The 355,489-nt window shown below is 41.0% G+C and carries 303 protein-coding genes, 1 tRNA gene, 1 pseudogene and 1 riboswitch; of the genes and pseudogenes, 201 read left to right on the forward strand and 104 right to left on the reverse strand.

Annotated features, from left to right (window positions below; genetic code table 11):
* Positions 1 to 108: 108 nt before the first annotated feature.
* From EZ437_RS12330 to EZ437_RS12370, 9 genes are all read left to right on the forward strand, one after another.
* Positions 109 to 849: an SDR family NAD(P)-dependent oxidoreductase gene (locus tag EZ437_RS12330; RefSeq protein ID WP_131596316.1), complete on the forward strand. Its 741-nt coding sequence runs from the start codon at positions 109 to 111 to the stop codon at positions 847 to 849.
* Positions 846 to 2,603 (forward strand): arsenical pump-driving ATPase, encoded by a 1,758-nt coding sequence (gene arsA, locus EZ437_RS12335; RefSeq protein WP_131596317.1) that lies wholly within the window; start codon positions 846 to 848, stop codon positions 2,601 to 2,603. The genes EZ437_RS12330 and arsA overlap by 4 nt, the downstream gene beginning before the upstream one ends.
* Positions 2,604 to 2,708: 105 nt before the next feature.
* Entirely contained in the window at positions 2,709 to 3,590 is an 882-nt protein-coding gene (locus EZ437_RS12340) for a DnaJ C-terminal domain-containing protein (protein ID WP_131596318.1), read from the forward strand.
* Positions 3,580 to 3,909 carry a chaperone modulator CbpM gene (locus EZ437_RS12345; RefSeq protein ID WP_131596319.1) on the forward strand — a complete coding sequence of 110 codons (330 nt, stop codon included), beginning with the start codon at positions 3,580 to 3,582 and terminating at the stop codon, positions 3,907 to 3,909. The genes EZ437_RS12340 and EZ437_RS12345 overlap by 11 nt, the downstream gene beginning before the upstream one ends.
* Before the next feature lie 58 nt (positions 3,910 to 3,967).
* Positions 3,968 to 4,426 (forward strand): hypothetical protein, encoded by a 459-nt coding sequence (locus EZ437_RS12350; protein WP_131596320.1) that lies wholly within the window; start codon positions 3,968 to 3,970, stop codon positions 4,424 to 4,426.
* Positions 4,427 to 4,434: 8 nt separating this feature from the next.
* Entirely contained in the window at positions 4,435 to 6,027 is a 1,593-nt protein-coding gene (locus EZ437_RS12355; RefSeq protein WP_131596321.1) for a L,D-transpeptidase family protein, read from the forward strand.
* A 26-nt stretch (positions 6,028 to 6,053) separates the two neighbouring features.
* The gene (locus EZ437_RS12360; protein ID WP_131596322.1) at positions 6,054 to 6,971 is read left to right on the forward strand and encodes a universal stress protein; all 918 of its coding nucleotides are present in this window, start codon (positions 6,054 to 6,056) and stop codon (positions 6,969 to 6,971) included.
* Between the two features lie 87 nt (positions 6,972 to 7,058).
* Positions 7,059 to 7,481: an Hsp20/alpha crystallin family protein gene (locus EZ437_RS12365; RefSeq protein WP_131596323.1), complete on the forward strand. Its 423-nt coding sequence runs from the start codon at positions 7,059 to 7,061 to the stop codon at positions 7,479 to 7,481.
* Between the two features lie 412 nt (positions 7,482 to 7,893).
* Positions 7,894 to 8,100, forward strand: coding sequence for a YgaP family membrane protein (locus tag EZ437_RS12370; protein WP_131596324.1), 207 nt, complete (start codon positions 7,894 to 7,896; stop codon positions 8,098 to 8,100).
* Between the two features lie 267 nt (positions 8,101 to 8,367).
* Here the strand turns inward: EZ437_RS12370 and EZ437_RS12375 are convergent, their stop codons facing one another.
* From EZ437_RS12375 to EZ437_RS12425, 11 genes are all read right to left on the reverse strand, one after another.
* A complete protein-coding gene (locus tag EZ437_RS12375; protein ID WP_131596325.1) occupies positions 8,368 to 8,862 on the reverse strand; it encodes a YeeE/YedE family protein in 495 nt (164 codons plus the stop codon).
* A gap of 10 nt (positions 8,863 to 8,872) precedes the next feature.
* Positions 8,873 to 9,436, reverse strand: a complete 564-nt coding sequence (locus tag EZ437_RS12380) for a YeeE/YedE family protein (RefSeq protein ID WP_131596326.1) — start codon at positions 9,434 to 9,436, stop codon at positions 8,873 to 8,875.
* Between the two features lie 79 nt (positions 9,437 to 9,515).
* On the reverse strand, positions 9,516 to 10,226 hold the full coding sequence (locus EZ437_RS12385; RefSeq protein WP_131596327.1) for a thioredoxin domain-containing protein: 711 nt from the start codon (positions 10,224 to 10,226) through the stop codon (positions 9,516 to 9,518).
* A 3-nt stretch (positions 10,227 to 10,229) separates the two neighbouring features.
* Complete coding sequence (gene trxA / locus EZ437_RS12390) at positions 10,230 to 10,523, reverse strand: thioredoxin (protein ID WP_131596328.1); 294 nt, start codon at positions 10,521 to 10,523, stop codon at positions 10,230 to 10,232.
* A complete protein-coding gene (locus EZ437_RS12395; protein WP_131596329.1) occupies positions 10,520 to 10,714 on the reverse strand; it encodes a DUF6132 family protein in 195 nt (64 codons plus the stop codon). Before EZ437_RS12395 ends, trxA begins: the two co-directional genes overlap by 4 nt.
* Before the next feature lies 1 nt (position 10,715).
* Complete coding sequence (locus EZ437_RS12400) at positions 10,716 to 11,363, reverse strand: class I SAM-dependent methyltransferase (RefSeq protein ID WP_131596330.1); 648 nt, start codon at positions 11,361 to 11,363, stop codon at positions 10,716 to 10,718.
* Positions 11,364 to 11,378: 15 nt separating this feature from the next.
* Complete coding sequence (locus tag EZ437_RS12405) at positions 11,379 to 11,615, reverse strand: hypothetical protein (protein WP_131596331.1); 237 nt, start codon at positions 11,613 to 11,615, stop codon at positions 11,379 to 11,381.
* Positions 11,612 to 11,926 carry a rhodanese-like domain-containing protein gene (locus tag EZ437_RS12410; protein ID WP_131596332.1) on the reverse strand — a complete coding sequence of 105 codons (315 nt, stop codon included), beginning with the start codon at positions 11,924 to 11,926 and terminating at the stop codon, positions 11,612 to 11,614. Before EZ437_RS12410 ends, EZ437_RS12405 begins: the two co-directional genes overlap by 4 nt.
* Positions 11,927 to 11,928: 2 nt before the next feature.
* Positions 11,929 to 13,317: an MBL fold metallo-hydrolase gene (locus EZ437_RS12415; RefSeq protein ID WP_131596333.1), complete on the reverse strand. Its 1,389-nt coding sequence runs from the start codon at positions 13,315 to 13,317 to the stop codon at positions 11,929 to 11,931.
* A gap of 82 nt (positions 13,318 to 13,399) precedes the next feature.
* Positions 13,400 to 14,191 (reverse strand): sulfite exporter TauE/SafE family protein, encoded by a 792-nt coding sequence (locus EZ437_RS12420; protein ID WP_131596334.1) that lies wholly within the window; start codon positions 14,189 to 14,191, stop codon positions 13,400 to 13,402.
* A gap of 59 nt (positions 14,192 to 14,250) precedes the next feature.
* Complete coding sequence (locus EZ437_RS12425; RefSeq protein WP_131596335.1) at positions 14,251 to 14,874, reverse strand: Crp/Fnr family transcriptional regulator; 624 nt, start codon at positions 14,872 to 14,874, stop codon at positions 14,251 to 14,253.
* Positions 14,875 to 15,352: 478 nt separating this feature from the next.
* On the opposite strand from EZ437_RS12425, the gene EZ437_RS12430 reads away from it, so the two are divergent.
* The 17 genes from EZ437_RS12430 to EZ437_RS12510 all read left to right on the forward strand — a co-directional run bounded on the left by EZ437_RS12430 (position 15,353) and on the right by EZ437_RS12510 (position 34,067).
* On the forward strand, positions 15,353 to 17,866 hold the full coding sequence (locus tag EZ437_RS12430; RefSeq protein WP_131596336.1) for a cation-translocating P-type ATPase: 2,514 nt from the start codon (positions 15,353 to 15,355) through the stop codon (positions 17,864 to 17,866).
* A 12-nt stretch (positions 17,867 to 17,878) separates the two neighbouring features.
* The gene (locus EZ437_RS12435; protein ID WP_131596337.1) at positions 17,879 to 18,997 is read left to right on the forward strand and encodes an Acg family FMN-binding oxidoreductase; all 1,119 of its coding nucleotides are present in this window, start codon (positions 17,879 to 17,881) and stop codon (positions 18,995 to 18,997) included.
* Positions 18,998 to 19,061: 64 nt separating this feature from the next.
* The gene (locus tag EZ437_RS12440) at positions 19,062 to 19,514 is read left to right on the forward strand and encodes a hypothetical protein (RefSeq protein ID WP_131596338.1); all 453 of its coding nucleotides are present in this window, start codon (positions 19,062 to 19,064) and stop codon (positions 19,512 to 19,514) included.
* Positions 19,515 to 19,688: 174 nt separating this feature from the next.
* Entirely contained in the window at positions 19,689 to 20,147 is a 459-nt protein-coding gene (locus EZ437_RS12445) for a hypothetical protein (protein WP_131596339.1), read from the forward strand.
* Between the two features lie 63 nt (positions 20,148 to 20,210).
* The gene (locus tag EZ437_RS12450) at positions 20,211 to 20,882 is read left to right on the forward strand and encodes a response regulator transcription factor (RefSeq protein ID WP_131596340.1); all 672 of its coding nucleotides are present in this window, start codon (positions 20,211 to 20,213) and stop codon (positions 20,880 to 20,882) included.
* Between the two features lie 2 nt (positions 20,883 to 20,884).
* Positions 20,885 to 22,180, forward strand: coding sequence for a sensor histidine kinase (locus EZ437_RS12455; protein ID WP_225869567.1), 1,296 nt, complete (start codon positions 20,885 to 20,887; stop codon positions 22,178 to 22,180).
* A gap of 327 nt (positions 22,181 to 22,507) precedes the next feature.
* The gene (locus EZ437_RS12460) at positions 22,508 to 22,939 is read left to right on the forward strand and encodes a thioredoxin family protein (protein ID WP_131596341.1); all 432 of its coding nucleotides are present in this window, start codon (positions 22,508 to 22,510) and stop codon (positions 22,937 to 22,939) included.
* 9 nt (positions 22,940 to 22,948) lie between these two features.
* Complete coding sequence (locus tag EZ437_RS12465) at positions 22,949 to 23,884, forward strand: FAD:protein FMN transferase (RefSeq protein WP_317126428.1); 936 nt, start codon at positions 22,949 to 22,951, stop codon at positions 23,882 to 23,884.
* A 119-nt stretch (positions 23,885 to 24,003) separates the two neighbouring features.
* Positions 24,004 to 24,117, forward strand: a complete 114-nt coding sequence (locus EZ437_RS21960; protein WP_262708919.1) for a DUF4266 domain-containing protein — start codon at positions 24,004 to 24,006, stop codon at positions 24,115 to 24,117.
* A 12-nt stretch (positions 24,118 to 24,129) separates the two neighbouring features.
* Positions 24,130 to 25,344, forward strand: coding sequence for a DUF3570 domain-containing protein (locus tag EZ437_RS12475; RefSeq protein WP_131596342.1), 1,215 nt, complete (start codon positions 24,130 to 24,132; stop codon positions 25,342 to 25,344).
* Positions 25,341 to 26,153, forward strand: coding sequence for a phosphatase PAP2 family protein (locus EZ437_RS12480; RefSeq protein ID WP_225869568.1), 813 nt, complete (start codon positions 25,341 to 25,343; stop codon positions 26,151 to 26,153). The genes EZ437_RS12475 and EZ437_RS12480 overlap by 4 nt, the downstream gene beginning before the upstream one ends.
* A 29-nt stretch (positions 26,154 to 26,182) precedes the next feature.
* Positions 26,183 to 26,632, forward strand: coding sequence for a heme-binding domain-containing protein (locus tag EZ437_RS12485; protein ID WP_131596343.1), 450 nt, complete (start codon positions 26,183 to 26,185; stop codon positions 26,630 to 26,632).
* A 6-nt stretch (positions 26,633 to 26,638) separates the two neighbouring features.
* A complete protein-coding gene (locus tag EZ437_RS12490; protein ID WP_131596344.1) occupies positions 26,639 to 27,343 on the forward strand; it encodes a VIT1/CCC1 transporter family protein in 705 nt (234 codons plus the stop codon).
* A gap of 768 nt (positions 27,344 to 28,111) precedes the next feature.
* On the forward strand, positions 28,112 to 30,019 hold the full coding sequence (locus EZ437_RS12495; RefSeq protein ID WP_131596345.1) for a glycoside hydrolase family 36 protein: 1,908 nt from the start codon (positions 28,112 to 28,114) through the stop codon (positions 30,017 to 30,019).
* 40 nt (positions 30,020 to 30,059) lie between these two features.
* Complete coding sequence (locus tag EZ437_RS12500) at positions 30,060 to 31,592, forward strand: GH39 family glycosyl hydrolase (RefSeq protein ID WP_131596346.1); 1,533 nt, start codon at positions 30,060 to 30,062, stop codon at positions 31,590 to 31,592.
* A 48-nt stretch (positions 31,593 to 31,640) separates the two neighbouring features.
* Positions 31,641 to 32,015: a hypothetical protein gene (locus tag EZ437_RS12505; protein ID WP_131596347.1), complete on the forward strand. Its 375-nt coding sequence runs from the start codon at positions 31,641 to 31,643 to the stop codon at positions 32,013 to 32,015.
* Positions 32,016 to 32,261: 246 nt separating this feature from the next.
* Entirely contained in the window at positions 32,262 to 34,067 is a 1,806-nt protein-coding gene (locus tag EZ437_RS12510; RefSeq protein ID WP_131596348.1) for an endo-1,4-beta-xylanase, read from the forward strand.
* Between the two features lie 79 nt (positions 34,068 to 34,146).
* On the opposite strand, the gene EZ437_RS12515 is transcribed toward EZ437_RS12510, so the two are convergent.
* Entirely contained in the window at positions 34,147 to 35,034 is an 888-nt protein-coding gene (locus tag EZ437_RS12515; RefSeq protein ID WP_131596349.1) for an AraC family transcriptional regulator, read from the reverse strand.
* A 188-nt stretch (positions 35,035 to 35,222) separates the two neighbouring features.
* Here EZ437_RS12515 and uxaC point away from each other — a divergent pair, with 188 nt between their 5' ends.
* The 11 genes from uxaC to EZ437_RS21740 all read left to right on the forward strand — a co-directional run bounded on the left by uxaC (position 35,223) and on the right by EZ437_RS21740 (position 53,509).
* Positions 35,223 to 36,665, forward strand: a complete 1,443-nt coding sequence (gene uxaC, locus EZ437_RS12520; RefSeq protein WP_131596350.1) for a glucuronate isomerase — start codon at positions 35,223 to 35,225, stop codon at positions 36,663 to 36,665.
* Entirely contained in the window at positions 36,666 to 37,508 is an 843-nt protein-coding gene (locus EZ437_RS12525) for an SDR family NAD(P)-dependent oxidoreductase (RefSeq protein ID WP_131596351.1), read from the forward strand. It abuts the gene before it with no gap.
* Between the two features lie 406 nt (positions 37,509 to 37,914).
* Positions 37,915 to 39,582 carry a sodium:solute symporter family protein gene (locus EZ437_RS12530; RefSeq protein ID WP_131596352.1) on the forward strand — a complete coding sequence of 556 codons (1,668 nt, stop codon included), beginning with the start codon at positions 37,915 to 37,917 and terminating at the stop codon, positions 39,580 to 39,582.
* Between the two features lie 37 nt (positions 39,583 to 39,619).
* Entirely contained in the window at positions 39,620 to 40,606 is a 987-nt protein-coding gene (locus EZ437_RS12535) for a mannonate dehydratase (protein WP_131596353.1), read from the forward strand.
* A 9-nt stretch (positions 40,607 to 40,615) separates the two neighbouring features.
* A complete protein-coding gene (locus tag EZ437_RS12540; protein ID WP_131596354.1) occupies positions 40,616 to 41,359 on the forward strand; it encodes an RraA family protein in 744 nt (247 codons plus the stop codon).
* 91 nt (positions 41,360 to 41,450) lie between these two features.
* Positions 41,451 to 42,818: a right-handed parallel beta-helix repeat-containing protein gene (locus EZ437_RS12545; protein WP_131596355.1), complete on the forward strand. Its 1,368-nt coding sequence runs from the start codon at positions 41,451 to 41,453 to the stop codon at positions 42,816 to 42,818.
* Between the two features lie 113 nt (positions 42,819 to 42,931).
* Positions 42,932 to 46,135: a SusC/RagA family TonB-linked outer membrane protein gene (locus EZ437_RS12550; protein WP_131596356.1), complete on the forward strand. Its 3,204-nt coding sequence runs from the start codon at positions 42,932 to 42,934 to the stop codon at positions 46,133 to 46,135.
* Between the two features lie 12 nt (positions 46,136 to 46,147).
* Positions 46,148 to 48,049 (forward strand): RagB/SusD family nutrient uptake outer membrane protein, encoded by a 1,902-nt coding sequence (locus EZ437_RS12555; protein WP_131596357.1) that lies wholly within the window; start codon positions 46,148 to 46,150, stop codon positions 48,047 to 48,049.
* A gap of 48 nt (positions 48,050 to 48,097) precedes the next feature.
* Positions 48,098 to 50,926 (forward strand): SusC/RagA family TonB-linked outer membrane protein, encoded by a 2,829-nt coding sequence (locus EZ437_RS12560; protein WP_131596358.1) that lies wholly within the window; start codon positions 48,098 to 48,100, stop codon positions 50,924 to 50,926.
* A gap of 44 nt (positions 50,927 to 50,970) precedes the next feature.
* Positions 50,971 to 52,683: a RagB/SusD family nutrient uptake outer membrane protein gene (locus tag EZ437_RS12565; RefSeq protein ID WP_131596359.1), complete on the forward strand. Its 1,713-nt coding sequence runs from the start codon at positions 50,971 to 50,973 to the stop codon at positions 52,681 to 52,683.
* A 25-nt stretch (positions 52,684 to 52,708) separates the two neighbouring features.
* On the forward strand, positions 52,709 to 53,509 hold the full coding sequence (locus EZ437_RS21740) for a PKD domain-containing protein (protein WP_205942693.1): 801 nt from the start codon (positions 52,709 to 52,711) through the stop codon (positions 53,507 to 53,509).
* Between the two features lie 93 nt (positions 53,510 to 53,602).
* On the opposite strand, the gene EZ437_RS21600 is transcribed toward EZ437_RS21740, so the two are convergent.
* The 4 genes and pseudogenes from EZ437_RS21600 to EZ437_RS12590 form a co-directional block, all read right to left on the reverse strand.
* Positions 53,603 to 53,884, reverse strand: coding sequence for a hypothetical protein (locus tag EZ437_RS21600; protein ID WP_165500399.1), 282 nt, complete (start codon positions 53,882 to 53,884; stop codon positions 53,603 to 53,605).
* 237 nt (positions 53,885 to 54,121) lie between these two features.
* The gene (locus EZ437_RS12580) at positions 54,122 to 54,463 is read right to left on the reverse strand and encodes a phytoene desaturase family protein (RefSeq protein WP_131596361.1); all 342 of its coding nucleotides are present in this window, start codon (positions 54,461 to 54,463) and stop codon (positions 54,122 to 54,124) included.
* Positions 54,464 to 54,496: 33 nt separating this feature from the next.
* Positions 54,497 to 54,907 (reverse strand): annotated as a pseudogene (uraH, locus tag EZ437_RS22070) (hydroxyisourate hydrolase).
* A 7-nt stretch (positions 54,908 to 54,914) separates the two neighbouring features.
* Positions 54,915 to 55,586 carry a MarR family winged helix-turn-helix transcriptional regulator gene (locus EZ437_RS12590; protein WP_131596362.1) on the reverse strand — a complete coding sequence of 224 codons (672 nt, stop codon included), beginning with the start codon at positions 55,584 to 55,586 and terminating at the stop codon, positions 54,915 to 54,917.
* A 195-nt stretch (positions 55,587 to 55,781) separates the two neighbouring features.
* On the opposite strand from EZ437_RS12590, the gene folE reads away from it, so the two are divergent.
* The 5 genes from folE to EZ437_RS12615 are packed head-to-tail and all read left to right on the forward strand — an operon-like array spanning position 55,782 to position 59,597.
* Positions 55,782 to 56,444: a GTP cyclohydrolase I FolE gene (gene folE, locus EZ437_RS12595; protein WP_131596363.1), complete on the forward strand. Its 663-nt coding sequence runs from the start codon at positions 55,782 to 55,784 to the stop codon at positions 56,442 to 56,444.
* A complete protein-coding gene (locus tag EZ437_RS12600; RefSeq protein ID WP_225869569.1) occupies positions 56,441 to 57,160 on the forward strand; it encodes an SDR family NAD(P)-dependent oxidoreductase in 720 nt (239 codons plus the stop codon). Before folE ends, EZ437_RS12600 begins: the two co-directional genes overlap by 4 nt.
* A gap of 34 nt (positions 57,161 to 57,194) precedes the next feature.
* Positions 57,195 to 57,800 (forward strand): flavin reductase family protein, encoded by a 606-nt coding sequence (locus EZ437_RS12605; RefSeq protein ID WP_225869570.1) that lies wholly within the window; start codon positions 57,195 to 57,197, stop codon positions 57,798 to 57,800.
* On the forward strand, positions 57,801 to 58,106 hold the full coding sequence (locus EZ437_RS12610; RefSeq protein WP_131596365.1) for an FAD-dependent oxidoreductase: 306 nt from the start codon (positions 57,801 to 57,803) through the stop codon (positions 58,104 to 58,106).
* A gap of 54 nt (positions 58,107 to 58,160) precedes the next feature.
* Positions 58,161 to 59,597, forward strand: a complete 1,437-nt coding sequence (locus EZ437_RS12615; RefSeq protein WP_131596366.1) for an SDR family oxidoreductase — start codon at positions 58,161 to 58,163, stop codon at positions 59,595 to 59,597.
* 312 nt (positions 59,598 to 59,909) lie between these two features.
* Here the strand turns inward: EZ437_RS12615 and EZ437_RS21605 are convergent, their stop codons facing one another.
* Together EZ437_RS21605 and EZ437_RS12620 are read right to left on the reverse strand one after the other, a co-directional pair.
* On the reverse strand, positions 59,910 to 60,137 hold the full coding sequence (locus EZ437_RS21605; RefSeq protein WP_165500400.1) for a hypothetical protein: 228 nt from the start codon (positions 60,135 to 60,137) through the stop codon (positions 59,910 to 59,912).
* Positions 60,138 to 60,186: 49 nt separating this feature from the next.
* Positions 60,187 to 60,744 carry a PAS domain-containing protein gene (locus tag EZ437_RS12620; RefSeq protein WP_165500401.1) on the reverse strand — a complete coding sequence of 186 codons (558 nt, stop codon included), beginning with the start codon at positions 60,742 to 60,744 and terminating at the stop codon, positions 60,187 to 60,189.
* Positions 60,745 to 61,061: 317 nt separating this feature from the next.
* Between EZ437_RS12620 and EZ437_RS12625 the strand changes: the two genes are divergently transcribed.
* The 4 genes from EZ437_RS12625 to EZ437_RS12640 all read left to right on the forward strand — a co-directional run bounded on the left by EZ437_RS12625 (position 61,062) and on the right by EZ437_RS12640 (position 66,299).
* Positions 61,062 to 62,459 (forward strand): aminopeptidase P family protein, encoded by a 1,398-nt coding sequence (locus EZ437_RS12625; RefSeq protein ID WP_131596368.1) that lies wholly within the window; start codon positions 61,062 to 61,064, stop codon positions 62,457 to 62,459.
* 105 nt (positions 62,460 to 62,564) lie between these two features.
* A complete protein-coding gene (locus tag EZ437_RS12630; protein ID WP_131596369.1) occupies positions 62,565 to 64,355 on the forward strand; it encodes a DUF885 family protein in 1,791 nt (596 codons plus the stop codon).
* Between the two features lie 3 nt (positions 64,356 to 64,358).
* Complete coding sequence (locus tag EZ437_RS12635; RefSeq protein WP_131596370.1) at positions 64,359 to 65,798, forward strand: APC family permease; 1,440 nt, start codon at positions 64,359 to 64,361, stop codon at positions 65,796 to 65,798.
* A 93-nt stretch (positions 65,799 to 65,891) separates the two neighbouring features.
* Complete coding sequence (locus EZ437_RS12640; RefSeq protein WP_131596371.1) at positions 65,892 to 66,299, forward strand: hypothetical protein; 408 nt, start codon at positions 65,892 to 65,894, stop codon at positions 66,297 to 66,299.
* A gap of 7 nt (positions 66,300 to 66,306) precedes the next feature.
* Here EZ437_RS12640 and EZ437_RS12645 read toward each other — a convergent pair whose 3' ends face one another.
* Positions 66,307 to 70,104, reverse strand: a complete 3,798-nt coding sequence (locus EZ437_RS12645; protein WP_205942695.1) for a TIM-barrel domain-containing protein — start codon at positions 70,102 to 70,104, stop codon at positions 66,307 to 66,309.
* 316 nt (positions 70,105 to 70,420) lie between these two features.
* Between EZ437_RS12645 and EZ437_RS12650 the strand changes: the two genes are divergently transcribed.
* The 5 genes from EZ437_RS12650 to EZ437_RS12670 all read left to right on the forward strand — a co-directional run bounded on the left by EZ437_RS12650 (position 70,421) and on the right by EZ437_RS12670 (position 79,448).
* A complete protein-coding gene (locus EZ437_RS12650; protein WP_131596373.1) occupies positions 70,421 to 71,749 on the forward strand; it encodes a hypothetical protein in 1,329 nt (442 codons plus the stop codon).
* Between the two features lie 63 nt (positions 71,750 to 71,812).
* Positions 71,813 to 74,548 (forward strand): family 78 glycoside hydrolase catalytic domain, encoded by a 2,736-nt coding sequence (locus EZ437_RS12655; RefSeq protein WP_131596374.1) that lies wholly within the window; start codon positions 71,813 to 71,815, stop codon positions 74,546 to 74,548.
* Positions 74,549 to 74,553: 5 nt separating this feature from the next.
* A complete protein-coding gene (locus EZ437_RS12660) occupies positions 74,554 to 77,307 on the forward strand; it encodes an alpha-L-rhamnosidase (protein WP_131596375.1) in 2,754 nt (917 codons plus the stop codon).
* Between the two features lie 6 nt (positions 77,308 to 77,313).
* Entirely contained in the window at positions 77,314 to 78,540 is a 1,227-nt protein-coding gene (locus EZ437_RS12665) for an alpha/beta hydrolase family protein (protein ID WP_131596376.1), read from the forward strand.
* 5 nt (positions 78,541 to 78,545) lie between these two features.
* A complete protein-coding gene (locus EZ437_RS12670) occupies positions 78,546 to 79,448 on the forward strand; it encodes an alpha/beta hydrolase (protein WP_131596377.1) in 903 nt (300 codons plus the stop codon).
* Here EZ437_RS12670 and EZ437_RS12675 read toward each other — a convergent pair.
* Positions 79,443 to 80,333 carry an AraC family transcriptional regulator gene (locus EZ437_RS12675; RefSeq protein ID WP_131596378.1) on the reverse strand — a complete coding sequence of 297 codons (891 nt, stop codon included), beginning with the start codon at positions 80,331 to 80,333 and terminating at the stop codon, positions 79,443 to 79,445. The genes EZ437_RS12670 and EZ437_RS12675 overlap by 6 nt on opposite strands.
* 272 nt (positions 80,334 to 80,605) lie before the next feature.
* Here EZ437_RS12675 and EZ437_RS12680 point away from each other — a divergent pair, with 272 nt between their 5' ends.
* The 9 genes from EZ437_RS12680 to EZ437_RS12720 all read left to right on the forward strand — a co-directional run bounded on the left by EZ437_RS12680 (position 80,606) and on the right by EZ437_RS12720 (position 95,335).
* Entirely contained in the window at positions 80,606 to 81,688 is a 1,083-nt protein-coding gene (locus EZ437_RS12680; protein WP_131596379.1) for a Gfo/Idh/MocA family protein, read from the forward strand.
* A gap of 29 nt (positions 81,689 to 81,717) precedes the next feature.
* Positions 81,718 to 83,457, forward strand: coding sequence for a dihydroxy-acid dehydratase (gene ilvD / locus EZ437_RS12685; RefSeq protein WP_131596380.1), 1,740 nt, complete (start codon positions 81,718 to 81,720; stop codon positions 83,455 to 83,457).
* A complete protein-coding gene (locus EZ437_RS12690) occupies positions 83,447 to 84,304 on the forward strand; it encodes an amidohydrolase family protein (RefSeq protein WP_131596381.1) in 858 nt (285 codons plus the stop codon). The genes ilvD and EZ437_RS12690 overlap by 11 nt, the downstream gene beginning before the upstream one ends.
* A gap of 105 nt (positions 84,305 to 84,409) precedes the next feature.
* A complete protein-coding gene (locus EZ437_RS12695) occupies positions 84,410 to 87,619 on the forward strand; it encodes a SusC/RagA family TonB-linked outer membrane protein (RefSeq protein ID WP_165500402.1) in 3,210 nt (1,069 codons plus the stop codon).
* 10 nt (positions 87,620 to 87,629) lie between these two features.
* Positions 87,630 to 89,543: a RagB/SusD family nutrient uptake outer membrane protein gene (locus EZ437_RS12700; protein ID WP_131596382.1), complete on the forward strand. Its 1,914-nt coding sequence runs from the start codon at positions 87,630 to 87,632 to the stop codon at positions 89,541 to 89,543.
* Positions 89,544 to 89,595: 52 nt separating this feature from the next.
* Complete coding sequence (locus EZ437_RS12705; protein ID WP_165500403.1) at positions 89,596 to 90,747, forward strand: DUF5000 domain-containing lipoprotein; 1,152 nt, start codon at positions 89,596 to 89,598, stop codon at positions 90,745 to 90,747.
* Between the two features lie 46 nt (positions 90,748 to 90,793).
* Complete coding sequence (locus tag EZ437_RS12710) at positions 90,794 to 91,990, forward strand: DUF4998 domain-containing protein (RefSeq protein ID WP_131596384.1); 1,197 nt, start codon at positions 90,794 to 90,796, stop codon at positions 91,988 to 91,990.
* A gap of 244 nt (positions 91,991 to 92,234) precedes the next feature.
* Positions 92,235 to 93,434, forward strand: coding sequence for an apurinic/apyrimidinic endonuclease family protein (locus EZ437_RS12715; protein ID WP_205942696.1), 1,200 nt, complete (start codon positions 92,235 to 92,237; stop codon positions 93,432 to 93,434).
* Positions 93,435 to 93,445: 11 nt separating this feature from the next.
* Positions 93,446 to 95,335 (forward strand): beta-N-acetylhexosaminidase, encoded by a 1,890-nt coding sequence (locus EZ437_RS12720; RefSeq protein ID WP_225869571.1) that lies wholly within the window; start codon positions 93,446 to 93,448, stop codon positions 95,333 to 95,335.
* Positions 95,336 to 95,644: 309 nt separating this feature from the next.
* Here the strand turns inward: EZ437_RS12720 and rhaT are convergent, their stop codons facing one another.
* On the reverse strand, positions 95,645 to 96,700 hold the full coding sequence (gene rhaT, locus EZ437_RS12725; RefSeq protein ID WP_131596385.1) for an L-rhamnose/proton symporter RhaT: 1,056 nt from the start codon (positions 96,698 to 96,700) through the stop codon (positions 95,645 to 95,647).
* Positions 96,701 to 96,881: 181 nt separating this feature from the next.
* On the opposite strand from rhaT, the gene EZ437_RS12730 reads away from it, so the two are divergent.
* From EZ437_RS12730 to EZ437_RS12760, 7 genes are all read left to right on the forward strand, one after another.
* Positions 96,882 to 100,958 carry a hybrid sensor histidine kinase/response regulator transcription factor gene (locus EZ437_RS12730; protein ID WP_131596386.1) on the forward strand — a complete coding sequence of 1,359 codons (4,077 nt, stop codon included), beginning with the start codon at positions 96,882 to 96,884 and terminating at the stop codon, positions 100,956 to 100,958.
* A gap of 148 nt (positions 100,959 to 101,106) precedes the next feature.
* Positions 101,107 to 104,310 carry a SusC/RagA family TonB-linked outer membrane protein gene (locus EZ437_RS12735; RefSeq protein ID WP_131596387.1) on the forward strand — a complete coding sequence of 1,068 codons (3,204 nt, stop codon included), beginning with the start codon at positions 101,107 to 101,109 and terminating at the stop codon, positions 104,308 to 104,310.
* An 8-nt stretch (positions 104,311 to 104,318) separates the two neighbouring features.
* On the forward strand, positions 104,319 to 105,965 hold the full coding sequence (locus tag EZ437_RS12740; RefSeq protein WP_131596388.1) for a RagB/SusD family nutrient uptake outer membrane protein: 1,647 nt from the start codon (positions 104,319 to 104,321) through the stop codon (positions 105,963 to 105,965).
* Between the two features lie 8 nt (positions 105,966 to 105,973).
* Complete coding sequence (locus EZ437_RS12745; protein ID WP_131596389.1) at positions 105,974 to 106,816, forward strand: hypothetical protein; 843 nt, start codon at positions 105,974 to 105,976, stop codon at positions 106,814 to 106,816.
* Positions 106,817 to 106,842: 26 nt separating this feature from the next.
* The gene (locus EZ437_RS12750) at positions 106,843 to 109,326 is read left to right on the forward strand and encodes a glycoside hydrolase family 2 protein (protein WP_131596390.1); all 2,484 of its coding nucleotides are present in this window, start codon (positions 106,843 to 106,845) and stop codon (positions 109,324 to 109,326) included.
* A 52-nt stretch (positions 109,327 to 109,378) separates the two neighbouring features.
* Positions 109,379 to 110,569 (forward strand): alginate lyase family protein, encoded by a 1,191-nt coding sequence (locus EZ437_RS12755; protein ID WP_131596391.1) that lies wholly within the window; start codon positions 109,379 to 109,381, stop codon positions 110,567 to 110,569.
* A gap of 20 nt (positions 110,570 to 110,589) precedes the next feature.
* The gene (locus EZ437_RS12760; protein ID WP_131596392.1) at positions 110,590 to 111,759 is read left to right on the forward strand and encodes a glycoside hydrolase family 88 protein; all 1,170 of its coding nucleotides are present in this window, start codon (positions 110,590 to 110,592) and stop codon (positions 111,757 to 111,759) included.
* Here the strand turns inward: EZ437_RS12760 and EZ437_RS12765 are convergent.
* Positions 111,756 to 112,286, reverse strand: coding sequence for a hypothetical protein (locus tag EZ437_RS12765; protein WP_131596393.1), 531 nt, complete (start codon positions 112,284 to 112,286; stop codon positions 111,756 to 111,758). The two genes, EZ437_RS12760 and EZ437_RS12765, sit on opposite strands and share 4 nt — an antisense overlap.
* Before the next feature lie 54 nt (positions 112,287 to 112,340).
* Complete coding sequence (locus EZ437_RS12770; protein ID WP_131596394.1) at positions 112,341 to 113,138, reverse strand: DUF4382 domain-containing protein; 798 nt, start codon at positions 113,136 to 113,138, stop codon at positions 112,341 to 112,343.
* Between the two features lie 233 nt (positions 113,139 to 113,371).
* Here EZ437_RS12770 and EZ437_RS12775 point away from each other — a divergent pair, with 233 nt between their 5' ends.
* From EZ437_RS12775 to EZ437_RS12790, 4 genes are read left to right on the forward strand one after another with little or no spacing between them, the layout of a single operon-like run.
* Positions 113,372 to 113,698, forward strand: a complete 327-nt coding sequence (locus EZ437_RS12775; RefSeq protein ID WP_131596395.1) for a hypothetical protein — start codon at positions 113,372 to 113,374, stop codon at positions 113,696 to 113,698.
* Position 113,699: 1 nt separating this feature from the next.
* The gene (locus tag EZ437_RS12780) at positions 113,700 to 114,563 is read left to right on the forward strand and encodes a hypothetical protein (RefSeq protein ID WP_225869573.1); all 864 of its coding nucleotides are present in this window, start codon (positions 113,700 to 113,702) and stop codon (positions 114,561 to 114,563) included.
* Between the two features lie 15 nt (positions 114,564 to 114,578).
* Positions 114,579 to 115,256: a response regulator transcription factor gene (locus EZ437_RS12785; RefSeq protein WP_131596396.1), complete on the forward strand. Its 678-nt coding sequence runs from the start codon at positions 114,579 to 114,581 to the stop codon at positions 115,254 to 115,256.
* The gene (locus EZ437_RS12790; RefSeq protein WP_131596397.1) at positions 115,253 to 116,578 is read left to right on the forward strand and encodes a sensor histidine kinase; all 1,326 of its coding nucleotides are present in this window, start codon (positions 115,253 to 115,255) and stop codon (positions 116,576 to 116,578) included. The genes EZ437_RS12785 and EZ437_RS12790 overlap by 4 nt, the downstream gene beginning before the upstream one ends.
* Positions 116,579 to 116,599: 21 nt before the next feature.
* Here the strand turns inward: EZ437_RS12790 and EZ437_RS12795 are convergent, their stop codons facing one another.
* Complete coding sequence (locus EZ437_RS12795) at positions 116,600 to 117,418, reverse strand: SGNH/GDSL hydrolase family protein (RefSeq protein ID WP_131596398.1); 819 nt, start codon at positions 117,416 to 117,418, stop codon at positions 116,600 to 116,602.
* Positions 117,419 to 117,536: 118 nt separating this feature from the next.
* Between EZ437_RS12795 and EZ437_RS12800 the strand changes: the two genes are divergently transcribed.
* Positions 117,537 to 119,069, forward strand: coding sequence for a hypothetical protein (locus tag EZ437_RS12800; RefSeq protein WP_225869574.1), 1,533 nt, complete (start codon positions 117,537 to 117,539; stop codon positions 119,067 to 119,069).
* Between the two features lie 20 nt (positions 119,070 to 119,089).
* Here the strand turns inward: EZ437_RS12800 and EZ437_RS12805 are convergent, their stop codons facing one another.
* Complete coding sequence (locus EZ437_RS12805; protein ID WP_131596399.1) at positions 119,090 to 119,560, reverse strand: DUF4488 domain-containing protein; 471 nt, start codon at positions 119,558 to 119,560, stop codon at positions 119,090 to 119,092.
* Positions 119,561 to 119,697: 137 nt separating this feature from the next.
* Here EZ437_RS12805 and EZ437_RS12810 point away from each other — a divergent pair, with 137 nt between their 5' ends.
* Together EZ437_RS12810 and EZ437_RS12815 are read left to right on the forward strand one after the other, a co-directional pair.
* Positions 119,698 to 120,870 (forward strand): aldose epimerase family protein, encoded by a 1,173-nt coding sequence (locus tag EZ437_RS12810; protein WP_131596400.1) that lies wholly within the window; start codon positions 119,698 to 119,700, stop codon positions 120,868 to 120,870.
* 107 nt (positions 120,871 to 120,977) lie between these two features.
* The gene (locus tag EZ437_RS12815) at positions 120,978 to 122,783 is read left to right on the forward strand and encodes a right-handed parallel beta-helix repeat-containing protein (RefSeq protein ID WP_131596401.1); all 1,806 of its coding nucleotides are present in this window, start codon (positions 120,978 to 120,980) and stop codon (positions 122,781 to 122,783) included.
* A gap of 3 nt (positions 122,784 to 122,786) precedes the next feature.
* Here the strand turns inward: EZ437_RS12815 and EZ437_RS12820 are convergent, their stop codons facing one another.
* Positions 122,787 to 123,764 carry a GlxA family transcriptional regulator gene (locus tag EZ437_RS12820; protein ID WP_131596402.1) on the reverse strand — a complete coding sequence of 326 codons (978 nt, stop codon included), beginning with the start codon at positions 123,762 to 123,764 and terminating at the stop codon, positions 122,787 to 122,789.
* A 131-nt stretch (positions 123,765 to 123,895) separates the two neighbouring features.
* Between EZ437_RS12820 and EZ437_RS12825 the strand changes: the two genes are divergently transcribed.
* From EZ437_RS12825 to EZ437_RS12835, 3 genes are read left to right on the forward strand one after another with little or no spacing between them, the layout of a single operon-like run.
* Entirely contained in the window at positions 123,896 to 124,318 is a 423-nt protein-coding gene (locus tag EZ437_RS12825) for an SRPBCC family protein (RefSeq protein ID WP_131596403.1), read from the forward strand.
* Between the two features lie 25 nt (positions 124,319 to 124,343).
* Positions 124,344 to 124,715, forward strand: a complete 372-nt coding sequence (locus tag EZ437_RS12830; protein WP_131596404.1) for a DoxX family protein — start codon at positions 124,344 to 124,346, stop codon at positions 124,713 to 124,715.
* 11 nt (positions 124,716 to 124,726) lie between these two features.
* Positions 124,727 to 125,125 (forward strand): VOC family protein, encoded by a 399-nt coding sequence (locus tag EZ437_RS12835; RefSeq protein WP_131596405.1) that lies wholly within the window; start codon positions 124,727 to 124,729, stop codon positions 125,123 to 125,125.
* Between the two features lie 8 nt (positions 125,126 to 125,133).
* Here EZ437_RS12835 and EZ437_RS12840 read toward each other — a convergent pair whose 3' ends face one another.
* A complete protein-coding gene (locus tag EZ437_RS12840; protein ID WP_205942697.1) occupies positions 125,134 to 127,965 on the reverse strand; it encodes an alpha-L-rhamnosidase in 2,832 nt (943 codons plus the stop codon).
* Positions 127,966 to 128,279: 314 nt separating this feature from the next.
* On the opposite strand from EZ437_RS12840, the gene EZ437_RS12845 reads away from it, so the two are divergent.
* The 5 genes from EZ437_RS12845 to EZ437_RS12865 all read left to right on the forward strand — a co-directional run bounded on the left by EZ437_RS12845 (position 128,280) and on the right by EZ437_RS12865 (position 135,883).
* Positions 128,280 to 129,551, forward strand: coding sequence for a Gfo/Idh/MocA family oxidoreductase (locus EZ437_RS12845; protein ID WP_225869575.1), 1,272 nt, complete (start codon positions 128,280 to 128,282; stop codon positions 129,549 to 129,551).
* Between the two features lie 38 nt (positions 129,552 to 129,589).
* Positions 129,590 to 133,009, forward strand: coding sequence for a family 16 glycoside hydrolase (locus EZ437_RS12850; protein ID WP_205942698.1), 3,420 nt, complete (start codon positions 129,590 to 129,592; stop codon positions 133,007 to 133,009).
* A 22-nt stretch (positions 133,010 to 133,031) separates the two neighbouring features.
* Complete coding sequence (locus EZ437_RS12855; RefSeq protein WP_131596406.1) at positions 133,032 to 134,486, forward strand: Gfo/Idh/MocA family protein; 1,455 nt, start codon at positions 133,032 to 133,034, stop codon at positions 134,484 to 134,486.
* Between the two features lie 9 nt (positions 134,487 to 134,495).
* The gene (locus tag EZ437_RS12860) at positions 134,496 to 135,575 is read left to right on the forward strand and encodes a Gfo/Idh/MocA family protein (protein WP_131596407.1); all 1,080 of its coding nucleotides are present in this window, start codon (positions 134,496 to 134,498) and stop codon (positions 135,573 to 135,575) included.
* A gap of 131 nt (positions 135,576 to 135,706) precedes the next feature.
* The gene (locus tag EZ437_RS12865) at positions 135,707 to 135,883 is read left to right on the forward strand and encodes a histone H1 (protein WP_131596646.1); all 177 of its coding nucleotides are present in this window, start codon (positions 135,707 to 135,709) and stop codon (positions 135,881 to 135,883) included.
* Positions 135,884 to 136,150: 267 nt separating this feature from the next.
* On the opposite strand, the gene EZ437_RS12870 is transcribed toward EZ437_RS12865, so the two are convergent.
* Positions 136,151 to 136,224: transfer RNA gene (locus tag EZ437_RS12870), tRNA-Arg, on the reverse strand.
* A gap of 158 nt (positions 136,225 to 136,382) precedes the next feature.
* Between EZ437_RS12870 and EZ437_RS12875 the strand changes: the two genes are divergently transcribed.
* Positions 136,383 to 136,850, forward strand: coding sequence for a YciI family protein (locus EZ437_RS12875; protein WP_131596408.1), 468 nt, complete (start codon positions 136,383 to 136,385; stop codon positions 136,848 to 136,850).
* On the opposite strand, the gene EZ437_RS12880 is transcribed toward EZ437_RS12875, so the two are convergent.
* Positions 136,847 to 138,217 (reverse strand): exonuclease domain-containing protein, encoded by a 1,371-nt coding sequence (locus EZ437_RS12880; RefSeq protein WP_131596409.1) that lies wholly within the window; start codon positions 138,215 to 138,217, stop codon positions 136,847 to 136,849. The genes EZ437_RS12875 and EZ437_RS12880 overlap by 4 nt on opposite strands.
* 142 nt (positions 138,218 to 138,359) lie before the next feature.
* Here EZ437_RS12880 and EZ437_RS12885 point away from each other — a divergent pair, with 142 nt between their 5' ends.
* Positions 138,360 to 138,599: a hypothetical protein gene (locus EZ437_RS12885; RefSeq protein WP_131596410.1), complete on the forward strand. Its 240-nt coding sequence runs from the start codon at positions 138,360 to 138,362 to the stop codon at positions 138,597 to 138,599.
* Between the two features lie 9 nt (positions 138,600 to 138,608).
* On the opposite strand, the gene EZ437_RS12890 is transcribed toward EZ437_RS12885, so the two are convergent.
* The 9 genes from EZ437_RS12890 to trpS all read right to left on the reverse strand — a co-directional run bounded on the left by EZ437_RS12890 (position 138,609) and on the right by trpS (position 152,489).
* Complete coding sequence (locus EZ437_RS12890) at positions 138,609 to 139,883, reverse strand: nucleoside recognition domain-containing protein (protein ID WP_131596411.1); 1,275 nt, start codon at positions 139,881 to 139,883, stop codon at positions 138,609 to 138,611.
* Positions 139,884 to 139,933: 50 nt separating this feature from the next.
* Entirely contained in the window at positions 139,934 to 142,726 is a 2,793-nt protein-coding gene (locus EZ437_RS12895; protein ID WP_131596412.1) for an alpha/beta hydrolase family protein, read from the reverse strand.
* Positions 142,727 to 142,899: 173 nt separating this feature from the next.
* The gene (gene yidC / locus EZ437_RS12900) at positions 142,900 to 144,708 is read right to left on the reverse strand and encodes a membrane protein insertase YidC (protein ID WP_131596413.1); all 1,809 of its coding nucleotides are present in this window, start codon (positions 144,706 to 144,708) and stop codon (positions 142,900 to 142,902) included.
* A gap of 20 nt (positions 144,709 to 144,728) precedes the next feature.
* Complete coding sequence (locus EZ437_RS12905) at positions 144,729 to 146,345, reverse strand: CTP synthase (RefSeq protein ID WP_131596414.1); 1,617 nt, start codon at positions 146,343 to 146,345, stop codon at positions 144,729 to 144,731.
* A gap of 174 nt (positions 146,346 to 146,519) precedes the next feature.
* Positions 146,520 to 149,252: an outer membrane beta-barrel protein gene (locus tag EZ437_RS12910; RefSeq protein ID WP_225869576.1), complete on the reverse strand. Its 2,733-nt coding sequence runs from the start codon at positions 149,250 to 149,252 to the stop codon at positions 146,520 to 146,522.
* Positions 149,253 to 149,567: 315 nt separating this feature from the next.
* Positions 149,568 to 150,107, reverse strand: a complete 540-nt coding sequence (locus EZ437_RS12915) for a hypothetical protein (RefSeq protein ID WP_131596416.1) — start codon at positions 150,105 to 150,107, stop codon at positions 149,568 to 149,570.
* The gene (gene kdsB / locus EZ437_RS12920; RefSeq protein WP_131596417.1) at positions 150,104 to 150,838 is read right to left on the reverse strand and encodes a 3-deoxy-manno-octulosonate cytidylyltransferase; all 735 of its coding nucleotides are present in this window, start codon (positions 150,836 to 150,838) and stop codon (positions 150,104 to 150,106) included. The genes EZ437_RS12915 and kdsB overlap by 4 nt, the downstream gene beginning before the upstream one ends.
* Positions 150,838 to 151,452, reverse strand: a complete 615-nt coding sequence (locus EZ437_RS12925) for a deoxynucleoside kinase (protein ID WP_131596418.1) — start codon at positions 151,450 to 151,452, stop codon at positions 150,838 to 150,840. The genes kdsB and EZ437_RS12925 overlap by 1 nt, the downstream gene beginning before the upstream one ends.
* Positions 151,453 to 151,490: 38 nt before the next feature.
* Entirely contained in the window at positions 151,491 to 152,489 is a 999-nt protein-coding gene (trpS, locus tag EZ437_RS12930) for a tryptophan--tRNA ligase (protein ID WP_131596419.1), read from the reverse strand.
* 41 nt (positions 152,490 to 152,530) lie between these two features.
* Between trpS and EZ437_RS12935 the strand changes: the two genes are divergently transcribed.
* The 6 genes from EZ437_RS12935 (at position 152,531) to EZ437_RS12960 (ending at position 155,524) form a co-directional block, all read left to right on the forward strand.
* The gene (locus tag EZ437_RS12935) at positions 152,531 to 153,265 is read left to right on the forward strand and encodes a lysophospholipid acyltransferase family protein (protein ID WP_131596420.1); all 735 of its coding nucleotides are present in this window, start codon (positions 152,531 to 152,533) and stop codon (positions 153,263 to 153,265) included.
* A complete protein-coding gene (gene gatC, locus EZ437_RS12940) occupies positions 153,262 to 153,552 on the forward strand; it encodes an Asp-tRNA(Asn)/Glu-tRNA(Gln) amidotransferase subunit GatC (RefSeq protein WP_131596421.1) in 291 nt (96 codons plus the stop codon). Before EZ437_RS12935 ends, gatC begins: the two co-directional genes overlap by 4 nt.
* 50 nt (positions 153,553 to 153,602) lie before the next feature.
* Positions 153,603 to 154,373, forward strand: a complete 771-nt coding sequence (locus EZ437_RS12945) for an ABC transporter ATP-binding protein (RefSeq protein WP_131596422.1) — start codon at positions 153,603 to 153,605, stop codon at positions 154,371 to 154,373.
* An 8-nt stretch (positions 154,374 to 154,381) separates the two neighbouring features.
* Positions 154,382 to 154,930 carry a cob(I)yrinic acid a,c-diamide adenosyltransferase gene (locus tag EZ437_RS12950; protein WP_131596423.1) on the forward strand — a complete coding sequence of 183 codons (549 nt, stop codon included), beginning with the start codon at positions 154,382 to 154,384 and terminating at the stop codon, positions 154,928 to 154,930.
* 92 nt (positions 154,931 to 155,022) lie between these two features.
* Complete coding sequence (locus EZ437_RS12955) at positions 155,023 to 155,244, forward strand: DUF2795 domain-containing protein (protein ID WP_008240955.1); 222 nt, start codon at positions 155,023 to 155,025, stop codon at positions 155,242 to 155,244.
* Between the two features lie 118 nt (positions 155,245 to 155,362).
* Positions 155,363 to 155,524, forward strand: a complete 162-nt coding sequence (locus EZ437_RS12960; RefSeq protein ID WP_131596424.1) for a lmo0937 family membrane protein — start codon at positions 155,363 to 155,365, stop codon at positions 155,522 to 155,524.
* A gap of 38 nt (positions 155,525 to 155,562) precedes the next feature.
* Here the strand turns inward: EZ437_RS12960 and EZ437_RS12965 are convergent, their stop codons facing one another.
* The 4 genes from EZ437_RS12965 to EZ437_RS12980 all read right to left on the reverse strand — a co-directional run bounded on the left by EZ437_RS12965 (position 155,563) and on the right by EZ437_RS12980 (position 159,939).
* Positions 155,563 to 156,240, reverse strand: coding sequence for a 2-C-methyl-D-erythritol 4-phosphate cytidylyltransferase (locus EZ437_RS12965; RefSeq protein WP_131596425.1), 678 nt, complete (start codon positions 156,238 to 156,240; stop codon positions 155,563 to 155,565).
* Positions 156,241 to 157,290 carry a tRNA preQ1(34) S-adenosylmethionine ribosyltransferase-isomerase QueA gene (gene queA, locus EZ437_RS12970; RefSeq protein WP_131596426.1) on the reverse strand — a complete coding sequence of 350 codons (1,050 nt, stop codon included), beginning with the start codon at positions 157,288 to 157,290 and terminating at the stop codon, positions 156,241 to 156,243. It abuts the gene before it with no gap.
* Between the two features lie 100 nt (positions 157,291 to 157,390).
* Complete coding sequence (locus EZ437_RS12975) at positions 157,391 to 158,632, reverse strand: ABC transporter permease (protein ID WP_131596427.1); 1,242 nt, start codon at positions 158,630 to 158,632, stop codon at positions 157,391 to 157,393.
* Positions 158,633 to 158,745: 113 nt separating this feature from the next.
* A complete protein-coding gene (locus EZ437_RS12980; RefSeq protein WP_205942699.1) occupies positions 158,746 to 159,939 on the reverse strand; it encodes a pyridoxal phosphate-dependent aminotransferase in 1,194 nt (397 codons plus the stop codon).
* A gap of 188 nt (positions 159,940 to 160,127) precedes the next feature.
* Here EZ437_RS12980 and EZ437_RS12985 point away from each other — a divergent pair, with 188 nt between their 5' ends.
* Genes EZ437_RS12985 through EZ437_RS13000 form a run of 4 tightly spaced genes read left to right on the forward strand, consistent with a single transcriptional unit; the run spans position 160,128 to position 163,365 of the window.
* The gene (locus EZ437_RS12985) at positions 160,128 to 161,051 is read left to right on the forward strand and encodes a cation diffusion facilitator family transporter (protein ID WP_394343169.1); all 924 of its coding nucleotides are present in this window, start codon (positions 160,128 to 160,130) and stop codon (positions 161,049 to 161,051) included.
* Positions 161,048 to 161,497 carry an NUDIX domain-containing protein gene (locus EZ437_RS12990; protein ID WP_131596429.1) on the forward strand — a complete coding sequence of 150 codons (450 nt, stop codon included), beginning with the start codon at positions 161,048 to 161,050 and terminating at the stop codon, positions 161,495 to 161,497. The genes EZ437_RS12985 and EZ437_RS12990 overlap by 4 nt, the downstream gene beginning before the upstream one ends.
* Positions 161,484 to 162,752 (forward strand): adenosylmethionine--8-amino-7-oxononanoate transaminase, encoded by a 1,269-nt coding sequence (gene bioA / locus EZ437_RS12995; RefSeq protein WP_131596430.1) that lies wholly within the window; start codon positions 161,484 to 161,486, stop codon positions 162,750 to 162,752. The genes EZ437_RS12990 and bioA overlap by 14 nt, the downstream gene beginning before the upstream one ends.
* A gap of 4 nt (positions 162,753 to 162,756) precedes the next feature.
* The gene (locus EZ437_RS13000) at positions 162,757 to 163,365 is read left to right on the forward strand and encodes a hypothetical protein (RefSeq protein ID WP_131596431.1); all 609 of its coding nucleotides are present in this window, start codon (positions 162,757 to 162,759) and stop codon (positions 163,363 to 163,365) included.
* Here EZ437_RS13000 and pdeM read toward each other — a convergent pair.
* The 5 genes from pdeM to EZ437_RS13025 all read right to left on the reverse strand — a co-directional run bounded on the left by pdeM (position 163,362) and on the right by EZ437_RS13025 (position 169,704).
* Positions 163,362 to 163,997: a ligase-associated DNA damage response endonuclease PdeM gene (pdeM, locus tag EZ437_RS13005; protein WP_131596432.1), complete on the reverse strand. Its 636-nt coding sequence runs from the start codon at positions 163,995 to 163,997 to the stop codon at positions 163,362 to 163,364. The two genes, EZ437_RS13000 and pdeM, sit on opposite strands and share 4 nt — an antisense overlap.
* A 9-nt stretch (positions 163,998 to 164,006) precedes the next feature.
* On the reverse strand, positions 164,007 to 166,574 hold the full coding sequence (locus tag EZ437_RS13010) for a ligase-associated DNA damage response DEXH box helicase (RefSeq protein WP_131596433.1): 2,568 nt from the start codon (positions 166,572 to 166,574) through the stop codon (positions 164,007 to 164,009).
* 79 nt (positions 166,575 to 166,653) lie between these two features.
* Complete coding sequence (gene adhP / locus EZ437_RS13015) at positions 166,654 to 167,673, reverse strand: alcohol dehydrogenase AdhP (RefSeq protein WP_225869577.1); 1,020 nt, start codon at positions 167,671 to 167,673, stop codon at positions 166,654 to 166,656.
* A 118-nt stretch (positions 167,674 to 167,791) separates the two neighbouring features.
* Positions 167,792 to 168,736, reverse strand: coding sequence for a hypothetical protein (locus EZ437_RS13020; protein ID WP_131596435.1), 945 nt, complete (start codon positions 168,734 to 168,736; stop codon positions 167,792 to 167,794).
* Positions 168,737 to 168,795: 59 nt separating this feature from the next.
* Positions 168,796 to 169,704 (reverse strand): NAD(P)/FAD-dependent oxidoreductase, encoded by a 909-nt coding sequence (locus EZ437_RS13025; protein ID WP_131596436.1) that lies wholly within the window; start codon positions 169,702 to 169,704, stop codon positions 168,796 to 168,798.
* A 171-nt stretch (positions 169,705 to 169,875) separates the two neighbouring features.
* Here EZ437_RS13025 and EZ437_RS13030 point away from each other — a divergent pair, with 171 nt between their 5' ends.
* The 6 genes from EZ437_RS13030 to EZ437_RS13055 all read left to right on the forward strand — a co-directional run bounded on the left by EZ437_RS13030 (position 169,876) and on the right by EZ437_RS13055 (position 177,939).
* The gene (locus EZ437_RS13030; protein ID WP_131596437.1) at positions 169,876 to 171,210 is read left to right on the forward strand and encodes a sigma-54-dependent transcriptional regulator; all 1,335 of its coding nucleotides are present in this window, start codon (positions 169,876 to 169,878) and stop codon (positions 171,208 to 171,210) included.
* A gap of 289 nt (positions 171,211 to 171,499) precedes the next feature.
* Positions 171,500 to 171,705: riboswitch (cobalamin riboswitch) on the forward strand.
* Between the two features lie 95 nt (positions 171,706 to 171,800).
* On the forward strand, positions 171,801 to 173,876 hold the full coding sequence (locus tag EZ437_RS13035; RefSeq protein WP_131596438.1) for a TonB-dependent receptor: 2,076 nt from the start codon (positions 171,801 to 171,803) through the stop codon (positions 173,874 to 173,876).
* A gap of 1 nt (position 173,877) precedes the next feature.
* On the forward strand, positions 173,878 to 175,017 hold the full coding sequence (locus EZ437_RS13040) for a YncE family protein (protein ID WP_131596439.1): 1,140 nt from the start codon (positions 173,878 to 173,880) through the stop codon (positions 175,015 to 175,017).
* Between the two features lie 19 nt (positions 175,018 to 175,036).
* Complete coding sequence (locus tag EZ437_RS13045; RefSeq protein ID WP_131596440.1) at positions 175,037 to 176,149, forward strand: YncE family protein; 1,113 nt, start codon at positions 175,037 to 175,039, stop codon at positions 176,147 to 176,149.
* A 30-nt stretch (positions 176,150 to 176,179) separates the two neighbouring features.
* Positions 176,180 to 177,277, forward strand: coding sequence for a PKD domain-containing protein (locus tag EZ437_RS13050; protein WP_131596441.1), 1,098 nt, complete (start codon positions 176,180 to 176,182; stop codon positions 177,275 to 177,277).
* 80 nt (positions 177,278 to 177,357) lie between these two features.
* Positions 177,358 to 177,939: a DUF6580 family putative transport protein gene (locus tag EZ437_RS13055; protein ID WP_165500405.1), complete on the forward strand. Its 582-nt coding sequence runs from the start codon at positions 177,358 to 177,360 to the stop codon at positions 177,937 to 177,939.
* Positions 177,940 to 178,014: 75 nt separating this feature from the next.
* On the opposite strand, the gene EZ437_RS13060 is transcribed toward EZ437_RS13055, so the two are convergent.
* The 7 genes from EZ437_RS13060 to EZ437_RS13090 form a co-directional block, all read right to left on the reverse strand.
* Entirely contained in the window at positions 178,015 to 179,748 is a 1,734-nt protein-coding gene (locus EZ437_RS13060) for a peptidase associated/transthyretin-like domain-containing protein (protein WP_131596443.1), read from the reverse strand.
* The gene (locus EZ437_RS13065) at positions 179,745 to 180,704 is read right to left on the reverse strand and encodes a FecR family protein (RefSeq protein WP_131596444.1); all 960 of its coding nucleotides are present in this window, start codon (positions 180,702 to 180,704) and stop codon (positions 179,745 to 179,747) included. The genes EZ437_RS13060 and EZ437_RS13065 overlap by 4 nt, the downstream gene beginning before the upstream one ends.
* 9 nt (positions 180,705 to 180,713) lie before the next feature.
* Positions 180,714 to 181,316, reverse strand: coding sequence for an RNA polymerase sigma-70 factor (locus tag EZ437_RS13070; protein ID WP_225869578.1), 603 nt, complete (start codon positions 181,314 to 181,316; stop codon positions 180,714 to 180,716).
* A gap of 68 nt (positions 181,317 to 181,384) precedes the next feature.
* A complete protein-coding gene (locus tag EZ437_RS13075; RefSeq protein ID WP_131596445.1) occupies positions 181,385 to 182,887 on the reverse strand; it encodes a DUF4833 domain-containing protein in 1,503 nt (500 codons plus the stop codon).
* Between the two features lie 10 nt (positions 182,888 to 182,897).
* On the reverse strand, positions 182,898 to 183,548 hold the full coding sequence (locus tag EZ437_RS13080; RefSeq protein ID WP_165500406.1) for a head GIN domain-containing protein: 651 nt from the start codon (positions 183,546 to 183,548) through the stop codon (positions 182,898 to 182,900).
* Positions 183,549 to 183,607: 59 nt separating this feature from the next.
* Complete coding sequence (locus EZ437_RS13085; protein ID WP_131596447.1) at positions 183,608 to 184,777, reverse strand: hypothetical protein; 1,170 nt, start codon at positions 184,775 to 184,777, stop codon at positions 183,608 to 183,610.
* A 67-nt stretch (positions 184,778 to 184,844) separates the two neighbouring features.
* Positions 184,845 to 186,056 carry a multidrug effflux MFS transporter gene (locus EZ437_RS13090; RefSeq protein ID WP_131596448.1) on the reverse strand — a complete coding sequence of 404 codons (1,212 nt, stop codon included), beginning with the start codon at positions 186,054 to 186,056 and terminating at the stop codon, positions 184,845 to 184,847.
* Positions 186,057 to 186,164: 108 nt separating this feature from the next.
* On the opposite strand from EZ437_RS13090, the gene EZ437_RS13095 reads away from it, so the two are divergent.
* Genes EZ437_RS13095 through EZ437_RS13105 form a run of 3 tightly spaced genes read left to right on the forward strand, consistent with a single transcriptional unit; the run spans position 186,165 to position 189,178 of the window.
* Positions 186,165 to 188,396: a heavy metal translocating P-type ATPase gene (locus EZ437_RS13095; RefSeq protein WP_131596449.1), complete on the forward strand. Its 2,232-nt coding sequence runs from the start codon at positions 186,165 to 186,167 to the stop codon at positions 188,394 to 188,396.
* 12 nt (positions 188,397 to 188,408) lie between these two features.
* Positions 188,409 to 188,615, forward strand: a complete 207-nt coding sequence (locus tag EZ437_RS13100; protein ID WP_131596450.1) for a heavy-metal-associated domain-containing protein — start codon at positions 188,409 to 188,411, stop codon at positions 188,613 to 188,615.
* On the forward strand, positions 188,612 to 189,178 hold the full coding sequence (locus tag EZ437_RS13105; RefSeq protein WP_131596451.1) for an AraC family transcriptional regulator: 567 nt from the start codon (positions 188,612 to 188,614) through the stop codon (positions 189,176 to 189,178). Before EZ437_RS13100 ends, EZ437_RS13105 begins: the two co-directional genes overlap by 4 nt.
* On the opposite strand, the gene EZ437_RS13110 is transcribed toward EZ437_RS13105, so the two are convergent.
* Genes EZ437_RS13110 through EZ437_RS13125 form a run of 4 tightly spaced genes read right to left on the reverse strand, consistent with a single transcriptional unit; the run spans position 189,175 to position 193,809 of the window.
* The gene (locus EZ437_RS13110; RefSeq protein WP_131596452.1) at positions 189,175 to 189,816 is read right to left on the reverse strand and encodes a response regulator; all 642 of its coding nucleotides are present in this window, start codon (positions 189,814 to 189,816) and stop codon (positions 189,175 to 189,177) included. The genes EZ437_RS13105 and EZ437_RS13110 overlap by 4 nt on opposite strands.
* Positions 189,809 to 191,722 (reverse strand): histidine kinase, encoded by a 1,914-nt coding sequence (locus EZ437_RS13115; protein ID WP_131596453.1) that lies wholly within the window; start codon positions 191,720 to 191,722, stop codon positions 189,809 to 189,811. The genes EZ437_RS13110 and EZ437_RS13115 overlap by 8 nt, the downstream gene beginning before the upstream one ends.
* Before the next feature lie 28 nt (positions 191,723 to 191,750).
* On the reverse strand, positions 191,751 to 192,608 hold the full coding sequence (locus tag EZ437_RS13120) for a hypothetical protein (RefSeq protein ID WP_131596454.1): 858 nt from the start codon (positions 192,606 to 192,608) through the stop codon (positions 191,751 to 191,753).
* 10 nt (positions 192,609 to 192,618) lie between these two features.
* Positions 192,619 to 193,809 carry a Kelch repeat-containing protein gene (locus EZ437_RS13125; RefSeq protein WP_131596455.1) on the reverse strand — a complete coding sequence of 397 codons (1,191 nt, stop codon included), beginning with the start codon at positions 193,807 to 193,809 and terminating at the stop codon, positions 192,619 to 192,621.
* A gap of 221 nt (positions 193,810 to 194,030) precedes the next feature.
* Between EZ437_RS13125 and EZ437_RS13130 the strand changes: the two genes are divergently transcribed.
* The 10 genes from EZ437_RS13130 (at position 194,031) to EZ437_RS13175 (ending at position 206,688) form a co-directional block, all read left to right on the forward strand.
* On the forward strand, positions 194,031 to 194,537 hold the full coding sequence (locus EZ437_RS13130; protein WP_131596456.1) for a GbsR/MarR family transcriptional regulator: 507 nt from the start codon (positions 194,031 to 194,033) through the stop codon (positions 194,535 to 194,537).
* Positions 194,538 to 194,673: 136 nt separating this feature from the next.
* A complete protein-coding gene (locus EZ437_RS13135) occupies positions 194,674 to 195,495 on the forward strand; it encodes a DCC1-like thiol-disulfide oxidoreductase family protein (protein WP_131596457.1) in 822 nt (273 codons plus the stop codon).
* A gap of 2 nt (positions 195,496 to 195,497) precedes the next feature.
* Entirely contained in the window at positions 195,498 to 196,424 is a 927-nt protein-coding gene (locus EZ437_RS13140) for a TIGR01777 family oxidoreductase (RefSeq protein ID WP_131596458.1), read from the forward strand.
* A 195-nt stretch (positions 196,425 to 196,619) separates the two neighbouring features.
* Positions 196,620 to 197,078 carry an SRPBCC family protein gene (locus tag EZ437_RS13145; RefSeq protein ID WP_131596459.1) on the forward strand — a complete coding sequence of 153 codons (459 nt, stop codon included), beginning with the start codon at positions 196,620 to 196,622 and terminating at the stop codon, positions 197,076 to 197,078.
* 119 nt (positions 197,079 to 197,197) lie between these two features.
* Positions 197,198 to 197,800 carry an RNA polymerase sigma factor gene (locus EZ437_RS13150; protein WP_131596460.1) on the forward strand — a complete coding sequence of 201 codons (603 nt, stop codon included), beginning with the start codon at positions 197,198 to 197,200 and terminating at the stop codon, positions 197,798 to 197,800.
* Between the two features lie 164 nt (positions 197,801 to 197,964).
* Complete coding sequence (locus tag EZ437_RS13155) at positions 197,965 to 199,152, forward strand: FecR family protein (RefSeq protein ID WP_131596461.1); 1,188 nt, start codon at positions 197,965 to 197,967, stop codon at positions 199,150 to 199,152.
* 269 nt (positions 199,153 to 199,421) lie between these two features.
* Positions 199,422 to 202,985 (forward strand): SusC/RagA family TonB-linked outer membrane protein, encoded by a 3,564-nt coding sequence (locus tag EZ437_RS13160; RefSeq protein ID WP_165500407.1) that lies wholly within the window; start codon positions 199,422 to 199,424, stop codon positions 202,983 to 202,985.
* Positions 202,986 to 202,997: 12 nt separating this feature from the next.
* Entirely contained in the window at positions 202,998 to 204,404 is a 1,407-nt protein-coding gene (locus EZ437_RS13165; protein ID WP_165500408.1) for a RagB/SusD family nutrient uptake outer membrane protein, read from the forward strand.
* Between the two features lie 12 nt (positions 204,405 to 204,416).
* The gene (locus EZ437_RS13170; RefSeq protein ID WP_131596464.1) at positions 204,417 to 205,553 is read left to right on the forward strand and encodes a TlpA disulfide reductase family protein; all 1,137 of its coding nucleotides are present in this window, start codon (positions 204,417 to 204,419) and stop codon (positions 205,551 to 205,553) included.
* 7 nt (positions 205,554 to 205,560) lie between these two features.
* The gene (locus EZ437_RS13175) at positions 205,561 to 206,688 is read left to right on the forward strand and encodes a TlpA disulfide reductase family protein (RefSeq protein WP_131596465.1); all 1,128 of its coding nucleotides are present in this window, start codon (positions 205,561 to 205,563) and stop codon (positions 206,686 to 206,688) included.
* 283 nt (positions 206,689 to 206,971) lie between these two features.
* On the opposite strand, the gene EZ437_RS13180 is transcribed toward EZ437_RS13175, so the two are convergent.
* Positions 206,972 to 207,604: a class I SAM-dependent DNA methyltransferase gene (locus tag EZ437_RS13180; protein ID WP_131596466.1), complete on the reverse strand. Its 633-nt coding sequence runs from the start codon at positions 207,602 to 207,604 to the stop codon at positions 206,972 to 206,974.
* A gap of 271 nt (positions 207,605 to 207,875) precedes the next feature.
* Positions 207,876 to 208,208: a DUF6266 family protein gene (locus EZ437_RS13185; RefSeq protein ID WP_131596467.1), complete on the reverse strand. Its 333-nt coding sequence runs from the start codon at positions 208,206 to 208,208 to the stop codon at positions 207,876 to 207,878.
* Here EZ437_RS13185 and EZ437_RS13190 point away from each other — a divergent pair.
* Positions 208,149 to 208,631, forward strand: coding sequence for a DUF6266 family protein (locus EZ437_RS13190; RefSeq protein WP_262708920.1), 483 nt, complete (start codon positions 208,149 to 208,151; stop codon positions 208,629 to 208,631). The genes EZ437_RS13185 and EZ437_RS13190 overlap by 60 nt on opposite strands.
* A 5-nt stretch (positions 208,632 to 208,636) precedes the next feature.
* Here the strand turns inward: EZ437_RS13190 and EZ437_RS22075 are convergent, their stop codons facing one another.
* On the reverse strand, positions 208,637 to 208,783 hold the full coding sequence (locus EZ437_RS22075) for a LytTR family transcriptional regulator DNA-binding domain-containing protein (protein WP_131596649.1): 147 nt from the start codon (positions 208,781 to 208,783) through the stop codon (positions 208,637 to 208,639).
* Positions 208,741 to 209,580, reverse strand: coding sequence for an oxidoreductase (locus tag EZ437_RS13200; RefSeq protein ID WP_131596469.1), 840 nt, complete (start codon positions 209,578 to 209,580; stop codon positions 208,741 to 208,743). The genes EZ437_RS22075 and EZ437_RS13200 overlap by 43 nt, the downstream gene beginning before the upstream one ends.
* Positions 209,581 to 209,680: 100 nt before the next feature.
* Between EZ437_RS13200 and EZ437_RS13205 the strand changes: the two genes are divergently transcribed.
* The 8 genes from EZ437_RS13205 to EZ437_RS13240 all read left to right on the forward strand — a co-directional run bounded on the left by EZ437_RS13205 (position 209,681) and on the right by EZ437_RS13240 (position 217,124).
* Positions 209,681 to 211,219 (forward strand): SulP family inorganic anion transporter, encoded by a 1,539-nt coding sequence (locus EZ437_RS13205; protein ID WP_131596470.1) that lies wholly within the window; start codon positions 209,681 to 209,683, stop codon positions 211,217 to 211,219.
* A 62-nt stretch (positions 211,220 to 211,281) separates the two neighbouring features.
* A complete protein-coding gene (locus EZ437_RS13210) occupies positions 211,282 to 211,977 on the forward strand; it encodes an HAD family hydrolase (RefSeq protein WP_131596471.1) in 696 nt (231 codons plus the stop codon).
* Positions 211,974 to 212,810: a phosphoribosyltransferase family protein gene (locus EZ437_RS13215; protein WP_131596472.1), complete on the forward strand. Its 837-nt coding sequence runs from the start codon at positions 211,974 to 211,976 to the stop codon at positions 212,808 to 212,810. The genes EZ437_RS13210 and EZ437_RS13215 overlap by 4 nt, the downstream gene beginning before the upstream one ends.
* A 1-nt stretch (position 212,811) precedes the next feature.
* Positions 212,812 to 213,366, forward strand: a complete 555-nt coding sequence (locus EZ437_RS13220) for a TerD family protein (RefSeq protein ID WP_131596473.1) — start codon at positions 212,812 to 212,814, stop codon at positions 213,364 to 213,366.
* A gap of 2 nt (positions 213,367 to 213,368) precedes the next feature.
* On the forward strand, positions 213,369 to 213,983 hold the full coding sequence (locus tag EZ437_RS13225) for a TerD family protein (RefSeq protein ID WP_131596474.1): 615 nt from the start codon (positions 213,369 to 213,371) through the stop codon (positions 213,981 to 213,983).
* Between the two features lie 28 nt (positions 213,984 to 214,011).
* A complete protein-coding gene (locus tag EZ437_RS13230) occupies positions 214,012 to 215,109 on the forward strand; it encodes a toxic anion resistance protein (protein ID WP_131596475.1) in 1,098 nt (365 codons plus the stop codon).
* Positions 215,110 to 215,118: 9 nt separating this feature from the next.
* On the forward strand, positions 215,119 to 216,081 hold the full coding sequence (locus EZ437_RS13235; RefSeq protein WP_131596476.1) for a hypothetical protein: 963 nt from the start codon (positions 215,119 to 215,121) through the stop codon (positions 216,079 to 216,081).
* A 56-nt stretch (positions 216,082 to 216,137) separates the two neighbouring features.
* On the forward strand, positions 216,138 to 217,124 hold the full coding sequence (locus EZ437_RS13240; RefSeq protein WP_131596477.1) for a TerC/Alx family metal homeostasis membrane protein: 987 nt from the start codon (positions 216,138 to 216,140) through the stop codon (positions 217,122 to 217,124).
* A gap of 69 nt (positions 217,125 to 217,193) precedes the next feature.
* Here the strand turns inward: EZ437_RS13240 and EZ437_RS13245 are convergent, their stop codons facing one another.
* The 4 genes from EZ437_RS13245 to EZ437_RS13260 all read right to left on the reverse strand — a co-directional run bounded on the left by EZ437_RS13245 (position 217,194) and on the right by EZ437_RS13260 (position 221,291).
* Positions 217,194 to 218,516 carry an OmpA family protein gene (locus EZ437_RS13245; protein ID WP_131596478.1) on the reverse strand — a complete coding sequence of 441 codons (1,323 nt, stop codon included), beginning with the start codon at positions 218,514 to 218,516 and terminating at the stop codon, positions 217,194 to 217,196.
* A 217-nt stretch (positions 218,517 to 218,733) separates the two neighbouring features.
* Entirely contained in the window at positions 218,734 to 220,119 is a 1,386-nt protein-coding gene (locus tag EZ437_RS13250) for an MBL fold metallo-hydrolase (protein ID WP_131596479.1), read from the reverse strand.
* A gap of 50 nt (positions 220,120 to 220,169) precedes the next feature.
* Positions 220,170 to 221,012 (reverse strand): NAD-dependent epimerase/dehydratase family protein, encoded by an 843-nt coding sequence (locus EZ437_RS13255; RefSeq protein WP_131596480.1) that lies wholly within the window; start codon positions 221,010 to 221,012, stop codon positions 220,170 to 220,172.
* Between the two features lie 72 nt (positions 221,013 to 221,084).
* Positions 221,085 to 221,291, reverse strand: coding sequence for a cold-shock protein (locus EZ437_RS13260; protein WP_131596481.1), 207 nt, complete (start codon positions 221,289 to 221,291; stop codon positions 221,085 to 221,087).
* 150 nt (positions 221,292 to 221,441) lie between these two features.
* Between EZ437_RS13260 and EZ437_RS13265 the strand changes: the two genes are divergently transcribed.
* The 4 genes from EZ437_RS13265 to EZ437_RS13280 all read left to right on the forward strand — a co-directional run bounded on the left by EZ437_RS13265 (position 221,442) and on the right by EZ437_RS13280 (position 223,775).
* Entirely contained in the window at positions 221,442 to 221,657 is a 216-nt protein-coding gene (locus tag EZ437_RS13265; protein WP_131596482.1) for a hypothetical protein, read from the forward strand.
* Between the two features lie 54 nt (positions 221,658 to 221,711).
* Complete coding sequence (locus tag EZ437_RS13270) at positions 221,712 to 222,179, forward strand: YMGG-like glycine zipper-containing protein (protein WP_131596483.1); 468 nt, start codon at positions 221,712 to 221,714, stop codon at positions 222,177 to 222,179.
* Positions 222,180 to 222,325: 146 nt separating this feature from the next.
* The gene (locus tag EZ437_RS13275; protein WP_131596484.1) at positions 222,326 to 222,715 is read left to right on the forward strand and encodes a response regulator; all 390 of its coding nucleotides are present in this window, start codon (positions 222,326 to 222,328) and stop codon (positions 222,713 to 222,715) included.
* Positions 222,681 to 223,775, forward strand: coding sequence for a sugar transferase (locus tag EZ437_RS13280; protein ID WP_225869579.1), 1,095 nt, complete (start codon positions 222,681 to 222,683; stop codon positions 223,773 to 223,775). The genes EZ437_RS13275 and EZ437_RS13280 overlap by 35 nt, the downstream gene beginning before the upstream one ends.
* A 37-nt stretch (positions 223,776 to 223,812) precedes the next feature.
* Here the strand turns inward: EZ437_RS13280 and EZ437_RS13285 are convergent, their stop codons facing one another.
* The 4 genes from EZ437_RS13285 to EZ437_RS13300 form a co-directional block, all read right to left on the reverse strand.
* A complete protein-coding gene (locus EZ437_RS13285; protein ID WP_131596485.1) occupies positions 223,813 to 225,939 on the reverse strand; it encodes an OmpA family protein in 2,127 nt (708 codons plus the stop codon).
* 6 nt (positions 225,940 to 225,945) lie between these two features.
* Positions 225,946 to 226,878: a PorP/SprF family type IX secretion system membrane protein gene (locus EZ437_RS13290; RefSeq protein ID WP_131596486.1), complete on the reverse strand. Its 933-nt coding sequence runs from the start codon at positions 226,876 to 226,878 to the stop codon at positions 225,946 to 225,948.
* Between the two features lies 1 nt (position 226,879).
* A complete protein-coding gene (locus tag EZ437_RS13295) occupies positions 226,880 to 233,548 on the reverse strand; it encodes an Ig-like domain-containing protein (RefSeq protein ID WP_131596487.1) in 6,669 nt (2,222 codons plus the stop codon).
* Positions 233,549 to 233,775: 227 nt separating this feature from the next.
* The gene (locus tag EZ437_RS13300; protein ID WP_131596488.1) at positions 233,776 to 234,393 is read right to left on the reverse strand and encodes an acyltransferase; all 618 of its coding nucleotides are present in this window, start codon (positions 234,391 to 234,393) and stop codon (positions 233,776 to 233,778) included.
* Between the two features lie 78 nt (positions 234,394 to 234,471).
* Between EZ437_RS13300 and EZ437_RS13305 the strand changes: the two genes are divergently transcribed.
* From EZ437_RS13305 to EZ437_RS13360, 12 genes are all read left to right on the forward strand, one after another.
* Complete coding sequence (locus EZ437_RS13305; protein WP_131596489.1) at positions 234,472 to 235,173, forward strand: TolC family protein; 702 nt, start codon at positions 234,472 to 234,474, stop codon at positions 235,171 to 235,173.
* Between the two features lie 48 nt (positions 235,174 to 235,221).
* The gene (locus EZ437_RS13310; RefSeq protein WP_131596490.1) at positions 235,222 to 237,300 is read left to right on the forward strand and encodes a GumC domain-containing protein; all 2,079 of its coding nucleotides are present in this window, start codon (positions 235,222 to 235,224) and stop codon (positions 237,298 to 237,300) included.
* Between the two features lie 64 nt (positions 237,301 to 237,364).
* Complete coding sequence (locus EZ437_RS13315) at positions 237,365 to 238,507, forward strand: glycosyltransferase (RefSeq protein ID WP_225869580.1); 1,143 nt, start codon at positions 237,365 to 237,367, stop codon at positions 238,505 to 238,507.
* Between the two features lie 170 nt (positions 238,508 to 238,677).
* Positions 238,678 to 240,129 (forward strand): O-antigen ligase family protein, encoded by a 1,452-nt coding sequence (locus tag EZ437_RS13320; protein WP_131596492.1) that lies wholly within the window; start codon positions 238,678 to 238,680, stop codon positions 240,127 to 240,129.
* On the forward strand, positions 240,119 to 241,327 hold the full coding sequence (locus EZ437_RS13325) for a glycosyltransferase (protein ID WP_131596493.1): 1,209 nt from the start codon (positions 240,119 to 240,121) through the stop codon (positions 241,325 to 241,327). The genes EZ437_RS13320 and EZ437_RS13325 overlap by 11 nt, the downstream gene beginning before the upstream one ends.
* Before the next feature lie 5 nt (positions 241,328 to 241,332).
* The gene (locus EZ437_RS13330) at positions 241,333 to 242,853 is read left to right on the forward strand and encodes a lipopolysaccharide biosynthesis protein (protein ID WP_131596494.1); all 1,521 of its coding nucleotides are present in this window, start codon (positions 241,333 to 241,335) and stop codon (positions 242,851 to 242,853) included.
* A 13-nt stretch (positions 242,854 to 242,866) separates the two neighbouring features.
* Entirely contained in the window at positions 242,867 to 243,829 is a 963-nt protein-coding gene (locus EZ437_RS13335; protein WP_131596495.1) for a glycosyltransferase family 2 protein, read from the forward strand.
* Entirely contained in the window at positions 243,826 to 244,389 is a 564-nt protein-coding gene (locus EZ437_RS13340) for an acyltransferase (RefSeq protein ID WP_205942700.1), read from the forward strand. The genes EZ437_RS13335 and EZ437_RS13340 overlap by 4 nt, the downstream gene beginning before the upstream one ends.
* 10 nt (positions 244,390 to 244,399) lie before the next feature.
* Positions 244,400 to 245,275: a glycosyltransferase family 8 protein gene (locus EZ437_RS13345; protein WP_131596496.1), complete on the forward strand. Its 876-nt coding sequence runs from the start codon at positions 244,400 to 244,402 to the stop codon at positions 245,273 to 245,275.
* Positions 245,276 to 245,284: 9 nt separating this feature from the next.
* Positions 245,285 to 246,130: a beta-1,6-N-acetylglucosaminyltransferase gene (locus EZ437_RS13350; protein WP_131596497.1), complete on the forward strand. Its 846-nt coding sequence runs from the start codon at positions 245,285 to 245,287 to the stop codon at positions 246,128 to 246,130.
* Positions 246,131 to 246,132: 2 nt separating this feature from the next.
* A complete protein-coding gene (locus EZ437_RS13355; protein WP_165500410.1) occupies positions 246,133 to 246,936 on the forward strand; it encodes a glycosyltransferase family 2 protein in 804 nt (267 codons plus the stop codon).
* Positions 246,937 to 246,988: 52 nt separating this feature from the next.
* Positions 246,989 to 247,876: a glycosyltransferase family 8 protein gene (locus EZ437_RS13360; protein WP_131596499.1), complete on the forward strand. Its 888-nt coding sequence runs from the start codon at positions 246,989 to 246,991 to the stop codon at positions 247,874 to 247,876.
* A 24-nt stretch (positions 247,877 to 247,900) separates the two neighbouring features.
* On the opposite strand, the gene EZ437_RS13365 is transcribed toward EZ437_RS13360, so the two are convergent.
* The 4 genes from EZ437_RS13365 to EZ437_RS13380 all read right to left on the reverse strand — a co-directional run bounded on the left by EZ437_RS13365 (position 247,901) and on the right by EZ437_RS13380 (position 255,027).
* Positions 247,901 to 249,583 (reverse strand): GMC oxidoreductase, encoded by a 1,683-nt coding sequence (locus tag EZ437_RS13365; RefSeq protein WP_131596500.1) that lies wholly within the window; start codon positions 249,581 to 249,583, stop codon positions 247,901 to 247,903.
* On the reverse strand, positions 249,568 to 250,146 hold the full coding sequence (locus EZ437_RS13370; protein WP_131596501.1) for a gluconate 2-dehydrogenase subunit 3 family protein: 579 nt from the start codon (positions 250,144 to 250,146) through the stop codon (positions 249,568 to 249,570). Before EZ437_RS13370 ends, EZ437_RS13365 begins: the two co-directional genes overlap by 16 nt.
* 66 nt (positions 250,147 to 250,212) lie before the next feature.
* Positions 250,213 to 252,288, reverse strand: coding sequence for an LruC domain-containing protein (locus EZ437_RS13375; protein ID WP_131596502.1), 2,076 nt, complete (start codon positions 252,286 to 252,288; stop codon positions 250,213 to 250,215).
* Between the two features lie 222 nt (positions 252,289 to 252,510).
* Positions 252,511 to 255,027 carry an LruC domain-containing protein gene (locus EZ437_RS13380; protein WP_131596503.1) on the reverse strand — a complete coding sequence of 839 codons (2,517 nt, stop codon included), beginning with the start codon at positions 255,025 to 255,027 and terminating at the stop codon, positions 252,511 to 252,513.
* A 302-nt stretch (positions 255,028 to 255,329) separates the two neighbouring features.
* Between EZ437_RS13380 and EZ437_RS13385 the strand changes: the two genes are divergently transcribed.
* The 3 genes from EZ437_RS13385 (at position 255,330) to EZ437_RS13395 (ending at position 259,186) form a co-directional block, all read left to right on the forward strand.
* Complete coding sequence (locus EZ437_RS13385; RefSeq protein ID WP_131596504.1) at positions 255,330 to 256,757, forward strand: MBOAT family O-acyltransferase; 1,428 nt, start codon at positions 255,330 to 255,332, stop codon at positions 256,755 to 256,757.
* A 4-nt stretch (positions 256,758 to 256,761) separates the two neighbouring features.
* Positions 256,762 to 257,706 carry an SGNH/GDSL hydrolase family protein gene (locus tag EZ437_RS13390; RefSeq protein WP_131596505.1) on the forward strand — a complete coding sequence of 315 codons (945 nt, stop codon included), beginning with the start codon at positions 256,762 to 256,764 and terminating at the stop codon, positions 257,704 to 257,706.
* A 130-nt stretch (positions 257,707 to 257,836) separates the two neighbouring features.
* Positions 257,837 to 259,186, forward strand: a complete 1,350-nt coding sequence (locus EZ437_RS13395; RefSeq protein ID WP_131596506.1) for a hypothetical protein — start codon at positions 257,837 to 257,839, stop codon at positions 259,184 to 259,186.
* 3 nt (positions 259,187 to 259,189) lie between these two features.
* On the opposite strand, the gene EZ437_RS13400 is transcribed toward EZ437_RS13395, so the two are convergent.
* From EZ437_RS13400 to EZ437_RS13415, 4 genes are read right to left on the reverse strand one after another with little or no spacing between them, the layout of a single operon-like run.
* Positions 259,190 to 259,714 carry a PolC-type DNA polymerase III family protein gene (locus EZ437_RS13400; RefSeq protein ID WP_131596507.1) on the reverse strand — a complete coding sequence of 175 codons (525 nt, stop codon included), beginning with the start codon at positions 259,712 to 259,714 and terminating at the stop codon, positions 259,190 to 259,192.
* Positions 259,711 to 260,052 carry an STAS domain-containing protein gene (locus EZ437_RS13405; RefSeq protein ID WP_131596508.1) on the reverse strand — a complete coding sequence of 114 codons (342 nt, stop codon included), beginning with the start codon at positions 260,050 to 260,052 and terminating at the stop codon, positions 259,711 to 259,713. Before EZ437_RS13405 ends, EZ437_RS13400 begins: the two co-directional genes overlap by 4 nt.
* Complete coding sequence (locus EZ437_RS13410) at positions 260,053 to 261,177, reverse strand: fused response regulator/phosphatase (RefSeq protein ID WP_131596509.1); 1,125 nt, start codon at positions 261,175 to 261,177, stop codon at positions 260,053 to 260,055. It abuts the gene before it with no gap.
* Positions 261,170 to 261,709: a hypothetical protein gene (locus EZ437_RS13415; RefSeq protein ID WP_131596510.1), complete on the reverse strand. Its 540-nt coding sequence runs from the start codon at positions 261,707 to 261,709 to the stop codon at positions 261,170 to 261,172. Before EZ437_RS13415 ends, EZ437_RS13410 begins: the two co-directional genes overlap by 8 nt.
* A 42-nt stretch (positions 261,710 to 261,751) precedes the next feature.
* On the opposite strand from EZ437_RS13415, the gene EZ437_RS13420 reads away from it, so the two are divergent.
* Together EZ437_RS13420 and EZ437_RS13425 are read left to right on the forward strand one after the other, a co-directional pair.
* Positions 261,752 to 262,666 carry a glycosyltransferase family 2 protein gene (locus tag EZ437_RS13420; RefSeq protein ID WP_131596511.1) on the forward strand — a complete coding sequence of 305 codons (915 nt, stop codon included), beginning with the start codon at positions 261,752 to 261,754 and terminating at the stop codon, positions 262,664 to 262,666.
* Positions 262,667 to 262,668: 2 nt separating this feature from the next.
* Positions 262,669 to 263,835, forward strand: a complete 1,167-nt coding sequence (locus tag EZ437_RS13425; RefSeq protein ID WP_131596512.1) for a glycosyltransferase family 2 protein — start codon at positions 262,669 to 262,671, stop codon at positions 263,833 to 263,835.
* Between the two features lie 83 nt (positions 263,836 to 263,918).
* Here the strand turns inward: EZ437_RS13425 and EZ437_RS13430 are convergent, their stop codons facing one another.
* From EZ437_RS13430 to EZ437_RS13445, 4 genes are all read right to left on the reverse strand, one after another.
* Positions 263,919 to 264,104 carry a hypothetical protein gene (locus EZ437_RS13430; RefSeq protein ID WP_131596513.1) on the reverse strand — a complete coding sequence of 62 codons (186 nt, stop codon included), beginning with the start codon at positions 264,102 to 264,104 and terminating at the stop codon, positions 263,919 to 263,921.
* Between the two features lie 239 nt (positions 264,105 to 264,343).
* On the reverse strand, positions 264,344 to 264,904 hold the full coding sequence (locus tag EZ437_RS13435) for a hypothetical protein (RefSeq protein ID WP_131596514.1): 561 nt from the start codon (positions 264,902 to 264,904) through the stop codon (positions 264,344 to 264,346).
* A 235-nt stretch (positions 264,905 to 265,139) separates the two neighbouring features.
* Positions 265,140 to 265,391, reverse strand: coding sequence for a hypothetical protein (locus tag EZ437_RS13440; protein ID WP_131596515.1), 252 nt, complete (start codon positions 265,389 to 265,391; stop codon positions 265,140 to 265,142).
* Between the two features lie 6 nt (positions 265,392 to 265,397).
* Positions 265,398 to 267,578, reverse strand: coding sequence for a S46 family peptidase (locus tag EZ437_RS13445; RefSeq protein WP_131596516.1), 2,181 nt, complete (start codon positions 267,576 to 267,578; stop codon positions 265,398 to 265,400).
* Between the two features lie 334 nt (positions 267,579 to 267,912).
* On the opposite strand from EZ437_RS13445, the gene EZ437_RS13450 reads away from it, so the two are divergent.
* The 13 genes from EZ437_RS13450 to EZ437_RS13510 all read left to right on the forward strand — a co-directional run bounded on the left by EZ437_RS13450 (position 267,913) and on the right by EZ437_RS13510 (position 279,483).
* Positions 267,913 to 268,389: a GAF domain-containing protein gene (locus EZ437_RS13450; RefSeq protein WP_131596517.1), complete on the forward strand. Its 477-nt coding sequence runs from the start codon at positions 267,913 to 267,915 to the stop codon at positions 268,387 to 268,389.
* Positions 268,382 to 268,987 (forward strand): DNA-3-methyladenine glycosylase, encoded by a 606-nt coding sequence (locus tag EZ437_RS13455; RefSeq protein WP_131596518.1) that lies wholly within the window; start codon positions 268,382 to 268,384, stop codon positions 268,985 to 268,987. The genes EZ437_RS13450 and EZ437_RS13455 overlap by 8 nt, the downstream gene beginning before the upstream one ends.
* A gap of 45 nt (positions 268,988 to 269,032) precedes the next feature.
* Positions 269,033 to 270,331 (forward strand): kynureninase, encoded by a 1,299-nt coding sequence (gene kynU / locus EZ437_RS13460; protein WP_131596519.1) that lies wholly within the window; start codon positions 269,033 to 269,035, stop codon positions 270,329 to 270,331.
* Positions 270,332 to 270,338: 7 nt separating this feature from the next.
* Positions 270,339 to 271,199, forward strand: coding sequence for a bestrophin family protein (locus EZ437_RS13465; protein ID WP_131596520.1), 861 nt, complete (start codon positions 270,339 to 270,341; stop codon positions 271,197 to 271,199).
* Positions 271,200 to 271,258: 59 nt separating this feature from the next.
* Positions 271,259 to 273,088, forward strand: coding sequence for a DNA topoisomerase III (gene topB / locus EZ437_RS13470; protein WP_131596521.1), 1,830 nt, complete (start codon positions 271,259 to 271,261; stop codon positions 273,086 to 273,088).
* Positions 273,089 to 273,189: 101 nt separating this feature from the next.
* The gene (locus EZ437_RS13475) at positions 273,190 to 273,552 is read left to right on the forward strand and encodes a response regulator (RefSeq protein ID WP_131596522.1); all 363 of its coding nucleotides are present in this window, start codon (positions 273,190 to 273,192) and stop codon (positions 273,550 to 273,552) included.
* Positions 273,553 to 273,557: 5 nt separating this feature from the next.
* The gene (locus EZ437_RS13480; RefSeq protein ID WP_131596523.1) at positions 273,558 to 274,649 is read left to right on the forward strand and encodes an MBL fold metallo-hydrolase; all 1,092 of its coding nucleotides are present in this window, start codon (positions 273,558 to 273,560) and stop codon (positions 274,647 to 274,649) included.
* Between the two features lie 57 nt (positions 274,650 to 274,706).
* A complete protein-coding gene (locus EZ437_RS13485; protein WP_131596524.1) occupies positions 274,707 to 275,084 on the forward strand; it encodes a DUF1801 domain-containing protein in 378 nt (125 codons plus the stop codon).
* Positions 275,075 to 275,896 (forward strand): hypothetical protein, encoded by an 822-nt coding sequence (locus tag EZ437_RS13490; protein ID WP_131596525.1) that lies wholly within the window; start codon positions 275,075 to 275,077, stop codon positions 275,894 to 275,896. The genes EZ437_RS13485 and EZ437_RS13490 overlap by 10 nt, the downstream gene beginning before the upstream one ends.
* On the forward strand, positions 275,896 to 276,816 hold the full coding sequence (miaA, locus tag EZ437_RS13495; protein WP_131596526.1) for a tRNA (adenosine(37)-N6)-dimethylallyltransferase MiaA: 921 nt from the start codon (positions 275,896 to 275,898) through the stop codon (positions 276,814 to 276,816). Before EZ437_RS13490 ends, miaA begins: the two co-directional genes overlap by 1 nt.
* An 86-nt stretch (positions 276,817 to 276,902) precedes the next feature.
* Positions 276,903 to 277,403: a hypothetical protein gene (locus EZ437_RS13500; protein ID WP_131596527.1), complete on the forward strand. Its 501-nt coding sequence runs from the start codon at positions 276,903 to 276,905 to the stop codon at positions 277,401 to 277,403.
* A 179-nt stretch (positions 277,404 to 277,582) separates the two neighbouring features.
* Positions 277,583 to 278,113 carry a DUF3347 domain-containing protein gene (locus EZ437_RS13505; protein WP_131596528.1) on the forward strand — a complete coding sequence of 177 codons (531 nt, stop codon included), beginning with the start codon at positions 277,583 to 277,585 and terminating at the stop codon, positions 278,111 to 278,113.
* An 83-nt stretch (positions 278,114 to 278,196) separates the two neighbouring features.
* A complete protein-coding gene (locus EZ437_RS13510) occupies positions 278,197 to 279,483 on the forward strand; it encodes a citrate synthase (RefSeq protein WP_131596529.1) in 1,287 nt (428 codons plus the stop codon).
* A 71-nt stretch (positions 279,484 to 279,554) separates the two neighbouring features.
* Here EZ437_RS13510 and EZ437_RS13515 read toward each other — a convergent pair whose 3' ends face one another.
* The 4 genes from EZ437_RS13515 to EZ437_RS13530 all read right to left on the reverse strand — a co-directional run bounded on the left by EZ437_RS13515 (position 279,555) and on the right by EZ437_RS13530 (position 283,342).
* Positions 279,555 to 280,820, reverse strand: coding sequence for a nucleoside permease (locus tag EZ437_RS13515; RefSeq protein WP_131596530.1), 1,266 nt, complete (start codon positions 280,818 to 280,820; stop codon positions 279,555 to 279,557).
* A gap of 40 nt (positions 280,821 to 280,860) precedes the next feature.
* Positions 280,861 to 281,475: a bifunctional nuclease family protein gene (locus EZ437_RS13520; RefSeq protein ID WP_131596531.1), complete on the reverse strand. Its 615-nt coding sequence runs from the start codon at positions 281,473 to 281,475 to the stop codon at positions 280,861 to 280,863.
* Between the two features lie 115 nt (positions 281,476 to 281,590).
* Entirely contained in the window at positions 281,591 to 282,562 is a 972-nt protein-coding gene (locus EZ437_RS13525) for an electron transfer flavoprotein subunit alpha/FixB family protein (RefSeq protein ID WP_131596532.1), read from the reverse strand.
* Positions 282,563 to 282,604: 42 nt separating this feature from the next.
* Positions 282,605 to 283,342 carry an electron transfer flavoprotein subunit beta/FixA family protein gene (locus tag EZ437_RS13530; protein WP_131596533.1) on the reverse strand — a complete coding sequence of 246 codons (738 nt, stop codon included), beginning with the start codon at positions 283,340 to 283,342 and terminating at the stop codon, positions 282,605 to 282,607.
* Positions 283,343 to 283,428: 86 nt separating this feature from the next.
* On the opposite strand from EZ437_RS13530, the gene EZ437_RS13535 reads away from it, so the two are divergent.
* Both EZ437_RS13535 and chrA read left to right on the forward strand, forming a co-directional pair.
* On the forward strand, positions 283,429 to 283,764 hold the full coding sequence (locus tag EZ437_RS13535; RefSeq protein ID WP_131596534.1) for a tetratricopeptide repeat protein: 336 nt from the start codon (positions 283,429 to 283,431) through the stop codon (positions 283,762 to 283,764).
* Between the two features lie 10 nt (positions 283,765 to 283,774).
* Positions 283,775 to 284,977 carry a chromate efflux transporter gene (gene chrA / locus EZ437_RS13540; protein WP_225869581.1) on the forward strand — a complete coding sequence of 401 codons (1,203 nt, stop codon included), beginning with the start codon at positions 283,775 to 283,777 and terminating at the stop codon, positions 284,975 to 284,977.
* 7 nt (positions 284,978 to 284,984) lie between these two features.
* Here the strand turns inward: chrA and dnaB are convergent, their stop codons facing one another.
* On the reverse strand, positions 284,985 to 286,553 hold the full coding sequence (dnaB, locus tag EZ437_RS13545; RefSeq protein ID WP_394343171.1) for a replicative DNA helicase: 1,569 nt from the start codon (positions 286,551 to 286,553) through the stop codon (positions 284,985 to 284,987).
* Positions 286,554 to 286,768: 215 nt separating this feature from the next.
* On the opposite strand from dnaB, the gene rlmB reads away from it, so the two are divergent.
* Positions 286,769 to 287,533, forward strand: a complete 765-nt coding sequence (gene rlmB, locus EZ437_RS13550) for a 23S rRNA (guanosine(2251)-2'-O)-methyltransferase RlmB (RefSeq protein WP_131596536.1) — start codon at positions 286,769 to 286,771, stop codon at positions 287,531 to 287,533.
* Between the two features lie 15 nt (positions 287,534 to 287,548).
* On the opposite strand, the gene EZ437_RS13555 is transcribed toward rlmB, so the two are convergent.
* Both EZ437_RS13555 and EZ437_RS13560 read right to left on the reverse strand, forming a co-directional pair.
* Positions 287,549 to 288,640: a mannose-1-phosphate guanylyltransferase gene (locus tag EZ437_RS13555; RefSeq protein WP_131596537.1), complete on the reverse strand. Its 1,092-nt coding sequence runs from the start codon at positions 288,638 to 288,640 to the stop codon at positions 287,549 to 287,551.
* A gap of 21 nt (positions 288,641 to 288,661) precedes the next feature.
* Positions 288,662 to 289,627 (reverse strand): KpsF/GutQ family sugar-phosphate isomerase, encoded by a 966-nt coding sequence (locus EZ437_RS13560; RefSeq protein ID WP_131596538.1) that lies wholly within the window; start codon positions 289,625 to 289,627, stop codon positions 288,662 to 288,664.
* An 89-nt stretch (positions 289,628 to 289,716) separates the two neighbouring features.
* Here EZ437_RS13560 and recQ point away from each other — a divergent pair, with 89 nt between their 5' ends.
* Both recQ and kdsA read left to right on the forward strand, forming a co-directional pair.
* Positions 289,717 to 291,906, forward strand: coding sequence for a DNA helicase RecQ (gene recQ / locus EZ437_RS13565; RefSeq protein ID WP_131596539.1), 2,190 nt, complete (start codon positions 289,717 to 289,719; stop codon positions 291,904 to 291,906).
* 8 nt (positions 291,907 to 291,914) lie between these two features.
* Positions 291,915 to 292,730 (forward strand): 3-deoxy-8-phosphooctulonate synthase, encoded by an 816-nt coding sequence (gene kdsA, locus EZ437_RS13570; RefSeq protein WP_131596540.1) that lies wholly within the window; start codon positions 291,915 to 291,917, stop codon positions 292,728 to 292,730.
* 6 nt (positions 292,731 to 292,736) lie between these two features.
* Here the strand turns inward: kdsA and EZ437_RS13575 are convergent, their stop codons facing one another.
* On the reverse strand, positions 292,737 to 294,632 hold the full coding sequence (locus EZ437_RS13575) for an OmpA family protein (RefSeq protein ID WP_131596541.1): 1,896 nt from the start codon (positions 294,630 to 294,632) through the stop codon (positions 292,737 to 292,739).
* A gap of 46 nt (positions 294,633 to 294,678) precedes the next feature.
* Positions 294,679 to 295,302: a 7-carboxy-7-deazaguanine synthase QueE gene (locus tag EZ437_RS13580; RefSeq protein WP_131596542.1), complete on the reverse strand. Its 624-nt coding sequence runs from the start codon at positions 295,300 to 295,302 to the stop codon at positions 294,679 to 294,681.
* 100 nt (positions 295,303 to 295,402) lie between these two features.
* Here EZ437_RS13580 and EZ437_RS13585 point away from each other — a divergent pair, with 100 nt between their 5' ends.
* Positions 295,403 to 295,732, forward strand: coding sequence for a Rieske (2Fe-2S) protein (locus EZ437_RS13585; protein WP_131596543.1), 330 nt, complete (start codon positions 295,403 to 295,405; stop codon positions 295,730 to 295,732).
* Here EZ437_RS13585 and EZ437_RS13590 read toward each other — a convergent pair whose 3' ends face one another.
* From EZ437_RS13590 to EZ437_RS13615, 6 genes are read right to left on the reverse strand one after another with little or no spacing between them, the layout of a single operon-like run.
* A complete protein-coding gene (locus EZ437_RS13590) occupies positions 295,733 to 296,614 on the reverse strand; it encodes a bifunctional 5,10-methylenetetrahydrofolate dehydrogenase/5,10-methenyltetrahydrofolate cyclohydrolase (RefSeq protein WP_131596544.1) in 882 nt (293 codons plus the stop codon). It lies immediately after the preceding gene.
* A 19-nt stretch (positions 296,615 to 296,633) separates the two neighbouring features.
* Positions 296,634 to 298,421 carry a translation elongation factor 4 gene (gene lepA, locus EZ437_RS13595; protein ID WP_131596545.1) on the reverse strand — a complete coding sequence of 596 codons (1,788 nt, stop codon included), beginning with the start codon at positions 298,419 to 298,421 and terminating at the stop codon, positions 296,634 to 296,636.
* A 46-nt stretch (positions 298,422 to 298,467) separates the two neighbouring features.
* Positions 298,468 to 299,208 (reverse strand): copper homeostasis protein CutC, encoded by a 741-nt coding sequence (locus tag EZ437_RS13600; protein ID WP_131596546.1) that lies wholly within the window; start codon positions 299,206 to 299,208, stop codon positions 298,468 to 298,470.
* Positions 299,209 to 299,212: 4 nt separating this feature from the next.
* The gene (locus EZ437_RS13605) at positions 299,213 to 300,250 is read right to left on the reverse strand and encodes a N(4)-(beta-N-acetylglucosaminyl)-L-asparaginase (RefSeq protein ID WP_131596547.1); all 1,038 of its coding nucleotides are present in this window, start codon (positions 300,248 to 300,250) and stop codon (positions 299,213 to 299,215) included.
* Between the two features lie 15 nt (positions 300,251 to 300,265).
* Positions 300,266 to 301,069, reverse strand: coding sequence for a nitrilase family protein (locus EZ437_RS13610; RefSeq protein ID WP_225869582.1), 804 nt, complete (start codon positions 301,067 to 301,069; stop codon positions 300,266 to 300,268).
* A 20-nt stretch (positions 301,070 to 301,089) separates the two neighbouring features.
* On the reverse strand, positions 301,090 to 302,235 hold the full coding sequence (locus tag EZ437_RS13615; RefSeq protein ID WP_131596548.1) for a methionine aminotransferase: 1,146 nt from the start codon (positions 302,233 to 302,235) through the stop codon (positions 301,090 to 301,092).
* Between the two features lie 67 nt (positions 302,236 to 302,302).
* Between EZ437_RS13615 and EZ437_RS13620 the strand changes: the two genes are divergently transcribed.
* The 3 genes from EZ437_RS13620 to EZ437_RS13630 all read left to right on the forward strand — a co-directional run bounded on the left by EZ437_RS13620 (position 302,303) and on the right by EZ437_RS13630 (position 304,924).
* Positions 302,303 to 303,073: a queuosine precursor transporter gene (locus EZ437_RS13620; RefSeq protein WP_131596549.1), complete on the forward strand. Its 771-nt coding sequence runs from the start codon at positions 302,303 to 302,305 to the stop codon at positions 303,071 to 303,073.
* Between the two features lie 198 nt (positions 303,074 to 303,271).
* Positions 303,272 to 304,267, forward strand: coding sequence for an L-glyceraldehyde 3-phosphate reductase (gene mgrA / locus EZ437_RS13625; protein WP_131596550.1), 996 nt, complete (start codon positions 303,272 to 303,274; stop codon positions 304,265 to 304,267).
* A gap of 3 nt (positions 304,268 to 304,270) precedes the next feature.
* Positions 304,271 to 304,924, forward strand: coding sequence for a YceH family protein (locus EZ437_RS13630; protein WP_131596551.1), 654 nt, complete (start codon positions 304,271 to 304,273; stop codon positions 304,922 to 304,924).
* Positions 304,925 to 304,951: 27 nt separating this feature from the next.
* On the opposite strand, the gene EZ437_RS13635 is transcribed toward EZ437_RS13630, so the two are convergent.
* Entirely contained in the window at positions 304,952 to 305,341 is a 390-nt protein-coding gene (locus tag EZ437_RS13635; RefSeq protein ID WP_131596552.1) for a hypothetical protein, read from the reverse strand.
* A gap of 140 nt (positions 305,342 to 305,481) precedes the next feature.
* Here EZ437_RS13635 and EZ437_RS13640 point away from each other — a divergent pair, with 140 nt between their 5' ends.
* The 9 genes from EZ437_RS13640 (at position 305,482) to EZ437_RS13680 (ending at position 316,561) form a co-directional block, all read left to right on the forward strand.
* The gene (locus tag EZ437_RS13640; protein ID WP_131596553.1) at positions 305,482 to 305,937 is read left to right on the forward strand and encodes a low affinity iron permease family protein; all 456 of its coding nucleotides are present in this window, start codon (positions 305,482 to 305,484) and stop codon (positions 305,935 to 305,937) included.
* Between the two features lie 66 nt (positions 305,938 to 306,003).
* The gene (locus tag EZ437_RS13645) at positions 306,004 to 307,539 is read left to right on the forward strand and encodes a GAF domain-containing protein (protein ID WP_131596554.1); all 1,536 of its coding nucleotides are present in this window, start codon (positions 306,004 to 306,006) and stop codon (positions 307,537 to 307,539) included.
* 117 nt (positions 307,540 to 307,656) lie between these two features.
* Positions 307,657 to 309,456 (forward strand): PAS domain S-box protein, encoded by a 1,800-nt coding sequence (locus tag EZ437_RS13650; RefSeq protein ID WP_205942701.1) that lies wholly within the window; start codon positions 307,657 to 307,659, stop codon positions 309,454 to 309,456.
* A 313-nt stretch (positions 309,457 to 309,769) separates the two neighbouring features.
* The gene (locus tag EZ437_RS13655) at positions 309,770 to 310,153 is read left to right on the forward strand and encodes a GreA/GreB family elongation factor (protein ID WP_131596556.1); all 384 of its coding nucleotides are present in this window, start codon (positions 309,770 to 309,772) and stop codon (positions 310,151 to 310,153) included.
* 258 nt (positions 310,154 to 310,411) lie between these two features.
* On the forward strand, positions 310,412 to 311,125 hold the full coding sequence (locus EZ437_RS13660; RefSeq protein ID WP_131596557.1) for a hypothetical protein: 714 nt from the start codon (positions 310,412 to 310,414) through the stop codon (positions 311,123 to 311,125).
* A 26-nt stretch (positions 311,126 to 311,151) separates the two neighbouring features.
* Entirely contained in the window at positions 311,152 to 312,963 is a 1,812-nt protein-coding gene (locus EZ437_RS13665; protein WP_131596558.1) for a hypothetical protein, read from the forward strand.
* 136 nt (positions 312,964 to 313,099) lie between these two features.
* A complete protein-coding gene (locus EZ437_RS13670; protein WP_131596559.1) occupies positions 313,100 to 313,486 on the forward strand; it encodes a group III truncated hemoglobin in 387 nt (128 codons plus the stop codon).
* A 138-nt stretch (positions 313,487 to 313,624) separates the two neighbouring features.
* Positions 313,625 to 315,850 carry an FG-GAP-like repeat-containing protein gene (locus EZ437_RS13675; RefSeq protein ID WP_131596560.1) on the forward strand — a complete coding sequence of 742 codons (2,226 nt, stop codon included), beginning with the start codon at positions 313,625 to 313,627 and terminating at the stop codon, positions 315,848 to 315,850.
* A gap of 96 nt (positions 315,851 to 315,946) precedes the next feature.
* Complete coding sequence (locus EZ437_RS13680; RefSeq protein WP_131596561.1) at positions 315,947 to 316,561, forward strand: cupin domain-containing protein; 615 nt, start codon at positions 315,947 to 315,949, stop codon at positions 316,559 to 316,561.
* 7 nt (positions 316,562 to 316,568) lie between these two features.
* Here the strand turns inward: EZ437_RS13680 and EZ437_RS13685 are convergent, their stop codons facing one another.
* From EZ437_RS13685 to EZ437_RS13695, 3 genes are all read right to left on the reverse strand, one after another.
* On the reverse strand, positions 316,569 to 318,143 hold the full coding sequence (locus tag EZ437_RS13685) for a hypothetical protein (RefSeq protein ID WP_131596562.1): 1,575 nt from the start codon (positions 318,141 to 318,143) through the stop codon (positions 316,569 to 316,571).
* A 251-nt stretch (positions 318,144 to 318,394) separates the two neighbouring features.
* Positions 318,395 to 318,943, reverse strand: a complete 549-nt coding sequence (locus EZ437_RS13690) for a hypothetical protein (protein ID WP_131596563.1) — start codon at positions 318,941 to 318,943, stop codon at positions 318,395 to 318,397.
* A 4-nt stretch (positions 318,944 to 318,947) separates the two neighbouring features.
* Positions 318,948 to 320,534: a hypothetical protein gene (locus EZ437_RS13695; protein ID WP_131596564.1), complete on the reverse strand. Its 1,587-nt coding sequence runs from the start codon at positions 320,532 to 320,534 to the stop codon at positions 318,948 to 318,950.
* A gap of 303 nt (positions 320,535 to 320,837) precedes the next feature.
* On the opposite strand from EZ437_RS13695, the gene EZ437_RS13700 reads away from it, so the two are divergent.
* The 19 genes from EZ437_RS13700 to EZ437_RS13780 are packed head-to-tail and all read left to right on the forward strand — an operon-like array spanning position 320,838 to position 343,192.
* Entirely contained in the window at positions 320,838 to 321,410 is a 573-nt protein-coding gene (locus tag EZ437_RS13700) for a DUF4255 domain-containing protein (protein ID WP_205942702.1), read from the forward strand.
* Positions 321,407 to 322,177, forward strand: coding sequence for a hypothetical protein (locus tag EZ437_RS13705; RefSeq protein WP_131596566.1), 771 nt, complete (start codon positions 321,407 to 321,409; stop codon positions 322,175 to 322,177). Before EZ437_RS13700 ends, EZ437_RS13705 begins: the two co-directional genes overlap by 4 nt.
* Before the next feature lie 53 nt (positions 322,178 to 322,230).
* A complete protein-coding gene (locus EZ437_RS13710) occupies positions 322,231 to 323,823 on the forward strand; it encodes a phage tail sheath family protein (RefSeq protein WP_131596567.1) in 1,593 nt (530 codons plus the stop codon).
* Positions 323,824 to 323,862: 39 nt separating this feature from the next.
* Positions 323,863 to 324,336, forward strand: a complete 474-nt coding sequence (locus EZ437_RS13715; RefSeq protein WP_131596568.1) for a phage tail protein — start codon at positions 323,863 to 323,865, stop codon at positions 324,334 to 324,336.
* A 5-nt stretch (positions 324,337 to 324,341) separates the two neighbouring features.
* Positions 324,342 to 324,770, forward strand: coding sequence for a phage tail protein (locus EZ437_RS13720; protein ID WP_131596569.1), 429 nt, complete (start codon positions 324,342 to 324,344; stop codon positions 324,768 to 324,770).
* Between the two features lie 2 nt (positions 324,771 to 324,772).
* Positions 324,773 to 325,231 carry a phage tail protein gene (locus EZ437_RS13725; RefSeq protein WP_131596570.1) on the forward strand — a complete coding sequence of 153 codons (459 nt, stop codon included), beginning with the start codon at positions 324,773 to 324,775 and terminating at the stop codon, positions 325,229 to 325,231.
* A 1-nt stretch (position 325,232) separates the two neighbouring features.
* Positions 325,233 to 325,409 (forward strand): DUF5908 family protein, encoded by a 177-nt coding sequence (locus EZ437_RS21610; RefSeq protein ID WP_165500411.1) that lies wholly within the window; start codon positions 325,233 to 325,235, stop codon positions 325,407 to 325,409.
* 1 nt (position 325,410) lies between these two features.
* Complete coding sequence (locus tag EZ437_RS13730; protein WP_131596571.1) at positions 325,411 to 326,103, forward strand: CIS tube protein; 693 nt, start codon at positions 325,411 to 325,413, stop codon at positions 326,101 to 326,103.
* Positions 326,100 to 327,752: a type VI secretion system tip protein VgrG gene (gene vgrG / locus EZ437_RS13735; protein ID WP_131596572.1), complete on the forward strand. Its 1,653-nt coding sequence runs from the start codon at positions 326,100 to 326,102 to the stop codon at positions 327,750 to 327,752. The genes EZ437_RS13730 and vgrG overlap by 4 nt, the downstream gene beginning before the upstream one ends.
* An 11-nt stretch (positions 327,753 to 327,763) precedes the next feature.
* Entirely contained in the window at positions 327,764 to 327,922 is a 159-nt protein-coding gene (locus tag EZ437_RS21615) for a hypothetical protein (RefSeq protein ID WP_165500412.1), read from the forward strand.
* 16 nt (positions 327,923 to 327,938) lie between these two features.
* A complete protein-coding gene (locus EZ437_RS13740; RefSeq protein ID WP_131596573.1) occupies positions 327,939 to 328,346 on the forward strand; it encodes a GPW/gp25 family protein in 408 nt (135 codons plus the stop codon).
* Between the two features lie 24 nt (positions 328,347 to 328,370).
* Entirely contained in the window at positions 328,371 to 328,805 is a 435-nt protein-coding gene (locus EZ437_RS13745) for a hypothetical protein (RefSeq protein ID WP_131596574.1), read from the forward strand.
* Positions 328,806 to 328,817: 12 nt separating this feature from the next.
* Positions 328,818 to 332,774: a baseplate J/gp47 family protein gene (locus EZ437_RS13750; RefSeq protein WP_131596575.1), complete on the forward strand. Its 3,957-nt coding sequence runs from the start codon at positions 328,818 to 328,820 to the stop codon at positions 332,772 to 332,774.
* 20 nt (positions 332,775 to 332,794) lie between these two features.
* A complete protein-coding gene (locus EZ437_RS13755) occupies positions 332,795 to 335,497 on the forward strand; it encodes a tail fiber domain-containing protein (protein WP_131596576.1) in 2,703 nt (900 codons plus the stop codon).
* Positions 335,498 to 335,499: 2 nt separating this feature from the next.
* Complete coding sequence (locus EZ437_RS13760; protein WP_131596577.1) at positions 335,500 to 337,950, forward strand: hypothetical protein; 2,451 nt, start codon at positions 335,500 to 335,502, stop codon at positions 337,948 to 337,950.
* Positions 337,947 to 339,467: a hypothetical protein gene (locus EZ437_RS13765; RefSeq protein WP_131596578.1), complete on the forward strand. Its 1,521-nt coding sequence runs from the start codon at positions 337,947 to 337,949 to the stop codon at positions 339,465 to 339,467. The genes EZ437_RS13760 and EZ437_RS13765 overlap by 4 nt, the downstream gene beginning before the upstream one ends.
* 5 nt (positions 339,468 to 339,472) lie before the next feature.
* On the forward strand, positions 339,473 to 341,374 hold the full coding sequence (locus EZ437_RS13770) for a contractile injection system tape measure protein (protein WP_131596579.1): 1,902 nt from the start codon (positions 339,473 to 339,475) through the stop codon (positions 341,372 to 341,374).
* A complete protein-coding gene (locus EZ437_RS13775; RefSeq protein WP_131596580.1) occupies positions 341,359 to 342,714 on the forward strand; it encodes an ATP-binding protein in 1,356 nt (451 codons plus the stop codon). The genes EZ437_RS13770 and EZ437_RS13775 overlap by 16 nt, the downstream gene beginning before the upstream one ends.
* 34 nt (positions 342,715 to 342,748) lie before the next feature.
* Positions 342,749 to 343,192 (forward strand): eCIS core domain-containing protein, encoded by a 444-nt coding sequence (locus EZ437_RS13780; protein ID WP_131596581.1) that lies wholly within the window; start codon positions 342,749 to 342,751, stop codon positions 343,190 to 343,192.
* A 44-nt stretch (positions 343,193 to 343,236) separates the two neighbouring features.
* Here EZ437_RS13780 and EZ437_RS13785 read toward each other — a convergent pair whose 3' ends face one another.
* Positions 343,237 to 343,932, reverse strand: a complete 696-nt coding sequence (locus EZ437_RS13785) for a glycosyltransferase family protein (protein ID WP_131596582.1) — start codon at positions 343,930 to 343,932, stop codon at positions 343,237 to 343,239.
* Positions 343,933 to 343,984: 52 nt separating this feature from the next.
* Between EZ437_RS13785 and EZ437_RS22080 the strand changes: the two genes are divergently transcribed.
* From EZ437_RS22080 to EZ437_RS13825, 8 genes are all read left to right on the forward strand, one after another.
* Complete coding sequence (locus tag EZ437_RS22080) at positions 343,985 to 344,278, forward strand: sterol desaturase family protein (RefSeq protein ID WP_165500413.1); 294 nt, start codon at positions 343,985 to 343,987, stop codon at positions 344,276 to 344,278.
* 1 nt (position 344,279) lies between these two features.
* The gene (locus tag EZ437_RS13795; protein WP_131596583.1) at positions 344,280 to 346,160 is read left to right on the forward strand and encodes a beta-ketoacyl-ACP synthase III; all 1,881 of its coding nucleotides are present in this window, start codon (positions 344,280 to 344,282) and stop codon (positions 346,158 to 346,160) included.
* A gap of 7 nt (positions 346,161 to 346,167) precedes the next feature.
* On the forward strand, positions 346,168 to 347,052 hold the full coding sequence (locus EZ437_RS13800) for a DUF6999 family protein (protein ID WP_131596584.1): 885 nt from the start codon (positions 346,168 to 346,170) through the stop codon (positions 347,050 to 347,052).
* Between the two features lie 638 nt (positions 347,053 to 347,690).
* Positions 347,691 to 348,788 (forward strand): alpha/beta hydrolase family protein, encoded by a 1,098-nt coding sequence (locus EZ437_RS13805; RefSeq protein WP_131596585.1) that lies wholly within the window; start codon positions 347,691 to 347,693, stop codon positions 348,786 to 348,788.
* 731 nt (positions 348,789 to 349,519) lie between these two features.
* Entirely contained in the window at positions 349,520 to 351,727 is a 2,208-nt protein-coding gene (locus EZ437_RS13810) for an AAA family ATPase (RefSeq protein WP_131596586.1), read from the forward strand.
* A gap of 89 nt (positions 351,728 to 351,816) precedes the next feature.
* The gene (locus tag EZ437_RS13815; RefSeq protein ID WP_131596587.1) at positions 351,817 to 353,391 is read left to right on the forward strand and encodes a type I restriction-modification system subunit M; all 1,575 of its coding nucleotides are present in this window, start codon (positions 351,817 to 351,819) and stop codon (positions 353,389 to 353,391) included.
* Positions 353,392 to 353,439: 48 nt separating this feature from the next.
* On the forward strand, positions 353,440 to 354,093 hold the full coding sequence (locus tag EZ437_RS13820) for a restriction endonuclease subunit S (protein ID WP_131596588.1): 654 nt from the start codon (positions 353,440 to 353,442) through the stop codon (positions 354,091 to 354,093).
* Positions 354,062 to 354,574 (forward strand): restriction endonuclease subunit S, encoded by a 513-nt coding sequence (locus EZ437_RS13825; RefSeq protein ID WP_205942703.1) that lies wholly within the window; start codon positions 354,062 to 354,064, stop codon positions 354,572 to 354,574. The genes EZ437_RS13820 and EZ437_RS13825 overlap by 32 nt, the downstream gene beginning before the upstream one ends.
* Here the strand turns inward: EZ437_RS13825 and EZ437_RS13830 are convergent.
* Positions 354,567 to 355,286 (reverse strand): restriction endonuclease subunit S, encoded by a 720-nt coding sequence (locus EZ437_RS13830; RefSeq protein ID WP_131596590.1) that lies wholly within the window; start codon positions 355,284 to 355,286, stop codon positions 354,567 to 354,569. The two genes, EZ437_RS13825 and EZ437_RS13830, sit on opposite strands and share 8 nt — an antisense overlap.
* A partial coding sequence (locus tag EZ437_RS13835) for a restriction endonuclease subunit S (RefSeq protein ID WP_131596591.1) occupies positions 355,223 to 355,489 on the reverse strand: 267 nt, incomplete at its 5' end. The genes EZ437_RS13835 and EZ437_RS13830, both read right to left, overlap by 64 nt.

Raw genomic sequence — 355,489 nt, forward strand, 5'->3', positions numbered from 1 at the left:
TTTCCATAACATTTATGGGTCTCATGTTTTGTATCATTTAATGCGATGATCCAAATCATGGTTAATGAAAGCCTACGGAACTAGCTTTGGAGAAGAAGAAATCATAAGATGAAAGATAAAACAGTGATCATTACAGGTGCCGCATCCGGAATCGGAAAGGCGGCAGCACTATTATTTGCATCGGCAGGAGCCAATGTAGTTGTGTCAGATATTCATGAACAGGAAGGAATAAAGCTAGCGGAAGAAATATGCGCCCAAGGCGGCAAGGCATCATTTTTTAGAACGGATGTTGCCATTGCTGCCCAAATGGAAGCTTTGGTGAGTTTTGCAGTAAAAACTTATGGTAAACTGGATGTCGCGGTAAACAATGCGGGGATTGGCGGAGAGCAGAATCCTATTGCGGATATGAGCATTGAAGGGTGGCAGCAAGTTATTTCCGTAAACCTGAACAGCCTTTTTTATGGGATGAAGTACCAGATTTTTGCCATGCTGCAAAGTGGCGGTGGCAGCATTGTTAACATTTCATCCATTTTAGGGGCAGTTGGTTTTTTGGGGTCTGGTGGCTACAGTGCAGCAAAGCATGGCATTATCGGATTAACACAAACCGCGGCATTGGAATATTCTGCACAGAATATCAGAGTAAATGCGGTTGGTCCGGGTTTTATTGATACGCCGTTACTGAATGCCCTTGATGCGCAGGTCAAAAACCAGCTTGTTGCCATGCATCCTATTGGCCGGCTTGGCAAGAGCGAAGAAGTGGCCGAGCTGATATTTTGGCTGGCCAGTGATAAATCCTCATTTGTTACCGGAAGCTATTATCCAATTGACGGAGGTTATCTTGCTAAATGACAAATTCAACAACATATTTGTTTTTTACCGGAAAAGGCGGTGTAGGAAAGACATCTTTAGCATGTGCTACCGCAGTTGAATTAGCGGATTCAGGAAAGGTTGTCCTATTGGTAAGTACTGATCCGGCATCTAATCTGAAGGATGTATTAGAATGTGCGGTAGATGAAAACATTAATCCGGTAAATGGAATCAAAAACCTATTTGCGGTCAACATCAATCCCGAATATTCAGCCGAAGAATACCGTAATAGGGTAACAAAGTCTTTTGAAGACACTGCAACACAGGATGAAATAAAGAAAATACGGGAAGGCCTATCTGGAGCGTGTACAACCGAAATTGCTTCATTTGACGAGTTTTCTCGTTTTGTATCGGGTGAAATAGAAGGTGAAAAATTCGATGTCATTGTCTTTGACACCGCTCCCACCGGACATACGTTGCGGCTACTTGAACTACCCGCTGCCTGGTCAAGTTTTACTGAGCAAAACCCTAATGGAGCTTCCTGCCTGGGGCCAACTTCTGCGCTCAAAAGCGGAAGAGAAAGATACCACAAGGTTGTAAGCAAGTTAAGAGATTCTTCTCTGACCACTTACTATCTTGTTTCAAAGCCGGACAAAGCTTCGTTAAAAGAGGCTTCCCGAACGAGCAATGAACTGAAAGAACTTGGCATGTTCAATCAGCGCTTATTGATCAACGGTGTATTTAAGTCGGTTGAAAAAGATGACCTGCTTGCCGGTAAGATCGAAGCGATGGCAACTGATCAGCTAGGGTCTGTACCTGAAAATTTGAAGTTATTGCCGCTTAAAACGTTCCCTCTTTTGCCGTACAACGTATTGGGGATTGATAAGCTCCGTTCTCTTTTCAATGTTGAATTGCAAAAAGCAATTTCCGAAAGGGTTCCATCGAATGCAGAAGTCTCTCCCCAGAGGTTACAAGGCATAGATAGGTTAACTGAAGAGCTATGTTTGAATCAGCATCACGGACTCATTATGACAATGGGCAAAGGGGGAGTAGGCAAAACCATTACCGCTTCCGCAATTGCGGTATTATTGGCGAGAAAGGGCTTTGAAGTACTTTTAACAACAACTGATCCTGCGGCGCACCTCCAAGATTTTATTGCGCAGTTAGGAGGACTGCCTGCATCATTAACAGTGGAACGGATTGACCCAAAAATAGAAACGCAGCGGTACATAGAAAATATATTGGAATACAGAGGGCAAGGAAAGTCGGAAGACGCCAAAAAACTGATTTCAGAAGATTTAAAATCTCCATGCACAGAAGAAGTGGCCGTTTTTCACGCTTTTTCAAAAGCCATCAATATGGCCAAAAGAAAATTTGTGGTCATTGATACCGCGCCAACTGGACATACACTGCTGCTGCTGGACACTGCCGGAAGCTACCATCGAGATATCATGAAAAACAACAGCAATGCGAGCCGACTTAAAACGCCATATATGTTTTTACAGGATCCGGTGCTATCCAAAATAATTTTGGTTTCATTACCAGAAACGACACCGATGCGTGAGGCGGCCTCCTTACAAATGGATCTAAAAAGAGCGGGTATTGAACCCTATGCATGGGTAATAAACCAAAGCCTTGCCATGCTTTCCGGTATTTCAGATCCTTTACTTAAAAGTCGTGCTCATGCCGAATTAGAAGTTATCAATGTGATAAAAACAACTTATGCGGAGCGGATATTTGGAATACCATTCATTGCAGAAAAGAATATCCTTCCAATACTTTTAAATGGACGGTAAAGCCAAGCAACAGCAGAGGAGCAACCCAGGTCGAATGCATATTAGTTTCAATCCTAAATATTAACATCATGTTCACAGCTGTGTCAGTAGTAAAAACGCAATGAAATGAACCCTATAGATTATTATAAGTTACTGGATATCCCTAAGTCAGCAAACGCTTCAGCGATCAAAGCTGCGTACCGTAAACTGGCCAGGAAATACCATCCTGACCTTAACCCGGGTAATAAGGAGTCGGAAAAAAAATTCAAGGAGATCAATGAGGCCAACGAGGTTTTGAGTGATCCCGAAAAAAGGAAGAAATACGACCAGCATGGAAGTGACTGGAAGCATGCGGATCAGTTTGAGCAGGCGAGCCAGCAGCAAAATCAGTCCACAGCAAACCCGGGGCAGCGATTCTCCGGAGAAGACTTTTCTGATCTGTTTGGATCCATGTTCGGCGGCCAGCAAAATACGGGTCGGCAGTCAAGATTCAGAGGTCAGGACCTGAATGCGGAGTTGAACCTTAAACTGAGCGACGTTTACCAAAGTCAGCGGCAGACCATCACGGTCAACGGTAAGAATATCCGTCTGACTTTTCCTGCCGGAATTGAAAATGGCCAGGTTATAAAGATTAAGGGGCACGGCGCACCCGGGGCAAACGGAGGGCCTGATGGAGATCTTTTCATCAGCTTTTCCATACAAAATGATACCAGGTTCAAAAGAGACGGAAAAAATCTACATGCGGATGCAGATCTGGATATGTACACCGCACTATTGGGCGGCGAGGTTTTGATAGATACCTTTGACGGGAAAGTCAAACTGAAGGTGCCGCCTGGAACGCAGTCTGGTACAAAGGTTAAGCTTAAGGGTAAGGGGTTTCCTGTTTACAAAAGAGAAGCTGAGTTTGGTGATCTCTTTGTTACTTACCAGGTTAAGTTACCCACCAATCTTTCGGCTAGAGAAGTTGAACTGTTCACCGAGTTAAGTAATCTTAAAAATGGAAAATGAAAACCTGGTATTGATCGCAAAATTCTGTTTGCACTATGGTGTTGAGCCGTCATTTATCTCAGCACTTCATGATTTTGGGCTGATCAGCAGATTGGAAATTTATCAGGAGCATTACCTCTCTGTAGACGATATCCGGGATGTTGAAAGAATGGCGCGTCTGCATTATGATCTGGGCATCAACCTGGAAGGAATCGATGCGATTGCCACTCTTTTAAAACAGATTGATGTACTGCAACAAGAATTGATGGTTGCTAAAAATGGTTTGATCTCATTTGCGCCACCGGCAGCGGGCGATGATCACAATCAAATAAACCCTTGATTGCAATCATGTAGATGACATTGGCTTTTACCCATCTTTGAGCACAAACAATAATGATATGGAAACGCTAATAAATTCGACATTATCCGATGAGCTTCAGGAATTATATCTTGAAAACAAGGAATGGTTATCAGATATCCTTTTTCTGGAAGATGAAATGCGGTTTTTCAAAAATCTTTTTGACCAGGTACTTTCCGGTAAGATTGAAAGAGAAAATCTTCAACAATTGGAAATGATCAGCGCAAGCCTAAATGTAATATTGGAACGCCGAAAACAACTGAAAAATGTTTTAGAGTGCCGTAAATCGCAGTTAGAACAACTATTGGGAGGAAACGCTGTAAAAATCGAGATTGAACTGATCGAAGAGGACGCTGCCATCATAGCCGAGATCAAGTCCCTAATGGCTGCTGAAAAGTTGCTCAAAGACGAACTCTTTACACTTGCTGAACAGCAGAAAGCTAACACCGGGCCTATTGTCTCCAGACCTTTAAAAGTGCAGCGTTATTCCATCTTTTAAGCCAACTAATGAACACAACATGGTTAAAGTTGCTATGGCTGCTGCTGATCAATTTTTCTTTTAGCCTCATTAGTTGCGGGCAATCAGAAAATAAGCACAGTCTTGAGGGCACTACAGTGCGAGTTAATATCGGCTTTGACAGTACTCAGATTAACGTATTTTTCGAAGAATATCCTAAGCTGAAAAGATACAGAGACGACTTATGGTCATTTTATAGCAGTAGGGATTTTTCCTATGCCTGGTTTCAGGATGGCAGGCTGGTTGAGCAAGCCGGGAATTTAACCAACAGGATACTGAACTTAAAAGATGATGGCGTATACAAACAGCTTTCTTATGCAGGTAAACTCGATTCGCTCACTCACGAGGAATATCTTGAGCCAACGACGAACATTAAATTGGAACTGTTGCTCACTGCCGAATATTTTGTGTTTTCGAGCCTGGTATGGGAGGGTATGGAGACTATTGTCAGCAAATCAAACAATTGGTTTCTTCCAAGAAAAAAAATTGCTTACGGATTGTATTTGGACAGCCTCTTGCGATCCCCAGTCTATGAGTTGTCGGCCAAGGAACCTGTGTACAGGCAATATGAATTGCTGAAATCTTATTTGCGAAAGTATAGGGACCTTGATGCCCTGGTAAACTGGGAGCAGATCGGCGGTGATTCCAAAGACATTGCTTTTACCGATGCCGGTCTTGTCACTAGTCAGGTTAAAACAAGACTCCTTCAGTTGGAAGATTACCGGGGGAAGCTGCAAGATACCTTATTTGATGCCGAATTTAGCCTGGCACTGGTTCGATTCCAGCAAAGACATGGCCTGGATCCCAGCGGAAAGATCAATAAGGAAACTCTCGGAGAGCTGAATGTGCCGATTAGAACAAGGATTCAGCAGATCCTTGTGAATATGGAAAGGAGCAGATGGCTCCCGGTCACCTCGGAAGGGGATTATATTGCAGTCAATATTCCGGAGTTTAAAATGCATGTTTACCATGCCGACAGCCTTTTGTGGAGCTGCAATGCGGTGGTTGGCCAAACTGTGCATCCGACTACATTATTTTATGGCGAAATTAACCAGGTGGTTTTCAGTCCTTACTGGAACATTCCGGAGGGGATTGTAGCCAAAGAAATTCTACCGGGAGTCAAAAGAGATCCCAAGTACCTTTCCAGACACAACATGGAGATTACCGGGCAAAGAAACGGTCTGCCGGTGGTCAGACAAAAGCCAGGCCCGTCAAACTCCCTGGGCCTGGTGAAATTTCTGTTTCCAAACAGTTACAGCATTTATTTGCATGACACACCCAGTAAGTCACTGTTCAATGAAACTTATAGGGCTTTCAGCCATGGTTGTGTACGCATAGAGCAGCCCGCAAAACTGGCGGCCTTCCTTCTGAGGGATAATCCTAAGTGGAGCAAAAGTTTGATCAGATCTGCAATGCATTCCGGTAAAGAACGGTATGTGCCGATCACGAAAAAAGTTCCTGTTTTTATTGCTTATTTAACTGCGTTTATTGACCGGGAAAACAGGCTGAATTTTAGAAAAGATATCTATAACCTTGATTCGCGCCTTGCAGCAATGATTATTTCCGGAGATGCATCATATTGATATTATACCCAGCTAAAACCACTCCGATGAAAAATATTCTGGTACTGATAGACAATTCAGTTAATTCCGAACATCTTGCCCTGTCGGCAATGAACATCGCACTAACGATCCGGGCGAATATTACGCTCGCTCATGCTTCAAAAAAAGACAATTCTGGCAATAACCATGATTTGGAAAATTATGAATCCAATCTTCATGAAGAACAAATTTTGTCAGGGATTGCTGACTATTTAAGAACAGTCGTCCAGGCAGCAAGAAAAGCTGACTTCATGCCGGCTGTCAAATGTTTGTTATACCCCGGAACTGTTGTAGACCTTTTAGCTGAAACTACAAACGATCATGCTATTGATCTGGTTTTGATCGGTTCTCATCAGCCTCGGAGTTGGGAAAAGGTGATGTTCAGGACAAGGATGAATGACATTCTTGACCATATTGGGTGTCCACTAATGGTTATTCCCAGGAAATTTATTATTGATCAGATCGCTCACGCTATTTTTGCTGTAGACCTTTCGATAGATTATCATAAAGCACTGCATTATTTCGTAATCTTTTCAGCTTGCTTTGAAACTAAAGTGGCGGTAATCAATATCTCCAGACTGGGCTTCCCTGAGAAGCACTCGGAACTAGACCTATGTGAGCTGGTAAATTCGTGTCTAGATAAAAATCTCCCGCCCGTCACTTATCATACAGTCAGGTCAGCTCAGGTAAGGTCAGGTTTGTTAGCGGCACTAGAATCAAAAAAAGTAGATCTTTTATGTCTGGTCCATAAGAACTATGGTTTTTTGCGCAGGATGTTCCATGTGAGCATAAGTAAGCAATTGGCAGATAATGTGCTGATCCCTATTATGATTTTGCCGGATGACTATTCTGTTGCTCCTGTTTTTTTACCAGGGGATCAAAACGTTATGACCTCAGCAACAAATGACAATTTTAGCCTTGGTTAGTTATGATGAGCATCATTTTAATTGTGTGTAGAGATCATTTTAAAAGGCCGTCAGAATGCGAACTTTGAATACATAAAACATGATGACATGACTAACTCCACAAAAACCAATACGTTACCTAAGATAGCTTCGATGACTGATAATTTCTGGGACACAGAAGCTTTAACTAGCGCTGGCGAGCCTAAATATGCCGTAAATATCCAGGATAAGGCGGGTAGGTATAAGCTTGAAGTCTCCGCTCCGGGGTTTAAAAAAAACGATTTCAGAATTACAACTGACAATGGTGTGCTGACGGTAACCGCAGAATCGAACCGGGCAGAGAATGACCAGAAGGAAAATTATATCCGCAAGGAATTTTCGCATGCTTCATTTACCGGCTCTTTCCTTCTTCCGGAGAATGTTCTTGAGGATCACATTTCTGCTAAGTACCATAATGGCTTGTTTACGGTGAATCTGAAAAAATCTGAAAAGGGTGTATTGCTAAAAAAAAGACAGATCAAGATTCATTAAATGCTAAAGCAAAAGACAAAATTTCAGTGAGTACTGAAGTAGCTGTCCCTCCAGAATTCCCAAAAAGCATGGAAGGTATCTGATCACCTGGGCATCTGTTAGTTGCCGCCATGAACAGTTGTTTTATGACTATGTTTTTTCCGCTAGCGGAAAACTCCAGGCTGTAATTCATAGACTTTTAATGTGAAGCAGTTGGTACACTGGAAAAGGTCGTTGGGAACTATATGATCAGCGAAATTATACCATACCCTATTATCAGGCTAGCGGGGTAAAGTAAAAAAGATTAAAGAGTTCTTGAAATGAGTGAAAAAGCCTGCCTGATTGTCAACTCTGTAAGAATGAAAATAAAGCTTCAACACCAAAATTACAATTGAAGTTTAATACCATTTATAAAAACATAACAATAACAATCATGAAAACAAATATGGGAAATCCAGACCGCATCATTCGGTCCGTCGTGGCAGCAATCATTGCTGTTTTATATTTTACGAATTCTATTACCGGCACGATGGGCATTACACTAGTGGTTTTGGCAGGTGTGTTTGTACTTACCAGCCTGGTGAGCTTTTGTCCTCTTTATGCTTTGACAGGTCTTAATTCCTGCTCTTCCAAAAAATAACTGGCTCCATCTGAATAGATCCATGGTTCGATGGAAATGAGCTATGCGGCTGATTAGAATTCCGGTTGGAAACTGCCTTTAGGGATCTAACCACTGTCTATTTGTAAAAGTATGAAGTCATTGATACCCAGCGTCAGTCTTCGGCTTACATCGTATCGGATACCCAGCCGATTATCAGGCTGTGTTGATGTCCGGCATGTGAATTATGGGCAAAACATAACTTATCACTATACATAGTAATGATTTAAGCTAAACATAGAAGCAAATTTAATGTGGCAGTTTATCCCTAAACAACCCGTATACCCAAGTACCTGCGATAGCGCTTATCAGTGTTGCCAAAATTACAGTAGCTCCAGTGCCAATCTGCGCAAATAATGGCCCCGGACAAGCTCCCGTAACAGCCCATCCCAATCCAAATAACAAACCACCATATATTTGACCCTTATTGAAACTCTTTGTATGGAATTCGATGGTTTCGCTATAAATGGTTTTGATGTTGAATTTTTTGATTAGCCAAACCGAAATCATCCCCACTACTACAGCGCTACCAATAATGCCGTACATGTGGAACGATTGTAAGCGGAACATTTCTTGGATGCGGAACCAGCTTACTACTTCTGATTTGACGAAGACTATGCCGAACAATATGCCTACAATTAGGTATTTACTATTGTGATACCATTTGTGTTCTAAATGACTTTCGTTCACGCATATGGCGTCTAAAGAACGAATTTCGAAATCTGTATTGTTATCTTGCTGCATGGTGATTTAACTAAAGAGATAAAATGTAAGGTAAAATCAGGTTGCCCATGATCAAGCCGCCGATCATAAAGCTAATTGTTGCGACGAGTGAAGGCCATTGCAGATTAGACAGACCCATAATTGCATGTCCGCTAGTACATCCTCCGGCATATCGGGTGCCAAAACCTACTAAAAAACCGCCCACAACCATTAACAGAAATCCTCGGAGGGTAAATAGCGATGTCCAATTCATTACATCAGTAGGCACTAAATTCTCATAATTGGTGATGCCGTAACCCGCCAGTTCGGCAGCCAATTTTGGATTTACAACAACAGGGTTGGGGTTAGATAAAAGCTGCATTGCAATCGCGCCTCCTAAAAATATCCCGAAAACAAAAACCAAATTCCATACTTCTTTTTTCCATTCGTACTTAAAGAACGGAATATTAGCAGGAAAACAAGATGCACAAATGTGTCTTAATGAAGAACTAATCCCAAAAGATTTATTCCCTAATAGTAAAAGTGCAGGTACGGTTAAACCAATTAGCGGCCCGGCTAGGTACCAAGGCCAAGGTTGTTTTAAAAATTCTAACATATGTTTTGATCTATTTTTGAATGTTACAAACATGCAACATTCTAATTAGTAGAAGAGTGACTTTAGTTACACAAGCAATTTATTTCAACTGTTTACGTACCGAGGCTTCATCAATAAAACCTAAATTATCCCAAACCATTTTCTTGTTTTTGTAGAGTTTTAAAACGGGTAAGGCATCTATTTTTAAGGCTTTACATAGCTCCGTATTCGCATCTGCGTCAATTCGTACTAAAACCACATTGTTGGCCATATCAATGGCGATTTTATCCAGATATGGTTTCATTTCTTTGCAGGGCGCGCACCAGTCGGCATAAAAATCTACCAACACCATTTTGTCTGATCTTAGCAAAGCTTCGTATTGCGCTAAACTTAATCCTTTTGTGTCAATGGCAGTTGCATCTTTGGTTTCGGGCATACTTTTTGCTCTCCATTCCATCATCCCGCCGGGCATTTCTACAACATTTTTAAAACCTGCAACACGCATTTGCTTTGCGGCGGCATGACTCCTTGGTCCGCTTAGGCAGTATACAAAAACAGGCTTCGACTTATCTAGAGCAGCGATTTGATTTTCAAAATCACTGCCAACTATGCTCGCATTAATCGCATTTTCTACGTGTCCATTTTTAAACTCCCCTGGCGTACGCACATCAAGTAACTGAATGGTATTGTCTTTTTTTAACTGCTCTGCAAATTCGGTAGCCGAAAGACTAGTTGGTGTAGAATTGGTTTGGGTATTGCCGCAGCTGTTTAAAATAATGGCTATCAACAAGATAAAAATACTTTTATACATGAATTACAGGTTCTCGTTAATTAATCTTTCTAAATCGGAAACGGGTACTACACCCGACTGTCGCCAACGGATTTCGCCCTTCTTAAACAAAATTAGTGTTGGTACACCACTTACTCTATAGGTTGTTGCGGCTTGCTGATTTTTATCTACATCTATTTTAATGATAATGGCTTTATCGCCGACTCGCTTTTTTAGATCTTCTAGCATGGGCGACATCATTTTGCATGGGCCACACCATTCGGCAAAAAAATCTATTAAAACCGGTTTATCTTGATTGATGATTTCTTGAAAAGTCATGCCGTTTGTTTTTTATCTTTTTGTATTGCTAAACCTGTTACTGCACCCATAAGCGCACCATAAATGGTACTGATTATTGGACTAGAGGTGATGGCACATGTGCCAGTATTGCAACCAATAAATTTCCAGTAAAGATAGCCGCTTAAAGCTCCAACTAAAAGACCAATAATGGCGAATATTTTGTTTTTCATGTTACTTATTCATTTTAAATTCAACTTCAGATAAAATTTGTCTTTTGAAACTACAAAACAGGAAATTTTGTGTCGTATCAAATGGTGTTGTATGGTCTTCAGTTACACAACGAATTTTGTCAAAACCGTTTTTAAGTTCAGCTGTCAGTGTTTGTTCCGTGTATTGTTTAATGTCGAGTCCGCTACATTTTGTGGGGCCACTCGTTGAAAAAGTCCCGATTGTCATAAACTGATTTACAGATTTTCTGGCTATTTCCATGTATTTCGAAATTTGTTCATTCGTTGTTAAGAAGTGAAAGGTTGCTCTATCATGCCAAATGTCAAAAGTTGTGGTAGGTTCAAATTCGGTGATGTCACTAACAATCCAATTTACTTTCTGTGCGTTGTCGCCCAAACGTTTTTTCGCTTTTTCAAGTGCTTTTTCAGAAATATCTAAAACGGTTATATTTTCAAATCCTTTGTCGACCAAATAGTCCACAAGTCTACTATCACCGCCGCCAATGTCAATAATTTTAGCGTCTTTTGTTACCTCAAAAGACGAAATGAATTCAAGCGAAGTTTTAGGGATTTTTTGTGTCCAACTTACTTGCCCTGGGCTTTTCGTTTCGTAAACTGTATCCCAGTGATTTTTTCTATGTACGTTGTCCATTTTTTAGTTATGACATTATTTTATTTCTTCATAAGTGATGTCTTTACCGATGTCCTTGTGCTTTGGCGTTGGAAAACTACATCCGCTGGTACCGCAACAACCAATATTGAATGTTGCCATTAAAGATAACAAGCTCCCCATAAGGATAAATGCCCATTCTTTTGCCAAAACGCCTTGCGTAATGATGAATATACCCATTCCTAAGCGTAGGAGACGCATTATATTCCAGTTTTTTATAAGTATCGTTTTCATTGAGTTAATACTTTATTTACATTTTGCCACGTGCCGCCATCTACCACGTCTGGATACCCATGTTGTGATAAGATGCTCTTAGCCATGCTACTTCGATTTCCACTTCTGCAGAATACCACAATGTTTTGCTTGCCTTTAAACTTGGTCAATTGCTGTTGTAAACTATCCAGAGGGATGTTTACGGCGCCTTTAACACTGCCCGAAGAAAACTCGCCGGGACTACGAACATCTACTAAAAATGCTCCTTCATTAATCACTTCAGCCAATTTCGTCTGGTCTGATGTGCCAAATATTGATGAAAATATTCCCATAATTATATTGTTTTTTCTCCTTTAGCTAACCATTCCTTCATACCGCCTGAGTAGTTTTTTACGTTATCGAAACCATTTCTTCTTAGGATCGAATAGGCAATCGCAGCACGATCGCCACCCTGACAATGGATTATCACTTGTTTATCTTTGCTGATTCTATCTAAGCTGTCCTGCAATGTACCAACAAAAGCATGTTCTGCACCGTCAATATGCCCTTCAGTGTATTCGGATAAGCCACGTACATCAACAATTTGTACATCCTCCTTTCCTAAATAGGTTTTAAATGTTTCCAGGTCAATTACATCCGCTGTTTGTAGCTCGATGCCCAGATCCTCAACATCGGTGATATAACCGTAGATATTATCCAATCCGATTCTCATGAGTTTTCTGGTAATTTCTTCCATTTCGGCAGATTCCGCAACAATGATAAATTGCTCCTGGTAATTTAAAATCCAACCCGCCCATGTAGACAGACTGTTGTTGTGCTGTATGTTGATGCTACCTGGTATAAATCCATTGGCAAAATCTACTTTGTTACGGGTGTCGATCACTTTGATGCCATCATTAAGGGCTTGTAAAAGCTGTGCCTTGCTTAAATGCTGATGCTGCGGAATTTCGACTAACAATTGACGGTTAATCTTGTTCAGGTGCTTCATCACCGCAAAATATTTTGGTGGCTCAGGCTGTCCGTTTAATAGATACGCTACAAAGCCTTTTTCATCATTTTCGTATTGGAAGGCCCAGTTTCTAATTTTTTCGTAACCTACCGTCGAGCTTGGTACGGCGCCTAGTGCTTTACCGCAGGCAGAACCAGCACCATGCCCCGGCCAAACCTGAACGAAAGGCGGCAGTTCTGTAAAACGTTTAATAGATTCATACATCTGCTTTGCACCTTCTTCTTGAGTGCCGATCATTCCTGCTGCTTTCTCTAATAGATCAGGTCGACCAATGTCTCCAACAAAAACGAAATCTCCGGTAAAAATCATCACTGGCTCGCTAGTGGCAGGGTGATCAGTTAACAAGAAGCTAATGCTTTCTGGGGTATGTCCAGGAGTATGCAATACTTCAAAGGTAAGATTGCCGACTTTTATTTTGTTGCCACGTTTTAATCCGATGTGGTCAAATTGATATTGCCAATCCGGGCCACCTTCGTCTGATAAATGCAATTGAGCGCCAGTTACTGCAGCCAATTCTCTGGATCCTGCTAAAAAATCTGCATGGATATGGGTTTCGGTAATGTGGGTAATCTTAAGATTGTTTTGCGCTGCAATTTTAAGGTACACATCCATGTCACGTCGCGCGTCAATTACAATGGCTTCGCCTTTTGCCTGGCAACCAATTAGGTAGCTCGCTTGAGCTAAGCTTTTATCATATACATGTTGAAAAAACATAATTTTCTATTTTTTAATTATTGATGATACAAATTTGGTCAGTTTTATTTTGTTCTACAGCTACTTTGGTTACACAATAGATTTACTTAAATAAGGTTTCTTTAACGATAATGTAAATGCCCATTGCCAGTACAAAATAACCAAATGCGGGCCTTAGCTTTTTACCCTCTATTTTGGTTGATACATAAGTGCCTATAAAGATGCCTACAATGGCAATTAAGGTTACTGTAAGTAGAAATGACCATTCGATCTGGGTTTGTTCGAAAGAAAATGTAAATCCAGTGAGTGAGTTTACTGCTATAATAATCAATGAAGTGCCAATGGCGGTTTTTATTGGTAATTTGAGAAGGTTAACCAATGCCGGGATGATTAAAAACCCGCCACCTGCACCAATTAGCCCAGTTACCATTCCCACTGCAAATCCTTGTAGTACCACCCAAAACTCGCTCGCAGATTTTTGATCAGTTGTTTTTTCTTCATCTCCTTTTTTTATCATACCGTAAGCAGCTAAAACCATGAGTACTGCAAAAAAAATCATTAGCAAAATACGTTTGCTTACCGTAAAACTTCCAATTTCAAAAACATGTTCAGGGATTGCAGTTAAGAGGTAAGTTCGGGTTAAAAAGACAGCTACGATTGAAGGAATACCAAAAATAAATGCTGTTTTGACATCAATTAATCCTTTTTTAAAATACGAGAAAGAACCAACCAAACTTGCAGAGCCAACTATAAAAAGTGAATATGTTGTAGCTAAAACTGCATCAACAGCGAATAAGTATACTAAGACGGGCACGGTAAGAATACTGCCTCCTCCACCAATTAATCCCAATGAAATACCTATAAGAATTGATGCTGCGTAACCTGTAATATCCATTTAATTTGATTTGATGTTACAAAACTAGTTCGAGTCAAAGGATGCTACAGCCACTTTAGTTACATAAGAATAATTTTGTTTCTACCCAGTTGTACTGAACCGATATCTTCTAACTGTTTTAACAATCTTGAAACAACAACACGAGCCGTACCAAGTTCATTCGCCAATTGTTCGTGGGTTATGTTTATGGTCTTAGTCGCGGTTAATTCTGATTTCTTTTTAAGCAGGTTAAGCAAACGTTCATCTACTTTTTTAAATGCAATAGCGTTAACAATTTCAAGCAATTCTTCGAAACGTTTGTGGTATAATCTAAAAATATAGTCCAGCCATTGTGGGTACTCTTTGATGAATAAAGAAACTTTTTCTAATGGAAGGAATAGGATTTCAGCATCTTCCTCAACTTCGGCCCTTACTTTACTGGTTTCATTATGCAGTCCACCCAAAAAAGACATAATGCAACTTTCGCCAGGCTTTATGTAATACAGCAAAATTTCTCTGCCGTCTTCTTCGGTACGCATTACTTTCAGGACACCTTTAGTCACAATGGGGATAGATCGGATATGAGCGTCTTCATTAAGTATAATACTTCCAGCATCATACTTTTTGTGTATGCTGTATCTATATAGCTTCTCTATCAGCTCAGGTGAAGATTTGAATTCGGTGATTTGCTCTAGGTTTTCCATTCTGTAAATATCAATTAAATTGGTGTTTCTTAAGGTCTCATTACCCACTACTGGGTATAGCTTTTCAACTTTTGTTAACTATCCTGCCTGTTCTTTTATTGGAAAGACACCCTAAAGAATTTGCAGTGCAATTCACTTCCCACACTTGTCAGGTAATTAATTTATGGTCGTACTAGTAGCCTTAGGCAAATACTACAACAACATAAAACTGCTTTTCATTTTTTTTATCAATTACGCATGGGTAAATGTAATTATTGCATGAATCGATGACAATGATGTTCATCAATCAAGGACATGATTAAGATTACTGCTGGCGCCGTGTGTTACCCTTAGATGACGAGTATCTAATATACAGATGATGACAATCATTCTTCTTGTTTGGAATTACACCTAGCTTAGATTTAACATGGTTAACACCTTATGAAAAATGGAATCTGAAACCTATTCTAGGCTGAAACTAAGTTGATCGATAAAAAGGATGGCAATAAATAATTTTAACATACTTGGATTAAGTGATGCTGAGGTGAATACTTCCCGGTCGAAATATGGATCAAACAAACTTTCATTTAAAAAGGAAAGCGGCTTTATTGTTGCGCTGTTAGGATTGCTAAAGGAACCGATGGTAATCTTACTGCTGGTTACTTCCAGCATTTATTTTATCAGTGGGAAATCTGGAGATGCCATTTTTCTGGCTCTAGCAATTTTAGTGGTTGCAGGTATTTCTTTGTATCAGGACTCCAGAAGCCGTAACGCGCTTGAAAAGTTAAAAAATATATCGCAACCTGAATGCAAGGTGGTCAGAAACGGAAAGGTTTTAGATGTTAAAAGCTCGGATCTGGTGGTCGGCGACAGCCTGATGGTTGAAGAAGGAACTTCCGTAACGGCAGACGGCATAATTGTTCACTCCAATGATTTTTCTGTCAACGAAAGCATTCTCACCGGTGAGTCTTTGGCTGTTTTTAAGGACAAATTTTCAGCGAATAATTTAATTTTTCAAGGTACCACTGTAGCAAGCGGTCTGGCCATTGCAACCATAACCGCCATAGGCAATCAAACTAGTCTGGGTAAGATTGGCAAAAGCCTGGAGTCTATAATGACGCAGCGAACACCACTGGAAATACAGATCAATAATTTTGTTAAAAAAATGGTGATCGTCGGGACACTCGTATTTTTGGTCGTATGGGCTATTAATTATCTCCATTCTGCTGATCTTTTGGATAGCCTGACTAAAGCACTAACGCTGGCCATGAGTATCCTGCCTGAAGAGATTCCGGTTGCGTTTACGACTTTCATGGCGCTGGGTGCCTGGCGGCTGATGAAAATGGGGATCGTCGTTAAACAGATGAAAACGGTTGAAACCCTGGGCAGCGCATCGGTGATATGCACCGATAAAACCGGCACCCTTACTGAGAATAAGATGAGTTTGGCGAAAGTATATTCCCTGCAGGATAACCGAATCTCAGATACACAAGAAAAGGTCTCCAATGTATCTGTTCAGGAACTGATCACACTGGCCATGTGGGCGAGTGAACCCATACCTTTTGATCCCATGGAAATAGCCTTGCACGATGCTTATTCTAAAACAGGTCTTGTGGACGAACGTCCTGATTACCACATGATCCATGAATATCTGCTGGGTGGCAAACCACCTATGATGACTCACTTGTTTGAAAATCGCACGGGAAAACGCATTATTGCAGCTAAGGGTGCACCGGAAGCATTGATCAGCAACAGCAAATTAGATGCCCTCGAGAAAAAGCAGATAGCCGGGGCAGTTCAGTTACTAGCTGCCGAAGGTTATCGGATATTGGCTGTAGGTGAAGTAAATTTTCTGGGTAATGACTTCCCGGTTACCCAGCAGGAGTTTGCATTTAAGTTTGTAGGGCTGGTGGCATTCTATGATCCACCAAAGGAAAATATTACTGCGGTATTGCAAGCCTTTTACAAGGCGGGTATCGCAGTTAAAATTATCACTGGCGACAACGCAGAAACCACCAGCGCAATTGCCCGTCAAATTGGTTTTCGTGGTTTTGAACTATGTATCAGCGGAGAGGAGCTGATGCAGTTGTCCAAAGAGGAACTCAAAACTACGGTGGGAAGAGTGAATATTTTTACGCGAATGTTCCCTGAGGCTAAATTAAGGATTGTCAAGGCTTTAAGGTCGAAAGGCGAAATTGTGGCGATGACAGGCGATGGTGTCAATGATGGCCCTGCGCTCAAGGCCGCCCATATTGGCATAGCTATGGGTAAAAAAGGCACCGAGATTGCCAAACAGGCAGCATCGTTGATTTTGTTGGAAGACGACCTCTCTAAGATGGTGGACGCCATTGCTATGGGCAGGCGCATATACACCAATCTAAAAAAAGCAATACAATATATCATTTCCATACATATCCCAATTATTTTAACAGTATTTATTCCCCTGGCTTTAGGCTGGATATACCCTAACATTTTTTTACCTGTACACGTAATTTTTTTGGAATTAATCATGGGGCCAACCTGTTCCATCATTTACGAAAACGAGCCGGTGGAACAAGATGCGATGTTACAAAGGCCTCGCCCGTTTAGCACTACATTCTTTACCTGGAAAGAATTAACAACAAGCGTCATACAAGGTCTTGTGATCACTGCAGGAAGTTTAATGATTTATCATTATGCAGTAAGCAGGGAAGCAGATGAGCAATTGACCCGCACAATGGTATTTACTTGTCTGATATCTGCTAATATTTCCCTTACTATGGTTAATAGGTCGTTTTACTACTCTCTGTTTACCACGATAAGATATAAGAACAATCTTGTATTAATAATCATTGGGATCACCGTGTTAATTTCCGGCTTACTGATCTACTTTGATCCGTTTGCAAATTTCTTTGGTTTCGAGCCTTTAAGCCTCTTAGAGTTTACTGCAAGTGTTAGCATCGGGTTCTTATCGGTAATATGGTTTGAGCTTTTTAAATGGCAAAAACGACTGACCGCAAGCAAGAATTTATAATCATACCAAATCATGAACAGAAGAAAATTTTTAGGAGTAACAGGTGGATCTGTTTTTATTGCGGGTGCAACTTTTTATGCCTTCAGCGATAAGAGTAATTTCATCAGGGCCGATCTGGGAGCTGAAAGCAAAGTCCTGCCACCATTAACAACTGAGGAACTGCAGATAGCATATCTTGCCTCCCTGGCACCTAGCGGCCACAATACCCAGCCCTGGATGATCAAGTATATTGAACCTTTGCATTGGGTCATCTGCAATGATAAACGTAAATGGTTGCCAGCTGTCGATCCAACACAGCGCGAAACGATATTGTCTATCGGTGCATTTATTCAGAATTTGGAGTATGCCGCAAATAGCCTGGGGTACGTTTGTCAGTTCGGTTTAATCGGAGCCACTAATCAACAGGAGGACTTAATGGAAGTAAAACTAATCCGGTCGGGGAACGCGATCCGGTATAATACCAAAAGTATTATACAACGCCGGACAGTCCGCTCCAACATCCTTTCCGAAGAATTAAAAATAGAAGACATCAGACTATTGGTTGACAAGGAACCAGATCAAATTCACTTCATTCCCCGTGCGGATAAGGCATACCATCATCTTAATGAACAAACCATCGAAGCCAATAAGCTTCAATCAAACAGGGAGCAGGCGCAAAAAGAATTGGCTGAGTGGATCAGGTTTTCAAGCAAGGATGCTGAAACTTACCGGGATGGTCTTACCACTGGGAGCATGGAAATTGCGGGTATTTCTGGTTGGGTTGTTCGAAACTTTTATGGAAAATCTAATGTAATGGGTAAAAGCTTCAGGGATCAGAATATCGACCAGGTAGAAAAACAGGTAGCTTCTTCAGCTGCCTGGATTTTACTTACAAGTAAGGATGCCTCTGTAACTAGTCTGATCGAAACTGGCAGGCGGATGCAACGGTTGCTACTGAAAGTAAGAGCTAAAAACATAGCCATACATCCGATGACCCAGATACTGGAAGAGCCATCGATTCATCAGCGTTTTAACGCATCTATCGGCATAAATGATCCCGTTCAGTTTATTTTGCGAGCGGGTTATGTAAAGGATTATCCTGAACCTGTTTCATTGAGGAGGCCAGTTGAATCCTTTATTCAAACAATCTGAGGGTAAAGCACCTGCATTTTATCGTATTCATAATCACGCCTCTAGAGGTATTAATTTAAAGGAAATGAAAACAACGGGTTTAATTTATTTAATTTTTTTATTGGCTTTTTTGGGTTTGGGTGCAATTGGAGGTGGTGGAGCACTGATCGTTTCGCCTACCGGCAAACTGATTGGACTACCCTTGTCATTGCTTGATCCATCACCTTTCAATAGTTTTTTGATACCTGGCCTCATCCTATTCACCGTTCTGGGCCTGGCCCCGTGCCTGCTGATAATCGCTTTATTAAAGAAACCTGAGAGCTGGTTTGCCGAAATGCTAAATTGCTTTTCTGATATGCACTGGTCCTGGACCTATTGCGTATACATAGCCTTTGGATTAATTATCTGGATACAAGTCGAAATGGTCTTTATACAAGCGGTAAGCTGGCTGCATACCTTCTATATCATTTTGGCCTTGATTATGCTTTTTATTACCTTACTACCAACTGTGAGACAACTCTATAAAAAATCAGCTTAACAAAGCATAACAGACATGTTAATTTCAGGAGAATAACCAACTTCGATTATTTTGAATTTTAAGTTGCTCCGGTTCTGACTGGATAGCGTGGTGACCACAATCAATTCAACCCCTGATCATGATCATATATTCAAAATAATTTTTTGTTCAGCTTTGAGCATGAACAACATTGATATGGATACACTAATAGATTCGACATTATCCGCTGAACTTCAGGAAAATTATCTTGAAAAAAAAGAATTGCGATTAGATCTTCTTTTTCCGGAAGATGAGTTTCATTTTTGTCAAAATATTTTTAATCAGGTACTTTCGGAAAAAGTTGAAAGAGAAAGTCTTCCGAAAATTGAGATGATCAGTTTTACTCTGAATGTTATTCTGGAACGCCGAAGACAATTGAAGGACAGTTTACAGTCCCAAAAATGTGAATTAAAAAAATTACTGGAAGGTGATTCTATGGAGGTAAAGGTGTCCATGTTTAAAACCGAAGATGCCATCATCGATGAAATCCTCCTATTAATTAATGCTGAAAAGCTAATCAAAGAAGATCTCTTGGCCCTTGTTAAACGTCAGCAATTAAATAAATTGCCAATCGTGCAGGCAAAGGTTTTAAACGCGAACCGATATCACATTTAAGATTATAGTTAAGCGATTTTATAGCTACAGTTTGTCTTCAGATTTTAATCAGATATTTAACTAATGAAGCTGTTAATTATAGAAGATGAAGAAAGCCTGAGCAGAAGTATACTCCAATACTTGACCGCCGAAGGGAATATTTGCGACATAGCAGCAACTTTTGATCAGGCGAGTGAAAAGACCGGCATGTATGATTACGACTGCGTTCTGCTAGACTTGGGACTTCCGGATGGAGAAGGGTTGGAGCTACTCAGACAAATGAAGAAATCGAAGAAACCTGATGGTGTATTGATCATATCAGCCAGGGATTCCATAGAACAGCGTGTCCAAGGTCTGAGCCTGGGCGCAGATGATTATCTTGTGAAGCCTTTTCATCTCTCTGAACTGAATGCAAGGATAATGGCAATTGTTCGCCGGAGAAATTTTAACGGGAGCGATCAACTGGAATTCAACGAAATTGAAATTGATGTAAATTCAAAAGAAGTAAAAATCTTAGGTGTACAGGTTTATCTCACCAAAAAGGAATTTGATATTTTGTTGTACTTTGTGACCAATAAATCCAAAGTGATCTCGAAATCTGCTGCTGCCGTACACATCTGGGGGGAAGATGCAGACATGGCGGACAGCTTTGATTTCATCTATACACACATCAAAAACATCAGAAAGAAACTGACAGACGCTGGCTGTAAGGATTACTTTCATTCTGTTTATGGCATTGGTTATAAATTTCAATAGATATGAAACTGCTAACAAGTTATAACCGAATGTTGCTGTTAGTAAGTGCGCTAGGACTTATCTGCATAGGGTTTCTTTTTTACCGCACGCTAAGTTTTTATTTAAATAAGCAGATCGACAGTAACCTGGTAGAAGAACTGATGGAGGTCAATGATTTTACACATAGCCGGAATATTGTTCCTGCCCATGAGCAGTTCAAAGATTTAGTGATTGAGTATAAGAAAACACGGCACGCAGATACCGGTCGAAAGTTCGCCGACACGGTATTCTATAATCCTAAAAAAAAGGTTAGGGAAGCGGCGAGATATCTTAAAACCGGCGTCAGTTTTAATGACTCGAATTATCAGGTGCAGATCTTCACCTCTAAAGTGGAATGGGATGATCAGATTAAGAGTATTTTTATGGTCATTATTTCGCCGGTATTACTGCTTTTAGCAGTGTTGTTGCTGGTTAACCGCTTCATGACCAGAAGGCTTTGGCGTCCTTTCAGGCAGATCCTGGAAAGCCTCAAAACTTTCAATTTGAACCAGGACAAGTCCTTTGAAGTAATTGACAGTCCTGTTCTGGAATTCCGGGAACTCAACCAGGCAATTCTAGACATTTCGCTTCGTATCAGGTCAGATTTCAAAGAGGTAAAGCTTTTTACCGAAAATGCATCTCATGAGATGATGACCCCGCTGGCGGTTATCAATTCAAAACTGGATACTATGCTGCAATCTGACCGGCTTGGAAAAGAAGAAAGCGAGACCCTGGCAGATCTTTACAAGGCAACGTCAAGATTGACCAAGCTGAACCAAAATTTGCTCTTACTGGTAAAAATAGACAATAACCTGATTAACGAGCAGGAAGTTGTCGACATCTCGACATTACTGGTGGAACGGATTTCTTATTTTCAGGAGTTGATTCAAAAAAGGAGTTTAAGCGTGATCAGTACGTTAAATCCTGCAAGCCTGAATACGAACAGATACTTACTAGAAATTCTGATCAACAACCTGCTGAGTAATGCGATCAGGCACAATCATGAGCATGGACACATCGAAATCATTTTGTCTGGCGATGGTATGACTTTCAGAAATACAGGCATTGCCAAGGCTTTAGATGAGCATAAAATATTCGACCGCTTCTATAAGGACAGCGGTTCTGATGGCACCGGACTGGGACTGGCTATTTTAAAGCAAATTTGCGTACGTCTTCACTTTGGCTATAACTATATGTATAATGACGGGCAGCATTGCTTTAAGGTTGATTTTAAACCGTGCGCGGCTTTGACACAGAAAAATCAGATTAACATCTTTTAACATAGAACTTCATAATGTCTCCAGAATTGAGCTGGATATTGTCTTATGCCAATAAGGTTAGTCGGTTCATTCAGGGCATTTACGGGGACTTGGCGGCTTAATCTGCGGCCGATTAGGATATTAAGGGGAATAAATTCAAATGGACAGAAAAGATTTTTTAAACGGTATAAGTATGAGCGCGGCGGCATTTGCAATGATCAATTGCACCAACCATTGCTCAACATTTTCCGAAAGCGGGGCGGTCGCTAATGAGCCTGCTCGACGAGGCATTAACTACATACCATACACAATTGACCGGAAATAATTTACGGGTTTATTCTTAAGATTATGAAACTACTATTTATCTCATTTTTGTATCTATTTGTACCCTCGGCCATCTGGCTGGGCAATTTTGATGAGGCGTTAAAAGTGTCGCGTGAAACCCACAAACAGGTTCTGATTAACTTCTCCGGTTCGGACTGGTGTGGGCCTTGTATCAGGCTTAGAAAAGAAATCCTGGAGACCGAAGCCTTCGAAAAATATGCAGGCCAGCATTTGGTCCTAGTTCGGGCAGATTTCCCGAGACAAAAAAAGAACAGGTTATCAGCCGAACAGACCAGGCTCAATGAAGCACTGGCCGAACGTTATAACCCTGACGGGAAATTCCCCTTTACTGTCTTGACAGATGAGAGGGGAAAAGTGATCAGGAGCTGGGATGGCTTTCCACAGGAGCGTCCCGAAGAATTCGTTCAGCAAGTGGCTAAATCTGCAACAAAATAAAATACTGAAGTGGCCAGAGAAAAATCGTTCAGGGAGATCAAAAAGCTGATGGGTAACCGTTTCGAGTTCACCGCAGTTTGCGATGATGAGGTGATAGGCAAACTAGCCATTTCAGCAGCTATCGCCGAAGTCAGACGCATAGAAGAATTGCTGAGTACATTTAAAGAAAACAGCCAGGTTAATGAAGTTAACCGATATGCCGGCATCAGCCCGGTCAAGGTCGATGAAGAAGTAGTCGGACTGATTGTCCGTTCCCTGAAAATTTCTTCCATTACCCAGGGTGCGTTTGATATTACCTACGGTTCCATTGACAAGAGCCTTTGGAATTTTGATGTGAACATGACAGCATTGCCTGATCCCCAGACAGCATTAAAAACTGTTGAACTGATCAACTATGAAAATGTAAGGGTCAGTATTCAGAACTCTACCGTAATGCTCAAAAATAAGGGTATGCGCATTGGGTTTGGGGGGATAGGTAAAGGCTATGCAGCCGACCGGGCCAAGCAGGTTATGAGGGACATGGGCATTAAAAGTGGGATTGTGAACGCGGCCGGTGACCTGGTGACCTGGGGCATGCAGCCTGACGGGCAGCCATGGACGATTGGAATTGCTGACCCTGACCATAAAAAACATGCTTTTTCGGCGTTGAGCATTAGCAATATGGCGGTAGCGACCTCAGGGAACTATGAAAAATACGCAGTTATTAATGGAAAGAAATACGCTCATACCATTGATCCTAAAACGGGCTTGCCGGCAGCAGGCATAAAAAGTGTGAGTATCATTTGTCCAAGTGCTGAACTGGCCGATGCATTGGCTACCCCGGTTATGGTGATGGGTGTTGAGGTCGGACTGGACCTGATCAATCAATTGCAGAATGTGGCATGTGTGGTCATCGATGACGATGACCGGATCTATGCCTCAAAAAATATAAACTTAAAATACTGATATGAAATTTTCAAAGCGTGCCTGGGTTTTATTGTCCTCAGGACTAATCCTGACTAATTTGCTTAAGTGCCTGCAGTAGTGTTAAGCCTTATCAAAAGAACAGGCTGAACGATGCCGAAATGGCCCTTTCCTCCAGAAAGGTCCAGAAATTTGAGCAGAGTTTCCAGCTCTACCGGGAAGGCGCATCTGGCGCAAATGGCGGTAAGAGCGGTGGGGGTTGTGGCTGTAATTAATTCGAGTATATCATGAGAAAAATTTATCTGCATGTGATCATGCTTTTTCTGGGTGTTTTAGGCGCTCAGGGGCAAATTAAAATAAAACCGGAGGCTGCTGACAGCAATAGCTACCAGAGCCGAAAATTAAAGATGGATGAGATCAACTTGGTATCTGCTTATTATAACCAGACCGGAAATAATTCCGCTGTTACCGGTGGCATTGGCACGGAGAAACTAACTGACTTTGCCAATACGATTGATGTTCAGCTGTCTAAATTCAATAAAAAAGGCCGGAAAAATACGTTTTTGTTCGAACTGGGCATTGATCACTACAGCTCTGCATCGTCTGATAAAATAGATCCAAATACGATTTCTTCGGCTTCAAGTGCGGATAACCGGATTTATCCTTCACTGAACTGGACACAGTCCAATGAGTCTACGGGTAATTCCTTCGGATTTACTGGATCTTATTCGGGTGAATACGATTACCAGTCCATCGGTGTAGGATTTAATTTGACGCGTTTATCGAAGAACAAAAACACCCAGTTCGATTTTAAACTTCAGGCTTTTTTAGACACATGGACAGTGATACTGCCCATAGAGCTGCGGACAGTCACCGGTAACGGGCACGAGTCCAAAAGTGAGGGTGCCAGCCCCCGCAATTCATTCAGCTCTTCGTTTTCTCTTTCCCAGGTCATTAACCAGAAGCTTCAGGCGGTCATCGTAGTGGAGCCATCCTTCCAGAAGGGTTTACTGGCGACCAAATATCAGCGTGACTATTTTACGGACGGCTCCCTCCAAGCAGAGACGCTCCCGGATCAGCGGTTCAAACTGCCGATCGCAGCACGGCTGAATTATTTCGCAACAGATCACATTTTGGTCAGGACGTTTTACCGTTACTACATAGACAACTGGGGGATCAGGGCACATACCGCTGAACTGGAAGTTCCGGTAAAGCTGAGTTCTTTTATCTCCATCAGTCCTTTTTACCGCTATAATACGCAGGAGGGAACGCGCTACTTTGCAAGTTACGGACAACACACTCCTGGTACTACTTATTTCACCAGTGACTATGACCTTTCAACTTTAAACAGCGATTTCTACGGTGCAGGTATCCGACTGGCCCCGCCGACAGGAGTATTTGGTATGCAGCGCGTCAGTCTTCTGGAATTGCGTTATGGACATTACAGCAGATCTACGGGACTGGTCTCTAATGTCATTTCGTTAAACCTTAAAATAAGATGAATCAACTATTAAAACTAATTACTTATATAACTAACGCATTTACAATGAGGATTTCCGAAATAAGGCGCGAGTTTTCAATTATTTCATTTCTATTCACACTGGTTGCATCGAATTGTGCTGCCCAGAACAAAGACAGTTTAGCGGCCTCCGGTTATCATCCAAAAGCTGCTGCTTTCGTCTTTCCTGCAGCTTTTATCGGTTATGGTTTAGTATCACTTGCCGGGAAGAATCCAGTTAGAAGCCTTGATTTGACCACGGAAAATGAGCTCCAGGAAGATCATCCACTTTTTGCTGCGCATGCAGATAACTACCTGCAATTTGCCCCGGCTGCTGTAGTATTTGGATTACACCTGGCCGGAGTTAAGACGCGGCACCGGATAGGGGATGCCGTAGGAATTTATCTGATGTCCATAGCCATCATGACGGGCTCCGTAACTGCGATGAAGCACATCACCAAAAGGGAAAGACCCGATCATTCGGTGTTTAATTCCTTTCCTTCGGGACATACAGCAACAGTATTTGCTTCGGCAGAATTTCTGAAGCAGGAATATGGTGAGCAGTATCCCTGGTTGGAATATGCCGGTTACGCGGTAGCTACTACAACGGGTGCATTAAGGATGTATAACAACCGTCACTGGCTAAGCGATGTCGTTGCTGGCGCCGGATTTGGAATATTGTCAACAAAGCTGAGTTATATTCTGTATCCCCAGGTAAGAAAACTCATAAACGGAAGGCATAGCTTTGCATTTAATTTGATGCCATCTTATCGAGACGGAAAGGCTGGTTTTTATTTATGTGGTAATTTTTAATTTATTTGATAAACTTAACAAATACAACAATGATCAGGAAAGTACTATTTGCCATTGCCATATTATTAGTAGTTATACAATTGTTTAGGCCAGAGAAAAATACCTCTAGCTCAGTATCTCCCAATGCGATGGATGTTCATTATGCAATTCCTAAAGAGATTGGCGCGCTGCTTCGGACCAGTTGTTACGATTGTCATTCTAACAATACCGTTTATCCATGGTATAGTTATATCCAGCCCTTTGCCTGGTGGCAGAAAAAACATGTTATTGATGGCAAAAAAGAAATAAATTTCGACGAGTTCTATAGCTATGATGCTAAAAAGAGAAAGCATAAGCTAGATGAAGTCGTGGAAATGATCCAGAAAAATGAAATGCCCTTAGGTTCCTATACTTTGATCCACAGAAAAGCGGTACTGTCCCCTCACGATAAGGAAAAGCTTATCTCCTGGGCACGGGAACTTCAGAAAACCATTTATTAATACCTTATGAAAGTGAACAATGACTTTGTCGAAAAACATTATGTAACCCGCATGGGTTGGCTCAGGGCCTCAGTTCTTGGGGCTAATGATGGAATCCTTTCAACCACAAGTATAGTGATTGGCGTAGCTGCAGCCTCAGCGGATCGAAATGCCATTATACTGGCCGCCCTTGCTGGGCTTATTGCAGGTGCTATGTCTATGGCTGCGGGCGAATACGTTTCTGTCAGCTCACAGGCAGACAGCGAAAGTTCAGACTTAAAAAGAGAGCAGGAGGAACTGCTGGAAATGCCTGATTCAGAATTGGAGGAGCTTGCCGAGATCTATGTATGCCGGGGACTCGATTTGGAACTTGCTCATCAAGTTGCAGTTCAGCTAACCAGACATAATGCACTGGAAACCCATGCCAGGGATGAACTGGGAATCAATAAAATAACTACGGCCAGGCCTTTGCAGGCAGCGCTAGCTTCCTTTGGATCGTTTATTTTTGGCGCGCTACTTCCGTTTGGAGTTTCTGTTTTAGCGCCGCTACCTTACATGGTTTATATGCAATATGTACTCTCCATTGTTTTTTTAATTATCCTGGGCGCAATAGCCGCTAAAACAGGTGGTTCAAATATTCGCACTGCAGTGTTGAGAATTGCCTTTTGGGGGACAGCAGCGATGGCTGTAACTGCGCTGGTGGGGCACCTGTTCAGCGTAAGTGTGTGTTAAATTTATCCCGGTATCAAAAATAGGAGTCATGTATTCAATTATGCCCGCTCCGCATTTTCGGCCTGCGAAACCTTCGGTTCTCGCTTGGGTGTTTACGAGAACGGCACTTTCAATAAACAAAACTCGTAGTTTTTATAGGCACTGCATCTTACTGACTATTCAGTTTCATTTTAAAATGTTCAGCTACAGCATGGTGCATATTTGAACATAAAAATTAGCATTTACAGTTCATTAGTAATACAAATTTTAACTACATTTGTAACAGTTCATTGATAATTAGTATTTAACACAAAATCTAAAGGGTAATAATTAACTAAAGCACATGAAATTTTATGTGCCCTATTAGGCTCCCTTACTTGATTTTAAAAATATAAGTGATTAATAATCATGATTTTATAATGTTGGTTCGGCGTCCTGCCACCCCGACGAAAGCTAAAGCCTTTTCTGCAAAGCAGAAGAGGCTTTTTTTTATCGCGTTGTTAGAATTAAAGAACAACAAAACCGGCTTGATACTGAGTATAAAAGGCAAGAAACTAACTCAAAAATTTGTTAGAACTCAGACTAAAATTTTTGCGAGGGTATAATTAACTAAAATGGACGAAGGAAAATTTTAATGTTGGTAATTCTATGCTCGCAAATGGAGTTCAATAAATAGCAAATTATGGTAAAGAGTATCGATGTATTATAAAATACATTTGTACTAAACCATTTATAAACCGTAGGTAGAGGCGTCCTTATCATCTCAATCTATAATTCGCTAGTTATGCCATGAGAAAATTTCCCTCTAAAAAAATCATTAGTCTTTCTAAACTAACTATATGCCTGTGGGCTTTTTTAATCATAACTATTCCACTTTCTGCGAGCGCTCAAATCATTCAAGTAGGCAATTTAAAGGTTAACGTTGAAGGGAAAGATGATCAATTTAGAAGGAGTTTAAGTGTAAGGCTGGTAGCACCTGGAATTAATGAACTCACCATTAGTTTGCAGGCAGTTGGCTTGGCTATTCCAAAACCTATTGTGGTTACATTTAAGCAACCATCGATAGATATTCAGAGTTATTTAACACCGCACGGTGTGAATGCAAGCGAGACATCTTCATTATATGACTACGAGCTTTCTAGAATGATCCCAGTAAGTTATGATGCAAAAACAAAGTTTACCTCTGCAACAATGGATCAACCAAGTATGACATTCTTTAATACAAATAGTCAAAATAGATTAACCATTGCTGCATCCGAGTTAATTTTCCCTGTAACTTTTAATGCTGGAGAAAATGAGCAAGACGGCGTCGGATTTGACTTAAAAATTGGTTTGTTTGAATATGTAAAGAAGCCGATGGAGGCGTATACTTTTAAGTTTAGGTTCGACACTAGAAATATACATTACAATCAAGCACAAAGAGATTTACTAACGTGGTGGAAGGCCGTGCATAATTTAAAAATTGCTAAGGTGCCGATTAGCGCGCATATGCCGTTTTATTGCACTTGGTATGCGCTAAAGGCAGATGGCGTGAATGCAAAAAATATAGAAGAACAAGCCAGATTAGCAAGGCAGCTGGGTTGCGAGACAATTATTGTAGATGATGGCTGGCAAAAAGCCCAAGACGCTAAAGCAGGATATTGTTTGTACAATGGGGATTGGGAAGTAGATACGATAAGATTTACAGATTTTAAGGCTCATGTAAAAAAAGTACAATCAATGAACATGAAGTATATGCTTTGGGTTGGACCAAGTATGATAGGAGAAAAATCTAAGATCTACGAGGAATTAAAGGATAAAATGCTATATAGGGCAGATTGGGCAAAAGCTTGGGTTGCAGACCCTAGATTTCCAGAAGTTAGAAAATATTTAGCCGAACGCTTGATTACATTAATGAAAGAAACAGGTATTGATGGGTTTAAAATAGATTTTATGGATCTTATGAATACGAGGTACGCTGGTAAGAATTTGGCCCAAGGAAATGGTCGTGATTATGAAAGTGTGGAAGAAGCGACGGTGAAATTGTTGTCAGATATTCATGCTGGTTGCTCAGCATTGAATCTGAACGTTTTAATAGAGTTTAGACAATTTTATACAAGCCCGGTTATGCAGCAATTTGCCAATATGTTTCGTGCAGTAGACTGCCCAAATGACGTAATGGAGAACAGGACACGCACCCTAGATACTAGAAATTTAAATTATCAGGTTATCCATGCCGACCCCCTAGCTTGGAATGAAAACGAAAACGTTCAAGCTTCAGCTTTACAGTTGTTACATACTATGTTATCAGTACCACAAGTATCTACTGATTTAACTAAAATGAGTACCGAGCACCTTAAGATGCTTACTTTTTTACTTAAACAGTGGCGGACTTTTAGCATAACATTAACTAGGGGAGAGGCGTTTAATTATGGGGCTGATTCTCACTATACTTGGTCCGAAACTTCCTTAAAAGACCAAACTGTAGTCGTAGCTTACCAGCCCACTATTTTGAGTCCCAAGAAGTTAGAGAAAAATGCATTGATGATAAACGGAACTCATCAAGATAAATTAGTACTCGATTTAACTAAGAACTTTGGTGTTAGAACCATTATGGTTTATACTTGTACTGGGGAGTTGGTTAGGAAAGAGAAGATAAGTTTAAATGGATTAGTAAAAATTAAGGTGCCCGCTTCTGGGATTATCAGGGTTTTATAACTCAAGGCTAGGGTTTGAAAACCGAATATTAAATATTGACATGAAAAATGTAATAGGAATAAAAATAGTTTTTTGGAGACTTACGCTAATTTATAGCTTACTGTTGCTTGCTTTCTGCAGCTCAGAAAATGCTTTTTCTCAAGCTATTGATACTACAAAGTATCGGGTAAGGACGGATTGGACAGTCCCTTTTCCGTATTTAGGTTCAGTTAATGGAAAATCTATAAAGGAAATTATATCCTCTAATTGGTTAATTGGTTGTGAGACATTAGATCGAGATTATGCCAATTATGATGCTTATAAAGATTATCTGGATCCGCTAGGCATTAAGCGAATTCGCTTACAGGGTGGATGGGATAAAACAGAAAAGGTGAAGGGTGTTTATGATTGGACTTGGTTAGATCATATCATCAATGATGCAGTGGCAAGAGGGCTTCAACCCTGGGTGCAAACTTCTTACGGTAATCATAATTATGTAGATGGTGGTGGTGCAAATCTAGGAGCTGGAGTGCCTCGTTCTGCCGAAGCGCTTTTGGCATGGGATAAATGGGTGCATGCATTAGTAACTAGGTATAAAGATAAAGTGAAGGATTGGGAGATTTGGAATGAGCCCAATTTTGGAGACAACCTTGAAAACACCCCTGAAAAAGCAGCAGCTTTAAATATTAGAACAATTGATATTATCAAAAAGATACAGCCTGAGGCAAAGGTTTCTGGATTAGCCATGGGCCATATTTCAATTCCTTATGCCGACTCATTTTTCAAATTTCTGGCTAGTAAAGGCAAGTTGAATCTTTTTGATAATATGACTTATCATGATTATTCTTACAATCCCGACGCCAATTATGGTAAGGTTGAAATGCTTAGTCAAACTTTAAAACGTTATTCCACCAAAGTTAAACTAAGACAAGGAGAAAATGGAGCTCCATCAGAGCCAAACTTGGGGGGTGCACTTGGAGATTATAACTGGTCTGAACTTTCACAAGCCAAGTGGAATACCAGAAGGATGTTAGGCGATTTAGGTCACGACATCGAAAGTAGTGTTTTTACCATTATCGAAATTGCGTATACTGGTGGTCCAATTACCAAATTAAATGTTAAAGGCCTTATTAAATCTGATTCGACAAAGCGGGCTATCCGACCAAAAGTAGCTTATTATGCTGTGCAGAATGTGGTTTCAATTTTCGATCAAAGCTTGAAAAGAATAGAAAGCTTACATTCAACTTTTAATACAAAAGATAGTCCGTTGAATAATGAAGTCCGCTACAGCGTGGGTACCGACCGTAGTGTTTCGGTTTATGGTTATGAAAATAAGAAATCTAAGCAGCAGCTTTTTACACTGTGGATCGATGATTTTATTCCAAAAAATACGAATGATAAAAAGAACATTAATTTCGTCATATTCAATGGTCAGATTAATGAACCCGTATATGTAGATCTAATTACAGGAAATGTTTATAAAATCCCAAACTCAAACTGGAATAAAAAAGGAGATAAACTCACTATTACAAATATGCCAATTTATGATGCGCCAATCGTAATCGCAGATAAAAGCTTAATCAACTATCGTTAATAATAGTATTGATATTCCTATATAAGTGACATCATTTAACTTGCTAACATGAAGCATTTACATATAAAATTTGCCTTTTTGATTGTTTTCTTATCCCTTGTCGGAAAAGCACAACAGAAAACTTCTTTATACAAAAATCCAAAAGTTGCAACCCATTTACGGGTAGCAGACTTACTAAAAAGGATGACAGTTAATGAGAAAATAAATCAATTGCTATCCCATTTGGATGCAAATGCTAAAAATTTGAATGAGAATCTGTTAGCTAACGCTACTGGGCTCAATTTATTAAAGGATGGCTACGGAATCATTCAGCCATTCGACGTATCTAGTGGTGCAAATTTTAAACTATTAAAAGATATTGTTAAGAACGACGCTTCAATTTTGCCATTCATAGACCAAGCGGTGGCTAGGGTGCTACACTAAAATTTAATTTAGGGTTGTTCGAAGATAAATTAGCGTATTGGGGAATTAACAGAGGGTTTGAGGTTGAGACTGGAGTTTTGATCTGATGATTGGAAGTTCGGTTGAAGATATTTGGCTAAAAGGAGTATTAGAAGCAAAATAGCTAGTAATATTTTGGCAATACGAAATGGTCGTAAAGATTTTTGAAGATGTTAAATGTTAGACTAGAAGATAGATAATTTCAAACAGATTGAAAGAAAAATTAAAATGAAACGAATAACGATAACAGTAGCTTTTTTAACTTTAATGGTGTTTATCAATTGCTATGGTCAAAAAGATTTGCCACTTAGAAATGATCTAGCATCATTAAAACCAATCGAAATTTTACAGAGAGACGCACTTAAGGCGTATAAATTTAATGATGGCAATAGAGAAAAACAAGCTAGTTTTTTTACTTCTAGAAATGACGAGAACAATGTTCCAGTATTCACTGCTGAAGTTTTCTCGGCTACCCAGAGTCATTACAGTATTCAATCATCGTGGAACAATAGCACTGAAATAAAAAAAGGTGATGTACTTTTGGCGAGGTTAGCCATCCGTTCAATTTATGCTAGGCAAGAATCTGGCGACGCAGTACTTAATTTTTATATGCAACAATCGAACCCTCCATACGATAAGAGTGTAACTATCGAATTGAGTATCAGTCCAGAATGGAAGACTGTTGAAATCCCATTTAAGGCAGCTAATGATATGAAACCAGGCGAAGCCGCCATTTGTATATCGTATGGAGCATTATCACAAAAAGTTGAGATTACCAACCTTCAAGTGTTAAACTTTGAGAAGAAAATCACGCTAGATAAATTGCCGACTACTAAGTTCACTTATGCTGGCAGGGAGGCAAATGCAGAATGGAGGAAAAAAGCATTAAAAAGAATTGAAGAAATTAGAACCGCACCGCTAATTATCGAAGTACAAGACAAGAAAGGCAAACCTGTAAGTGGGGCAGCTATTACTGCCCGTTTAGTGGATCCTGAATTTATTTTCGGCACTGCCGCTACTGTAAATTATATGTATAAACAGGATAATCAATCTGAACAATATCTGGATTCCCTTAGAACGCTTTTCAATGCAGTCACGATTGATAATAACCTAAAATGGCCGGGCTGGAGAGATACTAAAAAAAGGGAGCAAACGAAAATCGCCATGAAATGGATTGAAGAAAATAAGCTAAGGTTGAGAGGGCATAACCTGGTTTGGCCAGGTAAAAAATTCACACCTGATTTTTATAGTAGGCAGAAAGATTTTGGTCCTGGCTTTACAGACTCAATTCGTAACCATATTCAGGAAATTGTGAGTTTTACAAAGGGAAAGGTGTATGGTTGGGACGTTATTAATGAAATGATGCATGAGACCGATTATTTTAAGGTAATGCCCCGCAGTCAGGCTGTAGAATGGTTTAAACAGGCAAAAAGTATTGATAGCCAAGCGCAGATGTTCATCAATGAATACAGTATGCTTAACAGCGTGGTGAGCCCTAGAAATATAGAAAAATATATTGCGCTCATTGAAGATTTACGTACTGCAGGAGCGCCAATTGATGCAATTGGCGTACAAGGTCATGTAGGCAGGCAACCACGCGACCCAGCTCGAGTGATTTCAGATTTAGATATGTTCACCAAATTAGGATTGCCCGTACAAATTACCGAATTTGATGTAAATACACCAGATGATGAGCTGCAGGCCGATTACACTCGGGATTTCTTAATTGCTTGTTATAGCCACCCAATGGTGAACGGATTTACGATGTGGGGGTTTTGGGAAAGTGCGCATTGGAAACCAGATGCAGCTATGTATCGTAAAGATTGGACCCCAAAGCCAAACGCTATAGTATGGAAGGACTTCGTTTTAAAGGAGTGGAGAACTGTGGTTACGAAAGTAACTACTGATGATGGAAAAGTTAGGGAAAAGGGGCATTTCGGTCGTTATGAGATCACGGTAACCAAGGAAGGTAAATCAGTAAGGATACCCTATAAATTAACTAAAACTTCGCTGCCTGTACAGGTAAGATTATAGTTCATCACACCATTTATTGTTCGCATTCCCATACTTGGCCTCTGTTCTGTTATTTCAAACTGAAAGAAAGCTGAGGTGACTAGGTGGTTGGATGTTTGGTGAGTAAGTATTTTAATCTATATTCTGAAGGATTGATTTTTTTAACTTTTTTAAACTGTCTATTAAAGTACGAAATACTCTGGTAACCGCAGGCATAGCCAATCTCGGCAATGCTCAGTTCCGTATTGATTAATTTTTTACAGGCAATTCCCACCCGAATATCATTCAAGCTATCGGAGAAGGTTTTGGAGGTAGCCTTTTTGAAGTATCTACAAAATGCCGCTGGGTTCATGTTGGCATAACTAGCAATATTATTTAGGGAGATATTTCCATCATGGTTTTTAATCATGTAATTATAAATACCTGTTATCCTTTCCTCGTTATTTGATCCGTGGTACGAGTCAGAAAACCCTTCGGATGCTAACAATGTATACGGTTTCTCTGCCATCTCGCATAGAATCTCTATGAGGTCGATCACCTGTCTCCAGTTCGATTTTCCGGCCAAGCCTAGCATAATGGACTCGAGTTTAACGGCATGTTCAATGCTGAAATGGATCCCGCGGTTAGCCTTCGAAAGCATCGTCTTCACGTTCTTCATCTCGGGGATATTAAAGAAGTCGCTTCCCACAAAGTCTAACTCAAAATGAACCAAAACTACTTTAGCAATTAAAAGTGGGTTATCTTCATAATATTCCTTGTCACTCTGCCAATGATGGGGCAGGCCGGGACCAATTAATACCAAGTCTTTAAATGCAAAGGAATTAATGCTATCTCCTATAAATCTTGTTCCCTTGTTTTCTAAGGTGTAAAGCAATTCAAATTCTTTGTGATAATGGAACTGGTCATACGTGTGCGGGACTTCCGCATATTTACAAAAGAAAGAGTGTTCCGCAGATCTAGTATTTTTCTGCAAAAATTTTGGCTCCATAAGATTTATGCCTGAACGATTTAAATTTGGTTAGTTTATGGCAATATAGTTCAAATTTTTAAATTTAATCGCAAATACAGTTCAACTCATTGCAAAAAAAATGAAACCAAAAGTTATGAACAAAGAATACATTTGATTAATTAACCAAATATTCTATTACACTTCAAGGCACCCACTCTATTCCACTCATGCTTGATATCAACCATTCGGAGTTAAAAAAAAATGCTAAATCATTAGCCGAAGATTTTCTATTAAACAATGATATAGCCAAGAAACTATATAATGAGGTTGCCTGCAAGCTTCCTATAGTAGACTATCATAGTCATCTCGACCCATTTGCAATTCTAGAAGATCGGAAATTTAAGAATATAACTGAGTTATGGATTCACGACGATCAGTATAAACACAGACTGATGCGGATTAACGGTATCGACGAAGATTTCATTACGGGTGATGCAAGCGATAAAGAAAAGTTTTTAGCATGGATGACGACTTTTCCAAAAACGCTAGGCAATCCGCTTTACCACTGGTCGCAACTCGAAATAAAGGATGTTTTTGGCCCTAACATCGATCTGGTAAATGACGACCCCTCAAAAATTTGGGAGGATTGCAATGCCATGTTAGGCGAAGAAGGCTTTGGTGTAATCGATATCTTAACAAAATGGAATAGCGAGATCGTGTGTAGCTCTGACGATTTGTTAGATCCTTTGGAAGCCCACCGTACCATCTCTGATCGTGAAAACAAGATCACTGTGCTGCCGTCATTAAGAAGTGACTCCATCCTTGCTTTCGAAACACCAAACTACTTACAATGGTTAAAAAAGCTGGAGCACATCACCAATATAAAAATTACAAGCCTTAATACGTTTCATGCTTCGTTAATGAAACGACTAGACTATTTTCAAGAAGCAGGTTGTGCATTATCAGACCATGGCTTAGATTCCGGTTTTCTATTTTCTCCAACTACTGATGATCTTGCATCCGAAATTTTTTCGAAAATCTTGGCAGGCGGAACTTTAACGCAAGAGGAGGTTCTGGCAATAAAGTCAAATACGCTAGCCTTTTTAGGTATCGAATATGGTAAACGTAAACTCACAATGCAATTGCATTTAGGCGCCCAGCGAGTAACCAGCTCAAGGCTAAAAAAAATGGCAGGCAAATTTGGAGGCTTTTCTACACTTGGAGATCCCTTAAATATAGCAAGCCTATGTACCTTTCTTGATACGTTAGAGATAGCGGGGCATTTGCCAAGAACCATTCTATACACTTTAAATCCGGCAGATAACGAGCGTCTAGCTACGCTTACGGGTTCGTTTGCAGAAGGTGAAGTTCGAGGTAAAATACAATTTGGCCCCGCTTGGTGGTTTAATGATCATTATGATGGAATAAAAAAACAGTTGGTCGCGATTTCTAGCTACGGATTACTAAGTTCATTTATTGGGATGACTAGTGATTCTCGTAGCTTTTTATCGCTCTCTAGACATTATTACTTCAGAAGAATTCTCTGTCACCTGATAGGCGAGTGGGTAGATAACGGAATAGTACCGAATGATTTTCAAGTATTGACTAGACTAGTTAAGGACGTTTGCTATGCGAATGCGAAAAATTTAATTACAAAAGGAAAAATATAAATGAAGAATACGATAAATACGGTTGCGGTAGTTACTGGTGCAGGTGGAACACTTTGTTCAGAAATGGCGAAGTCGCTCGCGGCAATGGGCATTAAGGTTGCGTTGATCGGACGAGATCTTAATAAGCTCAAAATAGTTGAAGAAGAAATTAAGAATAACGGTGGGATAGCTATTTCAATTAGTACAGATGTTACCGATCAAACTGCTGTAGAGCTGGCCGAAAAACAAATCTCTGCTCAGCTGGGTAAGGTTTCTATTTTAATCAACGGTGCTGGTGGTAACCAGAGTGAAGCGATTACAACCGTAAATCAATTCGATCCAAAAGAATTAGAGACTCCTTCGCCAGACTTTAGAGGTTTCTTTAATTTAGACATGATCCGCTTTTTGGACGTCATTAAAACAAATTCAATGGGTTCTATTATCCCATCATTTGTGTTTGGTAAAGTCATGGCTAAAAATGGTGGGGGTTCGATTATCAACATTGCCTCCATGAGTAGCTTTAGAGCACTCTCTCGTGTGGCTGCCTACGCTTTTGCAAAAGCTGGAATGGTTAATTTTACCCAATGGTTGGGGGCTTATTTAGCACCAGCAAATATTCGCGTAAATGCAATTGCTCCAGGCTTCTTTTTAAATGAACGAAGTACTAAACTTCTAACAACACCTGAAGGTGGTTTTACAGAAAGGGGTGCTTCGATTATTAACATCACGCCAATGAAAGATTTTGGTAAGGCACCACAGTTAATAGGTACTATGAAATACTTATTAGATAATGAGGCTTCTGGTTTTGTAACTGGAATAACAATTTCTGTTGACGGTGGATTTTTAGCATCAGCAGGAATTTAACAAGTACGAAATGAAAACACTTATACAGCCTTTTCTACTCACACTTATCGGTTCGATTTCTCAAGCACAAACCTCACCGAAAACGTTAGAATGGTTACTACAGGAAAGGCCGGGTTGATGCGTATCCGGCATGGGATAGATTGAGTAGATATGTCATTTTTAATGGTACCTATCTCGGAATGCGAAGCGCGTATATTGCTGATTTTAAAGATATAATTCGTCCTAAACGTAATTTAAGAACTAATTCGACCGGTATTGATCGATTTTAACAAAAAACAATAGATTTTAAGAACCCGATGCAAATATTGTATCAGTCTTGGCAAATTAAATGAAATATGTTATGGCCACCTTAATATAAATTTGTGATAGTCAATTTTTTAGTACTGCTAGTACCACTTAACCAAATATGAAAAATCTACAAAGCCTTGACTATTTAGCCGTCGTAATCTATATGCTATTAATGGCTGGCATAGGCCTGTTTCTTGGTAAATTCGTTAAGAACGTAAGCGACTATTTTAAAGGTGGCAATGCTATTCCATGGGTTTCGGGAGCGATTAGCAATTTCATGACGAAATTTAGCACGTTCATATTTGTTGCTTATGCTGGTATTGCATACACGGATGGGATGATAGCAATTACGCTAATTTGGAGTACTGTTGTTCCGGCATTAGTGGGTGCGTTTGTATTCGCTAAAAGATGGAGGCGTGCAGGAATTATAACACCAATGGAGTATCTAGAGACTCGTTTTAGCCCTTTGGTTAGGCAAATTCTGTCCTGGTCTGGAGTTGCATTCAAGATTCTAGATAACATGGTGAGACTTTATGCTTTAGCGTTGTTTGTTAATGCAGCCACGGGGATAAGCTTAGAAGTATCGATACTTACCTGTGGAATTATTGTTGCCCTCTATACTATTGCAGGGGGTCTTTGGGCAGTTGTTATTACCGACGTTGTACAGTTTGTAATTCTAATCGTAGCCACACTTATCTTATTGCCGTTAACCATAGAAGCTGGTGGCGGTTTAACTCAGATATTTAACAGAATGCCAAGTCATTTTAATTGGTTCAACGGCCCCAAAGGAATGCCAGTATACATCATCGTGTATTATTTAATGATTTTGATAAAATACAGTGGTAATTGGACATTTATACAACGTTTTTATAGTGTTAAAGATGAGAAAGCAGGTAGAAAGCAAGCACTGTTAAGCGCTTCATTTTTCTTTATTTTCCCTTTTGTTTTTTTGTTTCCATCCATAGTCGCTCGGCAGATTATTCCCGATTTACAGAACCCAGAGATGGCCTATGTAAGCATTTGCTTAAAATTACTTCCTCAAGGGATTATGGGCCTCATGGTAGCAGCGATGTTTGCCGCCACCATGAGCGTTCTTAGTGGAGAATATAACGTTACTGCAGGTGTACTCACCAAAGATATTTATCAACGCGTTTTCAAACCCAATGCTACCGATCAGCAATTGCTGTGGGTAGGCAGGAGCATGACTCTTTTTTTAGGGGCATTGATAACCGTTGGCGCTCTATTTGTGGGTGGTTTTGGTGGTGCTTTTGAAGCAAATAAGCTATTTACTGGATTATTTGCACTCCCAATGACCATCCCATTGATATTGGGGGTACTGTTAAAAAGACCTAGTCCAGCAGGTGCAATTGCCACAGTAGTTGTAGGTATGATTACCGGACTTGTACTGAATGCAACGAGTTCAATTAGCTGGGAGCAAGGTACCTTGATAGAGATTATAGTTTGTGTTACTGTGTTCTTGGTTTCTGGAATAAAAAGAAGCGAAGACGCAGGGTATCTGCAACGAGTGAAAGCATTTTTTATCAAGTTGAGCACACCCTTACGAGAAGATCAAAAACCAATTGAGGACTGGGGTTTTCAGCGTTCCATGAATCGGCTGTACGCGATCGCCCTATTGGTAGTTGGCCTATTGTTTATGGGTATGAGCGTGCCTTCAATAGGTAATAAAAGCGGAATGTCCTCTTTTGTAGCAGGTATAATCTGCATTATTTTAGCCGTCGTTATGTGGACGTTCAACAATAAGAAAATACAACCTAAAGACCTATAAAAAGTTAATCAAAAGCACAGTAAAAATAATTCTGCAGATGAAATTGAGTTTCTTGTTTTTTGGAAATCAACCCGATGAGAAGTGGGCCTTGGCTAAGCAAATGGGCATTAAATATGCCATTTCAAAATTAGCGCCAGAACTTACTGGAGGTTTACCGCCATGGGATTATGATTCGTTAAAAAACTCGAAGGAAATCTTTGAACAGAACGGGTTAAAATTGATTGGTTTCGAAGGAGATCAATTTAATATGATAAGGATTAAGCTAGGTTTGGACGGTTTAGAAGAAGATATCGAAAAATACATTCAAATGCTTGAAAATATGGGCAAACTGGGCATCGGTTTACTTTGCTATAATTTTATGGCGACAGGGTGGTTTCGAACCGATAAAAATTTGCAGGAAAGAGCGGGTGCTTTAGTTTCGGGATTCGATGCTGAGGTTGCAGATAAATTGCCGTTAACAAAACATGGAATTGTGGGTGCCGACAAGATCTGGGAGAACTATGCCTACTTTCTCTCGAGGGTGTTGCCAGCGGCAGAAAAAGCCGGAGTTAAAATGGCCCTTCATCCAGATGATCCTCCAGTACCCATTCTCCAAGGAATTGCCCGGATTTTTACCAACGCTAACTCCATTAGGAAAGCCTTGGCATTATCAAGTAGCCCATCACACGGACTTACATTTTGTCAAGGAACGTATACTACAATGGGTGAGGATGTGAAAAGTTTGATTCAAGAATTCGGAGGCAAGGGAAAAATCTTCTTCATCCATATTCGTGATGTAGAGGGTACCGCTTCTAATTTCAGAGAAACCTTCCATGATAATGGACCAACCGATATGGTAGACATGTACAGGGCCTATTCTGCTGTTGGTTTTACCGGACCAATTCGTTCAGATCACGTGCCCACCATGGCAGGAGAAAGCAATCAGCAACATGGCTACGAAATGAAAGGAAACCTTTTTGGCATTGGCTATATGAAAGGTATAATGGAAGCATTGAATATTAAAGAAGTTGAAACGTATATCTAAAATTAGACTATGAGTGTTGATCAATATAAAAAAGAAGTAGGGATGATGAACCTAGAGCGGTTAATCGAATTTCGTGAAGGAAAATCGAACGTAGATTTTCCAATTTCTAACAAAGAATTACTAAATAGGTACGAACAACTCTACACAGGTGCAATTAATGATGTACTTCGCGAATTTTGCCTCCTAAATCAAGCACTACCGGGTCATATTATCCCCCTTAGAGAATATAGAACCATTGCAGGCATAGCCTTTACCGTTAAAAGCGCACCAAATGCCATTGTGAGTGGTGAGATGGAATTTAGAACACAAATGTTAGATGCGATGCATGAGGATAGTTTTGTGATTTGGGATACCACTAACGATGCAAAGGCTACGCTTTGGGGGGGGGTAATGACCGCTACCGCTAAAGGGAAAAAAGTTAAAGCAGCCTGTATTGATGGAGGAATTAGAGATACACACCAAATTTTGGAAGCGGACTTTCCGGTATTTTATAAATACAGAATATCTAACGGGAGCTTGGGCCGCTGTTTAATTACACACTATCAAGTTACCCTTCAAATTGGCGACGTAACCATTAAGCCGGGCGATGTGGTAATTGGCGACATTGATGGCGTTCTCGTAGTACCAAGAGATATAGCCTATAATGTGCTACTAAGAGCCGAGCAAATTATTGAAAATGAGAAGAAGATTTTTGGATGGGTTCACGAAGGTAAGACCGTTCATGAAATTACTGAAAAAGGGGGTTATTTCTAATTTTCATTTAACCCCAGGTAATGAACTGCTAACTCACTATCCGAAGCCAAAGTGACAAATTTAGCAACCTAAATATAACCAAATAGCCTATATGAACACTATTTCTAAACAATTACTAATTTGTCTTTTTGCATTTTTTGCAATCGGTTGCAAGAGCGCCACGATCACACTCGATCCCCGTCCAAGTGGGCTGACTAATAATGAAGCCGCAAAAACCTACTACGTTTCTGAGTTAACTGGCTCAGATACTAATATTGGCTTATCACTTACAACTCCATTTAAAACCATCGCAAAGGCTACAGACCTTACCAGTTCAGGAGACATCGTAATGATTATGAATGGCAATTATGTGTCTACAAACGGACCGTTGCTAAATATCTTAAAATCTGGCGAGGAGGGAAAATACATCACCTACAAAGCTTATCCCGGGCATACGCCTAAATTATTGGCCTCGGGAAATGTATGGAATGCTGTTGTCGTGAATGCATCATATATCAGCATTGAAGATTTAGAACTTCAAGGGAACAATGCAAACCTTACTTTGGCTGATGCTCAAAATTCTTATTTACAATCTAGGGCGGCTACTCCTGTTTTTAATGCGAACTGGAACACCAATGCGATTTCTATTGCAAGTGCAAAAAATGTACATCATGTTACCATTAAAAATTGCAAAGTGCACGACTTCCCAGGTGGAGGTATAGGTGTTGGAGGAGCGGATTATGTAACGATTGAGGGCAATACGGTTTACAACAATTCCTGGTTCACCATGTATGCTACCAGTGGGATTAGCATATTAGGCCCTAAAGCAATTGATGCGGTCACCACATACAAGATGATTGTTCGGGGCAACATCTGTTACAATAACAAAACACAAGTTAACTGGAGAACAGCTAGTGGTAATGATCGTTTATCTGATGGTAATGGGATTATTATAGATGCAAACAATGGTACTCAAGGGACACCAGTTTATACAGGCAGAACGTTGGTTGAAAATAACGTTAGCTACTTCAACGGCGGCGGCGGTATACATGCTTTTCAAGCAGCAAGAGTAGATATAATTAATAATACCGCTTACAATAACGGACAAATTGTTGGCTATCCCGAAATTGATGCGCAGAGCGGTACTGACGTTAAAATTTATAATAACATCATGTATGCACGTACTACACTAGATCAAGTGAATGGCAAAGTTGGAACATGCAACTTAAATGATGCTTCGGCCGTATACGATTACAACATTTATTTTGGTCCGTCATTTAGAAATGGGACAAATGACAAAACCACTGATCCTAAATTTATGAATATGTCTACCAACCCATCGGTAGCAAATTTCTCTCTCCAAACCACTAGCCCCGCAATAAATGCAGGAACTCAGTTACTTTTTGCGCTAAAAGACATTCTGGGTGTTGCTCGACCAAAAAGCAATGCAGTGGATTGTGGCGCATACGAAGTCAATTAGTCCTATATCACTTAAAACTAGCCATTTAACCAAATAGATATGAACATGAATTTTACTAAAATGTTGACGCGCGAAGCAATTTATTTCTCAATTTAAGACACAATTAACCAAATATGAAATTAAAGCGAAACAAATTTTCAGCGGTCAATTCCGTAATGAGAATAATTTTCTTACTAATGTGCTTTTGCTTGCCTTGGGCAAATGGCCTTCTAGCAAAGGAGAACAATATCTCTTTCATAGCGAGTGTTCTAAAGGATAGGATCATCACCGGTACCGTAAAAGGGCCAGATGGTGTCGGTATACCTGGAGCAGGTGTTATAGTAAAGGGCACTAATGTAAGTGTGATTACGGACAACAATGGCAAATTCTCTATAAAAGTAGTGGATAACAATGCGGTTCTTGTAGTCACCACTATCGGGTTCAAGCCTCAAGAAGTAATTGTGGGCAACTCACAGATTTTAAACATTAACCTACAAGAAAGTAGTAATGAGCTAAAAGAGGTAACGATTAATGTCGGCTACGGTACCCAGAAAAAAGTAACCAGCGTTGGCGCACAATCGTCTATATCGACCAAAGATCTTACGCAGTCGCCAGTTGCGAACATCAGTAACTCGTTGGCCGGTCGCTTGCCAGGACTCTTTGCTGTTCAAGCGAGTGGTGAACCGGGTGCGGATAATTCGCAGATCTTTATTCGTGGTGTATCTACCTTCACTGGAAGTACATCTCCGCTGGTGCTGGTAGACGGGATACAGGTAGACAATTTTAATAGTATTGACCCAAATGAGATTGAGGGGGTTACCATACTTAAAGATGCTTCAACGACAGCCGTTTACGGCGTAAGGGGAGCAAATGGAGTTATTTTGGTAACTACAAAGAGAGGGAAAATAGGCACGCCTACCATTAACTATACCTTCGAAAATGCATTCAATAGCTTTACTGCCACGCCCGAAAAGATGGGTAGCTTTGATTTTGCCAACTCATTTAATCAGGCATTAAAAAATGATGCTTATGTGAGCAATAGTACGTATACTCCGCGTTATTCTGACAGTGATCTTGCAAAGTACAAATCTGGCGAAGACCCCGTTTTTTTCCCAAATATTGACTGGTATGATTTGATGGTTAAAGATGTTTCCCAACAGCGCCGACACAACTTATCGGTAAGGGGTGGAACGGATAAGGTAAAATATGCTATTTCAGCGGGTTTATTTAATCAAGAAGGTTTGTTTGATGATGCTGGGGTAAAAGCAGATTACGACCCTCAAATACGCTACGGACGGTACAATTTCAGATCTAATTTAGACTATACAATAAGTAAGCGTTTTCGCGCAGCATTAGACTTATCGAGTATCATCGAGAACAGGTCTGGAAATAATGCAAACACCAATTCCATTATGAATTTTTTAAATGGAGCAGCCCCAAACCTTTCTCCAGGTGTGGTTGATGGTAAGATTGTGTTATTTGAAGGATTCGGAAGTCCACTTACTACATTATATTCGGTAGGTTATAAAAATGACGTACGAAATTTGATTAACGGAAGTTTGCGTTTAGATCATGATCTGGATTTTATTACGAAAGGCCTAACCAGCCACGCATTAATAGCCTATCAAAATTCTAATCGAAAATTAAGTGAATATTCTAGAGTATTTGTGACTTACCGGGCAATAAAAAATCCTGATGGTACCATAGATTATCGTCAATTGGCCGACAATCAGCCCTTCAATTATAACCCTACCGATCCTGAACGAAACAGAAGAATTACGGGCGAGTTCGCGATAGATTATAAACGCACTTTTAACAGTCATACCGTTAGCGGTTTGCTGCTTTATAATCAAATAAAGTCTACAAACAGAGATTTCGCCTATTTAGTACCTAACTCTTATCAAAGTTATGTTAGTCGTTTAGATTACGATTACAAGGGTCGCTACCTTGCACAAATCAGTGCTTCTTATTATGGAACCGAAAACTTTGCTCCAAGCGAGCGGTTTGGTTTCTTTCCAGCCTATTCGATCGGGTGGGTGCCTAGCGAGGAGAAATTCTTTCCAAAGGGGGAACTAATTAATTTTCTAAAGATCCGGGGCTCTTACGGCGAGGTAGGAAATGATCAGCTAAGTGCAAACTTTTTAAGAGATCCAAACAGTAGATTCTTATATCGCGATCCTGCGTTTACAAGAAGAGGCCCTTACACAGTTGATGGTAGCTATCGATTTGGAGTATTTGGACAAAATTTAGCAAGTTATGAAGCCTTAAGAGAGGGAAGTGCTAGCAGTCCAAATTTAACCTGGGAAAGGGTAATCAAAACCAATATTGGGGTGGATCTTGTTGGTCTAAACAACAAATTAACCGTTACGTTAGACGCATTTAACACCACAACTGATAATATTTTGGCAGTTCCCAGAACAGTCTCTGCCCTTACCGGGATTGGTGCTGCTGCCGAAAATTTAGGCAAAATGACTAACAAAGGGTTTGAAGTGGAGATGGGCTTTAGAAATAATATAAGAGATTTCAATTACTTTATTAAGGGCAACTATTCATTTGCAAGAAACAAAATCATTTTTCAAGACGAACTGCCTCAAACTTTTGCCTATGCACAAAGAACAGGAAATATTGCAGGACAAAATTTTGGATTTATTGCTGAAGGATTTTTTAATACTTGGGAAGAAACAAATGATCAGAATAGGCCGCAATATACGTTTAGAGATGGTAATAGGATACAGCCGGGCGATGTGAGATATCGCGACGTTAATGGCGATGGACTTATAAATAACGATGACTCTGTTCCCATCGGTTATTCTTCTACTGTTCCAGAAATTATTTTTGGGCTATCGGTTGGCGGTAGCTGGAGAGGTCTTGATTTCTCAGCACTGTTTCAAGGAGCAAGTCATTTCTCTGTACCGTATACTAGACGGGCAAATCAGGCTTTCTTTGATGGTGATCCCTCTGCAGCCGCTAGCTACCTATCTGAAAGCTGGACTCAGGAAAGATACGAACAGGGGCTGCCAATTAGTTTCCCTCGCTTTGGAGTGGGAAACGGTGCCAGAGGTTTTAATAACTATTTGGGCTCAACCTTATGGATTGCGAATGCTGAATACCTTCGCTTAAAAAACGTGGAAATTGGCTACACTTTAAAACCGTCGCTTTTGTCTAAAGTTGGGTTAAAAACTACCAGGATTTACCTCAATGCTAACAATTTGATTACATGGAGCCACATGCTAAAAGGCATCGATCCAGAAGCTGCTAACCTCACTAGCATAAATGGAAACTTTGAAGCTTACGGCTTAGTAAGAACTGTAAACTTGGGTATAAATGTTAATTTTTAATCACAATAGATCATGAAAAGAACTATTAAAATACTTATCACTACCGCTTGTTTAATCTGTTTGTTATTTCCGTCTTGTAAGAAAAATTTTTTGGATAAAGCACCTGGGGTTGATATTAATGAGGATGTAATTTTCTCTGCAAAAGTGCAAACTGAAAAGTATATAGCTGGGATGTATCAACTGGGCATGCCATCGATTTTTGCCATGCGACCAGCCGATATGGGACTGGGTACTAATGCCGTTGCATCTACGTTGGGAATTCTAAGTACCTATGTAAATTTAGCGGGCATTACCGACGAAGCAATCAACTCTCAAAGTAATGACGCTGCTCCATCGGCTTGGAATAATGGGGGCGTTACCAATGCGAACATTCTTCAAGAAGATTTAAGGTACTATTTAAGATGGCAGGCCATTCGTACCGCCAATATCTTGTTAGAAAGAATAGACGAAGTTCCAGACGCAGATGTAACGTATAAAAATCAAGTTAAGGGAGAAGCACTTTTTTTTAGGGCGATCAATAATTTTGAAATGTTAAAGCGCTATGGAGGTTTTCCATTAGTGTTAAAACGTGTTACCTCGCTCGAGGAATCTAAGATTGAAAGAAGTACCTTCGAGACTTGTGTGAATTCTATCGTAAAAGATTGTGACGATGCGACTGCATTTTTGCCACTCGATCAGTCTGGAGCAACCAAAGGAAGGGCACAAAAAGGTGCTGCACTTGCTGTAAAGGCAAGGACATTATTATACGCAGCTAGTCCATTATTTAACACCGCAAGTCCGATTTCAAGTTTCGGAAATGCTGCAGATGATAAATTAATATGTTATGGTAATTATAGCCTTAACCGGTGGAAACTAGCTGCTGATGCAGCAAAAGAAGTTTTGATTTGGGCGCAGACTGCCGGATACTCATTAATAGACGATCCTGCAAAAAGAATCAATACTATCTCACCAACTGTGGTTAATTTAGTAGTTGGTAATTATCGCGACTCATGGGAAAGAAACGACAACAGCGAGATCATCATTGCCAATAAAACTTGGGGTAGTAAAAGTGCGGGTCAATTTCCACTACCCATGCTTTTGCCGAGATCAGAATTTGTTCCCAACTCGGGGGCAGGATGGAATGGACCATCGATTACGTTCAATTTTGTACGCAAATTCGAGAAGAGATCTACCGGGCTCCCTCAAGATTGGAACTACGCAGGAGGCAATGACCTGATGCAAAAATATGGTGAACTCGATCCACGTTTCGCGCAATCTGTAATATTTACCGGTGCTCGTATGCACAAAGCTGTTGTACGCACACCTATTGGCGAGCATACGCCATCCAAGTCAGCGCTTAACTCTTGCCAAGGTGGCCATTGGAACCTAAAGTTTGTTAACGACGGTATTGATGGCGGAACGGGTTTAGAAGTGAATTGCCCTATTCTTAGACTTAACGAAATGTATTTGGCCTATGCCGAAGCCATGAATGAGTTTGAAGGACCTGGTAACGCAACCGCTCTTGATATTACGGGAGCGAATATTTTAACAGCACAACTACCTATTATTCCAAATTCAGCGCTAGACGCAGTTAACAAGATTCGGTTGCGTTCTGCAATGCCACCTATTAGCACCACAAGTACGGCTGATTTAAGAAAACGCATTCATAACGAATGGGACATTGAAATGTATATGGAAGACCACCGACTGTGGAACTGCAGAAGATGGTTAGAAGCGGAGATTGATGGAAATTTAAAGGGAGCCGTGTGGGGGCTGGTAATCAATAAGTTAAATGATGTTACACCTTATCCCACAGCGTTTAGCTATAGACCATTTGTGTTTATGACCCGTTCATTTCCAACGAGGCTTTATTTGCATCCGTTTGTTCTGACTGAGGTTCAAAAAGGAAATCTCAAGCAAAATCCAGGGTGGTAATTAATCCTTAACTATTACATCTTCAATTATTACCTAAACAATTTGTAAATGAAACTTAAGCCAACATTATATATTTTATCTACCCTCGCATTGGTAACGGTTGCAAATCCGCTCATAGCGCAGCAGAAAGACACCGTTACCACTAAAACTGAAGTAATAAGTTTTAAAACTGCCGCCAGACCCATTGGTTATGGTTTTCAACCAAAGAATTATACAACGGGAGCGATATCTTCCGTACATGGAGAAGAATTTAGAGATGCCTTTAATATCAGAATAGGGAATGCGCTCCTAGGAAGGCTTCCTGGATTAACGATTAGACAGAACGGATTTGAACCTGGTGCAAGTAGTACTTCTCTAACGATTAGGGGGACCAATACCTATGGGTTTAGTAATGCTCCGCTGGTAATGTTAGACGGATTTATGTCGGACTTTGACCAGCTAGTGCCCGAAGAAATTGAGGATATCTCTATTTTAAAAGATGCCAGTGCAACTGCGGTTTATGGATTACGAGCAGCAAATGGCGTGGTATTAGTCACCACGAAAATAGGTAAAATTCAACCCTTGGCTATCAATTTTAGCACCCAATATGGTTTTCAAAATCCGGTGTCTACCCCGCGTTTTTTAGATTCATATAGTTATGCCTTTCTTTTAAACGAGGCCAGGCGAAACGACGGCCTAGGCGAGTTATATACTAGCAGCGATCTCCAGACCTTTTCCAGTAAATCAGATCCTATCAATTTTGCAAACGTGGATTGGTACAATGAGGTGTTTAGGAATGCAGCCCCACAGTCAAATACAAACCTTAATTTTAAAGGGGGTACATCCATAGTTCGCTATTTTGCCTCCTTGAATGCACTGGTATCGGATGGCTTATATAAGAATTTTGGAGATGATAATGAAGAAAGTAGCAATTCTAAATACAGTCGCCTTAATTTCAGGTCCAATATCGATATTTCGCTAAACAAGAACCTTTCGGCACAATTGAACTTAGGAGCAGGGGTCGAAGACAAAAAGAATCCAGGAGAATTAACGACCATCAATACGATAAATCTATTGGATCGGATCACGCCAAATTCTTTTCCAGTACGCTTGGCCAATGGTTCGTTGGCGGGAAATAACCTTTTAAGTAATCCGGTTGGTGATCTACTGAGTACCGGTTTTTCGACCTCCAATAGTACCACTTTGCAGGCATCCTTTAGGCTCAATCAAGTATTAGATATGATCACTCCGGGGTTGAAAGCAAGTGCCGCAATTTCCTTCAATAGTTTTTTTTCGGGCCTATCCAATAAAAGAAAAACCTATGCACGCTTCTCTACCGGAACTACTTCAACTCAATTCGGACAAAATACGAGCTTAGTGGGTACAGAAGGCGTACAGAGCCAATTGTCAAACAACGCTGTGCAAGCCTTATTAACGTATAATCGTGTTTTCGGCAAACACGATGTTTCTGCAATGACTGTTTTTAATTCTGATTATTTTCTCATTAATAAGGCTTATCCTGGAACAAACGCCGCCGGTAATGATATTCCCTATAAAACAAACGGCGTATCTACAAGAGTTACCTATGTAAATAACGAGAAGTATATTGTCGAATTTTCAGGCGCATATCAAGGAAGCAATGCTTTTGCCAAGGGCAAGCGTTATGGTTTTACTCCAGCAGGGTCTGTCGGCTGGATCATTTCTAAGGAAAATTTTTTAAAGGACAGTAAGGTTATCGAATTTTTAAAGCTAAGAGGTTCTTATGGTTTTGTGGGGAATGAAAATATAGGTGGATTAAGATTCGGATATGCACAAAGATATCCATTTGTTGATGGTTATATTTTTACCGGAACCTCGAAACTAGGTGCAATAACAGAAGGTCAAAGGGCAAATCCAAATCTTACTTGGGAAAAGGAAAAGAAATCGAATATTGGGTTTGAAATGAACTTTGCTAATGGCTTTGGGCTAGCCATGGACGTATTCCAAAACAACAGGTTTGATATCTTGGATAGACCAAATACCACAATCCCAGCCATACTGGGCTACAATGGTTTACCAGAGACTAATTTAGGCAAAGTTAAAAACAAGGGACTAGAGGCGCTCTTGTCTTACCATAGCAACGAAGCAAAAAAACTGCGATTTAATTTTAACGCTCAAGCCTCTTATAACGAAAACGAAATCGTGTTTAACGATGAGCTTACCCAAATAAATAAAGCAAGGATAACAACGGGTATGCCGATAGGGTATGGATTTGGATTGGAAGCAATTGGCTTCTTTACTGATGCGGATGTGAATAATAATGCCATTGCCCGCCCAATTGGCTTGATCATCAAACCCGGTGATATCAAATACCGAGATATTGGTGGTCCTTTAGGCGTACCTGATGGTATCATCGACGATAATGATAGTACGCCTATTGGTAACTATAATTTACCTGATTGGACATTCTCCTTACAAACAGGTGTGAGCTATAAAGCGGTAGATTTAAATCTTATATTTCAAGGGGTAACTGGAATAAACTTAAATCTAAGTGGAAACAGGTATTATGCTTTTCAGAATAATGGTAAGGTCTCAGAAATCGCGCTAAACAGATGGACACCAGAAACGGCTGCTACGGCAACCTATCCAAGGCTCTCTTCATCCGATAATACCAATAACTTCAATCGTTTTTCTTCTTTTTGGAGAAGAGATGCTAGCTATATTAAATTGAGAAGTGCAGAAATCGGGTATACCATCCCGGCGAGTGCATTGAAAAAATTACGCTTGCAAAAAACCCGATTATTTATTAATGGCACTAACTTATTCTCGTTAGATCATTTAGAAGAAGCAGACGTAGAGGCTTTAGGCGGTTATCCGGCTTTACGAACGGTTTCACTCGGACTTAACTTACATTTTTAGTTAACTGGATCACTGAACATATACTATTATTAAAAAATACGATAATGAAGATCAAAAATACCAACTATATATTTCTTATTGTGCTGCTGATATGCGGTTCGTGCCAAAAATTGGATCGAGAGTTAGATACTGATTTGACTAAAGATCAATTAGAAACCACCTTTAATAGCTTGCAAAGCCTGTTAACGGGTGTTTATTCGACCCTCCCATATGGTCTAACCCAATTGGATAGGGCAACGATGGCATCGGCCACAGACGAAGCGGAATTTACCAATGAGATAAATCGCGTTCAACTTATTAATCAAGGTGCTTGGACGGCAACTAATAATCCAGCGGACGTTTGGGGTGCATTTTACCAAGGAATTCGAAGAGCCAATCTATTCTTAGAAACAGCAGATCCAGCAAAGGTAAACTTAGATATATTTAAGGGAACTGCGAATTATCAAATTCGGATTGATGAAATAAAACGCTGGGAATTTGAAGCTCGGTTTTTGAGGGCATTTTATTATTTCGAGTTAACCAAACGCTATGGAGGGGTTCCAATAATCACCGATTTAGTAGACGAAAATGATGTTGCTAACCTTAAAAGAAGCACATTAGAAGAGTGTATAAAATTTATTGTTGACGAGTGTGATGTGGCTGCTGCCGGCTTGCCAGTCTCATCGGGTGCTTATGCAACGGTTGAACAAGGCCGGGCTACAAAAGCGGCCGCATTGGCCTTAAAGTCTAGAGTGCTGTTGTATGCCGCTAGCGATTTGTTTAATAATGCTTCCTGGGCTGCTGCCTATGCTCAACCGCAACTCATTTCGTTGCCAGCTGGCGATCGTGAACTCAGATGGAAGGCAGCAGCCGACGCAGCAAAAGCCGTTATCGACTTGCAAGCCGTTCCCGTACTCAATGTTAATACTAATTACCGAACATTATTTACCACCCCCTATGCTACAGGAGTTATTTTTGCCAGGAGAACCGAAGCAAATAACGAGTTTGAACTTGCTAATTTTTCAGTAGGGTTCGATCGCGGGCAAGGAGGGATTACGCCAAGCCAAAATCTTGTGGATGATTATGAAATCAGAATTGGCACCACATGGGTCGATTTTGATTGGAATGATGCGACCCATCGTGCAGCTCCCTATGCCAATAGAGATCCAAGACTAGCCTTAACCGTGGTTACCAATGGGTCCTCTTTTCAATCAAGAGCCGTCCCAATCCAAACCTTTCCAGGCGGTGTTGATGGAGCGCCTAAGCCAAACGCAACTAAAACAGGCTACTATTTACGGAAGTATGTAAATGAATCGACTAATTTAACTACTGGTGTCGGAAACGCGGTACACAGTTGGATCTACTTTCGTATCGAAGAAATTTTCTTAAACTACGCAGAGGCACTAAACGAATATGCACCTGGAAATGCTAATATAAAGGTGTATTACGATCGAGTGAGAACCAGAGCGGGTGTTGGTCTATCGGGCTTAAGTACAGCAGAAACTCAGACAAAGGTGAGAGACCGAATTCGTCGTGAACGAAGAATTGAGTTTGCTTTTGAAGATCATAGAGCTTGGGATACCCGTAGGTGGATGACCGCTACAACGGTATTGAATACTCCGTTAAGGGGTATAAACGTTGCTAATACGAGTCCTGCTCCAACGTATACCCCTTTTGATTTGGAAGCTAGAGCATTTACCCCAAAAATGTACTTGTTTCCTATTCCACTCAACGAATTAAATATTGCCAAAGGCTTGGTTCAAAATCCACTTTGGTAGGTACAATTTATTAATTAGAATGAAAATGATGAAGATATTTAGAGTTATACCGATGTTAACAGCCATCGCTGTGCTGCTTTTCTCCTGTGAAAAAGAAGAGCGTATTGTTGATGCAAACTACCTCCCGCAACAAGTTTATTTGCCAGCAGCTAATCCAAGTAATGCCCCAACTGGTGTTTACTTTGTAAATTCGGTTGCCGTTCCTGGTCAAACATTTCGATACGTTGTCGATCTTCCAAACAATAAATTTACCATCCCATTAGCCGTTTACCGTTCGGGTGTAGATAGGAAGGGAACCGTTACCGCTAACCTAACGGTGAACTCAGATACAGTTTCGAAACTGTTACAGGTGCAAGGAAAGTTCCCAGCTGGTACCGAGGCATTACCTTCAGATAAATTTGCGTTAACACCCACAGTTTTCATTGGCGATGGAGCAGATATATCTACCTTTTCTTTACAGGTAGACCTCAATCATTTAAGAGCAAATCTGGCAAAAAAATTTGTAATTGCGGTAAAAATCTCAACTAGCTCGGTAGGCATAGGCAAATTGAGTGATGCAGTTATTTTAATTGATCCTGCTTTTCTAAGCCCAACCGCAAACTTCACAACAACAACAACAAGCGGCAAAATTCTCAACGTTTCAAATACCTCATTAAATGCCGTTTCATACGCTTGGAATTATGGCGACGGAACCCCTGTTTCCACAAAAAAGGATGATCCGCATACCTACGCGGCCGCAGGTACTTATGATGTAACACTAACCGCTTTCGGCCCTTTAGGAGACGCAAATAAGTCGGTGAAAACGATTTCTGTGTTAATTAATTAAATCGACTTAAAAATAAGCTGTCGTATGTTAGAAAGGAGGCAATTCATTAAAATGTGTCTATAGCTGGAAGTAGTCTGTTACTTGGGCCATCTATTATGCAGCCAATAGCTTTTTTACCGGCTCGCCAAATGATAAGGTAGTTTTAGGCATCATGGGAGTCAATAGTCGAGGAGATTTTTTGGCTAAGGATTTCGCAAAATTACCCAATATGGAGATCGCGTACGTCTGTGATCCAGACACAAAAGTATTAGCCAGGACCATCGCTTCGATAGAGATGGCTACTGGTAAAAACCACAGGGATTTGCCGATGTAAGAAAAATGTTGGAAAGGAAAGATTTCGATGGCATGGCTATCGCGGCACCCGATCATTGGCATGCACCTGCGGCAATTATGGCATTACATGTAGGCAAGAGCGTATAAGTAGAAAAGCCTTGCAGTCATAATCCAAGAGAAGGGGAAATACTTGTAGAAGCGAGTTTAAAATATAAAGGACTTGTTCAGATGGGTAGCCAAAGTCGGAGTTTCGATAACGTGAAAGAGATGATCAAAAAGCTTCATACTGGCGCCATTGGTAGAGTATATTGTGCCAGAGGATGGTACACAAATACGAGATTATCTATTGGGAGAGGTACATTCCGGACCTGTAAGCAGTCCATCCTCAAAAACCATCTCAAACTGGGGGCTAAGGGAAGTAAGATCATAAAAGTCACTCGCTTTATGACCAAAATCGAGGAAGAAATTATCAATAATATCTGGCAGCCAATACCAGCTTGGGCCCATATCAAATACATAGCCATTTTCTGTTGCAAACTGTCTGGCTCTTCGTCCGCGTTGAGGATGCTTTTCATAAACATGCACTTCATTACCAGCTTGCGCGGCATAAGCTGTCGCCGAAAGACCGGAGATTCCTGCACCAATGGTAGCTATCGTCTTTTTTGAATCTGATATGTGCATAAAGGTGTATTAGCGATTGTCGAATTCAGCTTCTTAGTTTCCCCTATAGGTAGAATAACCATAAGGACTCAAGGTGATCGGTACATGACAATGCTGATCATCTTTTATTTCAAAAACCACTTCAATGAAAGGATAAAAAGAATTCTGTTTTAAGCTTTTGAAATAGGGTTCAATAAAATACGTCAATTTAAAAATCGATTTATTTTCTTTCATAAGGTAAAAAGTTTAGTATGCATCCTTCTGATTTGTTTTACTTTCGGCGATAAATTTCCATATGACATCAGCAGTTTGTTTTTCTAGCCTGATCAGCACGCCGGAAGCAGGCAGTCCCGGGGATATGTCAAGTATGTGACTAGAGAATTGAAATTTTTGATTCTGAGCAATACCAGAAAGTGTAAAAAAGCCAACTAAAATAACTAAAAGTGAAAGTTTTTTAAACGTAATTTATATTTTAATTATTTTTTAATAAAAAATCATTGTAAGCAACATGGATAAGCTGATCTGGTTCTATATTTTTAGCATATATAGCTTGATGAAAGCGATCCAATTTCTGAAGTATTTTAATCAATTGTGTTTTTTCAGCATCACTAAGGTTTCCGGTAACAATTTGACTGGCTTGCTTTATTTTCCCCATAATTTCTTCCAGTGCTTCAATTCCCTTAGCTGTAATAGAAATGATTTTACTCCTTTTATCTGCTGAAGAATCGCTTTGTTGTATCCAGCCTTGACCAATCAGTCGGTTGATAATTTGCATACCTACAGGTTTTTCTTGGATGTTCTTTTTAATCAACTCTGTTTTTGTCATTGATCCAAAGGCTTTTAGGTTAATTAAATATATAAAATCTTCTTGAGTGCTGAATGCCGAATCGTGTATGGCGGATTTGGAGTAGGTTTTTGCATATCTGTTAAGGTGAACAATTAAGGTGCTGATTTCGCTCTCCGGAATCCTGCCATTTTCCTTTCCTTCCCAATCGAGCTCATTGTATAAATGGTCTGTTTTTCTCTCATTATCATAAATCCAACTTTTAAACCCTGTCAGATCTTTTGTATGAGATTTGGAATCCACCATAGTGTCAAATTTTTCAATAAGGTCGATAACTTGTTTAATGAGCTGATAGTTCATGATAAAAAATAAATTTATTTTAGTTTACAAATATACTATAATATCAAATTATAGTATTATTAAAAACTAAATAATACATTTGTGTACTAATTTTTTGTTTTTTAGTATATAATTGTATTAATATTTAATTGCGTTAAAATTTGCAATATCAAGTTGCAACAGACTTCAATACCACATACCAAACTATGATTTTCAATGAATAATAATAACAATATCCAAATAACAACTGACTTTGAAGCCGCTGTACATGCGTCTTTCTTCGATACACCAATGCGGGTTGATGCATTTGAATTAGATGACGATACTAAAATCGAATTGATACAAAAGCACTTTGCTGCTATCATGCACACACTCGGTCTTGATCTGAGCGATGATAGCCTAAAGGATACTCCGAAAAGGGTAGCAAAAATGTACGTCAAAGAAATATTCAGGGGGCTTAATCCGGAAAATAAACCGGTTGTAACATTGTTTAAAAATCCATTTAGCTACAACCAGATGTTGGTGGAGAGAAACATAAGTGTTTACAGCAATTGTGAGCATCATTTTGTTCCTATCGTTGGTAAAGCACATGTAGCTTATTTTAGCAACGGGCAAGTCATCGGTTTGTCTAAATTGAACCGGATTGTACAGTATTGCTCACAACGGCCGCAAATACAAGAAAGACTCACTAAGCAGATCGCCGACATGATAAAAGAATCGTTGGGAACAGAAGACGTTGCAGTTATTGTTGATGCGCATCACCACTGTGTATCCAGCCGTGGGATAAGGGATACCGGTAGCAGTACATTAACAGCCGAATATTGTGGCCGTTTTTTGGATCCTGATGTAAAAAATGATTTTTTAAGACATATAGGATGATGAACTTTGAGGGAAAAAATGTATTGGTGGTCGGTGGGAGTTCTGGTATAGGGCTTTCGCTGGTCAGGTTACTGGTTATAAATGGCGCAACTGTTTATAACATATCCAGAACTAAGAATGTCAGTTGGCCTGAAGGTATTATGCACTTGTCCCTAGATGTTCTTGGAGATGTTAGGGCTATAGCAGACTTTCTTCCTGAGCAATTACATGGTTTGGTGTATTCGGTGGGTAGCATTAACCTGAAGCCATTTGCCCGGTTAACCGAGGAAGATTTTCTAAACGACTACAGGATTAATGTATTGGGTGCGGCTAAGGTTATTTATCAGGCCATCAAATCGCTTAAAGCAGCGCAAAGCGCATCATTAGTGCTCATCAGTTCAGCGGCCTCACGCTCAGGTATGAGTTTCCATGCCAGCGTAGCTGCTGCAAAGGGGGCTGTAGAGGGCATGGCGTTATCACTTGCTGCCGAACTGGCGCCTATAGGTATAAGGGTAAATGTGATAGCGCCCTCCCTTACCGATACCCCATTAGCACAAAAAATTTTGAGTACCACCGAGCGAAGGGAAGCTGCTGGTAAACGGCATCCTCTGGGGAGGTATGGTTTGCCGGAAGATATTAGTTCGGCGATAGCTTTTCTGTTGGCCGATGAATCGAGCTGGATGACTGGTCAGGTTATCGGTATAGATGGTGGTTTGGTTAAATTAAAGATAAATTAAGATGATAGAAATCAAAAGTAGTCACATTTCTGAAATGGAGAATCACTATAGGATCAGCCTGATCAATAGTTTGGTTGGCTATAAATCGCTAAATTTATTGGGTACCATTAGTAATGATGGCGTTACTAATCTGAGTTTAATTAGTTCGGCTTTTCATTTGGGGGCGAATCCTCCACTTTTAGGCATGGTAATCAGACCTGAACGTGGACATAACGATACCCTTAGCAACATTAAGTCAACTGGCCAATATACTTTAAATAATGTATTGCCCCAATGGTATAAGCAGGCGCATCAAACCAGTGCAAGCTATCCCTCTGGTGTATCGGAATTTGATTGCTGTGGGTTTAAAAAATATTACGTGCCTGGCTTTAAGGCACCTTTTGTGTTTCAATCTACAGTTCGCATTGGCTTGGAACTCGTAGAGATCATCGACATTGAAATGAATGGTACAACCATCGTGATTGGCGAAATTGTTCAAATATTAGCTAATGATTTCCTGATTGAAGAAGATGGCAATCTGGATCATGTCAAGGCTGGAACAATGACCGTTTCTGGTTTGGATAGTTACTTTCTTCCCGAGATTGTCGGCCGGTTAGAATATGCGAAACCAGGAAAAGAACCTCAAGAATTAATAAGGTAAATGCATGAAGATAAGGATGCGGATGTGATTATCATTGGCGCGGGATTAGCCGGCCTTACCGCTGCCAAAGTTTTAAAGACAGCAGGTAAATCGATTAAGATATTGGAAGCCTCCGATAAGGTAGGTGGGCGGATTAAAACAGACGAAGTAAATGGGTTTTTACTTGACAGGGGATTCCAAGTTTTGCTTACTGCTTACCCGGAAGCAAAACGTTTTTTAGACTATACGGCACTTGATCTTTGCAGATTTGATCCTGGCGCACTGATTTTATCCAAAACTGGTATAAGTAGTGTTGGCGATCTATAATTAAAATAGTTAGATCCAATTGGGATGGATACAAATATCACTATATTTAAGTATATGAGAATATTGTTAACAGGCGCTACAGGTTACATCGCTCAGCGATTGCTGCCTGTTTTACTTGAAAATGGGCACCAAGTGATTTGTTGCGTTCGGGATAAAAGCCGATTTGATAAAAGTAAATATGCCGGGTTTGATTTAGAAGTTGTTGAGGTGGATTTCCTGAACAAGGACAGTCTTGACCATGTACCTACAGCTATTGATGTAGCCTATTACCTCATGCATTCCATGTCAGCAACAAAGGGTGATTTTTCTGAAGCTGAGCTGTCGACAGCAAATAATTTTAAAAGCATCATAGAACGCAGCTCTACAAAACAAGTTATCTTTTTAAGTGGAATTGTGAATAGTGCACATTTGTCGAAACATTTAAATTCACGCCTGAGTGTTGAGGAGGCCTTGCAATCGCATAAGTATGCCTTAACTACTTTACGGGCGGGGATTATTGTAGGTTCGGGAAGTGCCAGTTTTGAAATTATCAGAGACCTTGTAGAGAAACTCCCTGTAATGATTGCACCTAAGTGGATCAATACACGTTGTCAGCCTATAGGTATTCGCGATGTACTTCATTTTCTTGAAGGTGTGCTGATGCAGGATTATGCTTTCAACAAAGCATATGATATCGGCGGGCCCGAGGTGATCACTTACAAGGCGATGCTCTTGCGTTTCGCTAAAGTGAGGGGATTGAAGCGATGGATTTTTTCCATACCCGTAATGACACCAAAGCTTTCTTCCTATTGGCTATATTTTGTGACCTCAGTTTCTTACCCTTTGGCTGGCAGTCTGGTGGAGAGTATGAAGGTTGATGTGGTGGCAAAGCCAAACGATCTGCAAGAAAGATTAAACATTAAGCCCGTTACCTATGAGCAGTCGATCGAATTAGCTTTTGATAAAATAGAACAAAACCAAGTCATCTCAAGCTGGAAGGATGCGATGAATGGATATGTTTATCCTGATCGGTTTAAAAAACTCATTGAAGTTCCTCAGGAAGGCTGCTTTAAAGATGTGCGATCAATGAAGGTAGATGATCCGGAACACGTATTGAACAATGTTTGGGCCATAGGTGGCGAAAAGGGCTGGTATTATGCAAATTGGCTTTGGGGTATTCGGGGCTTCCTGGATAAGTTATTTGGCGGAGTAGGATTGCAAAGGGGGAGAACAAATTCCAATACACTATCGACGGGAAGTGTAATTGATTTCTGGAGAGTAATTCTTGCGGATAAAAAGGATAGGCGGTTATTGTTGTATGCAGAGATGAAGTTGCCTGGTGAAGCTTGGCTTGAATTTAAAATAGATAAGGAAAATAGGTTTATACAAACGGCTACTTTTCGACCTTTAGGTCTCAAAGGTAGGTTATATTGGTATGCAGTTTTGCCTTTTCATGCTTTTATTTTTAAAGGAATGATGAAGAATATTGTTGGTTATCATGTCTCTTCATAGGCTATTTATAGGATCAGGTAGCCTTGTTATTTATAAGCGTTTTATGTAAATTTGATATAGTTTTAAGGTCAACATTTAATGGGCAAAAAAAATCAAACATTTGATCAAGCTGAATTGGAACTTTTAAAAGAAGGGCTAAAACGCAGCTATAAAGAATGCTTTGAAATGGCTACTCGTTTGTATAAATACAACAGACCATGAGTAAGGCTTCTATATCCCATAAACCATTTATCAGCAAATAATTTGTGGATGTCTTTGATGAAGATATATTAAATTTTTGGAGAGCTCTTCAGGAATATAAGGTTAAGTATATCATGGTTGGTGGTTATGCTGGCAATTTACGTGGTTACTACTGATCGAATAACCGATTAGCATCCAGATCAGCCATGCGGCGATGACGGCAAAAAGCAGTGAGCCGGAAACCAGGCCGGACAAATCATATCCGCCACTTTTGCCACCGTCATGTAGAATCAAGCTTAGAAAGGAGAATGGAACGATCAAAAATGAGAGTTTCAAAATGAACTTGCTCGTGCTGGTCATCGCTTTATGATTATTTTAAATGGTGTTGCTGTTCGTGACGATAAACTGATTATTTATATATGGTTCTGATGACCGAATCGAGATCTGAAGCGCTCTGTACAATCATTTTTGCCGCATCATGTAAGTCTGCGGCATTCGTTGAATCTTGTATAATTCTTCCAAGCCCCAGAATGTTCGCTACATGTATTCTTATTGTATGGGAATTGTCTACTTTTGCCTGTTGGAGTTCGTCACTGATTTTTAGCAGTTCGGTAATATCATGTCCAATACAAAATATCCCTAAAGGGGTTCCCTGCTCATCGAACATGGCTTTGTATTCCCACTTGGTAACAATATATCCGCCGTGCCCATCATTTTTCCTTAATGTTGCAGGAAATACGGATTCCGGATACATGAATGCCATCTGTGAAACGATTTTACAGGTGTTTTGGTCATCAGGGTGAATGGTTACTGCATAATGCTTGCCTACAAGATTACCATGAATGGGCTGGAAAATGTCTCCGTATCGCTTATTCAGATAGCTATAGTTCGAATGCATATCTACAGCGATCAGATAGTAGGTTCCTGATTCCCCGAGCAGGGTTTTTATTTCATCGAATTGTTTCATAATTTCACAGACGAGGTCTTTTATTCTATGCATGAATTGTGCCAGTGATGCGATATGATGATGATTTCCGTCTGCCGGGAGGTTGTCACTGTACTCACTCTCGCTAAATTAGATGATAAAAAAGCAAACATCGAAAATTCTCTTTTTAAGATCAGGAATTCCGGTTCGAGTTGATGACCGTCGTCACTAAAACTGTCCGGGTAACATAGTGCATTTATTTGCCGATATGAGCAATTTTTTAGCAATTGTATTCTTTGTGTTAGATAAAACAATCCATTTTAACATATTTGTTTAATACATCAAACCAATCCTTAGCTATGTTTAATTCTACAGTTTATGTTCAGAGAAGGGCAGTGCTCCGTAAAAAGTTCCATACGGGTATTTTATTGTTTATGGGCAATGGTGAAAGTCCGATGAATTATGCCCATAATCCTTATCATTTCCGGCAGGATAGCAGCTTTCTCTATTATTTTGGTGTCAATGATCCCGATCTGATCGCAATTGTCGATCTTGATGAAGATCGTGATATGGTGTTTGGTGCGGAAATGTCCATTGACGACCTGGTATGGATGGGCCGGCAGGAATCGCTGCAAGGTAAATGTGCAAAGGCGGGAATAACGCAGCTTGCTCTTCCGGAAAAACTTGTGGGATATCTGAGGCAAGCAAAACTGAAAGGGAGGGAAATTCATTTTCTTCCACCTTACCGCGCAGAAAACAAAATTACACTTTCGCGATTGCTCGACCTGAATGTACACCAGGTTGCGGATTTTTTCTCTACGGATTTAGTTAGGGCCGTGGCAGCACAGCGGTCGGTTAAAGCTGTCGAAGAAATAGCCGAGCTAGACAAAGCAGCATCTATTTCTGCCGATATTCAACTGATGGTGATGCAAAGCACTAAACCTGGGATGTACGAGCGTGAAATTGCCGCAGAAATTCATGCGGCGGCCCTGCGATCTGGTGGAAACCTGGCCTATCCCGTAATCCTAACTGTAAACGGAGAAATCCTGCACAACTATTATCGCGGAAATATCCTTGAGGAAGGTAAGCTTGTCCTGAATGATTCTGGAGTGGAAACCGCCATGGGTTATGCGGGCGACCTAACCAGGACTTTTCCTGTATCCAAGACATTTACTGCTGATCAAAAGGAGGTTTATGATATTGTCCTCAATGCTTATCGCCATGCATCAAGCATGCTTACTCCCGGTGTGCGCTACCTGGACATTCACCTGGAATCCTGTAAGCAGCTAGTGCTCGGACTCAAAGATATGGGGTTAATGAAAGGAGATGCAGAGGATGCCGTTGCTGCGGGTGCCCATACTCTGTTTTTTCAATGCGGCACAGGACATATGATGGGACTGGATGTGCATGACATGGAAGATCTTGGTGAACAATATGTAGGCTATACCGACACTTTAAAAAAGAATACCACCAAGTTTGGACTAAAATCCCTGCGTATGGGAAAAGCACTTGAGGCCGGTTATGTGATGACCGTCGAACCTGGAATATATTTTAATAAAGAATTATTGGACCGTTACCATTTAGCAGGCAGTTTTTCCGAATTTATCAATTATGAAGCAGTAGAAAAGTTTCGCGATTTCGGAGGCATACGAATAGAAGATGACTTCCTGGTTTTAGAAACCGGTGCGAGAATGCTAGGTAAACACCTGGCCATCACCACAGCAGAAATAGAACAAATCAGGGCAGATTCCTATTAACGAAGTTCAGCGCACCATATTAGGTGCAATTCCGGGTTAAATTGGTTAATATCAGATCATAATTAAGTTTCGTCTTGCTTTAACTTTGAAAGCAAGGATATACTTATGAAAAGATATTTTTACCATTTACTACTCATGTGTTCATTACCAGTCGGCAGTATTGCGCAGCAAAAGATCAATCCACTGCTATACGAGCAGACCAGCGAAATGGGGACCACCATCGTTTGTTACCAGCAAGACCTGAAAGCGGTAAGGGATTTTTATTCGCCCTACCACAACAGGGGCTTCTATCCTGAAATCCGCTACGTCTACCATTCTCCCGAACAACGAAGCCGTCTGATCGAACTGAATACCAACTGCCTGAAAAAAATGCAGCAAATGGACTTCAACAGCTTTAGTGTATACGGTAAAGTGGATTATCTCCTGTTAAGTAAGGAGATCCAAGCCGATCTGGTACGTCTGGAGCAGGAGCAAAAGGAAGATGCTTCCATTGCCATCTACCTTCCTTTTGCGGCGGACATTTATGCGATGGAGAAGGAGCGGAGAAGGGGAAATACCATCGATGCGCCAGTCATGGCTGCGAGGATCAATGTCACCTTGAAAAAGGTGAGGACGACTTTAGCCACGCTGAAAAAGAACGCAAAGCCCACAAAAGAACAAACGGGGGTCCTGCTTGCCGCAATAGAAGGACTCAAAAGTAGGTTGAGCGGGTTCTTTAATTTTTATCAGGGTTATGATCCTGCTTTCAGCTGGTGGATTCCGAAACCTTATGAAGCCTTGGATAAAGCCCTTGATGAATTCGCCTTGTCGCTGAGCATGAAACCTGAAAATGAAACTGTTGTGAAAACTGATGCTGCAAAAGATACAGACTACGGCATCAAAGGAACGCCAATTGGCCAGCAGGCCCTTCTGGCACAGCTTAAGGCAGAATTCATCCCTTATGCACCTGAAGATCTGGTCAAAATCGCGGAAAAGGAGTTTGCGTTCTGCGACAGTGAGCTGCTGAAAGCCTCCTCAGAGATGGGTTTTGGAAATGACTGGAAAAAGGCGCAGGAAAAAGTGAAGCAAAGTTATGTCGCTCCGGGTAAACAGCCGGAACTGATTGTCAGACTGCAGAATGATGCGCTCGACTTTATCCGGAAAAACGACCTGATCCAGATCCCTGCATTGGCAGAGGAAACCTGGGGGATGGTCATGATGTCCGCCGAACGGCAACTGGTGAACCCTTTCTTTACAGGTGGTCGTGAAATCAGTATTTCCTATCCTACATCGACAATGAAAGAGGAAGATAAGCTGATGAGCATGCGGGGCAATAACCCTTACTTTTCACGTGGCACGGTGCAGCATGAATTGCTTCCCGGGCATCACCTGCAATATTATATGAACAGCCGCTACAAAAATTACCGTGAGCTTTTCACCACACCTTTTGGTGTGGAAGGCTGGACTTTATACTGGGAGTTGCTCCTGTATGACAAAGGCTTCGCGAAAACACCTGAAGAACGGATCGGAATGTTGTTCTGGCGTATGCACCGTTGTGCTAGGATCATCTTTTCCCTGAACTACCACCTGGGGAAATGGTCGCCCGGACAATGTGTTGATTTTCTGGTCGACCGTGTAGGCCATGAGCCTGCAAATGCGGAAGGAGAGGTGCGCAGATCTTTTGAAGGTGGTTATAGTCCTTTGTATCAGATCGCCTATATGATCGGTGGACTGCAGTTGATGGCGATGAAAAACGAGCTGGTGGATCAGGGGAAAATGAGCTACAATGAGTTCCATGAAAGGGTGATGAAAGAAAACCTGATCCCGATGGAGCTCGTCCGTGCTACGCTCACCGAACAACAATTGCCGCGAGATTTTAAGACCCAATGGAAATTTTATGATTTTAACAAAAAGTAATTTATGAAATCAGAGCCTACGGAATTTAAGCCTTCATTACGACTAATTGACGCAACTATGCTGGTGGCAGGGAGTATGATCGGGTCGGGGATATTTATTGTGAGTGCGGATATAACCAGTTATGTGGGAAGTGCTGGCTGGCTGATCATGGTGTGGTTGATTACCGGATTTATGACACTCACTGCTGCGCTGAGCTATGGAGAGCTGAGTTCGATGTTTCCTAAAGCTGGCGGGCAGTACGTATACCTGAAAGAAGCCTACAATCCGCTGGTCAGCTTTTTGTATGGATGGAGTTTTTTTACCGTAATCCAGACTGCGACCATTGCTGCAGTAGGTGTTGCCTTTGCCAAATTTACCGCTTACCTGATACCGCAGTTCAGTGAAGACTTAGTGGCGATCGACCTGGGTTTTTTCAAGATCTCCCCTGCGCAGCTGCTTGCGATCCTGGTCATCGTACTCCTTACTTATATCAACAGCAGGGGAGTAAAAAGCGGTAAGGCCATTCAAACTGTTTTTACGCTAGCAAAATTGCTCAGTCTGTTCGGCCTGATTGTCTTTGGTCTGATTTACCTGGATAAGGATATCTGGAATAGCAACTGGACAAATGCATGGGACCTGAAACCCATTACTGGGCCGTCGGGTTCAGATTCCTTTCATTATACGTTCATAGCTGCATTGGGCGCCATCGCAGCGGCAATGGTAGGTTCCATCTTTAGCAGTGATTCCTGGCACAACGTGACCTTTGTAGCCGGTGAAATCAAGAACCCGAAGCGTAATGTGGGGCTGAGCCTTGCGCTGGGAACAATCATCGTCACCATACTCTATATCCTTACCAACATCATGTATACCAGCGTGCTCTCCCTGCAGGATATCGCCCATGCGGAAAAGCAGCGTGTAGCGGTAACAGCCTCCCATGTCATTTTTGGCCCCTCAGGTACCATAGTCATCGCCCTCATGATTATGGTTTCTACTTTTGGTTGCAACAATGGCCTGATCATGGCCGGAGCCAGAGTTTATTACTCTATGGCCAGAGATGGACTGTTTTTCAGTAAGGTCAGTACGCTAAATAAACATGCCGTACCAGGATTCGGATTGTGGATCCAATGCATTTTCGCCTCCCTGTGGTGCTTAAGTGGGAAGTATGGAGATCTGCTCGATATGATCTCTTTTGTCGTGGTCATGTTTTATATACTCACCATTGCGGGGATTTTTATCCTGCGGAAATCCCGGCCCGATGTAGACCGTCCCTATAAAGCGTTCGGCTATCCGGTACTGCCGATCCTTTACATCATTATGGGACTGGCATTTTGTATCCTGCTAATTATTTATAAACCTAAGTTTACCTGGCCGGGACTATTGATCACACTGGCGGGAATTCCAGTGTATTACCTGATTACCAAAACGAAAAAGAAGGAAGATTTAACAAACAACAGAAGTACGTAAACATCATCACAGGCAGGACAAGGTGATATGGCAGTATTTTCGCAAAAGTTAAGGAATAGTTGAGTAAGAAATTTAATGTAGCTTTGTCTTTTTATGAAAAATAAGGGGATTAAGGTTTTTATTGGTGTACTAACCTTTGGGTTGATAATCTGGATGTTGAAGGGCACCTTTTTTCAGCCATCGGCGGATGACCTGAAGGCAGGAATTACAGAGGTTGGCAAATACAGAAATGAAAACAATACCGGCCCTGTGCAATATGTTTTTATTGCCACTGTCAAAGATTCTATATGGAAGGACCTGGAAACCTATGGCAATTATAAGCCTCATCATAAAGGAGGTACTACTAAGATTTACTTTTTTATGGAAGGATCGGCCAGGCCGGTAAAGCTATTCCCTGGAAAAGTAAATTTCAACCCGTCATACAACACCGCTTGCATTGCGCTTTATGAAAAAAGCGCAGTGGGCAACGTAAGTCTGACAAGATATCCTTTTAAAAACTAAAGTATTGCTAGAAGCGAACTGAATGTAGCTGCTTGTCAATTAAATAACCGTCAAGGAGCTGAAGATCGAATTTCAGTTTCCGTTTTGCCTTCAGCTTCAATATAAACAGTTCAGAGCCGCCATTTAACGACGCTTTGTTTCCAATGTTTACAAAGGTAGCATACAGGGCTTTGGTGCCATTCGTATGCAGCCTGTCATAAGTCAGGTTGTCCATTTGCTTAGTGCCAACGGTCTGTACACCTGTAAATTCGTAATCCTGTGGGTTATATGGCAAGGCAAAACTTAATGCATTTACAGCGCTGAGGTTTAAGCCTTTTACTTTAACCTCGATGATCTCATCCTTGTTGTAATTTTGTTTTGAGGTACTTATCTGAAGCTTACCAGCTACCTTATCCATTTTTCTATTATCTACCCCGCCTTCAAGCTGAGTAGCCACCACAGAAATGTCGTAAGCATCGATCAGGTTATTTTTATTGATGTCGCCCTTGCTGATATAGCCTTCAAAGTCGGCATCACCTTTTCGCAGTCCGGTATAGTTGGTATAGGATGTCAAATCATTCCTGTCTATCAAACGGTCATTGTTGATGTCGCCGGGAACAAAACTTTCTGTTCCCGGAACTTTGAACACATACAGCTCACGCCCTGATCCAAAACCTCCTACACCATCAGCAATGGCAATTTTGACATAACGGGCAGAAGGATGACCTGAGAAATTGAATATTTTAACCTCGTCGCTGTTGGCCCATTCAAAAGTACCTGCTGCTGTCCAGTTTTCTTTGTTGTCACTATAGAACACTTTACCTTTCAATATGATCCCGTTTCCACGTCCTGTACGTGGCAGGTAATGGAATTTATCCAGCTGATTGATTGATTTCAGGTCAATAATTATATCAAAAGGAATGGCATTAACACCCCATTTGGTATGCCACATGTTTCCTTCATCAAAATCAAACAATCTGCCGATACCAGATCCACCCTGATTTTCTACCGTTGTTTCGGCAAAGATTCCCTTAATGGCAAATTCCAATGGATTGGATTTAGTAATTGCTTTAAATATTGTCCAGTCAGAATAACCGTCCTTGTTTACCGCACGCAGTTTAAGTGAATAAGGTGTTTCTGCATTCAATCCGTCAAATAACAGGGTTGTGTCTTTGATGGTGGTGTAAAGCATATCATTAAATTCTATTTCGTAAAAATCAGCATGATTGAGTTTCGACCATGTAGGCATCAACGTATATGCCCCAGTATTTTCATCTGCAACCTCTGCATGGACCGGCGCGGTTAATTTTCCTGATGAAATACGCTGTTTATCTGCAGGCTCATATTTGAAGCCTTCTATTGTGACTATAACGGGATTTAAGGTAATGTCAGTTGCACCCAACTTTATCAAGAGCTGAGGATTTTTAACCAGTACAACTTTTTCAAATTCACTTCCTTTGGTGGCGAACTTGTTTAAGTTAGGTGTGGCATCGTAGAAATACACATTTTCTCTTTTCACAAATTCGGCCATCGAATTTACCTCAGTAAGTTTTACTTTGTTTTTTCCTACTCTGGCAGCCACCTTTGTAGGTTTTTCGGTCACATTTATTCTAAGTTCAGTAGCCTTTTCTTTTACAAAGCCATCAAAATCTCCCTTCGTAGGATGGATAGTTACAGTAACAGCATTCTTTTTATCAATTGCTGATTCTATTAAACTGGAGGCACCTTTTCCTGACTTGTATTGTTCTGTTGTTCCATCATCATCATATTCAGTAAATGAGCTTTTTCCAAAGGGATAGATTTCATAGATGCGAAGTGCTTTATTTATTTCGAGTACGTTATTGTTCGGGTTGGTCAAAGGAATAATCGCTCCATTCTTAACGAATACCGGCAATTTCCATATAGGTGCATCAAAATTGTTCAGGATGCTGTTTCCGGAATATTTTTCACCGGTAAAATAGTCAATCCAGGTTCCCTCCGGCAGGTAAATTCCATTACGGATATCATTGCCATTGCTATCTGATTGTGTAGCCTGATAGACTGGCGCTACTAAGAAATTTGGCCCGTACAAGAACTGATATTGGGTAGCCGTACCCATGGTATAGGCGTTTGGATATTCCAGGAACATTGCCCTGATCATTGGCAAGCCTGTTACTGCCTCTCTTGCAATGCTGTATGTGTACGGAGTCAGTTCAGATTTAAGCTTCAGATAATTTCGGTTAATAGAGGCGACAGGTTCACCAAGGGCATGAGGATATTTTTCGTTAGATCCCCATCCGTCCATGTTCAATTGCATCGGAGTAAAGGTTTTCCATTGAAAATCACGTATGTTTATTTCATTGTTTTTACCACCAAAGATGCCATCCATATCCGAAGTAATATTAGGCTGTCCGGATAAACCGGAACCAAGGTATGTTGGAATATGAAAACGAATATACTCCCAAACGCCTCCGGTCTGGTCGCCCGACCAGATACTTGCATGCCGTTGTGTACCGGCCCAGCCATCGAGTGAAATGATGAAAGGCCGGCTATTGTTTCCATAGTCGGACATGATTTTGGCCACATCGGTTACCCCGTTAAGTCCGAATGAATAGCCTGCACCTACCCATGCCACATCCGTTTTCAGTACGCGAACGCCGGCGTCTTTTACTTCTTTCAAGATATCCCGTTGCAGTAATGCGCTGATGCCTGGTTTTGGATGCAGGTCAGACTGTGTCCACAGTCCAATTTCCACACCATTTTTCCTGGCATAAACGCCCAGGCTTTTTAGATTTTGAATATTCCCGTCTAACGTTTCAGTTTGTCCGTAGCCTGCGCCATAGCCATCATTCGGAAGCAGCCATCCAAATGGCATGTCGTTTTTTTTATACCGGTCTATCACGGCGCGGGCGGAGAACTGATAATTATTTTTTTCACCGTTCAGTGATTCTTTAGTACCCCCATTTTCCTTTTGGCTTTCTTTATAACGTTTACCATCTTCAAACAAGGTCCCCTTTTCATCCGCTACCCAAAAATCCCGGTTGTAAGCATTTAAATGGCCCTGATAAAAGCCAAACTTAGGGAGCAATACAGGATTTCCGGTCAGTTGATAGAAGTCATTCAAAAGAGCCGGAGCGCCATTGCCAACCATAAAGAAGACATCAAGGTAATCTGTTTCATGCGATAATTTTACCAATCCTTTTTCCTTTGCCCCAAAGTCATACTTTCCTTTTTTGAAAGTGTGCCATAGGATACCATAGCCATTAGACGACCAGTAGTAGGGCGTAGGAGAGGCTACACCGCCATCAGTCCAGCTGTTTTGGTTCTCTATGGAAATCGATTTTCCTTTGTGAGAGAAACGTCCGTTCTGCACGCCACCGCCATAGAAATATTCTTGTGGATTTTCTTTCAATGTGATGGTTACTGCTTCTTTCTCAAACTTGATTGGAGTTGCCTCCTCCATAATGACAGCTTTAGTGGCGATATTAATAATTTTAAATAAGGTAGTATTCTTATCTATCTGAATGATGATCTTATCAGTTGATATAATGATGAGATTTGCCTCGTCGCTGAGGTTCAGTTTCGTAACTGCTTTTCTCGGATTTTCTACCAGGATTTTAGCTGCTGGTTTAGCTTCCGGATCTCTGATAACCCCAGCGGAGTTATCCTGAAAAAGCCTGAATATTTGATCGCTATAAAAGTCTACTGTTAATCGTTGATTGTTAGAAAGCAAAACCTCAATTACTGTTGGCCCCGTCATCTTTGCACTGATTACTTTCTGATCTTGTTGTGTTGTCTGTTGCGCTACAGTGGGTATTTGTATTGACCTTGCTGTTGTATAGGACATCAGTAAGGTAAAAATCAACGCAACTAATACTATGTTTTGAGATTTTGAATTGCAAAAGGGGTTCATCATATGTGTTTTAATTTATTTGCTTAAAAATCTATGACAGTAGATTTTTAGCAGGACCGAATAAAGTTATAAAATGTATTAAGATAACCCAGCCCTGGAACTGTGCCAATATCACACAAACGTTTGCAATCTGCAAAATGCATACGTTTTCAAGTCAGTAAGTCAATATAGTATTGGTAAATCATTACGTAGTATAGGGATTTGATGAACATTTCAGATACTTTTGGATAACACCAAATAGCTAAAAACCATGTTAAGACTCAGATTATTAATTTTACTGAATATTTTACTCACGACCTGTGTATTTGCGCAACAGAAGTCCGGGATCATTTCAAAAGAAGACTTTGTGTTCCTGGAAGGGATTACCAAAGCAGTATTGGACGCCTCAAGAATCAAACCAGGCCAGGAACTTCCGGCTCCTTTTGGCAAGAACAATACAGGGGAGACCCTTGTCAGGCCGGGGGGAAGGGATACCTATCCATCATTCTGGATCAGGGATTATGCGATGTCGCTTGAAACGGGTTTTATCAGCAAAGCTGAGCAACAACACATGCTGATGCTTACCGCATCGACTCAGTGTGACCAGACCTGGATCACCAAAGGTGGAAGTATGGTGCCATTTGGTTCTATAGCTGATCACATCAGGGTGGACGATTCAAAGCCGATTTATTTTCCGGGTACTTATGATTACGAAGGTCAGGGTACCAATGAATTCGGGACTTTTCCCGCCTATTGTGACCAATTTTACTTTATTCATATGGCTGATTTTTACATTAAGCAAACCGGAGAGTGGGCAGTATTGTCAAAAGAGATCAACGGAATTCGTTTAATAGACCGGCTGGAAATCGCTTTCAAGACATTGCCGGCAAGAAGTGATAATGAGATTGTTTATACAACTGATGCTTTCAGGGGGGTAGATTTTGGTTTTAGAGATGCCATTGCCATCACGGGTGACCTGAGCTATACTTCTATCCTGAAATACAGGGCTGCAAATCAGCTTTCAGCGATATTTACCAAACTGAAAAATAAAAGCAAAGCTGCGCAGTATAAAGACATCGCAGTAAAGATCAAAACTGCATTACCCATGTTTCTGGATAAAAACGGAATGTTACTGGCCTCCAATGCAAGGAGCGGACAACCGGATGTATGGGCTACCGCATTTGCCATTTATCTGAATGTTCTCGACGGCGAAAATACACTAAAAGCAGCCAGACACCTTGATGAGACTTATAAAAACGGTAAACTGGCCCATAAAGGCAGTATCAGGCATATTATCCATGGTGAGGATTTTGATCAGACTACTGCCTGGCAAACGGGCATTGCAGCAAAAAACACCTATCAAAATGGTGCTTACTGGGGTACGCCAACCGGATGGGTAGCCAATGCTATTGCCAAAGTCAATAAAGAATCGGCGACGAAGCTTATAAAAGAGTATGTCGATGAGCTCAGGGAAAACGATTTTAGAAAAGGTAGTAATTTTAGTGCGCCATACGAGTGTTTTTATCCTGGAGGCTATACCCGCGGACCAGTTTATTTAACGACTGTATCATGCCCATACATTGTTCTTCGTTCATTTTAATCTATTTTAGTTTCATTCTCCATGGTATTATTTAAAAAAATAAGTTTTGCATTAGCCATCTTAATGCTGCTTCAATTAGGTTCTCTGCATGCGGCCGGTAAGACGGGATTAAAAACAGACAGGCTGACCTGCGAATATATGGTAAACCCGCTGGGTATTGAGGTCTTAAAACCCAGATTGAGCTGGACACTATTGAGCAGCATTCGTAATCAGCAACAGACGGCTTATGAACTGATCGTTAGTGATAATTTAACGGACATAAAGCGCATGAAAGGGACCACCTGGAATACGGGCAAAGTTGCTTCATCCCAGAGTGTCCATGTGGCTTATGATGGCAGTCCGCTTAAGCCATTTACCCGTTATTACTGGCGTGTAAAAGTTTACAGTACTAACGGAGCATCATTAGGCTGGAGTGAGCTGCAGTGGTTTGAAACGGCTATGTTGAATGCTTCAGACTGGCAGGGAAAATGGATAGGGGATGGTAGTAAGCAATTCGAAAAAGATGAGGATTTCTATAAAAATGACCCCATGCCGTTGCTGCGTAAAACAATTAATGCAGAAAAAAATATAGCTTCTGCCAGACTGTACATAAGCGGATTGGGTTATTACGAGGCTTTTGTAAATGGTAAAAAGGTGGGGGATCATGTCCTTGACCCGGGCTGGACCTCTTACAGCAAGCAAGTACTTTATTGTGTATATGACATTACTCCTCACATGAAAAAAGGATTGAATGCGGCGGGAATCATGCTTGGGAATGGATGGTACAATCCGCTTCCTTTGCGATTTTGGGGCGGAATTAATATGCGTGATGCATTGGTTTCAGGCAAACCTTGTGTAAAAGCAATGATCAGGATTCAATATACAGATGGATCAACTTCGGTAGTTCCTACAGATGAGAGCTGGCAGACAACAAGCGGGCCGATCATCAGAAACAGCATCTTCCTGGGTGAGCATCATGATGCAAGGGCAGAAAAGGAAAATTGGAACACCATTAAGGCGAATACTTCAGATTGGAAAAATGCAGTTGCAGTAGAGGGACCAAAAGGCACATTGTCTCCGCAGATGCAGCCACCAATCAGGGTTACGAAGATCATTAAGCCAATTTCAGTAAATGAAATTAAGCCTGGGGTATTTATTTTTGATATGGGTCAGAATTTTGCCGGTGTAGCACGCTTCCGTGTAAAAGGGCCTGCTGGAACAGAAGTTAAGGTGAGGTATGGTGAGGATAAATATGCAGATGGAAGTTTGAATGTGATGACTGCGGTGGCCGGACAGATCAAAGGAGGAAATGGAGGGCCAGGTGCCCCGCATATAGCCTGGCAGGAAGATAGTTATATACTTAAAGGCTCAGGAATAGAAGAGTGGTCGGCCAAATTCACATTTCATGGATTCAGATTTATGGAGGTGACCGGCTGGCCGGGTAAGCCAGGTTTGTCTGACATAGAAGGGCTGAGGATGAGCGCTGACCTTCAGGAAAGCGGAACTTTTTCTTCTTCAAATGACATGTTTAATAAGCTGGACACCAATATAAAATTCACTTTTCTAAGCAATGCCTTCAGTGTGCAGTCGGACTGTCCGGGACGGGAAAAACTGGGTTACGGAGGAGATCTTTTCTGCACTACCGAATCTTTTATGTACCACTATGATATGGCGGGATTTTATCGTAAAATCGTCAAGGATTTTACCGATGACCAGCAGCCGCTGGGCGGGATAACAGAGACAGTACCTTTTGTTGGTATCGCAGATGCCGGCCCGGGTGATAAATCAGGCCCGCTGGGTTTTCAGGTTGGATTTCCCTACCTGATAAAAAAAATACATGATTTTTATGGCGATAAGCGGCTCATAGAAGAAAACTACTCCGCTTTGACCAAACATATAAAATTTCTGGAATCAAGTACCAAAGATAACCTGTTTACTACGGATTTGGGTGATCACGAGTCGCTGGATGACCGGTCTATACCTTTGACAGCTTCTATATTTTATTACCTGCATGCCAGGATGATGAACGAATTTGCGGGGATACTTGAAAAGCGGGATGATGAAACCAGGTATGCAGCGCTTGCAGAAACAATACAGAAGGCAATTGTGAATAAGTACTATGATGCAGGCAGCGGAAAGTTTGAAAAAGGCTCACAAACTACCCAGATCTTCGCACTATGGTCGAACATCGAAAAGGAGGGTACACAAAGTAAGGTGATAGCCGCACTTGTCGCTGAATTCGAGAAGAAAAACTGGCATTTATCGACAGGTATTTTCGGTACAAAAATGCTGTTTGATGTATTGAGAAAATCAGCGAATAACGAGATGGCTTATCGCATTGCCAACCAGCGCGATTTTCCCGGATGGGGTTACATGATCGCTAACGGAGCTACTACTGTATGGGAAACCTGGGCAGCTTCTGACAATACTTTTTCTAAAAACCATCCGATGTTTGGTTCCGTTGGAGAGTGGTTTTATCGCTCTTTGCTGGGGATCAATTCAGCTGCGCCAGGTTTTAAAAAGATGGTGATAAAGCCACAGCCCGCAGGCGATTTGAAACATGCAGAAGGAAGTTACACATCGCCGTACGGTAAAATAGGGTCGTCATGGGTAATAACTGATCAGCAATTTAAATTGAATGTAGAGATACCTGTGAATACCACCGCTGAGATTTGGGTGCCGCTTAAATATGGAGAACAGATCACCGAAAGCGGGAAAAGCATTTCAGCTGTTGAAGGAGTTGTTTTGCAGAGAAAGGAAAATGGTTATGCTGTTATTCAGGCAGGTTCAGGGATTTATTCTTTTGTAGCGAGTAAATAGCAGCTATGAGGTTCCGTTATAAAAGTATATTGGTTTTATGCTTGTCGATCATCTCTTTTGATCTGTTCGCCTCGTTACAGCCGGTAAATTTAACTGTTGAATACAAAAAAAATCCACTGGGTATAGAGGCTGCGAGACCAAGGCTGGGATGGTGGATTGATACAGACCGTTCTGATGTCAGGCAAGGTGCTTATCAGATTCAGGTATCACCCTCAAAGCAAGGTCTTTTGAATGGTAAATCTGTTTTGTGGAACTCTGGAAGAAGAAATACAGACCGTAATATTTCGGTATTATACGACGGACCAGCATTAAAATCTGCTCAAAAGTATTATTGGCGTGTTCGTGTATGGAATACAAAGGGAAAGGCCTCCAATTGGAGTGAGGTGGCTGGATTTGCTACAGGTATTTTAACCCAGCAGGAATGGGCAAAAGCCAGTTGGATATCCAATGAAGTCCTGCCCGATTCTTTAAAAGTTATTCCAGGTATCCATGGCAGTGGGGATGGATTGGGTAATAAATTGCTAAAGCGTGCCGTAAACCCATATTTTAAAAAGTCTTTCCAGTTGAAGAAATCAATTGCGCAAGCCTCTGTTTTTGTTTCTGGAATGGGGCAGCATGAGTTATACCTGAATGGTAAAAAGGTGAGTGCTGATTTCCTGACTCCCGGCTGGACGAACTATGAAAAGCGCTGCCTGTATAATACTTATGATGTAACCAATCAGCTGCAACAAGGAGAAAATGTATTGGGCAGCATAGTGGGAGGAGGATTTTTCTACATAAACAGAGAGCGCTATCGAAAAGTAGTCTCTGGCTATGGATACCCTATGTTCAGATTAATCCTGCAGATCCGCTTTACGGATGGGACAAGCACTCGGGTTGTCACAGATGAGAGCTGGAAAACAATGGCCTCACCGGTAGTCTACTCAAGTATTTACGGTGGAGAAGACTATGATGCGAGACTGGAACAGAAAGGTTGGAACCAAAAAAGCTTTAATGATGCAAGCTGGAAGAATGCCATAGTTGCGAAAGGACCTGATGGTAAAATGGCAGCCCAGATAGAATACCCCGTACGGGTTATGGATACCATACCCGTTAAGAAAATTTCGGTTCCTGAGGCTGGTAAAAGTATTTATGATTTTGGTCAGAATGCCTCGGGCATTGTCTCTATAAAGCTAAGTGGTAAGCGTGGTGATAAGATTAAGATCACTCCTTCTGAATTACTGACTGATAAAGGTTTCATTACCCAGAAGAGTTCGGGAGAGAATTTTTATTTTGAATATACCCTAAAGGGAGAAGGAGTAGAGGAGTGGACCCCAAAGTTTACCTATTATGGTTTTAGGTATGCGATGATAGAGGGCGTAAAGCCAACTTCAGTGGAGCTTTTGCATACGCGTAACAGTGCGCCCGGAGCAGGCTCCTTTTCTTCTTCCAATGAGCTCTTTAACAAGATTTATCATTTAATAGACTGGTCGCTGAGGAGCAATATTGTAAGCGTTTCCACCGATTGCCCGCACAGGGAAAAGCTGGGTTGGCTGGAGCAGGCCCACCTGATGGGAGAGTCAGTAAAATTCAATTATGATGTTTTTCACCTCTACAATAAAATTGTTGATGACATGATCGAAGCGCAGCTGCCGGACGGCATGATGCCTTCTATAGCGCCGGAATTTGTGCAGTTTGACGGGCCGTTTCGGGATGATCCCGGGTATGGAAGTGCGGCGGTTATTTTACCCTGGTATTTATATAAATGGTACGGAGATACCGATGTGCTGCAAAAGTCCTATCCAATGATGAAAAAATACGTGTCTTATCTGCAGCGTAAATCAGTGTCTAATGTGATCACCTATGGGTTGGGCGACTGGCTCGATATTGGCCCGAATAGTCCGGGTGTATCACAACTTACACCAATTGCACTGACCGCTACCGCATTTTACTATCAGGATGTAATGTTGCTTGCAAAAATGGCCCGGACACTTGGAAACAAGGAGGACACAAAAGTATATGATTTGCTCGCAGCCGATATAAAAAAAGCTTTTAATGCCAAATTCTTTGATAAGAATACATGTGTATACGGATCTGGCAGTCAGACTTCCTATAGCATGCCTTTGTATTTAGGTTTGGTAGAAGACGGGGCGGATAGGGAAAAGGTGTTTGAAAACCTGAAAGATTCAATTCTAGTCCATGACAAAAGAATTACTGCGGGGGATATTGGTCATAGATTTCTGGTGCAGGCACTGGCACAGGAGGGAGCATCAGATTTGTTGTATCAAATGAACAACAGGACCGACGTACCAGGCTATGGCTATCAGATTAAGAACGGTGCTACTGCACTGGCAGAGCACTGGTCTGGCCCCACCGCTGATTTTTTATCACAAAATCATATGATCTTTGGACATTTAATGGAATGGTTTTATAGCGGACTGGCAGGTATCAGACAACAGGAGGACGATTCGGGATACAGGAATTTTATCATTGATCCAAAATTTCAGGGAATAGATATGGACTGGGTAAAAAGTTCTTATCAATCCGTTAACGGGATCATCTCTGTATCATGGAAGAAATCCGGATCGAAATTTACAATGAAAGTAACAATTCCTGCAAATTCAAGTGCTGAGGTGTTCCTAAAGGTTTCTTCAGTTGATGAGGTAACAATAAATGGCCTGAAGTTTTTAGCGGCTAAGGAAATAAAGCAGGTACGAAAGCAGGATGGGAAATTAATCCTAACCGTTCCTTCCGGAACATATGAATTTGAATGTAACTAATTATTGATGAAAAAGCTGATTATTTTGTTGGTCTTATTGCCCTTTTTTTCCCTATCTCAGGAGTACCTGATCAGAAATAATGCAGTAGCCAAGGTAAACTTGCTTTGGGACCTGCAAGCCGTTAGCAACAAGCCAAAGGTGGTATGGACAGACCAAAAGAATCCTGTGCATAGTTTGCTGTATAGCAGCGTGGATTATGAAGGAAAGCCTACGCAAGTATTTGCATACTATTCCAATCCGGATCTGCTGAATGGAAAAACAGGAGGCAAAGTAAAATTTCCAGGTGTAGTACTGGTGCATGGTGGCGGTGGAAAAGCCTATAAAGAATGGGTAGAGAAATGGGCAGCCAAAGGATATGCGGCAATAGCAATGGACTTGTCCGGAAACGACGGTACAGGGAAAAAGCTGCTGCAGGCCGGTCCGGATCAGGATGATTCCTATAAATTCCAGAAAATCGAGGAAGGGAATCTAAAGAACATGTGGACATACCATGCTATTTCCAGTGTTATCCTGGCACATTCTTTCTTATTGAATTTGCCCGAAGTGGATCCAGACAAAACAGGTATAACAGGCATTAGCTGGGGCGGTTACCTGACCTGTATAGCAGCGGGTCTTGATACCAGGTTTAAAGTCGCCGTTCCTGTATATGGATGTGGCTACTATGATGAATCTGAGTCATTTGGTAAAATGCTGGATGTCCTTTCAGGTACTGATAAACAAACATGGATGCAATATTTTGATCCTTCAGTTTATCTTCTATTTGCGAAGAGCAGGTTTCTTTTTGTAAACGGTAACAAAGATTCGCATTATAATGTAGTTCCCTATCATAAAACCTATTTGCAGGTTAACAAAGATAAACGTACTATTTGTATCAAACCAGATATGATCCATAGCCATGCGCATGGTTGGGAACCAGATGAAATACAACACTTTTTTGAACAGGAATTGAGAGATGTAAAACCCGTGACCAGGATTAAGCAATTGAACATGAAGGGGGCATCCATCAAACTCACTTATCAGTCGCCGGTCTCTCTGTCGCAGGCGGAATTCTATTATTCAAATGATACCACATCCACAAATGCTGCCCGTGGGTGGTTGAAGGAAACAGCAGTGATTGATGCTAAAAAATCAAGAGTAACCATAACCAAACCAAAAGAAGGGTTTAAATATGGATTCTTTTATCTAAAGGATGCTAGAAATATTTCGGTTTCAAGTCAGTTTATCATAAATTGACAGGTATGATCAGAGTTCTATTTTTTATGTTAATGATATCTGGAGGATATTGTAAGGCTCAACGGGAAATCGCGCTTTACGCAGGTAAAATACCCAACTCCAAAATTGCTAAAAACGAAGAAAGCAGTGCTCCTAACGCGGAGGTGGATAGCCTCACATTTAAGGTGTCTGTTCCAACGCTAACCGTATTTCTTCCTGCCAAAGGAACTGCAATCGGAACATCGGTGATTATTTGTCCCGGAGGCGGCTATCATGTATTGCTTACAAAAAGAGAGGGAAATGATGTTGCAAGGGCATTTGCCAAACTTGGGGTGACTGCATTTGTATTAAAATACCGGTTGCCGAGCGATGTTACCATGCAGGATAAATCAATTGGTCCATTGCAGGATGCCCAACATGCGATAAAGATAGTACGACAGAACAGTAAAAAATGGGGCATTGACCCTGCTAAAATAGGGGTCATGGGCTTTTCTGCCGGTGGACACCTGGCCTCATCTGCGGGAACTCATTTTAGTGATGTTAGGATTGAAAACAACGAAAATGTAAGTGTAAGGCCTGATTTTATGTTGCTGATTAATCCTGTAGTAAGTTTCACCAATAAAATCGGACACATAGGATCAAGGGATAATTTGCTTGGAGCATCACCGTTGCAGGACAAGATAGATTTTTTCTCTGGCGAGCTTCAGGTAACAGACCAGACACCCCCCGCATTTCTTGTTCATGCAGGCACAGACCATGTCGTCCCGGTTTCAAACAGTCTGGGGTTTTATCAGGCACTCAAAATGCACAATATACCTGCCGGACTACACATCTATGCAAAAGGGGAACATGGGTTTCTAACGGCTCCTTCATTTGAAGAGTGGTTTGGTCGTTGCACCTTTTGGATGAAAAGCATGTCTTTTTTATAACGCGGCACTATAACTCGATTTCTTGTAATATTCTTGTCTGAATGCCTGTGGAGTCATGTTTTTGCGTGACTTAAATTGTCTGTTAAAATAAGAAATATTGTTAAAGCCGCTTTTATAACAGATTTCTGTAATACTTAGATCTTCTTCAATCAGTAATTTACAGGCGTGGCCTATTCGGATCTCATTAAGAAAGAAGGTAAATGTATTCCGGGTTCTTTTTTTGAAATACCTGCAAAATGTGGAAGGACACATATGAATCAGCTCTGAAGCCTCATTGATCGTAATGGGTTCTGTAAAATGGTTCATTACATATTCGTAAATTTTATTGATCCGTTTTGGATCGTTTACGTTTACTCCTATAGAAGGCCCTTTGTTAGAAAGCAGCCTGTACTCATCTGACTTGGATATCGCATTCAATATTCTCAACAATTGGAGTAGTCTGTCCATCCCTTTAAGATCTGTGATCTCTCGTACCATCTTTGCAACCTTATTGGATAGGCCTCCTTTTATTTCCAGGCCTTTTTGAGCTTTTTGCAGGATCTGGTGAATCTCGAACATCTCGGGCGAAAGCAAAAAAGTATCTCCCAGAAAGTCGGTAGTAAATTGGATTACTATGGATGATGCCTTTAAAGAAGGGTCGTCATTATAATAAATGGCATCGTTTCTATACCAATGCGGCAGGTTTGAGCCCAGAAGTACCAGGTCGCCTGGTTTAAAATTACTGATTTTATCGCCGACAAACCGCTTCCCTTCACTTTCTAAAATATAGACGAGTTCATACTCCGGGTGGAAATGCCATGGTGTATCAAAATAAGCAGAGCGGAACTCCTGAACTGCAAATGAAGAGTCAACAGACTCTGGAACCTTTTGTAGAATTGCTTTCATATCTATACTGAATTTAAAAAAAATGTTTGTCAACTAAAGAATTAAGTCAAAATAGTATTGTTAAACACCTTTTTCGTGTAGGGATTTGCCTGAAAATTGGAATAAGTTTGATATATAATCAAAAGTAAATATTTAAAAATCAGAATGTCGGGATAACATTTATAGAAACATAAATATTTAGTTACATAGATGAATTTAACACATAAGTTAACCAGTACCAAGGATAAATAAAATAGGTTTGAGCTAAATAGTAGAAACCTGAATTTATAATTATGAAACCCTCAATAGATCTAACACATAACATCCAGATGCCGTCAAAGCCGAGACCCATAGCAATTATAGGTGCAGGGGGAATTGTTCATGACGCACATCTCCCGGCTTATAGAAAAGCGGGTTGGGAGGTATTTGGTATATACGATCTTTCCGGTGAAAAAGCAGAAAAACTGGCAGATGAATTTGCTATACCCCTGGTCTTTGAATCGATCACCCAATTGGTAGCTGAGGCTCGGGCAAATGTTGTTTATGACATTGCAGTGCCTGCGTCAGTGTTGGCAGAGGTGCTGGAACTGATCCCAGAAGGTGCTGTAGTGATGATGCAGAAGCCGATGGGAGAAAATATTACAGAGGCAGACAAGATTTTAAAGATCTGCAGGAAGAAGAATTTTATCGCTGCGGTTAATTTCCAGATGCGGTTTATTCCGGCAGTTGTGGCCGCTAAAAAATTAATAGAAAGCGGGGCATTAGGATCGCTTCATGACATAGAGATCAAAATGAACATCTACCATCCATGGCATTTGTGGGAATTCCTTTTCAAGATACCACGCATGGAGATGTTATACCACAGTATCCACTATATGGACCTGATGAGGTATTTCTTCGGCAATCCGAAAGGAATTTATGCAAAGACACTGAAACATCCCCATATGATGCAGTTGGCATCTACCCGTTCCATGATTATTTTGGAATATGATGATGTGATCAAATCGCATGTCCATACCAATCACGGACATGATTTCGGGCTGAAGCACCAGGAGTCTTTCATCAAATTTGAAGGCACCAAAGGGGCTATAAAAACCACACTTGGGTTAAATATTGATTATCCGCACGGTGTTCCGGATACATTTGAATACATCATAATAGGAGACAATGGGGAGCGGGAATGGCAGTCCGTAGATTTTGGCGCAAGCTGGTTCCCGGATGCATTCATAGGTTCAATGGCCAATCTCCTGTGCTTTGCTGAAGGCTCAGAGACGGTGCTCATTAATGCAGTCGAAAGTGCTTACCAGACCATGGAATTAGTAGAAGCGGCTTATGAATCCAGTGAGGGCGGCAGTACAAAAATAAAATACAGATAAGAACAATATTAAATAATTGCAGTTACTACATGAACAAAATATTAAACAGATATAGCAGGATACTAACGGAGGACGAGAGTCAACCATCATCAAGAGCGATGCTTCATGGAATCGGATTTACCCCTGAAGACCTTAAAAAGGCTCAGGTAGGTATTGCCAGTTCCGGTTACGAAGGAAATCCATGTAATATGCATTTAAATGAGCTGGCTGTCCATATCAAGAAGGGTGTTGAGAAAGCTGCTATGAAAGGTTTGATATTTAATACGATAGGAGTCAGCGATGCATTGTCTATGGGAACCACAGGTATGCGCTTTTCGCTCCCTTCCAGAGATATTATAGCCGATTCTATAGAAACCGTTGTGAGTGCACAATGGTACGATGCTGTAGTGCCTGTGATGGGTTGCGATAAAAATATGCCTGGTGCCGTAATGGCCATGTGCAGGTTAGACAGGCCATCTTTAATGGTTTATGGAGGTTCAATTGCTTCCGGATCTTTCAATAACAAAAAGATAAACATTCTCTCAACCCTCGAGGCTTATGGCGAGAAAATATCCGGAAAATTGACAAGTGAAGATTTCGAAGGCATCATACTGAACGCTTGTCCGGGTGCAGGAGCTTGTGGAGGAATGTACACTGCTAATACGATGTCGGCTGCGATTGAGGCATTGGGCTTAAGCCTGCCTTACAGCGCTTCAAATCCTGCACTTAGCCAGGAGAAAATTGATGAATGTGTATCTGCGGGTAAGTACTTGTATCATCTTTTGGAAGAGGATATCAAGCCATCGGATATTCTTACTAAAAAATCTTTTGAAAATGCCATCACGTTGGTTATGGCATTGGGAGGATCTACCAATGCGGTATTGCACTTGATTGCGATCGCAAGGGCAGTAAACATAGACGTACAGCTGAACGATTTCCAACGCATTAGTGATACTACCCCTTTGCTTGCAGATCTTAAACCAAGTGGTAAATTCATGATGGAAGACCTTCACAACGCAGGCGGTATTCCGGCGGTAATGAAAGAATTGCTGGAAGCAGGTTATCTCCATGCTGATTGCCTTACTGTAACAGGCAAGACTTTAGGAGAGAATCTGGCCAATATACCAAGCCTGGACAAATCTTACAACATCATGGTTCCATTTGACAAGCCAATTAAAGCATCCGGGCATCTAAGAATCATGTACGGCAATATAGCTCCTGAAGGTGCTGTTGCAAAAATTACCGGTAAAGAAGGGGAGAAGTTTGAAGGACCGGCCAAAGTATTTAATGCTGAGTCTGATGCTATAGAATCTGTAAAGCTGGGCGAAGTTCAACAAGGTGATGTTATCGTAATCAGATACGAGGGGCCTAAAGGTGGTCCGGGCATGCCTGAAATGCTGAAGCTTACCGCTGCGGTAATGGGTGCAGGCTTAGGCAAATCAGTGGCCATTATTACCGACGGAAGGTTCTCAGGAGGTACACATGGGTTTGTAATTGGTCATATTACACCCGAAGCTTTCGATTGCGGTTTGCTTGCGCTGCTCAATGATGGAGACATCATTTCCATAGATGCCGTTAGCAATATCATTGAGGCCAGACTTTCTTATCAAGAAATAGCCATCAGGAAATCGCAATGGATACAACCTGCACCAAAATATAAAAATGGCATCCTTTATAAGTATAGCCTAACTGTATCTAATGCATCTACGGGATGTGTTACCGATGAATTTAAGGTGGAAAGCAGATCAGCAATTATCAACTCATTGTTAGTCGCCAAAGATGAAATCTAGGATCAAAAATATTCCGATGATTGACTCCCATTTGCATTTATGGGATGTTGAACTCATGGATTATCCTTGGCTGCTGGATGTCAACGCTATAAACAGGTCTTTTCCCATAGAAGACTATCAAGCTGAAACTGCAGATTTTAATATTACTAAAATGGTATTCGTTCAGTGTGAGTGTTTGCCTGAACAAAGCATAAAAGAAATTAAATTCGTAGAAGAGCAAGCATTAAAAGATCCCAGGATCAAAGGGATTGTAGCGTATGCAGCGTTGGAAAAGGGAACTGATATTATACCTGCACTGGAATTCTATAAGCAGCATCCACTAGTTAGGGGAGTCAGGAGAATGTATGACGATACACCAGAACTCTGTACCGATCCGGATTTTCTGACTGCTGTCCGTTTGTTACCCCAGTATGGCCTGAGTATGGACTTGAGTATTAAGCCGGCATCTATAGCTCAAACATTAATAATGATCCAGTCTTGCCCTGATACGCAGTTTATATTAGACCATCTCGGCAAACCTGATATAAAGCAGGATGCGTATAATCAGTTTAAGCAAGACATGGATGCATTTGCCGCATTACCTAATGTAACAGCTAAAATATCGGGACTGATTACAGAGGCAGATTGGGATCATTGGTCAGAACAGGAAATTCGTAAATATATCACGTACGCCATAGGCTGTTTTGGACCTAACAGATTGATGTTTGGAGGCGACTGGCCGGTAGTCTTATTGGCAGGGACTTACAATAAATGGCGGCAGGCATTGTTCAGGGCTGTTGAAGAATATTCAGATGAGGAGCTTCATAAACTGTTCTACGATACTGCAAACAAAGTATACCGAATTTAATAACGTTTTTCACAAGAAAGGAGGGCTAATATTATACTAAGATTTTTACCAGAACAAAGTAACCAAATATAAAAAAGAATTTAAACCTAACCACTTGAAAGTATTATGAAATTTCACCAGTATTTTAAATACGGGGATACCATCCCTGTGCTTTTTAAACCGTCCCTGACCGTGATGATCCTGACTGTTTTTCTGACAACAGCAGCATTTGGGCTAAGCCGTGCTGACTCAGGACCTGGCGACCCAGGGAATAAAAAAGGTGTCAGTAAATCCGCAAATTACAAGAAACTAAGCGTTGTCCTGAAGGAAATCAAGGGAACCGTAAGGGATTCTGTCGGCGTATTGCCAGGCGCTACGATCTCGGTAAAAGGTGAGCCAAAAACGGGAACCGTTACCGATCCAAATGGTAAGTTCATTTTGGAAATACCTGACAATGCCGTGCTAGTTGTAGGAATGGTAGGATATCTGACGCAAGAGGTTCCAACGGCTGGAAAAACAAGCGTTGATGTTCTATTAAAAATAGACTCTAAAGCATTGGAAGAGGTCGTTGTTGTGGCTTTTGGCAAGCAAAAGAAATCCGACGTGATCGGCGCTGTTTCTTCAGTTAATGTTGCAGATCTTAAAATTCCTTCCAGCAACTTAACGACTGCTCTAGCAGGGAGGGTAGCGGGGATGATTGCTTATCAGCGCAGTGGAGAACCCGGAGCTGACAATGCAGATTTCTTTATCAGGGGGGTAACTACCTTTGGATACAAAAAAGATCCATTGATACTCCTTGATGGTGTGGAAGTAGACAGGACCACGCTGGCCCGTTTGCAACCTGATGATATTGCTAGTTTTTCCATCGCAAAAGATGCTACCGCAACTTCGCTTTATGGAGCACGTGGTGCAAATGGAGTAGTTTTGATCACTACTAAAGAAGGTAAGGAAGGACAGATCGCTATTTCTGTCCGTATGGAAAATTCAGTGTCAGCTGCAACAAGGAATGTTGAACTGGCTGACCCAATAACCTATATGAAATTAGGAAATGAAGCTGTCTCAACAAGACTAGCCTCAGGTGCGTTACCTTATCGTCAGGAACAGATAGATAATACCGTAATTGGTAGTGGTAGTATCCAATATCCTTCTACAGACTGGCAGGAAGCTTTATTCAAGGATTATACCATTAATCAAAGAATAAATATGAATGCGAGTGGCGGTGGTAAAGTGGCCAGGTATTATCTTGCCGGAACACTGAATCAGGATAACGGAGTACTAAAAGCAAATGGTAAGAATAATTTTAATAACAACATAGATCTCAAAAGTTACTCACTGCGTTCAAATGTCAATATCAATCTAACTAAGACTACCGAAGCTGTAGTACGACTTTCCGGTATTTTTGATGATTATAATGGTCCTATTGATGGCGGAGCGGAAATTTACAGACAGGTTATGCGTTCTAACCCTGTTAAATTCCCTGCTTTCTATGAGCCGGACGAGCAGAATATGCTCACCAAACATATCCTGTTTGGTAATGCTGAGAATGGAAATTACTTAAATCCATATGCTAATTTACAACGTGGTTATAAAGAGTATTCTTCTTCTAAGATGGATGCGCAGTTTGAGTTAAAACAAGATCTTTCATTCCTGACAGAAGGTTTGTCCCTGAGGGGTTTATTCAATACTTCAAGGTATTCTTTTTTTGATGTTAGACGTGGGTATAACCCATTTTACTACAACCTGGCTTCCTATGACAAAACTGATGGCTCTTACACACTTATAGCCCTTAATGAGACTGGAGGTACAGAATATCTGGGTTACACAGAGGGAGATAAAGTTGTAAGTTCGACAGTATACATGGAAGGTGCGGCCAACTACAACCGTACTTTTGCAGAAAAACACAACATAAGCAGTATGATGGTATTCGTCATGCGCAATAACCTTAGAGGAAATGCAGGTGATTTGCAAAGTTCATTGCCATTCCGCAATTTAGGTGTATCAGGCCGGTTGACCTACTCATTTGCAAGCAAGTATTTTGCTGAAGTGAACTTCGGATACAACGGTTCCGAGCGCTTTTATGAAACAAATCGATTCGGGTTTTTCCCATCGGCTGGTATAGCATATAGTATTTCTAATGAAAAATTCTGGGAGCCGATTTCCCCTTACATTTCTAAATTAAAGTTTAGGGCTACTTACGGACTTGTAGGAAATGATGCCATCGGAAATGACTATGACAGGTTCTTCTACTTGTCTAACGTAGATATGAATTATGGTGCCATTGGATTTGGAACTGATAATGCCTATTGGAGAAGTGGTGTACGGGTTAGCAGGTACGCAAACAATGACATCACCTGGGAAAAAGCGAAAAAGACCAATCTGGGTTTTGAGATGAGCCTGTTCAGGAATTTCAATATTGAAGCAGATTATTTCCAGGAATATCGTACTAATATATTGATGACCAGGGCATTCATTCCCACTACCATGGGATTAACGAATTTCCCAAGAGCCAACGTAGGGGAAGCTAGTGCAAAAGGTATTGATGGCTCAATTGATTACACACAGAACTTCAATAGCTCGTTTTGGTTAAAAGCCAGGGGTAACTTTACTTTTGCTACCAGTAAGTTTGAAGTTAACGAAGAGCCCGATTACAAAGAATCTTATATATCTAAAGTTGGAAATTCACTTTCGCAACAATGGGGTTATATCGCTGAAAGACTTTTTGTGGATGACATGGAAGCCCTTAATTCACCTAAGCAAAACTTCGGAGAGTATGGTGGCGGTGACATAAAGTTTCGTGATGTAAACGGCGATGGCCAGGTTACCCCGCTAGATAGGGTGCCGATTGGCCATCCAACGGATCCTGAGATCATTTATGGTTTCGGTTTATCAGCCGGTTTAAAAGGCTTTGATCTTTCCTGCTTCTTTCAGGGTTCTGCCCGTTCATCTTTTTGGATAGATCCTGTTGCAACTTCTCCATTTTCAGGTCAGACCCAATTGCTAAAAGCATATGCTGACAGTTACTGGTCTGAAGAAAACAGGGATTTGTATGCCTTATGGCCTAGACTTAGCCAAAATGTCAACTGGAATAATGCCCAGCCAAGTACTTGGTTTATGAGAAACCAGGCGTTTGTAAGGCTTAAATCTGTCGAAGCCGGCTATACACTCCCGAAAAGATTGGTTGAGAAAGTAAACATAGCCAATGCAAGGTTTTACCTAAATGGATTGAACCTGATGTCAATCAGCAACTTTAAACTATGGGACGTTGAAATGGGCGGGAATGGTCTTGGATATCCTGTCCAAATGACCTTGAATGTTGGACTCAATGTTTCATTTTAAAAATTAGATTATGAAGAATTTAAAGATAGTTTTAGTCCTGATACTACTGAGCACATCTATGTCGTGCAAAAAGTATCTGGATGTCATTCCTGATAACATTCCGACAATCGAGAATGCGTTCAGTAGTCGTACAACAGCGGAAAAGTACTTGTTTACTTGTTTTATGTACATGCCTTCCCATGCTAGTGTTGATGCAGTAGGATTTCTCGCTGGCGATGAGTTCTGGTTACCATTTCCTCAGGTTGCCCAATTCCATTATTTCCAGTCATTTGAGGACATTGCTAGGGATAATCAAAGTATGGTAGATCCAACTTTGAATTACTGGGATGGCACTAAAGGTGGTAAAGCATTGTTTCAGGGTATCCGGGATTGCAATATCTTTCTTGAAAATATTGGTAAAGTTCCCGGAATGCAGGAACGTGAAAAGAATCGCTGGATTGCGGAAGTGAAATTCCTGAAAGCTTATTATCACTTCTGGCTGCTAAGAATGTATGGCCCAATTCCGTTGATTAAAGAAAATTTACCTGTTTCAGCTTCCCCGGAAGAGGTTAAAGTTAAGCGTGCGCCAGTTGATGAATGTTTCGATTATGTAGTTGAATTATTAAACGAGGCAATACCAGATCTACCTCCAATCATTGAAAATGAGTCATCCGAGAACGGAAGAATAACTCAGCCAATAGCACTTTCTGTTAAGGCACAGATCCTGGTTACGGCGGCGAGCCCATTGTTCAATGGAAACCAGGATATGACCAACTTCAGGGATAAAGATAACACACAACTATTCAATCCTACTCCGAGCACGGAGAAATGGACACTTGCTGCGGAAGCCGCAAAAGCGGCGATTGATGCATGTCATGCAGCAGGAGCGAGACTAAATGTGTATGCTCCGGTGGTAAATACCTTTGGTCTGTCTGATACCACCCTCATCCAGATGAGTATCAGAAACAGTGTAACAGAAAAATGGAACCCTGAGGTAATCTGGGCAAATACAAACAGCATGGCAATACAAATCCAGGCATTGTCCCAAGCCTTTATTGATCCAGCCAAAACATCCAATATGGGTGCCAGATCAATGCTTGCACCAACCCTGGAAATAGCTGAACTTTTCTATACCAACAATGGAGTGCCTATCAATGAAGACAATAGCTGGGATTACGCTGGAAGGTACGCTGTTAAAACTGCGACTGCAAAAGATAGATTTAACCTGCAAACCGGTTACAAAACTGCCTCACTTCATATGAACAGGGAAAACAGGTTCTATGCAGACCTTGGTTTTGATGGAGGTGTATGGTATGGTCAAGGTAAATACGACGACAAACAACCTTGGTTTATCGAAGGTCGTACCAATCAGACTGCAGGTAAGAGAGGAATTTCATTGTACTCTGCTACCGGATACTGGTCTAAAAAACTGGTAAACTTTCAGAATATTATAGAGGCTGGTGATGGAGGTCCATACACAATAAAGCCATACCCATGGCCGGTAATCAGACTGGCTGAGGTCTATTTATTGTATGCAGAGGCATTGAATGAATCTGCAGGCCCATCTCCCGAAGTATATAACTGGATCAACCTGGTAAGGGCTAGGGCAGGACTGCAATCAGTAGAGAAATCCTGGTCAGAACATTCAAGGATCAAAGATAAATATCTAACCCAGAACGGACTGAGGTCTATTATCCAACAAGAAAGACAAATTGAACTGGCTTTTGAAGGTCAACGCTTTTGGGACATAATGAGGTGGAAGAAAGGAAGGGAAGAATTTAATGGACCAATAAAAGGATGGGATATTGATCAAGAGGCACCTGAGAACTACTATCGGGTTAGAACACTTTTCAATAAGAAATTTAGTAATAAAGACTATTTCTGGCCTATTAGCGAAAATAACCTCGTTGTAAACAATAATCTGGTTCAAAATCCAGGATGGTAACACAATTAAATTTGTCTTTATGAAAAGTTTTAAATATTTATTAATGACATGCATGGCTTGCCTTACTCTGGCAGCATGTAAAGTCGACGGACCAGCGCCCTTGGATACGGATAAAGGTGCACCGGAACCGGTTACCAATATAAAAGTTGAAAATCTACATGGTGCTGCAAAAATAACATACAGGCTTCCAAATGATAAGAAACTTCTATATGTGAAAGCGGAATGTATGATTAACGGCAGAATGGTTGAAGCCAAGTCCTCACCATATAACAATGAATTGTTGATTGAAGGATTTGGTACGGCAGGAGAGGCAGAAGTTAACCTGTATTCGGTAAGCGTTAGTGAGAAAAGATCGGAACCACTGGTGGTGAAAGTAAATCCGCTTACGCCCCCTTACGAAGATGCGTTTAAAAGCCTGGAGTTGAGAGAGACTTTTGGCGGTGCCAATGTTAGCTTCGACAATCCTACAGAGGCAAACCTGGTAATCAATATATTGGCTCAACAGCCTAATGGAGATTGGAAACCTGCAGAGACCTATTACACCCAGAAAGCAAACGGAGTATTTTCTGCACGTGGTTTTGAACCAACGCCAACGAAGTTTGCTGTGTACATCAAAGATCGATGGAACAATTACTCAGATACGCTGATTAAAGAATTGGTGCCGATATTTGAAAAGCAACTGGATCGTACAAAATTCAGGGAACTTAATCTTCCTACAGATCAGCAGGCTGCATTCGGTTGGGTAATGCCAAATATCTGGGATGGTGTCATTGTGAACAATTCAAACATTGATAAGCCTGGTTTTCACACCTCTCCAAATGGAATATGGCCACAATGGTTCAGCTTTAGTCTTGGTGTAAAATCCAAACTAAGCCGCTTCAAATACTGGCAACGCGGAGCCTGGGTGTCATTTACAGATCGTAATATCAAGCAATTTGAAGTATGGGGAAGTAATGACCCTGCACCAGATGGCAGTTGGGATAGCTGGACAAAGCTGATGGATGGCACCTCTGTTAAGCCATCTGGTTTGCCTATCGGTACCAACTCACCAGAAGATATTGCACTGGTAGGAGCAGGTGAGGAATTTATATTCCCTGAGAACACACCAGATGTAAAATATATCAGAATCAAGGTATTGCAAACTTGGAGCGGCGCCAAATCCTTCTACATTATGCAGGTAGGATTTTGGGGAGCTGAGCAGTAGTCCTGCCTTAATTAATTAAAGTATACATACCATTAAAATTCATCGTATGAAACATATATTTAAACATATTGCCGGTTGCGTTTTACTATCGCTTATCATCTTTGGCTGTAAAAAGGAAGATGCCTATAAGGATTTCGTAAAAGGTGGTGCAATAATTTACCCCGGCAAACCGCTGGATCTTAAAGCACTTGCCGGAAAGAACCGTGCAAAGCTTTCCTGGGTAGTGATAGATGCCAAAGTTTCAAGATTTGTGATCCATTGGAACAATCGCATGGATTCTCTGGAAGTACCTGCTGTAAATACAGGGGAAACAGCTGATACTGTTAATGTAATTGTAGGGAATCTTCCCGAAAATAATTACATTTTCGAAATAGTTTCTTATGATAGCGATGGAAACAGATCTATCAAAGAGGAAGTAGCTACCAAAGTTTATGGTGACGAGTTCATAGGTTCACTGTTGAATCGTCCAATTAAAAGATCAGGCTCAATGAGCGGTATAGCAGAAGTTTACTGGGGAACGCCAGAGCAAAGCGATGTCGGTGTTGAGGTAAAATACACTGATAATTCCGGTATGGTACGAAACGTAACGGTCTCTAATACCGATACGCTAACTACGCTCACCAATTATAAAAATGGCACACAGTTTAGTTACCGTACATTCTTCCTGCCTGATACCATGTCATTTGATACCGTGTCAACAGCTTTCGTATCACCACCAGCTCCGGTAGTTGCGTATCCTCAGTTATCCAGCAGTACTTTCAAACCGTATGTGTTGCCTACAGATGCCACTACAGCTTGGGGCTGGACCTTACCGATGCTTTGGGATAACAACACTGCAGAAGGGAGCGGTTTCCACACTTTTGATGTTGCAATGCCTGCTCATTTTAGCATTGACCTTGGGGTGGTGACTTCACTACATGAAATAAAGGTTTGGCAGCGTGTGCTGACGCTCTATGATGCCGGAAACCTTCGGAATTTTGAAATCTGGGGCAGTACTGCACCACCTGCAGACGGCAGTTTCACAGGCTGGACTAAACTCGGTACGTTCGAATCAATCAAACCATCCGGACAGGCAAGTGGATATACCACTGCAGACGGAAACTATGCAAAAGCAGGTGAATCATTTATATTCCCTGACAATATTCCTGACGTTCGTTATCTCCGGTTTAAAGTATTCAAAAACTGGCTCGGCAAAAACCCGGGTGCAATCCATCTGATGGAAATGAAACTTTGGACAAAATAACACCAGCATTTACACAGGCGTCTTTATTCAGGGACGCCTGTGTATTTATAAAGCGTCCGTGTACAGGTTGCCAATTTCATGGCGTATTACAGCCTTTAAAAAAACCAAGTATGAACAAAACCAAATATCAAATCGCATTATTCCTTTTACTTGTTTTTTCACTCGCTTGTGCAAAGCAAAATGCGAATCCCCGCACGGTGGCAAACGGACTAGGCATTGTCATCAAATAACACACAAAATTTATATGATGAAGAAATTATTTCTATCCTGCTTTTTAGCGGTTTCGCTAATAACAAACCTATCTGCGCAGAAGAAAGAGAGTGCGCAGATCCCCACCCTGGCATGGGTGGGCGTTCCAGAATCTGAAACTACCATAGAACGGTTCCTCGAACTTAAGGAAGCCGGCTTTACACACAATTTTAGCTTTTACACCAGCGCCGACGCTTTTGAAAAGGCACTAAAAATAGCGGAAAAGGTGGGGGTTAAAATGATTTTGAACTGTCCGGAACTAAAGAAAGATCCGGAAAATACAGTAAGACGTTTCATGAAAAGCAAAGCGCTTGATGCTTATTACCTGACTGATGAACCTGGTCGCTCCAGCTTTCCTGAACTGGGTGACTGGGCACGCAGGATTCAGGCAGTAGACAATAAGCGCTTTTGCTATCTAAACCTGTTTCCAAATTACGCACCTACCAGTGCCCTGGGTACTGAAACCTACCGGGAGCACGTGAATATTTTCATCAAAGAAGTACCCTTGCAAGTTCTATCCTTTGATCACTATCCTGTAGTGGGAGCTACCAGTGCTGATGTAAGGGATATCTGGTACGAAAACCTGGAGATTTTCGCTGACGAAGCTGCAAAAGTAAATAAACCATTCTGGGCCTTTGCTTTAACTGTGGCCCACGGGCCTTATCCCGTTCCCACCATTCCTGCCCTCAGGATGCAGATATATAGTGATTTGGCCTATGGTGCCCAGGGTATCCAATACTTTACCTATCAAACGCCACCAGATCCCCAGTGGGATTTTAACAATGCTCCCATCACCAAAGAGATGAAGCGCAATCAGGTATACGACATGGTCAAGTCAATGAACCAGGAAATCAAAGCACTATCGCCTGTTTTTTTAGGTGCAAAAGTGATTTCCCTGGCACATACAGGAAAAAATATTCCCATAGGGACCAAACAGTTATCCGCTTTGCCGACACCTATAAAATCTGTAGAAACGGAAGGACTTGGAGCGGTGGTATCTCATCTTAAAAATGGAAAAGAGGAATACCTGGTTATCGTAAACCGGGATATGGTCAAAACAATGAAACTCACCGTAAAAAGCGACCCTTCGGTTCAAAAAGTATTGAAAGACGGTACAACTTTACCTGCAAGCACTTACATGGATACGATCATGGTAGAACCTGGCGATGTGCAGATTTTCAAATGGAAACAATAAAACACACACATATGAACAGCAAGTTATTCTCAGTCGGCTTATTCGGCATCATGGTGCTCCTGAATGTAGCAGGGATCAAGGCTGCAGCGCCTATAAATGAGCTCAACCTCATACCACAACCTGTAAAAATCGAAGCGCTGGCCGGCACGTTTAAGCTCAACAGCAGCACAAAGCTAATTTCCTCTAGTTCGAACAAGGAAATAGCCGAGCTCTTTGCAGCAATGTTCAAAGCGCCCACGGGTTTCAACTTGCAGCATGCGCTTAGTGGATCCACAGGCATTCAGTTGTCGATCAGCAGAACGCCTAATGCGCTCCTGGGCAATGAAGGATATACCCTGCATGTCACGCCGGCTAAAATCAGCATTGTAGCCAATAAACCTGCAGGCCTATTTTATGGCATGCAAACCCTGATGCAGTTGTTGCCTAAAGAAATTGAAAGCCCGCTGTTGATAAAGAATAAATCATGGTCGGTACCTTGTGTCAAGATAACTGATTACCCAAGATTTGGCTGGCGCGGACTGATGCTGGATGTGAGCCGTCACTATTTCCCTAAAGAAATGGTTAAGAAATACATCAACCAGTTGGCGAAATACAAAATGAATGTATTTCACTGGCACCTGACTGATGATCAGGGATGGAGAATTGAGATCAAAAGCCTGCCAAAACTTACTGAGATTGGTGCATGGCGTGCGCCAAGGGTAGGCTTGTGGTGGACCCGTCCACCCCAGGCTGAAAATGAAGCTGCTACTGATGGCGGGTTTTACACCCAGGAAGATATCAAAGAGATTGTTAAATACGCCCAAAGCCGTTTTGTGACCATCCTTCCGGAGATCGATGTGCCTGGTCACAGTCTGGCCGCACTGGCAGCCTACCCAGAGTTGTCCTGTACCGGCAAAGCTTATAAAGTAAATGTGGGTAATCTTTTTTATACAATTGACGACAATGCCTTATGCCCTGGCAATGACCAGACCTACGACTTCATGCAGAAAGTCATCGAAGAGGTAGCCGGTTTATTTCCAGGTCAGTTCATCCATATAGGTGGAGATGAATGTTTCAAGGGTTTCTGGAAAGATTGCAAGAAATGCCAGAAAAGAATGGCTGATGAAAAGCTGCAGAATGTAGAAGAGCTTCAGAGCTATTTTATCAGAAGAATGGAAGGTATGGTAAAGGCCAACGGTAAAAAGCTGATGGGCTGGGACGAAATACTGGAAGGTGGTTTAGCCCCTGATGCCAATGTAATGTCCTGGAGAGGAATGGGCGGAGGAATTGCTGCAGCAAAAATGAACCGCCAGGTGGTGATGACCCCAACAGCGCATTGTTATCTCGATCTATATCAGGGTGATCCCATTTCCGAACCGCCTACCTATTCTATGCTGACCTTATCCAATTGTTATAACTTTGATCCTGTTCCGCCTGAAGTGACTGATAAATCACTGATATTAGGCGGACAAGGCAATTTATGGACAGAGTCTGTACCCACTTACCGCCATGCTGAATACATGACCTGGCCGCGTGCTTTTGCGTTGTCAGAGGTATTCTGGTCACAGAAGGCTAGCATGAACTGGGATAGCTTTGTTCCCCGTATGGAAGCCCATTTTGGCCGTTATGATATGGCACAGGTAAATTACGCCAGAAGTGCTTATGACGCTGTTATTAAGCCAGTAAAGGACACCGTAAATAAAAAGGTACGCGTTGCGCTAGATACTGAAATAAAGAAACTGGACATTTATTATACATTTGACAACACCTTTCCGGACAATTTTTCACCTAAATACAAGGATACGTTATCGGTACCTGTTGGTGCAGATCATTTGCGTGTGCTGACTTACCGCAACAATAAGCCAGTAGGCAAGACGATGACTATTACCATCAAAGACCTTGAAAAACGCGCAGGCTTGTAAAAAGACGTTTTTAATTAGTCTTTCTGATAGGCTGGAATTGAATGAAAATACATAAGCCTGCACACATAATAGGCCAAATTAGGTCTTTTATTGGTTATGCGTTGGTGTTTGTAGGTCTATACACCAACAAAAGACCTATGAAACACCTAGCGAAGACCTAAAATAATGGGAGTTGTCCTTAGCCTGATAGCAGACCATCTGCAACTTGGTGGTAGCGTGATGATGCTTACATTTATCACCTGAATTAAGTTGTGCTAAATGTAGTAAAATTTTTAGAAGGTACGGTAGATTCAGCCCATCTTGTAAAATCTATAAAATAGAATTACCATATCCGACCAGCACTACAGAAAGAATGATCATAGCAATTCCCGTTAGGATCGTGGCAAGTGTTTTCTTACTTACACCTTTCCATTCTTTATATAAAAAGCCCCACATGTTGGACACCAAAATGATAAATGCCATGTGCAGGATCCATGAACTTGCCCCATTACCCAGCTTGCTTTCTCCCATGCCATAAAAAAAGTACTGCATAAACCAGGTTGTTCCGGCCAGTGCAGAAAAAATATAGTTCTTCGTGAGTGGCGTTTTCTTATTGGTATAATCGCCAAAGCTCTTGTTTCGCGCATTCAGGATCATACACCAGATAAAATTTGTAGTTAGTCCCCCCAGCATCACTACAATAAAAGTCGTGTTGTTTCTAAACAAAGGATTAGCACCAGCAGCTTCACTGGCGTTAGATATGTCATGGCCCGCGGTAATGGCAAAGCTCATACAAGCGCTCATGATACCGGAAAATACTGCTACCAGCAACCCTTTTTTAAGGTCAAATTCCTTTACACTTTCTTGTTTCTGTTCTGTAGAAAGTTCGGCTTCTTTTCTGACTCCGGCTTTGCCGCAAATCGCGATGCCTACCAGACAGACTACTACGCCAAGCAATACCACCAGTCCTCCACTGGTACTCAGCATATGCGAAAGGCTTCCGGTGGGATCATCTGATACAATGTCCTGATAAATGGGAGGTATCAAAGCGCCAAAAGCCGAGCAGAATCCCAATGCAACTGACATACCCAGCGACATACCCAGATAACGCATGGCCAGTCCGAAAGTCAAACCGCCTACGCCCCACATCGCACCAAGAAAATAAGTCCAGAACAGGGTAGAACCATCCGTATTTTTAAGGATATCCACGAAACCGGGTACAGTCAGCCATGCAGAAATCACAGGCACAAACAACCAGGAGAATATGCCTCCTACTATCCAATAGCTTTCCCAGGACCAGCCCTTTACTTTTTTGTAAGGTATGTAGAAACTTCCGGAGGCAAAGCCTCCAATAAAATGAAAAATAATGCCAAAGATTGCTTGCATACAGGTGTTTTATAAATATCTGGTAAAGTACTAATATTCTAAAAAGATAGTAGGCTAAACAATACATTTAAAGCGTTTCGTAATACAATCTTGACATTATACTCAGCCTGATATGCATTTTTTATGATCGCTATCAAAAATTACCTTTATATAAGGGTAAAAATTGTATTTTTAGTAAAGTATGAACCAATATAAAACCTTAGGCACTTTAGTCGGGAAGCTGTTTTTGTTTGTTTTGTTGCTGACTTCAATTACGGCAAATGGGCAAAAAACTAAAATAAGCTTTACGCATCTTACAGTAGAGAATGGTTTGTCCCAAAGCAGTGTATTGTCTATTGCACAGGATAGCATGGGTTTTATGTGGTTTGGAACCAAAGACGGATTAAATAAATTTAATACCCGGACTTTTGAAGTTTACCGGCATACCAAAGATTCTTCATCCCTTAGCAGCAGTCAGAACATCAATGCGCTCCTGACAGATACGAAAGGGAACTTATGGATAGGAACTCAAAATGGCCTGAATCTTTACTTGCCGAAAACCAATTCCTTTCAGCGCTTTCTGCACAATCCCCTAAATAAACATAGCATAAGCAACGATGTAGTACGTTTTCTTTACCAGGACAAACAAGGTAATATCTGGGTGGCCACTGAAAATGGATTGAATAGACTAGGTGCCGACAATAAATTTGAGCGTTTCAATGAAACTACCAGCAAAGTGCCGGGACTGGCCAATTCCCTGGTTAAAGCGGTTCATCAGGATCATAACAATGTAATCTGGGTGGGTACAGACAGTGGCTTGACAAGTATGACGCTCCAAAAAGGCAAGTATAGGTTTAAATCTTACTTTCATGACAGAAATGATCCGGGCAGTTTAGTACAAAATGATGTGACTACCATTTACGAAGATCATTATCACAACCTCTGGATTGGTACACACAATAAAGGCCTTGATCTGTTGGACAGATCAACAGGTAATTTCCAGCATTTCAGCCATAAAAAAGGACAGCGTAATGGATTGACAAGCAATGTAATCAGGAAGATCAAAACGGATAGTGAAGGAAGGCTGTGGATCTCGACGCTCAATGGTTTAAATATCTATGATTATGACACAAAAAGTTTTACCTCTTTCAGCCATAATCCTGATGACCCCACCAGTTTAAATCAAAATTCTATCTATGACATTCTTCAGGATGCCGCAGGTTCTATGTGGGTGGGTTCTTACTACGGAGGAGTCAATGTATATCATGCTTACTCAACACCCTTTAGGAAATACAAGGCAAATCCCGGCAAAAATGGCGTAAGCAGTAATGTCATCAGCGTAATTGCAGAAGATGCCAAAAACAATTTATGGATAGGTACAGAAGCGGAAGGGCTAAATTACTATGACAGGAAAAATGGGCAGTTTACCAGTTTTAAAAATGATATAGAAAATACCAATTCGCTTAGTTCGAATTTGGTGAAGGCCATTTCTATTGATCGTAAAGGATGGGTTTGGATCGGTACTTATGAAGGAGGACTGGATGTATACAAACCAGAAACGGGAACATTTAAGCATTATAGGCCAGGCAGTAGTCCCGGATCACTAAACTCCAACCGGATTGTCTCTCTGAAACATGATAGTCAGGGCAGGCTTTGGATAGGAACACGTGCACAGGGCATCTTTCTGTACAACGAGGTTAGAGATAATTTTAGCGTATTTACAGATCCGCAGTATAAGCAGGAACTCAAGTTCATCAGATGCTTTTTTGAAGATTCGCGCCGCAACATATGGATTGCAACGAATGCCGGAACATTTATACTGCCTGAAAAATCAAATAAGCTCATCAGGTTTAAGAGTGAAAACAGTACAGTTAAGTTTGATGACATCAATTTTATACGGGAAGATTCCCGCAAAAACCTTTGGCTGGGCAGCTACGAATCGGGCCTGATCAAATATGATCCGCTCAAAAAGACCACCAGGTTTTTTACTACAGATGAAGGGCTTCCATCTAGCAATGCACTGGGGCTAATTGAAGACAATGCCGGTTCTCTTTGGATCAGTACTTCCAATGGACTGTCTAAGTTTGATTCCATAATATTTACCAACTACACCGTAGAGGACGGCCTGACGGGCAATGTGTTTAACTATAATTCCTTCTTTAAAGACACCAAAGGAGAACTTTTCTTCGGTGGTTACAACGGACTGATCAGCTTCTTTCCAGAACAGATTAAAAGAAATAAGCAAGTACCCAAAGCCGTTTTTACACAGCTGAGGCTATTCAATAAACCTGTTGTGATCAATGATGAAAACAAATTGCTCGATAAAAATATCAGTCTTACCAAAGGGATTACTTTCTCCTATCATCAAAATATTTTTAGTGTAGATTTTGCCATACTCAGTTATATCAAATCAGAAAAGAATAAATACGCCTATAAACTGGAAGGTTTTGAAAAGGACTGGAATTATGTGAGCAGTCCCTCTGCCACCTTCACCAATCTGCCTGCCGGTGAATATACATTGCTGATCAAAGGGGCCAATAACGATGGGGTCTGGACGGCAAGTTCAGGTCAGTTGATCATCAGGGTAAAGCCTCCATTCTGGAAAACCTGGTGGGCCTATCTTATTTATGCGCTGTTCTTGTCCGGATTGGTATTCCTGGTATTAAGGTTTTTGTGGATCAGGGCCCTGCTCAGAAGAGAGCATGAGATTTTTCAGATGAAGCTGGATTTTTTTACTAATGTGTCCCATGAGATCCGGACACCGTTGACGCTTATCGTAGGCCCGCTCGAAAATCTGGTGCAGCAAACACAGGAATCGCCGGCATTAAACCGGAGACTGCTTACCGTCAAAAAAAATGCAGGAAGATTAACCCGGCTGGTCAATGAACTCATGGATTTCAGAAAAGCTGAGTCAGGCAATATGAAGTTGAACATTGCCCCTTCCAATATAGTAGGATTTGCCAAAGAGATTTATCTGTCCTTTCAGTACCTGGCTATTAAAAATCACATTCAATATACCTTTCATGCAGACGAAGAGCATATAGAGACCTATTTCGACAGCGAGCAATTGGAAAAGGTAGTGTACAACCTGCTTTCCAACGCTTTTAAGTTTACTCCTGAACGTGGAATTATTCGCCTGCAGATTCAAAAGAAAGGATTTGATTACGTGGAAATTCTTGTTTCTGATAATGGGAAAGGGATACCTGAAGAAAGCCGCAATAAGATATTCACCAATTTTTACCAGGTCAGGGAGCACCGTTCCGGGAATACCGGCACTGGCATAGGATTGGCACTTGCAGAAAAGATCGGGAGGCTGCATCACGGTAAGTTATATTTGCTCAGACAGGAAGAAATAACAGCACCTGATATCCATACCTGCTTCTGTCTTAAGTTAAAACTGGGCAACCTGCATTTTAGCCCGGAAGACCTGATACAGGATTATGTCAATACAGAAAACCCCGTTTTCTATCAGCAGGACCTGGAAGGCGATCTGGCTATCAATTATGAGCCCGATGAGCAGCAGGATGAGACTACTACAGTGCTTGTAGTGGAAGATAATTATGAAGTGCGTGGATTCATCGTTCAGTCATTGAGGCCATTTTATCAGGTGCTCGAAGCAGAAAATGGAAAAGAAGGGGTAGGCATCGCTATCGAAAAAATCCCTGATATTATTGTCAGTGATGTAATGATGCCCGTTATGGACGGACTGGAGCTATGCCGTACGCTAAAAACAGATATCCGGACCAGTCACATTCCCATTATCCTGCTCACTGCCCGTTCAGGGAACATTCATGAAGTAAACGGATTAAAAACAGGCGCAGAAGCTTACATTACCAAACCATTTAGCGTAAACAGTCTCCAGCTGAGTATTTTCAACCTGCTCACCCTTCAGTCCAATATGCGTCGGAAATTCAGTCAGCAGATCACCCTGCAGCCCTCAAACATATTGATTGAATCTACCGACGAAGAATTTTTAAATAAAATAATGGGGCTTATAGAAGCCAACCTGAACAACGAAGAGTTTAATGTAAACACCCTCGCATCAGAAGTGGGCATGAGTACACCTATTTTGTACAAAAAGATAAAGGCCCTAACCGGATTAACGGTCAATAATTTTATCAAATCTATCCGCTTAAAACGGGCCGCGCAATTGCTCCGGCAACATACCTATACCGTATATGAAGTTGCCTATATGGTAGGCTTCAGCGAAAGCAAATATTTCAGTAAAGAATTTACGAAACAGTTTGGTCAGACACCATCTGATTACTGTACTACCTGATTTACCTGCTTTTTTAAGAAATTACCCCCATTTATTTAAGAAATTACCCCCTCTCTCATCTGGCCTCCTCCTAGATTAGCTTATCCAAATATGGCTGCGCCTATGTGCGTCAAAGCGGTAACCAAATAACCACTAAATATAAACAAGTATGAAAAAATGCTACACAAACTTCTTGTCGGGAGTGTCGTACGTCAGGAAATTATGCAACCTCAGGGCTCCAATGGTCATGACGGCTATGTTGTTACTGATTAGTACCATAGCCTATTCGCAAACTATCCAAATTACCGGAACAGTAAAAGACAGCAAGGGAGAGACTATTCCGGGGGTGGGTATAAAAGTTAAGGATGCTACTGCCACTACTCAGACAGACAACAATGGTAAATTCAGTATTGCAGTTCCCAATGCACAGGCTGTCCTGGTTTTTTCCTATATAGGTATGGAACCTTATGAGACTACCGTGGGCAACCGTACCACGATAGAAGTGACCTTAAAAGAAAGTCTTTCAGAACTGGATGAAGTAATCGTAACCGGCTATGGCGAACGGGTAAGAAAGCGCGATATCACCGGGTCTATTTCATCCGTTAGCGCCAAAGACATCGAAGAAAGACAGCCTTTGAACCTTTTTGATGCCCTTCAGGGCAAAGCTGCAGGAGTGCTGGTGGTAAATGACAATGGTGAGCCGGGTGCTGAAGGCTCCATCACCGTTCGTGGTCCATCTACTTTTTCATCAGACGGCAATGGTACCAATCCGTTATACGTCATAGATGGGGTAATTACACCTAATGCTGCTTCGATCAATCCCAGTGACATAGAAAGCGTAGAGGTGTTAAAAGATGCTGCTTCGGCCTCCATCTACGGATCAAGGGCTGCCAACGGGGTAATCCTGATTACTACCAAGCGAGGTATAGAAGGCAGACCGCGTCTGGATGTACAATATGTGTATACCATTGGCGAGATCTCCCATAGCATCCAGCAGTCCAATTCTGCCGATATCCGCAGATACAGACAGATGCAGGGCCAGTTAGGGGTTCTAACTGATTCTTTAAACCCCGGCCTTAACTCAGCCAATGACCTTCAGGACCTCTTACTGGGTAATACCGCTCAGAAGCATGATGTAAGGGTTTCACTGGCGGGTGGTTCCAAATCTTTATTATACTCAGCCAGTCTAAATTACCTGGATGATAAAGGTATTGCCTTAAATACTGATGCAAAGCGCATTCAGTCGAGGATCAACATTGACTATAAGGCTACCTCTAAACTGAGATTTTCCAATAACCTTTCCTTTTACAGGCAAACAGGTAATTTTGCCAGCATTGGCAACTCCATCAGGCCGGTATTTGACAGGCCTTCCAGTTACCTGATCTATTACCCTGATGGTAAACTGACCAGTTATATCAACAATAAGAGAAACCCGGTAGCGAATGCGCTGCTCGAAACAAATACACGGGAAGATTTCAAAACTCAGTTTGTTTCTACGCTGAACTATGACATCTTCAGCGACCTTAAGTTTACTGCCGCCCTCAATGCGCAGCAGGACAACGGGCAGCGGTTTACCTTTACACCAAGGTACATTCAGAACCAGAATGGTGACAACAACGCTGCCACCAATCAGTACAACAAAAGGTTTTATTATGAAGCCCAGGCTTTCTTAAACTACAATAAGACCATCAAAGACCATACGTTCTCAGGAACTGCCGGTGTTACAAGAGATAGGGTACGTTATGACAATGTAAACCTGGCGGGTACCAACTTCATTCTGGAAAACATCAAAACCATCACTGGTTCAAACCTCAGCAATCTGACTGCACAACGCTCTACTGCCAGTGCTGTATCAACCGGCTCTTATTTTGGCCGCGCTACGTATAGCTACAAAGGCCGTTACATCGTACAGGGAGTATACCGCAATGATGCTTCCTCCAGGTTTGGTATAGAAAACAGATCGGGTAGCTTCCTTGCCGGATCAGCCGCCTGGCGTTTTACTGACGAAGGCTTTATGAAATGGACCAATAAATTCCTCGAGGACGGTAAGGTCAGGTTCAGCTACGGTAGTGGGGGTAACGATGCCATAGGCGACTATGAATCCATTCCGCGTGTGGAACTTGGCGGAAACAGCTACAACGGTCTTGCGGGGGCAGCTACTACGTCGAGTTTCAGCAATCCTGCCCTTAAATGGGAAACAACTTATACCCAAAATTTAGGTCTGGATCTTACTTTTCTAAAGGGCAGGTTGGGCTTTGTATTTGATGCCTATATCGGAACTACTGACGACCTGTTGTACGATAGACAAATGCCTAAAGAAACGGGCTTCAATACCATCAAGGTGAATGTAGGCTCTATCCAAAACAAGGGGCTTGAGTTTGCGCTAAGCGGTAGTCCGATATTAAACAAAAACTTCAAATGGGAGGTCAATGCAAATGTTTCCCTTGAAAGGGGAACCATCCAGAAACTAAACCAGGGTGAGCAGTTCATTGCTGTAGGTACTGGTGGCATCAGTGGTGGCAATGCAACTTACCTCATCAAAGAAGGCGGCAGAATAGGAGATTTTTATGGATGGAGAAACCTGGGCGTTTACCAGTACGACGCTGCTAATGCTTACACACCTGAGGGCAGGAGATTAACCCCTGTAAATGTAACGGTTAAATATCCTGTTCGCGGTACATCTGCAGATCCTCAGGCATCTGTAGCGGAGTATTATGAACTCGATGGACAAAAATACTCAGGTGAGATTGTCAAAAAGAAAAACAGCGATGGCTCTGTATTGCTGGGTGGCGATACTGAATGGGAGGATGTAAACAACGATGGGTTCATTGATGAAAACGACCGCACCATCATTGGTAATTCTCAATCAGATGTTTATCTGGGCTTTGTCAACACTTTCACTTACAAGAAGTTCAGGTTGTCGTTCATCATCAATGCTACTGTTGGCGGACAAGTATACAACCAGTTCAAACAAAACCTGACCAACTTTGCCAACAATGGTAATCCTTCTTTGCCTGAAGCTATTTATGGTGCATGGACCAAACAAGGAGATGTCTCTACCTATCCATACTATCCCGACAAGAATACCAGGGGCAGTCAGCGTGGGGGCGGCAACAGTTACTTCCTGGAAGACGCCAGCTTTATCAGGTTGTCAAACGCCAGATTTACCTATTCACTCGACAGCAAATATGCTAAGAAGGTATTTGCCAAAAATTTATCTGCTTACGTATACGGGGTAAACCTGGTAACATTTACCAATTACACTGGCTATGATCCTGAATTTACCCCATCCTCTGGCCTTACTCCCGGAGATGATACAGGCAGATATCCAAAAAGAAGAGAATTGGGGTTTGGTCTTAACATAGGTTTTTAATTACAGACATGAAGAAGATATTAAGTATTACTGTTTTAGGCATCCTGTTGATGTTTGGCAGTTGTAAGAAAGCGATTGATGAGCAACCTATTTCAGAAGGTTTGCTGAAGGATTTTTTAAAGAACAAAATTGAAGCGGATGCCGCTGTGGCGGGTATGTATGGAGAGTTTCAGCAGACCATGATCGGCGACGGACAATACCGCAACCGCATGACCTGGTGGGGTGAGGCGAGATCTGATAACTGGGAAAGGAGAATTACCTATACCGTCAATGCAACCAATGAAATTGATTTCAACGGGCTTAGTGAGATCAATGACTATGCCGACTGGAGTTTTCTGTACAGCACCATAGGAAGGGCAAACCTGCTGATCAAGCGCTTGCCGGAAATTAAACAATATACCCCGGTGGGTACAGTAGGGGCCTTGACTCCCCAGTTGGAAAACAGTTACACCGCACAGGCACTGGCTATGAGAGGTTTATGCTACTTCTGGATTGCCAGGGTATGGGGTGATGCACCTATTCGCACAGAACCTTACCTGAGCATTTCTGAGCAGGGAGAGCAGGCGCGTGACCCAAAAGCAAAAGTATTGGAACAAGCCATCAATGACCTTACACGGGCGTACGAACTTACTCAAAAGAATGTCAATGCACCTGTTTGGTACATCGGCGAAGCCGCCATAACTTCTATACTGGCTGATGTATACATGTGGAGGGCCGGAACCACCAAAAACAATGCAGATTACAACGAAGCCATCGTTTGGTTTAAAAGATTATTTGCCGCCAAAGCACCTACCGGAAAAGTTTATAACGCAGCTGGTATAAATGCTACAGGGGCAGGCGGGGACGTGGCAGACCTGCAGCCGGGACCAACATGGAATACACAGTTCATTGCCCCATTAAATAGCGTAGAAACCATTTTTAACATCCACTGGGACAATATCTCTAACGGATGTGCTTGTATGGCAGGGGTAACACGGACTACCAATGAACCGCTGATCAGAATGGCAGATCCTTTATGGGCAACCTGGCCAACAGTAGCAACGGCTGTCTACGGGACCACTACAGCTACGGTCGACAGGCGTGTTAAACAAACCTATAACATTACCTCTGCTACCAGTCAGCCAATACGTGACAGGGGGTTCTGGAAGTTCTATACTGGTACATTTACAGCCGCTACCGCAACTGCAGGCTATAATTTTACCCTGCCGGCAGCTTCTTACGTAAGCAGCTTACCCTATACTCCCGAAACCAATGTTTATATACCAATGTACCGCTTAAGTGGAATGTACTTGTTGTATGCTGAGGCACTGAATAAAACAGGCGATCAGGCAAATGCAGTTAAATACTTAAACATCATCAAAACCAGGGCAGGTGTACCAACGGTGACTGCTGCACAATTCGCTGATGCAGGTGCTTTAGAAATGGCCATTCTTAAAGAAAGACAGTATGAACTGATCGGTGAGGGAGTAAGGTGGTTCGACCTTGTGCGTACAGACCGCGTGAAAGAAGTGATGGACCCGATACTCATTGCGCGTCAGACTGCCGCTGGCAATCCGGCCATCGGCTGGGGTGCTGACAAGAACAGGTATTACTGGCCGCTGGCCACCCGCGTTATGTTCTCTAACAGTTTATTGGTTCAAAATCAACCTTATTAATCGAAAACATGAAAACTTCAAAAATTATATGGACCGGCCTTTGCAGCTTGTCAATTTTCATCAGCTCCTGCTCCATGTTTGGCCTGGACATACAGGAAGACTATGAATACAAAAAATCAGTACTTGATCCGCATATCAACAAAACTGCGCGCCAGTACCTGGAAGACAGGGGTAAAAATCCCATCATTGCCAACGATACCATTTTCAAATGGATGCAGCTAGGCCTCGAATATGCCGGGATCAATCTGGATGAGTATGAAAAACCGGGCAGAACCTTTATTTTCCTGGGCAATGGTGCGATCCGCGCCATTCCGGCAAGCGGTATTCCGACAGGAGGGATGTGGTTTACCTTTCCCGTTACTGTCAGAAACCCTGATGGTAGCCTTAAGCTCAGCACCGCAGGTGCGGTAGAAACCAAGCCTGCTACAAAATGGGCTGATTACAGCAAGGCCGATGTAAGGAAGTATTTTCTTTACCTCATTGCACTGGGGGACTTTGGATTTAACAATGCGCAGGTTGCCAATACCAGCCTGCAAACTTTGCTGCCGCCCAATGTAAGTGCCAGTGATTCTTCCAGACTTGGATTGTATATTGTAAATGCTGAGCCTGACTACAATGATGTAGGTGCAAGGGTACTCTCCTATGTAAGCGCCAGGCAACCGGGTGTCAATTACGGATTTGACCAGGAAGGAAAGATCAACTTCAAGATCCTCAATTCAGATTATTCACCCCTGCAGGCAAATGATTATAACACCCTGACTACCTCCGGGATCATATCAACAAACGGGCAGGTCCATGTATATGCCCCAACTGGCACTACCCCTGTTCCTTTCTTTCCATACAGGTATTAAACTGCGATTTACTTTATATTTTTGATATGATTAACTACTCTTTGTGCTTTAATTTGAGATTAAAATTAGTACTGTTTTTAGGTTTAGGATTATTGGCTCAGCAAATTTCAGCACAGCAGAAGACCCGCATCACTAATGACTGGGAATTTCTCAAACAGGATCTGGGCGGAATATGGGAGTCGGTAAGACCGGCCAAGGCAGGAGATCCGGAAACAGTGCCCCTTTGGCAAAAAGTAACCTTGCCCCATTGCTTTAACGCAGAGGATGCGGTAGATCCCGATTTAAACTATTACCAGGGCCCTGCATGGTACCGCAGTCGCCTGACGATAGAAAATCCCTATCAAAACGGCCGCATCCTCTTGCACTTTGAAGGGGTCGGGCAAAAGACCGAAGTCTATGTCTATACCACAAAAGTGGGAACCCATGTAGGCGGATACGACGAATGGACAGTGGACATTACCGATGCCGTAGCGGCATTTAAAAAGACAGAAGTCTACAGTAAGCAGTTTGGCGGAAAAATTCCGCTTTCTATCCGTGCAGATAATTCCCGCGATCTGGAAATGATCCCTTCTGATCTTTCCGATTTTAACCTGTATGGTGGAATTTACCGTTACCTCAACCTGGTATACACCCCTGCGCTTTCGGTAGATAAACTATTCGCTACTGCAGAGGTGGATGCCAAAGGCAAACTCGGTAAGTTAAAGGTAAAGGCACGCTTTCACAATCCGGGCAAGGCCACTGCAACTGATGCTGTCTTAAAGCTGACCGACCCGAAAGGCAAAGTAGTGCTGACTAAAAACACCAGCCTGAGCAACCTTAGCGGCGATGTCGATATCACCGATTTTGAGGTAAAAACACCTGTTGTCTGGTCTACAGACCAACCCAATCTATACACAGTTGAACTCAGCATCGGTACCGGTGCCGATCAATATAAGATCAGCCACAAAATAGGGTTCAGAAACTTTGAGTTTGTTGAAGGAGGACCATTCCTGCTCAACGGAAAACGCCTCTTGCTGCGTGGCACGCACCGTCATGAAGACCATGCGGGGGTAGCGGCGGCCATTACAGAAGAGATGATGCGCACAGAAATGAAAATGATCAAGGACATGGGGGTAAACTTTATCCGCCTGGGCCACTACCAGCAATCTTCTATTATTCTCAACCTCTGCGACAGCCTGGGTATACTGGTTTGGGAGGAGGAGCCCTGGTGCCGTGGAGGCCTGGGTGGTGAGGTATACAAAGAACAGGCCCGCAGGATGATGACCAATATGATCGAGCAACATTACAACCATCCTTCTATCATTATCTGGGGCCTGGGTAATGAAAACGACTGGCCAAATGACTTTCCCGAATTTGATAAGGAAAAGATCCGTGCCTTTATGAAAGAACAAAATGACCTGTCGCACCGATTAGATCCTACACGCAAAACAGCCATCCGCCGTTGCGATTTCTGCAAGGACATTGTGGATGTTTATTCGCCGTCGATCTGGGCGGGTTGGTACCGTGGTATTTATACGGAATACAAAGCCACTACGGAAACAGAGATGAAAAAGGTAAAGCACTTTTTGCACGTGGAATGGGGTGGCGACAGTCATGCCATGCGCCATTCAGAAAATCCGGATAATGCATTGTCTAAGATAAAGCCCGGTGATGGTGCAGATGAGCGTGCCGGTGATGCTTCATTATATGGCGGAGGAGCCCGCGTATCAAAAGATGGCGACTGGAGCGAAAGCTATATCGTCAACCTGATCGACTGGCACCTGAAGGAGCAGGAAACCATGCCCAACCTTACGGGTACAGCTTACTGGCCGTTCAAAGATTTTTCTACCCCTGTAAGGCCTGAAAATCCGGTGCCATACATGAACCAGAAGGGGGTAGTGGAACGCGATTTTACCAAAAAGGAATCTTACTACGTTTTTCAGTCCTATTGGATCACCACGCCTATGGCCCATATCTATGGCCATACCTGGCCCGTACGCTGGGGCGAAAAGGATGAAAAGAAAATGGTAAAAGTATTCTCTAACTGCGATGAGGCAGAACTGTTTGTCAACGGAAAAAGTCAGGGTGTCAAAAAACGCAGGAGTGCGGACTTCCCCGCTGCTGGTTTACGCTGGCAGGTTTCTTTTCAGGAAGGAACCAATCATATTAAAGTTGTTGCCAAAAAAGGTAAAACTATCGTGACAGATGAAATCACACAGGAGTACCAAACGGCCAAATGGGGCAAGCGTGCTAAGCTAGTTTTTGAAAAGCTCAAAGAAGAAGATGGAGTGGCCACTGTACAGGTAAAGCTGTTGGATAGCAATGATGTGTTGTGCCTTGATGCTGAAGATTTTGTGTCCTTCGGACTGATTGGTGAGGGAAAGCTGATCGACAATCAGGGTACCTCCAGCGGCTCCAGAAAGGTTGGAGTGTACAATGGCAGGGCCATCATACGCATCAAAACAAATGGTGGCAAAAGTATGGTAAGTGTGAAATCAGAGGGGCTACCTTCTACCTTTTTGGAGTTATGATCATGAGCCTGGAACGGACAGCTAAGCAGATAAATATTATATTGAAATCCTTATGGCAAGATATAAGCGGCTAATTCAGCTCTTCAGCATTTTTTTAATGGTATTTCTGCATTCCTGTGGATCTGTAAAGCCAGCGGAATCAGGTAAAGAAAATATGGAGAAGCAAGCGATCAATGCCCTGAAATCCATAGTTATGGAGCAAGCATCATGGGCGATGAAGCAGATGCCGGTCACTGTCACGGCCGACAGTTCATCCCGGACTGCGGGAAACAAGCATGACTTCTTTTCAGAGGGTGATTACTGGTGGCCTGATCCTTCCAATGCCAATGGGCCTTATATCCAGAAAGACGGTATGACCAATCCGGACAACTTTGTAGCGCACCGGCTGGCCATGATCCGATTCAGCAAAATCATCGGCGCACTGGCTTCTGCATATAAGATCACAGGCGATCAGAAATATGCTAAACAGGCCATGTTGCACCTCAATGCATGGTTCATCAATCCGACAACCCTGATGAATCCCAACTTACAGTATGCCCAGGCCATCAAAGGCAGATTTACAGGTCGCGGGATAGGTATCATCGATACCATTCAGCTGATGGAAGTAGCACAGGGCATCCTGGTGATGCAGGATGTATTAGGTACCGCGACTTTAAATGGCAGCAAAGCATGGTTTACGGAGTATCTGGGCTGGCTGATGACGCATCCCTATGGAAAGGCGGAAATGACCGCTTTAAACAACCATGGAACTTGTTTCGTGATGCAGGTAGCGGCTTTTGCCAGGCTTACAGGAGATGAAAAATTACTGGAGTTCTGCAGCGAGCGTTACAAAACTGTGCTGTTGCCGGATCAGATGGCTGAAGACGGTAGTTTTCCAAGAGAAATGAGCCGCACCAAACCATATGGATATGCGATTTTTAATCTGGATGCCATGGCTGCGCTATGCCAGATCCTGAGTACTAAAGAGGATAATCTCTGGAATTATACTACTGCCAATGGTCGTTCTATAAAAAAAGGCATCGCATACCTGCACCCTTTTATAGCCGACAAAAGCAAATGGCCTTTAAAACCCGATGTGATGTACTGGGATGAATGGCCGGTGGCACAGCCTTTTCTGTTGTTTGGAGCCAACGCGTATAAAAATAATGAATGGTTGTCTACATGGACAAAGTTAAATCATGACCCCAAAGTAGAAGAAGTAATTAGAAATTTACCAATAAGAAACCCCTTAATATGGTTGTAATAAAGAAACCTCTATTCGGAATGCTACTATTAACCTTCCTGCAATTTGCAGCAATGGCCCAAAAACCTGATGTGAAAAAGGCATTCAGCCGGGCCGAAAACCAAACCCTGCTCATGCTAAAAGAAGTAGCACAGGCCAAAGCTGCGGTAAATAACCCCAACCTCGTATCGCCAAGAACGCTGGAAAACGGCCAACTCAAGCTGGTGGCTTCCAGGGACTGGACAAGTGGCTTTTTCCCGGGAGTATTGTGGTTTTTGTATGAGAACTCCAACAATGCCGATTGGCTGGAACTGGCAAAGATTTATTCGGCACCCATAGAAAAGGAAAAGACCAATGGCGGTACGCACGACATGGGCTTTAAAATCTATTGTAGCATCGGATCGGGCTATAGACTAACCAAAGATGCGCACTATAAAGACGTGATCATCGAATCTGCCAAAACGTTGATTACCCGTTTCAACCCTAAAACGGGTGTGATAAGATCATGGGACCACAATACAGACAAATGGGTAAATCCGGTGATCATCGATAACATGATGAACCTGGAACTGCTTTTTGAAGCCAGCATCCTTACCGGCGACTCTTCCTTTTACAAGATTGCTGTCAGCCATGCCAACATCACCATGAAGAATCATTTTCGTCCCGATTACAGTTCCTACCATGTGATAGACTATGATCCGGAAACCGGTGAAGTGCGCAAAAAGAACACCCACCAAGGCTATAGCCACGAATCTGCATGGGCCAGGGGACAGGCATGGGCACTGTACGGTTACACCATGTGCTACCGTTATACCAAAGACCCGGCTTATCTGAAACAGGCAGAAGCAGTTACCAATTACCTCCTCAATCATCCTAACATGCCGAAGGACCTGGTTCCTTACTGGGATTTCAATGCCCCAAATATTCCTGATGAACCAAGAGATGTATCCGCTGCTGCGGTGATCGCTTCAGGCCTTTATGAGCTAACCGGATATAGCAGCAACAAAGAGCTGTATAAAAGTAAGGCCGACATGATAATACATAATTTAAGTACAAAATACGTTTCCCCAAAAGGAGAGAATAGAGGATTTATTCTATTGCATAGTACTGGTTCAAAGCCATCTAAGAGCGAAGTGGACGTGCCGTTATCTTATGCGGATTACTATTATCTGGAAGCTCTTTTGAGATACAAAGCAGGAAAGAATGACTAATTCTTTCCTTTTCCGTTCCCCTTGCCTTTGCCACCGGAATTACCTTTTGCCTTGCCATTACCTTTGCCGCCGGAATTTCCAGAGCTTTTAAAATTACCTTTATTACCACTATTGCCGGGATGACCTTTCACTACGTAGTATTTAGGGCTTTTGCTGTATTTGATGACGGGTTGCGAATGGTTAGATTTGTACTTGGCATACTTTACTTTGTGTGTACTATAGTACCTGTATGGTTTCGGAGAATTGATCACCACTTTGTAACCACGATATAAGTCATAGCCCTGGTACCTCGTTGGTAAGCCAGTAGAAAATATCCAGTTCCCATTGTTCAAATAAACAAACTGGCGCTCCGGAACATAATAATAGCTTTCGATCTCCGGCAGGTAATAATAATCTACATGATCATAACCAGTGGGTCCCCATAGTGGCTGCGAACCAATATTTACATTGATGTTTACTTGAGCTACAGCTTTATTGATGCTTAGTCCCGCAGTTGTAAGCAATATTAGAAACATTAACTTTTTCATCTTATTTTGTGTTTAAATTTGTGTTTAAATATGTGTAAAAAAAATGGTAAATGATTACTGGAGGGTTACGACACCAATGCTGGTGTTCTGCCCTGCAGTAACCGAAACATTGTCAATGACTGCGGGAGTGTAACCTTCTACAGGTATAATTTCTATTCTGTAACTGCCCGAAGCCAAACCGCCTACAGTAAACCTACCGGTGATCAGGTCTGTCGTTGTTCCTACTGTGTCCGTACCGGAAATGACCAATACCTCAGGATGGGCAATAATAGGCAGGACAGAACCGGAGATCAAGCCTGATGTTGTGGCAGTAATGCCCCTTACTACTGGTTTCAGAAGATATTTCCCGTTTCCGGTAGCTATAATCGATTGGGCGGCGTCGAAATCCAATAATAAAGAATAGGTCACTCCAGGAACCAGTTCCGGATTTTCTGTCAGTTTAACCTTCCAGCCCGAACTTTGCGCACTTGGTGTTTTCAGCTCCTGTTCCTGGCCGTCAATTACAATAGAATTGCCCGAATCGTGCAGGATCAGCCTGATCTCAGTGATCTCGCCTGAAGGCATTTCACCAGAGGCAACAAGAATATCAGGATTGCTGGTCCCGATCCTAAAATCAAGAATGTTTAATATCCCGTGGTCTACATCAAACGTGTATGGCTTGCCACCGGACAGCAATACTACTGATTTGATATTCAGATTGACCTCGTCAAAATCTCCAGGTGCATCCGTCATGCGGATCTCTACTTTCGTTGTGCCGTCGGCATCCTGGTTTTCTTTCTTGCATGCCGCAAATATCAAAGTGCTGATCAGCAGAATTGCAGTTAATATCGAGTAAAGTGTTTTGTTTTTCATAGTAAGAGTTTTTACTTATAGTATTAGATTGTTGTAAATGATAGGTCAAAGCTCTGGACCCAACATGAAATGAACATGAAATTTCAGATTTATTTTTTCCTCAGAATTTCATCTTAATTTCATGTTCATTGTTTCTCTTTGTGAAGGATTTGGTGGCGCAGATGAAAACAGTAAGTTTTAAGGTAGGGTGATTGTTTGCCTCGAAAGAGGCAAACTTTCTTTATATTTATACAATGGCGATTTCACATTCAGCTATTTCACGACGAGGTGTTTTACTCAGTTTGTTATTGATTTGTTTCAGTGCGTTTTCCGCTGCCGCGATTCCTGCAGGCAACCTGAATGCAGTAAGTCACCAGAACTATCAGGATAAAAAAGGAGATAAAACAAAAAAAGAGGAAGCTCAAAAAACAGATAACCAACAGGTTGATCCCGACAAACAGGCTCCGCAGAAGCCAGAGATCAAGCAAGTGCCCAAGGCAAGAAAACAATTGAAGCCCGCTGCTGTTAAGCCTAAAGTAAAACCGGTCAGGATCGTCAAGCCTAAAATCAAAAAGCACTAATATGAAATCAACAGTGATCTGTCTACTGATCAGCCTGCAACCTTGCTGGCTGATGGCTCAAACAGATACTGCAAACAATCAAAAATCAAATAAGACTACCCTCACCCTTGCCGCCATATACAGCAACAATGTCAGTTACTACGGTCAGTCTACTGCAGAAAAGCTACCCTATATACTGGCAAATGCTACTGCCCGACTGCCTGTAGGTATTTATTTCTCCGCAGGGACCTACAAATTGCTCAATATAGGCAGTGGTGTTTCTGAAACAGATTTCGGAATAGGATATACGCATGATTTTACAGATAAATTAAGCACAGACCTGAGCTATATGCGGTCTATTTTTCCTGGTAACTCCCCGTTGCTGCAGGCCGCCAATACAAATAATATCAACCTGACAGCAAACTATACCTGGTCATGGTTTAAAAGCTCACTCTCCGCAGATTATGCCTTTGGAAAGGAGCGCGACTTCTTTCTGGGGATTAACAACTCAAAAGACATAAGCCTTGGAGCAGTGTTTGATGATGCAGATCAGCTCTCCATAGAGCCGGGAATAGAAATCGTGAGCGGTACACAACACTTTTATGCCACCTATCAGCAGGAAAAAATAAAGCGCAATAACGGGAAGGGCAAGGGGGCAAATAATGGAAACGGAAATGGCAACGTAGATGGGAATACAGAAATCATTACGATCCCCAAAACCAGCTTCAACTTGCTCACTTACAACTTCAAATTGCCCTTGGTCTACAGCCGTTCCAGCTATTTAGCAGAAGTGGCCTACCAGTTTTCTGTACTCAGCAGCAGCGCCATCACGGAAGCCAAAAAACAGCAATCCTTCATCAGTCTCAGTTTTTATTATCAATTTTAAGCCAAACAGATACCCATGAAAGTCCTGATCATAGAAGATGAAAAAACCCTGGCATTTGAAATGAGAACATTTCTGAAAAAGGCCTTTTATCTCTGCGATCTGGCCCATAATGTAGCAAAGGCTACTGAATGCTTAGAAATGAATCAGTACGACTTTATATTGCTGGATTTGGGACTGCCAGACGGAGATGGGCTGAGCCTGCTCCCAAAAGCTAAAAAGCACAATCCGGAAGCCGCATACATCATCCTGACAGCCAGGGGAAACCTGGAAGACAAGATCGCCGGGCTCGACATGGGCGCTGATGACTATCTGGCCAAACCCTTTTCTTTACTCGAACTCCAGTCACGCATGCAGGCTATTGCCCGGCGCAAGTTCAATGTCAATCTGGAGGCGATTTTGCTGGGTGATTTTAGTGTCAACCTACAGACAAGGTTCATTTATTTTCAAACACAGCAGATAGAATTGTCGCGTAAAGAGTTTGACCTGCTCAGCTACCTGCTGCTGCATAAGAACAGGGTATTGACCCGCATGCAGCTCAGCGAGCACATTTGGGGTACCTTTGCTGATGACGATTACGACTCCAATTACATCGATGCCCACATCAAGAACATCAGGAAAAAGCTAAATGTATACTCAGTTACAGACTGGCTGGAGACAGTTAGGGGGGTAGGCTACAGAATCAGGAAATCATGAAACTATCTGTAAAACTCGTTTACTTCATTGCCGGCTCCAAAATCGCGGTAGTCATTTTCTTTATACTGTTGCTACCCTTTTTAGTCGCCGGAATCGCCTCACAATACACCAATTACGCTTTGCGGGACCAACAAAGGAAGGTCATCAGCGACATCAGTAAGAAAGGTATTGATTTCTACTTGCAGGGAGATGAAAGCTTCGGTAGTTATAACCTGCTAAAAGAGGAATACATATCACTACAACCTGCAAACGAACATTTTGATATGGATACCATCACGACCGAGGAAAGGATTGTCGAGCAGGATACACTGACTTACCGGGTCTTGAGTTATGCCTTCAAAGCAAATAACGACAACTACCTGTTAGAGATCGGTAAAACTACAAGCAGTATCAATCAATACAATAAACCCCTACAGCGGATCGCCCTTTATGTACTATTGGGACTGATAGTGCTGACCATTGTTGCCGACCTGATCTTTACCAGGCTGCTGATCAGTCCGCTCGATAAGATCATCCAATCCAAACTCATCAACAGAAAGTTCCCTTTTAAAGAACCGGCCATTCCGGTCAAAACCACCACACAGGACTTTAAGTACCTGGACCAGTCGCTCATCGACCTCATGGACCAGATCAATGTCGATTTTGAAAAGGAACGGGAGTTTACCGCCAATGCTTCTCACGAACTCATGACCCCCATCAGTATCCTGCAAAACAAGATGGAAAACCTGCTGGCCGAAGAACACGTTACCGAAGAAATTGCCATAAGCATCATTGGTATGATGAAAACACTGGGCCGGTTAAAAAAGATATCTTCTTCATTGCTGCTGATCAGCAGGATAGAAAACGAGCAGTTTGCCAGGACGGACGAGGTAAAACCTGCAAAGCTGATGGAAGAAATACTGGAGGAGATCAGCCACAGGATGGAAGAGAAAGGACTGGTGCTGAATGTCAGCCTTTCTGATAACATCACATTTAAAAACGTAAACCAGGATCTGCTGTTTCAATTTTTCTACAACCTTATCAACAATGCGATTAAGTACAATGTAGAGAAGGGGAGCATCAGCATCAGCGACCATCTGGACCGTTCCGGTTATTCTATCAGCATCGGCGATACTGGGATTGGCATCGCAAAGGAAGACCTCGACTTTATCTTTGATCGTTTCCGGAAAACCAATCTAGGTGAGAATGTCGGCTATGGGCTGGGGCTTTCTATTGTTAAGAGTATTGCGGTATACCATGGGCTTGATGTTAAGGTAGATTCCGTCGTGGGTAAGGGGAGTGCCTTTACCATCAGGTTTCCCACTCATATCGTATCCGCTTAAAATATGCTAAACTTAAACTTTTTATTTAAGTTTATTTGCTAATCTATTGGCTATGATTGCATTTCCTTTATCTGATGGGTGCAGGCCATCGTATGTCAGGCCAACCGCTTCAAGTGGATAAGGATATTCATCCGTTTTAGGATCAAAGGGTATGCCTATTGATTTTTTGAACGGATAATTCACATACTTACCTGTAGCCTGCTCTTTCAGGCGCTTGAATTTCACCAGTTTATCCAGCTTCAGTTTAGGATCATGGTGCAAATCTACTACCTCAATCTTTTCGTATTCAGCTATAGACACGATCGCATTGGCAAATTGCTCTAATGTCTGCTCGTTTTTAGCTTTGTATGAACCATAGGCATTGTTGCTGGCTTGAGTGAGGTACACAAAATCTGCCCGCTGCATAGGTGTGATCAGCACGATCTTAGCAGCCGGGTTTAGGCTTCGGATCTTATTAATAATGATGCGGAATGACCCGTACACTGTATTGTTGCCGTCACCGTTCTTATAGTCGTCAAGCGTACCTACCGGGCGGCCCGACCACCAGTCGTTTGTGCCCAAAAACACGGTATAGATATCTGCTTTTTCCAGTCCCAGGCCGTCTATGTTCTGCGCTATGCCTCCCGATGTCCATCCGTTAAAGCCCTTGTTGATGTATTTAATGTTCGGCAATAGCTCAGTCAGCATCGTCATGTAGCCTTTCTTTACCCTATTTCCTGTCTCGTTAGGATGGTCGTTCAGGTAGGTGATAGAGTCGCCAATAGCCACCCAGGTCAGTTCTTTTTGTTTAAATGAGAGCAGTAAGCAGGCCGCAAATACATATATCAGTAGTTTTTTCAAAGAGTTTTGTGTTAAAAGGTGGTTCAATATTTAATCAGGCATTCGTCCGATTGCAAATGAAAGAAAAAATATGGTAAAAATGCTATATTACAATCAGTATCAATGTTTCCAAATCATTATGAACATAACCAAACATAGATTGCCGCATCTTGTTCTCACACTTTTTGCCATTGGCTTCACAGGTCTTTTATTGTCATTCGCAAGTGCCGAGGATGGCTGGGTTTCTAAATACCTCACAGTTAACAAGGATGGCAGCATCACTTATCACGCTGATGAGAATGGCAATACTATTCCCGATTTTAGCAAGGTAGGCTATCATCACGGATATAGAGAAATACCAAAGTTAAAGGTGGTTAAGACATTGACTGCTATTGATAAAGATGCTACTTCTATGATTCAGAATGCCATAGATGAAGTGGCGGCATTAAAGCCTGATAAGGATGGTTTCAGAGGTGCCATCCTGCTTAAAAAAGGTACATATTCCATAGGTACCTCTCTGTGCATCAGTACCGAAGGCATCGTACTCAGAGGTGAGGGGGAAGCCACCAGGCTGATTGCCAGCGGAAAAGGCCAGCGCACGCTCATAAATGTACAAGGCAGCGGCAGGCCAACAGAAATAACAGGTACCAGGGTTGAAATCACTGATAATTATATACCTGTGGGCGCAAAATCGTTCAATGTGAGTTCTGCAAGCGGTTTTAAGCGCGGAGACGCCATTATACTTTACCGGCCGGGTAATGAAGCTTGGATTCATGACCTTCAAATGGACCAGATCACTGCAAATGACCAAACCAGGCAATGGAAACCGGAAGAGTATCACCTTAGGTACGAAAGAAAAATTACTGGGATCCAGGGCAATAAAATCTTCATCGACAATCCTGTGGTGATGCAGATGGAAACTAAGTATGGCGGTGGTGCCATATACAAATACGAATATACCGGCAGGATCAAAGAAGTAGGCATAGAGGACCTGCGTTTTGAATCTGAATTTGCTTCGGATACTGATGAGGACCATGGCTGGATTGCGGTAGGCTTTAACCACATTGAGAACGGCTGGGTGCGCAATGTATCAGCATATCATTTCGGCTATGCCTGCGTCAGCCTGGCACAGGGAACTAAGAACATCACGGTTGCGGATTCCAAATGCTTTGAAGCCAAGTCACAGATCACCGGCAGCAGGAGGTATTCGTTCAACAATGACGGTCAGCAAAACCTGTTCATGAACCTCGAGACTACCGAAGGCAGGCACGATTATGTGACCGGTGCCAAAGTATGCGGGCCAAATGTATTTTACAGTTGTAAATCCAGCAGGACCCATGCAGATATCGGTCCGCACCACCGATGGACCACAGGCACACTATACGACAACATCACCACCGATGGAGAGATCAATGTGCAGGACCGCGGCAACTGGGGCACGGGCCATGGATGGGCTGGAGTGACACAGGTACTGTGGAACTGCAAAGCCAAAGGTGCAGCGGTGCAAAATCCATGGGCATCAGGGAAGAATTATGTGGTAGGGTTGGAAGGCCAGCAATTGCAGGGCAGACTTAAGGGCCGTACGCATGGCGAATGGGAAGGGCAGAACAAAGCGGGTCTGCAGCCAACCTCCTTGTTTCTAGCGCAGAGAATAGCGGCAAAAATGAAATAATGACCTCTGTAAGTTCTTTATTAAATAGGGTTTACGGGCTTCATTTCCACGCGTTTCCATACTTCTGTGTAGGAGAGGTTTTCCACACCTTCTTTGCCTTCTACCAGGCCGCTCAGAGTAAGCAGGGTTTTATCTTCATTAAATGAATACCTTATTCTGTAGGTCTTTCCTGCCAAGGCATAGAATGCCCCCTTCACTTCGCTCTTAACAGTCTCCGTGTATGTTTGTAAATCATTGATCTGATAACTTCCCCCATGGGTAATGACTGCGCCATGCTGTGTAACACGGAGGTTAAAGAACTGTCCGTCCGGATTGAAGAACTTCATCAGTCCCGGAATCGGCATCCGGCTTCCTGAGCCATTGGTGGCCAGTTGGGTTAGCTCCCAAACGCCTTCGAAAGGGCTTTTCTCCACTTCCTGGGCAGAGAGTTTATTTAATGATACGAGCATTACCAGGATTGTAGCGATGCCGAGAAGTGTTAATCTTTTCATTGTTGTTTGGTTAGAATACTAATATAAGAAATGAGATTAATTTTCCTCCTCTTAATTATTCTGATTAGAATTGCTAATTTGGTAATGCTAAAACAGTTTGATAACTTCACCCTTTTAAGAATTTAACCAAATACTCAATGAAACAACCCTTAAAACTGATCATCGCTGCGGCCATGATATCTTCTTTTGCCGCTTGTGTTCCCGGAGCAGACAGCAGGTCAACAGCTAATAAAGCTGATAGTACACAAACAACTGTGCAGCTGGATAGTACTAAATTCCAGAAAGAGATTGATGGCAAGAAAACCAATTTATATGTCCTTAAAAACAAGAACAACATGGAAGCTGCTTTTACCAACTATGGCGGAAGGCTGGTGAGCTTGCTTGTGCCGGATAGTTCTGGTAAACTGGTAGATGTGGTAGTAGGCTTTGATAGCGTAGAAGGTTTTGAGAAATCTACTGAGCCTTATTTCGGTGCTACCATCGGTCGTTATGGCAACAGGATCGCCAAAGGAAAATTCAGCATAGATGGCAAGCAGTATACTTTGGCTACCAATAATGGTGTGAATACGCTACATGGTGGCAAAAAAGGATTCCAGTACGTAGTATGGGATGCGGCACAACCTAACCCTCAGACTGTAGTCTTTACCTACCTGTCTAAAGACATGGAAGAAGGCTATCCGGGAAACCTGAATGTGAAAGTAACTTATACTTTGACTGACGACAATGAACTTAAAATGGACTATGAGGCCACTACTGATAAAAAAACAGTGTGTAACCTTACCAACCATGCATTTTTCAACCTGAACGGTGAAGGCAGCGGGACCATCCTGAACCACAGTCTGCAGATCTATGCCGATCAGTACACGCCGGTAGATACTACCTTGATCCCATTGGGTAAACATGCCGATGTAAAAGGTACTCCTTTTGACTTTACTACGGCTACTACTATTGGCGAGCGCATAGATCAGGCAAATGACCAGTTGAAAGCAGGTGGTGGATATGACCACAACTATGTCCTTAACGGCACGAAAGGACTGGGCATGACACATGCAGCTACTGTAAAAGGAGATAAATCAGGCATTGTAATGGAGATTTATACGCAAGAGCCCGGACTGCAGTTTTACAGCGGAAACTTTATGCAAAGCAAAAACGTCTTTAAAGCCGGAGCAAAAGACGATTTCAGAACAGCATTGGCTTTAGAAACCCAGCATTTCCCTGATTCACCAAACCAGCCTTCATTTCCTTCTACAATTTTGAATCCTGGTCAGACTTATAAAACATCATCGGTTTACAAGTTTTCAGGTAAGTAATATCCATAGATAATTTCTATAAAAAAGGTCTTATGCAGGTTTGTTTAAGACCTTTTTTATGTGATATGTTCTGTCTTTGTTTAGAGAACTTTGTTTAAGTTTGAGACATGAGATTAAGTCTGTTTTTGCTTTTGCTTTGCTGTAGTGCGGTTGTTAGTGCCCAGAATGTTGACGTGACCAAATTTGGCGTAACACCAAATAGTTTTTCTGATGCTACAGAGGGGGTTAAAAAAGCAATTGAAGCCTGTCGGGGCCAGTCGGGTGCTACACTTGTTTTTCCGGAAGGCCGATATGATTTTTGGCCTGACAAGGCAGAAGATCAGACCTATTACATCACCAATTCTTCCAGTGAAGAAGAAGTTCCGGTAAAAAAGCAGCGGGTAGGCCTGTTGTTTAATGGATTAAAGAACGTTAAGGTAGAAGGCAATAACTCTTTGTTTGTATTTCATGGCAAGATGATTAGTTGGGTGCTGGATGGCTGTGAAAATGTGCGCCTTCAAAATATAAAAGTAGATTATGAACGGCCGGGCATGTCAGAAATGACGATAAAAGAAATAGGGCCGGGCAGTGTTACTGCAACCATCCATCCTGATTCAAAATTTGGCATAGTGAATGGTGTGTTGCAATGGTATGGCGATAAATGGGTCAGTAAACACTTTTTTGCGATACTGGTTAATCCTGCTAAAGGACTGAACCGGTACAGTTCCTGGAGTCCTTTTCTAAAGAGCAAGGCGGAGGTAATAGCGCCACTGACGGTGCGCTTTACGGGCGATTTTTCACAGTTTAAAGCAGAGCCGGGTGAGGTGCTGACCATACGTGACCACATCAGGGACTATATAGGCGCTTTTGTAAACCGGTCGAAAAACATCTCCCTCCACAATGTACACATGCAGTATATGCATGGATTGGGGATTGTTTCTCAGTTTTCTGAGAACCTGCATTACGACAGTGTGTTTACAGAACCCGCCAAAGGCAGTGGCAGGGTGATCGCTTCATCTGCCGACGGCATGCATTTCTCAGGTTGCAAAGGGCAGATTACCATAGAAAACTGCAGGTTTAAAGGGCTTCATGATGATGCCGTGAATGTGCATGGTACGCATTTGAAGATCACGGAGGTTGTATCCCCGACCTCAATGAAAATAAGGTTTATGCATGGGCAGACCTATGGATTTGAAGCTTTTATAGCCGGGGATACCGTTGCTTATGTACATCCTTCTTCACTGCAAATCTTTGAAAAAGGAGTGGTAAAGTCGGTCAGGCTGATCTCAGAGCGCGAGATGCTGGTAGAGCTGGCAAAACCAGTTCCATCGCAGCTGGCAGCAGGCGATGTACTGGAGAATGTGACCTGGACACCTGCTTTAACGATCCGGAATTCACGTATAGAGGGTACAAATACAAGGGGGATACTGATCACCACACGGCGTAAAGTACTGGTTGAGAATAATGTTTTTTACAGGACAGGCATGCACGCTATTTTGATAGAGAATGATGCGTCCGGCTGGTTTGAATCAGGCCCTGTAGAAGATGTAACTATCAGGGGTAATGTGTTTGAAGAATGTGCGTATAATTCCTATCCGAATAATTACGTGATCCATATTTCTCCGCAGAACAAGGAGATTATCAAAGGATATTGGGTGCACAAGAACATCAGCATCGAAAACAATACTTTTAAAGTGTACGATTATCCTTTGCTGTCGGCAAAGAGCACCAGTGGCTTGACTTTCATTGGAAATAAGATCATTAAAACGGACTTTATGAAAGCAGGGGAAAAAAGGCCTGAGATTCATCTGGTGTCCAGTACCAAGGCCAGGGTTAGGAACAACGTATTTGAGCCAAAACAAGAGGCGGTGGTTGATGCAGAAAAAATGGGTAAAAGAGATATCAATGCTGATCTAAAAGTGCACCTGCATTGATTTTTACACCTCGTATGCCACCTTTGCAAACTTATTTCTATAGTCGATGGGGGTGAGGCCTGTAATCTTTTTAAATGTATCTCTAAATGCTTTCGTATCTGTATAGCCTACGTCAAACATGATTTCTGAGATATTCTTTCTGGATGCTTCAAATTTCTTTTTTGCAGCTTCTATCCTTACCCTTTGTATATACTCCAGCGATGTATTGTTGGTAGCCTCTTTAAATCTTCTTTCAAATGTTCTGCGGCCTGTATTTATTAAATTTGCTAAAGTTGCTATGGTTATTTTATTTTCGTAATGGGTTTCAATATGGTCCTGCACTTTTTGAATTTCCGCATCACCATGATTTCTTTGCCCTTTGAATATAGCGAACTGAGATTGACTGTCTCTGCCAATATCTAAAGCAAAATATTTTGAAATCATTACCGCCGTTTGTCTGTCAGCATACTTTTCAATCAGGTATAATATTAAATTCCATAAACTACTTGCCCCGCCACTACTGTAAATGTTATCGTGCTCTGTTATGATTGCACCATCTTCCACTTCTACCTCTGGATATCTTTCTCTAAAATCACTGATGTGGGCCCAATGTGTGGAGCATTTTTTACCGTTGAGTAGGCCTGTCTCGGCTAAAAGGAAAGCCCCGATACATAGGCTGGCAAGACTTGAACCGTTTTCATATAGCTTTTTAAAATAGGGTATCGCTGCTGCATTGGCCTGTATCCCTTTGGTGGTATCGCCAAACGCAGGGGGGATAATCAATAAGTCAGTTTCATTCACATCTTTTAGCAACCTGTCGGTTTTAACTGTGTACTCTCCATTATTGGCTGGTACATACTCGTTAAGTCCCACATACTCTACCTCAAAAATTGGTTTTTTACCAAAAGTAATTAAAAACTCATTGGCAGTATGGAAGCTTCTAAAAGGGGGAGTGATTGCTTCAATTACCCCATACTCAGGTACAAAGACTGAAATTCGCATCAATTATAAAGATTAAGGTACTAATCTACGAAAATAGTTTTGTCATATTTTACCCCAAATTTGTCATTTTCACAATAGCCCTGATTTTATAACCTAATGTATCTTTGGATATCAAAATTTAATAAATAATTATGGCACAAGTAACAAGAATAACGGTAGAAGCAGAAACACATGTTCCCGTAGCAAAAGTCTGGACAGCCTGGAATACACCAAGCGACATTGTTCAATGGAACACTCCTGACCCAAGTTGGCATACCCCGAGCAGCGAAAACGATCTGAGAGCAGGAGGTAAGTTTAAAAATAGAATGGAAGCCAAAGATGGTAGTTTTGGGTTTGACTTTGAAGGTGTTTATGACACCGTGGAGTTGCATAAGGAAATTACCTATACCATGGGTGACGGAAGAAAGGCGACTACATTGTTTGCAGAAGAAAATGGTAAGACGATCATCACCACCACATTTGACGCGGAAACAGAGAACGAACCTGAATTTCAGAAACAGGGCTGGCAGTCTATACTCAACAACTTTGTGAAATATATTGAATCAACTAATTAGTCAACACCACCTAATTTTAAACGTCATGAAAAAGAATAAGATAATTTTTTGGGTGGCAACTGCCATCATCATACTTTGGGAGGGCCTGATGCCGTTGGGTACGCTGCTGTTTTCACCAGAGTATGCTACTGTGGGTACGAGACCTTTGGGTTATCCGGATTATTTTGCCTACACACTGATCATTTGTAAGGTATTGGGTGTTCTGGCAATTTCTTATCCTAAAACACCAGCTAAGCTACAGGAATGGGCTTATGCAGGGCTTACTTTCAGTTTAATCTTTGCCTTCATCAGTCATGCCTGTGTAGATAAGAACATTGGGTATATGCTAATGCCACTAGTGGTATTGGCGATCCTGGCGGTTTCGTATGTGTATAAAAATAAAATTCCTGATGCTTAATTTATGCAGCTATGATTGCGCATGTTGATGACAAATTGATCAGCGGGGTTTTCATTACTTTTTCCGGGAATTGTAAAAAGGCCCTCAGCTTCTATCAAAGCTGTTTCGGGGGCCTATTACAATTTGAAAGTTTTGGAGGAGTAGTAAATGGATATGTCGAAACGCCTGTCGTAAGCGGATCATTGGTTTCCGACAGGATAATTATTCATGGTTCGGACCTGGTACACAATGAAGGAAGAAAGCTGGGAAACTATATGGCTATTTTTCTGCCTTGTAAAAGTACCAGCGACAGGAAAGAGCTCCTTGTAAAAATGGAATTTGATAAAGGGAACTTTCCTGTAACTGATTATGAGCAAAAGCTAATTGAAGTAACTGATGCTTTCGATGTGAGGTGGATACTGGGCATTTAAACAATTCCCTACAGCGTAGTGCTAAAAGCATACGTGCCCGAACCTACACTGATAACCTGATATCCTCCTACTCTGTTTTTAATCTTTAGATCAGGGTTGTTTTTAATGGACTTGCCACCCTCCATAGTCTCTCCTTCAGCATTTGATGGAATATAGATATCTGCCTTAGTGTTTACCGGAATGGTTACCTCCATGGTGAGTTGCTTTCCGTTTTTCTTCCATGAGGAAACTACCTTTCCATTAATCGAATGATAAGCAGCCTTTACATAGTTGATGCGGTCAGGTGCGATTTCAGGACGGATGCTGAATGTGCGGTATCCGGTTTCGTCAAGTTTAATACCTGCCATATTTCCAAACATCCATTCGTTTACTGCGCCAAATGCATAGTGGTTGAAGGAATTCATGCCCGCATTGTTGGTGAAGCCTTTGTCTTTGATGTAGCTGTCCCAGCGCTCCCAAATGGTGTTTGCACCATTGATCACCTCAAAGCCCCAGGATGGATATTCTGTGCTGAGCAATAGCTGGTAGGCTACGTCGCTGTTGCCGGTTTCAGAAAGAGCCGGCAATAAAGGTTTGACACCCAGGAACCCGGTAGACAATTTACCCCCGTTTTCTTTGATCAGGGTAGCCAGACGCTGGCCGGCTTTTGCTTTCAATGTGGGAGAAAGTAGATCCATATAAATTGCATTTGCATAGGCAGTTTGGGTGTCACCGTCAAATAAACGATCCTCACCGGAAGTAACTACAGAACTGCCTTTCTTTTGAAAAATACCTTGTTCATTGATATAGTTGGCGGCAATAGCCTGTTTTATTTTACTAAATACCTCCTTATATTTTTTCACGTCTTCCGTGACTTTGATTGCGTGGGCCATTTCTGCCATCATCGAGGCGCAATTGGCATAATACATGGTGGCCAGGAAATAGGAAGGCGTTTGCTTTCCTACAGAAAGCCAGTCGCCAAACCCTCCGTTGGTAGAGATATCTTTAAATGTATCTTCCGTATAATAGTATTTTCCTTCGCTTTTGCTTTCTAAAAAGTCGAGGTAAGCGACCATATTCGGCCAGAATTTCTTGATTACGGTAATGTCTCCGTAAGTCTTGAAGATGGTATACGGACAGATAATTCCGGCTTCAGACCAACCAGGGGAATAGGTGTCGGTAACCCGGATGTTTGGTGCAGGTGCATAGATGGGATAAGCATTGTCTTTTCTTTGCGCATCATTTAAATCTACCAGCCATTTGGTATAAAAGGCCGAAATATCATTGTTGAAGGATGCGGATTGAATGTAAACCTGAGCATCACCTGTCCAGCCCAGGCGCTCATCGCGTTGCGGACAATCTGTAGGCACTTCAAAGTAATTCGATTGCTGGGTCCATACAATGTTATGGTACAACTGGTTCACCATTTTATTATCAGTTTCAAAGCTCCCTGCCACTGGCATGACTGAAGTCATGACTATGCCGGTGATGGCGTCCAGTGCTGGCTGATAACGAAAGCCTTCAACCTCTACATATTGAAAACCATGATAGGTAAACTGTGGCATCCAGGTTTCGCCATTAGGATCGCCCTTTAATATATAAGTATCTGTAGCCCTCGCCCTCCTTAAATTTTCGGTCATGATCCTTCCGTCGGGATGCAGCATTTCGCCATATTTTAACCTGATGGTATCTCCGGCCTTACCTTTTACCTGCAAACGGACAAGCCCTGCGAAGTTCTGTCCCAGGTCGACGTTGTATTTTCCGCCAGGTCGCGGTGTTACAGACTTAGCTTTTAACTCTTTCAGTACCTGTACCGGATTGCCGGGATATACTTCAATCTTTCTTTCAGCCTTATCTGGATAAATGGTGGCATTTTGCCAGTTGCTTGTGTTCAGGCCGGGTTTGAGCCAATCCTTCAGTTCCAGTTGCGCATTATAGGTTTCTCCATTTAAAATGTCCGATTCTATAAGTGCACCTTTGGCGGTTTTCCAGGAAGCATCGGTACCGACAAGCTCGACTTTACCATCTGCATAGGTGATTTCAACCTGTGCTTTGAGCAATGGAACGTCGCCATAAAATTTATCAACTACCGGGTTGCCTACCAGGAGTGCATAACCCAGGTACCCTGAGTACCATCCGGAAGAAATAACAGAACCAAATACATTTTTTCCGGCTTTTAGTTCGTTGGTGATATCATATACCTGATAATAAACACGTTTATTATAATCTGTCCATCCCGGTGTGAAATAATCTTTACCCGCACGTTTTCCATTTACATAGAACTCATACAAGCCAAGTGCGGTGATATACAGCCTTGCTTTTATTACCTTTTTGCTAATTCCTATTTCTTTTCTAAAATAAGGTGATGGAGGCAAATGGTAATCTTTGCCCTTTCCAAATGCATTCAAATTGCTCCCTATCCATTCAGCGCGCCACGCTGATTTTGACAGTAAGCCCATTTCCCAGCTGGATACATTGCTCCAGGTACCCACTTTTCCGGCCTTGTCCCAACTACGGACCCGCCAATAATACCTTTTGCCGGCAAGTAATGGCTTGCCTGTATAATTTATTTGATTGGTATGGTTGGATTTAACCTGCTGACTGTTCCAGACGTCGGCCTTGCCGGTACTTAATAGTGCTTTGGAAGTAGCTACCTGGATTTGATAAGCCGTTTGTACCTGATTTTTTAACGAAGATACCAATTCCCAGCTCAGTCTTGGTTTCAGTTCCTCGATCACAGGGTTTACTTTATATTCAGTCCTTAGGTTTACCGCAGAAAGAGGGGCAGCGGTTTTTTGTGCATTAGTATTGGTGAATTGAGTCGCGAAACTAAGCAGTAAGATGTATTTGACAGGCATCATTGTTTATTGATATAAGTGGCTTTATATATTTGGTGTTTGCTAAGCTATATTATTTTCCTTTTATAACTATCCTGACCTGTCGGCTGGGCTATTATAAAAAAGTTAATTCTTAATATTTTAAAAAACGAATTAGAACTTTTTAATATTTATAAAATGTTTTCTTACATTAGGAGCTGCATTAAAATTATATTGTCTGATCGTGATGAGCAGGTAGGTACAGGATGAAATTGTTGTTGTTTTATGCTACATTACATGCTTAATTGCCATTGCCAGAACAGTATACCAAACATGCAAACACATAAATATAACCTAATATGATACCGAAAGAACCAACTTCAAGAAGAGATTTTATTAAAAAAACTGCGGTAGGAGTGGCCGCTTTTACCATCGTACCCCGATACGTTTTGGGTGGGACGGGATTTATTGCGCCCAGTGACAAGCTTACCAAAGCGGTAATTGGCGTAGGCTCTATGGGACGGGGGCATTTTGAATATGAAGGCACCCAGGTAGTGGCAATCTGTGATGTGGATAAAAGACACATTGCACAAGCCCTTCCTTCACTGGATAAAGGTGTAAAGACCTTTAGTGATTACCGCGAGCTGCTAAAGCTGCCTGAGGTAGATATTGTGCACATCGCTACACCACCACACTGGCATGGGATTATGTCGGTAGATGCGGCAAATGCAGGGAAGGATGTTTGGTGTGAAAAACCGATGACGCATACTATAGGCGAGGGTAAGCGTGTGATGGAGGCTGTGCAGCAGCATGGCAGAATGTTCAGGCTAAATACCTGGTTTAGGTTTAAAGACACTTTTTATGGAATGGGTACGACTGTGAAACCGATCAAGAAGCTGGTTGACAGTGGAATGCTAGGATGGCCATTGAAGGTTACAGTAGGTAAACATACAGGTTATGACTGGAAGTTTTACTGGGTAGGAAAAGACAACCTTCCGGTAGAGCCTGTTCCTGCGGAGCTTGATTATGATATGTGGTTGGGTCCGGCACCTTTTAAGCCTTATAGTACACACAGGGTTCATCAGACTTTCCGTGGGTATTGGGATTATGATGGTGGTGGTCTGGCTGATATGGGTCAGCATTATATAGATCCGATACAATACTTCTTGGGTAAGGATAATAACAGTCCTGTGTCTGTAGAGATTGATGCACCGCAACAACACAGCGATGCGGTAGGTACCTGGAGACGTATTACTTATACCTATGCTGATGGTTGCCAGATTGTTTTAGACGGCGAAGGTAAAGACACCAACGTACCTTATATAGAGGGACCAAAAGGTAAACTTTATCCTGGGTTTAAATCTGATATTCCCGATCTGCAGCGTAAACTTGCTGCTTTTCCTGATCCGGAACCACAGATCACCAGTTTTACAGAGTCGGTAAAAACCAGGCAGAAGTTTGCACTTAATGAAGAAAATGGACACCGCTCATGTAACATTGTTAATATTGGACTGGTGGCCCTGCGATTGGGACGCTCTTTAAAGTTTGATCCTGTAAAACAGGAGTTTATAGACGATGAAGGTGCCAACAAATTGCTCAATCCTGTAATGCGTGCACCTTATACTATTTAAATAATCCATAAGAAAGAACCAATTACAATATAATAATAATGATAAAGAGAATATTATTTGTGCTGCTTGCAATAGTGATGCTATATGATGTGGCACTTGCACAAAATACGGATCAGCGTACTGTGACAACCCGCATTGCGGATCTACTGGCGCAATTGCCTTCGGACGACGCCAAACAATTAAAAAGTAACATGCAGGATATCTCGCAGTTGGGGGTAGACGGTTACGTGACCCTAATCAGCGGATTGGTACCTCAGGGTAAGGGCAATAATAGCTTAATTGAATATGCAGTGAGCGGATTTTCGGGCTATGTAAGTCAGCCCGGACAAGAAAGCCTCCGCAAAATGGCAGCAGATGCGTACTGCAAAGTGTTGCCTCAGTTAAGCGATAAGCAAAATAAATCGTTCATCATCAGTCAGTTTGAACTGGTAGGCGATGATGCTTCCGTAGCTTGTCTTTCTGCATACCTGAAAGATGCTGATCTTGCAGATCCGGCATCCAGATCATTGGTAAAGATTAATACACCTGCTGCTAAAGCTGCTTTGATAGCTGCTTTGTCGGGAGGTACGCCAGAACGCGCACTGGTTTCTGTAATTGAAGCATTGGGACATACAGGTTCTAAAGAGGCAGCCACTGCTATCAAACAATTGATATCAGGTGTCAGCACCGCGGAACTGTCTAAAGTGAGTTTATTCTCATTAGCACATATTGCAGACCCATCAGCGGAATCGGTATTGGCCAAAGCTGCTGAAAGTGCAGGTTATAAATATGAGCAGACCAATGCGGTGGCAGCTTATTTATTGTTTGCACAAAAATCACTGGCTACTGATAAAGCATTATCAGCTAAAATCGCAAAACAGTTGCTATCCAATGTAAAGGATGAACAACAAGTTGATATTCGCATCGCGGCGCTAAAGTTATTGGCTGAATCTGATAACAGTCAGGAATATCTGCTTGCTGCAATGGACGATAGCAATTTTGAATATAAAGCTGCGGCTTTGGGATTTGCATTGCCGGGTTTAACGGCAGATAATACTGCCCAATGGGTAAAAAAAATAGCTAAAGCTGATCCTGCTACTCAGGTAGCTATCCTGAGCACGCTTGGAGAAAGTAAGTCGCAAACTGCTTTGCCTGCAATAGTGAAATTACTCAAGCATAAAGATGCGTCTGTAAGACATGCTGCTATTGCCGCAGCGGCAAAAATAGGACAGGAGGCTGCGCTGGAAGATTTCCTTAAAGCTACAGCTAAAGCAGATGCAGCAGACCTTACCGCTTATTCTGACGCAATATTGAGAATGAAAGGCGATGGCATCACTTCAAAGATTGCAGCTTATATACCAAAAGCAAAACCAAATGTACAGGTTGCCCTGATCAATGTATTGGCTGCACGTGCAGCGGGTGCACAGTCGGCCACGGTCTTTAGCTTGCTTGCCAATAAGAATCCCGAAGTAAGGAGTGCCGCTTTTGCCGCATTAAGCAAAACTGCAGGCAGCGATAACTTGCCGCAATTATATACCTTGCTCAATGAAACCACAGATCAGACTGAACTGATCAAAGTACAGGATGCTGTGATAGCAGCGCTTTCCAGTGGTCAGAATGCTGATCAACAAGTAGATGCCGTGCTGACACAAATGGCTGCTGCCCCTGATGATAAAAAATTATTGTTCTATAAAGTATTAGGCAGTTTAGGTGGTGCAAAATCACTGGCTGCTGTTTCAACCGCTTTCAATTCTGGTAATGAAGCCTCAAAGAAAGCTGCTTTGGATGCTTTATCTGCCTGGGTAGACGCAGGTTCAGCTGAGGAACTGATCAAAATAGCCAGACAGACTAGTGATGCGGCGTATCTGGATCAGGCACTGCAAGGTTATCTTCGCCTGATCAGTGCTTCACCGGCCAGTGCTGAGCAAAAGCTATTATTGCTTCGCAATGCGATGGATGTGGCTAAAACTACCGCTCAAAAACAGCAGATCCTAAAACAGACAGAACAAGCAAAAAGCTTTAATGCGATCGTTTTTGCAGGTAAATACTTGGATGATCCGGCATTGCAGCAGGCTGCTGCAAACGCAGTGATGAACATCACTATGGCGGGAAAATACAATGGTACAATTGTTAAAGATTTGCTAAACAAGACCATTACAGTAATAACAGGTCCGGATAGTGGCTACCAGAAAGAGGGAATGAAAAAATACATTTCTGAGATGTCGGCTGAAGAAGGTTTTGTGAAGGTGTTTAACGGTACTGATCTTACTGGCTGGAAAGGCCTGGTAGGAGATCCGATCAAACGCAGTAAAATGGATGCAAAGACATTGGCAGAGGCTCAGGCTAAAGCTGATGAGGTGGCTCAAAAAGGCTGGAAAGTAGTGAATGGCGAACTTCAGTTCCAGATCCACGGTGATAACCTGGCTACAGTAAAGAAATATGGCGATATGGAGATGCTGGTAGACTGGAAAATTATCGACGATAAGAAAGGCGAAGGCGATGCAGGTATCTATCTGCGTGGTACGCCTCAGGTACAGATATGGGACCTTGCAAGGACTAATGTAGGTGCGCAGGTAGGTTCAGGTGGTTTGTACAACAACCAGACTAACCCAAGCAAACCATTAAAAGTAGCTGACAATAAACTGGATGAGTGGAATACCTTCCGCATTTTGATGAAAGGCGACAGGGTCACTGTATGGCTGAACGGTGAACTGGTGACTGACAACGTTGTCCTTGAAAACTTTTGGGACAGAAGCTTGCCAATCTTTGCAGAAGAGCAGATAGAATTGCAGGCACATGGATCGCCTGTAGCATACAGGGATATTTATATCAGGGAGATCCCTCGTCCGAAACCTTTTGAGCTAAGCGCGCAAGAGAAAAAAGAAGGCTATCAGGTGTTGTTTGACGGTACCAACATGCATAGCTGGATGGGTAATACTACAGATTATGTAATTGAAAATGGCAATATTGCTATCAGACCGGTACCAGGCAAAGGATCGGGCGGCAATTTATTCACTAAAAAAGAATACAGTGATTTTGTATTCAGGTTTGAATTTCAACTAACTACGGGTGCAAACAATGGATTGGGTATCCGCGCTCCTCTGGAAGGAGATGCTGCCTATACAGGAATGGAGCTACAGATATTGGACAATGAAGCGCCAATCTATAAAGACCTGCATGTGTATCAGTACCATGGTTCAGTATATGGAACAATGGCTGCAAAGAGAGGATTTTTGAAGCCTCTGGGAGAGTGGAACTATCAGGAAGTAATTGTAAATGGTCCGAAGATCAAAGTGATCCTGAACGGTACTGTGATCCTTGACGGCGACCTTACACCATTCCGTAAGAATGGTACTCCGGATAAATTAGATCACCCGGGCATTCACAGGGCTAGCGGACACATTGGGTTTTTGGGTCACGGATCGCCATTGCAGTTCAGAAATATCAGGGTTAAAGAATTAAAAAATACAAAGAAATAGATTTTATACAATAGAATAGATCATGACTGAAGAACAAAAAAATTCAGAATCAAGTAATTCAAGAAGAAGTTTTATAAAAACCACTGCCCTTGCGGCAGCTGGTTTTATGATTGTACCACGCCACGTACTTGGAGGCAAAGGGTTTTTGGCACCCAGCGACAGGTTGCAGGTAGCAGGAGTAGGTGTTGGTGGAAAGGGAGAGAGTGACCTGACCGGTATATTTGCGGGTGGAAAATCGGATATTGCCTATTTATGTGATGTGGACGACAGAAGGGCTGCGGGTTCTGTAAAGCGCTTTCCAAAAGCGAAATACTACAAAGATTACCGTCAGATGCTGGACAAAGAGGCAAAGAATATAGACGGGGTAGTCGTGTCCACACCAGATCATGCCCATGCGCAGATCGCCATGGCAGCTATGCAGCTTGGTAAACATGTGTATGTTCAAAAACCATTGGCACATGATATTTATGAGGCACGTAAACTTACCGAAGCTGCCAAGCGCTATCAGGTAGTGACACAAATGGGCAACCAAGGTGCTTCTGGTGATGGGGTAAGGAAACTGACAGACTGGTATGATGCCGGATTGATAGGAAAAGTAGAGCGTGTGTATTGCTGGACCGACCGTCCGGTGTGGCCGCAAGGTATCCAATGGCCTGCTACACCAGCTCCGGTTCCGGCCGAGCTGGACTGGGACCTTTGGTTGGGCAGTGCGCCTTACAAACCATATATCGATAAGATGGTGCCGTTTAACTGGCGCGGATGGTGGGATTATGGAACCGGTGCGATAGGTGATATGGGTTGCCACCTGGTAGAACCGCCGTTTAGAATACTGGAACTGGATACCCCGATAGATGTACAGTGCAGTGTGGGAAGCGTATATGTAGATGAGTTTAAAAGAGGATATTTCCCGGAAAGCTGTCCGCCGTCAAGCCATGTGATCATGACCTTTGCAAAAACAAGGAAGACAAAAGGCAATATCGAAATCCACTGGATGGATGGGGGTATCAAGCCTGAACGTCCGGAAGAATTGTTGCCAAATGAATCTTTTGGCGCAAACGGAGTACTATTTATAGGAACCAAAGGTAAAATGATCTGTGATGTGTATGGGTCAAACCCAAGGTTATTGCCGTTGACACGAAATGCAAATGACAAGACTAAACCAAAAGCAATCAGGGTACCAGGTGCTGAAGCAGGTCATTATACCCAATGGGCCGAGGCTGCTATAGCAGGTTATGGCAAGATAGAATTGAGCTCCCCGTTTGAAATAGCAGGGCCGTTAACAGAAACCTTGCTGATCGCCAACCTGGCCATCCGTGGAATAGACACACAAAGAAGGGATGCTAATGGCAAGATCAGTTACCCGGGCAGGGACATGAAGCTGATCTGGGATAAAGAGAACCTGAAGGTGACCAATTTTGATGAAGTAAACCAGTTTGTGAAGCGCAACTATCGTGCTGGTTGGACCTTGGGTATATAATAAACTTATATGACAAAAGGAACTAATTTAAGGGTACTAGTGGTGGGCTGCGGCAATATGGGCGCAGCCCATGCCATTGCATACCATAGCCTGGAGGGTTTCGAGATCTGTGGTATTGTATCATTGGGGAATAGTAAAGTGGTATTGAATGATCGTTTGGGTGGAGGTTACGACCTGTACAGTGATTACTATGAAGCGCTTGAGGCGACAACGCCTGATGCGGTGTGCATTTCTACCTATCCGGATACCCATGAGCAATACGCTGTCAAAGCTTTTGAAAGTGGTTGTCATGTCTTTATTGAGAAGCCCCTGGCTGATACGGTGGAAGGAGCACAGCGCGTAGCTGAAGCAGCTAAAAAAGCCGGAAAGAAATTGCTGGTAGGATATATCTTACGTTATCATCCCTCCTGGCAAAAGTTTACTGAGCTGGCGCAGGAGATGGGCAAGCCACTGGTGATGCGCATGAACCTCAACCAGCAAAGTCATGGGCGGAAATGGACCGTACACCGTAACCTGATGAAAAGCCTTAGTCCGATAGTGGACTGTGCTGTTCACTACATCGATGTGATGTGTCAGATGACGAGGTCCAGGCCGGTGCAGGTAAGTGCGATAGGGGCCAGGCTGACAGACGATATTCCGGACTGGAATTATAACTACGGACAGCTGCAGATCCGCTTTGAGGATGGCTCGGTAGGCTGGTATGAGGCAGGATGGGGCCCAATGGTGAGCGATAATGCATTTTTTATTAAAGATGTGTTCGGTCCCAAGGGTGCCGTGTCTATAGTAGCCAAACAAGCAAGCAAGGCAGGTAAATCAGATGATATCGACTCGCATACGAAGACAGAATCAATAAAGGTTCATCATGCAGCTATCGGTGCTGACGATGAATTTTTGAAGCCTGATGAATGGGTTGATCTTAGTGATGAGCCTGATCATCAGGAGCTTTGCAATCGGGAGCAGCGGTACTTTTTAAAAGCGATTTTGGAAGATCTGGACCTGACCGACCCGACGGCAGATGCGGTTAATAGTTTAAAAATTGCTTTTGCGTGCGACGAGTCGGTAAAAAGCGGGCAGGTAGTTATGCTTTAAATTGTCAGTAACTATGAACAATGTTAACAAAAAGAATAGAAATTGTTCATTATTCATTTGGAGCAAATCCAATAATTACTAACTTTAGAGCGTTATATCAAAATATTTTAATCTTAAAACTAAAGAAAAACATGGAAAAATTTTCAAAACTTAAGGAACTGATTGCAGGTGTTGAAGCTGATGCAGAAAAATTCTATAACTCAGGTAATGGTGCTGCTGGTACACGAGTACGTAAAGCAATGCAGGATTTAAAAGGTCTGGCTCAGGACATCCGTACTGAAGTTACAGATAAAAAGAATGCTAAATAATTTTTGAATTATACGAAAAAGGGTGACTGAGCAATTCAGTCACCCTTTTTTTATTTTATCTTGTTTATAAACCTGAATTGACAGATTTCTTTTTCATTGATTTATTACTAAGAAGTACGTTCACATTTCATAATATAATATGAAGATTTTTAAATTATCCTCATATAGATAGTGTGAGGATAAGTGTGTAGAGGCCTTAATTTGAAAAGCTATTAGCGCATAAAAAAACCGGAGTAAATCGAATTTCTCAATTTTACTCCGGTCATGTACCCCGGAAGGGACTCGAACCCCTGACCCTCGGTTTAGAAAACCGACGCTCTATCCAGCTGAGCTACCGAGGCATTTCCCCTTTTAGGAGCGGCAAAGATATAAAATCATACATAGAAGCGCAAATCTATTTTTGAATATTTTTAATGCTATTTATGAATGTTTTATTGCTATCAGGATGTTTTAATAGTTTTATTTTCTAATTTTAATGTGGCTCATAATCGCTGTGCAGATGAAAACAAACCTAATTATAATAGCCTCAGTGATTTGCTGCTGCTGGATTGGCAGTGCTACTGCACAGACTACTAATAAGAACTATGACGAGAAGCTTGCCAGGGAGCTAAAAGCTGATGATTATGGGATGAAGAAATACATACTTGTGATCTTAAAATCAGGCTCGGTAACTGATCTGCCGAAAGCTAAACTGGACAGCGTCTTTACAGGACATATGGCCAATATTAACAAACTGGCAACAGAGGGAAAGCTAATTGTGGCAGGCCCAATGGGTAAAAATGACAGATCGTACCGAGGCATTTTTATTCTTGATGTTGAAACTGTAGAGGAAGCACAGAAACTTACCACCACCGATCCTGCCATTATCAGTCAGGTGCTGGCAGCTGAGTATTTTCCATGGTACGGCTCAGCAGCCTTAAAGGAAACACTAAAGATCCATAGTAAAATAGAGAAAAAGAGCCATTAAATGGTTATCTTCTTTTGAGGGAACGCTTCGGCATGGGCAAGGATCATATGCAGTACATAATCATTGGAGGGATAGGGTTGCAATGCGGATTTTAACATATCAGGTTCATTTATATCTGTATACTGCGAAATATAGCCCATTCCATAAAACAACCCGCGCTCTACTAAAAGACAACTCTGCTCGTCTTCTGTACGGCCTTTATCTATTAGTGCAAAGGAGGGAAGCATGGTGGTAAGTTCATCAATGGCATATTTCACCCTTACATTATAAGAAGCGGCAGACTCCTTATTCAGGCATGCGCCGGCGCAACTGCCTTCTTCATGGCCTGTACATGCGGCCCGGTTTCTTTGAATGAAACAAAGCTTTTCACATAAGAGGTGGTTTTTGATGAGCATCCTCAAAATATTATGTCCTTCCAGCAGGGTATTAAAGCTATAAAGTGCTGCAGTATTTTTACAGTATTTGTCTACCCCCAACCGCATATATCCATTCTGGTCATTAAATGCATAGAGGCCATATTTCTGTTCAAAACGTTTTAAGGCGCGGTTGTTTTCCGGCCACAGCCGTTTGATCTCAGTAGCTTCCAGTATCAGTGCCATCAGCTCTGTAGCGCAAATCTCAAAGTCTATGCGGTGAATGTCCTTAAGAAAATTCTGGCGCTGCCTGCCTGGATTGTTGCCTGTAAAATGTGAGCAGACCCTTTTCTTCAGGCTCTTCGCTTTTCCGATATAAATTACTTTTCCTTTCTGGTCTTTGAAATAGTATACACCTGGACTCAACGGAAGTTTGTCTACTTCTGATCTTGGTAGATTAGGCGGCAGGGCCTGTTCTTTGGAAGAACGGCTCAGTGCTTGTCCGATGATATTTGTGGTATCGGCCTGTAGCAATAATGTCAACAGCTCTGCCGTAGCAGCAGCGTCGCCACCTGCCCGGTGCCGGTTATTGAGCGTTATGTTTAACGAGGTGCAAAGCTTGCCCAGACTATACGAACTGTATCCCGGCAGTAATTTGCGGCTGAGGCGTACGGTACATAACTTTTTGCATTGCAGCTCGTATCCGCTGGAGGCCAGATGGTGCCTGATAAATGAAAAATCAAAGTTAACATTATGTGCCACAAAAACTTTGTCATGCAATAATTCATAAATTTCTGAAGCTACTTCATGGAAAGAGGGTGCTTTGGCAACCAATTCATTGCTGATCCCGGTCAGTGCCTCAATATAAGCAGGGATTTCCTGCTGAGGATTGATAAGCGTTTCATAATTGCTGATGACGCGTTCACCATCATGCACCAGAACTGAAATTTCTGTAATCCCATTTCCTGAAGCAAAGCCACCCGTCGTTTCTATATCTACTACAGCGTATAACATGATTTGATCTGACACATTTTATTGTGTAAATATGCTAATAAAATTAGTAATATGAAATATTTAATATAGCATAACATTAAATTAAAATAGAGGAAACATTTGCAGTATAACTTTGTTATTATAATCCTAACCATATATAATTATGTTAAGCACTTACCTGAATATTCAATTTGATATTGAAGGAAAACCTGTTAACGGCTTCTGCATGCAAATCCATGATGATTTTCATGAAACATACGCGGTCATCCTGGATGGTTATCATTCATTTTGTGTGTGGCTGGACGGATCATCTACCTGGCATTTTTCCAAGAATGCGAGCATAGAGCCGAGCATACTGGATCAGATCATCAGCAAACTGACTTTAAGTAAATCAGAAGAATAGTTTGCTTTCTTATCCGAAAAACAGGTAACAAAGCCCGATCGCTGTACATACACCTACAAGATCTGCCAATAGCATGGTACCGATTGCATACCTTGTATTCTTGATATTTACTGAACCGAAATATACCGCAATTACATAGAACGTTGTATCTGAGGCACCCTGAAATATCCCTGAAAGTCTGCTGGCGAAAGAATCCGGTCCATATGTCTCCATGGTACTTACCATCATTCCGCGTGCCGCTCCGCCACTTAAAGGACGGATCAATGCTGTAGGCAGTCCCTCTACGAATCTGGTATCTGCTCCCAGCATTGCAAAGAAATTTTTAATGCCGCTGATGACCACATCAAAAGTGCCGCTGGTACGCAAAAGAGAAATGGCAACCAGCATTCCGACCAGGTAGGGTACGATTTTAATGGCTGTTTCAAATCCGTTTTTAGCCCCGTCAACGAAGGCGTCAAAGACATCTATCTTTTTATAGATCCCACCTAGTATGATCAGCAGGAATACCAGTAATATGAGTCCGTTGCTTAATATGCCTGAGAAGGATTTGATACCGTCCGCGTTTAAAGAAGTAATGTACAGCACCAATAAAGCGATGATAAAAGACAAACTGAGTATCCAGGTGATGATGACAGGCTGAAGTACATTGATCTTTTGTTTATAGGACACCATGAGCATGGCGGCTATGGTACCCACAAAAGTAACGATAAGACAGGGTATAAAAATGTCTGTAGGGTTAGAGGCGTTCTGTGAGGCACGGATGGCGATCACACTTACCGGAATCAGGTTTAGTCCGGCTGCATGCAGACAAAGAAACATGATCTGCGGATTGGAGGCCACATCCTTGCTGGGATTGATCTCCTGCAGGCTTTCCATAGCTTTTAACCCAAATGGGGTAGCGGCATTGTCGAGTCCCAGTAAATTGGCCGAGAAATTCATGATCATGTGTCCCATAGACGGGTGCCCTTTTGGTATTTCAGGGAATAGCTTTGAAAAGAAAGGCCCTACAATCCTTGATAGTAATCTAATGCCGCCTGCGCGCTCAGCAATGCTCATCAGGCCCATAAAAAGCGCCAGGATACCTATCAGTTTCAGACATAGCTCTACGGCTACCCAGCAGGTCTGGATGATGCCGTCCAGTTTAAGCGGATTGGCCGGATCATCTGCCTTGCCAATGACCATCCAGTTAAATATGTCTTGCTGACCATCGATAAAAACGCACTTTACACCTGCTACTACTATTGCTACAATGATAAAGGCCGACCAAATTCTGCTTAATGCCATTCGCTGTTTTGTTTGATGGCGTTAAAGTACCAATTTAAAATAATATTTACCTAAGGCTTTTTATCTGTAAGCTCAAATCCCCAGGTACGCCCTTTATCTACTGCTGGTATCCCGTCTACCATCCATACCGGGGCTTTGGCACCCTTCAAGTAGTAATCGAAGAACTGCTGCTCTCTTATCTGTATATCCTTACGGTTTTGGCGCTGCACCAGGTTGTGTGCCTCATTGTTGTAGTTGAGCATCCACACTGGTTTTTCAAGTCTTCTTAGACCTGTAAACAGTTCTATTCCCTGGTACCATGGCACAGCGCCATCAGCGTCATTAGCCATGATGACCAAAGGAGTCTTTACTTTTGGTAAAAAGAAAAGCGGTGAGTTTTCTATGTACAGATCGGGTTTTTCCCAAAGTGTTGCACCGATCCTGCTCTGTGTTTTTTCGTATTGAAACTGTCTGTTCATGCCGCTTTCCCAGCGCATGCCACCGTAGGCCGAGGTCATGTTGGCCACTGGTGCGCCTGCCCATGCAGCGGCATACATATCTGTGCGCGTGATCAGGTGGGCTACCTGATAGCCTCCCCAGCTCTGGCCCTGCAGGCCGATTTTTGTTCCATCTACCCAGCTGTTTTTCTTCAAGGATTCTACTCCTGAATTGATAAACTCCTCGGCAGACTTGCCCGGATATCCTTTCTCGTAACTAATGTCAGGCGCAAATACCAGGTAGACATTACTCACAAAAAAAGGAATATTCAACCGGGATGGCGTAGGGGCAGGGGCCTGATAGCTGTATAACCCGTCAGAAAGTTTCTCATAAAAGTAAACGATCATTGGGTACTTTTTTGAAGGATCGAAGTTTTCAGGTTTATAAAGGATTCCGTCCGATTTATAGCCCTTTGGTGTGGTCCAGCTTACCAGTTCAGCAGTTCCCCAGTTGTAATCCTCCTGCTGTATATTCGTGTTGCTCAGCTTGCTTTCTGTTTTCAGATCCCTGGAAACAAATACATTTGGTGAGGTGGTGTAGTTTCCTTTATCATATATATAGCGCTCATCATCTTTGGCTTTAAGCAACGAAGAATACCTTGCTTTGGCCATCATTACCAGTTCCGGATTTTTATTATTTCCGACAGAAGTCCTATAAAATCCGGTCTCTTTAGTAGTATTGTTTAAAGTCTCCAGCCATATTGTTTCCTTTTTACCCAAAAACTTTTGCTCAGGATCTACCTGCATGTAGCGAAACGTAAGACCGTTTTGTCTGCCATAGCCGTTGGTAATGTTTACTGGCTCATTTTTGCCATCAGGCGAAAACTCCCAGATATCATAACGGTCATTGATCAGTACAGATTTGTCATCTTCCGTCCAGGCTGCCATTCCGTATGAAGAAGGGTCATCGGGTACGTCATTTTGTTCATCCGAGAGTTTTACTGTCATTGCGTTGTTCAGGTGACTTACTTTACCTGCGAGGATATCATAAGTATACCAGTTTGACGTTTTTTTATCAAAATAAAGTACGTATTTTCCTGATGGAGAGGGAATGGCACTGCCGGAAAGCCCAGTGATGATTTTTTTGCTTGAGCCATTGCGTGTATCCATCAGGTAATAGTCCCTGACAGAACCCGCTGTCCATTGAGATTGTATACGGTTGCCAAAGTCCGTGCTGGCAAGTACAAAATCTGAATTTCCTTCACCTATAGGTATGGCGTCCGGGATGTTCTGATTTGCCAATGGCACTATTTTTACGTCTGCCTTGAAGATCTCTATGGAGGTAAGGTAACTTCTTTTAGACTCGCGTTCAACATTTTTTAATTGCATAGGTTGCAAGTAATCATCTTTATAGCTCCATATATCGAGCTTAGCATGCTCAAAGTCGACCAGTGTAGTATCTTTAGGTATTTTTACCGGGGCTATCCCAAAGAAGAGTTTCTTTCCATCTTTGCTTAAGGTAAGTTTGCCATCACCACTTACCGCCCATTTGGCCGGCATACCCGGTATGTCATTTTCTACCAGTACCTGGGCAGTATCAAGGGACAAGGAATTATAGTAAATAAAATAGTCCTTTATCTCGGCTTTCTCCGGGCTCTTTTCGCCGAGGAATACCAGGGATTCACTCTCTTCATCAAATGTCAGGCTTTTAAAATTACCAGGCCCGTTTACCAGTGTTTTAACTGTTCCTTTTTCAGTATTTAGCAGGAAAACCCCTGATGCAGCAGCTTTGTCTTTCTTAGATCCGGTGCTGACAAAAGCAAACAATTTGCCGTCTTTGCTAAATCCATACTCATTTACATATTTAAAAGTACGTTCAGTACCTGTCTGCAGGTTTCTGAAAATTAAGTCAGTACCTTCAAGTTTATTGTTGGCGGCATTTTCATCAGGTGCTTGTTTTTTGGAAGTATCTATAGGTTTTTCAAACTGGTAAGCCAGAAATGCCCCGTTTTCCGGGAATTTGAAAGACTTTACCCTGGCTATTTTTTGTACTGCAAGTGTAGTAAGGTTGGCTATGCCCAGACTGTCTTTGGTCATCTCATCCGCCTTTTTCTTTTTAATCTTTGCTTGTCTGATGTCCTTGTAAAAAGGCTTGATGGCAAAGGCAGCATATTTAGCATCTGCACTAAACTGCGCAAGTTCTGCTCTAGGAACCTTTATGCCCGCATTGGTAGTTAAATTTGTAAAATATAGCGTAGCGTCACCTTCCTGCTGACTGATGCCATAAGCCGCCCAGACACCATTGTTGGACAGTCTTTTTGAAGTAATGGATTCCCAGCTATCGTATACACTGTGGTTAAGAGGTTTTTTTTGAGCAAGGCATACGCCTGATAGTAATAAGAGTATTAAACTTATATATTTAAACATGATGAATAAGTGTTTTTTGTCCCTATAATATAGAAGTCTAAAAATTAGAAAAATTTTGAGATAAACAGGCATTGTACAATAATTTTTACAATAAAGTGCTTATACACAAAAGTCCCATCCATAAAAAAAGGACACTATTAATGAGTGTCCTTTTGGTATAGTATGTTCTGTTACTAATTTCCTTTCTTTTTCTGAGTTTGTGCCTGCTGTTGCTGACGCATATAGTTTTCTAGCTTGGCACTGAATCCAGACTTCTTAGTCTTTTCTACGGGTTTCGCCTTATTTTCTTGCAGTGTTCTGTGGATCTTCTCATCATCTACCATAGATTTGATAAGGAACTGCTGCGCAAAGGTTAGCATGTTCGCCAGGAAGTAATAGTAGTTCAATCCTGAAGGGTAACTGTTCAGTACCCCTAAAAATACGATCGGCATAATGTATCCAATATATTTCATCTGTCCTGTAGCTCCTGAGATCTGGTTGTTATAATAGGTATAGATCAGGGTAGAGATCGTCATCAGGATACACATCAAACTCAGGTGATTGCCAATAATAGGGATGTCAACTCCAAATTTAATAAAGTCGTCATAGGTGGACAAATCCTTCATCCAAAGGAAGCTTTCACCTCTTAATTCAAATAAATTGGGGAAGAAGAAGAAGAAGGCCATGACAAACGGCAATTGCAATAACATTGGCAAACAGCCCCCCAATGGATTTACACCAACCTGCTTATACAGCTTAAGGTACTCCTGTTGCAGCAGGGTAGGGTTGTCTTCTCCCACTTTAGCTTTGATCACATCCATCTCCGGCTTCAAAATTCTCATTTTGGCCATCGAGATGTATGACTTATAAGTAAGTGGCGACATGGCTACTTTAAGCAGGATGGTCAGGATCAGGATGATCAGGCCGTAGCTCATGTTAAAACCTTCCAGGAAGTTAAATACCGGCAATACAACAAACCTGTTGATGTATTTAAGTGGCCAGTATCCCATATCAACCTGTTTCTCAATACCGTGTCCCTGTGCTTTTAATGTAGAGAATTTATTTGTGCCAAAGTAAAAGCTCATGGCATAGTTCTGTGACGCCAACTGGTTGAACGGCAGTTCCAGATTGGCACCATACCATTTTACCTGACCGGGCTGGGTACTTACTTTTACCTCAAGGTCTCCTTTTTCAAAAGGAACAGCAGGAAGAAGTACCGCTGAGAAGAAGTGTTGCTTGAATGAAATCCACTCTATTTTTCCTTCTTTAAGTTCTTCTTTTTCATCTTTTGCAATGTCCAGGTGATCAGGATTTTCATTTACATACTTGTAATATGGTGCAGAATGTTCCTGCTCTTTCTTACCTGATTTTTCCTGCTCCAGCAGGGTAGCCTCCCAGTTGAGGGAAATGGTGTTGTTCTGAATAACCTGATTTAGTCCGTTAAGATTGATGTTGAAGTCAACATTGTTACTGTTTGGTTTTAAGCTGTATAGGTATTCTACGTATTTATCTCCTGAATAATTTGCACGCATACTAATGCTGCTGCCACTTTTTACTGCTGTAAAATAAAGTTCATTTGTACTTACCAGCTTACCGCCGATGTTAAGGTTCAGACCAAATTTGTTCTGCTTGCCGTCAAACAGTATTACCGGTTTGCCTTCGTATGTCTTTTCACCTTTAACCTCAACAGATAGAATTTTACCGCCTTTATTGGTAAGCGTTAATTTTAACCGCTCATTCTCTAATACTGTATTTTGTACGGTTCCGTTAATGTTGGTACCGAAAGGGCCTTTTAATGCTACAGAATCAATAAGAGATGCGGTTGCTGCTGCAGCAACAGGTGCCGGAGCAGCGGGGTTGTTTGCACTTGATTTTGCTATTGAATCTGCTGTTATTCTTTCTTTTTCTTTCTTTATTTCGGCCTCGCTGGGCTTAAAAAAGTAAAAGGAACCTGCCAGCACAATCATGATCAGGAACAGTCCTGTAAATGTATTTCTATCCATTATGGTTAATTAAACGCGTATTATTTTATTTTCTTCTTCGCAAACTCCATCGCAGCGGCGACAAATTTAACAAAAAGTGGGTGAGGATTAGCAACTGTTGACTTTAATTCAGGGTGAAACTGTCCGCCAACGAAAAAAGGATGGTTTTTTAGCTCTATAATTTCCACCAGATTACTGTCTGGATTCATTCCCGAAGCGATCATTCCTGCTTCTTCGTATTGTTTTAAGTAGTCATTGTTAAATTCATAGCGATGTCTGTGGCGTTCGGTGATATGGGCTTTTCCATAGGCTGCATAAGCTTTAGTGCCTTTCTTCAGGTCGCATGGATAAGAACCTAAGCGCATCGTACCTCCTTTATTGGTAACTACTTTCTGGTCTTCCATCATGTCTATCACCGGATGAGGGGCTTCTTCATCAATTTCAGTAGTATTGGCATTAGCCAGACCCAGCACATTACGTCCGAATTCAATTACGGCACACTGCATTCCAAGGCAAATTCCAAAAAATGGCACATTGTGTTCACGTACATAACGAATGGAATCTATTTTTCCTTCTATACCACGGCTTCCAAATCCGGGAGCAACCAATATGCCGTCAAGGTGGCCTAGTTTCTCTTTTGCATTTTCGGGGAATATCTCTTCAGAATGTACATATTCTACCCTTACCTTACATTCGTTTTTAGCGCCTGCGTGAATAAAGGATTCAATAATAGATTTATAAGCATCGGGAAGTTCTACATATTTACCGATCAGTCCGATGCGTACCTCAGCAGTTGGATTTTTAAGACGGCCTAAAAAGTCTTTCCAACTTTCCATATCCGGTTCATTTTTCTGCGGAAGTTTCAGTTTGCTAAGGACAGTTTTATCCAATTGTTCCTTGATCATTAATAAAGGAACAGAATAAATAGAAGAAGCATCCATAGACTCTATTACTGCATTCACATTTACGTTGCAGAACAAGGCAATCTTCTTGCGGATGTCCATATTAATGTGATGCTCCGTGCGACAAACCAGGATATCAGGCTGAATGCCGTATTCTAGTAAAGCCTTTACAGAGTGCTGTGTAGGTTTAGTTTTAAGTTCGCCCGCTGCGGCAAGATAAGGTACAAGGGTGAGGTGGATGACGATGGCATTATTAGCGCCTGCCTCCCACTTAAACTGTCTAACGGCTTCAATGAAAGGAAGCGATTCAATATCGCCAACGGTACCGCCCAGCTCGGTTATCACGATGTCAAATTCACCGGTTTCACCAAGGATGCGCATATTGCGTTTAATCTCGTCCGTGATATGCGGAACCACCTGTACAGTTTTTCCTAAATATTCACCCTGCCTTTCTTTATTGATCACATTCTGGTAAATACGCCCGGTAGTAATGTTATTGGCCTGTGAAGTTGGTACGTTAAGGAAGCGCTCGTAATGGCCAAGATCCAGATCTGTTTCTGCACCGTCTTCGGTAACAAAGCATTCGCCGTGTTCGTAGGGGTTTAAGGTTCCAGGATCGATGTTAATGTAAGGGTCAAACTTTTGGATGGTTACACTGTAGCCCCTTGCTTGTAGTAATTTGGCTAATGAAGCGGATATGATGCCCTTGCCTAAAGAGGAAGTAACACCGCCCGTAACAAAAATATACTTAGTCATGTTTGTGATTTTGTGATATAAGGCCGGTTTTTGAGGCCAGTCTTATTGTTTTTGTACGGGATACAAAGTTAACAAATAAAACCAAAGCGTAACTTTTCTTTTTATAAATAATAAGTAATAACAAATTTCCCCGGTAAGCTATTAGGCTTGAAACATTTAAGGAAACCGGGTTGGTTATTTTCTTGATGAATTCAGGAAATTGCCGCTTAAATTCCAGTTTAACCCCAATAGAATATAGCCCGGAATGTAGCTGTAGGTGCTTTCTCCAATCACATTTCCACCTACGAATCTATTGTAACCTATTTTTTGGTTAAGGATATCTGTTACCTGTAGCTTCACTTCGAGCGCATTATTTCTCAGCATTTTTCCTGATAAATAGCTGTTCCAGATCGCTATATTAAAATCTCTCCCGAAAGAGGAGTTTGCAGGGCGAAATGTTAAAGATACTGTGGTATTGAATTCCAGTTGATAAGGAAGCTGTACCGTGCCTGAAAATTCGTGATCATGCATTAAGCTTTTGCCGTCATTCAGTCCACCAATAGATGATTTTCCTGTCATAAAAGTAGCTGAAGGTGTGTAGCTTACGTCTGCTGCTGGGGTGTAATAGTTGAACGATGTCCTTAAATTATACTGGGTATTCCTTATTTTGTTTTCAGTAAAGTTTATGACAGAAAGGTTGTTTGAATTATTGAACCCAAGATCAACTCCGAGCCTGAAGTTTAATTTGGAAAACCCTTTAGAATAATAGATGCCTCCTGATAAGGAATTGTTGCCATTGAGATTGGTAAAGCTGGAAATCCTTCTGTTGAATTCATCTACAATTTCCGTGTCAACAATGGCATTATTGGTAAATCCATAGGTAAAAGAGCCGGATATGTATTGGTCTGAAGCAAATTGAAAGCTGTTGTACGACAAACCCAGTGTATTGGTAAAGGATGGCCGTAGTGCAGAATTTCCTATAATCTGGTAAAGTGGATTGTTGAGTTGCCTTACAGGCTGCAGTTGCGTGATATCGGGCTGCTGCATATAACCATTATAATTTACTGATATGGTACTGCTGTTATTGATCTTGTAAAACAGGTTGGTACTGGGAGAGAGGTTTAGGTAATTTCTTTCAAAATCGTTCATGCGGTCAAGGTCATCGAGGTCAAATCTTGTTTGTGTGGCCTCCATGCCGGTTGAAATAGAGAAGTCGCTGAATTTATATTGCATTATTACACGGCCTACATTGGAGAAATTGATGAATCTGAAATTGTTGCTCAAGGAATCTATCTTCCTGATATTGTTGTCCGTAACTGTTCTGAAGCTGCTTGATGAAATTGTTTTGAAACTATAGGAGGCTTCCATAGCCCATTTTGCAGATAGTGGCTCTGTATAGTTGATCCTTGTGCCTATAGAGTTTTGGTGGTTGGTATTGTCTTTATTTAAGTTGATGTTTTCAATTCGGTTTATTATGCCAAATTCGTCATAATACCTGGTATTGTTGATGCTGTTTTCTATGCTTTTCCCCGATTGACTTTCAGGTTGAATATCAATAGATAGTGTGCGCCCTCTTTTTTTAAATCTTTTAGACCAGTTGATATTTCCGTTAAATGTTTCATTATCTCCGTTTCCGGTATTGACCTGATTGTTCTGACTAATGAAAAATCTTTTCCCGCTGCGAGTGTCGTCCAGACTGGTAGAGTTGCTGAAAGTTTTACTCTCCCTTGCCCCAAAGGCTATTTTTAATGAAGAAAGTGAATCAATGTTGAAACTATAAGTACCCCTCACGCTTTCTCCGGTGTTTTCTGTTTGATCGTTGTTCTTTCCTGAGCTAATATACAATGCGCCATTTGGGAGTAGCTCTTGTGTATGGTAAGTTTTTAGGTTTTTACTACGGTAATCAAAGGCCCTGACATTCATTTTTATCCCCATTCTATTGGCGTTAAATCTGTCAGAAAGATGAGCGCCAAGATTCAAATTGTTTGGAAGTCCTCCTGTAGGCGAGCCATAATCATCATCATAATCTCCTCCCGAGGCATACATTACCGAGCTGCCATCATCCCCGACTTCAATAATATCGTAGTCCTCTCCTTTAAGCTTTCGCATAGAGTTATTGATTTTAGATTCATTTGCCAGATTGGAATAGGTGCCAAAAACCGCCGCCTTAAACTTGCCCCTAAATACACCTCCCATTGCCCCATAGTCTCTAAAATCGGAATTGCCAGTGTTGATGTCCAGTGCGCCCAGGTACCCGTTTTTGGCATTTTCTTTTAGCTTAATATTTATTGTTTTGGTTTTAATACCATCGTCAATGCCGGTTAGCTCTGCATTTTTGCTTTTTCTGTCGTAAACCTGCACTTCTTCTACGGCATTTGCCTTTAAATATTTGGTTGCCAGCAGAGGATCATCTCCGAAAAACTCATCTCCGTCTACCAGTACCGTTTTAATATTTTGGCCCTGTGCGTTAATATTACCTTTTTTATCAACAATTACACCGGGAAGTCTTTTTAGTAGTTCCTGTACATTGGCATTACTCCGCACAGCAAAACTATCTGCCTGAAATACTATTGTATCTGCCCTAAGGCTTATCGGTTTTTTAGTTCCGCGGATCACTACTTCGTTCAGGATCTTTGATTTCAGTTCCATATAGATGCTGTTGAAATATTGTACAGAAGTATCTGACAGGCGGACGTTTATGAGACGGTCTGCCATTTTTGGATACGAGATCTGCAGCATATATTTACCTCTGTAGAGATTGCTGATCTCAAAAAGCCCTTCGGGATTTGTTTGTGTTGTTTTGACAATGACCGAGTCGGAAGACCTGATGAGCGTGACTATTGCATTTTGAAGTTTTCTATTCTCAACTGTATCGCTAACCAAACCTCTTATTACTGCTTTCTGGGCCAAAGCTGAAAAGGATGACAAGGTTATGAAAATTAAGACGAGTACTCCCTTGGGCATAAACTACCGGATGATAAATGTTAGCATACTAAAATAACGTTTTTTGAGTGTATGCAGATATGAATAATGCGGATAAAAAAAGGCCCGGAAATTTTCCGGGCACTTTGTTCAAATATATTTGGTTAGAATATTTTAGGTTGATTATGAATTAATAATTATTTGATTCATAAACTTTGATTATATAAACATAATGCAAAATTTTTATTTATCCTAATATTATTTTCAACATTTTGAAAAAATATAAACAAAATACGATTTAGCAGCTAATAATAATGGGTTTTATTTACAACAACTATAATAGGGCTTTACTTTTTTATTTTGCTGAGACCAGCCTATATAGCGTTTCTGTTCCTTGCCCAGGCGATAAATAAAGCCATTTAGCTGACTTTTTTTTAGTTCTTCATAAAATGATTTATCGGGAACATTTGAGTCAGGGCTTTCCTGATCTGTCAGTGCAGGTTCCATGAAGTTCTCGTCATCCAAAAAGCGGTCTACCTCATCTTTTAAGAACTTGATCTGAGTTTTCTTTTTATTGAGGTTTTTAACATCATAATTTTTAAACAGCTCTTTTGCATCGATCCTGATGTCATAGATTTTTTTGCCCTCAAAGGAAGTGATTGTAAAGGAAAGGTACATTTCCTTTGGCTCAGTGCCTATCAATTTTACCCTGAAGGTGTCTGTTTTTAGAGAATCACTAAATGGTTTGATAGCTATGGCAGCAATTTCATCAATTTTGATACTATCCTGATTGTCTGAATTGCTGCAGCTTGTTAATACCGCAACTGCTAAAAGTAATGTGCAGATGAGGCCATTTTTCATATACCAGCAATTATTCGTTGTAAATCTTCCGGAGTATCTATTGCTATGGTCTCGATATCAGTTACCTTAGTTTGTATTGTATAGCCATGTTCCACCCACCTTAACTGTTCAAGGCTTTCTGAAAGTTCCAAGGTAGAAGGAGGTAATTTGGTAATTTCCAGCAGGGCAGGGCAGGTGTATCCATAAATGCCTATATGCTTGTAAAACTGATGGGCAGACACCCACTGTTCTTTATCCTGGTTTCTCAGATAAGGAATGGTCTGTCGGCTAAAGTAAATGGCTTGCTGCCTGTGGTTGATCACTACCTTTGGTATATTGTTGTTAAATAATTCTGCATCGGTATGGATCGGTTTGATTAGTGTAGCAATCTGAACATCCTTGTTATTAAAACAGGAGGCTACCAAATCTATCTGCAGAGGATCGATATAAGGCTCATCACCCTGGATATTGATGACAGCATCAAAGCCTGGATTGCCTGAAATAACTTCCGCACAGCGGTCTGTACCACTTAAATGATGGTTGCTTGTCATTACAAATCTGCCACCAAAATTACTTACTTCAGTTGCAATACGCTCGTCATCTGTAGCAACTACTACTTCAGAAAGACTGATACATTTTACAGCCTGCTCGTATACCCTTTGGATCATACTTTTGCCATCGATCATTACCAAAGGTTTCCCCGGAAACCTGGTGGATGCATATCGGGCAGGTATGATTCCTAAAATCTTCATTAAAACAAACCGTTAATCTCTGCGTCAATTGATTGTATGATGGTGCCGAGATCTTCAGGATTATTACTAAAATCAAGCTTATCCTTGTCCAGGATCAGTAAATTGCCAAGCTGGTAATCTTTAATCCAGGCTTCGTATTTTTCATTGAGTTTGGACAGGTAATCGATGCGGATGCTCGCTTCGTATTCACGGCCTCTGCGCTGGATATTGTTGACCAGCGTAGGTACGGATGCACGCAAATATACCAACAGGTCCGGTGGTTTGATAAAGGAGGTAATGTTTGCGAAAATAGCCTTATAGTTATGATGGTCTCTGGTAGTCATCAGGCCCATTTCATGCAGGTTATCTGCAAATATATGGGCATCCTCATAAATGGTCCGGTCCTGAATCACATTTCTGTTAAAGTTCTGGATATCCACGATCTGCTGAAACCTGCTGTTGAGGAAATAGATCTGAAGATTAAAGCTCCAGCGCTTCATATCACTGTAAAAATCTTCCAGATAAGGATTGTTTTCAACGGCTTCATAGAGCGCTTCCGATCCGTAATGCTTTGCTAGTAAACCTGTTAATGTGGTTTTTCCGGCTCCTATATTTCCAACTATCGCTATATGCATATGTTTATTTGATCAAGGTAGCTATTTTTATTCTTGATTTAGAATGATTTGAAGCCAATTAGTTGTCTTACTTCCTTTATTGTTCTTTGTGCACTTTCCCTGGCTTTCAATGCACCGTGTTTTGCTACCTGACGTAAGTAAGAACTGTTTTTTGAAAGTTCTTCTATACGTTCGCGGATCGGTGTGTTAAAGACAATCATGTCCTCAGCAAGCTGCTTTTTAAAGTCGCCATATCTGATAGACATCTTATTGTAAAGCTCATCAAAATGAGTCAGTGTATCCTCAGATGAAACGATTTTCATCAGGTCAAATAAGTTCTGGATTGCTTCAGGCTTTGTTTGGTTCTCTGCACTTGGTCCGCTGTCTGTCACTGCCCGCGACAGCTTTTTCCGGATGATCTCAGGGCTGTCTGAAAGATAGATACAGTTGCCATCACCGCTCGATTTACTCATTTTACCTGTACCGTCCAGCCCGGGTATTTTAACCAGGTTTTGCGCATAATTGAAGGCAAAAGGTTCAGGGAAGTAATCCGAATTGTATAGCCTGTTAAAGCGGTTGCCAAAGGTACGTGTAAACTCCAGGTGCTGTTCCTGATCTTTACCTACAGGTACCTTTGTGGCTTTATGGATCAATATATCTGCAGCCATTAATGTGGGGTAGGTCAGCAGGCCTGCATTTACGTTGTCAGGCTGTGAACGTACCTTGTCTTTAAATGAAGTACTTCTCTCCAGTTCGCCCATATAGGCGTTCATGTTGAGGTACAGGTATAATTCTGCTACCTCAGGTACATCCGATTGTATGTATATAGTGGTTTCTTCAGGATCAATCCCGCAGGCCAGGTATTCTACCAAAACGTGACGGACATAACCATGCAGGTCCTGCGGAGTAGGGTGAGTAGTTAAGGAATGAAGGTCTGCGATAAAAAAATAGCAGTTGTAATCGTACTGCATTTTTACAAAATTGGTGACTGCACCAAAATAATTCCCGAGGTGTAATTTTCCTGTCGGACGTATGCCACTAACTACCGTTTCTTTCATGAGGCCGAAATTAATAAAAAACTTTAGTAATTTTGAAGCCGATGAATAACCTTTTGAGGCGAATACACTATTTATATGCAGTTTTGGTTATCGTTATATTTTCGGCGTTACTTTGGCCGTTTTATTACCTGGGCTCAAGAAATCCAAAACATTACCCTATTTTAAATAAGCTTCGCAGGAGCCAGAGTATCATTTGCAGTTTTCTGTTGGGCTTAAGGCTTAGTTTTAAAGTAGCAGAGCCCTTAAAAAGAGGTCAGACCTATATTTATTGTGCCAACCATACCTCTAATCTTGATATTATGATCATGTGCATTATTGCAAAGGGCCGTTTTCATTTTATGGGAAAAGAAGAACTATTGAATAACCCTGTCTTAAAGCTATTTTTTAAAACTATTGACGTGCCGGTAAACCGGGATAGCAAAATTTCTGCTTTCAGGGCATTTAAAAGAGTTGGTGAAAACCTCGATAAAGGAATGAGCTTGATTATTTTTCCCGAGGGAGGAATCAATGACGTGCAGTTTCCTCCGGTAATGACCCCTTTTAAAAATGGGCCTTTCAGACTGGCCATTGAAAAGAACATCCCGATTGTACCCGTCAGCCTGGTCAATATCTGGAAAAGAATGTGGGATGACGGGACTAAATATGGAACTACTCCCGGAATTTGCGATATTTACATCCATAAACCGATTTCCACAAAAGAATTGAATATTGATGATTCTGACGAGCTGAAAGACCGTGTTTTTGATATAATAAATAGTAAACTTGTTCATAAATGATTATAGATAAGCAGACGATAGATAAAGTAGCAGACCTGGCAAGGATAGAAATAGAAGATAAAGAAGTTGATACATTAATTGCCGACATGAATAAGATCCTTACTTTTATGGAGAAGCTGAACGAACTGGATACAACAGGTATCGCTCCACTGATCTACATGAACCCTGAAAAGAATGTTTGGAGGGAAGATGTAGTGCAACAGGAGATCTCTGTAGCTGACGGACTGAAAAATGCGGCAAAGCACAATGAAAGCTTTTTCTTTGTCCCCAAAATAATAGAAAAATAAACGGCTTGTAACATACAGCTATTGTTGACCGTCTAAAAAGAAAAAAAGCCATGGAGCCCAAATTAAATAAAGCGCTAATCCACATAAAAGATATAGGCCGTAAATATGTTATCGGTTCTGAAGTGATCCATGCTTTAAAGTCGGTATCGCTGGATATCAATAAAGGAGAGTTTGTTGCATTGATGGGCCCTTCAGGATCTGGAAAATCAACACTGATGAATATCCTTGGATGTCTGGACACGCCAAGTAAAGGTGAATATGTGCTGAATGGCATCAACGTAAGCCAGATGTCGGACAATGAGCTGGCCGAAGTAAGAAATAAAGAAATTGGATTTGTTTTTCAAACGTTTAATCTGCTGCCGCGCTCTACTTCCTTAGACAATGTAGCCTTGCCATTGATCTATGCCGGTGCAAATAAGAAAGAACGTGATGCACGGGCCCAAAAAGCTTTGGAGAATGTAGGACTTGGCAATCGGGTCACACACAAGCCAAATGAACTGTCAGGTGGTCAGCGTCAGCGTGTTGCTGTTGCCCGTGCCTTGATCAACAACCCTTCTATCATCCTCGCCGATGAGCCAACAGGAAACCTGGACACTAAGACTTCCATAGAAATTATGGGGCTGCTGGAGGAGATACATAGTAAAGGAAATACCATTATCCTGGTAACCCATGAAGAAGATATCGCACAGCATGCCCATAGAATAGTACGTATGCGTGATGGGCTGATTGAAAAGGACTATCAAAATACAGATATAAAAATGGTCTCACCCCGGTTGACAAATCTGGAAGAAAAAGGTGGTGATTTCGAGAAAATCAGCTAAATTCTTACATGAAGATTTATACCAAAACAGGAGATAAGGGACTGACCTCATTAATAGGAGGGACGCGGGTGCAGAAATTTCACCTTCGTATTGAATGCTATGGTACGGTAGATGAACTTAATTCCTATATAGGCTTGATCCTTTGTCAGGACATTGGTGCACACTATCAAAAGACACTTAAGGAAATACAGGACAGGTTATTTACAGTTGGCGCATCATTGGCTGCCGACCCTGAAAAGTCCAGGATGAAAATTCCTGACCTTCATGATCAGGACATTGCATTGCTGGAAATTGAGATGGATGGTATGAATGAAGTATTGTCCGAGTTGAAGCATTTTATCCTACCCGGAGGGAATACAGTAGTTTCTTATTGTCATGTAGCCCGGTGTATCTGCAGAAGGGCAGAGCGACTTACGGTGCAATTGGCATCAGAGAGTTTTGTTGACGAAAAAATGACCATCTATTTGAACCGTTTAAGCGATTATTTATTTGTTTTGGCCCGTAAACTAAATTGGGATGCCGGAACAGAAGAGAATATTTGGCTCCCTCGTTTATAACATTAAAATCGTTGAAAAAAAAGTTTGTTTTGCTCAGGTTTTTTAATATACTTTTGCGAAACTGAATTAGAATAACTTAATAGTATTAAAATATGTATTGGACATTAGAACTCGCATCGCATTTGGAAGACGCTCCATGGCCTGCAACAAAAGATGAATTGATTGATTATGGTATCCGCTCAGGAGCACCAGTAGAAGTGATAGAAAATTTACAGGCCCTGGAAGATGACGGGGAACCATATGAAACCATCGAAGAAATATGGCCTGATTATCCCACTAAGGATGATTTTTTCTTCAACGAAGACGAATACTAAAATGATTTTATAAAGCCCCGGATATCCGGGGCTTTTTTTTGGAACGATGATTGTTTATGAAATGTCATGGGAGTGCATACAGCATAACCTTCTATCTAAAAACTAAAAATATAAAGTTATGGGAAATCTACTCTATCTTGTCGCTGTGGTATTAGTAATACTATGGGTTATTGGCTTTTTCTTCCAAGGATTCGGTCCTAATGTTGGCGGTCTGATCCACATTTTATTGGTAATTGCCGTTATCGCAATTATACTTAAAGTGATCAACAGGGCTGCATAATCCTGTAAATTAATTATAAAAAAAGCTCCTGATGGTTTTCAGGAGCTTTTTTTATTTAAAAAGATGGTAGCTATTTCCAAATCTTCGGGGTAGGTGATTTTGATATTTTCCCGTTCTCCGGCTATCATATGTATTTCAATGCCAGAAAATTCAACTACAGATGCATCGTCTGTAAATTCATCTCTATAAGATTGTTTATAGGCATTTTTTATGATATTGACATTAAATGTCTGTGGTGTCTGTACCAAAATAAACTCTTTTCTGTTAAATGCTACACTTTTATCCGGACCTGTCAGCTTTCTGATCGAATCAGTTGGTGTTGTTCCTGCTACACAATTGCCTTTTTCTTCAGCTATTAAAAAAGATTTGTCTATTAATTGGGTCGATACCAATGGCCTCACCGCATCATGGATGGCTACAATTCCCTCGCCAGAAATGGTTAAAAGAGCGTTTTCAACGGAATGAAATCTTTGTTCTCCGCCGTTTATAACCTGATGAAGTAGGGTAAAATGATAAGTTTTGCACAATTCTGCCCAGTAAGCCTGTTGGCTTGGATGGAGTACTAAAAGGATTTCAGGGTTTAATGCTGATCTGCAAAAGGCCCGCAGGGTATGCATCAGCACTGGTATGCCATCCAGCAGGAGGAACTGCTTTGGTACAGAATTTTGCATCCTGTTTCCAGATCCTCCCGCTACGATTATGGCATAATATTTCATTTAGATGATCAGCATGGCGTCACCATAGCTATAAAAGCGGTATTTTTCTTTAAGGGCTACCTCGTAAGCATTCCTAACATAATCATAACCTCCAAATGCACTTACCATCATTAACAAAGTAGATTCAGGAGTGTGGAAATTAGTGATCATTGAATTGGCAATGCTAAAGTCATATGGAGGAAAAATGAACTTGCTGGTCCAGTCATTAGCCGCCTTAAGGGTTTTATTTGAGGAAACAGCAGATTCGATGGCACGCATAGACGTAGTCCCAACAGCACATACTTTCCTTTTTTCTTCCAGCGCCTTGTTTACCATATCAGCATATTTTTGCTCAATGATAAATTGCTCTGAGTCCATCTTATGTTTGGTCAGATCCTCTACCTCAACAGCTCTGAACGTGCCAAGGCCGACATGCAAAGTCACTTCTGCAAAATCAACACCTTTTAGTTCCAGACGTTTCATCAGTTCCCTGCTAAAGTGCAAGCCGGCTGTAGGAGCTGCAACAGCACCTTCATGCTTTGCGAAAATGGTTTGATAACGTTCTTTATCCTGGGCAGTAGCTTTTCTTTTGATGTATTTAGGAAGCGGGGTTTCACCCAGTATCTCTATGTTTTTTCTGAACTCTTCATCGGTGCCGTCAAATAGGAAACGGATGGTACGTCCACGGGAGGTAGTATTGTCAACCACTTCCGCAACCAGTAGATCGTCATCACCAAAGTATAGCTTATTACCAACGCGGATCTTACGTGCGGGATCAACAAGCACATCCCACAAACGTAGTTCTTTATTCAGTTCACGTAATAAAAATACTTCAATTGTAGCACCTGTTTTTTCTTTATTGCCATACAAACGGGCAGGAAAAACCTTGGTGTTGTTCAATATCATTACATCTTTGTCATCAAAATACTCCAAAACATCCTTGAAAATTTTATGTTCAATTTTGCCGCTGTCTTTGTGTAATACCATTAAACGGGCTTCATCCCTTTGTTCTGAAGGGGTATTGGCAACTAATGATTCAGGTAAATTAAACTTAAATTGAGATAACTTCATATTTTTCGATGTGATAATTAAGGGCGCAAATTTATGAAATATAATCGTGTTTTTTACAATTAACTTATTTGCATAAATTCATACTAGAAGATGCTTGCATTTACGACCTTATTGCCTCAACCGGATCAAGTCTGGATGCTGCATATGCCGGCCAGAAACCTGATATTGTCCCAATACCAACTGAAACCCCGATGCCCAGTATAATATTATCCATAAACAGCGTAATCTCAAAGCCACCCGCCTTGGTGGCAAGTGTGACGAGATAAACAAGGAAAAGACCTAATATACCACCTAGTAAACACAATGCAATAGATTCAAACAGGAACTGCAGCAGTATGAAATAGTTTTTAGCACCCAATGACTTTTGTATACCAATGATATTGGTGCGTTCTTTTACAGAAACAAACATAATATTTGCGATTCCAAAGCCGCCAACAAGAATTGAAAATCCCCCGATTACCCAGCCTGCAATATTAACCATATCAAACATCTGGTCTAACTGGTTGGATGCAATGGTACTTTTGTTCAAAGCAAAATCATCTTCAGCACCCGGCTTTGCTCTCCTGATGGAACGCATCGCGCCCCTTATTTCGCTTTCTATTTCGTCAAGTGCTATGTGCTCAAGTCCACGTACCGTTATAGTAGGATCATACCTCCCGCTCTCGACGTCCATAATGCCTTTTGCAAAGTTCAAATTCATGATGATGTTCTTGTCCTGCGACATCCCCATCATGTCCTCACCTTCTTTTTTAAACACGCCGATCACAGTTAGCTTTCTGCCCATTACTGAAATTGTTTTGCCTATGGCAGGTTCTCCATCAAACAAACCTTCGGCTACTACCGCGCCTACCAGCACCACCGGCGAACCGGCCCTACCTTCATTTTCTGTAAAATATCTTCCCTCCTGAAATTCCAGGTTCCACGTTTTGTTAAAATCCTGTGATGCAGCCCTGATACCGGCACCCTCCACAGAATTGCTCCTGTATTTTACCGTTCTTTCATTGGCAAATATTTCATAGGAAACACCCTCAGCATATTCTAGCCTATCTTTTAATAAAGCATGGTCCCTCAACGATGGTTCAGGCCTGTTTACATATTTCCACCAAGGGTAGTCGCCAAAACCTCCCCAGGGCCACTTCTGTATGAAAACAGTTTTTGAACCCAGTTTGTCAATACTCTCCTGGAGCTTGGCCCTTAGTGAATCAACGGCAGAAAAGACAAATATGATGGTGAAAATACCAATTGTGATCCCTAACAGGGAAAGCATGGTGCGCAGCTTATTCTGGCGCAGTGCATCCGATGCAAACCGAAAACTTTCGCCTATTAGTTTTAAAATAATCATAATTAAAGTTTAGACCAAAAGTACCCAAAAAGGTTACATCAAAAGCTATATATTATAAAACCATCATGAATTATTAAGTCATGATGGTTTTATAAAGAGTATTTCAAAAAAAACTAGCTCAGTTTAGCCAACGCATCCGCTATTCGTGAAACTGCTTTTCTTAATTGTTCTTCTGATGCTGCATAAGAAATTCTGATACAATCTTCATTTCCAAATGCTTCACCTGTTACCGTAGAAACATGTGCCTCGTTCAATAGGTATAAAGAAAGGTCTTCTGCCGTGTTGATTACAGTCGTGCCGTCTGTTTTACCAAAATATGCTTTAATCTCAGGGAAGAAATAAAAGGCACCATCAGGAAGGTTTACGTTTACACCCGGTATGGCAGAAAGCAATTCATGAACGATGTCCCTGCGTTTTTTAAATTCAGCAACCATTTCGTTTACCGTGTCCAGTCCGCCCTTATAAGCTTCCAAAGCCGCACGCTGTGCGATAGAAGAAGTTCCCGAGGTAATCTGTCCCTGCAGTTTATCACATGCATTGGCAATTTCCTTATTGGCAGCCATGTAGCCCACTCTCCAGCCGGTCATCGCATATGATTTAGAAAATCCGTTGATCAAAATCACACGGTCTTTTATAGCGTCAAATTCTGCTATTGAAGCATGTTTGCCCACAAAATTGATGTGTTCATAGATCTCATCAGAAATGATATAAATATTCGGGTGTTTTTCAAATACCGCTACCAGATCAGCCAGTTCTTCTTTGCTGTATACAGATCCTGTTGGATTGCATGGAGAAGAGAACATGAACAGTTTGGTCTTAGGCGTGATTGCTGCTTCCAGTTCCGCTCCGGTGATCTTAAAGTTATTTTCCACAGTAGCGTTGATAAATACGCTTTCTCCTTCTCCAAGTTTGATCATTTCAGAATATGAAACCCAGTAAGGTGTAGGTACGATTACTTCGTCTCCCGGATCTACCAGACACATCACCGCATTGGCAAGTGACTGTTTTGCACCAGTTGATACAACGATCTGGTCAAAATTATATGTTAGTCCATTCTCTCTCAGTAATTTGTCGGCAACAGCCTTACGCAAATCAAGGTAGCCTGATACAGGAGTATAGTATGAATAGTTTTCATCTACCGCTTTCTTGGCAGCTTCCTTTACAAATTCAGGGGTAAAAAAGTCCGGCTCACCGAAACTTAAATTAATTACGTCTATCCCTTTTGCGGACAGTTCTCTACCTAACTTGGCCATTTTAATGGTCTGCGATTCAGATAGGTTGTTGATTCTTTTGGATAAAAATGTCATAATAATTGTGCGGATGCAAATAAAATTTTGTGCGGATGCAAATATATGAACCTCACGGAATTATAAACTAAAAAAAATACTTTTTAATGTAATTCAATGGTTATAATGTATTTTTGGGGGCTAAACTCAATAATTTGCAACCTAAGAAAAAAGCAATCCTCATCGCTTTATGCATTAGCATATTGCTTATGCTTGCAAAGTTTGTCGCATATTTTATCACACATTCCAATGCCATACTTACCGATGCAGCAGAAAGTATTGTAAACGTACTGGCCAGTAGCTTTGCATTTTACAGTATTTACCTGGCTACGGTTCCTAAAGATACCAACCATCCCTACGGGCATGGAAAAGTAGAGTATTTTTCTGCCTTTTTGGAAGGGGCACTCATTACCATTGCAGGAGTGATTATCATCTTCAAATCAGGGTACGACCTGATCTATCCAAAACCGATCCTTAAGTTATTTGAAGGTGCCGCCATCATTGGTTTTACCGGATTCATCAATATGCTGGTTGGATATTACCTGATCAATACGGGAAAACAGCAAAATTCCATTACCCTTGAAGCCGACGGGAAGCACCTGCTTACTGATGCCGTAACCAGTGCAGGACTGGTTGTCGGCGTGATAATGATCAAACTGACTGGAATGTACTGGCTGGATGGGGTCATCTCTATCTTATTAGGCGTTTATATTATATACAACGGCTATAAGCTGACCAGACGCTCGGTAGGCGGACTAATGGATGAAAGTGATATCGAACTGGTAAAAGACATTATCGATTGCATGCAGAAAAACAGGAGAGCGCCCTGGATAGATGTCCACAACCTGCGTGCGCAGCAATATGGAGCTGATCTGCACATTGACTGCCATTTTACCCTACCTTATTATTTCGATCTTAACCATGTTCACCAGGAAATTTCTGCCATAGATCATATAATCAATGGAAATGCAAAGCGCAAAACAGAGCTTTTTATTCATGCTGACCCCTGTCTGCCTGCCTGCTGCAATTATTGCCATATGAAAGCATGTCCGGTAAGGTCAGAGCCTTTCAGTGACGAGATAAAATGGACCATAGAAAATGCCACCAAAAACCAAAAACATTTTGACCAATGAGCTATTTTAATATAAGGGTTTACGGACTGCTGATCAATTCTGAAAATCAGGTGCTGATCAGCGACGAGCAGTCGGGAGGCAGGAGCTTCAGTAAATTCCCTGGGGGCGGCCTGGAACTGGGAGAGGGGCTGATAGATGCGCTTAAAAGGGAATTTATGGAAGAATGTAACGCAGAGATTGAAGTGATCAGTCATTTTTACACCACAGATTTTTACGAACAATCCTCCTTTAATGACAGTCAGATCATCAGCATTTATTATATAGTTAGAGAAATCCTCCCATTGCAGCTTAATTTTAAGACTGTGGCTTTTGATTTTGATACAGGTATGCTGCAGGCGTTCAGATGGGTGGATCTGACTTTACTCAGCACTGATGATGTGACTTTTAAGACCGACAAGACCGTAATAGAACTATTGATAAACAAAAAGACCAATGAGCTTAGCTGAAAGGGATAAAAAAGTAATATGGCACCCGTACACACAGATGAAGGATGCCTTGCCGCATATCCCCATTGTAAGAGGAGAGGGTGTGTACCTGTTTGATGAAGATGGAAAACGGTATATTGATGCTGTTTCCAGTTGGTGGGTCAACATCCACGGACATGCCCATCCGCACATCGCAGCCCGGGTATCCGAACAACTGAAAACACTCGAGCATGTGATATTTGCCGGTTTTACACACGAGCCAGCTGTGGAACTAGCTGAACGCCTGCTACCATTGCTTCCAGGAAAGCAGGAAAAGGTTTTTTATAGCGACAATGGTTCGACGGCAGTGGAAGTAGCCTTAAAAATGTGCCTGCAGTACTGGGTGAATACCGGCAAGCAGGGGCGGACAAAGATCATTGCATTTAAGGAAGCCTACCATGGCGACACTTTCGGTGCTATGTCCGTGAGCGGCAGGAGTATCTTTACAGATCCTTTCAAAGGATTGCTTTTTGACGTTGAATTTCTGGACTTGCCCCATGCAGGTAATATTGAGCAATTGAAATCCAAGATCAACTATCTGTCTAATGAGGTGGCCTGCTTTATATTTGAGCCCATGGTATTGGGTGCCAGTGGAATGCTGATGTATGAAGCTGCCTACCTTGATCAGTTGATAGAAACCTGCCAGAAACACGGCATTCTCACCATCGCAGATGAAGTGATGACGGGTTTTGGAAGAACCGGTAAATATTTCTCCTGTGAAGCGCTGGCTAACAGCCCGGATATATTTTGCCTTTCCAAGGGCTTAACAGGCGGTACTATGCCCTTGGGCATTACCACCTGTAATAAGCAGGTTTTTGGTGCTTTTTTAAGCAATGATCAACTTAAAACCTTGTATCATGGACATTCTTTTACTGCCAATCCGGTCGCCTGTGCAGCTTCTTTGGCAAGTATGGATATTTTATTAAGTGCGGAGACTTTACCAAATCTGCAGCGTATCACCGCTAAACATGGGGAATTTGCGCTTACACTACAAGGTCACCCAAAGCTTAAAGCCGTCAGACAGGCAGGTACCATTTTAGCAATGGAATGGGAGACAGGAAATGACAGTTCTTATTTGAGCGGATTAAGAAACCGCCTCTATCTGTATTTTCTGGAACGTGGGATAGTACTGAGGCCATTGGGAAATATTCTCTATATTTTACCTCCCTATGTCATCAGTAATGATGATCTGGATTACATTTACAAAACAATAACGCAAGCACTAAACGAAATATAAACAGATGCAGATCAAATCAATTTTACAGAGTATAGTCGATGACAATGCATTGCATGCCAAATGGTTAAATACATTGTCTTACATGGAAAACGCGGGGGCCAAAAAGATCTCTGCATCAGAACATAAAGAAAATGTAAACCTGATCATTCTCAAGCATGCAGCAGAAGAGCACCGTCATGCCTACTATCTGAAAAAACAACTGGACAAGCTGGGAGGCAATCTTTGTAAAACCTATACCAATGACGAGTTGCTTACACCAAATCAGACAAAATTCTATTTGAATGCATTAGATGTAGCAGTTTGCCGTTATCTGAAACAGCAGTTTAACCTCAGCGGTTATGAGCTCAAATTTGCGGCCTATCTCTTTGTGACTTACGCTATCGAAGTACGCGCAGACGAGCTGTATCCTATCTACCAGGATGTGCTGACCGCTGCCAGAAGTAAAGTTAACGTAAAGTCCATCATCCTTGAAGAGGAGGGACACCTGGAAGAGATGCTCAACCAGTTAAAGACATTTTCGGCAGACTGGGAAAAGCATGCAGAGATTGTGATCCGTATAGAGCAAAAAATGTTTGACGACTGGATGAATAATCTGGGCAAACAAATCACTTAAACCTTAACAACTTTCTCCGGCGTCACCGCATAGAAACTGTCACCAACTTCCCTTTTAATCATAAACAGCCCCGTAAATACACTAAAAGCCGGCAGCACGGCACAGGTATCACTAAAGTAGAAACAAGGAAATTTCAACTGCTGCCTGGCCCTACCGTACAAAACTACTCCAGGATGAATGTGTCCCGAAATATTGTAGTACTCATCAAATTCCTTTGGCTTATCATGGATAAACCTGAAGGGAGCGCATAGCAGCTCCTTTTGATATACTTCTATATCCAACGCCTCATAGTCCTCGTTTTTCAACGCATCATGGTTACCTTTTATCAATACTATCCTTAACTCAGGATAGCTTTTTCTCCATTCCAGAAAGGCATTGGCGTCACTGTTGATCTTGTTGTGAAACATATCGCCTGTAACAAGCAACGTTTCAGCATCAAATTCAGCCATCAGCCTGCTCAGCCGCCGGAGATCAGTATGTCCCACAGCATCGGGTACCTGCAATCCATGCTTTCTAAAATGTGCAGACTTACCAATGTGCAGATCGCTGATGATCAGCATCCTCTTTGCTGCCCAGTAAATTGCTTTCTCCTTACTTAATATCAACGCTTCTTCTCTGCAATTAATGGTCATTCGGTTTTATTAAGTCTCTTCGTCCTCTTGTTTAAATCTTTTTGTTTTTCTCGCGGAGCTCTTCTTTTCTGCTTCAGCGGTCATTCTTTCAATTCGCTTACCCAGTTCCTCGCTGCTCATGTTGTCCCTCAGACTGTCTACCTTAATCGGAAAACAGAGCGGTGTGTACCTGTCTGTGTTGATGATCACCACCTTGCTTGCCTGTATACGGTGCAGCGCAGCCGCCAGCCTGGGTTCTTCTATCTGCTGATAAAATGCCTCATCGTAAGCCTGCCGCAATAATAAGTTATGTTTATCATAATCTGTAAAAACGTTGAAAAATAATCCGGCAGAAGACTGCAGGTGTTTATTGGCCACATACTTTCCTGGGTAGCCCTGGAACACCAGTCCTGAAATACAGGCAATATCCCTAAACTTGCGCCTGGCCATCTCAGTAGCATTGATGCTGGCGATGATATCATCAGATAAATTAACAGGGCTAAACAATTGTTTGATATTAGCCTCATCCAGAGGAATCGGTTGCTCGCTAAGCAATTCAAATCCATAATCATTCATGGCTATCGAAAAGCTGATGGGTTTAACCCTGCCGAGCCTATAAGCAATCAGCGAAGCCATGATCTCATTTACCTGCCTGCCTTCAAAAGGGTAGGCGAAGAAATGGTAACCGTCTTTGGTATTGATCAGCTCAATCAGAAACTCGTCATCCTTTGGTACATGCGATACCTTTGCCTGGCGTTCAAACAAGGGCAATACGAAGTCCAGCTCTTCATCGTCATGTGTCTTATCCAGGGTCTCATTGTATTTCTTTCTCAAAATACTACCCAGATTGGAACTAAGCGAAATTCTGCCACCCATCCAGCTGGGACTCATCGCTGTTTTCTGTTTGCTTTTGCGCACCATCACCATCATTTCCTTAATCATGATGAACTCCAGCACCCTGCCTGCCAGCGTAAAACTATTGCCAGGCTTCATCTTAGACACAAACGACTCCTCCACCATGCCTACAAATCCACCTGTCAGGTATTTAACCTTGATCATAGCATCACTTACGATCGCACCAATGTGGAGCCTGTGCCGCATGGCCATTTGTCGGCTCTCTACCTTCCACAGTCCCTCTATTTTCTTTACTTTACTAAACTCTGTATAAGCGGTTAAGCTGTCTCCACCTGTAGTAATGAACTGCATGATCCAGTTCCATTCCTGTGGAAGTAATTCCCTGAACGCATGCGTCTGTTTTACTTCAAAAAAGATTTTTTCATCGTCAAATCCATCGCCTACAGCCAACGTAACAAGATACTGGATCAGCACATCAAATGACATTACCATCGGTTCACGGCTTTCAATGTTTTGTGTCCTTGCCGCTTCTTTTATTGCTGCAGCTTCCACCAGTTCCAGCGCATGGGTGGGCAGAAAATAGATAGTGGAAGTCTCATAAGGAGAGTGTCCGCTACGTCCGGCCCGCTGCAGGAATCTCGCAACCCCTTTAGGCGACCCGATCTGTACTACTGTATCTACTGGCTTAAAATCGACTCCCAGATCCAGTGATGAAGTACTAACCACCGCTTTTAAAACACCTGAATGTATCGAGTCTTCTATCCAGTTGCGCAGTTCATAATCGATAGAGCCATGATGGATGGCCAGTTGCCCGGCGAGGTTCTCATCCTTCGCCAAAAGCGTCTGGTACCATAGCTCCGCCTGTCCGCGGGTATTGGTAAAGATTAATGTAGTTTTACTTTTGTAAATAATAGGCAACAGTTTTTCGGCCAGTTTATGGCCCAAATGACCCGCCCAGGGCAGCATGTCTATATGATCTGGTAAGATAGATTTGATTACAATTTTTTTCTCTATATCGGCCTTTATAATAGCTTTAGGCAGGTCATCGTAGGGCACCAGCACATCCAGTGCCTGGTCAATGTTGCCAATAGTAGCCGATATCCCCCAAATCCTCAGCAGCCTTTCAGGCTGTTTTTCCTGCAACAGACCTTTGATCCTTGAAATAGCAAGTTCTGCCATTACACCACGTTTACTGCCCAGTAGTTCGTGCCATTCATCGGCCACAATGCATTGCAAATGCTCAAAGTAATTGAAAGTACTCTTCTGTGCCAGCAGCAGGTGCATACTCTCAGGCGTGATGATCAATACCTCGGGCATTTGCTTTTTCTGCTTTAGCTTTTCACTTTGTGAAGTATCACCATTTCGGACACCTACCATCCAGTCCAGTTCCAGCTCGTCACATACCTCGCGCATGGCGCGCGCCAGGTCTTTGGCCAGCGAGCGCAGCGGAGTGATCCAGATCAGCTTAAGGCCTGTCTCATGTTTGAATTTTTTGTCGGATTTCTTTGCTGTTTTGTCTTTAAGTATTATCGCCTCCCGCTCAGCACGCTTGTTTAGCTCATCCACCACGACTGCCAAAAATAAAGAAAAGGTCTTGCCAAAGCCCGTAGGAGCGTTCACAAGACCACTGTATCCCTCCGCATAATACTGCCAGGCATCCGTCTGAAATTTAAAAGGCTTTTTCTTGTTCAGCTTCAGCCATTTGATTACTTGTTTATACCCCTTGCTGTTCGTTAATGTCATGTGCTTCTGCCATAATCGGCAATGAACCGATTTATCAATTGAAATTACCTGAACTTAACAAATAATAAGGTAATTCGTTTTATCCCCCCGCGATATCCAGCACTATTCTACCCTCAATTTCTCCTCTTTTCATCTGTTCCAATACTTCATTGATATCCTCCAGCCGCGCGGAATGGATGGTCGCCTTTACTTTTCCCTCAGCAGCAAAGGCAATCGCTTCCTGCATATCTTTCCTAGTGCCTACGATGGAACCTCTTACTGTATACCGGTTTAGTACCGTCTCAAATATTGGCAGGTCGAAACTGCCCGGAGGCAGACCGTTTAAGGCAATTGTTCCTTTTCTTCTCAATGCAGTAAGGGCTTGTCTGAATGCAATAGGGGAAACAGCAGTAACCAATACCCCATGCATTCCACCTGTTTTTTCTTTTAGAAAAGCCCCGGCATCCACCTCTTTCGCGTTCACAGTTAGGTCTGCGCCAAGTTTTTTAGCGAGTTCAAGTTTGTCATCTGCTACGTCAATTGCGGCTACATGCAAGCCCATTGCCTTCGCATACTGCACTGCGAGATGTCCCAAACCCCCGATTCCTGAAATCGCCACCCACTCTCCCGGTTTCGTATCCGTCTCTTTAAGACCCTTATAAACCGTCACACCCGCACAGGTTATTGGGGCCATTTCCATAAAATTTATGCCTTCAGAAAAGCGTGCTACATAGCGTGCGTCTGCTACCACATACTCTGCATATCCCCCGTCTACACTATATCCTCCGTTTTGTTGGGATTCGCAAAGCGTTTCCCATCCTGTAATGCAATACTCGCAATGTCCACAGGCACTAAACAACCACGGTGCGCCTACAATATCACCTTCTTTCACATTGGTTACACCACGACCCAGCGCAACTACATAACCAACAGCCTCATGTCCGGGAATCAGCGGTAATTTAGGTTTGACCGGCCAGTCGCCCATACAGGCATGGAGGTCTGTATGACATACACCGCTTGAGATTACTTTCACCAGCACTTGGTTTTCGCCTGGACTTTTAACCGGAACCTGTTCAATTTTTAATGGTTTGCCAAATTCATAGAGAACTGCGGCTTTCATTGTTTTAGGTATCATAATGCGCTTATTTCTTAACCTAAAGATCCCTAAAGGCTGCAGAAACAAATATGACACAGGTTATTTACTTGTGTGATTGTGAACATTATTTGAAATGTATGCTTTAGTCTTTTATCGGCCCGATATATTTTTTAGCTATTACCAGATTCGCAAACTTAATATGATGGGATTGCCCGGCAGGGGTCGTATCGTCATAAAACTCAATCCAGAGGTAGTTTATTTTTAAACCGGGATCTGTCCTCCATCTAAAGCCCTGAAAAGGGGACTTAGAAGGATCATTTATCCAGGAATCTGCATCCCAATAGCCATTTGGAAAACCCGGTCCCCAGTGGCCTACCTCTTTTCCATCCTGCCATACCTTGAGTTCACCATTGTATGCCGAGACAGGATTGTTCATTTTAATCATTAGTTCAACACACATCCATTTATCCCATTCCAGTTTTTTCGCACTGGGGCTGCCATTCACTAGGTCATTTCCATAGCACTTGCTGTTTGCACCATATTTCATATCACCCCAATAAAGATAGGTATCCATAGCAGGAGCGTTTACCGGTTCGTACGCTATGGAAATCCGTTTGTCACCCAGTCCGCAAATGCCAGCACGGGGATGAGGGTAGGAGGTTCCAGGACTGTACCCGCCAATCCAGACAGACTCATGGTGTATATATCCTTTGGACGACGAAGGATATTTCACATAATAACGCAGGTAAATCGTACTGTCAAAACCAGGTTTGAATTGCTTGTAAAGATGACCGCCATCGTTTATTGTGCCGTTATTAGTCATTTTAATTGCAGGTGTGACGCTACCGGGTGGTGTATCACTTGTGTCCAGCGACATGCCTTCCCGGTTTTTAATATCCGGATACCTGCTGAAGATTTTATCTGTACCGTCGTTAAAATGCTCCGTGTACAAGACGTCAGGGTCATCTTCTATGCCAATATCGTTCAGATATTTATCAGAAATAGCAAACGGTTTACTACTCACCAGTGGTTTGAAGCTTGTTGCCACGATCATTAAAGCGATAAAAAGCAAGAATCTGATATACATTTGCTTAAATATACTGCTATTTTTTATCAGGAACGAATAGCCCTTGGCTATTGAGACCATTAAAATCTTTCCTGGGTTATTTCGCTGTTTACTACAGCTCCGATCATATTTCCTGCCGCTACTGCATTAGATACAGAACGCATTGGATTGGTATTGTCTCCGCCCGCGAAAACATCTGCTATGGTTGTCTTATAAAGCATGTCTACTTTTATATAACCCTGCTCTGTCAATTCACAACCCAGGGCAACCGGAATATCCGAATGCTGTATAAATGGGATTGCTGCATAAACGGCGTCAAAACTGTGCTCGCTGCCATCTTTGAAAATCACATGTTTGATGTGCCCATGCTCGTGCACCATTTCAGCAACTTCCTTTTCTATAATTTTTATATTGTTTTTTTGCAATTTACTGATCTGTTCCTCATTAAAGTCAGCCTTGCCCGAAGTCAAAATTGTGATCTTATCCGTGAGGTTATTAACCAAAGAAGCAATGTGGAAGGCTCTTTCACCATTTGCCATAATTCCTGTTTTTTGATTGCGGAATTCATATCCGTGACAATAAGGGCAATGGATTACCGAAATGCCCCAGCATGCTGCAAAGCCTTTTATATCAGGCATCAGATCTTTTATACCTGTGGTAACAACCAACTTCTTCGCTTTATATTCCCTCCCTGATTGTGTCACGATAGCGATGCCGTTATCGGTTTTCCTTCCGCCCACTGCATGGTCATCCAGGAATTTTACGGTTTCGTAATTCAAAACCTGTGTTTTAGCCTTTTCAGCTATTACGTTTGGTTTTTCTCCGTCATGCGTGATGAAATTATGCGAGTAGGGCGTTTGCCTGTTACAAGGTAAACCACTGTCAATAATCAGCACGCTTCGCAAGGAACGGCCTAGTGCCATGGCTGCAGAAAGCCCTGCATAGCTGCCACCAAGGATGATTACGTCATAATCTTTATTGTCTGCCATAAAACTTGATTTTATAAATGAATTTAGCGGAATACATAACCTTGATTCCTATTGGGAAATGTATCTCATTTGGCAAAAATACTAAAAACTATTGTTATTGCAATAAAGTTGCAATAAACAACCAGACTAAAAACTGCCTGTAGATTTGTAGCTTTGTTGAAATTATCAGCTATGCAAGATACCGTTCTGATCATCGATGACGAGAAAAAGTTATGCAGCCTTTTGGCCCGTATCATAGAACTGGAAGGTTTTAAAGTCTTTCAGGCCTATACAGGTAAGGAGGGACTGAAAATCCTTAAGACAGAAGATATCCTCGTCGTGCTGAGTGATGTCAAGCTTCCTGACTACAATGGAGTTGAATTGGTCAGGGAAATCAAAAAGATCAGGCCCAGTGCCGAAGTGATCAACCTGACTGCTTTTGGTACAATAGCTGATGGTGTAATGGCTATGCGAAATGGTGCTTTTGATTACATCACCAAGGGAGACGACAACGATAAAATTATTCCGCTGGTTTATAAAGCAATGGACAAAGCCAAGCTAAAAGCCCGTGTCTATGAACTTGAAAATAAGATCCATAGGAAATATAATTTTGATTCTATCCTCGGCAAGTCCAAGGCTATAAAGGATGCCATCACGCTAGCGCAAAAGGTAGCCGGCACGACTACCACGGTGTTGCTTTTGGGGGAAACCGGAACGGGCAAAGAGGTATTTGCACAGGCCATTCATTATGAAAGCCATAGAAAATTAAAACCCTTTGTAGCAGTAAATTGCAGTGGCTTTAGTCCGGAGCTGCTGGAAAGTGAATTGTTTGGCTATAAAGCAGGTGCCTTCACAGGGGCAATAAAAGATAAAAGAGGTTTACTGGAAGAAGCCAATGAAGGAACCCTATTCCTGGATGAGATTGGTGAAATGAACCTTGACCTGCAGGCAAAGTTGTTACGGGTACTGGAGAACCAGACTTATATCAAAGTTGGTGATACCCAGACCAGTCAGGTGAATGTGCGGATTGTTGCCGCTACCAACAGGGATCTGAAAACCGAGGCAGAGGCCGGCAGGTTCCGGCTTGACCTTTTCTACAGGCTATCTGTATTCTCCATTGAACTGCCACCTTTATCGCACAGGCGTGAAGACATTCTTCCGATCGCAATGCATTATCTGTCAGAGTTTACAGCCAAAGTGAATAAGCCGGAATTTACCCTCGATAAGGAGTTTTCCAGGCTCCTGACTGCGCACAGCTGGAAAGGAAACATCCGTGAACTTAAAAACATTATGGAGCGTGTAGTGATCCTCGCTGATGATGCAGTAATTTCTCCAGTTCTGCTTCCGTTTGAATTTCATCACCAGTCCAAAGGAGCCGATTCTATGAACATGCAAGCGATGGAAAAGCAACACTTAATTAAAGTGTTAAAATTTACAGGAGGCAACAAAACAGAAGCTTCCCGCCTGCTCGGTATAGGGCTTACTACCTTATATCGCAAAATCGAGGAATATAAAATAGAAGGGTAAGACAACAGACAATTCAGTATAAGACAAGGACCTGTCTTCGATTTGCGTTTGATCTGACACCCTTTCAGCTTCGGACCAGCTTCGGGCCAGCTTCGGCTCAGGTTCGGACCAGGGTCGGAAAAACCCGACTGGGAGCCGTTGCTGACCCGATGGTGGTTAGTTGCCCATCCGTAGGCAGAACACACACAGACAAAAGGCAAATAGAAAAGCTGCCGCAAGATTATAGCTGCAAAAACAACTGAATGTATTCTTTTTCTCAATCATCTATACCTGTCATTCTTTTTTTGTTTAGCTTTGCATCGCTTTTGGTTCTTTTCTCAATGTTGGGATAAGATTAAAAGGGAATCAGGTGTAAATCCTGAACAGACCCGCTGCTGTAAGCTTCATAACGGTGTTCAAATCATAGCCACTTGTCAAATCTTCAAAAGAAGAGCGATTGGGAAGGCAGGACAACCGGAAGTAAGTCAGAAGACCTGCCATAAGTAGTATATTTCATAGCTTTCGGGGACTGAAGCTTGGAGTGAGTGCTTTTATTTGTATTTCATTTCCTTGATCCAACTGTTTGCTGTGGGTAATAACTCACAACAAAAATGAGAAGAAACAAAAATGCCTTTGCAGGTGTAAATTGTGTTTTTTTAACCTTAATAACTACGCTTTTGCTGAGTGGTATAGGTATACCTGTGATTTTACAGGCTCAAACAGTGCCGGCCCAAAAGGTAGCTGCCCAGCCAGATTCCCTTGATAAAATAAATCAACTGAATGAGGTAGAGATCAGGAAGATCAAAGTAAGCAGGCGACAAACATCCTCAACACCCTTACAAATATTATCAGGATCGGAACTTCAAAAGTTAAATAGCTTGTCAGTTGCCGATGCTGTCAGGTATTTTTCAGGGGTGCAATTGAAAGATTATGGGGGCATAGGGGGGATGAAGACGCTAAACATCCGTAGTTTGGGTACCAACCATACCGGTGTTTTTTATGATGGTATACAACTTGGAAATGCACAGAACGGACAGGTAGATCTTGGTAAATATTCGCTGGACAACATTGAAGAAATAGCACTTTACAATGGTCAGAAAAGCACCATATTTCAGCCGGCAAAGGGTTTTGCGACGGCTAGCTCACTTTACTTAAAGGCGCGGCAGCCGGTATTTGAAAAAGATAAAACCTATCTTATAAATGCTTATTTAAAAACGGGCTCTTTTGGATTAATCAATCCTTCTGTTTTATGGCAGAACAAGCTTGGTAGCAATTTTAACAGCAGCGTAAATGCTGAATATACCCGGGCAGACGGCAAATATAAGTTTAGGTATACCAATGGCGTGTATGATACAACTGCAGTGAGAAATAACGGAGATGTAGAAAGAATGCGACTGGAATTGGCACTAAACGGAGTATTGAACGATAGCAGTACACTCAGCACCAGGGTATACCTATATAGTGATGAGATGGGCCTTCCCGGTGCCATCGTTAGCAACAAATTCAACTACCTGCAACGGACATGGAACCAGAACCTGTTTGTACAATCTACCTATCAAAAGGATATTACAAAAAAGTACAGCCTGATGGCCAATGCAAAGTATGGGTATGACTATAACCGTTACCTTGATCCAGAAAATGTATCGCTGAATGGGCTATTGGACAACCACTATCACCATCAGGAAGTTTATCTGTCGGCTGCAAACCAGTACCATCTTACTAAGTTTTGGGATCTGGTGCTTTCTGCCGATTACCAGATGAATTCGTTGGATGCTGATGTTTACTTATTTTCTTACCCCACCAGAAATACTTTTTTAACCGCACTGGCTACGCACCTTAATTTTAAAAACCTGGATGTGCAGGCCAATCTATTGGGTACATATATCCACGACAGGGTGGAGGACGGGACACCTGCTGGTACGAAGCAGAAGTTAAGCCCTACACTGATGGTTTCATGGCAGCCTTTTAATGGTAAGGAATTTAGAATACGCTCGTTTTATAAGGAAATATTCAGGATGCCTACTTTTAACGATTTATATTATACAGATTTTAGAAGAGCTTATATCCGTCCGGAATCTGCCAGGCAGTACGATTTGGGTGTTACCTATATTAAAGTATTTCATAAGAGCTACTTACAGCAGGTATCTATACAAACAGATGCCTATTACAATGAAGTAAGAGACAAGATAGTGGCCGTTCCGGGCAATAATTCGCAGCGATGGAGCGTAGAAAATATTGGAGAAGTGGAGATAAAAGGTATTGATGTGAATATACAGACCAATTGGAAAGTACAACCTCTTGATTTTAATGTAGGTATCAATTATACCTGGCAGCAAGCACTGGATGTAACGCCCTTGTCGATAAACCCAGATTACGGTCGACAAATCCCGTATACGCCTGAGCACAGTGGATCGGTGCTTTTTGCAGCCTCTTTAAAAAAGCTGTCACTCAATTACAGTTTTATTTATACAGGAGCGCGTTATAACCAGAAAGCAAATATTCCGGTAAATTATATACAGCCCTGGTACACACATGATTTAGCGTTGAATTATTTGACGAAGGTTGCAAAAAGCAAGGTTAGGGTGGGTGCAGAAATAAACAACCTGCTCAACCAGTATTATGACGTGATCGCTAATTTTCCAATGCCTGGACGTTCCTTCCGTTTCACTTTAATTTATAGTTATTAATATGCGCATCAATAATTTGAGATATATAGTGGTTATGTTGTTCGCAGTGGCGTTCCTGGCATCCTGTCGTAAAGACCCTAAGCCAGTTCCGGAGGAGGTAGTAGAAACGCTTTTTCCGGCGGATTTGAATGTGGCTGTTAAAGGTCTCTACCTGGTTAATGAAGGAAATATGAGCATGAACAAGGCTTCGCTGGATTATGTGGACTTTACTTCGGGTCAATATAGAAGGAATATTTATAATCAATCGAACCCTCAGATTACCAAAGGGTTGGGTGATGTAGCGAATGATATAGGCGTATATGGGTCGAAGTTGTATATCGTGGTAAACGGCTCTAACAAGGTGGAGGTATTGGATGTGAAGACAGGTAGGCGTTTGGGTCAGGTTGACCTGCTGAATCCCCGCTATATCATTTTCAACCAAGGCAAGGTATATGTAAGTTCTTATCTGGGGCAAATTGGGGATCCGAATGCGCCTAAAGGCATTGTGGCTGAAATAGATACCCTGACTTTAAAAGAAATAAGAAGAACGGAAGTAGGCCGGCAACCTGAAGAAATGGCGGTGGTTGGCGGTAAACTGTATGTAGCCAATTCAGGAGGGTATAGTCCGGAGAAGTATGAACGGACGATCTCTGTGGTGAGTTTGGTAACTTTAAAAGAAATCAATACCATTGATGTTGCCATTAATCTGCACCGCTTAAAAGCAGATAAGTATGGAGACTTGTATGTAACCTCCAGGGGCGATACTAAAAATATACCGTCCAAATTGTATGTAATCAATACACAAACTGAACAGGTGAAAAAAGTCTTTGATATTTCGGCGGGTAACCTGGCTATCGATGATGATCTTGCTTACATCTATAGTGCAGAATTTAACAGCAGTACGGGAATGAATTCCATTTCTTATACCATGCTGAACGTCAAAGATGAAACTTTACTTACTACAAAATTCATCACTGATGGCACTGATATTAAACTGCCCTATGGGATAGCCGTGCATCCTGTTACCAAGGAAGTTTTTGTGACCGATGCTACGGATTACGTCACCCCGGGAGTGCTGTATTGCTTTGATGTTAGTGGTAAGAAGAAATGGTCTGTACAGACCGGTGATATTCCGGCACAATTTGCATTTGTATATAAATAGAAAAATAAAATAAACAACAATGAATAAATCAATTTTCAATTCGGTTAGGTTTGTAGCAGCAGGGCTGATTAGTTTAGCAGTTTTAAGTTCTTGTAAGAAAGATAAAATGAAGGATCCTGTGGGTGATCCGCTTCCAAAGTCTACACTTGGAGTATATGTCTTGGCAGAGGGTGCTTTCGGTCGGCCAAATAATAGTACCATTACTTATTATGATATTGCTAGTAAAGCTGTAGATAAAGACTATTTTAAGACAAAGAACGGTATTGATTTGGGGACTGACGCTAACGACCTAAAGCAATATGGTAGTAAAATGTATTGTGTGGTCACCGGAAGTGCCGGTATCATAAACGATGCTTATGTGGAAGTTATCAATATTACTACTGGTAAATCAATTAAAAGAATTTCTTTTTCGGATGCCATAGGCGATTTTCATCCTCGCTATATTGTCTTTAATAAAAATAAAGCGTATGTATCTAGCTATGACGGGAATATCAGTAAGATCGATACCGCTGCACTGACAATTGAGTCAAGGGTAAAAGTTGGTGGTGCTCTTGAAGGAATGGCTATTGTGAATAATAAACTTTATGTTGCTAACTCTAGCCATCCTTTTATTATAGATCCAAACAATTCGTCGGTTTCTGTTTTAGACTTAAGCACTTTTACCAAGAAGACAGAGATTCCCGTTAGTTTTAACCCAACTAAGCTTGCAGCGGCATCTAATGGAGATGTTTATGTGATTACCAGCGGACAGTATTTGCCTGAGATCAAGCCAGCTTTTGAAAGGATCAACACCATTTCAGATACAAAAACTCAGACATATGATTTAGGGATTAGTGCTCTTGCAATTGGCGCAAACAAAACATTGGCCATTACTAATTATCCTAATCTCTTAAAAGCGATAGACGTAAATACTGGTACCCTCAATGCAGAATTTATTACAGACGCAACACATATTACCTCTCTTTATGCTCTGACTTTCAATCCAATAAATAATGACATATTTGTATTTGATGCCACTGATTATTCGGGCGACGGTAAGGCTTTTAGTTTTGATTCCAATGGTAAAAAAACTTTAGAGTTTCCTACCGGTACTGCTCCTAAAGCTGGAGTTTTTCATTACAGTTACAAATAATCATAAATGCTACAATTAAACAAACATCCCATGAGAATAAAACAATACCTGTCCGCTGCCTTAGTTTGCGTTGCCTTGTTTAGCGCCTGTAAAAAAGATGAACCCGCTGAAAAAGTACCTGAAGTGACTATGTCCATCGAAGGCAATGCCCTGAATGGTAAAGTCAACGAGAAAATCGCCTTTGCAGCGGTAAGCCCGAGTGGTAAATCGTATCAACACGAGTGGAAGTTGGATGGCACAGTGAAAAGTACGACAGCTACTTATGATTTTACACCTGCACAGTCTGGAATATTTATAGTGGAGCATACCGCTACGAACAGCGCCGGTAGTGCCAGTTTTAAATACACGGTGAATGTAGGTGTACCTACTGTTCCGGTTACACCTACCAGCAATATGTATGTGACCAATATGTTCGAGTTTTTGCCGGCTCCTGGTCAAAATACCAACAAAACTCTTGGAATTATTACAGCAGCTGAAAGTCTGAAAGGCAAAAAAGGATTGGTATCTCTTGGTGCATGGGGCGGTTATATCGTGCTGGGTTTTGATCATACGGTGATCAATGAGCCAGGAAAGGAAGATATCATAGTGTACAACAATGCGCAATCTAACTTTGCTGAGCCAGCTGTGGTTTGGGTAATGCAGGACGAGAATGGCAATGCCAAGCCAGATGATACCTGGTATGAACTGAAGGGAAGTGAATTTGGAAAGGAAGGCTATGTGCGCAATTATGAAGTAACTTATACCAAACCTGCGGTAGGGGGTAGTATAGCATGGAAAGACAACAAAGGTCAAACTGGTACTGTCAATATCTTTAGTGCTTCTTTTCAATCTTTTCCCAACTGGCTAACAGGTACGGAATATACATTAAAAGGATCTTTACTGCCTACTACCGGTATTAAACCTGGCGGACTGGTTACCAGTATGCCTTTTGGCTTTGGTTATGCAGATAACACAGTTAATGGCGATAAACTGGACATTGCAAATGCAATGGATAAAAACGGAAATGCGAAGTCGCTTTCAGGAATTGATTTCATTAAAATCCAGACAGGAATACAGGCGAATTTGGGTGTTCTGGGTGAATTGTCCACCGAAGTAGTGGGCGTAGCCGATCTTAGCCTTGTTAAATAAATCGTTTGTGTACCAACCCGGAATTTTAGCTTGTTTTTATACCAATGAAATACATAACTTTGCTACATAATTAAATAACCATGTCTGATATCAAATTTAATCCCCGTATTCTCGTAGTCTTACTGATTATTGTCTTTATAAGTGTTATTCGTATTGTGATGCCTTATTCTGATAATTTTGATAGCATTGCTGGATTTTCTGCGGTAGGGGCTATCGCATTATTTGGTGGTGCTTACTTCAATACTAATTTCAAGGCTTTTGGTTTTCCACTGGCAATTTTGCTGTTAAGTGATATTTTCATTGCGCAGACTTCCGGGTACGGCTTTTTTTATGCGGGTTGGTATTGGACGTATATCGCTTTTATACTGATGGTATTTGCAGCTAAGTTTTTGCTGGCAAAAATTAATGTACTAAATTTTGTTACTTCTGTAATTGCTATTGTATTGATCCACTGGATTGTAAGTGACATTAGCGCCATGTATATTCCCGGATTATATGAGCCTACACTTGCAGGTTATTGGAAGTGCCTGGTAGCAGCGATTCCTTTTGAACTGAAATTTTTATATGGTACAGTTATTTACGGTGGCGTAATGTTTGGTGCTTTTGAACTGCTTAAAGTGAAGTATCCTGCATTGAGCCTGGTAAGAGTTACTGCAAGATAAGCAACTCCAAAATAATATCGTCATCCTGAATTTATTTCAGGATGACGATCGTTTAGATCAATTCTCGCGATCTGCTTAAAATAGTGTAATCCCTGCATTCCAGCCCCACCAACCTTTAATGTCGCCTGTATAAGCATGATGTTTAGCAGGCGCTACCTGTTGCTTGTATCCCTTTGCAGCTGATCCAACAGGCGCTTCACTGGTATATACAGAGTAAACCGGCCCGCCGAAAATAGTCAGCCCTTTAAAAATCTGTATCTGGAGGTTGGCCTGAAACCGGTTCAGGAAGTTTGCATAATCCCAGTTGCCGATGTAGACATATTGTGAGGAGTACTCTCCGGCTATGGAAACTTTATTGCTAAAGATAAAATCGTGTCCAAAGCCAAAGCCCATTGTTTCCAGTCGGGCGGTATCGGAATAATTCTTACCCACAAACAGGACGTTGTAGAGGTTGGCATTGCCCATTTTAAATGCAGCATTTGCATTAAAAATCTCATTGGAGGATAGGCTGACCTTATGATATCCATGGCTTGCATAATTGATAAGGCCTATGCTGTAACCTGTGTTAGTGCCAGAAATGTTGATTACGCCAAATTGCACACCGGTCATCTCTTTTGCATAATTCAGTAAGCCTGATATTTGGATACCTCTCTGTTTACGGGAAGCAAAATTGAGCAATCCGGCCAACTGTACGCCATCCATAGAGCCGCTTACAATGTTACCCAGTCCGGCTGCCTGCGTGCCTCTGATATTTTTAGAAACAATATTTCCGAGTCCTGCCAGTTGTACACCTTCTGCGTCTTTCACTACATGATTTACCAATCCGGCGGCCTGTACCCCTTTCATATCGGTTCGTACATCATTTACCAGTCCTGCGAGTTGTATCCCTTCTACTGAACCTCCTATGGTATTAAACAGACCTGCGGCCTGAAATTTCTTAACGTCGCCTTTGCTGATGTTAAATAATCCTGCCAGTTCAATTCCATTAACTCCTGCAGTATAGCCACCTAGTATATTTAAAGAAGCCTTGTTTACTACCTGTGAACTCATGATGCCATGCGAACTAAGCCCCGGTATCAGCGAAGCCTGAAAGGGACTATTAGCAAAAAAACCGGGAATGTTTAAGCTTTGGAACCGCTGCTTTGAAGAAATAAAAAACCTGCTGATTCCCGAGTTTTCAATAGAGTTAAAAAACCCTTTTACGTACTCACTGTTTTTGTCCTTATATCCTTCGGGCTTTACCTTAATGTCAGACAGGAAGACCAGGGAAGTATCTCTGTAAAACTCCTTACTTGCCGTAAGGATCACCGTGCTGTGTTCGCCTTTAAAACGCAATCTGAAATATCCTTCATCGTCAGTTAGTGTAGATTGCAGCAGTCGCTTTTCATAGACACTGGCTTGTTTTACTTTTTTGCCGGTTTCTGTATCTATGATATATCCGCTGATCATGTAGAGGTTTTCTGCAGTGGTAATGTTCTCTGGCTCAATGGTTAGCCTTGAGGCGGCATAGCGTAAGATAACGTATTCACCGGTTTCTCTGTAGTCTACCTTACCGTCAAATAGCTTGTCCAGTACATCCCTCACGGGAGCCTCTTTTACTTTCAAACTTACGAGGCTGTCCTGCTTGAATAACGCACCGTTATAAGAGAAATAGAAATCACCTGCCTTGCTTACCCTCTCCAGCACATCGCCCACTTTTTCCTGGTTGATGTTCATACTAACCAGTTTGTCCAGGTTGTGCTGAAATGCCTTTTGAGCATTGGCAAAGCAGGTTAGTGAGAGCAGGATAAGCGTTAATTGTAGTTTCATCTCAGTTTAGACAACAGTATTTGGTTTCCGTTACGTGTTACTTTCAGGTCCATTGTTTGTTGGAGTATTTTTAGATTTTGGTTCAGCGAGTATTTAATGAGAAAAGTACTTTTTACCGTCATCGCATCAATGGAAGGGTCGTCGGTCTTAATATCTACACCGTAAACATCTTCCAGTATTTCTGCTATTTTTAAAATAGGCGTATTATTTGCAATGATCACCCCGCTGTGATAGTAATTGTATACCTGATCTGTGTTTTTTTCTTTCAGCAGTTCGGGGTTTTTATCTCTGATCACTACTTTTTCTCCCCTGCGCAATTCTACTTCTTCTCTACCCACGGAAACCCTCACGATTCCTGATTCCACATTTACTTCCGTTTCACCCGCCTGGTGCTTGACATTAAATGAAGTACCCACTACGGTAACAGATACCTGGTCTACATCGATCACGAAAGGCTTGCTTTCGTCATGGGCCACATTGAAGAACACATCACCTTTTTTAAGGCGCAAACTTCTGTTTCTGGTGAAATTGCTGGCATAACTGATCGCTGAGTTTTTATTCAATGTGATTTCAGATCCATCGGGTAGTTTTTCTTTAATAATCTGGTTTTTAGCCGTTAAGTCGGTGTAGGTTACAGGATTTAATAAATTGTATCCAAGCCATATACCCGCTACCAATGTAATCATAGCGGCCACCTTCATCCAGGTATATTTCTTCAGCGGACGTACTATTGCCTCTTTTTTTACGGCGGCTGTTCTTTCTTTAAACTTCTGCCAGGCCTGTTCTTCATCTACCTTACTTTTCACAGCAAGGCTCTTGCCGGCATCCCAGATCTTTTCAAACTGCAGGTAATAAACTTCATTCGCAGCATCTTCGGCCAGCCAGTTTTTTACTGCTGCGTTTTCCTCCTCAGTGCTTTCTTTTAGAAGATATTTTATCAATAATTCATCTTTCATCTGCTTTCCCTATTTAAAAAAATCTTTGTAATACGTTATTATTTGCGGCAAGCTATAGCCGGCATAGGTGCTGACCATTAAGGCAATCACCGTTATAAAATCTGCCAGTTTGATGCGCAATATCCTTAGTGCTTTGCCCATCTGGTTTTCTATGGTCTTTACCGAAAGGCCCAGTTGGTCTGCGATCTCCCTATATTTCAGCTCCTCAAACCTACTCATCTGAAATATCGTCCTGCACTGTTCCGGAAGTTCCTTTAACGCCTCCTGCAGCCTGGTTTCAAGTTCCGTTAACTCCACTTTGGATGAGGCTGGTTCATAATGGTCATTCATACTATGTACGGCATAATCCTGGTACTTTATTTTAATGGTCTGATGTTTCAGGTAGTTCAGGCTGTCGTTGTGTACACATTTGTATAAATACGCTTTGATGGAAGTCTGGACATTCATCAGCGAGCGTTTCTCCCAGAATTTCAGGAACATAGACTGCACAATTTCTTCTGCAGTGTCTTCATCCCTCAGCATCACGCTTGCATAGGCATGCAAGGCTTTGTAATGGGATTTGAACATCTGTTCAAAAGCACTGTCATCGTAAAGTGTTAATGTATCGGTCACGGTTTGTTTAATTCTACTTCAAATATATTAGTTTCTTTGACTTGAGTCGAGATGACATGTTGTCAAGTTTAAATATTAATCCTTTTCAAAAACTCTATTCCAGTTGTGCTATTGGTAGTAATCAAATCAATATACTGAACCTTAGGGAACCAAAATGACCCGCCATTTACCCTTACAAATACCCTTTTTAGCAATAAATCTTTCCCTTCATCTTTTATATAAATCCGGTATTTCTGGTCGGACTCAGATTTCTTAAGGTACAACGGGAGCTTTTTGTAAGCCACCAGTCTGATCTCGTATTCCTCATTACCGAGTGATTTACATTTCACCCCATAGGCAAACTTTTGTTCTATCGACGTAAGCTCTTTAAACTTTTCTTCTTCTTCATACCTGATCCATGACCCCTTTACCGGTCTTCTATCGTTCAGTTTTCCATCTTTTTCAAAGTTCAGCTCGTAGATCACCGTATTGGCATCCGGGTTTCGTTGTAAAAAGAACAGCAGATTTTCCCCTTTGGGCACAGGCAGGGGTTCAGGCATGCTGCTTTTCTGCGCGGGTGAGGATTCGTTCAGGCATAAAATCAGCGCCAGAATCAGTATTGCTGCCTTCAAAAACCGCATCAGTAGAGGTTCCTTTCGTACATTGCCGGCCGGCTCAATGCCTTTCTTGATGTTTGCTATTTTATGCTGATAGATCTTGCCTGGACTCCCGAAAATAAAGAACAGCAGCTCTTTGATCCCATCGCTCTGTCTGATGTCGGCTATCATGTCCCTGTATTCATGAAAATTCAATACAAAGGGATTGGTTTTATTGGCCACAGGAGTAGTCAGTCCGTATATCGGTTTTTCTTCCTCATACTGAAAAGTACCAAACATATGGTCCCAGATCATAAACACTGCACCGAAATTCTTATCCAGGTATTTCTCCTGACTGCCATGGTGTACCCTGTGGCTGGATGGCGTACCAAAATGCCGCTCTATAAACGGGTGCAGCTTTCCGATACGCTCCGTATGCACCCAGAATTGGTATAACGTGCTCAACTGACTCGCAACAAAAAATACCACAGGATGAAATCCCATCAGTGCTACTGGGATAAAGAACAGGGTCTTGAAATGCTGCACCCAGCTTTGTCGGAATGCAACAGTCAAATTATAATGCTCAGCCGAATGGTGTACCACATGCGTGGCCCAAAAGAAGCGGTTAAAATGCGAGATCCTGTGTGACCAGTAAGAACAGCAGTCGTACGCTACAAAACATGCGATCAAAGTCCACCAGTTCAGCTCCATTCTCCATGGCAACAAGTTATAGATCCACACGGCTGCATACAGCAATGCCATTTTCATCAGTAGGTTTACCGCCAGGTTGCCTAGCCCGATCATCACGGAGCCCAATGTTTCCCTGTTCTCGTAACTCTTGTGTTCAGAGAAATAAGACACACCATATTCTATTAAAGTAAATAACAATACAGCGGGCAGGGCATAGACCATCAAGTTTGGCGCTGCCTTTTCCAGGTCTGCAATGCTATCCAGTGGGATAGGGGATGCGCCGAATATAAACTGCAAGGTTGCCATGGTCTTAAGATTATAGCTTTATAACCTTACCAGACCCGCTGATCTGCGAATCTACCTGCGGATTGCCTTTGTAGTATACTTTACCGCTGCCACTGATTCTTGCTTTCAGTGACTCCTGTACTTTAAGCTTTGCGTCGCCACTGCCTGAGATGTTTATATCAGCATGTCTGGTGCTTAACTTTTCCAGGTCAGCCTCACCAGATCCGGAGATTTTGACAACGGTTTCATCTGCATTAAAAGCATCCTCAACCTCCACTTCCCCCGAACCGCTGATCGACAGATCGAAGAAATCAACCGCTGGAAATGCTCCGTAAATATCTACCGATCCACTGCCGCTTAACGAAACATATTGTATTTCCGGGAGGGTAACAAATACCTCGATGTCGTCTCGGCGCACATTTACACGTTCGTATCCAAGGTGCAAGGTATTGCCTACGATGTCTGTTTTAAAATAGGGGATCAGGTTGTCCGATCCTTTTAGCGTCACCTTAAATTCGGTGCCATAAGTGATGTGCACATCGTTTGCCCCGCTTGATTTTACTCCAGTGAAGTCCCTTACAATTCGCGTTTCTGTAGTTTTGTCGCCACTGGCCGTAAGCCTGTCTTTGGAGCAGGAGATAAGCAGCAGGCTGCTCAGTGCGAATAGAATTAATGCTTTCATTTTGTGATGATTAATTGTTTTCATTTGTATGTGTTATTAATATTGTGTTGGTTTGATAATTAAAATGTGATGTGCAATCCACCTGTGTAGCCCAGGTACAATGCCCTGAAGTCATCGTCCAAGTCGCCCGGCCATTCTTTGATTGTTTTTTTCGTCAATGCAATCCCTTCAGTAGTATTGGTGCTGATGAAGTTCAATGAAGGACCTGCAAATATTTCCAGGAAAGGCGTGATCCTGAGTGCTGGCATTAATCTTAAAGAGGCTTTCATATAGTCGCCTTCTTTAAAGCTCTCCAGCATGCTGCTGGTGATTTCGGCGTTCAGCCTGAAACTACGTGATTGAAAGAAATGGGCACCTAAGCCTGCCTCAAAAGCATAGACCTCATCTGTGTTTTTGAAGTTGTACCCTATGCCCAGGATGCCATACAGCACCTTTCCTCCCGATCTGAAAGACAGCATGCTGGTTTGATTTTCATCAATGGTAAGGCCAATGCTTTTTTCGCCATTTTTTATAATGTTGATGATCCCGATAGGGCAGTCACTGCTGTCGGCAATGTTGATGAACCCGGCTACCTGTGCGCCTTTCACTTTTTTAGCAATGTTGATAAAACCAGCGAACTGTGAGCCTTTTACGTCTTTAGCTGTATTGATAAAGCCTGCCATCTGGCTGATGGAAACATCTTTTGCTACATTGGCAAAGCCGGCAAACTGAGATCCTTTCAGATTTTTAGCGGTATTGCTGAAACCAGCAAACTGGACACCATTTACGTTTTTTGCTACGTTTGCAAAGCCTGAGAACTGAGCACCCTTTACATTTCCTGCAGCAACATTGGTAAATCCTGCAAATGCAGATCCGATGCCACCACCATAGGTATTCATGAATCCAGCAACCAAAGCCCCGTTTGCTGTCTTGCCAATATGGTTGGAAAAGCCTGCAAACTGTGAACCTTTGGTATCGTTTACTACTACATTAGAGAGACCGGCAAAGGATGGTCCGCGTTCGGCAGCTGACACACCTGCTATGAGGTGCAGTGAAAAACTATTGGTGTCCAAAGCAGCATGGCTTCCATTGGTGCTTAGCGGATATACCAGGCCCAAGTGCATTTTTCCCGGAATGGAAATGGTTACTGAGCGTGAATCAGCAGACTTATCTTTTGTGGTACTTTGCTGATCCTGTGCAGTGGCAGTTAATCCTGCGGCAACTAAAACTGAGGTAATTATTGTTTTCATTTCGTGTCTTATTTGAGAGTAAGACAACGAGATCAGGGTTCACCCCTACGCAGGAAATAAAAATAAGTTAAATTAGCTGAGGATCTTTTGCTTTTTTACCAATTATCTTTCTGCCGAAATGCAGGATTCCAAATGCCATAACGGTAGTTACCGTCATGATGCAGACCATTGGGACAGCACTTTCCTGTACAAAAAAACCAATAAATGCCGAAGCTATAGAGCCTATTGCCATTTGGGAAGCTCCCATCAGGGCAGAGGCACTGCCTGCGTTTTTAGTGAACGGCGCCATAGAAAGTGCCGCTGCATTAGGATTGGAAAAGCCAAGGCAACTTAAAAAGATAAATAACATTACCAATGTTCCGCCCAGTCCAAACCATCCGTTCATGCTGCCTATTAAGAAAATAAAAACGGTGATCGTCTGTACAATTAATGCGGCATAGATCAGTTGTTCGCTTTTGAATTTTCTAAGCATCAGGGTATTCACCTGGCTGGAACCAATAAAGCCGACCGACAATCCAGCAAAGATCCATCCATAGGTTTTTTCTTCTACTCCAAATACGGACATAAACAATACCGGTGAGGCACCTACATAGACAAATAATCCGGCAAAGGCCAGCGCACCGGTAAATGCATAAGTATAAAACTGTGGAACTTTAAGTACCGCGAGGAAATTAGTAATGATGGGACGCGGCTTTAATGACATACTGGTATCTGGTTTATAGCCGGAAGGCAGCCATAGCCAGCTCGCCAGTAATGTAAGTATTCCCAATCCAGTGAGTACGATAAATATAGAATGCCAGCCAAATGCCACAGTTACATAGCCGCCCAGCGTAGGGGCAATCATTGGTGAGGCCCCCAGAACAAGCATCAGCAAGGCAAAAACCTTAGCGTTTTGTTCTACCGGGAATAGGTCCCTTACCAAAGTAATCGAGGCTACACCTGCCGCACAGCTTCCTACCGCTTGAATAAAGCGCAATGCAATAAATGAATCGATATCGCTTACGAAGATACAGGTGATAGAGGCCAGGATATATACCAGCAGACCAATGTATAAAGGCTTCTTACGGCCAAACCTGTCCAGCAAGGGGCCGTACAGCAGTTGCCCGGCCGAGATACCTATAAAATAGCTAGACAGCGACCAGGCTACCTTACCCTCGGTGGTGTTTAGGTCCTGTGCAATGGCTTTAAAACCAGGCAGGTACATGTCTATGGAGAAAGGCCCCAGAGCAGTGAGGGAACCCAAAATAAGGATCAGAAAGACGTATCGTTTTTGTGTCATATGTAAATTTAGGGCGCAAATATAGGCCAAATTGTATAACTTTTAATCAGGATTATGTAAATGCTAAGGGCGGTGATGCCGTACTTTTGTACAGTAAATAATAGAAGAATGGACTCACACGAAAATATAAAGACAATTTCAATTCCGGTATTGGGTATGACCTGTGCCGGATGTGCCGTAAGTGTAGAATCTATGATCGGGGCGCAGGAGGGAGTAAAGCAAGCTGCTGTAAACTATGCTACGCAAAAGGTTAGCGTTACCTATGATCAGGAGGCCACAAAGCCCGAAAACTTCCAAAAAGCAGTGCAGTCAGTCGGCTACGACCTTATTCTGGATACCGAAAAAGGGGATGAACTGCAAGAGGAAGTACAGGCCGGTGCATACAACTCGCTTAAAAAAAGGACCATTATTTCAGGCATCCTTGCCCTGCCGGTAGTAATGATCGGTATGTTTTTTATGGATATGCCCTATGCCAATTACATGATGATGGTGCTTACTGCGCCGATAGTCTTCTATTTCGGCAAAAGCTTTTTTATCAACGCCTACAAACAGGCGCAACACAGCAAGGCCAATATGGATACGCTGGTAGCGCTCAGCACAGGAATAGCCTTTTTATTTAGCTTGTTCAATACGTTTTTCCCTGAGTTCTGGCACCATAGAGGCCTGCATCCGCATGTATATTATGAGGCAGCTGCTGTAGTTATCGTATTTATCATGTTGGGTAAACTGCTGGAGGAAAGGGCCAAGTCTAATACCTCCTCCGCTATTAAGAAACTGATCGGCCTGCAGCCTAAAACTGTTTTGCTGATTACCGATCAGGGAGAGAAAGAGATTTCCATAGCCGATGTAAAACGCGGAGACCAGATACTGGTCAGATCAGGAGAGAAAATTGCGGTAGACGGAAAGGTATATGAAGGCAGTTCTTATGTAGATGAAAGCATGATTACCGGCGAACCGGTAGCAATACTGAAGAGAGAAGCCGATAAAGTCTTTGCCGGTACCATTAATCAAAAGGGCAGCTTTAGGTTTATTGCGGAGAAGGTGGGTAGTGAAACCATGCTGGCACAAATTATTAAGCTGGTGCAGGAAGCCCAGGGTTCAAAAGCTCCGGTGCAGAAACTGGTAGATAAGATAGCAGGTATTTTTGTACCCATTGTGATGCTGATCGCGGTTGTTACATTAGGTGTATGGTTGTTATTGGGAGGAGAAAATGCATTTTCTCAAGGTATGCTGGCCATGGTTACCGTTTTGGTAATCGCCTGTCCCTGTGCGCTGGGCCTGGCTACGCCGACTGCCATTATGGTAGGGATAGGGAGAGGAGCGGAGAACGGGATATTAATTAAAGATGCGGATGCCTTAGAATCCGGATACAAAGTCGATGCTATTGTACTGGATAAGACAGGCACGATCACGGAAGGCAAGCCTGAGGTGACTGAGTTGATCTGGGTAGAAGGCCCGGCTGCAGCGCTAGCGTTGTACAAACAGATCTTTTTGGCGATGGAACAAAATTCTGAACATCCGCTTGCAGCAGCGATCGTCGACGAACTAAAAAAGCAATCCATTACAGCGGCTCTCATTACAAATTTTGAAAGCCTGACGGGAAAAGGCGTAAGTGCAGATTATGATAGTCAGCTATATTGGGCAGGGAGCCACAAATTGTTATCCGGACAAACGATCAGTTCCGAGCTGGAGCAACGTGCACAATCATTACAGGCAAAGGCCCAAACGGTGATTTATTTTTTCGACGAATCCCGGGTCCTGGCAGTAGCTGCAATTGCAGATAAGATAAAACAAGCTTCAAAGTCAGCCGTTGCAGCCCTGCAGAAGCAAGGAATAACTGTATATATGCTCACCGGAGACAATCAGCAGACCGCGGCTGCAGTGGCGGGGGAAGTTGGCATCGATCGTTTTCAAGCAGAAGTACTGCCCTCAGACAAAGCAGACTTCATTAAGCAGCTTCAGTCGGAAGGGAAAGTAGTAGCCATGATAGGGGATGGGATCAATGACAGTCAGGCACTGGCGCAAGCCAATTTGTCCATTGCCATGGGAAGAGGCTCAGACATTGCCATTGATGTAGCCAAGATCACCCTGATGTCTTCTGATCTGGAGCAGGTGCCCAAAGCACTGTTGCTTTCTAAAAAAACAGTACAAACCATCCGCCAAAACCTGTTTTGGGCGTTTATTTATAACCTCATCGGCATACCCATTGCGGCAGGATTATTGTATCCTTTTAATGGATTCTTGTTGAATCCCATGATTGCCGGAGCAGCGATGGCACTTAGCTCGGTGTCGGTAGTCAGCAATAGCTTAAGATTAAAATTCGCCAGTTTAATTTCATAAATTTACATCATCATGCATACAATAAAATTCAAGACAAATATCAAATGCGGAGGCTGTGTAGCTACCGTGACCCCTTTTCTAAACGCGATATCCAGCAAATGGAGTGTAGATACAGAAAATCCGGACAAAGTACTGAGCATCGATACCGATGAACCTGTAAATCCTAAACAAGTAATCAGCGTATTGGATACTGCCGGTTACAAGGCAGAAAAGATATGACACTTTATGTGAAAAATATGGTTTGCGACCGCTGCATCATGATCGTCAACCAGCAGTTGCAGAACCTTGGTTTTGAGGTCGGGGAAATCTCCCTTGGTAAGGTTACTGTGCAGCCCGATCCTGATGCAGCAAAACTGCAGGACATTTCTTCTGCCCTGCAGGTATTGGGTTTTGAGCTGATCGACAAGGAAAAAGATCAGCTCATAGAGCAAATTAAAACAGAGGTGATCAACCTGGTACATTATTCAGATCTCAACGAAATCAACCAGAGCCTCATGCATTTAATTGCAGACCGGTTAAATAAAGATTATGCCTACCTGAGCAGGTCATTTTCAGACGCTGAAGGCATTACCATCGAACGCTATATCATACAGCAAAAAACAGAAAAAGTAAAAGAACTGCTGGAATATGGAGAACTCAACCTGAATGAAATCTCTTATAAAATGGGTTATAGCAGCAGTGCCCACTTATCGGCTCAGTTTAAAGCTATAACCGGTTTTTCACCCAGCAAGTACAAAGCTGCAAAGGATCAGAACAGGAAGTCTTTAGATAAAATTGGCTAGCTACCGGAAACCAGGCCTTTTTCAAAAGCGATGCGCACCAGGCCCGCGGTATTCTTAACCCCCAATTTCTGGATCAGGTTACTGCGATGCGATTCCACCGTCTTTACGCTGATGAATATCTTTTCGGCGATCTCTTCTGTCGTATATTCTTTAATGATCAGGTCCAGTATTTCTTTCTCCCGGCTTGTCAGCTTTGGAATGAAATAGGCCGAAGGGTTAGATTTCCCGAGCGATTCATTGAGCAGCATCTGGCTGATGCGCTGCGGCAGGTACCGTTGCCCTTCCAGGGCTGATTTAATAGCCACTACCAGTTCCGTTTTGTCTGTGTTCTTCAAAAGATAGCCCATTGCCCCATTTTTAATGATCTGCTTGATAAAAGCTACATCCTCAAAGTTGCTGAGGGCAATAATGCGCAATTGCGGAAACTTTTGCAGCAGTTCTTTACATGCGGTAATGCCATTGCCATCTGGCAGGTTGATGTCCAGCAGCAGTACCTGTATGTTTGGCTGCAATCCTTCAAAAGTCTCTGCTATGGTTGTAAAAGACTGAGAAATCATTACTTCCTTGTTGGACTTCAACATTGTCCGGATGCCTTCAATCACGATGGTATGGTCATCGGTTATGGCTACTTCAATCATCTTTCAAGGTATTTAGGTCGATGGTAATGTTAAAAAATGTTCCCTTTTCGGTACTGGTAATATCGAGTTGCGCATTTAAAAACTCTATGCGTGAGCGGATGTTCTTTAGGCCCAGTCCTTTCTGAACTACCAAAGTATCAAAGCCTTTTCCATTGTCCTCCACGGTGATAAACAGTTCGTTTTCATGAAAATTCATCTGTACCATCGCAGTAGTAGCCCCGGCGTGTCTGGTGATGTTATTTATCAGTTCCTGTATGATCCTGTAGATGACCGTTTCGGCTTTTTTAGGCAATACTGCCGGATTTCCAAAGTACTGGAAATCGAGGCTCAAGGCTTGCGACTGGTTTATTCTGGCACAATACTCCCTTACCGTTTCTACCAGGCCAAAATCTACAATGGAACTGGGCATCAAGTTGTGAGAAATACTGCGGATCTGTGTGCAGGAACTATCGATCATCTCGATGGCTTTTTTAAGGTTTTCCTGGTCATCCAAAACCAGTCCCGCATCCTCCAGACTTGACAAGCGATATTTAATAGCCGCCAGGTCGCCATTGATGCCATCATGCAATTCCTGAGCAATGCGCCTGCGCTCTTTCTCCTCTCCATCTATCAAAGCTTCTAGTTGCGCTATTTCCTGCTGCTGCTTTAAGCTCAGGATTTCCTTGTTTTTTCGCCGCTGTCGCTGACTGAAAAATAGCCATATCCCGAAAGAAAGTATCACCAAAAGCAAGATTACGATCAGTGATATCGTGGTTTGGTTTTCTTTTTTAAGTAATTCTATCTCCGTTTTTTTAATCTGGCTTTGCTGTTCAGCAATGGATTTATCTTTTTTCTCCGTTTCGTATTGCGTCTGTATCAGGGAAATCTGTTTCAGGTAGTTTTCATCCATCACGGAATCTTTCAGATTATCGCTTAGGGCGAGGAATTTAAATGCCTTTGCAGGCTGATTGGTGTTGTCATAAATCACAGCAAGCCTTTTGTATGCCTTAAACAAAATTTCCCTTGCTTTGATTTGCCTGGCGAGAGCGATGGTTTGCTGAGTATAATCCAGGGCCTTGGCATAATTTTTCATTTCAAGATAAAGTCCAGACAGGATATACATCAAATCATTCTTTTCAATGATTGTCGGTTCACCAATCCGGTTTGCCGTTTCATAATACCCAATTGCTTTATTGAACTGTTTAATATAACTATAATAATCGCCAAGGTTTCTTTTTGCAATAAACTGTAGATGCATGTCAGTAGAGTTCTCCGCAGACTTTGCAGTCTTGTTGAAATTAATGAGGGCTTCATCCGGCTTGTTTTGCCTTAAAAGGGTGAGTCCTACATCCCCGTAAAGTTCAGCTATTTGCGCTGTTTGGGCGGGACTGGAATATTGTATTGCTTTTTTGAGGTAAAATACTTCCAGTTTTGGGTTTTTTATGGTAGCATATATAGCGGAGAAGTTTTGATAGCTCTGGCTTAATGCGGCACTGTCCTTCAAGGTTTCAAAGATTTTTAAACCTGAAAGATAATTGGATACCGCCAGTTCGTAATCGCCTTTAAACTGATACGTATTTCCTATGTTGATAAAGGTTTGAGCCTGACCGCGTTTATATCCCATTCTTTCACTGTGGGGCTTTGATTTTTGGTAGTAATAGAGTGCAGAATCGTAGTTGCCTATGTCGTTATGTACTATTCCGCTGTATTGCATGGATTTAAAGGCACCAAGTTCGTATTTTTCCTTTAGGCTTAATTGGTAAGCATCCTGATAAATTTTTAAAGCCTTCCTGGGTTCAGAAACTTCAAATACATACGCTTTGTCCAGTAATTCTTTGATACGTGCAGAGTCTTTCTGAGCCCGGGCCGGCACAGAAGTCATTGCCCACATCGTGGTTAAGAGCAGGAGGGCGACGTAGATCTTCATGTATTATACGGGTTGGGCTTTTAAACTGCTAATTTACTCTTTGATATACTTTTTTACTGTTTTTTCCTGTAAGCATCATCCGGTTTGGTTCAGCATAAAAGCTAATCGCTTCTTTCTGATGGGTTTTCGGATCTACAAAGATCAGCGCCTTGCCTTCAGTGTACCATTGCATTCTTTGTACCTGCGTTCCCTGCGGCGCATCTATAGTCACATCCCTGGTACCGCCGGCACTTTTGCCAGTCCAGATAGAAGCATTTCCATTGCCATCAAATTTTACAAAATAATCTGTCGAGAAAGAGGAATAAAACTCACCGCTTCCGCTGCTAATCACCTCTGTATTCCGCCAGGTACCAATAAGGGAAGGATTCCTTGAAAGACCGGAGGTGTTCTTAATAACAGCAGTATTGGCAGCAGCAACAGGACTCTTTTTCAATACAATTTTGACACCAGGCACAGTTTGGCCGGGATCCAGTAAAGTGAAGTTGAGATTTTGACCGGATTTTTCTGCGGAGAAGCGATAGGTAATATTGGTATTGTCCTCTGTGATCTTTCCCGAACAAATTGAACTAATGACCGTACCATTGATGGTTGCCTGTTCACCGTTGATGGTAAAAGAACCAGTAACCGCTTTATCTTTTTGTACAAGCTGGATAGATAAGGGTATTCCTTTGATTTCGCCGGTATAAGTCCCGCTAAAGCTGATTACATTTTGTTTTGCTTTAATGACCGGCTTAACTACTTTTTTTACCGGTTTTTTAACTGTCTTAGCCACTGTTTGTGCTGGTCTCTGTACGTTGCTATTAGAATGAGTGGCCCATTCTGTGCCTGGAATTAAAGAGATGATCACCACACAGATTTTTAGCAACATAATTCCTTGAATTTTCATGATGAAACTACTAATTATTTTTAACAAATATGCCGTTAACCGAACCATTTAGGTTAACAACCTTTTCTGTCCCGTTCTTCCATTGGAAGGCTTGTTTGTTTGCATTGCCGACAACATATTCGATTCCATTTACGATGGTGAAAGCGGCGGCACTCGCATCATCACTGCCATTTGAAAGCTCTTTTGCGACACCATTTTTAGCGATTTTAGCAATTAGCGTATTGCTCGCATTGTCCTCTTCAAATAGGACGTAAACATCGCTACCAGCTATTTGCATATCGATTTCGTATCCGCTGCGGTTTCCATTGGTAATTTCTTTTTTAGCAGCATCTGCCCAGTAAACTACCTGTTGCGATGCATTTGGCATGTTTTGGCGGCCCAGCACATGTGCCACATTGTTTTTAAGAATGATTTTCTTACCAAAAGTATTGAAGTTGCCGCTATTCAGAATGCTTACCACATTGTTTTTCCAAACCTTTAGGTCATTTCCAAACTGGGTGCTGTTTTTTTGATTGAAAAGTACCGTTATAGTAGATCCTTCTACCGAGATAGACTCTCCATAAGCATCCTTTGATCCATCTGTAATTTCTACAGCTACACCATTTTTCCAGTATTTTGCGATGACCCTTCCAGCTGCATTTGTTTCATTTCCGGAGATGTATACCTCGTTATTTATCACCACCATATCCGTCGCTTGTCCGTCTCTTGTGTTCAGCGGTGTAACCACCCCATTTTTCCAGTATTTATAAAGCGTAGTACTGCTTCCCTGACTTTGGTCTGTTTCCGTACCCAATACATAAACATTCCCATTGTCAACCACCATTTTGATCGGTGCGGCCTTTTTGCTTCCATCAGTAACTGGTACCAGTTCATCGTTTTTCCAGGTTACGATCCTTGAAGTCCGGATAAATCCGTTGGGGCTTGTTTCATGCCCCAGAATATAGACATCATTACCGGCAATGGTCACCGATTTGGCTACGGTGTTTTGTGAGGACTCAAAAGGAAGTGCTGTCAGTTCACCATCTTTCCAGACCACAGGCTCCTTACGCTGAGCATTATTTAATGCGCCTACCATAAATTCTTTGACGTTGCCGGCATTGCCATTTCCATTGCCTTCCGGTTCGCCCTCAGCACCTTTTTTCTTGCAGGACAGGATAAAGCTGAATGATAAGATAGCGAGTAGGAGTGTTGTTGATTTCATAGTTTTAATTTTAAGTTTTTAAGAATGATTTTATGTGTGGTTTTTTCATTTATTGATTGAGACCAAATTCTACATAAAAATCAGGCATAAAATCGGTGTAAACCTTAATTGAGAAAACTCAGGGAAAACCCTTAGTCGGCCAGCATATCCCTCTCTATCAAACAAACTAATTTAACTTTCAATATATTTTGAAAGTTTAATAACTTGTATTATATTTGTATATGGAATTAGCAGAAGGAAAACAGAAATTCATAGAGGCCTGGGGTAAATTAGGCTCAGAATGGGGGATCAACCGCACCATGGCGCAGGTTCATGCATTACTACTCATCTCAGCCGACGCACTTACTACCGAAGAGATCATGGACACCCTAAGTATCTCCAGAGGCAATGCCAACATGACTCTAAGGGATTTGATCGGCTGGGGCCTGATAGAAAAACAGCATAGGGCAGGGGAGCGCAAAGAGTATTTTTATGCAGATAAAGACACCTGGAATATTGCAAGACAAGTGGCCAAGGAACGCAGAAAAAGGGAACTAGATCCGGTGTTGAAGGTGCTTGACGAACTTGCCAATGTAAAAGGAGAAGATAAAGATCCTGAATTTGCTACTTTCAAAAAGTCCATTGCCGATATCAATAAGCTGGCTAAAAATGTAGATAAAACCCTCGATACCATGCTAAAAGCAGAGGAAAGCTGGTTTTGGGGCTCGATATTTAAAATGTTCAAATAGTCTGTAATTAATTTATTCAAATGACCAATATTCAAATAACCATTTTTAAAATGTCCAGATAAGCCTATTTTTTTTAACTAGATATTTCATTTTTTACTGAAAGTTCCATAAGAAATAAATAATAAGAATAAACAATATGAAAACGCTGAAAAACCACCTCATCCTATTCGACGAAGAATGTCCAATGTGCAGAATGTATACCAGTGCATTTGTAAGTACTGGCCTTTTAGAAAAGCAGGGGAGGTCAGCTTATCAGGAATTGTCTGCCCGTGCTTGCCCGATGGTAGACAGGCAGCGTGCAGCAAATGAGATAGCACTGGTGAACCAGGAAACGGGTGAGGTCACCTACGGCATCAAAAGTCTGTTTAAAATCATTGGCTTGGCCATGCCGGTTTTCCGTCCGCTCTTTAGTTTCCAACCCTTTATCTGGCTGATGAGCAAAGTATATGCATTTATTGCCTACAACAGGCGGGTTATTATACCTCCGGTAAAGGAAGAGGCTTATCAGTTTCAGCCCGCCTTTAAACTTCATTACCGCATTGCTTATCTGGTATTTACCTGGTTTCTGACTGCCTGTATTTTATCTAATTATACAGTTTTAATGAAAGAACTCCTTCCGGCAGGACATGCCTATCGAGAGTACTTCATTTGCTGTCGACAGATCGTTTTTCAGGGCATCATCGTCACCCTGCTTAACCCGCAAAAAGCCTGGGCCTATCTTGGCAACATGATGACTATTTCATTTGCAGGAGCATTATTGCTCCTGCCACCAATGCTATTGGCCACTTGGGTCGACCTTGATCCAATATTTTATCTGATTTGGTTTTTGGGCGTTGCAGGCCTGATGTTACTGGAGCATATCCGCAGAAGTAGCCTTTTAAAAATAGGCTGGACCTTGACGGTCACCTGGGTACTATACCGAATTGCAGTCCTATTAGTTATACTTTTAAATGCATAATTATGAAATACAATAAGATCATTTTGGCAGGTGGAAACGGATACCTGGGCCAGGTATTTGCAGAATATTACCATAATCTGGCTACAGAGATTATCATCTTAAGCCGAAAACCAGCAGCAAGCCAAGGAAATATAACCACTTTAGTGTGGAACGGCGTGGACGAAGGTGAATGGAGCAAAAGTCTGGATGGAGCTGATCTCCTGATCAATTTATGTGGGAAGAATGTAAACTGCAGATACACTGCAAAGAACAAAGCTGAGATCATTGCTTCAAGGGTCAACCCGACCATACTTTTGGGAAAGGTCATCGCTAAACTGCAGAACCCTCCAGAACTCTGGATTAATATCACTTCTGCGACGATCTATCGCCATGCGGAAGACCGCCCGCAGGATGAGGAAACAGGGGAAATAGGCTATGGATTTTCGATAGATGTATGTCGCCAATGGGAGCAAACATTTTTCGAAACAAGTACTCCTCAAATCAGAAAAATTGCTTTGCGGATGGGAATAGTATTGGGAAGTAGAGACGGCGCTTTTCCACGGCTGCTTAATCTGGTAAAATTTGGTCTTGGCGGAAAACAAGGCGATGGGCAGCAATATGTATCATGGGTTCATGAGCAGGATGCTGCCAAATGTACTGAGTGGTTGTTGCAACACAAGGAGTTGAGTGGTGTTATTAACTGCACGGCGCCTGAAGCAGTAAAAAACACAACGTTCATGAAGCTAATCCGTAATGCCTATGGTGTGCCGTTCGGACTCCCATCACCAGCATGGTTGCTGGAAATGGGAGCGGTTGTTATCGGAACCGAGACAGAACTAATCTTAAAAAGTCGCTGGGTTGCACCGAAACGGTTGGTGGATTCTGGTTATTCCTTTATTTTCCCAAGGGCTGAACATGCAATTAAGGATATTATAAGCATTGCAAATTAAGCTCATGGAAACATTGGTTATTATAGAGCGGAGGCTAATTAATTATAAAGTTGGTTTTTTGCAGAACACAGCTCTTTCCCGAATATGGGTATTCTTTTGGATAGTATTACCAATGCCTTTACTTTTCCACGCACAGTTTATTAATGACATATTATGGCCACTTGCTGGCATTACAATAAATTTAACCACTTAATTATGCCGAAATTTGTGTTAAAGACCAAAATCTACGCCACACCTGATGTTTGCTTTAATCTTGCACGAAGTATCGATCTTCATCTTGACACCATGAAGCATACGGGTGAGCGTGCCATCGCTGGAGTCACAACTGGATTGATCGGACTTAATGAAACTGTTACATGGAAAGCAAAGCATTTCGGAGTAATGATGAAATTGACTAGCAAGATAACAGCATGTGAAATCCCAGTCTTATTTACGGACGAAATGGTAACTGGACCTTTTAAAATGATGATACATCAGCATGTATTTGAACAGAAAGCAGGGTATACCTTGATGACAGATGAATTTACATATGAGTCGCCGCTCGGTATACTTGGCAAACTTGCAGATGCGCTGTTTCTTAGGAAATATATGCAGGAACTCATAGAACATCGTAATCAGGTTATAAAGCAAAAAGCAGAAGCTTATGCCAAGTAACTATTGGGAATTGCCTATAACAGGTCAGCCCAATGATTTTGACGGGCTAGCGAGAAGTTAAAATGAATAATCAGTATATTGTCGACGTTTTCAGCTAACATTTATTGAGTAATACATAAATGAGAGAAAGGGTTAATCAAGATATGCAATGGATAGAGGAGTTTCAGAGAGGGAATGAGTCTTCGCTTGCGTATTTTTTTAAAGAACACCATCGGTCATTGTGTTATTTTGCATCAAAAATTGTTAAAGACGAGCGTCAGGCAGAGGATATTGTAGCAGATTGCTTCATTAAACTATGGGATCGAAGAGAAACCTTTGAAAATACGGATAAGATCAAGGCCTTTTTATATATCGCCTGCCGTAATAACTGCCTCAATTACCTGCGTAATGAAAAACGTAAAACTGCTGCCCAGGAACTTTATCTCAGGCAGATGGATCAGCACAACGACGAGATCTTTTATGAGATCATCGACACAGAGATAGTGGATATTCTGGCAAGAGAAATTGAAAGCCTGCCAGATAAATGCCGTGAGGTCTTTAAGCTGATCTATCTTGGAGGTAAAAATACTGAGGAAATTGCGCAGGAACTTAATTTAAATGTACAGACGGTGCGAAATCATAAAAGCCGTGCAATTGAATTGCTAAAAACACAATTTTTAAAAAAAGGTCTCTCGGCCACCTTGCAGTTATTTTTGTTGATGTTTATGGGAAGACATCTCTAGTCAGCTCCTGATAATTACTGGCATCATTAAGCAATCAAAATCACAGCGTTAAAAAAAAGTTAAATTTCTTTTGGTTGTTTGTCAGAGTTTGGGGTTTCTATTGTATATGCTCATTGAAGGATCGCCATGGCTTATCCATAAAGAGCATAATTAAAAGAATGACAATGTTTGAAAATGAAATTTATATTGCGCAATTGGTTGCTGCCCGGATAAAGGGTACGATCACCGAGCCACAGCAGAATGAACTGGATGCCTGGGTGAATGCGAGTGAGCGCAATACTTTGCAATACCGTAAATATATTGATGAAAAGGAACTTGAGGAAAAAGTCAAGGATTACTTTGACGTTAATAGTATAGCCATTTTTCATAAGATCACTGAGGGAATAAAGGATCAGCAGCAAGTAGTAGCTGCACCAAAAGTAGTAAGGCTATGGCCCCGTATCGCCATAGCTGCTGCCGTTGTGCTTATGGTACTAGGCGCAGTGTGGTTCATAAACAGGAATATGACGAGCGGCGCTAAGCGTGAGATTGAATATGCGAGTGACGCTGCGCCCGGAAAAGAGGGGGCTACACTAACCCTGGCTAATGGTGAAAAGATCAAACTGAGTACAGCTATTAATGGTGAGTTGGCCAAAGAAGCTGGTGTTAGCGTTTCAAAAACGGCCGATGGACAATTGGTATATGTGATGGACGGTACTGCCGAGAGCAACAATATGAATACGCTATCCACCAGTAACGGCGAGACGTACCGGGTTAAATTACCTGATGGATCGAATGTATGGCTTAATGCCGCATCGAGTATTACCTATAGATCATCACTGAATGACAACGGAACAAGAAGGGTTAAATTAGTTGGAGAAGCATATTTTGAAATCGCCAAAGACGCACAGCATCCCTTTGTGGTAGAATCTGCAGGTCAGGAGGTGGAAGTTTTGGGTACGCATTTTAATATCAACAGCTATCTGGATGAGCCCGCTATATCCACTACTTTATACGAAGGATCGGTTAGCATTACTGTAGCAAAGGCCGGTAGCAAGCAGGTCTTAAAACCCGGAGAGCAAGCCTTGAATACCAATGGCGGCTTAAATGTACAGGAAGTGAATGTAGACAATGTGATAGATTGGCAAGCAGGTGATTTTAACCTGGAAGGAGTAGCGTTTACCGTATTGATGCGTAAAATTGCCAGATGGTATGACGTGGAAGTGGTATATGAGCAGTCAGTTTTGAAAGATATAAAAATTGGTGGCTGGATATCGAGAGATAAAAAACTGTCGCAGGTTCTTAACTTTATTGAGTCCTCCGGAGCCGTTCACTTTAAGATTGAAGATAAAAAAGTAATCGTGACTAAATAACCCGCAATTAACAAATTTATGAACCTAAAAATAGCCAGGAAGATGGAAGAATTTTTACGAAAGCAAAATTAATAAAAAGCAAACCATCCCCATTTAAGCGGGAATGGTTTTAGCTTGGACAATCAAATTATTAACTGTTTTAACCGCAATGATGCTTCAGTTTTGGACGACAAGAGCAAATTGCATAGAACCAAACTAAACAAATGTATTTAATTAAAACCAGAAAACGAGGTGTAACCAAGAGGTTATGCCATAAACTAATGCTTATTATGCGATTAACCACCGTGTTGTTAATAGCGTCTTTGATACAGGTAAGTGCTGCGAGTTTCGGTCAGCGTGTTTCGATAGATATGAAGAATGCTCAGCTTAAGGAAGTTTTCAAGCATATCCATGATCAGAGCGGCTATGATTTTATTTATGAAGTGAAGAATATACCCATCGCTAAGGTCAATGTTTCTTTAAAAGAAGCGACTGTAGAGCAGGTGCTGGCGCTGGTTTTAGCGGGTCAGCCGATCACTTATGAGATCAATAATAAAGATATTACGATCAAACTTAAGGAAGTCTCGATTTTGGACCGGGTTAAATCAGCATTTACAGCGGTAGATGTAAATGGACAGGTAGTAGATTCGACCGGAACCCCCTTGCAGGGTGCAAGTGTAAAACTTAAGAGCGGTCTGAAAGGTGTGTATACCAATAGTCAGGGTCGGTTTGTTTTATCTAATGCGCAGCCAGGAGACGTAATCGTGATTACTTATGTGGGTTATAATACCAGGGAAATCATTATTACTTCAGAAAATGCCTCAGATGTACGCATTGTAATGGCTGCAGAGGTTAATAAGTTGACTGAAGTAAACGTGGTATCTACCGGTTACCAAACCCTTTCTAAAGAAAGAAGTGCAGGTTCATTTACGAAGGTAGATATGGATGTGGTATCCAACCGTACCACTTCAATGAATGTATTGCAGAGCCTGGATGGTCAGGTACCGGGTTTGGTGGTAAATAATGTTCCCAACAGAAGCCAGATATTGATCCGTGGGCTATCTACTACAGGAGGTACAACCGGTGTAGGAACCACTTCGCAACCCTTATATGTGGTAGATGGATTGGCAATGCCTAAAATAGATGCCAATGATCAATTGCCGGATATGATTTTAGGGATCAATCCACAAGACATTGAAAGTATCACGGTGCTGAAAGATGCGACGGCGGCTTCAATCTGGGGTGCGCGCGCCAGTAATGGGGTTATTGTTATTAAAACTAAAAGCGGGAAACTAAATAGCAAACTGCGTGTGAACTACAGCGGATTTGTAAATTTTCAGGGCAAGCCTGATCTTGACTACAACAACGTGTTGAGCCCGCAGCAATTTGTGGAAACCGGGACGGAGATATTCAACACCCCAGGTTATTCTTCGCAGTATCCTTATGCTACTGTGTCAGGCTACAATGGCGGCGGAATCACCCCATTGGAATTGTTATTGTACAACCCGAAAGGGCGGAGTGCAGCACAGCAGGCCTTTAGTCTAGACAGCCTTTCCGGTATGGACAACCGCGGACAGATCAACGATCTGTTTTACCGAAATGCTTTATTAAGCAACCACACGGCATCCATCTCCGGTGGCGGTGATAAATACGCATTTTATGCTTCGACGAGCTATACCAATGTGATGAACAGCACGCCCGGCGATAAAAATGAAAACATCAAAATAAACCTGCGTCAGGATCTTAGGATAAATAAAAACTTAAGTTTTCACGTGATCAGTGATATTTCAAATAATAACAGTTCAGAAAAAAGAAACCTGGAGATTGGAGAAAACAATACGGTAGATTACTTTTTTACGCCATACCAGATGTTTCGCGATGGTAACGGCAGTAACCTGTCTATCCCTTTTATGACAAATATGTCAAACGAAATACTTCAGGATGCACAGGCACGTAGCCGTATTAGTTTAAACTACAATCCGCTGGATGAGTTTAACTATGGCAGCACTAAGTCGGACGGTTTATTGGCCCGTATCAACGGTGGAGTGAAGTTGAAGATCATTAACGGTCTAACCTTTGACGGAACCTACGGTTATATCAAAGGCAAAAACAAGCTCCGTGAGATCGATAGCCAACAGAGCTATGCTGTAAGGAGAGAAGTGGTTACATTTGCAGTGGCCGCGAGTCCGACAGTTGTGCCTAAGTACTATCTTCCTGCTACCGGTAGTCGCATGACGACCACCAATGGGGATCAGCATAAATGGGACATTAGAAACCAACTGACGTATGACAATACTTTTGGCAAACATGAGATCACTGTTTTGGCAGGACAAGAAGCTCAGGAACAATTCAACACATTCTTGCGGACCCGTATCAGAGGTTTTGATGAAACTTTACTCACTCCCGGGGTAGCAGATTATGTGGCCATTGCCTCATTGATTCAGGGAACTATATTGCCTAATTTAAGTACCATCGGTAGTTCGATGATCAATGATACATTTTCTACCAATGAAACGACTAGCCGCTTTACCTCATACTATTCAAATTTTGCCTATACGTTTGACCGTAGATATGCATTTAATGCAAGCTGGCGTATAGATCAGAGTAACTTATTTGGTAAAGACAAATCTGCGCAAAACAAGCCTATCTGGAGTGCCGGTGCTAAATGGAATGTGAGCAATGAAGCGTTTATGAAACCAGTAAAGTGGGTACAAAACCTGGCGCTACGACTTACTTATGGCCTTACCGGCAACTCACCGGAAGTGGGAGTGGCAGCCTCAAGGGATATCACCAGGCCTTCGGGCAGTCCATTTTTCCCGGGAAGTATTGGTATGCTGATCGTTACTCCGGGCAACCCTAAGTTGTCCTGGGAGAGTACTAAAACCATTAATGCGGGTTTGGACTTCTCTGTGTTGAGTAACCGTTTGTCAGCAAGCGTGGATGTATATCAAAAGAAAACTACAGACCTTCTGGGACTGGTATATCCAAACAGTTTGACAGGTTTCCCGGCTGGGATAGTTGGCAACCAGGGCGACATCACCAATAAAGGGATTGAAGTGGGCCTATCATCGATCAACGTACGAAGCAATGATTTTAACTGGTCGACGACCTGGAATTTTGCCCACAACAAAAGTATGGTAGACAAGATTACCGTAGCTACTATTGTAACTACTGGTGCTCAGCAAGTAGTGGCCAACGTGCAGGAAGGATATCCGGCTTACACCGTATTTGCTTATAAATATGGTGGTGTTGACAATACAGGAGCTCCGCAGGCGGTTTTGGCAGATGGAACACTGACCAAGGCCAATCTGGGGACTAAACCAGCCGATATCGTCTACATGGGCACTATGCAGCCTGTTTGGAATGGTGGCTTGTCTAACAACTTTAGGTACAAAGACTTCGGTTTATCAGCAAATATGGTATATAACATGGGGCATGTAATGAGGAGACCACGCTATTTAACTTATGGCGGACAGTTTCGCAGAAATGTCTCAGTTGATTTCCTTAACAGATGGAGACAGCCGGGTGATGAAACGAGCACCAATATTCCTGGATATATCACCAATGCGAATCCTAATGCAGTAGCGGGTACTTATAACGCAGATTATTTCATTATGGGAGATGTAAACGTAGTGAGCGCTTCGTTTGTCAAACTGAGAGATATTACTTTGTTCTATGATCTTCCAACGATTTTGGTAAATAAGATCAAAGCCCAGGGTGTCACTTTCAGGGCACAGTTATCAAACGTGATGTTGTGGAAGGCCAATAAGTATGGCATCGACCCTGAATTTCAAGGTGTGATAGCGCCATCTAATCAAAACACCATTACTGTCGGTGCTAATGTTTCATTTTAAAAATTAATGCAGATGAAAAAGATATATAACCAAACAAGAAATTTTGTGCTGATTGCCATGTTGGTGACAGTTTTGGGTTCCTGCAAAAAATCCTTCCTGGAGATCTTGCCTAAAGGAAAGGTAATCGCTACTAAGACCGCAGATTATGACCTTTTATTAAATCAACTGGACCTGATCAACATACCTGCTACCAGTCAGGTGCTTTTGGGCGACGAAATTTCGTTCATAGAACCAGGATGGACAGGGGCTACCTATAAGGAAAAGCAATTATTCAAATGGGAGGGCGATCTTTACAACAGTGATGAGGACGCATCTGAGACGTTAATTCCCACAAGGAATCTGTATGTCTATAACAAAATCATTAATGAAGTGATGGACGCCACAGAAGGAACTGAGGTAAATAAAAAGTCTATTCAGGCAGAAGCCTACGCAGGCCGTGCCTGGACAAATTTTCTTTTGATCCAATATTTTGGTAAGCCTTATAATCCAGCTACTGCTGCTACAGATCTGGGCTTTCCATTGATTACAGAAGCCGATATCAATGGAAAGAACTTTACTAGATCGAGTGTGCAGCAAATTTATGATCAGATCATAAGTGATTTAACTACTGCCATTCCCAATATTATTAGTGATGGTGTACCTTTTCGCAGCAGGATGTCTAAAGCAGCCGCTCAGGGCATATTGGCCAAAGTATATGTATTTATGGGAAGGCATGCGGAGGCATTGCCATTGCTTGATGAGTCGATCGCCAATCTGGCCAAATCTATTGTGATAACAAATGTGGTGAACTATAATACCTCCTTTCAAGGGTCTCCGACCACGGTAAATGACCTGGAGAATGTGTATTCCAAAAACATGAGTTACGGTTATGCAGGGGCTAGCAACAGGCTGATCTGGCTGACACCAGAAGCGGCTTCCTTGTTCGGTCCTACCGATACGCGTTTGATCAGGCAGTTTCTGGTTACTACTTACCCAAATGGCCTGAAGCTTTATAAAAGAACAAATACACTTTCTTATAACATCGGACTAAAAGTACCAGAGTTATATTTATTAAGAGCAGAAGTAAAAACCAGGCTTGATGACCTTTCGGGCGCCGTTGCTGACCTTGTTTATTTGCGTCAGAACCGCATGCCAGCAGCAGATGCCGGGGTACCCGTACTAACTGCTGCTGCTAAAATGCCATTGCTACAGTTCGTCATGGAAGAGCGTATCCGTGAATTTGCGGTGACAGGTTACCGCTGGTTTGATATGCGAAGGTTATCTGTAGATCCACTGTTTACAATACCAGTTTACCAGCATAAGGTCTATAACGTCGACGGAGTTGTGTCAGAGACCTACAATTTTAAACCTGAGCGTTTTGTGTTCAAGTTTTCACCTAAAGTATTGGCTGAAAATCCAACACTTCAGGATAATCTTTAAAAGAGACTACAGATGAAAAAATCATTGTTTTTGTTTTTGTCGCTGCTGCCGCTATTGGCAGCAGCACAAAAAACCTATACCATTTCAGGAAAGTTGCCTGCTGTCAAAGGTGAGGCAAAGGCTTACCTGGTACTTTTTAAAGAGGGTGCCTGGAAAGAAGTAGATTCCGCTGAAATTAAAGGCGGCAAGTTCCAGTTTACCGGTAGTGTTGACGAGCCCCAAGGCGCCTTGCTCACGGTTAGGCAAAAGGGGGGGACGGGTGCGGCTGCAAAGCGTGACAGCAAGGACTTCTTTATAGAAAACTCGAAAATCGTTTTCAATGGTACAGATGCTATCAGCACCGCTAAAATAGATGGTTCCTTGGCTGATAAAGAAAACGCTGAAAGAGAAGCATTAATGAAGCCCGTTACCGCCAAGATCATGAAATTGCAAGATGAATACGGAGCTAAGACTGCGGATGGCGCTTATGTAAAGCCCTTGGAAGAAAGGAAGGTAGCAGCTGATAGTATCCAGATGCTGGTGAAATTAAATAAGGAGATCAACCAAAAATTTGCTGAGACACACTTGAATTCTTTTTCGGGGCTATATACCTTTAACATGTATGTGCTCGACAGTAAGTTTGATCCTGCAATAGCAGAGCCATTGTTTCATCGTTTTTCTGCCGCGTTAAAATCCTCTCCGATTGGCCTGCGTACTGCTGAGAAGATTGAAATTGGCAAGCGCCGCCAGACTGGTTCCAAAGCAACCGATTTCACTCAGAATGACTTGAATGATAAGCCATTTACGCTGTCGTCTTTAAGAGGTAAATATGTACTGGTAGATTTTTGGGCCAGCTGGTGTGTACCATGCAGGGCTGAAAATCCCAACGTAGTAAAAGCGTATAACGAATTGAAAGGCAAGAGCTTTGAGATCGTAGGCGTGTCGCTTGATTATCCTGGCAGTAAAGCAGTTTGGGCAGATGCAGTAAAAAAAGACGGATTGCCATGGATTCAGGTGAGCGATTTGAAAGGCTGGAAGAATGAAGTAGCATTGATGTATGGCATAAATTCTGTGCCGCAGAACCTGCTAATCGATCCGAACGGAATGATCATCGCGAAGAACCTAAGGGGTGAGGCGCTGACAGAAAAATTGAAGGAATTGATTAAATAGAGAAAACATGAAAAATATAAGATATGCCGTTGCTCTTGTGCTGATGCTATCAGCAATGAACAGCATGGCCCAGGACAAATTTGAAATAGCAGGCAAGCTGTCTGGTGCAGGAAGCGATAAAAAAGTAGTGCTTAGCTACAAAAATAGCGACGGAAAGGACGCCAAAGACAGTGCTGTGGTTAAAAATGGCAAGTTTACTATGGCAGGCACAACATTGTACGGCAATAAAGCCTACCTCTCACTGGTGCCGCTGAAAAAAGACACTACCAAACGGCAATCAGATTATCAGGAGTTTTATCTGGAAAAGGGCAAGTATAAAGTGACAGGTAAGGACAGCATCGCAACCGCAAGTATCACTGGCGCTCAGGCTCAATCAGACTTCATACAGTATAATGCGCAAACAAAGGCGCTCCTGACACAGTTTAAAGACATCACACAGCGGTTTACTAAAATATACTATGCAAAAGTAAAAGACACAGTGGCCATAAAAACGATTCAGGCAGAAGCCAGACCTGTGCATGCTAAAATAGAAGCAGCATTGGACTCTTTTATATTCAGTCACCCGGACTCTTATGTAACGCTGGACCTTATCCGTCAGAACAAAACTGCGGTGATAGATCCTGCTACTTTCGGCCGGTATTATGACCCGCTCAGCAAAAGGGTTTTAGCGAGTCCTACAGGTCAGAAACTGACGGATAAGTATGATAAAGCCAAAAAAATAGCCGTTGGCAAGGTTGTAGATTTTACTCAGCCGGATGCCGAAGGAAAAGAATTTAAGTTATCTTCGCTTAGAGGTAAATACGTATTGGTAGACTTCTGGGCCAGCTGGTGTGTGCCTTGCCGCGCAGAGAATCCACATTTGCTAAAAGCTTATAAGCAACTAAAAGATAAGGGCTTTGAGATAGTAGGCGTATCGCTGGACGAAACCAAGGCAGCATGGCAGAATGCAGTGAAGCACGATGGTATGCCGTGGATACAGGTAAGTGACCTGAAAGGTTTCAAAACTGATATTGCTGTGCAATATGGCATCACGGCCATTCCTCAAAACTTTTTGATCAATCCCGATGGAATGATTGTTGCGAAAGATCTGAGAGGGGCAGATGTAAATGAGAAGATTGCCGCCTTTATTAAGTAACTAAATGATAAATATATGAGCAGTAAAAATTTCTACAGACGGTCTTTAGCTATCTTTATTGTATGCACGGTTGCGGGTCTTTTGCTTAAGATTTTACATGTCTCATTATTTCTCAGTACCGCATTATTGGGTATTGCAATGCTGTCGTTATTAGGCATGCTGGTACTTTTTGTGTACAAAACGTTCATTCAGAAAAGTTGAGTAGGAGGGTGGCATTGAAAAGCGTTAAAGGAACGTTTTTATAGCGTTCGTTTTTTATTAATTATGACTTAATTCAAGACAATCAATTCAATTTTCCGATCAATACAAGGTCTGTAATCTTCAACTCACCCTGACCAGGAGAATCAAATCTGTCTATTGAAAGGATCTCAAAGCCGGATTGACGTAGGGCATTTGACAAGTATTCTTCCTGGTGATAGTTTACAAAAACCTGATCACCTGTACTGGCTACCTGATATCTCGATTTATTGTCCTCATCTTGCTCCATGGTGCTCAAATAGAAAACACCACCTGGTTTTAATAATCCAGCGGTATTTGCGATCAGGTCTGCAGCTTCCTCCCCGGTCAAATAGGGTAGGCAAAAGCCACAGGTAATTCCGTCAAATTTCTGTTCGATCTGATCAATGTCACGGCAGTCCATAAGCTCGAATTTTGCCTTGGGGTTATTTATAAGGGCCAAGCTCAGCATCTTTGAAGAAAGGTCGATTCCCAATATATCATAGTCCGGTTTTCTGTCCAGTAGATATTTAACAATGTTTCCAGGGCCGCAGGCGATGTCCAAAATGCTTGCATTATCGGATGTTATGTGCTCGAAAAAGACATTAAATGGCTCAGCATACAAACTGACATCCATAAATTTGTCCTGGTATAGTTCGGCCGATTTGTCAAAGGCCTCTTCCGGCTTTAATATTTTCATAGGTTCAGTACGATTGTTCACTCTTAAAGTTAAGATAAAAAGTCAATTCTTAATTATCCATTCAATGCAAGCAATCCACTAAAACATTATCCTCCCTGTATACACGCTATTGGAGATGGCGCTTCTGTCATTTGTGATCAAAGAGATGTATGTTTCGGCATAATGCCTTTCATAGTGGGCGTCACCTTTAGCAACTCCTCACATTCCGACCTTTGCGCGCCACTGATCATTTGAAAGAAGCGGGGCTGATCGTGATCAGGGAAGTAAACTATTAGCATGGTACGGTCGTAGGGGCTGCCGTTGGGATCTTGTTGATCGTAGTAGTCCCATGTAATCTAAATCCCTCGGCAGTGCTTTCTACTGAAGCGTTCAAAGGCAAAGCCAAATTTCCTTCAGACAACCTCAGAGCAGGATAGTCTATTTCCTGATCAGGATATTCGCCTTTGATGGCGTGTTTTAGATTGTACGATCTGGCGCAGTTGTTGGCCGAATCACCTTTTTCGATGCTACTACAGCTCAGGTCAATCAGCGTGCTAAGTTTGCTTTGGTAACCAGTTGGCTCAGACTTGTAAAGGGTGTTATCCGGACAGGATATAACATCCACAAGGTAACAATCTCGCCTTGGTGTACTGCGGTGCAGTATAACCTGGACAATGCCGTAACCGGTGTAGCACCAAACTACGAGATCAATTATCCAATTGTAAAATTTTGCAAAGGGGAATTGAGCATACCGTTGGATGCAATGGTGACCAGCCTGGCAGGTGCTGAACTGAAGTTTGACTGGGACTCGCAATTTAACGTGGGGTTTGGTGCGGATACGGATAAAGCTACAATAGTGGTTTATAATCCGGACAAGGGCTTGTTTACACTGCTTACGGGTGCAGCTACGCGTGTGGCAGGCACCTATACGATGCAATTGCCGGCTTCGTATTCAGGCGATGAAGTGCATTGCTATATGAGCCTCTTGTCTGCTGATGGCCAAGTGTCTAGCGACAGTGTGTTTGTAGCAACTATAACAGTGTTGTAGGATTTTTATGAGGCTGTGCGCACAGCCTCATTTTTTTCGATGTAATCTATCTGGTCAATATTAATGATATAGGATTTATGAATGCGGAGGAGCAGAACATCGTTGTATTTTAAACTTTTGGCGAATCGGCACCTATGCTGGTTTCGGCCCAGGCGTCAAAGTCTTGTTTTAGATTTTCCAGCTTCAGGCGTGCATTCTGTAATGCTGCTGCACCAAGCAATAGCCTGAGCGGCGGGTTTTCTGTTTCTACTGCTTTAATGATCGCTTCTGCTGCCTTTACCGGGTCGCCGGGCTGACTGCCACTGTAGCCTCTGATCGTTTCCTGGTTTTGACCGGCCGTGGTCTTGTAGTCTTCGATCTCGGTTTTGGCCTCATTGGCAGACCTTCCTGCCCAATCGGTACGGAAGCCGCTTGGGGCAATGATGGTCACTTTAATGCCTAAAGGTGCTACTTCTTTGGACAGTGATTCTGAAAAACCATCTACCGCAAATTTTGTAGCATTGTAATAGGACAGGGCAGGGTAGCCTACTAAGCCGCCAATGGAAGCAACATTGAGGATATGCCCGCTGCGCTGCTTGCGCATAAGGGGTAAAATGGCCCTTGTGACGTTGGCAAGGCCGAAGAAGTTGATGTCAAACATTCTTCTGGTTTCTGCATCATCGCTTTCTTCAGCAGAACCGAAGTAGCCAATGCCGGCATTGTTGACCAGCACGTCTACGCGACCGAATATTTCAGTGATCTGTTTTACTGCATCTTTTATTTGATCGTCTTTGGTAACGTCGAGTGTGATCGCGATTGCAGTTTCGGGGTAATCCTTTATGATGTCTTCCACGTCTGCAATATTGCGTGCGGCAACTCCTGCTTTATATCCTAATTTTAATACTTGTTTTGCTAATTCTCTACCGAAGCCGGTAGAACAGCCTGTGATCAGCCATACTTTGTTTGTCATCTTGTGATATTTTTTTGCTAAATAACAGATCACGGTGGGATTTGTTGTCAGTCTAAAATCATATTCAAATTCTATCAGGTTTCCTTACATTTGCTTGTCTATGCAGGTCTTTAAGTCTTTATTCGATTTCTCTCAAAAGATTAACTATAAAACAGAAATACTGGCGGGCCTGACCGTAGCCATGACGATGATGCCGGAGTCTTTGTCGTTCGCGATATTGGCTGGGTTGCCTCCTTTGGCGGGTTTGTATGCTGCGTTTATCATGGGCCTGGTGACAGCGGTATTTGGCGGCAGACCGGGTTTGATATCGGGTGGTGCAGGCGCTACGGTGATTGTGCTGATCGCGCTGATGCGTTCGCATGGAATTGAATATGTATTCGCAGCCGTAGTGGTAGCAGGTGTTTTTCAGATCCTGGTAGGCTTGTTCAGGCTGGGCAAGTTTGTAAGGCTGGTGCCCCAGCCGGTGATGTTTGGATTTGTGAACGGACTGGCTATAGTAATATTTATGGCACAGATAGAACAGTTTAAGACTGTGGTGAATGGGCAAACAGTGTGGATGACGGGCATGGCACTGTGGACCATGCTCGGACTGGTAGGACTGACGGTAGCGATCGTGCTGATATTGCCAAGGTTTACCAAGGCCATTCCCGCTTCATTAGTGGCGATTATTGTAGTGTTTGGTTTGGTGCTGGGCTTTGGGATAGATACCAGGACGGTGAGGGATATTGCTGCGGTAAGTGGTGGATTTCCCCCTTTTCATATTCCTGAGGTGCCGCTGACATGGGGGATGCTGCAGGTGGTATTGCCATATGGGATCATCATGGCCGGGGTGGGCCTGACGGAAGGCTTGCTGACGCTGAACCTGGTAGATGAGATAACGGGTACGAAGGGCAGGGGTAATAAAGAATGCATCGCCCAGGGGGGCGCCAATATATTGAACGGATTTTTCTTCGGGATGGGAGGCTGCCCAATGATTGCGCAGACGCTGGTAAATTTATCGGCAGGGGCCAGAAGCAGGCTGTCGGGCATTATCGCATCTGTGACGATTTTGCTGATCGTATTGGTTGGTGCACCTGTGATAGAGCGGGTACCCATGGCAGCGCTGACGGGGGTGATGATCATGGTGGCGATTGGTACATTTGAGTGGATGAGCCTGAGGATCATCAATAAGATGCCCAGGCAGGATATATTTGTAGGGATTCTGGTGGCCGCGATCACCGTGTGGCTGCACAACCTGGCATTGGCGGTGCTGATCGGGGTAATCGTTTCGGCATTGGTATTTGCCTGGGAAAGTGCGAAGAGGATACGCGCCAGGAAGTATATAGATGAGGAAGGTGTGAAGCATTATGAGCTGTTTGGGCCGCTGTTTTTTGGGTCGGTAACGGCATTCAACGAGAAATTTGATGTGAAGGATGATCCTGTGAATGTAATAATTGATTTTAAAGATAGTAGGGTGGCAGATATGTCGGGCATTGAAGCACTAAACAAATTGACCGAACGTTATCGTAAGGCTGGCAAGCAGTTAAGTCTGAAACACTTGAGCCCTGATTGTAGGCTGTTGCTCAAAAATGCTGCGGATGTGATAGAAGTGAACATTGTGGAAGACCCCAATTACAGCGTGGTGACGGATAAGATTTAGCAGATTTTCTGTAACATTGGCAGTAAAAGTTGTACTAATGATTTAAAACATATTCGAGCAAGATGCCTTTTTATAAACATTATTCCTTTGATCTGTGGTTGACATTGATTAAATCCAATCCTTTGTTTAAACAGGAGCGGGCAAGGGTGTTTCATGAGCGCTACAACAGGAAAGGCAAGAGCCTGGAGGAGGTGTCTGCTGTATTCAGACAGGTAGATCTGATGGTGAACAGCATCAATGAAAAGACCGGAAAAAATGTGGATGCGGAGGAGATGTACCTGATGGTGATCAGCATCATCAATGATTATGCTACAGATTTTTCTGATATAGATGTTGAAGGGCTTTATTCGGATATGGAGATTTTGCTGTTGGAAAATATGCCTCTGGTGTATTGTGGAGATAGCCTGGGTGTATTGTATAAGTTGAAGGAATCAGGACTGAGTACCACGAGCCTGCTGAGCAATACGGGGTTTATAAAAGGAGTGACACTGAGAAAAATACTGACTGAACTGTGGCTGGGGGAGTTGCTGGATTTTCAGCTGTACTCTGATGAAGTAAGGATGTCAAAGCCAAATGCGCAGTTTTTTAAGTTGATGCTTGATACAATCGACAGAAATAAGCATATTGAGCTCGATCTTTCTGAAATAATACATATAGGGGATAACCCGCATGCAGATGTAAAAGGCGCCGAAGCTTTGGGAATTAAAAGCTTGTTAATCAACTCTAATCATTTATCTATTAAAGAATTACTTGTATGATCCCGTATTCTTATTCTTTACATAAAATCCATCATCCGAAGGAATTTGGATTTGACGCCGATGACTATAGCCGTTTCAAATTTGGAGACGGCCTGGTGGCTCAGCAATTTGGCCGCGAACTGGCTACTGGTTTTATCAGGGATTTTTTGGAGAATGATGACATTACGGAGCAAATTGTAGTAATATCAAGCCCGTATTGTTTTATTCCTACTGCGACTTTTGCAATGAAAGACTATTTTGTCTATCAGCTAAACCACTGGCTGGCCGAGCAGGGCAAACCTGTAGTGCAGGAAGCAAAGGTACACCGGACGATTACCTACAAAGAAGACTACGGAGCGCTTAGTGCGGAGGATAGGATGAAACTGATTGGGAACGATTCATTTCATATTGATAAGGACTTTTTGAAAGGGAAGACGCTGTTTTTTCTGGATGATATAAAAATAACAGGAAGCCATGAAAGGATGATATTGAAGATGGTGAGGGAGTATGGACTGAAAAACGATATTTTCATGCTGTATTTTGCAGAACTTGCCAACCCTGATATCCATCCGAATATTGAGAATTTTCTGAATTATCACTGTGTAAAATCTGTGTTTGATCTGGATAATATTATTGAAGACGGTTATTTTCGTTTTAATACCAGGATTGTCAAATATATCTTAAATTGCGAGTTTAATAGCTTTGTTACCTTCCTGGAAAGGCAGGATAAGGATTTTATCAGTAGCTTGTACAACTTGTCATTGGGGAATAGCTATCATGAAATAGAAAGCTATGCGAAGAACTTTAATTTTTTGAAAAACTACCTGAATAATAAAAACTATAAATTGATTTAATATGGCCATTAACTTACAAAAAGGGCAGAGAGAAAACATTGACGCCCCGAAATTTACGATCGGTTTGGGTTGGGACACTAACAGTTCGACTACAGGAACAGCGTTTGACTTAGATGCTTCGATTTTTATGCTGGATGAAAATAAAAAGCTTGTTTCCGACAGTCACCTGATATTCTATAACAATCTTAAATCTCCTGATGAGTCTGTAGAACATACTGGTGATAACCTGACTGGTGATGGTGACGGTGATGATGAGCAAATTAAAGTAGACCTGACAAAGGCTGGTGCAAGTGTGGCCGAAATTTGCATCGTGGTGACCATCCATGACGCTGAAAACAGAAGGCAGAATTTTGGCCAGGTAAGGAATTCTTTTATCCGTATTTTTGATGCGGCAACGAATGAAGTATTGCTAAAGTATGAGTTGGAAGAGGATTTCTCGATAGAGACTGCAATTGAGTTTGGCAGGATTTACAAACGTGATAATAAATGGAAATTTGAAGCTGTAGGAATGGGAATGAAGGGCGGACTGCAGGATTACTTAAATAAATATCAATAATTATGGCAATTAATCTTCAAAAGGGACAGCGCATCAGTCTTGAAAAAAGCAATGGTGCGAAGCTTCAACAGATTTGTGTAGGGATAAACTGGGGTGCTATTGAGAAAAAAGGCATGTTTGGTTTTGGCTCTTCTAAAGAAGCCGTGGATTTGGACGGCAGTTGCGCGATGTTTAGCGAGAGCAAGCAATTGACAGAGGTGGTATATTTTGGGAACCTGGGTTCTAAAGACGGCGCGGTAAAGCATAGCGGCGATGATCTTACAGGAGATATGGGCGGTGATGATGGATTGGACAATGAGGTAATTACGGTTGATTTCTCACGTCTGGACGCTGCTGTAAATTATGTGGCTTTTGTGCTGAACAGCTTTAGGGGCCATGATTTTGGAACGATCCCTTTTGCATCGATCAGGATCTATGAAGGCTCACCTAAGCAAGTGAATGAGGTATTTGCGAAATATGATATTGCCAATGGTGCCGGATTTGCGGGACATGTATCTATGGTACTGGGTGTTTTCTATAAGAAAAATGGAGAATGGAAATTTAATGCCATCGGCGAGCCTACTAAGGATAAAAAACTGGAGGAAACCGTAAGGACCGTAACACAGAGCTATTTATAGTGTCTAAACGCTGATTAATAAAGAAACTATGGAACCTAAAGAAACTGAGGTACAAACCACCTCCTCACTGAAACTGGATAAGGAAGGCAATGTAAACCTGACGGTACTAAATCCGGAAGACGAGAAAAAATATAAGGAAATAGGTAAGGCATTGGAGCCATCTGATGTGAACTCGATACTGAACTATGGTGTGGAGACGCAGAATTCGATGGAGAAATACAGTAATGATTTCTTGTCGTCGGTGCGTACGTACAACAGCGGCGAGGTAGGCGGACTGATCAATGAACTGCTTACTGAATTGAACTATATTGATGTAAGTGAGTTGGAGCAGAGTGGGTTTAAGTCTTTTCTTTCTAAGATTCCGTTTCTTAAAAAGCTGGTGGTAGACGCTAAAAAGCTGTTTCAAAAGTACGATGTGGTGGTGAACAACATCGATAAGATCGTGAATAAGGTGAAAGCTGGCCGATTGAATTCGATAAAGGATAACAGTTCGCTGCAAACGATGTTTGATAGCAATGTAGTGTACATTGGCGAGATGGAGGAACTGATTATTTCTGGTCAGCTGAAATACAATGAGCTGGGATTGAAACTAGCTGAAATGGAAGGCAGGCCTGCTGATTATCAGGATTATGAAATAGCTGATCTGAGGGATTTTATGAGCAGGCTGGATAAGCGGCTGGCTGATATGAAAATCGTAAGGTTTATCATGATGCAGTCGCTGGCTCAAATCCGTGTGGTACAGAATAACAATACTTCTATCGCTGAAAAGGCGCAATCTATCGTGTCGACCACCATTCCGGTTTGGAAAAATCAGCTGACACTTGCGGTAGCGCTGCAAAGGCAAAGGGCCAATGTGGAGATGCAGAAGAAGATATCGGATACTACCAATACCATTTTACAGAAGAATGCAGATATGCTGAAACAAAACAGTATTGATGTGGCCAGGGAAAATGAGAAAACAGTGGTGTCTATTGAAACTTTGAAAATGACTACCCAATCGCTGATTGAGACACTGAACGAGGTGAAACAGATTCATGAGGCCGGAGCACAGAGCAGACGCGTACTGGATGGTGAACTGAAAACATTGGAAGCGGAACTGAAGAAAAATGTGACCAGGGTTAATTAAATTTAACAAATGGATGAACGCCACCTAAATATTTTAAAGGAGTCTAAAGCAGAGATCAGCCGGTTACAGTTGCTCTCTGCTTTTTTTGAAGAAGAGGCTGTCTATAAGATTTATTTACGGAGCCAGGTGATCCACCAGCTGTTTGAAAACAATGAAGAGCTGGATATTGATAAGCTGGAGTTGTTTCATGTGCAGTTTACCGCAAGTTTGATCGAGCTGTTGCGGAAAATCAAGAAAAGTAATGAGAAGAATGTATCGGTAATCTATGATGAAATTCAGCTCAACAAGGAACTGATTGAGAAAATGAGCAGTTCAGTGTTTAGCGAGAAGAATTATGGATTGGACAAGCAGCGGCAGGCACTGAAGATAAACCAATCGCTGCGGAAGCTATATCAGGTGCTATCTGACCATACGGAGGAGTTTCCTTTTGCGAAGAACATCACTACTTTTAGTGCCAGGTATGCAAAGGATTTTTTCTATGAAATATCTGCAGTGCAACTGGGTGTGCTGATTGACTACATTCCTAAGGAGGTGTATACTGATACGCATGCTGTGATACAGCGAAAATTGATGGGGTTGTTGTGCAAGTACGATTTCAGAACGGAGTTTTTTTTTGGTCTGAGATCGGGCCAGTTGGTGATAGAACTGTATAAGTTTATCGATATAGAACGGTATTTTTTGTTCTTTCCATCACGTAATTTGTTCCTGTTTTTTGAGCTTACTGAGCTGACAGAGGTAGACTGGACGAATAATTTGTCGGAAAAGGCGAGGATGGTGCAAGAGCTGACCTATAAGAATGATAAGCTCGTGAGTGGTGCCGCTGCATTGAAAACCTATATTCCGGCTGAAATCATCGCGCTGCTGGAGGAGAATTACATAAAGATTTCGGATATTAACTTCCTGGATCATTTGAATAATTTTGATGTGCAGGCCAATATTTTAAAAGCAATGCTTAAAACCGATCTTTTTTAGCATTTTTAAGCAAATTTCATCTTAATAAAAATTAGTAAAACATATAATAATAGAAAATGGATAATTTGATTGATCACCCTGCGGTAATAATAGGGTTTGCGGTTGTAGTAGTAATAATGTTACTGCTCGATCTTGGTGTTTTTAATAAAAAGGCGCATGCCGTTAGCAGTAAGGAGGCTGCTATTTGGTCTGTGGTATGGATTTCATTGTCTATGATCTTTAGCGCGGTGATATACTCTGTGTCTGGTTTTGAAAAATTCACTCAGTTTCAGTCGGCATATTGGATTGAAAAGGCGCTGTCAGTAGATAACCTCTTTGTCTTCATCCTTGTGTTTGGTTTTTTTAATGTGCCTAAAGAGCTGCATCATAAAGTGTTGTTTTGGGGTATTATAGGTGCGCTGATTTTTAGAGCTATATTTATTTTTGCAGGAGTAGGACTGATTAACCTGACATATCTGCCGGAGATGACCATATTTGGTTATGAGGTGAGGATAAATGCAGTATTGCTGTTGTTTGGGTTGTTTCTTGTGTATGCAGGTATTAAATCAGGTATGCCTGATGACAATGATGATGAGGAAAAAGATTTCAGTAAGAGTGCCGGTGCACGCCTTGTATACAGGTTCTTTAAGGTTAGTAAGGAGTTTGATGGTGAAAAGTTCTTTACCATTGAAAATGGTGTGAAAATGGCTACTCCGCTATTGGTAGTAGTAGCGGTGATCGAGTTTACCGATGTGCTGTTTGCAGTGGATTCTATTCCAGCTATATTTGCCATCGCACCAGATGATCCTATGATTTTATATACTTCGAATATATTTGCTATTCTTGGTTTAAGGGCTTTATATTTCTTGCTGGCTAACTTCATTCATATGTTTAGCCTGCTTAAATACGGATTGGCGATTATCCTTACATTTATCGGAGTGAAGATGGTCATAGCGCCGTTTTATCATATCTCCTCTCCGTTATCGCTTTCGATAGTAGGGGGTGTGCTAATTCTGTCTGTAATTGCATCATTGATATTTGCTCCGAAAGAAGCGAAGAATTAAAAGTAATATTTTTTTAAAAGGAAAGGCCCGTGATGTATCACGGGCCTTTCCTTTTAATGTACTTAGGTGTTAGAATAAAGAGAATTCTACCCTACGATTTTGCTGACGTCCTTCAAGCGTGCTGTTAGACGCAATCGGTTGATTGGGTCCATATCCGGTAGCCTCAATACGAGAGGCATTTGCACCTTGTGATACAAGATATGCTTTTACAGCTTCTGCTCTGTCTTTAGAAAGACGGAGATTTAAAGCCATTGATCCAGTATTGTCAGTATGTCCGGCTAGTTTTAAACTGAAATTTTTCTCCACCAATAACGCGGCAACTTTGTTTAAAGTGGCATATGAAGTTGAACGGATAGTAGCTTTACCCAAATCAAACTCAAGATTTTTGATGGCCTCATCTACTACTCTACGGTCAGCTTCTGTTACAATTACTTTTTCCCGGATTATCTGAGCAGGAGTTTTGAGTGGACATCCGGCACCATCAACTACGGTATTTGCAGCTGTACCAAGACATTTGTCAAATTTATTAGCTACTCCATCTCCATCATCATCGCCCATTTCCTGAGCATATTTAGCAGCAAGTGCTTCTCTGTCTCTTCTGGCATTTTCTTCAGCTGATGATAAAGCTCTTCTCAATGATTCGCTTTCAGCGGCACTTTCTTCACGTAAAGCAGCGATAGCGCTGTAGTTTTGTAATTGAGAAGTTCCTTTTCTGCCCAATGCAATTTCAAGACCTGCGTGTGCATAAGAGAACCTATCATTAGTTCCGCCTGTTACACCGTCAAAGTTTTGAGATTTAAGAAAGCTCACTGTATATCCTAAGTCGATGTTAACACCTTTGGATACGCCTAACTTGAAACCAGCGCCCACTGGTACAAAGAAGTTTTCATGATAACCGGTGTTTGCTCCATTGGGTGCATCTGTGGTGGCCGCTGAGGACATATAACCAGCTCCAACAGTAGCATATGGAGAAAATACATTGCGTTTTTGATTTAAGCTCATATTCGCAATAGTGAAATTACCGCTAACTGCCGCTGACCATTCAATTTTTGACTCGAAGGTGGCTGCACTTCCAGGTACTGCATTTGGTCTTCCGCCCCTAACTTTACCAGCAAGGAAATCGGCCTGAATGCCAAATCCTGGGACTATCTGTTTCTTGATATACCCACCGTATCCCCATTCTTCGTAAGGAGTGCTAAAATTTCCATTTGAGGATCCATTAAATGGAGTATAATGAGTGAGCATACCGCCGTTCAGTCCGATCGACCATGTACGGAAGTATTTTTTAGCGAATCTTTCAGACGTTTGAGCGTCTGTGTCCTGTGCTACTAGATGTGATGATAATCCTACTAAGGAAAGTACCATCACTGCTTTTGTAATCTTTGATTTCATTTTATTGTAGTTAGATATGATGTATCGGCGTTAGTTCAACCGATTGCATACCTTGTGTAATAACCTTGCCAAAGCCTGGTAATACCCGGGATTATTTTGAAACGATTAGTATTCAGTAGTTTAGTTCTGAATGAGGAGAGGCGATGAAATTAGGCTGTGTTATTGGGAAATCTGATGTTATGTATAGTATTTACTACAATTTAAAGCTAACTAAAGACTATAATTCGTAGATTTCCCCTTTTAAGGGAATAGTTACCCGATAGCCTTCGCCAACTAAAGCATCTTTAAGCGCAGTCATTCGTGTTGGTTCTCCATGAACAAGAAAAACTCCCTTCAGTTTTGCTGAATCCTGACTCTTGATTGTATTTACGAGATCATTGTGATCGCCATGACCGCTTAGTAAATCAGTTTGTTTGATACTTGCATAAACCATCAAATCCCGGTTTCTCAAACGAACAATAGGGTCGCCGCGTAAAAGTCTGTTGCCCAATGTTCCTTTAGCGCAATATCCAATGAACAATATTGTACAATAATAATTTTGAATGTTGTAATATAAGTGGTCCTGAATCCTTCCACCTTCAAGCATTCCCGCAGATGATATAATAATGCATGGTTCATGATAATTAGAAACGGAGAGACTTTCACGTTTATCCTGGACATATGATAATTCGTCAAATTCAAACTCGTCACCCTTTGTGCTGTAAAAATGCTGTGATTCTTCATTTAGCAGATGATGATGTTTGCGATAAATATCGGTAGCAAAACTAGCTAATGGGCTGTCTACGAATATTTTTACAGGTGGAAGCAGGCCACTCCTAAAAATCTTGTTAAGTGAATATACCAGGGCTTGTGTACGACCGATACTGAAAGCGGGGATAATTAATCTTCCCGGGAATTTAATGCATGATTCGTTTATTGTTTCTATTAGCTTATCCTGGAGCGTAGTATCAGTACTGTGGAACCTGCCGCCATAGGTGGATTCTGAAACTATGTAGTCAACTCGTGGTATCGCACCGGGATTGACAAGTACAGGGTAGTTTTTTCTTCCTACATCACCTGTAAATGCTATTTTCTTTTCCTGATCCTGATCATTGATGGTAAGCACTACTGCAGCTGCTCCTAGTAAATGACCCATCGGAATAAATGTGACGGATACATCGTCATTTAGTTTGAACTCTTTGTGGAAAGCAATTGTTACAAAGCGATCCATTGTATCCATTACATGCTTTTGGAGGTATAGTGGTTGTGGCCCGGACCTGTGTCTTGCACCTTTATATTGTTTGGTTTGCTTGCTGATGAATACATTTACAGAATCGAGCAGGAGCAATTCGGTTAGGTCAGCCGTAGGGGGGGTAGCCAGTATCTGACCTTCAAAGCCCATTCTAACCAATGTAGGAAGGTTGCCGGAGTGATCAATATGAGCATGGGTAAGGATAACCACATCTATAGAAGAAGGATCAAAAGGAAAGTATTGGTTTTCTTCCTGAAAAGTATCTTTTTCATAATCCAATCCGCAGTCTATCAGTATATTGTAGTCTGATAATTGCAAAAGATGCATGCTGCCGGTTACTTGTTGCGCTGCACCCCAAATGGTTAATCTCATAAGCTAATTTATCCTTAATAGGAGGCAAGTTATCATTTTAACTTATAAGGCTATAATTTATCTTCTGTTAGCCAATCTGTCCAGTTGTCTATAAGATATTTATATTTCAGCAGGGAGGGTGTCTGTTCAGACGATATGATTTTCCACGTTTTGAGTTCATTTATAAAAATGGGACCCGCTAAACCGGATTTAAGAGATGCCTGGCTATAAAAGTCCTGTTTTAAAGGATGGTGGGGAGCACAGGCATTGAAAATATGACCAAAAGCATTGTGTGTTATGATCTGCATAGTTATTCCTACACAATCTTTTAAGTGAATTAAATTTATTGGGGACTTTCCATTTGGAATGTCTTTCTTTCCGCCGAAAAATCGTCCAGGATCTCTGCCTGGACCTATCAAGCCAGCAAAACGGAGAATGGTAGTTGTGAACTCCTGACGGGACTGAAGTAATTTTTCAGATTCCAATATGGCCTTACCTGATTCAGTTTCAGGATTGGGTGAGGTGGATTCAGTTACAGTTTCATTCTCATTTGCATATACGGCGGTTGAACTAATAAATATGATGTTTTCAATTATCTGGTTGTTAGCAGCATTTGCAATGGCAGTTATTTTTTTTAGGAAAGTGGCTTGCTCGGCCGTGCTTCTTTTGGGTGGGATAGCGATTATGAGCGTGGAGCTGGTAAAAAAATCAGGGTGATAGCTAATTTGATCTTCCTGGAAATTTACCAGGTAAGGCTCTATACCCGCTTGTTCAAGAAGGTGTAGTCTTTCCGGACTGGTAGTGGAACCTTTTACTTGATAGTTTTTGGATTGTAAGTGTTTGGCTAATTCAAATCCATACCACCCGCAACCTAATATACTTATGGTATTATGCTTACTATTATTTTTATCCATTGGAAAAAACTGGTATATCAAAAGAGGGGTGATACTTTTGGTTCACCCCTCTTTTGATTTAATGAGAATGGACTAAAGAACTTTTACATTCGAAGCCTCCGGGCCTTTTTTGCCTTCATTCAATTCAAATTCTACATTATCTCCTTCACTTAGCTCTCTGAATGAATCTCCTGCAATCGCAGAAAAATGCACGAAAATATCTTTTCCTCCATCTTCTGGAGTTATAAATCCAAATCCTTTTGCAGAATTAAACCATTTTACTTTTCCTGTTGTACGCATAGTAATATTATATATTTCGATGTGAAAGTAGCGATTAGTATGTTAAAAACAAAATGTAAGGGGCTACACTAATGTAATCTAAGTACTTAGCCATGGAGTTATGCTTGAAACTTAATGTTGTTGATTTTGTTTAGTTAATAAAGAATGGGGATGAAAAGAATAAATAAACGTAATCAGGTGATAAAAAATGAAGCTGAGGAATCATCTGAAAACCTGGGGTTGGATGCTGATCACTCATCTGAGGGAGATACTTTAAATAGTAGATTAAATGATGATAATAATAGAATTACAGGAAATCCTGGTGGTGAAAACGATATTAAAGATGAAGATAATCACGCTATTTGTAGCCCATTAGACCAGAAATAATTTTTCTGGCATCATTTTTTCTTAAGTAACTATGTTAAACTAAAATATATAGTTATGAAACACACATTGTTAATATTTGTATCTGCGGTCTTGTTGTCTGCATGTACTAACAACGCAAAGGAAGATGCCGCTATAAAACAACAAGCTATAGTTGCAGTTAAAGATAGTTTGAAACTTGATAGCTTTAAGAGGGCAGAAGTTAAGAAGCAAGAGGATCAGAAAGTTGCTGCGAGAGTAAATGAAGAAAAACGAATGCTTCTTTTATCCGAACGAAATGAAGCTGCAAGCGCTCCTGCTCCGAGAGAATATAGTGAGCAGGCCGTTCCTGCCAAAAAGAAAGGATGGAGTGCTGCAGCAAAAGGTGCTGTTATCGGTGCAGGTGCAGGAGCTTTAGGAGGTGTCCTGATCGATAAAAAAGATGGTAGAGGTGCCATAATAGGTGGAGTAGTAGGTGCGGGCACTGGTTATCTTATTGGGCGTGACAAAGACCGAAAATCAGGGAGGGTTCAGCCTAAAAATTAAATGATAAACAGCCATTGTATTTGCAATGGCTGTTTTTGTTTAATCAGAACACATTATTTTATAATATATTATTGCATACTTAGGTTTCTTTTTGTAAATATTTCGTATGTTCGTTAGGTAATAAAAAACTAGGTTAAAAGACAGTAATGGTTAAAAGGCAAATACTCGTAGTAGATGATGAGGTAAGTATTCTTAAACTGTTGAATTTTGTTTTATCTGTTGAGTATGATCTGGTTATAAAAACGAGTGGGGTTGAGGCGTTAAGTTGGCTGGAAGAAGGTCATTCACCTTCACTCATTTTATCTGATTTAGAAATGCCTTATTTTGATGGAAGTTCATTTATTTACAATTTGAAAATAAGTGGCTTTTATAGAGATACACCAGTGATTATATTATCTGGAGCCAGTAATTTATCAGAACGAGTGTCGCAAATGCCATTTGAATTAGATGACTTTGTTGAAAAACCATTCAATCCTGCAAAGTTAAAAGAAGCTATTTTAAATGTTTTCAGAAAATATGACTCCATTGGAAGCTAACTCGCGGATTAGTCAGCACAAATCTATTTCTTTACTGTGCTCGGCTCCTTCCTTTGAAGCTGAATTGCTTCCTAAAATAATTGCCCATTTTTCTGTTCATGCTGAACCTGATATTGAAGGACTGGATGATTATCTTAAAGATCAATCTATTTATACACTTCCTGATGTGATCATTTTAGAAGTTGATGAGCATGGCCATTGTTTCGAATACATTGATAAATTGAAGCAAAATGTTCTTCTTAAAGGGCTGGTGATCATTTTGCTTGCCAAAAAGAAGGACGCCAAAGTTCGTGAGACTGCCATGAGATATAAGGTTAATGATCTTTATATTTCACCGATTCCATTGGATGATCTTTGTGAAAGGATTTTTTTCCTTGTGAAGTTTAAGCTTTTTAAGCCTCAGCTCTCTGACTTATCAAATGTTGACTTTACTTATAAGATACCTTTTACCAAACGTCTTTTTGATATCATAGCATCTGGGCTGGCCTTGTTGTTTTTATCCCCATTTTTTCTTATTGTAGCTATTATAATTGCTTTTGAATCTAAAGGGCCTGTTATATTTAAAAGTAAGCGGGTTGGTACTGGCTATCGTGTGTTTGATTTCTATAAATTTCGTTCGATGCGAACCGGAGCAAGTGAGGAGCTTGCAAATTTATCTGAGTTAAATCAATATGATAAATCTGAGACAGGATCTACCACATTTGTTAAGCTTAAAAACGATCCTAGAATTACAAAATTTGGTCATTTTATCAGAAACTATAGTATAGATGAATTACCTCAGCTTTTTAATGTGCTCATAGGTGATATGTCTTTAGTTGGTAACAGGCCTCTTCCATTATATGAAGCAGAAATGCTGACATCTAATGAATGGTCTATGAGGTTTTTAGGCCCTGCAGGTTTAACTGGTCTATGGCAGGTTACAAGACGGGGTAAGGCTGAAATGTCTGAAAGGGAAAGAAAGAAGTTAGATAACTTTTATGCCCAGAATCATTCATTTTGGTTAGATATTAAAATCTTGTTAAAGACGCTTCCTGCCGCGGTTCAGAAAGAAAAAGTTTAATACTTATTTGCAAACTGATCATAAAAAAGGGGATCAGCTATTGGTCGTTGCAATTCTGCCTGGTTATATTCACTCCATTTAGCATAACATCAAATTCCGTCCTTCTATTAAGTTGTTGATTGGCCTCTGAACATGGAGTGCCATCATAGCAACGGTTTACCAATCGCGTTTTTCCATAATATTCTATTTTTATTCTGGAAGAAGCTATTCCTTTTGCTGTAAGATATGCTTTTGCCGCCTCGCCTCTTCTAATGGAGAGATTTCTGTTATATGCTTCCGAAGCTCTGCTATCACAATGACTGGATGTGATAATAGAAATTTGCGTGTGTTTCTCCATTAAAGCAGCTAACTCTTCCAGAGCGGGACGCGCGTCATTTCTGATTTCCGATCTGTCAAGGTCATAATAGATATTTTGTACTGCAAATACCTTTTTTAATGAATCACAATTGTTAAGCACATACTGTTGTGCATTCTCAGTTTTGCTTAATAAAAGATCCAGATTAATTAGAGTGTCACGTGCAATGCCTATAGAACTTACAAAACCAATTTCATTTACATACCCTAGTTTTTGTGCAGTTAGTTCGTAATCCACTTCTCTTGGGAGTTCCCTTCTGTATTCTCCCTTAGCATTGGTGCGGATAGTATCTGCTCCATCCAGATGGCGCATAAGCAGGCGGCTTCCGGCTAAAGGTAAGTTGGTTCTGGCATCTCTGATAGTTCCCTGCAAAATAATTGTATGGCTTGCCTTTTTATAGGCGTAAATGTCATCATTGACCCTTCTGTTGGAACTGAAGAAACCATTTTTTCCATCTTCACTAATGATAAAAGAAAAGTCGTCTTTACTGGAATTTATCGGACTACCCAGATTAACCGGGCTTCCCTGAGGCTTCATTTCCTTCAATGCCATTTCAAAGACATCAAGTCCACCCAGGCCTGGGTGACCAGTTGACGCAAAGTATAAAATATCTTTATAGATATATGGGAATAGTTCGTTGCCCTCAGTATTTATTTTCTTGCCCATATTTACGGGTCTTGTCCATGGCCCCATACCTGAGCGAACGCAGTAATACAGATCAGACCCACCATATCCCCCAGGCATATCTGAAGCGAATACTAGAATATTTCCTTCTTTGTTTAATGTAGGATGTCCTGTTGAATAGTCATTGCTGTTAAAAGGAAATTCAGTGATACGTCCCAAGGTATTTCCTGATACTATGTACATTTTCAATTTAATGATTCCGTCTTTACTTTTCTGCGTTTTTCCTTTATAATAGTTATTTCTTGTGAAGATAATTGAACCGTCTGGGAATACTGCCGCCGGTCCATCATGATATTTTGAATTTAGCGTTCCTTTTAGAAGATTTAAGTTGAGCCCATTTTCAAGTAAGACGCCAAGTGTATCCCTTTCTAAAGAAGTATTAAATTGGCCTATTGTTTTTGTGTCATTACTAGTAGGAGCGGTGTCGTCGTCATTAAATCTGTATAATTTATTGTTCTCATTTTGGGCAACGGTCATTAAACTATCAGGGTCAACCGCTTTTACACTTTTAAGTGCAGGTAATACATACAAATTTGAAAAGGGAGTATTGTCCCATTGAAAGATCCTCTTTGAAATCTTTTGGGTTTGTCTGTTGCTTGAAAATATGAGCCCGTCTTTATAATATGTGGGTGCATAATCAGAACCTTGCGAATTCAAGTTTGTAAAAGAAATTATCCAATTGCCCAGATTTTTATTTAACTGCGTAGCGTCGTTTTTAGAAAAAGCTTCAGCGCGTTTATCGGTAGGGATAAGACTTAAATATTTTCTGTACCAACCTTCAGAACGTTCGTATTGTTGATTATTTGCCAGCACCTCGGCATAGTTAAGAATCCATTCTGATTTTAATGGAGTCTGTCTCATCAGCTTTTCGTACCAGTAAAGTGATTCCTGGTAATTTTTGACCATCTTATAGCTTTGGGCCATCATTTCCTGGGCATTAACGTTGCCTGTATCTTTGGATAGTACACGGCTCAGTTCTTTGATAGCAGAAATATAGCGTAATGATTTGTATTCAGTAGTTGCCTTTTCCAATGCAATCTTATCATTAGACTGGGAGAAAGATGGAGCTATTCCAATCATTAAAAAGGGAACTGCAAGGAGCGCATTATAGATTCTTAATTTCATAATATTCTAAAAGTACCTTGGGGATAAAATTTTACTGCTTCCAAAACCAAACTCATATCTCAGCATTATTTCATGACTTCCGGAATTAAATGTTCTTAAACTGGTGGTGCTGTAATCATAGCTGTACCCAATTCTGAATTGAGGTGATGCTTGTATCTCTATTAATGCCGCTACATCTGCGCTTGTACGATATTGTGCGCCTATTCCTATCACATCCTTAATCCATAACGTAGCGTTTATGTCTCCTTCGATCGGGGCACCTTTAACACCTTTAATAAGAAAAGAAGGTTTAAGCTTAAACTCATCAGTCAAAGGAAATACATAGCCTGAGGAAAAGAAAAAATGAGGAGTTTGCCTGCTGTTAACATCAACGTTAGCTGATTCGGCGTTGGTTAATCTATTTTTCATTAGATTCTGTACCGACAGTCCGATAAAGAATTTGTCAGAATTGTAATATACGCCCGTTCCAAAATTAAACAGAATTTTATTTACGTTGGTTGCAAATGCGGGGTCGTAATTATTACCAGAATTCAAATCGACACTTGTATAATCGGCCCGGTATTGACTCACGCTTCCCTGAATTCCAAAAGCAAGCGTGCCTTCATCCATTCTAATCCTGTAGGCTACACTTAAAACGCCTCCGTTTGTTTGCGTTACCCCTAATTTGTCTGTTAAAAATTGAATTCCGACACCAAATCTTTTATTTAAAATTGGGGCATCAAAAGTCACTGTACCAGTCTTGGGGGCACCTTCAATACCAGTCCATTGGTTTCTAAACAGGGCAGTAGCAGACCCTACATTTCTGCTGCCGGCATATGCCGGATTAATTGCCAATGTATTAAACATATATTGAGTGTACATTGCATCTTGCTGAGCCGTTGCATTATATCCTATGAAACTTATACAGGAGATGATTATAATTTTTATAGTTCGTTTCATTTTATCTGTTGATTGTAATATATCCCACACGTTTATTTTCACCGGCTATTTGTATTATATAATAATAAGTACCCACTGGCAGATCTTCCCCAATTCGTATACCCTCATTACTTCTTCCGCTCCATGTATTTTGGTAGTCTTTCGAACGGAAGACACGATTTCCCCATCGGTTGAAGATCTCCAGATTGATCTTTTTACCCTGTGAATTTTCAATTACAAAGAAATCGTTAATGCCGTCGTTGTTTGGAGAGAAACCGCCAGGTATTTTTAGCAATTCCTTAGTCAGGGTAACAGGTGTAAGTACTGAAGGGGTTACATTTCCAGGTACATCCGGATCAGGGTTAAAGCCATTTGTAGACTGATCGGTAGTTATACTGCCGTTATTTGCAGACGCCCCCTCAGCTACGGCAAAGTTATTAAAGGTAGCTTTATCTTTATCAAGCACTATCTTCAATTGCATTTCTACAAACTCTTTACTCTTAGATTCTAAAGTGCTGGTAGGCAGCAGCAAATTCATATTAGTAACACCATTATACTGAGTGTTTACTTTAAGATTTCCTGTTGTAGATATGTTCAGTATTTCGAAACGTGCACCGGGAAAAGCCAAGGTCAAATTGTCTGTCAGACTTAAATTCTGTATAGCATAATCTCCATAATTAACCAATGTGAATTGATAAGTCAGGTTGAAGCTACCATCAATATTTTTAACATTGGAAAGCAGTGCCTTAGCAAGTCCAATTTTGGCGGGTGTTGTGACAGTAATGTTGACACTACCAGGTGACGACTCATTTCCATTTGCATCTTTAATGATGTAAGTGAAATCATCAGGGCCGCTATAGCCAGGATTTGGGGTGTAGATAGGTTGTCCTGTTATCGGGTCAAATGTTATGGTGCCGTTAGTTGGCGGCTTAACAATAATCACCGATCCACCGGGAGGCACGGTGATGGCAATAGTAATAGGCTGACCTGAATTTACAGGAACTGTAATATTTGGCGCAACAAGAATTACCGCCTGAGTAGGAGTAGATGGGCTCACGTCACCAGCTGTAATCGGGTCAGGCACTAGTCCCGCTGTAGAAACATCAGATGTGGTAGATCCGTCACCAACAGATCTACCAATTACGGTAGCAGTATTTAAGAAGGTTCCACTTTGCTGATTAACTGTAAGGGTTACTTCCAGTTCTACTGTCTCGCTTGTATTGGCTCCCAGGATACTGGATGAAAGCAACATTTCGGTAGAGGTAGCTCCGTTAAATCCGGGGTTTACCCTGAGAGTACCTGTGCTAGTAAGTTTTGTAATGGTAAAGATTCTGGCAGGAAAAGCTGCCGACAGGTTATCGGTCAAGCTAAGTTGGTTAATTGCAGCATCACCATAATTTTTCAAAGTGAAAATATAGGTCAATCTAAAACTGTTATTTTCTCCTTTTATACTTGATACCAGTGCTTTGGCCAATCCAATCTTTGCGGGTTTCACTACTGTTAAAGTTACTTTGCCGGGATTAGTTTCATTTCCATCTCCATCTTTTATGATGTAGGTAAAATCATCAGGCCCCGTATAACCCGGATTAGGGGTATAGATAGGTTTGCCAGTCAAAGGATCAATAGTAATTGTTCCATGTTTTGGTGGAGTGGTGATAATCACAGTTCCTCCAGGAGGAATTGTGATATCAATAGCTATAGGCTTATCCGTAGGTACTGTAACGGTGATATCAGGTACCTGTGTAGCGGGTGTCACCGTTACGACTACGATAATTGGATCAGATTCAACATTGTCTGCCGTTTTTAACCTGTAAGTAAATGAATCAGTTCCTGTATAGCCTGTAGCAGGTGTGTATACTGCATTCCCTCCGGCGTCGATCGTGAAAGTGCCATGTTCAGCATTGGTATTAATAGTTGGTGTTGTACCAACCTTACTCAGATCATTGTTTTTAATATTGATCGTTACAGGTTTATTAATTGGAGTTGAAGCATTATCGTTAGTTCCAACCGGTTTGACATTTACTGTTACAGATATTGGATCAGACTCTAAACCATTGTTGTCCCTTAGTACATAGGTGAATGTGTCTTTGCCTGCAAATCCTGGAGTTGGTGTATATATTGCCTCTCCAGTAGGATTAATAGTTACAGTTCCATGTGCTGGCGTTGTCTGGACTGCAGCAGTAGTACCTGTTTTACTGGCGTCATTGTCTTTGATTGGCATAGTAACAGGTACATTAGTAGGTGTAGTGGCAATATCTGGTGATCCTGAGGGTCTCACAGGTAGTGGCACTGCAGTTACCGTAACATTTATAGGGTCTGAATTTAGGCCATCTGCTGTTCTAAGCACATACGTAAAGACATCGTTGCCTACGTATCCGGAGTTAGGAGTATAGACTATGTTTGAACCGTTTACAGATACCGTACCATTAGCAGGGGTAGAATTGATCACAACGGTCGTGTTCACTTTACTCAGGTCATTGTTTTTTACATCTATAGTAAGTGGAGTATTTACGCTGAATATACCATTATCCGGGCTGCCTGAAGGTCTTACATTTACGGTAACCGTAATTGGGGCTGATTCCAGACCTCCACTATTATTTCGTAGCTTATAAGTAAAAGTATCTTTTCCTGAAAATCCATTTGCTGGGGTATACACAGGATCTCCACTACCATTTACCACTACAGTACCATTCGTTGGGTTGTCCTGGATTACAACAGTAGTACCTATTTTACTCACATCATTGTCCTTTACAGGGATAGTAACTGGAGTATTAGTAGTCGTGTTTGCTATATCAGCTGCACCAGTCGGCTGAGGAGTGACCGGCGTTACAGTTATGGTGATTGGATCTGAATCCAGGCCATCCGTGGTTCTTAAAATATATGTAAATGTATTTATGCCGTTAAATCCGGTATTTGGGGTATATGTAATGACTCCTGTAGCATTTACAACTACACTTCCGTTAGCAGGATTGCTATTGATAACCACAGTTGTATTAGCTTTACTAAGATCATTGTCTTTTACCGCAATTGCTTTAGGCGTATTTAAGTTATAGCCTTCATTGTCTGGACTTCCCACAGGTTTAACACTTATTACCACGTTAATCGGGTCGGATTCTAGTCCGTCTGCAGTTCTTAACACATAAGTTAAGTTGTCTTTTCCGGAAAAAGTGGATGAAGGAGTATATAATACTTCGTTAGCGGCATTTACAGAGATTGTACCATTTGCGGGTGAATTGGTAATAATAACGGTAGTTCCTGTTTTACTCAGGTCATTGTCTTTCACTGCAATGTTGATAGCCGTAGCAGCCGGGGTTGTAGCGTTATTATTCGTTCCTGTTGGCTTAACATTTACAGTAACAGTGATGGGATCAGATTCTAGGCCTCCACCATTTCGTAAGTTATAAGTAAATGTGTCTTTTCCTGAGAAGCCAGCTGCAGGCGTGTATACGGGAACCCCACTTCCATTTAAAGTGACAGTACCATTTGCAGGATTGCTACCTATTACGACAGTCGTTCCGGTTTGACTTGCATCATTGTCTTTTACCGGGATAGTGACAGGTGTATTGGTAGTTGTATTGGCCAGATCTACAGTTCCGGTAGGTTTGGTAGAAATAGGAGTAAGTGAGACAGTTATAGGATCGGAATCTAATCCATCAGTAGTTCTTAACAGATAGGTAAACGAATCGGTTCCATTAAAGCCTGTGGTGGGTGTATAGGTGACCACTCCGGATGGATTTACACTTACCGAACCATTGGCCGGGTTGGTATTAATGACTACAGTTGTAGAACCTTTGCTCAGGTCGTTGTCTTTAACAGCGATATTTACCGGTGTGTTTACGTTGTAACCTTCCATATCCGGACTTCCTACAGGTTTCACCAACACATTAACTGTGACTGCATCGGAACTTAGACCATCAAGGGTACTTAAGATATATGTAAATACATCCTTTCCAGAAAAACCAACCGCTGGAGTATATATTGCATTTCCTGCACTATTGAGTGATAACGTACCATTAGATGGAGTAGTGGATATATCAACAACAGTTCCCGCTTTACTTAAGTCATTGTCTTTTACCTGAAATGCTTTCGCTGCATTTGTAATAGTATTTACATAATCTATGGCACCTACTGGCTTAATAGTTATATTAACATTAATAGGGTCAGATTCCACGCCGTCCGCTGTGCGCAAGAGATAAGTGAAATTTTCTCTTCCAGAAAAACCGCTGTTAGGCAGATATACTACCATTCCATCCGGACTTGGAGTAGCTGTTCCGTTTGTTGGATTGGTGATTAAGATCACGGAAGTTCCAGCTTTACTTATGTCGTTATCTTTCAGCGGAATCACGACTGATGTATTTGGCAGCAGATTAATGGCATCAGGAGTTCCAATAGGTTTTACTGTAATATTTACGGTTATTAGGTCCGAATTCACGCCATCCGGAGTTTGAAGAAAATAATTAAAAGTATCTTTTCCTGAAAATCCCGGGGCGGGTATATATACAACATTCCCCGACCCATTAACGGAAGCAGTGCCATTTGACGGAGGAATATTTATGTTGACCGTTGTGCCCGTTTTGCCTAAATCATTGTCCTTAACAGGAATTATTATCGATGTATTTGTAATTGTATTTCCTGCATCTACCTGTCCTGTGGGTTTAACAATGACACTTACGGTAACCGGATCAGATTCATCACCAACTGAATTAGTTAATTTATAAGAAAAAGAATTCTTCCCGCTAAATCCTGTAACAGGTGTGTAGGTTATTGTCCCATCAGAATTAATTACTATACTGCCATTGGCAGGATCAGAAATTTTAAGGATATCAGCTCCATTTTTTTTGGGGTCGTTATCCAGAACACGAACTACAACAGGCGTATTCACAAGCGTTGTCGCAATGTCGTCGACTCCCACCAAGGCTTTATTGACAGATACGGTTACGGTAGCTGCATTAGATTCTGCACCATTTGTATCTTTGACAGTATATTTAAATACATCAGTCCCGGAGTAACCAGTGTTAGGGAAATAGGTTACTATCCCGGTAGTATAGTTTATCGACAATGTTCCATTTGGTGGTTGGGTTTGTATAATAATACTGGCTTTATTAATCGTGGGATTACCATCTTCATCAATATCATTATTAAGCACACCAATCGGAACTGAGGTGTTTAGTGATGTATTTGCCGCATCATTATAAGCGATTGGATTGCGGTTAACGGTAATCTGAACATCATCAGACTCCACACAACCAGCAGGTGAAGTAACCGTCCATCTAAATACGTAGGCTCCTCCAGTCAAGTTGTTGGCGGTGGTATTATATACCGTAGAAGATGTAAAAATAGCATTGTTAGGGCCAGAGATTTGAGTCCAAACCCCTGTATTCGGATTTGGATTGTTTCCCTGTAATACATAGCTTCCAGTTGAGGTGGTTATGTTAAGTAACTGATTAGTCCCCGCGTTTGTCGCTACTGGAGGGGCAGAATAATTTAATGTAATTGCAGCAGCAGTAGATGTTGCACCTCCAGAGTCCTTTACCGTATAGGAAATGGATGCCGTACCAGTGAATCCCGAAACCGGGACGAATTGTAAAATACCTGAAGAACCAACAGTGAAAGTACCTTTCCCGTTCAGAGCCAGTGTATTTTGAATGCCAGTTAAGGAAGGATTTAAGTCAACCGTAGTTTTGTCAATAGTTCGGTTAATTATCGTTCTGTCATTAGCCGTCACATCAATCAGCGCAGTTGTGCCTGAACAAAGATTAGCGATATCATTTATTGCTACAGGGTCCGAACTGTAAAGATCGATTGCCACATTTCTGATTTCATGAAAGTTTGTATTAGCCCCTGTAGATGATGCAAAGCCGTAACGCAGGTTTTCAGGTGCAATATCAGGATAATAATAGTTGTCAATGATCGTTGTGTAAACTATAGATGGGCCACCTTTAGCGATTTTAACATTAATGTTGTATCCCCCAGACGGATTTGGTATCAACTCTATGTAAACCCTTCTGTAAGAAGGGGAAGTAGGGTCAATAACCCTGGTTGTTCCATCGCCAACCAGAGAAACTCCTTTGATATCTGTTTGCTGAGATACTAGAAACCTATAATTATTAGGAGTCAGATCCGTTCCATTACCCTTACCTCTTAGCGTTATAGAGCCAGGGACCTGAGCAGTCCCACCTTGCCTTCCTTCATTTGGATTCGAAAAATTTCCAAATTCATCCAGCCCAATTGCTAAGTATCCTTTGCTAACGCCAGGGGATGTGGGTTGAGTTGTAGTGATCTGTGCATAGCCTAATGACCCGCCAAATCCTCCAATGGTGAAAGGGCTTGCCGTTGCATCAAAAAGGAAAAAACTTATCCCATCTGCTCCCGTTCCTCCGTAAATACAATATTCAAATTCTACTTTCAGACCATTGCTAGATGGAAAATCTGATGTGCTGTAAGCATAACCCTTTTGATTTAATGCTGCGTTTGTTAATCGTAAATATCCAGAACCACTAGCGTCAATCGGAGTACCTCCATTTGCTGAACTCCCGGAAGCAGTTAAAAATGCAGAAGGTGCCCCTCCAAAAAGGATTCCGCTAGCAGTTGAGCTCCTGAAACTTTCCGTATAAGGAAACTGAGCATAAGATGACGAAGTAATACCAAAGTAAAGAACAATAAATATAGAGAATCGTAAAATTTTAATCATAGTTTTTGGCTATATTGAATTGCAACCACCCTCTGAATATCCAAAAATAAGACCATTATAAGTAACACACCACCTAGAAGCATATTAAAATTAAATAAGATGCGATTGAAGTCGATTAAAATGCCATTTTTCGATAAAGCAATTGTAAGCTGATGGTTTAAAGATAGTGATTATCTTGCACACTGTGGAAAATAGTCCCAATAGCCGAAAGCTATTCTACGGTTAGCTCAGACTTTTACCCAGACCCCTCTTTGCGCATCATACTTCTTAATAATTTTTCCAGGATTTCCTGCCATAACACAAAATGCAGGAACAGATTTTGTAACTATACACCCCGCAGCGATAACTGAGTGCCTGCCAATGTTTACTCCTGCTGTAATGACGGCATTTGCAGCGATCCAGCAATCATCTTCGATAGTTATTACTGATGTACTGATTTTTTGATTGGCAATTGGAGAATTAATATCTTGATAACCATGATTAAGCCCGCTTATAACTACGTTTTGAGCGATTATAATATTGTTTCCTAGTTTAACGGGGCCTATAATGACGTTGCTCATTCCAATCAAAGTTCGATTTCCGATAATTACATCTCCCACTCCATTATTTATTGTGCTAAAATCCTCAATAATAGAGTATTCACCTAATTCGAATTTATTGAAAGGCATCACATCCATACGCGTCCTGCGTCTGACCTTGCTTCCTTTATTTCTTTTGTGAAAAAAGGGGTTAACAAACCATTTGATCCAAAGTCTTGGTCTGGCTTCATTCGTTGGAATAATCATCCAGTGCACTATGTTTTTCAATTTCGGATTGTCTTTTATTCTTTGTAGAAATGACTTCATTGTTTGAATCTATTATATGGTACAATATTAGTTTATTTTCAAGAAGAAATCTATATTTGAATTTTACCACCTCTATGTATGAAATGTCATAAATGTTGCTTGTTGTCGTTTTTTCTGATAATATCAGTTAGTCTTTATTCATATAATCTTAAGGCTCAAGAAAGTATATTGCAAGATATATCTTATTTATATGTAGAGAAACTAATTGCAACGGCTAAAGAAAATTATCCCAGATTGAAATCATTAGACAGCGAGATTGAAATAGCAAAAAAAGATTTAAATATAGCTAAAACATCCTGGCTTGATCCCTTTTCATTTCAGTATGTTAGTCGTTCAAACGATGCGAATGCAAATGCAGTGAATTTAACAACAGCTGATATTTTAACAGGATACCAATTTGGGATAAGTGTAAATCCGGGTTCTTTGTTATCAAAGCCAGGAAATGTAAAAAAAGCAAAAGAACAAATTAATATAGCTCGTTATAATAAAGAAGAGTATAACCTTACCCTTGAAGCTGAGGTTAAGAAGAGATATTTTGTTTATCTTCAATATAAGAATTCCCTGACTTCATTAAATAATATATATCTGGATGCTCAAAATAACTTTAATGTTGTTAAACTTGCATATCAGAAGGCTGAGACAACTCTCGAACAGTACAACGCAGCATCTACTACCTTTAGTCAGGCATATCAAACTAAACTACAGGGAGAAGCCAATTATGTATCAGCAAAAGCTTCATTGGAAGAACTTACTGTCAAGAAATTAGAAGAAATCAAGTAGATGGAGGAATTTAAAAAATTTTTAACGCTTATTAACAAGTATAAACTTTTGTTGGTAATAGTTCCGTTAATTACCGTAATCATTACTTTCTTCCTCGTTAGGAATCTCCCAAGTACATACGTTTCTCAGGCTCAGCTATCGACCGGCATCGCAGACGAAAAGCAAAATAATATCATAAATCAAATACTTCCTAATGATCAGGTTAATCAGGGCTTTAGTAATTTGATCGAAATGTTTAAAATGAAAAAGGTGTTAGATCAGATATCCTATCTGCTAATAATCCATGACCTTACTTCTAAAGAACCTTTTAAGACACCAAGCCCTTTACTTAATACATTAAATGCGGATGCCAGAAAACATGCCATCGAGGTGTATACTTCAAAATACAACAATAGTGAAAGCCTTAACTTAAATGATGAGGATCAGAATGGACTTAACAGAGTCCTTGAATCTATGGACTACCATAGCCAGGGCATATCGGGTAAAGTCCAGGTTTTTCGTTCAGGAAACAGTGATTTTTTGATTGTGCAGTGCGAAACTGAAAATCCAAAGCTATCCGAATTTATAGCCAATACGCTCTCTCAGGAATTCATTAAATACTATTCTCTGGTAGTGAGTCAAAATCAATTAAAAGCCAACACCTTTTTAAGCCAACTTCTGGTTAAGAAAACAGATACACTTTCAAAAAGAATGACGGATTTAAGAAGCTATAAGATTAAGAATAGGGTATTAAATCTTGATGAACAATCCAAACAACTTTACACAAATATTCTGGATTTTGATAATAAGAAGCAGGCGGCCATACAAAACACTTCCTCTTATGCGGGCGCATTGAATGAAATTGATAGAAAATTCAATCCTGAAGAACGTAAATATATTGAGGCAGCGATTTCAAAAATCAATCAGGATATAGTTGCCACCAAGAATGAAATTAGTGGAGTTTATGAGGCCTATCTTCAATCAGATTTTGAACCAAGATATAAATCATCGCTTGACTCTCTTCAGAGAATCCTGAATCAGGAAATTCATAAGTCATCAGATCAATACCTTTTAAATCCGTTAACCACAAAGCAACAGTTGGTTTCAGAAAAAATAAGACTGGAAATAGAACTAGACCTTTCCAGATATTCTATCAATGCCCTTGAACGTGAATTAGATAAGTTAAATGCGCAATTTGATATGCTAGTTCCAAAAGAGGCTGAAGTGCAGGCATTGGAAATGAATATAGATATAGCTACCAAGGAATATACAGAAATCTTAAGTAAGTATAACGAAAGTAGTTTGGAGTCAGCGTTTTCAAACAAACTAAATTTAATTCAACCAGCTGTTCCCGGGCAGACAAAGCCTTCCAAAAAGATGCTGCTGGTCATCTTAAGCGGACTCTTCAGTGTATTTTTTTGTCTGTTACTGTTATTCGCCTTATACTTCCTGGACAATTCCATAAAAGCTCCAATTGAATTGGCAAATAGAACAGGACTTCCTGTTTTAGGTGTATTAAATGATGTGCAGCTATCATCACTTAGCTTGAGGGAGATTTGGGACTCCAAATCAATTTCTCCGGAATTGATGATGTTTAAAAATCAACTCCGCTCTTTGCGAAATGAAATTGAGAATGATCTTTCAGGGCGTGTGCTTACAGTTAGCAGCCTTAAGGGCCATGAGGGTAAAAGTTTCATTATCATGAATCTAGCTGCATCTTTGGTTATTACATCAAAAAGAGTATTAATTATTGATGGAAACTTTATCAACTCGAACCTGAGTAAAGAATATACTTCAGAAATTTTTCTGGAAGATTTTTTTACAAATCAGGTTAAATTGCCGAATGTTGAAGACAGCGCAGTCATTTCGATATTGAAGAACCGCGGTGGAGACAATTCTTTATTGGAAATAGCGACTGAACAACAGATCAAAGAGCGATTTGATTTGTTAAAAAATGTTTTTGATATTATTCTTATTGACACCGCGGCGACTGAAGCAAGCAATCAATTTAAAGAATGGGTGTCACATTCCGATGGTATATTAGGTGTGTTTAAATGCGGAAGAGCATACAATAGAGAGAATTCAGCTTATATTAAGTACTTTAGAAGTACTGGCTTATTTAAAGGTTGGGTAATGAACAAATACTAATATGTCAAACATGGTTGATATCTTTTGGTTGCTATTGCAAATTACTGCAGGTTATAACCTGATATTGCCACTTTTGCTATTTCTTCTATGGAAAATATTCAGTAAGACTGACAAAGGCGTTGCTAATCAGTATGATATACATGAAATTGACTACGCTATTGTCGTTACAGCATATCAAGAAACACACACCTTGGCAGCTGTGGTGGATTCAATATTAAATAGTAATTATTCAAAATATTTAGTTTACATCGTCGCCGATAACTGTGATATTTCAGAATTGAAATTTAATGATCCTAGGGTATTTGTATTGAAGCCTCCATCTACCCTGGCCAGTAATACCCGATCTCATCAGTACGCAATCAATAACTTTAGACGTGAGCATGAATATATCACTATTATTGATAGTGATAATTTGCTTCATCCGGAATATATAAACCAATTGAATAAAGTTATCAATAATGGATTTATTGCGGTTCAAGGACAGCGAAAAGCTAAAAACCTGGATACAGTATTATCCAGATTAGATGCGATAAGAGATATTTACTATCATTTTTATGACGGAAGAATCTTGTTTGATCTTGGATCTTCAGCTACCCTTTCCGGATCTGGTATGGCTTTCCGGACTGATCTATATAAAGAATTTTTAGCTGAATACAACGTCAGTGGTGCCGGATTTGATAAGGTACTCCAATATTTCCTATTAAGAAAGGATTTGAGAATTGCTGTTTCGGAAGATGCTATCGTATATGATGAAAAAACTTCAAAAGCTGACCAATTAATTAAACAAAGATCCAGATGGATCAATACCTGGTTTAAGTATTTCAAGTATGGATTTTCCTTGGTTGGCTTGGGAATAAAAAACTTCAGTATTAACCAATTACTGTTCGGAATAACTTTATTAAGACCCCCATTGTTTATTTTTATTATTTTGTCCGGCTTGTTTATGATCATAAATATATGGGTAAGCATCACCTATTTTTTCATGTTTTTTGTTGCTTTTACTTTATTTATTTTAAGCTTTCTAATTGCATTATATAATTCAAAGGCGGACAAGATTTTTTACCATTCATTGTTGAATATTCCCCGCTTTATGGTGCTTCAGCTAGTGTCATTAGTTCAAAGTAGAAATGCAAATCAGAGGTCTGTTGCCACGAAACACTATCATAGCGAGATCATTGATAAACCTAATGGGAAAGAAAAGAGATGAGAGTAGACCCTTCCAAAATAAGAAAAGATAAGAGTACGAAGGAATTGATTGAGGACCTGACTAAATATTTGGCCTTGCTTTTAGCTTTTGTGTCAGTTTATTATTTTTTTATCAAGTTATTGTTTTTATAATGAGCGCCGTTAACCAAACTATAGTTTAATCTAATTTGTATGTGGAAGGATTTTAGTTTGTTTAATCATGTTTCCCAGTCCTCAGTATTTGCCGTACTTCTCCTGTTTTCTCTCTTAAATGCATTTCTTCTGGTCAATTATGGCTTGGTCATGAGTGTAGCATTGATCATTCTCCTTGTGGCTTTTCCCATTATGTATTTTGTTGTGGTTTATCCTAAAGTCGGGATTATGACTCTCCTCATTGTTTCTTATATTTTGATGCTGATTATCAGGATCGGGGTTAATTTTCCTTTAGGAACATTGATAGATGGCCTGCAATTTCTATTGATCCTGGGTTTTTTTATTGCGCAAAAAAGAAATCCAGACTGGGCCATTTATAAAAATCCGATCACATTTATTATTATACTTTGGGTTGTTTACAATCTGCTGCAAGCCCTAAATCCTGTTGCAGAATCTACATTGGCCTGGCTTTATACGATAAGATCTACGGCGATAGTCATGTTGATGTACTTCGTTTTTATGTACCATATTAAATCCATTAAATTTATAAGATTAATTTTAAATGTATGGATAGGGCTGGCTTTTTTTGCCGCTGCTTATGCATTTAAGCAAGAGTATTTCGGGTTTTTTAAATTTGAGGAAGATTATCTGGCCTCCGACCCTTTGATTATGTCCCTTTTGTTTATAGGAGGACAGTGGCGTAAATTTTCAATATTCTCAGATCCGGTTGCATTTTCCTTTAATATGGTTATCGGTGCTGTTTTTTCCATAGTAATGCTTACCTCAGATATTTCGGTACAAAAAAAGATTTTGTACGGATTCTTGGCCATGTTTTTCGCCTTAACTATGGTTTATTCAGGTACCAGAGCAGCATATGTGCTGATACCTGCTGCACTTCTGCTTTTTATAGTGCTGAAGTTAAATAAAACACTCTTATTTGTTTCTGCTATCGGCTTGTTTTTCTTTTTGATATTGATAAATATTCCAACTTCAAACTATAATTTATATAGGTTTCAGACGGCATTTAAACCATCCGATGACGCATCATTTAATGTACGGAAAGTGAATCAGAAAAAAATCCAGCCCTATATACAATCACACCCTTTTGGAGGAGGCCTTGGTGCTACAGGAACATGGGGGGAAAGATTTTCCCCAAATTCTTATCTGGCTAAATTCCCGCCGGATAGTGGCTATGTAAGGGTTGCAGTGGAGTTAGGTTATGTCGGATTATTTTTGTTTTGTACCTTAATGTTTATCATATTGGCTACGGGTATCAGCAACTACTATCTGATTAAAGATCCTGAACTAAAAAACTATTGTTTAGCAATGACGCTCATTGTATTTGCACTCCACATTGGTAATTATCCTCAGGAAGCATTAGTTCAGCTTCCAACAAATGTGTATTTTTACTTATTTGTCGCCCTGATAAACATTACACTTAGATTGGATAGAAAGATTCAGTCAGATAAATTATTGATCAATGATAATTAGAGGAAAGAATATCGTTATTGTTGGGCTGCAGCCATGGGACACAGAAATTGGCAGTAATTGTAAAAACATTGCTTTGGAATTTTCTAAGCATAATAAGGTACTGTATGTTAATTCTCCAATGGATAGAATTACCAGTCTTCTTAGAAAAGACGATCATGCCGTTAAAAAAAGACTGGATATTTTAAAGACCAAGACAAAAAACATAGAACTGGTTCATCCCAATCTATGGATATTTTATCCTGATGTGATTATTGAATCAATAAATTGGATCAAGATTAATTTTGTCTTTGATATATTAAACAAATTAAATAACAAGAAGCTTGCTGGTGCTATCTTACGTGCAGTTGAAAAACTGGGTTTTGAAGAATTTATTTTATTCAATGACAATGATATCTTTAGAAGTTTTTATCTCAAAGAATATCTAAAGCCTTCACTGAGCATCTATTACTCCAGAGATTACCTGCTGGCGGTTGAATACTGGAGGTATCATGGTTCCAGATTAGAGCCTGTTTTGATGTCAAAAAGCGACATTTGTGTGGCTAATTCTGCCTATCTTGCTGCAATCTGTAAAAAATACAATACCAATTCATATGATATTGGACAGGGATGTGAGGTAGATATGTTCCTGGATGCCGACAAGCAGCCAATGCCTACGGATATGACAGGTATTTCTCAGCCAATAATAGGGTATGTTGGCGCGCTTCAATCTCTCAGATTAGACATAGAGATACTAATGCATTTGGCAGTTGAAAGACCCGAGTGGAAGATTGTGCTGGTAGGGCCTGAAGATGAGGATTTTAAAAATAGCGATTTACATAGACTTGAAAATGTACATTTTATAGGATCGAAAAACCCGAGCGAGTTACCTTCATTTATCAATTCATTTACAATATGCGTAAATCCTCAGCTCTTAAACGAAGTGACTATCGGTAATTATCCAAGGAAAGTTGATGAGTATCTAGCGGTAGGAAAGCCTGTTGTGGCAACTAAAACCGAAAGTATGGATCTTTTCTCGGGATATGTTTATCTTGCCGATACAAAAGAACAATATGTTGATTTTATCGACCTCGCGTTAAATGAGGATAATTCTGAATTGACCAGATCCAGGAGGGAATTTGCTTCCGGACACACCTGGGAAGCAAGTGTTCAGAAAATCTATGATGCAGTTAGTAAATTATGGGGTATTGCTTGTAGTTAATAAATATGAATAGAACAAGATCAGCCTTTATAGGAGCTATATCCTCACAAGTTTTTACCATAGTTGCCATCTTAATAAATTTGGTTACAACCCCATTTATACTCCACCATCTTAACTCGTCGATTTACGGGTTGTCTATCATCATTTTTCAGATAACTACTTATCTTGGAATGTTTGACTTCGGACTCACCGCAGGAGTAGAACGATTTTTGGCGGGTACACGAGGTGATAGTGAAGAGGAGAAAGGCAAAATTCAACAGATTATTTCCACATCATTTGTAGTTTATGCCCTCATGGGGTTGTTAGTTGTAGTAGTTGGAAGCATATTTGCACCATTTGTAGGCGATTTCTTTAAGGTACCTGTTAATTTCAGCGACGATGTTCAAACAATTGTTGTAGTATTATCTATCCTGGTCGGACTTCAATTTTTACTTCGGGCAGTTTCTGGAATTTTCTTTGCGCACCAGCGCCAGTTTTTATCCAATACACTCTCTTTCATACTCAATATAAGTAATATCATTTTCACTGTTTTTTTTGTTTACCTGGGCTATGAGCTATGGAGTTTTGTTTATGCTCAAATACTTGTTTTCTTATTTAATACGATGCTGACATTGTTCTTTTTTAGGAAACATTATGGATATATCAAGTTTAAAATAGCTGATTTCCAGATGTCTCTTCTGAAAGATATGTTCTCATACGGGTTCTATCTGTTCATTATAGGGATTGCGGTCCAGATTGTATTTCAGACAGACAGAGTGATTATTGGTTCAATTGTTTCTTTATCTGCGGTATCCATTTACGCTTTGACATCAAAACTACCGGAAATGGCTTCACAATTGATATGGAAGATAACGGACAATTCTTTTCCCGGTATGGTGGAATTGTCAAAGCAGACAGAAACCAGTCCGTTTCTTATCGTACACAATAAATTGATGAAGCTTACAATTTCCCTTTCTACCTCAGCTTTTTGGATAATATGTGCCATAACAGCACCCTTTATAACCCTTTGGGTGGGGAAGGATTATTTTGCTGGTCAGAATTTTATTTTCATGATATCTTATTTGTATTTAATTCAACTTACCTTCATACATGTAAGTTCAATGTGCCTGAATGGCGCGGGAATCGCTCGTCAGCTATCATTGATGTCCATACTCGAAGCTGTTATTAATCTCGGTCTATCTATTTATTTGGCGAAGACCATGGGTTTAATCGGGGTTCTTATAGGTACTATATCTGCAGGATTATTAACCTCGTTCTGGTATGTTCCTTATCTAACCAGTAAGTTTATGAAGATTTCAGTAAAATCATATATTTTCTCCTTATTGAAACCAATTTTATTCTGCTCTGTTTTTGACGGAGTAGTCTATGTATTATTCAGAGGTTTTTTTACTAAAATTAATAACTGGATAGAGTTTGTATTATATTCAGGTATTTTTTCCTTGTTAATTTTAATTCCTTTAGTTTGGTACAATAAAGATATGTTAAATGACATAAGACAAAAACTCATTAGAAAATCTGCCGCTTAATTTTAATAAACAAATGGAATCTAAAACAAACCTACCTTTGATCTCAATTATAATGCCTGCTTATAATTCTGAAAAGCTGATTGAAGATTCTATCAATTCTGTAATTAGTCAGACTTATCCCAACTGGGAGCTTATTGTCATTAATGACGGCTCGTCTGACAGTACCGCTGATATTGTCACTGGAATTGCAGCGACAGATAGCCGTGTTAAATTATTCAATCAGAAAAATCAGGGTATAGGCGCCAGTAGAAATAACGGTTATGGGTATTCTTCGGGCAGTTGGATTGGATTCTTAGATCATGATGATCTATGGCATCCACTCAAGTTGGAAAAGCAAATGTCTGCTGTTTCAAAGGACCCCGGAATAGATGTAGTATTTTCCAACGGTTGGTTTTTTTACAATAATGATTTAAGCAATGTGACGGACTACCGGACATTAATTGGGACATTTAAACCCGAAGACCTCTACCTCAGGCAATTGGAAGAAAATTATATCGCTACACTGGCTGTCATTGTCAAACGGGACATTATCGATAGGATAGGTCCCTGGGAGGAAGGAAAGCTCATTCAGGGATGTGATGATTATGATTATTGGTTTAGAATGGCGATTCAAAAGGCAGTTTTTCATAGCGTAGAGGACCAACTTTTTTACTACCGCAAGCATGATAGCAATTATTCTAATAATGCGGTTAAAATGCTTACCGCCGAAGGCTATGTGTTATTAAAAAACTATGATACTTCAATCTTAAATTCCAAAGGTAAAGTTGTAAAGTTTGAGAAGAAGATCCATTCTGTTTTACTGGATCTTATTAGAAATGGTGAAGTTGAACAGACAAAGAACATTCTTGTCCAGTTGATGGTACTTATCCCATCGCGCTATATTAATGCCGCATTGAAAATTTTTAAGGTATTAGGACTTAAATCCTACTGGATAGTAAGGATTTTATTTAAGTCAGAAAGGAACTTTAAAGTATGAGGTGGATTGATAATTTAAAAGAATATATAAGAACAGTCAGAACACGATTGTATATATCAAAGAATTTTCCTGCAAGTAAGGCAATTACAGTGTCACATGATTTTTCCATGGGTAAGAATAATCTTTTTAAGATCTCATCCCATTCTGAAATCCAAATTCATTCATCGGTCTCAATTAGAAATTTCTGTAGTATAATAGTAGAAGATTCTGCTAAGCTGGTAATTGAAAGAAGAGTATTTATGAATAACTACTGTTCACTAAACTGTCTGGAAAGCATCAGGATAGGTGAAAACACCATCATAGGGGAGGGTGTAAAAATATACGACCACAACCACAAATATGTTACTAATCCAGATTTTAAAGTTCATCCAGATCTGTTCTCAACCGCTCCTGTTACAATTGGTAAAAATTGTTGGATAGGAAGTAATGTAACCATATTGAAAGGTGTGGAAATAGGTGACAATGTTATAATAGGAGCCAACTGTCTTATATATAAATCTATTCGAGGCAATAGTATTGTAAAGTCAAAAGCAGAGTTAATCATAGATTCCATCTCTTAAGCACATATTAATGAATAAACACATAAATATAGTTTTTACAATTGATGAAAATTTTGTACGGCATTTTTCAGTCGCCTTAGTTTCTGTTCTGGAAAATAACAGAAACCTTGACCTCCATATCTATGTAATCCATGACATTGTCAATCCTGAAAAATTACATTCAACAGTTGATTTTTTCAAGGAAAAGTACAAGTTTTCTATTGAGTTTTTAACACTCGATAATTCCCTGCTCGCAGATTATAAAGTATCTCTTCATCTATCAAAGGCAGTTTATTTCAGATTGTTTCTCGCAGAAATTCTCCCGGTAGATATTGACAAGATTTTATTCCTTGATGCAGACCTGGTTGTAACTGGCTCGCTCACAGAATTGGCTGATTACTGCTTTGCAGATGAGGCTTTACTCGCACAAGATGATATAGAGTTGGATATAAATATCAAACGTCTGAATGACATGGGTTTCCCAGTTAAGAAATATTTTAATGCAGGAGTCATGCTCATTAATCTTAAATTCTGGAGGTCAGGGGACTATTCAAAGAAACTGCTTGAAATAGCAAATATGTACATGGACAAATTGAGTTGGTGGGATCAAGATATTCTAAATATCTGTTTTTATGATAATTGGAAGTATTTTGATAAAACATATAACGCGCTTCACTTACGAAGGAAGCTGATAAAACTCCCCATTATCATTCATTATGCCGGGCCCTCAAAACCATGGCAATATATGAACGGCAATCCGTACAAATCTTATTATTGGAAATACCACAAACTAACACCATTCAAAAATATTCCAATTGAAGGGCGTACACTAAAAAACATCTGGTGGAAGAACTATGTTGGTTTTAAAATCTTATTAATTAACACATTTACAGATAAAAACTATTAGCGTGGCTGAATGCAAGTAGCTCATATCATATTAGCACACAAAAGTCCTGAACAGCTCCGGCAACTGGTGAAAAGTCTTTACCATAAGGATTCATACATCTATATTCATATCGACCTAAAATCGGATATCAGTGATTTTGATACAATCAAAGGCTGCAGCAATGTTTATTTTGTTAAAAAAAGAGTGTCTGTCCACTGGGGAGGGTTCAGCCAGGTCCGGGCGGTACTTAACAGCATGTCGGAAGTGATTGAGGCAGATAAACCATTTCTATATGTAAACCTGTTAAGCGGGCAGGATTACCCAGTCAAAAAGCTCAAAGACTTTTATAAATATCTGTCAGATCATCCCAGATCTGCATTTATGGAATATATTGATGACACCAATAGCATCTGGCTTAAGGAGGCCCACAATAGACTTAGCCAGTATCATTTCACGGATTTAATGTTTCCTGGCAAATACAAAATACAGAAAATAGTAAATGCAATTTTACCAAAACGAAACGAACATTCTAATTTTCAAATCGTTGGCAGGTCTCAATGGTTTACGATTGACATAGATAGTGTAAGGTATATTTTAAATTTTGTCAAAAGAGAAAAAGACATAGTTGCCAAGTTTAAATTCAGCTGGGGTGCTGATGAATTGTTTTTTCAAAGCATTCTCTACAACTCTCCACTTAAAAGCAGATTAATAAATAATAATTTAAGGTATATTGATTGGTCTGAAGGAAGCGCAAGCCCTAAAACATTAACATTATCAGATTTAAAAAAAATCAAACTATCCGACTGTTTTTTTGCAAGAAAGTTCGACGATAAACCGGAAGTATTAAACTATATTGATCAAAATATCTTATGTTAAATATGAGACCAGTAAATATTCCGTATCATATCGCAAGGTACATCACTAACCGTACTTCCCATGAGGAGATGTGCGTGGAAGCAATGATTGGGTATAAATCGCTGAGTAAAGGCATGCTTCCGGAGGTCTCTATTGTCATTCCCGCATATAATGAGGAAAGTAATATTGTGCCCACTTTAACTTCACTTTGCCAAAACAGGACAGGCAGAAGCGTAGAAATAATCGTGGTTGACAACAATTCCAAAGACCGGACCCATGAATTGGCAAAATCATGTGGTGTGACCTGTATTTTTCAACCTCTTCAAGGCATTACATTCGCAAGAAATATGGGATTGTCTCACGCAACGGGCAAATACATACTAAACGCTGATGCGGATACAATATATCCGGAAGATTGGATAGAGCTAATGGTACAGCCACTCGAGGATGCTGGCATAGCACTTACTTATGGTCGGTTTGCCTTGATACCGATCGGTGCGACCGGACGTTTGACATATTTTTTTTACGAGTACTTTGCGGAATTTTCCAGGTGGATCAATAAGAAATTCAAAGAGGAATCTGTCAATGTTTATGGTTTTAATTCTGGATTTCGCAGAGAGCAGGGATTGCTGGTTGACAGTTTTGATCATCCTCCCGGTACAAATGAAGATGGGTGGCTCGCATTAAAGTTAAAGACAAAAGGTTTTGGGAAACTCCACCTGGTGACTGATGTAAAAGCTTTGGTCTGGACAACTGACAGAAGGATCCAGTTGGACGGGGGATTATGGAAAGGATCGGCTAAAAGAATAAAACGGATGTTGAGCTAATATGTTGTAAATTTGTTCCCGATCTGAAGAAGTATAGTAATAATAAAATCCGATGGCATCAACAGATAACATTACCATTGTAACAGCAACAGACAATCATTATATGGTCTTGCTTGCTGCATTAATAAAGTCAATTGAGATCAATCACACTACTGAGCAGTATATTGATTTTTATATTGTTGGAGATAAGTTATCCAAAAGGAATATCAATAGACTAAACGCTTCCGTCAGTTCAGATAAAATTATTGTTCACTGGCTGGAAATGGATAAAATCATTCCGGAAGGAATGAACCTCCCAAAGGATAAAAGCTCGTATCCTTCAAATATTTACATGAGATTGTTTATTCCGTATTTCTTACCTGCTGGAATCGATAAGATAATTTATCTTGATGTTGATATGATTGCATTAAGAGATGTAAGTGAACTATGGACAATCGATATCGGCACTAACATAGTAGGAGCGGTTCAGGACCTGATAAAAACTGTGGGTGACCCTCAAGGGGGGATTGGAAACTACCATGAGCTTGGAATGGATAAAAATGCCAAATATTTTAACACGGGCCTTTTGATAATAGACAGAAAAAAATGGCTTGATTATGGTGTCACTGAGAAGGTTTTGCATTGCGTTGAACTCAACACAAATTTTGCGAGCCTGCCAGATCAGTATGGGCTTAATGTGGTATTATATAAAAAGTGGCACGAATTAAACCCTCTATGGAATACGTATTCCAGTTTGCCGGTAAAAAGTCCGTATATCATCCATTTTTTCCACAGAAAGCCTATTTACAAAACCTATGATAAAAATCAGGAATACAAAGAGATCTTTTATCAATTTTTAGGTCAGACACCCTGGAAAGATTATAAACCTGTTAACGAGTGGAAGAGGTATGTCAAAAAGCTAATGAATGTTATCCAAAAGAAACTTAGCTTTTCCAGGTAATCCATCCCTATTAGTTTAACAACGCTAAATATTTCCTTTTTTCAATTCCTTAACCGCAAAGTCGCATGCTCTGGCGGTCAAAGCCATGTAAGTTAGTGAGGGGTTTTGAGAGGCAGAGGAGGTCATGCAACTTCCGTCTGTAATGAAAACATTATTAACAGCATGCAGTTGATTATTCCCGTTAAGAACAGAATTTTTTGGGTCTCTTCCCATTCGGCATGTCCCCATTTCATGAACCGTTGCCCCACCTGGTTTTCTATAGTTGAAACTATTGACACCCTTAAATCCTGCTGCAAGAAGCATTTCCTGTGATGTGTCCATGGCATCATCCATCATTTTATGTTCGTTGTCTTTAAAAGAAAAATCAATCACTATCTGAGGAAGGCCCCATTTGTCCTTTTTTGTAGCATGCAGGCTAACTGTATTGTCTTTATATGGAAGACATTCGCCCCAAGCCGCCATCCATACAGTCCAGGGCCCCGGTGTTGTAATATGTTTTTTAAAGCTTTCTCCAAAACCATTAGCTTCCATGCTATTTTGCCATTCCTGCCTTTCCCCATCTCCATGGATGTTATAGCCTCTCAGGAAGTTTAAACCAGAATTAGGCATTAGGTTTCTAAAGCGAGGTATTATAAATCCGCATGGCCTTCTTCCTTTATAGTAACGATCCTGAAACTGCTCATGGGTTCCATATGCACCTGCGGAAGAGTGATGGTCCATCAGATTATGACCTAATTCACCACTGTCATTACCCAGTCCGTTTGGAAATCGGGTAGAGGTAGAATTTAATAATAATCCGGTGGTTGCGATAGTTGAGGCATTGACAAAAATAATCCGAGCATAGTATTCAAAGCTTTCTCCAGTCAGCGTATCCACAATCCTCACACCAATTGCTTTTTGTGATTTTGAATCATACAAAATCTCCGACACGATAGCATACGGACGCAAAGTTAAGTTCCCAGTCTCAAATGCAGCAGGGATAGTGCTGCTATTGCTGCTGAAATATGCACCATAAGGGCAACCCCTCGAACATAAATTCCGATTTTTGCATGGCTGCCTGCCGTCCAGATTTTTCGTCAGATTAGCAACTCTTGCAATAGTTAATAATCTGTTCTGATCACTTTTTCTAATAGAGTCTGCCAGGTGATTTTCTATGCAATTCAGTTCCATAGGAGGTAGGAAATGTCCATCCGGCAGGTGTGCCAATCCCTCTGCCCGGCCGCTTACTCCAATGAATTTCTCAACATAATCGTACCATGGTGCAATTTCTTTGTACCTCAGGGGCCAGTCTACAGCAATCCCCTCTTTTAAATTCGCCTCAAAATCCAGATCACTTAAGCGGTAGCATTGCCTGCCCCAAGTCAATGATCTCCCACCTATCTGATAACCTCTTACCCAGCTAAATGGCTTCTCCTGAACATAAGGATGGTCAACATCGCTCGCGAAAAAATGTTTATTACTTTCATCAGCATATTGTGAGCGTAATGGGTTAGCCTGAATTTCCTTGTCAGTTTTATTCAGACGAAACTTAAAATCCCAGGGGTTAAGGTTTGCAGTACCATAATCAGTTATATGCTCAACATTTCTTCCCCGCTCAAGTAAAAGGGTTTTTAAACCCTTTTTACACAACTCCATTGCGGCCCATCCGCCACTGATGCCGGAGCCGATCACTATGGCATCAAATGTTGCAGCTACCGTGTTGCCCATGATTTTTGATTTTGTTGCAAAATAACGCATCCATCATACCTTACAGGAAGGTAATCATAAGCAAGGCCAATCGTTGCACCTAATTTTGAAGTACAGTAGCCCTCAACGGCCAGTTCTTTAAATTTAACGATGAATGGTTTCCCGAGGATTTTATTATTGATCTTGTTAATAATATTATATCTGAATTTTGCATCCTTTTCAAAATAAGTGAGGATTTGGATCTGTTCCTGATGGGAGCATTTCAAGAAAGAATGATGGTAGTTGTTTAGGCAATGCAATTCGAATCGTTCCAATCCATTGATGAAGCTGTTTTGCGTTTTTATGTCAGTACAAAACTCAATCATTCCTAATATAAAATCTTCTACTTTTACATCTTTTGCCCCGGGAGTCTCGGTTCTGGGAATCATTATTTCGGCAATTTCAGCAATAAGTGATTTCTTTTTATGCAACAGCGAAAGATTCGGATTGGAAATAATATTTATCCATTTGTAAATGAATAAGTACGATACCAATGCTGATATCAGCATAAATATGGCCTTTAATGCGCTTCTTCTACCGATCATCCGTATAATCCTACTGCATTGATATATTTTACAATATCAATGCAGTGAAGATAAAATAATTATGTATTATTTGCTAATAAATAAGAGCGATTCATTGGTATTCCCTTTTACGGAGATGTCGTACCAATTTGTATATTTTGTACCACCTGATAACGCCCATTCTACAAAATTCATATATGCCAGGGTTATAGAAGTATGTTCTTTCGGATAGACAAAAGTGCCATAGATATCTAATGCAAAAGGTCTGTTTGTTTCAGTAAGGTAGTAACGTGCTTTATCAGGACTAGAATTGTCAGAACCCGTTCCAAGCAAGTTCAAATTAGCAAGCGAAGTAGGCTCATGGTTTACCAAATGAACTTCTTTTCCGCGATCAAGGTTACTGATCATAAACGGATTGAACGGAGCCGTTGTGGTAAACTCTTCAGAAAGAGGGGAAGAAAATTGAATGGATAACGTGATGTGCTGTCCATTTATGGTTGGCGCACCACTTAAAGTATTAACGAAACCTGCTGTACCACCAAATACCGCTCTATGATTGTCAAAGGGAATTACTACAGCTTTTGCTTGCCCGGCTTCAACACCATTCCCATCCAATTTGATGTATCCTGAAGACAAATTGTATCCAGATACACTGGATATAGCTGAAGGTTGTATAGGTAATTCCAGTCCAAATCCATTCTGCATGGATGCACCTGCAGCCAGCGGCTTGAATTCTGCCGTCAGGTCCACAACCCCGTTAGATGAGCTCATCGCAAACTTATAACGGTAACTAATAACGAGGTCATTCAAATCATAATCTCCTTCATTAGGCCATAGATCTTCGAAAGCTGTGGTACCCCAGATCGACTGACTTGGATAGTACCTGTCATAAGCACGTTTTTTGTCGTCAGGATACTCATCCAGATCGTCAGAAATTCCATCTCCATCCCTGTCTTCAATTTTTTCATCAAGAAAAGGAATATCAAGTGGTGAAATTGCTTCTACAGGGTTTGATTGTGCGTACACTACTAAATCATTAAAATCCTGGTCACTTCCATATCCCTCTCTTCTGTCGATATCTTCAAATCCGATTAAGAAAGTTTTTTGAGGGGCATTATTTAGTAGCACATTATGTCTTTTAAGCTTTGCATTTTCCGGATTCAAATCTTCATTCGAATAGAATTTAGTCGCTGATGTACTGAACGTTTTATCGGTATAGGCATTTTGAAGTAACACAAACCCAAGTGATACACCTGCCGGAAACCTTCCTATCTTAACTTTATCACCCATTCGCATACTACCAGTTCCTGTATGACCTGCCAATGATGCGTTAGGGAATATCATATGTACGGTGTCGATATCATTCTCAGAAAGTGGGGGATGGCCAGTAGGATAAGTATAATAGCCAAAGGAATTACGGTAGTCAGCACCTTCATGCACAAAAGTTATCCACACATCAGAAAGTTTGGTAATTGTTAAATTCGACGGTGATTCAGTACTAATGTATTTGGATTTAACATAATGTGATTCAGGTAATGAATTGTTTATCCTGGCTTTTAATTCATCCCAATCTATGTCATCTTTTGGATATAGATCTTTCGGACGCCCAAGGTCGTCGTAGTCATTTGCATCGTAAGCAAACACTGTGCTTCCTCCTGCATTTAGAATTCCTTTTTTTGCAGAAAGCTTATTTTTTCTTGAAGGTTTTGCTGTGTTTGTTCTTTCAATTACGACATTTCCACTTGCACCGGATTGTCCTCCGATTATTGCGCTTACGGTATTGTTTTTAGCATATAACTTTACATTCCTCATTAATCCAAAATATGCAGGATCAACTACTAATGTATCCATAAAAGAAGGAACCGTCAGCGTTGTTTTTATGTAACCATTATTGTCAGACATGACTTTCGTTAATTCTGATCCCTTTTTTAAGTTTGAAGGGTGATAAACGGAAACCAGCACGCTTTTCATTGGCTTGTCAGTCGATGATATAAGTCTTACATTAACATCAATTTTTTTAGTCGAAGAATAGTCAAATCCATCTGGAGCTGCTTTCAACCCGTCTGGAATAATTTTGTCTGAAGCTATGTCTGGTTGTTTCTTGCAACTTGTAACACAAAATGAGAAAGCAAATGCAGCAATTAAAAGTAAATTTTTATTCATCGCGAAAGTTTGTTTATTGGTACTAACGTTTAAAGAAAAATCGTTCCAAAAATTCAATGCCTGTTTTTGTGTGATAGTCAATGATTTAATGTGGATATGTAAAATTGAGGAATGTTGATTTTCCCCAATTCGGGGAAAAATATCTACATTTAGCAGTGTTGCAAGGTAAAAAAAAGTCCAGCCTGATCGGGCTGGACTTCTAATATTTAAATTATTCTAACTCTAATTAGCATTGTAAAGTTTAGTGTTGTCTCTGTAGGCAGCAGTAGTAGTGATGTACCAATCTGCGTTAACTGTTCCACCATTGCTAGCCCAGGTAGAGAACATTTTATAACCTGCATGAATCGGTGTCCTCTCTAACGGATATTTAAAGTTTGCAACCGGCAATTGAATCGCCCAAGGCAAGTTGCCTGAAGTAGCATAATATCTGGTGCCCGCAGTAGCATCATGTCCAGTTGAAAACAAGGCAGTATTTGCAAGGCTGGTAGGAGTTTTACCAAACAAATGGGTTTCGTAGCCCCTTCCAAATCCAGTTGAATTATTCCATATAAACGGATTGTAGCTGCTTATGCCAAAGTTCTCGTAAGCCGGACGTTGAGCGGAATTAATAGTAAACTCAATACCAAAAGTTTTGACAGGCGATACCGCTTGTCCGGTTTCGGTATTCCAGGTAACTTGTTGCTCACGGCCATTGGTAAACAGAATAACAACTGCTTTGGCCTGACCAGCCTCAAGCGTCTGGGTAGTAGTCGTGCCATTGATGGTACGTTTATAATTTTGTCCTGTTATGCTTGTCCTTGCAATTGGGAACTCAATACCGGCACCATTCTGGAAACTACCACCTGTGGCCACTAAAGTGTAATCAGCTTTCACATCAACTACTTTATTGTCTTTATTTGTTACCACCATATAACGGTAAGTAATCACTACATCATTCAGGTCATAATCACCTTGTAAAGGCCAGTTATCTTCAAACGCGATAGTATAACCTCCGTTGGCATAGTTGTCGGAAGGAACGTTATGAGCTCTTTCCCCATCATTAGGATAATCGTCTCCTGAGTTAGGGACACCATCGCTATCAGAATCAGGGACAGTAGTAGGGGGAGTATAGTTGTTACCTGTTGGGTTACAAGAGTTTGTTGGGATTACCAATGAACATGATTGTGCCGCAGAACCACTTAAATTGTTTGGCACCAATGTTTGGCTGCTACCCAGACATACATCCAGTCTGTCATAGAAGTGAGTTTCTCCATTGCCATTATTCAAGAAAATATTTACATCAACAGCGCCATTTGATTTGAAAAATGCTCTTCCACCACTTGTTGGGCCCTTTACTTGATTGTCAATTACATTAGCAGTTCCAACATGAAACATTGCGCCACTTGACAAATTGATCGTCGCATTGGCATTCATTTGCGCATTTCCAACCACTTGAAAATAGCTCGAGTTTGTTATTGGTTTGTCGATTACTGCATTCTCTTTAACAATGAACTTACAACTGTTTACAATTAGTGCATTTGAGCTATTGTGTTGAAGTTCTCTTATTATTACTGTTCCGCTGTTTGTAAAAGTACCTATAGTGTTTACTTTGGAAGCTTCAGCAAGGAAACTGTTTGAGTTAGTAACAACCGGATTGTTGCCGTTGAAGCTAATTTCCCCCGAAGCAACGTAAAAATTGCCTGAGTTTTGGAGAACCCCACTGATGGTCAATCCAGAACCATTAAAGTTTAAAGTACCAGCGTTAGCGAATGTTTGGTTATTTTTTAATGCGCTGCTCGCGCCGTTTACATTTATGGTACCATCATTTTCAAAATCACCTTCAGTTTCAAATTGTCCGCCAATCAACATGTTACCTGTACTTGTATTGGTCAAAGTGCTGTTCATGGCCACAAATTTACCGGTTGCGGTAAAACTTCCCTGGTTTAAGAAAATACCGCCGTTGTTTACTTTAAATTCACTTTGGGTTGTTTTTGCGGTTCCAAAGTTTTTGAATGTTCCGTTAGACTCCCAACCCATTGTTGTAAATACCACATTTGCGCCATTTGCGACAATTACCTTTAAACCATTTTGAAGTTTGATATTGCTGATCGTAACAGGTGAATTAGCTGTCCCTGCAGTAATATAAAGTGTTGTATTTGATCCCGGATCGTTGAAGTGGTAGCTGCCGATGGAAGTGATTTTAAATACGCCATTGTTTGACATCACATAACTGTTTGCTCCCGCGGGTACGGTAGTTACACCTGTTGTAGGTACTGTAGGGTTCGGTTCATTAACAGCAGAAAGACCTCCTCTTTTTCCAACTTTCGCAGCAGCAAATGTCTGGGTAATTCCGGTGGCACTCATTGCTACCGATACATTATCAGAGTTAAGCACTACTTTTTCGATCATGGTAGTCCCGTCTGGTGCGATCTTTTCAACATAAGTTTCTTTGATCATTGATGATAAAGTTATCTTAGAATTGAAAGGAACTACTAAACTCGCTGAACCTTTAGATATCAGCTGACCGCCATTGGCAGGATCACCTGAATAAACTTTAATTACATGAATTGCATTCTGGAATCTATTGTCAGTAACGCCGATGCTCATGCTCACATCTCTTGACCCTGACCAGTTAAAGCCATCAGGTGCTTTAATCTCGCTAATCGGATCATTAATGATGGTGTCTATCGCATCGTTTTTCTTGCAGGAAGATATTGCAACTCCTGTAGCCAACAATAAACCGAGTAATTTTAATTTCATGATATTTATTTCTTTTGATTATATAGGATTCAATTTTCGTTCCAAAACCATGAAACTCATTATCTTAATCAAAGATAGCTGTATTATTGCTTCTGACAAGCTTTCTGCGTAATAAGGCCACTTTTATATTCGAAAAGAAAACATGGCCAGCCCAGATAATCTATCTAATTTTCCCCAATTTATAATTATTTGGGGAAATTGTGCCACAATTCTGCTTGGAACAGGAGAGTTTTTTTGCATTCAAAATAAATTATCTATTAACAAGTGATTATTATATATTTGGTACCGTATACACTTTCTGCATGTTATTTAATTCTATTGATTTTGCTTTCTATTTCATAATAGTAACTGTTGCATATTTTCTGTTGCCGCATAGATACAGGTGGATACTATTACTTTCTGCAAGTTGCTATTTTTACATGGCGTTTGTTCCGATCTATATTTTGATTCTCGGATTCACAATAGTGATAGATTATTTCGCCGGTATTTACATAGAGAAGGCCGAGGGTAAGAAAAGGAAAATGCTGCTGATCTGCAGCTTGATTGCAAACATCGGGGTCTTGGTAGTTTTTAAATACTACAACTTTCTAAATGAAAGCTTAGGATATATGTTGAACAATGCCGGATATCAGAATCCTGTCCCATATTTGAGTATTCTTCTACCCATTGGCTTGTCATTTCATACATTTCAGGCCATGAGTTATACAATTGAGGTATATAGGGGTAACCAAAAAGCTGAGCAGCATTTCGGTATATATAGCCTTTATGTAATGTTTTACCCTCAATTGGTGGCGGGGCCCATTGAACGGCCTCAAAACATACTCAGCCAGATGCATGCAAAGCATGAATTTGACTACAACAGGGTGGTGTCCGGATTGCAATTAATGCTTTGGGGTTTTTTTAAAAAACTGGTAGTAGCCGATCGCCTGTCAATCTATGTTAATTCTATTTATGGTCATCCTGAGCTTCACAACGGATCGTCGGTTGCAATTGCTTCTCTGTTTTTTGCCATTCAGATTTACTGTGATTTTTCGGGCTATTCCGATATTGCTATTGGATGTGCCAGGATAATGGGATATGACCTTATGATCAATTTCAGGCGGCCATATTTCTCAAAATCAATAAGCGAATTCTGGAGCAGATGGCATATTTCGCTTTCCACCTGGTTCAGGGATTATTTATATATTCCTTTAGGAGGAAACCGGGTGCCAAAATACAGGGTATATCTAAATTTAATGATTGTTTTCCTGGTAAGCGGCATCTGGCATGGTGCCAATTATACCTTTATTCTCTGGGGAGCACTGCATGGTTTTTATTTGCTTTGTGGTCTTCAGTTCAACAAGCTCCGGTCGGGATTTACGCATAGACTGCATATAAGTAGTCGGGTAAATAATTTGCTCAGTATTGTTCTAACTATTATTTTAGTAACTTTTGCCTGGATCTTTTTCAGGGCAACTTCCATCAAAGACGCTTTTACTCTGGTGACGAACCTCAAAACGATCGGGCAAGTACCATTTCTTGGGGATGGAATCAGCAATATGGCACATTGTGTATTGGCTATTGCATTGCTATTTATGGTCGAGTATAAAATGGAATACCTCAGTGACAGGTTTAACCTGCTTACACACAAAATAATCTGGGTAAGATGGTCTTTTCTTGTAATCAGTGTTTTTGTTATATTGCTATTTGGGGTGTTTAGCGGAGGTCAGTTTATTTATTTTCAATTCTAGCGGCATGAACCAGAGTGTAGTAGTTTTTATAAAACGTTTATTCTTGTTTATGGCATTGTTGATCGTTGCTGATAATATCATCGGATACGGATTAGAAACAATTTATTTCGGCCAGAAGAAGGGGCAATTTGCGCAAACCACCTTTTCCATAGACAATACTACACAAGACATTCTTATTTTTGGAAGTTCAAGGGCAGTAAGGCATTACTCACCTAATGTATTGTCGAAAGCATTGAACATGTCGTGTTACAACGTGGGAAGGGACGCACAGTCCTTACCATACTATGCTGCAATGCAAGAAGCAATATTTACCAGATACAAGCCCAAAATGATTATTGTTGACGTTAATAACTGGGAACTTGCGCCCGGAGAGGCTAAGTACGAAAAGCTGTCTATTCTATTGCCATATTATCGTCACCATCCGGAACTGGCACCCTATCTCAAACAAAGCGGGCAATGGGAAGGAATTAAATTATTGTCGAGAACATATCCCTACAATTCCAGCTTATTTATTTTAGCTTATAATTTTCTCTTTGCTAATAAGTTGATTGCGGATGAACATGGTTTTGCACCTCTTACAGGAAAGATGACGTCGGCGATGCTGGATGATTATGCCTCCCGCCTCAAACTCAACAGTCAGGCGAGTGCTGAAAGCGATAAAATAATAGATCGAAAAGCACTGAATTATTACAGGCAATTTTTAGCTAATACGAATACTCACAATATCAAAACCTACGTGGTAATTTCCCCCAAAGTGTTAAAGGAGCCTCTGGATGCTAGAAATAAGCTCCTTAAAAAGATAGCACAGGAATATCCAAATGTTAAGTTTATCGACTTTTCTGATGATAAAGACTACAATATGATGTACGGAAAATTCGCTGACGTATTTCATCTGAATAATGAAGGTGCCGAAGAATTTACCCGGGACCTAATCCCTTTCTTAAATTGATATTCTTCTAATTTCAGCCCTGAAAATATATTCATTTTTTTTTACAGGTTTAGATTCGTACTATTGTATTGCGATAAAGAACCATGCTTTTATGGAAAAAAAGCAGATAGATTTTAAACTGTAAATTCTTATGAAGTTATACTTATACTTTTTGTTTGCTTTAGTCTTTATGTTTTTTAGCACCTGTAAAAAGAAACCACTGAAGGCGGAATACGTAACTGATAAAGATACAGTGGAGGAAATTCAGAAAACTCATAAGATAATTGAAGTGGGTACAGGCGACGGAAATCTTGTTATAGATGGTTCAGGGATGTCCCTTAACTGCAATGACACTATACGTATTGCTAAGGGATCATACAACAGCATCAATATAAAAAATATAAAATCCCGGAATGGCTGCACCGTCACTATCATAAATACTGGGCTGGTGGAGATAAACGGCAACTTCAAACAGATGAACCTTCAGAATTTGAGAGGGGTTAATATAACAGGAAACGGGGATCCAAATATTAAATACGGGTTTCAGTTTCATGACAATATCTACCGGTCTGTGGTTATCAGTAAGCCTTATAGCAGGGCAACACTCCAGTACGCCTCCTTCAAAAATATTTTTGATTATGTTATTACATTCAATGAGAGTTCTGAATACGATGGGACAGAAAATTCATATGCTGAAGATCTGAAGTTTTTGAGTATCTCTTGCGAAAACACAGCAACGCTCCTAAGAGTGATGGGGAATGTAGAAAATAATAAGATTGTTGGGTATATCAAAGGACTTGAAATTGCTTATCTGGATTACCGGAATTCTGAAGTTGGAGATATTATAAATGTTGGAAATGTTGAGGACTATGACATACATCATAATAGGGTCATGGATATAAACAGGACAACAAATACACATAATGGGGTATTTCATTGCGGTGGCAATGGTAAATTTCATGATAACTTCATAAGCAATCATTCAGGTAATGCCTTACGTGCCTGGATGTTCACCCTGGGCTCCAGACCAAAAAATGTATTGATCTATAACAATATCGTGGTTAATTCACGAAAATACTCTGCATTTGAAACCCAATCCTTCAGTTTTTTTATGGGCCCCAAAGTCACCTATGCAAATGCACAGGTGTACAACAATACTTGTGGAAACCTGAATATCAGCAAAGACTGGTACGGCAATGTCGTGGATGTTTACAACCTTCAGGGTGGATACTGCAAAGTATTCAATAACCTTGCATTCAATTTTCCGGCGCCAAACCCGGCAGATAAGATCATTAATCAACAATCTTCAACTACTCCTCAGAATTCAAATAACCTGTATTTTAACACTGCAGCTGAAGTAGGATTTTCAGACCAGACTACCTATACCCTTACCACAAGCTCTGCGGCAAAAAACAAAGGATTACCAGCTAGATCACTTCTTGAAGATTTTTACGGTCAGTCAAGAAGCAGAACGAAGCCTTCAATAGGGGCCGTAGAATAAAGATCAAATCTTTATATTCACAATATACCTGTTCTCCTTCATCTCAGGATCGTACTGATAAATAAAGCTGTCAGAAGCCAGCGTAATAATATAAAATCCGAAATGCTCAGGCAGCCTGTCCAGGCTCAGTTCATCTTTCCTGATAGGATTAAGAAATCTAAACTTATACCTATCTAAAGGCTGTATTTCGTGGTTATTGCTTTCCGAAAAACTAACATGTAACTTCTGCTCAATATTTTCAAAAGGAATTTGCTGAGGCGAACTAAATTCTATCTGCAAACCTTTTTCGAGTTTTAGAATACTCAGCTGCGGATGGTCAATGATTAATTGAATTTGTGTGGGAAGCCCATTTGAATGCTTTATGGAATTGGTGATCAATTCCACAATAATCAATTTAATCCTTCTTTGATACGACAAGTCCAGATGCAAATGTTCCATGATGATGTCCAATATATGTTTTGTGTAATCATATATTTTGTCAGAATCATTGGGTATTTCCACATCAATAGTTATCGGGAGTTTATTCATTTTTTGAATTCTATATAAGCGCTATCCACTGAATTCCTTATAATAAATATTTTATCCAACCTTGTCAGTTCAAATAGATTTTGAATATCATTATTGAGTTCCACCAATACAAGTTTACCTCCAATAGGGGTCAGTTTTTTCAATATTGCGACCAAAGCACCTAAAAATGAACTATCCAGGTATTCCACATTTTCAAAAGAGATCACTATATTGCTCTCACCTGACTCAATTTCTTCAAATACATACTCTTTAAAAATATCCGATCTGGATAAGTTGGCGTCTTTTGCTACTAGAGTAAGTACCATGACATCACTAAAGTTTTCTTTTTCTACGTCCATTTATATTTTTTTTAAAATTATAATACTGCAGTCATCTACCTGTGACACGTGTTTGTTAAATAAATGATCCTTTATACTTTCAGCTGTCTCACCATTCTTTTTTAAATTATAGATCTTTTCTTTTAAAAGATTGATGTCAGATTTCTTTCTTCCCTCAATTTCAAAGTCTATCATGCCGTCAGAGATCATGTACAATTCATCACCTTTATTCAAATTTATAGCGATCTGGTCAAACACACCAACTTCAGCAAAGCCAAGCAGGATACCGGTTGATTGAAATGATTGCAGTTCATTGTTTTCATTCGCATATTTCAGCAAAGGTAAATCACCCGCCCCTGCATATACTGCCTTTCCTTCTTCATCATCGAGTAAAACGATGCTGAGGGTAGAAAATATATCATTCAACAGCTCATCCGCATGGATTACACGGTTTAATTTATTCAAAATTTCTGAAAGCGCATAATTTTCATCGTATACACACAACCTGATTGCAGACCTGATATAACTCAGGTAACTAAAAGAAAAAAACCAGGCCCCCCATTTTTTCCCCATCACATCACCCAGAATGATAAAGGTATAGCGGTCGTTTACTTTAATGAAATCTATAAAGTCTCCACCTGGCTGATCCTGGTAGGACTGATTGAAATAGCTGATCGAGAAATTTTTTAATACCGGTGCTGCTTTAGGTATGTTTCGGAGATTTAACTTTTCCGCTACATCTTTTATCTCGCTCAGGGAGCGTTCATAATGTTCCTTTACAGTGATTAGCAGATTGTCAATCTTAGATAGAATATGCTTGGAAGGAGTATTTTTAGCAATATAATCAATGGCCTTAAGGTCCAGTCCCTTTTGCACTGAATCTTTATCATTTACAGAGGTAAGAAAAAGAAAGGGGATGTTTTTAAACATATCCTTTTCCAGAAGCCTGCTCCTGAATTCAAAGCCGTTCTTATCAGGCATCTCATAGTCAGAGATGATAAGATCTGGTTTTTCAATCTTCAGGATCTCTTCTGCCTCATACACTGAAAGAGCTATCTTGCAGTTATAGCCACTAGATGAAAGTAATTTTTCAAATAGTTTTAATTGAAAAATATCATCATCCACCAATAAGATAGTTCTACTCATTCTGTTTTAGGTTAAACAAAGACTTAAATATAATATATATCCCAACAGCAACAATAATTAATGAAATTAGGTCCATCAATGTAACACCATCGTCCCGTGTGAAATGAAAAATCGTAAACATTTCAAAGTAAGGCGGTGCGGGCATTATAATCATCGCAAAGCCCAGTGTTACAAATAGTAAGCCAATAATAGCTTTTATTCCTCTATAGAGTACTTGTGTAAACTTAACCGGCCTTAAATCACGTGAGTCAAAGTGGTTGGTTTTCAGCATAAGTTCCAGCTGATCCAATTGGTCCAACTTATCCATTTCTGCCCTGACCAGTTTCCTTACACCCTTTAGTTGTCGTTCTCTTAGTTTTTCGTCGATAGCAGTATTGATGCGGTGCTTCAGGTCCTTTACATTATCAGAATCTAGTTTACTTTCATTCAGTAATAGAATAAACTCATTGAGCTTGTCCTGTAAATCACGTTCCTCCTTCTCAAGGTTTTCAAAATTTATTAATTCATCAGTAATTTTCTTTTTATCGGCCAAAATGTGCTATTTTGATAATTCTAATAATATATTAAATTAAGAATGATTTTAATATCAGTCATCACTGTAAATTTCCACCAGCCAAACGTCTCCATTGAGTTACTCAAGTCCATCAACTTACATCCTGCTAAAGCTAATATAGAGATAATTTTAGTAGATAACGGAAGTAAAGAAAACAATGAAGCCTATTTTAAGGATTATTGCCCTGAGCTTATTTATATCCGTTCAGAACAAAATCTTGGTTTTGCAGGTGGCAATAATCTGGGTATCAGGAAAGCTAAAGGAGATTACCTTTTTTTAATTAATAATGATACCGAAATTACCAATGGATTGTTGGACCAGCTTGCTCAAACGTTGGCAGAAAATCCACACATAGGAATAATTTCCCCAAAAATCAATTACTTTGATGATAAATCAATGATCCAGTATGCGGGATTTACTCCAATGAATTATTATACCTGCAGAAATAGCTGTGTTGGTCAGTTTGAAACAGATAATAAGCAATATGACGACCTGGTACAGCCCACCGGATACATACATGGAGCTGCTATGATGATCAGGAAAGAAGCATTGGATAAAGCGGGCCCAATGGCCGAAAATTTCTTTCTCTACTACGAAGAGACAGACTGGTGCGACAAAATAAGAAAAGCGGGTTATCAGGTATGGGTCAATACCAATGCGCTGATCTACCATAAGGAATCTATATCGGTAGGGAAGAACAGTGCACTTAAAGAATTTTTCATGAACCGTAACCGTATTTTGTTTATCCGGCGCAATGCAAAAATACATCAGCGTATGTTCTTTTATTTTTATTTTATGCTGTTTGTTGCCCCGCGTAATATAATTAAGTACCTCATGACAGGTACGCCACATTTTATACCAGTACTTTTTCGTGCCATCTGGTGGAACGTTACGAATAAAACAAACAGTGCCTACCTTGGCTTTACATTGAAATAATTATGATTATAGCTTTTTGGATCTCTATATTTTTAATCTTCTATACCTTTTTTGGGTATGGGATATTGCTTTATGTCTTAATCAGGATCAAACGCATTTTAAGGCCTGCTCCTAGAAAAATATACTCGGATGATGAATTACCCACCTGTACACTGATTGTCGCTGCATACAACGAAGCAGGGTTTATAGAAGAGAAAATAGCCAATACCTTATCTCTGGATTATCCTGCAGATAAACTTCAGCTTATTTTTGTAACGGATGGTTCCACAGACCGCACAGCCGAGCTGATCAGCAATTATCCACAGATCAGGTTGTTGCATACTCCCGAAAGGAAGGGAAAGATCTCTGCGGTACACCGGGCCATTGAAGCGGTAAACACACAGCTCATCGTATTCACCGATGCAAATACTTTTTTAAATAAGGATGCACTTACCATGATCTGCAGGCACTATGCAGATGCAAAGGTAGGCGCCGTAGCGGGCGAAAAGCGGGTAATGATTGAAGCTGAAGCAGATGCCACGGCAGGAGAGGGCTTTTACTGGAAATACGAATCAAAACTTAAAGCCTGGGATTCTGAACTTTACTCTGTAGTAGGGGCAGCCGGTGAATTGTTTAGCATCCGCAAAGATCTTTATGAGCCGGTACCTGCAGATAGCGTGTTGGACGATTTTATGATCTCTATGAGGATTGCTGAAAAAGGTTTTGTCATCGTATACGAACCCGAAGCATATGCTATGGAAACATCTTCCGCCAATATTAAAGAAGAACTTAAAAGAAAAATCAGGATTGCGGCAGGAGGGATTCAGTCGGTTTTATGGCTAAGTTCATTGCTCAACCCATTTAGATACCCACTGCTCTCTTTTCAATATATAAGCCACAGGGTACTGCGCTGGACGATTACTCCAATCCTGATGATCGCGGTGTTGATGATGAATATTGGTATGGTACTTTCCCGAGCTTCGGATTTTTATAGCTTTATATTGATTGCTCAGGTATTATTCTATGTCTCTGCTTATTTGGGTAAGGTAATGGAGACAAGAAAGATCAGGGTTAAGGTGCTCTTTATACCGTATTATTTTTGCGTAATGAACTACGCCATCCTTGCCGGCCTTATCAGGTTTTTCTTTGGAACCCAATCAGTGATCTGGGAAAAAGCAGAAAGGAAGTAAAAAGAGGTAATGTCTTCAGCTGATCCCGACCATTCGGAGCCGGCTAAAGACATTGAACAACTATAAACGTAAATCGCGTATACTTATTTCTTTTCCGGAGGAGTATTAACGATCTCTCCAAATTCATTTACCCAAGCCATCATGCTGTCCAGATCTCCTCCTGTGGAGTTTTGCTGGCGCTCTTGCTTGCGTTGTTCTTTATCTTCTTTCTTCTTTTGTCTGTTTTTTTCCAATTGCTTCTTCATGAAGGTAGCCTGAGATTTAGCCATAAATTCAATGTATTAATTAATAAATAACTTTTCTCCAGTTTACCTGTTCTGCCAGTATCCTAATCCCGCAAAGAGATTGTCTGGTTTTAATATGAATAATTCCTGGGCTGTAACGGCTGTCAGCCCTTTAGAATCTAAACCCAATATAAGATAATTGAGTAGGTATTATAGTAGAGAATAGTGTTTGATATCCCGTTTTATGCAAATATACTAAATTTAGACTGAAAATCCAACTTTTATCAGATACCGACCGTAAGAGAGTAAGTGAGTGTGGCCTGTGCTTTCAGTACCATTGTTGTCGGTGTCCTCGCTTTTCCGGTCAGCACAAATTTAAACGAGGAATTAGATAAGAACCCTTTTAGCTCCGGATTAGCAGGAACGATAGGGATGTTCACACTTATGGCCTTGGTATTGAGGTTTGCTTCCAGTTTTGCCACAAGGGTATCAGGCTGACTGCTCGATACGATGCGAACATCGATGTTTTCAAAATTTCCGAAGTTGTTATCGTCTCTTAGAGAATCCAGGGTGATCTTAACAGAAGTCAGTTTAAAGTTCCGGGCGTTTTCTATACCAAGGTCTTTGGTCTGGCTTCTTATTAAAGAATCAAAATCCATCGTTACCGGTATCTCTCCAAGACTGCTTCTTGAATTGGTAGTGGTCACAATAGGGATATCAAAATCAACCTCAGCAGGTGAAACTACGATGTCCCTTTGTAAGGTCTCTTTGATCTTTCCACAAGAAAAAATTGTTGCAGAAACTGCGATGAAAAATGCTGTAAATAACGTATGTTTAATTTTCATATATTTGCTTTAATAACCGCCAAACCTACCATATATTTGGCTGAATCTGAAGTTAGAATTATATTTTGTTTATATATTTAAATTATTGATATTCAATGCTATTATATTATTTTAGTTAAATTATTTATTTACTTAATTAGTGCTACTACAGCTATTTTACGCTTAAAATGCAGAATAATATTTTGTTTAAGTAATAAAGATATTATTGTACAGTTAGTTACGACTATCATATGCATCAATACTGCTGACGATTATAAGCTGCTGAAAAATCACTTCTCATCAGCTTAAACCGCTCAATAACTGTACCGATAAAAGCTTCATCCAGTATCTCAAAAATCTCATTTGCCCCTCCTCCACTCAGGTCGAGTTCGGATAGTTTATAACTTTGCTCCAGGGTGCCCTGCTCAAATTTTACAATGTACTTTTGGTTCATATTGAACAAAGTGATCCGGCATTCAGGATGTGGGAGTTCTGCAATTACTCTCATAAGATATTAAAGTTTAACACCAATTTCTTTTATTAAAAAATCTGCCTTATCTATTTTTGAGGCAACCCACAATACATAACGGATGTCGACACCAATTGACCTGCTGTAGCTTTCATTCCAGGCATAGTCGTTGATCGTAGCACCATAGGCACGGTCGAAATTTACGCCTATCAGTTCGCCATAAGCATTCATGATCGGTGAACCAGAATTACCCCCTGTAGTGTCCATATTATAAAGCAATGAAACCGGTACATCATTGAGGTCTTTTTTTGCGAAAGGACCAAAGTCCTTTGCTTCCCACAATGCTTTGATCTGATCTGGATACATAAAGTCTGGATTTCCTGTTGCACCTTTTTCTAAAATCCCTTTTATGGTAGTATATGGCCACATATACGAGGCATCGGCCGGCCAGTAGCCACGCACATACCCATAAGTGAGCCTCAATGTGCTGTTTGCATCAGGTATAAAATCCTTTTTCTTGAATTTCTCCTTTACGTTTACATAATCACCCATCAATTTATTCAGCAAGCCTTCTCTACGGTCTTTTTCCGGTTTCAATACTGCAATCTGTTTTGTGATATCCAGATCAAATAACAGAAGACCATCAGTATACGCCGAGATCGATTTTACAGACTGAAGCAGCGTTTTCATTACATAGTCCGGATCTTTAAGTTTGGTGATTTCCAAGGTGTTTTGAATATACTGGTCGATTGCGATATTGTTGTTGGCATGCTTGCTGCTAATCTTGTTTACCGCCGTAACCTTTTGGTTCACATTGAAAGCCACAGCGTCAGTCAGCATTCTTTTGAATATTTTTCTGTCAGCATCTATTTCATAGGCTTCGTAAGTTGTATTTAAAACTTGTTTAAGTCTTGGGATGTTCTGGTCAAAGAATGCTTGTTTATCCGCCGCTGGCTGTGCATTGAGTGCCTCTTTAAAACTATTGATATTTCGGGCTACGGAAAGCAAACTGGTCGAATTATATATCTGCCCAAGCCAAAGATCACGCTGTGCATCACCGTTGATAAGTTTATAGAGGTTGTCTATGTCCGTCATCAGGTTGCCATATCGGGCCTTTAGGTCTACATTTCCATTTATGAATTGGGCCAGTTCGTTGTCTTCTTTCTTTTTCTGACCTACCAGATCTATTCCTTTCATTCCCTGCAACTTGCCACGGTAGTTTTTCAACGTATTGGCGTTTCTTTTAATGCGGGTAGCGAGTTTTATTTCGGTAGCCTTGTTCTTTTTGCCAACTGCTTCCATGGTTGTATTCTGAAAATCATACAGTTCTGATACATACGGCAGCACGAATTGCTGCTGATAGGCTACAAATTCAGCCGGACGGTGGCGGAATGTTCTGCCCGGGTAGCCAAGTATGAATACAAAATCTTCTTCATTCGTACCCTTTGGGTTCACTTTCAGGAATTTTTTTGGCGTATAAGGTATATTGTCTTTGGAGAACTTGGCCGGGGAACCATCTTTAGCTACATATGCGCGCATGAAAGAAAAATCTCCTGTATGTCTCGGCCATACCCAGTTATCAGTCTCTCCTCCAAATTCGCCTATCTGGCGATTGGGTACATATACCAGTCGTACGTCCTGTATTATTTTGTACCTGAATAGCACATAAGTCTTACCAATGAACATTTCAGAAACCTCAGCTTTGATACCAGGATCTTCTTTCTCTGCTTCAATTACGATGTTTTTCATGACCTCATTGATCAGTTTTAATCTCGAAGCAGGGTCATCAATCTGAGCTACGGCGCCCAGTACCTTGTCCGATACATCTTCATAGCTGTCCGTAATACGGCAGGTAAGGCCTTTTGCCTCGATCTCCTGCTCATGTGTATTGGCTACAAATCCATTGGTCAGGTAATCATGTTCGGGTGTACTTGCCAGTTGCACTGCGCTAAATGCACAATGGTGATTGGTGATGATCAGTCCCTGATCAGATATGAATGAGCCCGTACAGCCCCCTACGTTTACCAGCGCGTCTATCAGACTGGTTCCGTTAGGGTTATATATCTCGTTCTGGTCTATTTTTAAACCCGCCTTTTTCAAGTCAAGCTTGTTTATTTCGCTAAGCGGGAACATGCCTTCTTCCCAGGGTTTATAGCCTGATTGTGTTATTCCTAAGGCAATTAATGAGCAAGTTAAAAGTGAAGCGGCTAGTGTTCTTTTATTCATAATTATCAAGTTAGGTTGTGTCAATGACTAATCTGAACTGGCAAATTTACTATTTAATTATTTAACGGCTTTAAATTGCTGCGGCAGGTCTAAAATCAAGTTTCCTACCAAGTGCAAATCAACAAGGTACTGTGTTACGATTTAATTTGGAAATAACAGGAGTATTACAGAAATTTTATACGGATTTAATAGGGATTTTGTCCCTATGATCTCCCTATAATCCCCCTATAAAGTCCCTATCAAAACCCTATTAATTGAAAACCCAGTCAAAGCCATTTACCTTGCCTGAACATTCATTTAGTTGTCGTAATTTTGTACTATCAATACCTTAGTTATGCCAGAAGATTTAACAATAATAAAGACGGATAGTAAAGCGGCAAAATACATTTCGCTTTTGCCTCAACTTGAAGCGCTTTTAGACGGAGAAGAGGACCTTATAGCCAATCTGGCAAACATAGCGGCTGCTTTGAAAGAACAGTTCAATTGGTTTTGGGTAGGATTTTATCTGGTTAAAAATGAAGAACTGGTACTTGGGCCCTTTCAGGGGCCTGTTGCCTGTACCAGGATTAAAAAAGGAAGGGGAGTGTGCGGTGCTTCATGGGAGCAGAAAGAAATAATCGTAGTGCCTGATGTAGACCAGTTTCCCGGGCATATTGCTTGTGCTTCGGCATCCAGATCGGAGATCGTGCTTCCAGTTGTTATAAACAATGAAGTGATCGCTGTGTTGGATGTGGATAGTGAATACTTAGCTCATTTTGATGAGATTGATGCTAAATACCTCAATGAAATAATTAAGTTGATCCGTGCTTAAATTACCCTATTCTTTTTATCAGAATTCCAACGTAAATGAGCTTGCGGTACAATTGCTGGGCAAGCAATTGTTTACTTTTATCGACGGTCAGCTTACCGGGGGTACCATTGTAGAAACAGAAGCTTATAAAGGAGTAGAAGATAAGGCTTCTCACGCTTATGGAGGTCGCTTTACACCTCGTACGCAAACGATGTACCAGTCTGGTGGAGTGTCGTATGTTTACCTTTGCTACGGGATACACCACCTGTTTAATGTAGTGACAGCCCCTCAGGGTACGCCTCATGCAGTACTGATCAGGGGACTGGAGCCGTTAGAAGGCTTGAGCATTATGCTGGAAAGGAGAAATATGTCCATGCTGAAGCCGAACCTGACCGCGGGTCCTGGCGCACTGGCTAAGGCGCTGGGCATTGACAGGACCTTAAACGCCAAAGATTTACTTGGAGACGAAATATGGATAGCTGAAAATGGAATTTATTATACTGAAGATCAGCTTGTCGCTTCGCCAAGAGTGGGTGTAAATTATGCTGGCGATCATGCATTGCTGCCATGGAGGTATTATGTGAAAGGCAATAAATATGTGAGCAGGCCCAATAGCTGATGATAAAAATTAATTTATTTCACAATTTTCTCTAAGTTTGAAGTCATGAACTTTGAGAACAATTTAGCCTTTGCAAGGAGCATGGATCTGCAAGATCCAATAGGTCATTTAAGAGATGAATTTCTATTTCCTACGCAGAAAAATGTACCTTTTATTTATCTGTGCGGCAATTCTTTAGGATTGCAACCTAAAGCAGCACGTAAAGTATTGGATGAGCAGTTGAGTAACTGGGAAAACCTAGCAGTAGAAGGATGGTTTGAGGGCGATAACCCCTGGATGTTCTATCATAAAGCGTTAAAGAAGTTGATGGCTCCGTTGGTTGGGGCCAGCGCAGCTGAAGTATGTCCCATGAATACGCTAACGGTAAATCTTCATCTATTGATGGTGAGTTTTTATAAGCCCTCAGCTACCCGGTTTAAAATTATTATGGAGGCCGGAGCCTTTCCTTCAGATCAGTATGCCATTGAAAGTCAGGTGCGGTTTCATGGCTATGATCCAAAGGATGCGATCATTGAAGTGGCGCCACGTGAGGGGGAGTATACATTAAGGACGGAAGATATTATTGAATCGATTTCAGATAATGGCGCAGAGATTGCCCTGGTGCTGTTTGGGGGAGTAAATTATTTTACCGGGCAATGGTTTGATATGCAGGCCATCACCGAGGCAGGTCACAAAGCAGGTGCGGTAGTTGGTTTTGACCTGGCGCATGCTGCGGGCAATGTGCCTTTGCAATTGCACGATTGGAAAGTAGATTTTGCGTGCTGGTGTTCTTATAAGTATCAAAATTCCGGGCCCGGTGGCATTAGTGGGATCTTTGTTCATGAAAAGCATTTTAAGGATACTACGCTCAATCGCTTTGCGGGCTGGTGGGGCTATCAGGAAGAGCAGCGGTTTAAGATGGAAAAGGGTTTTGTGCCTGAGGCCGGTGCTGATGGCTGGCAGGTAAGCTGTACACAGGTAATGCCCATGGCATTGTACTTTGCTTCGCTTCAAATCTTTGAAATGGCCGGGTTTATGGAGCCTCTCAGGAATAAAAGTAAAAAGTTAACTGCCTATTTGTTTTTCATTGTAAATGAGGTCAATAAAACTTTGGGTTTTGAGCAGTATACGATGATAACACCCATTACAGAGCAGGACCGGGGGGCGCAGGTTTCCATCATCGCCAAACAAGGAGGTAAAGAAGTATTTAATCAATTGGTAGCTAAAAATGTGCTGGGCGACTGGAGAGAACCGAATGTGATACGTTTGAGTCCTGTCCCGCTTTATAATTCTTTTGAAGATATCTTCCTGACAGGTGAGTATCTTTTGGCAATAAGTAAGTCAATTTTAACACCTATATATTAAACTGAATATGATAAATTATAATCCTAAAGACTGGTTTACCTTTATTTTTCATATCCATAAGGCAGATACGATCAGGAAACTTTGGCCATTGATGCTTAGTGTGGCCATTTTTTCGGGAATGATTGCTTATCTGGAGCTCAACTATCTGAAACTGGCTGAGACTACCTATGTAAAGAACATTGGCATGATGCATAACCTGCTTGGTTTTGTGATCTCTATGTTGTTGGTATTCAGGACAAATACTTCATACGACAGATGGTGGGAAGGAAGGCGGCTTTTAGGATCGCTGACTAATGTATCCCGTAATTTTGCGATGAAGATTAAAGCATTGAAGCTGGGGGAAGAACATATTGAGTTTTTTGAGTATGCCATTCCAAAATATGCGTTTGCGCTGAAGGAACACATGCGGGAAAAGCAATGTTTTGGAAAGAACAGTTTTTTGATTGAAGTGGATGGTGGTAAGCACATTCCTAATCAGGTTGCAGCAAGTATGATATCGAGGGTTTACGAACTGCAGGCCAAAGGAATTATCAGTCAGGAGCAACTCATTATACTTAATTCAGATGTTCAGCAGTTTACAGATATATGTGGTGGCTGTGAGCGTATTAAGAAAACACCTATTCCCTTTTCTTATAGTGCTTTTATTAAGAAGTTTATTTTTATTTATGTGATCACACTGCCCTTCGGATGGGTGTTTAGTCTGGGGTATTTTGTAGTGCCAATTGTACCGTTTATCCTGTATGTACTGGCCAGTTTAGAGCTGATAGCAGAAGAAATTGAAGATCCGTTTGGGGTAGATGCCAATGACCTTCCGGTAGATGAGATATGCGATAACATAGAAAAACATGTTGGGGAGATCCTTAGGTAGTATGATAAGGACTGCATGGTGTGCGTATATATTTTTGAGTAATTAATAGTAAGAGCAGGATGAAGATAGTAATAGCAGAGAAACCTTCAGTGGGACGTGAATTGGCCAAGGTATTCGGAGCTACGACAAAAAGAGACGGATACATAGAAGGCAAGGGATATAGTTTTACTTGGGCCTTTGGGCATTTACTCCAATTGGCCCCTCCACAGGAATATGGGTACATCGGCTGGAGGAGACAGCACCTTCCCATGCTTCCCAAAAAGTTTAAGCTTGGTATCCGCAAGATTAAGACGAAGGATGGTATGGTGGAAGATCCGGGTGTAAGAAAGCAACTGGATATTATTAAAAAGCTATTTGACGAGGCCACGGAGATTATAGTAGCAACGGATGCGGGACGGGAAGGAGAACTGATATTCCGGTATATCTATTATTTTCTGAAATGTAAAAAGCCCTTTAAGCGGCTTTGGATCTCCTCGCAGACCGATGAGGCGATCAAAGACGGTTTCAGAAACCTTAAACCCGGTACGGATTACGATACGTTGTTTAATTCTGCGCATTGCCGGTCGGAGTCTGATTGGCTGGTAGGCATGAACGCTACACAGGCACTGAGCATCTCTGCCGGTTCGCGCTCTGTATTGTCGCTGGGCAGGGTTCAGACACCTACGCTGGCCATGATCTGTTCGAGGTACCTGGAGATTAAGAATTTTGTACCGCAATTGTATTATCAGCTGGCGATACAGCTGGACAAAGACGGACAGCTGTTTAGGGCCATGTCTGTAAGCAATTTTGATAAAAAAGAAGATGCTGAGGCATTGTTTGCTAAAATCCAGGATGTAGGATCTGGCTTTGCCAATGGAGGTAAGATACTGACTGTGGAAGCCAAGCCGCGAAAGGAACCGCCACCATTGCTGCATGATCTGAGCAGTTTGCAGCAAGAGGCTAATAAGAAAAAGGGCTTTACAGCCGATCAGACGCTTAATTTGTTGCAGGGGCTGTATGAAAGTAAGCTGATTACTTATCCCCGTACCGGTAGCCGGTATATAGGAGACGATGTATTTGCCGGTGTTCCGGCTTTGATAGAAAAGTTGAAGGGGCATAAGGATTTTGGGCGGCAGGCCGAATATCTTTCTAGTGCTAAACTCAATAAGCGGAGTGTAAATGCCAAGAAGGTAACTGATCACCATGCTATTTTGAGTACGGGAGAGCCGCCATACCAGATGAGTGATGACAAACAGGCGATCTACGACATGGTAGTGGGCCGTATGCTGGAGGCCTTTCATGAAGAGTGCATAAAAGAGATCACTAAGATTACTGTCGAGTCAGGGTCTGTATTTGTAGCCAATGGAACAGTGATCCAGTCGGCGGGATGGAGATCGGTGTTTAATGAAAAAGACGAAGAAAAAAAGGATGAAGAAAACCCTTCACTGCCAAAGGTAAAGGCAGGAGAGGAGCTTCCGGTGGTAAATAAGGCCTTGCTGGAGAAGCAGACCAAGCCCAAACCACTATACAATGAGGCATCTTTGCTAAAGGCACTGGAAACTTCGGGCAAGGATATAGAAGATGAGGAGCTGAGGTATGCCATGAAAGACAGCGGACTGGGTACGCCTGCTACGCGGGCGGCGATCATCGAGACATTGCTCAATAGAGAATACATTGTCCGGGAAAAAAGAAATCTGGTACCGACTACTAAAGGTTTGGCGGTGTATGATGTGGTAAAAGACAAAAAAATAGCGCAGTCAGAATTGACCGGACAATGGGAGAAGAGACTGGAAGAGATCCGGTCAGGCGCTTCTGTGTTGGATTTTAAGGCAGAAATTACGGATTACACAAGGGTGATCACGGATGAGCTGTTGCTGGCGGGCGCCGGACTGGCCGAAAAGTTTACATAATATGGCTTTTATCACCGATCATGGTATTATTATTGCTCTTAGAGTTTACCTCCCTGAAAAACATATAAATTGTCTATTTAATGAGTCAATTATATTAGCTAATGACTAAACAAAAAAGAGTAATGATCGCGGATGACGATCCTGGCATATTGGATGCTGTAGAAGCAATGCTGGAATTCGGTGGTTATAACGTGAGTACTACTTGCAATGGCGCAACACTACTTGAAATGAAAGAGGGTTTCCCTGATTTATTGTTGCTGGATATATGGATGTCCGGAACTGATGGGAGAGACGTTTGTAAATTACTGAAACAGGACGAAAAGACCAAAGATATGCCTATTATCATGATTTCTGCCAGCACCGAGCTGGAAAAGTCAGCGAAGGAGGCCGGTGCGGATGATTTTCTGGAGAAGCCTTTTGATATGGATGAATTATTAGATAAAATAAAATTCCACATCAAATAAAAACCATGTATTCCATATTGACCATTGTCGCCATTCTTGTAATCGTTACAATAGTGGCACTCAATAGTGCCCCATTTGGCCGGCATCCTGAAGGTGCACGTCTGGCACTTATTAAGCAATTGCCAAACTATAAAGATGGGGAACTTCAAAATCAATCACCTACACCGACATTGCCGGATGGTGTGAGCTATTTGAATATTATAGCAGGCATGATTAAGGGAAATAAAAATAGCAGGCCCAAAAATCCTGTTCCTACTGTTAAACCTGATTTTAGTCCGGCTTCGAATGCCAAGATCATCTGGTTTGGCCATTCGTCTTATTTAATACAGGTAGACGGTTTGAATATTCTGGTAGATCCGGTGTTTAGCCTGCGTACTTCTCCTTTTTCCTTTTTGGGTGCTAAGAGCTTTAAAGGAACGGATTTTATCAAGGCAGAAGAGCTTCCCCAACTGGATTTGATACTGATCACACATGATCATTATGATCATCTGGATTACGAGAGCATTTTGAAGTTGAAGGATAAGACTAAAAAATTTGTTACTTCTCTGGGTGTTGGTGCTCATTTAGCGCACTGGGGCGTTTCTCCGGATAAGATCATTGAGCTATCCTGGGGTCAGGAGGCCCGCTATCAGTCGCTGAAATTTACTGCAATGCCTGCACGTCATTTTAGCGGAAGAGGATTTAAGCGGAACCAGACGGTATGGTCGGCCTTTATTCTTCAGACTGAGAAGAATAAGCTATACCTGGGTGGAGATTCAGGTTACGACAAGCATTTTAAAGAAGCGGGAGATAAACACGGGCCATTTGACATCGCTATACTGGAATGTGGTCAGTACAATGACTACTGGCCATTGATCCATATGATGCCGGAAGTGACGGTACAGGCTGCGGCAGACCTGAAGGCAAAGGTATTGATGCCCGTTCACTGGGGTAAGTTTTTGCTGGCCTGGCATGACTGGGATGACCCCATTATCAGGGTGGTGAAAAAGGCTAAAGCAGTAGATTTTCAGATCACTACGCCAATAATGGGTGAATCTGTTATATTAGATGAAAATTATCCCCAGAAAGAATGGTGGCTGAGCATGCAGGATCATTAATAAACAATATCATTTATCATATGTTGTTCATCAAACAGTAATTCATAAATACCTATCATGAAGACAGACTTTGTTGAGATATTTCAAACCGTTAGGGCATCATTACAGCCTTATGCCACACTTGGGTTTAGTAATAGAGCAAACAGTGAAACTACCTATGACCTATGGAGTGACAAGAATGTGGTGATTGAGGGCAAGCAAAGAAATGAAGTGTTTTTTGCTTCTGTTGCTATTAAAAAAGGGCATGTAGGCTTTTATTTTATGCCGGTTTATGCCGAGCCGGATATGAAAAATGTATTTGATGATAATCTTTTAAAGCTATTGAAGGGAAAGTCCTGCTTCCATATAAAGAAGCTGGATGAGCTGCTAATGGGTCAAATTGAGGATGCGCTGGCAGAAGGTTTTAGGATATATAAAGAAAAAGGTTGGGTATAATATCATTGTGGCAGGAAGCTGTTGTGCGTGCTTTTGGAGCTTTTGGTGTTGAGCTTAGTGACGCCAGTTCAGGAAAATACGCCCTTCTTTCCTTCACCGGAAAGAATTTGGTGATCAACCTGGTTTCTTTAAACAATGATTATAAGCCCGAAGAGCTGATAGCGCTTCAGCAAGCATATTTGAAGGAGGGCGTAAAGTTCATTCAGCTCTGGGAAGATATCTGGGCCACTAGAAGTATCCAGGTAACAGGTAGGGTACAATCACTTCTAGGTTTAAATAAACGGGTACATGCACGCAAAACCCAGGTATTGGCGATTAGCCAGGAGCAGGCAGACGTCTTTTTAGCAGTTAACCATATTCAGGCATCTGCCAGATCAAAGTACAGATTTGCACTGATAGCCGATGAAGAGGTGGTGGCGGTGGCTTGTTTTAGTGGCCTGCGGCTGATGAAGCATAGCAGACCGGCAGGATACAGATCAGCAGAAGTGATCAGGTTTGCAAGTCTTTCAGGTTTTACGGTAACCGGTGGTTTTAGTAAGTTGCTAAAGCATTTTAATGCAGAACTGGCTCCTAACGATATCATGAGCTATGCAGACCGCGACTGGTCTAATGGCAGCGTATATGAACAGGCGGGATTTGAACAGGTATCCGTTACGCCGCCATCGGACATCTATGTACATCCGCAATCGCTGATCCGTTACTTTCCGCACCGCTTGCCGGGTCAGGCTGGTATGATTTCTACAAATGTTCCAGGTCAGGATTTTATAAAAGTTTTTAATACAGGAAACCTTAAATACATCTATTATTTATAATGCAGCAGAACCCACTAATAATAATTTTAGGTCCTACTGCTTCAGGAAAGACGAAGTTGGCTGTAAGACTGGCTGCAGAGCTGGGCGGAGAAATAATTAGTGCCGACAGCAGACAGGTTTACCAGGGGATGGACATTGGTACCGGAAAGGACCTTGCGGAATATCAATATTCAGGGCAGGTAATTCCTTATCACCTGATCGATATCAGGAGAGCAGGAGAAAAATATAATGTAAATGAATTTAAGGAAGATTTCTTTAAAGTATTTGAGGATATTTCGGATCGCAAACGCCTTCCAATACTGTGTGGGGGTACAGGAATGTATATCCATAGCTTGCTCCAACAGCAGGATTATACAGCGATCCCTGCAGATGAATCATTGAGGGCCCGGCTGGCACAATATGACATACAGCAGCTGAGGTCATTGTTGCTGGAATATCCGGAAGAGCTGGTGATGAAAGCAGATCAATCCAGTCACAAGCGGCTGATACGGGCTATAGAGATAGGGGAGTTTCTGAAAGAGAATTTATTGATAAGCAAAGAAAGACCGCTATTTAATCCAGTAGTGATTGGCCTGACCTCGGACATATCGCTACGGAAAAAAAGAATTTATGAAAGGCTGGAGGCAAGGTTAAGTGCCGGATTGGTTACAGAAGTAAAGAATTTACTGGAAAATGGTGTACCCAGGGAAACACTTGAATACTACGGACTGGAATATAAGTTTGTCAGCTGGTACCTGCATAATGAGCTAACATTGGCTGAACTTGAGGAAAGATTGTTAATCGCCATTTATCAGTTTGCTAAAAGACAAATGACGTTTTTCAGAAAAATGGAAAAAGATGGAGTTAAGATTCATTGGCTTGATACGGATCAGGGTATTGAAGCCGTTAGATACAGCATCACAAAAATTATTGATTTATAGTTTTACTTGTTGTGGCATACAATTTGTAAAGTCCGTATCAGCAGATAACATTATCTGAGATTTTAAATTTAAACGATTCACATAAGATGAAAACAACTACAAAATTCTTTGCTTCAGCAGTAGCTGCTATGGCTTTATTCTTTACTACTAATGTTAATGCGCAATCTGAAGATTCTAAAGCAACACGCCTGGGCATCGGTCTGAGTGGGGGTATACCAACCACCAAAGGATATGATGTGGCATTGGGTGCAGACCTTCGTTTACAAAAAGATTTTAGTTCTAATATTTCTGGTTTGTTGTCTGCCGGATATAACAGATTTGTAACGGATGCAGGAGATGCTAGCTTCATTCCTGTAAAAGCAGGTGCAAAGATATTCTTTGCGGAAAGTGCATATTTTTCAGGTGAGCTTGGTGCGGGAATTGGTACCAACGAAGGATCTAAGACTGCGTTTTTATGGGCTCCGGGTATCGGATATGGATGGGACAACGGATTAGATCTGGGTCTGCGTTATGAAGGCGCTGAATTTAAAGGAGGTGGCTCTTTAGGTCAGATTGCTTTGCGTGTGGCCTATGGTTTTAGCTTGTAAGCAAAGATAATTGTTTTTAAATTGTCACTAAATATGCGCCAATTGTAAGATTTAGTTCAATTTAAAAAAAAGCCCCTGAAATTACAGGGGCTTTTTTTATTTAATTTGAATATAAAGTGCTATTTTGAGCACCAAAGCAAACAGAGGAAACCATGGTGATTGCAAACAAATTTATACAGATGAGAAAATATATAGGAGTAGCTGTTTTATGTACATTGATGGCATGTGCTAATTCAGAAAAAAAAGGCATCGATGGTTCAGACAGCACAGTGAAGCTTGCTGATTCTGCTAAAACACCGGCTGTTAAATTAAACGATGCGGCAGTAGAAAGTATATACAATGCCTATATTGTGTTGAAGGACGATTTGGTGGCAACTAATTATGATGCTGCTAAATTATCAGCTAAGACATTAATGACCAGTTTAAAGGAAAAACAAGGCTGTGAAAACACAGCGCTAATCGCAGAGAAAATCAGTTCGGCTAAAGATATAGCGACCCAAAGAAAGGAATTTACATTTTTAAGCGCAGATGTAATTGCGATGTTCAAGCATTCTGACCTGACTGCCGGTGTAATATATGTGCAGCATTGCCCAATGGCAAATAATGGGGATGGTGGCGACTGGCTATCTTCTAGTGAGAAGATCCAAAACCCATATTACGGAGATGAGATGATGGAGTGTGGCGCAGTGATAACGCAGATAAAAAAATAATTAGTTAACAGTTTTGTTATAGTTATAGCCAGTGCTTTTTAAATAGATTAGTTACTTTTGTTATTATAAAAATTAGAAGATATATGTCAGATATTGCAGAAATTAAGATAGACGGTAAGGTATACGAGTTTCCCATAATTACAGGTACTGAAGGTGAAAAATCTATTGATATTTCTAAACTTAGAGATTTAACAGGCCATATAACGCTTGATTTTGGATACAAAAATACAGGGTCTACTAAAAGTGCCATTACTTTCCTGGACGGTGAAAAAGGAGTATTGAAATATCGCGGATATGCAATAGAAGAGCTGGCCGAAAAGTCAACATTTCTTGAAGTTGCTTATTTACTGATATATGGCGACCTGCCTAACCAAAGTGAACTGGACGGTTTTCAATCCCAGATTAGCAGGCATACGCTGATCCATGAGGATATGAAAAAGTTTTTGGACGGATATCCTTCTAAATCTCATCCTATGGCCCAACTGGCCTCTCTAGTTTGCTCTTTGTCTACTTTCTACCCAGAGTCTTTAAATGCCAATTCATCGGCAGAGACAATGGATTTAACTATGATTAAATTACTGGCTAAATTTCCGACCATTGTATCTTTTATTTATAAAAAATCATTAGGACATCCGCTGATCTATCCTAAGAACAAATACGATTATGTAACCAATTTTCTGAACATGATTTTTGGTCAGCGTACTGAAGATACAGTGATAGATCCGGTGGTGGTAAGTGCGATGAACACCCTGCTGATCTTGCATGCTGATCATGAGCAGAACTGTTCAGCTTCTACGGTAAGAATGGTAGGTTCGTCAGATTGTAACCTGTATGCCTCTGTTTCTGCTGGTATTGCGGCACTGTGGGGCCCGCTGCATGGAGGCGCAAACCAGGCGGTGATAGAAATGCTGGAACTCATTAAGGAAGATGGTGGAGATACTGAGAAGTGGATCAACAAGGCCAAGGATAAAAATGATCCTTTCCGTATGATGGGCTTTGGACACAGGGTGTATAAAAACTTTGATCCAAGGGCCAAGATTATCAAAAAGGCATGCGACGATATTTTAGAAAAATTGGGTATTGACGATCCTGTTTTGGAAATTGCCAAGAAACTGGAAGAAGCAGCATTGAGCGACCCTTATTTTGTAGAGCGCAAGCTTTATCCGAATGTTGATTTCTATTCGGGTATTATATACCGGGCGCTGGGCTTCCCTACAGATATGTTTACTGTTCTTTTTGCATTAGGCCGTTTACCCGGATGGATTGCTCAATGGAAAGAAATGCATGAGAATAAAGAACCGATCGGCCGTCCTCGTCAGGTGTACGTAGGTCATACCAACAGAGAATTTAATGACATCAAAAGCAGGTAATCTGCTAAATTTAATAATAAAAAAGCCATTTAGTTTTTAGCTAAATGGCTTTTTTATTGTGCTGTTTGTTTTTAGTGGCTCATGGCCTCAATTGCAGCTGCTTCAGCTTTGTTGTGTTTATATTTAAAGATGAATGGAAATACAATCGCCAGAATGAGGGTATAAGCGGAGAAAGTAAGCCAGATGCCCTGCCAATCCTTGCTCTGATCGGCATAAGTGAAGAATTGATCGATGATAAGTCCACTTGTAAAACTGCCAAATAGCGCTCCGAAGCCATTTACCATCATCATAAATAATCCCTGGGCACTGCCTCTTATTTTTTCATCTATTTGTGTTTCGACAAATAAAGAACCTGATATATTGAAAAAATCAAATGCCATGCCGTAGATGATACAAGATAAAATGATCATCCATAAACCACCTGCAGGATCCGCAAAGGCGAACAGGCCAAACCTTAATACCCATGCAAGCATGCTGAAAAGCATGACGTACTTTATCCCGAATTTCCTAAGAAAAAAAGGGATTGCTAAAATGAAAAGTGTCTCTGATATCTGAGAGATAGACATAATTATAGCAGGGTATTTTACGGCAAGTAAACCCTGATAGGCAGGTATATTTTTAAAGTCATGGAGATAGGTATCTCCGTAGGCATTTGTCAACTGTAACGCTGCGCCAAGGAACATAGAAAACACAAAGAATACAGAAAATTTTCTTTCTTTAAATAAAGTAAATGCTCTTAATCCCAATGCATCTACAAAGGATTTTGACGTGATTCTATTTGCTAAAGGAGGGCATTTAGGAAGTGTAAATGCATAGATGCCTAAAGCAAGGGATACGGCAGAAGCAATATAAAATTGATTGGAGGATGCTTCATTGCCTGAAAGACTGACTGTCCACAATGCGGCAATAAAGCCGATTGTTCCCCAGATTCTAATTGGCGGATAATCCTTAATTACGTCTTTACCTGCACTTTTTAAAGCTGAATACGCTACTGTAATGGATAGAGACAGCGTAGGCATATAAAAGATCATATTCAACAGGATCACCCAAAAAAATGTTCCGGGGTCTTTAACCAGAGGAAGCGAAAACAACGTAACTGCACCAAAAATATGCATCAGGCCGTATAGTTTTTCTGCGTTGATAAACCTGTCTGAGATAATTCCGGTAAGTGCAGGCATAAAAATAGCCGAGATACCCATCGTAGAAAAGATCGCTCCAAATTCGGCACCAGACCATTGTTTGTTTTGGAACCAATAAACCCCAATGGTTATAAGCCATGAACCCCATATAAAGAATTGCAAAAAATTCATTAGGGTTAAGCGAAACTTAACGTTCATAATACTAATTTAGTTGATCTTCTAATAGATGAATATAGAACTATTTTATGTTTCTTTTACTTATTTCATCACGGATTCTTGCTGCTTTTTCATACGCTTCTTCGGCTATGGCCTCCTGAAGCTTTTGCTGAAGCTCTTCTGAGCTCATCGACTTATAAGCATTACCGGGAATAGAAGTGCTGATATCTTCCGTTCCCTGTTCTTTTGTTATGCTGTCCATATTTTCAAGAAACAAAAAGTCGTTGCCTTCTATCACAATGCCTGCTGAAGATAGTATGAATTCATAGGTATAAATGGTTGCGTTAAAACGAACTGCAAGTGCGATTGCATCTGAAGTACGTGCATCGATTTCGTGAGTAGTTGTGCCGTCTGTACATAAAAGCTTAGCAAAGAAAACACCCTCTACCAGGTTGTAGATCAAAATTTCCTGTATCTGAATGTTATAGGTCTGGGCAAAGGTCTTAAACAAGTCATGCGTTAATGGCCTGCTTGGTGTCATCTTCTCTATTTCTATTGCAATTGCCTGTGCTTCGAACGCACCGATGATAATGGGTAGGCGCCTCCTGCCATTTACTTCTCCAAGTACCAGGGCATAAGCTCCTGACTGAGTCTGGCTATACGACAAGCCAACAATATCTAGTTTTACTTTTTTCATATTAAGGATAAGGCTTATGCGAAAAGGTACGTTCTTCATCCTGAATTTATTTCAGGACCCCAGACATGCTATTTAAAAATAGTTCAACATTACCTTTTCGGACAGCCTCATTTAATTAACCTTTATGTGCTTTTAATGTTTCTATTAATTTTGGAACAACTTCAAATGCATCACCAACAATGCCATAATCAGCGACTTTGAAAAAAGGAGCCTCCGGATCTTTATTGATTACCACAATTACTTTTGAGGAACTCACACCGGCCAAATGCTGGATGGCACCTGAAATTCCGATGGCAATGTACAGGTTTGGACTAATTGCAATTCCTGTCTGGCCTACGTGCTCAGAATGCGGTCTCCAGTCTGCATCAGAAACAGGTTTTGAACAAGCGGTAGCCGCACCTAACAGTCCGGCTAATTCTTCAATCATTCCCCAGTTTTCCGGGCCTTTCAAGCCTCTTCCGGCAGATACTACCAGTTCAGCATCAGGCAGGGAGACTTTATTTGTAGCCCTTACGATTTCCTTTACGATGGCATTTAAATCTGTGCTTTTAACCTCTGGACTGAAAGCCTCTACTACCGCATCAACCGAAGCCTCTTTTACCCCAAAAGCATTGGGGTTTAACGCGATGATCTTAACAGCTGAAGTTAGTTCAGTGATGGCAAAAGCTTTGCCTGAGAAAGCTGTTTTTTTAACAAGAAATTTACCGCTAGCTGTTTGAGGTAGTTCCACCGCACCGTCTACCAGTCCTGCCTTAAGTTTGACAGCTATACGAGGAGCAAGGCCTTTACCTGAAAATGAATTGGAAAGCACCACTACAGTCGCATTTTCCTTGCCTGCTGCTTCGGCTATAATGGAGGCATAAGCTTGGTTAACGAAGTTCTTCAGCTGATCATTGGAAACAGTCAACACCTTTGAGGCGCCGTAAGTTCCAAGTGCCTTGAGTTCACTTTCTGCTACATTACCTATTGAAATAGCGGCCAGGCTGGAACCCTGTTGATCTGCAATGGCTTTTGCATAAGATACTGCTTCAAAAACAGACTTCTTAAATTTGCCCTCTACTTGTTCTACATATACTAAAACTGACATACGATCTTGATTAAATATTTTTAAACTGTAATAGCACTATAATTAGATAACTTTGGCTTCCTGATGTAATAAGTCGATTAGTTTGGACGCCTCCTCAGCAGGTACCAGCTTAACAGCTCCGCGTGGAGCGGGAGTTTCAAATTGCTGAACTTTTGTTAATTGCTCAATTTCTTTAGCTTCTACTACTACCAAAGGCTTTGTTCTGGCAGACATAATTCCTCTCATGTTAGGGATCTTCGGTTCTGCTGTACCTTCAGAGCAACTAGCTACAAATTTGCCTGTGATAGAAATGATCTCTTTACCGCCTTCTATTTCGCGTTCAAGCGTTGCAGAAATACCATCGTAATCCAATTTCTTAATAATTGAAACCGATGGGATGTCAAGAAACTCGCCGATCATTGCAGCTACCTGAGATCCGTTATAATCAATGGATTCACGTCCGCACAATATGATGTCAAATTCAGTGGTTTTCGCATATTCAGCAATCTGATAAGCCGTGTAATATGCATCTCTCGGTGCTCTGTTGATCCTGACTGCATCATCAGCACCGATAGCCAGCGCTTTTCTAATGGTAGGATCTGTTTGACTTTCGCCAACATTGATTACAGTAACAGTTCCCTTACCGCCTTCACAAAGTTCAATCGCCCTTGACAGCGCGATTTCGTCGTAAGGGTTCACGATAAATTGTACTCCTGCTGTATTGAATTGTGTATTATCGTTGGTAAAAGTTATTTTTGTTGTCGTGTCGGGCACGTTACTGATACAAACTAATATTTTCATACGTTTAAATTTGTTTAAAAGGTTATGGAGCTACAGAAGCTATAATTGTCTTTTTGCAAATCTAATTAAAAAAGCAGGTATAAAAAATGCAAAATACCCGATTGGCCAAACTATTAAACTTTTTAGAGAGCGATCCTAATGATCCTTTCGTGTTGTATGCACTCGCGACAGAATATAATGTAGCTAATGATCATGAACAAGCCTTTCAATATTACTTAAAGCTTGTTTCGGAACATCCGGACTACGTGGGCACCTATTATCATCTTGGCAAACTTTATGAAAAAACCGGCAAAACTGACCTTGCTATCGAAACCTATCAAAAAGGCATGCTGAGAGCAAGAGAGAAAAGGGATATGCACGCTTTTTCAGAATTGCAGGGAGCTTATAATTCGGCAGCGGGATTGGATTATGAAGATGATTAAATAAGAAGCATTGACCAGTAAAAAGCAAATTCTGTTTATTAGAGATGTGATTTTCTTCACATTCACGGCTTTTGGTGGTGCTCAGGCTCATCTCGCCTTATTGTTAAAGTACTTCGTGAAAAATGTTAAGTATATCTCGGAAGAGGAATTGCTTGAACTGAACGCACTGGCACAGGTATTACCTGGTCCGGCATCTACCCAGACCCTGGTTGGCATCGCCTATAAAGTAGGTGGACTGAAATTAGCTATCATAACTTTTTTGATTTGGATACTACCATCAGCTGCTATCATGACATTTGCTGCCATCACGTTTGGCAGGCTGGATCAAAAGCAGAAATTCGCTGAAATCCTTGAATATATACAACCAATAGCTTTGGGGATAGTGGCATTTGGTGCATATAATTTATCAAAAAGGGTTTTAGTTTCGCAATTGTCGGTGTTTTTAGCTATTGCTGCGGTAATCGCTACGTTGGTGCTCCGGAATGCCTATGTATTTCCAATTGGGATTTTGATAGGAGGGATGATCTCCTCTGCCCTGGAAGCACCAAAAGAGGAGACAGACATAAGGGTTAAGCTGTTTTCAAATGTCAACCCCAAAAAGCTGATTTATTTTCTTGGTGTATTGTTGTTGTTAGCTTTACTGGGGGCTATCATCAACAGAACATCTCCATTTAGTCTGCCCATAAGGCTATTTGAAAATTTCTATCGAAATGGTATCGTAATATTTGGGGGAGGACAGGTACTTGTACCTTTGATGTATACAGAATTTGTGGAGATGAAGCAATATCTCCATGCCTCTGGTTTTCTTTCTGGTTTTGCCATACAGCAGGCTTTGCCAGGTCCCACATTTTCTTTTACGAGTTATGTAGGAGCCCTTAGTATGAGAAATTTCGGATATGGATTGCCAGGTCAGATACTAGGTGGTGCAGTAGCAGTGTTGGGAATAAATCTACCAGGATTGATCCTTGTGCTATTTATAGTTCCATTTTGGGAAGACCTAAAAAAAATAACCAGAATAAAATACTCCCTTGTCGGAATCAACGCAGTTAGTGTAGGCTTTATCCTGGCGGCATTTATATTGCTGGTTAAACCGATCGGACTTGACTATTTGGCAATAGCCATACTTGTCATCACCTTTCTCATCCTAAATTTCACTAAGATAAGTCCGCCGTTTATTGTGATCGCAGGTATACTTCTGGGTTATTTTCTATAGCAAGCTTTTAAAATGGAGCATCTTCATCATGCATATCATCCATTCTAGATGGTTTTATAATTACATTGCCGGCAGGCCGGTCAAAATCTTTTGAAGGATGCATGCCCGCACCAGGACTGTCCATAGAAAAAGAGGTAGGTGCGGAGAAATTCTCTTCCAGATCAGTGAATTTCACGTATTTACCGATGAATCTCAGCGGTACGATTCCGGTCTCACCATTACGGTGCTTAGCAATAATAACTTCACCAATTCCTGCCTGTGAACGTCCTTGTTCATCTTCAGTAATCCCATAATATTCCGGACGGTACAGGAACAAAACCATATCTGCATCCTGCTCAATAGATCCTGATTCACGTAAATCGGACAACATAGGACGTTTGCCGTTTGCGCCGGGTCTGCTTTCAACGGCACGGCTTAATTGCGACAGAGCAAGCACCGGCACATTCAGCTCCTTAGCTACAGATTTCAGGGCTCTTGAAATACTACCAATTTCCTGCTCCCTGTTGCCGCCACCGCTTTGACCCTCACCTTTACCATGCATCAGCTGTAAGTAATCTATGATGATGAGCTGAAGGTCATATTGCGACTTTAATCTTCTGCATTTGGCCCGGAATTCGAAGATGTTGAGGGCAGGGGTATCATCTATCAATAAAGGTGCTTCCGTTAAAGTCCCTATTTTACTGTGGAGTTGCTGCCATTCCCATTCTGCCAGATTTCCCTTTCTGATCTTTTCCTGTTCAATTTCTGTTTCTCCCGAGATCAGACGATTAACCAGCTGAACAGAAGACATTTCGAGGGAAAATACTACAACCGGCCGTTTAAAATCAACCGCCGCATTGCGCGCACAGGTTAAAACGAAGGCCGTTTTTCCCATAGCCGGACGAGCAGCAATGATTACCAAATCTGATGGCTGCCATCCGCCGGTGATGCGGTCCAGATCGGTAAAACCTGATGGTACACCAGTTAGTCCATCACTTTTGCCTCTCAGCGCTTCCAATGTAGCCAAAGACTGCTTTACAATCTCATCCATCTTTTGGGTGTCTCTCCTCAGGTTGTTCTGTGCGATGTCAAAAAGGTTCTTTTCTGCATGGTCTAGCAGATCAAAGATGTCTGTAGTATCTTCGTATGCATTTTGAATAATCTCTGAGGAGATTCTGATCAGTTCACGTTGAATATATTTTTGAGATATGATCCTTGCATGGTATTCTATATTTGCCGCAGAGGCTACACGGTTGGTTAAATTGGTAATATAATAAGCACCACCCACCATCTCCAACAAGCCTAATGTTCTCAATTCAGCCGTAACAGTTAAAATATCAACTGGTTTGGATTTTTGAAAGAGTCCCTGTATTGCTTCAAAGATCTTTTTATGAGCCTCATGATAGAATACATCGGGTTTCAAAATGTCAATTACAGTTGAAAGTGCATCTTTCTCCAACATCAGTGCACCAAGAACAGCCTCCTCCAGGTCTACAGCCTGAGGTGGGATTTTGCCCATGGTACTCATAGAATTGCTCAATCTATTTTTTCTTGCGGCAAAATTTGACTTGTCTTGTCCTTGTGTTCCTTTCTCCATACTCATAATACAAAAATATACAAAAATCAGCCGCTTTATCAAATTCTTTACTCACATTCGATAAAACATAAATAGGTCAATCTTCATGATGTTTTAATGATTTAACAGGAATTACTAACAATGACATGTGGATAAGCTCTCTGGTAAATGCCCCTGAAAATAAGGTTTACATAATCATAATATTTGCGCTATTTTTGCGCTACAATTGATAAGACATGGAAAATCTCAGAAGGCCTTCAAGACCTAAAGAAAATAATGAATTTATATTTGGTATACGTGCTGTAATAGAGGCAATTAAAGCTGGAAAAGATATTGAGAGTATTTATATTCAACGAGGGCTGGGAGGGGCTGTTATCCTTGAACTTAAAGCCCTGCTGAAAGAGGTTGATGCGCCGGTGCATACAGTTCCTGTTGAGAAATTAAACCGGATGACACAAAAGAATCATCAGGGTGTAATCGCGGTCATATCAGCGATTACCTTTCAAAAAATTGAAGACATCATTCCGGTCATCTATGAAAAGGGGGAGACACCTCTGGTGCTGATACTTGACGGTATCACTGATGTCAGGAATATGGGTGCCATTGCAAGAACAGCAGCTTGCGCAGGTGTACATGCAATTATAGTTCCTACTAAAAACTCTGCGCAGATTAATGCCGATGCGATAAAGACTTCGGCAGGGGCATTGTTTACGATTCCCGTTTGCAGACATCCGAATCTTCATAAAACGGCTTTATTTTTACAGGAATGCGGATTGCAAATAGTTGCCTGCACAGAAAAAACGAATGATCTGATTTATAAACCTGACTATACAGTGCCAACTGCAATTGTAATGGGAGCAGAAGATGAGGGAATATCTAATGAAATCATCAGGATGGCCAATCATTTGGCTAAAATTCCAATGATCGGTGAAATCAGTTCGCTAAATGTATCTGTTTCTGCGGGAGTGATTCTTTATGAAGCCATCAGACAGCGTTCATAAAGAATCAAACGGTTTTTAAATATATTTTGTTCCGAATTTGGACTTGACATCAGCAACAACCTGCTTAATACTCTGCTCTTCAGACCGGGGACAAATTAGCAGGGTGTTGTTTGATTCTACAACAATATAGTCGTGCAGACCCTGCAGAATTACCAGTTTGTCTTCAGGGACATTCACCATACAGTTAGAAGAATTAAACATCATCACTTTTTCAGCAGGAATAACAGCATTGCCTACATAATCATGCTCTGCTATGTCATATATAGATGCCCATGTGCCTAAATCAGACCATCCAAAATCGGCTGGCAGGACGTATACGTTTTGTGCTTTTTCCATAATTCCGAAATCAATAGAGATGTTGATACATTGCTGGTAAGCAGCTCCAATAAATTCGGATTCACTATCCGTGTTATATGCCGCGCTGCCTTGTTGAAATATCTCATGCATTTCCGGTAGATGAACGGAAAATGATTTATTGATGGCTTTTGCAGACCAGATAAAGATGCCCGCATTCCACAAAAAGTCTCCACTTTGAATAAATGATTTAGCAAGATCAAGATTGGGTTTTTCTGTGAAAATCTTTACTTTATGTATTTGATCATCAGTAGGAAGACAATCTTCTGTATATTGTATATAGCCGTATCCAGTGTCGGGTCTGCTTGGTTTAATTCCAAGTGTGATTAGACAGTCATTTTCTGAGGCAGCTTTTAAAGACTGTTCAATAGCGGCTATAAAAGCTTCCTGGTCGGTAATTGTATGGTCAGATGGGGCAACTACGATAGTTGCATCTGGATTGAGCTGGGCAATTTTTGTAGAGCCATAAGAAACGCAGGGAGCTGTGTTTCTCATAATAGGCTCTGCCAGAATCTGATTGTCGCTAATATCCGGAAGTTGTTCTTTTATAATGTTTGTATAGATCTCGTTGGTTACTATAAAGATATTTTCAGCTGGGCAGATCTTTAAAAACCTTTCGTAAGTACTTTGTATTAATGTTTTACCAACTCCAAAAAAATCAATGAACTGTTTAGGATACTCTGTTCTGCTGACTGGCCAAAACCGGCTTCCAACTCCTCCGGCCATTATCAAGGCGTAATTATTTTTATTCATTATGTGGTATTATGTGTCTTTTTAAATTATTCCTTCCTGCAAAAGATCGTGTAAATGTATTATCCCAAAATATTTATCAGAATCAGTAACCAGTAATTGCGTGATGTTGTTTTTTCTAATGACTTCTAAAGCCTCCATAGCCAATACTTCTTTATCTACTTTTTTGGGATTAGCATTCATGAGGTCACTGGCTCTTATATTGGCTAAGTTTGTATGGTTTTCTAACATTCTCCTGATGTCTCCATCGGTAATTATTCCTAAAATGACATCGCCATCTACAACAACCACAGCGCCCAAACGGTTTTGACTAATTTCTACTATGACATCTTTTACATAAGCTGAGGGATGAATTTGAGGCTTCTGGTTTTTTAACGCAATATCTGAAGCTTTGAGGTACAGCCGCTTACCTAATGATCCTCCGGGATGGTATTTGGCAAAATCAGCCTCGTTAAATTTTCGGGTATGCAGCAGACAAACCGCCAGTGCATCTCCCATAGCTAGTTGCGCGGTGGTACTGGTTGTAGGTGCAAGATTGTGTGGACAGGCTTCTTTTTCGACTGCTGTATTTAGAACATAGTCAGCCTGCATAGCCAATTCTGAATCCAACTGACCAACCATACCAATCATGATGTTCCCAGATTGCTTCAACAAGGGGGTCAGTACTTTGATTTCTGGGGTATTTCCACTTTTTGATAAGCAGATAACTATATCATCCTTTTGGATCATACCAAGGTCACCATGTACAGCATCTGCAGCGTGCATAAATATAGCAGGAGTGCCGGTAGAATTAAAAGTAGCTACAATTTTTTGCGCAATGATGGCACTTTTCCCGATTCCAGTTACGATCACACGCCCTTTGCTCTTTACAATTAAGTTAATTATGTTAACAAAATCATCATTCACATTTTCAATCAGCCCCAGAATTGCCTCCGCTTCTAACTGTAAAGTGTTGATTGCCGAACTGATAATAGATTTTTTACTTTTCAAACAGAATTAATTAGTATATTGATGCTTTGTATTTGTGCAAAATTATGTTATTTTGAAGTAAAAATAGCACTGAATATTTTATACACGAAATGGATGTGAAAAAGTCGTTGTTTGACAACTTACAAACCTTTTTTGGTTTTGATAATTTTAAAGGTGATCAGGAGTCTATCATCACCAATATTCTTGAACAAAGAAATACGTTTGTTATAATGCCTACAGGTGGGGGTAAATCCATTTGCTATCAGTTGCCAGCACTCATGCAGGAAGGTACTGCTATTGTAATTTCTCCGCTGATTGCTTTAATGAAAAACCAGGTGGATCAGCTACGGGCCTTTGGAGGTAGCGACAGCATAGCCCACTTTTTAAATTCGTCTTTAAATAAATCTGAAATTACCCAGGTAAAAGCAGATCTGTTAAATGGACAGACTAAATTGTTGTACGTAGCACCAGAGTCGCTTTCCAAGCAGGATAATATTGATTTTTTAAAGCTGATTAAAATATCTTTTGTTGCGGTTGATGAAGCCCATTGTATTTCTGAATGGGGTCATGATTTCAGACCTGAATATCGTAAAATCAGACAAGTAATACAGGGCTTGGGAGATGAAATACCAATTATAGCACTTACGGCTACGGCGACGCCAAAGGTGCAGCAGGATATTATTAAAAACCTTCAAATGTCTGATGCGACCTTGTTTAAATCTTCATTTAACAGGCCTAATCTGTTTTATGAAATTCGACCCAAAAGGGATGTGATTAAGGAAATCATCAGGTATATCAAGCAAAATACCGGCAAATCCGGGATTATCTATTGTCTGAGCAGAAAAAAGGTAGAGGAAGTAGCGGAGACATTAAATCTGAATGGGATAAAGGCATTGCCTTACCACGCAGGTCTGGAGCCTAAAGTAAGGGCCGATACCCAGGACAAGTTCTTAATGGAAGATGTTGAAGTGATTGTTGCCACCATTGCTTTTGGGATGGGTATTGATAAACCCGATGTTCGCTTTGTAATCCATCATGATATTCCTAAAAGCATGGAAGGTTACTACCAGGAGACTGGAAGAGCCGGGAGAGATGGGGGTGAAGGAATCTGCATTGCTTTTTATGCACAAAAAGATGTAGATAAACTGGCTAAGTTTATGAAAGATAAACCTGTTTCTGAACGTGAAATAGGTACCCAGATCTTAAAAGAAGTAATAGATTATGCAGAATCCGGAGTGTGCAGAAGAAAACAGATATTGCATTATTTTGGAGAGAACTTTAATGAGACAGGCTGTAATTGCATGTGTGACAACTGTAAAAAGCCTAAAAAGCAATTTGAAGCTGAAGAATCACTTAGCGTCATACTTAAACTGATCGATAAGATAGGGGAGAAGTTTGACGATTCCCATATATTGAACGTTATTATGGGAGCTGAGACTGCACAGACAATTGCTTATGAACACGGAAAAATTCCTGAATTTGGCCTGGGAGTGGTAGAAGGCGAAAATCATTGGAAATCTCTCATCAGACAAGCAGTATTAAGTAACTTCCTGTCAAAAGATATTGACAACTATGGTTTGCTTCATCTTACTAACGCAGGACGAAATTTTATTGAAAGTCCATACGCACTTAAATTTGTGTTAAATGAGCCTATTGAAAGTGCTGCAGATGATGATGAAGATGACGTAAAGCATGGTACAGGTGCGGTAGATACCCAATTGCTGCAATTACTCAAAGACCTTAGAAAGAAAATAGCAAAGCAAAAAAATGTACCGCCTTTTGTGGTATTCCAGGATCCTTCGCTTGATGAAATGTGTACGCATTATCCAATCAATTTGGATGAGCTTAAACAAATATCCGGAGTTGGTCATGGTAAGGCCCTTAAATTTGGCGGGCCATTTCTTGAACTCATCAAAAAATATGTTGAAGACAATGACATTGAACGTCCGATAGACCTGATCATAAAAACTCAGGCCAATAAATCACAGTTAAAAGTCTCCATCATACAAAACATTGATAGAAAGATTGGACTGGAAGATATCGCTAAATCCAAGGGTATTACTTATGATGATATACTAAAGGAGATAGAGGCCATTGTAAACTCAGGTACAAAGCTCAATCTTGGGTATTTTGTGGACGAAGTAATAGATGAAGACCGCCAGGAGGAAGTATTCGATTACTTTCAATCTGCCGAAAATGACTCTATAGATGAAGCATTAAGAGAATTAGGAGAAACAGATTATTCACGTGAAGAAATACAGCTTATGCGTATCAAATTCATGTCTGAACTAGGTAATTAAAATTTAAAATGATCAACTTTCCTTTAGATAAACTGAAACATCAGCAATCTGGTAACTTTTTCCTAATGGCCGGTCCCTGTGCCATCGAAGGTGAAGAAATTGCTATGCGTATAGCAGAAAAAATAGTTAGTATAACAGATAAGCTGGCAATACCTTATGTTTTTAAAGGTTCTTATCGTAAGGCGAACCGCTCCAAAGGAAGTTCTTTTTGCGGGATAGGAGATGAAAAAGCACTTAAGATCCTGGAGAAAATAGGTAAAACATTTGATATTCCAGTAGTGACTGATATTCATGCTCACGAAGAAGCAGCCATGGCCGCTGCTTATGTAGACATCCTTCAGATTCCTGCTTTTCTATGCCGGCAAACTGACCTCTTAGTTGCAGCAGCAAAGACAAATAAGGTGGTCAATGTAAAAAAAGGACAGTTTCTCTCTGCAGGATCAATGAAATTTGCGGTAGATAAGATTGTGGAGGCTGGCAATAACAGAGTCATCTTGACAGACAGGGGCAATACATTTGGCTATCAGGACCTCATAGTTGACTATAGGGGATTACCTGAGATGCAAAGTTTTAATGTGCCGGTTGTAATGGACTGTACACATTCACTACAACAACCCAACCAGAGTTCCGGGGTTACGGGAGGAAAGCCTGAGCTGATTGGAACAATTGCTAAAGCCGCAGTCGCTGTAGGTGCGGATGGTCTTTTTATAGAAACTCATCCGGATCCTGCCAATGCAAAATCTGATGGTGCGAATATGTTGCACCTGGATCTGCTTGAGGAGTTGCTCGTAAAACTGATTAAAATTAGGAAAGCGGTTATTTAAAGCTTTTTAGATTTTGGTGATGATAAAAGAGGTACGTCTGTTCTGTTTTCGGTTGTCTTCAGTGTCATTGCTTTTAATTGGCTTTGTTTCACCATATCCTTTATAGGTCATTCTTTTAGATGCTATGTTGTTAGCTATCAGGTAATCGTAAACAGCTTTAGCTCTGTTGAGGGATAGCTTTTCATTTTGTAATTCATTGCCGATATTATCGGTGTGGCCTTGGATTTCTATGTTCATGCTGAGATTGTTTTCAAGCAATTCTCTTAAAGTTGCCAGCTCAATCAAAGATGTGGGTAGTATAACATATTCATTAGTATTGAAAAATATATTTCTGAGGATTACGTTACTGCCCACCTTCAGTTTCTCCAGGCTGATTTCAATAATGATCGGTTTGTTCGGCGATGATGTTTTTAATTCATAATGCGCTGAATAAAATAGATAACCATCGGAACTTACATTAAAAGCATAATCTCCTCCTATAGGCATTACGGCAAGAAAGCTGCCGTTGTCTATTGAGGTGTGATCGTTGTACATGGTTTGCTTATTTACCACATTCATGACCTGTACCTGTGCTGTTAAGTATGCCCCTGTTTCCTTATCCTTTACAATACCTTTTACATAAGTAATGGGTAGTGGCCTTTTACTTACAGGCATCTCAAACTGGTAAATGTCCATGTCTCCGTAGCCTCCCTTGAGACTAGAAGAAAATAAACCTAAATTACCATCCGGAGTGACGATCAGACCTGTTTCCTCATTAAAAGTATTGATCGGGTAACCCATGTTTTCAGGTCTTCCCCAACTTCCTGATTCATCCATACGGCTTAGAAATATATCTTTGTCGCCCATACCTGGCCAGCCATCAGATGAGAAATACAATGTTTTACCATCAGAGTGGACAAAGGGTGTCTGTTCGTTGTATGGTGTATTGATCTCCGGACCAAGGTTTGTAGGTTCAGTCCAGTAACCATCCTTCTTGAGTGAACTCCGCCAGATGTCGTAGCCTCCTAGTCCCCCGGGCCTGTTACTTACAAAATACAATGTGCTGCCATCCGGACTAATGGCAGGTTGCGAATCCCAGTAGGTTGAATTGACAGGTGAGCCTAGATTAAATGGCTCGCCCCAATTGTTTCCTTCTTTATGGCTAACATAGAGGTCGCATCTTCCTAGACCGTCTGGTCTGTTACATCCCGTAAAAAATAAATACGATCCATCCGGGGAGATCGACTGCGCGCCTTCATTAAAATTATGCGTATTAATTTTATTGCTGAGAGGCACAGGAGAAGACCATGAATCAGGTCTTTTCTGAGAAATAAAGAAGTCCTCATTATCTGCTACATTTCTGCAAAAGATCAGCTGCTCCCCATCAGCCGTAATAGCCGGAGAATAATCTCTGTAAATTGAATTGATCTCTTTTCCCATATTCAGGGGTTCATATTTTAAGGGTGACTTTATAGCCTTAACTGCAAACTCACAATCCCTTAAGTATTTATTGGCTTTGCTGATGAATTCTTTATCATTACCCTTATACTGCTGAAGGAACAGGTTAATATTCAGTAGTCCGCTTTCATAGTCCCCTGTTCTTAAAGATGATTCGGCCATGCCATAATAAACTCTTGGATCTATGGATTTACTTAATGCGATCGCATTTCTATAGGCTGCTTTGGCAGGTTCAAATGACTTGATTCTCCGATTGATATCGCCTATTTGTATAAATGCAAACTGGAAGGATGGATCGGCGCTTACAGCGTCATGCAGTGACTGAATGGCCTGCTGATAGGCGTTCTCTTTTAAGAATGCCTGGGCTTTATCAAAATTCGCTTGCGCTTTTTTTACTGTTGAGGTTTGTGCATCAACCTGATGAACTGTAAAATATAACAAGAAGAATAAAGAAAATATCTTCATATCTTATATTAACCTTTCAACTAATTTAGCGAAATACCAGGATATATTAAGGGATATTCAAAAATTTATGTGTTTGAAGGGAAATCTCCCATTTAGGGTTGGCCATTACATACTCAATAATCAAAGGTGTGATCTCTTTTGACTTTGACCATTCGGGTTGTAAATATAGCTTGCAGTTTTCAGAAACTGTTTCAGCATATTTCTCTGCCCATTCAAAATCACTTTTGTTAAAAACAATTACCTTCAACTCGTGTGCAAATGGTGTAATATCCGGTCTTGGTGCCTTGAATTTTTTTGGTGAAAGGCAGATCCAGTCCCATTTTCCCGAAAGAGGATAAGCACCCGAAGTCTCAATAAAGGTTTTGATATTTCTTTTCTGCAGTTCTTCAGTCAGATAATCGAGGTTATAGATCAGCGGTTCACCTCCTGTAATCACTACGGCTTTACCCGGGAAACTATCTGCCTTCACAACAATATCATCTGCAGGTGTAAGTGGATGAAGCTCCGCATCCCAGCTTTCTTTTACGTCGCACCAGTGGCAACCGACATCGCAACCGCCCAAACGAATGAAGTAGGCTGCCTTTCCGGTGTTAAATCCTTCACCTTGTATGGTGTAAAATTCTTCCATCAATGGAAGTAAAGTGCCGTCTGCTGGTATTTGATGTGCCATAATAAGGGCGCAAAGTTAAATAAAATAATGGAAGCAGCGGTCAAAGTAAGTATATTAGGTTGTTTAATGACCGAGTGATGAACATGTATGTTAAAAAGTGATGAAATGGTATAAGATCGAAGAGCAGTTGCCGGATGAAGAATTTGTTATACCCGTTAAGGTCGATGGCAAAAAGCTATGTCTGGTTAAACATGCGCAGCAGCTCTATGCTGTACAAAATACCTGTCCTCATGCCGGAGGTATATTAAGCGGGGGCTGGTGTAAGAACGGCTACCTGATATGTCCCATTCACCGCTGGGAATATAACCTCGAAAATGGGAGAGGGGCGACCGGGCAAGGAGATTACATTGATACTTACCCGGTTGAAATAAGAGCAGATGGAATTTACATTGGTCTTAAACAAAGCATCTGGAAGAAATTTTTTAGCTGATTATTTGTAAACTTCTTTTTTGGCGGATGCAAGTGTATTCTTCAATAATCCCACAATGGTCATCAAACCAACACCACCTGGAACCGGAGTAATCCACGAAGCCTTTGGAGCCACATTATCAAAGTCTACATCACCATATAGCTTATATCCCGATTTTGTAGTAGCAGAGGTTTCTCTGTTCATACCCACATCAATGATCACCGCGCCTGGCTTTATCATATCCGCAGTTATAAAGTTCTTTTTGCCTATTGCTGCTATTACAATATCTCCTTGAAGTATGATTTCCTTTAAATTTTCGGTACGGCTATGGGTAAGGGATACGGTGCAGTTTCCAGGATTGGCATTACGCGCCATAAGAATACTCATCGGACTGCCAACAATATTGCTTCTTCCTACTACAACGCAATGTTTACCTACTGTGTCTATGCCATACTGTTCAAGCATTAGCATAATCCCATAAGGTGTGGCAGGGATAAAGCAAGGTAGATTACGCATCATCCTGCCCAGATTTATAGGGTGAAATCCATCTACATCTTTACGATAATCGATAGTTTCAGTTACTTTTTCCGGATCAATATGCTTTGGAAGAGGGAGTTGCACAATTAAGCCATCTACGCCAGCATCCTGATTAATCTCTTCAATCTTTGAAAGCAGTTCAGCCTCAGTTACAGTGACATCATATCTTACCAGGGATGATTTAAAGCCTACCTTTTCGCAGTTTTTCATCTTACTCGCTACATAGGTTTCACTGCCGCCATCACTACCAACCAGGATTGCTATTAAATGGGGCTTTCTGCCGCTTGATGCTAAAAAATCTGCGGCTTCTGCTGCGATGTCCTGTTTTATTTTTTCTGATACGAATTTTCCGTCAAGTAACTGCATTTAAATGATTTGTATGTTATTAATCTAATTTCAAAACTGCCATAAAAGCTGTTTGAGGAATTTCCACATTTCCAACCTGGCGCATACGTTTCTTTCCTTGTTTCTGTTTTTCAAGTAGTTTACGTTTACGTGAAATATCACCACCGTAGCACTTAGCAGTAACATCTTTGCGTAAAGCACTAAGTGTTTCGCGGGCAATAACTTTTGCACCTATAGACGCTTGTATCTTAATCTCGAATTGCTGACGGGGGATTAATTCTCTCAGTTTCTCACAGATTTTCTTTCCAAAATCGTAAGCGTTGCTACGGTGAATCAATGAAGATAAGGCATCAACTGGTTCTTCATTTAACAGCATATCCAGTCTTACGAGATCCGATTTTCGATAACCGATCTGATGATAATCAAATGAAGCATAACCTTTAGAAATCGTTTTTAGTTTATCATAAAAATCGAAAACGATCTCTCCCATAGGCATTTCAAAAACGAGTTCCACACGGTCGGAAGTCAGATAAGACTGATTAACAATAATTCCTCTTTTTTGAATACAGAGCGACATTACCGGGCCAACAAACTCGGCTTTCGTAATGATATTAGCCTTAATATAAGGCTCTTCTACAGAATCCAGTTTACTTGGGTCAGGTAAATCTGACGGGTTGTTTACGATTACCTCATCCCCTTTAGTGGTACGTGCGATATAGGATACATTGGGTACAGTTGTGATAACTGTCATGTCAAATTCGCGTTCCAAACGTTCCTGGATAATTTCCATGTGCAACATGCCGAGGAAACCGCAACGGAAACCGAAGCCTAGTGCTGCAGAGCTTTCAGGTTCAAATACAATTGATGCATCATTCAATTGCAACTTGTGCATCGCCTCACGCAATTCTTCGAATTCATCAGTATCTACAGGATAGATGCCTGCAAAAACCATTGGTTTGACTTCCTCAAATCCTTGAATTGAATCCAGGGAAGGTCTGTCTACCGTAGTAATTGTATCCCCAACTTTTACTTCTCTCGCTTCTTTAATCCCAGATATAATGTACCCTACATCACCGGTTTTAACTACGGAACGCGGCGACATATCCAGTTTTAGGATACCGACTTCGTCGGCTAAATACTGTTTACCTGTATTGATGAACTTAACTTTATCGCCCTTTTTAATTTCTCCGTTTACTACTTTATAATAAGCGATAATTCCTCGGAACGGGTTAAAAACAGAGTCAAAAATCAGTGCTTGCAGAGGAGCTTCAGGGTTCCCAACTGGCGCAGGAACACGGTCTACAATGGCCTGAATGATATCTGGAATGCCAAGGCCCGTTTTACCTGATGCAGGAATAATATCCTCACGTTTACAGCCAATTAAATCAACAATCTGGTCTTTAACTTCCTCTGGCATGGCACCTGGTAAATCCATCTTATTCAAGATAGGGATAATTTCCAGGTCATGCTCTAAAGCTAAATATAAGTTTGAAATGGTTTGTGCCTGAATTCCCTGGGATGCATCAACGATGAGCAGCGCACCCTCACAAGCTGCGATGGACCGGGAAACTTCGTAAGAAAAATCTACGTGTCCAGGGGTATCGATCAGGTTGAAATTGTATTCAATTTCACCTACCTTATAATTCATTTGTATGGCGTGGCTCTTTATAGTGATCCCACGTTCACGCTCTAAATCCATGTTGTCAAGCAGTTGGGCCTGAGCCTCGCGATGGCTAATGGTTTTAGTATATTCTAATAAACGGTCAGCCAAAGTGCTTTTTCCGTGGTCAATATGTGCAATTATGCAGAAATTACGTATATGCTTCATCAGTGGCGCAAAGATAAGATTTTGACTGGATTATTTTGTGGAAATTTTAAGCAGAACGATTTGCTATTGCTATCAGTTCTCTCACTTTGTTCGGACTAGTTGTATCATGGCTAAATTCATTGCCTTCTGTACCCATACTTAACTTTTGGTTTTTAAATAACATTTTACTTGCTGCAGAAGACCTGGCAGATGCATGAAACTCTATAGCTCCTGTTATTTTAATCAATTCTGCTATGTTAGCATTAGTAATTCCGGCTCCGGGCATGATGATAATCCTTTCATTCGCCTGTTCAATCAGTTTTGCAAGAACAGTAGCCCCTGTTATGGCCGAGGCTTCACCGCCTGAAGTAAGAATCCGCTCACATCCAAGGGATATGATATCTTCCAATGCTATAAAAAGATCGCTGCTCATATCAAATGCCCTGTGGAACGTTACCTGCATAGGTCTTGCCAGTTCCACCAGTTCTGCACACCTTTTCATGTCTACACTTCCATCGGCATTTAAAATGCCGATCACAATGCCATCACTGTTCAAAGCCTTACAGATCCTGATGTCTTCCTTCATCAGTTCAAATTCCAGGTCAGTGTAAAGAAAATCACCTCCTCTGGGTCTTATTATTGGATAAAGTTTGATTGAAAGCAGGCGCCTAGCCAGTGCAATCTGTGCGTAGCTGGGTGTGGTACCTCCCTCAGGCAAATTGTCACAAAGCTCTACACGAACCGCACCGCCTTCCTGTGCCGCAAGGGCAGAAGCTAAAGAATTGGCACATACTTCCATATTTACCATATTCTTATTTGTAATAACTCTTCCCCGGAATCAGGAGATCGTCCTTTTCAGCAGTACATACCGCATAACTAAATCCCGATTGGATGGCATACGCACCATATTCGCCTTTTTTATTGAGGGCCAGAAAACCTACCTGTATTTTTTTGGCTGTATCCGGCTTTTTCTTAATGATCCGCATCACTGCTTCTTTACAAGCGTCCTCCGGGGTATAGCCTTGTCTCATCAGCTCGACTACCAGAAAGCTCCCTACATTACGGATTATCTCTTCGCCAACACCGGTGGATGTAGCGCCACCTACTTCATTGTCTATGTATAGACCTGCGCCTATCAGCGGACTATCGCCCACGCGACCATGTAGTTTAAAAGCCATGCCACTGGTAGTACAAGCACCGGATAAATTACCTTTACTGTCGAGCGCCAGCATTCCAATCGTATCATGGTTATATTGATTTCCAGGTAATGTCTTAGGAGCAGCCTTCTCGTATTGTTTATTTTCTATATTCATCACCGGCTCATACCTGGCGGTCTTTAGCCATTCCTTCCATGCCTTTTCGCTTTCAGGAGTCAGCAGATTTTCTTTTTTAAATCCGTTCTCCAGTGCAAACTGAAGTGCGCCGTCACCCACCAGCATCACATGTGGAGTTTTTTTCATCACCATTCTTGCTACGGAGATCGGGTGTACTATGTGTTCCAGGCCTGCCACAGACCCACAATTGCCCAGTTCATCCATAATGCAGGCGTCCAGTGTAACATGGCCGTCCCTGTCAGGCATACCACCGTAACCTACAGTCTGGTTAGTTGGATCTGCCTCCGGAACACGCACTCCCTGTTCTACTGCATCGATGGCCTTACCACCTGAGGAAAGTACTTTCCAGGCCTCCTTGTTGGCCGGAATGCCGAAATCCCAGGTAGAAATCACAATAGGCTTAGCACCAGCAGTTGAATTCTGAGCTGGCAATACGGTTCCGAAGCTTTTTTTATTTATAGCCAGCAATGTAGCTGACAGCGTCGTTGCCTTTATAAATTTTCTGCGGTCAAACATGATCCGTTTTAAAGGTTAAATAATTTTAAAATTGTCTGCATCTCTCAAGAATGGAAAATTCTGACGTGTTTTTAACAGGTCTTCGTAACTGATACTAAAGGTATAAAGATCTTCATCTTCCGGTTTATAATAAACTGTTTTACCCATTGGATCAATGCATTGCGAATGTCCGCTATGGTAAACTTCTTTACCATCATGACCTACACGATTAGCCGCGATCACATAGCTCTGGTTTTCTATAGCCCTGGCAGGTATCAGCGCATTCCAGTGAGCAGAACGTATATCTGGCCAGCTCGCTATGGTCAGTAATATATCGTATTCCTCATTTTGGTTCCGCAGCCAGACCGGGAAACGCAAGTCATAGCAGATGGAGAGTCTGATCTTCCATCCTTTGAGGGTTACAATCACCTTATCATTGCCCGGAGTGTAGTTTTTATCTTCCTGTCCCAGACTAAATAAATGCCTCTTATCATAATGGGCAAAGGCTCCATCAGGCAACATCCAAATTAGTCTATTATAATAATGATTATTTTCTTTGATGATTAGACTGCCTGTGACCACGCATTCATATTTTTCTGCCATATTCCTCATCCATCGCATGGTCGTTCCGTTCATTTCTTCTGCAAGAACTTCTGCATTCATACTAAATCCAGTATTGAACATTTCCGGAAGCACAATCAGATCGGTTTTTTCTTTGATGCCCATGGATAATCTCAAGGCAAGGTTTTGAAGGTTTTTTTCTACATTTTCCCAGAATAAATAGGCCTGGAAAATAGTGATCTTCAGATTGCTAATGTTAGATTGGTTGGAATAATCCATTTATGACTTATTGATCTAATTTATAAATTCATTAGTTTCTCAACGGCTTTTTCCAATGTTTCTTGCCTTTTTGCAAAACAAAACCTCAAAATCTTATGATCAGTATGCTTTGTGTAAAAAGCAGAAACCGGTATGCTGGCCACTCCAAATTCCTTAACCAGCCTTTCAGCCATTTCTGTGTCCTTTACGTCAGTTATATGTCCATAGCTAACGCATTGGAAATATGAACCATTACAAGGTAATAATTTAAATTTAGTTTCCGAAAGCAATGTCCGGAACAAGTCTCTTTTCTGTTGGAAAAAATCAGTTAGTCCTGTATAGCTTTCGGGATTTTTAAGGTAATTGGCTACTCCCAGCTGCATAGGAGTGTTCACGCTGAATACATTGTACTGATGGACTTTTCTAAACTCTTTCATCAATTTTTCAGGGGCAAGGCAATAGCCCAGCTTCCATCCCGTGGTATGCAACAATTTACCAAATGAAGCAATCACAAAGCTTCTTTCGCTAAGTTCAGGGTATAAAGCTACGCTTTGATGTTTCCTGCCATCAAAGATGATGTGTTCATATACTTCGTCACTTAAAATAAGAATATCTGTATTTTTAGTAAGTTTAATAAGTGATTTGATGTCTTTGTCAGAAAGAATGCAGCCCGTTGGATTTTGCGGACTGTTCAGTATGATCATTTTGGTGTTGGCAGTAAAAAGTTTCTTAACCATTTCCCAGTCTATATCGTAATCCGGTGGGACCAGTTCAAATGGTTTAACCAGTCCGCCTAATAATTTAACGGCCGGGGCATAACAGTCATACGCTGGTTCGAAAATAATCACCTCATCACCAGCATTAATGCACGCAGATAAAGCTGTAAAAATAGCTTGTGTGCCACCGGAGGTAATGGTAACCTCTGTATCCGGGTGGTATTGCGAACCATATAGCTTATTTGTTTTTTCTGCCACGAGTGTTCTCAACAGAGGCAGGCCGGTCATTGGTGCATACTGATTAAAGCCATTTTTCATTGCATCACTGACCAGATCTACTAATACAGGATCACAGTTATAATCAGGAAACCCCTGAGAAAGATTAATTGCTTTATGCTCTTCGGCCAGTTTAGACATTGTTGTAAAAATATTGGTGCCTACTCCGGGTAATTTAGATTGTATAGATATCATGTTACAGCGAAAATAGAAATAATATTTATCCTGTTATATCAGAATTATTTAATAATTTCAGCCTGCTATGAGTTTTAAGACAAAAGAAAGTAGATTATTGCTCGTTTTAGGTAGTTTTTTCGTTGCCAATGCCATTCTCTCAGAGTTTATTGGTGTAAAAATATTTACTGTAGAAGGTACGCTTGGGATTAAACAATTTGATATCAGCTTGCTTGGTGTTCCTAATCTTTCATTCAACATGTCGGCGGGCGTGTTGACATGGCCGCTGATTTTTATTATGACTGACATCATTAATGAGTACTTTGGTGTAAAACAGGTTCGTTTTTTGTCTATACTAACTGCACTGCTTATTTCGTATGCCTTTATTATTGTAGGCGCGGCAATGGAGCTTACTCCATCAGATTTTTGGGTTACTCAGACCATCAATGGACAGTCTTTGAATATGAATAATGCTTTTGCAGGCATATTCGGACAAGGTATGTGGATCATAGTGGGTTCTATTGTTGCTTTTATCATTGGGCAGATTGCCGATGTGCTGATCTTTCATAGAATCAAAAGAATCACAGGTGACCGCGCTCTGTGGCTTCGTGCTACAGGATCTACACTGATTTCTCAGTTTATAGACAGCTTTGTGGTCATATTTATTGCATTTTACATCAATCCGCAATACAATTGGAGTTGGCAAATGGTGGCAGCGATAGGCCTTGTAAATTATACCTATAAGTTTGTGGTAGCTATTTTAATGACACCTATACTCTATGTGGTACATAGTACGATAAATGGTTATTTAGGTAAAGACCTCTCGCAGAGAATGATCAAAATGGCAGGAAAACGCTAAAATCGGTCCGCTGGAAATATCATTTGGTATTTCTATTGTTATTGTAAAACACATCTTAGATCCGTTTTACAATTATGCGTTTATTTACAAAATAGTATATATTTGGCTTGTAAAAATTAATAAAAAACGCACTAAATAAATTTCACTTATATTTTATACCAGTAGCACTTATCAACTGCTACTGAATAATTTTGATATATGCCTTACACTCCTGATACTAATCGTTACACAAAAATGCAATACCGCCGTTGCGGTAATAGCGGAGTAAAACTCTCTGCAATTTCTCTTGGCCTATGGCATAATTTTGGTCATGTAGACCAATTAGAAAATGGCAGTAATATATTGAAACTGGCTTTTGATAACGGCATTACACACTTCGACCTGGCCAATAATTATGGCCCGCCACCGGGTTCAGCAGAAGAAAATTTTGGTAAACTTTTAAAAAGGGATTTCTCTGCCTACAGGGACGAAATGATCATTTCTACGAAAGCCGGATATACCATGTGGGACGGACCTTATGGCGATTGGGGTTCGAAAAAATACTTAGTATCGAGCCTTGATCAGAGTCTAAAACGAATGAATTTGGATTACGTAGATATTTTTTATCACCACCGTCCGGATCCTGAAACACCTCTGGAAGAAACAATGATGGCGCTTGATCTGATTGTAAGGCAAGGAAAAGCCTTATATGCAGGGATTTCTAATTACTATCCTGAAGAAGCAGCACTGGCTATTGCAATTCTAAAAGAGCTGGGTACACCATGTTTGATCCATCAGCCAAAATACTCCATGTATGAACGCTGGGTAGAACATGGCTTGCTTGACCTTTTAGAAACTGAAGGTGTAGGTTGTATACCTTTTTCACCGTTGGCACAGGGAATGCTGACAGATAAATATTTAAAAGATATTCCTGCTGATTCAAGGGCGGCAAAAGCACACGGGTTTTTGCAGGCAGCGCAAATTACTCCAGAAAAACAACAGCAGCTCCTTAAGTTAAATGCCATTGCAGAAAGCAGGGGGCAAAAGCTGGCACAAATGGCTTTATCATGGATTCTGCGTGATGAAAGGATTACTTCTGTATTAGTAGGAGCCAGTAAGCCTGAACAGCTTGCTGACTCATTAAAATGTCTGGAAAATATTCATTTTAATACAGAAGAATTAAATAATATTGAAAATATTTTATCAAATTCATAATTAATGGAAACGCCTCAAACCTTACCTATTTTAAATCCTGAAGAAATACGCATATTGGGAGTGTTGATGGAGAAATCCAAGACCACTCCGGAGTATTATCCAATGACCATCAATGCAATAACTGCTGCTTGTAATCAGAAAACATCTAGAAAGCCGATTGTACAATATGATGAGCAGACAGTGACATTGACATTGGATACATTAAAGCGTAAAAGTCTTATTTCCACTGCTACGGGTGGATCTAGCAGGAGTGTAAAGTATAAACATAATTTTGCCATTGTTTTTCCGGTAACGCCACAGGAAGTTGCCATCATTTGTCTTTTGATGCTCAGAGGAGCACAAACCCCTGGAGAACTAAATACCAATTCAGGCCGGTTATACGAATTTGACTCGTTGGATGACGTACAGGCTGTTTTAGAAAGATTATCAGAACCCGAGCTGCCCTATATTTTGCAATTGCCAAAAAGAGCCGGACAAAAGGAAGTAAGGTATGCGCATTTATTAGCTGGAGTACCAGACCTGACACAAGAGAATATTGCTGATGAACATTATATGAGGCCTGCGAGTGATCTGGAAAGCCGTTTGCTGAAAGTGGAGGAGGAGCTTGCAGAACTCAAAACCAACTTCGATAAACTGATGAAAGAACTGATGGGGTAGTTTTAAATAACAGGATGTTCTGCTTTACTAGTGAATTATTTTATTTTTCACCTCCTCTTCTTCCTTGTTTGCAATGATCTTTCCTCTTTTCAGATCTATCCGTATTAAGTTATAAATGCTCATATAAACATTTGCAATCCAGACAATAGAAAAACCTGCAATGATATATCCCCGCCAGCCGGAATACAACAAAGTATAATTGGTGATGAACAGCAGAATTATAGTCAGGTAATGGCTAAAGCAATATTCACAGGTGAGTACATAAAAGAATTTTCTTTGTAAAATGTGCTTACATGCTTTAGATTTATCCACACAAAATTCATGTGCCTCTCTAAAAATTTCTTCTTTTGTAATGGTCCAGGCTACACAGGCTACAGGCAAAGCAAGAATAAAGATCCAGTAAAAAGGCTGTTCCATATACAATCAGATTTAGTGTAGAACAAATTAAACAGAGGTTTGTTCAAGTGTTGTTAAATAACCATTACTTTTATTAAATCTTGGGTCATTTTAATGGAAAGCCCAAAGGTTCATCTTTTTACCGAGAAATAAATTGTTATATGAAAAAGAAATCAGATAATTTTTTTGAAAAGATATCCACTAAAATCACCAATTGGACAGGTAGTCCACTTGCTTTTGGAATAGCATTGATGATTGTGATCACATGGGTTCTTTCTGGTCCTATATTCAAATATTCTGATACCTGGCAACTGGTCATTAATACCGGAACAACAATCATCACATTTCTAATGGTTTTTCTGATACAGAAATCTCAGAATAAGGATTCTAAAGCAATACAACTTAAACTAAATGAATTGATTGCTGCTAGCAGACATGCAAGCAATAGGATGGTGGATATTGAAGATTTAAGTGAGGCTGAACTGGATATACTTCATAAGTATTACCAAAAGCTTTCTGATATTGCTGAAGAAGATAATGACATTCATCAGTCACATTCTATTGATGCTGCTGTAGATCTTTATGAATCTAAAAAAAACAATAGGAAAAGTGATTAAACCTTTCATCAACATGTATATCGGATACTTTTATATTGTTATATTTAGCAAACTAAAAACTATTGTATGACTTTATCCGGGGTTAAATCAGTTTTAAGGATGTCGCCTAAAGCCACAATTATCCTTATTCCTGATTATCCGCGGTTTACAATAGCTGATGTTAACGTTGCTTTTCTAGAAATATTTAATAGAAAACCTACAGAACTAATTGAAAATGGCTTTTTTGAAGTATTTGGCCGGAATCTGGAAGATGGGGATACCAAATCTATTTCCGAGTTATTCGATCATGTTTTGACGCTAAAGACCGCAGGGGGAGCAAGAGTTAACAGGAGTAAATTTGGATTGATCGATCAAGACTCAGCGTACACTTACTATACTGACATTGAAGTTTTTCCAGTGTTGGATGAAAACAATGAGGTGGCATATATCATACAGATGCTGACAGATATAATGTTACCGGTATTGCCACTTGAATTTACGGTAGATATTAATAGCAGGCGAACAACAGAACTCGAAAGACTGGAAAAGACTGTATTTGAGTTAAATTCGAAAAGAGAATATGCCATTCAGGATGTTTTGTCATGCTATGTTAATGGGATAGAAGCATTATTTCCGCATGCAATATGCTCTATTCTCCAAATAAAAAATGAAAGGTTATATAATCTGTCATCCCCTACATTACAAGATTTTTATGTAAACGCACTTGAAGGGCTTGAAATAGGAGATGATGTTGGCTCCTGTGGAACATCAGCATATTTAAAGCAAATAATAATTGTTGAAGATATAGATAAAGACCGAAGATGGGTGAAGTATAAAGAATTGGCTTCTAAAGCCGGTTTCAAGGCATGCTGGTCGCATCCAATCATTGACTCGGAAGGTGGAGTGATGGCAACTTTTGCGATCTATTACCGTCAGCCTAAAAGGCCAGATACTGAAGAGTTAAAAATAATAGAACGTGCAGTTTCGTTGCTGAAGGTTATTTTGGAAAATAAGAAGAATCTCGAAATTTTAAAAGAAACAACACTTTTAATGACACAGGGTCAGGAGCTGGCGCATTTTGGGAACTGGTCTTGGGACATAAAAAACAACATAGTTCACTGGTCTGATAGCTTATTTGCGATATACGGATTAGATAAAAGTTCCTTTAAGGCAACTTTTGAAGGTTATCTGGAGTTATTACATCATGAAGAGAAAGAGCGTGTTCAGAAAATTATACAAAATGTTTTAAGCACAAGGAATGATGTTGAATTTGAAGAACGGATCGTTCGTCCCAATGGAGAAATAAGATACCTTAAATCATGGGGAAAGTTGAAAATTGATGATAGAGGTATACCGGAAAAAATGATAGGGGCTTGTCTGGACATTACGGAAAGTAAAAAAATTCAGGAAGAACTGTTGGCCAGCGAAACACGTCTCAGGAGTGTTGAGTGGGCACAATCTCATCTTGTAAGAGGTCCACTGACCCGAATTATGGGAATAACTGAACTGCTTTTTGACAAAGATACGAATGACACCTCCAGATCACAGTTGCTGATCTATCTGGATAGTTCAGCAAGAGAACTTGATAAAGTTATCAAGGATATTGTTAATAAAAGTTATTAGCGATGAGTTGGATATTTGCTTAAACTACTAATTTTCAGGATTTCTCTATATCTTTACATAAGACAAGTCGTCTGTTGCCAAATATAATCTGCCCCTATGGATTTTAAAAATATTTTTATGGACAATCTGCCCGGCCTCTGCTGGATTACGGATAGTCATAATGTGCTGAAATATGCCAATAAGTATTTTCTTAAAAATTTTAATCTGTCTGAAAATGTATTGGGAAAGAAGCATGAAGAGATCTTTGGACAGGATATAGCCCAGGGCAGTCATGTAAACAATTTGGAAGTATTGCGAACAAAGCAAAATTATGAATTCTATCAGACTATCAGAGATGAACATGGTCATCCACGCTATTTTAAGACTTACAAGTTTCCGCTGATCGGTACTGAAGATGATATGGTTGGCGCGATTAGTTTTGATATCAGTAAAAACAAGCGGCTCGAGGATGAACTATATCAAAGTGACCTGCAGTTCAGGCAAGCTTTTGAGCATTCTCTGGTTGGGATGGCACTGATCAGCCCCGAAGGTAAATGGTTAAGGATAAATAAAAGCCTGTGTGATATGCTTGGTTACTCGGAGGAAGAGTTGCAGGGGTTTTATATACAGGACATTACCTATGCAGATGACCTGGAGGATAATATAAGTTATTTAAGACAGCTTAAGGATGGTAAGGTTGATAATCTGAAGGTAGAAAAACGCTACATTCATAAGGATGGTTCTTATGTATGGGTAATGATCTCGGTTACCATGCTGAAAGACAGTATGGGCTATCCGCTTCATTATGTTTCACAAATAGAGGATATCAGTAATAGAAAATCGATTGAAGAAGATCTTCAGTTAAGTGAAAAAAAATACCGTACTATTTTTGAAAATGTGCAGGATGTCTTTTATCAGACCAATCAGGAAGGGTTGGTTACTGAAATCAGTCCTTCAATTGAACATTATTCAGGATACCAAAGAGAAGAGATCCTGGGTAGAGATGTAGATAAGTTTTATTACTATACCCAGGACCGGGAAAGGATTATAGAAAAATTGCGTACCAGCGGATCGGTAATTGACTTTGAAGTCAGGTTAAAAACCAAAAACCACGAATTGCGCTACGCTTCCGTCAATGCTAGACTTATTATTGAAGATGGAATAATAAAGGGAACTGAGGGGAGTATGAGGGATGTTACCACGAGGAAATTTCAGGAAAATGCATTGAAAGCATTAAATACTGAATTAACAGCTTCTAATGAGCAAAAGAATAAATTATTGTCAATTATTGGACATGATCTCAGAAACCCAATATCAGGAAGCTTACAGTTGCTTGATTTAACGCTGACTGACTTTGAATCTACTTCGGCCGACGAAGTTCACAATTATCTCTCGATGATGAAACATGAACTTTCGAATGCAAATGAATTGCTGGAAGATTTATTAAGTTGGGCGAAGGCCCAGTTTAATTCTGTTAGCTTTAGTCCCAATGAAATCACAGACATTGCTGGTCTGATACGGAAATGCATTCATAACATTTTGCCCATGGCTGAAAAGAAAAGTATTGTGATCAGTCAGTCGGTAGCAGACGGATTAACACTGACAGCAGATAAAGGTATGTTGGAAACGGTATTGCGAAATTTAATATCAAATGCTGTCAAATTTAGCAACAAGGGAGGGAATATTAACATCAAGGCAGTACCCTACCACAAAGGAGTGAAATTTTCTGTTGCTGACAACGGCCTGGGAATTCCAAAAGACAAAGCGCTGCAACTTTTTGTTAAAACATCTAATTATACTACCTATGGGACAGCCGGAGAAAAAGGAACAGGCCTGGGCCTTAACCTTTGCTATGATTTTGTACTCAAACATGGCGGGCAATTGTGGGTTCATAGTGAATCGGGAAAAGGAAGTACATTTTATTTCACCATACCCTGAAACTAATCATTATCACCTAATGTCAAGGAAAGTCTGAACTATCGAAGGATATTTTTTATATTTGACCCATGACTACATTAAAAATACATCTGTTGGTTGCTCGTTGCACCTGTCGTCATATTTTTAGTACATTTTGTTCAGGAATGCATTACTTCTCAAGTTTCAAGGCCTTTAATAAAATTTCCCCGTCCAGTTATTATTCTAATGGCCGGGGATTTGCCCGGATAAATTAAGATTAATTTCATCAATGTAAGACTTTGACTGGTCTTCATTTGCAGCTTTACATTTCAAATTCACAATAAATTAAACAATTATGGAAAATAATGAGAGAAATCCTGTTTTAATAACCCGGGAAGATTTTGACTTAATTAGACCTTTTATAGGAGGAAGTTCCGATGATAATAATAAGATGTCGCTAAGTTATGAACTGAAGCGTGCTATTATTGTAAATGATGATGCTTTTCCACCATATACCATCAAACTGAATTCTCAGGTCAGCATTGTGGACATAGAAACACAAAAAATTTCAGAATTTACAATCGTTTTACCCAGGTACGTCAATATGCCAGCAAAAAAAATCTCTGTTTTAAGTCCTATGGGTGCCGCATTGATAGGATTTAAAAAAGGAGACGAAGTAGAGTGGCAGATTCCTGCCGGGTTAAAAAGGTTTCAGATTTTAGATGTTGTCAATACTTAATTCTTTAAGAAAGCGATAGATTAAATTTTATGGGTTAAATTTAACACAAGTAGCTATTAAGATATACTAGATTTAATTAACACTTGTTTTTATTTAATAAAAATCAATTATTATAATATTGTTATGTCATTGATATTTCGTTACATTTGTGTCACATTTATTGTTTAACGATTAGAGACACTTTTTTTATTGAAAAAAATTAACCTCTAGAGGGTTGTTGAATTAACATACGCATAAGTTTAACCCAAAAATTCATATATGAAAAAATCTTTACTCTTTATCGCTGCGCTGGCACTCTCAGGAGTGGCGTATTCGCAACAGCCTGCGGTGCTTCCAGACAAGAATTCTTCTTTGGCAGCAGACACCGGTGCTAATCTTCACCCGATCTCAATTCAGTTTCATGCAGGGACCCAAGGTTTAGGGGCAGATGTGAGATATGGTATTACACAGAAATTATCGCTAAGACTTGGTGGAAGTACAAGTACGGCTATTAAAATGGATGATGCCGTTAAATTCTCTGGGTTTGATGCGAAAAATTCATTAAAAGCTGAGATGTCAAATTTTCACTTAATGGCTGATTATGCACCATTCAAAACGAATGCTTTTCAGCTTGTGGCAGGTGCTGCTTACCTTTTTAAAGCAGGTGGAGGGATGGAGTTTTTACCAAACGGCACTTATAACTATGGCGATCTTAGCTTTACCGGCTCTGAAGTTGGCCAGTTAAATATTGATGTGTCATGGAAAGGCATAGCGCCTTACTTAGGTTTGGGTTTATTCAAAAGTTTCCCCAAAAAATTGTTTAATATAAACGTTGATCTTGGAACATACTTTCTTAAAGCTCCTGAAACTACAGTAATCGGTACTAAGCTACTATCCGAAAATTACAGGTTAGAGCCACAGTTAGATAAAAATATGGAAAGTTATCGTTTCCTTCCCGTAATTCAGTTCAACTTTAATTTCAGGATTAAATAACCGTTACTCATCCAAACAAAAACAAAATGATGAACAATATATACTCAACAATTAAATCTAAGGTATCGATTTTGCGACTTCCTTTGATGCTAGGCTTAATAATTCTTGCTGTTAATGGCTGTAAAAAGCCTACTGAAGGTATAAATCTTTTAGTGAGTACTGCGAGTTTGTTTAAAGCGCCCGTGCTGGTGCATTTTGAAAATGCAAACACAACCTCAACCAACAAACCAGGTGATTTCACAGTTACTATCGGCGGTAAAGATGCCGCTTTAGTACAAATGGGCTCTGGCGGTAATGATTTTAAAGCTTCTCATGGATTCTTACCGCTGGCATTAAAAGCTTCTGCCAGTCCGACGTCTGCCAATCCAATTGTATTTAATGTACGTGCTGAAATACCTGGCTATGCACCTGTAACCAAAAATATTACGATCACGAAGGATACAGTTTACGTGTATAATGTTCCGATGATAGAGTACTCAAAACCTATTAACGGAACCACTGTATTGCAAACTGAAACAGCTATCGCATCGGGAACAGTGTCTACAGCAGTGAGCTTAATCCCTGCCACGACGGCTTCACTACCTGAAAAAGCAACCATTACCATTCCCGCAGGAACACAGGTGATGGACGCGAACAATAATGTGATCAACGCAGCGCAGTTAAAATCAAGTATTGTTCAATATGGTAGCGGTACACCAGCAATCGCCAATATTTTTCCAGGAGGTTTAGCTCCATCAAACGTTGTTGATGCCGCTGGTGCAGCAATACCTGGTGGTGTAAATTTTGTTACAGCCGGATTACTTAGTATAAATATGACTGCTGGTACTACACCAGTAAAAAAATTCTCTAAACCCGTAGATATTGTACAGGAACTTCAGCCAGGTCTGATTAATTTTCAGAACGGTACAGCTGTAAAAGCAGGTGATGTAATACCTTTGTGGAGTTTGAATGAAGAAACTGGTCAATGGAAAGCTGAAGGCAATGCCTCGGTGAGTTTAGATGCAGTTACAGGTAAACTTGTTGCTAAATATGCTATTTCTCACCTTTCAGGATGGAATCTTGATTGGTCATGGTCAGCTTTTGGTGGCTATAACTCAGTAGTTCGTCCTCTGGTAATTAATTTAATACCTTCACAGACACCTTGGGCGGGATCATACGAAGTACAATTGCAAACATCAAATGGAAACTATTTAGCCGGTTTACATTCGTATAGACCTGAGTATGACTTTTTTGAAGAAGGATCGCTGGTTAATAATAATCTATCGTATAAAAGTGTTAAAGGTAAATATGGTTTCAGTATACCATATGTGCCAAATATCAGCAGTGCCAAAGTTGTTGTATATGACAACAAGAATTATGCTAAGGTAGCAGAGAGTCCTTTATTCAATCCGACTACAACTGGGCCGGTTACGCTGAATGTTACTGTACCAGCTCCACCTGAATACGTAAATATTACCGCTAGTTTTACCGGAAAATGTAGTACAAAAAATATTGTTACGCCAATAACAGGCTGGTTTCAATTATACGATTCAACTGATTTCAGTTATATTTATGCCTATGTAAGCAATGGGGTTATCTATAGTGGAAGTAGCAATAACAACTCAAGCTTTAATGTGGATGGCAGTAAAGTTGGTGCAAGTTTAAAACTTGCTGTTGGTCACCAATATGCTATTTATACCTACAATAACTCTAAGTTCTATTCAACTGGTTCGTTTACATTGACTAAAGCAGGCTTTAACATTCCCGCATCGTCCAATGGATTTGAAGCAAAAACGCTTTATAATCAAAGTACAAATACGTTAGAAATTACAGGTAATATTTTAGTCACCTGTAATTAATTTACTATTTACTAATCACTAAAAAGCCGGTAGCGTAAGCACCGGCTTTTTTATTGACCGAATACTTAAGAAGCAAATTGCAGGCTAACTTTTATTTTCAACAATAAAGGATAACTTTATGGCTAATCAAAGATCAATGAAGAAAGAACTTGCCAATTTCGAAGATATCGTACTGTTTGTGGATAGTTTTTATAACAAGGTCCAGTCAGACGATCTGATCGGGCCGGTCTTTGACTCAGTGATTACAGACTGGCAACCACATCTTGAAAAGATGTATAATTTCTGGAATGCCGCTCTTTTCGGTGTGCCGGGCTTTAAAGGCAATCCTTTTGCAAGGCACGCGCCATTATCTCTTCAAGAGCATCATTTCGAACGCTGGTTACTACTGTTCCAACAAACCATTGATACCTATTTTGAAGGAACGATGGCCGAGGAAGTAAAAAAGAAAGCTGATATAATGGCAATCTTGTTTTTAAGCAAAATAGACAACATGAAAGGCGGAGCAAACAGGGTGATCGTTTGAGCAATATTTGATAAAGTAACAAATAAGTTACACAACTATTAAGAAAATCGTATCTTGTCGGAAATAATTATTACATTATGACGTTTCTACAAAAACCAATTTTTAAAAATAGATGCTTACGCCCTCAGCTTTAAATTAATGAAATTAACAAATTTTTCCGCTTCGGCTTTTATTGCCTTAGCAATGTTCTCTTGCGGACCCTCAGCTGACGAAAAAGCTGCGACACAAATGAAATCCATCATCGCTACGGAGCTAGCAGCAGATAATAACGGTGAGAATATATTCAATTCTGATGCCCGGCTTGCTTATCTGGATGCTGAGCTGAAGTCGGCCGATGCCTATACCGCCTTAAGGATAAATTACCAGCGTGCAAGTGTTTTTATGGAAAAAGGCGACATCAATAAAGCCGTTGAACTGTACTACCAGATCCATATGGATTCTACAGTAAAGGGTTCTTATTTTGACCTGACCAGGTTAGAACCTGAGCTGGCTTTTGCTTATCTCAGAATGGGTGAAGTCAACAACTGTCTTAGCAACCATACTGCAGAATCCTGCATTTATCCTATTCAGGGAGGGGGCTTGCATAAAGATCCTGCGGGATCTTCCAAAGCGATCGAGATGTACGAGAAAATTCTGGCAAGAAACCCTGATCAGCCTGATATTAGGTGGCTATTAAATATTGCCTACATGACACTTGGGAAATATCCCGATGGCGTACCCAAAAAGTACTTGCTGCTCAATCCTTATCCCGAAACAGATAAAGTGATTCCGTTCGAAGATGTCGCCGCAATTTTAAAGCTCAATGTAAACGACCGCGCAGGCGGAGTAATTACAGAAGACTTTGACAATGATGGATACCTTGACATTGTGACCTCTGCATGGGATTTGAGGGACCCAATGCATTATTTTCATAATAATGCCGATGGCACATTTACCGACCTCTCCAAAAAATCAGGCTTAAGTGCTTTTACCGGTAGTTTGAATATCAACCATACCGATTATAACAATGATGGTTTCAAAGACATCTTTGTCTTGAGAGGAGGCTGGAAGGGAAGGCTGGGCAATAATCACAACTCTCTTCTGAAAAATAACGGGGACGGTACTTTTACTGAGGTAACCATTCAGAGTGGCTTACTATCTGCTCACCCGACTCAGACTGCTACCTGGAATGATTTCAACAATGACGGCTGGGTCGATCTCTTTATAGGAAATGAAAGTATGCCTGAGGAAGCCCAGTTACGACATCCATGCGAGTTTTATATCAATAATCAGAACGGAACTTTTACAAATGTAGCAGCAGAAATGAAAGTAGATTTAACACGTTTTGTCAAGGGAGTCACCTCTGCTGACTATGATAACGACGGTTGGAAGGATATTTTCGTTAGCACAATGGAAGGACGGTTTCTTTTAAGAAATAAAGGCATTAAGGGCAAAATACCAGCATTTGAGAATGTGACCAAAAAAGCTGGTTTAGCGGAAGAAAAGAACAGTAGTTTTGCGACCTGGTTTTTTGATTTTGACAATGACGGCTGGCAGGATATTATTGTCTGTGATTATTCTTTTAAGAAGACATTGGCATTTACTGCAGGCGAGGAGGCGATGGGCAAGAGCTTGGTAATTAAGGGTCAGCCTTTTCTATACCGCAATAATGGCAACGGTACATTTAAAAACATAACCAATGAAGCTGGATTGTTTAAATCGGTATTTGCCATGGGCTCCAGTTTTGGTGATATTGACAATGACGGATGGCTGGATATGTTTTTTGGTACCGGAAACCCAAATTTTGATTCGCTCATCCCTAACAGGATGTTCAGAAACAATGGAGGTAACGGGTTTAACGAAGTAACCAGGTCAGCGCGTGTAGGAAGTTTGCAAAAGGGACATAGTGTTGCTTTTGCGGATCTTGATAATGATGGAGATCAGGACATTTATATGGACCTTGGTGGCGCTTATGAGGGTGATGCTTTTCCAAGTGCATTGTATATGAATCCTGGTCAGAACAAGAATAACTGGATAAGCATCAACCTGGAAGGTATCAAGTCAAATAAGGCAGCCATTGGTAGCCAGTTGAAGCTGTCTGTAATGGAAGCTGGAAAGATGCGATATATTTATAGAGATGTTAATTCCGGAGGGAGCTTTGGATCTGCACCTTTCCGAAGAGAAATTGGTATTGGAGCGGCAACGGTGATCAATGAGATAGAGATCAAATGGCATGGCAGTGGCCTGGTCCAGAAGTTTAAAAATGTTAAGCCAAACCAATTTGTAAAGATTACGGAGGGCAGCGATGTGGTCAATCCTGTAAAACTTAAAACACTCAATTTTAAGAAGTTGGGGGCAAAAGCGCATCATCATATGGTAATGTAAACCAGTTGGCTTAATTAGCAGGATTCATTTTAATAATTAGGAACCTCAGCTAAATGATAATAAAAATCTTAACTTTGTGCAAATCATTTATTTGATATGGGAAATTGGCAAGAACTAATGGATTCTGGCTTACTGGAGTTATATGTGCTTGGACAAGTAGATACTGAAGAAGCTTTATTTATTGAGAAAATGGCGGTCGCCCATACAGAGGTAAAGCGGGAAATAGAAGAAATTAGTTTGGCTCTTGAGCGATATGCCCAGGCGCATGCAATTGAACCAGATCCGATTGTAAAACCATTTCTAATGGCTACTATCGATTTCTCAGACAGAATAAAGTCAGGTGAAAAGTCCGAGCTTGCTCCAATTCTGGACAGTAATGCTACGGCAGGGGATTACATCCGCTGGCTGGAGCGTCCTGATATGATCTTGCCTATTGACTTTGAGGATGATGTGTTTGCCAAGATATGGAGCTACACGCCTGAAGCAATTACGGCTATCGTATGGATTAAACATATGGCACCTCAGGAAGTTCACGACCATGAATCTGAGCGTTTTCTGATTCTCGAGGGAACTTGTGATATCTACGTTGAAGACCAGATCAATCATTTAAAACCCGGTGATTATTTCCAGATTCCACTTCATAAGCCCCATCATGTACTGGTCACTTCTGAAATTCCATGTAAAGTAATTCTCCAGCGCTTAGCTGCTTAAACCGCCTTTAATTTATAGTAATTGGAAATTCACGGTATCCTGATCCCAGCGTCCAGCGGATCTTATATGCTCCTTCGTAAACTTTTTTACTATCCGGGTCAGTACCATCCCATTCAAAAATAAAGGTCTGCAGGCCCGTTTTGCCTTTAAAGAGTGAACTTAATAAATGATTATCAGTGGAATATAAGTCGATCTGCAATGAGCCTGGATTCCAGGATTTGCTGATGATAATGGCGGGCTTGTTTCTTAAGATCCGATACGGCAGTACAGTAGCCAGGTACAGTTCTTTACTTTCTGTAAAATTGACCTTCGGAACAATAACAGGTCGTTGAACATATTTCCGCTTGAAACCTGGTGGATTTCTGAGCACAGTATTTTTAAAAGCGATAAATTCATCCGATTGATCATCTGCCTTAAACCGTGCAGTATATAAATCTCTGATCGTCTGGTCAAAATCCAGCAATCCGGTCCACAGTTCGCCTGTATTTTTGGCTTCCGCACCATGGCCATAGTTCTTTTTAAAACCGCCAGCGCCTGATGTGTCTTTTTCAGCACCTAGTCCATTGGAATTAATAAACGCTGGCTTAAGTTTATCTTTATTCCACATCACATCCAAATTGGTACGAATAATTCTTTTTATGTCCTGTTCATCAAATACAATTCCATAATGATAAGCCTCTGCGATTTTTTCCACCTCTCCGGCCTGATAACCGGACCTGAAAGGATGCACCCAAACCCCATGTTTGGTGTCTTTTTTCTGCAAATCTACATCAGCAGGTGTTAAGGGTTCAAAATAGTTCCAGCAATAGTGGCCGTCGAAATATTGAAAGTGACTCTTAAATGTAAAGTAAATTCGCTCAGAACGGTCTCGGTAACCCTTTTTCCCGGTGATATTATATAAGCGCAGAAATACCTGTGCCGCATCCAATTGTTTATTGAAAGGATGACTGATCCCTGCACGGTCGACTGTTGGGTCAGTAATCCATTGCTTGCTTTTACCACCTGGTGCCATGAACTTCGGGAAGCCGATGTACGAACCATATGGCCCATCTTCATGCCAGCAACCACGCTTATCCCATTTTTCTGCAAAATTGCGGGCAGCAAGTTGGACATAACTGTTGGCCTTTGCAGCATAGGTTTTCTTCAAGCTGTCTGTCTTCAATACCAGTTGACTGAAGTCGAGCATGCCTTTAAATAAGATGGCATCGCCAACAAGTGCATCCTGCCAGAATTTTTTATTGTATCCATATGGACCAATCCAGCCTAAATAGCCATCAGGATCAGTATCCAACTTACCAATCAAAAAATCAAAATAGCTGATGCCTGCGTCCAGCCATCTGGTATCAACGCTCAAATTAAAGTTGTCTATGAATTCCCCCATGCCATATGCTGCATTCCAGCAAAAATCTTCTCCTTTGGCGCTTTCTGCAAAAGCGGGATTGTGAATCATTCTTTGCAATAGTTGTTCAGGACTCGTTTTCAGTTTTACAGGCACTTTTATTTGCGCAGAAGAGGTTACTGAGCAATGCAGTAATAAAAGCAACAGGGTTATATTCATAAAACCAATTCTTCTGAGACTCATAGTTATAAATATAATAAAATGTTCCTGATTAGTTGGCTAGCCGAAAAAGAAGAAGACAGAGCAGTAAAGTACACATTAATTGGCCTGTAGTCGAGAGTTTTTCCTTCGCCTTTTCAATCAACCTCTGATGGTGTGATCCCGCTGGTCTAAATTCCAAACACTTTTATGACGATTGTAGGAAAATATTACTTTAAGGGCAAATAGTAAAAAATCTTATTAGGGCTGTCGAAAAAGAGGGAAACTATATTGTTTTAGCTGAACGAGTTGTTGTGCTGCATTTGGGCAATGGAATCTCGCATGGTTTTTAGCCCGGTGGCTACCTGCACAATTGGCGTGGTAAATGTAGATATCAGGTATGCGATCATAGCGAGTGATTCGCTGAGTATCAGGCCATCGGTATCAGTAAAATTGTTGGGAAGCATCAGGTTATGTTTGTAATACAAGAGGTTAAATTCATCCATAAAACCAAAGCCGACAATAGGCAGGTTGGTATTTATTTTAACCAGCATCTCAAATAACTCGGGCTTCAGCAAAGTAGTGAATTTGTTGGCCAGCGGTATAAAGCATTGTATAATACTGACATCAGTTAAATTAGCGGCGGTTATCGGCATCAACGAAAGTTCTATCTTCCAAAGCACCTCGCTATCGTCATCTTCTGCATCAATATCGGCAGTTATGCGGTGGTATGGGTTATCCGTATCGGGAGGTTGTACGGCCATGCTCCAACCGTCCTCTTCCAAATAATTGTATATTAATTCCAGTTGTTTTTGATGCGCTTTGCTCGTAGCCGATTTTGCCATGGTTCTATGTAGATAATTTTGCAGCTATTTTTGAAGGAGTGGGTTCTTTTTCCCCTATTATTTTTAACCCTAAGTTGCGTATCAGTCTTCTACTTGGTTCATCGCCTCCTTTAACACCTTCGTTATATAACAGCTTAGAAGCCGTATCAACAAAATTATTATAGCAATGACCGGCATCACTATATCCGTTAAGTTTTAAAGCGGTCTCTAGTGGATCAGGGCCAAGGTCGTGCATTTCCCGCACTCTGGCACTACTCAGCCAGAAATGTCTTTTTTCTATTACTTTTTTTTCTTTTTTCCATTCGTCCCTAACACCCCGTATACCAAGAATATCAATAGCCATTTCTTTTTTATGCTTGCGTTTTTTATAGTAGTTATATACTGCCACAGCTCCGCCAATTGCGGCCGCGGCCGACAACAATGCCCAACCTATAGGTGTAGCGCCGGCAAGCAATGCAGCGCCACCTGCAACAGTGTACATGCCTTTGTAAAGTTTGCCCAAGCCTTTCCGTGACTCGCGTTTTTGTGTTTCAATAGCTACTTTAGAGGCGTATATAAATTTTTTATCATCACCACGTGCAGTCATGTTTTGTTCCAGTCGTTCGCGGCGCCGGTCTGCCATCACAGTTCCGTATGCACCGCTTGCTATATCGAACGCGCCCATGGCAATGCCGGCACCAGCAGCTAGGGTTGTTGCGGTAGCTGAAGCCGCAGTGCCTACATCAAAATATCCGGCCGCGGCAGATGCTCCAGTTTTAACGGCGCTCGCTGTCGAACTTAAAGCATCCAAACCGGCAATATTCCTGGTGTTTGCGTTATTGGCTTTGTCGCGTGCCTCCTTTTGATATTTAAAGGCCGAATAACCATCGCCAGCAACACCCAGCCCCCCACCTGCAAGACCCAGATAAGGCGAAATATCAGCCGCCCATAGAGACTTGGAATCACCGAAATATTTTCCTGCGCTACCAGTTGCGATACCCCCACCAAGTATGCCGTATTCTATTTTTTGGGCCCGGGTTGTTTTCCCCGCATCCTCTCTGACGCCCTTTCTGCCCCGGGGAATATAATCCAATACTCCGCTGGTATTGATCCTCCGTCCACTTCTCCACCCTGGTGTCTCGTGTTTAGGCTCCGTGACTACATTTTCCATCACCATACGTGGCAAGGAATTTGGCGCCAGCTGGTGGAGGCCTGCTGATTCTAAATCTACATCTACTAATGGGGAATCATGTAAAGCTGGTGCTTCCCTTTCTGGTTCCTGCGGATCTAACTGCATCTCAGGGGGTTCTTCCAAATCCAGCAAAGATCGCCTGGCCGGCATGTCAGCAACCCGGCTATCGCGCCCATTACGCTGTATCACAAACTTGGCTTGTATGGGTTTGCCAGAGCGGTTGCCGGCTAGTTGCTGTATAGCTTTTAATTGCTTAACCTGTGCACTGTTATCGGCCGCATCCTGTAACTTGCGCTGCGCTATAGCTTCCGGGCGGTTATTTTTGAACTGGGCTACAGGCCGGCTATCCGTTTGCTTTGCCGAAATATCGGCAGTAGAGTGGCTTTTATTATCCTGCGTTTTGTTTGCGTAAGCGATCACGGTATCTGTTTTAAGTGTGATAGGTTTAAAGCCCGGATGATAATATTTTGCTTTCCATTTTAAATGTAAAATAAATTATCGATAATATATAGAAAGTAACCAGATTAAATCTACTGAACGATCAGCCGGTCGAAAAAAAGCTATTTTTGCCTTTTTTTTAAATTATTTACAATATGCGGTGTAAGCAATAGGATTATTCGTTTTAAATATTCATTTTTATAGAGAAAGTATTTCAAGTTGCTAACAGACAGGATGAGGGTGTAAACGGAATATTTTATAAACCCAACCAATACCCTGTCCTTGATGATAAACGATGTGCTTGTAATGGTTAAAGATAAGCTTAATGCTTATTGCAGGTTAAAAACCGGCTCTGCAGAAGACAAGGTTGTTTTTCCTGATGGTTCCAATCTCGATCCTGCCAAGTTTCCAAATAACAGCATCGTACCCATGCTGGTAAATTTTGAGGAAGAGAAAGCCATAAGATCGGCAAACAGGTTCCAGGGCGTGGTACGCAATGGCATAAAAACCGAAGGTAACCCAAGCATTCCGCTTAACCTGGTGGTGCTGTTTGTCGTAAAGTTTTCCGACTATGAGCAAACCATGAAATTCCTCTCGCTCATTATCAAATTTTTTCAGAGCAACCGGGTACACGACCGGTATAATACACCAGCGCTTAACCCCGAAATAGGTACTTTAACCATGGAGCTTTTGGCTTTGCCGATAAACCAGCAAAATGAATTGTGGAGTTCTTTACGGGCTGCATATCAGCCCTCGGTACTATATAAAATAAGTATGCTAACTTTCCACGATAGTGATTCAATAGCGGTTGCCGCCAATGAGGTCAGTGGTATAGAAACTAAGTTTGAAACCATATGACCAGTTTTGTTAAAAAGGCGAGCATTATTATTAAGCACGACTACTTTAGTAGCGGTGAGGTAACTGGTTTAAGTATAAAACCTACAGCGGAATGCCAGCGCCTGTTGCGAAATTACAAGCTTATGCTAAAAAATACTGCCGATGGTTTGGATATTTATCGTGATGAAGATGAAAAGGACGCTTTTACTGATAAATTACCTGCTGCAACTACGGCTTTCGATTTTTCATTGGCACTGGATGATCAGCAGTTTTTAAAGTATACCACTCTGCCCATTAAAAAGAACGACGAGTTTTACCTTTTCAGCAATAAAAAAGGTAAAACAGCATTTCAATTGAGCACTATACCAAAGGTGCAAACCCTTAACCACGGGGCGTCCGAAATGTTAGGTATTTTGCGGTTATGTTTTAGTTTTTCGGCGCAGGCTACATTGATGTTAAATTTTACCGCACCACAGTTAAAATGGAAGTATTATGTGCTTACCGGTACTGCATTTCCAGATCCGGTAATCGATGGCAGCGCTACTGGTATCACTTTTATTAAGCAAACTGCTTTGCAAGCGGCCGATCAGATAGGGACTGCTTTAGCTACAGGCTATCCGGCGGCAATAATTTCGGTTTTTGAGTCGGACAGGGCAATACCCGTGATCAATACCGGACGTAAAAACATTCAGTTGAAAAAAACTGCCGGCAACGCCATTGTTATCAATAATTTGCCAAACCCCGGTCCCGGCGAGAACGGGATACAGATCATTAACCTACTAAATTAGCAATACATACTTGTCAAATAAAAACCAAAAACCAAACCTTTAAATTTTTAAACATGCCAGTTTCAAATTACTCCACACCCGGTGTGTATGTTGAAGAGATCTCAACATTACCGCCATCCGTTGTACAGGCGTCAACGGCAATTCCCGCGTTTTTAGGCTATACTGCCGGTGCATCAGACAATGGAATAGACCTGAAGAATATACCGACGCGTATAACCAGTATGCTGGAATACCAGCAGTACTTTGGAGGGCCTGCAACCGCAACCTTCACGATAAGTGCAACGGGCAATAGTGGAGCACCTGATCTGGCAGCACAAATAACGGAACCTATTCATAAGCTGTATTATTCGCTGGATTTGTTTTTTAAGAATGGTGGAAGCGTTTGTTATATTGTTTCGGTTGGTACCCATACAGTAACCACCAAACTAGCTACCGATTTCTCAGCCGGTCTTACCGCGTTAAAAACAGAAGAAGAACCAACTTTGATCGTGCTTTCTGAAGCTGTTGATCTTGCCACTGCAGCTGAGTACCATGCGCTTTGCAAAAGTGCCTTGGAGCAATGTGCCAAGATTAAGAACAGGTTTTGCATATTTGATGTTCCGGCTGGCGATCCCGCAATTTCAGCCTTCAGGACGGGTGTAGGTTCGGATAACCTTAAATTCGGTGCGGCATATTACCCTTTTCTAAAAACTTCGCTAGGCTACACAGTAGCCGATACCGACATAACCGTAACTGATACCAGCACAGTTCCTGATACAAAAACTGTGGCTGATGCCAGAGCTGCACATACCAAGGCTGTTGCCGCTGCCAAGGCTGCTGCCGATGCCAAAACCGCGGCTGATGCCAGTACTTCTGCAGATGCAGCTGCAAACAAGGCCGCTGCCGCAACCAGAGTTACTGCTGCTGCCAAAGCTGTTACTGATGCTAAAGCTGTTCTTGATAAGGCCCTTGCTGATGCCAATGTCCCTACGAAAGTAACCAACGCTAAGTTGGATACCATAAAAGCGACCAATACCGTACTTTATAATGCAATAAAATTGGAGCTTAATAACCCTAAGTATAAAATAACCTTGCCGCCGTCACCAGCCATAGCTGGTGTGTATGCAGCTGTTGACAGTGAACGCGGTGTTTGGAAAGCACCCGCCAATGTGAGCCTTAACGCGGTGATCAACCCTGCAATTAAAATTACTGCCGATGAGCAGGACAAACTTAATATTGACAGCACTGGCGGTAAATCGATTAATGCCATACGTACCTTTACCGGCCGCGGAGTGATGGTCTGGGGTGCACGCACGCTGGCCGGCAATGATAATGAATGGCGCTATGTTCCCGTTCGCAGGTTATTTAACATGATAGAAGATTCGGCAGCCAAGGCAACCCAGTTTGCAGTGTTTGAGCCAAATGATTCGACCACCTGGTTAAAAGTTAAAAGTATGATAGAAAGCTTTTTGTATAATCTATGGCAACAAGGTGCGCTGGCAGGTCCTACACCTAAAGCATCCTACTTTGTTAATGTCGGCTTGGGTGCCACCATGAATACACAGGATATACTGGAAGGAAAAATGATCGTTGAAATTGGGGTTGCAGCTGTAAGGCCTGCCGAATTCATCGTCCTTCGTTTTTCCCATAAATTACAGGAAGCTTAACAATTAACCAAACCTTAACCTATTTATAAAAATTAAATCATGGCTTTATCACAAGATCAGATCAGGACACAATACCCTTTGCCTGTATATAATTATAAGGTGGATATCGGTACCGATACCATCGCCTTTTCGGAAGTATCAGGTCTGGAACTATCGTTCGAGACCATTACCTATAAAGAAAGTCCGACCGGGTCGGGCGTTGCCGGCCCTAACATCATGCATATGCCGGGTACCCGCAAACCGCTTAACATTACCATGAAAAAAGGGTTTGTTAAAGGCAAAAGCATGCCAACGTTATACAACTGGCTTAACGCTACGCAACTCAACCAGGCCATAAAAAAGGATATCACCGTGCATTTATGCGATGAAAAGGGCGAGTCTGTTGTGCGGTGGAAAGTTATTGATGCTTTCCCGATCAAACTGTCGGCACCGAGCTTCAATGCGGGATCTAACGAAATCGCTATCGAATCGATAGAACTGATGGCGAGTAGTCTGGAAATGGCTGGCGGATAAGGTAGATGAGTACCACTACAACAGGTTATCCGCTGCCTGCTTATAATTATAAGGTGTCGATAGGTTCGCAAACATTATCATTTTCGGAAGTATCGGGCCTTAGTATAAATTACGAGAAGGTGATATATAAGGACGGTTTGAGCCATTTATTTGGCCCAACCATAATTCGTGCGCAAAAAAATCAGCCTACGGTTACCCTTAAACGTGGAATAACAGCTAACCGGAAAGAATTGTATGCGTGGTTACAAGACAAATCATTTAAGGATATTTTTATTGACCTGTGTAACGAAAAGGGAATAGCTGTTATCCGATGGAGACTGGATAAGGCGATGCCCCTGAAAATTGATGCCCCATCTTTCAGCGCATCGGGAAATGAAATAGCCATCGAAAGCATTGAATTGATAGCGCACGACCTCAACATTGAATATTTATAAAGATGAATCTATTAGATCCTAAGCATGTTTTAAGCCATCGGTTTGGTGTCTTCTTTTTTGAGAGCGGTGTGATACCCAACATGATGGATATCCGCTTTCAAAAGGTATCGGGCCTGCACGCGGAAATGACCATGGATAGTGTGACCGAAGGGGGGGAGAACCTGTACACGCATCGCATACCAAAACGCGTAAGCTATAACAATTTGGTATTGGAGCGTGGTATTGTGAACCTCTCGCCGTTGAGCTTAAGCTTTAATGCTACTTTTTCGCTGTTCAAGTTTTCACCTTCAAATGTGCTGGTTACGCTATTTAATGATAAAAATATCCCGGTCTCGGCCTGGATGTTCCTAAAGGCGATCCCAGTTAAATGGTCGTTCGGCGACCTGGATGCCAATGCAAACACAGTAGAGATAGAAACTATGGAGCTGTCGTATACACGTTTTCAAACCATAACAATTTAAAATGCCGGTAGAAATTAAAGAATTGGTAATAAGGGCCACCATCGTCCCGGAAACGGTTGAAGAGGACGATAGTGACAACGCTTCGGAAGAAGTAGGAAGCATGACAGACCAGGCCGAAATAGTTCGTCAATGCGTAAGGGAAGTGATCAAAATAATGGAAAATAACAGATACAGGTAATATGGCACTGATCAGCTCAAATAAATTGGAGAAGTTAAAGATAACTGCGTATACCGACGAGAAAAGAAATACCTCTTCGGGTACGTTTGATGTGATGTTCAACCCAGAGTCGTATTCCTTGTCGTATGAGAATGTTTACAGCAAATCACAGGGCATCAACACCAGCGGCCGAAAACTGAAGTACGCGTTGAGCAAGCCATCTGAACTTTCGCTCAAGTTGATTATGGACGGTACAGGGGTTACAGAATACCTGCTATCGATAGCGCGTTCCGATCTGGACGTTTCGAAAAGAATAAGAAAGTTTTTGGAACTGACAACGGTGATGGATGGGACCATACACGAACCTAAATACCTTAAAATTGAATGGGGAACACTGATATTTAAATGCAGGCTCCAAAACGTTAAGATTAATTATACACTTTTTGATAAAGGAGGCAAACCCTTACGCGCCGAACTGGATACCTCGTTCATCGGCGAATTAGACGAAACCGAAAGGCTGAAGAGGGAGAATAAAAGCTCTCCAGATCTGACCCACAAGCGGGTTGTCAGGGCGCACGATACTTTGCCATTGCTTTGTAAAGAGGTTTATGGCTCCGAAAGTTATTATATACAGGTAGCCAGAGCTAATAAGCTGGATAACTTTCGTGATTTACCCCCTGGACTTGAACTTTATTTTCCGCCTGTAAAAAAATGAGTGTAGTAACCGCCACGATAAAAATGGGTTCGGAGTTGATGGACCCGGCGTTTGAACTGGTTAGCATTGACGTTACCAACGAAATGAACCGTATACCTTATGCAGAAGTTGTATTGGTAGATGGTGATTTCGCGACTCAGAAATATGCGGTAAGCGATACCGGTTTTTTTGATCCGGGTAACGAAATAGAGATCAGTTTAAAATACGAGAACCTGCCTGCAGATAACCCGGTTATTTTTAAAGGCATAGTGATGAAACACTCCTTAAAAAAAACGGGTTCAGGCTGTATGGTGTACGTAACAATGAGCGATAGCGCGGTGAAAATGACCACCAGTAAAAAAAGTGAGATTTTTGAGAACATTACAGACGATGCATTGATTCGTAAATTGATAACCGATGGTGGTGCAGCCGCAGGTGTAATTGATGCAACTACAGTTGAGCATAAACGCATCGTGCAGTATTATAGTACCAACTGGGATATGATGCTGAGTCGTGCCGAAGTTAATGGTTTACTGGTCTACGCGGTAAACGGCAAAATTTCGGCGAAAAAACCGAAGTTTAATACCACGCCAGACCATAGTTTTGAAGTTGGCAAACAGGATGTGTTTGATTTTGATGTGCAGGCTGATGCCCGGGACCAGTTTTCGGCCGTCAACAGTAAAACATGGGATATTGCGACTAACGATATGGCTGAAGCCGTTGCGGCTGATGATTTTACACTTGAGCAGGGTAATCTTAAACCAGGTATCATGGCGACCGCTCTGGGTAATGCCGAGGATAATTTAATAACAGCAGTACCGGTTGATGCGAAAGAAGCTAAAGCCTGGGCCGATAGCCGGATGATAAAAACACGCCTGTCAATGATGCGGGGCAGCTTTACCATAGCTGGTACAGGACATGTTGTTGTCGGTAACTTGTTTGAGTTAAAGGGTGTAGGGAAAAAGTTTTCGGGTAAAAATTTGGTAACAGGGGTAAAGCAAACCGTTACAGCTGATGGCTGGTACACGACGGTACAGTTCGGCCTTTCGGCAAATTGGTTTTCATCAGCGGTTACGCTTACCGATACCCCAGCCGCGGGGCTTTTACCCGGTGTAAATGGTTTGCAGATCGGTATTGTACAAAAATTTGAAGCTGACCCTGAAAAGCAAGCGCGGGTTAAAGTAAAGATGCCCGGAATCGACGGGACTGTTAAAATGTTATGGGCGCGTATGGCCACTTTAGATGGTGGCGATAAACATGGACTGTTTTTTTGGCCCGAAGAAAACGATGAGGTCATATTGGGCTTTTTGAACGATGACCCCCGGCATCCGGTAATATTAGGCTCGGTATATGGCTCAAAAATACCACCTGCTATTTTACGGGAAGATAAAAACCCCCGTAAGGGATTAATTACCAAGTCAGGCATAAAGATATTGTTTGACGACGAAAAGAAAACAGTGCTCATTCAAACATCGGATAACAACAAGATACTGTTGGACGAAGGCAACAAGTCTATCGAAATAAATGATGTGACCGGTAATAACATCAAGTTAAGTGAGGCTGGAATATCGATGGAGAGCAAAAAGAATATCATAATTACAGCTAAAGAGGATATCAGTATATCAGCTAAAAATATAACCATTAAAGGTTCAAAAATCGACTTAGAATAAATCAACATAAAATGGAAGAGATCACATTAAAACTTACTATTATCGAAATAAACACCATGCTCGGTGCTTTAGGAAACCTGCCATACGTGCAGGTTATGGAATTGATAGCAAAAATTCAGGAGCAAGCCAAAGAGCAGTTGGCAGCAACAGGCAGTAACGCAACTGATTGATCGTTAAAAGACACAAATGACAAATAACGATGCATTTTTGGGCAGAGGATGGGGTTTCCCCCCTGAGTTCTTTTCGGCCGGCGCTGAAGTAGAAATGGTTTCAGGTGAGACGGATATTCAGCAAAGCCTGTGTATTTTATTGGCGACCTCATTGAGGGAGCGGGTTATGTTTCCGGAGTACGGTTGCGATCTGTCGAATTATTTGTTTGAGGAAATTGGGCAGAGCCTGATCAATACTTTGCAAGGCAGTATCAGCGACGCCATCCTGAACAACGAGCCTCGTATAAAAACCGAAAATGTAAATATTACCAGGGGGACTGATGAGGCAGGCTTGTTGTTAATATCCGTTGAGTATACCATTATGGCAACTAACAACAGGTATAACCTGGTATATCCGTTCTGTATTAATGAAGCTAACAAATGAACCCACTTAAATTGAACTACAAATATGTCTGACCTGGTGATTATAGACGGCGATCAAGCCATGTTTATGACCGCATTTGGCGCGGCTATAGTTCTTGTTGGGCCAGGCAAACTGTCGGGTACGGGTAAATCTACCATTAATGGGAAGAAGATCTGCCTCGAAGGCGACGAGAAGAAGGTAGAGGTGCCGGGTTGTATGTACACGACACCTCAGTACATTATTCCGGGAATCGGAACATTGAAAATTGATGCCCTGGGGGGTGACCAAACCAGCAAAAACGTAAAAGACTCCGGGAAGGGAATTATACTAAAAGGCGGGCAGTTTACCGCAAAATTTGAAGTGCAGAGCCCGGCAAAGGATCCCAGCGTTGCGCCGGCGCCCCCGCAGCCAGATAGTACAAGTTCGTACTCCGGGCAGGGTAATTTTATAACGACTAATACGAAAGTAAAAGCTGATTAACAGTACACAAAGATGATTGGACACTTAAAACCGCAAAAGCTTGTTTACCGTGACGGCATCAGCCAGTCGCAGCGCCTTGCTAGTGAGCTCGACCCGGCCTATATCAATATAGAAGAACGTGGCTTGGCTGATTTTGTGGTTTTTGCCAAAGAATTTGCCAGGTACCTTCGCTTTTATAATATCGATAACAAAATTAGCGGCGATTGGGGGGGCTTTTTAAGTGCCAGGCCAGGGTCGGCCGATGCAGACCAATGGCTGGCCAATGTACTTCAGTACGCTGATGATCCGGAGGCGTTTGCCGGTCATCCTGAGAAGGATAAGCTATTTTCTAACCCGCATCTGGCGCTTTTTATTACTTTTTTAAAGCTGCTTGGCAATATTAAAACGCAGCTTAACCAATTCACAAAACAGCACCTTGACCTGTATTATCACGAGCTATTAAGCTTAAACAAAAAAAGACCGGTGCCGGATGTGGTTAATATTATTGTTGAGTTAGGTGATGACCTCGATACTCTGTTATTCGAAAAAGGTACCCGCCTAATGGCAGGAAAGGATAGCGAAGGGAAGGACCTGATCTACCAAACACAAAAAGATACGCTATTAACCAAGTCGGCTGTAGCGAATATTAAAACCGTTTTTGTTGACAAGCGATCCATAAGTCTGGGCGAAAAATGGAGTAAGGATGATGTGCAGGCATCAATAAAGGAGATGCTGAATATAGCACTCAATTATGATAATTTTGACGCCGATGTATTTTTTAATGAAGACCAAACTATAAATACGGCGCTGATCAGCAGCGAAGCATTAAAGTATCAGTTAACCCCTGACAGTCTTGCATTGGTTGTTGATTTGGTTAAAAATAAAACGGTGAAGCCTGATCAAACAAAAGTTTTAGCGCTACTAAACGCAGCGTACAGGCTGAGGTTGCTGCATAAAAAGCGTTTAACAGCGAACGATCCATCGTCCGTATTCGGGTTGCTGATACTTGCGCTAAGCAATGACACTACTTTACCTGCCTATGATGGGAAAGCAGTAACCGAAGAAAACCTTGATAAAATAAACGATGACGCAGCCAATTCTGATTCCGTTTTAAAATCCAGGGCTATAGGCTATATCAGGATGCTGCAGTTAACCGTTGTCGAATTTGACAAGCTCGCCGGCATTTCAAAAAAGCCTTCGGTTGAAGATACCGATTGGATGATGGTGTATGGGATATTGGATAATGCCCTGCAGAAGAAGGGTATCGCTCCCGAAGTGCCACCTGTTACCTTATGGCGTGATATTTCGATCACTCGTGACGTAAAAGCGACAGAAGTTGGCCGTTTTCAAACGTTTGGCAAGACAGGTGGGACTATCATCGATACCAACACGGCAATTGGTTTCGCAATTTCATCACCACAATTTGCGTTATCCGAAGGGGAGCGCAGCGTCGACCTGTACCTGTCGTTGATGCAAATAGACGAATTAAGGGCAGCCAACTTGAAAAAAGCGTTTGACGCACAGCGTACCATATCGCCACCATTCAGGTTTTTTATCGGTGCTGACGGTGGTTGGAACGAAATCACTGGTAAAGACATTCAGCTGAAGGACTACATAGCAACAGATCTGGGTACTGATCTTACAGGCGCTACCCTGAATAAAAAGGGTACAATAAGTACCCGAAAGCCATATTTTGAGCCAACACAGGATGTAGGTAATTACATCATCTGGACTGATGGAACCGTTTATCGTATTGATACCGTCAACAGCCCTACCAATGTTGGAATAACCGTTATCACAAACACATCGGCCCAAGCGGGTATAACAAAATATAAAGCAAGTGATGTTTACCTGAATACATTACATATACAGCTAAGTTTTGCTGTGCTAAAACCCTTGGATACCCTGGCACTGGCACTCCCGAACGGATTGCTAAACTTGCAGAACGGTCCGGTGCTGGCTATGGTATTAAGTAATACTAAAAAAGTAAACAATGCTTATGGCTTGATCAATTGGTACCAGCAATTACACCATCTGCAAATTGAAAAGATAAAAGCAGTTGTAACCGTAACAGGAATAAAAGCGTTAAGCCTTCAAAACGATTTTGGTACGTTAAACCCGAAAACACCCTTTGAGCCGTTTGGGCCTACACCGCAACCAGGCAACCGGTTTTATTTTTCACATCCTGAACTGGCCGGTAAAGCTATTGATTCGTTAAATCTGAATTTTGAATGGATGAATGCGCCCAGCGATTTTAAGGCCTATTATGCAGATTATCGCAAGGTGTATAACAATGAACTAAACGGGTCGAACAAAGAAATAACAGGGAACGACTATTTTGCAGCTGATCTGGATGTAGTGACCAATGACAGGCCGGTAAGTCTCAAGACTATTAAACTCTTTGGAGCCAACGATGCAAGAGCTTTGCCTGAGGATTATAATCATATACCTGCCGGTGAACTGAATACGGCCGAGGACGTTATTAACTGGAAACGTTATTTCCGGTTGGAGCTGGTAACGGATTTTAACCAGGCAGCATATCCTAAGTTATTGGCAAAACAGGCCCAGGCTTATGATACTGACAATATAAAGGCTTTTAACCTGAATACTCCCTATGTCCCCAAATTAAAGCAATTTACTGCAGGGTATTCGTCATCATTTGAGCTATTGCCAGGGCAAACAGCACCTGGTGGTCAGTTCTTAAATGTCGGTACATTTGGCTTTGCTGCATGTGATGTTGGGCTTAATAGCAATGCTACCCTGGTACCAACTTATACCAACGCCGGTGAATTGTACATCGGTTTAAGCGGTTTGGCCAAACAGCAAAATCTATCCATATTATTTCAAATGGCAGAAGGCACAGCTAATCCTGACCTGCCACAGCCCACCATTACCTGGAGTTATTTAAAAGATGACCAATGGACCAGGTTCGGCGTTGCGGGCATAGTAACGGATACTACCCGGGGTTTGCTTAACACCGGCATCATTGAATTTAACATTCCGGATGATATCAGCAATTCCAATAACCTGCTTCACGAAAACCTGTACTGGTTAAAGGCCTCCATAGCGCAGAACACCACTGCAATTCCGGATACGATTGATATTATTACTCAGGGTGTTCAGGCCATATTTGTTGACCACAATAATGCACCAAGCCATTTTACGGGGCTGCTTGAGCCTGAGAACCTAAAAAAGACGGTGGATGCCGTGCCGGGGATAAAGAAAATAGCGCAGCCTTTCGCATCAGCCAATGGTAATCCCGAGGAAACTGACGGAATGTTCTATGTGCGTGTAAGTGAGCGTTTAAGGCATAAGAACCGTGCACTAACCCTATGGGACTATGAGCGGCTGATACTGGCCCAATTCCCTGAGATTTATAAGGTGAAGTGTATGCCGGGCAATTTTTTGGCAAACGCATCTGATGATATCGGGAATGTGAATATTATAGTGCTGCCTAATAGGAAGGGTAAATTCGCGTTCGATCAGTTTCAGCCCAAAGTATCATCGGATGTATTGTTGCAAATAGCCCAATATCTGGAAGAACGCATACCGCCATTTGTAAGCGTAACCGTACGCAATCCGGTTTATGTGATGCTGGAAGTGCGAACCGGCGTGCGGATAAAAAAGGGTTACAGGGAAAAATTTTACCAGGTGAAACTGGAAGAAGACCTCAAAAAATTCCTGTCGCCATGGGCTTATGATAGCAATGCCGATATCATTATTGGAGGTACAGTTTACAATAACGCTATTGTGAACTTTATAGCCAAGCTTCCGTATGTTGATCATGTTGCAACTATCCGCCTTTCGCAAAGCATTGCTGGAGATACTTTTAAACCATTAACCGCCGCCGACCCGGATATGGTGTTGATATCGGCACCAAGCCATGATATAATTTTACTTAAAGACGATGAATACGCGCCAGATCTGATGGCGGGCATTGGCTATATGGAAATTGAAAACGATTTTATTATACCTAAACCTACCCGATAATCTTATTAACCGACAATAAAATGATAAAGAGGAAAGATGACATCAAAGCACAGTTTAAAACAAACAGTGTGCCTACCGAAGCCGATTTTGCTGATATGATCGATTCGGGTATCAATCAAATTGATGACGGACTTAAAAAAAGCCCCGGCGATCCGTTAGCTATTGTAACGGGTGGAGATACGCAGGAAGTGTTTTCGTTCTATAAATCGTTTGATGCCAAAAAGCCAGCTTGGAATACCAATTTAAACCCTGCAGGTGCAAGTCCGGGGTTAAATTTCTATACCCAGAATGGTAATAGCCGCTTATTTATAAGCGAGGATACCGGTAATATCGGCATCGGGAATGCTGCTGTGAAAAAAGTGCCCGGTATGATAGGGCCTTTCTTACAAATAGGTAGTGATGCCGAAGGCGCCAGTTCGGGTCAGTTGATATTAAGTAAGCATGTCCCTAATGGTGGTACCCGCTCGTTTAAAATGGGATTGGATGACAACTGTGATTTTACCTTGGGAGATTTTGGTAATTCTGGTGATCTGAAATATACCCCGGCCTTAACTATTGGTTGGAGTAAACAAGAAGTGACCATTCCGAAATCGCTATTTATAAAAGGTAAAGCTGTGGCGGAGCAAGGTATTAATTTAAAAGATGCCGGTGCAATAAGATTGATTGCTGAGGGTGATGACGATACGGCGAACGGCATTGCAGATCTGGGCCTTTATTCTACGATAAAGGACAGGTGGATACGTATTGCGACCAATCAGGGACCGATAAAATTTTTCAATAATAAGCAGGATGAAGTCGAGTATGGCGTATTTCCAAGCCTGCTGATAGATAAAAGCCGCAATGTTGGTGTGGGGACAGACGATATTCTTAATGCAGGTACCGGCCCGGTTTTGCAAATTGGAAGTGATGTACGTGGCGATAGTATAGGTGAGTTAATATTAAGCCGGGGACATACTGGCAGCCGCTCGTTCAAGATGGGCTTAGATGCTGATTTTAATTTTAGTATCGGTGATTTTGGCACATCCGTTGTTAGCCCACGGGTTTACAGTCCTGGGTTATTAATTAACTACAATAGCCGGAATGTAACCATCCCTAACAAGCTTAATGTAGGTAGCGGCTTAAGTTTAACTGGCGATGGCAAGATTGTCTTCAGGGCCAGTGCTGATAATTCAATTAGTTTAGTTGGTTGTTTTGACCTTGGCTTATACTCTACTATAGAAAAACACAACATGCGCTTTGCTGTCAACCAGGCCGCTATTGCATTCTTCAATAATAAGAGTGGAGAGACAATTGGCGAAGGTAAAACAAGCCTGGTTATTGATGCCAGCGGCAATGTGGGGATTGGTAACGGTACATCCTTCGAAGTTATTAAGTCGGGAACCGACCCTGTTTTACAGATAGGGAATGATAACGACGGTGATAATTCAGGCCAGCTTATCCTAACCAAGCATAAAACTGATGGTGCAACGCGCTCGTTTAAAGTGGGATTAGATGAAAATTTTGCGTTCAGCATAGGCGATTATGGAAACTCGGAGGGAACACGTATTTACACTCCTGCATTAACCATTGATTGGAATAAAAGAAATGTAAACGTGCCGCAATCATTAATTGTTAAAGGCAAGGTTTCGGGAGGAAACGGTATTAATTTAAAAAATAATGGTGGAATAAGATTTGTTGCCGCTACAGAAGACGACGCTGTAAGCGGTCATACCGATCTCGGCCTTTACTCTACTATAAAGGAAAGATGGATACGTATCGCAGCCAGACAGGCCCCGATAGCATTTTTTAACACCAAAGAAGATGAGGCCGAATATGGTGGTGCTACTATGAGCATGATCATAGATGTCAACAGGAATGTTGGTATCGGTACAAATGAAGTTTACAAAAAAAGCAGTACAGATGTAGGACCCATATTACAAATTGGAAACGACAATAAAACAGTGAGTAGTGGACAATTACTATTGAGCAAGTACAATGGTAGTCTTAGCCGCACCTATGGAATGATGGTTAATGATGGTTATCATTTTAGCATTGGCGATTGTGGATATAACGGACAGTCCAGTAGAACATACAATGCGGCTATTGTAATTGCTTCAAATAGTAACGACGTTACTATTGAAAAGTCCCTTATTGTGAAGGGTACTTTTCCTACCGCATCCGACATCCGAATTAAAAAAGACATCGTTTCGTGTGATGGGTCTGCCAGTTTAAATATCCTGAAAAGTCTGAATATTGCTGATTACCGGCATATTGATCCCCTAAATTTTGGTGATAAGCTTGTAAAAGGTTTAATAGCCCAGCAAGTAGAGACCATTTTTCCGGAAGCGGTTGTTACCCGTAAAGATTTTGTACCCGGTATCTTATCAGCACCGATATCCGTAATCGAGGAGGATGGTGTTGTTAGTTTCAGCATGGCACAACCACACCTGCTTAGTGATGGTGATGTTGTGAAAATTCATACACAGGCAGGTGAAAAAGAGAAAATGATAACCCTGGTAGATGACAGCAGTTTTAGCGTACAAGGCATGGCTGATGAGTATCAGAACGATGTTGTAATTTATGGAAAACAGGTTGACGATTTTAAGTCTATCGAATATAACCGGATATTTCTGCTTAACCTGAGTGCCACACAACAACTGGCTAAGGAGAATGAAGAACTTAAGAATCAGCTGAGTGATGTTGTAAGCCGATTGGATAGATACTTAGCGGGTCTGAAAAGTTAGCCATGGAAATCCTGAATAAGTCTGTTACCTTAACCAATGATCCGCCAGAATTTACGGCGCTGGACTTCACCGCTCTGCGGACCGAAGGCATTGGCTATTTGCAGCAACTGGCCGGCGATACCTGGACCGACCACAACCTGCATGATCCAGGGATAACTATACTTGATCAGCTTTGCTACGGCCTTACGGATCTGAGCTATCGCATCAGCATGGATATAAAAGACCTGCTGGCCAGGCCTGACGGTAAAACTTACAACAGTTTATACAGCCCCGCGGCGATACTCACTACCAACCCGGTGACCATAGCGGATTTCAGGAAAGTACTGCTTGATATACCGGGTGTGAAAAATGCCTGGATAGAAAAGATAAATAAGCCGCAACCACCCATTTATTTTGATCCCGAAAGGAATACACTTTCATTGAGCTACGAGCAGCGTCTTGCTTCAGATGGTACACTAGTCCCTTTTGAACACGTGAATATCAGGGGCCTGTACAGGGTATTTATCGCTAAAACCAGGCGTGAGGTATCGGAAAAAGCAACAAAAGAACAAGTGCGCGCCCGGTTGCATGAATGCCGAAACTTATGCGAGGATTTTGACGAAGTAAACATTATGAGCAGTCAGCGTGTTACGCTGAAAGGTGTAATAGAGGTTGGTAATACAGCTGATGCCAACTTACTGGCTGCCAAAATTTTGTATAAGGTAGGTAATTGGCTTTCTCCGGCCATAAGCTTTTATACCTTACAGCAGATGCTTGCAAAAGGCAAAACTATTGACGAAATTATGGATGGTCCAGTATTAAACCATGGGTTCATTGATGACGACGAACTAAGAACATTTAACCGCCGCTCCAAATTGTACGCTTCGGACCTTATACGCGAAATGATGGCTGAGCCAGGAGTGAGGGTCACAGAAAATCTTTTGATGGAAACCGCCGGTCAGGCTGAAAACAATTGGGTACTTGATCTTGATGTTACGCGTTTCCCGGAACTTGACGAGGAGGCCTGCCTAAGTGATAACCTTCAATTCCAAAAAAACGGACAGCCGCTCAAAATTAATAAGGATGCTGTACTCAGCTACCTGATAAAACTTCGTGAAACTGCAGTACCACCCATATTATCACAAGATGAGCGCGATATTATCCCTGATATGCCGTCGGTACGAAACTTAGGCGCTTATTATTCTATCCAGAATCATTTCCCGCAGGTGTATGGTATTGGTGAGATCGGCCTGCAAGATTCGGCTCCCGAAGCACGTAAAGCGCAGGCAAAACAATTGAAAGCTTATTTGCTATTTTTTGAACAAATACTCGCCAACTATTTTGCGCAGGCTGCGGGTTTAAAAAACCTCTTTGCATTCGATAATGAAGATATTACAACCTATTTTCAGCAAACGCTGATCGGAAAGGTACCGGACATAGAGGGCTTGTTACATGAAGATTACCCCAAAAATATTGCTGGCCTTACGGAAGCAGACGTTGATGCGCTTGAGCGTAAAGACCGTTTTTTAAACCACCTTTTAGCGCGGTTTGGCGAAAACCTTGCTGACTATTCGCTATGGTTAAATGACAGGTTTAAAAACGACGACGTGAAGGCAGAGGTAACAGGAACTGAACCTGTATCATCAACTGACGACCCGCTGCACAGCGAGAAAAGCAGGCTGCAATCTTATAAACGAAAACTCATCGGAGATAAGCTCAACTTCTTGTTGAAATATCCTGAAATGAGCACCCAGCGTGGCAAAGGGTTTAATTACGCGATACCGGGCTGGGAGAACCAAAACGTTTCGGGCCTGGAAAAACGCATAGCCGGCAAATTGGGCATTGCCAATTATACACGCTCCAGTTTAACAGGACAAAAGGATGGCTTCCACATGATAGAGCATATTCTGCTTCGCCCTTTGCCGGCTGATAAGGCATTGATCGACAGGTTTATGGTGCCTGGATATTTTAAGGCCTTTAAGAAAGACAAAGGTCGTCGCACTATTTGCACTTCGCTCGCTCATGGCCTGCAAAATGGGGATGTGATATTAGTTAACGATAAGGACAAAGAACAAGAATACACGGTATCGGGCGTACTGGTTGACAGGTTTATCATTGAGTGTGATTACGATGAGGCCACCATTGCCACCAGGGAAGTCAATAAACAACCCCAGTTGCGCTGGATCCGGAGAGACATCAATTCGACTATTTTTGCTTTTGACGGTCAACAAACAGCCCAAGGCGTAACGCGAGACCCGTACTCTTTCCAGTTAACATTTGTATTTGCGCAAAGCAACACCAGGTTTAATAACGATAGCTTTAGAAAATTTATTGAAACCACCATACGCGAAGAGACACCTGCCCATTTGACGGTTTACATCAGGTGGTTAAGTGATGACGCACTTAAGCGTTTTGAAGACGCTTTAAAAGTCTTTTTGACCGAGTTGGAAGAACTTAATAAACTTTTACCATGAACGAGGGAAACTACCTGTTAAGGGGCGCGCGTAACACCTTGCTTGATATGCTTTTAGAGCCTATAGGTGCCACCTACCCGTTGTTCGATCTTCCTGTTAAGCCCGATGTTGACGTAGTGTACTACGATAACCCGGCCGAGGTGCGGGTAAGCTATGTGCAGCCGGATGTATCCTACCAGGTTTATGAGGCTTTGGATAAACCATTGAAGGGACAACACTCCGATAGGGGCACTGATATAGTTTTGAAAACAGATACGCTGAAAGAACAGGTGCACGCTTTCAAAATAAAAGCCACCAAAATTCTATACCCCGAACCTGAGGCGGACGGTAAATTACCACCGGCGAAAATTCCGCTTAGCAATAGTTTGTTTAAGGTAGCCAATGTTAGGGTAGGTATAAATGCCGGGTTAGTGGTGGTACCAGAGAAAAGCGATATAAACTATGGGGATAAAATAACACTGACCATAAAGAATGCCCAAAAAGGCGCATATTACTCTATTATATACTATGACAACGGGATAAACAACCAGGAGATTGAGCAGTTAATGGACGTTAACGCTGGCCCTGTTGCCGAGAAGGTTGCTGAAGTGCGTGATCAGGATAGTAAAATCATCACGCCAGCCCATACCCGCATCAGTGAGACCTTATTAGGTGATGATGCAGACCTGCAGGTGAAAACCTTATACGGCCTGCGCGAAGATATACAGCTCAGGATTGCAGTAATTGATAAAAATACCGATTTAGCGGGCATGTTAAAAGCTGTTACTACCATTAATGTAGCTCCCAATCTTAAACTTGCATCAACCTGGGTAAGTGGTACACCAGCAATTGAATACAACAAAAGCGGCGCTGCAGATTATGGAAGTATGGTTAGCATCCGGTTGATCGACGCTCAATTGTCAACCCAATACCGCATCAGGCTTGATGAAATAGACGCTGATGCCACTAACCCCGCCATACATGATTTCTTATGTGACTGGATGACAGGAATAAAAGGTGTCATGGATATTCCAATGAGTGCCGGGGTCAGCGAAGATATGATCGTAAGGGTTATCGCTAGGAAAACAGCCGACAATTTGCAGGGCGAATTGGAATCGCAGGTATTTATAGCAGTTTATCCTGACAGGGGCAAAAAGATTACAGTAGCTGCAAACCCCGATCCGGGTATCAATGGCAAAATTGTTAAGGTGTATGCCCCTCAGCGCGGCATTATATACCAGCTGCACAACATTAAAACAGATGAGTTGCTTGCCCCGCCTGTATTTTACAACCGCAATTATGGCATAGGTAAGACGCGAATTGGCCAGGACTTTATGGCTACCAAATATCAGGAAGGCGATGCGATGGGTACCGATTGGATGGTAAAAAGTTTGTTCGCCGTTGATGCGATGGAGGATAAAGATAACATAGAATTACCCACAGGCGCTATAACCGAAGATACAAAATTTGAGGTTCTGGCTACAAAGTCGACAACGGGCTTTGCGGCTGTTATTAAAATGATAACAGCGAAAAGTTAATGGACATGCAGCTTCATATCATTAAACGGCAGGTTATCGATCTGAAAATAGACGGACGGCTTACCGCGAATGATATTCAGGATAGGGTATCGCAAATATACAAGGACAAGCTGGTACCGATATTGAACCGGTACCTCGATACGTTAAGTGAAACTGATCGCATTGACAGGATCAGCAGCCTGGAAATTGATCTTGGAGTAATACGTGATGAAGACATTGAATTTATGCTGGAAGAAAAACTGGAAGAACAGTTATCTCTGGCTAACCCTAAAATAACATCACAGGCTAAACCAATACCCGTACCTGATGCCGGCGAACCTCTATCCCCGGCCAATCAGCCGGAAACTGACCTTATAGGTTACTTTTTGCAAACCGGTACATTGCCCTGGTGGGTAAAAGAAGATAAGCAACAGGCTTTTAAAAATGCTGTGCACAGTTTGCTAGCGAAGGAAAGTGTAGTCATTCCTTCCTTTTTTGGCCAGCTGTTACTCGATAATATCGCACTCAAGCGGCTGATATTTACTGCTGATGATGAGTTGCTCGATAACATACTGAATCAGGTTGTTACCCGGTACAGGGCCTCAAACCCGTCATTGAAGCTTTTATATCACTACCTGGGGCAAAGGCAAAGTAAGATACAGTTTAAGCAGCTCTGGTGGACTGTTTTACTGACCAACGCCTTCCGTTTACCCGCAATCGCAGGTAAAACCACGGCGACGCTGGTTGCGCTGTATTTTGATAAAATGACGGCACAGGAAACAGCGCTGTTAAAACCAATAGCAACTTCACTTACCACTCTGACGACATTTTATAAGCAAAAAGCAGCGCTATTACAATCGCTAATAAGCGCAGCTGATCTTCTTCCTGTCAAAAATCTGAACCAACAAAAAGAATACAGTAAGCAGATCAAACAACTGTTAGAAAGGGAAGTGGCTATAAATTCAACAAGCCGGATTGACAGCTTGTATACTATTCAGAATATTTGGAATAAAATAAGGAGTTTGCATGGGCTTGGGCAGGTAAATTATGAGGGATTTAATAGTCCTGAGCAAGGGCAGGGTAAAGAGCTATACCGCGAAGATCACCAGAATAGCGCATTGGCAACTGCTTCGTTCACAACTAATGACAATGTCGGAAAGACCTCTGCAGGTGATGCCCGGCATACTGATCCTACCGAAGATCTGACTATAAACGATACCGGAAATGTGCTGTCAAATATTCATACAGCCCTGAGGGAGGAACAGAAACTGCCTGGAGAAAGTGCTGGTATCTTAGTTGAAGGTCATGGCTTAGATATAAATTTAGCTATAAATGACGAAAGTTCAGATTTACCACAATACCTGCAACCACAATTTAGGACGGCATCGGGCAACTTGATTAGTACGTTTAGCGATACGGATAGGTTGTATATACCTTATTCAGGATTGGTATTGCTCTGGCCTTTTTTGGATCGCTTTTTTTCAAGCATTCACCTCATCAGCGAAACTGGTTTTATTGATGCTGCAGCTTCTACCAAAGCCTGCCTGCTGTTGCAGTATATTGCCGAGGGTAGCCAATGGCAGCGTTTTGAACCTAACCTGCCCTTGAACAAACTGCTATGCGGAATTGATCTTTTTGAACCTGTCGATGTGAATGTTGAAATAACGGAAGATGAGCTGGCGGCTGCCGATCATTTACTTGAAGCGGTAATAGGCAATGCGCCTTTGTGGAAGTCCGTGAGCCCCGATGGCTTACGCAGTGCCTACCTGCAACGTGATGGTGTAGTGAGCAGCCGCGACGGAAACTGGCTTTTGCAGGTACAAAGACAAACCTATGATATCCTGCTGGACAGGCTACCATGGTCGGTGAGCATCGTTAAACTTCCGTGGATGAACAATTTAATTTTTGTGGAATGGCAACAGAGTTAGTACCCCAGATAGATAAGAACGCAGCTTTTTTAACGCTCGAACTGGATTGGTTATATAGATTGATAGAACTGCGCCTGCGCCTGTATTTTGATCATGAGCCACCGGCTGAAGCATTTACCGATATTATGCCCCCGGCATTAAGCCAGCCTAGCAGCTATTCGGATTTTGTGCTGACCAATAAGCTCGGGACCGCTGAAAGGATGATATTGATTTTAAGCCTGGCGCCACACCTTAAACCGGAGCTGCTGGATGCCTTTTATACCCGCAATACCACATATGATAAAAAATTTACAGAATTTGGAGGCATCGTTACTTCAACCGCTGGTTTTATCCCTACGATTCAAACAGCCTTATTTTTATGGGCGGGCAGTGATCTGAAACTAAGGTTTCAATGTTACGAGTTTTTAGGCGCCGAACAAACATTGGTAAAGCTCAGGCTAATCAACCTGATCAATGAAAACAGGTTTGAACCAGTATCCAATTCGATGCTGCAAATGGCAAGTGATTATACCGAATACTTTATCAGCGGCCAATGGAAAAACCCGGGGCATAATGAGAATTTTCCCGCAAAACAGATCACTACCCAACTAACTTGGGATGATGTGATACACTCGGAAGCTAGCAAGGAAGGCATTGAAGAAATAAAGGATTGGGTTGAAAACAGCAAGACAGTTTTAAATCTCAAGGGGCTGCAAAAGCGCTTAAAGCCTGGTTATAAAACCTTGTTTTATGGTCCTCCGGGCACTGGTAAAACGCTAACAGCAGCCTTGCTCGGCAAAATGACCGGGCATGATGTTTACCGTATCGATCTTTCGCTTATCACATCGCGCTACATTGGCGAAACAGAAAAGAAACTCTCAAAGGTATTTGACCAAGCCGAGAATAGGGATTGGATTCTGTTTTTTGACGAAGCTGATGCACTGTTTGGTAAACGTACCGATATCAGTAGCTCGAACGACCGTTTTGCTAACCAGGAAGTTGCGTATCTGCTGCAAAGGATAGAAGACCATAATGGCGTGGTGATACTGGCATCAAATCTAAAGGATAACATTGATAAGGCCTTTTTACGCAGATTTCAGTCGGTTATTTATTTCCCTGTGCCTGGCATTCAGGAACGGTACTTGCTTTGGAAAGAATCATTTCCTGGTGATATGATGCCCGCCAAAGATGTTGACCTTTATGCCCTGTCCGAGAAGTACACCATAGCGGGCGGCTCGATAGTAAACGTAGTGCGTTATTGTTGTCTAATGGCAGTTAAAAACAAGCAGAAGGACATTTCGATGCAATTGATAGAAACTGGCATAAAAAAGGAACTGCAAAAGGAAGGCATTTTATTTTAGTTATTCTGTATATTTACAAAAGGACAATAACACAGTGAAGTACCAGACAACAAAAGATATCAGGAAAGATAATGTTTCGACAGACGTGTCGGGAAGCAATTCGTCTGCCGGGAGTAGGGGATATGCTGCGGTTACACAATACCCGCAAGCCCCAATTCAGTTAAGGAGAAACAAAACTGGTTTACCCGACTTTCTAAAATCAGGTATCGAAAACCTTTCGGGTCATGATTTGGATGATGTAAATGTTCACTACAACTCTTCAAAACCAGCTTCCTTAAATGCGCACGCTTACGCGCAAGCTACTGATATTCATCTTGGCCCTGGTCAGGAACAGCATTTACCACACGAAGCCTGGCATGTTGTGCAGCAAAAACAAGGCCGCGTACAACCAACTATGCAATTGAAAGGCGAAGCCATAAATGATAGCAGCGATCTGGAAAGAGAGGCAGATGCAATGGGTGCCAAAGCCATTCGCTAACGATGATAAAAAGAAGGGGTGCCACCTGCCAGCACCCTATTAGCTTACTTGCCGAAAATACGGGGAAAGCGGTGGCGATTCTTATCGATTAAAACGGCGAGCTGATAATTCTCCTCCGAATCGATCGCCAGGTTCTCGGTATCGTCAACACTGCAGGCAAAAGGGCTCTTGCCCACCTTACGGTTGCCACCGGCTATGAAAGCCGTGCGGTTAAACACATGTAATATGCCGTCTTCTACAAAGGTGTTGGGGCGATCTTCACGTATGAAATCTGTATCGCTATCGTAATATCTCCGGTTCAGCGTCTTGATGGTAAAGATCGAATCGTGGCTGCGGTCTTCCTGGTTAATCACGTACTTGATGTAGGTTTCGATCACATAGTCGATCGTCTGATGTTTCAGGAAGGGGAAAATCGGGCCGAGCTGCAGGAAATGTTCGCCTTGAACATGCTCAAGCAATGCTGCGGTCATCTTGTCGGAAGTGAGCTCCAATTCGATCTCCAGCGGTTCTGCCTGGTATGCGTTGATTACTTTTACCTTGTCCGAGTGGGCGTAGTTGTTTCTAATTCTGTCAGAATCAGTGTTGATAATAATCTTGCCAACCTGCTCGGTTGCTTCAAGCTTATCGATCATCACGCTGTAAAGCGAGCTGCCTGAAATGCTCACGAAATGCCTTTCAGGAAAATAATACCCTGCCTCCTGAGGAATGGAAATGAGTGCCGTCAATAAATAATTGCTCATGGTTTGGATTGTTGTTGGTTTATAGTGCTAATGTACGAATCGCCTGGCACTATTGGTTGATTACTCTACCTTCAGTTTCCATTGGGCAGAAGCTTTTTTATTAGGCACCGTGATTTTGTTCCCTTTATTTGTCTACCCATTTCAGGCAGCTGCCATTCTCTTTTTACCAGTAATGAGTTTGATCATTAATTTGCTCGGTCATTGTAATTATGATTTGTTTGCTACGCATGATCCAAATCATGTGCTGAAATTTTCTTACAGACATAGTATGCGTCATAAAAAAGGCAGGGGTAATTTAGGATTTTTGCTACCTTGGCTAGACACATTATGTAGAACCTCAATTTAAAATGAACAGAGTTTTTATAACTTCTACTGGATCTTTTCTTCCAAATGAACCTGTTTCCAATCATGAAATGGAGAATTTCCTTGGCTTGCTTAATGATATTCCTTCCCGTACAAAAGATATTTTCTTACGTAAAAATGGTATAAAGACAAGGTATTATGCGCTCGATCAGCAACAGCATACCACACATAAAGCATATGAAATGGCTGCACTTGCTATTAAAAACTGCATTGACTGTAGTACATTGAGCTACAATGAAGTTGATATGTTGAGTACGGCAACAACACAAAGTGACTTGCCTGTTCCTGGTTTTGCGAGTATGGTTCATGCAGAAAGTGGCATTGGTAGATGTAGTATTGCTTCGCACCAAAGTGTATGTGCTGCAAGTATGATGGCCATTCAACATGCTTATCTCCAAGTTAAGTCTGGTAATAGTAAAAATGCAATCTGCTGTGCTGCTGAATTGCCTAGTAGGATGTTTAAATCCAAACGCTTTATTGGTCAGAATGCATTTGCTCTGAAGAATACAACGTTACCAATAGAGATAGATTTTTTGCGGTGGATGCTTAGCGATGGTGCAGGGGCAATGTTGCTTCAAAATGAGGCTACACAGCAAAGTCTATCACTTGAAATTGATTGGGTAGACATTAAATCTTATGCACATGCTTATGAAGTATGTATGTATACGGGTGCAAACAAGTCCGAAAATGGCAATGTAGAAAAAACTTGGCTTGATTATGATACGATAGCGGAAGCGAATGCAGCTGGTGCGATTAATCTTAAGCAAGACATGCATTTGGTTGATAATATTGTGAAAATCGGGATTCAACGGTTTTTTGAGCTGGTTGACGAAGATAGATTTGTGCCACAAGATATAGATTGGCTGGTTTGTCATTATTCTTCGCATCACTTTAAACCTCAAATTGTTGATTTATTGCAAAAAGGTGGGGTTGAAATTGCACCAGAGAAATGGTTTACCAATTTATACACTGTGGGTAATGTTGGGTCGGCATCTATTTTTGTAATGCTTGATGAACTAATGAAAAGTGGCAAGCTGGCTTCGGGGCAAAAGATATTATGCATAGTCCCTGAAAGCGGGAGATTTATTACAGGATACATGATGTTAACTGTAAGGACTTCTGTTGGGAGCCAAAAAGTTTCTTTTTCAGACAAGATTGAAGAAATTAAGGCTCCAGAAATCAGGGTTCAGGATAAACCAGTACAAGAATGGCTTGTACGACAGTTAACGGGTGTTTGGTTTGATTTTGAACGCGGATTACAGCAGGTGCCAATTGTTAAAAAAATATTTAAAGGCAAGCTTACTTTGGAAGAGTACAAACGTTTGCTAGTAAATCTTCGTCAGCAGGTAATTGATGGATCACAATGGATCGCCCGTGCGGCATCAAATGTAAGCATGGAATATTTCCCTGTGCGTTCGGCTTTTATTAGACATTCTTCTGATGAACATCGTGATTATCAGATTTTAGAGAAGAATTATATCAATTGCGGTGGAACAGAGACCGAAATCTTAACGGGCATTAAAAATATCGGTAGCGAAGCTTTAAGCGCCTATATGTTTCATCGTGCTAGTCAACCTAATCCCTTCGATTTGCTGGGAGGTATGTTTATCATTGAAGGTTTAGGTAATAGGGTGTCAGGTAAATGGGGAAGAGCTATCCAACAACAGTTGAACCTTGATAAAGATCAGGTTTCCTTTTTTATCTATCACGAATCAAGTGATGCCAATGATAATCATTTCGAACGTTTTGAACAGGCTATCCAATCTGAACTACTTACAAAGGAAATTGCAGAAAAAATAGTTAAAACAGCCAAAGTGGTAGCTAAACTTTATACCTTACAATTAGAAGAAATAGATAATTTTTAAAATCGGTATGTTACATAAAAAAGAATATTTCGAACAAATGGTGAATGAGCCACGCAATCCGAGCCACTGGCATGCCTTGTACCTGGATAAAAGTGTTCCATTTAACGCCGATGCCAAAGCTGCTTTTTTGTACGATTCTTCTACTAAAAGCAGACAATTTCTTTACCCTGTAGTTAAGGTGTTTGCAAGGCTTTCTATTGTGTTGATGCAGTTGTTTAAAGTTTTAATTCCTAATTTAATCAACGCGCCTAAAATGCTACACAAATGCCTGTATATTGGTATGAAGTATTTTATTACACCTGAGGCGAATTTTGTTATTCTGCGACATTTTTATCTAGGCTCTGAAGTATTGAGATTTATAAAGGACAATGTAGAAGGAGCAGAAGAAATTCCAATGAATCCTTTAAAGCCTTTATCGGTAAGTGATGTTAAAGATAATTTATTTCTGGAGCACGATTTAAACTTGTATAATTTCATCATTAACCTTAACAAGGCAATCGAGGAAAAAGGATTAAAAATTCAAAAGAAGTCAAATCCTGATTATAGTGCCATAACTACAGGTGAGATTCCTTTTTCAGAATTCAGAGACGGATGGACCAATTTTATTGATCTTGGTACTGCAATTGAAGTATTTACTCCAGTTTATCAGTTTTACCTAACAGACAATGATTTTTGGCGTGCTACCAATTCATTGCAACTTGATGAAGTTATCGGTATTTATGCAGCTACTATTATGGATTGTCCAGAAAAACTTACTGCATTAAATAATAAGCATCCGATGATACCGTTACCTACAGCTGGTGCGGCATTCAGGTTGTTACTTCATGGTTTCTCTACCGAAGTGCTACATGCAATGTTGGTGCAAAGTAAGAAAGCTAGCGGTAACAATTAATTTATACTGTTTTTACCCCTTCCGTAAAGCTGTTTCTATCTTTGGATTATATTGACCTGAAATTTATGGGAAAAATGCGGTTGTTAGTGTGAATTAAATAGAAAAGGCGCAATCTCTTGCGCCTTTTGTGAACTTCACTGACATTTTCTCGAACCACTTTGTGTCAGATTTAAAACGTATAATTAATTTGGTTGATGAATTAGATGACAAATATTGAAAGTTCTCTAGTAGAGTTTTTTGTGATTTCACTACTAGAGTATATTGGAATACTCTAATAGGGAGAAATACTTTGAAGTTAGGTATGTTTTATGGGTGATTATGAAAAAAGACGCTTCGATATTTCGGCTAAAATTATATGTATGTGAGCACCCAAAACAAACAAGAGATAAAAGTCCTTTTGATGATTTATAATTTAATATATTAGCAATACAAAACCAACAAATCTATGGCTCCAATACAACTTCAAACAGCTGCATTGGAGAATGTTTATGACTGGTATAAAAAGTTGTAGCCAATGGGCAATGAATGTGGTCTTAAATCAAGGAAAACCAAAGATAATACTTGAACAATTTATTGACCGCTGACAAGGTTCTCCATCGCGGACAAAGTTAAACTTTAGCTGTTAAATTTAAATAAAGATGAGAAAATTTACCATTAGTATTTTATTGTTTCTTGTAGCTATCTCTAGTCTGTTTAGTCAAGAAAATAAATTAAACAGACCTCAAACTCCTAATGAGCCATATCCATATCACTCCGAGGATGTAACATTTGAGAACTCTACAGATGGAATCACCCTAGCTGGTACATTCACCTATCCAAAAGGTGGAAGTAACCTACCTGCGGTAGTTCTAATTCACGGAAGCGGACCCAATGATAGGGATTGTGATTATTTGGAGCATAAACCGTTCTTAGTAATTTCTGACTTCTTTACAAAAAACGGAATTGCTGTTCTAAGATTTGACAAACGAGGGGTTAGCAAATCTACAGGGGTTTATGCCACTGCTACTTCTATCGATTTTGCAAGGGATGTTGAATTTGCTGTAGCATATCTCAAGAAAAGAAAAGAGGTAGATAAAAACAAAATTGGATTAGTTGGCCATAGTGAGGGCGGTATTATAGCTCCTATGGTTGTTGAGAAATCAAAAGATGTTCGTTACATTATTTTAATGGCAGGCCCCACAATCAAGGGAGATAAATTGCTCTTGCTTCAAGACAGGTTAATTTCAAAATCACTGGGAGAATCGGAAAGCAATATAGAATTAGCTGACAGAATAAATGCTAAAGCTTATGCTATTGCTAATGACAGCTCATCTAATGAAGTTAAGAAGATGACCCTAAAGGCACACATAAAAAATACATATAAAGATAATCCTAGTCTAAGGAAGCCTGAAAAAATGACAGAAGATGAATTTATAGATAGAGAAATTAAATTCTATACAGAAAATTGGACGCAATTCTATATAAGATATGACCCTGCAAAGGCACTTGAGAAATTAAGCGTTCCTCTTCTTGCCATATTTGGTAGCAAAGATTTACAGGTTCCTTCTAAGGAAAATGCAGCAGTATTAGAAAGGCTGGCCAAGGAAAAAAAGAATTTTAAAATTACTATACTACCGAATTTGAACCATTTATTTCAGGAATGTGAAACAGGTTCACCAAGAGAATACAAGAAAATTGAGCAAACTATTTCCCCAATTGCACTTAACGAAATGATACACTGGATTAAAGAAAGCTGATATGATAAATTAAATCTTGCCTATTTGAAATCGGGAGCAAGTTTGGGAGATATTAAAATTTATGGATAAAATAGCTAAATTGGTAATGGATGAATATGTTAAATAGCTTTAAAATAGAATGTTAGATTTAAGCTAGACTAACCAATCGTTACATATTTTATCAAGTAGGTTTATTTATCGAACCCCAAAAAAAATGTAATATATTGGTTTTTAACGTTCATAACCAATGATTTTGTTTGCGATTTTGGGCTAGATATTTATTCCCATGAAGTTGACCTCACCGACATCGAACACAAAATCTTCGTTTATTCAATTTCAAACAAGACTACGAATTACCGTAAAAACAGAAAACCATCTTTAAGTTGCCTTGAAGATGGTTTTAAATTTCTGTGATCCCGCTGGGATTCGAACCTAGTCGAATTTCCTGCGTTTATTCATTATCTGGGAGGTTTTGGATTTAGAACTCACCGAATCGCTCACCTTTTTTATATACGTTTTAGCTGCAAATGCTATGATACTAATATAAGGAATTAATATTCAATAAGAAAACTTATTAGCACTTTGCTAATTTTAGATTGAGATGTCGTTATACGGTTTCCCGTATTTAATATTCCAACAAGTTTTTAGTTTTGTATAGAATTCTGCGTAAAAAAGCTGTCTCTTCTATCCAAAAATCTATCATTACACAAAAAATAACTATATTAAAAATCTAAATTAAATCTCAAACATAAATGATTAGCGCTATCCACCTTAAAAATATTGCTACCTATGATCCAACAGGTGTAGAAATAAATGATCTCAAAAAAATAAATTTCATTTATGGCTCAAATGGAAGTGGAAAAACTACTCTTAGTAAATATCTCTTTGAACCACTGTTGCATAAAGATTGTAAAACACTTTGGGCAAACGATCAAGCCATAAAATTATTGATTTATAATAGGGACTTTCGAGAAAGTAATTTTAGTAAAGGAAATATAGATGGCGTGTTTACACTCGGTCAGGCTACAAAGGAAGAAGCCGAAAAAATAGAACAGCTGAAAAAACAACGTAAGGATATTATTGCTGAGGGAAATACTAAACGGGAAACCGTAAAGAAAATGATTGAAGCTCAATTGGAACTGGACAATCAGTTCAAGGAAGAAGTATGGGTTGAGATATATAAAAAATATGAGAATGATTTTAAGGATGGATTTCGAGGCTTTATAAATAATAAAGAATCCTTTAAAGCGAAGCTTATTGAAGAATATCAGAGTAATAAAAGCAAGCTCCACGGCTTGGATAAACTTCAGGGTTTCGCTACAACTATTTTTGGGAATAAACCAATTCTGCAAACATTGCTAATAAGCGTAGAATTTGATAATATTGAAAATATTGAACAGGATGCTATCTGGCTAAAAAAAATTATTGGAAAAGTAGATGTAAACATTGCGAATCTAATTCAGAAACTTAATATAAACGATTGGGTAAACCAAGGACGTGGTTATATTCATAATGATAAAATTTGTCCATTTTGCCAACAAGAAACAATTACAGTTGAGTTTAAAAAACAACTTGAGGATTATTTCGATGAAGCCTTTATTTTCGACACTAGGCAGTTGAAAAAGATGGGAGATGAATATTCGTCGGATTCTTCAAATCTATTAAATATTCTACATGAAATTGAGGAGAAAGAAAAAAACAATCCGAGTTCAAAGATTGAAATCGAATTATTTTCTGCTTACCTTAAAACACTTCAAACCCAGTTACAGCAAAACAATAGTTTAATTGCTGTCAAAATAAAAGAACCTAGCAGATCTGTTGAGCTTCTATCAACTAGTGAGCAGCTGGAAAAGGTCAATAAAATAATAGAAGAGGCAAATAAGGCCATCACTCAACACAATATAATCGTTAATAATTTTGAAAAATCTAGGGCGGAATTGATAGGATGTATCTGGAAATATGTAATTGACGATTTTTCGGTTAGAATGCAAAATTACTTAAATAACAAATCCGGTGCGCAGAAGGGTATCGATGGCATGCAAGCAAAGATTGATAAACTGTTAGTAGAACACACTAAGGTGAATAAAGAAGTTGTGGAAAGAAGTAAAAATCTAACGAGTGTACAACCATCAGTTGACCAGATAAATCTAACGCTGAAATCATATGGGTTTAACAACTTTATGATTGTTCCATCCAGTGTGGAGAAAAACAAATATCAAATCCAACGGGAAGATGGTGAAATGGCTGTAAATACCCTCAGTGAAGGCGAAATAACGTTTATTACTTTTTTATATTTCCTTCAACTGGCGCATGGTAGCGTAACTGAAGATAATATTTCCGAAGAGCGCATTTTGGTTGTCGATGACCCTATCTCGAGTTTAGATAGCAGTATTTTATTTGTTGTCAGTTCATTAATTAGGACTTTAATCAAGGATATTAGAGCAGATAAAGGGAATATTAAACAAATTATTCTTCTGACACATAATGTTTATTTTCATAAAGAAGTTTCTTTTATAAGTAGTAAAATAAAAGAATGTAAGCACACAAACTATTGGATACTAAGAAAGCATCAAAAGCATACTAGTTTACAAAGTTTTGAAATGAAGAATCCAATACAAAGTTCCTATGAACTACTTTGGAAAGAGATAAAAAATAGGGCAGACTGTTCAACTATATCTATTCAGAACACAATGCGTCGAATTCTAGAAAATTATTTCAAAATACTTGGTGGAATTTCAGAGGATAATATTGTGGATAAATTCTCAATTCCCGAGGAAAAAGAAATTTGCAGATCGTTAATGCTATGGATAAATGATGGGTCACATTCAATGCCTGACGATTTGTTTATTGAAAAACAGGATGATGTAATTGAAAAATACTACAATGTCTTCAAAAGCATATTTGTTCATGCAAAGCATGATCAGCATTTTGATATGATGATTGGTATTCAGACCCCTTAATTTATTTAACTTGTAAAAATAGTTCTCCAATGTAATCTTTAAAAACATCATATTAGCATAAAGTTAAATTAGCACTACAAATAATATATATGTCTGAGGATCAAAAGAAACAGTTAGAGCAACAGCTTTGGAATATTGCCAATACGCTACGTGGCAAGATGGATGCAGATGAATTTAGAGATTATATTTTAGGATTTATTTTTTATAAATATCTCAGCGAGCGAATGGAACTGTTTGCTAATGAGATCTTAAAACAAGATAAGTTATCTTTTAATGCTATAAATAGCCAAATGGCTGATGCTAATGAATTTCTTGAAGCAATTAAAGAGGAAGCATTAGAAAAATTAGGTTATTTCCTTAAACCAGAAGAGTTGTTTTCTGCTGTAGCTATACGTGGTAATAGTGACGATGATTCAGAACAAAACAGTACAAATTTCATATTAGGTGATTTACAGAAAATACTGACTAACATTCAGTTGAGTACTATGGGTACTGCAAGTGAGGAAGACTTTGATAATCTATTCGAAGATATGGATTTGAATAGTACCAAACTAGGCAAAACACCAGAAGCTAGAAATACTATTATCGCCAAGGTAATGGCGCATTTAGATAAAATTGATTTTAGACTAGAAGAAACTGGATTAGATGTATTAGGTGATGCTTATGAGTACCTCATCGGGCAGTTTGCTAGTGGTGCGGGAAAAAAGGCTGGTGAGTTTTATACTCCTCAAGAAGTTTCTAAAATACTGGCGAAATTGGTTACAGTTGGCAAGCATAAACTAAAATCAGTATATGATCCAACTTGTGGATCAGGATCACTGTTATTACGGGTGGCTAGAGAAGTAAAAGATGTAGGTAATTTTTACGGTCAAGAAATGAACCGTACCACCTACAATTTGGCCCGTATGAATATGATTTTACATGGCATACACTACCGAAAGTTCGATATCAAACAGGATGATACATTAGAGCGTCCGCAACATTTAGGGCAAACATTTGAAGCCATTGTAGCCAATCCACCTTTTTCGGCACAGTGGAGTGCAAACCCTTTGTTTACGAGCGATGATCGATTTAGTCAATTTGGTAAGTTAGCACCCAGCAGCAAAGCAGATTTTGCTTTTGTACAACACATGATTTATCATTTGGCTGAAAATGGGACGATGGCTATAGTTTTACCCCATGGTGTTTTATTTAGAGGAGGTGCGGAGTTACATATTCGTAAATATTTAATTGAGCAGAAAAACTTTTTAGACGCTGTAATTGGTCTACCAGCAAATATTTTTTATGGTACCAGTATACCTACCTGTATTTTAGTTTTTAAAAAATGCAGGGAAAACCCTGATAATGTATTGTTTATTGATGCTAGTAAAGGATTTGAAAAAGTAAAAACCCAAAATATTTTAAGAGACGAACATATTGATCAAATTATTGAAACCTATGGCAATAGAACTGTTACTGAAAAATATAGCTACAATGCTACGCTACAGGAAATTGCTGAGAATGATTATAATCTCAACATTCCCCGTTATGTAGATACTTTTGAAGAAGAGGAGGAAATTGATATCCAGGCTGTTATGTTAGAAATTAAACAATTAGAAGCCAAAAGAGCCGAACTAGATATAGAAATCGATGTTTATTTTAAAGAATTAGGCTTAATTTTTTAGTTTTCTTAAATCCTTAATGTTTATAGCAGTTACAAAATAGTACTCAAGATGGTAGCAAAAAAAGATAAAGTAGGTAATGTTCCTAATTCAGAATTTGAAGATGATTGGTCAAAGCGAAGTTTGGGCGACGTATTTGAATTTAAAGTAACTAATTCATTTTCTAGAGAAAATCTAAATTATGAGACTGGGAAAGTAAAAAACATCCATTATGGCGATATTCACACCAAGTTTCAAACATTATTCGATATAACCCAAGAACAAGTACCCTTTATAAACGAAGATGTTTCTATCACAAGAATTTCAGAAGACTTTTATTGCAAAGAGGGCGATGTGATTTTTGCCGATGCTTCTTTGGATGATGTAGGAAAAAGCATTGAAATTGTAAATATTAATAAAGAGAAACTACTTGCAGGGTTGCATACTCTTTTAGCTCGTCCGATCGCCAAATGTTTTAAAAATGGATTTACTGGTTATTTGGTTAAATCAAATAGTGTTCGAGCTCAAATTAAAAAAGAGGCACAAGGTTCAAAAGTATTAAGTATTAGTGTTGGAAGAATTTCAAAAGTAGAATTATTGTTTCCATCCCTAATTGAACAACATAAGATTGCAAAATTTTTAGCTTCGATAGATTTGCGAATTACGACCCAAAGCAAAATAATTGAGGACGCTTTTGAACAACGTATCAAAACGATTATTTTCTAGAACTTTAAGGTATCAGCCTATTGGCAGTTTAGAATTTGAAGAATGGCAGATAAAATCAATAGGTGATGTGATGCGGATTGGAAGTGGGCGTGATTACAAACATCTACATTCTGGTGATATCCCAGTTTTTGGTACTGGCGGTATCATGACTTATGTTGATAATTTTCTCTATGAGGGCGAAACAGTATGTATTGGAAGGAAGGGTACTATTGATAAGCCAATGTACTTCAACGTGCTTCCTAAATATATATATTATGCATTTCGGGCAATAAACTGGAAAGAATACAACGAAGCTTCTGGTGTACCCAGTTTATCAAAAAGCACCATCGAAAAAATTCAAATAAATGTACCATCATTCAATGAACAACTTAAAATTATGACAGTCCTATCTTGTATTGATAAAAAAATGGATGTTGAGAGAAGGATTTTGTCTAAACTTAAAGAACAAAAGGATTACCTGCTTAATAAGCTTTTTATATAAAAAGTTCTTTCAGTAAAATTTTCTTCTGCTTCTGCAGATTAATTAATATGTGAATTTCTACTTCAATCTTTTTGTCAATAGAGGACAGCATATTAGCTATTTTAACTTGCTCATATATATTCGGAACTTCAACTAAACACTCACCAATTTCATTCAGGTTGATTTTTTGTGGAAATGCAACATGTATAGTTCTTTTCCATAATTCTGCTTGGAAGAAATCGGACTTGATGAAATGGCACAAATATTCATTATTAATTTTTTCACTTTTTTTAATTAATGCTAGACTAACATAGAAAGAGGCTTTCACATCCCAATCAATATATCTCGCAACACCAATGCTGCCGATTCTTGTCATTAGTATGTCTCCCTTCTCTAATTTAATCCTTTTGTTCTCTTTTTCAAAAACATCCGACGATATATATTTTGTTCTATGGAATTGATTAGCAGTGACATGCTCTACACTATAAAATGGCACACCTTTTTCTACATAAGTAGGTGTTTGATGTGTTCCGTCAAATATTTTACATAAGTTTTTCAACTTAAAAGTTGACCACCCAGAAACACCTTCCTTTTCATAATCTATGATTTTTCTTCTCTGGAAAAATATCTGTTTGCTTAAGCCTACTTTTAATGTTTTTAACTCCTCAATTATTTTGCTTTGGGTAGAATGTTTGCAATCCTTGATTGTTCCTTGATGCTGGGAAACATTAATGACATTTTCGCGATCATGTCATATCGAACAGAATCTACAGAATTTTTTGCACTCAATTTTGAGACGCGATCGTTAAATTTAGAAGAGAAATAATAAAAAAGGTATTTCCCTATAACCTCATTGAATTCGCTCAGGATATATACTCTTTGGTGCACACCAATCTTGCCGTTTGTATAGTGGAAGACTTTCCCGACTCCAACACC

Origin of the sequence: Pedobacter psychroterrae (assembly GCF_004331695.1) — a bacterium.
Lineage (GTDB): Bacteria > Bacteroidota > Bacteroidia > Sphingobacteriales > Sphingobacteriaceae > Pedobacter > Pedobacter psychroterrae.

Excerpts from the sequence above, each read along its gene's own strand:
- EZ437_RS12330 (WP_131596316.1), top strand. The coding sequence starts at position 109 with ATGAAAGATAAAACAGTGATCATTACAGGTGCCGCATCCGGAATCGGA.
- arsA (WP_131596317.1), top strand. The coding sequence starts at position 846 with ATGACAAATTCAACAACATATTTGTTTTTTACCGGAAAAGGCGGTGTA.
- EZ437_RS12340 (WP_131596318.1), top strand. The coding sequence starts at position 2,709 with ATGAACCCTATAGATTATTATAAGTTACTGGATATCCCTAAGTCAGCA.
- EZ437_RS12345 (WP_131596319.1), top strand. The coding sequence starts at position 3,580 with ATGGAAAATGAAAACCTGGTATTGATCGCAAAATTCTGTTTGCACTAT.
- EZ437_RS12350 (WP_131596320.1), top strand. The coding sequence starts at position 3,968 with ATGGAAACGCTAATAAATTCGACATTATCCGATGAGCTTCAGGAATTA.
- EZ437_RS12355 (WP_131596321.1), top strand. The coding sequence starts at position 4,435 with ATGAACACAACATGGTTAAAGTTGCTATGGCTGCTGCTGATCAATTTT.
- EZ437_RS12360 (WP_131596322.1), top strand. The coding sequence starts at position 6,054 with ATGAAAAATATTCTGGTACTGATAGACAATTCAGTTAATTCCGAACAT.
- EZ437_RS12365 (WP_131596323.1), top strand. The coding sequence starts at position 7,059 with ATGACTAACTCCACAAAAACCAATACGTTACCTAAGATAGCTTCGATG.
- EZ437_RS12370 (WP_131596324.1), top strand. The coding sequence starts at position 7,894 with ATGAAAACAAATATGGGAAATCCAGACCGCATCATTCGGTCCGTCGTG.
- EZ437_RS12375 (WP_131596325.1), bottom strand. The coding sequence starts at position 8,862 with ATGCAGCAAGATAACAATACAGATTTCGAAATTCGTTCTTTAGACGCC.
- EZ437_RS12380 (WP_131596326.1), bottom strand. The coding sequence starts at position 9,436 with ATGTTAGAATTTTTAAAACAACCTTGGCCTTGGTACCTAGCCGGGCCG.
- EZ437_RS12385 (WP_131596327.1), bottom strand. The coding sequence starts at position 10,226 with ATGTATAAAAGTATTTTTATCTTGTTGATAGCCATTATTTTAAACAGC.
- trxA (WP_131596328.1), bottom strand. The coding sequence starts at position 10,523 with ATGACTTTTCAAGAAATCATCAATCAAGATAAACCGGTTTTAATAGAT.
- EZ437_RS12395 (WP_131596329.1), bottom strand. The coding sequence starts at position 10,714 with ATGAAAAACAAAATATTCGCCATTATTGGTCTTTTAGTTGGAGCTTTA.
- EZ437_RS12400 (WP_131596330.1), bottom strand. The coding sequence starts at position 11,363 with ATGGACAACGTACATAGAAAAAATCACTGGGATACAGTTTACGAAACG.
- EZ437_RS12405 (WP_131596331.1), bottom strand. The coding sequence starts at position 11,615 with ATGAAAACGATACTTATAAAAAACTGGAATATAATGCGTCTCCTACGC.
- EZ437_RS12410 (WP_131596332.1), bottom strand. The coding sequence starts at position 11,926 with ATGGGAATATTTTCATCAATATTTGGCACATCAGACCAGACGAAATTG.
- EZ437_RS12415 (WP_131596333.1), bottom strand. The coding sequence starts at position 13,317 with ATGTTTTTTCAACATGTATATGATAAAAGCTTAGCTCAAGCGAGCTAC.
- EZ437_RS12420 (WP_131596334.1), bottom strand. The coding sequence starts at position 14,191 with ATGGATATTACAGGTTACGCAGCATCAATTCTTATAGGTATTTCATTG.
- EZ437_RS12425 (WP_131596335.1), bottom strand. The coding sequence starts at position 14,874 with ATGGAAAACCTAGAGCAAATCACCGAATTCAAATCTTCACCTGAGCTG.
- EZ437_RS12430 (WP_131596336.1), top strand. The coding sequence starts at position 15,353 with ATGGCAATAAATAATTTTAACATACTTGGATTAAGTGATGCTGAGGTG.
- EZ437_RS12435 (WP_131596337.1), top strand. The coding sequence starts at position 17,879 with ATGAACAGAAGAAAATTTTTAGGAGTAACAGGTGGATCTGTTTTTATT.
- EZ437_RS12440 (WP_131596338.1), top strand. The coding sequence starts at position 19,062 with ATGAAAACAACGGGTTTAATTTATTTAATTTTTTTATTGGCTTTTTTG.
- EZ437_RS12445 (WP_131596339.1), top strand. The coding sequence starts at position 19,689 with ATGGATACACTAATAGATTCGACATTATCCGCTGAACTTCAGGAAAAT.
- EZ437_RS12450 (WP_131596340.1), top strand. The coding sequence starts at position 20,211 with ATGAAGCTGTTAATTATAGAAGATGAAGAAAGCCTGAGCAGAAGTATA.
- EZ437_RS12455 (WP_225869567.1), top strand. The coding sequence starts at position 20,885 with ATGAAACTGCTAACAAGTTATAACCGAATGTTGCTGTTAGTAAGTGCG.
- EZ437_RS12460 (WP_131596341.1), top strand. The coding sequence starts at position 22,508 with ATGAAACTACTATTTATCTCATTTTTGTATCTATTTGTACCCTCGGCC.
- EZ437_RS21960 (WP_262708919.1), top strand. The coding sequence starts at position 24,004 with ATGGCCCTTTCCTCCAGAAAGGTCCAGAAATTTGAGCAGAGTTTCCAG.
- EZ437_RS12475 (WP_131596342.1), top strand. The coding sequence starts at position 24,130 with ATGAGAAAAATTTATCTGCATGTGATCATGCTTTTTCTGGGTGTTTTA.
- EZ437_RS12480 (WP_225869568.1), top strand. The coding sequence starts at position 25,341 with ATGAATCAACTATTAAAACTAATTACTTATATAACTAACGCATTTACA.
- EZ437_RS12485 (WP_131596343.1), top strand. The coding sequence starts at position 26,183 with ATGATCAGGAAAGTACTATTTGCCATTGCCATATTATTAGTAGTTATA.
- EZ437_RS12490 (WP_131596344.1), top strand. The coding sequence starts at position 26,639 with ATGAAAGTGAACAATGACTTTGTCGAAAAACATTATGTAACCCGCATG.
- EZ437_RS12495 (WP_131596345.1), top strand. The coding sequence starts at position 28,112 with ATGAGAAAATTTCCCTCTAAAAAAATCATTAGTCTTTCTAAACTAACT.
- EZ437_RS12500 (WP_131596346.1), top strand. The coding sequence starts at position 30,060 with ATGAAAAATGTAATAGGAATAAAAATAGTTTTTTGGAGACTTACGCTA.
- EZ437_RS12505 (WP_131596347.1), top strand. The coding sequence starts at position 31,641 with ATGAAGCATTTACATATAAAATTTGCCTTTTTGATTGTTTTCTTATCC.
- EZ437_RS12510 (WP_131596348.1), top strand. The coding sequence starts at position 32,262 with ATGAAACGAATAACGATAACAGTAGCTTTTTTAACTTTAATGGTGTTT.
- EZ437_RS12515 (WP_131596349.1), bottom strand. The coding sequence starts at position 35,034 with ATGGAGCCAAAATTTTTGCAGAAAAATACTAGATCTGCGGAACACTCT.
- uxaC (WP_131596350.1), top strand. The coding sequence starts at position 35,223 with ATGCTTGATATCAACCATTCGGAGTTAAAAAAAAATGCTAAATCATTA.
- EZ437_RS12525 (WP_131596351.1), top strand. The coding sequence starts at position 36,666 with ATGAAGAATACGATAAATACGGTTGCGGTAGTTACTGGTGCAGGTGGA.
- EZ437_RS12530 (WP_131596352.1), top strand. The coding sequence starts at position 37,915 with ATGAAAAATCTACAAAGCCTTGACTATTTAGCCGTCGTAATCTATATG.
- EZ437_RS12535 (WP_131596353.1), top strand. The coding sequence starts at position 39,620 with ATGAAATTGAGTTTCTTGTTTTTTGGAAATCAACCCGATGAGAAGTGG.
- EZ437_RS12540 (WP_131596354.1), top strand. The coding sequence starts at position 40,616 with ATGAGTGTTGATCAATATAAAAAAGAAGTAGGGATGATGAACCTAGAG.
- EZ437_RS12545 (WP_131596355.1), top strand. The coding sequence starts at position 41,451 with ATGAACACTATTTCTAAACAATTACTAATTTGTCTTTTTGCATTTTTT.
- EZ437_RS12550 (WP_131596356.1), top strand. The coding sequence starts at position 42,932 with ATGAAATTAAAGCGAAACAAATTTTCAGCGGTCAATTCCGTAATGAGA.
- EZ437_RS12555 (WP_131596357.1), top strand. The coding sequence starts at position 46,148 with ATGAAAAGAACTATTAAAATACTTATCACTACCGCTTGTTTAATCTGT.
- EZ437_RS12560 (WP_131596358.1), top strand. The coding sequence starts at position 48,098 with ATGAAACTTAAGCCAACATTATATATTTTATCTACCCTCGCATTGGTA.
- EZ437_RS12565 (WP_131596359.1), top strand. The coding sequence starts at position 50,971 with ATGAAGATCAAAAATACCAACTATATATTTCTTATTGTGCTGCTGATA.
- EZ437_RS21740 (WP_205942693.1), top strand. The coding sequence starts at position 52,709 with ATGATGAAGATATTTAGAGTTATACCGATGTTAACAGCCATCGCTGTG.
- EZ437_RS21600 (WP_165500399.1), bottom strand. The coding sequence starts at position 53,884 with ATGCCAATGATCGGGTGCCGCGATAGCCATGCCATCGAAATCTTTCCT.
- EZ437_RS12580 (WP_131596361.1), bottom strand. The coding sequence starts at position 54,463 with ATGCACATATCAGATTCAAAAAAGACGATAGCTACCATTGGTGCAGGA.
- EZ437_RS12590 (WP_131596362.1), bottom strand. The coding sequence starts at position 55,586 with ATGAACTATCAGCTCATTAAACAAGTTATCGACCTTATTGAAAAATTT.
- folE (WP_131596363.1), top strand. The coding sequence starts at position 55,782 with ATGAATAATAATAACAATATCCAAATAACAACTGACTTTGAAGCCGCT.
- EZ437_RS12600 (WP_225869569.1), top strand. The coding sequence starts at position 56,441 with ATGATGAACTTTGAGGGAAAAAATGTATTGGTGGTCGGTGGGAGTTCT.
- EZ437_RS12605 (WP_225869570.1), top strand. The coding sequence starts at position 57,195 with ATGGAGAATCACTATAGGATCAGCCTGATCAATAGTTTGGTTGGCTAT.
- EZ437_RS12610 (WP_131596365.1), top strand. The coding sequence starts at position 57,801 with ATGCATGAAGATAAGGATGCGGATGTGATTATCATTGGCGCGGGATTA.
- EZ437_RS12615 (WP_131596366.1), top strand. The coding sequence starts at position 58,161 with ATGAGAATATTGTTAACAGGCGCTACAGGTTACATCGCTCAGCGATTG.
- EZ437_RS21605 (WP_165500400.1), bottom strand. The coding sequence starts at position 60,137 with ATGACCAGCACGAGCAAGTTCATTTTGAAACTCTCATTTTTGATCGTT.
- EZ437_RS12620 (WP_165500401.1), bottom strand. The coding sequence starts at position 60,744 with ATGAAACAATTCGATGAAATAAAAACCCTGCTCGGGGAATCAGGAACC.
- EZ437_RS12625 (WP_131596368.1), top strand. The coding sequence starts at position 61,062 with ATGTTTAATTCTACAGTTTATGTTCAGAGAAGGGCAGTGCTCCGTAAA.
- EZ437_RS12630 (WP_131596369.1), top strand. The coding sequence starts at position 62,565 with ATGAAAAGATATTTTTACCATTTACTACTCATGTGTTCATTACCAGTC.
- EZ437_RS12635 (WP_131596370.1), top strand. The coding sequence starts at position 64,359 with ATGAAATCAGAGCCTACGGAATTTAAGCCTTCATTACGACTAATTGAC.
- EZ437_RS12640 (WP_131596371.1), top strand. The coding sequence starts at position 65,892 with ATGAAAAATAAGGGGATTAAGGTTTTTATTGGTGTACTAACCTTTGGG.
- EZ437_RS12645 (WP_205942695.1), bottom strand. The coding sequence starts at position 70,104 with ATGTCCTATACAACAGCAAGGTCAATACAAATACCCACTGTAGCGCAA.
- EZ437_RS12650 (WP_131596373.1), top strand. The coding sequence starts at position 70,421 with ATGTTAAGACTCAGATTATTAATTTTACTGAATATTTTACTCACGACC.
- EZ437_RS12655 (WP_131596374.1), top strand. The coding sequence starts at position 71,813 with ATGCTGCTTCAATTAGGTTCTCTGCATGCGGCCGGTAAGACGGGATTA.
- EZ437_RS12660 (WP_131596375.1), top strand. The coding sequence starts at position 74,554 with ATGAGGTTCCGTTATAAAAGTATATTGGTTTTATGCTTGTCGATCATC.
- EZ437_RS12665 (WP_131596376.1), top strand. The coding sequence starts at position 77,314 with ATGAAAAAGCTGATTATTTTGTTGGTCTTATTGCCCTTTTTTTCCCTA.
- EZ437_RS12670 (WP_131596377.1), top strand. The coding sequence starts at position 78,546 with ATGATCAGAGTTCTATTTTTTATGTTAATGATATCTGGAGGATATTGT.
- EZ437_RS12675 (WP_131596378.1), bottom strand. The coding sequence starts at position 80,333 with ATGAAAGCAATTCTACAAAAGGTTCCAGAGTCTGTTGACTCTTCATTT.
- EZ437_RS12680 (WP_131596379.1), top strand. The coding sequence starts at position 80,606 with ATGAAACCCTCAATAGATCTAACACATAACATCCAGATGCCGTCAAAG.
- ilvD (WP_131596380.1), top strand. The coding sequence starts at position 81,718 with ATGAACAAAATATTAAACAGATATAGCAGGATACTAACGGAGGACGAG.
- EZ437_RS12690 (WP_131596381.1), top strand. The coding sequence starts at position 83,447 with ATGAAATCTAGGATCAAAAATATTCCGATGATTGACTCCCATTTGCAT.
- EZ437_RS12695 (WP_165500402.1), top strand. The coding sequence starts at position 84,410 with ATGAAATTTCACCAGTATTTTAAATACGGGGATACCATCCCTGTGCTT.
- EZ437_RS12700 (WP_131596382.1), top strand. The coding sequence starts at position 87,630 with ATGAAGAATTTAAAGATAGTTTTAGTCCTGATACTACTGAGCACATCT.
- EZ437_RS12705 (WP_165500403.1), top strand. The coding sequence starts at position 89,596 with ATGGCTTGCCTTACTCTGGCAGCATGTAAAGTCGACGGACCAGCGCCC.
- EZ437_RS12710 (WP_131596384.1), top strand. The coding sequence starts at position 90,794 with ATGAAACATATATTTAAACATATTGCCGGTTGCGTTTTACTATCGCTT.
- EZ437_RS12715 (WP_205942696.1), top strand. The coding sequence starts at position 92,235 with ATGATGAAGAAATTATTTCTATCCTGCTTTTTAGCGGTTTCGCTAATA.
- EZ437_RS12720 (WP_225869571.1), top strand. The coding sequence starts at position 93,446 with ATGAACAGCAAGTTATTCTCAGTCGGCTTATTCGGCATCATGGTGCTC.
- rhaT (WP_131596385.1), bottom strand. The coding sequence starts at position 96,700 with ATGCAAGCAATCTTTGGCATTATTTTTCATTTTATTGGAGGCTTTGCC.
- EZ437_RS12730 (WP_131596386.1), top strand. The coding sequence starts at position 96,882 with ATGAACCAATATAAAACCTTAGGCACTTTAGTCGGGAAGCTGTTTTTG.
- EZ437_RS12735 (WP_131596387.1), top strand. The coding sequence starts at position 101,107 with ATGAAAAAATGCTACACAAACTTCTTGTCGGGAGTGTCGTACGTCAGG.
- EZ437_RS12740 (WP_131596388.1), top strand. The coding sequence starts at position 104,319 with ATGAAGAAGATATTAAGTATTACTGTTTTAGGCATCCTGTTGATGTTT.
- EZ437_RS12745 (WP_131596389.1), top strand. The coding sequence starts at position 105,974 with ATGAAAACTTCAAAAATTATATGGACCGGCCTTTGCAGCTTGTCAATT.
- EZ437_RS12750 (WP_131596390.1), top strand. The coding sequence starts at position 106,843 with ATGATTAACTACTCTTTGTGCTTTAATTTGAGATTAAAATTAGTACTG.
- EZ437_RS12755 (WP_131596391.1), top strand. The coding sequence starts at position 109,379 with ATGGCAAGATATAAGCGGCTAATTCAGCTCTTCAGCATTTTTTTAATG.
- EZ437_RS12760 (WP_131596392.1), top strand. The coding sequence starts at position 110,590 with ATGCTACTATTAACCTTCCTGCAATTTGCAGCAATGGCCCAAAAACCT.
- EZ437_RS12765 (WP_131596393.1), bottom strand. The coding sequence starts at position 112,286 with ATGAAAAAGTTAATGTTTCTAATATTGCTTACAACTGCGGGACTAAGC.
- EZ437_RS12770 (WP_131596394.1), bottom strand. The coding sequence starts at position 113,138 with ATGAAAAACAAAACACTTTACTCGATATTAACTGCAATTCTGCTGATC.
- EZ437_RS12775 (WP_131596395.1), top strand. The coding sequence starts at position 113,372 with ATGGCGATTTCACATTCAGCTATTTCACGACGAGGTGTTTTACTCAGT.
- EZ437_RS12780 (WP_225869573.1), top strand. The coding sequence starts at position 113,700 with ATGAAATCAACAGTGATCTGTCTACTGATCAGCCTGCAACCTTGCTGG.
- EZ437_RS12785 (WP_131596396.1), top strand. The coding sequence starts at position 114,579 with ATGAAAGTCCTGATCATAGAAGATGAAAAAACCCTGGCATTTGAAATG.
- EZ437_RS12790 (WP_131596397.1), top strand. The coding sequence starts at position 115,253 with ATGAAACTATCTGTAAAACTCGTTTACTTCATTGCCGGCTCCAAAATC.
- EZ437_RS12800 (WP_225869574.1), top strand. The coding sequence starts at position 117,537 with ATGAACATAACCAAACATAGATTGCCGCATCTTGTTCTCACACTTTTT.
- EZ437_RS12805 (WP_131596399.1), bottom strand. The coding sequence starts at position 119,560 with ATGAAAAGATTAACACTTCTCGGCATCGCTACAATCCTGGTAATGCTC.
- EZ437_RS12810 (WP_131596400.1), top strand. The coding sequence starts at position 119,698 with ATGAAACAACCCTTAAAACTGATCATCGCTGCGGCCATGATATCTTCT.
- EZ437_RS12815 (WP_131596401.1), top strand. The coding sequence starts at position 120,978 with ATGAGATTAAGTCTGTTTTTGCTTTTGCTTTGCTGTAGTGCGGTTGTT.
- EZ437_RS12820 (WP_131596402.1), bottom strand. The coding sequence starts at position 123,764 with ATGCGAATTTCAGTCTTTGTACCTGAGTATGGGGTAATTGAAGCAATC.
- EZ437_RS12825 (WP_131596403.1), top strand. The coding sequence starts at position 123,896 with ATGGCACAAGTAACAAGAATAACGGTAGAAGCAGAAACACATGTTCCC.
- EZ437_RS12830 (WP_131596404.1), top strand. The coding sequence starts at position 124,344 with ATGAAAAAGAATAAGATAATTTTTTGGGTGGCAACTGCCATCATCATA.
- EZ437_RS12835 (WP_131596405.1), top strand. The coding sequence starts at position 124,727 with ATGATTGCGCATGTTGATGACAAATTGATCAGCGGGGTTTTCATTACT.
- EZ437_RS12840 (WP_205942697.1), bottom strand. The coding sequence starts at position 127,965 with ATGATGCCTGTCAAATACATCTTACTGCTTAGTTTCGCGACTCAATTC.
- EZ437_RS12845 (WP_225869575.1), top strand. The coding sequence starts at position 128,280 with ATGATACCGAAAGAACCAACTTCAAGAAGAGATTTTATTAAAAAAACT.
- EZ437_RS12850 (WP_205942698.1), top strand. The coding sequence starts at position 129,590 with ATGATAAAGAGAATATTATTTGTGCTGCTTGCAATAGTGATGCTATAT.
- EZ437_RS12855 (WP_131596406.1), top strand. The coding sequence starts at position 133,032 with ATGACTGAAGAACAAAAAAATTCAGAATCAAGTAATTCAAGAAGAAGT.
- EZ437_RS12860 (WP_131596407.1), top strand. The coding sequence starts at position 134,496 with ATGACAAAAGGAACTAATTTAAGGGTACTAGTGGTGGGCTGCGGCAAT.
- EZ437_RS12865 (WP_131596646.1), top strand. The coding sequence starts at position 135,707 with ATGGAAAAATTTTCAAAACTTAAGGAACTGATTGCAGGTGTTGAAGCT.
- EZ437_RS12875 (WP_131596408.1), top strand. The coding sequence starts at position 136,383 with ATGAAAACAAACCTAATTATAATAGCCTCAGTGATTTGCTGCTGCTGG.
- EZ437_RS12880 (WP_131596409.1), bottom strand. The coding sequence starts at position 138,217 with ATGTTATACGCTGTAGTAGATATAGAAACGACGGGTGGCTTTGCTTCA.
- EZ437_RS12885 (WP_131596410.1), top strand. The coding sequence starts at position 138,360 with ATGTTAAGCACTTACCTGAATATTCAATTTGATATTGAAGGAAAACCT.
- EZ437_RS12890 (WP_131596411.1), bottom strand. The coding sequence starts at position 139,883 with ATGGCATTAAGCAGAATTTGGTCGGCCTTTATCATTGTAGCAATAGTA.
- EZ437_RS12895 (WP_131596412.1), bottom strand. The coding sequence starts at position 142,726 with ATGTTTAAATATATAAGTTTAATACTCTTATTACTATCAGGCGTATGC.
- yidC (WP_131596413.1), bottom strand. The coding sequence starts at position 144,708 with ATGGATAGAAATACATTTACAGGACTGTTCCTGATCATGATTGTGCTG.
- EZ437_RS12905 (WP_131596414.1), bottom strand. The coding sequence starts at position 146,345 with ATGACTAAGTATATTTTTGTTACGGGCGGTGTTACTTCCTCTTTAGGC.
- EZ437_RS12915 (WP_131596416.1), bottom strand. The coding sequence starts at position 150,107 with ATGAAAAATGGCCTCATCTGCACATTACTTTTAGCAGTTGCGGTATTA.
- kdsB (WP_131596417.1), bottom strand. The coding sequence starts at position 150,838 with ATGAAGATTTTAGGAATCATACCTGCCCGATATGCATCCACCAGGTTT.
- EZ437_RS12925 (WP_131596418.1), bottom strand. The coding sequence starts at position 151,452 with ATGCATATAGCGATAGTTGGAAATATAGGAGCCGGAAAAACCACATTA.
- trpS (WP_131596419.1), bottom strand. The coding sequence starts at position 152,489 with ATGAAAGAAACGGTAGTTAGTGGCATACGTCCGACAGGAAAATTACAC.
- EZ437_RS12935 (WP_131596420.1), top strand. The coding sequence starts at position 152,531 with ATGAATAACCTTTTGAGGCGAATACACTATTTATATGCAGTTTTGGTT.
- gatC (WP_131596421.1), top strand. The coding sequence starts at position 153,262 with ATGATTATAGATAAGCAGACGATAGATAAAGTAGCAGACCTGGCAAGG.
- EZ437_RS12945 (WP_131596422.1), top strand. The coding sequence starts at position 153,603 with ATGGAGCCCAAATTAAATAAAGCGCTAATCCACATAAAAGATATAGGC.
- EZ437_RS12950 (WP_131596423.1), top strand. The coding sequence starts at position 154,382 with ATGAAGATTTATACCAAAACAGGAGATAAGGGACTGACCTCATTAATA.
- EZ437_RS12955 (WP_008240955.1), top strand. The coding sequence starts at position 155,023 with ATGTATTGGACATTAGAACTCGCATCGCATTTGGAAGACGCTCCATGG.
- EZ437_RS12960 (WP_131596424.1), top strand. The coding sequence starts at position 155,363 with ATGGGAAATCTACTCTATCTTGTCGCTGTGGTATTAGTAATACTATGG.
- EZ437_RS12965 (WP_131596425.1), bottom strand. The coding sequence starts at position 156,240 with ATGAAATATTATGCCATAATCGTAGCGGGAGGATCTGGAAACAGGATG.
- queA (WP_131596426.1), bottom strand. The coding sequence starts at position 157,290 with ATGAAGTTATCTCAATTTAAGTTTAATTTACCTGAATCATTAGTTGCC.
- EZ437_RS12975 (WP_131596427.1), bottom strand. The coding sequence starts at position 158,632 with ATGATTATTTTAAAACTAATAGGCGAAAGTTTTCGGTTTGCATCGGAT.
- EZ437_RS12980 (WP_205942699.1), bottom strand. The coding sequence starts at position 159,939 with ATGACATTTTTATCCAAAAGAATCAACAACCTATCTGAATCGCAGACC.
- EZ437_RS12985 (WP_394343169.1), top strand. The coding sequence starts at position 160,128 with ATGCTTGCAAAGTTTGTCGCATATTTTATCACACATTCCAATGCCATA.
- EZ437_RS12990 (WP_131596429.1), top strand. The coding sequence starts at position 161,048 with ATGAGCTATTTTAATATAAGGGTTTACGGACTGCTGATCAATTCTGAA.
- bioA (WP_131596430.1), top strand. The coding sequence starts at position 161,484 with ATGAGCTTAGCTGAAAGGGATAAAAAAGTAATATGGCACCCGTACACA.
- EZ437_RS13000 (WP_131596431.1), top strand. The coding sequence starts at position 162,757 with ATGCAGATCAAATCAATTTTACAGAGTATAGTCGATGACAATGCATTG.
- pdeM (WP_131596432.1), bottom strand. The coding sequence starts at position 163,997 with ATGACCATTAATTGCAGAGAAGAAGCGTTGATATTAAGTAAGGAGAAA.
- EZ437_RS13010 (WP_131596433.1), bottom strand. The coding sequence starts at position 166,574 with ATGACATTAACGAACAGCAAGGGGTATAAACAAGTAATCAAATGGCTG.
- adhP (WP_225869577.1), bottom strand. The coding sequence starts at position 167,673 with ATGAAAGCCGCAGTTCTCTATGAATTTGGCAAACCATTAAAAATTGAA.
- EZ437_RS13020 (WP_131596435.1), bottom strand. The coding sequence starts at position 168,736 with ATGTATATCAGATTCTTGCTTTTTATCGCTTTAATGATCGTGGCAACA.
- EZ437_RS13025 (WP_131596436.1), bottom strand. The coding sequence starts at position 169,704 with ATGGCAGACAATAAAGATTATGACGTAATCATCCTTGGTGGCAGCTAT.
- EZ437_RS13030 (WP_131596437.1), top strand. The coding sequence starts at position 169,876 with ATGCAAGATACCGTTCTGATCATCGATGACGAGAAAAAGTTATGCAGC.
- EZ437_RS13035 (WP_131596438.1), top strand. The coding sequence starts at position 171,801 with ATGAGAAGAAACAAAAATGCCTTTGCAGGTGTAAATTGTGTTTTTTTA.
- EZ437_RS13040 (WP_131596439.1), top strand. The coding sequence starts at position 173,878 with ATGCGCATCAATAATTTGAGATATATAGTGGTTATGTTGTTCGCAGTG.
- EZ437_RS13045 (WP_131596440.1), top strand. The coding sequence starts at position 175,037 with ATGAATAAATCAATTTTCAATTCGGTTAGGTTTGTAGCAGCAGGGCTG.
- EZ437_RS13050 (WP_131596441.1), top strand. The coding sequence starts at position 176,180 with ATGAGAATAAAACAATACCTGTCCGCTGCCTTAGTTTGCGTTGCCTTG.
- EZ437_RS13055 (WP_165500405.1), top strand. The coding sequence starts at position 177,358 with ATGTCTGATATCAAATTTAATCCCCGTATTCTCGTAGTCTTACTGATT.
- EZ437_RS13060 (WP_131596443.1), bottom strand. The coding sequence starts at position 179,748 with ATGAAACTACAATTAACGCTTATCCTGCTCTCACTAACCTGCTTTGCC.
- EZ437_RS13065 (WP_131596444.1), bottom strand. The coding sequence starts at position 180,704 with ATGAAAGATGAATTATTGATAAAATATCTTCTAAAAGAAAGCACTGAG.
- EZ437_RS13075 (WP_131596445.1), bottom strand. The coding sequence starts at position 182,887 with ATGGCAACCTTGCAGTTTATATTCGGCGCATCCCCTATCCCACTGGAT.
- EZ437_RS13080 (WP_165500406.1), bottom strand. The coding sequence starts at position 183,548 with ATGAAAGCATTAATTCTATTCGCACTGAGCAGCCTGCTGCTTATCTCC.
- EZ437_RS13085 (WP_131596447.1), bottom strand. The coding sequence starts at position 184,777 with ATGAAAACAATAATTACCTCAGTTTTAGTTGCCGCAGGATTAACTGCC.
- EZ437_RS13090 (WP_131596448.1), bottom strand. The coding sequence starts at position 186,056 with ATGACACAAAAACGATACGTCTTTCTGATCCTTATTTTGGGTTCCCTC.
- EZ437_RS13095 (WP_131596449.1), top strand. The coding sequence starts at position 186,165 with ATGGACTCACACGAAAATATAAAGACAATTTCAATTCCGGTATTGGGT.
- EZ437_RS13100 (WP_131596450.1), top strand. The coding sequence starts at position 188,409 with ATGCATACAATAAAATTCAAGACAAATATCAAATGCGGAGGCTGTGTA.
- EZ437_RS13105 (WP_131596451.1), top strand. The coding sequence starts at position 188,612 with ATGACACTTTATGTGAAAAATATGGTTTGCGACCGCTGCATCATGATC.
- EZ437_RS13110 (WP_131596452.1), bottom strand. The coding sequence starts at position 189,816 with ATGATTGAAGTAGCCATAACCGATGACCATACCATCGTGATTGAAGGC.
- EZ437_RS13115 (WP_131596453.1), bottom strand. The coding sequence starts at position 191,722 with ATGAAGATCTACGTCGCCCTCCTGCTCTTAACCACGATGTGGGCAATG.
- EZ437_RS13120 (WP_131596454.1), bottom strand. The coding sequence starts at position 192,608 with ATGAAAATTCAAGGAATTATGTTGCTAAAAATCTGTGTGGTGATCATC.
- EZ437_RS13125 (WP_131596455.1), bottom strand. The coding sequence starts at position 193,809 with ATGAAATCAACAACACTCCTACTCGCTATCTTATCATTCAGCTTTATC.
- EZ437_RS13130 (WP_131596456.1), top strand. The coding sequence starts at position 194,031 with ATGGAATTAGCAGAAGGAAAACAGAAATTCATAGAGGCCTGGGGTAAA.
- EZ437_RS13135 (WP_131596457.1), top strand. The coding sequence starts at position 194,674 with ATGAAAACGCTGAAAAACCACCTCATCCTATTCGACGAAGAATGTCCA.
- EZ437_RS13140 (WP_131596458.1), top strand. The coding sequence starts at position 195,498 with ATGAAATACAATAAGATCATTTTGGCAGGTGGAAACGGATACCTGGGC.
- EZ437_RS13145 (WP_131596459.1), top strand. The coding sequence starts at position 196,620 with ATGCCGAAATTTGTGTTAAAGACCAAAATCTACGCCACACCTGATGTT.
- EZ437_RS13150 (WP_131596460.1), top strand. The coding sequence starts at position 197,198 with ATGAGAGAAAGGGTTAATCAAGATATGCAATGGATAGAGGAGTTTCAG.
- EZ437_RS13155 (WP_131596461.1), top strand. The coding sequence starts at position 197,965 with ATGTTTGAAAATGAAATTTATATTGCGCAATTGGTTGCTGCCCGGATA.
- EZ437_RS13160 (WP_165500407.1), top strand. The coding sequence starts at position 199,422 with ATGCGATTAACCACCGTGTTGTTAATAGCGTCTTTGATACAGGTAAGT.
- EZ437_RS13165 (WP_165500408.1), top strand. The coding sequence starts at position 202,998 with ATGAAAAAGATATATAACCAAACAAGAAATTTTGTGCTGATTGCCATG.
- EZ437_RS13170 (WP_131596464.1), top strand. The coding sequence starts at position 204,417 with ATGAAAAAATCATTGTTTTTGTTTTTGTCGCTGCTGCCGCTATTGGCA.
- EZ437_RS13175 (WP_131596465.1), top strand. The coding sequence starts at position 205,561 with ATGAAAAATATAAGATATGCCGTTGCTCTTGTGCTGATGCTATCAGCA.
- EZ437_RS13180 (WP_131596466.1), bottom strand. The coding sequence starts at position 207,604 with ATGAAAATATTAAAGCCGGAAGAGGCCTTTGACAAATCGGCCGAACTA.
- EZ437_RS13200 (WP_131596469.1), bottom strand. The coding sequence starts at position 209,580 with ATGACAAACAAAGTATGGCTGATCACAGGCTGTTCTACCGGCTTCGGT.
- EZ437_RS13205 (WP_131596470.1), top strand. The coding sequence starts at position 209,681 with ATGCAGGTCTTTAAGTCTTTATTCGATTTCTCTCAAAAGATTAACTAT.
- EZ437_RS13210 (WP_131596471.1), top strand. The coding sequence starts at position 211,282 with ATGCCTTTTTATAAACATTATTCCTTTGATCTGTGGTTGACATTGATT.
- EZ437_RS13215 (WP_131596472.1), top strand. The coding sequence starts at position 211,974 with ATGATCCCGTATTCTTATTCTTTACATAAAATCCATCATCCGAAGGAA.
- EZ437_RS13220 (WP_131596473.1), top strand. The coding sequence starts at position 212,812 with ATGGCCATTAACTTACAAAAAGGGCAGAGAGAAAACATTGACGCCCCG.
- EZ437_RS13225 (WP_131596474.1), top strand. The coding sequence starts at position 213,369 with ATGGCAATTAATCTTCAAAAGGGACAGCGCATCAGTCTTGAAAAAAGC.
- EZ437_RS13230 (WP_131596475.1), top strand. The coding sequence starts at position 214,012 with ATGGAACCTAAAGAAACTGAGGTACAAACCACCTCCTCACTGAAACTG.
- EZ437_RS13235 (WP_131596476.1), top strand. The coding sequence starts at position 215,119 with ATGGATGAACGCCACCTAAATATTTTAAAGGAGTCTAAAGCAGAGATC.
- EZ437_RS13240 (WP_131596477.1), top strand. The coding sequence starts at position 216,138 with ATGGATAATTTGATTGATCACCCTGCGGTAATAATAGGGTTTGCGGTT.
- EZ437_RS13245 (WP_131596478.1), bottom strand. The coding sequence starts at position 218,516 with ATGAAATCAAAGATTACAAAAGCAGTGATGGTACTTTCCTTAGTAGGA.
- EZ437_RS13250 (WP_131596479.1), bottom strand. The coding sequence starts at position 220,119 with ATGAGATTAACCATTTGGGGTGCAGCGCAACAAGTAACCGGCAGCATG.
- EZ437_RS13255 (WP_131596480.1), bottom strand. The coding sequence starts at position 221,012 with ATGGATAAAAATAATAGTAAGCATAATACCATAAGTATATTAGGTTGC.
- EZ437_RS13260 (WP_131596481.1), bottom strand. The coding sequence starts at position 221,291 with ATGCGTACAACAGGAAAAGTAAAATGGTTTAATTCTGCAAAAGGATTT.
- EZ437_RS13265 (WP_131596482.1), top strand. The coding sequence starts at position 221,442 with ATGAAAAGAATAAATAAACGTAATCAGGTGATAAAAAATGAAGCTGAG.
- EZ437_RS13270 (WP_131596483.1), top strand. The coding sequence starts at position 221,712 with ATGAAACACACATTGTTAATATTTGTATCTGCGGTCTTGTTGTCTGCA.
- EZ437_RS13275 (WP_131596484.1), top strand. The coding sequence starts at position 222,326 with ATGGTTAAAAGGCAAATACTCGTAGTAGATGATGAGGTAAGTATTCTT.
- EZ437_RS13280 (WP_225869579.1), top strand. The coding sequence starts at position 222,681 with ATGTTTTCAGAAAATATGACTCCATTGGAAGCTAACTCGCGGATTAGT.
- EZ437_RS13285 (WP_131596485.1), bottom strand. The coding sequence starts at position 225,939 with ATGAAATTAAGAATCTATAATGCGCTCCTTGCAGTTCCCTTTTTAATG.
- EZ437_RS13290 (WP_131596486.1), bottom strand. The coding sequence starts at position 226,878 with ATGAAACGAACTATAAAAATTATAATCATCTCCTGTATAAGTTTCATA.
- EZ437_RS13295 (WP_131596487.1), bottom strand. The coding sequence starts at position 233,548 with ATGATTAAAATTTTACGATTCTCTATATTTATTGTTCTTTACTTTGGT.
- EZ437_RS13300 (WP_131596488.1), bottom strand. The coding sequence starts at position 234,393 with ATGAAGTCATTTCTACAAAGAATAAAAGACAATCCGAAATTGAAAAAC.
- EZ437_RS13305 (WP_131596489.1), top strand. The coding sequence starts at position 234,472 with ATGAAATGTCATAAATGTTGCTTGTTGTCGTTTTTTCTGATAATATCA.
- EZ437_RS13320 (WP_131596492.1), top strand. The coding sequence starts at position 238,678 with ATGTGGAAGGATTTTAGTTTGTTTAATCATGTTTCCCAGTCCTCAGTA.
- EZ437_RS13325 (WP_131596493.1), top strand. The coding sequence starts at position 240,119 with ATGATAATTAGAGGAAAGAATATCGTTATTGTTGGGCTGCAGCCATGG.
- EZ437_RS13330 (WP_131596494.1), top strand. The coding sequence starts at position 241,333 with ATGAATAGAACAAGATCAGCCTTTATAGGAGCTATATCCTCACAAGTT.
- EZ437_RS13335 (WP_131596495.1), top strand. The coding sequence starts at position 242,867 with ATGGAATCTAAAACAAACCTACCTTTGATCTCAATTATAATGCCTGCT.
- EZ437_RS13340 (WP_205942700.1), top strand. The coding sequence starts at position 243,826 with ATGAGGTGGATTGATAATTTAAAAGAATATATAAGAACAGTCAGAACA.
- EZ437_RS13345 (WP_131596496.1), top strand. The coding sequence starts at position 244,400 with ATGAATAAACACATAAATATAGTTTTTACAATTGATGAAAATTTTGTA.
- EZ437_RS13350 (WP_131596497.1), top strand. The coding sequence starts at position 245,285 with ATGCAAGTAGCTCATATCATATTAGCACACAAAAGTCCTGAACAGCTC.
- EZ437_RS13355 (WP_165500410.1), top strand. The coding sequence starts at position 246,133 with ATGAGACCAGTAAATATTCCGTATCATATCGCAAGGTACATCACTAAC.
- EZ437_RS13360 (WP_131596499.1), top strand. The coding sequence starts at position 246,989 with ATGGCATCAACAGATAACATTACCATTGTAACAGCAACAGACAATCAT.
- EZ437_RS13365 (WP_131596500.1), bottom strand. The coding sequence starts at position 249,583 with ATGGGCAACACGGTAGCTGCAACATTTGATGCCATAGTGATCGGCTCC.
- EZ437_RS13370 (WP_131596501.1), bottom strand. The coding sequence starts at position 250,146 with ATGATCGGTAGAAGAAGCGCATTAAAGGCCATATTTATGCTGATATCA.
- EZ437_RS13375 (WP_131596502.1), bottom strand. The coding sequence starts at position 252,288 with ATGAATAAAAATTTACTTTTAATTGCTGCATTTGCTTTCTCATTTTGT.
- EZ437_RS13380 (WP_131596503.1), bottom strand. The coding sequence starts at position 255,027 with ATGAAATTAAAATTACTCGGTTTATTGTTGGCTACAGGAGTTGCAATA.
- EZ437_RS13385 (WP_131596504.1), top strand. The coding sequence starts at position 255,330 with ATGTTATTTAATTCTATTGATTTTGCTTTCTATTTCATAATAGTAACT.
- EZ437_RS13390 (WP_131596505.1), top strand. The coding sequence starts at position 256,762 with ATGAACCAGAGTGTAGTAGTTTTTATAAAACGTTTATTCTTGTTTATG.
- EZ437_RS13395 (WP_131596506.1), top strand. The coding sequence starts at position 257,837 with ATGAAGTTATACTTATACTTTTTGTTTGCTTTAGTCTTTATGTTTTTT.
- EZ437_RS13400 (WP_131596507.1), bottom strand. The coding sequence starts at position 259,714 with ATGAATAAACTCCCGATAACTATTGATGTGGAAATACCCAATGATTCT.
- EZ437_RS13405 (WP_131596508.1), bottom strand. The coding sequence starts at position 260,052 with ATGGACGTAGAAAAAGAAAACTTTAGTGATGTCATGGTACTTACTCTA.
- EZ437_RS13410 (WP_131596509.1), bottom strand. The coding sequence starts at position 261,177 with ATGAGTAGAACTATCTTATTGGTGGATGATGATATTTTTCAATTAAAA.
- EZ437_RS13420 (WP_131596511.1), top strand. The coding sequence starts at position 261,752 with ATGATTTTAATATCAGTCATCACTGTAAATTTCCACCAGCCAAACGTC.
- EZ437_RS13425 (WP_131596512.1), top strand. The coding sequence starts at position 262,669 with ATGATTATAGCTTTTTGGATCTCTATATTTTTAATCTTCTATACCTTT.
- EZ437_RS13430 (WP_131596513.1), bottom strand. The coding sequence starts at position 264,104 with ATGGCTAAATCTCAGGCTACCTTCATGAAGAAGCAATTGGAAAAAAAC.
- EZ437_RS13435 (WP_131596514.1), bottom strand. The coding sequence starts at position 264,904 with ATGAAAATTAAACATACGTTATTTACAGCATTTTTCATCGCAGTTTCT.
- EZ437_RS13440 (WP_131596515.1), bottom strand. The coding sequence starts at position 265,391 with ATGAGAGTAATTGCAGAACTCCCACATCCTGAATGCCGGATCACTTTG.
- EZ437_RS13445 (WP_131596516.1), bottom strand. The coding sequence starts at position 267,578 with ATGAATAAAAGAACACTAGCCGCTTCACTTTTAACTTGCTCATTAATT.
- EZ437_RS13450 (WP_131596517.1), top strand. The coding sequence starts at position 267,913 with ATGCCAGAAGATTTAACAATAATAAAGACGGATAGTAAAGCGGCAAAA.
- kynU (WP_131596519.1), top strand. The coding sequence starts at position 269,033 with ATGAACTTTGAGAACAATTTAGCCTTTGCAAGGAGCATGGATCTGCAA.
- EZ437_RS13465 (WP_131596520.1), top strand. The coding sequence starts at position 270,339 with ATGATAAATTATAATCCTAAAGACTGGTTTACCTTTATTTTTCATATC.
- topB (WP_131596521.1), top strand. The coding sequence starts at position 271,259 with ATGAAGATAGTAATAGCAGAGAAACCTTCAGTGGGACGTGAATTGGCC.
- EZ437_RS13475 (WP_131596522.1), top strand. The coding sequence starts at position 273,190 with ATGACTAAACAAAAAAGAGTAATGATCGCGGATGACGATCCTGGCATA.
- EZ437_RS13480 (WP_131596523.1), top strand. The coding sequence starts at position 273,558 with ATGTATTCCATATTGACCATTGTCGCCATTCTTGTAATCGTTACAATA.
- EZ437_RS13485 (WP_131596524.1), top strand. The coding sequence starts at position 274,707 with ATGAAGACAGACTTTGTTGAGATATTTCAAACCGTTAGGGCATCATTA.
- miaA (WP_131596526.1), top strand. The coding sequence starts at position 275,896 with ATGCAGCAGAACCCACTAATAATAATTTTAGGTCCTACTGCTTCAGGA.
- EZ437_RS13500 (WP_131596527.1), top strand. The coding sequence starts at position 276,903 with ATGAAAACAACTACAAAATTCTTTGCTTCAGCAGTAGCTGCTATGGCT.
- EZ437_RS13505 (WP_131596528.1), top strand. The coding sequence starts at position 277,583 with ATGAGAAAATATATAGGAGTAGCTGTTTTATGTACATTGATGGCATGT.
- EZ437_RS13510 (WP_131596529.1), top strand. The coding sequence starts at position 278,197 with ATGTCAGATATTGCAGAAATTAAGATAGACGGTAAGGTATACGAGTTT.
- EZ437_RS13515 (WP_131596530.1), bottom strand. The coding sequence starts at position 280,820 with ATGAACGTTAAGTTTCGCTTAACCCTAATGAATTTTTTGCAATTCTTT.
- EZ437_RS13520 (WP_131596531.1), bottom strand. The coding sequence starts at position 281,475 with ATGAAAAAAGTAAAACTAGATATTGTTGGCTTGTCGTATAGCCAGACT.
- EZ437_RS13525 (WP_131596532.1), bottom strand. The coding sequence starts at position 282,562 with ATGTCAGTTTTAGTATATGTAGAACAAGTAGAGGGCAAATTTAAGAAG.
- EZ437_RS13530 (WP_131596533.1), bottom strand. The coding sequence starts at position 283,342 with ATGAAAATATTAGTTTGTATCAGTAACGTGCCCGACACGACAACAAAA.
- EZ437_RS13535 (WP_131596534.1), top strand. The coding sequence starts at position 283,429 with ATGCAAAATACCCGATTGGCCAAACTATTAAACTTTTTAGAGAGCGAT.
- dnaB (WP_394343171.1), bottom strand. The coding sequence starts at position 286,553 with ATGGAGAAAGGAACACAAGGACAAGACAAGTCAAATTTTGCCGCAAGA.
- rlmB (WP_131596536.1), top strand. The coding sequence starts at position 286,769 with ATGGAAAATCTCAGAAGGCCTTCAAGACCTAAAGAAAATAATGAATTT.
- EZ437_RS13555 (WP_131596537.1), bottom strand. The coding sequence starts at position 288,640 with ATGAATAAAAATAATTACGCCTTGATAATGGCCGGAGGAGTTGGAAGC.
- recQ (WP_131596539.1), top strand. The coding sequence starts at position 289,717 with ATGGATGTGAAAAAGTCGTTGTTTGACAACTTACAAACCTTTTTTGGT.
- kdsA (WP_131596540.1), top strand. The coding sequence starts at position 291,915 with ATGATCAACTTTCCTTTAGATAAACTGAAACATCAGCAATCTGGTAAC.
- EZ437_RS13575 (WP_131596541.1), bottom strand. The coding sequence starts at position 294,632 with ATGAAGATATTTTCTTTATTCTTCTTGTTATATTTTACAGTTCATCAG.
- EZ437_RS13580 (WP_131596542.1), bottom strand. The coding sequence starts at position 295,302 with ATGGCACATCAAATACCAGCAGACGGCACTTTACTTCCATTGATGGAA.
- EZ437_RS13585 (WP_131596543.1), top strand. The coding sequence starts at position 295,403 with ATGAAATGGTATAAGATCGAAGAGCAGTTGCCGGATGAAGAATTTGTT.
- EZ437_RS13590 (WP_131596544.1), bottom strand. The coding sequence starts at position 296,614 with ATGCAGTTACTTGACGGAAAATTCGTATCAGAAAAAATAAAACAGGAC.
- lepA (WP_131596545.1), bottom strand. The coding sequence starts at position 298,421 with ATGAAGCATATACGTAATTTCTGCATAATTGCACATATTGACCACGGA.
- EZ437_RS13600 (WP_131596546.1), bottom strand. The coding sequence starts at position 299,208 with ATGGTAAATATGGAAGTATGTGCCAATTCTTTAGCTTCTGCCCTTGCG.
- EZ437_RS13605 (WP_131596547.1), bottom strand. The coding sequence starts at position 300,250 with ATGTTTGACCGCAGAAAATTTATAAAGGCAACGACGCTGTCAGCTACA.
- EZ437_RS13610 (WP_225869582.1), bottom strand. The coding sequence starts at position 301,069 with ATGGATTATTCCAACCAATCTAACATTAGCAATCTGAAGATCACTATT.
- EZ437_RS13615 (WP_131596548.1), bottom strand. The coding sequence starts at position 302,235 with ATGATATCTATACAATCTAAATTACCCGGAGTAGGCACCAATATTTTT.
- EZ437_RS13620 (WP_131596549.1), top strand. The coding sequence starts at position 302,303 with ATGAGTTTTAAGACAAAAGAAAGTAGATTATTGCTCGTTTTAGGTAGT.
- mgrA (WP_131596550.1), top strand. The coding sequence starts at position 303,272 with ATGCCTTACACTCCTGATACTAATCGTTACACAAAAATGCAATACCGC.
- EZ437_RS13630 (WP_131596551.1), top strand. The coding sequence starts at position 304,271 with ATGGAAACGCCTCAAACCTTACCTATTTTAAATCCTGAAGAAATACGC.
- EZ437_RS13635 (WP_131596552.1), bottom strand. The coding sequence starts at position 305,341 with ATGGAACAGCCTTTTTACTGGATCTTTATTCTTGCTTTGCCTGTAGCC.
- EZ437_RS13640 (WP_131596553.1), top strand. The coding sequence starts at position 305,482 with ATGAAAAAGAAATCAGATAATTTTTTTGAAAAGATATCCACTAAAATC.
- EZ437_RS13645 (WP_131596554.1), top strand. The coding sequence starts at position 306,004 with ATGACTTTATCCGGGGTTAAATCAGTTTTAAGGATGTCGCCTAAAGCC.
- EZ437_RS13650 (WP_205942701.1), top strand. The coding sequence starts at position 307,657 with ATGGACAATCTGCCCGGCCTCTGCTGGATTACGGATAGTCATAATGTG.
- EZ437_RS13655 (WP_131596556.1), top strand. The coding sequence starts at position 309,770 with ATGGAAAATAATGAGAGAAATCCTGTTTTAATAACCCGGGAAGATTTT.
- EZ437_RS13660 (WP_131596557.1), top strand. The coding sequence starts at position 310,412 with ATGAAAAAATCTTTACTCTTTATCGCTGCGCTGGCACTCTCAGGAGTG.
- EZ437_RS13665 (WP_131596558.1), top strand. The coding sequence starts at position 311,152 with ATGATGAACAATATATACTCAACAATTAAATCTAAGGTATCGATTTTG.
- EZ437_RS13670 (WP_131596559.1), top strand. The coding sequence starts at position 313,100 with ATGAAGAAAGAACTTGCCAATTTCGAAGATATCGTACTGTTTGTGGAT.
- EZ437_RS13675 (WP_131596560.1), top strand. The coding sequence starts at position 313,625 with ATGAAATTAACAAATTTTTCCGCTTCGGCTTTTATTGCCTTAGCAATG.
- EZ437_RS13680 (WP_131596561.1), top strand. The coding sequence starts at position 315,947 with ATGGGAAATTGGCAAGAACTAATGGATTCTGGCTTACTGGAGTTATAT.
- EZ437_RS13685 (WP_131596562.1), bottom strand. The coding sequence starts at position 318,143 with ATGAGTCTCAGAAGAATTGGTTTTATGAATATAACCCTGTTGCTTTTA.
- EZ437_RS13690 (WP_131596563.1), bottom strand. The coding sequence starts at position 318,943 with ATGGCAAAATCGGCTACGAGCAAAGCGCATCAAAAACAACTGGAATTA.
- EZ437_RS13700 (WP_205942702.1), top strand. The coding sequence starts at position 320,838 with ATGATAAACGATGTGCTTGTAATGGTTAAAGATAAGCTTAATGCTTAT.
- EZ437_RS13705 (WP_131596566.1), top strand. The coding sequence starts at position 321,407 with ATGACCAGTTTTGTTAAAAAGGCGAGCATTATTATTAAGCACGACTAC.
- EZ437_RS13710 (WP_131596567.1), top strand. The coding sequence starts at position 322,231 with ATGCCAGTTTCAAATTACTCCACACCCGGTGTGTATGTTGAAGAGATC.
- EZ437_RS13715 (WP_131596568.1), top strand. The coding sequence starts at position 323,863 with ATGGCTTTATCACAAGATCAGATCAGGACACAATACCCTTTGCCTGTA.
- EZ437_RS13720 (WP_131596569.1), top strand. The coding sequence starts at position 324,342 with ATGAGTACCACTACAACAGGTTATCCGCTGCCTGCTTATAATTATAAG.
- EZ437_RS13725 (WP_131596570.1), top strand. The coding sequence starts at position 324,773 with ATGAATCTATTAGATCCTAAGCATGTTTTAAGCCATCGGTTTGGTGTC.
- EZ437_RS21610 (WP_165500411.1), top strand. The coding sequence starts at position 325,233 with ATGCCGGTAGAAATTAAAGAATTGGTAATAAGGGCCACCATCGTCCCG.
- EZ437_RS13730 (WP_131596571.1), top strand. The coding sequence starts at position 325,411 with ATGGCACTGATCAGCTCAAATAAATTGGAGAAGTTAAAGATAACTGCG.
- vgrG (WP_131596572.1), top strand. The coding sequence starts at position 326,100 with ATGAGTGTAGTAACCGCCACGATAAAAATGGGTTCGGAGTTGATGGAC.
- EZ437_RS21615 (WP_165500412.1), top strand. The coding sequence starts at position 327,764 with ATGGAAGAGATCACATTAAAACTTACTATTATCGAAATAAACACCATG.
- EZ437_RS13740 (WP_131596573.1), top strand. The coding sequence starts at position 327,939 with ATGACAAATAACGATGCATTTTTGGGCAGAGGATGGGGTTTCCCCCCT.
- EZ437_RS13745 (WP_131596574.1), top strand. The coding sequence starts at position 328,371 with ATGTCTGACCTGGTGATTATAGACGGCGATCAAGCCATGTTTATGACC.
- EZ437_RS13750 (WP_131596575.1), top strand. The coding sequence starts at position 328,818 with ATGATTGGACACTTAAAACCGCAAAAGCTTGTTTACCGTGACGGCATC.
- EZ437_RS13755 (WP_131596576.1), top strand. The coding sequence starts at position 332,795 with ATGATAAAGAGGAAAGATGACATCAAAGCACAGTTTAAAACAAACAGT.
- EZ437_RS13760 (WP_131596577.1), top strand. The coding sequence starts at position 335,500 with ATGGAAATCCTGAATAAGTCTGTTACCTTAACCAATGATCCGCCAGAA.
- EZ437_RS13765 (WP_131596578.1), top strand. The coding sequence starts at position 337,947 with ATGAACGAGGGAAACTACCTGTTAAGGGGCGCGCGTAACACCTTGCTT.
- EZ437_RS13770 (WP_131596579.1), top strand. The coding sequence starts at position 339,473 with ATGCAGCTTCATATCATTAAACGGCAGGTTATCGATCTGAAAATAGAC.
- EZ437_RS13775 (WP_131596580.1), top strand. The coding sequence starts at position 341,359 with ATGGCAACAGAGTTAGTACCCCAGATAGATAAGAACGCAGCTTTTTTA.
- EZ437_RS13785 (WP_131596582.1), bottom strand. The coding sequence starts at position 343,932 with ATGAGCAATTATTTATTGACGGCACTCATTTCCATTCCTCAGGAGGCA.
- EZ437_RS13795 (WP_131596583.1), top strand. The coding sequence starts at position 344,280 with ATGAACAGAGTTTTTATAACTTCTACTGGATCTTTTCTTCCAAATGAA.
- EZ437_RS13800 (WP_131596584.1), top strand. The coding sequence starts at position 346,168 with ATGTTACATAAAAAAGAATATTTCGAACAAATGGTGAATGAGCCACGC.
- EZ437_RS13805 (WP_131596585.1), top strand. The coding sequence starts at position 347,691 with ATGAGAAAATTTACCATTAGTATTTTATTGTTTCTTGTAGCTATCTCT.
- EZ437_RS13810 (WP_131596586.1), top strand. The coding sequence starts at position 349,520 with ATGATTAGCGCTATCCACCTTAAAAATATTGCTACCTATGATCCAACA.
- EZ437_RS13815 (WP_131596587.1), top strand. The coding sequence starts at position 351,817 with ATGTCTGAGGATCAAAAGAAACAGTTAGAGCAACAGCTTTGGAATATT.
- EZ437_RS13820 (WP_131596588.1), top strand. The coding sequence starts at position 353,440 with ATGGTAGCAAAAAAAGATAAAGTAGGTAATGTTCCTAATTCAGAATTT.